Source organism: Lapillicoccus jejuensis (genome assembly GCF_006715055.1).
GTDB lineage: Bacteria > Actinomycetota > Actinomycetes > Actinomycetales > Dermatophilaceae > Lapillicoccus > Lapillicoccus jejuensis.
The window spans coordinates 2,899,350-3,360,722 of sequence record NZ_VFMN01000001.1; the positions used below are offsets into that span (position 1 = coordinate 2,899,350).

416 protein-coding genes, 2 tRNA genes and 4 pseudogenes (2 of these 422 running past the window's edge) are annotated in these 461,373 nt (G+C 74.4%); 268 read left to right on the top strand and 154 right to left on the bottom strand.

What is annotated here, in order from left to right; genetic code table 11:
* Window positions 1-1,203, top strand: the 3' portion of a protein-coding gene (gene rho / locus FB458_RS13515) for a transcription termination factor Rho (RefSeq protein ID WP_342778058.1). 837 nt of this gene lie to the left of the window's left edge; 1,203 of the gene's 2,040 nt are visible here — the last part of the coding sequence; the start codon falls outside the window, past its left edge; the stop codon is at window positions 1,201-1,203.
* A 3-nt stretch (window positions 1,204-1,206) separates the two neighbouring features.
* Here rho and FB458_RS13520 read toward each other — a convergent pair whose 3' ends face one another.
* Window positions 1,207-1,962, bottom strand: coding sequence for a Type 1 glutamine amidotransferase-like domain-containing protein (locus FB458_RS13520; protein ID WP_141848951.1), 756 nt, complete (start codon window positions 1,960-1,962; stop codon window positions 1,207-1,209).
* A gap of 143 nt (window positions 1,963-2,105) precedes the next feature.
* On the opposite strand from FB458_RS13520, the gene rpmE reads away from it, so the two are divergent.
* From rpmE to atpD, 14 genes are all read left to right on the top strand, one after another.
* Window positions 2,106-2,321 (top strand): 50S ribosomal protein L31, encoded by a 216-nt coding sequence (rpmE, locus tag FB458_RS13525; RefSeq protein ID WP_141848952.1) that lies wholly within the window; start codon window positions 2,106-2,108, stop codon window positions 2,319-2,321.
* An 88-nt stretch (window positions 2,322-2,409) separates the two neighbouring features.
* Window positions 2,410-3,498 carry a peptide chain release factor 1 gene (gene prfA / locus FB458_RS13530; RefSeq protein ID WP_141848953.1) on the top strand — a complete coding sequence of 363 codons (1,089 nt, stop codon included), beginning with the start codon at window positions 2,410-2,412 and terminating at the stop codon, window positions 3,496-3,498.
* On the top strand, window positions 3,495-4,376 hold the full coding sequence (gene prmC, locus FB458_RS13535) for a peptide chain release factor N(5)-glutamine methyltransferase (protein ID WP_281286101.1): 882 nt from the start codon (window positions 3,495-3,497) through the stop codon (window positions 4,374-4,376). Before prfA ends, prmC begins: the two co-directional genes overlap by 4 nt.
* Before the next feature lie 10 nt (window positions 4,377-4,386).
* On the top strand, window positions 4,387-5,259 hold the full coding sequence (locus FB458_RS13540) for an L-threonylcarbamoyladenylate synthase (RefSeq protein ID WP_141848954.1): 873 nt from the start codon (window positions 4,387-4,389) through the stop codon (window positions 5,257-5,259).
* A gap of 81 nt (window positions 5,260-5,340) precedes the next feature.
* Window positions 5,341-6,639, top strand: coding sequence for a serine hydroxymethyltransferase (locus FB458_RS13545; protein ID WP_141848955.1), 1,299 nt, complete (start codon window positions 5,341-5,343; stop codon window positions 6,637-6,639).
* 3 nt (window positions 6,640-6,642) lie between these two features.
* Window positions 6,643-7,743, top strand: a complete 1,101-nt coding sequence (locus tag FB458_RS13550) for an MraY family glycosyltransferase (RefSeq protein WP_141848956.1) — start codon at window positions 6,643-6,645, stop codon at window positions 7,741-7,743.
* 67 nt (window positions 7,744-7,810) lie between these two features.
* Entirely contained in the window at window positions 7,811-8,311 is a 501-nt protein-coding gene (locus tag FB458_RS13555) for a Cg1360 family ATP-synthase-associated protein (RefSeq protein ID WP_211356040.1), read from the top strand.
* Between the two features lie 148 nt (window positions 8,312-8,459).
* On the top strand, window positions 8,460-9,320 hold the full coding sequence (gene atpB / locus FB458_RS13560) for a F0F1 ATP synthase subunit A (RefSeq protein WP_246061211.1): 861 nt from the start codon (window positions 8,460-8,462) through the stop codon (window positions 9,318-9,320).
* A gap of 85 nt (window positions 9,321-9,405) precedes the next feature.
* Entirely contained in the window at window positions 9,406-9,612 is a 207-nt protein-coding gene (gene atpE, locus FB458_RS13565) for an ATP synthase F0 subunit C (protein WP_141848957.1), read from the top strand.
* 55 nt (window positions 9,613-9,667) lie between these two features.
* On the top strand, window positions 9,668-10,237 hold the full coding sequence (locus FB458_RS13570; protein ID WP_141848958.1) for a F0F1 ATP synthase subunit B: 570 nt from the start codon (window positions 9,668-9,670) through the stop codon (window positions 10,235-10,237).
* On the top strand, window positions 10,237-11,049 hold the full coding sequence (locus FB458_RS13575) for a F0F1 ATP synthase subunit delta (RefSeq protein WP_141848959.1): 813 nt from the start codon (window positions 10,237-10,239) through the stop codon (window positions 11,047-11,049). Before FB458_RS13570 ends, FB458_RS13575 begins: the two co-directional genes overlap by 1 nt.
* 56 nt (window positions 11,050-11,105) lie before the next feature.
* Window positions 11,106-12,758 (top strand): F0F1 ATP synthase subunit alpha, encoded by a 1,653-nt coding sequence (gene atpA / locus FB458_RS13580; RefSeq protein ID WP_141848960.1) that lies wholly within the window; start codon window positions 11,106-11,108, stop codon window positions 12,756-12,758.
* A 3-nt stretch (window positions 12,759-12,761) separates the two neighbouring features.
* Window positions 12,762-13,658, top strand: a complete 897-nt coding sequence (locus FB458_RS13585) for a F0F1 ATP synthase subunit gamma (protein WP_141848961.1) — start codon at window positions 12,762-12,764, stop codon at window positions 13,656-13,658.
* A 27-nt stretch (window positions 13,659-13,685) separates the two neighbouring features.
* Complete coding sequence (atpD, locus tag FB458_RS13590) at window positions 13,686-15,143, top strand: F0F1 ATP synthase subunit beta (protein ID WP_141848962.1); 1,458 nt, start codon at window positions 13,686-13,688, stop codon at window positions 15,141-15,143.
* 85 nt (window positions 15,144-15,228) lie between these two features.
* On the opposite strand, the gene FB458_RS13595 is transcribed toward atpD, so the two are convergent.
* The gene (locus tag FB458_RS13595; protein ID WP_141848963.1) at window positions 15,229-16,395 is read right to left on the bottom strand and encodes a glycoside hydrolase family 76 protein; all 1,167 of its coding nucleotides are present in this window, start codon (window positions 16,393-16,395) and stop codon (window positions 15,229-15,231) included.
* A gap of 117 nt (window positions 16,396-16,512) precedes the next feature.
* Here FB458_RS13595 and FB458_RS13600 point away from each other — a divergent pair, with 117 nt between their 5' ends.
* Both FB458_RS13600 and FB458_RS13605 read left to right on the top strand, forming a co-directional pair.
* The gene (locus FB458_RS13600) at window positions 16,513-16,782 is read left to right on the top strand and encodes a F0F1 ATP synthase subunit epsilon (protein ID WP_141848964.1); all 270 of its coding nucleotides are present in this window, start codon (window positions 16,513-16,515) and stop codon (window positions 16,780-16,782) included.
* Between the two features lie 10 nt (window positions 16,783-16,792).
* Window positions 16,793-17,230: a DUF2550 family protein gene (locus tag FB458_RS13605; RefSeq protein ID WP_141848965.1), complete on the top strand. Its 438-nt coding sequence runs from the start codon at window positions 16,793-16,795 to the stop codon at window positions 17,228-17,230.
* 24 nt (window positions 17,231-17,254) lie between these two features.
* Here the strand turns inward: FB458_RS13605 and FB458_RS13610 are convergent, their stop codons facing one another.
* Complete coding sequence (locus FB458_RS13610) at window positions 17,255-17,929, bottom strand: cob(I)yrinic acid a,c-diamide adenosyltransferase (protein ID WP_141848966.1); 675 nt, start codon at window positions 17,927-17,929, stop codon at window positions 17,255-17,257.
* A gap of 24 nt (window positions 17,930-17,953) precedes the next feature.
* Here FB458_RS13610 and murA point away from each other — a divergent pair, with 24 nt between their 5' ends.
* The 3 genes from murA (at window position 17,954) to FB458_RS13625 (ending at window position 21,956) form a co-directional block, all read left to right on the top strand.
* Window positions 17,954-19,237 carry a UDP-N-acetylglucosamine 1-carboxyvinyltransferase gene (gene murA, locus FB458_RS13615; RefSeq protein ID WP_141848967.1) on the top strand — a complete coding sequence of 428 codons (1,284 nt, stop codon included), beginning with the start codon at window positions 17,954-17,956 and terminating at the stop codon, window positions 19,235-19,237.
* A 240-nt stretch (window positions 19,238-19,477) separates the two neighbouring features.
* A complete protein-coding gene (locus FB458_RS13620; protein ID WP_246061212.1) occupies window positions 19,478-19,831 on the top strand; it encodes an STAS domain-containing protein in 354 nt (117 codons plus the stop codon).
* 106 nt (window positions 19,832-19,937) lie between these two features.
* Window positions 19,938-21,956: a protein meaA gene (locus FB458_RS13625; protein ID WP_246061581.1), complete on the top strand. Its 2,019-nt coding sequence runs from the start codon at window positions 19,938-19,940 to the stop codon at window positions 21,954-21,956.
* A gap of 25 nt (window positions 21,957-21,981) precedes the next feature.
* On the opposite strand, the gene FB458_RS13630 is transcribed toward FB458_RS13625, so the two are convergent.
* From FB458_RS13630 to FB458_RS13655, 6 genes are all read right to left on the bottom strand, one after another.
* On the bottom strand, window positions 21,982-23,517 hold the full coding sequence (locus FB458_RS13630) for a gamma-glutamyltransferase (protein ID WP_141848969.1): 1,536 nt from the start codon (window positions 23,515-23,517) through the stop codon (window positions 21,982-21,984).
* Between the two features lie 68 nt (window positions 23,518-23,585).
* Window positions 23,586-25,607 (bottom strand): HNH endonuclease, encoded by a 2,022-nt coding sequence (locus FB458_RS13635; RefSeq protein ID WP_141848970.1) that lies wholly within the window; start codon window positions 25,605-25,607, stop codon window positions 23,586-23,588.
* Window positions 25,608-25,725: 118 nt separating this feature from the next.
* A complete protein-coding gene (locus tag FB458_RS13640; RefSeq protein ID WP_141848971.1) occupies window positions 25,726-26,451 on the bottom strand; it encodes an alpha/beta fold hydrolase in 726 nt (241 codons plus the stop codon).
* Entirely contained in the window at window positions 26,448-27,035 is a 588-nt protein-coding gene (locus FB458_RS13645; RefSeq protein WP_141848972.1) for a GNAT family N-acetyltransferase, read from the bottom strand. The genes FB458_RS13640 and FB458_RS13645 overlap by 4 nt, the downstream gene beginning before the upstream one ends.
* 50 nt (window positions 27,036-27,085) lie before the next feature.
* Window positions 27,086-27,781 carry an endonuclease NucS gene (nucS, locus tag FB458_RS13650; protein ID WP_141848973.1) on the bottom strand — a complete coding sequence of 232 codons (696 nt, stop codon included), beginning with the start codon at window positions 27,779-27,781 and terminating at the stop codon, window positions 27,086-27,088.
* Between the two features lie 79 nt (window positions 27,782-27,860).
* On the bottom strand, window positions 27,861-28,100 hold the full coding sequence (locus FB458_RS13655; RefSeq protein WP_141848974.1) for a hypothetical protein: 240 nt from the start codon (window positions 28,098-28,100) through the stop codon (window positions 27,861-27,863).
* A gap of 116 nt (window positions 28,101-28,216) precedes the next feature.
* Here FB458_RS13655 and FB458_RS13660 point away from each other — a divergent pair, with 116 nt between their 5' ends.
* The 3 genes from FB458_RS13660 to FB458_RS13670 are packed head-to-tail and all read left to right on the top strand — an operon-like array spanning window position 28,217 to window position 31,105.
* The gene (locus FB458_RS13660) at window positions 28,217-29,995 is read left to right on the top strand and encodes a 3-hydroxyacyl-CoA dehydrogenase family protein (protein WP_141848975.1); all 1,779 of its coding nucleotides are present in this window, start codon (window positions 28,217-28,219) and stop codon (window positions 29,993-29,995) included.
* Window positions 29,996-29,998: 3 nt separating this feature from the next.
* Entirely contained in the window at window positions 29,999-30,304 is a 306-nt protein-coding gene (locus FB458_RS13665) for a hypothetical protein (RefSeq protein WP_141848976.1), read from the top strand.
* Between the two features lie 18 nt (window positions 30,305-30,322).
* Window positions 30,323-31,105, top strand: a complete 783-nt coding sequence (locus tag FB458_RS13670) for an alpha/beta hydrolase (protein ID WP_211356041.1) — start codon at window positions 30,323-30,325, stop codon at window positions 31,103-31,105.
* Between the two features lie 21 nt (window positions 31,106-31,126).
* On the opposite strand, the gene FB458_RS13675 is transcribed toward FB458_RS13670, so the two are convergent.
* From FB458_RS13675 to mce, 7 genes are all read right to left on the bottom strand, one after another.
* On the bottom strand, window positions 31,127-32,566 hold the full coding sequence (locus FB458_RS13675; protein WP_141848977.1) for a GuaB1 family IMP dehydrogenase-related protein: 1,440 nt from the start codon (window positions 32,564-32,566) through the stop codon (window positions 31,127-31,129).
* Between the two features lie 29 nt (window positions 32,567-32,595).
* Window positions 32,596-33,894, bottom strand: a complete 1,299-nt coding sequence (locus FB458_RS13680) for an AI-2E family transporter (RefSeq protein WP_141848978.1) — start codon at window positions 33,892-33,894, stop codon at window positions 32,596-32,598.
* A gap of 85 nt (window positions 33,895-33,979) precedes the next feature.
* Window positions 33,980-35,317, bottom strand: a complete 1,338-nt coding sequence (gene ccrA, locus FB458_RS13685) for a crotonyl-CoA carboxylase/reductase (protein ID WP_141850587.1) — start codon at window positions 35,315-35,317, stop codon at window positions 33,980-33,982.
* Between the two features lie 61 nt (window positions 35,318-35,378).
* Window positions 35,379-36,194: a polysaccharide deacetylase family protein gene (locus FB458_RS13690; protein ID WP_141848979.1), complete on the bottom strand. Its 816-nt coding sequence runs from the start codon at window positions 36,192-36,194 to the stop codon at window positions 35,379-35,381.
* 81 nt (window positions 36,195-36,275) lie between these two features.
* Window positions 36,276-39,314: an ATP-binding protein gene (locus tag FB458_RS22090; RefSeq protein WP_141848980.1), complete on the bottom strand. Its 3,039-nt coding sequence runs from the start codon at window positions 39,312-39,314 to the stop codon at window positions 36,276-36,278.
* A gap of 30 nt (window positions 39,315-39,344) precedes the next feature.
* Window positions 39,345-39,503 (bottom strand): hypothetical protein, encoded by a 159-nt coding sequence (locus FB458_RS21395; RefSeq protein WP_170185687.1) that lies wholly within the window; start codon window positions 39,501-39,503, stop codon window positions 39,345-39,347.
* Between the two features lie 148 nt (window positions 39,504-39,651).
* Window positions 39,652-40,089: a methylmalonyl-CoA epimerase gene (gene mce, locus FB458_RS13700; protein ID WP_141848981.1), complete on the bottom strand. Its 438-nt coding sequence runs from the start codon at window positions 40,087-40,089 to the stop codon at window positions 39,652-39,654.
* Window positions 40,090-40,203: 114 nt separating this feature from the next.
* Between mce and FB458_RS13705 the strand changes: the two genes are divergently transcribed.
* From FB458_RS13705 to FB458_RS13755, 11 genes are all read left to right on the top strand, one after another.
* A complete protein-coding gene (locus FB458_RS13705; protein WP_141848982.1) occupies window positions 40,204-41,406 on the top strand; it encodes an acetyl-CoA C-acetyltransferase in 1,203 nt (400 codons plus the stop codon).
* Window positions 41,407-41,410: 4 nt separating this feature from the next.
* Complete coding sequence (gene meaB, locus FB458_RS13710) at window positions 41,411-42,382, top strand: methylmalonyl Co-A mutase-associated GTPase MeaB (RefSeq protein ID WP_141848983.1); 972 nt, start codon at window positions 41,411-41,413, stop codon at window positions 42,380-42,382.
* A 144-nt stretch (window positions 42,383-42,526) separates the two neighbouring features.
* Window positions 42,527-44,743, top strand: a complete 2,217-nt coding sequence (gene glgX / locus FB458_RS13715) for a glycogen debranching protein GlgX (RefSeq protein WP_141848984.1) — start codon at window positions 42,527-42,529, stop codon at window positions 44,741-44,743.
* A 2-nt stretch (window positions 44,744-44,745) separates the two neighbouring features.
* Window positions 44,746-47,178 (top strand): malto-oligosyltrehalose synthase, encoded by a 2,433-nt coding sequence (gene treY, locus FB458_RS13720; protein WP_141848985.1) that lies wholly within the window; start codon window positions 44,746-44,748, stop codon window positions 47,176-47,178.
* Window positions 47,175-48,968, top strand: a complete 1,794-nt coding sequence (gene treZ, locus FB458_RS13725) for a malto-oligosyltrehalose trehalohydrolase (protein WP_141848986.1) — start codon at window positions 47,175-47,177, stop codon at window positions 48,966-48,968. Before treY ends, treZ begins: the two co-directional genes overlap by 4 nt.
* Window positions 48,969-49,011: 43 nt before the next feature.
* Entirely contained in the window at window positions 49,012-50,223 is a 1,212-nt protein-coding gene (locus FB458_RS13730) for a cysteine desulfurase-like protein (RefSeq protein WP_211356042.1), read from the top strand.
* 51 nt (window positions 50,224-50,274) lie between these two features.
* Complete coding sequence (locus tag FB458_RS13735; RefSeq protein WP_141848987.1) at window positions 50,275-51,327, top strand: GNAT family N-acetyltransferase; 1,053 nt, start codon at window positions 50,275-50,277, stop codon at window positions 51,325-51,327.
* A gap of 9 nt (window positions 51,328-51,336) precedes the next feature.
* Window positions 51,337-51,654 (top strand): thiamine-binding protein, encoded by a 318-nt coding sequence (locus FB458_RS13740; RefSeq protein ID WP_141848988.1) that lies wholly within the window; start codon window positions 51,337-51,339, stop codon window positions 51,652-51,654.
* Window positions 51,655-51,760: 106 nt separating this feature from the next.
* Window positions 51,761-52,531 carry a hypothetical protein gene (locus FB458_RS13745; protein WP_141848989.1) on the top strand — a complete coding sequence of 257 codons (771 nt, stop codon included), beginning with the start codon at window positions 51,761-51,763 and terminating at the stop codon, window positions 52,529-52,531.
* Window positions 52,528-53,526, top strand: coding sequence for a hypothetical protein (locus tag FB458_RS13750; RefSeq protein ID WP_141848990.1), 999 nt, complete (start codon window positions 52,528-52,530; stop codon window positions 53,524-53,526). The genes FB458_RS13745 and FB458_RS13750 overlap by 4 nt, the downstream gene beginning before the upstream one ends.
* A 52-nt stretch (window positions 53,527-53,578) precedes the next feature.
* A complete protein-coding gene (locus tag FB458_RS13755) occupies window positions 53,579-54,529 on the top strand; it encodes a tetratricopeptide repeat protein (RefSeq protein WP_141848991.1) in 951 nt (316 codons plus the stop codon).
* A 32-nt stretch (window positions 54,530-54,561) separates the two neighbouring features.
* On the opposite strand, the gene FB458_RS13760 is transcribed toward FB458_RS13755, so the two are convergent.
* Window positions 54,562-54,747, bottom strand: a complete 186-nt coding sequence (locus FB458_RS13760; RefSeq protein ID WP_141848992.1) for a hypothetical protein — start codon at window positions 54,745-54,747, stop codon at window positions 54,562-54,564.
* Between the two features lie 154 nt (window positions 54,748-54,901).
* On the opposite strand from FB458_RS13760, the gene FB458_RS13765 reads away from it, so the two are divergent.
* Complete coding sequence (locus FB458_RS13765) at window positions 54,902-55,594, top strand: hypothetical protein (protein WP_141848993.1); 693 nt, start codon at window positions 54,902-54,904, stop codon at window positions 55,592-55,594.
* An 18-nt stretch (window positions 55,595-55,612) separates the two neighbouring features.
* On the opposite strand, the gene pgm is transcribed toward FB458_RS13765, so the two are convergent.
* From pgm to FB458_RS13785, 4 genes are read right to left on the bottom strand one after another with little or no spacing between them, the layout of a single operon-like run.
* Entirely contained in the window at window positions 55,613-57,253 is a 1,641-nt protein-coding gene (gene pgm, locus FB458_RS13770) for a phosphoglucomutase (alpha-D-glucose-1,6-bisphosphate-dependent) (protein WP_141848994.1), read from the bottom strand.
* The gene (glgB, locus tag FB458_RS22145) at window positions 57,250-59,529 is read right to left on the bottom strand and encodes a 1,4-alpha-glucan branching protein GlgB (RefSeq protein WP_141848995.1); all 2,280 of its coding nucleotides are present in this window, start codon (window positions 59,527-59,529) and stop codon (window positions 57,250-57,252) included. The genes pgm and glgB overlap by 4 nt, the downstream gene beginning before the upstream one ends.
* Window positions 59,526-61,001 (bottom strand): maltokinase N-terminal cap-like domain-containing protein, encoded by a 1,476-nt coding sequence (locus tag FB458_RS22150; RefSeq protein ID WP_141848996.1) that lies wholly within the window; start codon window positions 60,999-61,001, stop codon window positions 59,526-59,528. The genes glgB and FB458_RS22150 overlap by 4 nt, the downstream gene beginning before the upstream one ends.
* Window positions 61,002-61,004: 3 nt before the next feature.
* The gene (locus tag FB458_RS13785) at window positions 61,005-63,101 is read right to left on the bottom strand and encodes an alpha-1,4-glucan--maltose-1-phosphate maltosyltransferase (RefSeq protein WP_141848997.1); all 2,097 of its coding nucleotides are present in this window, start codon (window positions 63,099-63,101) and stop codon (window positions 61,005-61,007) included.
* A 113-nt stretch (window positions 63,102-63,214) separates the two neighbouring features.
* On the opposite strand from FB458_RS13785, the gene FB458_RS13790 reads away from it, so the two are divergent.
* A complete protein-coding gene (locus FB458_RS13790) occupies window positions 63,215-65,800 on the top strand; it encodes a glycogen/starch/alpha-glucan phosphorylase (protein ID WP_141848998.1) in 2,586 nt (861 codons plus the stop codon).
* On the opposite strand, the gene glgX (FB458_RS13795) is transcribed toward FB458_RS13790, so the two are convergent.
* Window positions 65,787-67,934: a glycogen debranching protein GlgX gene (gene glgX / locus FB458_RS13795; RefSeq protein ID WP_141848999.1), complete on the bottom strand. Its 2,148-nt coding sequence runs from the start codon at window positions 67,932-67,934 to the stop codon at window positions 65,787-65,789. The genes FB458_RS13790 and glgX (FB458_RS13795) overlap by 14 nt on opposite strands.
* A 35-nt stretch (window positions 67,935-67,969) precedes the next feature.
* Here glgX (FB458_RS13795) and FB458_RS13800 point away from each other — a divergent pair, with 35 nt between their 5' ends.
* Both FB458_RS13800 and FB458_RS13805 read left to right on the top strand, forming a co-directional pair.
* Window positions 67,970-68,527 (top strand): hypothetical protein, encoded by a 558-nt coding sequence (locus FB458_RS13800; protein WP_211356043.1) that lies wholly within the window; start codon window positions 67,970-67,972, stop codon window positions 68,525-68,527.
* An 11-nt stretch (window positions 68,528-68,538) separates the two neighbouring features.
* On the top strand, window positions 68,539-69,318 hold the full coding sequence (locus FB458_RS13805; RefSeq protein ID WP_141849000.1) for an enoyl-CoA hydratase/isomerase family protein: 780 nt from the start codon (window positions 68,539-68,541) through the stop codon (window positions 69,316-69,318).
* Between the two features lie 20 nt (window positions 69,319-69,338).
* Here FB458_RS13805 and FB458_RS13810 read toward each other — a convergent pair whose 3' ends face one another.
* Entirely contained in the window at window positions 69,339-69,938 is a 600-nt protein-coding gene (locus FB458_RS13810; protein ID WP_141849001.1) for a hypothetical protein, read from the bottom strand.
* Window positions 69,939-70,093: 155 nt separating this feature from the next.
* Here FB458_RS13810 and FB458_RS13815 point away from each other — a divergent pair, with 155 nt between their 5' ends.
* Entirely contained in the window at window positions 70,094-70,561 is a 468-nt protein-coding gene (locus tag FB458_RS13815; RefSeq protein WP_141849002.1) for a cupredoxin domain-containing protein, read from the top strand.
* Between the two features lie 2 nt (window positions 70,562-70,563).
* A complete protein-coding gene (locus FB458_RS13820; RefSeq protein ID WP_141849003.1) occupies window positions 70,564-71,895 on the top strand; it encodes a hypothetical protein in 1,332 nt (443 codons plus the stop codon).
* Between the two features lie 9 nt (window positions 71,896-71,904).
* On the opposite strand, the gene FB458_RS13825 is transcribed toward FB458_RS13820, so the two are convergent.
* On the bottom strand, window positions 71,905-72,216 hold the full coding sequence (locus FB458_RS13825; RefSeq protein WP_141849004.1) for a hypothetical protein: 312 nt from the start codon (window positions 72,214-72,216) through the stop codon (window positions 71,905-71,907).
* Complete coding sequence (locus FB458_RS13830) at window positions 72,213-73,466, bottom strand: MFS transporter (RefSeq protein ID WP_141849005.1); 1,254 nt, start codon at window positions 73,464-73,466, stop codon at window positions 72,213-72,215. The genes FB458_RS13825 and FB458_RS13830 overlap by 4 nt, the downstream gene beginning before the upstream one ends.
* Before the next feature lie 72 nt (window positions 73,467-73,538).
* Here FB458_RS13830 and FB458_RS13835 point away from each other — a divergent pair, with 72 nt between their 5' ends.
* Window positions 73,539-74,426, top strand: a complete 888-nt coding sequence (locus FB458_RS13835) for a LysR family transcriptional regulator (protein WP_141849006.1) — start codon at window positions 73,539-73,541, stop codon at window positions 74,424-74,426.
* Here the strand turns inward: FB458_RS13835 and FB458_RS13840 are convergent.
* Both FB458_RS13840 and FB458_RS13845 read right to left on the bottom strand, forming a co-directional pair.
* A complete protein-coding gene (locus FB458_RS13840) occupies window positions 74,423-75,601 on the bottom strand; it encodes a sensor histidine kinase (RefSeq protein WP_141849007.1) in 1,179 nt (392 codons plus the stop codon). The genes FB458_RS13835 and FB458_RS13840 overlap by 4 nt on opposite strands.
* Window position 75,602: 1 nt before the next feature.
* A complete protein-coding gene (locus tag FB458_RS13845) occupies window positions 75,603-76,265 on the bottom strand; it encodes a response regulator transcription factor (RefSeq protein ID WP_170185689.1) in 663 nt (220 codons plus the stop codon).
* Window positions 76,266-76,576: 311 nt separating this feature from the next.
* On the opposite strand from FB458_RS13845, the gene FB458_RS13850 reads away from it, so the two are divergent.
* From FB458_RS13850 to FB458_RS13875, 6 genes are all read left to right on the top strand, one after another.
* A complete protein-coding gene (locus FB458_RS13850) occupies window positions 76,577-82,138 on the top strand; it encodes a hypothetical protein (RefSeq protein ID WP_141849009.1) in 5,562 nt (1,853 codons plus the stop codon).
* Between the two features lie 70 nt (window positions 82,139-82,208).
* Window positions 82,209-83,507, top strand: coding sequence for a multicopper oxidase domain-containing protein (locus FB458_RS13855; protein WP_141849010.1), 1,299 nt, complete (start codon window positions 82,209-82,211; stop codon window positions 83,505-83,507).
* A gap of 5 nt (window positions 83,508-83,512) precedes the next feature.
* A complete protein-coding gene (locus FB458_RS13860) occupies window positions 83,513-84,886 on the top strand; it encodes a multicopper oxidase domain-containing protein (RefSeq protein ID WP_246061589.1) in 1,374 nt (457 codons plus the stop codon).
* A gap of 13 nt (window positions 84,887-84,899) precedes the next feature.
* A complete protein-coding gene (locus tag FB458_RS13865; protein WP_141849012.1) occupies window positions 84,900-88,091 on the top strand; it encodes a multicopper oxidase domain-containing protein in 3,192 nt (1,063 codons plus the stop codon).
* Window positions 88,092-88,189: 98 nt separating this feature from the next.
* Window positions 88,190-88,654 (top strand): hypothetical protein, encoded by a 465-nt coding sequence (locus FB458_RS13870; RefSeq protein WP_141849013.1) that lies wholly within the window; start codon window positions 88,190-88,192, stop codon window positions 88,652-88,654.
* A gap of 8 nt (window positions 88,655-88,662) precedes the next feature.
* Entirely contained in the window at window positions 88,663-90,471 is a 1,809-nt protein-coding gene (locus FB458_RS13875) for a copper resistance CopC/CopD family protein (protein ID WP_141849014.1), read from the top strand.
* Between the two features lie 103 nt (window positions 90,472-90,574).
* Here FB458_RS13875 and FB458_RS13880 read toward each other — a convergent pair whose 3' ends face one another.
* The gene (locus tag FB458_RS13880; RefSeq protein ID WP_141849015.1) at window positions 90,575-91,567 is read right to left on the bottom strand and encodes a sugar-binding transcriptional regulator; all 993 of its coding nucleotides are present in this window, start codon (window positions 91,565-91,567) and stop codon (window positions 90,575-90,577) included.
* A 233-nt stretch (window positions 91,568-91,800) separates the two neighbouring features.
* Here FB458_RS13880 and FB458_RS13885 point away from each other — a divergent pair, with 233 nt between their 5' ends.
* The 7 genes from FB458_RS13885 (at window position 91,801) to FB458_RS13915 (ending at window position 99,854) form a co-directional block, all read left to right on the top strand.
* Window positions 91,801-93,162 (top strand): ABC transporter substrate-binding protein, encoded by a 1,362-nt coding sequence (locus tag FB458_RS13885; protein WP_141849016.1) that lies wholly within the window; start codon window positions 91,801-91,803, stop codon window positions 93,160-93,162.
* Between the two features lie 11 nt (window positions 93,163-93,173).
* Window positions 93,174-94,145: a carbohydrate ABC transporter permease gene (locus tag FB458_RS13890; protein WP_141849017.1), complete on the top strand. Its 972-nt coding sequence runs from the start codon at window positions 93,174-93,176 to the stop codon at window positions 94,143-94,145.
* Window positions 94,142-94,999, top strand: a complete 858-nt coding sequence (locus tag FB458_RS13895) for a carbohydrate ABC transporter permease (protein ID WP_141849018.1) — start codon at window positions 94,142-94,144, stop codon at window positions 94,997-94,999. The genes FB458_RS13890 and FB458_RS13895 overlap by 4 nt, the downstream gene beginning before the upstream one ends.
* On the top strand, window positions 94,999-96,477 hold the full coding sequence (locus FB458_RS13900) for a mannitol dehydrogenase family protein (RefSeq protein WP_141849019.1): 1,479 nt from the start codon (window positions 94,999-95,001) through the stop codon (window positions 96,475-96,477). The genes FB458_RS13895 and FB458_RS13900 overlap by 1 nt, the downstream gene beginning before the upstream one ends.
* Window positions 96,478-96,497: 20 nt before the next feature.
* Window positions 96,498-97,919: a xylulokinase gene (gene xylB / locus FB458_RS13905; RefSeq protein ID WP_141849020.1), complete on the top strand. Its 1,422-nt coding sequence runs from the start codon at window positions 96,498-96,500 to the stop codon at window positions 97,917-97,919.
* 147 nt (window positions 97,920-98,066) lie between these two features.
* Entirely contained in the window at window positions 98,067-98,852 is a 786-nt protein-coding gene (locus FB458_RS13910; protein ID WP_141849021.1) for an electron transfer flavoprotein subunit beta/FixA family protein, read from the top strand.
* A gap of 45 nt (window positions 98,853-98,897) precedes the next feature.
* A complete protein-coding gene (locus FB458_RS13915; RefSeq protein ID WP_141849022.1) occupies window positions 98,898-99,854 on the top strand; it encodes an electron transfer flavoprotein subunit alpha/FixB family protein in 957 nt (318 codons plus the stop codon).
* A gap of 58 nt (window positions 99,855-99,912) precedes the next feature.
* On the opposite strand, the gene FB458_RS13920 is transcribed toward FB458_RS13915, so the two are convergent.
* The gene (locus FB458_RS13920; RefSeq protein ID WP_141849023.1) at window positions 99,913-100,800 is read right to left on the bottom strand and encodes a class I SAM-dependent methyltransferase; all 888 of its coding nucleotides are present in this window, start codon (window positions 100,798-100,800) and stop codon (window positions 99,913-99,915) included.
* A gap of 88 nt (window positions 100,801-100,888) precedes the next feature.
* Between FB458_RS13920 and FB458_RS13925 the strand changes: the two genes are divergently transcribed.
* A complete protein-coding gene (locus FB458_RS13925; RefSeq protein ID WP_211356044.1) occupies window positions 100,889-101,446 on the top strand; it encodes a GNAT family N-acetyltransferase in 558 nt (185 codons plus the stop codon).
* Window positions 101,447-101,470: 24 nt separating this feature from the next.
* On the opposite strand, the gene FB458_RS21400 is transcribed toward FB458_RS13925, so the two are convergent.
* Entirely contained in the window at window positions 101,471-101,638 is a 168-nt protein-coding gene (locus FB458_RS21400; protein ID WP_170185690.1) for a hypothetical protein, read from the bottom strand.
* Between the two features lie 210 nt (window positions 101,639-101,848).
* On the opposite strand from FB458_RS21400, the gene FB458_RS13930 reads away from it, so the two are divergent.
* From FB458_RS13930 to FB458_RS13955, 6 genes and pseudogenes are all read left to right on the top strand, one after another.
* A complete protein-coding gene (locus FB458_RS13930; RefSeq protein WP_141849024.1) occupies window positions 101,849-103,042 on the top strand; it encodes a cysteine desulfurase family protein in 1,194 nt (397 codons plus the stop codon).
* Window positions 103,042-104,154, top strand: a complete 1,113-nt coding sequence (mnmA, locus tag FB458_RS13935) for a tRNA 2-thiouridine(34) synthase MnmA (RefSeq protein WP_141849025.1) — start codon at window positions 103,042-103,044, stop codon at window positions 104,152-104,154. The genes FB458_RS13930 and mnmA overlap by 1 nt, the downstream gene beginning before the upstream one ends.
* 32 nt (window positions 104,155-104,186) lie before the next feature.
* Window positions 104,187-104,650: pseudogene (locus tag FB458_RS13940) on the top strand (PPOX class F420-dependent oxidoreductase).
* Window positions 104,651-104,813: 163 nt separating this feature from the next.
* Window positions 104,814-105,125, top strand: a pseudogene (locus FB458_RS13945) (MmcQ/YjbR family DNA-binding protein); the annotation flags it as partial.
* 63 nt (window positions 105,126-105,188) lie between these two features.
* Window positions 105,189-105,392: a hypervirulence associated TUDOR domain-containing protein gene (locus FB458_RS13950; RefSeq protein WP_141849027.1), complete on the top strand. Its 204-nt coding sequence runs from the start codon at window positions 105,189-105,191 to the stop codon at window positions 105,390-105,392.
* Window positions 105,393-105,428: 36 nt separating this feature from the next.
* Window positions 105,429-106,415, top strand: coding sequence for a uroporphyrinogen decarboxylase/cobalamine-independent methonine synthase family protein (locus FB458_RS13955; protein WP_141849028.1), 987 nt, complete (start codon window positions 105,429-105,431; stop codon window positions 106,413-106,415).
* Window positions 106,416-106,421: 6 nt separating this feature from the next.
* Here the strand turns inward: FB458_RS13955 and FB458_RS13960 are convergent, their stop codons facing one another.
* Window positions 106,422-107,669 carry a L,D-transpeptidase gene (locus FB458_RS13960; RefSeq protein ID WP_141849029.1) on the bottom strand — a complete coding sequence of 416 codons (1,248 nt, stop codon included), beginning with the start codon at window positions 107,667-107,669 and terminating at the stop codon, window positions 106,422-106,424.
* 200 nt (window positions 107,670-107,869) lie between these two features.
* Between FB458_RS13960 and ligA the strand changes: the two genes are divergently transcribed.
* The 3 genes from ligA to FB458_RS13975 are packed head-to-tail and all read left to right on the top strand — an operon-like array spanning window position 107,870 to window position 111,448.
* Window positions 107,870-110,032 (top strand): NAD-dependent DNA ligase LigA, encoded by a 2,163-nt coding sequence (ligA, locus tag FB458_RS13965; protein WP_425460846.1) that lies wholly within the window; start codon window positions 107,870-107,872, stop codon window positions 110,030-110,032.
* Window positions 110,033-110,081: 49 nt separating this feature from the next.
* The gene (locus FB458_RS13970) at window positions 110,082-110,771 is read left to right on the top strand and encodes a hypothetical protein (RefSeq protein ID WP_141849031.1); all 690 of its coding nucleotides are present in this window, start codon (window positions 110,082-110,084) and stop codon (window positions 110,769-110,771) included.
* Window positions 110,768-111,448, top strand: a complete 681-nt coding sequence (locus FB458_RS13975; RefSeq protein WP_141849032.1) for a hypothetical protein — start codon at window positions 110,768-110,770, stop codon at window positions 111,446-111,448. The genes FB458_RS13970 and FB458_RS13975 overlap by 4 nt, the downstream gene beginning before the upstream one ends.
* 13 nt (window positions 111,449-111,461) lie before the next feature.
* Here FB458_RS13975 and FB458_RS13980 read toward each other — a convergent pair whose 3' ends face one another.
* Both FB458_RS13980 and FB458_RS13985 read right to left on the bottom strand, forming a co-directional pair.
* Window positions 111,462-112,544 (bottom strand): SRPBCC family protein, encoded by a 1,083-nt coding sequence (locus tag FB458_RS13980; protein WP_141849033.1) that lies wholly within the window; start codon window positions 112,542-112,544, stop codon window positions 111,462-111,464.
* The gene (locus tag FB458_RS13985) at window positions 112,541-112,897 is read right to left on the bottom strand and encodes an ArsR/SmtB family transcription factor (protein ID WP_141849034.1); all 357 of its coding nucleotides are present in this window, start codon (window positions 112,895-112,897) and stop codon (window positions 112,541-112,543) included. The genes FB458_RS13980 and FB458_RS13985 overlap by 4 nt, the downstream gene beginning before the upstream one ends.
* A gap of 96 nt (window positions 112,898-112,993) precedes the next feature.
* On the opposite strand from FB458_RS13985, the gene gatC reads away from it, so the two are divergent.
* From gatC to gatB, 3 genes are read left to right on the top strand one after another with little or no spacing between them, the layout of a single operon-like run.
* Window positions 112,994-113,287 carry an Asp-tRNA(Asn)/Glu-tRNA(Gln) amidotransferase subunit GatC gene (gene gatC / locus FB458_RS13990; RefSeq protein WP_141849035.1) on the top strand — a complete coding sequence of 98 codons (294 nt, stop codon included), beginning with the start codon at window positions 112,994-112,996 and terminating at the stop codon, window positions 113,285-113,287.
* Window positions 113,288-113,337: 50 nt separating this feature from the next.
* The gene (gatA, locus tag FB458_RS13995; protein WP_211356200.1) at window positions 113,338-114,813 is read left to right on the top strand and encodes an Asp-tRNA(Asn)/Glu-tRNA(Gln) amidotransferase subunit GatA; all 1,476 of its coding nucleotides are present in this window, start codon (window positions 113,338-113,340) and stop codon (window positions 114,811-114,813) included.
* Window positions 114,813-116,369: an Asp-tRNA(Asn)/Glu-tRNA(Gln) amidotransferase subunit GatB gene (gene gatB, locus FB458_RS14000; protein WP_141849037.1), complete on the top strand. Its 1,557-nt coding sequence runs from the start codon at window positions 114,813-114,815 to the stop codon at window positions 116,367-116,369. Before gatA ends, gatB begins: the two co-directional genes overlap by 1 nt.
* A 31-nt stretch (window positions 116,370-116,400) precedes the next feature.
* Here gatB and FB458_RS14005 read toward each other — a convergent pair whose 3' ends face one another.
* Entirely contained in the window at window positions 116,401-116,643 is a 243-nt protein-coding gene (locus FB458_RS14005) for a hypothetical protein (RefSeq protein WP_141849038.1), read from the bottom strand.
* A gap of 364 nt (window positions 116,644-117,007) precedes the next feature.
* Between FB458_RS14005 and FB458_RS14015 the strand changes: the two genes are divergently transcribed.
* Window positions 117,008-119,041: an MSCRAMM family protein gene (locus FB458_RS14015; RefSeq protein ID WP_141849039.1), complete on the top strand. Its 2,034-nt coding sequence runs from the start codon at window positions 117,008-117,010 to the stop codon at window positions 119,039-119,041.
* Between the two features lie 90 nt (window positions 119,042-119,131).
* The gene (locus FB458_RS14020) at window positions 119,132-119,959 is read left to right on the top strand and encodes a formate/nitrite transporter family protein (protein WP_141849040.1); all 828 of its coding nucleotides are present in this window, start codon (window positions 119,132-119,134) and stop codon (window positions 119,957-119,959) included.
* Window positions 119,960-120,187: 228 nt separating this feature from the next.
* On the opposite strand, the gene FB458_RS14025 is transcribed toward FB458_RS14020, so the two are convergent.
* Window positions 120,188-120,805 carry a DUF937 domain-containing protein gene (locus FB458_RS14025; protein ID WP_141849041.1) on the bottom strand — a complete coding sequence of 206 codons (618 nt, stop codon included), beginning with the start codon at window positions 120,803-120,805 and terminating at the stop codon, window positions 120,188-120,190.
* 109 nt (window positions 120,806-120,914) lie between these two features.
* On the opposite strand from FB458_RS14025, the gene FB458_RS14030 reads away from it, so the two are divergent.
* Both FB458_RS14030 and FB458_RS14035 read left to right on the top strand, forming a co-directional pair.
* Window positions 120,915-121,871, top strand: a complete 957-nt coding sequence (locus FB458_RS14030; RefSeq protein ID WP_141849042.1) for a 2-hydroxyacid dehydrogenase — start codon at window positions 120,915-120,917, stop codon at window positions 121,869-121,871.
* Window positions 121,872-121,884: 13 nt separating this feature from the next.
* Window positions 121,885-122,433 carry a chloramphenicol phosphotransferase CPT family protein gene (locus FB458_RS14035; RefSeq protein WP_211356045.1) on the top strand — a complete coding sequence of 183 codons (549 nt, stop codon included), beginning with the start codon at window positions 121,885-121,887 and terminating at the stop codon, window positions 122,431-122,433.
* A gap of 108 nt (window positions 122,434-122,541) precedes the next feature.
* On the opposite strand, the gene aspS is transcribed toward FB458_RS14035, so the two are convergent.
* Complete coding sequence (gene aspS / locus FB458_RS14040; RefSeq protein ID WP_141849043.1) at window positions 122,542-123,855, bottom strand: aspartate--tRNA(Asn) ligase; 1,314 nt, start codon at window positions 123,853-123,855, stop codon at window positions 122,542-122,544.
* Between the two features lie 253 nt (window positions 123,856-124,108).
* The gene (locus FB458_RS14045; RefSeq protein ID WP_141849044.1) at window positions 124,109-124,735 is read right to left on the bottom strand and encodes a TetR/AcrR family transcriptional regulator; all 627 of its coding nucleotides are present in this window, start codon (window positions 124,733-124,735) and stop codon (window positions 124,109-124,111) included.
* A 59-nt stretch (window positions 124,736-124,794) separates the two neighbouring features.
* Here FB458_RS14045 and FB458_RS21935 point away from each other — a divergent pair, with 59 nt between their 5' ends.
* Genes FB458_RS21935 through FB458_RS14060 form a run of 3 tightly spaced genes read left to right on the top strand, consistent with a single transcriptional unit; the run spans window position 124,795 to window position 128,164 of the window.
* Window positions 124,795-125,457, top strand: coding sequence for a hypothetical protein (locus FB458_RS21935; protein WP_141849045.1), 663 nt, complete (start codon window positions 124,795-124,797; stop codon window positions 125,455-125,457).
* Window positions 125,454-127,520, top strand: coding sequence for a YhgE/Pip domain-containing protein (locus FB458_RS14055; RefSeq protein ID WP_141849046.1), 2,067 nt, complete (start codon window positions 125,454-125,456; stop codon window positions 127,518-127,520). Before FB458_RS21935 ends, FB458_RS14055 begins: the two co-directional genes overlap by 4 nt.
* Before the next feature lie 14 nt (window positions 127,521-127,534).
* On the top strand, window positions 127,535-128,164 hold the full coding sequence (locus FB458_RS14060; protein WP_141849047.1) for an HAD family hydrolase: 630 nt from the start codon (window positions 127,535-127,537) through the stop codon (window positions 128,162-128,164).
* Between the two features lie 114 nt (window positions 128,165-128,278).
* On the opposite strand, the gene FB458_RS14065 is transcribed toward FB458_RS14060, so the two are convergent.
* A complete protein-coding gene (locus tag FB458_RS14065) occupies window positions 128,279-128,833 on the bottom strand; it encodes an NADPH-dependent FMN reductase (RefSeq protein WP_141849048.1) in 555 nt (184 codons plus the stop codon).
* A gap of 138 nt (window positions 128,834-128,971) precedes the next feature.
* On the opposite strand from FB458_RS14065, the gene FB458_RS14070 reads away from it, so the two are divergent.
* On the top strand, window positions 128,972-129,592 hold the full coding sequence (locus FB458_RS14070) for a TetR/AcrR family transcriptional regulator (RefSeq protein ID WP_141849049.1): 621 nt from the start codon (window positions 128,972-128,974) through the stop codon (window positions 129,590-129,592).
* A 29-nt stretch (window positions 129,593-129,621) separates the two neighbouring features.
* On the opposite strand, the gene FB458_RS14075 is transcribed toward FB458_RS14070, so the two are convergent.
* Window positions 129,622-130,572: an NHL repeat-containing protein gene (locus FB458_RS14075; protein ID WP_141849050.1), complete on the bottom strand. Its 951-nt coding sequence runs from the start codon at window positions 130,570-130,572 to the stop codon at window positions 129,622-129,624.
* A 53-nt stretch (window positions 130,573-130,625) separates the two neighbouring features.
* Window positions 130,626-131,747 (bottom strand): PLP-dependent cysteine synthase family protein, encoded by a 1,122-nt coding sequence (locus FB458_RS14080; RefSeq protein ID WP_281286102.1) that lies wholly within the window; start codon window positions 131,745-131,747, stop codon window positions 130,626-130,628.
* A 61-nt stretch (window positions 131,748-131,808) separates the two neighbouring features.
* On the opposite strand from FB458_RS14080, the gene FB458_RS14085 reads away from it, so the two are divergent.
* The 3 genes from FB458_RS14085 to FB458_RS14095 are packed head-to-tail and all read left to right on the top strand — an operon-like array spanning window position 131,809 to window position 133,267.
* The gene (locus FB458_RS14085) at window positions 131,809-132,270 is read left to right on the top strand and encodes a GNAT family N-acetyltransferase (protein WP_141850592.1); all 462 of its coding nucleotides are present in this window, start codon (window positions 131,809-131,811) and stop codon (window positions 132,268-132,270) included.
* Between the two features lie 51 nt (window positions 132,271-132,321).
* A complete protein-coding gene (locus FB458_RS14090; protein ID WP_141849051.1) occupies window positions 132,322-132,702 on the top strand; it encodes a VOC family protein in 381 nt (126 codons plus the stop codon).
* A gap of 40 nt (window positions 132,703-132,742) precedes the next feature.
* A complete protein-coding gene (locus FB458_RS14095) occupies window positions 132,743-133,267 on the top strand; it encodes a SixA phosphatase family protein (protein WP_141849052.1) in 525 nt (174 codons plus the stop codon).
* Window positions 133,268-133,359: 92 nt separating this feature from the next.
* On the opposite strand, the gene FB458_RS14100 is transcribed toward FB458_RS14095, so the two are convergent.
* Window positions 133,360-134,502 (bottom strand): NADAR family protein, encoded by a 1,143-nt coding sequence (locus tag FB458_RS14100; protein WP_141849053.1) that lies wholly within the window; start codon window positions 134,500-134,502, stop codon window positions 133,360-133,362.
* Between the two features lie 241 nt (window positions 134,503-134,743).
* Between FB458_RS14100 and ilvD the strand changes: the two genes are divergently transcribed.
* Window positions 134,744-136,450, top strand: coding sequence for a dihydroxy-acid dehydratase (gene ilvD, locus FB458_RS14105; RefSeq protein WP_141849054.1), 1,707 nt, complete (start codon window positions 134,744-134,746; stop codon window positions 136,448-136,450).
* Here ilvD and FB458_RS14110 read toward each other — a convergent pair whose 3' ends face one another.
* From FB458_RS14110 to FB458_RS14130, 5 genes are all read right to left on the bottom strand, one after another.
* Window positions 136,451-137,089 carry a hypothetical protein gene (locus FB458_RS14110; protein ID WP_211356048.1) on the bottom strand — a complete coding sequence of 213 codons (639 nt, stop codon included), beginning with the start codon at window positions 137,087-137,089 and terminating at the stop codon, window positions 136,451-136,453.
* A 159-nt stretch (window positions 137,090-137,248) separates the two neighbouring features.
* On the bottom strand, window positions 137,249-137,914 hold the full coding sequence (locus tag FB458_RS14115; protein WP_141849055.1) for a helix-turn-helix domain-containing protein: 666 nt from the start codon (window positions 137,912-137,914) through the stop codon (window positions 137,249-137,251).
* Window positions 137,915-137,991: 77 nt separating this feature from the next.
* Entirely contained in the window at window positions 137,992-139,107 is a 1,116-nt protein-coding gene (locus FB458_RS14120; RefSeq protein WP_141849056.1) for a DNA polymerase IV, read from the bottom strand.
* A gap of 82 nt (window positions 139,108-139,189) precedes the next feature.
* The gene (locus FB458_RS14125) at window positions 139,190-140,041 is read right to left on the bottom strand and encodes a hypothetical protein (protein ID WP_141849057.1); all 852 of its coding nucleotides are present in this window, start codon (window positions 140,039-140,041) and stop codon (window positions 139,190-139,192) included.
* 102 nt (window positions 140,042-140,143) lie between these two features.
* Entirely contained in the window at window positions 140,144-141,055 is a 912-nt protein-coding gene (locus FB458_RS14130) for a GNAT family N-acetyltransferase (RefSeq protein ID WP_246061214.1), read from the bottom strand.
* A 337-nt stretch (window positions 141,056-141,392) separates the two neighbouring features.
* Here FB458_RS14130 and FB458_RS14135 point away from each other — a divergent pair, with 337 nt between their 5' ends.
* From FB458_RS14135 to FB458_RS14175, 8 genes are all read left to right on the top strand, one after another.
* Window positions 141,393-143,234: an acetolactate synthase large subunit gene (locus tag FB458_RS14135; protein ID WP_141849059.1), complete on the top strand. Its 1,842-nt coding sequence runs from the start codon at window positions 141,393-141,395 to the stop codon at window positions 143,232-143,234.
* A 32-nt stretch (window positions 143,235-143,266) separates the two neighbouring features.
* Complete coding sequence (gene ilvN, locus FB458_RS14140; RefSeq protein WP_141849060.1) at window positions 143,267-143,779, top strand: acetolactate synthase small subunit; 513 nt, start codon at window positions 143,267-143,269, stop codon at window positions 143,777-143,779.
* A 97-nt stretch (window positions 143,780-143,876) separates the two neighbouring features.
* Window positions 143,877-144,905 carry a ketol-acid reductoisomerase gene (gene ilvC / locus FB458_RS14145; protein ID WP_141849061.1) on the top strand — a complete coding sequence of 343 codons (1,029 nt, stop codon included), beginning with the start codon at window positions 143,877-143,879 and terminating at the stop codon, window positions 144,903-144,905.
* 65 nt (window positions 144,906-144,970) lie between these two features.
* Window positions 144,971-145,435: a VTT domain-containing protein gene (locus FB458_RS14150; protein ID WP_246061215.1), complete on the top strand. Its 465-nt coding sequence runs from the start codon at window positions 144,971-144,973 to the stop codon at window positions 145,433-145,435.
* 61 nt (window positions 145,436-145,496) lie between these two features.
* Window positions 145,497-146,705 carry a GNAT family N-acetyltransferase gene (locus FB458_RS14155; protein WP_141849062.1) on the top strand — a complete coding sequence of 403 codons (1,209 nt, stop codon included), beginning with the start codon at window positions 145,497-145,499 and terminating at the stop codon, window positions 146,703-146,705.
* 388 nt (window positions 146,706-147,093) lie between these two features.
* Entirely contained in the window at window positions 147,094-148,140 is a 1,047-nt protein-coding gene (locus FB458_RS14165; RefSeq protein ID WP_141849063.1) for a 3-isopropylmalate dehydrogenase, read from the top strand.
* Between the two features lie 226 nt (window positions 148,141-148,366).
* Window positions 148,367-149,488 (top strand): branched-chain amino acid aminotransferase, encoded by a 1,122-nt coding sequence (locus FB458_RS14170; RefSeq protein WP_141849064.1) that lies wholly within the window; start codon window positions 148,367-148,369, stop codon window positions 149,486-149,488.
* Between the two features lies 1 nt (window position 149,489).
* A complete protein-coding gene (locus FB458_RS14175; protein ID WP_141849065.1) occupies window positions 149,490-150,362 on the top strand; it encodes an HAD family hydrolase in 873 nt (290 codons plus the stop codon).
* Between the two features lie 36 nt (window positions 150,363-150,398).
* Here FB458_RS14175 and FB458_RS14180 read toward each other — a convergent pair whose 3' ends face one another.
* Complete coding sequence (locus tag FB458_RS14180; protein WP_141849066.1) at window positions 150,399-152,057, bottom strand: APC family permease; 1,659 nt, start codon at window positions 152,055-152,057, stop codon at window positions 150,399-150,401.
* Between the two features lie 345 nt (window positions 152,058-152,402).
* On the opposite strand from FB458_RS14180, the gene cimA reads away from it, so the two are divergent.
* The 7 genes and pseudogenes from cimA to FB458_RS14215 all read left to right on the top strand — a co-directional run.
* On the top strand, window positions 152,403-154,013 hold the full coding sequence (gene cimA, locus FB458_RS14185) for a citramalate synthase (protein WP_141849067.1): 1,611 nt from the start codon (window positions 152,403-152,405) through the stop codon (window positions 154,011-154,013).
* 129 nt (window positions 154,014-154,142) lie between these two features.
* Window positions 154,143-154,427, top strand: coding sequence for a hypothetical protein (locus FB458_RS14190; protein ID WP_141849068.1), 285 nt, complete (start codon window positions 154,143-154,145; stop codon window positions 154,425-154,427).
* Complete coding sequence (locus FB458_RS14195) at window positions 154,424-154,870, top strand: DUF1707 SHOCT-like domain-containing protein (protein ID WP_141849069.1); 447 nt, start codon at window positions 154,424-154,426, stop codon at window positions 154,868-154,870. Before FB458_RS14190 ends, FB458_RS14195 begins: the two co-directional genes overlap by 4 nt.
* Before the next feature lie 40 nt (window positions 154,871-154,910).
* On the top strand, window positions 154,911-155,537 hold the full coding sequence (locus FB458_RS14200) for a hypothetical protein (protein ID WP_141849070.1): 627 nt from the start codon (window positions 154,911-154,913) through the stop codon (window positions 155,535-155,537).
* A 139-nt stretch (window positions 155,538-155,676) separates the two neighbouring features.
* A complete protein-coding gene (locus FB458_RS14205) occupies window positions 155,677-156,300 on the top strand; it encodes a MauE/DoxX family redox-associated membrane protein (RefSeq protein ID WP_170185691.1) in 624 nt (207 codons plus the stop codon).
* Window positions 156,297-157,085, top strand: a complete 789-nt coding sequence (locus FB458_RS14210) for a DsbA family protein (protein WP_141849072.1) — start codon at window positions 156,297-156,299, stop codon at window positions 157,083-157,085. Before FB458_RS14205 ends, FB458_RS14210 begins: the two co-directional genes overlap by 4 nt.
* Window positions 157,086-157,132: 47 nt before the next feature.
* Window positions 157,133-157,471: pseudogene (locus tag FB458_RS14215) on the top strand (GNAT family N-acetyltransferase); the annotation flags it as partial.
* Here FB458_RS14215 and FB458_RS14220 read toward each other — a convergent pair.
* Window positions 157,466-158,503, bottom strand: a complete 1,038-nt coding sequence (locus FB458_RS14220) for a 3-methyladenine DNA glycosylase (RefSeq protein ID WP_246061216.1) — start codon at window positions 158,501-158,503, stop codon at window positions 157,466-157,468. The pseudogene FB458_RS14215 and the gene FB458_RS14220 sit on opposite strands and share 6 nt — an antisense overlap.
* A 40-nt stretch (window positions 158,504-158,543) precedes the next feature.
* Here FB458_RS14220 and FB458_RS14225 point away from each other — a divergent pair, with 40 nt between their 5' ends.
* Together FB458_RS14225 and FB458_RS14230 are read left to right on the top strand one after the other, a co-directional pair.
* Window positions 158,544-159,320 (top strand): fumarylacetoacetate hydrolase family protein, encoded by a 777-nt coding sequence (locus FB458_RS14225; RefSeq protein ID WP_141849073.1) that lies wholly within the window; start codon window positions 158,544-158,546, stop codon window positions 159,318-159,320.
* A gap of 23 nt (window positions 159,321-159,343) precedes the next feature.
* Entirely contained in the window at window positions 159,344-160,687 is a 1,344-nt protein-coding gene (locus tag FB458_RS14230; protein ID WP_141849074.1) for a C1 family peptidase, read from the top strand.
* A gap of 75 nt (window positions 160,688-160,762) precedes the next feature.
* Here the strand turns inward: FB458_RS14230 and FB458_RS14235 are convergent, their stop codons facing one another.
* Entirely contained in the window at window positions 160,763-161,692 is a 930-nt protein-coding gene (locus tag FB458_RS14235) for a tryptophan-rich sensory protein (protein ID WP_141849075.1), read from the bottom strand.
* Window positions 161,693-161,730: 38 nt separating this feature from the next.
* Between FB458_RS14235 and FB458_RS14240 the strand changes: the two genes are divergently transcribed.
* Both FB458_RS14240 and FB458_RS14245 read left to right on the top strand, forming a co-directional pair.
* Window positions 161,731-162,171 (top strand): MarR family winged helix-turn-helix transcriptional regulator, encoded by a 441-nt coding sequence (locus FB458_RS14240; protein ID WP_141849076.1) that lies wholly within the window; start codon window positions 161,731-161,733, stop codon window positions 162,169-162,171.
* Window positions 162,172-162,222: 51 nt separating this feature from the next.
* On the top strand, window positions 162,223-162,930 hold the full coding sequence (locus FB458_RS14245) for a DUF4037 domain-containing protein (RefSeq protein WP_141849077.1): 708 nt from the start codon (window positions 162,223-162,225) through the stop codon (window positions 162,928-162,930).
* On the opposite strand, the gene FB458_RS14250 is transcribed toward FB458_RS14245, so the two are convergent.
* A complete protein-coding gene (locus FB458_RS14250) occupies window positions 162,869-163,444 on the bottom strand; it encodes a TetR/AcrR family transcriptional regulator (protein ID WP_141849078.1) in 576 nt (191 codons plus the stop codon). The genes FB458_RS14245 and FB458_RS14250 overlap by 62 nt on opposite strands.
* Entirely contained in the window at window positions 163,445-163,912 is a 468-nt protein-coding gene (locus FB458_RS14255) for a nuclear transport factor 2 family protein (protein ID WP_141849079.1), read from the bottom strand.
* A gap of 125 nt (window positions 163,913-164,037) precedes the next feature.
* Between FB458_RS14255 and gltX the strand changes: the two genes are divergently transcribed.
* Both gltX and FB458_RS14265 read left to right on the top strand, forming a co-directional pair.
* Window positions 164,038-165,576: a glutamate--tRNA ligase gene (gene gltX / locus FB458_RS14260; protein WP_141849080.1), complete on the top strand. Its 1,539-nt coding sequence runs from the start codon at window positions 164,038-164,040 to the stop codon at window positions 165,574-165,576.
* An 85-nt stretch (window positions 165,577-165,661) separates the two neighbouring features.
* Window positions 165,662-166,396, top strand: a complete 735-nt coding sequence (locus tag FB458_RS14265) for an N-acetyltransferase (protein ID WP_141849081.1) — start codon at window positions 165,662-165,664, stop codon at window positions 166,394-166,396.
* A gap of 45 nt (window positions 166,397-166,441) precedes the next feature.
* On the opposite strand, the gene FB458_RS14270 is transcribed toward FB458_RS14265, so the two are convergent.
* Window positions 166,442-168,346, bottom strand: a complete 1,905-nt coding sequence (locus FB458_RS14270) for a hypothetical protein (RefSeq protein ID WP_141849082.1) — start codon at window positions 168,344-168,346, stop codon at window positions 166,442-166,444.
* Window positions 168,347-168,544: 198 nt separating this feature from the next.
* Between FB458_RS14270 and FB458_RS14275 the strand changes: the two genes are divergently transcribed.
* The 5 genes from FB458_RS14275 to FB458_RS14295 all read left to right on the top strand — a co-directional run bounded on the left by FB458_RS14275 (window position 168,545) and on the right by FB458_RS14295 (window position 174,195).
* A tRNA-Gln gene (locus FB458_RS14275) sits at window positions 168,545-168,616 on the top strand.
* Window positions 168,617-168,727: 111 nt separating this feature from the next.
* Window positions 168,728-168,803 (top strand) — tRNA-Glu (locus FB458_RS14280).
* A 152-nt stretch (window positions 168,804-168,955) separates the two neighbouring features.
* Window positions 168,956-171,097 carry an outer membrane protein assembly factor BamB family protein gene (locus FB458_RS14285; RefSeq protein WP_141849083.1) on the top strand — a complete coding sequence of 714 codons (2,142 nt, stop codon included), beginning with the start codon at window positions 168,956-168,958 and terminating at the stop codon, window positions 171,095-171,097.
* A gap of 42 nt (window positions 171,098-171,139) precedes the next feature.
* The gene (locus FB458_RS14290; protein WP_141849084.1) at window positions 171,140-172,927 is read left to right on the top strand and encodes a hypothetical protein; all 1,788 of its coding nucleotides are present in this window, start codon (window positions 171,140-171,142) and stop codon (window positions 172,925-172,927) included.
* Window positions 172,924-174,195 carry an aminoglycoside phosphotransferase family protein gene (locus FB458_RS14295; RefSeq protein WP_211356049.1) on the top strand — a complete coding sequence of 424 codons (1,272 nt, stop codon included), beginning with the start codon at window positions 172,924-172,926 and terminating at the stop codon, window positions 174,193-174,195. Before FB458_RS14290 ends, FB458_RS14295 begins: the two co-directional genes overlap by 4 nt.
* Here FB458_RS14295 and FB458_RS14300 read toward each other — a convergent pair.
* The gene (locus tag FB458_RS14300; RefSeq protein ID WP_141849085.1) at window positions 174,184-174,990 is read right to left on the bottom strand and encodes a metallophosphoesterase; all 807 of its coding nucleotides are present in this window, start codon (window positions 174,988-174,990) and stop codon (window positions 174,184-174,186) included. The genes FB458_RS14295 and FB458_RS14300 overlap by 12 nt on opposite strands.
* A gap of 34 nt (window positions 174,991-175,024) precedes the next feature.
* Window positions 175,025-176,041 (bottom strand): glucose-6-phosphate dehydrogenase (coenzyme-F420), encoded by a 1,017-nt coding sequence (gene fgd / locus FB458_RS14305; protein ID WP_141849086.1) that lies wholly within the window; start codon window positions 176,039-176,041, stop codon window positions 175,025-175,027.
* A gap of 88 nt (window positions 176,042-176,129) precedes the next feature.
* Here fgd and FB458_RS14310 point away from each other — a divergent pair, with 88 nt between their 5' ends.
* A complete protein-coding gene (locus FB458_RS14310; RefSeq protein WP_141849087.1) occupies window positions 176,130-177,362 on the top strand; it encodes an aminotransferase family protein in 1,233 nt (410 codons plus the stop codon).
* A gap of 34 nt (window positions 177,363-177,396) precedes the next feature.
* Here the strand turns inward: FB458_RS14310 and FB458_RS14315 are convergent, their stop codons facing one another.
* Together FB458_RS14315 and FB458_RS14320 are read right to left on the bottom strand one after the other, a co-directional pair.
* Entirely contained in the window at window positions 177,397-178,359 is a 963-nt protein-coding gene (locus FB458_RS14315) for a L,D-transpeptidase family protein (protein WP_141849088.1), read from the bottom strand.
* Window positions 178,360-178,598: 239 nt separating this feature from the next.
* Window positions 178,599-179,330, bottom strand: a complete 732-nt coding sequence (locus tag FB458_RS14320) for an IclR family transcriptional regulator (protein WP_141849089.1) — start codon at window positions 179,328-179,330, stop codon at window positions 178,599-178,601.
* Window positions 179,331-179,428: 98 nt separating this feature from the next.
* Between FB458_RS14320 and leuC the strand changes: the two genes are divergently transcribed.
* From leuC to FB458_RS14335, 3 genes are all read left to right on the top strand, one after another.
* Window positions 179,429-180,850: a 3-isopropylmalate dehydratase large subunit gene (leuC, locus tag FB458_RS14325; protein ID WP_141849090.1), complete on the top strand. Its 1,422-nt coding sequence runs from the start codon at window positions 179,429-179,431 to the stop codon at window positions 180,848-180,850.
* Window positions 180,851-180,853: 3 nt separating this feature from the next.
* Window positions 180,854-181,444, top strand: coding sequence for a 3-isopropylmalate dehydratase small subunit (leuD, locus tag FB458_RS14330; protein ID WP_141849091.1), 591 nt, complete (start codon window positions 180,854-180,856; stop codon window positions 181,442-181,444).
* Between the two features lie 472 nt (window positions 181,445-181,916).
* The gene (locus FB458_RS14335) at window positions 181,917-182,657 is read left to right on the top strand and encodes an HU family DNA-binding protein (RefSeq protein WP_141849092.1); all 741 of its coding nucleotides are present in this window, start codon (window positions 181,917-181,919) and stop codon (window positions 182,655-182,657) included.
* Between the two features lie 130 nt (window positions 182,658-182,787).
* Here the strand turns inward: FB458_RS14335 and FB458_RS14340 are convergent, their stop codons facing one another.
* From FB458_RS14340 to cofC, 3 genes are read right to left on the bottom strand one after another with little or no spacing between them, the layout of a single operon-like run.
* Entirely contained in the window at window positions 182,788-183,753 is a 966-nt protein-coding gene (locus tag FB458_RS14340) for a PfkB family carbohydrate kinase (protein ID WP_141849093.1), read from the bottom strand.
* Between the two features lie 17 nt (window positions 183,754-183,770).
* Window positions 183,771-183,995, bottom strand: a complete 225-nt coding sequence (locus FB458_RS14345) for a cold-shock protein (protein ID WP_141849094.1) — start codon at window positions 183,993-183,995, stop codon at window positions 183,771-183,773.
* 19 nt (window positions 183,996-184,014) lie between these two features.
* Entirely contained in the window at window positions 184,015-184,701 is a 687-nt protein-coding gene (gene cofC, locus FB458_RS14350; RefSeq protein WP_141849095.1) for a 2-phospho-L-lactate guanylyltransferase, read from the bottom strand.
* A 208-nt stretch (window positions 184,702-184,909) separates the two neighbouring features.
* Between cofC and FB458_RS14355 the strand changes: the two genes are divergently transcribed.
* Window positions 184,910-185,683, top strand: a complete 774-nt coding sequence (locus tag FB458_RS14355; RefSeq protein WP_246061217.1) for a lysophospholipid acyltransferase family protein — start codon at window positions 184,910-184,912, stop codon at window positions 185,681-185,683.
* 13 nt (window positions 185,684-185,696) lie between these two features.
* Window positions 185,697-186,695 carry an NAD(P)H-dependent glycerol-3-phosphate dehydrogenase gene (locus tag FB458_RS14360; RefSeq protein ID WP_141849096.1) on the top strand — a complete coding sequence of 333 codons (999 nt, stop codon included), beginning with the start codon at window positions 185,697-185,699 and terminating at the stop codon, window positions 186,693-186,695.
* Between the two features lie 6 nt (window positions 186,696-186,701).
* On the opposite strand, the gene FB458_RS14365 is transcribed toward FB458_RS14360, so the two are convergent.
* On the bottom strand, window positions 186,702-187,937 hold the full coding sequence (locus FB458_RS14365; RefSeq protein ID WP_141849097.1) for a hypothetical protein: 1,236 nt from the start codon (window positions 187,935-187,937) through the stop codon (window positions 186,702-186,704).
* 178 nt (window positions 187,938-188,115) lie between these two features.
* Window positions 188,116-189,207 (bottom strand): trans-sulfuration enzyme family protein, encoded by a 1,092-nt coding sequence (locus FB458_RS14370; RefSeq protein ID WP_141849098.1) that lies wholly within the window; start codon window positions 189,205-189,207, stop codon window positions 188,116-188,118.
* Between the two features lie 50 nt (window positions 189,208-189,257).
* On the opposite strand from FB458_RS14370, the gene FB458_RS14375 reads away from it, so the two are divergent.
* The 3 genes from FB458_RS14375 to FB458_RS14385 are packed head-to-tail and all read left to right on the top strand — an operon-like array spanning window position 189,258 to window position 191,295.
* Window positions 189,258-190,385 (top strand): D-alanine--D-alanine ligase family protein, encoded by a 1,128-nt coding sequence (locus FB458_RS14375; protein ID WP_141849099.1) that lies wholly within the window; start codon window positions 189,258-189,260, stop codon window positions 190,383-190,385.
* Complete coding sequence (locus tag FB458_RS14380; protein WP_141849100.1) at window positions 190,382-190,777, top strand: GntR family transcriptional regulator; 396 nt, start codon at window positions 190,382-190,384, stop codon at window positions 190,775-190,777. The genes FB458_RS14375 and FB458_RS14380 overlap by 4 nt, the downstream gene beginning before the upstream one ends.
* The gene (locus FB458_RS14385; RefSeq protein ID WP_141849101.1) at window positions 190,774-191,295 is read left to right on the top strand and encodes a DUF1990 domain-containing protein; all 522 of its coding nucleotides are present in this window, start codon (window positions 190,774-190,776) and stop codon (window positions 191,293-191,295) included. Before FB458_RS14380 ends, FB458_RS14385 begins: the two co-directional genes overlap by 4 nt.
* A 35-nt stretch (window positions 191,296-191,330) precedes the next feature.
* Here FB458_RS14385 and FB458_RS14390 read toward each other — a convergent pair whose 3' ends face one another.
* Entirely contained in the window at window positions 191,331-191,795 is a 465-nt protein-coding gene (locus tag FB458_RS14390; protein ID WP_246061218.1) for a DUF3515 family protein, read from the bottom strand.
* 7 nt (window positions 191,796-191,802) lie between these two features.
* The gene (locus FB458_RS14395; protein ID WP_141849102.1) at window positions 191,803-192,036 is read right to left on the bottom strand and encodes an Lrp/AsnC family transcriptional regulator; all 234 of its coding nucleotides are present in this window, start codon (window positions 192,034-192,036) and stop codon (window positions 191,803-191,805) included.
* 100 nt (window positions 192,037-192,136) lie between these two features.
* On the opposite strand from FB458_RS14395, the gene thiL reads away from it, so the two are divergent.
* Complete coding sequence (gene thiL, locus FB458_RS14400; protein WP_141849103.1) at window positions 192,137-193,156, top strand: thiamine-phosphate kinase; 1,020 nt, start codon at window positions 192,137-192,139, stop codon at window positions 193,154-193,156.
* 88 nt (window positions 193,157-193,244) lie between these two features.
* Here the strand turns inward: thiL and rpmB are convergent, their stop codons facing one another.
* Window positions 193,245-193,430 carry a 50S ribosomal protein L28 gene (gene rpmB, locus FB458_RS14405; RefSeq protein WP_141849104.1) on the bottom strand — a complete coding sequence of 62 codons (186 nt, stop codon included), beginning with the start codon at window positions 193,428-193,430 and terminating at the stop codon, window positions 193,245-193,247.
* Window positions 193,431-193,642: 212 nt separating this feature from the next.
* Between rpmB and FB458_RS14410 the strand changes: the two genes are divergently transcribed.
* From FB458_RS14410 to FB458_RS14455, 10 genes are all read left to right on the top strand, one after another.
* Entirely contained in the window at window positions 193,643-195,301 is a 1,659-nt protein-coding gene (locus FB458_RS14410; RefSeq protein ID WP_211356050.1) for a DAK2 domain-containing protein, read from the top strand.
* Window positions 195,302-195,321: 20 nt separating this feature from the next.
* Window positions 195,322-197,523 carry an ATP-dependent DNA helicase RecG gene (locus FB458_RS14415; protein ID WP_246061219.1) on the top strand — a complete coding sequence of 734 codons (2,202 nt, stop codon included), beginning with the start codon at window positions 195,322-195,324 and terminating at the stop codon, window positions 197,521-197,523.
* A 2-nt stretch (window positions 197,524-197,525) separates the two neighbouring features.
* A complete protein-coding gene (gene rsmD / locus FB458_RS14420; RefSeq protein WP_141849106.1) occupies window positions 197,526-198,137 on the top strand; it encodes a 16S rRNA (guanine(966)-N(2))-methyltransferase RsmD in 612 nt (203 codons plus the stop codon).
* Between the two features lie 10 nt (window positions 198,138-198,147).
* On the top strand, window positions 198,148-198,648 hold the full coding sequence (coaD, locus tag FB458_RS14425) for a pantetheine-phosphate adenylyltransferase (RefSeq protein WP_141849107.1): 501 nt from the start codon (window positions 198,148-198,150) through the stop codon (window positions 198,646-198,648).
* Between the two features lie 115 nt (window positions 198,649-198,763).
* On the top strand, window positions 198,764-199,348 hold the full coding sequence (locus FB458_RS14430) for a YceD family protein (protein ID WP_141849108.1): 585 nt from the start codon (window positions 198,764-198,766) through the stop codon (window positions 199,346-199,348).
* A 1-nt stretch (window position 199,349) separates the two neighbouring features.
* Window positions 199,350-199,544 (top strand): 50S ribosomal protein L32, encoded by a 195-nt coding sequence (rpmF, locus tag FB458_RS14435; RefSeq protein ID WP_141849109.1) that lies wholly within the window; start codon window positions 199,350-199,352, stop codon window positions 199,542-199,544.
* 10 nt (window positions 199,545-199,554) lie between these two features.
* Window positions 199,555-200,328, top strand: a complete 774-nt coding sequence (gene rnc, locus FB458_RS14440; RefSeq protein ID WP_246061220.1) for a ribonuclease III — start codon at window positions 199,555-199,557, stop codon at window positions 200,326-200,328.
* A 22-nt stretch (window positions 200,329-200,350) separates the two neighbouring features.
* Complete coding sequence (gene mutM / locus FB458_RS14445; RefSeq protein ID WP_141849110.1) at window positions 200,351-201,259, top strand: bifunctional DNA-formamidopyrimidine glycosylase/DNA-(apurinic or apyrimidinic site) lyase; 909 nt, start codon at window positions 200,351-200,353, stop codon at window positions 201,257-201,259.
* Window positions 201,256-203,199: a M3 family metallopeptidase gene (locus tag FB458_RS14450; protein WP_246061221.1), complete on the top strand. Its 1,944-nt coding sequence runs from the start codon at window positions 201,256-201,258 to the stop codon at window positions 203,197-203,199. Before mutM ends, FB458_RS14450 begins: the two co-directional genes overlap by 4 nt.
* Window positions 203,200-203,247: 48 nt before the next feature.
* Window positions 203,248-204,846, top strand: coding sequence for a phytoene desaturase family protein (locus FB458_RS14455; RefSeq protein ID WP_141849111.1), 1,599 nt, complete (start codon window positions 203,248-203,250; stop codon window positions 204,844-204,846).
* Between the two features lie 90 nt (window positions 204,847-204,936).
* Here FB458_RS14455 and FB458_RS14460 read toward each other — a convergent pair whose 3' ends face one another.
* The 4 genes from FB458_RS14460 to FB458_RS14475 all read right to left on the bottom strand — a co-directional run bounded on the left by FB458_RS14460 (window position 204,937) and on the right by FB458_RS14475 (window position 209,880).
* Window positions 204,937-205,485, bottom strand: a complete 549-nt coding sequence (locus FB458_RS14460; protein WP_246061222.1) for an SRPBCC family protein — start codon at window positions 205,483-205,485, stop codon at window positions 204,937-204,939.
* 5 nt (window positions 205,486-205,490) lie between these two features.
* Window positions 205,491-206,537 (bottom strand): SDR family NAD(P)-dependent oxidoreductase, encoded by a 1,047-nt coding sequence (locus FB458_RS14465; protein ID WP_141849112.1) that lies wholly within the window; start codon window positions 206,535-206,537, stop codon window positions 205,491-205,493.
* The gene (locus FB458_RS14470) at window positions 206,534-207,718 is read right to left on the bottom strand and encodes a zinc-dependent alcohol dehydrogenase (RefSeq protein ID WP_141849113.1); all 1,185 of its coding nucleotides are present in this window, start codon (window positions 207,716-207,718) and stop codon (window positions 206,534-206,536) included. Before FB458_RS14470 ends, FB458_RS14465 begins: the two co-directional genes overlap by 4 nt.
* Before the next feature lie 80 nt (window positions 207,719-207,798).
* The gene (locus FB458_RS14475) at window positions 207,799-209,880 is read right to left on the bottom strand and encodes an acyltransferase family protein (RefSeq protein ID WP_246061223.1); all 2,082 of its coding nucleotides are present in this window, start codon (window positions 209,878-209,880) and stop codon (window positions 207,799-207,801) included.
* A 122-nt stretch (window positions 209,881-210,002) separates the two neighbouring features.
* On the opposite strand from FB458_RS14475, the gene FB458_RS14480 reads away from it, so the two are divergent.
* The 5 genes from FB458_RS14480 to egtD all read left to right on the top strand — a co-directional run bounded on the left by FB458_RS14480 (window position 210,003) and on the right by egtD (window position 214,994).
* Entirely contained in the window at window positions 210,003-210,308 is a 306-nt protein-coding gene (locus FB458_RS14480; RefSeq protein WP_141849114.1) for an acylphosphatase, read from the top strand.
* 210 nt (window positions 210,309-210,518) lie between these two features.
* Entirely contained in the window at window positions 210,519-211,925 is a 1,407-nt protein-coding gene (gene egtA, locus FB458_RS14485) for an ergothioneine biosynthesis glutamate--cysteine ligase EgtA (protein WP_141849115.1), read from the top strand.
* Window positions 211,922-213,298, top strand: coding sequence for an ergothioneine biosynthesis protein EgtB (gene egtB, locus FB458_RS14490; protein WP_141849116.1), 1,377 nt, complete (start codon window positions 211,922-211,924; stop codon window positions 213,296-213,298). The genes egtA and egtB overlap by 4 nt, the downstream gene beginning before the upstream one ends.
* 2 nt (window positions 213,299-213,300) lie before the next feature.
* Window positions 213,301-214,020: an ergothioneine biosynthesis protein EgtC gene (gene egtC / locus FB458_RS14495; RefSeq protein WP_141849117.1), complete on the top strand. Its 720-nt coding sequence runs from the start codon at window positions 213,301-213,303 to the stop codon at window positions 214,018-214,020.
* Window positions 214,017-214,994 (top strand): L-histidine N(alpha)-methyltransferase, encoded by a 978-nt coding sequence (gene egtD, locus FB458_RS14500; RefSeq protein WP_246061230.1) that lies wholly within the window; start codon window positions 214,017-214,019, stop codon window positions 214,992-214,994. The genes egtC and egtD overlap by 4 nt, the downstream gene beginning before the upstream one ends.
* An 11-nt stretch (window positions 214,995-215,005) precedes the next feature.
* Here the strand turns inward: egtD and FB458_RS14505 are convergent, their stop codons facing one another.
* The 6 genes from FB458_RS14505 to FB458_RS14530 form a co-directional block, all read right to left on the bottom strand.
* A complete protein-coding gene (locus tag FB458_RS14505) occupies window positions 215,006-215,356 on the bottom strand; it encodes a chorismate mutase (protein WP_141849118.1) in 351 nt (116 codons plus the stop codon).
* Window positions 215,357-215,444: 88 nt separating this feature from the next.
* The gene (locus FB458_RS14510; RefSeq protein WP_141849119.1) at window positions 215,445-215,861 is read right to left on the bottom strand and encodes a response regulator; all 417 of its coding nucleotides are present in this window, start codon (window positions 215,859-215,861) and stop codon (window positions 215,445-215,447) included.
* Window positions 215,854-218,229 (bottom strand): PAS domain-containing hybrid sensor histidine kinase/response regulator, encoded by a 2,376-nt coding sequence (locus FB458_RS14515; RefSeq protein ID WP_141849120.1) that lies wholly within the window; start codon window positions 218,227-218,229, stop codon window positions 215,854-215,856. The genes FB458_RS14510 and FB458_RS14515 overlap by 8 nt, the downstream gene beginning before the upstream one ends.
* Window positions 218,230-218,394: 165 nt before the next feature.
* Complete coding sequence (gene ggt, locus FB458_RS14520) at window positions 218,395-220,248, bottom strand: gamma-glutamyltransferase (RefSeq protein WP_246061232.1); 1,854 nt, start codon at window positions 220,246-220,248, stop codon at window positions 218,395-218,397.
* Between the two features lie 201 nt (window positions 220,249-220,449).
* Window positions 220,450-220,623: a CsbD family protein gene (locus FB458_RS14525; RefSeq protein ID WP_141849121.1), complete on the bottom strand. Its 174-nt coding sequence runs from the start codon at window positions 220,621-220,623 to the stop codon at window positions 220,450-220,452.
* A gap of 67 nt (window positions 220,624-220,690) precedes the next feature.
* Window positions 220,691-221,182: an Asp23/Gls24 family envelope stress response protein gene (locus FB458_RS14530; protein ID WP_141849122.1), complete on the bottom strand. Its 492-nt coding sequence runs from the start codon at window positions 221,180-221,182 to the stop codon at window positions 220,691-220,693.
* Between the two features lie 298 nt (window positions 221,183-221,480).
* Here FB458_RS14530 and smc point away from each other — a divergent pair, with 298 nt between their 5' ends.
* From smc to FB458_RS14555, 5 genes are all read left to right on the top strand, one after another.
* Complete coding sequence (smc, locus tag FB458_RS14535; RefSeq protein ID WP_141849123.1) at window positions 221,481-225,077, top strand: chromosome segregation protein SMC; 3,597 nt, start codon at window positions 221,481-221,483, stop codon at window positions 225,075-225,077.
* Between the two features lie 95 nt (window positions 225,078-225,172).
* A complete protein-coding gene (locus tag FB458_RS14540; protein WP_246061234.1) occupies window positions 225,173-226,789 on the top strand; it encodes a methyl-accepting chemotaxis protein in 1,617 nt (538 codons plus the stop codon).
* A gap of 54 nt (window positions 226,790-226,843) precedes the next feature.
* A complete protein-coding gene (locus FB458_RS14545) occupies window positions 226,844-227,038 on the top strand; it encodes a hypothetical protein (protein WP_141849124.1) in 195 nt (64 codons plus the stop codon).
* A gap of 56 nt (window positions 227,039-227,094) precedes the next feature.
* On the top strand, window positions 227,095-228,324 hold the full coding sequence (gene ftsY / locus FB458_RS14550; protein ID WP_141849125.1) for a signal recognition particle-docking protein FtsY: 1,230 nt from the start codon (window positions 227,095-227,097) through the stop codon (window positions 228,322-228,324).
* Window position 228,325: 1 nt separating this feature from the next.
* Window positions 228,326-228,859, top strand: a complete 534-nt coding sequence (locus FB458_RS14555) for a GNAT family N-acetyltransferase (RefSeq protein WP_141849126.1) — start codon at window positions 228,326-228,328, stop codon at window positions 228,857-228,859.
* A 73-nt stretch (window positions 228,860-228,932) separates the two neighbouring features.
* Here FB458_RS14555 and ppk2 read toward each other — a convergent pair whose 3' ends face one another.
* Genes ppk2 through FB458_RS14570 form a run of 3 tightly spaced genes read right to left on the bottom strand, consistent with a single transcriptional unit; the run spans window position 228,933 to window position 232,389 of the window.
* On the bottom strand, window positions 228,933-229,850 hold the full coding sequence (ppk2, locus tag FB458_RS14560) for a polyphosphate kinase 2 (RefSeq protein ID WP_141849127.1): 918 nt from the start codon (window positions 229,848-229,850) through the stop codon (window positions 228,933-228,935).
* A 45-nt stretch (window positions 229,851-229,895) separates the two neighbouring features.
* Window positions 229,896-230,831 (bottom strand): oxygenase MpaB family protein, encoded by a 936-nt coding sequence (locus FB458_RS14565; protein WP_246061236.1) that lies wholly within the window; start codon window positions 230,829-230,831, stop codon window positions 229,896-229,898.
* 58 nt (window positions 230,832-230,889) lie between these two features.
* Window positions 230,890-232,389: a glycoside hydrolase family 3 protein gene (locus tag FB458_RS14570; protein ID WP_141849128.1), complete on the bottom strand. Its 1,500-nt coding sequence runs from the start codon at window positions 232,387-232,389 to the stop codon at window positions 230,890-230,892.
* 169 nt (window positions 232,390-232,558) lie between these two features.
* On the opposite strand from FB458_RS14570, the gene FB458_RS14575 reads away from it, so the two are divergent.
* From FB458_RS14575 to FB458_RS14700, 27 genes and pseudogenes are all read left to right on the top strand, one after another.
* A complete protein-coding gene (locus tag FB458_RS14575; RefSeq protein WP_141849129.1) occupies window positions 232,559-234,037 on the top strand; it encodes an ammonium transporter in 1,479 nt (492 codons plus the stop codon).
* Window positions 234,034-234,372 carry a P-II family nitrogen regulator gene (locus FB458_RS14580; RefSeq protein WP_141849130.1) on the top strand — a complete coding sequence of 113 codons (339 nt, stop codon included), beginning with the start codon at window positions 234,034-234,036 and terminating at the stop codon, window positions 234,370-234,372. Before FB458_RS14575 ends, FB458_RS14580 begins: the two co-directional genes overlap by 4 nt.
* Before the next feature lie 201 nt (window positions 234,373-234,573).
* Window positions 234,574-236,946: a [protein-PII] uridylyltransferase gene (locus tag FB458_RS14585; RefSeq protein ID WP_246061238.1), complete on the top strand. Its 2,373-nt coding sequence runs from the start codon at window positions 234,574-234,576 to the stop codon at window positions 236,944-236,946.
* A gap of 28 nt (window positions 236,947-236,974) precedes the next feature.
* Window positions 236,975-238,585, top strand: a complete 1,611-nt coding sequence (gene ffh, locus FB458_RS14590; protein WP_141849131.1) for a signal recognition particle protein — start codon at window positions 236,975-236,977, stop codon at window positions 238,583-238,585.
* Between the two features lie 132 nt (window positions 238,586-238,717).
* Window positions 238,718-239,806, top strand: coding sequence for an amidohydrolase family protein (locus tag FB458_RS14595; protein ID WP_141849132.1), 1,089 nt, complete (start codon window positions 238,718-238,720; stop codon window positions 239,804-239,806).
* Window positions 239,803-240,963, top strand: a complete 1,161-nt coding sequence (locus tag FB458_RS21405; protein WP_170185692.1) for a GNAT family N-acetyltransferase — start codon at window positions 239,803-239,805, stop codon at window positions 240,961-240,963. The genes FB458_RS14595 and FB458_RS21405 overlap by 4 nt, the downstream gene beginning before the upstream one ends.
* A gap of 192 nt (window positions 240,964-241,155) precedes the next feature.
* A complete protein-coding gene (locus tag FB458_RS14605) occupies window positions 241,156-242,214 on the top strand; it encodes a sulfate ABC transporter substrate-binding protein (protein WP_141849133.1) in 1,059 nt (352 codons plus the stop codon).
* Window positions 242,215-242,221: 7 nt separating this feature from the next.
* A complete protein-coding gene (gene cysT / locus FB458_RS14610; RefSeq protein ID WP_141849134.1) occupies window positions 242,222-243,133 on the top strand; it encodes a sulfate ABC transporter permease subunit CysT in 912 nt (303 codons plus the stop codon).
* A complete protein-coding gene (gene cysW, locus FB458_RS14615) occupies window positions 243,130-243,936 on the top strand; it encodes a sulfate ABC transporter permease subunit CysW (protein ID WP_141849135.1) in 807 nt (268 codons plus the stop codon). The genes cysT and cysW overlap by 4 nt, the downstream gene beginning before the upstream one ends.
* 14 nt (window positions 243,937-243,950) lie before the next feature.
* Window positions 243,951-244,601: pseudogene (locus FB458_RS22265) on the top strand (sulfate/molybdate ABC transporter ATP-binding protein); the annotation flags it as partial.
* Between the two features lie 33 nt (window positions 244,602-244,634).
* The gene (locus FB458_RS22270) at window positions 244,635-245,030 is read left to right on the top strand and encodes a TOBE-like domain-containing protein (RefSeq protein ID WP_425460877.1); all 396 of its coding nucleotides are present in this window, start codon (window positions 244,635-244,637) and stop codon (window positions 245,028-245,030) included.
* Between the two features lie 137 nt (window positions 245,031-245,167).
* On the top strand, window positions 245,168-245,626 hold the full coding sequence (locus FB458_RS14625; protein WP_141849136.1) for an RrF2 family transcriptional regulator: 459 nt from the start codon (window positions 245,168-245,170) through the stop codon (window positions 245,624-245,626).
* 188 nt (window positions 245,627-245,814) lie between these two features.
* A complete protein-coding gene (gene rpsP / locus FB458_RS14630; protein WP_141849137.1) occupies window positions 245,815-246,300 on the top strand; it encodes a 30S ribosomal protein S16 in 486 nt (161 codons plus the stop codon).
* A gap of 1 nt (window position 246,301) precedes the next feature.
* Entirely contained in the window at window positions 246,302-246,541 is a 240-nt protein-coding gene (locus tag FB458_RS14635) for an RNA-binding protein (protein WP_141849138.1), read from the top strand.
* A 141-nt stretch (window positions 246,542-246,682) separates the two neighbouring features.
* Window positions 246,683-248,230, top strand: a complete 1,548-nt coding sequence (locus FB458_RS14640) for a CehA/McbA family metallohydrolase (RefSeq protein ID WP_141849139.1) — start codon at window positions 246,683-246,685, stop codon at window positions 248,228-248,230.
* Between the two features lie 102 nt (window positions 248,231-248,332).
* Window positions 248,333-248,899 (top strand): ribosome maturation factor RimM, encoded by a 567-nt coding sequence (rimM, locus tag FB458_RS14645; protein ID WP_246061242.1) that lies wholly within the window; start codon window positions 248,333-248,335, stop codon window positions 248,897-248,899.
* Window positions 248,896-250,131: a tRNA (guanosine(37)-N1)-methyltransferase TrmD gene (gene trmD, locus FB458_RS14650; RefSeq protein WP_246061244.1), complete on the top strand. Its 1,236-nt coding sequence runs from the start codon at window positions 248,896-248,898 to the stop codon at window positions 250,129-250,131. Before rimM ends, trmD begins: the two co-directional genes overlap by 4 nt.
* Window positions 250,132-250,337: 206 nt before the next feature.
* Complete coding sequence (rplS, locus tag FB458_RS14655; protein ID WP_141849140.1) at window positions 250,338-250,712, top strand: 50S ribosomal protein L19; 375 nt, start codon at window positions 250,338-250,340, stop codon at window positions 250,710-250,712.
* Between the two features lie 43 nt (window positions 250,713-250,755).
* Window positions 250,756-251,406: a signal peptidase I gene (gene lepB / locus FB458_RS14660; RefSeq protein WP_211356051.1), complete on the top strand. Its 651-nt coding sequence runs from the start codon at window positions 250,756-250,758 to the stop codon at window positions 251,404-251,406.
* Between the two features lie 33 nt (window positions 251,407-251,439).
* The gene (gene lepB, locus FB458_RS14665; RefSeq protein ID WP_141849141.1) at window positions 251,440-252,336 is read left to right on the top strand and encodes a signal peptidase I; all 897 of its coding nucleotides are present in this window, start codon (window positions 251,440-251,442) and stop codon (window positions 252,334-252,336) included.
* A gap of 25 nt (window positions 252,337-252,361) precedes the next feature.
* The gene (locus FB458_RS14670) at window positions 252,362-253,165 is read left to right on the top strand and encodes a ribonuclease HII (protein WP_246061246.1); all 804 of its coding nucleotides are present in this window, start codon (window positions 252,362-252,364) and stop codon (window positions 253,163-253,165) included.
* Window positions 253,162-253,467, top strand: coding sequence for a DUF2469 domain-containing protein (locus tag FB458_RS14675; protein ID WP_141849142.1), 306 nt, complete (start codon window positions 253,162-253,164; stop codon window positions 253,465-253,467). Before FB458_RS14670 ends, FB458_RS14675 begins: the two co-directional genes overlap by 4 nt.
* A gap of 109 nt (window positions 253,468-253,576) precedes the next feature.
* On the top strand, window positions 253,577-253,948 hold the full coding sequence (locus tag FB458_RS14680) for a YraN family protein (protein WP_141849143.1): 372 nt from the start codon (window positions 253,577-253,579) through the stop codon (window positions 253,946-253,948).
* Window positions 253,945-255,489, top strand: a complete 1,545-nt coding sequence (locus FB458_RS14685; RefSeq protein ID WP_141849144.1) for a YifB family Mg chelatase-like AAA ATPase — start codon at window positions 253,945-253,947, stop codon at window positions 255,487-255,489. The genes FB458_RS14680 and FB458_RS14685 overlap by 4 nt, the downstream gene beginning before the upstream one ends.
* Window positions 255,486-256,646 carry a DNA-processing protein DprA gene (dprA, locus tag FB458_RS14690; protein ID WP_211356052.1) on the top strand — a complete coding sequence of 387 codons (1,161 nt, stop codon included), beginning with the start codon at window positions 255,486-255,488 and terminating at the stop codon, window positions 256,644-256,646. Before FB458_RS14685 ends, dprA begins: the two co-directional genes overlap by 4 nt.
* Before the next feature lie 133 nt (window positions 256,647-256,779).
* Complete coding sequence (locus FB458_RS14695; protein WP_246061596.1) at window positions 256,780-257,685, top strand: tyrosine recombinase XerC; 906 nt, start codon at window positions 256,780-256,782, stop codon at window positions 257,683-257,685.
* A 102-nt stretch (window positions 257,686-257,787) separates the two neighbouring features.
* Window positions 257,788-258,753: a DUF3152 domain-containing protein gene (locus FB458_RS14700; RefSeq protein WP_246061251.1), complete on the top strand. Its 966-nt coding sequence runs from the start codon at window positions 257,788-257,790 to the stop codon at window positions 258,751-258,753.
* A gap of 81 nt (window positions 258,754-258,834) precedes the next feature.
* Here FB458_RS14700 and FB458_RS14705 read toward each other — a convergent pair whose 3' ends face one another.
* From FB458_RS14705 to FB458_RS14720, 4 genes are all read right to left on the bottom strand, one after another.
* Window positions 258,835-259,251, bottom strand: coding sequence for a hypothetical protein (locus FB458_RS14705; protein WP_141849146.1), 417 nt, complete (start codon window positions 259,249-259,251; stop codon window positions 258,835-258,837).
* 89 nt (window positions 259,252-259,340) lie between these two features.
* On the bottom strand, window positions 259,341-259,901 hold the full coding sequence (locus tag FB458_RS14710; RefSeq protein ID WP_141849147.1) for a peptidoglycan DD-metalloendopeptidase family protein: 561 nt from the start codon (window positions 259,899-259,901) through the stop codon (window positions 259,341-259,343).
* A gap of 298 nt (window positions 259,902-260,199) precedes the next feature.
* Window positions 260,200-261,357: a pyridoxal phosphate-dependent aminotransferase gene (locus tag FB458_RS14715; RefSeq protein ID WP_141849148.1), complete on the bottom strand. Its 1,158-nt coding sequence runs from the start codon at window positions 261,355-261,357 to the stop codon at window positions 260,200-260,202.
* A gap of 291 nt (window positions 261,358-261,648) precedes the next feature.
* Window positions 261,649-263,742, bottom strand: coding sequence for a DUF6541 family protein (locus tag FB458_RS14720; protein WP_141849149.1), 2,094 nt, complete (start codon window positions 263,740-263,742; stop codon window positions 261,649-261,651).
* Window positions 263,743-264,023: 281 nt separating this feature from the next.
* Between FB458_RS14720 and rpsB the strand changes: the two genes are divergently transcribed.
* Both rpsB and tsf read left to right on the top strand, forming a co-directional pair.
* Window positions 264,024-264,923, top strand: a complete 900-nt coding sequence (gene rpsB, locus FB458_RS14725; protein ID WP_141849150.1) for a 30S ribosomal protein S2 — start codon at window positions 264,024-264,026, stop codon at window positions 264,921-264,923.
* A gap of 27 nt (window positions 264,924-264,950) precedes the next feature.
* A complete protein-coding gene (gene tsf, locus FB458_RS14730) occupies window positions 264,951-265,781 on the top strand; it encodes a translation elongation factor Ts (protein ID WP_141849151.1) in 831 nt (276 codons plus the stop codon).
* A gap of 294 nt (window positions 265,782-266,075) precedes the next feature.
* Here the strand turns inward: tsf and FB458_RS14735 are convergent, their stop codons facing one another.
* The gene (locus tag FB458_RS14735; protein ID WP_141849152.1) at window positions 266,076-266,576 is read right to left on the bottom strand and encodes a phosphoribosyltransferase; all 501 of its coding nucleotides are present in this window, start codon (window positions 266,574-266,576) and stop codon (window positions 266,076-266,078) included.
* Window positions 266,577-266,745: 169 nt separating this feature from the next.
* Between FB458_RS14735 and FB458_RS14740 the strand changes: the two genes are divergently transcribed.
* The gene (locus tag FB458_RS14740; protein WP_141849153.1) at window positions 266,746-268,422 is read left to right on the top strand and encodes an alkaline phosphatase family protein; all 1,677 of its coding nucleotides are present in this window, start codon (window positions 266,746-266,748) and stop codon (window positions 268,420-268,422) included.
* A gap of 98 nt (window positions 268,423-268,520) precedes the next feature.
* Window positions 268,521-269,396, top strand: coding sequence for an aldo/keto reductase (locus FB458_RS14745; protein WP_141849154.1), 876 nt, complete (start codon window positions 268,521-268,523; stop codon window positions 269,394-269,396).
* A 71-nt stretch (window positions 269,397-269,467) separates the two neighbouring features.
* Here the strand turns inward: FB458_RS14745 and mftD are convergent, their stop codons facing one another.
* The 7 genes from mftD to mftA are packed head-to-tail and all read right to left on the bottom strand — an operon-like array spanning window position 269,468 to window position 275,517.
* On the bottom strand, window positions 269,468-270,667 hold the full coding sequence (gene mftD, locus FB458_RS14750; RefSeq protein ID WP_141849155.1) for a pre-mycofactocin synthase MftD: 1,200 nt from the start codon (window positions 270,665-270,667) through the stop codon (window positions 269,468-269,470).
* 46 nt (window positions 270,668-270,713) lie between these two features.
* Entirely contained in the window at window positions 270,714-272,249 is a 1,536-nt protein-coding gene (gene mftF / locus FB458_RS14755) for a mycofactocin biosynthesis glycosyltransferase MftF (protein WP_211356053.1), read from the bottom strand.
* Complete coding sequence (locus tag FB458_RS14760) at window positions 272,246-273,100, bottom strand: mycofactocin-coupled SDR family oxidoreductase (RefSeq protein WP_141849156.1); 855 nt, start codon at window positions 273,098-273,100, stop codon at window positions 272,246-272,248. The genes mftF and FB458_RS14760 overlap by 4 nt, the downstream gene beginning before the upstream one ends.
* Window positions 273,097-273,864, bottom strand: coding sequence for a mycofactocin biosynthesis peptidyl-dipeptidase MftE (gene mftE, locus FB458_RS14765; protein ID WP_246061253.1), 768 nt, complete (start codon window positions 273,862-273,864; stop codon window positions 273,097-273,099). Before mftE ends, FB458_RS14760 begins: the two co-directional genes overlap by 4 nt.
* A gap of 2 nt (window positions 273,865-273,866) precedes the next feature.
* Entirely contained in the window at window positions 273,867-275,063 is a 1,197-nt protein-coding gene (gene mftC / locus FB458_RS14770; protein ID WP_141849157.1) for a mycofactocin radical SAM maturase, read from the bottom strand.
* 9 nt (window positions 275,064-275,072) lie between these two features.
* Window positions 275,073-275,363: a mycofactocin biosynthesis chaperone MftB gene (gene mftB, locus FB458_RS14775; RefSeq protein ID WP_141849158.1), complete on the bottom strand. Its 291-nt coding sequence runs from the start codon at window positions 275,361-275,363 to the stop codon at window positions 275,073-275,075.
* 10 nt (window positions 275,364-275,373) lie between these two features.
* Window positions 275,374-275,517 (bottom strand): mycofactocin precursor MftA, encoded by a 144-nt coding sequence (mftA, locus tag FB458_RS14780; protein ID WP_141849159.1) that lies wholly within the window; start codon window positions 275,515-275,517, stop codon window positions 275,374-275,376.
* Between the two features lie 367 nt (window positions 275,518-275,884).
* Between mftA and mdo the strand changes: the two genes are divergently transcribed.
* The 4 genes from mdo (at window position 275,885) to mftM (ending at window position 280,904) form a co-directional block, all read left to right on the top strand.
* Window positions 275,885-277,177 (top strand): NDMA-dependent methanol dehydrogenase, encoded by a 1,293-nt coding sequence (mdo, locus tag FB458_RS14785; RefSeq protein ID WP_141849160.1) that lies wholly within the window; start codon window positions 275,885-275,887, stop codon window positions 277,175-277,177.
* A gap of 80 nt (window positions 277,178-277,257) precedes the next feature.
* The gene (locus FB458_RS14790; protein ID WP_246061255.1) at window positions 277,258-278,463 is read left to right on the top strand and encodes an AAA family ATPase; all 1,206 of its coding nucleotides are present in this window, start codon (window positions 277,258-277,260) and stop codon (window positions 278,461-278,463) included.
* A gap of 3 nt (window positions 278,464-278,466) precedes the next feature.
* A complete protein-coding gene (locus FB458_RS14795) occupies window positions 278,467-279,999 on the top strand; it encodes a VWA domain-containing protein (RefSeq protein WP_141849162.1) in 1,533 nt (510 codons plus the stop codon).
* On the top strand, window positions 279,996-280,904 hold the full coding sequence (gene mftM, locus FB458_RS14800) for a mycofactocin oligosaccharide methyltransferase MftM (protein WP_211356054.1): 909 nt from the start codon (window positions 279,996-279,998) through the stop codon (window positions 280,902-280,904). The genes FB458_RS14795 and mftM overlap by 4 nt, the downstream gene beginning before the upstream one ends.
* A gap of 74 nt (window positions 280,905-280,978) precedes the next feature.
* Here the strand turns inward: mftM and FB458_RS14805 are convergent, their stop codons facing one another.
* Genes FB458_RS14805 through FB458_RS14815 form a run of 3 tightly spaced genes read right to left on the bottom strand, consistent with a single transcriptional unit; the run spans window position 280,979 to window position 284,324 of the window.
* Window positions 280,979-281,689 (bottom strand): MadR family response regulator transcription factor, encoded by a 711-nt coding sequence (locus FB458_RS14805; protein ID WP_141849163.1) that lies wholly within the window; start codon window positions 281,687-281,689, stop codon window positions 280,979-280,981.
* Complete coding sequence (locus FB458_RS14810) at window positions 281,689-283,113, bottom strand: MadS family sensor histidine kinase (protein WP_141849164.1); 1,425 nt, start codon at window positions 283,111-283,113, stop codon at window positions 281,689-281,691. The genes FB458_RS14805 and FB458_RS14810 overlap by 1 nt, the downstream gene beginning before the upstream one ends.
* Window positions 283,110-284,324, bottom strand: coding sequence for an iron-containing alcohol dehydrogenase (locus FB458_RS14815; RefSeq protein WP_141849165.1), 1,215 nt, complete (start codon window positions 284,322-284,324; stop codon window positions 283,110-283,112). The genes FB458_RS14810 and FB458_RS14815 overlap by 4 nt, the downstream gene beginning before the upstream one ends.
* A 181-nt stretch (window positions 284,325-284,505) precedes the next feature.
* Here FB458_RS14815 and pyrH point away from each other — a divergent pair, with 181 nt between their 5' ends.
* From pyrH to FB458_RS14830, 3 genes are all read left to right on the top strand, one after another.
* Entirely contained in the window at window positions 284,506-285,240 is a 735-nt protein-coding gene (gene pyrH, locus FB458_RS14820; RefSeq protein WP_141849166.1) for a UMP kinase, read from the top strand.
* Between the two features lie 61 nt (window positions 285,241-285,301).
* Window positions 285,302-285,859, top strand: a complete 558-nt coding sequence (gene frr / locus FB458_RS14825; protein WP_141849167.1) for a ribosome recycling factor — start codon at window positions 285,302-285,304, stop codon at window positions 285,857-285,859.
* Between the two features lie 32 nt (window positions 285,860-285,891).
* Window positions 285,892-286,797: a phosphatidate cytidylyltransferase gene (locus tag FB458_RS14830; RefSeq protein ID WP_141849168.1), complete on the top strand. Its 906-nt coding sequence runs from the start codon at window positions 285,892-285,894 to the stop codon at window positions 286,795-286,797.
* Between the two features lie 33 nt (window positions 286,798-286,830).
* Here FB458_RS14830 and FB458_RS14835 read toward each other — a convergent pair whose 3' ends face one another.
* Window positions 286,831-288,162: an alpha/beta fold hydrolase gene (locus FB458_RS14835; RefSeq protein WP_141849169.1), complete on the bottom strand. Its 1,332-nt coding sequence runs from the start codon at window positions 288,160-288,162 to the stop codon at window positions 286,831-286,833.
* A 214-nt stretch (window positions 288,163-288,376) separates the two neighbouring features.
* Between FB458_RS14835 and rlmN the strand changes: the two genes are divergently transcribed.
* The 6 genes from rlmN to FB458_RS14865 all read left to right on the top strand — a co-directional run bounded on the left by rlmN (window position 288,377) and on the right by FB458_RS14865 (window position 296,128).
* A complete protein-coding gene (gene rlmN / locus FB458_RS14840) occupies window positions 288,377-289,546 on the top strand; it encodes a dual-specificity RNA methyltransferase RlmN (RefSeq protein ID WP_141849170.1) in 1,170 nt (389 codons plus the stop codon).
* A gap of 252 nt (window positions 289,547-289,798) precedes the next feature.
* Window positions 289,799-291,697, top strand: a complete 1,899-nt coding sequence (locus FB458_RS14845; protein ID WP_246061257.1) for an adenylyl cyclase — start codon at window positions 289,799-289,801, stop codon at window positions 291,695-291,697.
* 161 nt (window positions 291,698-291,858) lie between these two features.
* Window positions 291,859-292,428, top strand: coding sequence for a PAS domain-containing protein (locus tag FB458_RS14850; RefSeq protein ID WP_246061259.1), 570 nt, complete (start codon window positions 291,859-291,861; stop codon window positions 292,426-292,428).
* Window position 292,429: 1 nt separating this feature from the next.
* Window positions 292,430-293,377 (top strand): methyl-accepting chemotaxis protein, encoded by a 948-nt coding sequence (locus FB458_RS14855; RefSeq protein ID WP_141849171.1) that lies wholly within the window; start codon window positions 292,430-292,432, stop codon window positions 293,375-293,377.
* Window positions 293,378-293,506: 129 nt separating this feature from the next.
* A complete protein-coding gene (locus tag FB458_RS14860) occupies window positions 293,507-294,880 on the top strand; it encodes an acyl-CoA dehydrogenase family protein (protein WP_141849172.1) in 1,374 nt (457 codons plus the stop codon).
* A 30-nt stretch (window positions 294,881-294,910) separates the two neighbouring features.
* A complete protein-coding gene (locus FB458_RS14865; RefSeq protein ID WP_141849173.1) occupies window positions 294,911-296,128 on the top strand; it encodes an acyl-CoA dehydrogenase family protein in 1,218 nt (405 codons plus the stop codon).
* Between the two features lie 25 nt (window positions 296,129-296,153).
* On the opposite strand, the gene FB458_RS14870 is transcribed toward FB458_RS14865, so the two are convergent.
* On the bottom strand, window positions 296,154-296,936 hold the full coding sequence (locus tag FB458_RS14870; protein WP_141849174.1) for a maleylpyruvate isomerase family mycothiol-dependent enzyme: 783 nt from the start codon (window positions 296,934-296,936) through the stop codon (window positions 296,154-296,156).
* Window positions 296,937-296,979: 43 nt separating this feature from the next.
* Entirely contained in the window at window positions 296,980-297,693 is a 714-nt protein-coding gene (locus FB458_RS14875) for a hypothetical protein (protein WP_141849175.1), read from the bottom strand.
* 194 nt (window positions 297,694-297,887) lie between these two features.
* Here FB458_RS14875 and FB458_RS14880 point away from each other — a divergent pair, with 194 nt between their 5' ends.
* The 3 genes from FB458_RS14880 (at window position 297,888) to FB458_RS14890 (ending at window position 300,658) form a co-directional block, all read left to right on the top strand.
* Window positions 297,888-299,291: a hemolysin family protein gene (locus FB458_RS14880; RefSeq protein ID WP_141849176.1), complete on the top strand. Its 1,404-nt coding sequence runs from the start codon at window positions 297,888-297,890 to the stop codon at window positions 299,289-299,291.
* Complete coding sequence (locus FB458_RS14885; protein ID WP_211356055.1) at window positions 299,291-300,316, top strand: CNNM domain-containing protein; 1,026 nt, start codon at window positions 299,291-299,293, stop codon at window positions 300,314-300,316. The genes FB458_RS14880 and FB458_RS14885 overlap by 1 nt, the downstream gene beginning before the upstream one ends.
* Window positions 300,317-300,412: 96 nt before the next feature.
* Window positions 300,413-300,658, top strand: coding sequence for a hypothetical protein (locus FB458_RS14890; RefSeq protein WP_141849177.1), 246 nt, complete (start codon window positions 300,413-300,415; stop codon window positions 300,656-300,658).
* Window positions 300,659-300,662: 4 nt separating this feature from the next.
* On the opposite strand, the gene FB458_RS14895 is transcribed toward FB458_RS14890, so the two are convergent.
* Window positions 300,663-301,760 (bottom strand): LOG family protein, encoded by a 1,098-nt coding sequence (locus tag FB458_RS14895; RefSeq protein WP_141849178.1) that lies wholly within the window; start codon window positions 301,758-301,760, stop codon window positions 300,663-300,665.
* Between the two features lie 48 nt (window positions 301,761-301,808).
* On the opposite strand from FB458_RS14895, the gene FB458_RS14900 reads away from it, so the two are divergent.
* A complete protein-coding gene (locus FB458_RS14900; protein WP_141849179.1) occupies window positions 301,809-302,201 on the top strand; it encodes a YchJ family protein in 393 nt (130 codons plus the stop codon).
* 23 nt (window positions 302,202-302,224) lie between these two features.
* Here the strand turns inward: FB458_RS14900 and FB458_RS14905 are convergent, their stop codons facing one another.
* Window positions 302,225-303,037 (bottom strand): nucleotidyltransferase domain-containing protein, encoded by an 813-nt coding sequence (locus tag FB458_RS14905; RefSeq protein ID WP_141849180.1) that lies wholly within the window; start codon window positions 303,035-303,037, stop codon window positions 302,225-302,227.
* A gap of 82 nt (window positions 303,038-303,119) precedes the next feature.
* Here FB458_RS14905 and FB458_RS14910 point away from each other — a divergent pair, with 82 nt between their 5' ends.
* The gene (locus tag FB458_RS14910; protein WP_141849181.1) at window positions 303,120-304,058 is read left to right on the top strand and encodes an AEC family transporter; all 939 of its coding nucleotides are present in this window, start codon (window positions 303,120-303,122) and stop codon (window positions 304,056-304,058) included.
* Between the two features lie 2 nt (window positions 304,059-304,060).
* Here the strand turns inward: FB458_RS14910 and FB458_RS14915 are convergent, their stop codons facing one another.
* Genes FB458_RS14915 through FB458_RS14930 form a run of 4 tightly spaced genes read right to left on the bottom strand, consistent with a single transcriptional unit; the run spans window position 304,061 to window position 308,759 of the window.
* Window positions 304,061-305,401 (bottom strand): outer membrane protein assembly factor BamB family protein, encoded by a 1,341-nt coding sequence (locus FB458_RS14915; RefSeq protein ID WP_141849182.1) that lies wholly within the window; start codon window positions 305,399-305,401, stop codon window positions 304,061-304,063.
* Between the two features lie 48 nt (window positions 305,402-305,449).
* Window positions 305,450-306,811 (bottom strand): NAD(P)/FAD-dependent oxidoreductase, encoded by a 1,362-nt coding sequence (locus tag FB458_RS14920; protein WP_141849183.1) that lies wholly within the window; start codon window positions 306,809-306,811, stop codon window positions 305,450-305,452.
* Window positions 306,808-308,280, bottom strand: a complete 1,473-nt coding sequence (locus FB458_RS14925) for an aspartate aminotransferase family protein (RefSeq protein WP_141849184.1) — start codon at window positions 308,278-308,280, stop codon at window positions 306,808-306,810. The genes FB458_RS14920 and FB458_RS14925 overlap by 4 nt, the downstream gene beginning before the upstream one ends.
* A complete protein-coding gene (locus tag FB458_RS14930; RefSeq protein ID WP_141849185.1) occupies window positions 308,277-308,759 on the bottom strand; it encodes an Lrp/AsnC family transcriptional regulator in 483 nt (160 codons plus the stop codon). The genes FB458_RS14925 and FB458_RS14930 overlap by 4 nt, the downstream gene beginning before the upstream one ends.
* A 135-nt stretch (window positions 308,760-308,894) precedes the next feature.
* Between FB458_RS14930 and FB458_RS14935 the strand changes: the two genes are divergently transcribed.
* The 4 genes from FB458_RS14935 to FB458_RS14950 all read left to right on the top strand — a co-directional run bounded on the left by FB458_RS14935 (window position 308,895) and on the right by FB458_RS14950 (window position 313,528).
* Window positions 308,895-310,367, top strand: a complete 1,473-nt coding sequence (locus tag FB458_RS14935; RefSeq protein WP_141849186.1) for a gamma-aminobutyraldehyde dehydrogenase — start codon at window positions 308,895-308,897, stop codon at window positions 310,365-310,367.
* Window positions 310,368-310,392: 25 nt separating this feature from the next.
* Window positions 310,393-311,676 carry a saccharopine dehydrogenase family protein gene (locus FB458_RS14940; protein WP_141849187.1) on the top strand — a complete coding sequence of 428 codons (1,284 nt, stop codon included), beginning with the start codon at window positions 310,393-310,395 and terminating at the stop codon, window positions 311,674-311,676.
* The gene (speB, locus tag FB458_RS14945) at window positions 311,673-312,734 is read left to right on the top strand and encodes an agmatinase (RefSeq protein ID WP_141849188.1); all 1,062 of its coding nucleotides are present in this window, start codon (window positions 311,673-311,675) and stop codon (window positions 312,732-312,734) included. The genes FB458_RS14940 and speB (FB458_RS14945) overlap by 4 nt, the downstream gene beginning before the upstream one ends.
* A gap of 119 nt (window positions 312,735-312,853) precedes the next feature.
* Window positions 312,854-313,528 carry a putative Ig domain-containing protein gene (locus FB458_RS14950; protein WP_141849189.1) on the top strand — a complete coding sequence of 225 codons (675 nt, stop codon included), beginning with the start codon at window positions 312,854-312,856 and terminating at the stop codon, window positions 313,526-313,528.
* Here FB458_RS14950 and FB458_RS14955 read toward each other — a convergent pair.
* Window positions 313,515-314,417: a LysR family transcriptional regulator gene (locus FB458_RS14955; protein ID WP_141849190.1), complete on the bottom strand. Its 903-nt coding sequence runs from the start codon at window positions 314,415-314,417 to the stop codon at window positions 313,515-313,517. The genes FB458_RS14950 and FB458_RS14955 overlap by 14 nt on opposite strands.
* A 104-nt stretch (window positions 314,418-314,521) precedes the next feature.
* On the opposite strand from FB458_RS14955, the gene gabT reads away from it, so the two are divergent.
* From gabT to FB458_RS14980, 5 genes are all read left to right on the top strand, one after another.
* Window positions 314,522-315,898 (top strand): 4-aminobutyrate--2-oxoglutarate transaminase, encoded by a 1,377-nt coding sequence (gene gabT / locus FB458_RS14960; RefSeq protein WP_141849191.1) that lies wholly within the window; start codon window positions 314,522-314,524, stop codon window positions 315,896-315,898.
* A 113-nt stretch (window positions 315,899-316,011) separates the two neighbouring features.
* Entirely contained in the window at window positions 316,012-318,402 is a 2,391-nt protein-coding gene (locus FB458_RS14965; RefSeq protein WP_141849192.1) for a glycoside hydrolase family 31 protein, read from the top strand.
* The gene (locus FB458_RS14970; RefSeq protein ID WP_141849193.1) at window positions 318,402-318,884 is read left to right on the top strand and encodes a guanyl-specific ribonuclease; all 483 of its coding nucleotides are present in this window, start codon (window positions 318,402-318,404) and stop codon (window positions 318,882-318,884) included. Before FB458_RS14965 ends, FB458_RS14970 begins: the two co-directional genes overlap by 1 nt.
* A gap of 94 nt (window positions 318,885-318,978) precedes the next feature.
* Window positions 318,979-320,220, top strand: a complete 1,242-nt coding sequence (gene dxr, locus FB458_RS14975; RefSeq protein WP_141849194.1) for a 1-deoxy-D-xylulose-5-phosphate reductoisomerase — start codon at window positions 318,979-318,981, stop codon at window positions 320,218-320,220.
* On the top strand, window positions 320,217-321,572 hold the full coding sequence (locus FB458_RS14980; protein WP_141849195.1) for a M50 family metallopeptidase: 1,356 nt from the start codon (window positions 320,217-320,219) through the stop codon (window positions 321,570-321,572). The genes dxr and FB458_RS14980 overlap by 4 nt, the downstream gene beginning before the upstream one ends.
* A 112-nt stretch (window positions 321,573-321,684) precedes the next feature.
* Here FB458_RS14980 and FB458_RS14985 read toward each other — a convergent pair whose 3' ends face one another.
* Window positions 321,685-322,620 (bottom strand): hypothetical protein, encoded by a 936-nt coding sequence (locus FB458_RS14985; protein WP_141849196.1) that lies wholly within the window; start codon window positions 322,618-322,620, stop codon window positions 321,685-321,687.
* Between the two features lie 214 nt (window positions 322,621-322,834).
* On the opposite strand from FB458_RS14985, the gene ispG reads away from it, so the two are divergent.
* A complete protein-coding gene (ispG, locus tag FB458_RS14990) occupies window positions 322,835-323,986 on the top strand; it encodes a flavodoxin-dependent (E)-4-hydroxy-3-methylbut-2-enyl-diphosphate synthase (protein ID WP_141849197.1) in 1,152 nt (383 codons plus the stop codon).
* 57 nt (window positions 323,987-324,043) lie between these two features.
* Window positions 324,044-324,889: a GNAT family N-acetyltransferase gene (locus FB458_RS14995; RefSeq protein WP_141849198.1), complete on the top strand. Its 846-nt coding sequence runs from the start codon at window positions 324,044-324,046 to the stop codon at window positions 324,887-324,889.
* A 170-nt stretch (window positions 324,890-325,059) separates the two neighbouring features.
* Here FB458_RS14995 and FB458_RS15000 read toward each other — a convergent pair whose 3' ends face one another.
* From FB458_RS15000 to FB458_RS15010, 3 genes are all read right to left on the bottom strand, one after another.
* Window positions 325,060-326,172 carry a substrate-binding domain-containing protein gene (locus tag FB458_RS15000; RefSeq protein WP_141849199.1) on the bottom strand — a complete coding sequence of 371 codons (1,113 nt, stop codon included), beginning with the start codon at window positions 326,170-326,172 and terminating at the stop codon, window positions 325,060-325,062.
* 107 nt (window positions 326,173-326,279) lie between these two features.
* Entirely contained in the window at window positions 326,280-327,572 is a 1,293-nt protein-coding gene (gene mmsB / locus FB458_RS15005) for a multiple monosaccharide ABC transporter permease (RefSeq protein ID WP_141849200.1), read from the bottom strand.
* Window positions 327,573-327,630: 58 nt separating this feature from the next.
* Complete coding sequence (locus FB458_RS15010) at window positions 327,631-329,205, bottom strand: sugar ABC transporter ATP-binding protein (protein WP_281286127.1); 1,575 nt, start codon at window positions 329,203-329,205, stop codon at window positions 327,631-327,633.
* Between the two features lie 438 nt (window positions 329,206-329,643).
* Here FB458_RS15010 and FB458_RS15015 point away from each other — a divergent pair, with 438 nt between their 5' ends.
* The 5 genes from FB458_RS15015 to FB458_RS15035 all read left to right on the top strand — a co-directional run bounded on the left by FB458_RS15015 (window position 329,644) and on the right by FB458_RS15035 (window position 335,373).
* Window positions 329,644-330,648, top strand: a complete 1,005-nt coding sequence (locus FB458_RS15015; protein ID WP_246061261.1) for a LacI family DNA-binding transcriptional regulator — start codon at window positions 329,644-329,646, stop codon at window positions 330,646-330,648.
* Between the two features lie 300 nt (window positions 330,649-330,948).
* Window positions 330,949-331,953, top strand: coding sequence for a type IV toxin-antitoxin system AbiEi family antitoxin domain-containing protein (locus FB458_RS15020; protein ID WP_141849202.1), 1,005 nt, complete (start codon window positions 330,949-330,951; stop codon window positions 331,951-331,953).
* Window positions 331,954-332,070: 117 nt separating this feature from the next.
* Window positions 332,071-333,825: a proline--tRNA ligase gene (locus tag FB458_RS15025; protein WP_425460878.1), complete on the top strand. Its 1,755-nt coding sequence runs from the start codon at window positions 332,071-332,073 to the stop codon at window positions 333,823-333,825.
* Entirely contained in the window at window positions 333,822-334,583 is a 762-nt protein-coding gene (locus FB458_RS15030) for an HAD family hydrolase (protein WP_141849204.1), read from the top strand. Before FB458_RS15025 ends, FB458_RS15030 begins: the two co-directional genes overlap by 4 nt.
* A 1-nt stretch (window position 334,584) precedes the next feature.
* Window positions 334,585-335,373 (top strand): TSUP family transporter, encoded by a 789-nt coding sequence (locus FB458_RS15035; protein ID WP_141849205.1) that lies wholly within the window; start codon window positions 334,585-334,587, stop codon window positions 335,371-335,373.
* A gap of 393 nt (window positions 335,374-335,766) precedes the next feature.
* Here the strand turns inward: FB458_RS15035 and FB458_RS15040 are convergent, their stop codons facing one another.
* The 9 genes from FB458_RS15040 to FB458_RS15080 all read right to left on the bottom strand — a co-directional run bounded on the left by FB458_RS15040 (window position 335,767) and on the right by FB458_RS15080 (window position 347,143).
* Window positions 335,767-336,285: a MarR family winged helix-turn-helix transcriptional regulator gene (locus FB458_RS15040; RefSeq protein ID WP_141849206.1), complete on the bottom strand. Its 519-nt coding sequence runs from the start codon at window positions 336,283-336,285 to the stop codon at window positions 335,767-335,769.
* A gap of 99 nt (window positions 336,286-336,384) precedes the next feature.
* Window positions 336,385-337,614 (bottom strand): VWA domain-containing protein, encoded by a 1,230-nt coding sequence (locus tag FB458_RS15045; RefSeq protein WP_246061263.1) that lies wholly within the window; start codon window positions 337,612-337,614, stop codon window positions 336,385-336,387.
* Window positions 337,607-340,015, bottom strand: coding sequence for a DUF5682 family protein (locus tag FB458_RS15050; protein WP_141849207.1), 2,409 nt, complete (start codon window positions 340,013-340,015; stop codon window positions 337,607-337,609). The genes FB458_RS15045 and FB458_RS15050 overlap by 8 nt, the downstream gene beginning before the upstream one ends.
* Complete coding sequence (locus tag FB458_RS15055; protein ID WP_246061265.1) at window positions 340,012-341,172, bottom strand: ATP-binding protein; 1,161 nt, start codon at window positions 341,170-341,172, stop codon at window positions 340,012-340,014. The genes FB458_RS15050 and FB458_RS15055 overlap by 4 nt, the downstream gene beginning before the upstream one ends.
* A 32-nt stretch (window positions 341,173-341,204) precedes the next feature.
* Entirely contained in the window at window positions 341,205-344,312 is a 3,108-nt protein-coding gene (locus FB458_RS15060; RefSeq protein ID WP_141849209.1) for a DUF5691 domain-containing protein, read from the bottom strand.
* Window positions 344,313-344,358: 46 nt separating this feature from the next.
* A complete protein-coding gene (locus FB458_RS15065) occupies window positions 344,359-345,159 on the bottom strand; it encodes a hypothetical protein (protein WP_141849210.1) in 801 nt (266 codons plus the stop codon).
* Window positions 345,160-345,545: 386 nt separating this feature from the next.
* Window positions 345,546-346,052, bottom strand: a complete 507-nt coding sequence (locus FB458_RS15070; RefSeq protein ID WP_211356057.1) for a MarR family transcriptional regulator — start codon at window positions 346,050-346,052, stop codon at window positions 345,546-345,548.
* Between the two features lie 43 nt (window positions 346,053-346,095).
* On the bottom strand, window positions 346,096-346,602 hold the full coding sequence (locus tag FB458_RS15075; RefSeq protein ID WP_211356058.1) for a MarR family winged helix-turn-helix transcriptional regulator: 507 nt from the start codon (window positions 346,600-346,602) through the stop codon (window positions 346,096-346,098).
* 37 nt (window positions 346,603-346,639) lie between these two features.
* Entirely contained in the window at window positions 346,640-347,143 is a 504-nt protein-coding gene (locus FB458_RS15080; protein ID WP_141849212.1) for a MarR family transcriptional regulator, read from the bottom strand.
* 404 nt (window positions 347,144-347,547) lie between these two features.
* Between FB458_RS15080 and FB458_RS15085 the strand changes: the two genes are divergently transcribed.
* Window positions 347,548-348,246 (top strand): arsenate reductase/protein-tyrosine-phosphatase family protein, encoded by a 699-nt coding sequence (locus tag FB458_RS15085; protein WP_170185695.1) that lies wholly within the window; start codon window positions 347,548-347,550, stop codon window positions 348,244-348,246.
* 66 nt (window positions 348,247-348,312) lie between these two features.
* On the opposite strand, the gene FB458_RS15090 is transcribed toward FB458_RS15085, so the two are convergent.
* Complete coding sequence (locus tag FB458_RS15090) at window positions 348,313-349,311, bottom strand: hypothetical protein (protein WP_141849214.1); 999 nt, start codon at window positions 349,309-349,311, stop codon at window positions 348,313-348,315.
* Between the two features lie 198 nt (window positions 349,312-349,509).
* Between FB458_RS15090 and FB458_RS21410 the strand changes: the two genes are divergently transcribed.
* Window positions 349,510-349,659, top strand: coding sequence for a hypothetical protein (locus tag FB458_RS21410; RefSeq protein WP_170185696.1), 150 nt, complete (start codon window positions 349,510-349,512; stop codon window positions 349,657-349,659).
* 22 nt (window positions 349,660-349,681) lie between these two features.
* Here FB458_RS21410 and FB458_RS15095 read toward each other — a convergent pair whose 3' ends face one another.
* Window positions 349,682-350,659, bottom strand: a complete 978-nt coding sequence (locus tag FB458_RS15095) for an alpha/beta fold hydrolase (RefSeq protein WP_170185697.1) — start codon at window positions 350,657-350,659, stop codon at window positions 349,682-349,684.
* A 134-nt stretch (window positions 350,660-350,793) separates the two neighbouring features.
* On the opposite strand from FB458_RS15095, the gene FB458_RS15100 reads away from it, so the two are divergent.
* Entirely contained in the window at window positions 350,794-350,994 is a 201-nt protein-coding gene (locus FB458_RS15100; RefSeq protein ID WP_141849216.1) for a hypothetical protein, read from the top strand.
* Between the two features lie 274 nt (window positions 350,995-351,268).
* On the opposite strand, the gene FB458_RS15105 is transcribed toward FB458_RS15100, so the two are convergent.
* The gene (locus FB458_RS15105) at window positions 351,269-352,729 is read right to left on the bottom strand and encodes a polysaccharide biosynthesis tyrosine autokinase (RefSeq protein ID WP_141849217.1); all 1,461 of its coding nucleotides are present in this window, start codon (window positions 352,727-352,729) and stop codon (window positions 351,269-351,271) included.
* 419 nt (window positions 352,730-353,148) lie between these two features.
* On the opposite strand from FB458_RS15105, the gene FB458_RS15110 reads away from it, so the two are divergent.
* The 3 genes from FB458_RS15110 (at window position 353,149) to FB458_RS15120 (ending at window position 358,622) form a co-directional block, all read left to right on the top strand.
* Complete coding sequence (locus FB458_RS15110; protein WP_141849218.1) at window positions 353,149-354,000, top strand: SGNH/GDSL hydrolase family protein; 852 nt, start codon at window positions 353,149-353,151, stop codon at window positions 353,998-354,000.
* Window positions 354,001-354,449: 449 nt separating this feature from the next.
* Window positions 354,450-355,016: a MarR family winged helix-turn-helix transcriptional regulator gene (locus FB458_RS15115; protein WP_141849219.1), complete on the top strand. Its 567-nt coding sequence runs from the start codon at window positions 354,450-354,452 to the stop codon at window positions 355,014-355,016.
* Between the two features lie 1,026 nt (window positions 355,017-356,042).
* Window positions 356,043-358,622 (top strand): hypothetical protein, encoded by a 2,580-nt coding sequence (locus FB458_RS15120; RefSeq protein ID WP_141849220.1) that lies wholly within the window; start codon window positions 356,043-356,045, stop codon window positions 358,620-358,622.
* Here the strand turns inward: FB458_RS15120 and FB458_RS15125 are convergent.
* Both FB458_RS15125 and FB458_RS15130 read right to left on the bottom strand, forming a co-directional pair.
* Window positions 358,529-359,599: a hypothetical protein gene (locus FB458_RS15125; protein ID WP_141849221.1), complete on the bottom strand. Its 1,071-nt coding sequence runs from the start codon at window positions 359,597-359,599 to the stop codon at window positions 358,529-358,531. The two genes, FB458_RS15120 and FB458_RS15125, sit on opposite strands and share 94 nt — an antisense overlap.
* A 117-nt stretch (window positions 359,600-359,716) precedes the next feature.
* Window positions 359,717-360,745: an NAD(P)/FAD-dependent oxidoreductase gene (locus tag FB458_RS15130; protein ID WP_141849222.1), complete on the bottom strand. Its 1,029-nt coding sequence runs from the start codon at window positions 360,743-360,745 to the stop codon at window positions 359,717-359,719.
* 47 nt (window positions 360,746-360,792) lie between these two features.
* Here FB458_RS15130 and FB458_RS15135 point away from each other — a divergent pair, with 47 nt between their 5' ends.
* On the top strand, window positions 360,793-361,410 hold the full coding sequence (locus FB458_RS15135; protein WP_141849223.1) for a helix-turn-helix domain-containing protein: 618 nt from the start codon (window positions 360,793-360,795) through the stop codon (window positions 361,408-361,410).
* A gap of 177 nt (window positions 361,411-361,587) precedes the next feature.
* Here the strand turns inward: FB458_RS15135 and FB458_RS15140 are convergent, their stop codons facing one another.
* Window positions 361,588-363,660 carry a thioredoxin domain-containing protein gene (locus tag FB458_RS15140; RefSeq protein WP_141849224.1) on the bottom strand — a complete coding sequence of 691 codons (2,073 nt, stop codon included), beginning with the start codon at window positions 363,658-363,660 and terminating at the stop codon, window positions 361,588-361,590.
* A 239-nt stretch (window positions 363,661-363,899) separates the two neighbouring features.
* Between FB458_RS15140 and FB458_RS15145 the strand changes: the two genes are divergently transcribed.
* Both FB458_RS15145 and FB458_RS15150 read left to right on the top strand, forming a co-directional pair.
* Window positions 363,900-364,448, top strand: a complete 549-nt coding sequence (locus FB458_RS15145) for a DUF1062 domain-containing protein (protein WP_141849225.1) — start codon at window positions 363,900-363,902, stop codon at window positions 364,446-364,448.
* Between the two features lie 205 nt (window positions 364,449-364,653).
* Complete coding sequence (locus FB458_RS15150) at window positions 364,654-364,836, top strand: hypothetical protein (RefSeq protein WP_141849226.1); 183 nt, start codon at window positions 364,654-364,656, stop codon at window positions 364,834-364,836.
* A gap of 76 nt (window positions 364,837-364,912) precedes the next feature.
* Here the strand turns inward: FB458_RS15150 and FB458_RS21415 are convergent, their stop codons facing one another.
* Complete coding sequence (locus tag FB458_RS21415) at window positions 364,913-365,050, bottom strand: hypothetical protein (protein WP_170185698.1); 138 nt, start codon at window positions 365,048-365,050, stop codon at window positions 364,913-364,915.
* A 101-nt stretch (window positions 365,051-365,151) separates the two neighbouring features.
* Here FB458_RS21415 and FB458_RS15155 point away from each other — a divergent pair, with 101 nt between their 5' ends.
* The 3 genes from FB458_RS15155 to FB458_RS15165 all read left to right on the top strand — a co-directional run bounded on the left by FB458_RS15155 (window position 365,152) and on the right by FB458_RS15165 (window position 367,581).
* Window positions 365,152-365,817: a DedA family protein gene (locus FB458_RS15155; protein WP_141849227.1), complete on the top strand. Its 666-nt coding sequence runs from the start codon at window positions 365,152-365,154 to the stop codon at window positions 365,815-365,817.
* Window positions 365,818-365,930: 113 nt separating this feature from the next.
* A complete protein-coding gene (locus FB458_RS15160) occupies window positions 365,931-367,106 on the top strand; it encodes an HU family DNA-binding protein (RefSeq protein ID WP_141849228.1) in 1,176 nt (391 codons plus the stop codon).
* Window positions 367,107-367,281: 175 nt separating this feature from the next.
* Entirely contained in the window at window positions 367,282-367,581 is a 300-nt protein-coding gene (locus tag FB458_RS15165; RefSeq protein ID WP_141849229.1) for a hypothetical protein, read from the top strand.
* Between the two features lie 24 nt (window positions 367,582-367,605).
* Here the strand turns inward: FB458_RS15165 and FB458_RS15170 are convergent, their stop codons facing one another.
* Complete coding sequence (locus FB458_RS15170; protein ID WP_141849230.1) at window positions 367,606-369,195, bottom strand: methyl-accepting chemotaxis protein; 1,590 nt, start codon at window positions 369,193-369,195, stop codon at window positions 367,606-367,608.
* 85 nt (window positions 369,196-369,280) lie between these two features.
* Here FB458_RS15170 and FB458_RS22155 point away from each other — a divergent pair, with 85 nt between their 5' ends.
* Together FB458_RS22155 and FB458_RS22160 are read left to right on the top strand one after the other, a co-directional pair.
* Window positions 369,281-369,580: an AAA family ATPase gene (locus FB458_RS22155; RefSeq protein ID WP_342778062.1), complete on the top strand. Its 300-nt coding sequence runs from the start codon at window positions 369,281-369,283 to the stop codon at window positions 369,578-369,580.
* A 50-nt stretch (window positions 369,581-369,630) separates the two neighbouring features.
* Window positions 369,631-370,074, top strand: coding sequence for an AAA family ATPase (locus tag FB458_RS22160; RefSeq protein ID WP_342778063.1), 444 nt, complete (start codon window positions 369,631-369,633; stop codon window positions 370,072-370,074).
* Window positions 370,075-370,086: 12 nt separating this feature from the next.
* Here FB458_RS22160 and FB458_RS15180 read toward each other — a convergent pair whose 3' ends face one another.
* The 3 genes from FB458_RS15180 to FB458_RS15190 form a co-directional block, all read right to left on the bottom strand.
* A complete protein-coding gene (locus FB458_RS15180; RefSeq protein ID WP_141849231.1) occupies window positions 370,087-371,268 on the bottom strand; it encodes an SGNH/GDSL hydrolase family protein in 1,182 nt (393 codons plus the stop codon).
* Window positions 371,265-372,029 (bottom strand): MerR family transcriptional regulator, encoded by a 765-nt coding sequence (locus tag FB458_RS15185; protein WP_141849232.1) that lies wholly within the window; start codon window positions 372,027-372,029, stop codon window positions 371,265-371,267. Before FB458_RS15185 ends, FB458_RS15180 begins: the two co-directional genes overlap by 4 nt.
* A gap of 91 nt (window positions 372,030-372,120) precedes the next feature.
* Window positions 372,121-372,759, bottom strand: coding sequence for a stage II sporulation protein M (locus tag FB458_RS15190; protein ID WP_141849233.1), 639 nt, complete (start codon window positions 372,757-372,759; stop codon window positions 372,121-372,123).
* A 223-nt stretch (window positions 372,760-372,982) separates the two neighbouring features.
* Between FB458_RS15190 and speB (FB458_RS15195) the strand changes: the two genes are divergently transcribed.
* From speB (FB458_RS15195) to FB458_RS15230, 9 genes are read left to right on the top strand one after another with little or no spacing between them, the layout of a single operon-like run.
* On the top strand, window positions 372,983-373,966 hold the full coding sequence (gene speB / locus FB458_RS15195) for an agmatinase (RefSeq protein WP_141850625.1): 984 nt from the start codon (window positions 372,983-372,985) through the stop codon (window positions 373,964-373,966).
* Window positions 373,967-374,012: 46 nt separating this feature from the next.
* Entirely contained in the window at window positions 374,013-375,383 is a 1,371-nt protein-coding gene (locus FB458_RS15200) for an NAD-dependent succinate-semialdehyde dehydrogenase (RefSeq protein WP_141849234.1), read from the top strand.
* Complete coding sequence (locus FB458_RS15205; RefSeq protein ID WP_141849235.1) at window positions 375,380-376,576, top strand: 4-hydroxybenzoate 3-monooxygenase; 1,197 nt, start codon at window positions 375,380-375,382, stop codon at window positions 376,574-376,576. The genes FB458_RS15200 and FB458_RS15205 overlap by 4 nt, the downstream gene beginning before the upstream one ends.
* Window positions 376,573-377,346, top strand: coding sequence for a protocatechuate 3,4-dioxygenase subunit beta (gene pcaH / locus FB458_RS15210; protein WP_141849236.1), 774 nt, complete (start codon window positions 376,573-376,575; stop codon window positions 377,344-377,346). Before FB458_RS15205 ends, pcaH begins: the two co-directional genes overlap by 4 nt.
* Window positions 377,339-377,905 carry a protocatechuate 3,4-dioxygenase subunit alpha gene (gene pcaG, locus FB458_RS15215; protein ID WP_141849237.1) on the top strand — a complete coding sequence of 189 codons (567 nt, stop codon included), beginning with the start codon at window positions 377,339-377,341 and terminating at the stop codon, window positions 377,903-377,905. Before pcaH ends, pcaG begins: the two co-directional genes overlap by 8 nt.
* A complete protein-coding gene (locus FB458_RS15220; RefSeq protein ID WP_211356060.1) occupies window positions 377,902-379,152 on the top strand; it encodes a lyase family protein in 1,251 nt (416 codons plus the stop codon). The genes pcaG and FB458_RS15220 overlap by 4 nt, the downstream gene beginning before the upstream one ends.
* Window positions 379,149-380,042: an alpha/beta fold hydrolase gene (locus FB458_RS15225; RefSeq protein ID WP_170185700.1), complete on the top strand. Its 894-nt coding sequence runs from the start codon at window positions 379,149-379,151 to the stop codon at window positions 380,040-380,042. Before FB458_RS15220 ends, FB458_RS15225 begins: the two co-directional genes overlap by 4 nt.
* Window positions 380,039-380,437, top strand: coding sequence for a 4-carboxymuconolactone decarboxylase (pcaC, locus tag FB458_RS21420; protein ID WP_170185701.1), 399 nt, complete (start codon window positions 380,039-380,041; stop codon window positions 380,435-380,437). Before FB458_RS15225 ends, pcaC begins: the two co-directional genes overlap by 4 nt.
* Window positions 380,434-381,639 carry a thiolase family protein gene (locus tag FB458_RS15230; protein WP_141849238.1) on the top strand — a complete coding sequence of 402 codons (1,206 nt, stop codon included), beginning with the start codon at window positions 380,434-380,436 and terminating at the stop codon, window positions 381,637-381,639. The genes pcaC and FB458_RS15230 overlap by 4 nt, the downstream gene beginning before the upstream one ends.
* Window positions 381,640-381,714: 75 nt before the next feature.
* On the opposite strand, the gene FB458_RS15235 is transcribed toward FB458_RS15230, so the two are convergent.
* The 4 genes from FB458_RS15235 to FB458_RS15250 form a co-directional block, all read right to left on the bottom strand.
* A complete protein-coding gene (locus tag FB458_RS15235; RefSeq protein ID WP_141849239.1) occupies window positions 381,715-383,334 on the bottom strand; it encodes a phospholipase D family protein in 1,620 nt (539 codons plus the stop codon).
* Between the two features lie 116 nt (window positions 383,335-383,450).
* Complete coding sequence (locus FB458_RS15240) at window positions 383,451-384,746, bottom strand: MFS transporter (protein ID WP_246061269.1); 1,296 nt, start codon at window positions 384,744-384,746, stop codon at window positions 383,451-383,453.
* Window positions 384,743-385,315 carry an ArsR/SmtB family transcription factor gene (locus FB458_RS15245; RefSeq protein ID WP_141849240.1) on the bottom strand — a complete coding sequence of 191 codons (573 nt, stop codon included), beginning with the start codon at window positions 385,313-385,315 and terminating at the stop codon, window positions 384,743-384,745. The genes FB458_RS15240 and FB458_RS15245 overlap by 4 nt, the downstream gene beginning before the upstream one ends.
* Window positions 385,316-385,429: 114 nt before the next feature.
* Entirely contained in the window at window positions 385,430-385,876 is a 447-nt protein-coding gene (locus FB458_RS15250) for an SRPBCC family protein (protein ID WP_211356061.1), read from the bottom strand.
* 65 nt (window positions 385,877-385,941) lie between these two features.
* On the opposite strand from FB458_RS15250, the gene idi reads away from it, so the two are divergent.
* Together idi and FB458_RS15260 are read left to right on the top strand one after the other, a co-directional pair.
* Window positions 385,942-386,511, top strand: coding sequence for an isopentenyl-diphosphate Delta-isomerase (gene idi, locus FB458_RS15255; RefSeq protein WP_141849241.1), 570 nt, complete (start codon window positions 385,942-385,944; stop codon window positions 386,509-386,511).
* A 229-nt stretch (window positions 386,512-386,740) separates the two neighbouring features.
* Entirely contained in the window at window positions 386,741-388,357 is a 1,617-nt protein-coding gene (locus FB458_RS15260) for a hypothetical protein (RefSeq protein WP_141849242.1), read from the top strand.
* Between the two features lie 7 nt (window positions 388,358-388,364).
* On the opposite strand, the gene FB458_RS15265 is transcribed toward FB458_RS15260, so the two are convergent.
* Window positions 388,365-388,991 carry a TetR/AcrR family transcriptional regulator gene (locus FB458_RS15265; protein WP_141849243.1) on the bottom strand — a complete coding sequence of 209 codons (627 nt, stop codon included), beginning with the start codon at window positions 388,989-388,991 and terminating at the stop codon, window positions 388,365-388,367.
* 22 nt (window positions 388,992-389,013) lie between these two features.
* Between FB458_RS15265 and FB458_RS15270 the strand changes: the two genes are divergently transcribed.
* Complete coding sequence (locus FB458_RS15270) at window positions 389,014-389,508, top strand: DUF2306 domain-containing protein (RefSeq protein WP_170185702.1); 495 nt, start codon at window positions 389,014-389,016, stop codon at window positions 389,506-389,508.
* 22 nt (window positions 389,509-389,530) lie between these two features.
* On the opposite strand, the gene FB458_RS15275 is transcribed toward FB458_RS15270, so the two are convergent.
* The 3 genes from FB458_RS15275 to FB458_RS15285 are packed head-to-tail and all read right to left on the bottom strand — an operon-like array spanning window position 389,531 to window position 392,120.
* Entirely contained in the window at window positions 389,531-390,235 is a 705-nt protein-coding gene (locus FB458_RS15275) for a hypothetical protein (RefSeq protein ID WP_141849245.1), read from the bottom strand.
* Window positions 390,235-391,155 carry an aminoglycoside phosphotransferase family protein gene (locus tag FB458_RS15280; RefSeq protein WP_246061271.1) on the bottom strand — a complete coding sequence of 307 codons (921 nt, stop codon included), beginning with the start codon at window positions 391,153-391,155 and terminating at the stop codon, window positions 390,235-390,237. The genes FB458_RS15275 and FB458_RS15280 overlap by 1 nt, the downstream gene beginning before the upstream one ends.
* Window positions 391,152-392,120 carry a ferritin family protein gene (locus FB458_RS15285; protein WP_141849247.1) on the bottom strand — a complete coding sequence of 323 codons (969 nt, stop codon included), beginning with the start codon at window positions 392,118-392,120 and terminating at the stop codon, window positions 391,152-391,154. Before FB458_RS15285 ends, FB458_RS15280 begins: the two co-directional genes overlap by 4 nt.
* Before the next feature lie 218 nt (window positions 392,121-392,338).
* Between FB458_RS15285 and FB458_RS15290 the strand changes: the two genes are divergently transcribed.
* The 6 genes from FB458_RS15290 (at window position 392,339) to truB (ending at window position 398,912) form a co-directional block, all read left to right on the top strand.
* Window positions 392,339-392,983: a ribosome maturation factor RimP gene (locus FB458_RS15290; RefSeq protein ID WP_141849248.1), complete on the top strand. Its 645-nt coding sequence runs from the start codon at window positions 392,339-392,341 to the stop codon at window positions 392,981-392,983.
* Window positions 392,973-394,007 carry a transcription termination factor NusA gene (gene nusA / locus FB458_RS15295; protein ID WP_141849249.1) on the top strand — a complete coding sequence of 345 codons (1,035 nt, stop codon included), beginning with the start codon at window positions 392,973-392,975 and terminating at the stop codon, window positions 394,005-394,007. The genes FB458_RS15290 and nusA overlap by 11 nt, the downstream gene beginning before the upstream one ends.
* Before the next feature lie 65 nt (window positions 394,008-394,072).
* Complete coding sequence (locus tag FB458_RS15300; protein ID WP_281286106.1) at window positions 394,073-394,351, top strand: YlxR family protein; 279 nt, start codon at window positions 394,073-394,075, stop codon at window positions 394,349-394,351.
* A 126-nt stretch (window positions 394,352-394,477) separates the two neighbouring features.
* Window positions 394,478-397,399 carry a translation initiation factor IF-2 gene (gene infB, locus FB458_RS15305; RefSeq protein ID WP_141849251.1) on the top strand — a complete coding sequence of 974 codons (2,922 nt, stop codon included), beginning with the start codon at window positions 394,478-394,480 and terminating at the stop codon, window positions 397,397-397,399.
* 114 nt (window positions 397,400-397,513) lie between these two features.
* Window positions 397,514-398,005: a 30S ribosome-binding factor RbfA gene (rbfA, locus tag FB458_RS15310; RefSeq protein WP_141849252.1), complete on the top strand. Its 492-nt coding sequence runs from the start codon at window positions 397,514-397,516 to the stop codon at window positions 398,003-398,005.
* Complete coding sequence (truB, locus tag FB458_RS15315) at window positions 397,995-398,912, top strand: tRNA pseudouridine(55) synthase TruB (RefSeq protein WP_141849253.1); 918 nt, start codon at window positions 397,995-397,997, stop codon at window positions 398,910-398,912. Before rbfA ends, truB begins: the two co-directional genes overlap by 11 nt.
* A 167-nt stretch (window positions 398,913-399,079) precedes the next feature.
* Here the strand turns inward: truB and FB458_RS15320 are convergent, their stop codons facing one another.
* A complete protein-coding gene (locus tag FB458_RS15320) occupies window positions 399,080-400,141 on the bottom strand; it encodes a TRM11 family SAM-dependent methyltransferase (RefSeq protein ID WP_141849254.1) in 1,062 nt (353 codons plus the stop codon).
* A 67-nt stretch (window positions 400,142-400,208) separates the two neighbouring features.
* Here FB458_RS15320 and FB458_RS15325 point away from each other — a divergent pair, with 67 nt between their 5' ends.
* From FB458_RS15325 to FB458_RS15395, 15 genes are all read left to right on the top strand, one after another.
* Window positions 400,209-401,168 carry a bifunctional riboflavin kinase/FAD synthetase gene (locus tag FB458_RS15325; RefSeq protein WP_141849255.1) on the top strand — a complete coding sequence of 320 codons (960 nt, stop codon included), beginning with the start codon at window positions 400,209-400,211 and terminating at the stop codon, window positions 401,166-401,168.
* Between the two features lie 96 nt (window positions 401,169-401,264).
* Window positions 401,265-403,154 carry an AMP-dependent synthetase/ligase gene (locus FB458_RS15330; protein ID WP_246061272.1) on the top strand — a complete coding sequence of 630 codons (1,890 nt, stop codon included), beginning with the start codon at window positions 401,265-401,267 and terminating at the stop codon, window positions 403,152-403,154.
* Window positions 403,155-403,212: 58 nt separating this feature from the next.
* Window positions 403,213-403,980, top strand: a complete 768-nt coding sequence (locus FB458_RS15335; RefSeq protein WP_141849256.1) for an SAM-dependent methyltransferase — start codon at window positions 403,213-403,215, stop codon at window positions 403,978-403,980.
* A gap of 237 nt (window positions 403,981-404,217) precedes the next feature.
* Entirely contained in the window at window positions 404,218-405,750 is a 1,533-nt protein-coding gene (locus FB458_RS15340) for an ABC transporter substrate-binding protein (RefSeq protein WP_170185703.1), read from the top strand.
* Window positions 405,747-406,706, top strand: a complete 960-nt coding sequence (locus tag FB458_RS15345) for an ABC transporter permease (protein ID WP_141849258.1) — start codon at window positions 405,747-405,749, stop codon at window positions 406,704-406,706. Before FB458_RS15340 ends, FB458_RS15345 begins: the two co-directional genes overlap by 4 nt.
* Window positions 406,703-407,587, top strand: a complete 885-nt coding sequence (locus FB458_RS15350) for an ABC transporter permease (protein ID WP_211356062.1) — start codon at window positions 406,703-406,705, stop codon at window positions 407,585-407,587. The genes FB458_RS15345 and FB458_RS15350 overlap by 4 nt, the downstream gene beginning before the upstream one ends.
* Complete coding sequence (locus tag FB458_RS15355) at window positions 407,584-408,651, top strand: ABC transporter ATP-binding protein (protein ID WP_141849259.1); 1,068 nt, start codon at window positions 407,584-407,586, stop codon at window positions 408,649-408,651. Before FB458_RS15350 ends, FB458_RS15355 begins: the two co-directional genes overlap by 4 nt.
* Window positions 408,648-409,718, top strand: a complete 1,071-nt coding sequence (locus tag FB458_RS15360) for an ABC transporter ATP-binding protein (RefSeq protein ID WP_141849260.1) — start codon at window positions 408,648-408,650, stop codon at window positions 409,716-409,718. Before FB458_RS15355 ends, FB458_RS15360 begins: the two co-directional genes overlap by 4 nt.
* Window positions 409,715-410,551 (top strand): M55 family metallopeptidase, encoded by an 837-nt coding sequence (locus FB458_RS15365; protein ID WP_141849261.1) that lies wholly within the window; start codon window positions 409,715-409,717, stop codon window positions 410,549-410,551. The genes FB458_RS15360 and FB458_RS15365 overlap by 4 nt, the downstream gene beginning before the upstream one ends.
* A 5-nt stretch (window positions 410,552-410,556) precedes the next feature.
* A complete protein-coding gene (locus tag FB458_RS15370; RefSeq protein ID WP_211356063.1) occupies window positions 410,557-411,480 on the top strand; it encodes an isoaspartyl peptidase/L-asparaginase family protein in 924 nt (307 codons plus the stop codon).
* Complete coding sequence (locus tag FB458_RS15375; protein ID WP_141849262.1) at window positions 411,477-412,412, top strand: MurR/RpiR family transcriptional regulator; 936 nt, start codon at window positions 411,477-411,479, stop codon at window positions 412,410-412,412. Before FB458_RS15370 ends, FB458_RS15375 begins: the two co-directional genes overlap by 4 nt.
* Entirely contained in the window at window positions 412,409-413,149 is a 741-nt protein-coding gene (locus FB458_RS15380; protein WP_141849263.1) for an SDR family NAD(P)-dependent oxidoreductase, read from the top strand. Before FB458_RS15375 ends, FB458_RS15380 begins: the two co-directional genes overlap by 4 nt.
* Window positions 413,150-413,195: 46 nt before the next feature.
* Window positions 413,196-414,137: a ketopantoate reductase family protein gene (locus tag FB458_RS15385; RefSeq protein ID WP_281286128.1), complete on the top strand. Its 942-nt coding sequence runs from the start codon at window positions 413,196-413,198 to the stop codon at window positions 414,135-414,137.
* A 51-nt stretch (window positions 414,138-414,188) separates the two neighbouring features.
* Entirely contained in the window at window positions 414,189-415,235 is a 1,047-nt protein-coding gene (locus FB458_RS15390) for an alcohol dehydrogenase catalytic domain-containing protein (protein ID WP_141849265.1), read from the top strand.
* A gap of 154 nt (window positions 415,236-415,389) precedes the next feature.
* A complete protein-coding gene (locus FB458_RS15395; protein WP_141849266.1) occupies window positions 415,390-416,469 on the top strand; it encodes a tartrate dehydrogenase in 1,080 nt (359 codons plus the stop codon).
* Window positions 416,470-416,571: 102 nt separating this feature from the next.
* Here FB458_RS15395 and FB458_RS15400 read toward each other — a convergent pair whose 3' ends face one another.
* Window positions 416,572-417,507, bottom strand: coding sequence for an alpha/beta fold hydrolase (locus FB458_RS15400; protein WP_141849267.1), 936 nt, complete (start codon window positions 417,505-417,507; stop codon window positions 416,572-416,574).
* Between the two features lie 38 nt (window positions 417,508-417,545).
* On the opposite strand from FB458_RS15400, the gene FB458_RS15405 reads away from it, so the two are divergent.
* Genes FB458_RS15405 through FB458_RS15415 form a run of 3 tightly spaced genes read left to right on the top strand, consistent with a single transcriptional unit; the run spans window position 417,546 to window position 421,840 of the window.
* Window positions 417,546-418,247, top strand: coding sequence for an ABC transporter ATP-binding protein (locus tag FB458_RS15405; protein WP_141849268.1), 702 nt, complete (start codon window positions 417,546-417,548; stop codon window positions 418,245-418,247).
* On the top strand, window positions 418,222-419,763 hold the full coding sequence (locus FB458_RS15410) for a hypothetical protein (protein ID WP_141849269.1): 1,542 nt from the start codon (window positions 418,222-418,224) through the stop codon (window positions 419,761-419,763). Before FB458_RS15405 ends, FB458_RS15410 begins: the two co-directional genes overlap by 26 nt.
* Before the next feature lie 52 nt (window positions 419,764-419,815).
* Window positions 419,816-421,840 (top strand): TIGR03960 family B12-binding radical SAM protein, encoded by a 2,025-nt coding sequence (locus FB458_RS15415; RefSeq protein WP_141849270.1) that lies wholly within the window; start codon window positions 419,816-419,818, stop codon window positions 421,838-421,840.
* Here FB458_RS15415 and FB458_RS15420 read toward each other — a convergent pair.
* Window positions 421,791-423,428, bottom strand: coding sequence for a sensor histidine kinase (locus FB458_RS15420; RefSeq protein ID WP_141849271.1), 1,638 nt, complete (start codon window positions 423,426-423,428; stop codon window positions 421,791-421,793). The genes FB458_RS15415 and FB458_RS15420 overlap by 50 nt on opposite strands.
* On the bottom strand, window positions 423,425-424,123 hold the full coding sequence (locus FB458_RS15425) for a response regulator transcription factor (RefSeq protein WP_141849272.1): 699 nt from the start codon (window positions 424,121-424,123) through the stop codon (window positions 423,425-423,427). The genes FB458_RS15420 and FB458_RS15425 overlap by 4 nt, the downstream gene beginning before the upstream one ends.
* 156 nt (window positions 424,124-424,279) lie before the next feature.
* On the opposite strand from FB458_RS15425, the gene FB458_RS15430 reads away from it, so the two are divergent.
* The 3 genes from FB458_RS15430 to FB458_RS15440 all read left to right on the top strand — a co-directional run bounded on the left by FB458_RS15430 (window position 424,280) and on the right by FB458_RS15440 (window position 427,772).
* The gene (locus FB458_RS15430; protein WP_141849273.1) at window positions 424,280-424,738 is read left to right on the top strand and encodes a hypothetical protein; all 459 of its coding nucleotides are present in this window, start codon (window positions 424,280-424,282) and stop codon (window positions 424,736-424,738) included.
* Between the two features lie 342 nt (window positions 424,739-425,080).
* Window positions 425,081-426,037, top strand: coding sequence for a hypothetical protein (locus tag FB458_RS15435; RefSeq protein ID WP_141849274.1), 957 nt, complete (start codon window positions 425,081-425,083; stop codon window positions 426,035-426,037).
* Between the two features lie 199 nt (window positions 426,038-426,236).
* Window positions 426,237-427,772: a cryptochrome/photolyase family protein gene (locus FB458_RS15440; RefSeq protein WP_141849275.1), complete on the top strand. Its 1,536-nt coding sequence runs from the start codon at window positions 426,237-426,239 to the stop codon at window positions 427,770-427,772.
* Window positions 427,773-427,780: 8 nt separating this feature from the next.
* Here the strand turns inward: FB458_RS15440 and FB458_RS15445 are convergent, their stop codons facing one another.
* Both FB458_RS15445 and FB458_RS15450 read right to left on the bottom strand, forming a co-directional pair.
* Window positions 427,781-428,314, bottom strand: a complete 534-nt coding sequence (locus FB458_RS15445; RefSeq protein ID WP_141849276.1) for an NUDIX hydrolase family protein — start codon at window positions 428,312-428,314, stop codon at window positions 427,781-427,783.
* A 65-nt stretch (window positions 428,315-428,379) separates the two neighbouring features.
* Entirely contained in the window at window positions 428,380-430,236 is a 1,857-nt protein-coding gene (locus FB458_RS15450) for an NHL repeat-containing protein (protein ID WP_141849277.1), read from the bottom strand.
* 457 nt (window positions 430,237-430,693) lie between these two features.
* Here FB458_RS15450 and ileS point away from each other — a divergent pair, with 457 nt between their 5' ends.
* From ileS to FB458_RS15465, 3 genes are read left to right on the top strand one after another with little or no spacing between them, the layout of a single operon-like run.
* Window positions 430,694-434,023 carry an isoleucine--tRNA ligase gene (gene ileS, locus FB458_RS15455; RefSeq protein WP_141849278.1) on the top strand — a complete coding sequence of 1,110 codons (3,330 nt, stop codon included), beginning with the start codon at window positions 430,694-430,696 and terminating at the stop codon, window positions 434,021-434,023.
* On the top strand, window positions 434,020-434,547 hold the full coding sequence (locus tag FB458_RS15460; RefSeq protein WP_246061276.1) for a GNAT family N-acetyltransferase: 528 nt from the start codon (window positions 434,020-434,022) through the stop codon (window positions 434,545-434,547). Before ileS ends, FB458_RS15460 begins: the two co-directional genes overlap by 4 nt.
* Window positions 434,544-435,950: a bifunctional folylpolyglutamate synthase/dihydrofolate synthase gene (locus tag FB458_RS15465; protein ID WP_141849279.1), complete on the top strand. Its 1,407-nt coding sequence runs from the start codon at window positions 434,544-434,546 to the stop codon at window positions 435,948-435,950. The genes FB458_RS15460 and FB458_RS15465 overlap by 4 nt, the downstream gene beginning before the upstream one ends.
* 112 nt (window positions 435,951-436,062) lie before the next feature.
* On the opposite strand, the gene FB458_RS15470 is transcribed toward FB458_RS15465, so the two are convergent.
* Both FB458_RS15470 and FB458_RS15475 read right to left on the bottom strand, forming a co-directional pair.
* On the bottom strand, window positions 436,063-436,905 hold the full coding sequence (locus FB458_RS15470; RefSeq protein ID WP_141849280.1) for an MBL fold metallo-hydrolase: 843 nt from the start codon (window positions 436,903-436,905) through the stop codon (window positions 436,063-436,065).
* Window positions 436,902-438,290 carry an amidase family protein gene (locus FB458_RS15475; RefSeq protein ID WP_141849281.1) on the bottom strand — a complete coding sequence of 463 codons (1,389 nt, stop codon included), beginning with the start codon at window positions 438,288-438,290 and terminating at the stop codon, window positions 436,902-436,904. The genes FB458_RS15470 and FB458_RS15475 overlap by 4 nt, the downstream gene beginning before the upstream one ends.
* Window positions 438,291-438,349: 59 nt before the next feature.
* On the opposite strand from FB458_RS15475, the gene FB458_RS15480 reads away from it, so the two are divergent.
* The 3 genes from FB458_RS15480 to FB458_RS15490 are packed head-to-tail and all read left to right on the top strand — an operon-like array spanning window position 438,350 to window position 439,672.
* Entirely contained in the window at window positions 438,350-438,769 is a 420-nt protein-coding gene (locus tag FB458_RS15480; RefSeq protein WP_141849282.1) for a DUF4233 domain-containing protein, read from the top strand.
* A gap of 31 nt (window positions 438,770-438,800) precedes the next feature.
* Window positions 438,801-439,223, top strand: coding sequence for a nucleoside-diphosphate kinase (gene ndk, locus FB458_RS15485; protein ID WP_141849283.1), 423 nt, complete (start codon window positions 438,801-438,803; stop codon window positions 439,221-439,223).
* The gene (locus FB458_RS15490) at window positions 439,220-439,672 is read left to right on the top strand and encodes an HIT family protein (RefSeq protein WP_141849284.1); all 453 of its coding nucleotides are present in this window, start codon (window positions 439,220-439,222) and stop codon (window positions 439,670-439,672) included. Before ndk ends, FB458_RS15490 begins: the two co-directional genes overlap by 4 nt.
* Before the next feature lie 27 nt (window positions 439,673-439,699).
* On the opposite strand, the gene FB458_RS15495 is transcribed toward FB458_RS15490, so the two are convergent.
* Together FB458_RS15495 and FB458_RS15500 are read right to left on the bottom strand one after the other, a co-directional pair.
* Window positions 439,700-441,241, bottom strand: a complete 1,542-nt coding sequence (locus tag FB458_RS15495) for a nucleobase:cation symporter-2 family protein (RefSeq protein WP_141849285.1) — start codon at window positions 441,239-441,241, stop codon at window positions 439,700-439,702.
* A 210-nt stretch (window positions 441,242-441,451) separates the two neighbouring features.
* Entirely contained in the window at window positions 441,452-441,922 is a 471-nt protein-coding gene (locus FB458_RS15500) for an Hsp20/alpha crystallin family protein (protein WP_141849286.1), read from the bottom strand.
* 140 nt (window positions 441,923-442,062) lie between these two features.
* Here FB458_RS15500 and FB458_RS15505 point away from each other — a divergent pair, with 140 nt between their 5' ends.
* Complete coding sequence (locus FB458_RS15505; RefSeq protein ID WP_141849287.1) at window positions 442,063-442,359, top strand: MerR family transcriptional regulator; 297 nt, start codon at window positions 442,063-442,065, stop codon at window positions 442,357-442,359.
* Between the two features lie 49 nt (window positions 442,360-442,408).
* Window positions 442,409-443,590 carry an FUSC family protein gene (locus tag FB458_RS15510; RefSeq protein WP_246061277.1) on the top strand — a complete coding sequence of 394 codons (1,182 nt, stop codon included), beginning with the start codon at window positions 442,409-442,411 and terminating at the stop codon, window positions 443,588-443,590.
* An 88-nt stretch (window positions 443,591-443,678) separates the two neighbouring features.
* Here FB458_RS15510 and rfbB read toward each other — a convergent pair whose 3' ends face one another.
* Genes rfbB through FB458_RS15540 form a run of 6 tightly spaced genes read right to left on the bottom strand, consistent with a single transcriptional unit; the run spans window position 443,679 to window position 449,538 of the window.
* Window positions 443,679-444,674, bottom strand: coding sequence for a dTDP-glucose 4,6-dehydratase (gene rfbB / locus FB458_RS15515; protein ID WP_141849288.1), 996 nt, complete (start codon window positions 444,672-444,674; stop codon window positions 443,679-443,681).
* A complete protein-coding gene (locus tag FB458_RS15520; RefSeq protein WP_141849289.1) occupies window positions 444,671-445,462 on the bottom strand; it encodes a GntR family transcriptional regulator in 792 nt (263 codons plus the stop codon). The genes rfbB and FB458_RS15520 overlap by 4 nt, the downstream gene beginning before the upstream one ends.
* 42 nt (window positions 445,463-445,504) lie before the next feature.
* On the bottom strand, window positions 445,505-446,044 hold the full coding sequence (locus FB458_RS15525) for a cysteine hydrolase family protein (protein ID WP_141849290.1): 540 nt from the start codon (window positions 446,042-446,044) through the stop codon (window positions 445,505-445,507).
* On the bottom strand, window positions 446,037-447,533 hold the full coding sequence (locus FB458_RS15530; RefSeq protein ID WP_141849291.1) for a purine-cytosine permease family protein: 1,497 nt from the start codon (window positions 447,531-447,533) through the stop codon (window positions 446,037-446,039). Before FB458_RS15530 ends, FB458_RS15525 begins: the two co-directional genes overlap by 8 nt.
* A complete protein-coding gene (gene mctP, locus FB458_RS15535; RefSeq protein WP_141849292.1) occupies window positions 447,530-449,200 on the bottom strand; it encodes a monocarboxylate uptake permease MctP in 1,671 nt (556 codons plus the stop codon). The genes FB458_RS15530 and mctP overlap by 4 nt, the downstream gene beginning before the upstream one ends.
* Entirely contained in the window at window positions 449,197-449,538 is a 342-nt protein-coding gene (locus FB458_RS15540; RefSeq protein ID WP_141849293.1) for a DUF3311 domain-containing protein, read from the bottom strand. Before FB458_RS15540 ends, mctP begins: the two co-directional genes overlap by 4 nt.
* Before the next feature lie 121 nt (window positions 449,539-449,659).
* On the opposite strand from FB458_RS15540, the gene FB458_RS15545 reads away from it, so the two are divergent.
* The 4 genes from FB458_RS15545 (at window position 449,660) to FB458_RS15560 (ending at window position 453,766) form a co-directional block, all read left to right on the top strand.
* Window positions 449,660-450,646 (top strand): ATP-binding cassette domain-containing protein, encoded by a 987-nt coding sequence (locus FB458_RS15545; protein ID WP_141849294.1) that lies wholly within the window; start codon window positions 449,660-449,662, stop codon window positions 450,644-450,646.
* A complete protein-coding gene (locus FB458_RS15550) occupies window positions 450,643-451,455 on the top strand; it encodes an ABC transporter permease (RefSeq protein ID WP_141849295.1) in 813 nt (270 codons plus the stop codon). The genes FB458_RS15545 and FB458_RS15550 overlap by 4 nt, the downstream gene beginning before the upstream one ends.
* A 53-nt stretch (window positions 451,456-451,508) precedes the next feature.
* A complete protein-coding gene (lpdA, locus tag FB458_RS15555; RefSeq protein ID WP_141849296.1) occupies window positions 451,509-452,906 on the top strand; it encodes a dihydrolipoyl dehydrogenase in 1,398 nt (465 codons plus the stop codon).
* An 89-nt stretch (window positions 452,907-452,995) separates the two neighbouring features.
* The gene (locus tag FB458_RS15560; protein WP_141849297.1) at window positions 452,996-453,766 is read left to right on the top strand and encodes a class I SAM-dependent methyltransferase; all 771 of its coding nucleotides are present in this window, start codon (window positions 452,996-452,998) and stop codon (window positions 453,764-453,766) included.
* Window positions 453,767-453,857: 91 nt separating this feature from the next.
* Here the strand turns inward: FB458_RS15560 and FB458_RS21425 are convergent, their stop codons facing one another.
* The gene (locus FB458_RS21425; RefSeq protein WP_170185704.1) at window positions 453,858-454,016 is read right to left on the bottom strand and encodes a DUF6131 family protein; all 159 of its coding nucleotides are present in this window, start codon (window positions 454,014-454,016) and stop codon (window positions 453,858-453,860) included.
* Window positions 454,017-454,223: 207 nt separating this feature from the next.
* On the opposite strand from FB458_RS21425, the gene rpsO reads away from it, so the two are divergent.
* On the top strand, window positions 454,224-454,493 hold the full coding sequence (gene rpsO, locus FB458_RS15565; RefSeq protein ID WP_141849298.1) for a 30S ribosomal protein S15: 270 nt from the start codon (window positions 454,224-454,226) through the stop codon (window positions 454,491-454,493).
* 123 nt (window positions 454,494-454,616) lie between these two features.
* Window positions 454,617-456,869: a polyribonucleotide nucleotidyltransferase gene (locus tag FB458_RS15570; protein WP_141849299.1), complete on the top strand. Its 2,253-nt coding sequence runs from the start codon at window positions 454,617-454,619 to the stop codon at window positions 456,867-456,869.
* 126 nt (window positions 456,870-456,995) lie between these two features.
* Here the strand turns inward: FB458_RS15570 and FB458_RS15575 are convergent, their stop codons facing one another.
* Entirely contained in the window at window positions 456,996-457,913 is a 918-nt protein-coding gene (locus FB458_RS15575; RefSeq protein WP_141849300.1) for a hypothetical protein, read from the bottom strand.
* A 41-nt stretch (window positions 457,914-457,954) separates the two neighbouring features.
* Window positions 457,955-460,147 carry an alpha-galactosidase gene (locus FB458_RS15580; RefSeq protein WP_141849301.1) on the bottom strand — a complete coding sequence of 731 codons (2,193 nt, stop codon included), beginning with the start codon at window positions 460,145-460,147 and terminating at the stop codon, window positions 457,955-457,957.
* 115 nt (window positions 460,148-460,262) lie between these two features.
* Here FB458_RS15580 and dapB point away from each other — a divergent pair, with 115 nt between their 5' ends.
* The gene (gene dapB / locus FB458_RS15585; protein ID WP_141849302.1) at window positions 460,263-461,030 is read left to right on the top strand and encodes a 4-hydroxy-tetrahydrodipicolinate reductase; all 768 of its coding nucleotides are present in this window, start codon (window positions 460,263-460,265) and stop codon (window positions 461,028-461,030) included.
* A 12-nt stretch (window positions 461,031-461,042) separates the two neighbouring features.
* Here the strand turns inward: dapB and FB458_RS15590 are convergent, their stop codons facing one another.
* Window positions 461,043-461,373 carry the 3' portion of a glutathione peroxidase gene (locus FB458_RS15590; RefSeq protein WP_141849303.1) on the bottom strand. It continues 152 nt past the right edge of the window, so only the last 331 of its 483 coding nucleotides appear in the window; the start codon falls outside the window, past its right edge; it ends in the stop codon at window positions 461,043-461,045.

Consider the following 461,373-nt stretch of genomic DNA (forward strand, 5'->3'; position numbering starts at 1 on the left):
CAGGAGTACGAGCCCGAGGTCCAGGTCGCCGACGACGACGTCCTCGTCCCGGTCGCGGGGATCCTCGACGTCCTCGACAACTACGCCTTCGTGCGGACCACCGGCTACCTGCCGGGCCCGTCGGACGTCTACGTCCCGCTCGGCCTGGTCAAGAAGCACGCGCTGCGCAAGGGCGACGCCGTCACGGGCGCGGTCAAGGCGCTGCGCGAGGGCGAGCAGCCGCAGTCGGCCGGGAGCACCGGGCGGCAGAAGTTCAACGCGCTCGTGCGCCTCGACAGCATCAACGGGCAGAACCTCGACGAGGCGCGCACCCGCGCCGACTTCGCGCGCCTGACCCCGCTCTACCCGCAGGAGCGGCTGCGCCTCGAGACCGATGCGGCGACGTGGACGACCCGCGTGGTCGACCTCGTCGCGCCGGTCGGCAAGGGCAGCCGGCTGCTCGTCGTCGCGCCGCCGACCACCGGTCGCAGCTCGCTCCTGCAGACGCTGGCCAGCGCGGTGACGACGAACAACCCCGAGTGCCACGTCATGGTCGTCCTCGTCGACGAGCGCCCCGAGGAGGTCACCGAGATGCAGCGCTCGGTCAAGGGCGAGGTCATCGCCTCGACCTTCGACCGCACCGCCGAGGACCACACGACCATCGCCGAGCTCGCCGTCGAGCGGGCCAAGCGACTCGTCGAGCTGGGTCACGACGTCGTCCTGCTCCTCGACTCGCTCACCGCGCTGGCCCGCGCCTACAACGTCGCCGGCGCGACGACGGGGCGGATCCTCGCCGGCGGGCTCGACGCGGGCGCGCTGCACCCGCCGAAGGCGCTCTTCGGCGCGGCCCGCAAGATCGAGAACGGCGGGTCGCTGACCATCGTCGCCACGGCCGTCGCCGACACGTCGTCGCGTCTGGACGAGGCCGTCCTCGAGGAGCTGCGCGGCACCGCCAACGCCGAGCTGCACCTGGCCCGCGACCTCACCGACCGCCGCGACGTCGTCCCCGTCGACGTCAACGCCTCCGGCACCCGCCGCGAGGAGCAGCTGCTCGGTGGCGAGCAGCTCGACGCGGTGTGGAAGCTGCGCCGGGTCCTGCGCACGCTCGAGCCGGAGAAGGCGCTCGACCTGCTGCTGACGCGGCTGCGCAAGTCGCGCAGCAACGCCGAGTTCCTCAGGACGGTCCAGAGCACCTCGCCGAGCGCGCTCGGCGCCGACGCCTGAGGGTCACCCCAGGACGCGGGCGGGGAGGCGCTCCTCGCGCCACCCGCCCGCCCCGTCCGGCTCGACCCGGAAGGCGCTCGACCGCGGCCGCAGCGTGACGACCTCGTGCAGCCGCGTCCCGACGTAGTGCAGCCCGACGCCGTCCTGGGTCGCGTACGCCGTCGGCAGGGTGCCGTCGGCGACGAGGCGGCGCAGGACGTCGTACCGCGGCTGGTAGGCGAGGTCGTCGTGCACCCCGTTGGCGAAGGGCAGCAGGCCGAGCCCGTCGGTGAAGGGGTCGAGCGCGTCGCCGTACGAGTCCGTCGGGCCGCCGAGGTGCCAGCACAGCGAGCCGGCGCTCGCGCCGGTGAGGACCGCCCCGCCCTCCCAGCAGCGGCGCAGCACGTCGGGCAGGCCGTGCGCCCGCCACACCGCCACGAGGTTGACGACGCTGCCGCCCTCGACGTGGACGACGTCCTGCGCCAGGAGGTGGGCGGCGACGTCCACGTGGCTCGGCTGCGGGAAGAGGGTGAGCACCGACAGCTCGACGTCCGGCGCGTGGCGCCCGTACGACGCCCTCGTCGCCGCCACCGCGTCGGGGTGGTCGCCCATGGCGGTCGGGACGTAGCAGACCCGCAGCGCGCGGCCGGCGACCCGGACCGGCGGGACGAGCGAGAACGCGTGCCGGAGCAGCCGGAAGCCCAGCGGCTCGTGCGGCTCCCGCTCGAGCAGACCGCTGAAGGCGAGGACCTGGCCGGGGGAGTCGGGCTCGTGGGTCACCGGCGGCACCGTACGGGAATCAGGGCCGGACCCCGCGCGTTTGGGAGAGCGTGCCCCGCTCTGGCACACTTCGACGTCGGTCCGGTTCACGACGATGCACGGATGAGTCGACCCGGACGACCTGACCCAAGGAGAGCGCCCGCATGAAGAAGGACCTGCACCCGCAGTACCTGGAGACCACCGTCTCCTGCACCTGTGGCAACACGTTCACGACCCGCAGCACCAAGAGCAACGGCACCATCAACGCCGAGGTGTGCTCGCAGTGCCACCCGTTCTACACGGGCAAGCAGAAGATCCTCGACACCGGTGGCCGCGTGGCCCGGTTCGAGGCCCGCTACGGCAAGCGCGCCGCCAAGTAGCACCTCCGAACGCCGGTCCCGCCGCAGTCCCTGCGGCCGGGACCGGCGTTCCGCGTTGTCGGGAGTGACGAGCGATCGAGGAGATGCGATGAGCGGTGAGCCGCAGGCGGTCCGGACCCTGCTGGAGGAGTACGGCGACCTCGAGCGCCGGCTCGCCGACCCCGCCGTCCACACCGACCAGTCCCTCGTGCGGACGCTCACCAAGCGCTTCGCCGCGCTCGGGCCCACCGTCGCCGCGGCCCGGGAGCTGAGCGCCGCCCAGGACGACCTGGCCGCCGCGCGCGAGCTCGCGACCGAGGACGCGTCGTTCGCCGACGAGGCGACGACGCTCGAGGGCACGGTGGCCGCCGCCGAGGAGCGGCTGCGGCACCTGCTCGTCCCGCGCGACCCCGACGACGACCGCGACGCGCTGCTCGAGGTCAAGGCGGGCGAGGGCGGCGAGGAGTCGGCCCTCTTCGCCGGCGACCTCGTGCGGATGTACACCCGCTGGGCCGAGCGGCACGGCTGGCGCACCGAGGTCCTCGACGCCACCGAGTCCGACCTCGGCGGCTACAAGGACGTGCGGATCGCGGTCAAGGCCAAGGGCACCCCGGGGCCCGGCGAGGCGCCGTACGCCCTCCTGCGCTTCGAGGGAGGGGTGCACCGCGTCCAGCGGGTCCCCGTCACCGAGAGCCAGGGGCGCATCCACACCAGCGCCGCCGGCGTCCTGGTCATGCCCGAGGTCGAGGACGAGGGGGAGGTCGAGGTCGCCCCGGCCGACCTGCGCATCGACGTCTACCGCAGCTCCGGCCCGGGCGGGCAGAGCGTCAACACGACGGACTCGGCGGTGCGGATCACCCACCTGCCGACCGGCGTCGTCGTCTCCTGCCAGAACGAGAAGAGCCAGCTGCAGAACAAGGAGTCGGCGATGCGCGTGCTGCGCGCCCGGCTGCACCAGCTGGCCCGCGAGGAGGCCGAGGCGAAGGCCGGCGAGGCCCGTCGCAGCCAGGTGCGCACCGTCGACCGCAGCGAGCGGATCCGCACCTACAACTTCCCGGAGAACCGGATCAGCGACCACCGCACCGGCTACAAGTCGCACAACCTCGACGCCGTCCTCGACGGCGACCTCGACGCCGTCGTCGCCTCGTGCGTCGAGGCCGACGAGCAGGCGCGGCTCGCCGCGATCGGCGAGCAGTGAGCGAGCAGCCCGAGCTGTCCGTCGCCGTCCGCCGGGCGACGATGCGCCTGGCCGAGGCCGGCGTGGCCAGCGCCCCCGTCGACGCGCTGCTCCTCGCCGCGCACCTGCTGCACGAGGAGCCGGCCGAGGTGCGGCGGCTCATGGTGCTGCGCGGCACCCCCGCCCCCGCGGGGTACGACGACCTCGTCGAGGAGCGGGCGACCCGCGTCCCGCTGCAGCACCTCACGGGCCGCGCCGGCTTCCGCCGGCTGTGGCTCGCGGTCGGCCCCGGCGTCTTCACCCCCCGCCCGGAGACCGAGCTCGTCGTCGAGCAGGCCCTCGCCGTCCTCCAGGGTCGGCCCGCGGACGCCGACCCGCCGGTCGTCGTCGACCTCGCCACCGGCTCCGGCGCCATCGCGCTCGCGGTCAAGGACGAGGCACCGGACGCCGCCGTGCACGCCGTCGAGGTGAGCGACCTCGCCCACGGGTGGGCGGTGGCCAACCGCGACCGGCTGGGGCTCGACGTCGAGGTCCGCCTCGGCGACGCCCGGTCGGCGTACGACGACCTGCGCGGCACCGTCGACGTCGTGACGTGCAACCCGCCGTACATCCCCGACGGGCAGGTGCCCGTCGACCCGGAGGTCCGCGACCACGACCCGGCCGTCGCGCTCTACGGCGGCGGGGGCGACGGCCTGCTGCTGCCGCGCCAGCTCGCCTCGCGCGCCGCGCTGCTGCTGCGCCCCGGCGGGGTGCTCGTCATGGAGCACGCCGAGACCCAGGGCGCCTCGTTGCCGCGGGCGCTGCTCGCGAGGGGGGAGTGGGGTGCGGTGCGCGACCACCTCGACCTCGTCGGGCGGCCGCGGGTGACCGTCGCCGTGCGCGCCGGGGCCGCGTCCTAAGGTGAGGACCATGAGCACCGAGGGCCCGTACGACGTCGCCGACGCCGACACCTCCGCCGGCACCGGCCCGGTCGTCGTCGACTGCACCACCCCGGACGGCCTCGCCGCCGGGGTCGAGGCGGCCAGCCGCGCCGTCCGGGCGGGGCAGGTCGTCGTCCTGCCGACCGACACGGTCTACGGGATCGGCGCGGACGCCTTCGACGCCGCCGCGGTCGCCGCGGTGCTCGCGGCCAAGGGCCGCGGACGCGACATGCCGCCGCCGGTCCTCGTGCCCAACGTCCGCACCGTCGACGGCCTGGCCCGCGAGATCCCCGACGACGCCCGCGCGCTCATCGCGGCGTTCTGGCCCGGCGCCCTCACCCTCGTCCTGCGCGCCCAGCCGTCGCTCAGCTGGGACCTCGGCGAGACCAACGGCACCGTCGCGGTCCGGATGCCCGACGACGCGACGGCGCTGGACCTGCTCGCGACGATCGGCCCGATGGCCGTGACGAGCGCCAACGCCACGGGCCACCCGCCGGCCCTCACCGTCGCCGAGGCGCAGGAGATGCTCGGCGACGCCGTCGCCGTCTACCTCGACGGCGGCCCCGCCAAGGTCGGCGAGGCCTCGACGATCCTCGACTGCACCGGCGAGGAGGTCCGCACCCTGCGCGAGGGCGCGATCTCCCGCGAGCAGGTCGACGCCGCCCTCGAGGCCGGCCGGGAGCGCCGGGCGCAGGAGGCCGCGGAGGCGGCCCGGCTCGAGGAGGCGGCGGCCAAGGCCGCCAAGCGCGCCGAGCTGGCCGCCATGCGCGGCGGCAAGGGCGTCGGCCGTCCCAAGAAGCCGGCCACCCCGTCCGCGGGCCCGCGCCAGGGCCGGGTCGCCGGCCGCCGGCACGACGCCTGACCCGCTGACGCACGGGACGCACCCGGAGCGTCGTACGGACGCCCCCGGGGGCACCCACCCCGCGGCCCTATCCTGGTCGCCATGACCGGCCCCCAGTCCTCGGCGACCACCCCGTTCTACGGCTCCGACTTCGACGCCCTCGCGGCCTTCGACCCGGAGATCTCCGGCGTCCTGCTCTCCGAGCTCGAGCGGATCCGCGGCGGTCTGCAGCTCATCGCCAGCGAGAACATGTCCTCGCCCGAGGTGCTCACCGCCCTCGGCTCGACGCTCTCGAACAAGTACGCCGAGGGCTACCCCGGCCGCCGCTACTACGGCGGCTGCGCGGAGGTCGACAAGGCCGAGCAGCTGGCCATCGAGCGGTGCACGAGCCTGTTCGGCGCCGACCACGCCAACGTCCAGCCGCACAGCGGGGCGAGCGCCAACCAGGCGGTGTACGGCGCCTTCCTCCAGCCGGGCGAGAAGATCCTCGCCATGTCGCTGCCGCACGGCGGCCACCTCACCCACGGCACGAAGGTCTCCTTCTCCGGCAAGTGGTTCGACGCGGTCCACTACGGCGTCGACAAGCAGACCGAGGACATCGACTACGACCAGGTCGCCGCGCTCGCGCGCGAGCACCGCCCGAAGGTCATCTGCGCCGGCGGCAGCGCCATCCCGCGCCTCATCGACTTCGAGTTCTTCCGGAACCTCGCCGACGAGGTCGGCGCCGTCTTCTGGGTCGACGCGGCCCACTTCATCGGTCTCGTCGCGGGCAAGGCGATCCCCAGCCCGGTGCCCTACGCCGACGTCGTCACCTTCACGACGCACAAGGTCCTGCGCGGCCCGCGCTCCGGCGCGCTGGTCTGCAAGGCCGAGCACGCGGCCGCGCTGGACAAGGCCGTCTTCCCGATGATGCAGGGTGGCCCGCAGATGCACACCATCGCGGCGAAGGCGGTCAACTTCAAGGAGTGCGCGACCCCGGAGTACGCGCAGTACACGCAGGCCGTCGTCGCCAACGCCGCCCGCCTGGCCGAGAAGCTGGGCGAGCACGGCATCCGGCCGACGACCGGCGGCACCGACACCCACCTGTCGCTGCACGACCTGCAGGGCGTCGGGGTGACCGGCAAGGACGCCGAGGCCCGCGCCGACGCCGCCGGTATCGTCCTCAACAAGAACGCCATCCCGTTCGACCCGCAGAAGCCGGGCATCGCCTCCGGCATCCGCGTCGGGACGCCCTGCGTGACCACCCAGGGGATGGGCCTCGAGCAGATGGACACCATCGCCGAGCTCATCGCCACCGCGGTCGTCAAGGGCGACGCCGACCCCGAGAACGCCGTCTCCCGCGAGGTCCGCGGCGCCGTCACCGAGCTGGTCACCCGCTTCCCGGCCTACCCGCGCGCCTGAGAGGTGCGCGAGTACCTCCTCGTCGTCGTCGTCGCGGCGGCGGTCACGTTCCTCACCACGCCGTTGGTGCGGGCGCTGGCCGTCGTCACCGGCGCCTTCACCCCGCTGCGGGCCCGGGACGTGCACGACACGCCCATCCCGCGGCTGGGGGGCGTGGCGATGTTCCTCGGGTTCGCTGCCGCGGCGGTCGTGGCCCGTGAGCTGCCGTTCCTCAGCCAGACGTACTCGTCGGGGCAGATCTCCGGGGTCCTGCTCGGCGCCGGGATCATGTGCCTGGTCGGGGCGGTCGACGACGTCCACGAGCTCGACTGGCTGACCAAGCTCGCCGGGCAGGTGCTCGCCGCGGGGATCATGGCCTACAAGGGCGTCAGCCTGCTCGCCGTGCCGTTCTTCGGCACCCAGACCGTGCTGCCGACGCCGGTGCTCGTCGCCGTCACGGTGTTCATCGTCCTCGTCACGGTCAACGCGGTGAACTGGATCGACGGGCTCGACGGGCTGGCCGCCGGCACGGTGGCCATCGCCGCGCTGGCCTTCTTCGGCTACGCCTACCTCGTCTCGCGCAGCTACAACCCGCCCAACGTCTTCACCAACGCCACCTTCTTCACCGCCGCCCTCTTCGGCGTCTGCCTCGGGTTCCTCCCGCACAACTTCCACCCGGCCCGGCTCTTCATGGGCGACTCCGGCGCGCTCATGCTCGGGCTGCTCCTCGCCGCCGCGACGATCTCGATGACGAGCAACGTCGACCCCAGCCAGTTCACCGGGGGACAGGTGACCGCGGCGATCCTGCCGCTCGCCGTCCCGCTCGCGGTGCTCAGCGTGCCCTTCGTCGACGTCGTGCTGGCCGTCGTGCGTCGCACCCGGGCCGGCCAGAAGCCGTGGCAGGCCGACGCCAAGCACCTGCACCACCGGATGCTCGAGCTCGGCCACGGCCACCGCAACGCGGTCCTCGTGCTCTACCTGTGGGGCGCCGTGCTGTCCCTCGGCACGGTGGCGTTCGCCGTCGTCGACGCCTGGCGGGCCGGGATCGGCCTGGCCGTCGGCGTCCTCGTCGCCCTCGGCGTCACCGTCGGCCTGCCGAGGTGGAGCGCGCCCCGGCGCTTGTGATAGGTTTCACAAGGTCCGGAGAGGACGCTGTGAACGACCGTTGAGAACGATCACGACCGGAGTCGACGTGACTGCCACGACCCGCCACGACCGCGCACCGCAGCGCGTCGCGACCGACGTCGTGCTGCGGTCCGCGCTCCCCGTGACGGTCGCCGCCGGGGTGCTCACCTCGGTCGTCGTCACCGTGCTGCACGGCTGGTCCGCGGGTCTCGCGGGCCTCGTCGGCACGGCGGTCGCCGCCGTCTTCTTCGCCTCCGGCCTGCTCGTCCTGGGCAAGGTCGTCACCGACGCGCGCAACCCCGTCCTCTTCATGGCGGTGGGGCTCGCGACGTACGGCGGGCAGGTGCTCCTGCTCCTGCTCGTGCTCGTCGTGGCGCGGCAGGTGGAGGGCTTCGACTCGGTCTCGGCCGGCGTCGCCGTCCTCGTCTGCGTCGTGGTCTGGCAGGTCGCCCAGGTGCGCGCCTGGCGCCGGGCCCGCGTCCCCGTCTACGACGACGTGACCCTCCCGGCGGGCGCCCCGGCGACCCCGCCCGCGGGGCCCGTCGACCGGACGGGGGAGGCCCGATGACCCGTTTCGCCGACCGGCCCATCGGTCGGGTAGCGTACGGCGTGATCTGCGCCGGTGAGGCCGGTCGGAGACGCCTGAGCCGGCCGGGGGCGGCGGGGCGTGTCCCCGCCGAGGACCCGGTGATCGTCCGTGCTTTCGAGGAGAGGCTGTGAGCCCCACCGTGCTGTCCGCACACGCCCTGACCGCCGTCCACCCCGCCGTGGCGGTGGCCGCCGACGGCGACTCCGGGACCAGCTTCGTGTCCCCGGGCACCAAGGACTTCTACTGGCCGCTCATCGGCGGCGACAACAACTGGGCCTTCACCCGCCCGTCGCTCGTCATGCTGCTCTCGGTGGCGTTCCTCGGCTGGTTCTTCATCGCCTCCACGCGCCGCCTGAGCGTCGTGCCGAGCAAGCGCCAGTTCCTCGTCGAGCAGGTCTACGGCTTCGTGCGCAACACGATCGGCCGCGACGTCATCGGCTCGAAGGACTTCCGGCGCTTCCTGCCGCTGCTCTTCACGCTCTTCACGCTCGTCCTGCTCAACAACCTGGCCGGCATCATCCCGTTCGTCCAGTTCCCGACGACGAGCCGCATCGCCTTCCCGATTGTCCTCACCCTCGTGGTCTACGTCGTGTACCACGCGGTGGCGGTCAAGGCCAAGGGCGGCTGGGTGCCCTACATCAAGTCGATGGTGCCCCCGGGCCTGCCCGGCTGGGTGATCCCGCTGATGTTCATCCTCGAGCTGGCGACGTACTTCGTCATCCGCCCGGTCACCCTGGCGCTGCGGCTCTTCGGCAACATGTTCGCCGGCCACCTGCTGCTCCTCGTCTTCATCATCGGCGGCGAGTACCTCTTCATCGACCAGGGGATCCACGAGGGCAACCTGTTCCTCGGCTTCTCCGGGATCCTCTCCTGGGCGTTCTCGATCGTCATGACGTTCTTCGAGCTCCTCGTCGAGTTCCTCCAGGCCTTCGTCTTCACGATCCTCGCCGCCCTCTACCTCGCCGACGCCGTCAGCGAGGAGCACTGACCCCTCCCGCGCTGAGCGGGAGCCGCACGACCCCCTGACGGACCCCGGGAGAGGTTCCCGGAGCCACTCGAAAGGAAAGACCGACATGACCGGCAACATCGCCTTCCTCGGCTACGGCCTGGCCGCCATCGGCCCCGGCATCGGCGTGGGCCTGATCTTCGCGGCCTACATCAACGGGGTGGCCCGCCAGCCCGAGTCCCGCGGCATGCTGCAGACCATCGCCTTCACCGGCTTCGCCCTCACCGAGGCGCTGGCCATCCTGGGTCTGGTCTTCGCGTTCATCTTCCGCTGATCGGCAGCCCCCACCCCGACCACGCCCGCACACCCCTGAGAGAGAAGGACGCGACATGGTGATCGCCTCCGTCGCCGCCGCCGACACCCCTGGGTGGCCGGAGCAGCTGCCGCTGCTGCCGCACCCGACCGAGATCATCGTCGGTCTCGTCGCCTTCGCCATCCTGTACTGGCTGTACAAGACGAAGGTCGTGCCGAACCTCGAGAAGATGTACGACGAGCGCACGGCGGCCATCGAGGGTGGCATCAGCAAGGCCGAGGAGGCCCAGGCGCAGGCCCAGGCCGCGCTCGAGCAGTACGAGGCCCAGCTGCGCGACGCCCGCGAGGAGGCCAGCCGCATCCGCGAGGACGCCAAGGCCCAGGGCACCGCCATCGTGGCCGAGCTGCGCGAGAAGGCCCAGGCCGAGGCCGCCCGGATCACCGAGGGCGCCCAGAAGCAGATCGAGGCCGAGCGCCAGGCGGCGGTCGTCCAGCTGCGCGGCGAGGTCGGCCGGCTGTCCACCGAGCTCGCCAGCCGCATCGTCGGCGAGTCGCTCGAGGACGAGGTCCGCCAGAAGGGCATCGTCGAGCGCTTCCTGTCCGAGCTCGAGTCGGGGGCGATCCGCCCCGAGCGGGTCGAGTCCTGATGCAGGGTTCGTCGCGCGCGGCGCTCGTCGCGGCCCAGGAGGCCCTGACGTCGGCGCTGGACGGCGGGGCCGACGCCGCGGCCCTCGCCGACGACCTCTTCGCGGTCGTCGGGGCGGTCGACGGCAGCGCCGCCCTGCGGCGCGCCCTGGGCGACCCCTCCCGCGAGGGTGACGCCAAGGCCGAGCTCGCCCGCCGCCTCTTCGGCGGCAAGGTCGGTGACGCCGCCCTCGGCGTCGTCACCACCCTCGTGTCGCAGCGCTGGGCCGCCGAGCACGACCTCACCGACGCCGGCGAGCAGCTGGCCGTCGGGTCGGTCGTCGCGTCGGCCGAGCGGGCCGGTCGCGCCGACCAGGTCGAGGACGAGCTCTTCCGCTTCGAGCGGATCGTCGCCGGCAACCCCGGTCTGCGCGACGCGCTGACCGACCGTCGTGCGCCGACGGCGTCCAAGGCCGAGGTCGTCGAGGGGCTGCTGCGCGACAAGGTCGCCCCGGAGACGCTGCGCCTGGCCCGCCAGGCGGTCACCGGCGCCCGCGGCCGCCGCTTCGACCGCGTGATGGAGACCTACCAGTCGCTCGCCGAGACCCGGCGGGGCCAGCTGGCCGCCCAGGTCGTGGCCGCGGTCCCGCTCGACGAGAGCCAGCGCCACCGCCTCGTGCAGTCGCTGTCCTCGCACTACGGCAAGCCCGTGCACCTCAACGTCGTCGTCGACCCCCAGGTCGTCGGGGGCATCCGGGTCCAGGTCGGCGACGAGGTCGTCGACGGCACGATCCTGCGGCGCCTGGACCAGGTGCGCCGTTCCCTCGGGGCCTGAGTGCCCCACCCCCCGACTCAGCCCACACCGCAGTACGTGCAGAAGGAGACAACACGATGACGGAGCTCTCGATCCGTCCGGAGGAGATCCGCGACGCGCTGGACTCCTTCGTGCAGTCCTACGACCCGGGTTCGGCCCAGCGCGAGGAGGTCGGCCGCGTCCTCGACGCCGGTGACGGCATCGCGCACGTCGAGGGTCTGCCCTCGGCGATGACCAACGAGCTGCTCGAGTTCGAGGACGGGACCCTGGGTCTCGCCCTCAACCTCGACGTCCACGACATCGGTGTCGTCGTCCTCGGCGAGTTCAGCGGCATCGAGGAGGGCCAGGCCGTCAAGCGCACGGGCGAGGTCCTCTCCGTGCCCGTCGGCGACGCCTTCCTCGGTCGCGTCGTCAACCCGCTCGGGCAGCCGATCGACGGCCTCGGCGAGATCGCGACGACCGAGCGTCGTCCGCTCGAGCTGCAGGCGCCCTCGGTCGTCCAGCGCAAGTCGGTCCACGAGCCGCTGCAGACCGGCCTCAAGGCCGTCGACGCGATGACCCCGATCGGCCGCGGCCAGCGCCAGCTGATCATCGGTGACCGCCAGACCGGCAAGACCACGGTCGCGGTCGACACGATCATCAACCAGAAGCGCAACTGGGACTCCGGCGACCCGGACCAGCAGGTGCGGTGCATCTACGTCGGCATCGGCCAGAAGGGCTCGACCATCGCGTCGGTCCGCGGCACCCTCGAGGAGGCCGGCGCGATGGAGTACACCACCATCGTCGCCGCCCCGGCGTCCGACAGCGCGGGCTTCAAGTACCTCGCGCCGTACACCGGCTCGGCCATCGGCCAGCACTGGATGTACGACGGCAAGCACGTCCTCATCGTCTTCGACGACCTGTCCAAGCAGGCCGAGGCCTACCGCGCCGTGTCGCTGCTGCTGCGCCGCCCGCCGGGCCGCGAGGCCTACCCGGGCGACGTGTTCTACCTGCACTCGCGGCTGCTCGAGCGCTGCGCGAAGCTCAGCGACGACCTGGGCCACGGCTCGATGACCGGCCTGCCGATCATCGAGACCAAGGCGGGTGACGTGTCGGCGTACATCCCGACCAACGTCATCTCCATCACCGACGGCCAGATCTACCTGCAGGCGGACCTGTTCAACTCCAACGTCCGCCCGGCGATCGACGTGGGTGTCTCGGTCTCCCGCGTCGGTGGTGCCGCGCAGATCAAGGCGATGAAGGACGTCTCCGGGCGCCTCAAGCTCGACCTCGCCCAGTTCCGCGCGCTCGAGGCCTTCGCGATGTTCGCCTCCGACCTCGACCCGGCCTCCCGCGCGCAGCTCGCCCGCGGCGCCCGCCTCGTCGAGCTGCTCAAGCAGAGCCAGTCCAACCCGTACCCCGTCGAGGAGCAGGTCGTCTCGATCTGGGCCGGCACGACGGGCCAGCTGGACTCGGTCAAGGTCGAGGACGTGCTGAAGTTCGAGGGCGAGTTCCTCGACTACCTGCGGCGCAGCAAGGCCGAGGTCCTCGCGGGCATCCGCGAGACCAAGAAGTTCGACGACGACACCCGCAGCTCCCTGGAGTCGGCCATCACCGAGTTCAAGAAGCAGTGGGGCGGCGCCAAGCCGGAGGACGACCGCCGCACCGACGTGGGCCACGAGGCCGACGCCGAGGCGCTCCAGGACGAGGACATCGACCAGGAGCAGATCGTCCGCCAGAAGAGGGGCTGACCCGTGGCCGGCCAGATGCGGGTCTACCGGCAGCGCGTCCGGTCCGTGCAGGCGACCAAGAAGATCACCCGCGCGATGGAGCTCATCGCCGCGTCGCGGGTCATCAAGGCGCGTCAGCGCGCGGAGGCGGCCCGTCCGTACACCGCCGCGCTGACGCGGGCCCTGTCCGCGCTCGCGACGTACTCCAACGAGGACCACCCGCTCACCACGGAGAAGGAGAACGTCCGGCGCGCCGGCGTGCTCGTCATCGCCGGTGACCGCGGGCTCTCGGGGGCGTACAACTCCTCGGTGCTCAAGGAGGCCGAGCAGCTGTCGACGCGCCTGCGCGACGAGGGCAAGGAGGTCGTCCCGTACCTGGCCGGCCGCCGCAGCGTCTCCTTCTACAAGTTCCGCCGGCGCGAGTACGCCGCCGCGTGGGACGGGTTCTCGGACGCCCCGGCGTACGAGAACGCGAGGGAGATCGGCGAGCGGCTCGTCGAGGACTTCCTCAAGCCCTACGACGAGGGTGGCCTCGACGAGGTCCACGTGGTCTACACGCGGTTCGTCAACATGGTCACCCAGGAGCCGCAGGTCCTGCGGCTCGTGCCCCTCGAGGTCGTCGAGGGCGAGGAGAAGCCGGAGCCGGACGACGTCCTGCCGCTCTACGCCTTCGAGCCGAGCCCCCGCCAGGTCCTCGACGCGCTGCTGCCGAAGTACGTCGTGTCGCGGATCTGGTCCTGCCTGCTCTCCTCGGCCGCCTCGCAGCTGGCCGCGCAGCAGCGGGCGATGAAGTCCGCCACGGACAACGCCGACGCCCTCATCAAGAACTACACCCGGCTGGCCAACCAGGCGCGCCAGGCGGAGATCACCCAGGAGATCAGCGAGATCGTCGGCGGCTCCGACGCCCTCGCGAGCGCCTGACCCACCCAGCGGGAAGAAGGAACACCCATGACCATCACTGCCACGCACGACGCGGTGGGGACGGCCGCCGGATCGGTCGGCCGGGTCTCCCGGATCATCGGCCCGGTCGTCGACATCGAGTTCCCCGTCGACGGCATGCCCGAGCAGTACAACCTGCTCACCACCCAGGTCGAGATGCTCGGCGAGTCGCGCAACATCAACCTCGAGGTCGCCCAGCACATCGGCGACAACATGGTCCGCGCGATCTCGCTCCAGCCGACCGACGGCCTGGTCCGCGGCTCGGCGGTGCAGGACACCGGCGGCCCGATCACCGTCCCCGTCGGCGACGTCACCCTCGGCAAGGTCTTCAACGCGACCGGCGCCTGCCTCAACCTGGCGGAGGGGGAGACCCTCGACGTCAAGGAGCGGTGGGGGATCCACCGCACGGCTCCCGCGTTCGACCAGCTCGAGAGCAAGACCCAGATGTTCGAGACGGGCATCAAGGTCATCGACCTCATGACGCCGTACGTCCAGGGCGGCAAGATCGGTCTCTTCGGTGGTGCGGGCGTCGGCAAGACCGTCCTCATCCAGGAGATGATCGCCCGCGTCGCGCGCGACCACGGTGGTGTCTCGGTGTTCGCCGGCGTCGGCGAGCGCACCCGTGAGGGCAACGACCTCATGGTCGAGATGGAGGAGGCGGGCGTCCTCGGGCAGACCGCGCTCGTCTTCGGCCAGATGGACGAGCCGCCGGGCACCCGTCTGCGCGTGGCCCTCTCGGCGCTGACGATGGCGGAGTACTTCCGCGACGTGCAGAACCAGGACGTGCTGCTCTTCATCGACAACATCTTCCGGTTCACGCAGGCGGGGTCCGAGGTCTCGACCCTCCTCGGCCGCATGCCGAGCGCGGTGGGCTACCAGCCGACCCTGGCCGACGAGATGGGCACGCTCCAGGAGCGGATCACCTCGACGCGCGGTCACTCGATCACCTCGATGCAGGCGATCTACGTGCCGGCCGACGACTACACCGACCCGGCGCCGGCCACGACGTTCGCGCACCTCGACGCGACGACCGAGCTGTCCCGCGACATCGCGTCGCAGGGCATCTACCCGGCCGTGGACCCGCTCACCTCGACGAGCCGGATCCTCGACCCGCGCTACATCTCGCGCGAGCACTACAGCACCGCGGTCCGGATCAAGCAGATCCTCCAGCGCAACAAGGAGCTGCAGGACATCATCGCGATCCTCGGTATCGACGAGCTGTCCGAGGAGGACAAGATCCTCGTCAACCGCGCGCGTCGCATCCAGCGGTTCCTGTCGCAGAACACCTACGTGGCCAAGCAGTTCACCGGCATCGAGGGCTCCACGGTGCCGCTGAGCGACACCATCGAGGCGTTCACGAAGATCGCGGACGGCGAGTACGACCACGTCGGCGAGCAGGCGTTCTTCATGTGCGGTGGCCTCGACGACGTCGAGCGCCAGTGGTCGGAGATCCAGAAGAACCTCTGAGCACCCGCACCGCCCGCAGTACGCAGCGAGGCCGGACCCCGACGGGGTCCGGCCTCGTCGCCGTACCGGGGAGGGTGCCGCGGTCTCAGACGAGCTCGTCCCAGTCGGCGCGGTCCCAGCCGAGCATCGCGTAGACCCGCACCATGGCGGCCTGCTCGATGACCTGGGTCGAGCCGTCGGCGGCGAAGTGGAAGAGCCCCGTCGCGGGGTCGCGGTGCTGGGTCCACATCCGCTGGGCGTACGACGCCATGACCCGCCGGTGGTGGTCGGAGCCGGTGACGGCGTCGAGGCGCAGCAGGTTGGTGAAGTAGATGGCGTTGAAGAAGTCCGGCTGGGCGTCGAGGCCGGCCGTGCCGTAGTAGGTCTCGGCGGCGTCGGCGATGCGCTGCGCCTCGCGCAGATAGCGCCGGTCCTTCGTCACCTCGTAGAAGGCGACGTTCACGCCGATCGGCACGCCCTGGTTGTAGGACCACACGGTCGGCTCGACCGTGCCGTCGAGGCCGAGGTGGTCCTCGTACAGGCCGTCGGGACGCTGCAGGTGGGTGTTCGTCCAGGCGTACATCCGCGTCGCCCAGGTGAGGTACGACGGGTCGTGCGTCGCCTGGTAGAGCCGCAGCCCGAGCAGGGCGCCGGGCATGTTGCTCACCGTGTTGCGGTCCTGGCTCCAGCTCGCCTGGGTCCAGAACACCCCACCGGGGTCGGCGTGGCTGCCGTCGGTGTCCCACCCGGAGACGACGAGCCGGAAGATCTGCTTCGCGCGGGTGAGCGACCGCTGGTCCCCGGTCATGAGGCTGCGCTGGACGTCGAGCAGGCCGACCCACTCGTTGTCGTCGTAGAACACGTCGCCGCCCTGGCCGAGCGGCGGCTCGACGTACGAGCCGTAGGCGGGCAGGCCGGTCGTGCCGCCGGTGCTCAGCCAGTAGGCCTCCTGGGCCTTGGTGCGGACGGCGAGGTCGGCCCCGTGCGCGGCGCCGCGGGCGCCGGGCAGGCCGGTGAGGTCGAGCGCGGCCACGTGGACCTGGCTGAAGGGCCATTCGTAGGAGTACGGGTTGTCGCCGGCGGCGGCGGGGACCTGCTCGCGCACGAGCCCCGTCCCGTCGCCGACGTCGAAGGCGCGCTGCAGGGCGGCGTACGTCGTCTCGGCGCGCGCGGCCTGGTCGGGCGCCGCCTCGGCGGTCGTGGGGGAGCCGGCCGTGAGCAGGGCGGCGGCGAGGAGCGGGGTGACGGCGACGATGCCGGCGCGGAGGGCCATGCGACCATTAGTCCATACTCTGGAGAAACGGCAACTCCGGCGGTCGGGGGAGCCCCGCGCGACCGATAGACTGACGGCAGCACAGGGAACCGCCCCCACGCACGACGGAGGACAGACGTGAGCGCACTCCAGGTCGAGCTCGTCGCGGCCGACCGCAAGGTCTGGTCGGGCGAGGCCTCGATGGTCCGAGCCCGCACGACCGAGGGCGAGCTCGGCATCATGCCGCAGCACCAGCCGCTGCTCGGGGTGCTCGTCTCCGGCGAGGTCGCCATCCACGGTGACGGCGGCGTGCAGGAGGTGACGATCGACAGCGGCTTCCTCTCGGTGGAGCACGACCGCGTGACGATCGTCGCCGACACGGTCGAGGCCCCGCACTCGCGCGCCTGACGTCGACCACATGCCGGCCGCCCTCCTGTCCGTCGAGGTGCTGGTCGGCGCGCTGGTCGTCCTCGTCGCGCTGGTCGTCGTCGGCCTGGTGCTCCGCCGCCGGGCCCTGGCCCGCGGGCGGATCCTCACGCTGTGCGGCCTTCGGCGGGGGGACGCGACGCGGTTCCGGATGGGGCTGCTGCGCCTCGGCCAGGACCAGCTCGAGTGGTTCCCGCTGCTCGGGGTGACCCTCCGGCCCGCCGACGGCTGGGCCCGCACCGAGGTCGACGTCGAGACCTCGCGCGCGCTGCCGGGGCCCGAGCGGCCCGACCTGCTGCCCGACGCCGTCGGGGTCGCCTGCCACACGGCGCGGGGCGAGTTCGAGCTCGCCCTGCTGCCTGCGCACTACACCGCGCTGCGGTCCTGGCTCGAGTCGGCGCCGCCCGGCTCGCGGGCCAACGTCGCCTGAGCCGGACCCGGCCGGGGGCGCCGCTCAGTCGTCGGTCTCGGCCGCCGTCTCCTCGAGGCCCTCGGCCCGCGCGTCGCGGTGCCGCTCCGGGGCCGCCTGGCGGCCGCCGCCCGGCTCCCACAGCACGTCGCCGCCCTGGCGCAGGTTGGCCACCCGGGCGAGGATGAACAGCAGGTCGGAGAGCCGGTTGAGGTAGGTCGCGGTCAGCGGGTTGACCCCGCCGACGCCCTTGCCGTCGGCCGGCTCGGTGCCGTGGGTGGCGATGGCCGCCCAGGCCGCGCGCTCGGCGCGTCGTACGGTCGTCGTCGCGACGTGCAGGTGGGCCGCGCCGAGGGTGCCGCCGGGCAGGATGAAGGAGCGCAGCTTCTCCACCCGGGGCAGGTAGGTGTCGCAGTCGGTCTCGAGGTCGGCGACCCACGGGTCGAGGACCCGAAGTGGGGGGTACTCCGGGTCGACCTGGAGCGGGGTGCACAGGTCGGCTCCGACGTCGAAGAGCTCGTTCTGGACCCGGCGCAGCGTGGCGAGGACGTCCTCGTCGAGGTCGCCCGAGGCCACCGCGACGCCGAGGTGGGCGTTCGCCTCGTTGACGTCGGCGTAGGCGACCAGCCGCGGATCGGTCTTGCTCGTGCGGGAGAAGTCGCCCAGCGACGTCGTGCCGTCGTCGCCGGTGCGGGTGTAGATCCGCGTGAGGTTGACCATGCTCCACACCCTAGGCTGACGCCGGTGAGCGAGCGGTTCAGGGTGGTCGGCGGGACGCGCCTGGTCGGGCGGGTGCCCGTCGTCGGCGCGAAGAACAGCGCCCTCAAGCTGATGGCGGCGACGCTGCTCGCGCCCGGCCGCAGCCGGCTGACCAACGTCCCGGCCATCGTCGACGTGACGATCATGGCCGAGCTGCTGCGGCGGCTCGGGACCGAGGTCCTGTACGACGCCGCCGCGGGGACCGTCGAGATCGACGTCCCCGAGCGGATCGGGCACCGCGCCGACTACGAGCTGGTGCGGGCGCTGCGGGCCTCGATCTGCGTCCTCGGTCCGCTCGTCGCGCGGATGGGGGAGGCCGACGTGGCCGTCCCCGGCGGCGACGCCATCGGCTCGCGCGGGCTCGACCTGCACGCGATGGGTCTCGAGGCGCTCGGCGCGCAGGTGCACGTCACCCACGGGTACCTCGTCGCGCACGCGCCGGGCGGGCTGCGGGGGGCCGACATCCGGCTCGAGTTCCCCAGCGTCGGGGCGACCGAGAACGTCCTCATGGCCGCGGTGCTCGCCGACGGCGTGACGACCCTCGACAACGCCGCCCGCGAGCCGGAGATCGTCGACATCGCGACGATGCTCGTCGGGATGGGCGCGCGGATCGAGGGCGCGGGGACCTCGACCCTGCGGATCGAGGGGGTGCCGGGGCTCTCGCCCGTCGAGCACCGGGTCGTGCCGGACCGGATCGCCGCCGGCAGCTGGGCCTTCGCCGCGGCGACGACCCGCGGTGACGTCGAGGTCGTGGGCGGCGTGGTCGCGCACCTGGGGCTGCCGCTCGAGCTGCTCGCCGAGGCAGGGTGCGCGGTGTCGGTGACGCCCGACGGGTTCCGCGTCGTCGCCCCGCCCGGCCGGCCCCGGCCGGTCGACGTCGCGACGCTGCCCTACCCGGGGTTCCCGACCGACCTCCAGCCCTTCGCCCTCACCCACGACGCGGTCGCCGACGGCAGCGCCATGGTCACCGAGAACCTCTTCGAGGCCCGGTTCCGCACCGTCCAGGAGCTCGCCCGGCTCGGGGCCCAGACCCGGGTCGACGGGCACCACGTGCTGCTGCGCGGGGTGCCGCAGCTGTCCGGCGCGCCGGTCGAGGCCAGCGACATCCGCGCCGGGGCGGCGCTCGTCGTCGCCGGTCTGGTCGCCGACGGGGTGACGACCGTCTCCGGCGCGCACCACGTCGACCGCGGGTACGCCGGGTTCGAGCTGCTGCTGCAGGGTCTGGGGGCCCAGGTGACGCGCGAGCCGGAGCCGCCCGCCTTCGGCTGAGTCACGATTTCACAACGGTCACACCCGCCACAGTGTCCGATCCGTCCACTGTGCCCCGTGACCCGTCACCATGTCGTCGTATCACCCCGGGAGTGACGAGGCTCCTTGCAGGTGTCGATCAGGTGACGACCTCACCGGATCTCGGGATCGGCGACAACCTTCACCCACCGTGCGACGTCTTCACGGTGAGGACGCAGGAACTACGGGCGCGAGGCTCGACGACGGGGGTAGGGCATGCAGGTGACGGTCACGGAGGCGGGGAGCCGGCTCCGGCTGGTGGGACGGCTCGACGTCGTCCACGCGGCGGACGTGCGAGCGGTGCTGCTGGCCGCGGTCGACGCCGGCTCGGGGGACCTGCACGTCGACCTCGCCGACGTCGTGCTCGCCGACTCGACGGCCCTCGGGCTGCTCGTCGAGGCGCACCGCCGGGCCCAGCGCCGCGGTCGGCGCCTGGTGCTCGTGCACCCGCAGCCCCGGACCGAGCGGCTGCTGCGCGCGGCGCGGCTGCTGCCGCGGGGGCGCCGTACGGCGGCGGTGGACGAGCCCGCGCTCGAGGTGTCCGCGCCCGTCGGTGTGGTGGCTCTCACCGCCTGACGGCCTGCCGGGGCGGGGCGCCCGTCGCTACCGTCGGCGCATGGTGGAGATGGACGAGGCGACGGACGAGGCCGCACCCCGACCGCAGCGCGACCGTCCGTGGGTGATGCGGACCTACGCCGGGCACTCGAGCGCCGCGGCGAGCAACGCGCTCTACCGGCGCAACCTCGACAAGGGCCAGACCGGGCTGTCGGTCGCCTTCGACCTGCCGACGCAGACCGGCTACGACCCCGACCACCCGCTCGCGCGCGGCGAGGTCGGCAAAGTCGGGGTGCCGGTCAGCCACCTCGGCGACATGCGGCGGCTCTTCGAGGGCATCCCCCTCAAGGACATGAACACGTCGATGACCATCAACGCGGTCGCGATGTGGATGCTCGCGCTCTACCAGGTGACCGCGGAGGAGCAGGCCGTCGCGGCGGGCGAGGACCCCGCCGAGTGGGTACGGTCGCTCGCCGGGACGACGCAGAACGACATCATCAAGGAGTACCTGTCGCGGGGGACCTACGCGTTCCCGCCCGAGCCGTCGCTGCGGCTCATCGTCGACATGATCGCCCACACGGTGCGCGAGATCCCGCGGTGGAACCCGATCAACATCTGCAGCTACCACCTGCAGGAGGCCGGCGCGACGCCGGTGCAGGAGCTCGCCTTCTCGCTGTCGACGGCGGTCGCGGTGCTCGACGCGGTGCGCGACTCGGGGCAGGTGGCGCCGGAGGACCTCGGCGACGTCGTCGCGCGGATCTCGTTCTTCGTCAACGCGGGCGTGCGGTTCGTCGAGGAGATGTGCAAGATGCGGGCCTTCGTGCAGCTGTGGGACGAGCTGACCCGCGGGCGGTACGGCGTGCAGGACGCGAAGCAGCGGCGGTTCCGCTACGGCGTCCAGGTCAACTCGCTCGGGCTGACCGAGGCGCAGCCGGAGAACAACGTGCAACGGATCGTCCTCGAGATGCTCGCGGTGACGCTGAGCAAGGACGCCCGGGCGCGGGCCGTGCAGCTGCCGGCGTGGAACGAGGCGCTGGGGCTGCCGCGGCCGTGGGACCAGCAGTGGTCGCTGCGGCTGCAGCAGGTGCTCGCCTACGAGTCGGACCTGCTCGAGTACGACGACCTGTTCGCCGGGTCGCACGTCGTCGAGGCCAAGGTCGCCGAGCTCGTCGAGGGCGCGCGGGCCGAGATGGCGCGGATCGAGGAGGCCGGCGGCGCGGTCGCTGCGGTCGAGTCGGGCTACATGAAGTCGGCCCTGGTCGCCTCGCACGCCGAGCGGCGCCGGCGGATCGAGACGGGGGAGGAGGTCGTCGTCGGGCTCAACCGCTTCACGACGACCGAGCCCAACCCGCTCACCGCCGACCTCGGCACCGCGATCCAGACGGTCGACGCCGACGTCGAGGAGGCCGCCGCCGCGTCCGTGCGGGCGTGGCGCGAGGAGCGGGACGCCGACCCGGAGCGACGCGCGGCGGCGCAGGAGGCGGTGGAGCGGCTGCGGGCCGACGCGGCGTCCGGGACGAACCTCATGGCGGCGACGCTGGCGTGCGTCCGGGCGGGGCTGACCACCGGCGAGTGGGCGCAGGTGCTGCGCGACCGGTTCGGCGAGTACCGCGCGCCGACCGGGGTCTCGGGGTCGGTGGGCGTCTCGAGCGGCGACGGGTTGCTCGCGGTGCGCGAGGCGGTCCGCCGCACCGGCGAGGAGCTGGGCGAGCGGCTGCGGGTGCTCGTGGGCAAGCCCGGGCTGGACGGGCACTCCAACGGGGCCGAGCAGGTCGCCGTACGGGCGCGGGACGCGGGCTTCGAGGTGGTCTACCAGGGGATCCGGCTGACGCCCGAGCAGATCGTGTCGGCCGCGGTCGCCGAGGACGTGCACCTCGTCGGGCTGTCGATCCTGTCCGGGTCGCACATGGCGCTCGTGCCGTCGGTGCTCGAGGGGATGCGCGCCGCCGGGCTCGACGACGTCCCGGTCGTCGTCGGCGGGATCATCCCCGAGGGTGACGCGGCGCAGCTGCGGGCGGCCGGGGTGGCGGCGGTCTTCACGCCGAAGGACTTCGGGCTGACCGAGATGGTGGGGGAGTTCGTCGGGCTGATCCGGTCCGCGCGGGGGCTGGGGACCCTGGCGGAGCTGGAACCGGCCGCGGTCTGACCCGGCACCAGCCCGGCGCCTCCGCTCAGCCGACTCCGGTCGCCGACTCGCGGCGCAGGTCGGCGGCCGCGTGCAGCGACCCGTCGGCGCGGCGGTGGGCGGCGGCGACCCCGCCGAAGTACATCGAGCGGTGCCCCTGCGAGACGGCGGGCAGACCGGAGCGTCGTACGGCGGCGAGGATCTGGGGGTCGTCCTCGACCTGGACGGTCGCGGTCGCGTCGTCGCCCATCCGCTCCGGCGTCGTGTCGAAGGTGAGGTGCAGGCGGGGGGCGGCGATGGCGTCCTCGAGGTCCTCGCCCGCGAAGCAGTGCCGCCCGAGGACCTGCAGCAGCGCGGTCGTGATCCGGTCGGCACCGGGCGTCCCGATGGCGAGGACCTCACCGTCGGCGCCGCGCCCGGCGGACGGGGCCATGTTCGAGGCGAGCCGGGTACCGGGGGCCAGGGCGTGCAGGCCGAGGCGGTTGAGCTCGGGCTCTCCGAGGCAGTTGTTCGCCATCAGCCCGGTCCCCGCGACGGTGAGGCCGGAGCCGTACCCGGCCGACGCGGTCACCGAGCAGGCGGTGCCGGTGTCGTCGACGACGGACACGTGCGCCGTCGAGCCGGACGTCGGCAGGCTCTCCAGGCCGTGACGCTGCACCTGCTCGAGGAGGGCGTACCCGTCGCGCTCGAGGTCGGTCGACCGGTCGTGCACGCGCAGCCGGTGGCCGAGGACGAGACGCTGGATCCGGATCACCTCGTCGAGCGAGAAGCCGGTCCGGGCCAGCTCGGTGAGCATGACGGTGAGGACGGGCCCCCCGATCGAGGGCGGGGCGTTGGTCGCCAGCGACCACGGGCCGGCGTCGAGGCGCAGGGCGGGGCGGACACGGGCCTCGTACGCCTGCAGGTCGGTCAGGGTGAGCAGGCCGCCGCGGTCCTGCAGGTCGGTGGCGACGGCGCGCGCGAGGTCGCCGTCGTACAGGTCGCGCCACCCCGCGTCGGCGAGGTGCTGCAGGCTGTCGGCGAGGGCGGGGTCGGCGATCGCCGCACCGGGGGAGAGGGCGACGCCGTCGCGCAGGAGGAGCGCGGCCGTCGCGGGGTCCCAGGCGAAGAGGGTGTCGCCGGTGAGCGCCAGGTAGCTGGCCGCGGCTGCGCCGAGCGGGAACCCGGCGCGGGCGCTCGCGACGGCGGGGGCGAGGACGTCGTGCCAGGGCAGACGCCCCCAGCGCTCGTGGGCCAGGCCCAGCCCGGCGAAGCCGCCGGGGGTGGCGACGCTGCCCGGCCCGGCGAAGAGGGTGAGGCCGCCGCCGTACGTCGTCGTGATCTCGCGCAGCCCCTGGCCGAAGCGCTCGCGCGGCAGGCCGCGACCCGGCATCTCGACGTTGCCGTCGACGACGACCGGGTCGTCGTCGGCGGGCCAGACCGTGACGAAGGCGCCTCCCAGGGGGCTGACGACGCCCGGCTCGGTCGACATCGCGACGGCCATGGCGGCGACCGCGGCGTCGACGGCGCCGCCCCCGGCCGCGGTGACGTCCAGGCCGGCCTGGACGGCGAGCGCGTTCGGGGCGGCGACGGCGGCAGGCACGGCGACATCCTCGCGTACCTCCGGCGTCGGCTCACCCGGACGCCCGCCCCGCGGTCCTCCCGCCCGCCTCAGCTGCGGAGCAGGAAGGCGCGCAGGCGGTGCTCCGGGGTGGGATGCCGCTGGGGGCGGCTCGGGCGGGCTCGGCGGCCGTCGGGACGGGTCGGGGCCGCGGGCAGGACCGGCGGGGAGGTCGAGCGGTAGGTCAGGCCGGTGGGTGTCGTGACGCGGACGGCGTGCCGGGTCGCGGGGGCCGTTCTCGTCCGCGTCCCGGCTGCGGTCGGCGGGACGTCGTCGTCGAGGACGTCGCTGTGCCAGCCGGGGGCTTCCTTGGTCTGGTTGCAGCGGGCGCAGAGGCCTTGGCCGTTGGTGGCGGTGGTGGGGCCGCCGTCGGTGTGGGGGGTGACGTGGTCGCCGTGGCGGATGGGGGCGTCGCAGTACGGGGTGCGGCAGGTCTGGTCGCGGGCGATGAGGAAGCGGCGCAGGCCGCCGTCGAAGACGCGGCGTCGGGACTCGAGCGCGACGAGGGCGCCGGTGTCGGGGCACGCCCACAGCCGGCGCAGGAACGTCGCCGCCCGCGCCCCGACCTCAGGGTGGGCGTCGGGGGCGCCGCGGACCAGGTGCCGGGCCAGCCACGCCGGGATCGGGCCGTACCCCGGCACGTGGGCCGGCTGGTCGTAGCCCGGGTCGTCGGGGTCGCCCCACAACGCCTCGGCCGAGACGACGAGCTGGACCTCGACCGGCACCGCCGGCGGACCGCCCTGACCTCGTGGCTCCTGCACCTCACCGGCCGTACTGGCCGTACTGGCCGTACTGGCCGTACTGGCCGTACTGGCCGTTGCGGCTGCGGGCTCTTCCGGAGGCGTGGCCTCTCCCGGGGCCGGGGGCTCTCCTGGGCTCGGGGGTTGGGCCGGACTCGGGGGTTGGGCCGGACTCGGGGGTTGGGCCGGACTCGGGGGTTGAGCCGGGCTCGAAGCCCGGGCAGGGGTCGGGGTGGGGGTGTCGCTGTCCCACCGGGTCGGGTCGGTGACCCACCCGGGCAGGTCCGGCGTCCCGGCCGACTGCCCGGTCACGGCCTGCACCAGCAGGTCCGCCATCAGCTGCCCCGTCCCGCGCCCGTCGCCGGCCGTCTTCGCCGCGGACGCCGCCGCCGACAGCGACGCCTGGCAGGCGATGCCCTGCACCACCGGCAGCAACGCCGTCAGCCACAGCATCCCGTCGGCCGCGGGTCGCGTCGAGACCCGACGCTGCCCGACGGCCTTCTCGTGCCGCTTCACCGCGGCCTGCGGGTCCAACGCGTACCCGCGCGCGATCACCGCCGCTCGGACCTGCCGCTCGCTCCAGCACCGCAGACCTTCCCCGACCTGCTCGTCCACCCGCCGCCGCAGCGCCGGCGTCAACGTGCTGGTCTCCCGGGCCACGATCTCCGCGCCCCACTCGGAGACCTCCCCGGCGTCCAACGCCGCCAACGTCCGAGGCAGGTCCGACGTCCACGCCTTCGCCGCGGCCACGCACGCCGAGGCCCGCGCCGGCGAGATCCGCCGCGCCAACCCGACCTGCCCCACCACCGACGAACGCGCCAACCGCTCCGCCCGCACCCGACGACGGACCGCCGCCCGATCACCCGGCTCGTCGCCGTGCCCGAGGGATGTGCCGTGCGCCGCGGGGGACCCGGCGCGCGCGTCGAGCACCGCGAGGGCCGCCGCCTCCTGCGAGACCGCGAACGCCGCCGTCACCCTCGCCTGCGCCCCCGCCGCCACCGACTTCACCGCCTCCAGCAGAGAGATCACCTCGACCCGGACCGCGTCCACCGGCGCCACCACGACCACCGGCGCGATCGAGGAGCCCTCCTCCACGGGCGCCGGCTCGAGCTCGAGCGGCGGCGAGAACTCACCCGCCGCGACCTGCGCCCCGACCTGCCGCAGCTCCCTCGTCAGCCACTCCAGCCGAGCACGAGGCTCCGACGGCACGTCCTGCGACGTCGGGGGCCGCTCCCCGACGGTCTCGCACACGTCGTCCGAACCGACGTGCAGGTCCGGCTCGCCGGGCATCGCCCCGCCTGCCGGCCCTGCGCCCTCCGTGGATTCGAACATGTGTCCAATCTACTGCCGACCACCGACATCCCACCGTCGCCACGGGAGCCTGTGGACGACGGCGCGGCCGGCGTCGTCCTGTGGACGACGGGCCCGCCGGGCGACCGGACAGGTCGACTCACCCGGGCTCGTCCACCGCCGCGTCGAGCGCCGCGTCCACGCGTGCCATGAACTCCTCGAACCGGTCGTGGTGCACGCTGTGGCCCGCGCCGTCGACGACGTCGACCCGGTGCCCGAGACCCCGCAACCGCTCCGCCTCCGCGGGCGGCACGAGGGGACTGTCGTCGGCGAGGACGAAGGCCGAGGACAGGACGCCGTACGAGCCCGCCGTCGGCACCACGGTGGCGGGGAAGCGCCCCGGGTCGACGAGCGCATCGCAGATCGCCGGGTCCCACCCCTGCAGCCCGGCGTACTTCGCCTCGACCGCCTCGGCTCGCCACCGCGGGTTGCGCCGCGCGATCTCCTCGCGGGTCCACGCCTTCTGCTCGCCGTACGCCGACAGCGCCGCGCCGGCCGCGGGCAGGTCGAGCACCGGGTCCTCGTGCACCGCCACGCGCGGCCGCAGCCGCTCGAGCGCGGCGGCCAGGGTGTAGCCGCCGAGCGAGTGCCCGACGACGAGGTACGGCGTCGGCGGCGCCTGGTCCAGGACCGCCCGGACGAGCACCTCCTGCGACCACCCGTCCGGAGCAGGACGACCGTCGTGCCCGGGCAGCGTCACCGCCGTCACCCGGAACCCGCGCTCGGCGAGAGCCGGTCCGACCCGGTACCAGACCCCGGGCCCGCCGGTCAGCCCGTGGATCAGCACGGCCTGCCGGTCCCCGTCGCCCCACGTCGTCACGCTCACGCCAGCACCCTCCGCATCCGCAGTCTCGGCCGCCGCGAGGCCACCGCGTCGGTCGTCCCGACGACCTCGAAGCCGACCCTCTCGAACATCGCCCGCGTCCCCACGAAGGCCATCGTCGTGTCGATCCGACCGCCCTCGGCGTCGACGGGGTACGCCTCGACCGCCGGCGCCCCGTGCTCCGCCGCGAAGGCCACGGCGCCCTCGATGACCTGGCCGGCCACGCCCTGCCGGCGCCACCCGCCGCGGACGACGACGCAGATGACGGACCACACCGGCACGTCGTCGACGGCCGGGATCCTCGTGCTGTGCACGAGCCGCGGGATGTCGGTGCGCGCCCCGACGTTGGCCCAGCCGACCGGCGTGCCGTCCCGGTAGGCGACGACCCCGGGCGCCACCTCGCGCGCGCACAGCGACCGCGCCGCTCGCTCGCGCGCGTCGGGCCCGTCGCCGCCGAGCTCCTCGATCTCCGCGAGCCGCAGCCGGTGCGACAGGCACCAGCAGTGCGTGGCGCGCCGGTTCGGGTTGATCACGTCGGCGAAGTCCTCGAACCGGTCCGGCGTCACCGGGTGCGTCTCCCAGGTCATGCGCCCAGCCAAGCACGCCCCACCGACGGCCACACCGCCGCGGGGTCGGCTCAGAAGAGCCGCGACTCCGTGTCGTCCATCCCCCGCAGCGCGTCGTAGTCGAGCACGACGCACCGGATCCCACGGTCCTCGGCGAGCACCCTGGCCTGCGGCTTGATCTCCTGCGCGGCGAAGATCCCGGTGACCGGCGCCAGGTGCGGGTCACGGTTCATCAGCTCGAGGTACCGCGTCAGCTGCTCGACCCCGTCGATCTCGCCGCGCCGCTTGATCTCGACGGCGACGTGCCCGCGGGCGGCGTCGCGCGCGAGGATGTCGACGGGCCCGATCGCCGTCATGTACTCCCGCCGCACCAGCGACCACCCGTGCCCGAGCGTGTGGATGTGCTCGGCGAGCAGCCGCTGCAGGTGCGCCTCGACGCCGTCCTTGACCAGCCCGGGGTCGACGCCCAGGTCGTGGCTGGAGTCGTGGAGCACCTCGTGCAGCCTCACCCGCAGCCGGTCCTCGGACTTCTGGTGCGCGACGACCCACACGGCCACGACCCCGTCGGCGGCCTCGTGCTCCTCCGGCTCGACCTCGGCCATGACGCACGGCGGCGACATCCAGTTGAGCGGCTTGTACGACCCGCCGTCGCTGTGCACGAGCACCGACCCGTCCGCCTTGACGAGCAGGAGCCGCGTCGCCAGCGGCAGGTGCGCCTGGAGACGACCCTCGTAGTCCACGGAGCAGCGCGCGACGACCAACCTCACGGCCGGTCAACCTACCCGACGTCCGTACGACGCCCCGTACGGCGCCGCCCGCGACGCCTCCGTACGACGCCCCCGCGGCTCAGCCGCGACCGTCCTCGACGGGGGGCTGGAGCGCCATCGCCGCGGAGGGGAGCGTGGGGCGGGGCCGCCGCGGCTCGCGCACCCCGGCGAGCCCGCCGTCGTCGTCCGGGTCGTCGGTCGGCCCGGGTCCGGTCACCTCGCTCCACTCGAGGAAGTCCCGCGTCCCGACCGGCACGCGGCGGCGGCGCCGGAACAGGCCCGTGCGGGAGGGGCGGCCCGGGACGTGGAGGCGAGGCATCTCCCGAGTGTGCTCCCGGTCACCTCTCCCCGTCGAGACCCCCAGGACCTCGACTGCGACGAGGGTCACCCGCCGACCGGTCCGGCACCCGCGGGCGGTCTGACAGACTCGCCGCCATGGCTCGTGAGTTCACCAACGTCGGTGTCGTCGGTCTCGGCACGATGGGCGCCGGCATCGTGGAAGTGTTCGCCCGCAACGGGATCGACGTGACGGCGGTGGAGGTCGACGACGCCGCCCTCACCCGCGGGCGCGGAGTCCTCGAGCACTCCACCGGACGCGCCGTGGCGCGCGGCAAGCTGAGCGAGCAGGACCAGGCGGCGCTGCACTCCCGCGTGCACTTCACGACCGACCTGCAGGACCTCGCCCCCTGCCAGCTCGTCGTCGAGGCCGTCCCGGAGCGGCTCGACCTCAAGAAGGACCTCTTCGGCCGGGTCGACCAGGTCGTCGGCGCCGACGCGGTCCTCGCGACCAACACCTCCTCCCTGCCGGTCACGGAGATCGCCGTCGCGACGAGCGACCCGAAGCGGGTCGTGGGCATGCACTTCTTCAACCCCGCGCCGGTGCAGCAGTTCGTCGAGGTCATCCGCACGGTCGTCACCGCGGACGACGTCTTCGAGGACGTCAAGGGCCTGGCCGAGCGCCTGGGCAAGAAGCCGGTCGTCGTCGGCGACAAGGCCGGGTTCATCGCCAACGCGCTGCTGTTCGGCTACCTCAACCACGCCGTGTCGATGTACGAGACCCGCTACGCGACGCGCGAGGACATCGACGCGGCGATGAAGCTGGGCTGCGGCCTGCCCATGGGCCCGCTCGCGCTGATGGACCTCATCGGGCTCGACACCGCCTACGAGATCCTCGACACGATGTACAAGCAGGGTCGCGACAGGCTGCACGCGCCGAGCCCGATCATCAAGCAGATGGTCAGCGCCGGTCTCAAGGGCCGCAAGTCCGGGCGCGGCTTCTACACCTACGCCGAGCCCGGCAGCTCGCAGGTCGTCGGCGACGCGCAGACCCCGAGCCCGACGGCGGCGGGGGGCACGTCGCTGCGGACGATCTCGTCGGTCGGCGTCGTCGGCTCCGGCACGATGGCCACCGGCATCGTCGAGGTCCTGGCCAAAAGTGGCTTCCCGGTCACCTACGTCGCGAGGAGCGACGAGAAGGTCGAGGCCGTCCGGGCCGCCCTCTCCCGCAGCCTGGCTCGCGCCGTCGAGCGCGGCAAGCTCGAGCAGGCCGACGCCGACGCGGCGCTCGCGCGCGTCACCGGGTCGACGAGCCACGACGACCTCGCCGACGCCGACCTCGTCGTCGAGGCGATCGTCGAGGACCTCGAGGCGAAGCAGGACCTGTTCCGCACCCTCGACAAGGTCGCGAAGTCGGGCGCCATCCTCGCCACGACGACCTCCTCGCTGCCGGTCATCGACTGCGCCGTCGTGACGAGCCGACCGCAGGACGTCGTCGGCATGCACTTCTTCAACCCCGCCACCGTCATGCGCCTCGTCGAGGTCGTGCACACCGTCTCCACCGCCGCCGACGTCACCGCGACCGTCGTCGACCTGACGACCCGGCTCGGCAAGCACCCGGTCCAGTGCGGCGACCGCGCCGGCTTCATCGTCAACGCGCTGCTCTTCCCCTACCTCAACGACGCGGTGCGGATGCTCGAGGCGCACTACGCGACCGCCGACGACATCGACCTCGCCATGAAGACCGGCTGCGGCTACCCGATGGGCCCGTTCGAGCTGCTCGACGTCGTGGGCCTCGACGTCTCGCTCGCCATCCAGCGCACCCTCTACCTCGAGTTCCGCGAGCGCGGGTTCGCCCCCGCACCGCTGCTGGAGCACCTCGTCACCGCGGGCTACCTGGGCCGCAAGACCGCGCGGGGGTTCCGCACCTACGCTTGAGGGGTGCCCCGAGCGAACCGCCGCCGCCGCGACGACGCGCCGCTCGACACCTCCCGGATCGGCGGGGTGACGAGCACCGAGCGCTACGCCGGCACGCTCTTCACCGTCCGCCGGGTCAGCGGCGCCACCGGCGCGAGCGCCGAGCGCGCCTACCTCTGCCCGGGGTGCCAGCAGGACGTCCTCCCGGGGACCCCGCACGTCGTCGCCTGGCCGGCCGAGGGCGTCGGCGGCCTCGGCGACCGCCGGCACTGGCACTCCGGCTGCTGGCAGCGCCGCGACGCCCGGCCCCCGGGCAACGCCTACCGCTGACCGGCTAGCCTGCCCGGCGTGACCGCCAGCCCGTCCCGCGCCGACGAGATCCGCGCCAGCTCGATCCTGCCGGCCCGCCGCGAGGACGTCGAGCTGCACACCGCCGACGGGCTCACCCTCGTCGGCGAGCTGGCCCTCCCCGCGCACCGCGACCCGGTCGCGACCCTCGTCACGCTCCACCCGCTGCCCACCCACGGCGGCTTCATGGACAGCCACGTCCTCAAGAAGGCGTCGTACCGGCTGCCGGCGACGGCCGACCTCGCCGTCCTGCGCTTCAACCTGCGCGGGGTGACCTCACCCCGCGGCACCAGCCAGGGCGCCTTCGACGGCGGGGTGGGGGAGCGGTACGACGTCGCGGCGGCGATCGAGCTCGCCGAGTTCCACGAGGACCCGCCGCTGCCGCGGCGCTGGCTCGTCGGCTGGTCGTTCGGGACCGACCTCACCCTCATGTACGGCCTCGACCCGTCCATCGAGGGCGCGATCCTGCTCAGCCCCCCGCTGCGCTACAGCCGGCCCGAGCACCTGGCCGCGTGGGCCGACTCGGGCAAGCCGCTGCTGGCCCTCGTCCCCGAGCACGACGACTACCTGCGTCCCGACGAGGCGCGCGAGCGGTTCTCGGTCGTCCCGCAGGCCCGGGTCGTCGGCGTCGACGGCGCCAAGCACCTGTGGGTCGGCGAGCCCTACGTGCGACGCGTCCTCGACGAGATCGTGGCGCAGGTCAACCCCACGGCGCTGCCGTTGCCGACGACCTGGCCGGCCGCCGAGCAGCGGCACGAGCCGAGCCCGACGGTCCGCGCCTGAGCGGCCACCGTACGGCGCCCCTCACCAGCTCGAGTGCCGGGGCGCGCCCTCCGCGTAGCCGGCCGCGCTCTGCAGCCCGACGACGGCCCGCTCGTGGAACTCGGCGACCGTCCGCGCGCCGGCGTACGTGAACGCCGAGCGCACCCCGGCGACGATCGCGTCGAGGAGGTCCTCGACGCCGGGGCGCTGCGGGTCGACGTACATCCGGGCGCTGGAGATGCCCTCCTCGAAGATCGCCTTGCGCGCCCGGTCGTACGACGACTCGGCCGCCGTCCGGTGGCGCACCGCCCGGGAGGAGGCCATGCCGAACGACTCCTTGTAGCCGCGGCCGTCGGAGCCGACCATGAGGTCGCCGGGCGACTCGAGCGTCCCGGCGAACCACGACCCGACCATGACGTTGGACGCACCGGCGGCCAGGGCGAGGGCGACGTCGCGGGGGTGCTTGACGCCGCCGTCGGCCCACACGTGCGCGCCGAGCTCGGCCGCGGTGCGCGAGCACTCGAGCACCGCGGAGAACTGCGGTCGCCCGACGCCGGTCATCATCCGGGTCGTGCACATGGCGCCGGGGCCGACCCCGACCTTGACGATGTCGGCGCCCGCCTCGACGAGGTCGCGCACGCCGTCGGCCGAGACGACGTTGCCCGCGCAGACCGGCAGCCCGAGGTCGAGCGCCCGCACCGCGGCGAGCGCCTCGAGCATCTTCTCCTGGTGCCCGTGGGCGGTGTCGACGACGAGCACGTCGACCCCGGCGGCGGCGAGCTCCTTGGCCCGTCCGGCGACGTCGCCGTTGATCCCGACCGCGGCGGCGACCCGCAGCCGCCCGGCGTCGTCGACGTTGGGCGTGTAGAGGGTCGCGCGCAGCGCGCCCTTGCGCGTGAGCAGCCCGACGAGGCGGCCGTCGGCGTCGACCGCGGGCGCGAGCCGGTGGTGGCCGGCGGCGAGGGCGTCGTACGCCGCCTCGGCGGTGACGTCGGCGGGGACGGTGACCAGCTCGCGCGACATGACCTCGCGCACCTGGGTGAACCGGTCGACGCCGGTGAGGTCGGTCTCGGTGACGACGCCGACCGGGCGGCCGTCGTCACCGACGACGACCGCCGCACCGTGGGCGCGCTTGGGCAGCAAGGTCATCGCCGCGCCGACGGTCTCGGTGGGGGACAGCGTGATCGCGGTGTCGTGCAGCAGGTGCTTGCTCTTGACGTCGGCGACGACGTCGTGGACCACCTCGGTCGGGATGTCCTGCGGCACGACGGTGATGCCGCCGCGGCGGGCGACGGTCTCGGCCATCCGCCGGCCCGCGATGGCCGTCATGTTCGCGACGACGACCGGGATCGTGTTGCCCGTGCCGTCGGCGGTGCGCAGGTCGACGTCCATCCGCGACGCCACCGACGAGCGGCGCGGCACCATGAAGACGTCGTCGTACGTGAGGTCGTGGGTGGGCGCCAGGCCGTTGAGGAAGTGCACGCGAGCAGGCTACGCGCCGGGCGCCGGCCTCAGTGGCGCCGCTGGCGGGGGACGAGGACCTCGTCGTAGAGCAGCAGGAGCCCGGCCGCGGCCGGGATGGCGATGAGCGCGCCGACCATGCCGAGCAGCGTCCCGCCCGTCAGCGCCGCGACGACGGTCACCGCGCCCGGCACGCTCACCGTGCGCCGCATGATGCGCGGCGCCAGCAGGTAGTTCTCCAGCTGCTGGTAGACGATGAAGTAGACCAGCGCGATGACCGCCTTGGTCGGCGAGTCGAAGACCGCGACGACGGCCACGAGCAGCGCCCCGAGCGTCGCGCCGACCATGGGCACGAGCCCGAGGAAGCCGACGCACACGGCGAGGACGGCGGCGTACGGGATCCCGACGAGCGACATCATGATCCACGCGCAGAACGCGTTGAACCCCGCGACGGCGACCTGCGAGACGGCGTAGATGCCGACCCGCCGCATGATCTCCTCCGACAGCGAGATGACCCGCGGCCGGCGGCTGGCCGGCACGACGGCGTACGCCGCCTGCTTGAGCGCCGGCAGGCTGGCCAGGAAATACAGGGTGAGGACGAGGACGGTCAGCGTCTCGAAGACGCCGGTGACGATGGCCTGCCCCGCGCCGAGCAGCCCGCCCGCGACCTGCGAGAGGAACGCGCTGTCGGTCAGCCGGGCGTTGAGCTCGGCCTGCAGCCGCGAGATCACCTGGTAGTGCTGGTCGAGGTCCTGCACCCACGACAGGGTGAGGGTCTGCTCGAGCAGGCTCGGCGCCGCGGTGACGAGGGCGCTGGCCTGCGTGGTGACCGGCGGCACGACGACGAAGCCGAGCAGCACGAAGACGAGCACCACCCCGGCGAACACCGTCGCCACCGCCCCGCCGCGGCGCAGCCGGTGCCGGGTGAGGAAGGCGACGAGCGGGTCGAGCGCGAGGGCGAGGAAGAAGGCCGTCGTCAGCAGCGTGAAGACGGTGCCGAGGCTCGAGACCAGCCGCCACAGGCCGTAGGCGGTGAGGACGCCGATGGCGCCGACGAAGCCGACGTAGAACGGGGACTGGCGGTTGAGCGGTCGCCCCGCGGGGCCGAAGTCGCGCTGCGGCGGCCCGCTCGGGCGCGGGGCCGGCGGAGCCGGCTCCCGTACGGCGTCCCTCGCGGGCTCCGGCTCGGTCTCCTCCTCCCGCGGCAGCAGGTCGTGGAGCAGGTCGGGCCCTGCCGGCTCGGGGGACGTCTCCGGCGGTTCGACCGGGGGGTGGGCGAGCCGCGTCGGCGCCCCCGCCGCGAGGCGCACGCGCTGACGACGCCGTAGGTCGCTCCACCGCCCGAGCACGGTCCCAACCTAACCGCCGCGTCGGCGCGCGCGGCTCAGGATCGCCTCAGGATCGACCCTGGTCCGACCCCGAGACGCCTGCCCGTCACACGTCGCGGAACCGGTTGATCTCGCGCTCGAACCGGGCGCGCTTCTCCGGGTCGCTGACCCCGAGCCCCTCCTCGGGCGACAGCGTGAGGACGCCGACCTTGCCCTGGTGCAGGTTGCGGTGGACGTCGTACGCGGCCTGGCCGACGTCCTCCATCCGGTAGGTGCGGCTGAGGGTCGGGTGCACGAGCCCGCGGTCGACGAGCGAGTTCGCCTCCCACGCCTCGCGGTAGTTGGCGAAGTGCGAGCCGATGATCCGCTTGAGGCTCATCCACAGGTAGCGGTTGTCGTACTCGTGCATGAAGCCCGACGTCGACGCGCAGGTCGTGATCGTGCCGCCCTTGCGGGTGACGTAGACGCTGGCCCCGAAGGTCTCGCGTCCCGGGTGCTCGAAGACGATGTCGATGTCCTTGCCGCCGGTCAGCTCGCGGATCCGCTTGCCGAACCGCTTCCACTCGCTCGGGTCCTGGGTCGCCTCGTCCTTCCAGAACGCGTACCCCTCGGCGGTCCGGTCGATGACCAGCTCGGCGCCCATCGCCCGGCAGATCTCCGCCTTCTCCGGCGAGGACACGACGCACACCGGCGTCGCCCCACCGGCGAGGGCCATCTGCGTGGCGTACGAGCCGAGCCCGCCGCTGGCGCCCCAGATGAGGACGGTGTCGCCGAGCTTCATCCCGGCGCCGTTGCGCGAGACCAGCTGCCGGTACGCCGTGCTGTTGACCAGCCCGGGGGAGGCGGCCTCCTCCCAGGACAGGTGAGCGGGCTTCGGCATGAGCTGGTTGGTCTTGACGACCGCGAGCTCGGCCAGCCCGCCGAAGTTGGTCTCGAAGCCCCAGATCCGCTGCTCGGGGTCGAGCATCGTGTCGCCGTGCCCCTCCGCGCTCTCCAGCTCGACGGACAGGCAGTGGGCGACGACCTCGGCGCCCGGCTTCCACAGGTGCACCCCCGGACCGGTGCGCAGGACGACGCCCGCGAGGTCGGAGCCGACGACGTGGTACGGCAGGTCGTGGCGCTTGGCGATGGGCGACAGCCGGCCGTAGCGCTCGAGGAACCCGAAGGTCGAGACGGGCTCGAAGATCGAGGTCCAGACGGTGTTGTAGTTGATCGCCGAGGCCATGACGGCGACGAGCGCCTCGCCGGGCGCGAGCTCGGGGACGGGCACGTCGTCGAGGTGCAGGGACTTGCGAGGGTCCTTGTCCCTGCTGGGGATCCCCTCGAAGAGCCCCACCTCGTCCTTGTGCACCGTCACCCCCCGGTAGGTGTCGGGCACCTCGAGCGCGCTGTACGTCGCCTCGGTGCGGTCGCCGGCAAGGATCGCCTCGCGGATGTCACCCATGTCAGCCATGGCGAGAACCTACTGACGGGTCACCTGGCCCCTCCGGGTCCTGAGACCCCGGTCACCTCGTGACGTGGCTCACCGGTCGTTCGACGAGCAGGTCCGTCACGGTGACGAGGTCGTGACCGTCCGCGCGCAGCGCCGCGAGGATGCCGTCGAGGTGGTCGATCGTCGTCAGCCGGTCGGGCGACCCGGAGTCGTGGGCGAGGACGACGTCCCCGGCCGCGACGAGCTCGCGCGCCCCGGGGACGACGCGGTCGGGGTGGCCCACCCAGGCGTCCTCGTGCATCTGCGTGCTCCACAGCACGCAGGTCAGCCCGGTCTCCGCGGCGGCGAGCAGCGTGGAACCACCGAGGTGCCCGTACGGCGGCCGGAACAGCACCGGGGCGCGCCCGGTCACCCGCGTCAGCTCGGCGCTCGTGCGGGCCAGCTGGTCCTGCACCTGCGCGAGCGGCAGCCGGCCGAGGTCCGGGTGGTCCCACGTGTGGTTGGCCAGCTCGTGACCGGCGTCGAGCGAGCGGGCGTGCACGCCGGGGTGCGCGCGCAGGTGGTCGCCGCGCACGAAGAAGGTCGCCGGGGCGTCGTACCGGGCCAGGGAGGCGAGCACCCGCGGGGTCCAGTCGGGGTCGGGTCCGTCGTCGAAGGTGAGCGCGACCCGCCGGTCACCGGGGGTGCGCGACCCGGACCAGACGACGACCCCCTGCCCCGCGCGGGGGCGGGAGCGGTCGGGCCGGACCGCGGAGACGGCCGTCCCGTAGAAGGGCAGCGGCGAGCGGCTCTCGACGGTCTGCACCTCGCGGTCGGTGCCGAGGGAGGCCGCCGCGCCGACGACGGTGCCGCCGAGGGCGAGCAGGACGTCGCGACGGGCCGGTGACACAGGCGCAGCATAGGGACGGCGTCCGGGTGCCGGCCGGGGATCGGACGAAGAACGGCCGTCCGGACGAGGCGACGTGCCCGCTCAGCGGAGCAGGCCCTCGCGGCGGGCCACGGCGACCGCCTCGGTGCGCCCGGCGGCGCCCAGCTTCGCCAGCACGTTGGACACGTGCACGCTGACCGTCTTGGTGCTGATGAAGAGCCGTCGGCCGATCTCGCCGTTGCTGCGGCCCTCGGCGACGAGGGCGAGGACCTCGCGCTCGCGGTCGGTGAGCGACGGGCGCCCGGGTGCCACCGGGGCGGAGGGGTCGGGCCGCCGCGCGCCGCCGAGGCCGCGCAGCTCGAGCAGGAGCGGCTCCGCGCGCAGCCGCTGGGCCACCTCCCGGGCGCGAGCGGCCTCGGTCCGGGCGGCCGCCGGGTCGCCGACGGCGCGGAGCACCGCCGCGAGCCGGGCCCGCGAGCGGGCCGTCTCGTAGACGGCGCCGTGCTCCTGGAAGCCGGTGGTCGCCGTGCGCCACGCGGAGACGAGGGCGTCCTCGTCAGGCGCGTCGGCGCCGGCCACCCAGGCCAGCCGCAGCCGCTCCGCGAGGGCGCGGTCGCGCCACACGCGGACCTCGCGCCGGTGGACGGGGGCGAGGTCGTGCGCCTCCCACACGGCCGCGCCCGCCGCCAGCACGCGCTCCGCGGCGACCAGCAGCCCCGCGTGGTCGGCGCTGGCCGTCCGCGGCACGGCCGCGGCGAGCTGGCCGAGGACGAGGGCGGTGAGCCGCACCTGCACCCAGACCACCCACACCGGGTAGAGCCGGGTGACGTGCCCGACCGCCTCGTCGTGGGCCCGGAGCATCCCCTCGACGTCGTGACGGTCGCCGAGCAGGTCGATGGCGGCCCCGCCGCCGACGGCCGCGGCCACCCCGTCCAGCGGCCAGGCCGCGCGCGACCCGCCCAGGGCCGCCGACGCCTCCGGGTCCCCGGCGCCCCGGCCTGCGAGGACGGCCAGCCGGACCGAGTCGAGCAGCCCGGCGGCCACCGGGGGCGGGTCCTCGCCGCTCGCGTCGGCGAGCGCGAGCGCGTTGTCCCAGTCGCCCGCCGTGTGCAGCGCGAGCGCGCCGAGGACGCGGCTGTCGAGGGCGTACGGCGCCCAGGGGCGTCCCGTTCCCTGGGCCCGCCGGGCCGCCTCGAGGTAGGCCGCGGTGCTGCCGGCGTGGTCGCCGGCGGCGGTGCGCAGGCTCGCCGTCTGGTGCAGCGCGCGGATCTCCGTGGCCGTGTCGCCGGACGCCCGGGCCGCGGCGAGGACGCCGTCCAGCCGCTCGAGCGCGGCTCGCGTGTCCCCGACGAGGTCCTCGGCCCGGGCCAGCGCCACCGACGCCTCCGCGGCGACGACGGTCAGGCCGACCTCGTCGGCGAGGTCCCGCGCCCGCCGGGCGAGCGCCCCGCCCTCGACGGGGTCGACGAGGCGGGTCGTCGCGAGGGCGTGGACGACGAGGGCGCGGGCCCGCAGGGCGGTGGGGGCGTCGGGGACGAGGGTGACCGCCTCGACCGAGAAGGGCAGCGGGTCGAGGTCGGAGTCGGTGAGCCACAGCTGGGCCGACAGCGCGACGAGCAGCCGCGCCCGGTCGAGCGGGGCGAGCGGGGCGAGCGGGCCGGGCGAGACGGACCGGTCCGCCGCGCGTACCTCGTCGTGGAGCAGGGCGAGCCCCCGGTCGGGGAAGCCCGCCTGCGACAGCGCGCCGGCCGTCCGGACGACGAGCACGACGTGCGGGTCCGGGTCGTCACCCGGTCCGGCGGTCCAGTCGGGGGCGGGGGCGACCGCGAGCGACTCGCGCGCGGGCCCGGGTGGGGCGGTGAGGTCGAGCGCGATGAGGTAGAGGGCGACGGCGTCCTGCGGGGCGCCGACCCGCATGGCCTCGTCACCGGCCTCGGCGGCGGCGCGGGCGGCGACCGCCTGGTCCCCGGCGGCGCGGGCGTGCCGCGCCAGCTCGGCGGCGGTGCCGGGCGCGGTCCCGGCGACGAGCACGGCGACGTAGGCGGCGTGCAGCCGGGCGCGCTCGCCGGGCAGCAGGTCGTCGTACGCCGCCTCGGCGAGCAGGGCGTGCCGGAAGGCGTAGCCGCCGCCGGAGGTCGGGACGAGGACGTGCTGGTCGACGGCCTCGCGCAGCGAGGCCTCGAGGCCGAGCGGGTCGGCCGCGCCGCCGCCCAGCTCGAGCAGGACGGCCGCGAGCAGCGCGTGGGACACGACCCGGCCACCGGCGGCGGCGACCCGCACGACCTGGCGGGCGGCCTCGTCGAGCCGGTCGAGGCGGACGAGGAGCAGGTCGGCCAGGTCGTCGGGGACGGCGCGGCGGGCCGCCGCGCTGGCCAGCTCCTCGGCGAAGAAGGCGTTGCCCTCGGCCCGCTCGACGACGGTGCGCACGAGGTCGGGCGCGTCGAGCAGCCCGCCGACGAGGTCGCGGACCGCGTCGTCGGCCAGGCCCTCGAGCTGCAGGCGGTGGACGACGGGCAGCCGGGTCCACTGCGCGAGGACGGGCCGCATCGGGTGGCGCCGGTGGACGTCGTCGCTGCGGTAGGTGACGACGAGGGACAGCGGCGACGGCGGCCCGCCCGGGTCCCGGCGCGAGAGCAGCGAGGTGAGCAGCTCGCGGGTGGCCTGGTCGGCCCAGTGCGCGTCCTCGACGACGAGCAGCAGCGGCCGCCGCGCCGCGGTGGCCGACAGCAGCGCGGAGACCGCCTCGACGACCTCGGCGCGCGAGGCCGTCCCCGCCGCGGTCCCGTCCTCGGCGCGCAGCCGCTGGCGGGGGAGCAGGCGCGCCAGCGCCGGGTGGTCGGCGAGGACGGCCTGCGTGGTGGCGGGGTCGTCCTCGGCGAGCCGTCCGAGGACCTCGGTGACGGGCAGGTAGGGCAGGGCGCTGTCGCCGAAGTCGAGGCAGTGACCCACGACGGTGCGCCACCCGGCGGCCTCCGCGCGCCCGCGGACGGCGGCCACGAGCCGGGTCTTGCCGACCCCGGCGTCCCCGCCGAGGACGACCGCGCCGCCGGGCCGGGCCTCCTCCAGGCCGAGGGCGGCGACCAGCTCGCCGAGCTCGCGGTCGCGGCCGACGAGCGGCGACCGGCGGGGGTCGAGGGCCATGCCCCCATCATCGGGTGTCACGCGGGCGCGTCACCTCCCGCCGGTGCGCCGGCGCGGGCCGGTCGCGTCGGTGCGGGTCGTGGGGCGCGCGTCGCCGTGCCGGCGGGTCCAGCGGCGGAAGCCCTCGAGCCGGTGCGCGTCGGTCGCGCGGACGACGTCGTGGGCGACGGTGTGGCTGAGCGGGTACATGCGGTCCTCCTCGGTCGCGGCCCGCGCCGGCCCGGGCGGGCCGGCCGGAGCCGATGAGGAGACGGTGCGCGCCTGAGGTGGCCCGCCGCATCGGGCGATACCTCAGATCGGGGCGCCGCCCGCGGTGGGGTACCTCAGACGGCCCGGGTCAGGCGTGCCCGCCGGCGGGCTGGACGAGCTCGACGAGGACGCCGCCGGCGTCCTTGGGGTGGACGAAGTTGACCCGGCTGTCCGACGTCCCGCGGCGGGCGGTGTCGTAGAGCAGGCGCAGGCCGCGCTCGCGCAGCACCGCGGCGGCGGCCTCGACGTCCTCGACCCGGTAGGCCACCTGCTGCAGGCCGGGGCCGTTGCGGTCGAGGAACTTGGCGATCGTCGACTCCGGGGTGAGGGGGGCGAGCAGCTGCACGCAGGAGCCGGAGTCGCCGACGCCCATCATCGCCTCGCGGACGCCCTGCTCCTCGTTGACCTCCTCGTGCAGCAGCTGCATCCCAAGGCTGTCGCGGTAGAACGCGATCGCGGCGTCGAGGTCGACGACGGCGACACCGACGTGGTCGATGGCGGTGAACAGGTGCGGGAACTCGGCCATGCCCGGCAGCGTAGGGCGGCCCGGGCCGAGGTGGCGGGTCGGCACCGTCGGCTGTGGCCAGCGCCACCCCGGCGGGCGCCGGGAGGCCCTCGCGGCCGCGGTTAGAGTGCGCCCATGACCTCCACCGACCCCACCGTCATCGTCGCCGGCGCCCGCACGGGCATGGGCCGCCTGCTCGGCTCGCTCAAGGACTTCTCGGGCGTGCAGCTCGGCGGTCTGGCCATCAAGGGCGCCCTCGAGCGCGCGGGGGTCGCGCCCGACCAGGTCGACTACGTGATCATGGGCCAGGTCCTCACCGCCGGCGCCGGGCAGATCCCCGCGCGCCAGGCCGCGAACGAGGCCGGCATCCCGCTCGACGTCCCGGCGCTGACGATCAACAAGGTCTGCCTGTCGGGTCTCGACGCGATCGCCCTGGCCGACCAGCTGGTCCGCGCGGGCGAGTTCGAGGTCGTCGTCGCCGGCGGCCAGGAGTCGATGACCAACGCGCCGCACCTGCTCGAGAAGACCCGTGAGGGCTACAAGTACGGCGACGTGACGATGAAGGACCACATGGCCCTCGACGGCCTGTGGGACGCGTTCACCGACCAGCCGATGGGCGCGCTGACCGAGTCGGCCAACACCGGCGACCTCGCCTTCAGCCGCGAGGAGCAGGACGCGTTCGCCGCCCGGTCGCACGAGCGCGCCGCGCGGGCGTGGAAGGACGGCCTGTTCGACGACGAGGTCGTCACCGTCAGCGTCCCGCAGCGCAAGGGCGACCCGCTGGAGTTCCGCGCCGACGAGGGCGTGCGTCCCGACACGAGCGTCGAGACCCTGGCCCGGCTGCGCCCGGCCTTCAGCAAGGACGGCTCGATCACCGCCGGGTCGGCCTCGCCGATCTCCGACGGCGCCGCCGCCGTCGTGGTGATGAAGCGCTCGAAGGCCGAGGAGCTCGGCCTGACCTGGCTGGCCGAGATCGGCGCCCACGGCGTCGTCGCCGGCCCCGACAGCAGCCTGCAGGCCCAGCCGGCCAACGCCATCCGCAAGGCCTGCGCGCGCGAGGGCATCGAGCCGACCGACCTCGACGTCGTCGAGATCAACGAGGCCTTCGCCGCCGTCGGCCTCGCCTCGGCCAAGCTCCTCGGCCTCGACGAGGAGAAGGTCAACCCGAACGGCGGCGCCATCGCCATGGGCCACCCGATCGGCATGTCCGGCGCCCGTCTCGCGCTCACCCTCGCCCTCGAGCTGCGCCGCCGCGGCGGCGGCGTCGGGGCGGCCGCCCTGTGCGGCGGCGGCGGTCAGGGCGACGCCCTCGTGCTGCGGGTGCCGACCACCGCCTGACGGGGTGGGCCCGCGGCAGGTCGACGTCGCCGCGCTCGTCGCCGGGACCACCGCCGGTGAGCCGCGCAGCATCGCCCGGCTGATCTCGCTCGTCGAGGACGGCCACCCCGCCCTGCCCGAGGTGGCCGCCGCGGTCGCGCCGTACGGTGGGCGGGCGCACGTCGTGGGGCTCACCGGCTCGCCCGGCGTCGGCAAGTCGACGACGACCAACGCCCTCGTGCGCGCGCTGCGCGCGCGGGGTCTCCGGGTCGGGGTGCTCGCCGTCGACCCGTCGTCGCCCTTCTCGGGCGGGGCGCTGCTCGGCGACCGGGTCCGGATGGAGGAGCACGCCACGGACCCCGACGTCGTCCTGCGCTCGATGGCGGCGCGGGGCCACCTCGGTGGCCTGTCGGCCGCGGCCCCGATGGCCGTGCGCGTCCTCGACGCCGCGGGGTGCGAGGTCGTCCTCGTCGAGACCGTCGGGGTCGGCCAGTCCGAGGTGGAGGTCGCCGGGCTCGCCGACACGACGCTGGTCCTCCTCGCGCCCGGGATGGGCGACGGCATCCAGGCGGCCAAGGCCGGGATCCTCGAGGTCGCCGACGTGCTCGTGGTCAACAAGGCCGACCGCCCCGGCGCCGCGGCGACCAGCCGCGACCTGCGCCACCTCGTCGGCCACGCCCACCGCGACCCGGGCGCGTGGACGCCGCCGGTGGTGCGCTCGGTGGCCAGCCGGGCGGAGGGCGTCGACGACGTCCTCGCCGCGGTCGTGGACCACCGGGAGTGGCTCGGGCGCGAGGGTCGCCTGCGCCGGCGCCGGGTGCGGCGGGCCGCCGCGGAGGTCGAGGCGCTCGCGGTCGCCGCGCTGCGGGCCCGGATCGGCGACGTGCACGGCGCCGCGGACCTCGACGCCCTCGCGTCCGCGGTCGTCGACGGGCGCACCGACCCGTTCAGCGCGGCGGACGAGGTCGTCGCGCGGCTGGGCCCCGCCTCGGACTGACGTCCGAGACGCCGTACGTCGGACGTCCCTATGCTGGCGGACGGCCGCGCCAGTGACGTCCCGGTCGCCCCCTCACGGCGGACCGGTTTCGGTGTCGTCGCGAGCGGGCACCGCACCTGCTCCCTCCCACCCCGAAAGGGCACCATGCAGACCTGGCCCGGCAGGCCCTATCCCCTCGGCGCCACGTACGACGGCACCGGCGTCAACTTCGCCCTCTTCTCCGAGGTCGCCGAGAAGGTCGAGCTCTGCCTCATCGACGACGACGGCACCGAGACCCGGGTCGAGCTGCCCGAGACCGACGGCTTCGTCCACCACGGCTTCCTGCCCGGGCTGCAGCCCGGCCAGCGCTACGGCTTCCGCGTGCACGGCCCCTACGACCCGGCGAACGGCCACCGCTGCAACCCGGCCAAGCTGCTGCTGGACCCGTACGCCAAGGCGATCGACGGGGTCATGGACGGCGACCAGTCGCTGTTCTCCTACGAGTTCGGTGACGAGGAGGGCGGTCTCGGCCAGGAGCCGGAGACGAGCGACAGCCTCGGCCACACGCTGACGTCGGTCGTCATCAACCCGTTCTTCGACTGGGGCACCGACCGCCCGCCGATGCACGAGTACCACGAGAGCGTCGTCTACGAGGCGCACGTCAAGGGCCTGACGATGCTGCACCCGGAGGTCCCGGAGGAGCTGCGCGGCACGTACGCCGGCCTGGCGCACCCCGCCGTCGTCCAGCACCTCGTCGACCTCGGGATCACCGCCATCGAGCTGATGCCGGTGCACGAGTTCGTCCAGGACTTCTCGCTCCAGGACCAGGGCCTGCGCAACTACTGGGGCTACAACACGATCGGCTTCCTCGCGCCGCACCACGAGTACGCCGCCTACGGCAGCCGGGGCCAGCAGGTCACCGAGTTCAAGTCCATGGTCAAGACGATGCACGAGGCGGGCATCGAGGTCATCCTCGACGTCGTCTACAACCACACCGCCGAGGGCAACCACATGGGCCCGACGCTGTGCTTCCGCGGCATCGACAACGCGGCCTACTACCGGCTCGTCGAGGACGAGCCCGCGCACTACTACGACACGACCGGCACGGGGAACTCGCTGCTCATGCGCAGCCCGCACGTGCTGCAGCTCATCATGGACTCGCTGCGCTACTGGGTCACCGAGATGCACGTCGACGGCTTCCGCTTCGACCTCGCGGCGACGCTGGCCCGTCAGTTCCACGAGGTCGACAAGCTGTCGGCGTTCTTCGACCTCGTCCAGCAGGACCCGGTGATCAGCCAGGTCAAGCTCATCGCCGAGCCGTGGGACGTCGGCGACGGCGGCTACCAGGTCGGCAACTTCCCGCCGCTGTGGACCGAGTGGAACGGCAAGTACCGCGACACGGTCCGCGACTTCTGGCGCGGGGAGCCCGCGACGCTCGGCGAGTTCGCGTCCCGGTTCACCGGGTCCTCCGACCTCTACGAGCACTCCGGCCGCAAGCCGATCGCCTCGATCAACTTCGTCGTCGCCCACGACGGGTTCACCCTGCACGACCTGGTCTCCTACAACGAGAAGCACAACGAGGCCAACGGCGAGGACAACAACGACGGCGAGAGCCACAACCGCTCGTGGAACTGCGGCGTCGAGGGCGACACCGACGACGAGGGCGTCCGGCGGCTGCGCGGGCAGCAGATGCGCAACTTCTGGACCACCCTGCTGCTCTCGCAGGGCGTGCCGATGATCGCCCACGGCGACGAGCTGGCGCGCACCCAGCACGGCAACAACAACGCCTACTGCCAGGACTCCGAGCTGGCCTGGGTGCACTGGGAGCTCGACGAGGAGCACCGCGACCTGCTGGCCTTCGCGCAGCGCATCGTCCGGCTGCGCACCGAGCACCCGGTGTTCCGTCGTCGGCGGTTCTTCGCGGGCAGCGCCGACCACGGCGGCGAGAGCGAGCTCGGTGACGTCGCGTGGTTCGAGCCCGGGGGCCAGCACATGGACGCCGAGGCGTGGGCCAACGGCTTCGCCAAGTCGCTCATGGTCTTCCTCAACGGCGACGCCATCCCCGAGGTCGACCGGCGCGGCCAGTCGATCCACGACGACTCGTTCCTCGTGGTCTTCAACGGCCACGACGAGCCGATCACCTTCACCGTCCCCGAGGCGACGTACGGCGAGCAGTGGTTCGTCGAGATCGACACCGCCGCCTCCGACCCCGCCACCGCCCTCACCGGCGGGGCGGCGGGCACCACCGGCGCCCCGGTGCCGGTCGCCCCGGCCGACGCGTCGGTGTCGGTGCCGGCGGCCAAGGTGCTCGAGCCCGGCGCGCAGCTCGAGGCGCAGGGCCGCAGCACGATGGTGCTGCGCTGCCCGCGGGCGGAGGCGTGAGCGTGGCCCGGTCCACGACGCCCGTCTCCACCTACCGCTTCCAGGTCCGCCCCGAGTTCGGCTTCGCCGACGTCGCGGCGCGGGCCGACCACCTCGCCGCGCTCGGGGTGACGCACGCCTACCTCTCGCCGGTCCTCACGCCGGTCGAGGGGTCGCAGCACGGGTACGACGTCCTCGACCACACCCGCCTCAACCCCGAGGCCGGGGGCCGCGAGGCCTTCGACGCCATGGCGCAGACGTTGCGGGACAAGGGGATCGGCGTCGTCGTCGACGTCGTCCCCAACCACATGGCCGTGCCCACCCCGGAGTGGGGCAACGCCCCGCTGTGGGACGTCCTGCGGCACGGTCGGGAGGCCGCGCACGCGCACTGGTTCGACGTCGACTGGGACGTCGAGGACGGGCGGATCCTCGTCCCGGTCCTCGGCGCGACCCTGGAGGAGGCGCTGGAGGGCGGCGAGCTGGCGCTCGCCCGCGACGGCGGCCCGGGCGGCGACGAGACCGTCGTGCGCTACTACGACCACGAGGTCCCCGTCGCCCCCGGCACCGAGGACCTGCCGCTGCTGGAGCTGCTCGAGCGCCAGCACTGGCGGCTCGCGCACTGGCGCGAGGGGACGACGGCCCTGAACTACCGGCGCTTCTTCGACGTCACCACCCTCATCGGGGTGCGCGTCGAGGTGCCAGACGTCTTCGAGGCCACGCACGCGTTGCTGGGCGAGCTCGTGGCCTCCGGGCAGGTGGCCGGGCTGCGGGTCGACCACCCGGACGGCCTGGCCGACCCGCGGGGCTACCTGCGCGACCTCGAGCGGCTCACCGACGGCGCGTGGGTCGTCGTCGAGAAGATCCTCGAGGGCGACGAGGGGCTGACCTCGGACTGGCCCTGCGCCGGCACCACCGGCTACGACCTGCTCTGGCGGGTCGGCGCGCTGTTCGTCGACCCGGCGGGGGAGGAGCCGCTCACCGAGCTGCTGGCCACGACGACGGGCTCGCGGATCTCGTTGTCCGACAGCATCCGTCGCGCCAAGCAGGAGGTCGTCGGGACCGTCCTGCCGGCCGAGGTGCACCGGCTGCGCCGGGCCCTGGCCCGCGTCCTGCCCACCGAGGACGCCGGCTCGCTCGAGCGCGTGCTCGGCGAGCTGCTCGTCGTCATGGACCGCTACCGCGCGTACGTCGTCCCGGGGGAGGCTCCCGACGAGGAGGCCCTCACCGTCCTCACCGGGTGCGCCGACCGGGCGCGCGAGCACCTCGACGAGGCCGACCACGCCACCTTGCTGCGGGTCACCGAGGTCCTGGCCGGTCGGGCGCCCGAGGGCGCCGACGAGCAGGCCGTGGCCGACGTGGTCGTCCGCTTCCAGCAGACCTGCGGGCCGGTGATGGCCAAGGGGATCGAGGACACCGCGTTCTACCGCTACCACCGGCTGGTGGCCCTCAACGAGGTCGGCGGCGACCCGGACCACTTCTCCGTCTCCCCGGAGGAGCTGTTCTCCTTCGTCGAGCGCACGGCCACCCGCTGGCCGACGACGATGACGACCCTGTCCACCCACGACACCAAGCGCTCCGAGGACGTCCGCGCCCGGCTGCTCGCGCTCTCCGAGCACCCGGCGGCGTGGCGCGACTGGCTGCGCGAGGCGCAGGAGCTGGCGCGCCCGCTGCGGGGCGAGCCCCTCGACGGGGCGACCGAGTACCTGCTGTGGCAGACCGTCGTGGGGGCGTGGCCGATCAGCGAGGAGCGGCTGCTCGCCTACGCGCGCAAGGCGATCCGCGAGGACAAGACCTCGACGCGGTGGACCGACCCCGACGAGGCGTACGAGGCCGCGGTCGACCGGTTCGTCACCGGGGTGCTGGCCGACGACCGGCTTGTCGCCCACGTCGAGGCGTGGGTGGAGCGCACCGCGGTCGCGGCGCGCGCGACGACGCTCGGCCAGAAGCTGCTCCAGCTCGTGCTGCCCGGCGTCCCCGACGTCTACCAGGGCAACGAGTCGCTCGACCTCAGCCTCGTCGACCCGGACAACCGGCGCGAGGTCGACTTCGCCGACCGCGCCACCCGGCTGGCCCGGCTCGACGGCGGCGCCGCCCCGGCCGACCTGGCCGACGAGAAGCTGCTCGTCACCTCGCGGGCGCTGCGCCTGCGGCGCGAGCACCCGCAGTGGTTCGTCGGCGACGCGGCCGCGTGGCAGCCGGTGCCGACGACCTCGGACCACCTCGTGGCGGTCGGGCGCGGCACCGTCGACCGCGTCGAGGTCGTCGCCGTCGTCACCCGGCTCGCCGGGTCGCTGGCGACGACCGACCCGTGGGAGGGAGTCGAGGTGCACCTGCCCGAGGGCCGCTGGCGCGACCTGCTGACCGATCGCCCGGTCACCTCGGGCGGCTCGGTGGCCGCGGCCGACGTGATGGGCGACCTGCCCGTCGTCCTGCTCGTGCGCGAGGAGGGGCGATGAGCGGCGAGGGGACCCGCCAGACCGAGATCCGCGTCTGGGCCCCCGCGGCCCAGCGCGTCGACCTCGACGTCGCCCCCGTCGGCGGCGTCGTCACGACGACGCCGATGACCCACGCGCCGGGCGGGTGGTGGGTCTGGCGCGGCGAGGGCCGCACCCCGCTGGACTACGCCTTCCGGCTCGACGGCGGCGACCCCCGCCCCGACCCGCGCAGCGCGTGGCAGCCGCACGGGGTGCACGGCCCGAGCCGCACGTTCGACGCGTCGTCGTACGGCTGGGGCGACGACGGGTGGCGCGGCCCGCGCGAGGGCGCCGGGGCGCTCGGCGGGGTCTTCTACGAGCTGCACGTCGGCACCTTCACGCCGGAGGGCACCTTCGACGCCGCGCTGCGGCGCCTCGACCACCTCGTCGCGCTCGGGGTCGACGTCGTCGAGGTCATGCCCGTCGCCGCCTTCCCCGGCCGCTGGGGCTGGGGGTACGACGGCGTCGGGCTCTACGCCGTCCACGACGCGTACGGCGGCCCGGAGGCCTTCCAGCGCTTCGTCGACGCCTGCCACGCGCGCGGTCTCGGGGTCTGCCTCGACGTCGTCTACAACCACCTCGGGCCGAGCGGGAACTACCTCGGCGACTTCGGGCCGTACTTCACGGACAAGCACACGACGCCCTGGGGGCCGGCCGTCAACCTCGACGACACCGGGTCCGACGTCGTGCGCCGGTTCGTCGTCGACAACGCGCTGCGCTGGCTGCGCGACTTCCACGTCGACGCCCTGCGGCTCGACGCCGTCCACGAGCTGCGCGACTCCTCCTCGCGGCACGTGCTGGCCCAGCTGTCCGACGAGGTCGCCGCCCTGTCGGACGAGCTCGGGCGCCCCCTCACCCTCGTCGCCGAGTCCGACCTCAACGACCCGGTCATGGTCACCCCGACCGCGGACGGTGGCCGGGGCATGTCGGCGCAGTGGGCCGACGACGTGCACCACGCCCTGCACGCGGCGCTCACGGGGGAGTCGAGCGGCTACTACGCCGACTTCGCCGAGCCCGGCGTGCTGGCCAAGACGCTGCGCGAGGTGTTCCTCCACGACGGGCGCTTCTCCAGCTTCCGCGGGAAGGAGTGGGGGGCGAAGGTCGACCCGCAGCGGCACGGCGGGCACCGGTTCGTCGGCTACCTGCAGACCCACGACCAGGTCGGCAACCGGGCCGTGGGCGACCGCGTCTCCGACTCGCTGACCCCCGGGCAGCAGGCCACCGGGGCGGCGCTCTACCTGCTGTCCGCGTTCACGCCGATGGTCTTCATGGGCGAGGAGTGGGCGGCGTCGACGCCGTGGCAGTTCTTCACCGACTTCGAGGAGCCGGAGCTCGCGGACGCCGTCCGCGAGGGCCGACGGGGCGAGTTCGCCTCGCACGGCTGGGACGCCGAGGAGGTGCCCGACCCGCAGGACCCGGCCACCCGGGAGCGCAGCGTCCTGCGCTGGGACGAGGTCACCGAGGCGGGCCACGCGCGGATGCTGCGCTGGTACACCTCGCTCGTCGACCTGCGACGCTCCGACCCCGACCTCGCCGACGACCGCCTCGACCACGTGCACGTGCACGAGGAGGCGTCCCGGTGGCTGCGGCTGCACCGCGGCGGGGTGCGCGTCGTCGTCAACGCCGTCGCGGACCCGCAGGTGGTGCCGCTCGACGCCGACGACGACGAGCGGGCTCGCGTGGTGCTGACCTGGGACCCGGCGACCACCCGGCGGGTGCCGGGCGGGGTGGAGCTCGGCGGTCACGGGGTGGCGGTGCTGCGGGTCCCCTGAGCCCGCCGCGGGGCCTGGCCGGCGAGCGGGCATGATGCTCGTCATGAGCACCTTCGACGTCGAGGCCCTGCGCGCGCACTTCCCCTCCCTGCGGTCGGGGGCCGCGCACTTCGACGGTCCCGGCGGGTCGCAGACGCCGGACGTCGTCGCGCAGGCCATCGCGTCGACGATGACCTCGTCGATCGCCAACCGCGGCCAGGTCACCCCGGCGGAGCGGCTCGCCGACGACGTCGTCACCGGGGCGCGCTCCGCCATGGCGGACTACCTCGGCGCCGACCCGCGCGGGATCGTCTTCGGCCGGTCGATGACCGCGCTGACGATGGACCTGGCCCGCACCCTGTCGCGCGGCTGGGCCGCCGGCGACGAGGTCGTCGTCAGCCGGCTCGACCACGACGCGAACATCCGCCCGTGGGTGATCGCCGCCGAGCGCGTCGGCGCCGTCGTGCGGTGGGTCGACTTCGACCCGCGGACCGGTGAGCTCGACCCGGCCGACGTGGCCGCCGTCCTCGGGCCGCGCACCCGCGTCGTCGCGGTCACCGCCGCGTCCAACCTCATCGGCACGATGCCCGACGTCGCGCGGATCGCCGCCCTGGCCCACGAGGCCGGCGCGCTCGTCGTCGTCGACGCCGTCCACCACGCCGCGCACCACCGGGTCGACCGGGCGGCGCTCGGCGCCGACGTCGTGCTCTGCTCGCCGTACAAGTTCTTCGGGCCGCACCTCGGGGTGCTGGCCGCCGACCCCGCGTGGCTCGAGACGGTGCACCCCGACAAGCTGCTGCCGTCCTCGGACGCGGTCCCCGAGCGGTTCGAGCTCGGCACGCTGCCCTACGAGCTGCTCGCCGGCACGACCGCGGCCGTCGACCTCATCGCGTCGTCCGTGCCGGGCGAGGGCACCCGCCGCGAGCGGCTCGACCGCTCGGTGGCGGCGACGACGGCGTACGAGGACTCGCTGCGCCGCGGGCTCGAGGCGCAGCTCGCCGACCTGCCCGGCCTCACGCTGCGCTCGCGGGCGCAGCACCGCACGCCGACGCTGCTGCTGCAGGTGCACGACCGCGAGCCGCGCACGGTGCACGAGGCGCTGGCCGAGCGGGGCGTCTACGCACCGGCCGGCTCGTTCTACGCGCTCGAGGCGTCGCGCCACCTGGGGCTCGGTGACACCGGCGGCGTCCGCGTCGGGCTGGCGCCGTACACCAGCGCCGACGACGTCGACCGGCTCGTCGAGGGGCTGCGGGCGGCGCTGCGCCGCGCGGCCTGAGGAGCGAAAACCGCTCGCGCGGCGTCGTCCCGGCCCCCTACCGTCGCGGGCATGCGCATCACCCCCCTCGACCTCGCCGACGACGTCGCCTGTCGCCGGGCGTACGACGCCGGGGTCTCCGCCATCGTGCTCGACCGACCCTGGATCTCGCCCGCGAGCCTCGCCGAGGCGCTCGTCGACTGGCGGCACCCCGAGCCGGGCATCCGGCAGGAGATGGTCGTCGCCCTCGGCGACGGTGACGACGGGCTGCCGCTCGACGCGGTGGCCGGGACGGCGACGCTGTGGCTGTCCGACGACGACAACACCGACAAGGCGTGGGTCGAGGTCCGCGTGCACGCGGACCACCGCCGGCGCGGCGTCGGCCGCGCCCTCGTCGAGCACCTCGTGGCGCGGGCCCGCGCCGAGGGCCGGGTCGAGGTGCTCGCCGACCTCGCGGTCCCCGTCACCGACCGCGCCGACCTCGTCGGCCACCCGTACGTCGCCTTCGCGCAGGCTCTCGGGTTCGAGCAGGTCGCGGTCGACGTCAACCGGCACCTCGAGCTGCCGGTCGCGGACGAGGCGCTCGACGCGCTGGAGGAGCGGGCGCGTCCCCGGTGGGAGGGGCGCTACTCGCTGCAGACCCATGTCGACGGGGTCCCGGAGGAGCTGCGGCAGGGCCTGTGCGACGCGATGAACCGGCTGGCCACCGACGCCCCGAGCGGTGACGTCGACTTCGAGCCGGAGTCGCTGACGCCGGCGAAGTACGCGCACAACCTCAAGGTGCTGCGCGAGCAGGGGCGGCACCGGCTGACGACGATCGCGGTCGAGGACGCCACGGGCGTCGTCGCGGCGTACACCGACCTCGTCCTGCCGGCCGAGCCGAACCCGGTCGTCTGGCAGTGGGGCACGCTCGTCGTCGCCGAGCACCGCGGGCACGCGCTCGGGACGGCGGTCAAGGTCGCCAACCTGCGGCGGCTGCAGGCCGACCACCCCGCGCGCGAGCGGGTCGTGACCGGCAACAACGACACCAACCGCTGGATGATCGACGTCAACGAGGCGATGGGGTTCCGCGTGCGCGAGCTGTGCCCCGAGGTGCGTCGCCGGCTCGAGCCCGCGGGTGCGTAGCGTGAGGGCATGATCGTCGCCTTCTCCGTCGCCCCCGCCGCCGCCTCCGACGAGACGGGCTCCGTCCACGACGCCGTGGCCGCCGCCGTCGAGGTGGTCCGGGCCAGCGGCCTGCCCAACCGCACGAGCTCGATGTTCACCGAGGTCGAGGGGGAGTGGGACGAGGTGATGGCCGTCGTCAAGGGCGCCGTCGACGCCGTCGCCGCCGTCAGCCCCCGGGTCTCCCTCGTCCTCAAGGCGGACGTGCGGCCCGGTCGCACGGGCGAGATCGACGGCAAGGTGGCGCGGCTCGAGGCGGCGCTGGAGGCCCGCGCGCAGCACGGCTGAGCGCCCCCACGGATTGGGGCCGCCCCCGGTGGGTGTGTCATCGTGGGTCGTCCGGTGCTCGTCGTGACCGGATCGTGACCTGTGCCCCGTCCCCGGAGGAATCCCCGTGCCCCTCGTCCGCCGCGTCGCCGTCGCGGTCGCCGCCCTCGCCGGGCTGGTCGTGGCCGTCCTCGGCCTCTGGCTGGCCGTCGTCCTCGGCCCGAGCGGCACCGCCACCTTCACCGCCCGCGCGACCGGCCCGGTCGTCCTCGGCCCCGACGTGCTCGGGGCGCTCGACGTGCCGGTGACGGTGCGGGCCCACACCGGTGACGGCGACAGCGCCGCGACCGGCGTCTTCCTCGGTGTGGCCCCGGCGGCCGACGTCGCCGACGTCGTCGGTGGCTCCCGCGTCCTGCGGGCCGTCGAGGCCCGGTTCCCGGCCCGCGTCCTCGACCTCGCCCCGAGCGGGACCGGGTCGCTCGCGGACCCCGCGGGGCTCGACGTCTGGGCCACCTCCGCCCGCGGCTCGGTCGACGTCCGGCAGCCGGGCAGCGACGCGGTGCTCGTCGCGCCGTCGGGCGCCGAGCCGGTCACCATCGTGCTCGAGCGCCGGCACGCCACCTGGTTCCTCGAGTGCCTCGTCGCCGTCGTCGTCGGGCTCATCGTCGCCGTCGCCGGCGCCGCCTGGCTCGTGCAGGCCGTCGGCCACCGCATCCCCGTCGGGCCGCTGGGGGCCCGACGGGTGGGCCGCGCCCGGCCCGCGCCCGGTGCGCACGACCACGACGAGCACGACCACGACGAGCACGACCACGACGAGCTCGAGAACGACGAGCACGAGAACGGCGAGCACGAGAACGACCACGACGACCACGACGAGCACGAGGAGGCCACCCGATGAGCCGCTCCTCCCGCCGCGCCCTGCTCGCCGGCACCGCGCTCGCCGCGGCCCTGGGCCTCGGCGCCTGCGGCGTGGTCGTGGGGGTCGGGCCGGCCCCGACGGCCACCGTCGGCGGTGTCCTCGACAGCGCCCGCGCCCAGGAGATCGCCACCCGGGTCGTCGGCCAGGCCCGTCAGGCCGCTGCGACCCCCGGCGCCGTCGGCGACGCGCTGCGCACGGCCGCCTTCACCGGGGACGCGCTGGTCGCCGCCCGCGCCGACGCCAAGCTCGCCTCGGCCACGGCGTCGACGGTCAAGGCCCAGCGCGAGCTCGTCGCCGCGGCCCCGAGCGTGCTCGCGGTCTCGCGCGGGGCGTCGTACCCCCGCACCATCGTCGCGCAGTCGCGCTACGAGCAGTCCGACCTGCCGGTGCTGCTGCTCCTCGTCACCCCCGACGCGCGCACGTCGTACCGCATCGCGGCGAGCGTGGGGATGCTGCCGGGCACCCAGGTGCCCGGCTTCGACCAGGTCTCCACCGGCTCGGCCGGGCTGGGGGCCGCCGACGTCGCCGACGGGGGTCGCTACGGCACCCTGCTCGACGGGTACGCGTCCTCGCTGGCCTACCCGGCGCCGACCAGCACGACCGCCCCCGGTGTCGCCGCGGGGGACCGGTTCGCGAGCGCCGTCCGGACCAACGCCGCCGCGCAAGCCAAGGCGGTGGCCGCGATCGGCAGCTTCCGGCAGGTCCACGACCTGCGCTCGGTGGTGGGTGGGCTGCACACCGCGGACGGCCGCGGCGCGCTCGTGTTCGCGACGCTCGACCGGTCCGACACCCTGCTCGTGCGCAGCGGCACCCTCAGGCTTCCGTCGACGTTCACCGTGCTGAGCGGCCTGTCCTCCGTCTCGTCGGAGGCCGACCTCACCACCCTCGAGGTCGTGGCGCTCGTCGTCCCGCCCGACGGCGACGCGACCGTCGTCGGCGGCGAGGAGCACCTGTACGCCGCCTCCGGCGCCTGACCCGCCCGACCCCAGCGCGACGACCCGTCCCGCGCCACGAGAGGATGACGTCATGACGCAGCAGCCGTTCTCCACCTCCGCCCTGCGGGGCGCCGTCGACCTCTCCTCGCTCGGCCGGTCCGCCGCGGCTGCTCCCGGCCGGTCGGCCGGTGGTCCCGGGGCGGGCACCGGCGCGGCCGGTGGCGGCGTCGTCGTGCAGGGCACCGACGCCGGCTTCCAGGACGTCGTCACCGCCAGCGGCCGGGTGCCCGCCGTCGTCGTCCTGTGGTCGGCCCGCCTGCCGGAGTCGCAGGACTTCGTCGACGTCCTCGCCGGCGTCGTCACCGGCTACGAGGGCCGCCTCCAGCTGGTGTCGGTCGACGTCGACGCCAACCCCGGCCTGCTGCGCGCCTTCCAGGTGCAGTCGGTCCCGGCGACGTACGGGCTCGTGCAGGGCCAGCCGGTGCCGCTCTTCGCCGGCGCCCTCGCCCCGCAGGAGGTCGCGCCGTGGCTGGACGAGCTGCTCCGGCTCGCCGTCCAGCAGGGTGTGACCGGCCGGGTCGCCGTCACCGAGGCGCCGCCCGAGGGCGAGGAGGCCCAGGAGCCGCCGCTGCCCCCGCACCTGCAGGCGGCGTACGACGCCATCGAGGCCGACGACCTGGACGGTGCCGAGGCCGCCTACCGACAGGCCCTCAAGGAGAACCCGGGCGACGAGGAGGCCAAGATCGGCCTGGCCAACGTCGGGCTGCTCCAGCGCACCCGGGACGCCGACCCGCAGGCCGCCCGCGCGGCGGCGGCGGACGCGCCCACCGACGTCGAGGCGCAGCTGCTCGTGGCCGACCTCGACGTCCTCGGTGGCCACGTCGAGGACGCGTTCGGCCGCCTCGTCGACCTCGTCCGGGTCACCGCGGGCGACGAGCGCAACCGGGTGCGCGAGCACCTCGTCGAGCTCTTCGCGATCGTGGGCGCGAAGGACCCCCGGGTCGAGAAGGCTCGTCGGGCTCTGACCAACGCGCTCTTCTAGACCCGGGGGTCCTGCGGATCGGGGGCGGCGGGTCAGCGGCAGCGGACCCGGCGCACCGTGCTGCTCATCAGCACGCCCCGGCCGCTGCGCCGCAGCTGCTCGAGGGTGACGAGGTTGGGGCGGTGTCCCTCGGCGTGCTGCGGGAAGGACGTGGCCGGGTGGACGTCGGCGCGGGCGGTGGTCTCGTGGGTGGTGGTGATGTCGGTGACGGCGGTCATGACGGCTCCCGGGGCTCGTGGCGACTGGTGACTGGTGACAACCGGAGAACGCCTCCACTACGCCGTTCTGTTCCCGAGGGTGCCTCCGTTTTCTCTGTGACGTCCCGGGGTACGTGGTCCGGTCTGACGTGCGACGGATGGGTAGCGTCACGGGGTGCCCTCGAACTTCGCCTGCCTCGGTTTCGTCCGCGACCCGCTGCACGAGGACGAGCTGTTCGCGCTGCTCGACCGGGCGTTCCACCTCTCACGGCGGCTCGGCGTGGGTCTGGACGGGGCGCACGTGCACCGCTGGGCCGGGGAGGACGGGTCGGTCCTCGTCGTCGAGGTGGACGGTGCCGGTGGCGTCGTGGGGGTGACCCCGTCGCTCGTCGGTCGGCCGGGCGTGCGGCTGGCCGACCTGCGCCGGGTCTCCGTCGACGTCGTGACCGCGACGGCCCTGGGGCCCGACCAGGAGCCGGTGGCCCCCCTCGCCGTCGACCTCGAGGAGCGCCGCTTCCTCGACACCCACGAGGCGGCTGCCGACGCGAGCGTCGTCGCCCTCGGTCGGGACGTCGCCCTCGCCGACGCCGACGCGGAGCGCACCGTCCACTCGTACGGCGTCGGGGACGGCGTCGCGCGGGTGCCGCAGCAGGACGCGGGTCGGGCGCGGCTGACCGGCACCGTCCTCGCCGTGCAGGAGCGGCGCAACGAGCTGACCGACCTGCCCTACCGGGTCGCCCGGGTCGACACCGTGCTGGGGGAGGTCGACCTCGCCCTCGCGGTCCCGGGACCCGAGCCGGTCGTGGGCGACGTCCTCACCGGCGAGGTCTACCTCGTCGGGTCGGTGCCGGCGCTGCTGCCGACCTGAGCCGGCGACCCCGGGGCCTCAGGACCCCAGCGCGGCCGAGACGACGTCCTTGGCCTCGGCCTGCACCTGGGCCAGGTGCTCGGGGCCGCGGAAGGACTCGGCGTAGATCTTGTAGACGTCCTCGGTCCCGGACGGGCGGGCGGCGAACCAGGCGCTGCTCGTCGTCACCTTGAGCCCGCCGATCCGCGCGCCGTTGCCGGGTGCGGTCGTCAGCCGGTCGGTGATGTCCTCGCCGGCGAGCGTCGTCGCCTCGACGGCCTCGGGGGACAGGGCGCCGAGGGCGGCCTTCTGCTCCCGGGTCGCCGCGGCGTCGATGCGGGCGTAGGCGGGGTCGCCGTGCTGCTCGACGAGGTCGGCGTAGTGGCGGCTGGGGGTCTTGCCGGTCGCCGCGAGGATCTCCGAGGCGAGCAGCGCGAGGATGATCCCGTCCTTGTCGGTCGTCCACACGGTGCCGTCGAAGCGCAGGAACGACGCGCCCGCCGACTCCTCGCCGCCGAAGCCGACCGACCCGTCGAGCAGACCGGGGACGAACCACTTGAACCCCACCGGCACCTCGAGCAGCCGCCGGTCGAGGTCGTCGGCGACGCGGTCGATCATCGAGCTCGACACCAGGGTCTTGCCGATGGCGGTGCCCTGCGGCCACCCGGGCCGGGCGCCGCCGTACAGGTAGCGGATCGCGACGGCGAGGTAGTGGTTGGGGTTCATCAGCCCGGCGTCCGGGGTGACGATGCCGTGCCGGTCGGCGTCGGCGTCGTTGCCGGTGGACAGGTCGTAGGCGTCGCGGCGCTCGATGAGCGAGGCCATGGCGTACGGCGAGCTGCAGTCCATCCGGATCCTGCCGTCCCAGTCCAGCGTCATGAAGCGCCAGGTCGGGTCGACCTCGGGGTTGACGACGGTGAGGTCGAGGCCGTGCCGCTCGGCGATCTCGCCCCAGTAGCCGACGGAGGCACCGCCGAGCGGGTCGGCGCCGATCCGCACGCCGGCCTCGCGGATCCTGCCCAGGTCGACGACCGACGGGAGGTCGTCGACGTAGTGTCCCAGGAAGTCGTATCGCCCGACCTCACCGAGCGCCTTCTCCAGCGGGACCCGCCGGACGTCGCGCAGACCGCCCGTGATGATCTCGTTGGCGCGCTTGGCGATCCACGACGTCGCGTCGCTGTCGGCGGGACCGCCGTGGGTCGGGTTGTACTTGAAGCCGCCGTCGGTCGGCGGGTTGTGCGAGGGCGTGACGACGATCCCGTCGGCGAGCCCGCCGCCCTGCTTCCCGCGGTTGAGCCGCAGGATCGCGTGCGAGACGGCCGGTGTCGGCGTGTAGCCGTCGCGGTCGTCGACGAGGGTCGTCACGCCGTTGCCGACGAGCACCTCGAGGGCGCTGCGCCAGGCCGGCTCGCTGAGGCCGTGCGTGTCGCGGCCGACGAGCAGCGGCCCGTCGACGCCCTGACCGGAGCGGTACTCGCAGATGGCCTGCGTCGTGGCGAGGATGTGGTCCTCGTTGAACGCGGTCTTCAGGCTGGACCCGCGGTGCCCCGAGGTGCCGAAGACGACCTGCTGGTCGGGGTCGGTGACGTCCGGGTGGCGGTCGTAGTAGGCCGACACCATCGCGTCGACGTCGACGAGGTCGGACTCCTGGGCGCGCTGCCCGGCGCGGGGGTCGGTCATGACGGGGATCCTGCCACGACGCCGCCCTCGACCGTCCGCTCCAGCGGCACGTCCGCGGGGGCCGGCGCGGCCTCGTCGAGCGGCACGAGCCAGACGGCGGAGAGCTTCGGCACGACGAGGTTGCAGGCGTAGGGCTGCCCGTCCCACGGCTGCTCCTCGGCCTCCACGACGCGGCCGGTGGAGGAGGGGGCCTCGGGGTGGTAGCCGGCCGTGTCGAGCACGACCTCCCAGCGACCGGCCCGGGGGAGCCCGATCCGGTAGCTCTCGTGCGTGCTGCCGCTGAAGTTGACGACGGCGGCGAGGACCGGCGCGTCCGTGGCGCGGTCGCCGACGCCGAAGCGCAGGTAGGAGAACGTGTTGTGACCGGCGTCGTCGGCGTTGAGCCACAGGAAGCCGGCCGGGTCGCGGTCGAGCTCCCACAGCTCCCTGCGCTGGACGTAGAGGGCGTTGAGGTCCTTGACCAGCGCGTGCACCCGGTAGTGGGCGGGCTGGTCGAGCAGCCACCAGTCGAGGCTGCGCCCGTCGGCCCACTCCGACTCCTGGGCGAACTCGCTGCCCATGAAGATCAGCTGCTTGCCCGGGTGCGCCCACATGTGGGCGAGGAAGGCGCGCACCGTGGCCAGCTGCTCCTCGCGGGTGCCGCGCGCCTTGCGCAGCAGCGAGCCCTTGCCGTGCACGACCTCGTCGTGGCTGATCGGCAGGACGAAGTTCTCCGAGAACGCGTACATCAGCGCGAAGGTCATCGCGTTGTGGTGGTACTGCCGGTAGATCGGGTCCTGGCCGATGTAGCGCAGGCTGTCGTTCATCCAGCCCATGTTCCACTTGAAGCCGAAGCCGAGACCGCCGCTGTCGGTGGGCCGGGTGACGCCGTCCCAGGACGTCGACTCCTCGGCGATGGTGACGATGCCTGGCACGCGCTTGTACGCCGTCCCGTTGGCCTCCTGGAGCAGCTGCACCGCCTCGAGGTTCTCCCGCCCGCCGTGCACGTTGGGGATCCAGGCGCCGGGCTGGCGCGAGTAGTCGAGGTAGAGCATCGACGCGACGCCGTCGACGCGCAGGCCGTCGACGTGGAACTCCTCGAGCCAGTAGATCGCGTTGGCGACGAGGAAGTTGCGCACCTCGGGCCGGCCCATGTCGAAGATGTACGAGCCCCACTCCGGGTGCCAGCCCTTGCGCGGGTCCGGGTGCTCGTAGAGCGGCTGCCCGTCGAAACGGGCGAGCGCCCACGGGTCCGTGGCGAAGTGCCCGGGCACCCAGTCGAGGATGACCCCGATCCCGTTCTGGTGCAGCGTGTCGACGAGGAAGCGGAAGTCGTCGGGGGAGCCGAAGCGCGAGGTCGGCGCGTAGTACCCGGTGACGTGGTAGCCCCACGACGGCACGTACGGGTGCTCCATGACCGGCAGGAACTCGATGTGCGTGAAGCCGAGGTCGCGGCAGTAGTTGACGAGGTGCTCGGCGAGGTCGCGGTAGGACTGGCCCTGGCGCCACGAGCCGAGGTGCACCTCGTAGACGCTCATTGGCCCCGTGTGCGGGTTCTCGTTGCGGCGGCGCTCCATCCACGCGTCGTCGGCCCACTCGTGGTGGGTCTCGGTGACGACGGCGGCGTACTTGGGGGCGACCTCGGTGCGCCGGGCCATCGGGTCGGTGTGGTTGCGGGTGACGCCGTCGGCGCCGCGGATGGCGTAGAGGTAGTTCATCCCCTCCTCGGCGCCCGGGACGAAGAGCTCCCAGATGCCGGTGCCGATCAGCTGCCGCATCGGGTGCGACACCCCGCTCCACCCGTTGAAGTCGCCGATGACGTGCAGCGCCGTGGCGCGCGGCGCCCACACGGCGAAGGACACCCCGCGGACGGTGCCGAGCGGGCCGCCGTACTCCCGCACGTGCGAGCCGAGGACCGTCCACAGCTGCTCGTGGCGGCCCTCGCCGACGAGGTGCCGGTCGATCTCGCCGAGGGTCGGCGCGAAGCGGTACGGGTCGTCCTGCTCGTGCTCGACCCCGTCGTCGTAGGCGACGAGCAGGCGGTAGTCGTGGGTCTCGCTCACCGACGGGGCGGTGCCCGACCAGACGCCGCCCTTGACGTGGTGCAGCTCGAGCAGCTCGCCGCCCTCGAGCCGGGCGCGGACCGAGCGGGCCAGCGGGCGGTAGGCGGTGACGGTCAGCCCGCCCGGGCCGAGGTGGTGTCCGAGCAGGTCGTGCGGCTGGGAGTGCCGGGCCTCGAGGAAGGCGTCGACGGCGCTCTCGTCGGCGACCTGGGCGGAGGTGGGGACGGTGCTCATGCGAGGTCCTTCCTGCTGTCGGTGCGGGGAGCCGGGTCCCCGGTCACCAGCCGCTGGACGGCGGCGGTCGGGATGCCCAGCCAGGAGGGCCGGTTGCGGGCCTCGTAGACGACCTCGTAGAGCGCCTTGTCGAGCTCGAGGCCGGCGAGGACGTCCGCGGCGGTGGGGTCGGTGGAGGGGTCGGTGCCGGTGACGGCGGCGTACCCGGCCAGGAAGGCCGCTCGGCCGGCGGAGACCCACCCGCGCGCCGAGGTCCCGGGCCGGTCGAGCTCGACGGAGCCGCCGGCGTAGTCGAGCGAGCGCAGCATGCCGGCGACGTCGCGCAGCGCGAGGTCCGGTCGGACCCGCTCGGAGAGCGGTCGCAGCGGCTCGCCCTCGAAGTCGACCGCGACCCAGCCGCGGTCGCCGACGTGCAGCACCTGGCCGAGGTGGTAGTCGCCGTGCACCCGCTGCAGCGCCGGCCAGGGCGCGTGCGCGAACCGGTCGAGGACGGCGGCGATGCCGCTCTCGTACGACGCCAGGGCCGGCACCTCCGCGAGCGCGGCGGCGGCCCGCTCGCGCACCGACGCCACGAGCGCGGAGCGCTGCGCGTCGTCGGCCTCGTGGGTGCCCAGGGTCTGCGCGAGGGTGACGTGGATCCGGGCGGTGGACTCCCCGAGCTCGCGGGCCTCGCGGGCGAAGTCGGTGCCCTCGCCGGCGGCGCGGAGCGCGACGCGCCAGGCGTCCTCGACCCCGGGGAAGAAGCGCTGCGCGAAGGCGAGGTGCCCGGTGACCTCGCGGCCCTCCTGCGCCGGCGACAGCGGGTCGAGCCACGTGCCGACGACGTGCCCGACCGTGGCCGGGACCTGGGTCGAGCCGGCCTCGGTCAGCGCGGACTGGACGACGACGTCGGGGTTCTCGCCCTCCTGGAGGGTGCGGAACAGCTTGACGATGACGGGCTCGGCGGGCAGCCCGGTCGTGACCTCGACGACCTCGCAGACGACGGACGTGTTGGACTGCTCGCCGCGCAGGACGTGCGAGCGCACCAGCCGGACGTGCGGCCCCGCGACGTGGGTGCCGACGACGCGCTCGTCGAGCGTGTGGCTGACGTCCTGGTGCTGGGCCGGCACCTCGCCCTCGACGAGGGCGAGCAGCCGGTCGACGAAGACCGGGTCGTGCGGGGCGTCGTAGAACCACCGGTGGCCGAGGACGCCGTGCTCGGCCTCGCCGATGAGAGCGTGCCGGGCGTCGTCCAGCGGAGCGGCGCGGTAGGTCATGGGGACCTGGTAGACGACCGGGGTCGCCCCGGACTCGTCGGCGACGACCATGACCTCGATGCCGACCTCCCCGGTCGGGTCGTCGAGGCGGTAGCCGCCCAGCTTGCGCAGCCGCGGCTCACGACCCTTGGTCGCGCACCAGCGCTGCCGCGGGAGCCACTCGGCGAGCAGGTCGAGCTTGCCGGGGACGAGGGTCGTGCGGTGGATCTCGGCCACGGCTCAGGCCCCCCGCGCCGGGTCCACCGCGACGACGTGGACCGGCTCGGTCTCCGGGCCCACCCGCACGAAGACGTGCTCGCCCCAGGTCCACTGCGCCCCGGTGATCTCGTCGCGAGCGGTGAAGCGCTCGCCCCAGCCGAGACCGAGGGCCTCCATGTCGAGGTGGACGGTCGTCTCGCGGGTCGCGTGCGGGTCGAGGTTGGCGATGACGAGGACGGTGTCGACGCTGCCGTCGGGCAGCACCTCGCGCTTGGAGAACGCCATGACGTTCTCGTCGTCGGCGTGGTGCAGCGAGAGGTTGCGCAGCCGCCGCAGCGCCGGGTGCGCGCGGCGGATCTCGTTGAGGCGGGTGAGGAACGGCGCGAGGGAGCGCCCCTCCTTGACCCCACCGGCCTCGTAGTCGGCCCAGCGGCGGTCCTTGTACTCGTACTTCTCGTTGTCGACCTGCTCCTCGGCGCCGGGCCGGGCGACGTTCTCCATCAGCTCGTAGCCGGCGTAGATGCCGTAGGTCGGCGACAGCGTCGCGGCGAGCGCCGCGCGCAGCACCCAGGCGGTGGGGCCGCCGTACTGCATGTAGGGGGTGAGGATGTCGTGCGTCGTGGGCCAGAACGACGGGCGCAGGAAGTGCGCCGTGTCGCGGGACAGCTCGGTCGCGTACTCCTCGAGCTCCCACTTGAGGTTGCGCCACGCGTAGTACGTGTAGGACTGCTGGAAGCCGGCCTTGGCCAGGGCGTGCATCATCGACGGCACGGTGAAGGCCTCGGAGAGCCAGATGGTGTCCGGGTGCTCCTTCGCGACGTCGGCGATGAGCCACTGCCAGAACTGCACCGGCTTGGTGTGCGGGTTGTCGACCCGGAAGATGCGCACCCCGTGGTCGAGCCACACCTGGATGACGCGACGCACCTCGGCGTACGCCTCGGCGGGCGCGTTGTCGAAGTTGACCGGGTAGATGTCCTGGTACTTCTTCGGCGGGTTCTCGGCGTAGGCGATGGTGCCGTCGGCGCGGGTCGTGAAGAACTCCGGGTGCTCGGTCACCCACGGGTGGTCGGGGCTGCACTGGAGCGCGAGGTCGAGCGCGACCTCGAGCCCCTCGGCGCGGGCCGTGGCCACGAAGTGGTCGAAGTCCTCGAAGGTGCCGAGGTCCGGGTGGATCGCGTCGTGCCCGCCGTCCGGTGAGCCGATGGCGTACGGCGACCCGGGGTCGCCCTCCTGCGCCACGAGGGTGTTGTTGCGGCCCTTGCGGGCGGTCGTGCCGATCGGGTGGATCGGGGTGAGGTAGACGACGTCGAAGCCCATCGCGGCGACGGCGGGCAGCCGCTCCGCGGCCGTGCGCAGCGTGCCGGAGTGCCAGCGGCCGGCCTCCTCGTCGTACCGGGCGCCCTCGGACCGGGGGAACATCTCGTACCAGGAACCGAACAGCGCGCGCTCGCGCTCGACGAGCAGCGGGTAGCTCGGGGACGGGCTGACCAGCTCGCGGAACGGGTGCGCGGCGAAGAAGGCGTGCACCTCGTCGGCGACGCCGGCGTAGAGGCGCTCGGGGGCCGGTCGGCCGGTGTCGCGCAGGGTCGCCGCGAGCCCGGTCAGCAGACCGGTGTCGGTGCCGTCGCCGCCCAGCTCGGCGGCGGCGCGCTCGAACAGCCGCGCGCCCTCCTCGAGCATCAGCTCGCTGTCGATGTCGGCCTCGACCTTGATCGTGGCGTCGTGCACCCAGGTCCCGAACGGGTCGCTCCAGCCCTCGACGCGGTAGGTCCAGCGGCCGGGCCGGTCGGGGCGCACCGTGCCGCTCCACCAGCGCAGGCCCCAGTTGTCGACCGTCATGGGGAACGGGTGGTCGACCCCGTCGGGGTCGGTGAGCACGGCGGTCGCACGGACGGCGTCGTGGCCCTCGCGGAAGACCTGGGCGGCGACGGTGAAGGCCTCGCCCTCGACCGCCTTGGCCGGGCGCGTGCCCCCGTCGACGAGCGGGCGGACGTCGTCCACGGGGATCCGGCCGACCGGCCAGACCTCCGGCGGGAGGGCGTCCTGCAGCAGGGCCAGCGGGGTCGTGCTCGACGAGGCGGTCGGAGGGGCGGGTGCAGCGGCGTCGGACGCGGTCACGGGGCCGACGCTACCCGTTGTCGGGGTCCCCCGAACGGACTCGGTCCGCGGAAGGGGAGTGCCCGCTACTGTGGGCCCCCACCCCTGCGGCGCAGCGTCGCGCCCACGACCCCATGCCCCTTCCCCCTGGGCCCCTCCCCGGACCGTCCGGGCACCACGGGGACCCTGGAACGACCAAGGAGAGTCGCGTGACCACAACGCAGGTGGGCAGCCCGTCGGGCGCCCCCGCCGAGCCGCCCCGCCGTGGCCTCGGCCACGTCGCGCCCCGCCACGACGTCGAGGGCTTCGTCGGCAGCTTCATGCGTGAGCTCAACTACGGCCAGGGCGTCAGCCTGACCCGCAGCTCCCTCAACGACCGCTACCTCGCGCTGGCCCGCACCGTGCGCCACCACCTGCAGTCCCGGTGGATGGCCGCGCTGGCGCAGCAGGCCGACGACCAGGCCAAGACCGTCTGCTACCTCTCGGCCGAGTTCCTCCTCGGTCGCCAGCTCGACAACGCCATCCTCGCCAGCGACCTCGACGACGTCGTCGAGGAGGGCCTGGGCCAGCTCGGGCTGTCGCTGTCGACGCTGCGCGCGCAGGAGATCGAGCCCGGGCTCGGCAACGGCGGCCTCGGCCGGCTCGCCGCGTGCTTCATCGACTCGCTCGCGACGATGTCGGTGCCGTGCGTCGGCTACGGCATCCGCTACGAGTACGGCATCTTCCGCCAGTCCTTCGAGGACGGCTGGCAGCGCGAGGACACCGACCCGTGGCTGGCGCTGGGCAACCCGTGGGAGTTCCCGCACCCCGAGCACGCCGTGACCGTCAACTTCGGCGGCACGACGGAGCACTACGAGGACGAGGACGGCGCCACCCGCACCCGCTGGCTGCCGGACTGGGACGTCCAGGGCGTGCCCTACAACTACATGGTCCCGGGCTTCCGCAACGGCCGGGTCAACACCCTGCGGCTGTGGAGCGCCAAGGCGACCCGCGGCTTCAACCTCAACTCCTTCAACGCCGGCGACTACGTCGACGCCGTGCGCGCGGAGACCTTCGCGGAGAAGATCTCGATGGTCCTCTACCCCGAGGACTCGACGCCCCAGGGCAAGGAGCTGCGGCTGCAGCAGCAGTACTTCTTCGTCGCGTGCTCGGTGCACAACTTCATCAACCAGGTGCTGCCGAGCGACTTCGACCTGCACAAGCTGCCCGACCGGGTGATCTTCCAGCTCAACGACACCCACCCGGTCATCGCCGTCCCCGAGCTGATGCGCGTGCTCGTCGACGAGAAGGGCTTCGACTGGGACGAGGCCTGGACCATCACGCAGCAGTGCTTCGCCTACACCTGCCACACCCTGCTGCCCGAGGCCCTCGAGGAGTGGAGCATCGAGCTGATGGGGCGGCTGCTGCCGCGCCACCTCGAGATCATCCGCCGCATCGACGAGGAGTTCCGCGCCGAGGTCGCCGCCGCGTTCCCGGGTGACGAGGCGATGCCCCGCCGGATGGCCATCGTCGGCGACCACACCGTGCGGATGGCCCACCTGGCCACCGTCGCCGGCTCGAAGGTCAACGGCGTCGCCGAGCTGCACTCGCAGCTGCTGCGCGACAAGGTGCTGCCCGACTTCTCGGCGCTGTGGCCGGAGAAGTTCACCAACGTCACCAACGGCGTGACGCCGCGGCGCTTCCTGCGCCTGGCCAACCGCAACCTGTCCTCGCTCATCACCGAGGCCATCGGCCCCGGCTGGGTGACCGACCTGGATCGGCTGCGCGAGCTCGAGCCCTTCGCCGACGACCCCGCCTTCCGCGAGCGGTTCCGCGAGGTCAAGCGCCTCAACAAGGCCACCCTGGCGCGGACCCTGCAGTCCCGCAACGGGATCGAGATGCCGACGACGGGGATCGTCGACATCATGGTCAAGCGCCTGCACGAGTACAAGCGCCAGACCCTCAAGGTGCTGCACATCGTCTCGCTCTACGAGGGCGTCGTGTCGGGCCGGCTGGCCGTCGAGGACGTCACCCCGCGGGTCTTCGCCTTCGGGGCCAAGGCCGCCCCCGGGTACGCGATGGCCAAGCAGATCATCGGCCTCATCAACGCGGTCGGCGCGACGGTCAACGCCGACCCCCGTCTCGACGGCCGGCTGACCGTCGTCTTCCCGCCGAACTACGACGTCACCCTCGCCGAGAAGCTCATCCCGGCCGCCGACCTGTCCGAGCAGATCTCGCTGGCCGGCAAGGAGGCGTCCGGCACGGGCAACATGAAGCTCGCCCTCAACGGCGCCCTCACCATCGGCACCGACGACGGCGCCAACATCGAGATCCGGCGGCTCGTCGGCGACGAGAACTTCTTCCTCTTCGGCCTGCTCGAGCCGCAGGTCGAGGAGCTGCTCGCCAAGGGCTACGACCCCGCGTCGTACGCCGCCGCCGACCCGCGCCTCACGTCGGCCCTCGACCTCATCGCGTCGGGCGCCTTCACCGGCGGCGACGCGTCGGTCTTCTCGGGTCTCGTCGACAACCTCCTGCACCACGACCGCTTCCTCGCGCTCGCGGACTTCTCGGCCTACATGGAGGCGCAGGACCGGGTCGACGCGGCGTACGCCGACCCGGAGGGCTGGACCCGCTCGGCCGTGCTCAACGTCGCCCGGTGCGGCTTCTTCTCGTCGGACCGCGCGATGCGCGAGTACATCGACAAGATCTGGCACGCCCAGCCGGTCGTCACCTCGCTGTGAGGTAGACCCGCAGCGACGTCGCCGTCACCTGCTCGCGCAGGTCGGCGGCGACGTCCTGCGGGTCGCCCGGACGCTCCCACGCGGAGTCCCAGACCAGCCGGTACGACGCCCCCGCCGGCGGCCGGGGCAGCGTCAGCGTCGTGTCCTGCGCACCGCCGTGCAGGACGAGCAGGACCGACTCCTCGCCGAGCCAGGTGCCGTCGAGCAGCAGCTGCAGGGTCCGCGTCCCCGGGTCGCCCCAGGCGCCGTCGGTCATCGCCGACCCGTCGGCGCCGTACCAGGCCACGTCCTGCGCGCCGTCGTCGGCGACCGGGCGGCCCTGGAAGAAGGTGCGCTGGCGCAGCACCCGGTGCTCGCGGCGCAGCCGGGTGAGGAAGCCGGTCGTCGCCAGCAGGTCCTCCTGCCACGGCGCGAGCTCCCAGTCGAACCAGGAGATCTCGTTGTCCTGGCAGTAGGCGTTGTTGTTGCCGCGCTGGGTCCGGCCGAGCTCGTCGCCGGCGTTGAGCATCGGCACGCCCGTGCTGACCAGCAGCGTCCCCAGCAGGTTGCGCAGCGACCGCCGGCGCCGGGTGAGCACCTCCTCGTCGCGGGTCGGGCCCTCCACCCCATGGTTCCACGAGAGGTTGTGGCCCGAGCCGTCGCGGTTGCCCTCGCCGTTGGGCCCGTTGTGCTTGTGGTCGTAGGCGACGAGGTCGTGCGCGGTGAAGCCGTCGTGGGCGGTGACGTAGTTGACCGAGGCGATGGGGCCGCGGTCACGGGCGCCGAAGAGGTCCTGCGACCCGGCGAGCCGGGTGGCGAGGTCCTGCACGCCGTGGCCGGCGTGCGCCTGCGCGGCGACGTCGGTGAGCCAGAACGAGCGCACGGTGTCGCGGTAGCGGTCGTTCCACTCGCTGAAGGGCGGCGGGAACTGCCCGGTGCGCCAGCCGTGCATGCCGACGTCCCACGGCTCGGCGACGTTCTTGACCCGGGACAGGACCGGGTCCGTGCGCAGCGCGACGAGGAAGGGGTGGTCCATGTCGTAGTCGTCGTTGCGGCCCCGGGCCAGGGCGACCGCGAGGTCGAAGCGGAAACCGTCGACGTGCACCTCCTGCACCCAGTAGCGCAGCGAGTCCAGCACCATCCGCGCGACGACCGGGTGGCGCAGATCCAGGGTGTTGCCGCACCCGGTGACGTCGATGTCGTGGCCGCGCTCGTCGAGCCGGTAGTAGGTGCGAGCGTCGAGCCCGCGCCAGGCCAGCGTCGGCCCGTCGTGGCCACCGAGCTCCGCCGTGTGGTTGTAGACGACGTCGAGGATCACCTCGACGCCGGCCCGGTGCAGCTCGCGCACCATCGTCTTGACCTCGTCGAGGACGCCCTGCGGGTCGCTCGCGTGGGCGTACCCGGCGTGCGGGGCGAAGAAGCCGAGGGTGTTGTAGCCCCAGTGGTTGGTCAGCCCGCGCTGGACCAGCGCCGGTTCGCTGGTGAACGCGTGCACCGGCAGCAGCTCGACGGCGGTGACCCCGAGCCGGGTGAGGTGCTCGAGCGTCGCCTCGTGGGCTAGGCCGGCGTACGTGCCCCGCAGGTGCGCCGGCACCCCCGGCAGCCGCCGGGTCAGGTTGCGCACGTGCGTCTCGTAGAGGACCGAGTCGGTGAGCGGGTGGTGCAGGGGGCGGTCGCCCGCCCAGTCGAAGCCGTCGCCGAGGACGACGCCCCGGGGCACGTACGGCGCCGAGTCGCGCTCGTCGCGCAGCCGCGCGTCCCCGACGAGGGTGGGGCCGACGGAGTGACCGAAGACCTCCGGGCGCCAGGTGACGCGGCCCTCGATGCCGCGGGCGTAGGGGTCGAGCAGCAGCTTGGCCGGGTTGTGCCGCCATCCGCGCTCGGGGTCCCACGGGCCGTGCACCCGCACGCCGTACCGCTGGCCCTCGCCGACGCCGGGCAGCCGGCCGAACCAGAAGCCGTGCGCGCGCTCGCTGAGCGCCACGCGGCGCTCGGACTCCCCGCTGTCGTCGCCCGTCTCGAAGAGGCACACCTCGACGGCCTCGGCGTCGTCGGCGAAGATGCTCACGTCCGCCCCGGAGCCGTCGGGCAGGAGGGTCACGCCGGCCGGTGGGGGCAGGTCGCGCAGGGGCCGCGGAGGGGCGGGGGGGCGCATGGTGACCCAGCGTACGGGCGGCTAGGGTTCGGCCCATGAGCGATCCCACGAGCCTGCCGAACTTCCCGCCGCCGGCGGACGAGCACCCGCTGCGTGGCCGCGTCCTCGACGCCCTCACCGACCTCGGGCTGCGCCCCGACATCGACGCCGACGGCGACGTCTCGTTCACGATCGGCGAGCCCGCGCAGCAGCTGTTCATCCGCTGCCAGGACGGCGACTTCCCCATCATGCGGGTCTTCGGTCAGTGGATGGTCGGCGACCAGGTCCCCGACGACCACGAGCTGCGCCTGCAGCGCTGCAACGACTTCAGCCTCCAGCTCAACCTCGTCAAGGTCGGCCTCGTCGCCACCGAGACGGGGGAGAACCTCGTCGTGTCCGGCGACCACATCGTCCCCGTCGGGGTCGAGGTCGGCCCGCTCTTCCAGGTGACGGTCAACATCATCATGGAGGTCGTGCGGATGTGGCACACCTCGTTCCTGCCGCCCGAGGAGCAGGAGCGGCTGGCCCGCGAGGCCGGCCAGGTGCCGCCGACCGACCCGGCCCCGCCGCAGGACGGCTACGAGCCGCGGCACCGCCCGAGCGACGAGATCTGAGGGGCCCGGCAATGAGCGAGTTCGTGCGCCTCGAGGTCGACGGCGGGGTCGGGACCATCCGGCTCGAGCGGCCGCCGATGAACCCGCTGTCGGTGCAGGTGCAGGAGGAGATCCGCGCCGCCGCCACGGAGGCCGCCGAGCGCGCCGACGTGCGCGCGGTCGTCGTCTGGGGCGGCGAGAAGGTCTTCGCCGCGGGCGCCGACATCAAGGAGATGCAGACGATGTCCTACACGGACATGGTCGACCGCTCCGCGGCCCTGCAGTCCTCGCTGACCGCGGTCGCCCGGATCCCCAAGCCGACCGTCGCCGCGATCACCGGCTACGCCCTCGGCGGCGGCTGCGAGCTCGCGCTCGCCTGCGACTTCCGGGTCGCCGCCGACGACGCGAAGCTGGGCCAGCCGGAGATCCTGCTCGGCATCATCCCGGGCGCCGGTGGCACGCAACGGCTCTCGCGGCTCGTCGGCCCCGCCCGGGCCAAGGACCTCATCTACTCGGGTCGCTTCGTCGCCGCCGACGAGGCCCTCGCGATCGGCCTCGTCGACCGCGTCGTCCCCAAGGCCGAGGTCCACGACACCGCGGTCGCGTGGATGCGCACCTTCGCGGCCGGGCCGGCGTACGCGCTGCGGGCGGCCAAGGAGGCCGTCGACCGCGGGCTCGAGACCGACCTCGACACCGGGCTCGAGATCGAGCGGATGCTCTTCGCCGGCCTCTTCGCCACCCACGACCGCACGGCGGGCATGACCTCGTTCGTCGAGCAGGGCCCCGGCAAGGCGGTCTTCGAGGGGCGCTGACCGCCGCGGCGCCGTACGGATCAGGCCCGGGCCACGTCGGGCGGGGACGAGCGCCGGCGCAGCAGCAGCACCGGGATCCCCGCGCCGAGGACGACGAAGGCGCTGCACAGCACGACCAGCCACTGTGAGGTCGCGTTGGCCGGTCGCACGCGCTGACCGCCGTCGACCGCGGCCGGCGCCGACGGCAGCTGCACCGTCGCCGGCAGCGGGGCGGGGGAGGCGACCGCCGTGGCGGGCCCGGTGGCGTGCAGGGTGAAGCCGACGCTCTGCAGCCCGCGGGTCTTCCCGACCGCGTCCATCTCGACCTGCCAGTCCCCGGGCGTGAGCTGCGCCGTGCCGACGTAGTACCCGGGCCGCCCCGGGGCCGGGGAGACGTGCAGCGGCTGGGTGCTGCCGTCGGCGGCGCGGTAGGCGACCCCGACGACGCTCTCGCCGACGACGGCGTCGTGGTCGGGGTAGCGCACCTCGGCGACCACCGACAGCTCCGGTCCCTGCGCCTCGACGGAGAGCGTCACCGCGCTGATGAGGGCGTGGGCGGAGGCGGTCGGCAGCGCGCCGCCGACGACCGGCCCGAGGAGGGCGGCCGCCAGCACCAGGAGGACCGCGACGGCGCGACGCATCCTCCGATGGTAGGAACCCGGACGGCTGCCTGACTGCTGAATGACGGATGTCCGGAAAACCGCCCGGGCCGGTCCACGGTCGCCCTACCGTCCTGGACACCAACTGCACGCACCACGAGCGATCGGGTGCCGGACCGCCCGCCAGGAGGCGTCCCATGACCAGCACCGCCCTGCACCGACGGCACCTCCTCCTCCGGGCCGCCACGACCGTGTGCGCCCTCCTGACCGCCTGCGTGCTCGCGTCGTGCGGGAGCGGCTCGACCCCGGCCGCGGCCGACAGCACACCCTCCGCGACGCCGACGACCACCGCCGAGGCCGCCGACGTGCCGGGCAGCCCGGGCCCGTCCACCTTCACCGCCGGCAGCAAGACCCTGGCCGTCACGGTCACCGGCAGCACGGTCACCCCGGCGCCGACGACGGTCGAGCTGCCGGTCGGGCAGACCCTCGCGCTGACGGTCACCTCCGACCACGCCGACGAGGTCCACGCCCACGGCTTCGACGTGGAGAAGGAGGTCGAGGCCGGGGGCTCCGTGCTCCTCGTCCTCACGGGCGCCGAGCCGGGGGAGTACGAGGTCGATATGCACGACCCCGTCCTCACCCTGCTCAAGATCGACGTGCGCTGACCATGGCGCCGGCGCTCGCGCCGGCCCTGCTGCCCGGGCACGGCGTCGGCAACCGGCACGACCTGCCGCTGCCGTTCGGCTTCGTCGTCGTGGGCGCGGTGGTCGCCCTCGTCGTCTCCTTCGCCGCCCTCACCCTGTGGCGGGCGCGCCCGCGCGACCCCGCTCGGGCCGGCCGGCCGCTGCCGCAGGCGCTCGCCACGGTGCTCGACGCCCGTCCGGTGCGGGTCGTCCTCTCCGGCCTCGCGGTCCTGCTCGCCCTCGTCACGCTCGCCGCGCTCCTGGTCGGGTCCGACCGGCCGGACAACCCGGCGCCGTACGTCGTCTTCGTCTGGCTGTGGGTCGGCCTGCCCTTCCTCAGCCTGCTGCTCGGCCCGGTCTGGCGCGTCCTGGACCCGGTCCGACGGGTGCACGGCGCCCTCTCCCGGGCGGGCCGGGTCGACCCGGTCGCCGGCCTGCGACCGATGCCGGCGTGGGTCGGCTACCGACCCGCCGCCCTCGGCCTGCTCGCCTTCGCCTGGCTCGAGCTCGTCCAGCCGGACCGCGCGACGCGCTCGGTCCTGCTCGTCTACGTCGTCGCCTACCTGGTCCTCACCCTGGCCGTCTCGCTCGTCGCGGGACGCGCGTGGTTCCGCACCGGCGACGCCTTCGGTGTCCTCTCCGAGCTGTACGGCGCCCTCGCCGTCGTCGGCCGCCGCGCCGACGGGCGCTGGGTGGCGCGCGGCCCGGTCGCCGGCGCGGCGGGGATCCCGCGCGCCCCGGGGCTGCTGGTGACCGTCGCCGTCCTGCTCGGCACGACGGCGTACGACGGCGTGCAGGGGCAGCTCGCGTGGACCAGCGCCGTGCAGTCGTCCCCGTCGCCGCTGCTGTGGCAGGCGGGCGGGCTGATGGCGGTCATCGCGCTCGTGGCCGCCACCGCCGGTGGTGCCGGTGCGGTCTCCGCCCGGGTGGCGGGCCGGCCGGTGCGCGGGGTCCCGACCGCGTTCGCGACCTCGCTCGTGCCCGTCGCCGCGGGGTACGTCGTCGCGCACTACTGGTCGCTGCTCGTCTACGGCGGGCAGGTGACCTGGACCCTGCTCAGTGATCCGCTCGGAACGGGCGCCGATCTGCTCGGGGTGGCCGGGTGGACGCCGTCGACGGCGCTGATCCAGCCGGGGGCGACGGCCGTCGTGCAGGTCGTCGCCATCGTCACCGGTCACGTCGTCGGGCTCGTCGTCGCGCACGACGTGGCGGTCCGGCTCTTCCCGCGCCGGGCCGCCGTCCTCGGCCAGGTCCCGGTGCTCGTCGTCATGGTCGGCTACACCGTCGCCGGGCTCCTGCTGCTGTTCGCGGCGTGAGCCGGCCGGTCACCGCCCGTGGGCTGGCCCCGGCTCACGACGCGCCCCCCGGGTCCAGCCCGGCTGGAACCACTGCCCGGCGAGGTTGCCGGCGATGAGGGTGGAGGTCTGCGGGTCGAGCAGGAGCACGTCGCTGTGCTCGACCAGGGCCAGGACGGCCGACGCGTCCTGCGTCGCCAGCGGCAGGGTGCGCCGTTCGCCGTCCTCGGTGACGACGAGCAGCTCGAACGTCCCCGGACCGTCCGGCCGGTCCGGGGGGCCGGGGGTCCAGTTGGCGTTCACGTAGTCGACCCGCAGGGTGTCGGTGCTGGCTCCGCTCATGAGCCACCCTCGCGCGCGCAGGAGCGCGCCGCCACCGGAGGGGTCGCGCGTGGGGCACGTCGGCGTCCGAGGGTGGGCGTCACGACCGCGGTGACGACGAGGACGACGCCGGCGGTCCCGAGGGTCGCCACCGGGCCCACGCCGCCCACCACGGACCCCCCGACGAACGAGCCGAGCGAGCCGGTGGCCTGGACGAGGGCCGACTGGCCGGCCAGGAGCGCTCGACGGTCGGCACCCCTGCTGCTGCGCACGACCTGGGCCGTGACCCCGGCGTTGCCGACCGCGATCCCCACGCCCGACGTGGCAGCGGCCGCCGCGAGGACGGCGGTGCCCGACGGCGTCCCCGTGGTCAGGCCGATCGTCACCCAGGCGAGCCCCGTCACGCCCCAGGCGGTCGCGACGGCGGGCAGTGGAGCCACGCGGCGCAGCAACGGCAAGGTCAGCAGCGCACCCGCGACGGAGCCGGCTCCGTACCCCGTCAACCCGACGGCGAGGACGGTGCCGGGCCGCCCCTGCCGCACCCCGAGGACGGTCAGCCCGATCGTGAAGGAGAACCACAGCAGGCAGCCCGTCCCACGGACCACCCAGCCGGCGAGCACGTCCGGTCGCTCCCGCAGCAGCGGGCGGACGCGGGGCGGGGGACCGGCCCCGACCGGCCCCGGGGTAGCCGGTCGCACCGACGCCACGAGCGCGGCGGCGGCCACCCCGGCGCCGACCTCACCCCAGAGGAGGACGACGGCGTGGCCGGCGGTGACCCCGAGCCCGCCGAGGACGGGCCCGAGGACCATCCCGATCCGGCGGCCGAGCTCCCGGGCGCTCAGGAGACCGACCGCGCGGTCCACGCCGGGCAGCCCGTCCCCGAGGTCCGCGACGAGGGCGTCGCGGCCCGGATCCGTCAGCGCCTGGGCGCTGCCGAGCACCAGGCCGCCCACGACCAGCGGCCACCACGCGCGGGCGTGCGTCGTCGCCCAGGTCGCCACGACGACCTGACCGCCGGTCCCGACGAGGGAGCACGCGGCCAGCCGGCGCCCGTCGGACAGGTGATGTCGCAGACGGCGGGCCCACCACGGGGAGAGGAGGACCGGCACCCCCGTGACCCCGGCGACGACGCCGGTCGCCGCGGTGGACCCGGTCCCGGTGAGGACGAGCAGGGGGAGGGCGACCTGCGAGACCCGGAAGGCCAGGTCGGTGAGGGTGACCCCCGTGAGGACCAGGGCCGCGTCCCGCGCCGGCCCGCCTGACGTGTCCACCGCTCCAGCGTCGCGTCCAGCGGTCCGGGTCGGTAGCCGTCGACCGGGGATGTCTGCTCAGAGGATCGCCGGATGGACTACCTGCCCGATCCCGATGAGCTCCGGCTGGTCGTCGCGGTCGACGAGCTCGGTTCCGTCGGGGCCGCCGCGCGATCGCTGGGGCTGGCGCAGCCGTCGGCGAGCGCACGGCTGGCCCGCCTCGAGCGACTCGTCGGGACACCGCTGTTCGAGCGCGACACCCGAGGGGCCAGGGCCACCGACGCCGGTCGGGTGCTGGCCGACCGGGCGCGATCCGTCCTCGCCCACCTGGGGTGGGCCGTCGAGGCGGCCCGTGACGCCGCGGACGGGCGGCGGCTCCGGGTCGGCACCGTGGCGAGCCTCGCCGCGCAGGTGCTCCCCGTGCTGGACGAGGCCGCCGGGTCCCAGGTCGACACCGTCGTCGACCACGGGTCGATCCTCCTGTCCGCGCTCGCGGACGGCGCGCTCGACGCCGCGGTGGTGGCCGTCGCCGGGAGACCGGGTCCGGCGGCCGCGCACCTGCGCCGCCACCGGGTGGGCGACGACGCCCTGCGGGCCCTGCTGCCCCGCGGGGTCCGTCCTGGCCGGGGTGCCCGTCCCTGGCGGGACCTCGACGTGGTGCTGGCCACGTACGACGGGTCGGCGGCGCCCTTCGCGGTGACGCTGGCGGCGCACGTCGCGCGGGTGCAGGTCGTCGCCACCATCCCGGCGGCCGTGGCGCTGGCCCGGCGGCGTGGCTGTGCCGCCGTGGTCCCGACCTCGGGTCTGCTCGAGGGGCCGCGCCCCGGCGAACGCCTCGACGACCCGCCACTGCGCCACCGGTGCCGCCTCGACCTCGTCCTGCCCCGCCACCCGGACGCACGGCTCGCCGGCCTCGCTCCCGTCCTGGCGCGCGAGCTCGGTCTCAGCACGGACCGGGGCTCGGTGACCCCTCGACGCTAGGTCGCGTGAGGGGCGGGGACCGGTCGACCGTGCTCGACGGTGACGACCCGGGGGCCGACCCCGGTCGCGGCCAGCGGGACCGGGTGCGCGCTGGTCGCGTGGTCGGGCGCCGGGACGCGGATGTGCACGAACACCCCGCCCTCGGGGGCCTCGTCGACGACGAGCCGGCCGCCCCGGGCCACCGCGACGCTGCGCACGATGCCGAGGCCGAGACCGGTCTGCGAGCGTTCGTCGGCCTCGAGGGGGTCGGTGAACCCGGCGGTCGCCCCGGCCTCGGTGAGCGCCGCGCGGCGGTCGGCGCCGATGCCGCGCCCCGCGTCGGCGACGCCGACGACGAGCCCGCCCTGGGCGTCGCGCCCGGTGTGCACGCGGACGACCTGGCCCGGCTCGGTGTAGCGCACCGCGTTCTCGACGAGCGTGTCGAGGACGACGCGCAGCCGCTCCGCCGAGCCGACGGCCTCGCCGGCGCCGACGTCGAGGACCCACTCGCGGTCGGTCACCCCCGCCCAGCGGCGCAGCACCTCGCGGGCGACGGCGTCGACGTCGACCAGCTCGAGGCCGTCGTCGCCCTGGAGCCGGATGAGGCGCAGCAGCCGCTCCGAAGTGCGCGAGATCCGCTCGACCTCGTCGCGCACGATGTCGAGGTCGGCCACCCGGGCCGGGTCGCTCTCGCTCTCGCGCAGCAGGCGCAGGTAGCCGGTGCTGATGGTGAGCGGCGAGCGCAGCTCGTGCGAGGTGAGCCGGGTCAGCAGGACCTGGTCGGCCACGCGCTGCAGCTCGCGCTGGGCGAGCTCGGTCGACGTGGTGAGGGCGTCCTGGCGGCGGCGCACGTTCCAGACCAGCAGCCCCATGAGGAGGCTCATGAGCGGGATCTCGGCGGTCTCCTGCCAGGCGAGGACCCCCTCCGAGACCCGCAGGACGAGGATGCCGCCGGTCAGCAGCGTGAACCCGGCGAGGGCCGCCCAGGTCTGGGTCCGTGACCACACCCGGGCGCCGAAGGCGAGCGCGAAGGCGGCCCAGGCGATGTGGTACGGGATCGTCTCGTCGCCCGGCAGGTTGTACATGACGATGCTGCAGACGAGCGCGAGGACGAGCCACGCGACGTACGTGCTGCGGGCCATGCGCTGCAGCGGCTCGTGCCGGTGCAGGTGGCGGCCGCCGGTGCCGGGGCGCACGTCAGGCCCCCACGAAGCAGTAGCCGACGCCGCGCACGGTCTCCATCGGCAGCCCGAGGACCTTGAGGCGCAACCGGCGGATGTTGACGTCGACGAGGTTGGTCCCGGGGTCGAAGTCGAGCCCCCAGACCGAGCGGAGCAGCTCCTCCCGGGTGCACACGTCGCCGCGGCGGCGCATGAGGTGGGCGAGCAGGGCGGCCTCGCGCTCGGCGAGCGCCCGGGTCCCCCCGGGACCCTCGACGGTGCGGCGGGACAGGTCGAGGCGCAGTCCGCCGGCCTCGACGTACCGGCCCGTCGGTGCGGTCCCGTGGTCGAGGTGCCGGCGGATCCGGGCGTGCAGCTCGACGGGGTCGAAGGGCTTGCCGACGACGTCGATGGCACCCCGGTCGAGCGCCTGCACCCGGACGGCGACGTCGGTCACCCCGGACACGACGATGACCGGGACCTGCGGGTGCTCGCGGCGCAGCCGGTCGAGCAGCGGCAGGCCGCTGTGCGGGCCGAGGACGAGGTCGAGCAGGACGAGGTCGACCTGTTGGGCGGCCAGGGCCGAGAGCGCCTGCTCCGGCCCGCCCGCGGGCACGACCGAGAACCCCTGCTGCCCCAGGATGCGCTGCAGCAGCGTGCGCATCCGAGCTTCGTCGTCGACGACCAGTATCGAGTCCACCCGAGATCCTTCGTATCCGGCCTTCACCCCAGTCCCAGCCCGTTCGCAGTATGCGGTTCCGCGGGGGGCGCTGCTGGGAGTTTCCGGGAAAGTTCGCATTGCGAGCAGTTCGACGCGAATGCCCGGATCGGTCGTGCGGTGAGGCATTCGTCCAGGCCCCTGACCAGGCTCGATGACAGGTCGGTGACACCGGGGTGACAGCGCGATGAGAGATGGCCGCACTCGACGACACACGGGTGGCTGCGCGACGCAACCTGTGCGTCGCCAGCCGGTCCGGGCTGGCCCGTGCTCGTCGATGGGGGTCCACCGCCATGTCCGGTGCCGCTGCGGTCCGTCGCTCCACCCGTCCGCGCCGTCTGGTCGCGGCCCTGCTCGGCACCACCCTGGCCGTCCTCGGGGGCGCAGGGGCGTCCCTCGCGTCCGCGGCCCCGTCCCTGTCCTCCGCGCCGACGGTGGCCCCGGCGGCCGCCGCCGCGCCCCGGACCCCCGGCTCCGTCACCCTCACCGTGCTCTCGCTCAAGACGATGGCCGGCGACCCGAGCGCGACGCCGCCGCGGCCCGCCGCCGTCGCCGGCCAGCCGATCGGCGAGGGCTACCACTGGATGGTCAACGAGGACGACACGGGCGACCCCGGGACCGCCGCCGCCCGCGGCACCCAGGCCTGCCTGCCGCACCAGGCCCCCGGCGGGGCCGTGTCGTCCGGGGCCGACCTCGTCACGGACTGCCCCTGGCCGAGCATCCGCGCCACCAACGGCTGGGCCAAGGTCGTCGCGCAGGGCACCGAGGCCGACCTCGACGCGAGCAAGGCCCTCTCGCTGCCCGGTGGCAAGTACCTCATCTCGGTGACCGCCGACGGCTTCAAGATCGCCGGGGCGCACTTCACCGTCGACGGCGGGTCGACGCCCCAGCCCGTCAACGTCCGCATGCTGCCGACCCCGCTGCCGCTCGCGACCCTCAAGATCCAGGTCTTCGACGACCTCGCACCGGTCGACGCGACCTACGAGGCCGACGCCGAGCCGGGCCTGCCCGGGTTCGTCGCGTCGCTGAGCGACGTCTTCGGCCGGGTGAGCACCGACTACTACGGCAACCCGCTCTGCACGCCGTACCTCATCGACCCCACGACCCACGGCCTGCAGTACGACGCCCACGACCGTCCCGTCGTCGACGCCGCCCACGACACCGGCCGGTGCACCAGCGACGCCCAGGGCGTCATCACCATCCCCAACCTCGGGGAGGACCGGTACGCCGCCCTCGTCTCCCCGCCGGTCGGTCAGCAGTCGCAGTGGGCCGAGACGACCACCCTCGAGGGCGGTCACGACACCGACATCTGGGTCCAGGCCGGCGACTCCGGGCTCGACAACGAGGTGATGAAGGGCGCCGAGCCGGTGCCCGCCACCCAGTTCGGGTTCGTCCGGATCGGCAGCACCCTCAAGGCGGGTGCCACCGGACACGTCAAGGGTCACGTCAGCGCGCAGCTTCCCTACATCGCCGGCTCCGGCGGCCAGCCCGGCCCGGCCGAGGGCATCGCGGTCGGCGCCAAGCTCGGCACGCCGATCAGGAACCCGTGGGTCGCGCTGTCGGACCTCAACAACGGCGACCAGCAGGTCTACGTCGGCTCCGGCAACGCCGACGGCACCTTCGACATCGCCGGGGTGCCCGACGGCAGCTACCAGCTGACCGCGTGGGACCTCGACCAGGACTACATCCTCAACAGCATCAACGTCGCCGTCGAGGGCGGGCAGGCGGTCGACGTCGGCCTCGTGCCGCTCACCGGCTGGTTCACCCACGTCTACGGGACCGTCTACGTCGACAGCAACGGCAACGGCAAGCAGGACCCGGGCGAGCCCGGCGTCCCGCAGTTCCCGCTCACCGTCCGCGAGCGCGACAACTCGACGATGGACCAGGGCATGAACGCCGTGACGACGGACGACCAGGGCCACTACGACATCCGCGAGACCTACCCGCTCGGCAAGTTCCTCGTCCTCGAGGCCTTCGACACCCGCTACCGCACGTCGGGGATCACCTACCAGGGCGAGAACGACCCGAAGCCCACGACCATCCAGGGCGGCCTCGTCGACTTCGACTTCCTGCCGATCATCGGTCTCGGCGGCAAGGTCGACTGGGGCGTCACCCCGTTCGCCAAGACGGAGAACGGCGGCATCGCCGGCACCGTCACCTACGACACCACCCGCAACGAGCTCGACCCCAAGGACGCCGTGACCGAGGCCTACCAGCCCGGCATCCCCGGCCTCCAGGTCGACCTGTTCAAGCCGGTGCCGTGCCCCGCCGACGGCAGCGCCGCCTGCTCGGCCGACGGCAGGTACGAGATCGGTGCCGACGGCGCCTACGTGCGGTCCACGACCACGCCGCTGCAGACCTACACGACCGAGGGGTGGAACGCGCCGAAGGGGTGCACCGCCCGGATGTGGAACGGGGTGCCGCTGTCGACGACCGACCAGCAGGCCCTGCCCGACCCGCAGGGTGACGGCTCGATCACCTGCCTCGAGGCGCCGATGGCCGGCGTCGCGATGGGTGCCGGTGACGCCTCCGACCCGACCGACGCCTCGACCGCCGTCAACGGCAACTACGGCTTCGGCGGTCTCGACGCCGGCGACTACATCGTCAGCGTCGAGATCCCGGACGACCCCAGCGGCCCGAGGACGCCGATGTACAAGGTCACCTCCGAGGAGGACGTCAACGTCTTCACCGGTGACGACTACGTCGCCCAGCAGGACTACGCGAACGCGACGCGCGGTGGCGGCCACACGGCCGACCCGCCGAACGCGACCGCGCTGCCCTCGCAGCCGCCGTCGCAGCAGGCCGGCATCATGTCCTCCTGCGTGGGCAGGACCCACCAGGTCCACGTCACCGACCCGGACTTCCTCAACGCCGGCGGCAGCCCCTTCGAGGGCCAGGAGCGCCCGTCCTGCCAGGACAAGCTCGTCACCGTCCGCAACGGCCAGACCGTCGCCCCGAACTTCAACCTCTTCACGACGGTGCCGATGCCGACGCACTTCTGGGGGCTGACCCTCAACGACCTCGGCCTGTCCCTGGACCGCACGAGCGCCAACTACGGCGAGGCGCAGGGCATGCCCTACGTCCCGGTCGGCCTGTACGACTTCGCCGGCAACCTCGTCGACACGACGCACACCGACTACAACGGTCTGTACGAGGCCCTCGAGCCCTCGACCGGCAGCTACAACTGCCCGGTCCCCGCAGGTCCCTGCCCAGGCATGTACCGCTTCGTCGGCAACGACCCGGGTGGTCAGGCCGGGCCGGACGTCCCGGCGACGCCGAACCCGGACTACAACCCGCGGTTCCGCACCATCGCGGCCAACTTCCAGGCCTGGCCCGGTCTCTACACCGTGACGGACGAGGCGCCGACCCAGGTCGCCTCGACCGTCCTCCTGCCCGACACCACCCCGGCCGGCATCACCGCCTGCGACCTGCCGACGTCGTACCCGCAGCTGTTCTCCGTCGACAAGCCGGTCGTCGCCCTCGGTGGGGCCACGGCCACCACCGACGCCGTCCGCACGGTGACGGTCAAGGGCCTGCACCTCGGGAGCACGCCGGGCACCGTCACCCTCACCGACACGACGGTCGCCACCCCGGTCCCGGTCACCGCGACCGTCGTCCCGGGCTCGTGGTCCGACACCCAGCTCTCCTTCGTCGTGCCGGCCACCGCCACCCCGGCGGACCCGCTGCAGCTGACGATCACCCGCTCCGGAGCCGGCGGGGCGTCCACCGTCAACGGTCTCACCCTCCAGACGGTGCGCACGACGACCGGCGCCGGTACGGCGGCGGGCAACCCGAAGGTCTACGCCGTCGGCACGGCCGCCGGCCAGTACCGCACCATCCAGTCCGCGGTCACCGCCGCGGAGAAGGCCCTCGGGACGGCGCCGTACGCCCTCGTCGTGGTCTACCCGGGGGCGCAGACCGCCCTGACCCCGCGCGGCGAGTACAACGAGAACGTCATCGTCGACAGCCGGATCCACGTCCAGGGCGTCGGTCCGGGCGGCTTCCAGGGCTCCACCTGGGTGCCCGGCTCGATCATCGACGGCTCCGGGTTCAGCCCCGACAACGCGCAGGGCACCGCCTGGCTCAACACGCTGGCGAGCGAGCCGGCCTACCAGGGTGACCCGGCCGTCCCGGACGCCGCCGTCGTGACCTTCCTGGCCCCCGCGCGCGACACGTCCCGCGCCAACGCCGGCTGGCGCGCCAGCCTCGACGGTTTCCAGGTCACGGGCGGCATCCAGAGCGACACGATCATCGCGCCCGACGCGGTGACCGGGGCCAACACGACGCCGTACGGCGCCGCGGGGGCGCTGGTGACCCAGGGTGGTGGCGTCTACGTCCACGCGGGCGTCAACGGCCTGCGGCTCACCGACAACCTCGTCACCGGCAACGGCGGTTCGTACGGCGGCGGCATCCGCGTCGGCACGCCGTACGTGCCCGGCAACCACAACTACGGCGTCGTCATCGCGCACAACCAGGTGCGCGACAACGGCGGCACCAACCTCGCCGGCGGCATCGGGCTCTTCCAGGGCTCGAACGGCTACTCCGTCACCGACAACACCATCTGCGGCAACCACTCCTCGGAGTACGGCGGCGGCCTGACCGCCTTCGGCTACATGGGCTCGACCGCGAGGACGCCGGCCAACAACGGCGACGTCGTGACCGGCTTCTCCGGGTCCGCCCAGGGCGGCGAGATCCGCCGCAACCGGATCTGGTTCAACCAGTCCTACGACGAGGGCGGCGGCGTGATGATCGCCGGCGAGCTGCCGGCGACGCCCGACGCGGTCAGCCCCGGCTCGGGCCCGGTCGTCATCGACCGGAACACGATCGAGGCCAATCTCGCCAACGACGACGGCGGTGGCATCCGGCTCCTGCAGGTGTCCGGGTCCAGCACCCGGCCCGGCAACCTCGGGCGGATCAGCATCACGGACGACACCGTCGTGGACAACGTCTCCGCCCACGAGGGCGGCGGCATCTCCCTCGACGACGCCCTGTTCGTCGACGTCGTCGACACCACCGTGGCGAAGAACATCACCACGGCGACGGCGGTGACGAGCGACGGCACTCCCGCCGCGGCCGGCCTGACCACGGGCGCGGTGAGCGTCCCGCTCCAGGCCTCGGTCGACAGGGCCTTCGCCGGCCCGCGCACCTTCCGCAGCCTCACCACGGGGAGGACCACGGTCCAGTACACGACCAACGACAGGCTGGTCTCGACCCGGAGGTACTCGGGCGACCTCGGCCAGCCGACGTCGAACTGGCTCGGCTTCGGCAGCCCGACGCTGCTCGACGACGTGTTCTACGACAACCGGGCCGGCACCTGGTCCGGCGGCAAGGTGTGGGGCATCACCAGCGGCGACCCCGCCGACCCGGTCGACACCTGGGACCTGCAGGTCGTCGACCAGGCCGCAGGAGCCACGGCCGCGACGCGGCTGACGGCGACGGGCACGGTCCTCGACGACGCCGTCCACTCGCCGAGCTACCTCTCCGGGGCGAGCACGGTGACGCAGACGACGACGAGCCCGTTCGCCGGCGACTACACCGTGGGCGTCCACATCCTCACCAACCGGGCCAACCCGCAGTTCCGGATGGCGTCGGTGGTCACGGCCAACCTCGACCTGACGACGCTCGGCGACTACCACCTCTCCGGCCCGGGCTCACCGGCCGTCGGCCAGGGCAAGGCCTCGGTCCCCGTCCGGTGGGGCGACGAACCGTCGACGGTCCCCGGCAGCACTCCGGCGACCGGGACCCCGTCCTCGGTGGCCTACACGGTGTCCGCCGCCCCGGTCGACGTCGACGGCGACCGCCGGCCGAGCACCGGGACGACGCGGTACGACGCCGGCTCGGACCAGCTGCCGTGACCGGCCCGGCCGGGTCCGTCACCCGGGAACAGACCTCCAGCAACGACCACCCAGGGAAAGCGATCGCGCGATGATGCTTCCGAAGAACACCAGTCTCAGTCGCCGTGCCCTGCTGGCCGGGGCCGGGGCGATGGGGATGGCCGTCGTCGGTGGCCGGCTGGTCGCCCCGGCGGTCGCGACCCCGGCCGCCGCCCCGGCCACCCTGGCCGGCCCCGCCGGCCCCGCCAAGAAGGTGCACCTCGTCGGGACGGACGGCTGGGCCGCCATGCCCGGCAGCGCCCCGAAGGACCCGCCCTTCTTCCCCGACCCGCTGGCGCCGGGCGACCTCAACACGTACATCTTCGGGTTCCGCGACGCGACCGGGCTCGACGCGGCGGCCACCGCGGCCCTGCGCGGCCACGCCCAGATCAGCGCACCGATGATGTGGTTCGACGAGCTGGACGAGATCACCATCACGCTGACCAACCTCGGGCTCGTCCAGCGCCCCGACCTGTTCGACGGCCACACGCTTCACTGGCACGGGTTCGTCAACGCCATCCCGCTGTTCGACGGCGTCCCCGAGCTGTCGCTGTCCGTGCCGATCGGGCGCGACTTCGACTACTTCTACAAGGTCCGCGACGCCGGCACGTACATGTACCACTGCCACTTCGAGGACGTCGAGCACGTGCAGATGGGCATGACCGGCATGGTCTTCGTCCGGCCCGCGCAGAACAAGGGCACGGGCAGCCTCCCGCCGGGCCGGTACGCCTACAACGACGGGGACGGCTCGACCCGCTACGACCGCGAGTACGCCTTCATGATGACCGAGATCTGGTCGGCCGCCCACTACCGGGACGCCCACATCCAGGTCAACGACTGGACCGACTTCGACCCGTCGTTCTCCTGCCTCAACGGCCGGGCCTGGCCCGACACCGTCGCCGACAACGGCAACCCGATGTCGACCGCTGCGGGCGCCCTGCAGTACCAGCCGATCACGTCACGGATCCAGGCCCGGCCCGGGGAGCGGGTGCTGCTGCGCCTCTCGAGCCTCAGCTACAACGACCACTCGCTCACCTGCGACGAGATCCCGCTCACCGTCGTCGCCAAGGACGCGAGCCTCCTGCGCGGTCGCGACGGCACGACGAACTACCAGACGACGAACACCGTGACCGTCGGCGCGGGCGAGAGCCGGGACGTCCTCTTCACCGCCCCGGACCGCGAGGGCACCTACCTGCTCTACGACCGCGACTACAACTTCCTCGCCAACGGGGGCGGCGCGGGCTACGGCGGCATGATGACGCAGGTCGTCGTCTCCGCCGCCGCCCCGGCGCAGCAGTACCCCAACGACCTCACCCACGACTTCCCCTACGACGTCGGATCGGCGGTGTGACGACGATGAGTCGACTCCTGCGACGGCTCCTCCCGGGCTCGGCCCGGCTGCGGCCGGTGACCACCCGGCTCGGGCTCGGCGCCGCCGTCCTGGCCATGGTCGCGGCGGTGGCCGCGACGACCCCCGGCTCGGCCCAGGCGGCCACGTCCGAGGGGCTCGCCTGCGACACCAGCCCGACCAACAGCTTCACCCTGACCGCCGACGACGGGTACATCAGCACCCCGGACGGCAACTCCATCTACACGTGGAGCTACGCCGACGAGGCGCAGCGCTCGTTCCAGTTCCCCGGCCCGGTGCTGTGCGTCGACAGCGGTGCCCCGGTGACCGTGGTCCTGCACAACCACCTGCCCGAGGCCACGTCCATCATCTTCCCCGGCCAGCGCGCCGTCAGGGCCGACGGCCGGCCGGCCGCACCGCAGTTCGCGACCGACGCGCAGGGCGACCCGACGACGACGATGACCTCGATGGTCCAGTCGGCCGACGCGCTCAGCGGCGCGACGCCGGGGGAGGTGACCTACACCTTCACCGCCGGCTCCCCGGGAACGTACCTCTACAAGAGCGGCACCGACGCCGACAAGCAGGACCAGATGGGCCTGTACGGCGCCCTGATCGTGCGCCCCGCCGGGCACGCCGGGCAGCTCACCGGGCGCGGCGACTCGGCGTTCGACCCCGCCCACGAGTACCTGTTCCTGCTCTCCGAGGTCGACCCCGACCTGCACCTCGCGGTCGAGCGCCACCAGGCCGTCGACTGGGCGGGCTACCGCGCGCGCTACTTCCTCATCAACGGCCGCAGCATGCCCGACACCCTGGCGCCCAACAACGCGCCCTGGCTGCCGAACCAGCCGTACGGCGCGATGGTCCACATCAAGCCCTACGACCCGGCGAGGCCGGTGGAGAACGCGATCCGCTACCTCAACGCGGGCACCCACAACTACCCCTTCCACCCGCACGGCAGCGACGAGCGCGTCGTCACCACCGACGGCCAGGCCCTGCAGGGCGCCGGAGGCGAGGACCTGTCGTACAGCAAGTACGACCTCGACGTGGCCCCCGGCCAATCGCTCGACGTGGTCTTCCACTGGCAGGACGCCGAGGGCTGGACCATCGGCGCGAACGGCCAGCCGACGCACCAGATCCCGACGCAGATCCCGGCCATCACCGACCAGCTGCTGGTCGGCTCGGACACCTGGTTCAGCCAGAGCCCGTACCTCGGCCAGAAGAACGCCGTCCCGACCTACATCACGGACAACAACGCGTGCGGCGAGTACTACCACATCGCGCACAGCCACGCCCTGCAGGAAGCCACCAACTACGGCGCCACCTTCGGGGGGATGATGACGCTCTACCGCATCGACCCGCCCGCCGGCTGCCCCGGGAACTGAGGCCACGATGTCGATGCCGTCCCGCGTCCCGTCCCACGCGCTCCCCACCACCCCGATCCTGCGCCGCATCGCGGCGGTCACGGGGACGACGCTGCTCGCAGCGACGTTCCTCCAGACCGGTACGGCGCACGGGCTCGCCGCCCCCACCACCACCCGAGCGGTCGCCGCCCCAGCGACCTCGGGGGCGGCGAGCAGCTCCACCCTCACGTCCCGGTCGGCGCGCGCGTCGCTGACCGCCGCGACGACGCCGACCTCCGTGGGCAAGCTGGCCCCGGCCGGTTGCGCGGTCACCGGGACCACCGAGAGCTGCGACCTCTACGCCTCGCCCGGCTCCGCCCTCGTCGGCGGGCAGACGCTGCCGATCTGGGGCTTCTCGTCGACGGCCGGTGCCGCACCGACGGCCCCGGGGCCGAACCTCGTGGTCACCCAGGGCGACACCGTCACGGTGACCCTGCACAACGCGTGGGACGCCGCCGCGCCGAACCCGCAGCGTCTCGACCTCGCCTTCCCGGGCCTGTCCGTCGGCGACTTCGCCGACGGGGCCGGCCCCGGCCGGGCGCCGGTCGGCCCCGGGGGCTCGGTGTCCTACACCTTCACCGCCACCCGGGCCGGCACGTTCCTCTACGAGGCGGGCCACGCCGACCCGGCGGGCAACGGCGCCCGCCAGGTCGCCATGGGTCTGGCCGGTGCGCTCGTCGTCCTGCCCGCGGACGAGGTCACGACGACGTCGTACGCCGACGACACCGTGCTCGTGCTCAGCGAGATCGACCCCGACCTGGCCGCGCACCCGGACTCCTTCGACATGCGCGGGTACTCGCCGCGCTACCGGCTGATCAACGGCAACACGTTCCCCGAGATCCCGGCGGTCGCGACCAACGCGGGCTCCACGGTGCGGCTGCGCTACGTCAACGCCGGTCAACGCCAGCACCCGATGACGCTGCTCGGCGCGACCCAGAGCACGATCGCCCGCGACGGCCACCCCCTCGGCTTCCCCGACGCGCAGGTGACCGCCGTCCTCGAGCCGGGCACGACGACCGACGCGCTCGTCGCCGTCCCGGACGACGGGACGAGCACCTTCACCCTCTACGAGAGCGGCGACCACCTGCAGTCCGACGGCCAGACGGCCGGTGCCGGCTCCACCGAGGTCGCCTTCGGCGGGATGATGACCGCTCTCGACACCAACGCCCCGGTCGCGACCGGTGACGTGGTCGGGCCCAAGGCGAGCGCCGTGACCCTCACGGCGCCCACCCTGCCCCCGACCGGTCGGGACCCGGTGGCGCTCACCGCGACCCTCGACGACACCAGGACCGGGGGAGCGGCGATCCAGTCCGCCGAGTACGTCCTCGACGACCCGCACACCATCGGGGTGGGCAGCGGGACCCCGCTCACCGTGACCGACCCGACGGCCGGCCGCACCACGGCGACGGGCACCATCACCCCCGACCAGCTCCAGCTCCTCGGCGGTGGCACCCACACGGTGTACGTCCGCGGCGAGGACGCCAACGGCAACTGGGGGGCCTTCGCCGCCGGGACGCTGCTGGTCCAGGGGAGCGGGGCCGCCACGACGGGTGCCTACGTCTCCCCGGCCCTGACCGACCTGCAGGGCGGCACCGCCCTCGACGCCACCGGCGACGCCACGGCGTCCGGCGGCACGGTCACCGGCGCCGAGTACTACCTCCAGGACGACGCCGTGGGCGGACCCACCGACGCGCAGATCGCGGCGGGCGGGACCCCGATGAGCCTCAACCGCACCGACGCGGCCTCCGTCCGCGCCGAGTCGGCCGACCTCAGCGCGGCGATCGCGGGCCTCGGCGACGGGGACCACCTGGCCTGGGTGCGCAGCAAGGACGACCGCGGGCTGTGGGGCCCCTTCACCAAGGTCCCCTTCACCGTCGACACGAAGGGTCCGACCGCCGTGGGCCAGCTCATGCCGAGCCCGACGAACGGGCTGGTCTCCTCGCCCGGCACCCCCGGCTACGCCACGGTGTCGGCGACGGTCGACGACACCTCGGCCGGTGGCCACCGCATCGTCGACGCCGAGGCCTTCGTCGACCCGGCCACCAAGCCGGACCCCACCCGCTACGGCTCCGGCCTGCAGCTGGTGCCGGACGCTCCGACCCTCACGTCGTCGACCGAGTCCTTCCACGGCGGCGTGCCGCTCTCGCAGCTGCGTGCCCTCCCGGAAGGGGAGCACCACGTGTGGGTCCACGGCAAGGACGCGGCGGGCAACTGGGGCGACCTGTTCGACTCCACGTTCCAGGTCACCAAGACCGCGCCGGTCCTCGGCACGGCCGCCCAGGGCCTGGCGGTGCCGGCCGGTAACGCCGGGGCCGCGACGATCACCGCGACCGTCCCCCAGGCCAACCCGAACAACACGGTCTCGAGCACCTGGCTCGGCGCCGCCGAGTTCTGGTGGGGCACCACGGACCCGGGTGTCGGCAAGGGCACCCCGGTGACGGGCACCCTGTCCGCCGGCGTGCTGACCCTCAGCTCGCTCCCGGTCAGCGGCGTCGCCCCCGGTAGCCGGCGGCTCAACGTCCGCGTCGCCGACCTCGCCGGCAACTGGAGCAACCCGGTCGGGGCGACCCTCGCGGTCACGGCTCCGACCCTGGTGCAGGAGCCGTTCTCGGCCCCGCTCGGCTCCGCCTGGACCCGGACCGGGAGCGCGGTCACCGTCGGCAACGGTGTGCTGCAGGTGAGCTCGGGCTCGGCCAAGGCGTACGTCACCTCGACCGCGTCGATCTCGCGCTCGGTGGGGACCACGCTCACCACGGCGACGGCGACCGTCGACGTCGACGCCACCGGGGTCACCCGGGCCGGGTGGACGACGATCCTGTCGGCCACCGGCAGCGGCGGGCAGGTGTTCGGGCTCCAGCTGCAGCGGGCGGCGACCGGACCGGTCCAGGTCCGGACGGTGATGACCCGCCCCGGCACCACCGCCGTCACCGGGACGGCGGTCGCCCTGCCCAGCGGGAAGGCCACGCTCACCCTCGTCTGGCGCGCGGGTCCGAAGAAGGCCACGGCGACCACCCCGGCGGGCCTGCTGACGCTGAGCGTGGACGGGTCCGGCACGCCGGCCTCCTCGTCCACGGGGGCCACCAGCGGGCTGGCGGTGACGGGCCTCTCGCTCGGCGTCGTCGGCACGCCGGCCACCCCCGGCCTGCGCCAGACGCTGCGGCTGGACAACCTGCTGCTCACCCCGTGACCGCCGCGGGTGGCCGGGCGACCGCCCGGCCACCCGCGCCGGCACCAGCATCCGCACCGTCCGACCTCCCACCCACCCGCCCTCCGAGGGGACCCGTCATGACCACCGCACCCACCGCCTCGCGGCGTCGTCACCACGTCGTGCAGGCCGTCGCGCTGCTCGTCGTCGCCACGCTGCTCGGGCTCGTCGTCCACACGCTCGCCGGACGGCGCGCGGCGGCCGAGCCGGCGATGCCCACCGACCAGCGGATGGAGCAGCAGCTGGGGGTGCGCTTCAGCCGGGTCGCGGTCGTCGCGGACGGCGGCCTGGTCCAGGTCAGCTACGTCGTCCTCGACTCGGACAAGGCCACGCGCTTCCAGGACGACCGCGCCAACCTGCCCGTCCTGGCCAACCCCGGCACCGGGGCGTCCACCCAGCACGTGGCGCTGATGAAGCAGGGCCACAGCCTGCCGGTCGGGCAGTCGTTCTACTTCGTCTACCAGAACAACGGGACCGTGCACCCGCACGACCAGGCGACGATCTCCACGCACGGTCTGTCGCTGACCGGCGTCCCGGTGGAGTGAGGCCCTCCGTGCACCGCCGCGCCCGCGCCCTCGCCGTCCTCCTGCTGGCCGTCCTCGTCGCGCTCGTCGCGCCGGCCCCCACGGCGTCGGCCCACGCCTACCTCGACGCCAGCAACCCGGCCGACGGCAGCGTCCTCGAAGCCGCACCCACCCGGCTGGCCCTCACCTTCGACGAGGGCGTCGTCCCGTCGGCGACGACGATCACCCTCGTCGCCTCCGACGGGTCGCGCCGCACCCTCGGCCCGGTCACCGCGGACGCCACGTCCGACGACGCCCCCGCGAGCCTCTCGGTCCCGCTGCCGGCGCTGTCCCGCGGCGCCTACCAGGTGGCCTGGTCGACGGTCTCCGCCGACGACCTGCACCCCACCGGGGGGACGTTCGGCTTCGGCGTCGGCGTGAGCGTCGCCGCCGTCGGGTGGACGGAGACGGCCCCGTCACCCCTCGAGGGGGTGCTGCGGGCGCTGCTCCTCGTCGGGCTGCTGCTCGCCGTCGGCGCACCGTTCGCCTCCGACCTCGTCCGGCGACGGCTGCCGTCCGACCCGGAGGCCGCCCACCCGGTGGCCCGCACGGCGGGGTCGGCGGCCGCGCTCGCCGCGCTGGCCGGGCTGGCGCTGCTCGTCGACGAGCTCGTCGCGGGCTCCGGCGGCGCGAGCGCCGTCCTGCTCAGCCGGTACGGCGCCTGGTGGGGCCTGCGCGAGCTCGCCCTGCTCACGGCCGCGGCCGTCCTGCTGCCGGGCCGGTCGGCCCACCCGCGGCCGGCCGGGACGTGGCGGGCGCCGGCCGGCAGCGTGGCCGGGCTGGTCGCCGCGCTCGCGACCGCCGTCCTCGGGCACTCGGGGTCGGGCGCGACCGGGTCGCCCGCACGGGTGGCCCTCGCGACCCTGCACGTCCTGTCGGCCGCCGCCTGGCTCGGCACGCTCGCGCTGCTCGTCGTCCTCCTTGCGGTGCGCCGGCCGGGACGGCGGGCCGCCCGGCACCTCCTGCGGGGGCTCGCCCCCGTGGCGGTGGCGGGCGCGACCGGGATGGCCGTCACCGGGATCGCCCTGGCGAGCGGTGTCGTCGGCTCACTCGACGCGCTCCTGCTCACCGACTACGGCCGGCTGCTCCTGGCCAAGGTGGCCGTGGTCGGTCTGCTCCTGGCGGCCGGGCTGGTCAACCACCGCCGGCTCCGGGCTCGGGGGACGGACCCCGGCCGGCTCGTGCGGGCCGAGGTGGTGGGCGGGCTGGTCGTGCTCGTGCTCACCGGCCTGCTGACCAGCGGCCAGCCGGCCACCGAGCGCCAGCTCCAGCTCGACCCGGCGGCGACCGCGTCGATGCTCGTCACCCGGCAGGTCGGCGACCTGCAGGAGGAGCTGACCCTGCGGCCGAACCTGCCCGGCCGCAACCTCGCCGTGGTGCGGGTGGCCGACACCCGCCGGCCCTCCCCGGGACCCGTCACCACCGTCTCGGTCGGGGTCACCGACGCCGCCGGGCGGGTCGTCCTCGTCCGCGCCACGCCCCTCGGCGACGGCCGGTGGAGCGCGCCGGTCGACGTCGCCCAGTGGGGCCAGGCCGACGTGCGCGTCGTCGTCGCGCGCCGGGGCGTCGCCGCCCCGACGACGGCCGACCTGGGCTGGACCGTGGCCGCGCCGCCGGGCACGCCCGCTCCGGCGGTGTCCCGCACCCCCCTCGGCGGACCCCTGACCTGGGCGGCGTGGGGGATGGCCCTGCTCGCGCTCGCGGGCGCCGCGGTCCTGGGTCGTCGCGTGGTGCGACGGCAGGAGGCCGAGCGACGGCTCGCCGCCCGGGCCGCAACGGTGGGGCTGCCCACCCCCTGAACGGGCGGCGCGTCCCCGGACGCGTCGACCCCACCGAGGGACGGGACCCCCTGCCGCCCCTCGGCGCCTGGACCGGCCGGAGCCCCCGACCGGCCGGTCCAGGTCACCCCCTCCCGGGTCGTCGAACCGGCGGCTGCGCGAGCAGCTCGGTCGCCATCGCGGTGTGGGTGACCAGCGTCGTGACGAGCCCGCTGCGGGCGGCGGCGAGGACGGCGGGGGCCTTGGCGGCGCCGTACGGGACGGCGAGGACGTCCTGCACGTGGGCGAGCTCGTCCGCGTCCATGCAGATCATCCGGGCCGTGAGGTCGCGACCGACCACCCGTCCCTCGGCGTCGAGGAAGACGCCCGACAGGTCGGCGACCGCGCCGGCCCCCTCCAGCGCGGCGCGCGCGTCGTCGTCGAGGGCGTCGTAGATCGTGCTCTGACCGGCCGCGAAGCGCCCGAGCCCGATGACCGCCTTGGTGACCGACGGGAAGCGACCGTGGGCCCGGGCGATGTCCGGCTGGTCGCGCAGCGTGCGGGCGGTCGCCGCGTCGGGGAGCAGGAACGGCGCGTAGAAGAACGACACCTCCCCGCCCGTGTGCCGGGCGAGCTCGCGGACGATCTCGATGGAGGTGGCCGCGAGGTCCTCGCGGGGGAGGGAACCGGTCAGCTGGACCACCGGGACCGGCGGCAGCGGACCGACGTGCGCCACCGTCGTCGCGACCGCTCGCGCCCACGCCAGCCCCAGGACGTCGTCGCGCGTCACCGTCTCCGTCAGCAGCTCACCGGCCGCCGTGCCGAGGACCTCCCGCAGGGCGCCGGCGTCCTGCTCGGCGGTGCCGACGACGATGGCCGTGCGCAGGGACAGGTGCTCGCGCAGCCGTCCCGACAGGTCGACGTCGATGCTGCCCGGGTGCCCGATCTCGATGCGGACCAGGCCGGTGGCGAGCGCGGCGTCGAGCAGGCGGGCGACCTTGAAGCGGCTGATGCCGAGCTCGTCGGCGATCTCGATCTTCGAGCGACCGTCGACGTAGTGCCGACGCGCGACGGTCGCCATGAGCACCAGCTGCGCCGGTCCGGCGGTGCCGCTCGGTGCCGACGTCGTCGTCTCCACGGGTGCCTCGTCTCCTGACGGTGGGGGGTGCGCTGGCCGGATCCCATTGTGGGGCCTCGCCGCCCGCGGATGTCACGGGTCGGGCACAGGTGGGTCATGAACCCGGCACGGGTCCTTGACAGGCCGATGCCCCCTGCGTTCTACTCCTCCACGAGCATATGAGCAATAGCCCGCTCATATGAGCAAACGGCGGCCGACGGCTCGCCGTAACCGGACTCAACGAGGAGATCTCCATGTCGCGTGCGACGTACGCCACCGTGGCCGTGGTGGGGGCCGTGGCCCTCTCGACCGGCCTGTCGGCCTGCGCCGGAGCCGGAGGCGCCGGTGGCGCCGGTGGTGGTGGGGGCGGGTCGACCGACAGCATCAACGTGCTGATGGTCAACAACCCGCAGATGGTGGACCTGCAGAAGCTGGCTCCCGAGTTCACCAAGGAGAGCGGGATCAAGGTGAACTTCACCGTCCTGCCGGAGAACGACCTGCGCGACAAGACGAGCCAGGAGTTCTCCAGCCAGGCCGGGCAGTACGACGTCGCGACGCTGTCGAACTTCGAGATCCCGATCTACGCCAAGAACAGCTGGGTCGCGGACCTGACGTCCTACACGAAGTCGGACACGGCGTTCGACCAGTCCGACATCCTCGAGCCGATGACCAAGGCGCTGTCGGTGGACGGGAAGATCTACGGCGAGCCGTTCTACGGCGAGTCGTCGTTCCTCATGTACCGCAAGGACGTCCTCGCCGCGAAGGGCGTGACGATGCCGGCGAAGCCGACCTGGCAGCAGGTCGCCGACATCGCCGCCAAGGTGGACACGCCCGGGGGGATGCGCGGGATCTGCCTGCGCGGGCAGCCGGGCTGGGGTCAGCTCTTCGCGCCGCTGACGACCGTGGTCAACACCTTCGGGGGGACGTGGTTCGAGAAGGACTGGACCCCGAAGGTCAACGGCACCGAGTTTAAGGCGGCGACGAACTTCTACGTCGACCTGGTCAAGGCGCACGGTGAGGCCGGGGCGTCGCAGGCCGGGTTCACCGAGTGCCTCAACAACATGACCCAGGGCAAGACGGCGATGTGGTACGACGCCACCTCGGCCGCGGGGTCGCTCGAGGCGTCCGACTCGCCGGTCAAGGGCAAGATCGGCTACGCGCCCGCGCCGGTGGTCAAGACCGACTCCTCGGGCTGGCTCTACACGTGGGCGTGGGCGGTCGAGCAGAAGTCGGCCAAGAAGGACGCGGCCTGGAAGTTCGTCTCGTGGGCCTCGAGCAAGAAGTACGAGGAGCTCGTCGGCGCCCAGCTCGGCTGGTCCAAGGTCCCGGCGGGCAAGCGGGCCTCGACGTACTCCAACGCCGACTACGTCAAGTCGGCCGAGGCCTTCGCGACCGAGACCAAGAGCGCGATCGAGTCGGCCAACCCGGACAACCCCGGGGTGCAGGAGCGCCCGGCCCCCGGCATCCAGTTCGTCGACATCCCCGAGTTCCCCGACCTCGGCACCAAGGTGAGCCAGTACGTCAGCTCGGCCATCGCCGGCCAGGGCAGCGTGGACTCGGCGCTCGACCAGGGTCAGCAGCTGGCGGAGACCGTCGCCAAGAGCTACCAGAAGTGAGCTGAGGACCGATGTCCAGCACGACCACCGTCACTGCCCGGGGCGCCACCAGCGGCGCCCCGGGCGGGGGCCGGAGCACCGGCGCCGCCCCGGGGGCCGCCATGCGCCGTACGGGGGAGTGGGCCCGCCGGGCCCCGCTCCTGCCCGCCCTCGTCCTGACCGTCATCGTCACGCAGCTGCCGTTCGTCGTCACCATCGTCACGTCGTTCATCAGCTGGAACGCGTACTACCCCGACCGGCGGCACTTCGCCGGGCTGGAGAACTTCCAGACCGTCGTCTCCGACCCTGACGCGCGCAAGGCCATCCTCGTCAGCGTCACCCTCACCCTGTCGGTCGTCCTCGTCTCGCTGCTGCTGGGGCTGGTCTCGGCGCTGCTGCTGGACCGCAAGTTCCTCGGCCGCGGGATCGTGCGCACGCTGATGATCACGCCGTTCCTCGTCGTGCCCGTCGCCGCAGCGCTGCTGTGGAAGCACGCGCTGTACAACCCCGAGTACGGCCTGTTCGACGGGCTGCTGAAGCTGGTCCTCGGGTCGAACGCGCCGCAGGTCGACTGGATCGGTCAGTACCCGTTCGCGTCGGTGATGTTCGCGATCGTCTGGCAGTGGACGCCGTTCATGATGCTCATCCTTCTGGCGGGGCTGCAGTCCCGCCCGCTGGACGTCGTCGAGGCGGCCCGGATCGACGGCGCCAGCAGCTGGCAGATCTTCCGGCACATGACGCTGCCGCACCTGCGGTCCTACATCGAGCTCGCCGGCCTGCTCGGGACGATCTACGTGGTGCAGAACTTCGACCACGTCTTCACGATCACCTCCGGCGGCCTCGGCACGGCCAACCTGCCGTACTACATCTACCAGACCTTCTACACCGCCCACGACTACGGCCTGGCCTCGGCGGCCGGCGTCATCGTCGTCGTCCTCACCATCGCGGTGGCGACCGTCGCGCTGCGCACCGTGTTCAGCCTGTTCAAGGAGGAGAACCGATGAGCGCCACCACCGCGTCCACCGCTCCGGCGCTGCGTCACCGCAAGCGGTCGTGGGGCGAGCGCTCGCTCGGCCTGGTCGCCTGGCTGGTCGGGCTGATCTTCTTCTTCCCCTTCCTGTGGATGGTCCTCACCTCGTTCCACTCCGAGGCCGACGCGGCGACCAACCCGCCGTCGTTCTTCGCGCCGCTGAGCCTCGAGGGCTACCGCGACTTCTTCGCCGCCGGCCCGCTGCCGCCGCTGATCAACTCCGCGACCGCGAGCATCGTCTCGACGCTGCTCGTCATCGTCCTGGCCTTCCCGGCCGCCTACGCCCTGTCGATCCGCCCGGTGCGCAAGTGGACCGACGTGCTGTTCTTCTTCCTGTCCACCAAGTTCCTGCCCGTCGTCGCCGGGCTGCTGCCGATCTACCTGTTCGCGCAGCAGGTCGGGCTGCTGGACAACATCTGGCTGCTCGTCCTCTTCTACACGGTGATGAACCTGCCCATCGCCGTGTGGATGCTGCGCTCGTTCCTCGCCGAGGTCCCCGTCGAGATGCTCGAGGCCGCCCAGGTCGACGGGGCCGGGCTGCTGACGACGATGCGCAAGATCATCGCGCCCGTCGTCACCCCGGGCATCGCGGCGGCCGCGCTCATCTGCTTCATCTTCAGCTGGAACGAGCTGCTCTTCGCCCGCGTGCTGACGGCGACCGTCTCCGAGACCGCGCCGGTGTTCCTCACCGGGTTCGTCACCAGCCAGGGACTCTTCCTGGCCAAGGTCTGCGCCGCCTCGCTCGTCGTCTCGCTGCCGGTACTCATCGCCGGGTTCGCCGCCCAGGACAAGCTGGTCCAGGGCCTGTCGATGGGGGCGGTGCGCTGATGACGGCCCTGCGACCGGACACCCTCGACGCCCTGCCCGCGGAGGTCTCGCGCCCGACGTACGACCGCTCGGCGGCGACCCCGGGCATCGTCCACTTCGGGGTCGGCGGCTTCCACCGCGCGCACCAGGCGATGTACGTCGACGCGCTGATGGAGCGCGGTCTCGCCCTCGACTTCGGGATCGTCGGCGTCGGCACGATGCCGTCGGACGCGCGGATGCGCGACGCCCTCGGCCCGCAGGACGGCCTCTACACCCTCGTCGTCAAGCACCCGGACGGCCGGACCGAGGCCCGCGTGATCGGGTCGCTGCTCGGCTTCCACCTCGCCGCCGACGACCCGGAGGCGGTGCTGTCGCTGATGACCGCCCCGTCGACGCGGATCGTCTCGCTCACCATCACCGAGGGCGGCTACCTCTTCGACCCGTCCACCGGCGAGCTCGACACGACCCACCCGCTGCTCCAGCCGGACCTGTCCGGCGAGGGCGCGCCGACGACGCCGTACGGGTTCATCACCGAGGCGCTGCGACGCCGACGTGCCGCGGGCACAGCGCCGTTCACGGTCATGTCCTGCGACAACATCCCGGGGAACGGTCAGGTCGCCCGGCGGATGCTCGTCTCCTTCGCCCGCCTCACCGACGAGGCTCTCGCCGACCACATCGCGACCGACGTCGCCTTCCCCGACTGCATGGTCGACCGCATCACCCCGGTGACGAGCGCCGACGACATCGCGCGGCTCGCGGCGGACCACGGGGTCGAGGACGCCTGGCCGGTGGTCTGCGAGCCGTTCACCCAGTGGTGCCTCGAGGACCGGTTCCCCACGGGGCGACCGCCGTTCGAGGAGGTCGGGGTCCAGCTGGTCCCCGACGTCGAGCCCTACGAGCTGATGAAGCTGCGGCTGCTCAACGCCAGCCACCAGGCGATGGCCTACCTCGGGCACCTGGCCGGGTACACCTACGCCCACGAGGTCGCGCAGGACCCGCTCTTCGTCGAGCTCCTGCTCGGCTACATGGAGAAGGAGGCCACGCCGACGCTGCACGAGGTGCCGGGGGTCGACCTCGACGCCTACCGCCACCAGCTCATCGAGCGGTTCGCCAACCCCGAGGTGCGCGACACCCTGGCCCGGCTGTGCGCCGAGAGCTCGGACCGCATCCCCAAGTGGCTCGTCCCGGTCGTCCGCGAGAACCTGCGCGCCGGCGGGTCGATCGAGCGGTCCGCGCTCGTCGTCGCCGCCTGGGCCCGCTACGCCGAGGGCGTCGACGAGCAGGGCCGGCCGATCGAGGTCGTCGACCAGCTGCGCGAGCGGGTCATGGCCGCCGCCGCGCGTCAGGGCGAGGACCCGCTGGCCTTCGTCCGCGACGAGCAGCTCTTCGGCGACCTCGCCCGCGACGAGAGGTTCGCGGCGTCGTACACCCGGTGGCTGGCCTCGCTGCACGAGGTGGGGGCGCGGGCGACCATCGAGCGCGTGCGCGACGCCGGGTGACGCAGGGTAGAACTGGCCCGGTGAGCACCCTCGTCGCCGGCGTCGACTCCTCGACCCAGTCCACCAAGGTCGTCGTCTGCGACGCCGCCACCGGTGCCGTCGTCCGTGAGGGCCGCGCCGCGCACCCCGACGGGAGCGAGGTCGACCCCGAGCACTGGTGGCGGGCCTGGCGCGAGGCTACCGCCGACGGGCTGCTCGACGGGGTCGAGGCGGTCGCGGTCGCCGGCCAGCAGCACGGGCTCGTCGCCCTCGACGAGCACCGCTCGGTCGTGCGACCGGCGCTGCTGTGGAACGACACCCGCAGCGCCGGCGCCGCGCTCGACCTCGTCGAGGAGGTGGGTGGCCCGCAGGCGTACGCCGACGCGGCCGGCTCGGTGCCGTCGGCCAGCTTCACCGTCACCAAGCTGCGCTGGCTCGCCCGCCACGAGCCCGACGCGGCGCAGCGCGTGCGCAGCGTCCTGCTGCCGCACGACTGGCTCACCGCGCGGCTGCTCGGCGACGGCGACCTCGCCGGCGTCCCGCTCGTCACCGACCGCGGGGACGCCTCCGGCACCGGCTACTGGTCGCCCGCGCAGGGCCGCTACCGGACCGACCTGCTGGCGACCGCGCTCGACCGGTCGGGGACGGCCGGGCTGCCCGACCTGCCCGACGTGCTGGGGCCGGCCCAGGCGGCCGGCCGCACCCCCTCGGGGCTGCTCGTCGCCCCGGGCACCGGCGACAACATGGGCGCCGCCCTGGGGCTCGCGCTCGGTCCCGGTGACCTCGTCGTCTCGCTCGGCACGAGCGGCACCGTGTTCGGGGTGGCCGAGCACCCGACCGCGGACCCCACGGGGATCGTCGCCGGGTTCGCCGACGCCACCGGTCGCTTCCTGCCGCTCGTCTGCACCCTCAACGCCGCCCGCGTCCTCACCGCCGCGGCGGCGATGCTCGGCACCGACCTGGCCGGGCTCGAGCGCCTCGCCCTCGCGGCCGAGCCGGGCGCCGGCGGGCTCACCCTGCTGCCCTACCTCGACGGCGAGCGCACCCCGGTGCTGCCCGAGGCGACCGGCACCCTCGGCGGGCTGACCCGTGACAACGCCACCCCGGGCAACCTCGCCCGCGCCGCGGTAGAGGGGATGCTGTGCGGCCTCGCCGACGGTCTCGACGCGCTGCGCGAGCAGGGCGTCGCCGTCCGGCGCGTCCTGCTCATCGGCGGGGCGGCCCGATCGGCGGCCGTGCAGGCGGTCGCCGCGGGTCTGTTCGGGGCCCCGGTGGAGGTGCCCGAGCCGGGGGAGTACGTCGCCCTCGGCGCGGCGCGCCAGGCTGCCTGGGTGCTGTCGGGCGAGGCGCAGCCGCCGCGCTGGGACGTCGCCACCTCCGCGCTGCCGCGCGAGGAGGACGACTGGGCGGCGCCCCTGCGGGCGTCGTACGGGGCCCTGCGCCGGCAGGTCCACGGGGTGTGACGGGTCACGCCACCCGCGTGGTTACCCGCCGGTAACCTGGTGTCGGCAGCGTCACCCCTCCGTGATGACCGGTCGCCCCCGCGCCGGTGACAGGATGGGAGACGAGCGACAGCCCGACATCCCCGAACGACAAGGACGTTCCCACCCATGAACATCGTCGTCTGCGTCAAGTACGTGCCGGACGCCCAGGCGGACCGCACCTTCAGCGACAGCGACAACACGACCGACCGCACCAACGTGCCGGGTCTGCTGTCCGAGCTCGACGAGTACGCCGTCGAGGAGGCGCTGAAGATCGCCGAGGCCACCGAGAGCGAGGTGACGGTGCTGACCGTCGGGCCCGCGGAGGCGTCGGAGGCGACGAAGAAGGCGCTGCAGATGGGCGCCCACGCGGCCGTGCACGTCCAGGACGAGGCGATCCACGGCTCCGACGCCCTCGCGACGTCGCTGGTGCTGGCCAAGGCCATCGAGAAGATGGACCCGAAGCCCGACCTCGTGCTGACCGGCATGGCCTCGACCGACGGCACGATGGGCGTCGTCCCGACGATGCTCGCCGAGCGCCTCGGCCTGCCCGCCGTCACCTACGCCTCCGAGCTGACCGTCGACGGCGGCGCCGTGACGATCCGCCGCGACGGCGACCTGGCCTCGCAGACCATCGAGGCGAGCCTGCCGTGCCTCGTGTCGGTCACCGACCAGATCAACGAGCCGCGCTACCCCTCCTTCAAGGGGATCATGGCCGCGAAGAAGAAGCCGGTGCAGACCTGGTCGCTGGGCGACCTCGGCGTCGAGGCCGGCCAGGTCGGCCTGGCCGGCGCGTGGACCACCGTCGAGTCCTTCGCCGCCCGACCGCCGCGCCAGCAGGGGACGATCGTCGTCGACGAGGGGGACGGCGGCGCCAAGCTCGCCGGCTTCCTCGCCGAGCGCAAGTTCGTCTGAGCAGCAGCGCGCCCCCGACCTCGAATCCCGTGACAGGAGAACCCCATGGCTGACGTCCTCGTCCTCGTGGACCACCAGGGCGGCAAGGTCCGCAAGACGACCGCCGAGCTGCTCACCATCGCCCGCCGCCTCGGCGAGCCGTCCTCCGTGTTCGTCGGCGACAACGTCGACGGCGCCAAGGACATCCTCGCCCGCTACGGCTCGGCGAAGATCTACCACTCCGGCGCGGCCGAGCTCGGCGAGTTCCTCGTCGTGCCCCAGGCCGAGCTGCTCGCCCAGCTCGTCGAGCAGACCAGGCCCGCCGCCGTCCTCATCCCCTCCACCCCGGAGGGCAAAGAGGTCGCGGCGCGCCTCGCGGTCAAGACGGGCTCGGCGCTCGTCACCGACGCCGTCGACGTGCAGGGCGAGGACGGCAAGGTCGTGACGACCCAGTCCGTCTTCGCCGGGTCCTACACCGTCCGCTCGACCGGGACGACGGGCACCGTCGTCGTCACCGTCAAGCCGAACTCCGCCCCGCCGCAGCAGCAGCCGGCGCAGTCCGAGCTCGTCGCGGTCGACTTCACGCCCTCCGACCTCGCGCGCACCGCCAGGATCACGGCAAGCAAGCCGAAGGAGAAGTCGGGTCGTCCCGAGCTGACCGAGGCGGCCATCGTCGTCTCCGGCGGTCGTGGCACCGGTGGCGACTTCTCCAAGGTCGAGGACTTCGCCGACTCCCTCGGCGCCGCCGTCGGCGCGAGCCGCGCCGCCGTCGACGCGGGCTGGTACCCGCACACCTCGCAGGTCGGCCAGACCGGCAAGCAGGTCTCGCCGCAGCTCTACGTCGCGTGCGGCATCTCGGGCGCGATCCAGCACCGCGCCGGCATGCAGACGAGCAAGACCATCGTCGCGGTCAACAAGGACGAGGAGGCGCCGATCTTCGAGCTCGTCGACTTCGGCGTCGTCGGAGACCTGTTCTCCGTGCTGCCCCAGGCCACCGAGCAGGTCAAGGGCCGCAAGGGCTGAGCCCGAGCACCGAACCCGTACGGAGCCCCGGTCCGCCGGACCGGGGCTCCGTCGCGCGTCAGACCCGGGTGCCGAGCAGGGTGAAGCTGAGGGCGACCCGGTCGGATCCCTCGGTGAGCCGCCACTCGCCGTGGCCGTCGGTGTCGGCCGGGTCGACCGGCTCCATCTGCCCGGGGAACGGGCAGAACGGGACGCTGTCGTGCTCCTCGAGCCGGTCCAGGCGCACCCCCTCGTCCAGCAGGGCCTGCACCGTCTCGCCGAGCCCGTGGTTCCACGAGTGGGTGACCGTGTGGGTGATCGGCGGCGGGGCGCCGTCCGCGGTGGCGACGTACGTCTCGGCCTCGTCCCACACCTGCGGCTCGACGGTCTCGACGTACGGGTACGCGACCTCGAGCCGCGCGGGGTCGTCGCCGTCCGCGGGGACCCCCCGCAGCGCCCCGCACATCGGGTGGACGTCGCGCACGAACACCCGCCCGCCCGGGTGCAGGCACGCGGCGACCGCCTTCGCCCAGCGCCGGACCGACGGCAGCCAGCACAGCGCGCCCATCGAGACGTAGACGAGGTCGAACGTCCGCCCGTCGAGGGCGGCGGCCGCGTCCTCGACATCGGCGACGACGTACTCCACCGGGGTGCCGCACTCGCGCGAGAGCCGCCGGGCCTGCTCGACCGAGGCGGGGGAGAGGTCCAGCCCCGTCATCCGCGCGCCGAGGCGCGCGAGGGAGACGGTGTCGGTGCCGAGGTGGCACTGCAGGTGCACGCCCTCCACCCCGTCGAGGGCGGGCAGCCGCGGCCGGTCGAACTCGACGACCTCGGACAGGTGCGCGGGGTCGGCCACGAACCGCTCCCACTCGTAGTACGGCGCCGCCGCGTGGACCGGCGCGCGGTCGTCCCAGTTCCCGCGGTTGACGGTGAGGTGCTCGGGCTCGGGGGTCGGCTCGCTGGTCACCGGGGCACCGTACGGCGTCGTGCTCCCCGCCCGCGGCGCGCCGCCCGGGTTGCTTGCCGCGCGGGTCGGGGGACGATGGGATGGAGGGGTGCTCGACCCCTTCCTGCTCACGCACCAGCCGGTGCTGACCGGCGCGCTCGTGCGCCTCGAGCCGATGGGGGAGCAGCACCTCGACGGCCTGTGGCCGATGTTCGCCGACGAGGACGTGCGCGCCGGGACCGGCACGATGCACCAGTTCGCGCGCGAGCAGGTGCGGCTGGGCCTGGCCCGGGCGGCAGCCCGCGAGGACCGCGCGGACTGGGCCGTCGTCCGCCGCGAGGACGACGCGGTGGTGGGGGAGGTCGTGCTCATGGACCTCGACGAGGAGGTCGAGTCGATGACGTTCCGGATCGCGCTGACCGGGCCCGACGTCTTCGGGCGCGGGTACGGGACGGAGACCGCGCGGCTGGTGCGCGACTTCGCCTTCGACCGCCTCGGGCTGCACCGGTTGGCGCTCGAGGTCAACGCGGACAACGCGCCGGCGATCGCGGTCTACACGAAGGTGGGGTTCGTCCGCGAGGGAACCCGCCGGGATGCGGGGCGTCGTGAGGGGGAGTGGTACGACGTCCACGACATGGCGCTGCTCGTCACCGACCCGCGGCCCTGAGGCCGCGGGCGAGGGGGAGGTCGGTCAGAGCGCGTTGTGGACCGCGAGCTCGCGCACGCGGTACATGCTGCAGTCGCGGCAGCCGGTCGTCCCGTGGGTGGGGCGGATGTTCGTCGTGGTCCGACGGGTGCGGGCCTCGCGCAGCAGCTGACGCGTCGAGGTCGCGGTGGGGGAGGTGGTGAGGCGTCGCATCGGATGCCTTTCGGTGGGGGCCCCGGCGCGAGCGCCGAGGACTTCGTGGGGGGAGTGCGACGGCGAGGGGGAGGTTGTCGTCGCACGAAAAGTCTGACGGAAGTCATAGCGCTTTCCCAACGGACGCTAAGACACTCCCCGGGGGATGTTCGGACCGCCGTGGGTCGTCCGTTCGGTCGATGCGTCGGTGCGGCTCCGTAGACTGGGGCCGTGCCCTACCTCGACCACGCCGCCACGACCCCGGTCCGGCGCTCGGTCCGCGAGGCGGTCGCCGAGGTCCTCGCCGGACCGGCCGGCAACCCCTCCTCGCTGCACGGCGCCGGCCGCGCCGCCCGCCGTCTCGTCGAGGAGTCGCGCGAGCAGGTCGCCGAGGCCGTGGGCGCCCGACCGTCCGAGGTCGTCTTCACCTCGGGCGGCACCGAGGCCGACAACCTGGCCCTGCTGGGGACGCTCGCCGCCCGCCGCCGCGAGGACCCGCGCCGCCGGCGCCTGGTCGCCGGGGCCACGGAGCACCACGCCGTCCTCGACACCCTGGAGGCGCTCGAGCGCGACGACGACGCCGAGGTCACCCTCGTCGCGCCCGGCCCCGACGGCGTCGTCACCCCGCAGGCCGTCGAGGCGGCGATCGCGAGCGACCCGGGGTCCGTCGCGGTCGTCAGCCTCATGTGGGCCAACAACGAGATCGGCGTCGTCCAGGACGTCGCGGCGGTGGCGACCGCCCTGCGCCCGTACGGCGTCCCGCTGCACACCGACGCGGTCCAGGCCGTCGGGCACGTCCCCGTCGACTTCGCCGGGTCCGGCGCCGACCTGCTCGCCCTCACCGGGCACAAGCTCGGCGCGCTGGTCGGCACCGGCGCCCTGCTCGTGCGCCGCGACGCGACCATCGCGCCGGTCACCCACGGCGGTGGTCAGGAGCGGGGCCTGCGCAGCGGCACCCTCGACGTCGCAGGCGTCCGGGCGCTCGCGGTGGCGGTGACCGAGGCCGTCGCCGAGCGCGAGCACGAGGCCGTCCGGCTCGCGGCCCTGCGAGACCGCCTGGTCGAGGGCGCCATGGCCCTCGACCCGAGCATCCGCCCCGGGGGCCACTGGGAGCGCGGCGACGTCGTGCACCGGCTGCCCGGCAACGCCCACCTGCTTGTGCCCGGCTGCGAGGGCGACTCGCTGCTGTACCTGCTCGACGCGGCGGGGGTCGAGTGCTCGACCGGGTCGGCCTGCCGGGCCGGTGTCCCGCAGCCGAGCCACGTCCTGCTGGCCATGGGCCTGCCGGAGGCGCAGGCGCGCGGGGCGCTGCGCCTCACCCTGGGACACACCAGCACCGACGCCGACGTCGACGCCGTCCTGGCCGCGCTGCCCGCGGCGCTGGAGCGGGCGCGCCGGGCGGCGGGGACCGCGGGAGCCGCCTGATGCGCGTCGTCGCCGCGATGAGCGGCGGCGTCGACTCCGCCGTCGCGGCGGCGCGCGTGATGGAGGCCGGCCACGAGGTCGTCGGCGTGCACCTGGCGCTGAGCCAGCAGGCGGCGACGCTGCGCGAGAGCGCGCGCGGCTGCTGCACCATCGAGGACGCCGGCGACGCCCGCCGGGTCGCCGACCGGCTCGGGATCCCGTTCTACGTGTGGGACCTCGCGGAGCGCTTCCGCCACGACGTGGTCGACGACTTCGTCGCCGAGTACGAGGCCGGGCGCACCCCCAACCCGTGCCTGCGCTGCAACGAGAAGATCAAGTTCGCCGCGCTGCTCGACAAGGCCCTCGCCCTGGGGTTCGACGCCGTCGCGACGGGCCACTACGCCCAGGTCGTCGAGCGGGCGGACGGCGGCCGCGAGCTGCACCGCGCCGTCGACCCGGCCAAGGACCAGTCCTACGTCCTCGGCGTCCTCGACGCCGACCAGCTGGCCCGGTCGCTCTTCCCGCTCGGCGGCTCGACCAAGCCCCAGGTGCGCGAGGAGGCCCGCGAGCGCGGCTTCTCCGTGGCGAGGAAGCCCGACAGCCACGACATCTGCTTCGTCGCCGACGGCGACACCCGCGGCTGGCTGACCCGCCGGCTCGGCGAGCGACCGGGCGAGGTGGTCGACGAGTCGGGCCGGGTCGTCGGGCAGCACGCCGGGTCCTACGGGTTCACCGTCGGTCAGCGCCGCGGGCTGGGGCTCGACCGGTCCACCCTGGACGGCGCTCCGCGCTTCGTCCTCGAGGTCGACGCGGCCCGCAACCGGGTCGTCGTCGGCCCGCAGGAGCTGCTCGGCGTCGACGTCCTCGTCGGCGACCACGCCCGCTGGTGCGGCCCGGCCCCCGAGGGCGTCGTCACCGTCGGCGCGCAGCTGCGCGCGCACGGGGAGGAGGTGCCGGCCACCGCACGGGCCGACGGGGACCGGCTGCACGTGCGGCTCGAGCGGCGGGTCCGCGGCGTCGCGCCCGGCCAGTCCGTCGTCCTGTACGACGGCACCCGCGTCGTCGGGTCGGCCACGGTGGCGCAGGCGACGAGGGCCACGACGGCGTCGCGCGCAGCCACAGACCGACGCTGACGGGGTCGACGGGGCGTCGTACGTTGGGGGGCATGCCGAAGACCGCCACGAACACCGACGTCGACCGCGACGCCCTGCTCGACTTCGTCCGGACCCGCCACCACGTCGTCCTCACGACCTACCGCAAGGACGGCTCTCCGCAGAGCTCGCCCGTCTCCGCCGGCGTGGACCCGCAGGGCCGCATCGTCGTCAGCAGCTACCCCGAGCGGGCCAAGTCGCGCAACGCCGCCCGCGACCCGCGCGCGAGCGTCCTCGTCCTCAGCGACGACTGGGACGGGCCGTGGGTGCAGGTCGACGGCACCGCCGAGGTCATCACGCTGCCCGACGCCGTCGAGCCCCTCGTCGACTACTTCCGCTCGATCTCCGGCGAGCACCCCGACTGGGACGAGTACCGGCGGGCGATGACCGCGCAGGGCAAGTGCCTCATCCGGGTCACCCCACCCGCTGGGGTCCGGTCGCCACCGGCGGCTTCCCGGCCCGGCTCGCTCAGGACTGACCACCGGCCCCGCCGACCGGGTATCGTGCCCGGATCGTCACCTGGAGACGGTGGCGGCCGAGGGGGGCTCGTGGACCAGGGGATCGTCGCGCAGGCGACCACGCCGCTTCGCGAGCACCCGCTCGTAGAGCGGATCCGCGGCCTGTGCACCGCCTTCCCGGGGACGACGGAGCGGCTCAGCCACGGCGAGCCGGCCTGGTTCGCCGGGGGCCGCCGGATGTTCGTCGCGTTCGCCGACCACCACCACGACCACCGGGTCGCGGTCTGGGCGGCTGCGCTGGACGGGGTCCAGCGCCACCTGCTCGAGGACGAGCCGACCCAGTTCTTCGCGCCGCCGTACTACGGCACCCGGGGCTGGATCGGGGTCCGCCTCGACCGCCGACCCGACTGGGACCGCGTCGAGGTGCTCGTCGAGGAGGCGTGGCGCTGCGTCGCCGGGCCGCGCCTGGTGCGCGCCTACCAGACCCGCCCCTGACGGGCGGGGCGGCGGACCCCGTACGGCGCGTCCGGCTGCGGGCCGCGGGGTACCAGCACCGGCATGAGCATCAGCAAGGGCAGCAAGGTCAGCTGGAACACCTCCCAGGGCAAGACCCACGGCAAGGCCGTGGAGAAGAAGACGAAGGACTTCACCTTCGACGGCCAGGACTTCAAGCCCACCGACGACGACCCGTACTGGATCGTCGAGTCGGAGAAGACCGGGGCCAAGGCGGCGCACAAGGAGTCGACGCTCGAGGGGAGCTGACGCCGACCCGGCCGCGCCTGGGTAGTGTCGGCCGGCGTGAGCAGCGCCAGCGGGATCGGGTCGTGGCCGGGCACGGACGTGCGCGAGGTGGTGCGCACGGTGCGCGACCTCCTCGGCGGGGAGGGGGACGTCCCCTACCTGCCCGAGACCCCGGCCCGCGGTCCGGGCGCCGACCTCGTCGGTCGCGGCGCCACCCGGCTCGTCGAGCTCCCGGTCGACCTGCAGCCCGCGGGCTGGCGGATGGTCGACCGACCGGGTCGCGACCTCGCGCGGGCGGCGTCGTTCGGTCGGCAGGACCTCGACGAGCTCGCCGAGGCGTACGACGGCTGGACCGGGCCGCTCAAGCTCCAGGTCGCCGGGCCGTGGACGCTGGCGGCGAGCGTGTGGCTCCCGCGCGGCGACCGCGTCCTCGTCGACGAGGGGGCCCGGCGCGACCTCGCCGACTCGCTCGCCGAGGGGGTGCGCCAGCACCTCTCCGACGTGCAGCGGCTCGTCCCGGGGGCCGACCTCGTCCTCCAGGTCGACGAGCCGTCGCTGCCCGGCGTGCTCGCCGGGGAGCTGCCGTCGGCGTCGGGCTACGGCCGGCTGCGCGCCGTCGACCCCGCCGACGCGCTGCCCGTCCTCACCCGGGTCCTCGACGCCGCGGGGGACCGGCGGCGCGTCGTGCACTGCTGCGCGCCGAACGCGCCGCTGCCGCTGCTGCGCCGGGCCGGCGCCGAGCTCGCCCTCGACGCGGGGCTGCTCACCGACCGCGGCTGGGAGGGCGTGGCCGTCGCCCTCGAGGAGGGCACCCCCGTGTGGCTGGGAGCCGTCCCGACCGCCGGTGACCTCGCCCCGTCCACGACGCTCGCCGACGCGCTCGAGCGTCGCTGGCAGCAGCTCGGGCTCGACCCCGCGCTCCAGGACCGGGTGGTGCTCACCCCCGCGTGCGGGCTCGCGACCCTGCCCTACGGGGACGCCGTACGGCGTCAGCGCGCGGCCACCGAGGTGGCCCGCGAGCTCACCGAGCGCGCGAGCGACTAGGCGCCGTCAGAGCGCGGAGCCCTGGGCGAACTGCGCGTAGGGGATGTTCCAGTCGGTCCACCCGTTGCCCGGCTCGAGGGTGCGGGCGGTGCCGGTGACCTGGACCGGGTCGCCGACGAGGACCTGCGAGAACAGCCAGCCGGCGTTGTCGGTGCTCATGCCGATGCAGCCGTGGCTGACGTTGGCCTTGCCCTGGCTGCCGACGGACCACGGGGCGGCGTGCAGGAACTCGCCCGAGTTGGTCTCGCGCATCGCGTACTTGACGTCGGGGATGTTGTAGTAGTTCGGGTCGCCGGGCTCGATGCCGACGGTGTTGGCGTCCATCCGCAGCTGGGAGAACTTCTCCATGATGACCTTGGTGCCGCTGCGGGTGCTGAAACCGGCCTTGCCGCCGGTCACCGGGATGGTCCGCGCGACCTGGCCGTTGATGACGACCTGCATCTGGTGCGTCGCGAGGTCGGCCTTCATGACGAGCGACCGACCGACGGTGAAGCCGCCGGAGACGTCCATCTGGCCGTAGGTGCCGTTGCCGGCGGGGACGCTGTTGATGTCGACGTCGACCTTGACCTTCGTGCCGGCCTGCCAGTAGGCCGGCGGGCGGTAGTGCACCTCGTTGTTGGACACCCAGCTCCAGGTGCCCGGCTGGTTCGGGGTGGAGGTGACCTTGAGGTGCTTCTGGATCGAGGCGCGGTCGGTGACCGGGACGTCGAAGCGGACGATGACCGGCATCGCCGTGCCGACGGTCGAGCCGTCGGCGACGATCGTCGGGTAGATGAGCTGGGTCTTGACGTTGACCTTCTGCGTGCTGAACGTCGAGCTCGCGGTGGTGGCCTTGCCGTCCTTGTTCTGCCCGGTCATCGTCAGGTCGTAGGTGACGTTGGGCTCGAGCAGGCCGGTCGCCGTCCACGACGCACCCGCCGGGTCGAGGCTGCCCTGGACGGGGACCGTCGTGCCCTTCTTGGTGTCCCGGTAGGTCATCGTCACGGCCGAGACCGTGCCCTGCGCCGCGGTCACCTTGACGACCGTGTCGAGCGCGACCCCGGTCGCGCCGGCGGCGACGTTGGGGGTGAGGCTGACGGGGGCCGCCGCCGCCGTGGTCGTCGTCGAGGACGAGCTGCCCGCCGGGGTCGGGGCGGAGCTGCCGCCGGCGGCGGGTGACGCGGCCGAGGGCGAGACGACCGAGCAGGCTCCCAGCGAGGCGACGCCGGCGAGGGCGACGCCCGCGAGGACGAGACGGTGGTGTCGGTCGGTCATGGCAGTGGCTCCCGAGCGCGTGGCAGTGGCGGGCAGACGACGCCCGACCCAAGCAGTGTGGGCGACGCTGCAGGAAGAACCAAATCGGACACGCCGCTCGTGACGGTGCGCCGGGTGGGGCTTCCTACCCCCATGACGCCGCCGGTCGCCCATCGGTTGCCTGTCGGTTGCCTGTCGGTGCGCTCGGGCAGGATGGGCCCGTGGCGAGCGAGAAGGTGTCGACCGGGTCGACGGCGAGCGGGACCGACCAGGTGGCGACCGAGACGGTCCCCGCCGAGGCGCTGCACGAGTGGACGGACCTAGCCGAGCAGGCCCGGGCGGCCCAGTTCGCGTACCACGTCCAGGACCGCCCGACGATCAGCGACGCCGCGTACGACGCCCTGATGCGCGGCCTCAACGAGCTGGAGGACGCGCACCCGTCGCTGCGGACGCCGGAGAGCCCGACCCAGCAGGTGGGTGGCGCGGTCTTCTCGACCGACTTCCAGGCCGTCGACCACCTCGAGCGGATGCTCAGCCTGGACAACTGCTTCAGCCCCGAGGAGCTGGCCGAGTGGGCGGCCCGGGTGCAGCGCGACGTCGGCACCGGGGTGCACTGGCTGTGCGAGCTGAAGATCGACGGGCTCGCGGTCAACCTGCTCTACGAGCAGGGTCGGCTCGTGCGCGCGCTCACCCGCGGTGACGGCCGCACGGGCGAGGACGTGACGATGAACGTGCGGACCATCGAGGGCGTCCCGCAGCGGCTGGCCGGCACCGGGCACCCGGCGCGCGTCGAGATCCGCGGCGAGGTCTATTTCCCGGTGGAGGCGTTCGCGGACCTCAACGCGTCGCTCGTCGAGGCGGGCAAGGCGCCGTACGCCAACCCGAGGAACACGGCGGCGGGGTCGCTGCGCCAGAAGGACCCGCGGGTGACCGCGCAGCGCCGGCTGCGGATGCTCGTGCACGGCATCGGCCTGCGCGAGGGGTTCGAGCTGACCCGGCAGTCGGAGGCCTACGACCTGTTCCGGGAGTGGGGTCTGCCGATCTCGACGCACTACCGCGTCGTCGACACCCTCGAGGAGGTCCAGGCCTACGTCGCGCACTTCGGCGAGCACCGGCACGACGTCGAGCACGAGCTCGACGGCGTCGTCGTCAAGGTCGACGAGGTGTCCGCTCAGCGGCAGCTGGGGGCGACCTCGCGTGCGCCGCGGTGGGCGATCGCCTACAAGTACCCGCCGGAGGAGGTCAACACGAGGCTCCTCGACATCCAGGTCAACGTGGGGCGGACCGGGCGGGTGACCCCGTTCGGGGTGATGGAGCCGGTGCTCGTCGCGGGCTCGACGGTCGAGCGGGCGACCCTGCACAACGCCGACGAGGTGCGCCGCAAGGGCGTGCTCGTCGGCGACACCGTCGTGCTGCGCAAGGCGGGTGACGTCATCCCCGAGATCCTCGGCCCGGTCGTCGACCTGCGCGACGGCACCGAGCGCGAGTTCGTCATGCCGACCCACTGCCCGGCGTGCGGCACGGCGCTCGCGCCCGAGAAGGAGGGCGACAAGGACATCCGCTGCCCCAACTCGCGCACCTGCCCGGCCCAGCTGCGCGAGCGGCTCGCGGGCCTGGCCGGTCGCGGCGCCTTCGACATCGAGGTGCTCGGCTGGGAGGGCGCGGTCGCGCTGCTCGACGCCGGCGTCGTCACCGACGAGGGCGACCTGTTCGGGCTGACCCGCGAGGACCTGCTGCGGGTGCCGCTCTACACCCGGGCGGCGAAGAAGGGCGAGGAGGGCGCCGGCGGCCGGGTGCTGTCGGCCAACGGCGAGCGGTTCGTCGCCAACCTGTCCGAGGCCAAGAAGCGTCCGCTGTGGCGGGTGCTCGTCGCGCTGTCGATCCGGCACGTCGGGCCGACCGCGGCGCGGGCGCTCGCCCAGGAGTTCGGATCCATGGCGGCGCTGCGCGAGGCGGTCGCCGAGCGGCCGGAGTCGCTCGCCGAGGTCGAGGGCGTCGGCGGGGTCATCGCCGACGCCGTCGCGGCCTGGTTCGGTGTCGACTGGCACGCCCGGATCGTCGACGAGTGGGCGCGGGCCGGGGTCGTCATGCGTGACGAGCGCGACGAGTCGGTGCCGCGCACGCTCGAGGGGATGACGGTGGTCGTCACCGGCTCGCTCGAGGGCTTCTCGCGCGACGAGGCCAAGGAGGCGATCCTGGCCCGCGGTGGCAAGGCGGCCGGGTCGGTGTCGAAGAAGACGTCGTACGTCGTCGTGGGGGAGAACGCCGGGTCGAAGGCCGAGAAGGCGGAGGAGCTCGGGGTGACCGTGCTCGACGAGGCGGGCTTCCGGCGGCTGCTGGAGACCGGCTCGCCGGACACCCCTGCCTCGACGACGCAGGAGTAGCGGCTACCCTCCGTCGTCACGGCGAGGACGCGAGGGGGGTGGTCGCCGGATGATCGAGTGGCTGCCGCGCCGGCCCTTCGAGGGGGACGGCTGGTCCGGCCTCGGGCCCCCGCGCAAGGGCGGGGCGATGCCGCACGCCGGCATCGTGCAGGGCGGGCCGGGTGTCGTCGTGCCCGTGCGGCCACTGGACCTGCGGCTGGGGAGCCTGCGCGGCGACGGGTTCGCGGTGCTGGTCGGGGGCGGTTTCGCCTGGAACGGCATCGGTCTGCACCACGTCTACATCGCGTCGGCGATCGGCGCCCTGTTCGCGCTGGGGGGTGCTCGCCGGGCCGGGCACCGGCTGATCGCCTCCCGACGGCACCCGTCCCTGTCGCTCGGCGAGACCGGCGTCGAGACCGGCGGCCTCTTCGTCCCGTGGTCGGGGGTCGAGGAGGTCGTCACCTTCCACGCCCGCGGGATGGACGCCGAGGGGAAGAAGCGGACGTGGAACCACCTCGCGCTGCGGGTGCGCGACTTCGACGCCGTCGTCGGCCTGCCGCCGTCGCGCGCCGGGCTGGCCAACCTCACCCGGCGACGCCTGCTGCTCGTCGCCGAGGCGAGCGAGCTGACCGACCCGCGGACCGTCGCGTCGGCGCTGCGGCTCCTCGTCAAGCGGCCGGAGGCGCGGTTGCTGCTGTCGGGTCCGGAGGGTGTGCGGCTGCTCACGCACGGCGCCCTGCACGGAGGGGGGTTGTCGTGATCGAGTGGCTGCCGCGGTGGCCGCGCGACGGCAACGGGTGGCGCGACAGCAGGGGCACGCTGCTGGCGGGCGAGCCGCACCCGGGCACCGTCCGGGGTCGCACCGGCGTCGTCGTCCCGGTGCACCGGCGCGAGCCGGAGTCCGGGTCCTACGGCCGGCCGGCGCTGGCCGCCGCCGGCGGCACGGCGGTCGGCGTGTACTGGGGGTTCGAGCACGGGATCGTGTTCCCCACGGTCGGCGCTGCCGTGGTCGGGCTCTCCGGGATCACGGCGGCAGCCAGGCGCTGGGCCGCGTTGCGCCGGCACCCGTCGCTTCGGGTCGACGAGACGGGGATCGAGACCGGCGGGCTGTTCGTGCCGTGGTCGGTCGTCGAGGCCGTCGTCGCGCACACGGCGCGCGGTGGTCGGGGACGCGGCGACACGAGACCGTCGCGCAACCTCCTCGCTCTGCGGGTGTCCGAGTTCGACAACGTGCAGGGTCTGACCCCGGTCCGGGCGGGCGCCGCCAACCTCACCCGCCGCCGGCTGCTCATGGTCGCCGAGGCGGCCGAGCTGCGTCGTCCGCGCGAGACGTTCGAGGCGCTGCGCCTCCTCGTCCGCCGGCCCGAGGCTCGGCTGCTGCTCGCCGGTCCCGAAGGGGTCCGGCTGTTCACCGAGGGGACCTTGCACCTGGACTGACGGGTACGGGCCCTCAGCTCGCGAACGGGTCGGCGTACCGGCCGCGCAGCGCGCTGTGGGCGAGGACGAAGTCGGCGTACCAGCGGGTGTCCCTGGACGTCAGCCCCGTCGCCGCGCGGGCGAGACCGGCGAGGTGCGCGTGCAGCCCCGCCGCGTAGCCGACGGCGTTGCCCGTCACCCCCTCCTCGCGCCAGGTGACGAGGGTGCCCGGCCGGCCGTCGCGCTGCTGCGGCTCCAGGGTGAGGGTCATCAGCGACGCGGTGCCGGTGCCGTCCCAGCGCCAGCTCACGGCGAGCTCGTACGGCGCGGCGCAGCGACGGACCTCACCGGTCGCCGCGCCCTGGTCGAAGGTGCACCGGAAGGTGCCCCCGACCCGCGGGTCGACCTGCGCCGTCGTCGCGTACCAGCGCTCGAGGGCCGGACCGCTCGAGACGCACTCCCAGACGGCCCCGGGCGAGGCGGCGACCCACCGCCGCGTGCACAGCGTCGCCGGCTCGCCGTCCCCGCCGGTGACCTCGGGCAGCGGGTACGGCGTCGCCTCGTCCTGCCAGTGGGGGGCGAGGGCGGCCTCGAGGTCCGCGAAGCCGGGGTCGGAGCCGATGACCGCGGCGTCGAGGCGCAGCAGGAGGTCCTCCCAGCCGGCGCCGTACCCGCGTGCGGCGGGCTCGTCGAGGACCAGGTGCTCGAGCACGAGCTCGGTGCGCTCGGGGTCGGCGTCGACGGGGCGCAGCCGCAGGTCGACGAGGCTGGGCTCCTCGTCCTCCCAGGCCCAGCGCACGGTGAGCCGGTGCGGAGGGTCGCAGTGCACGACGCGCAGGCGGGCGAACCCCGTCGTCGCGTCGGCGTCCGGGGGTTGCTGCGCGGCCGCGCCCATGACGAGGCGCAGCTCGGCGCCCTCGCGCCGGTCGCCCTCGGGGCGCCCGAGCCAGCGGACCAGGCGGGCCGGGTCGGTCCAGCAGGACCAGAGGTCGGCGACGTCGGTGGGATAGGTGCGCGAGACCCGCAGACCGGACCGGACACCGAGCCGGACGACCTCACGGGTCGTCCCGGCGACGGCGGCCGAGAGGTCGGCAGGGGAGCGGCGGGTGGTGGTCATGAGGGCTCCTCGGTGTGCGTGGTCGGGGGACGTCGCCGCCCGCGGGCCACCTCGGTGGCGAGGGCGTCGAGGCGGTGGTCCCAGAAGGGGCGGTAGCGGGCGAGCCAGGCGTCGACCTCCGCCCAGGGGCGCTCGCCGACGGCGTACAGGCGGCGCGTGCCCGCGGGGGTGACGGTGGCGAAGCCGGCCTCGCGGAGCACGCGGAGGTGCTGCGAGACGGCCGGGTGGCTGATGCCGACCTCCTCGTGGAGGCGTGCGGCGAGCTCGCCGGCGGGGACGGGTTCGCCCGCGTCGGCGATCAGCTCGAGCAGGCGTCGGCGGACCGGGTCGCCGAGGACGTCGAAGGCGTGCACAGGCCCATCGTTCGCTCTGAACTTAATGAAGTCAAGACTTAATGAGACGAGGGACCGTGCGTCACCCGCGCGAGCCACTTCACTAGACTCGGGCGCATGGCCCTCTCCCGTGACGACGTCGCGCACCTGGCGTCGCTCGCCCGCATCGAGCTCGGCGAGGCCGAGCTCGACCGCATGCTCGGCGAGCTCAGCGTCATCCTCGACTCCGTAGCGAAGGTCCAGCAGGCGCCGACCGAGGGCGTGGAGCCCATGTCGCACCCGATGCCGCTGACCAACGTCACCCGCCCCGACGAGGTCCGCCCCGGCCTCAGCGCCCCCGAGGCGCTGTCCGGCGCGCCCGAGCAGGAGCAGCAGCGCTTCCTCGTCCCCCGCATCCTCGACGAGGAGTGAGCACCCCCGTGACCACCACCCGTGACCTCACGCGCCTCAGCGCGGCCGAGATGGCCAGCCTGCTCTCGACCCGCGAGGTCAGCGCGGTCGAGCTGACCCAGGCCCACCTGGACCGCACCGCCGCCGTCGACGGCGCCGTCCACTCCTACCTGCACGTCGACCAGGTCGGCGCGCTCGCGCAGGCCGAGGCGGTCGACCGCGCCCGCGCCGCGGGGGAGGACCTGCACGTCCTCGCCGGCGTCCCGGTCGCCGTCAAGGACGTCATGACGACGAGGGGCCTGCCGACGACGTGCGGCAGCCGCGTCCTCGAGGGCTGGATCCCGCCGTACGACGCCACGCTCGTCACCAAGCTGCGCGAGGCCGGCATGCCGATCCTCGGCAAGACCAACATGGACGAGTTCGCCATGGGCTCCTCGACGGAGCACTCGGCCTACGGCCCGAGCCACAACCCGTGGGACCTCGAGCGGATCCCCGGCGGCTCTGGCGGCGGCAGCTCGAGCGTCGTCGCGTCGTTCCAGGCGCCGCTCGCGATCGGCACCGACACCGGCGGCTCGATCCGCCAGCCGGCGGCCGTCACCGGCACGGTGGGCACCAAGCCGACGTACGGCGGCGTCTCGCGCTACGGGCTCGTCGCGCTCGCCTCCAGCCTGGACCAGGCCGGACCGTGTGCGCGGACGGTGCTCGACACCGCGCTGCTGCACGCCGTCATCGGCGGGCACGACCCGCGCGACTCGACCTCGATCGACGCGCCGGTGCCGCCGGTCGTCGAGGCGGCCCGCCGCGCCGACGTCTCCGGCATGACCCTCGGCATCGTCAAGCAGCTCGGTGGCGAGGGCTACCAGCCCGGCGTCCGGGCCCGCTTCGACGAGGCCGTGCAGCTGCTGGTCGACCGCGGCGCCAAGGTCGTCGAGGTCGACTGCCCCAGCTTCGACTACGCGCTCGCGGCGTACTACCTCATCCTCCCGAGCGAGGCGAGCAGCAACCTCGCCAAGTTCGACGCCATGCGCTACGGCCTGCGGGTCGGGCCGTCGGGCGTCGACGCGCCGAGCGCCGAGCAGGTCATGGCGGCCAGCCGCGAGGCCGGCTTCGGCGACGAGGTCAAGCGCCGCATCATCCTCGGCACCTACGCGCTGTCCTCGGGCTACTACGACGCCTACTACGGGCAGGCGCAGAAGGTCCGCCGGCTCATCGCGGACGACTTCGCCAAGGCCTACGAGACCGCCGACGTGCTGCTCAGCCCGACCGCGCCGACGACGGCGTTCAAGATCGGCGAGAAGCTCGACGACCCGCTGGCGATGTACCTCAACGACGTCGCGACGATCCCGGCGAACCTCGCCGGCGTCCCCGGCATGTCGGTCCCGAGCGGCCTCGCCGACGAGGACGGGCTGCCGACCGGTCTGCAGATCCTCGCGCCGGCGACCGCCGACGAGCGGCTCTACACCGTCGGCGCCGCCCTGGAGTCGGCCCTGCACGAGCGGTGGGGCGGCCCGCTGCTCGCGAAGGCCCCCGAGCTGAAGGAGTCCTGATGACCCTCACCCACGGCCTCGGCCAGGACGACCTCGTCGCGTACGACGACGTGCTCGCGTCGTACGACCCGGTGATGGGTCTCGAGGTGCACGTCGAGCTCGGCACGGCGACCAAGATGTTCTGCGGGTGCGCGACCGCGTTCGGCGCCGAGCCCAACACGCAGGTCTGCCCCGTGTGCCTCGGCCTGCCCGGTGCCCTGCCGGTCGTCAACGAGGTCGCCGTCGAGTCGGCGATCCGGATCGGCCTGGCGCTGCACTGCTCGGTCATGCCGTGGAGCCGCTTCGCGCGGAAGAACTACTTCTACCCCGACATGCCGAAGAACTTCCAGACGTCCCAGTACGACGAGCCGATCGTGCACGACGGCCACCTCGACGTCGAGCTCGACGACGGGACGACCTTCCGGGTCGAGATCGAGCGCGCGCACATGGAGGAGGACACCGGCAAGTCGCTGCACATCGGCGGCGCCACCGGTCGCATCCACGGCGCCGACTACTCGCTGGTCGACTACAACCGCGCCGGGATCCCGCTGGTGGAGATCGTCACCAAGCCGATCCGCGGGGCGGGGGAGCGTGCGCCGGAGGTGGCGCGCGCGTTCGTCACGCAGCTGCGCGACCTGCTCAAGGCGCTCGACGTGTCCGACGTGAAGATGGAGCAGGGCTCGATGCGCGCGGACGTCAACGTCTCGCTGCGCCCGAAGGCCGCAGCCGGCGAGGACCAGGACGCCGTCCCGCTCGGCACCCGCACGGAGACGAAGAACGTCAACTCGTTCCGGTCGGTGGAGCGAGCGGTGCGCTACGAGATGATGCGGCACGCCGCCGTGCTGTCGCGCGGGGAGCGGATCCTGCAGGAGACGCGGCACTGGCACGAGGACACCGGCCTGACGACGAGCGGCCGGCCGAAGTCGGACGCCGACGACTACCGCTACTTCCCCGAGCCGGACCTGGTGCCGGTGGCGCCGAGCGAGGAGCTGGTGGAGCGGTTGCGCGGGACGCTGCCCGAGCCGCCGGCGCAGCGCCGTCGACGCCTGCAGACCGAGTGGGGCTACAGCGACCTCGAGATGCGCGACGTGCTCAACGCGGGCGCGGTCGAGCTCATCGAGGCGACGGTCGCCGCCGGGGCGACCCCGGCGGGCGCGCGCAAGTGGTGGATGGGTGAGCCGTCGCGGCGCGCCAACGCCGAGGCTCAGGACGTCGTCACGTACGCCGCCGCCGTGGGCGTCACGCCCGCGCACATCGCCGAGCTCGAGGGGCTCGTGACGAGCGGGCGCCTCAACGACCAGCTGGCCCGTCAGGTCCTCGACGGCGTCCTCGCCGGCGAGGGCACCTCGACGGCCGTCGCCGACGCCCGCGGGCTGCAGCTCGTGCAGGACTCCGGCGCGCTCGAGGCGGCGGTCGACGAGGTCATCGCCGCGAATCCCGATGTCGCGGACAAGATCCGTGACGGCAAGGTCCAGGCCGCCGGTGCCCTCATCGGTCAGGTGATGAAGGCGACGAAGGGTCAGGCCGACGCCGGCAAGGCGCGGGCGCTGATCCTGGAGCGTCTCGGTCAGGGCTGACGCACGGGACCGGTGCCGTCAGCAGGGCGCATCAGGAACCGAAGCGCTGCTGGGCGGCCTGACGCGTGATGTCCAGCGCGGCGCCGATGACGGTCCAGGAGTCGCCCGCCTCTCGCGCGGCAGCCACCGCCTCGCGGAGCTCGTCCTCAGCCTCTGCGAGGTTGTCCCGGGCCGCGAGGATGCGCCGAAAGGGAGCCGCATCGCGTGCAGGGTGGGTCGCCGGGTCGAGCTGGTCGAGTCCGGTGCGGTGCTGGTCGGACTTCGTCGTGGGCATCAGGTGCACCTCATCTCAGGTAGTCGTAGAACGTCGGTCGAAGCCGGTCGGCGTGGATGATGCGTGTCGGTTCACCCGCAGGAACGGCGACGAGCTCGAGGAGTAGTCCGTGTCTGTCGGGGCCGATGACCAGGAGGCGGTCCTCGCCGTCCTAGTCGTACTCGACGAGCCGCGTGGCGTTGCGCCAGGCGTGGTCGATGTCGTCCTCGTGGATGCCGTGCTTCCGCGCCGACGGCAGGATCACCACCCGACCGGATGACCTCCGGGGGGGCCAAGTGTCAAGGTAAGGTTGACGTCTGCTCAAGGTGGCCAGGGCCCCAGACGTCGAATGGCGGCCCTGTCGGCTACGGTCTAGCGTTCTCGCGTGACCCGCTCCTCCCGGGCCCGCCGTACCCTCGTCCCCCTCGTGGTCGGCCTCCTCGGTCTCGCCGTCGTCCTGGTCGGCGCCGTGCTGCCCGCTGCGCCGGCGAGCGCGGCGACCGCCGCTGTGTGGGGGACCTACGGCGCCCTCTCCGGCTCCTCGACCGCCTACACCTCGACGCTGCAGCTCGGGCCGACCTTCCCGACCGCGTCGGTGCGCACGGACAGCCGCTCGGGCTCGGTCGGTCCGCAGACCGGCAGCACGGTGTGGCTGCCGTCGTGGACGCCGCCGGGGCAGGTGTACGGCTCCTCGCAGAACAAGGCGTACCTGCTGCTGCGGCCGCAGGCCGACACCGCGAGCACCCCGTCGACGACGACGTACGTCTTCGACCACCCGACCCCGCTCGGCTGGTCGCTCGTCCTCGGCGACATCGACGCGGATGCCGTCACGGTCTCGGCGACGACCGCCGACGGGACGGCGGCGACGAGCGCCCAGCTCGGGTTCCAGGGCGCCTTCAGCTACTGCTCGCGCACGCCGCGCCCCAGCGGCTGCGCGACGCAGACGACGTACGACGTCCCGACCTGGGACCCCGCCACCGCCACCCTCACCGGCAACGCCGGCGCGGTCGACACGACCGGAGCGAGCGGCTGGTTCTCGCCGACCGTGCCGCTGACCAGTCTCAGCCTCGTCTTCACCCGACGGGCCGGGTTCCCCGTCTTCCAGACGTGGTTCGCGCTGCGGACCCAGGACCTCACCGGCACGGTCGCCGTGGCCTCCGGGACCTGCGACGTGACGGCGACGACGGTCGACGTCCTGCGCACCGACGGCTCGGTGGTCGCCACGACGCACCCGCTCGCCGACGGCACCTGGTCCGTGCCCGGGCCGGCCGCCAGCCCGGACTGGACCGTCGCGCTGTCGACCGTCCCTGACACGTGCCAGGTCGTCGGACCGGTCAGCCGCACCGTCGACCTGTCGGTGGGGGACGCCACGGCCGACTTCACCGTCCGGCAGATCACGACCGCGGCCGTCGAGGGGACGGTGACGGACACCGACGGGCAGCCCGTCGCCGGGGTGACGGTCACCGTGGCGCTCGCCGGCGGCACCAGCCGCACCGTCACGACCGGTCCCGACGGCCGGTACGGCCTCGACCGGCTCGACCCCGGCGACTGGACGGTCACCGCCACGGTGCCGGACGGGTACCGCGGCGCCACACCCCCGCAGCGGACCTTCACGGTGGCGCCGTCGAGCACCGTCGTCGTGCGCTACCAGGACTTCGTTCTGGTCGCCGACCCGACGGTGAGCGGCACGGTCCGGGCGGGGGAGGACCCCGTACCGGGGGTCGTGGTCGAGCTGACGTCGGGAGGCGCCCCTCTCGACCGGGTCGTCACCGGCGCCGACGGCACCTACGCCTTCGACCGGGTCCCGCCGGGGACGTACGACGTCCTCGTACCCGACCCGCCCGACGGCTACCGCGCGCCGCCGGCGCAGACCGTCACGGTGACGACGGCCGACGTGACGGGGCAGGACGTCGCGCTCACCCGGCCCGGCCTGGTGGCCGGTCTCGTCACCCTCGATGGGGACCCCCTCGCAGGAGTGGGCGTGACCGTGTCCGGGCCGGGCGGCGCGTCGACGACCTTGACGACCGACGCGCAGGGTCGCTACGTCCTCGAGGGGCTCGAGCCGGGCGGCTGGACCATCACGGTCGAACCCCCCGACGGGACGACCACGGGGCAGACGACCCGGTCCGTCATGGTCACCGAGGCGGGGGAGAGCTTCGGCACCGAGGACTTCGACCTCACCGCGGTCGCCGCGACGCCGACTCCCACCCCTCCACCGACGAGCCCCCCGGTGACACCGCCCCCGTCGGCGCCGCCGGTCACCGCGCCACCGGGGGGAACGGGCGCCCCGTCGGGGACGGGCGACGGCAGGCTGCCGGACACCGGGACCGACGTCGGACCACCGCTCGTCCTCGCGCTGGTGTTGCTCGTCACCGGAGGCACCGCGCTCGCCGTGCGCAGGACCCTTCTACGCCGATGACCACCGCGACGTCCCCGAGCCGCCCCGTGAGCCACAGCGGCTAGCGTGCCGTCACATGAACCGCGCTGGCGTCAGACCCGGACCCCGCTCGTGAGCCGGCCATCGGGCGGTTCCGACGACGTCGTCCCACCGAAGGGCTCGCGCGACGAGCCCGAGCTCGAAGAGGCCTACGAACGCCTGGTAACCGAAGGGCACCAGCGGTTGGACCGGCCCCTGCTCGCGCTGGTGTCGACAGGTCTGCTGGGGGGCGTCGACGTGGGGGTGGGGGTACTGATCTACCTGGTGGTCGAGGCGAAGACCGACAACCCCTTGCTCGCCTCCGTGGCGTTCACGGTCGGCTTCGTCGCCCTGCTCCTGGCCAAGAGCGAGCTGTTCACGGAGAACTTCCTGGTCCCGGTGATCTCCGTGATCGCCAAGGCCGGGTCGCTCTTGCAGCTGGTGCGGTTGTGGGGGGTCACGTTGGCGACCAACCTGGTCGCGGGACTCGCCATGGCCGCGATGATCGTCGTGGCGCTCCCGGACGTGCGGGACGTCGCGGCCACGGCGGGCTCCCACTACGCCCACCTCGGGGTGTCCTGGCGATCGTTCTTCCTCGCGGTGCTCGCGGGCGCGGTGATCACCCTGCTGACGCGGATGCAGCACGCCACCGAGGAGCTCGGGGTCCGCATCGTGGCCGCGGTGCTGATGTCGTTCGTGCTCGTCGGCGCCCAGCTCTTCCACTCGGTGCTGGACTCGATCTTCATGTTCGCCGGACTCATCACCGGCCGCGCTGACTACGACATCCTCGACTGGGTCAGGGCCCTCGGCTGGTCCACGTTCGGCAACATGGTGGGTGGGCTCGTCCTCGTCACCGGCATCCGCCTGCTGAGGATCCCGCACCGGGTCGCCGAGAGTCGCGATCAGGGACAGACGGGCTGAGCCTGCGACCGGCGGCGGATTCCCGGGGGCTCCGGTCCGGTGCCACCACGCTCGGGCAGCTTGCCCGGCTGGGCAGCCTCCGACGGCGGCGGACGGTCGTGGGAGGCCCGGGCCAGGGGTCACCCCGGTGGCGATCGAAGGCCTTCGCGTCCTGGCCTGCGATGCCGCGGTCCGGGTCCCTCCTTCACTCGCCGTCCCGCCGGCGGCGGTGGTGAGCACGGGATGCGCTCAGGCCCGCTTGCCGCCGCCGAGCAGTCCTCCCAGCAGGTCGCCCAGGATGCCGCCGGGGGCGCCGCTCGAGGTCGATGACGACGTCGGGGCCGCCTGGCCGGCCCCGCCGAGGACCTGACCGAGCACACCCCCGAGGACGTCGCCCACGCCGCCGCTCGCCGGCTGCACGCCGCCGCCGGCGCCGCCCAGGGCGCCACCGAGGATGCCGCCGAGCCCGCCGGTGCCGGACAGGCGCCGGGCGAGGTAGGCCATGACGTACGGCGCCAGCAGCGGCAGCAGCTGCTGCACGATGCCGCTGCCACCGGCGCCGCCGACCGATCCGAGCCGGGACGCGACCGAGTCGGTGTGCTGCCCGAAGATGTTGCCCACGATGGCCTGACCGTCGTTCTCGTCGACCCGGTCGAGCCCCGACCCGAGCAGGGACGGGTCGTGCTGCTGGAGGGCCCCGGCGAGCGACTGCGCGCCGGCGGGGTCCTGGGCGTTGGCCTGGAGCCCGCCGAGCAGCGCGGGCAGCACCGTGCGGGTGCTCTGCTCGGCCTGGGCCGGGTCGACCCCCAGACGGGCGGCGATCTGGTCCATCGGCAGGTGGGCCATGAGGTCGTCGATCTCGGACACGGGGGCTCCTCGCGCTGGCGGGCTGGCGCGGCCGTGCGCCGACCTCACTCCCGACCCTAGCCTCGGACGCGCCCGGGGGAGTCGGCGAGCGCCCGGCTAGGTTGCCGTCATGGCCTCCGACACGACCCGCCCCCTGGTCACCGTCCCCGACGAGCAGTGGGTCGAGCTGATCCAGCGCTCGGGACCGCTCGACGGCGTCGAGCTCGCCGCGTGGGACCTGCACGAGCCGCACCCCCGCGCCGACGAGATCCGCGTCGTCGTGCCGCCGTACCTCGACAAGCAGCAGCGGCCCGAGCTGCTCGCGGAGCTGCCCCACCTGGAGGTGGTCCAGCTCCTCACCGCCGGCTACGACAACGTGGCCACCCACATCCCGGCCGGCGTCCGCCTGGCCAACGCGGCGGGTGTCCACGACGCGTCGACGGCCGAGCTCGCCCTCACCCTGACCCTCGCGGCGCTGCGCGGCATCCCGACCTTCGTCCGCGCGCAGGACCGGGGCGAGTGGCAGCGGACGCAGCAGTGGCCGGCGCTCGCCGACAAGCGCGTCCTCGTCGTGGGCTACGGCAACGTCGGCCGTGCGGTCGTCCGGCGGCTGCTGCCGTTCGAGGTCGAGGTCACCGCGGTCGCGTCGAAGGCCCGCGCCGGCGACGACCTGGTCAGCGAGGTCCACGGCATCGCCGAGCTGCCGGCGCTGCTGCCGCACCACGAGGTCGTCGTCCTCATCGTCCCGCTGACCGACGACACCACCGGCCTCGTCGACGAGGCCTTCCTGGCCGCGATGCCCGACGGCGCCCTGCTCGTCAACGTCGCCCGCGGCAAGGTGGTGGACACCGACGCCCTGGTGGCGGCGCTGACGACCGGCCGGATCACCGCGGCGCTCGACGTCACCGACCCCGAGCCGCTGCCGGAAGACCACCCGCTGTGGTCGGCGCCGGGGGTGCTCATCTCACCCCACGTCGGTGGCGCCAGTACGGCGTTCCTCCCGCGGGCCCTGCGGATGGTCCGGTCGCAGCTGACGTCGTACGCCGCGACGGGCGAGGTCGAGCACGTCGTCCTCACCGGCCGCTGACGAGGACCGGGTGGTGGGATCGACCGTGAGGGAGGACCACGCGGACGTCCCTGTCGACGTCGTCGTCCTCAACGGTGGGTCCAGCTCAGGCAAGACCACGATCGGGCGGCGCCTGCAGGAGCTGCTGCCTCGCCCCTGGCTGCTGGTCGGCGTCGACGACCTGATCGACGTGGCGACGTCATCGCTCATCTCCTACGGCCCGGACGGGGAGGTGCTGCTCGGCGATCAATGGCGTGCCGTGGAGACGGCGTGGTCGCGCGGCGTGGCCGAGATGGCGCGCGCCGGCGTCGGCATCATCATCGACGACGTCTTCCTCGACGGCGTGGTGTCCCAGGAACGCACCCGCACACGGCTAGGCGGGCTCGAGGTGTTGTGGGTAGGGGTTCGGTGCGCCCCCGAGATCGCGGCGGAGCGAGAGCGAGCGCGCGGTGACCGTCCCGTGGGGATGGCGCTCGGGCAGGCTCTCCGCGTCCACGCTGGCGTCGCGTACGACCTCGTCGTGGACAGCGGCGCGGCTACCCCCGAGGAGTGCGCTCGTCGCATCGCCGACCAGCTGGCGTGACGACCCGCCGTGCGACAGCCGGTGGGGACGACGTCGTCGTCCCCACCGGTCGATGCGCCCGAGCTGTGGAGCCGCCGTACGGCGAGCACGCCGTACGGCGACCCGTGGTCACGGCCGCAGGCGGTGCAGGTCGCGCGGGAAGAGCGTGACCTCGCGGACGTTGTCGACCTGCGCGAGCCGCGCGGTGAAGCGCTCGAGACCGATGGCGAAGCCGCCGTGCGGGGGCATCCCGGCGGCGAACGCCTGCAGGTAGTCGGCGTACGCCTCCGGGGTCTCGCCGCGCGCCTCGATGGCGGCGACGTAGTCCTCGTGGCGGTGCAGCCGCTGCCCGCCGGTGACGAGCTCGAGCCCGCGGAACAGCAGGTCGAAGCTGTTGCTCCATCGCGGGTCGTCCGGCTGCGGATGGGTGTAGAACGGCCGCTTGGTCATCGGGTAGCCCTCGACGGCGACGAAGTCCGAGCCGTGCACCTCCCGGGCCCAGGCGCCGAGCGCGCGCTCGTGCGCCGGCGCCAGGTCGGGCTCGTCCTCGGGTGCGCCGACGAGCGCGAGCGCGTCGGCGAAGTGGATGACCGGCACCTCGTCCGGCATCACCGGCACGTCGACGCCGAGCAGCTGCGCGGCGGGGGAGCGTCGTACGGACTCGAGCATGCCCGCGACGGCGTCGCGGAGCACGGCGAGCACGTCGCGGTGGTCGCGGACGAACCCGAGCTCGACGTCCAGCGAGACGTACTCCGCGAGGTGCCGCACGGTGTCGTGCGGCTCGGCGCGGAACACCGGCCCCGTCTCGTAGACCCGCTCGAAGACACCGACGAGCTGCTGCTTGTACAGCTGCGGCGACTGCGCGAGGAAGGCCGGCTCACCGAACCAGTCGAGGCGGAAGACGTTCGCCCCCGACTCGGTGACCTGGCCGACGACCTTGGGCGTCTGGATCTCGGTGAAGCCCGAGTGGTCGAGGGTCGAGCGGAACCCGGCGAGCGCCGCGGCGGAGAGCTGCCAGAGGGCCTTCTGGCGCGGGTGGCGCCACGCGACCGGGGCGCGGTCGAGCAGGACGGGCAGCGACGCGGTCGGCTGCGGGCGCCACAGCTCGACCGACGGCGGGCCCGCGGGCTCGCCGAGGACGGTGACGGTCGGGTCGACGACCTCGACCCCGCCGGGGGCGGCGGGGTTGGCGGCGACCGTGCCGGAGACCTCGAGCGCCGCCTCCTCGGAGCAGCCGGGCGGCAGCTCGGCGCCGCCCGCGGCCACGACGACCTGCGCGAGGCCGCTGCGGTCGCGCACGACGAGGAACGTCACCCGCGCGAGGTCACGGCGACGGTGCAGCCACCCCTGGAGGGTGACGCGGGCGCCTGGTGGCGCGGTGGACAGGTCGGCCGCGAGGGTGCGGGCGAGCGTCGAGCTGGTGCTGAGAGTGCTGGGGGACAACGGGGTTCACCTCCGGTTTCATGACGAGGGCCCGTGAGGTGTGGGCGGGGGCCAGGTCGCGGTGCCACCACACCTTCGTCGGCGGAACGCCGACCTCGTCGGCCCGGAGGGGCCAGCTGCCCCCGGCTCGAGGAGGTGTCTTCGTCGGAGGACCACTGGCCGCCATCACAGCTACGGCGGCTCTCTCGGCAGTGGCACCCTCCGGCTACTCGGTCTCCCGTCGACGCCGGATGCAGGGCCAGTGTGACACGGCTCAGCCAGCCTGCGCACCGAGCAGGACCCGGAGCACCCGCGCGGCCAGCGCCCCGTCGGGCTGGGAGCGCGGCTCGAGCAGGTGCTGCCCGGTGCCGGCGGCGGCCAGAGCCATCGCCGCCCGGGCGAAGTCGTCGGCGCTCACCGGCAGGGTCAGTCCGCGCCGGGCCGCGGTCTCCTCCACGAGCCGGGCCAGGCTGGTGCGCACCCCTGCCTGCTGCTTGGCCCAGGACCGGCCGGCGGCCGAGTCCCGTACGGCGTGCAGGGTGAACTCGGTCTGCAGGAGCCACCACAGCCGCCGCTCGCGCCGGTCGCTCGTCCACGCCGTCAGCACCGCCTGGACCACCTCGGCCGGGGTGAGGTCGTCGCGCGCCGCGACCTGCGCGACGCCCGCCAAGAGGCGCTCGCTGTAGCGCTGCGAGATCTCCAGGACGAGATCATCCTTGGACGAGAAGTTGGAGTAGAACGCACCGCGGGTGAAGCCGGCCCGCTCACAGAGGTCCTCGACGCTCGCCCCGTGGAAGCCGCGCTCGGCGAAGACCTCATGGGCCGCGTCGATGAGCCGGTCCCGGGTCGCTGCCCGCCGGGGGGTGAGCGAGGTCTCGGGGTGACGTTTCGACGCGGGCATACCGATGAGGATACAGTGTTGTATCGGATACAGACTTGTATCGATATCAGGAGCCCCCCATGCGTCTCATCGCGACCGACGTCACCGTCCCCGGACCGTCGCCCCAGCACGACCCGCTGCTGCCGCCGACCTCGCTCGTCGCCGAGCCCGGCGAGGTCACCCTCGTCCCCGTCGGACCGGAAGGCTCCGCACGGGAGGCCACCGCGCTCGCCCTCGCCCTCGGGGGCGCCGTACGGCTCGGGGGTGGCAGCGTCGACCTGTGGGGCGAAAGCGACCCGCACGTCCTGCGCCGGCACGTCGTCCTCGTCGACGTCGAGGGCGTCACCGCCCCGGAGGACGCCCTGCCCGCCACCGCCGTGGTGCGCGAGCAGCTCGTCCTCGCCCGCCGGCCCTCGCGCGGCACCGCCGCCCGCCGCGTCCTGCTCGAGCACGGCGTCGCCGACGGCTCGGTGCGCTGGGACACCCTCGACCCCGGCGACCGCACCGCGATCCTGCTCGACGTCGCCGCCCGCCGGCCCGACGCGCAGGTCCTCGTCCTCGCCGGGCCCGACCGGCACGGCGGCGACCCCCGCCGCTGGTACGCCGCCGCCCGCGCCCAGGCCGACACCGTGCTCACCGTCGTCGTCCTCTGCCGACCCGACACGATCGCCGCCCTCGCCGGGCCGGTCACCCCGACCGCGACGACCGCGACGACCGCGTCGATCGAGGAGGTGCCCGCGTGACCACCGTCCTGCGCCTCGCCGTCACCGAGCTGCGCCGGCTCAGCGCCGGCCGGCTCGCCCGCGCCGCCCTCCTCGCGCTCGTCCTCGTCCCGACGATCTACAGCGGGCTCTACCTGTGGGCCAACAAGGACCCGTACGGCGCCCTCGACCGCGTCCCCGCCGCCATCGTCGTCGAGGACACCGGCACCACCCTCGCGGACGGCGCGAAGCTCACCGCCGGTCAGGACGTCGGTGACCAGCTCCTGGAGTCCAAGTCCTTCGACTGGCACCGCGTCGACCGCGCGCAGGCCCTCGCCGGGGTCGACGACGGCACCTACGACTTCGCGCTCCTCGTCCCCGCAAGCTTCTCGACCGACCTTGCCTCGAGCGCCGGGAACGACCCGCGCCAGGGCCGCCTCGAGCTCGTCACCAACGACGCCAACAACTACCTGGCCCGCAGCATCGCCGGTCAGCTGGCCCAGCAGGTGACGAAGACGGTCGCCGAGCAGGTCACCAGCCAGGCCGCGCAGCGGCTGCTGGTCGGCTTCTCCACCATCCACGACCAGGTCGCGCAGGCCGCTGACGGCGCGAGGACGCTGCAGCAGGGCGCGGGTTCGGCGAGCAGCGGGGCGCAGCAGCTCGCCACCGGGGCGGGCTCGCTCGTGGCCGGGGAGCAGCAGCTCGTCACCGGCACGAACGCGCTGGCGTCCGGCGCGGACCGGCTCTCCGCCGGGGCGACGCAGGCCGACGCCGGTGCGGCCACCCTCGCGTCCGGTCTGGCCACCCTCGACACGTCGACGGCGAGCCTGCCCGCGCAGACCGCGCGGCTGGCCGCCGGGGCGCAACAGGTCTCCGACGGCAACGCGCAGGTCGCCTCCGTCGGCGCCCAGGTCGCCGCCGCCTCGCAGCAGGCCGCGACCGCGCTCACCACCGACCGGGCCGCGATCGACGCGCGCCTCACCGCCGCCGGCCTGACCGCCGACCAGGTCGCTGCGGTGAACGCCGAGCTCGACAAGGTCGCCGCACCGGTGACCGCCGCCGACGGCACCGTGCAGCAGGCCAACGGCCAGCTCCAGCAGCTGTCCGCCGGCGCGGCGCAGGTCGCCCGGGGCGCGCAGCAGCTGGCCTCCGCCGCCGGGCCGCTCCAGTCCGGCATCCACCAGGCAGCCACCGGCGCGGCCACCCTGCACACCGGGACGACGCAGCTCGCCGCCGGCGCCTCCGACGCCGCCGCCGGCGCGCACCGCCTCGCGACCGGCCAGCAGGACGCGCTCGCCGGCGCCCAGAAGCTGCAGTCCGGGGCCGGGCAGTTCGCGTCCGGCACCCAGCAGCTGCAGCAGGGGGCGGCCCAGCTCGCGACCGGACTGGCCAAGGGCACCAGCTCGATCCCCGACCTGTCGCCCCAGGCGCGGACAGCGGCCGCCCAGACCATCGGCAGCCCCGTCGCCGTCGACCAGGTGGGTGAGGCGAAGGCGGCGACGTACGGCGCGGGGCTGGCGCCCTTCTTCCTCAGCCTGGCGCTGTGGATCGGCGCCTACACGCTCTTCCTCGTCGTCAAGCCGCTCTCCGCACGCGCCGTCGCCGCCCGGGTCCGCTCGCCCAAGGTCGCCCTCGCCGGGTGGCTCGCCCCGTCGCTCGCGGCCGCCGTCCAGGCGGTCGTCGCGCTCGCCGTCGTCGGTCTCGTCCTGCGCATCGACGTCGCGCACCCGGTCGGTGCGCTCGGCCTGATGGTCCTCGCGTCGTTGACCTTCGTCGCGATCCTCCAGGCCCTCAAGGCGCGGCTCGGTGCGGTGGGGACCTTCCTGGGACTCGTCCTCATGGTCGTGCAGCTCGTCTCGGCCGGGGGCACGTTCCCGTGGCAGACGCTGCCGGCGCCGCTGCGGGCGATCCACGAGGTCATGCCGATGACCTACGCGATCGACGGCCTGCGCCGGGTGATGTACGGCGCCGACCTGGGCCACCTCACGGTCGACGTCGCGGTCCTGCTCGTGTGGCTCGTCGCCGCGCTGGCCTGGACGTCGTGGGCGGCACGTCGATCGGCGGTGTGGACCCCGGCCCGGCTCAAGCCGGAGCTGAGCCTGTGAGCGAGGATGGAGGCGTGACCGACCCCCGCGGCCCCGTACGCCATCTGCTCTTCGACGCCGACGGGGTCCTGCAGACCCTGCCCGGCGGATGGGTCGAGGCGGTGCGGCCGTACGTCGGCGACCACGCCGAGACCTTCCTCGGGCAGGCCTTCGAGGACGAGCGGCCCGCCCTGGTGGGGGAGGACGACCTCGTCCCCCACCTGGACAAGGCGCTCGGCGAGCTGGGGCTCGACGTCACGGGCGAGGAGCTGTACCTCGCCGTCTGGCACCGGGTGCAGACCGTCGACGAGGTGCTCGCGCTCGTGCCGCGGCTGCGCGCCGCCGGGTACGGCGTCCACCTCGGCACCAACCAGGCCCGCCGGCGCGGCGAGCTGATGCGCACCGAGCTGGGGTACGACGAGCTGTTCGACGTCAGCTGCTACTCCTACGACCTCGGCGTCGCCAAGCCCGACGTCGAGTACTTCCGGCGGTGCGCCCAGCGGATCGGCGCCGACCCGGCCGAGATCCTCTTCGTCGACGACCGCGAGGACAACGTCGCGTCCGCCCAGAGCCTCGGCATGACCGGCGTGCACTGGGACCACACGCTGGGCACCGACGCACTGCTTGCCGGCCTCGCGTCGTACGGCGTCGTCCCCGCTCTCTGACGAGGCGGGCGCGGGGCCACCACGACGAACACCCCACTTGTTGCTTCTTCCTGACACCCAGCAGGGTGCCCAGAATCAGCAACAAGTGGGGTGTTCCCCCCTCTGGCCGGAGACTCAGGCGGCGACGGTCTCCGGCGTGTACTCGACGAGCTGGGTGAGGGCCGAGCGGAACTTGGCCTGGACCTCGGGGTCGGTGAGGACGTCGACCTCGACGCCCGGCTGCGAGACGACGACGTCCTCGACGACGACGGCGCCGGCGATCTTGGCCGAGCGCTGCGTGTCGGCGTGCGACCACTTGCCGCCGTACGGGGTCGGGGTGGTGCCGACGACGCCGAACGGCTTGCCGGCGATGGCGCCCTGGCCGTAGGGCCGCGACAGCCAGTCGATGGCGTTGTTGAGGACGGCCGGCATGGTGCCGTTGTACTCGGGGGTCACCGCGAGGACCTTGTCGGCGCGGGCGACGCGCTCGCGCAGGGCCTGGGCGGCGGCCGGGGCGGTCTCGCCGTCGACGTCCTCGTTGTAGAACGGCACGGCGTCGAGGCCCTCGACGATGTCGACGACGACGCCCTCGGGGGCGGAGTCGCGCAGCTGCTCGGCGAGCTTGCGGTTGGTCGAGCCGGCGCGCAGGCTGCCGACGAGGACGGCGACGGTCTGGGGGGTGGTGGACATGGGCACTCCTTGTGGAGGACGGAGGAGGACGAAGGTGTCGGGGAAGGCACGCCCGTGTGCCGTCGACGATCATAAACGGACCCTGGTCCGCTTTCATTCCCGGGTCTCGTACGACGCCCCGCCCCTAGGCTGACGGGGATGGCCACCGGACCCGAGCACGCCCTGCCGCTCGTCGCGCGTCCCGGCCCCGTGCTGCCTGACCACCTCCGCGCCGACGCCGCCCGCAACCGCGAGGCCCTGCTCGAGGCCGCCGCCGCGCTCGTCGCCGAGTCGTGCGTCGGCGCCGTGACGATGGACGCCGTCGCCCAGCGCGCGGGCGTCGGCAAGGGCACCGTGTTCCGCCGGTTCGGCTCCCGGGAGGGGCTCATGGGGGCCCTGCTCAACCTGTCCGAGGCGGAGTGGCAGACGGCCGTCCTCTCGGGGCCGCCTCCGCTGGGGCCCGGGGCGCCGCCGTACGACCGGCTCGTCGCCTTCGGCCGCTCACGCCTGGAGTCGACCCTGCGGCACGCCGAGCTCATCGCGGCGGCCGGGGTGGCGGGCCGGCGCAGCCTGCCCGCCTGGTCGTTCGCGGCGATGCACGTGCGGATACTGCTCGAGCAGCTCGGCGTCGACGGCGACCTGCCGGTCCTCACGACCGCGCTGCTCGCCCCGCTGGAGATGCCCGTCCTCAGCCAGCAGCTGGACGGTGACGGCTTCCCGGTCCAGCGCGTCCTCGACGGCTGGGTCGACCTGCTCGAGCGGGTGACCCGGCGGAGCTGAGCCGCCGGGTCACCGGTCAGGGCGACAGCTCAGAGCGGCAGACGCGTGACCCAGTACCGCGCGGTCGCGGGCGACGCGGTGCCGAACCGCGCGTTGACGGCGTAGAGCGCGCCGGCGGCGAAGGTCGCGGTCGACGGGACGTCGAGCCGGTCGTCGCGCAGGACCTCGGACACGGTGCCGGTCCAGCCCGTGCCGTCGCGGGACAGCTCGACGGCGGTGACCGAGTAGTTGTCGCTGCCGCGGACGACGTACGCCGTCGTGCCGCGCCGCTCGACGCCGTCGCCGCCGACGATCGCGGGGGACCCGGCGACGGGGATCTCGCGACCCCGACCGGTGCTCGGGTTGACCTGCCACAGGCCGCCGACGCGCGAGTTGTCGAGCAGGAGCGTGCCGCCCGGGAGCGTGCGGATCCCGTTGGCGTTGTTGGCCTTCCCGTCGCCGGCCGGCCACTGGCCGGTCAGCTCGAGGAACTCGGGGGCGCCGCCCGTCGGACGGCCGGTCGAGGTGAGCGGGATCTTGGTCAGCCGGTCGACGAGGGAGTCGGTGACCCACAGCGCGTCACCGAGGATGACGAGGTCGTTGAGGAACTTGCCACCGGGCACGACGGTGTCCTGGATGATGCGCCCGGAGGCCGACCCGACCGCCCAGACGTGCGCGACGTCCCCGACGTTGCCGACCGCGTGGACGATGCCGGTGCGGTCGTCGTACAGCAGCCCGCGGAGCTGACGACCGGTCGCACCGGGGAGCAGGACGCGGGTGGTGCCGCGCAGCAGGTCGCCGGTGACGATACGACCGTCGTTGAGCGAGCCGACGAAGAAGACGGCACCCGGACCGGACGTGATGCCCTCCGGCTGGATCCCGTCGGGCAGGGGCACCTCCGCGCGGGCCGCGAGGGCCGGGCGGGCGGTGAGGCCGATGCTGCCGAAGGTGGCGAGCGCGGCGGCGGAGGTCAGCAGGGTGCGGCGGGGCAGGGCGTCCATGACCCATTCTGGGAAGACCCTGGGAGCTACCGCCACCCTCGGAGGGGTCCGGCTCAGCCGCTCCACTCGCCGGTGTCGAAGGCGTGGTGCAGCACCCGGGCGTACGGCGCCGTGTCGAGACCCTGCTCGTGCGCCCACCGCGGGTCGCCGTACGTCGTCGTGTAGCGCTCGGCCGGGTCGCACAGCAGCGTGACGATGCTGCCGCCGCCCTCGCGCTGCAGCTCGCAGGCGAGGTAGAGGGCGCCGTACAGGTTGGTGCCGGTCGACGGGCCGCTGCGCAGGCCGGTGCGCTCGGCGAGGACGTGCATCGCGGCGACCGACGCGGCGTCGGGGACGCCGAGCATCCGGTCGACGACGGTCGGGACGAAGCTCGGCTCGACCCGCGGTCGGCCGATGCCCTCGATCCGCGAGCCGCGGCCGCGGGGCTCGCCGTCCGCGCCGTCGGGGTCGCGGAAGGCGGTGAGGAACGCGGACCCCTCGGGGTCGACGACGGCGAGCCGGGTGGGCAGTCCGCGGTAGCGGACGTACCGGCCGATCGTCGCGCTCGTGCCGCCGGTGCCGGCGCCGACGACGACCCAGGCGGGCACCGGGTGCCGCTCGAGCGACAGCTGCTCGAAGGTCGACGAGGCGATGGTGTTGTTGCCGCGCCAGTCGGTGGCGCGCTCGGCGTAGGTGAACTGGTCGAGGTAGTGCGCGTCCCCCTGGTCGGCGAGGGAGCGGGCGGCGTCGTACACCTCGGACGGGTCGTCGACGAGGTGGCAGCGGCCACCCTCGCGCTCGATGAGGGCGATCTTGGCGGCGCTCGTCGTGCGGGCCATGACCGCGACGAAGGGCAGACCGAGCAGCCGGGCGAAGTACGCCTCGGAGACCGCGGTCGAGCCGCTGCTCGCCTCGACGAGCGTCGTCCGCGGGCCGACGAGCCCGTTGACGAGGGCGTGCAGGACGAGCGAGCGAGCGAGGCGGTGCTTGAGGCTGCCCGTGGGGTGCGTCGACTCGTCCTTGAGGTAGAGGTCGACGTCGGGGCACCCCGGGACCGGCACCGGCAGCAGGTGCGTGTCGGCGCTGCGCTGGGCGTCGGCGAGGATCCGGCGGACCGCCTCGTCGACCCACTCCCGCGGGGTGCAGCGGGTCGAGGGGACGTCGGTCAGCGGAGTCACGACGGGGTCGGCAGGCACGTCGGTCACCGTACCGACGCCGTCGCGGCGCCCTGCCAGGATGAGGGACGTGACGACCGCGATGACCGTCGAGTCGGGCGGCCTCGACCGCGACGACGTCCGCGCGCTGCTCGCCGAGCACCTGCTCGAGATGCACGCGACGTCACCGGCGTGCAGCGTCCACGCCCTCGACCTCACCGGCCTGCAGGACCCGGCGGTGACGTTCTGGACGGTCCGTGAGGCCGGTGCGCTGCTCGGCTGCGGCGCGCTCAAGCAGCTCTCGCCGACGCACGGCGAGGTGAAGTCGATGCGGACGAGCCCGGCCGCGCGCGGGCGCGGGGTCGCCGCGCTGGTCCTCGCCACGGTGCTCGACGAGGCCCGGCGACGGGGGTACGACCAGGTCAGCCTGGAGACCGGGTCGCAGGACCACTTCGCGCCGGCGCGGCGGCTCTACGCGCGGCACGGGTTCGTCGGGTGCGGGCCGTTCGAGGGCTACGGGGAGGACCCGAACAGCACGTTCATGACGCTCGACCTGCGGACGTGACGCCCGGTAAACCCGTTGCCGCTGAAAGCGGACCGGCGCTTTCCTGAGCGCATGCCGACGACGATCAACCACGTGACCTTCGACGCCCTCGACCCCTACGCGCAGGCGAGGTGGTGGTGCGCGCTGTTCGAGGTCGAGATGGATCCGGAGGACTTCCCGGGCGACCCGGCGGCGATCGTCCACCTGCCGGGCGGGACGGGGATCCTCTTCGAGCAGGTCCCCGACGGGAAGGTCGTCAAGAACCGCGTCCACCTCGACCTGACCCCGGACGTCCCCCGCGACGAGATGGTGGACCGGCTCCTCGGCCGCGGCGCCGCGCACGTCGCCGACCACCGACGCCCCGACGGCTCCGGCTGGGTCGTCCTCGCCGACCCCGAGGGCAACGAGCTGTGCGTCGAGCGCAGCGCCGCCGAGCGGGCCGGGCGCGGCTGACCCCTGGCCCCGGAGGGTGGCGGGGAGCAGACTGCGGGCCATGACCGGGCCGTCCGAGCACCGCACCCTCGTCCTCGTCCGCCACGCCAAGGCCGAGCAGGTCCTCGGCAAGCCCGACCACGACCGGTCGCTCACCGACCGCGGCCGGAGCGACGCGCTGGCCGCCGGGCGGTGGCTGCACGAGCAGGGCGTCTCGCCCGACCTCGTCATCTGCTCGACGTCGGTGCGCACCCGCGAGACGTGGGCCGGGATCTCGCAGGGCGGGTGCCACACTGCGTACGTCGAGTACCGACGCGCGGTCTACCAGGACGGGACCGAGGGCGTCCTGCAGTCGGTGCGCGAGGACGGCGGCGAGGTGGACAGCCTGGTCGTCGTCGGGCACAGCCCCGGCATCCCGGACGCCGCCGCGCTGCTCAGCGACGGCGAGGGGTCGGTCGAGGCGCACCGGGTGCTCGCCGAGGGCTTCCCGACCAGCGGCATCGCCGTTCTCGAGGTCGAGGGGGACTGGGCCGACCTGGAGGTCGGCGCCGCCCGCCTCGTGCGGGTCCACGTCGCCCGCGGTTGAGGATAGTGGGCTCAAGTAGGGCCCTCCAGCCGCGCCCTCTCATCGCGAGGTGACGGGGAACCGTGCGTTTTGTCGATATGTCCAACCGGCACCTATTCCTCGTAAACGACGAAATTCGGCGTTTCCGACTGGTCGAGCGCGCCTAGGTCCAGAAGCCCAGCCCGCCAGGCTTGCTGCTCAGCGCGGACGAGCTCGAGAAGTCGGCCGATGAGGTGACGTCGGCTGTTGTATGCGTAGGTGTCGCCGAACCCGGCAGCGTTGAAGACGATGCGTCCCTCACCGGTCGCGAGAAGCTCCAGCGCCAGCGCTTCGTGCTGCTGAAATTTGGCTCTGAGCAGGTGGGCGATGGTCGCCTGCAGGGATGCGTCCCAGCCGGGTCGTGCCGGGATCCCACTCGCGATCTGACTAAGTCTGTAGGTGTTGGGTTCGGCGAGGACAGCGTCCTGAACGGCCCGGTCCGTCGTTCGGAGGGCCCAGTAGGCGTGCTCCACGGTCGGGTACAGCACGTCACCTATGCGGACCGGCGCCGGGTACTGGGTGTGGAGGCCGAGGATGCCTGGAGGATCGGGCCACCCGTTGTGGTGGAAGGAGCCCGGGACCACGACCGCAGGCGCGACAGTCGGGGTGCGCTCAGCCGCCTCGTCCCGGCCGGCTCGCCACTCGGCGAAGTACGCGAGCGCCGTCTCGCGGCGTTCCTCGGTCACGGACTGGCCGGCGAGTTTCTTGCCCAGGGGGGTGATGAGGACCTGCAGGGGCCAGTCCTTGGCGTCCATGTCGCCGAGGATGTATCGGCGGCGGTGCTCGGGGATGTCGTCGTACGCGCCCGCGAGACGCTGTCTGTTCGCATCGGTCTGCTCGGCCAGGAACAGGTCGAGGGCTTCGAGGCACCGACCGGCGGAGTCGAGGCGGCCGTTAAGGGTCTCGATCTGGTCGACGACCTCGCGGTAGAGCTCATCTGCACCGACCCAGGACTGGACATTCTTGAACGTCCACGACGCCAGTTCGTGCGCGGACGCCTCGGCGCCCTCCTTGAGCGACGTCGCCACCCAGCCACTGCGAAGTTTGTCGCGGAACTGCTCAACCGTCACCAGGCCCCAGCAGTCAACGAGGCCGTCGGCGTACACGATGAGGTCGGTTAGGTAGTACGAACCGCCGTTGTTGATGAACGCATGCCGCCAAGAGCCGATGACGCTCTCACCATCGACATCGCGCGAAGTTCGACTCCACATGGCCATGGACGGCAATCTACGTTCGGAGACATGGTCACGCGGACATCTCCGCACGGAGAACTCGGCGATCCTGCCGCTGACGGCCCCGAACGGCACGAAAAAGCGGCGGCGCCCGGACACGAGTTCGCGAACCGCAGGCCCGAGCGCGAGGAGTGCGCTAGCTGTGTCGCTTCCCTCACGAGGCTCCTAGCCGACCTGCGAGACGCCGTACGGCGTCCTGCGGGACCCGGGGCTAGAGTCCGCGGGTATGACGACCGAGACGCCGGCCCCCGACATCAAGCCCCGCTCCCGCGACGTCACCGACGGGCTCGAGAAGACCGCCTCGCGCGGCATGCTCCGGGCCGTCGGCATGGGGGACGACGACTGGGCCAAGCCGCAGATCGGCGTCGCGAGCTCGTGGAACGAGATCACGCCGTGCAACCTGTCGCTCGACCGGCTGGCCAAGGCGGTCAAGGACGGCGTGCACGCCGGCGGCGGCTACCCGCTCGAGTTCGGCACCATCTCCGTGTCCGACGGGATCTCGATGGGTCACGAGGGGATGCACTTCTCGCTCGTGTCGCGCGAGGTCATCGCCGACTCGGTCGAGACCGTGATGAACGCCGAGCGCCTCGACGGGTCGGTGCTCCTCGCCGGCTGCGACAAGTCGCTTCCCGGGATGATGATGGCGGCCGCGCGGCTCGACCTCGCGTCGGTCTTCCTCTACGCCGGGACGATCCTGCCCGGCATCGCCAAGCTCTCCGACGGCTCGGAGAAGGAGGTGACGATCATCGACGCGTTCGAGGCGGTCGGCGCCTGCGCCGCGGGCAAGATGTCGCGCGCCGACGTCGACGCCATCGAGCGGGCGATCTGCCCGGGTGAGGGCGCGTGCGGCGGGTTCTACACGGCCAACACGATGGCCGCCATCGGCGAGGCGCTCGGGATGTCGCTGCCGGGGTCGGCCGCGCCGCCGGCCACCGACCGGCGCCGCGACATCTTCGCCCGCAAGTCCGGCGAGGCCGTCGTCGAGCTGCTGCGCCGCGGGATCACCGCGCGGCAGATCATGACCAAGGAGGCGTTCGAGAACGCCATCGCCGTGACGATGGCCTTCGGCGGCTCGACCAACGCGGTGCTGCACCTGCTCGCCATCGCGCACGAGGCCGAGGTCGACCTGACCATCGAGGACTTCAAGCGGGTCGGCGCGAGGGTGCCTCACCTGGCCGACGTCAAGCCGTTCGGCCGGTTCGTCATGAAGGACATCGACCGGATCGGCGGCATCCCCGTCGTCATGAAGGCGCTGCTCGACGCCGGCATCATGCACGGCGACTGCCTGACCGTGACCGGGAAGACAGTGGCCGAGAACCTGGCCGACGTGCCGCCGCCGGACCCCGACGGCCACGTGATCCGCGCCATGGAGAACCCGATCCACCGCACCGGCGGCATCACGATCCTCACCGGGTCGCTCGCGCCGGAGGGCGCGGTCGTCAAGTCGGCCGGCTTCGACACCGACTCCTACACCGGGACCGCGCGCGTCTTCGACGGCGAGCGGGCGGCGATGGACTTCGTGGAGAGCGGCAAGCTCGCCGCCGGCGACGTCGTCGTCATCCGGTACGAAGGCCCCAAGGGCGGCCCGGGCATGCGCGAGATGCTCGCCGTCACCGGCGCCATCAAGGGCACCGGGCTCGGCAAGGACGTCCTGCTCATGACCGACGGCCGGTTCTCCGGAGGCACGACGGGTCTCTGCGTCGGGCACATCGCGCCCGAGGCCGTCGACGGCGGACCGATCGCGTTCGTCCGGGACGGCGACACGATCCGGCTCGACGTGGCGGCCGGCACCCTCGATGTCGACGTGTCGCCGGAGGAGCTGGCCGAGCGCGCCAAGGACTTCACCCCGCCGCCGCCGAAGTACCCGCGCGGGGTGCTCGCGAAGTACCGCAAGCTCGTCGGGAGCGCGAGTCGGGGCGCGGTCCTGGAGTAGTCAGAGGATCGACCTGGGCTCGGTCCCGGCCAGCAGGGCGAGGGTCAGCTGTGCCTGAGTCCGATGGTCTGCGGGCAGTGCCCGCCATGCCTCGTGGTCCATCGGGAGACGGCGCACAAGGGTCAACACCCGCTGCCGGTCCGAGCCGGCGAATCCAGCCCGTTCGGCGAACGGGTCGTCGATGCAGGCGAGCAGCGCGGCGGCGTCGAAGAGATGGCGGTCCCCATCCCGGGAGTCAGCGGTGTAGGCAGCAGCCTTGAGGATCAGTGCTCCGAAGGGTCGCGGTACCGAGACGGTCGCCGTCGCGCCGCGCACGATCTCCAACCGTGCATTGACAGTTCGGCGCAGTGCCTGAGTGCCTCCCTCGATGCGGGTCATCTCATGTCCACGCAGCGTCTCGATCACCCGCGGAGCAGGGTGGTCCGCGATGAGCACGTCCACCTGATCCTGCTCGTCCGCGCCGACGACGAGATCGACGGTGGACGCGCCTCGGACGAAGCGGTGTGCCGTGTTGTGGCGCGGGTCGATGCTGGGTCGAAAGCGGTAGCCGAGGATCTCGAGGGCAGTCGCCACGGCGCTTGGGAGTCCTCGACGCGTCTCCAGGTGCAGCACGATGTCGACATCGTTGGTGGGCCGCACGATGCCCAGGCCGTGATGGACGGTGTGGAGCTGTCATCAAGCCGCCGACCAGCGTCCAGCTCCCGTCGGGGAGAGCCTGGGCCAGCTCGGCCACGCTGGGCCACGGGTCCGGCCATCCCCCTGTTGCGGTGGTGATCTCGATCGTCGGGCGGTCCGGAATCACCGATGGGCCTCCATCGCGTCGTCGAGGGCACGTCGGCCGGCGCTCCGCAGGCGTGGGTCGCTGCTCGTCGCCGCATCCAGCGCCGCGACCGTCAGGGTGTCGACGAGGCCGCGGACTCGCGCGGTGTCGAAGCCGGTCGTCCTCAGCACGACGGTCCCGTCGGTCGCCTCCCGCAGGCCCAGCGTGAGCACCACACGGTCCAGGTCGTCCTCCGCGAGATAGCCGTCCACGCTGCCGTCGACCGCATCGCTGATGCCGAGCTGGCGCAGGTCGGTGGCGAGGACCAGAGCTCGCAGTCGGGGGATCGCCGCGCGGTGAGCTTCATAGGTGCGGACGCGCGTGCGGTCCCGCATGCGAGTCAGCAGCTCGTCGACGTCGCGAGTCTCGCGTAGCGCCGTCCGGAGGCGAGAGGTCTGCACCGTGCCCAGCCAGTCGACGTCACGGCCGGACAGGAAGGCGACGGCTCCCCATGCGGTGGGCTCGGCCCACGCGCGAGTCCGCCCCTGTCGGTGCGACCGGAGGTACCGGTCGACGGACGCCCGGTCGACGAGCCCGCGGGCGATGCGGTCGACCGCACCGGAGTCCGCCAGTCTGCGGGCATGCCGGGTCGACACCCCCAGGGCGTTCGCCGTCTCCTCGATGCTGAGGAACCCATCAGCCATAACAGATAAGGTCCCCTATCGGACGTAATCTGTAAAGCGGCGATCATCCGTCGAGGCGTGGGCTGCTGAGGAGGGGATCAGAGCAACGCGTCCGGCGGCTCGGCCGCGGCCGGGCCGCCGCGACCGACGGTGCGCGGGGCGTCGTACCCGCCCTCGGGTGGGACCATCTCGCCGCGCACGCCGAGCAGCCGGATGGGCCGGTCGCCCTGGTCGAGGCCGGCGAGGAGCTCGAGGGCGACGGCGGCGAGGGTCGGGGCGTCGTACGTCGGCTGGGGCAGGGTGCGCACCCGGGTCGTCGTGAAGAAGGGCTTGTAGCGGACCTTGAGGCCGACCCGCTGCGCCGGGCGGCCTTCGTGCCGCAGGTCGGTCTCGACCTGCCGGGCCAGCTCCTCGATGGCGGCCGCGACCTCCTCGGGGGTGACCAGGTCGCGCTGGTACGTCGTCTCGCGCCCGTGCGCCCGCGCGACCCACGGGGTGTCGTCGACGACGTTGGTCGACAGGCCACGCCCGAGCCGGCGGTAGTGCGGGCCCATCCGCGGTCCGAACTCCGTCGTGAGCGCGTCCTCGTCGGCGCGCGCGAGGTCGGTCACCGTCGTGACGCCGAGGGCCTCGAGCCGGGCGGCGATGCGGTTGCCGATGCCCCAGATCGCCGTCGTCGGGCGGTCGCCCATCACCTCGACCCAGGTGTCACGGGTGAGGACGAAGGTGCCGCGGGGCTTGCCGAAGTCGGTCGCGATCTTCGCCCGCACCGTCGTGTCGCCGATGCCGACGGAGCAGTGCAGGTCGGTCGCGGCCAGCACCTCGGCCTGGATCCGCTCGGCGTAGGCGACCGGGTCGCCGACCTCGGCGTCGTCGACGCCGACGAACGCCTCGTCCCAACCGAGGACCTGCACCGTCGCGCCAGGCTGCGCCTTGAGGGTCTCCATGACGCGCGCCGAGACCTCCTCGTAGACGGGTCGGTCGACGGGCAGGAAGACGCAGTCCTGGCACTTGCGCTGGGCCAGCCGCAGCGCCATCCCGGAGCGGACGCCGAAGGCCCGGGCCTCGTACGACGCCGTCGAGACCACCGCCCGCTCGGTCGGGTCACCGCGGCCGCCGACGACGACCGGTTTGCCCGCGAGCTCCGGGTGGCGCAGGACCTCGACCGCGGCCAGGAACTGGTCGAGGTCGACGTGCAGCACCCAGCGCGCCATCACCCCATCCTGCCCGTCACCGCCCCGTCGTAGCGTCCGCACCATCGAGGCACCGGTGCCTCGATGTTGCGGACGCTGCGTCTCACCAGGTGACGCCGCGGGTGACGACGAGGAGCTTGACGAGGACGAGGACGAGGAACAGCACCCACGCCACGACCGGCACCGGGGGAGCGGGTTGCGTCGGGAGGGTCGTCGGGTCCTGCCGGGCGCGGGCTCGCTGCCAGAAGACCATGGCCAGCGGTGAGAACACCGCGAGCGACGCCGAGCCGAGGAGGATGGCGACGACGTCGCCGTCCTGGGTCCCCGCGGTCCGCGCGAGGAAGGCCAGCTCGAGGAGCACGGCGACCGCCGTCCCGACCAGCCAGGGCCAGACGATCATGGCCCGCAGCTCGTAGAGGTCCCGGGCCCAGGTCACGGCCACCGCGGCGAACCGCCGCACCAGCAGCACCATGAGGACGACCCCGACGGCGCCTATCGCCCACGCCACCCAGCCCGGCGCGCTCAGGGCCGCGAGCCCGGCGCCGGTGTCGCCGCTGCTCACCAGCGGCGCGATGACGAGGTAGCCGATGCCTTCCTGGGCACTGAGGAAGCCGGCCCACGCCAGCCACAGCCGCCACCAGCCAGGCGGCCGCAGCCGCGCGAGAGCGACGACGAGCAGCCCACTGAGGAGGCTGAAGGCGGGTCCGGTCAGCGCCGTCACCGCGTGCTGACCCGGCGTCGGCTCCGGGGAGAAGCGCACCTGGCTGGTGAACTGCGTCGGCGTCAGCCCGAGCAGCAGGCCGGCGACGGCGTGAGACGTCTCGTGCAGCGCGATGACGACCACCTGCCCGAGGACGAGCGCCGCGGTCGACGCGAGCAGCATCCGACGGGCGTCACCTGGCGGCGCGAGACGGGCGTGGACGTCGATGTCACGAGTGATGTCCCCCTGGACCATGCCGCCCACCCTGCCCCCGGGGCTCCGCACGGCCCCTGACGTCCGTCACGGAAGTCCGGACGTCCGCAACTCTGCGGCACCGGTGCCGCAGAGTTGCGGACGCTAGACGTCGGTGCCGCGGTTGACCCAGGTCGACGTCACGGTCATGCCGACCTTCTCGTAGAGCCCCAGCGCGCCGGTGCGCGAGTCGGTGGACAGCTCGCACCGGGTGCGACCGCGGGACCGGCCGCCCGCGAAGGCGTCGACGAGCAGCGCTCTCGCCAGCCCGCGCCCGCGGTGCGCGCGCTCGACGGCGAGCTGGTCGACGTACGCCGTCGCGCCGCTGTCGACGACGACCGCGGCGCCGACGACCGCGCCGTCCGGCGCGGTGACCAGCCGCAGCATCGACCGGGTGAAGCCGGGGCGCAGCACCGTCACCGCCGCCCAGTCCTCGTAGGCGGTCGGGGTGCGGTCCGGCCACTCGGAGAAGGCGCGCTCGACGACGCCGTACGCCAGCCGCTCCTCACCGGGCTCGAGCCCGCGGACGGCGTACCCCGCGGGCAGCGGCTGCGGCTCGATCTCGCGGCCCTCCTCGAGGGCGAGCACCCACGACGTCCAGCGCACACGCCAGCCGAGCGAGCCGAGCAGCCGATCGGCGTCGGAGCCCTGGAGCACCGGCTGCCCGACGGTCGTCCCGCCCTGCCGCCGCCCCTCCGCGACGACCCAGCCCGCCAGCCAGGTCCCGAGCCCGCGGCCACGGTGCGCCGGCAGGACGTGCGCGTCGGCGCGCTGGCCCCGGAAGACCTCGGCGTAGGCGACGAGCTCGCCGTCGAGCTCGAGCCCGACGGCCTGCGTCGTGACGTCGAAGCTCGGCCGCTGCCAGTCGCCGACGATGTCCTCGGCGTCGACCACCGCCTCGCCGACGTCGTGCACCTCGCTGTCGCGGACGATCTCGTGGACCCGGACGGCGTCGGGCAGCACCAGCCCCCGGCGGCGGTACGGCGCCGGCGGGTCGGGGTCGGGATCGCGCGTCACCTCGGCAGGATGGGGGCCGTCGGCGCTCGCTGTCACCCCGGTTTCGGGGTGTCCGTCTGGTGACACAACCGTCCCGGATGCTGGGACACGCCGGAGCCCGGATTGACACCGCCTCACCCCGGGGAGCACGGTGTCCCTGTGGCACGACTCCTCGTACTTCCTCCGCGCGTCTGACGACGGTCCACCGACCCGAGCCCGACGCGCTCCCCTTCTGTCCGCCAGTGGACCGGAGGGTTTTTTTGTGGCCGGAGTCCGCCCCTCACCCGCGGCGCTCTCCGACCCGCAGCACCCCCAGCAGGACCCGTAGCAGGACCCGAGCACGACCGAAGGTGACGACGTGAGCGACAGCGCGACCCCGGTGCGACCCTCCCCGGCCGACATCGCCCAGCACGCGCGGCGGACCCCCGCCCCGCAGCCCGGCCCCATCCCGACGCCGGAGCAGGTCACCGGCGCCCAGGCCCTCGTCCGCTCGCTCGAGGCGCTCGGCGTCGACACCGTCTTCGGCATCCCGGGCGGCGCGATCCTGCCCGCCTACGACCCGCTCATGGACTCGACGTCGGTCCGGCACATCCTCGTGCGCCACGAGCAGGGCGCCGGCCACGCCGCCGAGGGCTACGCCGCCGCGACCGGTCGGGTCGGCGTCTGCATGGCGACCTCCGGCCCGGGCGCGACCAACCTCGTCACGCCGCTCGCCGACGCCTACATGGACTCGGTGCCGATCGTCGCCATCACCGGCCAGGTCAGCTCCGCCGCCATCGGCACGGACGCCTTCCAGGAGGCCGACATCCGCGGCATCACGATGCCGATCACCAAGCACAACTACCTCGTCACCGACCCGGCCGAGATCCCGCGGGCCCTGTCCGAGGCCTTCCACGTCGCGCGCAGCGGCCGCCCCGGGCCGGTCCTGGTCGACATCAGCAAGGACGCGCTGCAGGGGACGACGACGTTCTCGTGGCCGCCGACGACCGACCTGCCCGGCTACCGTCCGGTGACCCGCCCGCACAGCAAGCAGATCCGCGAGGCGACCCGGCTCATCGCCGCCGCCAAGCGGCCCGTGCTCTACGTCGGCGGCGGCATCGTCCGCGCCGAGGCCAGCGAGGTGCTGCGCCGGCTCGTCGACCTCACGCAGATCCCCGTCGTCACCACCCTCATGGCCCGCGGCGTCGTCCCGGACGAGCACCCGCTCAACCTCGGCATGCCCGGCATGCACGGCACCGTCGCCGCGGTGACGGCGCTGCAGAAGTCGGACCTGCTCATCACCCTCGGCGCCCGCTTCGACGACCGGGTGACCGGTCAGCTGTCGACGTTCGCCCCCGAGGCCAAGATCATCCACGCCGACATCGACCCCGCCGAGATCTCCAAGAACCGCACCGCCGACGTGCCGATCGTCGGCGACGCCAAGGAGGTCATCACCGACCTCATCGAGGCGATCTCGCACGACGAGGCCTCGCAGGGCGCGGACTACGCCGACTGGCGCGCCACCGTCGCGGAGTGGAAGGAGACCTACCCCCTCGGCTACACCAAGGACGAGGGTGGGGCGCTCAGCCCGCAGTACGTCATCGAGCGGATCGGCGAGCTGACCGGCCCCGAGGCGGTCTACTGCGCCGGCGTCGGCCAGCACCAGATGTGGGCCGCGCAGTTCGTGCGCTACTCGCGCCCCAACGCGTGGGTCAACTCCGGCGGCGCCGGCACCATGGGGTACGCCGTCCCGGCCGCGATGGGCGCCAAGGTCGCCGAGCCGCAGCGCACCGTCTGGGCCATCGACGGCGACGGCTGCTTCCAGATGACCAATCAAGAACTGGCGACCTGCGTCATCAACGACATCCCGATCAAGGTCGCGGTCATCAACAACAGCAGCCTCGGCATGGTGCGCCAGTGGCAGACGCTCTTCTACAACGAGCGCTACAGCAACACCGACCTGCACACGAGCGTCGGCCAGCGCATCCCCGACTTCGTCAAGCTCGCGGACGCCTACGGCTGCCTCGGGATCCGGGTCGAGCGCGAGGAGGACGTCGACGCGGCGATCCGCACCGCGCTGGAGACCAACGACCGGCCCGTGGTCATCGACTTCGTCGTCGCCCGCGACGCGATGGTGTGGCCGATGGTGCCCGCCGGCGTGAGCAACGACAAGATCCTCAACGCCCGCGGCGCGGCCCCCGTGTGGGACCGCGAGGCCTGACGGCCGGCCCGGAAGCAGAGAGCAGGAGCGACATGAGCAAGCACACCCTGTCCGTCCTCGTCGAGAACAAGCCCGGCGTCCTGGCCCGCATCGCGGGCCTGTTCTCCCGCCGCGGCTTCAACATCGACTCCCTCGCCGTCGGCCCGACCGAGCACGACGACATCTCGCGGATGACCGTCGTCGTCGACGTCGAGGACCTGCCGCTCGAGCAGGTCACCAAGCAGCTGAACAAGCTCGTCGAGGTGCTCAAGGTCGTCGAGCTCGACCCGACCGCGTCGGTGCAGAGCCAGGTCGTCCTGGTCAAGGTCCGCGCCGACGCGACGACCCGCACGCACATCCTCGAGACCGTCGAGCTGTTCCGGGCCCGCGTCGTCGACGTCGCCCACGACTCGGTGACCATCGAGGCCACCGGCAAGGTCGACAAGGTCCACGCGCTGCTGGGGCTGCTCGAGCCCTACGGCATCCGCGAGCTCGTCCAGTCCGGCGTCGTCGGCGTCGGCCGCGGGCCGCGCTCGATCACCGACCGCAGCCTGCGCAGCGCCTGAGCCGCACGACGCCGTACGGCGACCCGCGGGTCGCCGCACGGGGTGCGCCCCCCGCTTCACCTGAAGAAGAAGTCCACAACCGAAGGAGACTGGCCCCATGGCCGAGATGTTCTACGACGACGACGCCGACCTCGGGGTGGTCCAGGGCAAGAAGGTGGCCGTCATCGGCTACGGCAGCCAGGGCCACGCCCACGCGCTCAACCTGCGCGACTCGGGCGTCGACGTCCGCATCGGCCTGGCCGAGGGCAGCCGCAGCCGTGCGAAGGCCGAGGCCGAGGGCCTGCGTGTCCTCACCGTCGCCGAGGCCACCGCGGAGGCCGACCTCGTCGTCATCCTCACCCCGGACCAGGTCCAGCGCACCGTCTACGCCGAGCACATCGAGCCCCACCTCAAGGACGGCGCCGCGCTGCTCTTCGGCCACGGCTTCAACATCCGCTTCGGCTACATCACGCCGCGCGCGTCCTCCGACGTGCTCATGGTCGCCCCCAAGGGTCCTGGCCACCTCGTGCGCCGCGAGTACGCCGACGGCCGTGGCGTGCCCGTGCTCCTCGCCGTCGAGCAGGACCCGTCCGGCACCGCCTGGGACCTGGCCAAGAGCTACGCCAAGGCGATCGGCGGCCTGCGCGCCGGCGGCATCGGCACGACCTTCACCGAGGAGACCGAGACCGACCTCTTCGGCGAGCAGGCCGTCCTCTGCGGCGGCGCGTCCCAGCTGGTGCAGTACGGCTTCGAGACCCTCACCGAGGCCGGCTACCAGCCCGAGGTCGCGTACTTCGAGTGCCTGCACGAGCTCAAGCTCATCGTCGACCTCATGATCGAGGGCGGCATCGCCAAGCAGCGCTGGTCGATCTCCGACACGGCCGAGTTCGGCGACTACGTCTCCGGGCCCCGGGTCATCGACCCGCACGTCAAGGAGAACATGAAGCAGATCCTCGCGGAGATCAAGGACGGCACCTTCGCGAAGCACTTCATCGACGACCAGGACGCCGGCGCGCCGGAGTTCACCGCGCTGCGCGAGAAGGGTGCCCAGCACCCGATCGAGAAGACCGGCAAGGAGCTGCGCGGCCTGATGTCCTGGATCAAGGACTCCGACAGCGACTACGTCGAGGGCTCGGCGGCGCGCTGACGCACGGCTGAGCTCCCTACGGGGCGGCGCCGGGTCACCGGCGCCGCCCCGTAGGCTCGGTCGACGTGGACCGAGCCGGCTTCTCCGACTGGCCGTTCGCGGCGCTCTACGCGTTGTTCTTCGTCGCCGCCCTGGGCCGGGGGAGCCTGACCTACCTCGCGGGACGGGGGCTGCGCGGCGGGACCGGCCGGCTGCGCGGCGTCGCCGCGCGCCTCGACCGGCCCTCGCTCCAGCGGGCCGAGCGCGTGGTCGCCCGCTGGGGCGCGCCGGTCGTCGCGCTGTCCTTCCTCACCGTCGGTTTCCAGACCGCCGCCAACGCCGCCGCCGGCGCGCTGCGGATGCCGTGGCGGCGCTACCTGCCCGGGGTCGTCGTCGGCGCGCTGCTGTGGGCGCTGGTCTACACGACGGTGGGGTTCGCGGTCGTCGAGCTGTGGGTGGGCGGCGGCTGGCCGTACGTCGTCGCCGCGGCGGTCCTGCTCGCCCTCGTCGCCGCCGCCACCGCGTGGTGGCGACGCCGGCGACGGGCGTGAGCGCTACCGTCCTCACGACGGGTGGCGTACGGCGACCCGCGGGAACCGTTGGGGGAGAGCCGTGACGGCGAGGCAGGGCGGGACGTACGACGTCCGCTGCCACACGCGCGCCGACGTCGAGCCGCTGCTGCCCGCGTGGTGCGCGCTCGCCGAGCGCGTGCCACCGCGCAACCCGCTCGCCGGTCCGCAGGCCGTCCTCGCCTGGTACGACGCCCTGCTGCCCGAGGGCGACGAACGCGTCCTCGCCGTCACCCACCCCGGCGACGGCCTCGTCGCCGTCCTGCCGCTCTTCGTGCACCGGTGGCTGCCCGGCGCGCGGTGGCGCGGGGCGCCGTACCGCGACGCGGTGCGCTCGCTGCACCTGGCCGGGGCGCTGCTCGACCCGCTGCTGCACGAGGTGTCCGAGCCGCTGCTCGACCCCGCGCACGACCGGGCCGCGCTGGCCGCGGCGGTCGGCTGGCTGCACCGGCACGAGCGCTGGGACTGGGTCGACCTCGAGCTGCGCGACGACCAGCCGTGGCCCGAGCCGCGCTGGCTGTCCGACGTCGGCGCCCGGCCGGCCATCGTCCCCGGCGCCCCCGTGCCACAGGTGTGCGTCCCGCTCGACGGCGACGAGCCCTGGCGGCCGCGGCGCAACCTGCGCGAGAGCCTGCGCCGGTTCCGCTCGCGGACGGCCCGGGCGGGCGGGGAGTGGGCGCTGACCAGCGTCGCCGCCGGCGAGCCCGGGTGGCCGGCGGCGCTGGCCGACCTGCGGCGGCTGCACGGCGACCGCGCCGGGCTCGACCGCGGACCCGGTCACGCCGACGTCCTCGAGGTCCCCTCGCAGGGGCGGCTGCTCGAGGGGCTGGCCCGGCGCGCGCCGTACGCCGGCGCCACCGTCCACCGGGTGGAGCGCGACGGTCGGGCGGTGGCCGCGCTGCTGACCTTCGCCGTCGGCGACACCCTGTGGGTGTCGGTGTCCGGGGTCGCCGACGAGGCGTGGGAGCTGAGCCCGGTCACGGCCCTGCAGGAGCACGCGCTGCGCCGGGCGGAGGCCGAGGGCCGGCGGCGGATGCTGTTCTCCCCGGGCGTCGACACGGCCAAGCTGCGCTGGTCCGACCAGCTGGTCACCACCCGCCGGTTCACCCTCGTCGGGGACCGGCCGGGCTCGGCCCGGGTCTACCGGGCCGTCGGCATGCTGCGGGCGCACCGGACGATCACCCGCGAGCTGCGCCGGTTCGGACCGGTGAGCGACGCGGTGTCCGGATCCCAAGACTCGGGTGTCAGATAGTCGGACGTCCACCTACCGTGGAGAGGTCGCCCGAGGCCGGAGACCCCGTGCCTGGAGGCGGCGACCGCACCACCGCACGGAAGGAGGCGCGACATGAGCGAGGAAGCACTCCGCGCCCGGCAGGCGCTGCAGGAGTCGATGGACCTGCGCGACCAGGGCCACACCGACGACGAGGACTGAGCGGCCACCCGCTGCCCGTCCCTCACGGCCCGTCCGCGACCCGCGGGCGGGCCGTCGTCGTGCCCGGCTCGCGTTCCTCGACGATCTTCGAGCGGGGGAGTGCTCGGGGCTGGATCCGGTCGCGTTCGTCGAAGATCTTCCGGGAGCACCGGGTTCGCATCGCGAGACGCCCGTCTCGCCCCTCAGGACCGGCCCTAGGCTGCACGGTATGAGCACGCTCCAGCTGGCGGTCATCGGCGGCGACGGCATCGGCCCGGAGGTCGTGGCCGAAGGCCTCAAGGTCCTGCGGGCGGCCGCGGGCGGCGACCTCACCGTCGAGACCACCGAGTACGACCTCGGCGCCCGCCGCTGGCACGCGACCGGTGAGACCCTCCCGGCGAGCGTCCTCGAGGAGCTGCGCGGCCACGACGCCATCCTGCTCGGCGCGATCGGCGACCCGTCGGTCCCGTCCGGAGTCCTCGAGCGCGGCGTGCTGCTGCCGATCCGGTTCGCCCTCGAGCACTACGTCAACCTGCGCCCGGCCAAGCTCTACCCCGGCGTGCGCAGCCCCCTCGACGTCGCGCACGTCGCCCCCGGCGGCATCGACTTCGTCGTCGTGCGCGAGGGCACCGAGGGCCCGTACGTCGGCAACGGCGGCTCGATGCGCACCGGCACCCCGAACGAGGTCGCCACCGAGGTGAGCATCAACACCCGCTTCGGCGTCGAGCGCGTCGTCCGCGACGCCTTCGCCCGCGCGCAGGCCCGGCCGCGCCAGCACCTCACGCTCGTCCACAAGCACAACGTCCTCGTCAACGCCGGCCACCTGTGGCGGCGCACGGTCGAGGAGGTGGGCGCCGAGTTCCCCGACGTCGAGACGGCCTACCAGCACGTCGACGCCGCGACGATCTTCCTCGCGACCGACCCCGGCCGCTTCGACGTCATCGTCACCGACAACCTCTTCGGCGACATCATCACCGACATCGCCGGCGCCATCGTCGGCGGCATCGGCCTGGCCGCGAGCGGCAACGTCAACCCCGACCGCACCGCCCCCAGCATGTTCGAGCCGGTCCACGGCTCCGCGCCCGACATCGCGGGCCAGGGCAAGGCCGACCCCACCGCGACGGTCCTGTCCGTCGCCCTCCTGCTCGACCACCTCGGCCGCGCCGACGACGCCCGCCGCGTCGAGGCGGCGGTCGAGGCGGATCTCGCCGAGCGCGGCGACGCGCCCCGCTCGACCAGCCAGGTCGGCGACGCCATCGCGTCGCGCCTCGCCTGACCCGCTCGCCCCTCCGGACCACATCCGGGTCGCCACCCGAATCGGATTCGGCCCACTCGGCTCGGCTCACGACCCGAGCCGAGCCCACCGAATCCGATTCGCCACCGCCGGTACGGCGTCATCCGCCGCGGCGAGTACCCTGCCGTTCACGGCAGCACCCCGCCTACCCGTCCGGCGACGACGCCTCCCGGGGCCCCGTCGGACCGATCCACCGGAAGGTCCCACCATGACGACCACCCTCAGCCCGACGGCCTCCCTGTCCTTCGGGGTCGAGCTCAACCCCCAGCCGCTCCCGCCCGCCGAGCGCGGCGCGATCCTCGCGAACCCCGGCTTCGGCAAGCGCTTCACCGACCACATGGCGCTCGCGACGTGGCGCCACGGCGAGGGCTGGAGCGACGCCCGCGTGACGTCGTACGGGCCCCTGCAGCTCGACCCGGCGAGCGCCGTCCTGCACTACGCGCAGGAGATCTTCGAGGGCCTCAAGGCCTACCGGCACGCCGACGGGTCGGTGTGGACCTTCCGCCCCGAGGCGAACGCCGAGCGCTTCCAGCGCAGCGCCCGCCGCCTCGCCCTGCCCGAGCTCGCGACCCCCGACTTCGTCGAGTCGCTGCGCGCGCTCGTCGGCGTCGACAAGGCCTGGGTGCCCGAGCCCGGCGAGACGGGGGAGAAGAGCCTCTACCTGCGTCCGTTCATGTTCGCCTCGGAGGGCTTCCTGGGGGTCCGCCCCGCGCAGGAGGTCACCTACTGCCTCATCGCGTCCCCGGCCGGCGCCTACTTCGCCGGCGGCGTGAAGCCGGTCTCGCTGTGGATCTCCACCGACTACGCCCGCGCCGGCTCCGGCGGCACCGGCGCCGCCAAGTGCGGCGGCAACTACGCCAGCTCGCTCGCCGGCCAGCTCGAGGGTGCCGAGCACGGGTGCGACCAGGCCGTCTTCCTCGACTCCTCGACGCACACGACCATCGAGGAGCTCGGCGGGATGAACCTCTTCCTCGTCTACAAGGACGGGCGCCTGGTCACCCCCGAGCTGACCGGCTCGATCCTCGAGGGCGTCACCCGCAGCTCGGTGCTCCAGCTCGCGAGCGAGCTGGGGCTGCGCCCGGAGGAGCGCCGGATCCCCATCCAGGAGTGGAAGGACGCCGCCGCCGCCGGCGAGCTCGCCGAGGTCTTCGCCTGCGGCACCGCCGCGGTCATCACCCCCGTGGGCGAGCTGAAGTGGGAGGGCGGCAGCGTCGACCACCGCGGCCCCGGGCACGTCGACGAGGTCGCCATGCGGATCCGCTCGACGCTGCTCGACATCCAGTACGGCCGCACCGAGGACACCCGCGGCTGGCTCACCCGCCTGGTGTGAGGTGAGGTCCGACGCCCCGACGGCGCAGCCGCTCGCTGACCGCGTCCGCGAGCGGCTCGCGCAGGTCGGGCCGGCGCGCGTCGTCGCCTCCGACCTCGACGGCACGCTGCTGCGCTCCGACGGCACCGTCTCGCCGCGCACCCGCGCGGCGTGGGCGGCCGCCGAGGAGGCGGGTCTCGTGACCGTCCTCGTCACCGCGCGGCCCCCGCGGTGGCTCGACGACCTCGAGGCCGTCGTCGGCCCGCACGGGATCGCCGTGTGCGCCAACGGCGCCTTCGTGTACGACGTCCCGGCCCGCCGGGTCGTCGCGGAGACCGGCTTCGACGCCGATGCGCTCGACGCGGTCGTCGCGGACCTGCGTCGGGCGCTGCCCGGCATCGCCTTCGCCGCCGAGCGGCGCTCCGGCTTCCACGTCGAGGAGGGTTACGCGAGCGACCACCCGCTCCCCGCCGACGCCGTACGGGGTCCCGTGGGTGCGCGGGGCGCGACGCGCGCGACGGAGGCGGGCGTCGTCGGCAAGCTCCTGGCGCGGCACGACGCGATGCCCGACGAGGAGTTCCGGGCCGCCGTCGCGCGGGTCGTGGGGGAGCGCGGGGCGCTGCACTTCTCCGGCGCGCGCGGACTGGCCGAGATCTCGGCGCCGGGCGTGAGCAAGGCCGCCGGGCTCGCGGCCTGGTGCGCCGAGCGCGACCTGCCCGCCGCGTCCGTGTGGTCCTTCGGCGACATGCCCGGTGACCTGCCGATGCTCACCTGGGCCGGGACCGGCGTCGCGGTCGGCAACGGCCACCCCGACGTGGTCGCCGCCGCCGACCTCGTCACCGCGGCCAACGACGACGACGGCGTCGCCCTCGTCGTCGAGCACCTGCTCGGCTGAGGACGACGCCGCCGGCGTCGTGCTGGTGGGGGTCGGTCAGTGCGCCGCGAGCTGCTCGTCCTCGACGGCCGCCTCCTGGACGGTCTCCTCGATGTAGGCGCGGGCCGCCTCGTCGGGCAGCCGCAGCCGGTAGGCCATGACGTAGATCAGCGCCGACAGCAGCCCGACGATGGGGATGGCCGTGCCGAACCCGACGACCTTGAGGCCGCCGTCGTAGTCACCGAGGTAGGACATGATCGTCATGCCGGCCAGCCAGGGGACGACCCACAGGCCGGCGCGGGCGTCGAGCGACTGGCCGCGCAGGACCCCGGTGGCCATGAAGATCGCCAGCAGGACGAACCCGATGAGGACCGCGACCATGAGCTTCCACACCGTCTGCCAGCCGGACCAGTAGACGATGAGGTTCGAGCCCCAGAACGCGAGGAAGGGGATGACGTGCCCGCCGGGCAGGCGGAACGGGCGCTCCCGGTCGGGGATCTGACGCCGCAGCGCGACGAGGACCAGCGGCCCGGAAGCGAAGGACAGCACGGTCGCCGAGGTGATGAAGCCGACCAGCTGCTGCCAGCTGGGGAAGGGCAGGAAGGCGATGAGGCCGATGACGAAGGCGAGCAGCAGCCCGATGAGCGGGGCGCCGCGGTCGGTCGTGCGGCCCAGCGCCTTGGGGGCGTTCCCGTTTCGGGCCATGGCGAACGAGATCCGTGACGTCACCGTCGTGTAGATCAGCCCGGTGTCGCCGGGGGAGACGATGGCGTCGACGTAGAGCAGGACCGCGAGCCAGCCGAGCCCCAGCAGCGAGGCGAGGGCGGCGAGCGGCCCGAAGTCGTTCTTGAAGGCGAGGTTCGCCCAGCCGCCGGAGCCGCTGAGCGTGCCCGGGTCGAGCGCCCCGATGAAGGCCACCTGGAGCAGGATGTAGATGACGGCCGTCAGCAGCACCGAGCCGATGACCGCGAGCGGGACGTTGCGCTTGGGGTTGTCCGTCTCGCCGGCCAGCTCGATGCCCTGGCGGAACCCGAGGTAGGAGAACACGATCCCGCTGGTGGCGATCGCGGTGAAGACGCCGTGCACCCCCTGCGGGGTGAAGCCGTACGACGTGAAGTTGCTGCCGTGGAAGGCCGCGACGAAGAACGCGACGATGACGAGCAGGATGATGAACAGCTTCCACGAGACCAGCGCGTTGTTGATCCGCGCGAACCAGCGGACGCCGAAGTAGTTGACGACGACGAAGAGCGCCATGAGGACGACCGCGGCGCCGTACCCCAGCGGCGTGAGGGTGTAGACGGTGTCGCCGCCGACGGTGTGCTTGGTCGTGAAGTCGGCGTACTTCGTGCCGTACTGCAGCGCGGCCTCGACCTCGATCGGGGCGGTGGTGCCGACGGCGATGTAGGTGATCCACCCGGAGGTGAAGCTGGCGAAGTTGCCGAACGCCATGTGCGGGAAGCGCACGACGCCGCCGGAGAGCGGGAACATGGTGCCGAGCTCGGCGTAGCACAGAGCGATGAAGAGGATGAGGATGCCGCCGAGCGCCCACGAGATGACGGCGGCCGGTCCGGCCTGCTGCGAGGCGTTGAGCGCTCCGAAGAGCCAGCCCGAGCCGATGATCGAGCCGACCGAGGCGAAGAGGAGGCCGACGACCCCGACGTGGCGCTTGAGGTTCGGGCTCTCGCTCTGCGGTGGACTGCTGGTGGTCGTGGCCATGATGGGGGCCTTCCGTCCGAGGGGGCGCAACGTGGTCCGAGGAGCGCATCGTTGCGCGATACAACTCCTGACCGTACCCCCGGGCTCGAACGTCATGCCCCGTGCACGCCGTCCGGATCCCGAGACACCTGTCCCACGGGCGTCCCGGCCCGTGCCACAGTGTCGGCATGATGCCCGCCGTGACGACCACCGTCATTATCGGCTAGCGCGACGAGACCTCCTCGTCGTGCCGACCTCCCTTGACCAGGGGGGTCTTTTTGTTGGTCCGGCGGCGCCACCCCAGTCCCGGTCCGACGGCGACGAGGGGGTCTCGCCCTCCACCGGTCCCCACCGAAGGCAGACCCGATGATCACCGCCCCCGCCCTGCACGTCTACGACACGACCCTGCGCGACGGAGCGCAGCAGGAGGGGCTCAACCTCTCCGTCGTCGACAAGCTGGCCATCGCCCGGCACCTCGACGAGCTGGGCGTCGGGTTCATCGAGGGCGGCTGGCCCGGCGCGAACCCCAAGGACACCGAGTTCTTCGCCCGCGCCGGGCGCGAGCTCGACCTGCGGAACGCGACCCTCGCCGCGTTCGGCGCCACCCGGCGGGCCGGGTCCCGCGCGGCCGACGACGTCCTCGTCCGAGCCCTGCTCGACTCCGGGGCCGCCGTCGTCACCCTTGTCGCGAAGTCGCACACGGGCCACGTCGAGCGCGCCCTGCGCACCACGCTCGAGGAGAACCTCGCGATGGTCCGCGACACCGTCTCCTTCCTGCACGGCGAGGGTCGGCGCGTCTTCCTCGACGCCGAGCACTTCTTCGACGGCTACACGAGCGACCGCGCCTACGCCCTCGAGGTGCTGCGCACCGCGGCCGAGGCCGGCGCCGAGGTCGTCGCGCTGTGCGACACCAACGGCGGCATGCTGCCCGGGCAGGTCGCCGAGGTCGTCCACGACGTGCACGACGCGCTCGGCGGGGCCGCCGCGCAGCACGAGGTCCGCGTCGGCATCCACTGCCACAACGACACCGGCTGCGCCGTGGCCAACTCGATGGCCGCCGTCGACGCCGGCGCCACCCACGTGCAGGGCACGGTCAACGGATACGGCGAGCGCACGGGCAACGCGGACCTGCTCACCGTCGTCAGCAACCTCCAGCTCAAGCTCGGCCACGAGCTGCTCGAGCCGGAGCGGCTGCGCGAGGCGACCCGCCTGGCGCACGCCATCAGCGAGGTGACCACCGTGCCGCCGTACAGCCGCCAGCCGTACGTCGGCGCGTCCGCGTTCGCGCACAAGGCCGGCCTGCACGCCAGCGCCCTCAAGGTCGACCCGGACCTCTACCAGCACACCGACCCCGGCGCGGTCGGGAACACGATGCGCACCCTCGTGTCCGACATGGCCGGCCGGGCGAGCATCGAGCTCAAGGCGCGCGAGGCCGGGGTCGACCTGTCCGACCGGCCCGAGGTCGTGGCCGGGCTGCTCGCGACGGTCAAGGACCTCGAGCTGCGCGGCTACACCTTCGACGCCGCGGACGCCTCGTTCGAGCTGCTGCTGCGCCGCACGCTCGAGCCGGGGAGCCTGCAGTGGTTCTCGGTCGAGTCGTGGCGCGTCATCACCGACGCCCGCGGCGACGGGGAGGCGCTGTCCGAGGCGACGGTCAAGGTCACCGCCGGCGGCGAGCGGCACGTCGCGACGGGGGAGGGCAACGGCCCCGTCAACGCGCTGGACCAGGCGCTGCGCGCCGCTCTGACGGCGACGTACCCGGAGATCGAGCGGCTCGAGCTGACCGACTTCCGGGTCCGCATCCTCGACGCGTCGCACGGCACCGACGCCGTGACCCGCGTGCTCATCGAGACCTCCGACGGCGAGACGACGTGGGAGACCGTCGGGGTCGCGGCGAACATCGTCGAGGCGTCGTGGCAGGCGCTGTCGGACGGCGTGACCTACGGGCTGCTGCGGCACGGGGTGCCGATCCGCTGACGAACCGCTGCGTCCGAGGTCGTGGTGGCGGCTGCCGCCACCCTCTCGGACGCAGGGCTGACGGACGCCGTGGCCCCGTCATGACGCCTGTCACGAGGGGGTCCGCGCGCGGCCGGGCAGGGTGGAGCCATGACGACGAGCCAGAGCACCCCGACCGCCCACCCCACCGACGCCACCCCGCAGGACGCGCCCCTCGACCAGCCGGTCGTCCTGCCGCAGGACCCGGCCGCCGCGTCGGCCCCGGAGAGCACCGACTGCGCGTCGCGCTCCTGGTCCGTGCCGCCGGCGTTCATGGCCGCCGTGCCGATGATCGCCACCGGGCTCTTCCTGCTCACCCACTCGTGGGTGTTCTTCCTCATGATCCCCGCCGTGATGATGCTCGGCCGCGGTGGCTGCTTCGGCGGGCGCCGGTGACCCAGGCGCCCGACCCCACCCAGCGGGTGGGGGACGCCGAACGGCAGCAGGCCATCGACCTGCTCGGTGAGCACTGGCGGGCCGGGCGGCTCGACCCGGCCGAGCACGAGCGCCGGACGACGGCCGCGTTCGCCGCCGTGACCCGCGGCGACGTCGACGCCCTCTTCGCCGACCTGCCCGAGCCCCGGCCGGCCGGTACCGGCCTCGCGACGACCCCGCCGGCGGGCGCGCCCGCCGAGGTCCCCGACGGGTCCTGGCTCGACGGCAAGCGCGAGGCGATCATGGGCGTCACGCCGTTCGCCGCGCTGCTCCTCTTCTTCTGGACCGGGACCTGGCTGTGGTTCCTCGCCATCCCGATCATGGGGTCGCTGCTCTTCGCCGGATCCCCGGGTCGCTCCCGCCGCAAGCGCGAGGCCCGCCGCGCGCGTCGGCGGGAGGACTGAGGCACAGCCTCGTCATAGCCGCGCGCCGTACGGTGTCCGCGTGAGCCCCGTCCGCGCCCTCGGCGTCCCCCTCGTGGCCGTGCCCGCGGTCGCGGCGGTGCACGCGGCGCTGACCGGCTCGCTTCCGACGCTCCCGGCGCTGCTGGCGGTCCTCGCGGTCGCCGCGGTCGCCGGCCTGCTGGCCGGGTCGCACGGCTCGCGTCGCCTGCTCGGCGCCCTGCTCGGCGCCCAGCTGGCCGGCCACGCCGTGCTGTGGCTCGCCCTCGGCCAGCCCGCCTCGGGCTGCCTGCCCGTCATGGGTCGCGGCGCCCGGGTCGGCCTCGACCTCGCCCTGCTGCGCCACGACACCGCCTGCGCCGGCGGCGTGTCCGCCGGGGTCGGGGCGTACGCCGCCCTGTTCTGCCTGCTGCTCGCCGCCACCCTTCTGCTCGGCCAGGTCCTCGTCGCCACCGCCGGCGGGCTCGCCCTGCGCGGGGTCGAGGCCGCCTGGTCGGCGCTGGGCGCGCTGGTCGCCCACGTCGTCCCGGTGCTGCTCACCCCCGTGCGCGTCACCCCGGTGCTGCGTCCGCGGCCCGAGCCGCGGCTCGTGCCCGTCACCTCGCCCGTCGTCGTCGCCCCGCTGGTGCGGCGCGGTCCGCCGGTCCCGGGGGAGCACGCCGCCCGCTGACGCGGGCTCTCGCGCTCCCGTCCTCCTCGGTCGCCGGCGCCGTCGGTGACCGGTCCCGGTCCACGTCGTCGCCCGGGACATGGAGCCCCCGTGCCGCGCGTGCGCGCCCGGCGCGGGCCGAGCCCTCGGAGCACCCCTCATGTCCGCATCCCCACGGACCTCGGCGACGCCGTCCACCCTCTCGGGTCGGTGGCGCTCACCCTGGGTCCCGCTCGTCGTCCGCCTGATCGTCGGCGGCGTCTTCCTCACCTTCGGCACCGCCAAGCTGCTCGACCTCGACACGACCATCCGGTCGGTCCGGGCCTACCAGCTGCTGCCCGAAGCCGTCGTCCCCGCGGTGGGCTCCGCCCTGCCGCTCGTCGAGGTCGCGCTCGGGCTGCTGCTCGTGCTCGGCGTCCTCACCCGCCCCGTCGCCGTCGTCACGGCGCTGCTGTCGCTGGCCTTCGTCGTCGGCATCGTCAGTGCCTGGGCGCGGGGCCTGTCCATCGAGTGCGGCTGCTTCGGCAACGGCGGGTTCACCAACGACCCCGTGCCGGGCTACCTGCGCGAGCTCGCGATCAACGGCGGCGTCCTGCTCGGCTGCGGGCTGCTGCTCGCCCGAGGCGGCGGGCGCTTCGCGCTCGACCGCGTGCTCGGTCTCGTCGTCGACGAAGGCCGTGCGGACGACGCCGACGACACCGAGGACGCCGAGGACGCCGAGGACACCGACCTCGACGACCCCACCGACCTTCCCGACCCGACCCCGTCCAGGAGCACCCGATGACCCCTCGTCCCAGCACCCCCACCAGCAGCGCCCGCCCGCCCAAGGGTGGCCGCGACCGCGACGCCGTCCGCCGCAAGGCCGCCGCGGCCCGGCAGGAGGCCGCACGCCGCGAGGCGCGGCGCCGTACGGTCATCGTCACCGTCGCCGCGGCGATCGTCCTCGGCATCGTCGCCAGCGTGGTCGTCGTCGTCCAGTCCTCGCGCCGCGACGCCGCGGTCGCCGACGCGCGCAACCCCGCGAACGTCAGCGCCAGCAACGCGATCGTCGTCGGCGACGCCTCCGCGCCGGTGACGCTGACCGTCTACGAGGACTTCCAGTGCCCGGCCTGCCGCAGCTTCGAGGAGCTCAACGGCGCGCAGGTCAAGCAGTGGATCGCCGACAAGACGGTCAAGGTGGAGTACCAGCCGATCGCCTTCCTCGACCGCGCCTCGACCGACCGCTACTCGACGCGCTCGCTCAACGCGGCCGCCGCGGTCGTCGACGCGGCGCCGAGCGCCTTCCCGGCCTTCCACGACGCGCTCTTCGCCAACCAGCCCGCCGAGGGCGGGGCCGGTCTCACCGACGCCAAGCTCGTCGAGCTCGCCGTCGCGGCCGGGGCGCCGCAGGCGCAGGTCGAGGCGGCCGTCAAGGACGGCGCGTTCGAGGGCTGGGTCGCGCGGGTCACCGAGGCCGCGTCGCAGGCCGGCGTCAACTCGACCCCGACCGTCAAGGTCGACGGCAAGACCCTCGAGAGCTTCGACCCGAGCGTCGTCAAGCAGGCGGTCGAGGCGGCCAAGGCCTCCTGACCCCCGGCAGGGCGCCGTACGGCGGCGTCACCGGCCACACTGGTCCGGTGACGCCGTCGCTGCGTCCCGGCACCCCGGGCGAGGCCAGGCTGCTCAGCGACCTCGCACTGCGCAGCAAGGCGCACTGGGGGTACGACGCCGCGTTCCTCGCCGCCTGCCGCGACGACCTCACCCTCGGTGCCGGGGCCGCCGAGCGGTCCGTCGTCGCGGAGGCGGACGGTCGGGTCGCCGGCTTCCACCTGCTGCTCGCCGAGGACAGCGAGGCGCGCGTCGGCCGGCTGGAGATGCTCTTCGTCGACCCGGCCGCGCTGGGCGGTGGGGTCGGCCGGCTCCTCGTGCAGGACGCGGTGTCCCGTGCCGCCGCTCGCGGGTGGCGGACGCTACGGCTGGACGCCGACCCGCACGCCGAGGCGTTCTACCTGCGGCTCGGTGCGCGGCGCGTCGGCGAGGTGCCCAGCACCGCTGTCCCCGGCCGCGTCCTGCCGCTGCTCGAGCTCGACGTCGCCGCGGGCAGCGTCGCCCTGCGCGAGCAGGTCGTCGAGGACGTCGACCAGCCGGCGCCGTAGGGCGTTGCCGCGCACCGCGAAGCCGCGCTGCGCGGCGACGTACGCCGCCTTGCCCTCGCGGGTCTCGATCCGCACCGGCTCGTAGCCGAGCTCGATGAGGTCGTACGGCGCCGCGCGCATGTCGAGCTCGCGGATCTCCCGCGCGAGGTCGAAGCAGTCGGCGACGAGGTCCGACGGGACGGCGGGCGAGAGCTTGAAGGCCCACTTGTAGAGGTCCATCCCGGCGTGCAGGCAGCCGGGCTGCTCGAGCTCGACCTGCCGCTCGCGGGTCGGGCGGATCGCGTTGCGCGACAGGGCCTGAGGGGTGAAGAAGCGGTACGCGTCGAAGTGGCTGCACGAGATCTGGTGCGCCTCGACGACGGCGTCCGTGCCGTCGGCGCCGAGCCGCAGCGGCCAGTCCGCGTGGCGCTGCTGCTCGGGGGTCAGCCGGTAGGCCATCGCCCACTCGTGAAGCCCGAAGCAGCCCAGCGTCGCCGGCCGGACGAGCGTGCGGGTCACCAGCTCGCGCACGAAGCGGACCGTCCCCTGACGAGCGGCGAGGAAGGAGTCGACGTCGAGGACGACGCCGTCGCCGACGACCCGGTGGAAGCGCCAGGTCGGGCGCTCGTCACCGGCCGCGCCGGCCAGCAGCACGCCGGGGCCGGGGTGCCAGCGGCGCAGCTTGGCGGGGGAGTGCGGGTAGTAGGTGAAGAGGAAGTCCTCGACCGGGTGCCGGCGCCCGTCGCGGCGGCGCTCGCGGTGGCCGGCCGTCGCCGCGTCGACCCGGGCCGCGTGCGCGGCCTCCCGCTCGCGCCAGACCGGCGCGGGCAGGACGTCGTACGGCGGGGCGTCGTACGGAGTCGGCTCGGGCACCGCACCAGGGTAGGTGGCGCCGCGAACTAGGGTGGTGACCATGCGCATCGCGAGGTTCACGACCGGTGACGACCCCTTCTTCGGCGTCGTCGAGGGCGAGCCGGGGGACGAGGTCCTCCACGTCCTGCAGGGCGACCCGCTCTACGTCGGCGTGGTGCCGACGCAGACCGTCGTCCCGCTGGAGGAGGCGCGGCTGCTCGCGCCGGTCATCCCGCGCAGCAAGGTCGTCGGCATCGGCCGCAACTACGTCGACCACGCCAAGGAGCTCGGCAACGACGTCCCCGAGACGCCGCTGATGTTCCTCGCGCCGAACACCGCCGTCGTGGGCCCTGGTGACCCGGTCGTCATGCTCGAGGCGAGCAGCGAGATCCACTTCGAGGGCGAGCTCGCCGTCGTCATCGGCAAGATCTGCAAGAACGTCAAGCCGGAGGACGTGCGCGTCTGCGTCTTCGGCTACACGGTCGCCAACGACGTCACCGCGCGCGACCTGCAGCGCTCCGACGGGCAGTGGGCGCGGGCCAAGGGTTTCGACACCTCCAAGCCGCTCGGGCCGTGGGTCGAGACCGAGCTCGACCCGGGCGACCTGCGGATCACCACCCGCCTCGACGGCGAGGTCGTCCAGGACGGGCGCACGAGCGACATGGTCTTCGGCGTGGCCGAGCTCGTCGCGCACGCGTCGTCGGCCTTCACCCTGCTGCCCGGCGACGTCATCCTCACCGGGACGCCCGCCGGCGTCGGCCCGGTGCGCCAGGGCCAGCGGGTCGAGGTCGAGGTCGAGGGGATCGGGACGCTGTCCAACCCCTTCGTGCGCCGCTGACGGAGCGGGGTTACGGTGACCGGGTGACTGAGCTGACACGGGACCAGGTCGAGCGCTACGCCAAGGAGTTCGCGGCCGACCCGGTCGCCCGCCTCCTGCAGAACGCCGTCACGAGGCACCAGGTCGACGACGTCGCCCTGGACCGCGACCGGCTGCTCGCCGCCGACCGCTCGATGTCGCACCAGCTGGACGACTGGGCGGCGACCAACCAGAAGCAGAGCGGCCGCTGCTGGCTGTTCGCCGGCCTCAACCTGCTGCGAGTCGGCGCGGCCGAGAAGCTCGGCGTCAAGGACTTCGAGTTCTCGCAGAACCACCTGCTCTTCTGGGACAAGCTCGAGAAGGCGAACTTCTGGCTCGAGGGCGTGATCGAGACCGCCGACCGCGAGGTCGACGACCGGACGGTCGCGTTCCTCATGTCCGACCCGACCGGCGACGGCGGGCAGTGGAACATGTTCGTCGCGCTGGTGCGCAAGTACGGCCTCGTGCCGAAGTCGGCGATGCCCGAGACCGTCGCGTCGTCCTCGACCCGGCAGCTGAACCGCGACGTGTCGGCGGTGCTGCGCCAGGCCGCCCGCGACCTGCGGGCCCGCGCCGCCGCCGGCGACGACGCAGCCGCCCTCCAGGAGATCAAGGGAGCGGCCCTGGCGACCGTGCACCGGATCCTCACGCTGCACCTCGGCACCCCGCCCGAGGTCGTGGACTGGCAGTGGCGCGACAAGGACAAGGGCTTCCACCGCGACGGCCCGCTCACCCCGCAGCAGTTCGCGGAGAAGTACGTGACGATCCCGCTCGACGAGTACGTCTGCCTCGTCGACGACCCGCGGGCCTCGAGCCCCCGCCACCACGTCTTCACCGTCGAGCACCTCGGCAACGTCGTCGGCGCACCGGACGTCACCTACCTCAACGTCGAGCCGTCGCTGCTCAAGCGGCTCGCCCGCGAGTCCATCGTCGGCGGCGAGCCGGTGTGGTTCGGCTGCGACGTGAGCCAGCAGTACGAGAAGGAGTCGGGCACCTGGGACGCCCGGCTCTTCGACTACGACGCCCTCTACGAGCACACCACCGACCTCGACAAGGCCGACCGGCTGCTGCACGGCGCGACGATGATGACCCACGCCATGCTGCTCACCGGCGTCGACGTCGTCGACACCGAGCACGGCCCCACCGCGCGCCGCTGGCGCGTCGAGAACTCGTGGGGTGGCGACAAGGCCGACAAGGGCTTCAACACGATGGCCGACGGCTGGTTCGACGAGCACGTCTTCGAGATCGCCGTACGGCGCTCGGCACTGCCGGCCGAGCTGCAGGCACGTCTCGACGAGGAGCCGGTCGTGCTGCCCGCCTGGGACCCGATGGGCGCCCTCGCCCGCTGACCGCTCACCCGGACCACGGGCAGCGTCCGCACCGTCGGGGCACCAATGCCCCCGCGGTGCGGACGCTGCGGTCTGTCAGGCGGTGACGGTGCGGCCGCGGACCCGGCCGGACGTCGTGCCCGTGCTCGCGCTGGTGCCGTCGGTGCCGTCCGCGCCGTCCGTGCCCGCTCGGCGGTGGAAGCGCAGCGCGGCGGCCACGACGACGAGGGCCGCGAGGACGGCGGCGACAGCGGTCACCGTCGAGGCGGGCTCGGACGTCGTGCGGCCGACGGCGATCCAGGCCAGGCCCCAGGCCGACGCGGCGGCGACGGCGTACCGACCGCCGAAGGCGCGCGAGACGACGACGCTGATCAGGGCGACGACGGCGATGACGACGACGGCGAGCAGGTCGCTGACGGCGTCGGACGGGCGCACCCCGGAGCTGACGAGCGCGGCGGTGACGTTGGCGGCCGTCGCGACGGCGACCCAGCCGAGGTAGAGCCCGAACGTGCCGTCGACCACGACGAGCTCCGCGAGGCGCCGGCCGCGGGAGGTCGCGGGCGACGCGGTCGGCGGGATGGCCGTCAGGCGGCGCACGAGCTCGCCGAGGACGAGCACCAGCGCGAGGATGACGACGACGCTCACCCAGATCCAGCCCTGCTGGGTGACCAGCAGCCAGCCGGCGTTGAGGAGCATCGACACGGCGGCCAGCCAGCCGGTCGAGCGCATCCGGCGCTGCGTGGCCTGCGACGGCAGCCACTGCCAGATCGTGTAGAGGAACAGCCCGAGGTAGACCACGGACCAGATCGAGAAGGCGGGGCCGGGCGGGGCGATGCGGGTGGCCTCCGCCGACAGCGCGCCGCCGGAGCTGGTCTCCACGGACGTGCCGAGCACGCCGACGCCGACGAGGGTGCCGTAGACGCAGAGCACCTCGCTGACGGTGACGACGACCTGGCGGACCCGGTCGGTCGTGGTGGGCCGCGACGACGTCGCGGCCGGGACGCTGGTGGCCTGATCACTGAGCATGCTGAGTATTTTACGGAGGGGCTGGGTAGCCTGCCACCGTGAGCGACGAGGGGACGGTGCCCGGGGAGGACCCGGCACAGTGGCCCCTCGGGCGGCTGCTGTCGACCGCGGCCCGGCTCGTCGAGCGCGACTGGGACGGCTGGCTCGCCGGCCACGGCGTCACGCACGCCGGTCTGCTCGCCCTGCACGCGCTCCAGGACGGCCCGCTGACCCAGCGCCAGGTCGCCGCGGCCAGCCGGGTGCAGGAGCAGACGATGAGCCGCGTTCTCGACCGGCTCGAGCGCTCCGGTCACGTGACCCGCCGCCGCGACGAGCAGGACCGACGACGGCTCGTCGTCGAGGCGACCCCCGACGGTCTCGACGTCCTCGGCGCGGTGACCCGGGCCGGCGTCAGCGACGAGCTCGTCACCGCGCACCTCGCCGACTCCCCCTCGTTCCGCGCCGAGCTGGTCCGGCTCGTCGAGGCGCTGCGCGCGTGACGCCGTACGGCGACGGACTGGTCCTTTCTCGACCCGGCGGCGGCGTGGGACGTGGCCGACTGGCTCGCCCTCCCCGGCCAGGCGGCGCTCGAGGTGACGGCCGGCCCGGTGTGGCGGGACGACACCGGCGAGCCGACCGGCGTCCGGGCGCGGCTGGCGTCGTACCCCCGCGACCTGGCCGCCGTCCTCGTCGCCGTCGACTGGCAGCGGCTCGCCCAGGAGCTGCCGCTCGTCGGGCGCACGGGGGAGCAGGGCGACGAGCTTGGCTCCCGGGTGGTGACCGCGCGGCTGGTCGACGCGGCGCTGCACCTCGGGTTCCTCCTCGAGGGGCGCTGGGCGCCGTACCCCACGTGGCGCGGCACCGTCTTCGCCGGCCTGCCGCGGTGCGGTGCGCTCGTGCCCGCCCTCACGGCGGCGCTCGCCGCCCCCACCTGGCGCGAGCGTCAGGAGCACCTCGCGCGGGCGCTGCGCGGCCTGTACGACGTCCAGCGCGCCGCCGGCCTCGTCGTGGTCGGCCCGGACCCGCTGGAGCCGTTCTTCGACCGGCGCTTCCTCGGGGTGCGGACGGGGGTGACGCAGGTGCTGCTCGACGGGGTCGATGACGTGGACGCGCGCGCCGCCTTCCCGCTCGGCGCGGTCGAGCAGTGGTGCGGCTCGGTCGACCTGCTCACCGCGCCGGACCGGCGCGCGGCGGTGGTCAGGCCGGCCGGTCCAGCGCCGCCCGCAGCCGGCGCCCGGTCCGCGCGACGACCCCGGTGAGGACCGTGTCGTCGTCGAGGGCGCGGGCCAGCGTCAGCGCCCCCTGGACGGCGGCGACCGCGTCGAGCGCCGCCTCGGCAGCCTCCGGCTCGCCGACCCCGCCCCTGGAGAGGGCCAGCGCGAGGGCGTCGACCCAGTCGGCGAAGTAGCGGCGGACCTCACGGGCGGAGGTCTCCTGCTCCGCTCCGAGGGTCATCACCGCGAAGAGGCAGACGCGCTCGCGGGAGGCGAAGTAGTCCTCGACGACGCGCAAGCTCGCCGACACGGCGTCGGCCGGGTCCGCCCCGGTCCGCAGCGGCCCGAAGACCTGCTCGTCGAACCAGGCCCGCACCTCGTCGAGCACGGCCCGGGCCATGTCGCTCTTGCCGTCGGGGAAGAAGTGGTAGAGGCTCCCGCGCCCGATGCCGGTCTCCTCGCGGATGACCGACAGGGTGGCGCCCTCGAACCCCCGCCGGCGGAAGACGACCGCCAGCTCCCGCACCGCGTCCGACCGGTCGAGGACGGTCCGGGCCACCTACAGCCCCAGCTCGGTGAGGCCGGGGTGGTCGGCGGGGCGCGGGCCCGGCGCGTCCCAGTGGAACAGCCGGTCCGAGTCCTCGATGGCGACGTCGTTGATGCTCGCGTGCCGGTGGGTCATCAGGCCCTCGCCGTCGAAGCGCCAGTTCTCGTTGCCGTGGGCGCGGAACCACCGACCGTCGGCGTCGTGGAACTCGTAGGCGAAGCGGACCGCGATGACGTCCCCGGTGGACGCCCACAGCTCCTTGACCAGCCGGTAGTCCAGCTCCCGCTCCCACTTGCCGGTGAGGAAGCGGACGATCTCGGTCCGTCCCGAGACGAACGTCGACCGGTTGCGCCACCAGCTGACCTCGCTGTACGCGAGCGAGATGCGCTCGGGGTCGCGGGAGTTCCAGGCGTCCTCGGCGGCGCGCACCTTCTGCGCGGCCGAGACGGCGTCGAACGGGGGCAGGGGCGGGCGGGCCATGTGCTCTCCTCGGGATCGTTTGTACCGATCAGTACAGTGTGAGTCGAACGGTACACCCGATCGGTGGTGGGGCGCGCCCGGGGGCGTACGGGGCGCCGTACGGCCGCACTAGGCTGGTCGGCACCATGAGCGACGCCGTGACCAGCCCCACCCGCACCCCCGACGCCCCGCGACTGCGGGTCGCGCCGTCGCCCACCGGCGACCCGCACGTGGGCACCGCCTACATGGCGATGTTCGACCTCGCCTTCGCGCGGCAGCAGGGCGGCTCGTTCGTCCTGCGCGTCGAGGACACCGACCGGGCGCGGTTCCAGGCCGACAGCGAGCAGCAGCTCTACGACACGCTGCACTGGCTCGGGCTGACCTGGGACGAGGGCCCGGACGTGGGCGGCCCGTACGCGCCGTACCGGCAGAGCGAGCGGCTCGACCACTACCGCCCGTACGCCGACCGCCTCCTCGCCGAGGGCAAGGCGTACCTGTGCTGGTGCTCCGGCGAGCGGCTCGCGCACATGCGCGAGGTGCAGCAGAAGGCCAAGGAGCCGACCGGCTACGACCGGCTCTGCTACGGGAAGACGCGCGAGGAGCGCGCGCAGCTGCCCGGCTTCACCGAGACGCCGGTCGTGCGGATGCTCGTCCCCGACGACGTGGAGCTCGTCTTCGACGACCTCATCATGGGCCGGACCAAGGCGCCGCGGCCCGACGACCAGGTGCTGCTCAAGGCCGACGGCTTCCCGACCTACCACCTCGCCGTCGTCGTCGACGACCACGAGATGGGCATCACCCACGTCGTGCGCGGCCAGGAGTGGATCTCCAGCACGCCCAAGCACCTGCTGCTCTACCGGTGGTTCGGGCTCGAGCCGCCGAAGTTCGCCCACTTCCCGCTGCTGCGCGACGAGAAGAAGGCCAAGATCTCCAAGCGCAAGAGCCCGTGGGCGCGGCTGACGTGGTTCCGCGACGAGGGGTACCTGCCCGAGGCGCTGGTCAACTTCCTCGCCCTGCAGGGCTACCCGCCGGTCGTCGAGGCCGACGGGACCGAGCGCGAGGTCTTCACCTTCGCCGAGTTCGCGCAGCGCTTCGCCTGGAAGGACGTCAACCCGGCCGGGTCGGTCTTCAACCTCGACAAGCTCGACTGGCTCAACGGGGTCTACCTGCGCGAGCTGCCGACCGACGAGCTCGCCTCGCGGCTGCTGCCCTTCCTCCAGCGCGACGGCGTGCTGGGGGAGGCGCCGACGCTCGGCGAGCTCGGCCGGCTGCGGGCCCTCACCGAGCTCGTGCAGACCCGCATCGTCAAGCTCACCGACGCGTCGGCGCTCGTGCGCCCGTTCTACCTCGCCGACGACGCGCTCGAGATCGCCGACGACGCCCGGGCCCAGCTGAAGGACGACGCCGCGCAGGTGCTCGACGCCGCGGTCGAGGCGCTCGAGGCGGTCCCGGACGAGCGCGGCGGCCCGCTCGGGTCGGAGCCGACCTTCGCCGCCGCGCCGATCGAGGCCGCGCTGCGCGCGGCCATCGTCGAGGGCCTCGGCGTCAAGCCGAAGTTCGCCTTCGGGCCGCTGCGGACCGCCGTCTCCGGCCAGCGGGTCTCGCCGCCGCTCTTCGAGTCGATGGAGATCCTCGGCAAGGCCTCCACGCTGGCCCGGATGCGGGCCCTGCGCGCCACCCTCTGACCCACGGGGGAGCCGGCCCTGCGGACCGGCGGCGTCCCGGGAAACCCGGAGGCGCCGGGGAGGCCGGTGCGGCCACCATGGCGGGATGGACCTGCGCTTCGTCACGCTCGCCGAGCGCCCCGAGCTGCTCGACGTCCTCTGGGACATGGAGACGTCGTGGCCGGAGTTCATGAAGCACGACCCCATCGGCAACGGCTACTACGCCTCGCTCGAGCGGTTCGCCGAGTACGTCCTCGTCGGCCTCGACGGCGAGGGGCGCATGGTCGCCAAGGCGCACTCGGTGCCCTTCGTGCTCGGCGGGGGAGAGCTGCCCGACGCGGGGTGGGACGAGGTCGTGCGCAGCGGCCTGCTGACCCGCCTGCGCGACCGCACACCCGACGCGGTCAGCGCCGTCGAGATCGCGATCGACCCGGCCCGTCAGGGCACCGGCCTGTCGGTCGTCGTCCTCGCGGCCCTGCGCGACAACGCCGCGCGGCTCGGGTACGACGAGCTGGTCGCGCCGGTCCGGCCGAACAGCAAGTCCGACGTCGACGAGCCGATGACGTCGTACGTCGCCCGGACCCGGCCGGACGGGCTGCCCGTCGACCCGTGGCTGCGGGTGCACGTGCGCGCCGGGGGGCGGATCGAGAAGGTGGCGCACCGCTCGATGGTCGTCCCCGGGACGCTCGAGGAGTGGCGCGAGTGGACCGGCCTGCCCTTCGACCGGACCGGGGTGGTGCGGGTACCCGGGGCCCTGGCCCCGGTGCTGTGCGACGCCGAGCACGGCATCGCCGTCTACGTCGAGCCGAACGTCTGGGTGCGGCACCCGACGGGTCGGTGACCCGTCGGGTGCCGCCTCACGGAGCCGCCGACGGCGGGCCGTCGGTCAGCGCGTGATGTAGGCGACGAGGTCGACGAGGACCTCGGTGGCTCCGAAGGAGCCGTTCGTCACCGTGATGCGCCCGCTGTCGGAGACGCCGACCAGGGCCTGGTTGGCGACCGTCCTTCCGGCCTCGAAGTTCAGGGTCGAGGAGGGGGCGGCGGGCGTGCCCTGGGGCTGGGCGCGCAGGTAGCCGCTGGAGGTCGGCCGGGTCGCGGTGAGGTTGATCAGCACGGCGGACACCCCGTGCAGGTGGCCGCCGGCGGGGACGTTGCTCAGCACGTCGACGTCGAGCGACGCGCCGGGCACCAGCACCCCGCCGGTGGTGCGGGTGTCGAGGAGCCGCTGCGGCGTGACGGTGCGCAGGCCGCCGGTGGTGACGTCGGACCCGCCGCGCCACCAGCCCTCGACGTCGACGAGGAGGTGGACGGTCCCGGGGGAGGTGTTGGTCACCGCGACGGTGCCGTCGGCGGCCACGGCCGTGGGGGCGAGGGCTCCGACGACCTGGCCGGGGAGGTAGTTGACGCTGGACGTGGCCGGCCGCGTGCCGGTGCCGCTCCACGTCGTCAGGTAGCCCGAGGACGTACCGCCCACGGCGGTCACCTGCAGCGCGACGGTGGAGGCGGCGCCGATCCCGGCCCTGCCGACGACGGGCACGTGCACGGTCGCGCCGGGTGCGACGGGGACCCGGGCGCCGGCGGTGCGGGTGTCGAGCAGGCGGGTGGCCTCGAGCGGGACGAGGTCGCCGGCGCCCGGGGCCCCGTCACCGACGGCGTAACCGGTGACGTCGGCGACGAGCTGCGCGGTGCCGGGGCTGACGTTGGCGACGGCGAAGTGGCGCAGGGTGTCCAGGGGCACGATGACGGAGCGGGCGATGGTCTGGCCGGCGCCGAAGTTGAGGACCGAGGCGGTGCCGGGGCCGGCGAGGGAGGACCAGGCCTGCAGGTACCCGGCCGCCTGCGGCTGGGTCACGGTGAGGTTGAGGGCGACGGCGGTGGCGCCGGCCGGGACGACCGGCGGAGCGGCGACGACGACGCGACCGTTCGCGGCCACGGCGGACCTGGGCGCGCCGGTGCCGGCGCGGGTGTCGAGGACCCGGGCCGGGGTGATCGGGACGATGGCGCCCCGGGTCGACGCCGTGCACGTCGGCACGGACACCCCGGCGGTGGTCCCGTGGGACACCTGGGGGTAGCCGGCGAAGACGCTCGGCGTCTCGAAGGTGACGTCGAGGCGAGCCGCCCTCAGGTTCGCCGCGTCGACGGTGCGGGTGACGACCTCACCGGGGTGGACCACCGGCTCGGTCACCGTCCGGTCGCCGAGCCGGAGCCTCGGGGTCCAGGCGTCGGCCGTCCCGGTCGCGTCGATCGTGACGTCCACGGTGCCGTCGCACCGAGGAGCAGAGGCCGTCACGGTGGGGCTGGCGGGCGCGTCGACCTCGCCGCACTGCCGCACCGCGAAGACGCTCATCACGGTGCGTGACTGCTGCGAGAACTGGTCGTAGACGTTGACGGAAAAGAAGTCGACGGTGGAGCTCGGGCTCACTGGTCGGGGGGAGGTGATCGTGTCGGTGAGCTGCGCCTGCGCCCCCTGTCGCAGGAGCGTCGTCGTGGTGGGCCCCGCGCTGAACGTCGAGAACCCGGTGACCGGGTCGTAGGTCCCCTCGCCGACGCCGGCGTACACCGGAGCGGTGAGCCGCGTCGCGTCGTACGCCGCGGTGAACGTGCGCGACGTGATCCGGCCGTACGCGTCGCAGGTGCTGGTGACCTTGCCCCCGGAGATCAGGACCTGACCCGGGATCGACGGCGTCGGGGTCGTGGCGGCGCCGACCGGCGCCACCCCACCCGAGAGGAGAGCGGCCCCCAGGGCCAGGACGGAGACCGCGACGCGGCGGAGCGACGATGCTGTGGACATGCTGGACCCTCGAACACCTGGAACGGCCTCTCCGTCCCAGGACGCGGCGGACTATATCCCGGTGTTCTGACAGCGGAAGCCCAGCCGCGGCCCAGGCCCCTCAGATCGGGGTGAGCGGGTCGATTTGGGCCCCCGCACCTCGGCCCGGTAACATCGTCCCTCGGTCCGCCCCTCAGCTCCGGCTCGGGTGGAACCCCTTGGGGTATGGTGTAATTGGCAACACGGCTGATTCTGGTTCAGTTGTTCTAGGTTCGAGTCCTGGTACCCCAGCGCGAGGACGGTCCGCCCACCGGTGGAACCGACCGATTCGGAGAAACACCCGGTCCACCGGTAACGTTCTCTCCGGTTCCCGCGCCGGTGACGGTGCAGGACGCACGCTAGGGCCCCGTTGTGTAGCGGCCTAGCACGCCGCCCTCTCAAGGCGGTAGCGCGGGTTCGAATCCCGTCGGGGCTACCACCGGCCGATCCCCCAGCAGGGGGATCGGCCTTCCTCGTCCCCGGGGCCGGATCGTCCATTCCCCGGCGCGGTGTCCGACGGCGCTTGTACGGTGACGACCCGGCCCGGGCGGCGCGACGCCGTACGTGCTCCTCCTCGGACAGGATCCGGCCATGTCACGACGCCCCTCGCTGGTGCTGCTGCTCGTCGCCGCCCTCGCCCTGGTCACGACGACCGCGGCAGCGGCGCCCACCGCCCCGACCCCGGGGGCCTCGGACTGGCCGATGTTCCACCGCGACGTCAGCCACAGCGGCACCTCGCCCGAGACCGGCGTCACCGCGCAGGACGCCGCCACCCTCGGCATCGCCTGGCAGCAGAACACCGGCGCGGGCACCAACACCTCGCCCGCGGTGGCCTGGTCCGCGGTCCTCGACCGCACCCTCGTCTACACCGCGAGCAAGAACCACGTCGTGTCGGCGTACGACGCCCTCACGGGCGAGCGGGTCTGGTACTTCCAGACCATGGGTGAGCTGTCGAGCAGCCCGGCGGTCGTCGACGGCGTGGTCTACATCGGCAGCGACGACCATCGCCTCTACGCCCTCGACGCCGCGACCGGGGCCAAGCGCTGCTCCTTCGACACCGGGGGCGTCATCAACGCCTCGCCCCTGGTCGTCGACCCCGGTGACGGCCTGGTCGTCTACGTCGGCGACAACGGGCACACCGGCGCCAGCGACGGCGGCCACATCTGGGCGATCAACGCCGTCGACCCCAACCCGGCGGTCGACTGCTCCCTCAAGTGGCAGTTCGACCAGTTCGGCGAGCCCGCGGGCAGCCAGCCGCTGGCCGGCTCCTGGTCGCCCCCGAGCTGGGTGACCACCGCCGACGGCCGCCACCTCGTCGTCGCCGGCTCGTCGAGCCCGGACTGCGCCGTCTACGCGCTCGACCCGCAGACCGGGGCGCGGGTGTGGCGCTTCGAGACCGTCCACACCTCCTTCGACTCCGACGTGGGCGCCGGCACGACCGTCTCCGCGCCGGGGGTGAACGGGTTCGCCGACGGCGTGGTCTACGCGATCGGCAAGAACCACGTCCTGTCCGCGCTCGACCCCGGGACCGGGACGCAGCTGTGGGAGTACGACGTCGACCTGGACTCCCCGGGCTTCGTCGGGTCGACCCGCTCGACGCCGGCCCTCGCCGGCAACCGGGTCTTCTTCGGCTACGGCGAGGGTCTCTACGCCGTCGACGCCACGACCGGACAGAAGCTGTGGCGCCTGCAGACCCCCGCCCGGCTCGAGGTCATCTCCTCGCCGGCGGTCGTCGGCCCGGACGGTGCCCAGGTCGTCCTCTTCACCGACCTCAGCGGCCGCGTCTTCGCGGCCGACGCGGCGACCGGGCAGCTCCTGTGGTCGTACCAGACCGGCGGCTACACCTACTCCTCCCCGGCGGTCTCGAACGGCACGGTCTACGTCGGCAGCTCGGACGGCTTCCTCTACGCCTTCGCCCTCGGCGGCGGCACCAGCGGCAAGCCGACCGCCACCGTCACCGCCCCGACGGACGGCGCCACCCTGGCCAACCCGGTCGGCGGCCTGCTGACCATCACCGGGACGGCCGAGGACGACCGCGGTGTGCAGGAGGTGCGGGTCGCGGTGAAGAAGCACCTCGGCGGGACGTGGTGGAACGCCTCGACGTCCTCCTGGGCGCGGGTCTTCGGCACCTCCCGCGCCACCCTGGCGTCGCCCGGTGCCCGCTCGACGACCTGGACGATCCAGGTGCCGGTCGCCCCGACCGGCGGCGGCTACACCGTGCAGGCCGAGGCGGTCGACGCCGACGGGCAGCACACCGCACCGGTCGCCCAGTCCCGGGTCGCGATCCTCTCGACGAGCACGCCACCGGACACGACGATCACCTCCCCGACCCGCAAGACCGTCTTCTCGCTGCCCACGCCGCTCGCGCCGACGACGGTCACCCTGCGCGGCACCGCCACGGACACCGCGGGCGCGCACCCCGGCGTCGACAAGGTCTACCTCGTCATCAAGAACAAGGAGCACAACGAGTACTACTGCGGGTCCCTCGGGTGCGGGGGCGCGCCCGACGACGCGTTCGGGCCCCAGCGCGCGGTCATCGCGGTCACCCCGGACCGCCCGGGGGCGACGTCGACGACGTGGAGCTACACCTTCACGACGATGGACCACCCGCACAACTACGGTGTGCAGGCCTACGCCCGCGACCTCGACGGGGAGAGCGACCCGTCCAAGGCGAGCGTCAGCCCGATCTGCGTCCGGCTGCCCGGGCAGACCTGCGCGGGTGCGCTGGGCTGAGCGACCCCCGCGGCGCGTCCAGCGGCTTGGCAGACTGCACCCATGGACGACGACACCGCCGTCGCCGACGACCTCGCGCTGCTGCGGGCCTTCGAGCCGGTCCTGCGCCTCACGGCGGGCGAGTACTTCGTCCCCGTCGGCGTGCAGGAGTGGGTGACCCGGGCCCGGCTGTGGCACCGCGGCCCGGACGACCGGCTCGTCGAGGTCGCCGCCCCCGGGGAGCTGACCCTGGACGGGCTCGCCGAGCTCGGGGTCCGGTACGACGGCGCCCCGCTCGCCCTCTCCGGCCTGCCGGAGGAGCCCACCCGCCTGCAGCGGGCGCGGGCCTGGTTCCGCGCCGTGCGCCCGCACTTCCGGGCGAGCGACCGGCTGGCGCGGGTCGGTCTCGCCGGCCGCGTCGTCGACGTCGTCGGCCGGGTCTCGCTGCTCTTCCGCGGCGCGGTCCCGGGCGGGAGCGCGGCGGCCGCCGTCCTCGTCCAGGACGAGCACCTCGACCCGGCCCGCCCGCGCTACCACGGGCGCGTGCTGCGCGACGGGGACTGGGTGGTGCTGCAGTACTGGTTCTTCTACTGCTTCAACAACTGGCGCTCGGGCTTCTCCGGCGTCAACGAGCACGAGGGGGACTGGGAGCAGGTCACGGTCTACCTCGACGCGACCACCCTCGACGGGCCGGGTCCGGACGGCGTCCCCGTCCCGCGCTGGGTCGTCTTCTCCTCCCACGACGAGGTCGGCGACGACCTGCGACGCCGGTGGGACGACCCCGACCTCACCCTCGTCGGCCGCCACCCCGTCGTCCACGTCGGCGCCGGGTCGCACTCGGGCGCCTTCCTCCCGGGGGAGTACCTCGTCACCGTCGTCCCCCCGCGGTGGGGCGGGATCGTCGGGGCGCTGCGCTGGCTGGCCAAGCTGCTCACCCCGTGGACCCGCGCCGCGCAGGGCGGCGGGCTCGGCATCCCCTACGTCGACTACGCGCGCGGCGACGGCGTGACCATCGGCCCGGCCGGGCAGCTGGCCTGGACCCCCGTCGTCATCGACGACACGACCCCCTGGGTGCGCGACTACCGGGGCCTGTGGGGCCACGACACCCGCGACCGGCTCGGGGGCGAGCGCGGTCCCGCGGGGCCGCGCTACGAGCGCGACGGCACCGTCCGGGCCGCCTGGGGTGACCCGGTCGGCTGGGCCGGGCTGGCCAAGGTGGCGCCCAACCCCGACCAGGAGCTGGCCGCCCTGCGCTCGTGGGTCGCCCGCCTCGAGGAGGACGTCGCCCGGCTCGACGACGAGGTCGCCGCCCAGCGCGCGGAGCTCGCGGCGGGGGCGGCCAGCGTCTCCCCGTCCGCCGCCGACGCGGCCCTGCTCGCCGAGCGGGAGCAGGCGCTGCACTCGCGGCGGATGGAGCGGGTGCGCCTGCAGGACCAGGTCCACGCCGCCGTCCGCCGGATCGCCGACGGCGCGCCGGCGCAGGGCCCCCACGACCACCTGCGCCACCGCCGGACGCCGCTCTCGCGCGAGGAGCGGGTGCGCGAGCGGCTGCTGCTCGCCTGGTCGATCATCAGCACGCCGCTGCTGCTCGGCGTGCTCGCCTACGTGCTGCTGCCGGGCACCGCGCGCCGTCCGCTGCTGCTCGTCGCGGCGCTCGCGCTGGTGCTGTCCGTCGAGGCCCTCGCCCGTGGTTACCTCGGGGCGTACCTGCGCCGCCTGCTGCTCGTCGCCGGCGTCCTCGCGGCCGGGGAGCTGCTCGTGTCCTACTGGCAGTGGGTCGTCGTCGGGCTGTTCGTCGCCGGTGCGCTCGTCGTCCTCGTCGTCAACCTGCGTGACACACTGCGCCGGTGAGCGCCGCGCCGTTCCCGCCCCGCGAGGTGACCGTCGTCCTCACCGACCGCGGGGGCCGGCTGCTCGGGGCGCTCGGTCCGCTGCACGTCGAGCGCCCGTGGTGGTCGGAGGTGGAGGACGTGCTCGGCGGGCTCGGGGCGACGTACGGCGTCCGCGCGCGGGTCCTGCGGCTGCTCACCAGCGAGGAGCCGTACGCCGGCGGCCCGGTCACCTACCTGGCCGAGCCGGTCGGCCCGGTGCCGGACCGGCTCGACCCGGTGCCGCCGGCCGCGGAGCGGGCCGCGGCCGCCGACCCGACCCGCCGGCAGTGGTGGGCCCGGCCCGGCGCGCTCGAGGACCTGGCCGGCTGGGCCGGCGCGGCGCTCGCGCGGCACGGCCGCGGCACCCTCGGTGACCTGCGCCAGCGGCGCACCTGGAACCTCTCCCTCGTCGCGACCCTCGAGGCCGAGGGCGGGCGGGTGTGGCTCAAGGCCGTGCCGGCGTTCCTCGCCGACGAGGCCGCCGTGCTCGACGTCGTCCACGACGTCGCGCCCGGCCTCGGGCCGGTCGTCCTCGGCCGCGACCCCGCCCGCCGGATGGCGCTGCTCGACGACGTGCCCGGCGAGGACCGGTACGACGAGACCGATCCCGACCTGCTCGCCGCGATGGCCCGTCGCTGGGTCGGGGTCCAGGCCGCTGCGGTCGACCGCGTCGACGACCTGCTGCGCGCCGGCGCCGTCGACACCCGGCCTGCGGCCCTCGTCGACGACGTCGCCGCCCTGCTCGCGCGGCCCGACGTCGCGGCGCCGCTCGAGCCGGCCACCCTCGGGCGGCTGCACGACCTGCTCGACGGGCTGCCCGCGCGGCTGGACGCCGTCGACGCCTGCGGCCTGCCGGACACCCTCGTGCACGGCGACCTGCACACCGGCAACTGGCGGGTCACGGGGGCGCGCGCCGACGGCGGGCCCGACGGCGGTGGGCTGCGGCTGCTCGACTGGGGCGACGTGCGGATCGGCCACCCGGCGCTCGACCTGTTGCGCCTGGCTCCGGCCGCGGACCCGGGCCTCGCCGCCCACGTCACCCAGGTGTGGTCGGCGGCGTGGCGGGCCATCGTGCCCGGTGCCGCGCCCGACCGCGCCGCCGACCTGCTGCGGCCGGTCGAGCCCCTCGTCGCGGCGACGACGTACCAGCGCTTCCTCGACGGGGTCGAGGAGACCGAACGGGTCTTCCACCACCTCGACGTGCCGGCCGCGCTGCGCGCCGCCGCCGGGCCGGTCTCAGGGGGCTGAGCCCTCCACCGCCGGCTCGAGCTCGACGACGAGCAGCGGGCCGCCCGCGTAGAGACCGCCGTCGACGGCGAGGGCGAGACCGTCGGCGTACGCCCACGGACCGGCCGTCGCGGCCGGCGAGGGGGCGTCGGGCTGGATCGTCGCGATGATGCTGTGCCCGTGGACGAGCCGCGCGGCGCCGTACGTCCGCAGGATCCCGCGCGCGGTGGTGACCCCGCTGCCGGGAGTGACGAACGCGTAGCGGTCGGTGAGCCGCCGCCACACCTCCCAGTGCTCCGCGAAGTCGCCGTCGAGCGCGGCCGCGACGGCGGCGTTGACGGCGGCCACGCTGTGCCCCAGCTCGAGGTAGGCGTCGGTGTCGGAGTGCATGAGCAGCCAGCCGTCCTCGAGGGCCAGCGGCGGCAGCGCGGACAGCCAGGTCACGTGCTCGGCGGTCAGCCGGCCCTGGTCGATCGGGTTGCCCCCGTTGAGGACCCAGCTCTCGCCGAAGCTGCCCCCGTCGGCGCCCGGCGCGGCGCGCACGCCGTACCGCCACATGCCGAGCGCGAGGACCTCGTGGTTGCCGAGGACGGCCGACGTCGAGCCGCCCGCGCCCACCGCCTCGCGCTCCAGGCGCATGACGAGCTCGACGGCGCCGACGCCGTCCGGGCCGCGGTCGAAGAAGTCGCCCAGCACGCGCAGCCGCGCGTCGGCACCGACCCAGCGGTCGGCGGCGTCGAGCAGCCCGGCGTCGCGCAGGGCGGCGGCGAGCTCGTCGCGGTGGCCGTGCGGGTCGCTGACGACGAAGAGGGGCATGGCGGCTCGGGGTCGACGCTGGAGGCGGGGCCGGTCAGCCGAGCTCGCGCAGGCCGGGCAGGACCTGCTCGGAGAAGGTGCGCAGGAAGCGTTCCTGGTCGTGGCCGGGGCCGTGGAAGACGAGGTGGTCCAGGCCCCAGTCGACGTACGGCCTCACCGCGGCGACGATCTCCTCCGGGTCGGAGGAGACGATCCAGCGCTTCGCGACCTGCTCGTCGGATAGCTCGTCGCCGAGCCGCTCCATCTCGAGCGGGTCGCTCGTGCCGTGCTTCTGCTCGGCCGTCAGCGACAGCGCCGCCCAGAAGCGGCAGTTGGAGACGGCCTGGTCGTGGTCGGGGTCCCAGGACAGCTTGATCTCGACCATCCGGTCGATGTCCGCGCGGGTGCGCCCGGACTTCTCCAGACCCTCGTCGACGGCGGGCAGCAGCTTGTCGCGGTAGAGCTCCTCGCCCTTTCCGGAGGTGCAGATGAAGCCGTCGCCGGAGCGGCCGGCGTAGCGGGCGACGAGCGGGCCACCCGCGGCGACGTACACCGGGATCGGCTGCTCGGGCTTGTCGTAGACGGTCGCGTCCTTCGTGGAGTAGTAGTCGCCCTCGAAGGTGACGCGGTCCTGCGTCCACAGCTCCTTCATCAGCCGCACCGACTCGCGCAGGCGCGCGAAGCGCTCCTTGAAGTCGGGCCAGCCGTCCTCGCTGTCGACCGAGCCGACGACGACCTCGTTGAGCGCCTCGCCGCTGCCCACGCCGAGGGCGATGCGCCCGGGGTAGAGCGAGCCGAGGGTGCCGAAGGCCTGCGCGACGACGGCGGGGTTGTAGCGGAAGGTCGGCGTCATCACCGAGGTGCCGAGCTGCACGCGTTCGGTGCGCTCGCCGGCGGCGGCCAGCCAGGACAGCGAGAACGGCGCGTGGCCGCCGTGGTGCCGCCACGGCTGGAAGTGGTCCGAGACCCACACGCTGTCCAGGCCGACCTCCTCCGCGAGGACCGCGTAGTCGAGCAGGGGGCGGGGGGCGAACTGCTCCGCGGAGGCCTTGTAACCGATCTTCAGCGCCATGGCCCCGACCCTAATCCCGCACGGTACGTTGCCGGGGTCCTGGTGGCCTGATGCCGGGGCGAGGCGGTCGGACGACAGGAGAGTGACGATGGGAGCCCTGTGGCACCCCTTCTCGGACATGGGCGCGGTCGAGCGCGGCGGCGAGCTGGTCATCACGCGCGGTGAGGGGGTGCGGGTGTGGGACGCCGACGGGCGCGAGTACCTCGACGCGACCGCCGGGCTGTGGTTCGCCAACGTCGGCCACGGGCGAGGCGAGCTGGCCGACGCGGCGGCGGCGCAGATGCGCGAGCTCGCCGCCTACCACTGCTTCGGCGACTACGCGACGCCCTCGACCCTCGAGCTCGCCGAGCGGCTGGCCGGCATCGCGCCGGTGCCGGGGTCGAAGGTCTTCCTCACCTCCGGCGGCTCGGACTCGGTCGACACCGCCGCCAAGCTCGCGCGCCGCTACTGGGTCGAGGCGGGACGGCCGCAGAAGACGCACGTCATCGGCCGCCGGCAGGCCTATCACGGGATGCACTACGCCGGGACGGCGCTCAGCGGTATCGGCCCCAACCGCGAGGGGTACGGCGTCCTCGTCCCCGACACGGCGACGGTCGAGTGGGACGACCCCGAGGACCTGCGCGCGACGATCGAGCGGATCGGCCCCGAGCACGTCGCCGCCTTCTTCTGCGAGCCGGTCATGGGCGCCGGCGGGGTCTACCCGCCGCCCGAGGACTACCTGCTCTCGGTCCGCAAGCTGTGCACCGAGTACGAGGTTCTCTTCGTCGCCGACGAGGTCGTGACCGGCTACGGCCGGATCGGCGGGTCGTGGTTCGCCTCGACCCGGTTCGGTCTCGAGCCGGACCTCGTGACGACGGCCAAGGGGCTGACGTCGGGCTACGTGCCGATGGGCGCCGTCCTCGTCGCGCCGCGGGTCGCCGACGCCTTCTTCCGCCCCGACGGCGGGGTGTGGTGGCGGCACGGCTACACCTACTCCGGCCACGCGACCGCCGCGGCCGTCGCCCTGGCCAACCTCGACCTGCTCGAGCGCGAGCACCTGCTCGACGAGGCGCTGCGGCTGGAGTCGACGCTGGCCCGTGAGCTGTCACCGCTCGCCGCCCACGAGCGGGTCGCCGAGGTGCGCTGCGGCACGGGTGCGCTGGCCGCCGTGCAGCTGCACGAGCCGTCGCAGGCGATGGGGCTGGCGAGGACGCTGCGCGAGCACGGCGTCGCGACCCGGGCCGTCGGCGCGGGCGGCATCCAGATCTCGCCGGCCTTCGTCATGACCGACGCCGAGGTCGCCGAGCTGGCGACGCGGATCGGCGCGGCCCTCGACGCCTGAGCGACGGGGGCCGCGCCGAGCGGGACCGGTCGGCTCAGCTCACGACGACGCGGTCGCCGAGCTGCACCTGGTCGAAGAGCCGCGCCAGGCCGGCGTAGTCGCGCACGTTGACGCAGCCGTGCGACGCGCCGGCGTACCCGCGGGCGGCGAAGTCCGAGGAGTAGTGCACGGCCTCGCCACCGCTGAAGAACATCGAGAACGGCATCGAGCTGCCGTACAGCGTCGAGGTCCACGTGCGGTTCTTGCGGTAGACGGTGAAGTCGCCCTCGCGGGTCGGGTGGTTCTCCGAGCCGAAGCGGACGTCGAAGCGCTGCAGCGCCTTCCCGTCGACGACCCAGGTGAGGCTGCGCGAGGCCTTGGAGATGCACAGCACCCGCCCGGTGAGGCAGCGGGCGTCGAGCCCCGCCGTGGACGGTGCGGCGGCGGTGACGACCGGGACCCGGTTGGCCAGCTCGTCCGCCGTCGGCGGGCGGGTCATCGCCTGCAGCTTGTCGAGGGTCCGCCGGTCGACCTCACCGGTGACCGGGAAGCCGCGCTTGGCCTGGAACCCGCGCACCGAGGCCGTCGTCCGCTCGCCGTACGTGTCGGTGACGTCGCCGGAGTACCAGGCCAGCTGCTTGAGGCGCGCCTGGACCTCGCGGACCGTCGAGCCGGTCGAGCCGGTGCGGTAGATCGCCGGGCCGGCGACGAGGGTGGGCGTCGGCTTCGGCGTGGGCGTGCTCGCGGGGGTCGCCGGGCTGCTCGGGGCCGGGGCGGCGGTCGTGGCGGGCGGCGTCGCCGCGGGGGCGACCGCGGTGGCCGCCGGCGTCGGCGTGGTGACGACCGTGGCCGAGGCGGTGCCCGGGCCCGCGGGGGCGGCGGTGCTCCCGCCGGCCGGACCGCACGCGCCGAGCGCCAGCGCGCCGGCGGTCAGCGCGGCGACCAGGCCCCCGGCGCGCAGCGCGATGGAGGGGGTACGGCGGCGCTGCGTCAGGGTCGGCGTCGGCGGCTGGGGCACGGTGGACTCCTTGCTCGGTCGGCGGGCCCCCGTGGCCCGCTCACCCGTCAGGACGCCACTGTCGGGGCGCGGGTTGCCCTCGTGGGGGATGGCGACCCAGGGGTTACCGAACTGTGTCCTGGCTGCGGGGGCGCCGTACGCCCGCTGGGAGCCTCCGAGCCATGCCCTGCGAATCGGGTTCGGTCCACTCGGCTCGGGTCCTGACGGGAGCCGAGCGCACCGAATCCGATTCGGGTCGGTCAGCCCTGGTGTGGGGGGTTGGCCCGGCGCAGGACCTCGGTGAGCTTGTTGGCGCCGGCGACCACGGTGGCGGCGTGCAGGCGACCGGGCTGGCGCGAGAGGCGCTCGATAGGGCCGGAGATCGACACGGCGGCGACGACGCGGCCGGACGGGCCGCGGACCGGCGCGGACACGGACGCGACGCCGGGCTCGCGCTCGCCAACGCTCTGGGCCCAACCGCGACGGCGGACGGCCGAGAGGGCGGTGGCGTTGAACCGGGCGCCCTGCAGGCCGCGGTGCAGCCGGTCCGGCTCCTCCCACGCGAGCAGCACCTGCGCGGCGGACCCGGCGTGCATCGACAGCGTCGCGCCGACCGGGATCGAGTCGCGCAGTCCGACGGGGCGCTCGGCGGCCGCGACGCAGATGCGCTGGTCGCCCTGGCGGCGGAAGAGCTGCGCGCTCTCGTTGGTGTGGTCGCGCAGCGCGCCGAGCACCGGACCGGCGGCGGCGAGCAGGCGGTCCTCGCCGGCCGCCGACGCGAGCTCGCTCAGGCGCGGCCCGAGCACGAAGCGGCCCTGCATGTCGCGGGCCACCAGCCGGTGGTGCTCCAGCGCGACGGCGAGGCGGTGGGCGGTCGGTCGCGCCAGCCCGGTGGCGCCGACCAGCTGTGCGAGGGTGGCCGGGCCGGCCTCGAGGGCGCCCAGCACGACCGCCGCCTTGTCGAGGACACCGACCCCGCTGCTCTTGTCCATGCACTGATATTGCCGTCTCAGTGCCTGAGACGTCAATTCCACGCGCCGAAACGGTGCGCGACGCTGGCACGAGCACCACCGTCGGAAGGGGAACTGTCATGGCACGGACGCTGGCCGAGAAGGTGTGGGACGCGCACGTCGTGCGCCGCGCCGAGGGCGAGCCCGACCTGCTCTACATCGACCTGCACCTCCTGCACGAGGTGACGAGCCCCCAGGCCTTCGACGGTCTGCGGCTCGCCGGTCGGCCCGTACGACGCCCCGACCTCACCCTCGCCACCGAGGACCACAACGTCCCGACGACGCCCGGGCCGATCACCGACCCGGTGAGCCGCACCCAGGTCGAGACGCTGCGCCGCAACTGCGAGGAGTTCGGCGTCCGGCTCTACCCGATGGGCGACGCCGAGCAGGGCATCGTCCACATCATCGGCCCGCAGCTGGGCCTGACCCAGCCGGGCATGACGATCGTCTGCGGCGACAGCCACACCTCGACGCACGGCGCCTTCGGCGCGCTCGCCTTCGGCATCGGCACCTCCGAGGTCGAGCACGTGCTCGCCACCCAGACCCTGCCGCTCAAGCCGTTCCGCACGATGGCCGTCACCGTGGAGGGCGAGCTGCCCGAGGGCGTGACGGCCAAGGACGTCATCCTCGCCGTCATCGCCGAGATCGGCACCGGCGGCGGTCAGGGCTACGTCATCGAGTACCGCGGCAGCGCCATCCGCGCGCTGTCGATGGAGGCCCGGATGACGATCTGCAACATGTCGATCGAGGCGGGCGCCCGCGCCGGGATGATCGCCCCCGACGAGACGACCTTCGACTACGTCCAGGGCCGCCCGCACGCGCCGACCGGCGCCGACTGGGACGCCGCCGTCGAGGCCTGGCGCGAGCTGCGCTCCGACGACGACGCCGAGTTCGACCACGAGGTCCACGTCGACGCCGCCTCGCTCACGCCGTTCGTCACCTGGGGCACCAACCCCGGCCAGGGCCTGCCGCTCGGCGCGAGCGTCCCCGACCCCGAGTCGTTCGCCGACGAGAGCGACCGGGTCGCCGCCGCGAACGCGCTGCGCTACATGGGGCTGCAGGCCGGCACGCCGCTGCGCGAGGTCGCCGTCGACACGGTCTTCCTCGGCTCGTGCACCAACGGGCGCATCGAGGACCTGCGCGCCGCCGCCGAGGTCATCAAGGGCCGCACGGTCGCCGACGGCGTGCGGATGCTCGTCGTCCCCGGCTCGGCCCGGGTGCGCCTGCAGGCCGAGGCCGAGGGCCTGGACAAGGTCTTCTCCGAGGCCGGGGCCGAGTGGCGCCTCGCCGGCTGCTCCATGTGCCTGGGCATGAACCCCGACCAGCTCGCCCCGGGGGAGCGCAGCGCCTCGACGAGCAACCGCAACTTCGAGGGCCGGCAGGGCAAAGGCGGGCGCACCCACCTGGTCAGCCCGCTCGTCGCCGCGGCCACCGCGGTGCGCGGCACGCTGTCCTCGCCCGCCGACCTCACCGACCGTCCCGCCGAGCTCGTGGAGGCCTGAGCCATGGACACGTTCACGACCCACACCGGCGTCGGGGTGCCGCTGCGCCGCAGCAACGTCGACACCGACCAGATCATCCCGGCCGTCTACCTCAAGCGGGTCACCCGCGACGGCTTCGAGGACGGGCTCTTCGCCGCGTGGCGCCAGGACGAGTCCTTCGTCCTCAACAACCCGCGCTACACCCACGGCTCGGTCCTCGTCGCCGGGCCGGACTTCGGCACCGGCTCGAGCCGCGAGCACGCGGTGTGGGCGCTGATGAACTACGGCTTCCGGGCCGTCGTCTCGTCGCGCTTCGCCGACATCTTCCGGGGCAACAGCGGCAAGGGCGGGCTGCTCACCGCCGTCGTCGCCCAGGACGACGTCGAGCTGATCTGGAAGTACCTCGAGAACGACCCGGGCGCCGAGGTCACCGTCGACCTCGTCGGCCGGACCGTCACCGCCGGCGAGATCGTCGCCCCCTTCGAGGTCGACGACTACACCCGCTGGCGGCTGCTCGAGGGCCTCGACGACATCGGCCTCACCGAGCGGCACGAGGCCGACATCACGCGGTTCGAGGCCGACCGGCCCTCCTACAAGCCGGTCACCACGGTCTGACCCGGCCCCCGCGCCGGAACCGGCAGCCCGCGCGACACGCCTGACCGGCGTGTCGCGCGGGCTCCCGGCCGTCGGGTGGGTCCCGGGCGTGCGGCGCACGGGCGCCCCTGCCGCACAAAGGGACCCGGCCGCCCACCCCGGCGCCGTACGGCGTCCTGCGACGACGTTGTATCCGGTACGAGAACCGTTGTCGCGCATGGCTGCTCGCCGTCCTCTCGCGCAAAGCCGCAGGTCACGGGCGGGGTGGCGACGGCGGTCCGGAGGTCGGGAGCAGGGGCGCCACAGGCCGCCGTACGGCGCCCGGGAGGGCCTCCGAGGCGCTCGAAAGCGTTGCGCGCCAACATCTTCACCCTCATCGGTGCTCGACTGGGAGCGTGCGGGGTCCTAACGTCTGTGTCAGTCCGGGCGTACGACCCGGGTCCGCACCGCCGCCGGGACCCCTCGTCGGCGTCACCCCGGAGGATTCCCCAACGTGAACAAGGCAGAGCTCATCACCGCGATCGAGGGCAAGCTCGGCAGCAAGAAGGCTGCGAGCGACGCCCTCGAGGCCGTGCTCGACGCGATCATCCGCGAGGTCGCCAAGGGCGGCAAGGTCGGCATCACCGGCTTCGGCACGTTCCAGAAGGTGGCCCGCGAGGCGCGCACCGGCCGCAACCCGCGCACCGGCCAGACCGTGCGGATCAAGAAGACCACCGTCCCCCGCTTCCGCCCCGGCACCGGCTTCAAGGAGGTCGTCGCCGACCCGCGCAAGCTCCCGAAGGCCGCCGCCGCCGGCGCCCGCGCCTCGGCCGGCACCGCGACGAAGACCGCCGCCACCAAGGCCGCCCCGGCCAAGAAGGCGACGACGAAGACCGCGGCCACCACGACGGCCGCGACGAAGACCGCGGCCACGAAGACCGCCGCGACGAAGACGGCCGCGGCCAAGACCACCACCGCGAGGAAGACGACGGCGACCAAGGCCGCCCCGGCCACGAAGACCGCCGCCACCAAGGCCGCCCCGGCCAAGAAGGCCACGACGACCGCCAAGAAGACGACGGCGACCAAGGCCGCCCCGGCGAAGAAGGCCACCGCCACGAAGACGGCGGCCACGAAGACCGCGGCGACGAAGACCGCGGCCAAGAAGACGACCGCCACCAAGGCCGCCCCGGCCCGCACCGCCGCCAAGAAGACGACGACCACGCGGACCGCGGCCAAGAAGGCCGCCGCTCGCTGACCCGCTCCGTACGACGCGACGGGCCGTCACCCCCCGGGGTGGCGGCCCGTCGTCGTGTCCCGACGCTCGTGGGGTCCGGGCGGCGGCGTTCCTCGACGATCTTCGGCGTCCGACGCGGGTGACGGCGTCGTCAGCCGTCGAGCCGGGCCAGCAGCTCGTCGATGCGGGCGGCGGTCGGTGGTCCGTCCGCGCCGCGCTCGGACACCTTGAGCGCGCCCGCGGCGTTGGCCCGCCGGGCCGCGGCCGCCCAGTCCAGACCGGCGGCCCGGGCGGCCAGCAGCACCCCGGTGTGGGTGTCGCCGGCGCCGTTCGTGTCGAGCGCGGTCACCGGCACCCCGGGCACCGTCACCCGCTCCCGCCCGCCGTCCTCGCCCCGGACGACGACCACGCAGCCCCGGGCGCCGTCGCGCACGACGGCGGTGGCGCGCGCTCGCGGCAGCCGTCCGAGCACCGCGCCGGCCGCGGCCGCCGGGTCGGCCTCCCCGGTGAGCGCGGCGCTCTCCTCGGCGTTCCCGCTCCACACGTCGGTGCGGTCGAGCACCCGCCGGCGGACATCGTCGTCGAGCTGGGCGAACGCCGACCCCGGGTCGACGACGACGACGACGCGGTCGTCGAGGCGGTCGAGGGCCTCGAGCAGCGGTGCGCACGTAGGTCCCTCGAGGGTGAACCCGCTGACGCAGAGCAGGTCCCCGGCGACCGGGTCGGCCGACAGCAGCGTCCCGGCGGTGACCTGCCGCTCGGCGCCCCACCTCGTGATGAAGGTCCGCTCGGCGCTCGCCTCGACGACGACGAGGCAGACCCCGGTGTCGGCGTCGGCCACGACGGGACTGGCGACGAGCACCCCGTCGGCGTCGAGCGCGGCCCGGACCAGGTCGCCGTGCGGGCCGGTGCCGACCGACCCCGTGAGGACGGCGGCGGCGCCGTCGCGGGCGGCCGCGAGGAGCACGGTGACGGCCCCGCCGACACGCAGGTGCCGCGCGCGGGCGACGGCGTTCCCGCCGCGCGGCGGCAGCACGTCGACCTCGACGACCTCGTCGACGAGGGCCTGCGCGGTGTGCACGACCCGCGGTCCGGTGTGGGGGACGGGGCCGGTCACGGGGGCTGCGGTGCCGGTCAGCGGATCGTCTCGCCGGGCCCGATGCCGACGATCCACAGGCGTCGTACGGACGCGGCGGCCTCGCCCTCGGCCAGCTCGACGCTGACCCGCTGCCCGCCCCGCAGCCGCAGCAGGGCGCTGCGGGCGAACACGTCGGCGCCGAAGCGCGCCTCGCGGCCGTCGTCGAGCAGCACGCTGCCGGCGCCGGTCTCCTCGTCGAAGGTGTGGACGCTCGCCTGCACGCGCCCCACCCTAGGCCGCTCAGGCGGTGCGCGGGTCGTCGCGCTCGTCGCGGTCGGCGGCGGGGGTGCCGAGGTGCGCGAGCAGGGCGGCGGTGTGGTCGCCGACCCCGAGGCTGAGGGCCCGGCGCAGCGACGCCTCGTCGTCGACGTCGCGGCGCAGGCGCGGCAGGTCGAGGTCGAGCCGCACCGCCCCGGCCTGCTCGTGCGCGAGCGCCGACGCGCCGCCGAACCGCGGCCGCAGCGTCTCGCTCGTGCGGGCGGTGAGCAGGACGGTGCCGACCCCGTCCGCGTCGGGCACCACGGCGGCGTCGTACGGCGTCGCGGCCGCGAGGGCGGTGGCCACGTCGCCGGCGGTGGCGCTGGGGACGTCGCCGAGCAGCGCGGCCACCCGCGGGGCGGGGGAGGCCGTGCCGGCGGCGCGGCGGGCGCCGGCGAGGACGGCGGCGTCGAGGCCGGCGCCGGGGTCGGGCACGACGACGGCACCCGTGGCCGCGACGGTCGCCGCGACGGTCGGGTCGGAGGTGACGACGACGACCCGCGCGGGCCCCACGGCCCCGGCCACCGCGGTGACGGTGTCGAGGGCGAGCGCGGTGGCCAGCTGCCCGTGGTCGACGCCGTCGGGGGCGCGCAGCCGGCTCTTGGCCCGCGGGCCCCCCTTGACCGGGACGACGACCGCCCAGGAACCGGGGGCGAGGGCGCGGCTCATCGCCCCAGTCTGCCCCGCCCGGCGGAGGTGCCCTAGCGCGGTCCGGGGGGCGAGCGCGGACCGAGTGCCCGGCGCGCCGGGACGCGGCTCGACACGGGCGGGCGGGGCAGGCGAGGATGCGTGGGGCGCCCGCGCGGCGCCGGCCCGGTCGGACCCTCCCACCGGGCGACCCGCGGCGCTCGGCGCCGAGGAAGGGCACGGAGCAGCAGTGGAGCCAGCACGTCGACGGGCCCGTCTCAACCCCGCGTACGTCGTGGTCGCCGCCATCGTGCGGCCGTTCATGTTCCTCTTCACGACCAAGCGGTGGAGCGGCTGGGAGCACCTGCCGAAGGAGGGCGGGTTCGTCGCCGCACCGAACCACATCTCCAACTTCGACCCGTTCCCGATCGCCTGGTACCTCTTCAAGGCCGGGTGCGTGCCCTTCTTCCTGGGCAAGGAGTCGGTGTTCCGGATCCCCGTCTTCGGCAAGCTTCTCCTGGCCTCCGGGCAGGTACCCGTCTACCGGCGCAGCTCGCGGGCGAGCGACGCCTACCGGGCGGCGGTCAGCGGGGTCAAGGACGGCAAGTGCGTCGTCGTCTACCCGGAGGGGACGCTCACCCGCGACCCGGGGATGTGGCCGATGGTCGGCAAGTCCGGTGCCGCGCGGATCGCGCTGGAGAGCCGCTGCCCGCTCGTGCCGATGGCGCACTGGGGGGCGCAGGAGGTCATCCCGCACTACCGCAAGGGTCTGCACCTCTTCCCGCGCAAGACGCTGCACGTGACCGCCGGGCCGCCGCTGGACCTCAGCGACCTGCACGACCGTCCCCTCGACGGCGCGACCCTGCGCGAGGCCACCGAGCGGCTCATGGACGCCATCACCGCCCTCGAGGCCGAACTGCGCGGCGAGCAGCCGCCCACCGAGCGGTGGGACCCGCGGGTGCACGGTCAGGCCGAGACCGGCAACTACCTGCGCGACCGGGGGACCGGCGAGGAGCAGCCGTGACGGCGGGCCGCGCGTGACCCGCGCCGCGGTCGTCGGCTCCGGCAGCTGGGGGACCGCGTTCGCGGCGACGATGGCCCACGCCGGCACCGACGTCGTGCTGTGGGCGCGTCGCCCCGAGCTGGCCGCCCAGGTCAGCGCCGGACGCAACGACGACTACCTGCCCGGGGTCGAGCTGCCGCCCGGGCTGCGGGGCACCACCGACGTCGCCGAGGCGCTCGACGAGGCCGACGTCGTCGTCTTCGCCGTCCCCTCGCAGACCCTGCGGGCGGGGTTGGCGCAGTGGGCGGGGCTGGTGCCGCCCGACGCCGCCGTCGTCTCGCTGATGAAGGGCGTCGAGCTCGGGACGACGAAGCGGATGAGCGAGGTGATCGCCGAGGCCGGCGACGTCGAGCCAGAGCGGATCGTCGTCGTCTCCGGCCCGAACCTCGCCCGCGAGATCGCCCTGCGACAGCCCGCGGCGAGCGTCGTCGCCTGCGTCGACGAGCTGATGGCCGAGCGGGTCGCCGACGCCTGCGTCACCCCGTGGTTCCGCCCGTACACCAACGACGACGTCGTCGGCGTCGAGCTCGGCGGGGCGGTGAAGAACGTCGTCGCCCTCGCGGTCGGCATGGCCGAGGGGATGGGGCTGGGCGACAACACCAAGGCCTCGCTCATCACCCGCGGCCTGGCCGAGACCTCGCGGCTCGGCGCGGCGCTCGGCGCCGAGCCGACGACGCTCATGGGGCTGGCCGGCGTCGGCGACCTCATCGCCACGTGCATGTCGAGCCTGTCGCGCAACCACACCTTCGGCGTCGAGCTGGCCCGCGGCCGCACCGTCGAGGAGATCGGTGCCTCGCTCCACCAGGTCGCCGAGGGCGTCAAGTCGTGCGAGTCCATCGCGCAGCTGGCGGCCGAGCACGGCGTCGACATGCCGATCGTCGGCGCCGTCGTCGCCGTCGTCCGCGGGCGGGTCACGCCGCAGCACATGGTCGGCGCGCTCATGGGCCGCAGCCTCAAGTCCGAGGCCGACTGACCCGCCTCAGCGCACCGTCGCCAGGTAGGCGCGGGGCAGCCGGCTCTTGGCAGGGCGGTCGGCCAGCGCGCGGTCGGGCGTCGTGAAGAGGACCGCACCGTCGGCCGTCATCCCCGCGGTGTGGACGGCCATCGTCGTCGGGGTGCCGTCGGGACCGACCGAGACGGTCGCCCGCGCCCCGGTCGCGCCGTCGACGCGCTGGGCGTCGCTGAGCCGGCTACCCGGGCGCCGGGCCTCGACGGCCAGCTGCGCGGCGCCCGCGGTCGCCGCGCTCACGGTGACCAGCCCGCGCAGCCGCAGGGTGGTCACCACCGAGAGGTCGGGCAGCGCCCGCGACACCAGCGTCGTGTCCACGCCGCCGGGCTGGGTCGGCTGCGCGGAGTGCCGCTCGCAGACGAGGCGGGTCGAGTCGGCGGCGACGACGCACGGCTGCGGGACGCCGTCGGCGTCGACGGGCCAGGCCCGCTCGACCCCGGTGACGGCGTCGTGCAGCACCGTCGGCGCGGGCCAGCGGTCGAGGGCGGCGTACCGGCCGTCGGGGGAGGAGGTGGTGAGCCGGCAGCGGTCGCCGTCGGCCTCGCCGCCGCACAGCGTGGTCCAGGTGCCGGTCGTGCGGTCGAGCCGGACGACGGCCTCGTACGGCGCCCCGGCGCCCTGCGGCACCTGCCCGCCCACCGTCACCCACCGCGCGTCGGCGCTGAGCGCGGCCGTCTGGACGCGCAGCCGCGCGACGCCCCGGGTCGAGGTGGTGACCGTCGGCAGCCGCAGCACGCTCGTCGCGCCCGTGTCGGGCCGCCGCAGCAGCACGACGCTCGCGGCGCTGCCGAGGTCGGGCAGCAGGGTGGTCGCGTCCCGGTCCCACAGCAGGACCAGGGACCCGTCGCCCGACAGGGCCGCCCCCGACACGAGGTGCATCCCGTCGGCCGGGGTCCCGTCCGGCGCCGCCGAGACGAGGGTGACCGTTCCGGTCGCGCGGCGCAGCAGGTACCACTGCTGACCGGCGGCGACCGTCGTCACGTCGTCGTCGCTGGCCCACAGCACCGTCCCGCCGTCGGCGCTGACCTGCAGCGACCAGGGGTAGGCGCCGACCACGCGGCCCCGCGGGTCGAGGCTGACCGCCGCGACCTGCACGACGGGCGCGGCCTGCACGACGGCCGCGACGGGCGCGGCCGACGGGGCCGGTGCGGCTGGCAGGACGAGGGCGGCCAGGCCCCCCAGGATGGCGATGATGCTGCGACGCACGGCGCCGCCCCCGTTCAGCGAGCAGGGCCGGCACGGCGTCGGCCCGACGGCGGTCACGCTAGGACAGGTGCGTGCATCCCGGGCCAGAACCGACGGAAGTGGCCCCGAACGGCCAAACCGGCCGGATCCCGGCGGCCCAGGCGCTCCCCGGGCGGCCGGTTCCGGTCAGGCGCCCGCCTCAGGCCGAGGCGCGCAGCGCCGCGTCGAGGTCGCGCCAGAGGTCGTCGACGTCCTCGATGCCGACCGAGAGGCGCAGCAGGTTCTCCGGCACGGTGAGCACCTCGGCCGGGTACTTGCGGCGGCGCTCGAGCAGCGACTCGACGCCGCCGAGGCTCGTCGCGTCGAGCCACAGCCGGCAGCCGGCGGCGGTGGCGTCGGCGGCCGCGGCGCCGCCGGCGACCTCGATGGCGACCATCCCGCCGAAGCCCGGGTAGCGCACGCGCTCGACGCGCGGATGACCCTCCAGCCGGCGGGCCAGCTCGGCGGCGTTGGCGGCCGAGCGCTCGACCCGCAGCGCCAGGGTGCGCAGCCCGCGCAGCGCCAGCCACGCCTCCATCGGCCCGGCGATGCCGCCGTGCAGGGTGCGGCGGCGCAGCAGCCGTTCGTGCAGGCCCGGCCCGTCGCCCTCCGGTGCCGTGACGACGGCGCCGAGGACGACGTCCGAGTGCCCGGCGAGGTACTTCGTCACGGAGTGCACGACGACGTCCGCGCCGTGGGCGAGCGGCCGCTGCAGCAGCGGGGTCGCGACCGTGTTGTCGCTGACCGAGACGACGCCGCGCTCGCGGGCCGCGGCGAAGAGCGCGGGCAGGTCGGCGACCTCGAGCATCGGGTTGCCGGGCGACTCGGTCCACAGCAGGTCGGCGCCGTCGAGGGCGGCGACGACGGCGGCCGTGTCGGTGAGGTCGACGGTGCGGATGTCGTAGCCCTGCGTGGCGTACTCGGCGAAGAGGCCGGTCGTGAGGTTGTAGGCGTGCCGCGGCGCGACGACCGTGCCGCCGATCGGGCACAGCGAGGCGGCGGCGGAGATGGCCGCCATGCCGGAGCCGAAGAGCAGCGCGTCGCCGCCCTCGAGCCCGCCGAGCGCCTCCTCGAAAGCGGTCCACGTCGCGTTCCCGTTGCGGCCGTAGCCGACTCCCTGCTCGGGGGCGGCGTACGTCGACGTCAGCTCGACCCCGGGGTTGACCGCGGCGCCGGGCACCCGGGCCGGCCGACCGAGGGCGACGGCGAGGGTGGCGGGGGCGAGGCCGTCGTGCGCGGGGTCGTGACTCACCGGTCCAGCGTAGGGGGAGCGGCGGGGCCGCCCTTGTAGGGTCGGGCGCGATGAGCGAGCAGCCGCAGCACCCCCGCCGACCCCGCGTCGCCGTCGTCTTCGGCGGCCGCTCCTCCGAGCACGCGGTGTCCTGCGCGACCGCCGGCGGCGTGCTGCGCGCGATCGACCGGGGAAAGTGGGACGTCGTCCCCATCGGCATCGCCAAGGACGGCCGCTGGGTGCTCGCCGCCGACGACCCCGAGCCGCTGGCCATCGCCCCCGGTCACCTCCCGGAGGTCGACCCGGACGCCGCCGCCGTCCTCGTCCCGCTGTCCACCCGGGACCGCAGCCTCACCGTCCTCGAGGCGGGCGAGCCGCCGCGCACCCTCGGCGACGTCGACGTCGTCCTGCCGCTGCTGCACGGCCCGTTCGGCGAGGACGGGACCCTGCAGGGGTACCTGGAGCTCGCCGACGTCCGGTACGTCGGCTCCGGTGTCCTCGCCTCCGCGGCGGGGATGGACAAGCACTACATGAAGGTCGTCTTCGCCGCGGCCGGGCTCCCCGTCGGCCCGTACCGGGTCATCACCGACCGCGCCTGGCGCGCGGACCGGGTCGCCGCGCTCGCGACCCTCGAGGGCCTGGCCTACCCGCTCTTCGTCAAGCCGGCCCGCGCCGGGTCGAGCATGGGGATCACCAAGGTCCACGACGCGTCGGGGCTCGAGGCGGCGGTCGAGGCCGCCCGCGAGCACGACCCCAAGGTCGTCGTCGAGGAGGGGATCGTCGGCCGCGAGATCGAGTGCGCCGTCCTCGAGGGGCACGGCACCGACGCCCCGCGCACGTCGATGGTCGGCGAGATCGCCGTCCACGGCGCGCACGAGTTCTACGACTTCGAGGCCAAGTACCTCGCCGAGGCCGACGTCGACCTGCGCTGCCCCGCCGACCTGCCGGCCGAGCAGGCCGACGAGGTACGACGCCTCGCCGCCGCCTCCTTCGAGGCGCTCGGCTGCGAGGGTCTGGCCCGCGTCGACTGCTTCGTCGCCGACGACGGTCGTGTCCTGGTCAACGAGATCAACACGATGCCGGGCTTCACGCCGTTCTCGATGTACCCGCGGATGTGGGCCGCGTCAGGGCTCGACTACCCCAGCCTCATCGACGAGCTGCTCACGCTCGCGCTCGAGCGGCGCACCGGGCTGCGGTGAGCACGACGCTCGACCTGCGCGTCGACGAGGGCGACCCGACCCCGCCGTACGAGCAGCTGCGCCGCCAGGTCGCCGGGCTCGTCGCGAGCGGTGATCTGCCCGCCGGGGAGCGGCTGCCTCCGGTGCGGCAGCTCGCGGCCGACCTCGGCCTCGCCGCCGGGACGGTCGCGCGGACCTACCGGGAGCTCGAGCAGGCCGGTCTGGTGCAGACCCGCCGCGGCGCGGGGACGCGGGTCGCCGACGGGGTCGGCGCCACCCTCTCCGAGGACGTACGACGCCACCGGGTCGAGGAGGCGGCGCAGGACGCCGTACGGCGACTGCGGTCGCTGGGGGCGGACGACGAGGCCATCCGCCGCGCTGTCGACGACGCGCTGCACGGGACCGGCGCATGACCCCGGACCGGGAGCGCCGTCTGCGCGCGCTGACGCCGACGGTCGACGCGGCACTGCGCCCCGGGGACGGAGCGCCGGCGGGGTTCGCGTCGGTGCGCCGCAGCCGGCTGCTGCCGCCCGGTCTCGACCTCGACACCGCCGCCGAGCGGCTCCTGCACTGGCGGCTGCAGCGCGGGGTCGGTCGCGGCGCCGACCCGTCGTCCGAGCGCATCGAGGAGGGCACGGTCGTCGACCTGCGGATCGGCGTCGGCCCGCTCGCGCTCATCGCGCCGTGCCGCGTCGTCGAGGTGCTCGACGAGCCGGGGCGGCGCGGGTTCGTCTACGTCACGCTGCCCGGGCACCCGGTGGCCGGGGTCGAGTCCTTCGGCCTCACCGCGGAGGGCGACCGGGTGCGGCTGACCATCGCCGCCGTCTCGCGTCCGGGCAGCCTGCTGACCCGGGTGGCGGGGCCGCTCGGCCGGCTCGGCCAGGCGCTCGTCGCCACCGCCTACCTGCACGCGCTCGACGACCCGGCCTGAGCCGGCTCCCCTCAGGGTCAGCGCCCGAGCGGCGGTCAGCTGCAGCGGCGCCCGTCGGCCGGCAGCGTCTGCGCGGCGGGGCCGAAGACCGGCAGTAGCGACCCCTCGTTGCCCGGCGTCGTGTGCCCCTGCGGCACGAGGACCTCCAGGGCCGGCGACCGGCCGAAGGTGACGAACCTCGCCCCGTCGGACAGGGTCGAGACGACCCAGTCGACCCCGCTGACCGACAGGCAGTCGGTCGACGGGCCCGGCTCGGGGACGCCGCAGCGGGCGATGACGGCCGGGTCGCCGTACGCACGCACCGCCGGTGAGACCGGGTCGGTGTCGACCGGCTCGAGGCCGGACACCGACGCCGGCCAGGCGCGGGCGAGCGCCGTACAGGCGGGGGAGGTGCCCTGGGCGGGCACCGCGACGGACACCGACCGCGAGCAGCCGGCGAGCGGGGCCGCGGCGAGCATGGCGGCCGCGCCGATCAGGCCGAGCCGGCCGGCGCGCCGCACGGGTGCGTCAGACGTGGACGACCGTGCAGGTCAGCGTGCGGGTGATGCCGGGGACGTCCTGGATCCGCGCGATGACGAGCTTGCCGAGCTCGTCGACCGTCGCCGCCTCGACGCGGGCGATGCAGTCGTACGGGCCGGTGACGTCCTCGGCGGTGACGACACCCGGGATCGCGCCGACGGTCTCGGCGACGGTGGCCGCCTTGCCCACCTCGGTCTGGATGAGGATGTACGCCTGGACCACCTGTTGCTCCTCGGGATCGCCTCGGGGGAAGTGCGGACGCGTCGTCGCGCAGGGGTGACGCTACCGTGCGGGGTGCCGGGTCCGCGCAGGCGGCACACCGATGGCCGGCAGAGAGGGCGGGGACGGCGTGGGCGAGGCGGACGGGCCGACCCGACGACTGAGCGACCTCGACGAGGACGAGCTGCTCGCCCAGGTGGTGCCGCGGTTCGCCGCCGCATCCGGGCCGACGCCGCTGATGCTGCTCGGCCCCGGCGACGACGCCGCCGTCCTCGCCGCACCCGGGGGCTCCGTCGTCGCGACGACGGACACGATGGTCCGCGGCCGCGACTGGCGCGACGACTGGTCCGGCCCGGGGGACGTCGGCGCCAAGGTCGTCGCGCAGAACCTCGCCGACGTCGCCGCGATGGGCGCCCGCCCGACCGGGATCCTCGTCACCCTCGTCGCCGACCCGGGCACCGAGGTCGCCTGGGTGCTCGCCTTCACCGACGCCGTCGCCCGGGCCTGCGCCGACGCGGGCGTCGCCGTCCTCGGCGGCGACCTGTCGTCCGCCGGGCCGGGCACGCTGACGGTCTCGGTGACCGCCCTGGGGGACCTCGAGGGACGCGACCCCGTACGGCGCTCCGGCGCGCGCCCGGGGGACGTCGTCGCCGTCGCCGGCACCCTCGGTCTGTCCGACGCCGGGTGGCGGCTGCTGCGCGAGGGCCGGCCCGAGGCGGACCCGGAGGCGGTCGCCGTCCACCGCCGGCCGCGACCGCCGCTCACGCTGGGCCCGGCGGCGGCCGTGGCGGGGGCGACGGCGATGCTCGACGTCTCCGACGGGCTGCTGCGCGACGGCGGCCGGATCGGGCGGGCCGGCGGCGTCGTCCTCGACCTCGACCCGGCGCCCCTCGCGGGCGACGTCGCCCGGCTGGCGCCCGCGCTGGGGGAGCAGGACGCCCGGCGCGCGGTCGTCGAGGGCGGCGAGGAGCACTCGCTGCTCGCGACGTTCCCGACGGACACGACCCTCCCCGAGGGGTTCCGGACCATCGGCCGGGTCCGGCCGGCGGGGGTCGACGGGCCGGGCGTCACCGTGGCCGGGGTCCACGCCCACGGCGGCGGCTGGGACCACTTCCGGCCCTGAGCGGGCACGACGAACGGCCGGCACCACGGAGGGTGCCGGCCGTCGAGGTCGTGCGGGGCGCTGGACGCACCTCAGGGGTGGAGCAGGGTCAGCGGGTGACCTTGCCGGCCTTGAGGCACGAGGCGCAGACGTTGAGGCGCTTCGGGGTCGCACCGACCATCGCCCGGACGCGCTGGATGTTGGGGTTCCAACGGCGCTTCGTACGACGGTGCGAGTGCGAGATGTTGTGACCGAAGGACGGCCCCTTGCCGCAGACGTCGCAGTTGGCAGCCACGGTGGATCTCCTGGGAATGCTCGAAGTCGATGGACGGGTTGTCGGTCGCTGCGCACGGCGAGAGAGCCAGACGCGGGGACCCGGGGCACGCGATCACGAGAGGACCGCCCCGGACAACCGCTCAAGGGTAGCCGACGGGCGGCTCACCGGCCAAAACGCCTCCGCCCGCGCCGTCACCGGGACGGACGGCCCCGCCCGGTAGCGTGTCACGCGTGGGCAGCCCGACGACGACCCAGGCCTCGCCGGGTCCCGCGTTGCGCGTGCTCGACGCCGTCGCCGCCCGCCGCTGGGCCGTGCTCGCCCGGGCCGCCTTCGCCGCCCGCCGCACCGAGCTCGACGCGCTCAACGTCTTCCCCGTGCCCGACGGCGACACCGGCACCAACCTCTTCCTCACCATCGACGGCGCCCTGGCCGGCGAGCCCGGCCGCAGCGGCGTCGGGCTCACCGCGCAGAGCCGCGCCTTCGCCCGCGCCCTGCTGCTGACCGCCCGCGGCAACTCGGGCGTCATCCTCAGCCAGATCTTCCGCGGTCTCGCCGACGAGATCGCCGCCCGCGGGCCGGAGGGCGGCGGGCTCGATGGCGCCGGTCTGGCCCGCGCGCTCGTCCGCGCCGACGAGATGGCCTGGGCCGCCGTCGACCGGCCGGTAGAGGGCACCATCCTCAGCGTGTCCCGCGCCGCCTCGCGGGCCGGGCTGGCCGCCGGCGACGACCTCGCCGGGGTCGTCACCGCGGTGCTCGCCGCGGCCCGGGCGGCGCTGGCCGACACCCCACGTCAGCTGCCCGCCCTCGCCCGCGCGGGGGTCGTCGACGCGGGCGGGACGGCGTACGTCGTCCTGCTCGAGGCCCTCGAGCGCGTCGTCCGCGGCGGGGAGGGCGAGTCCGTGCCGCCGCCGCGCCCGGCTGCGACCCGCCCGGCCCCGCCGCCGCTCGGGGGCGACGGGCCGGCGTACGAGGTCACCTACCTGCTCGACGGGACCGACGAGGACCGCGTGCGGGCGCTGCGCGCCCGGCTGGCCGGCCTCGGGGACTCGCTCGTCGTCTCCGGCGGCGACGACGGGGCGGACGGGGCGGATGGGACCTGGAGCGTGCACGTCCACGTCGACGACGTCGGCGCCGCCCTCGAGGCCGGCGTCGAGGCGGGCCGCCCGCACCGGGTCCGGGTCGAGCGGTTCGCCGACGCCGCGCCCGAGACGTCGCGGCTCCACGCGGCGTCGTACGCCGTCGTGGCGTGCGCGGCGGGGGAGGGGCTGGCGACCCTCTTCGCCGCCGCGGGGGCCCGCACCGTCCCCAGCGCCCCCCGCCGACGGGCCAGCGCGGGCCAGCTCCTCGACGCCGTCCTCGCGACCGGAGCGGCCACCGTCCTGCTGCTGCCCAACGACGGCGACACCGTGCTCGCCGCCGACGCCGCCGCGCAGGTGGCCGCCGAGCGCGGCGTCGACGTCCGCGTCGTCCGGTCCCGCTCCGCCGTCGAGGGGCTCGCCGCCCTCGCCGTCCTCGACCCGTCGGCCGACGCCACCACCGCCGCGACGGCCCTCTCCGAGGCGGCCGCCGCCACCCGGCGCGGCTCGGTCACCGTCGCCGACCGGGCGGCCGACACGGCCGCCGGACCGTGCCGCCCCGGCGACGCGCTGGGCCTGGTCGGCGGCGAGGTCGTCGTCGTCGGGTCCGACCTCGAGCAGACCGCGGCCCACGTCGTCCAGCGCCTGCTCGCCGACGGCGGGGAGGTCGTCACGCTCGTCCTCGGCGAGAGCGCGCCGGCGGGGCTCGGCGAGGCGGTCGAGGCCGCCGCGCGTCGGACGGCGCCCCACGCCGAGATCACCCGCATCTACGGCGGGCAGCCGGTCCACCCGCTCTTCGTGGGGGTCGAGTGACGGTCACCGAGGACTCGCGGGTGACGGCCGTCGTCAGCGCCCCGGTCGCGAAGTCGCTGGAGAAGGCCAGGGGCGTCGTGCGCGTCGGGGACCTGCTCGAGCTCGTGCCCCGGGCCTACCTCAACCCCGGTCGGCTCAGCGCGTTCTCCGAGCTGCGCGAGGGCGAGCACGCCGTGGTCGTCGCCCGGGTCGCCGAGGCGAAGACCCGGCCGATGCGCCAGAAGCGCAAGACCATGCTCACCGCGGTGCTGCGCGACGAGCAGGGGGCGACCCTCGACCTCACCTTCTTCTCGGCCTGGGGCCACGTCGACAAGCTGCTCCCCGGCCGCGTCGGCGTCTTCTCGGGGACCGTGTCGGTCTTCAACCGGCGCCTGCAGCTGGCCCACCCCGAGTACGAGATGCTCGAGCACGACGCCGGCGACGCCTCCGACGAGGTCGTCTCGAGGTTCGCCGAGCACCTGATGCCGGTCTACCCCGTCACCGGCGGGGTCACCTCGCCCAAGCTGCGCCGGCTGGTGCAGCACGCCTTCGAGCAGCTCGAGCGGATCCGCGAGCCGCTGCCCGCCGAGGTGCGGCTGCGTCGGGGCCTGCTGGGCCGCGAGGCCGCGCTGCGCCGGGTGCACGCCCCCCGCCTCGACGACGACCTCGACGAGGCCCGGCGGCGGCTGCGGTACGACGAGGCGTTCGTCCTGCAGACCATCCTCGCCCAGCGGCGGGCCCGCACCGAGGCGCTCGCCGCGACCAGCCGGGTCGCGACGCCCGGGGGGCTGCGCGACGCCTTCGACGCCCGGCTGCCCTTCGAGCTGACCCCCGGCCAGGTGGCCGTCGGCGAGGAGATCGAGGCCGACCTCGCGCGGCCCCGCCCGATGCACCGGCTCCTGCAGGGCGAGGTCGGCTCCGGCAAGACGGTCATCGCGCTGCGGGCGATGCTCACCGTCGTCGACGCCGGCGGGCAGGCGGCCCTGCTCGCGCCCACCGAGGTCCTCGCCGCCCAGCACGCCCGCTCGCTGCGGCTCCTGCTCGGCGACCTCGCCGAGGCCGGGATGCTCGGCGGCAGCGCCATCGGCACCCGCGTCGAGCTGCTGACCGGCAGCCAGCCGGCCGCCGTCCGGCGCCGCGTCCTCAACGACGTCGTCACCGGCGACGCCGGCATCGTCGTCGGCACCCACGCCCTCATCCAGCAGCACGTCGCCTTCCACGACCTCGCCCTCGTCGTCGTCGACGAGCAGCACCGCTTCGGCGTCGAGCAGCGGGACGCGTTGCGCGAGAAGGCGTCCGCGCCGCCGCACCTGCTCGTCATGACGGCGACGCCGATCCCGCGCACCGTCGCGATGACCGTCTTCGGCGACATGGAGACCTCGACGCTGCGCGAGCTGCCGCGCGGCCGCTCGCCCATCACCACCCACGTCGTCGACGCCGCGCGCGAGTCGTGGGTGCGGCGCACGTGGGAGCGGGTCGCGGAGGAGGTGGCCGCCGGGCACCAGGCCTACGTCGTCTGCCCGAAGATCGGCGACGACGGCCCCCCGGACGGCGAGGAGGAGCTCGACGAGGCACCGGCCGACGACGACCTGCCGCCGGAGGGTCCCGACGAGGGCCCCCGCCCGCTCACCGGCGTCCTCGAGATGGCCGAGCGGCTCGCGGCCGAGCCGGCGCTCGCCGGCCTGCGGATCGCGGTCCTGCACGGGCGGATGGACCCCGACACCAAGGACGCGGTCATGCGCGCCTTCGGTGCCGGGGAGCTCGACGTCCTCGTCGCGACGACGGTCATCGAGGTCGGGGTCGACGTGCCCAACGCCTCGGTCATGGTCGTCGTCGACGCCGACCGCTTCGGCATCTCGCAGCTGCACCAGCTGCGCGGGCGGGTCGGCCGAGGCGCCGTCCCGGGCCTGTGCCTGCTGCTGACCACCGCCCCGCCCGACGGGCCGACGGGGGAGCGCCTCAAGGCGGTCGAGGCGACGACCGACGGGTTCGAGCTGGCCCGGCGCGACCTGCAGCTGCGGCGCGAGGGCGACGTCCTCGGCGCCCGCCAGTCCGGCGGTCGCTCGTCGGTGCGGTTCCTGCGGATGGGGCACCGCGACGACGAGACGCTCATCGAGCAGGCCCGCGAGGACGCCACCGCCGTCGTCGCCCGGGACCCGGGGCTGCGCACCCACCCCGACCTCGCCGCCCGGGTCGCCGCCCGGCTGGACGAGGAGCAGGCCGCCTACCTGGAGCGCGGGTAGGCGTGACCCGGATCATCAGCGGCCGCGCCGGCGGCCACCGGCTGCGCACCCCGGCCGGCTCCGGCACCCGGCCCACCTCCGACCGGGTCCGCGAGGCGCTCTTCTCCCGGCTGGACCACCTCGGCGTCCTCGACGGCGCCGTCGTCCTCGACCTCTACGCCGGGTCCGGCGCCCTCGGGCTGGAGGCCGCCTCACGGGGCGCCGTACGGGTGCTGCTCGTCGAGTCCGACCGGCGCGCCGCGGGCGTCGCCCGCGACAACGCCCGGGCCCTCGCCGCCGCGCTGGCCCCCGCCCGGGTCGACGTCCGCGCCGACACCGTCGAGCGGGTCCTCGGCGCCGGCCCCCCGCCGCAGCCGGCCGACCTCGTCCTGCTCGACCCGCCGTACGACGTCCCGCAGGACCGGCTCGCCCGGGTGCTCGCCCTCCTGCTCGAGCCCGCCTGGCTCGCCCCCGGCGCCCTCGTCGTCGTCGAGCGGTCCTCGCGCACCCCGGAGCCGGACTGGCCCGCCGGGCTCGAGCTCGTCGACGAGCGGCGGCACGGCGAGACGGTGCTGTGGACCGCGGAGCACGTCGAGCGCATCGAGCCGGCGGGGGACGGTGACGGCGTCGCGTAGGTTGGCGCCCGTGAGCCAGCCGCGCCGCGCCGTCTGCCCGGGATCGTTCGACCCCGTCACGCACGGGCACCTCGACGTCGTCCGGCGGGCCGCGGCGCTCGTCGACGAGGTCGTCGTGGCGATCCTGCACAACCCCGCCAAGCAGGGCACCTTCGCCGTGCAGGAGCGGATCGCGCTCGTCGAGGCCGCGCTGGCCGAGGGCGGCGACCCGCCCAGCAACGTGCGCGTCGAGGCGTTCGCCGACCGGCTGCTCGTCGACGTCTGCCGCGACGTCGGCGCCCAGGCGGTCGTCAAGGGGCTGCGCGGCGGCACCGACTTCGCCTACGAGCTGCCCATGGCGCTGATGAACCGCCACCTCACCGGCGTCGAGACGCTCTTCCTGCCCGGCGACCCGCGCTGGGAGCACGTGTCGAGCTCGCTGGTCAAGGAGGTGCTGCGCCTCGGCGGCGACGTCGCCGGGCTCGTCCCCGACGTCGTCCTGCGGGCGCTGCGCCGGGAGCTGGCACCGTGAGCACCGGTGACCACGTGGGCGGATTTGGGGTGGCTGCGCACGCTCCGGTAGCGTTGCCCCTCGGTCTACGTCCGTGCGTGGAGTGGGCCGGACCTCTCACCGACCGCTGGAAGTCATGACTCGCCTGGACCCCCGCAGCCCGCTCGTGCTCGACACCAGCGACCTGGCGCGGCGACCCGGGACGATGCGTGAGATCCGCCGCGAGGTGGAGGCCCCCGAGGAGCTCGGCACCGACGTCGTCCAGGTGCCGGCGGGTTCGCCCGTCGACCTGGACCTGCGTCTGGAGTCGGTCGTCGAGGGGGTCCTCGTGAGCGGTTCGGTGCGCGCCACGGCGACCGGGGCCTGCGTGCGGTGCCTGGACGAGGTCTCCATCCCGGTGGAGGTCGACGTCCAGGAGCTGTTCGCCTACCCCGACCGTGCCGCCCACCACCGCGAGGTGGAGGCGGACGCGGACGACGACGACGTACGGGACCTCGTGGACGACCTGGTCGACCTCGAGCCCGTGCTGCGGGACGCCGTCGTCCCGGCACTGCCGTTCCAGCCGGTGTGCCGCGAGGACTGCCCCGGGCTGTGCTCCGAGTGCGGGGCCCGGCTCGCGGACGACCCCGACCACCACCATGACGTGCTCGACCCCCGCTGGGCCGCCCTCGACGGGCTGCTCACCTCGCAGGGGTCGGACCAGACAGAGAAGAGGACCTGACGTGGCCGTCCCGAAGCGGAAGATGTCGCGCTCCAACACCCGTTCGCGGCGCTCGAACTGGAAGGCCACCGCGGCCGTCCTGACCAGCTGCCCGCGCTGCGGTGCCGACGCGCTGCCGCACGCCGCCTGCCCGTCCTGCGGCACCTACAAGGGCCGTCACTACGCGGCGGCGGAGCGCAGCGAGCACCAGGGCTGAGCCCCGCGTCGTGACGACGTCGCCGGCCTCGCTGCCGCGGCCCGTCGACGCGCTGATCGACTACCTCGCGCAGGTGGTCGATGAGCCCGTCGACGAGCCGCTGCTCGTGCGTGCCCTGACCCACCGCTCGTACGCCTACGAGAACGGCGGCAAGCCCAACAACGAGCGCCTCGAGTTCCTCGGGGACTCGGTGCTCGGCGTCATCGTCACCGACACGCTCTACCGGGTCCACCCGGACCTGCCCGAGGGCCAGCTGGCCAAGCTGCGCGCCTCGGTCGTCAACATGCGCGCCCTCGCCGACGTCGCCCGCACGATCGACCTCGGCGACTTCGTCTTCCTCGGCCGCGGCGAGGAGGCGACCGGCGGGCGCGACAAGAGCTCGATCCTCGCCGACACGATGGAGGCGCTGATCGGGACGGTCTACCTCAGCGCCGGCATGGGCGGCGCGGCGACCTTCGTGCACCACCTCTTCGACCCGCTCATGGCCGCGTCGGCCGAGCTGGGCGCCGGGCTGGACTGGAAGACGAGCCTGCAGGAGATCGCCGCGGGTGCCGGCTCCGGGTCCCCGGAGTACCGGATCACCGGCACCGGTCCCGACCACGCCAAGACCTTCACCGCGCAGGTCGTCGTCGGCGACGAGGTCCTCGGCCAGGGCACCGGGCGCAGCAAGAAGGAGGCCGAGCAGCAGGCCGCCGAGCAGGCGTGGGTCACCCTCAACGCCCGTCGCGCCGGCACCCCCGGCGACGCCGACGCGGGCCTCGGCGCCGCGGCGCTCGCCGACTGACCGCCGACCCCGCCACCCGCCCGTGCCCGAGCTGCCCGAGGTCGAGGTCGTGCGCCGCGGCCTGGCCGACCACGTCGCCGGTCGCCGCATCGCCTCGGCCGAGCTGCTCGGCCTGCGCGTCGCCCGCCGCCACGTCGCCGGGCCGGCCGACCTGGCCCGCCGGGTCACCGGTGCCCGCGTCGACGCGGTCCGCCGGCGCGGCAAGTACCTCTGGCTCGTCCTCGAGCACGGGACCGGGCCGGACGGCCACCGCGAGGCGCTGCAGGTCCACCTGGGGATGAGCGGGCAGCTGCTCGTCGAGGCGGCCGACGCCCCCGACGAGAAGCACCTGCACGCCCGGTTCCGCTTCGACGACGACGGCCCGGAGCTGCGCTTCGTCGACCAGCGCACCTTCGGCGGGATGCAGCTGGCCGAGCTGGTGGGCGGTCCGGGCGACGACCCCGACGACGAGGTGCCGACGACGGTGGCGCACATCGCGCCGGACCCCTTCGGGGCGTCGTACGAGCAGGGGGCGGTGGTCGAGCGGATGAAGCGGCGCGACAGCGCCGTCAAGCGGGTCCTGCTCGACCAGACCGTCGTCTCCGGGATCGGCAACATCTACGCCGACGAGTCGCTGTGGCGGGCGCGGGTGCACGGCGAGCGCCCCGCCTCGTCCCTGACCCGGCCGACGCTGCACCGCATCCTCGACGCGGCGTACGAGGTGATGGAGGCCGCGCTGCAGCAGGGCGGCACGAGCTTCGACGCGCTCTACGTCAACGTCAACGGGGCGTCGGGGTACTTCGACCGGTCGCTGCACGCCTACGGGCAGGAGGGTCGGCCGTGCACGCGGTGCGGCACGCCGATCCGGCGCGAGGCCTTCATGAACCGCTCGTCGTTCTCCTGCCCGCGCTGCCAGCCGCGCCCACGACGGCGGGTAGGGTCGCCGACGTGACGAGCACGCCCGCGCCCCTGGACCTGCCGACCCCCGACGAGGCCCGCGCGTGGCTCGACGAGCGGACCAACGTCCTGCTGGGCCGGGCGCGCACCCTCGTCGCCGACCTCAAGGCCGACCCGCCGTCGGAGCCGATGGCCGTGCTCGACCGGTGGAACGCCATCGGGCTCGCGCTGGGCAACATCGGCTCGATCGCGTCGCTGTTCTCCGAGGTGCACCCCCTCGAGGCCGTGCGCTCGCGCGCCGAGTCGGCCATGCAGGAGGCGCAGCGGCTCAGCACCGAGCTCGGTCTCGACGCCGACCTGTACGCCGTCCTCGCGGGCGTGGACGCCTCGGCCCTGGACCCGCTGGCCGCGCGGCTGCTGGAGAAGGAGCTGCTGGACTTCCGCCGGGCCGGGGTCGACCGCGACGAGGAGACGCGGGAGCGGATCCGCGCGCTGTCGCAGGAGGCCGTGCTCGTCGGGCAGCAGTTCAGCAAGAACGTGCGCGACGACGTGCGCACCGTCCAGGTGCGCCCCGAGCAGCTCGACGGGTTGCCCCAGGACTGGGTCGACGCGCACCCGGCCGGTGCCGACGGCCTCGTGACGCTGACGACCGACTACCCCGACGTCGTCCCCTTCTCGACCTTCGGGCGCGACGCCGCCGTCCGGCGCGAGCTGCGCATCGCCTTCCTCAACCGCGGGTGGCCGCAGAACGACGCGCTGCTGCACCGGCTCTTCGAGATCCGGCACGAGCACGCCACGCTGCTGGGGTACGCCGACTGGGCGGCCTTCGACGCCGAGGTCAAGATGATCAAGGAGGGGCCGGCCATCCCGGCCTTCATCGACAAGATCGCCGACGCCGCGCTCGAGTCCGGGCTGCGCGACCGCGAGATCCTGCTCGAGCGCATGCGCGAGGACGCGCCGGGCGCCGAGAGCATCGACGCGGCCGACCTCGCCTTCTACGCCGAGGCGGTGCGCCGCGAGCGGTTCGACGTCGACGCGCAGCAGGTGCGTCGGTACTTCGACTTCACCCGGGTCCGCCAGGGGCTGCTCGACGTCACCGGTCGGCTCTTCGGGCTCACCTACCGCCCCGCCGCCGACGCCGTCGTCTGGCACGAGGACGTCGTCGCGTACGACGTCCTGCTCGCCGACGACGAGGCCGCCGGCCCGCTCGGGCGGATCTTCCTCGACCTGCACCCGCGCGACGGGAAGTTCAAGCACGCCGCGCAGTTCGACCTCGCGCGCGGCGTCCGGGGGGCCGGCGACCTCGACCAGCTGCCCGAGGGCGCGCTGGTCTGCAACTTCCCCCGCGGGCTCATGGAGCACTCGGACGTCACCACGCTGTTCCACGAGTTCGGGCACCTGGTCCACCACGTCCTCGCCGGCCAGGGCCGCTGGGCGCGCTTCTCTGGCGTCGCGACCGAGTGGGACTTCGTCGAGGCCCCCAGCCAGATGCTCGAGGAGTGGGCCTGGGACGCCGACGTGCTGCAGACCTTCGCCGTCGACGCGGCGGGGGAGCGGATCCCGCGCGACCTCGTCGAGCGGATGCGCACCGCCGACGACTTCGGCAAGGGGTACCTGGCCCGGACGCAGATGTTCTACGCGGGGATGTCGTACTGGTTCCACGTCGACCGGCCGGAGGACCTCACCGCGGCGACCCAGCGGCTGCAGGAGCGCTACTCGCTCTTCCCCTACATCGAGGGCACCCACATGCCCGCGAGCTTCGGCCACCTCGAGGGCTACTCGTCGGCGTACTACACCTACATGTGGTCGCTCGTCATCGCCAAGGACATGTTCAGCGCCTTCGACCGCGGTGACCTCTTCGCTCCCGACGTCGCGCGGGCCTACCGCGACAAGGTCCTCGCCCGTGGTGGTCAGGCCGACGCGGCCGACCTCGTCGCCGACTTCCTCGGCCGGCCCTACACCTTCGACGCCTACGCGGCCTGGCTGGCCGAGTAGGCGGTTGACCCGACCACCGGACGGGCACGAGGGGAGCGTGATGACCTCATGACCGCCCAGGTGTGCGACGCCGTCGTCGTGGGGGCGGGGCCCAACGGCCTCGTCGCCGCCAACGCCCTGGCGGACGCCGGGTGGGACGTCGTCGTCCTCGAGGCCAACGACACCGTCGGCGGGGCCGTCCGCAGCGCCGAGGTGACCCGGCCGGGGTTCGTCACCGACCTGTTCAGCGCCTTCTACCCGCTGGCCGCCGCGTCCCCGGTCATCCGCGACCTCGACCTCGAGCGGCACGGGCTGGCCTGGGAGCGCTCGCCCGCGCCGCTCGCGCACGTGCTGGACGACGGCTTCTGCGCCGTCATCGAGGACCGGGCCGAGGACACCGCGGCCGGCCTGGAGGCCGAGGCGCCCGGGGACGGCGACGCCTGGCTCGAGCTCGTCCGGCAGTGGGACGCCGTCCGCGACGGCGTCCTCGACGCCCTCTTCACGCCGTTCCCCCCGGTGCGTCCGCTGGCCCGACTCGTGCGGGCGGCCGGGACCGGCGGCACCCTCGACCTCGTCCGGCTCGCCCTCACGCCCGTACGACGCCTCGGCACCGAGCGGTTCCGCGGGCAGGGCGGCCCGCTGCTGCTCACCGGGAACGCCATGCACAGCGACCTGCCGCCGGACGCGTCCGGCAGCGGCCTGTTCGGCTGGCTGCTGGCCATGCTCGCCCAGGACGTCGGCTTCCCCGTGCCCCGCGGCGGCGCGGGCGAGCTGACCCAGTCGCTGGCCCGGCGGGCCGAGTCGCTCGGGGCGCAGGTCCGCACGGGCACCCGGGTCACCCGGGTGACCGTCCGCGACGGACGGGCCCGCGGCGTCGTCTGCGCCGACGGCACGTCGGTCGTCGCCCGCCGCGCCGTCCTCACCGACGTCTCCGCCCCCGCCCTGTACGGCGACCTGCTCGAACCCGGGCACGTGCCGCCGTCGTACCGGCGGGCGCTCGAGCGCTTCGAGTGGGACGCCTCGACGATCAAGGTCAACTGGGCTCTGTCGCAACGGATCCCGTGGACGGCGCCGGGGGCGCGCGGCGCGGGGACGGTGCACCTCGGGGTCGACCTCGACGGCTTCGTCGACGTGTCGGCGGCGCTGACCACCGGGCGGGTGCCGCAGCGGCCCTTCATGCTGTTCGGCCAGATGGCGACCGCGGACGCGAGCCGCGCGCCGGAGGGCTGCGAGACGGCCTGGGCCTACACGCACGTCCCGCGGTCGCTGCCGTGGGACCGGTCGATGGTCGACGATCACGTCGAGCGGGTCCAGGACGCGGTCGAGCGGGTGGCCCCGGGGTTCGGGGCCACGGTGCTCGACCGGGTCGTGCAGGGGCCCGCCGACCTCGAGGAGTCCGACGCGAACCTGTCCTTCGGCGCGATCAACGGCGGCACCTCGGGGCTGCACCAGCAGTTCGTCTTCCGCCCGGCGCAGGGCCTCGGCCGCGCGGAGACGCCGATCCCCGGGCTGCTGCTGGCGAGCGCGTCGGCCCACCCCGGCGGCGGGGTCCACGGTGCGTGCGGCTGGAACGCCGCGCGCGCGGCCCTCGCCGACACCGGCCCCACGAGGCTCGTCCACCGCGCCCTCGTCAGGACCGCCTGGTCCCGCGTGCTGCCCCGCGACTGACGACTTCTTGCTTCGGATGTGCCCGAACCCCTGTGGCGCGAGTCGGATTCGGGCACATCAGAAGCAAGGAGTCGTCGTGGGGTCGGGTGCTCAGGCGTTCTCCGCGGTCTCGGGGCTGACGCCGCTCCAGCGGCCCTCGGCGAGGAGGGCGAGGCGGTACAGGGCCTCGCTGTTGCGCAGCGCGATGGGGGGCTGGCGGACGGCGACGGGCACGACCTTGCCGGGACCGGAGGCGACATCCTCGACGATGCTGACCTGGGTGCGGTCGGCGCCGAGCGCCTCCAGCCGGACGACGACCTCGGCCTCGCCGGCGGGGCGGCCGCGGGCGATGAGCCGCAGGAGCTGCTGCGGCTCCGACTCGACGACCTGGGTCTCGTCGTCGAGGACGGCGGGCCACACCCCGAAGGAGTGGTGCAGCTTGGCGCCGACCGCGGGCCAGGAGTCCTCGACGTCGCGCATGCGCGAGGCGCCGACCACCCACGCCGTGTAGAGCCAGCCGTCGGCGAGGACCGCCCAGACCGCCTCGGGCGGGGCGTGGACGGTACGACGCACGACGTGACGCCCGTCGGACCGGTGGTCGACCGTCGTGCGGTGGGCGGCGCGGTGCGGTCCGCGCTCGGCGCCGGGCAGGGGAGCCACGCCGGTCACCGCCCCGCCGACACGCGCCGGGTGGCCCAGCGGACGGCCGCGGACGTGACGCCGGCCCCGAGGACGACCGCGGTCGCCGCGCGGGGCAGCCCGGCGGGGACGGCACGCCGTACGGGCTCGGGCAGGTCCAGCGGGACGCTGCCGAAGCCGCCGCTCGACGCCTCCAGCAGGGGGCGCGGGCCGGTGACGTTGCCCGGGGTGGGCTCGGGCGCCGCCGCGCCGAAGCCGGTCCATCGCAGCAGCGGCCCGACGAGCAGGTCGAACACGGCGGGCATGGCGCGGAAGCCGAGCACGGTCACCGCGTTCGCCGGGCCGAGGTCGGCGTTCACGTCGCGCCGCGGGTGGTCCAGGCACCGGACGACGGCCCGGGCCACCTTCGCGGCGGGGACGACGGGCGGCGGCGGCTTGCCGTGCCGCCCGACGTACGTGCCGGCGAGGTGGTAGATCGGGGTGTCGACGCCGCCGGGGGAGACGAGGCTGACCTCGATACCGGGCGTCGAACGGGCCTCGAGCTGCAGGCACCGGACGAGACCGTGGACACCCCACTTGGCGGTGACGTACGAGCTCATCAGCGGCGTCGCGATCTTGCCCAGCAGCGACCCGACGACGACGAGCGACCCCCGCTCGCGCGGGCCGAACTCGGCCAGCGCGCACCGGGCGACGTTCGCGGTGCCGATGAGCGTCGTCTGCAGGGCGCGGTCGTAGACGTCGGCCGGGACGTCGTCGAACCGCCCGTAGGCGAGCACCGCCGCGGCGTGGACCACCGCGTCGACCCGGCCGAGCTCGGCGCGGGCGGCGGCGAAGAGCGCCTCGACGGCGTCGCGGTCACCGACGTCGGTGGGGACGACGAGCACCCGGCCCGGTACGGTCCCGTCCGGCGTCGGACCGGTCGGGGTGGTGCCGGCGACGGCGGCCCGGAGCGCCTCCGGCGAGCGCGACGCGAGCACGACGTGGTCGCCCCGCGCCCGCAGCAGCGCGACGGTCTCCAGACCGATGCCGCTCGAGGCGCCGGTGACGACGACGACGCTGGGAGCGCGGCTCACGGCTGCAGCACGACCTTGACGCAGCCGTCGCTCTTGGCCTGGAACATCTCGTAGCCGTGAGCCGCCTCCGCGAGCGGCAGCACGTGCGTGGCCAGCGACTCCAGCCCGAGCGGGTCGGCGTCGTCGAGGACGTGCGGCATGATCTCGTCGGTCCACCGGCGGACGTGGCACTGGCCCATCCGCACCTGCAGGCCCCGGTCGAACATCTCCATGAGCGGCATCGGGTCGACCTCGCCCCCGTAGACACCGGAGATCGAGACGGTCCCGCCGCGGCGGCAGGCCTTGAAGGCGACGTCGAGGGCGGCCAGCCGGTCGATGGCCATCTTGTCGATGAGCGGCTGGGCGAGGGCGTCGGGCAGCAGCCCGACCGCGGTCTGCGCGGTCTTGGCCAGGCCGGAGCCGTGCGCCTCCATGCCGACCGCCTCGAGGACCCCGTCGGGACCGCGACCGCCGGTCATCTCCAGCAGCGCCTCGGTGACGTCGTCGACGGTGCGCAGGTCCAGGGTCTCGACGCCGTACGACGCCGCGAGGGCGAGCCGCTCGGGCACGAGGTCGACACCGATGACGCGCTCGGCGCCGAGCAGCGGGGCGATCCGGGTCGCGAGCTGGCCCACCGGGCCGAGGCCGAGGACGGCGAGGGTCCCGCCCTTCGGCACGTCGGCGTAGGCGACGCCCTGCCAGGCGGTCGGCAGGATGTCGGACAGGTAGAGCACCCGCTGGTCGGGCAGGCCGTCGGGGACCTTGATCGGTCCGAAGTGCGCCTGCGGGACGCGCAGGTACTCGGCCTGACCGCCGGGGACGGCGCCGTAGAGCGAGGTGTAGCCGAACAGGGCGGCGCCCTTGCCCTGGTCGCGCACCTGGGTCGTCTCGCACTGGGCGAACAGGCCGCGGCTGCACATCCAGCAGGAGCCGCAGGAGATGTTGAACGGGACGACGACGCGGTCGCCGGGGGCGAGGTTGGTCACCTCGGGGCCGACCTCCTCGACGACGCCCATCGTCTCGTGGCCGAGGACGTCGCCGGGTGTGAGGTAGGGCCCGAGGACCTCGTACAGGTGCAGGTCGGACCCGCAGATCGCCGTGGACGTCACCTTGATGACCGCGTCCGTGGGGTCGACGATCCGGGGGTCGGGGACCTCCTCGACCCGTACGTCGCGCTTGCCCTGCCAGGTCAGTGCCTTCATGGGTGCTCGCATCCTCCGCTTCGTGGGCTGAGGAGGCGTCCTACCCACGTCGCCCGGGGCTCACCCGGGGGCGGTGGCTCTCAGAAGGCGGGCAGGTCGGGGAGGGTGACCTTCGTGCCGGTGTGCTGCTCGCTGAGCTGCGCGAGCGCCGCGCGGACCGTCTTGGCGAACAGGTGCGCACCCGTGATCGTCGGGTGGATGCCGTCGGACTGCAGCAGCTCGGGGTGCGGCGCGATGGCGGCGTTCCAGTCGGCGACGACGACGTTGGACCGGCCCTGGGCGAGCCGGCGGATCGTCGCGTTGGCGTCGTCGATCCAGGACGCCTTGCCGAAGATCGTCACGAGGACGACCATCCGGTCCGGCCCGACGAGGTCGAGGACGCGGCGGGCGGTCGCCTCGTCGACGCCGGCGTTGGTGCCGAAGTCGAGGACGACCGCGCGGCGCAGGTCGCCGGAGTGGGCCTGCACCTGGGCCAGGCCGTCCGACCACCGCCGGTTGGACTTCGCGTCGGACCGGATGCCCGGGAAGTAGTACTGGAGCGCGTGGATGCTGCCGACGACGATGCTGTCGCCGAAGACGTCCATCTGCCCGCCGGACGGCATGGCCCAGCGGGCGGCCTCGGCGGCGGACGGCGCCTTCGCGGTGGTGGTGGGTGCCGGGGCGGTGGTGGACGGGGCCGACGCGGTGGCGCTCGGCGTCCGCGCCGGGGCGGTGTACCCCGGCATCCCCGGGGTCGCGCCGGGGGTGGACACCGGCGTCGGGTCGCCCGCGGCCGCGGCCGCGTTGGCGTCGAGCATCGCCTCGGTGCTCGTGCGCCGGGGGGCGGTCGCGACGACGGCGACGGTGAGCAGGAGCAGCAGCACGGTCGTGCCGGCGACCACGCGGGGCAGCCGGCCGAAGGGGGAGAGGACCGCCCGCAGGACCATCGCCGCGCAGGCGCGGAAGCCCCACACCCGCACCGGCGCCTCGACGAAGCGGTAGGACAGGTCGGCGCAGGCGAGGGTGACGAGCACGACCCACACGCGGGTGAGGACGTACGCCGTCGTGCCGCGGGCGGCGGGTTCGTCGAGGCCGACCATGACGGCGACCGGCCAGTGCCACAGGTAGATGCCGTACGAGCGACGCCCGACCCAGCCGAGCACCGGCGCGTCCATGACGGTGCGCCAGCGCGACCGGCCGCTGCCCGGGGTCGGCAGCAGCCCGGCGACGAGCACCGTGGTGGCGAGTGACGCCAGCGCGATGCCGCCCCGGAAGGGCGCCGACCCGTCCTCGCCGCAGCGCCACACGAGCAGGCCCAGGACGGCGCCGGCGGCCACCAGCGCGGGCCGACGGGCCGCCTCCCACCGGGGCGCGCCGAGCGGGCCGTGGCCGGGGGCGGCGTACGCGAAGGCGAGGGCGGCGCCGAGCATGAGCCCGACGAGGTGCGTGTCGGTGCCGTAGTAGACGCGGGTCGCGTCCTGGCCGGGCACGACGAGCAGCGCCATGAGGGCGGCCGAGGCCACCCCGATCCCCGCCGCCGTCGCCACCCGGGGCCGGGTCCGTGTCGTCAGGGTCAGCAGCGCCAGGACCGCCAGCGGCCACAGCAGGTAGAACTGCTCCTCGACCGCCAGCGACCAGGTGTTGACGAAGAGCTGCGGTGCGGTCTGGTCGAAGTAGCTGGCGCCGGCGGTGATCTCGACCCAGTTCGTCGTGAAGGTCAGGGCGCCCGCGATCGAGCGACCGACGTGGACGAGCAGGTCGGGGTGCACGACGCGCGCCACGAGCGTGGCGACGACGATCACGACGACGAGAGCGGGCAGCAGCCGGCGCGCCCGGCGGACGTAGAAGCGGCCGAGCCGGACGGTCGCCCGCCCGCCTCCCGCGCGGGCCTGCTCGGCCTCGCGCACGAGCAGGGTGGTGATGAGGAACCCGGAGACGACGAAGAACACGTCGACGCCGAGGAACCCGCCCGGGAGCCACCCGGGGTCGAGGTGGTAGGTGACGACGGCGGCGATGGCGAGGGCGCGCAGGCCGTCGAGCCCTCCGAGGTGGGGGGCCCGAGCCGGCCCCGTCGTGGGCGACGCCGTCGTGTCGTGCCGCGGACCACCCGTGCGCACCGCGCGGGGCTCGACCCGCACCGGTCCGGCGGGCCCCGGGCCCGCGCTGCGCTCGTACGTCGACACCCGTCCTCCGACCGTCCCCGGGCCGGTGCTTCGGCCCGCTCCGCCTGCTGTCCCGACCGACGATAGGGACCGGCACCGACAGGCCCGGGGAGGCTCGCGGGCGTCGGGTTAGGGTCCTCGTCATGGACCGGGGCACCGACCGTCCCGCGGAGCGCGCGACCGTCTTCGTCCGGGGTGCCGTGCAGGGCGTCGGCTTCCGCTGGTGGACCCGCTCGCGCGCCCTCGAGCTGGGGCTCGTCGGGCACGCCCGCAACCTCCCCGACGGCCGGGTCGAGGTGGTCGCCCAGGGCGACGGGGCCGCGGTGGACCGTCTCGTCGTGCTGCTGGAGGAGGACCCCAGCACGACCGCTCGCCCGGGGCGGGTCGACGCCGTCGTCGCGCAGTGGGCGGCCCCGCGGCCGGGTGTGGACGGCTTCGTGGAGAAGTGACCGCGGGGCCTCCCCCCGAGGGGTGAACGCCCGGCGACGGGTTCGTGACGTCGGGGTCGACCCGGGCCCCCGGGGTTGGCACTGTCGGTGGTCTGGGTAAGGCTGGGACCCAGCACCACCGCAGCACCGAGGACGGCCCGGCCCGGGCCGCCCCACGCCGACCCGCGGTCCTCCTTCAGGACCGGTCCGGACCTGGAAGGGGCGTCACCCATGAGCACGACCATGTGCGCTACCCCGCCGAGCACCCCGCAGCCCTCCTCCGCGGACCTCCACTGGCCCGCGCCGGGCGCGGCCGCGGTGCAGGCCGCCCGCGAGCGGATCGCCTCGTCCGCCTTCCGCGAGTGCGCGGGCGGCCGGGTCGGCCTGGAGCTGGAGCTGCACCTCGTCGACCTCGTCGACCCGGGCCGCCGCCCCGGTTGGGACCGGGTCGCGGGGCTCGTCGCGCAGGTCGCGGCGGCGGGGCCCCTGCCCGGCGGCAGCCGGGTGACGACGGAGCCGGGCGGGCAGGTGGAGCTGTCCGGGCCGCCGTACGACGACGTCACCGCCGCCGTGCGCGCGCTCACCCTCGACGAGGCGCGCCTGCGCGAGGTGGCCGCCCCCCTCGGGCTGGGCCTGGCCTCGCTGGGGGCCGACCCCGCCCGGGCGCCGCGCCGGCTCAGCCCGGCGGGACGGTACGCCGCCATGGAGCAGCACTTCGAGCGCTTCTCGGTCGGCGGATCCGGGCTGGCCATGATGACCTCGACCGCCGCCCTCCAGGTCAACCTCGACGCCGGGCCGGCGTCCGGGTGGGGTGACCGGCTCGAGCTGGTCCGTGCGCTCGTGCCGGTCCTCGTCGCGGTCTCCTCCACCTCGCCCTGGCTGGGCGGTCGCTCCAGCGGCTGGCACTCGATGCGCCAGGGCACCTGGGACGGCATCGACCACGGTCGCAGCGGCTCGGTCGGCGCCCCCGAGCGGACCGGCGTGGCCCCCGACGGACGCGGCGACCCGGCCGCCCAGTGGGCGGACTACGCGCTGCGGGGGCCGGTGATGCTCGTCGCCGCGGAGCCCCCCGGACCGTCCGGACCGACCGGCGACGTCCGCGCCGTGCGTGAGCGGGTGACCCTGGCCGACTGGCTGTCCGGCGAGGTCGACCTGGGGCGACCCGCCACCGCGGCCGACGTCGACTACCACCTGTCCACGCTGTTCCCGCCGGTGCGCCCCCGGGGGTACCTCGAGGTGCGCAGCCTCGACGCGCTGCCGGCGCGGTGGTGGCCGGCCGTCGCCGCCCTCACGGCGACCCTCGTCGACGACGCGGTCGCCGCCGACGCCGCCCGCGCGGCCACGGAGCCGGTCGCCGGCGAGTGGGAGGCCGCCGCGCGGCTGGGTCCCGGCGACGCGTCCGTGCACCGGGCCGCGCTGCGGTGCCTGGAGGTCGCGGCCGACCGCGCGCCGGCCCCGTTCGCCGACGACGTCGGCGAGCTCGCCCAGCGCTGGCGCGACGGGCACACGCTCAGCGGGGCCCTGCGCGACCGCATCGAGCGCCAGGGTCCCGTCGCCGTGCTGCTCGACGAGGCCCGCACCACCCCCGCGCCCGTCCCGGGCGCGACCACGACCCCTGCCCAGGGAGGACAGCGATGACGACGCACCCATCCCGGCCGACGCCGGGCGACACGGGCCCGGCCGGCACGCCCCGCAGCCGGGTCGCCGGCGTGGCGGCCGGCCTCGAGACGGCGCGGCGACGCACCCTCGCGCTCACCGACGCCGAGGACGCCGAGCTGACCCGGCAGCACAGCCCGCTGATGAGCCCGCTCGTGTGGGACCTCGCGCACATCGGCCAGCAGGAGGACCTGTGGCTGCTGCGGCACGGCGACGCCGGGGCCCAGGGCCTTCTGTCCGCCCACGTCGAGCGCCTGTACGACGCGTTCGAGCACGCCCGGTCCGAGCGGGTCACCCTGCCGCTGCTCACCCCGGCGGAGTCGCGCGTCTTCGTCGCCGACGTGCGCGCGCGGGTCCTCGACGACCTCGACCGCCTCGAGGAGCGCGACGACCGCGGCGACGACGCGCTGTTCCCCCACGTCATGGTCGAGCAGCACGAGCAGCAGCACGTCGAGACCATGCTCGCCACGCACCAGCTGCGCGAGGGCGCCCCGCTGCTCGGCGTCGGTGCCGCGCTGCCGCCGGGCCGTCCGCTGCCGTCGGGCGCGACACCCGAGGGATCGGTCCTCGTGTCGGGCGGACCGTTCGTCCTCGGGGTCGACGGGGTCGACGAGCCCTGGTCGCTGGACAACGAGCGCCCGGCCCACGTCGTGGACCTGCCCTCGTTCCGGATCGGGCGCGTCCCGGTCACCAACGCCGACTGGCAGGCCTTCGTCGACGCCGGCGGGTACGACGAGCCCCGCTGGTGGTCGGAGCGGGGCTGGTCGCACCGCCGCGAGGTGGGTCTGACCGGACCGCAGTTCTGGACCGGCGACGGCTCGCGCCGCCGTTTCGGGCTGCTCGAGCCCCTGCCGCCGGACGAGCCGGTGCAGCACGTCGACTTCTTCGAGGCCGAGGCGTTCGCCCGGTTCGCCGGGGCCCGGCTGCCCACCGAGCAGGAGTGGGAGAAGGCGTGCGCCTGGGACCCCGTCGCGCAGCGCCGGCGCCGCTGGCCCTGGGGCGACTCCGCGTGGACCCCGGCCCTGGCCAACCTCGGCGGCGAGGCGCTGCGCCCGGCGCCGGTGGGTGCCTACCCGGCGGGCGCGTCGGCGTACGGCGTCGAGCAGCTGGTCGGCGACGTCTGGGAGTGGACCTCGTCAGGGTTCGAGCCGTGGCCGGGCTTCCGCCCGATGGTCTACGCGCAGTACTCGGCGCCCTTCTTCGGTGGGGACTTCCGCGTGCTGCGCGGCGGGTCGTGGGCGGTCGGCGGCTCCTCGATCCGCCCGTCCTTCCGCAACTGGGACCTGCCGATCCGCCGGCAGATCTTCACCGGGCTGCGGCTGGCCTGGGACGTCGACCCGGGCGAGGGTGCCTGAGGATGTGCCGCCACCTCGCGTGGGTGGGGGAGCCCCGCTCCCTCGCCGACCTGGTCCTGCGCCCCGAGCACGGGTTGCTGCGCCAGTCGTACCAGCCGCGGCGCCAGAGCCGGGGGCTGGTCAACGCCGACGGGTGGGGCGTGGGGTTCTGGTCGGCGGACGCACCGGACCCGGCCGTCCCGGTGCGCTGGCGCTCCTCCCGGCCGCTCTGGGGGGACACCGCGTTCGGCGCCGTCGCCCCCGTGCTGCGGTCGGGCGCGGTGCTCGCCGCCGTGCGCTCCGCCACCGTGGGGATGCCGCTCGACGAGACCGCGTGCGCGCCCTTCACCGACGGCCGCTGGCTCGTCTCGCACAACGGCAGCCTCGACCGCACCGTGCTGCCCGCGCGGCACGAGGCGGAGTCCGCCTGCGACGCGGCCCTGCTCGCCGCCCACGTCCTCGCCCTCGGTGACGACCTCGGCGGGCCCGCGCTCGCCCGGCGGGTGCGCGAGGTCGCCGCGCTCGACCCGGGGGCACGCCTGTCGCTCCTGCTGACCGACGGCACCCGGGTGCTCGCCGTGACCTGGGGCGACGGCCTCTCCTACCGACGGACCGCCGACGGCCTCGTGGTCGCCAGCGAGCCGTGGGACGACGACCCGGCGTGGGTCGACGTGCCCGACCACCACCTGCTCGAGGCGACCCGCGACGCGGTCGCCGTGACCGCGATCGAGGACCACCCGTGACCCAGACCGCCCCCGCCGTCCACCTCGACCCGCAGGACCTCGCGCGCCAGATGGCCGTCGACGTCCGCGCCGGTCTGACGGCGACGCCCAAGGTGCTGCCGCCCAAGTACTTCTACGACGGCCGCGGCAGCGAGCTGTTCGACGAGATCACCCGGCTCCCCGAGTACTACCCGACCCGGGCGGAGTGGGCGATCCTCCAGGAGCACGCCGACGACGTGGCCTCGGTGACCGGCGCCCCCACCCTCGTCGAGCTCGGGTCCGGCACCTCGGAGAAGACCCGGCTGCTGCTCCAGGCCCTCACCCGCGGCGGCATCCTCGAGCGCTTCGTCCCCTTCGACGTCGACCCGGTCGTCCTGCGGGAGGCGGCCGAGGCCGTCACCGCCGAGCTCCCGGGGCTGGTCGTCGCCCCCGAGGTCGGGGACTTCGAGAAGCACCTGCGCGAGGTGCCCCGCCGCCCGGGGCAGCTGGTGGCCTTCCTCGGCTCGACCATCGGCAACCTCGACCCGGGCCAGCGGGCGGTCTTCCTCGCCGACGTGCGCAGCCTGCTCGGTGACCACGGCTGGCTCCTGCTCGGCACCGACCTGGTCAAGGCCCCGGAGCGGCTCGAGGCGGCGTACGACGACGCGCAGGGCGTCACCGCGGAGTTCAACCGCAACGTGCTGCGGGTCATCAACCGCAGCCTGGGGGCCGACTTCGACGTGGACGCGTTCGTCCACCGCGCCGTGTGGGACCCGCGCCACTCATGGGTCGAGATGCGGTTGGTGTCGCAGCGCGAGCAGGTCGTGCGGCTGCGCGACCTCGACCTCGAGGTGCCCTTCGCCGCGGGGGAGGAGATGCGCACCGAGATCTCGACGAAGTTCACCCGCGAGGGCGTCACCGAGGAGCTGGCCGCCGCCGGCCTCGGGGTGACCCACTGGTGGACCGACCCCGCCGGCGACGTCGCCCTGTCGCTCTCGAGGCCGCTGCCCTCCTGAGGGCCGGGGCGTCAGCCCCGGGTGGCGTCGGCGATCGCCTCGTGGTGCCGGATGACCTCGGCGACGACGAAGGCGAGGAACTTCTCGGCGAAGACCGGGTCCAGCCCCGAGTCGAGGGCGAGGTCGCGCAGCCGCTCGATCTGCTGCTCCTCGCGACCCGGGTCCGCCGGCGGCAGGCCCTCCTCGGCCTTGAGGATGCCGACCTTCTGGGTGGCCTTGAACCGCTCGGCCAGGAGGTGGATGAGGGCCGCGTCGATGTTGTCGATGCTGCGGCGCAGCGCCGCCAGCTCCGGCGGGACGTCGCGCCGGACGCCGGGTCGGGCAGGGCGTGCCTGGGTGGGGGTCGCGTCGGGATCGGCCACGCGACCAGGCTAGTTCGCCGGGTGGGCGTCGGGCCGTACGTCTCGCAGCCCGGACCCGGCGTTCGCGGGACGACCCGCCGCCCTGCGGTCAGGCCGAGCGGGCGGCGATCTCGTCGAGGAAGTCGAGGGTGAGGGACAGGTCGTGCGGCTTGATCCAGACCTGCTCGGCGCCCGCCTCGAGCAGGGGTCGCTCGCCCCCGGGCGGACCCGCGGTGAGGATGACGACCGGGATCCCGCTCGTGGCGGGGTCGGACCGGAGGGCCGCGAGGCCGTCCGATCCCGTGCCGTCGGGCAGCCGCATGTCGAGCAGCACGAGGTCCGGGTGCTCGGTGCGGGCCAGCACGAGGCCGGCGTCGAGGCGGGCCGCGGTGAGGAAGCGCCACTGCGGGCGCAGCTCGAGCAGCGAGCGCATCACGCTGACGCTCGCCGGGTGGTCCTCGACGTAGAGCAGGGTCGGGCGCGGGTGCGCGCCACCGTCCAGCCCGCTCGTGGTGACCTCACCCATCGACGTCCTGCGCGCTCGTCGCGGCCCGCTCCGCCCCCGCCCGCACCGACGTCACCGCCGGCGCCACCGCCGGCGCCACCGCAGGCGCCCCCGCGTCGGCCCCGTCCGCGGCGTACCGGTCCAGGAGCCCGAACACGCGGGCGATGTCGAGCGGCTTGGTGAGGTAGCCGTCCGCGCCGGCCTCGGTGAGGCGGTCGACCTGGTGCTGGTTGGCGTCGGCGCTGACGACGACGACGTGCAGGTGCGCCGTGCGGGGGTCGGCGCGCAGCCGCCGCAGGACGTCCAGACCGTTGATGTCGGGCAGGTGCAGGTCGAGGAGCACCAGGTCCGGCGGGGCCGCGGTCGCCAGCTCGAGCCCGAGGCCCCCGTGCCCGGCGTGGACCAGGCTCCATCCCGGGCGCCGGTCGACGAGCGCCTGCATGAGCCGCACGTTCGGGAGGTTGTCCTCGACGTAGAGCAGGGTGGAGGACCGGTGGGTCGCGGGCGCCTCGCCGACCTCGGCTTCCTGCGTGTCGGCGACCACGGGCACCGTCTCGACGGGGAGGACGACCGTGAAGGTGCTCCCCACGCCGCGCTCGGAGACCACGTCGAGCCGCCCGCCCATGATCGCGGCGAGCCGCTGCGTCAGCGCCAGACCGATGCCCGTGCCCTCGATCTCGGTCGCCTCCTGCCCCAGCCGGTCGAAGGGGGTGAAGAGACGGGCCTGGGCCGCCTCGCCGATGCCGATCCCGGTGTCGGCCACCGCGATGGCGACGTGCCCGTCGTCGACCGCGGTGCAGCTGATCCGGGCGGTGCCGTGGGGGCGGTTGTACTTGATGGCGTTGGACAGCAGGTTGAGCAGCACCTGCCGGAGCCGGCGGCGGTCCGCGCGCACGACGTCGCCGCCGTCGCCGGACGGGGGAACGACCTCGACGGTCACGCCGTGGTCGGCCGCCATCGGGGTGAGCAGGGCGACGGCCTCGTCGATGATCTCGGCCGCGAGGACCGGCTCGATCGAGACCTCGAGCTGGTCGGTCTCGATCCGGGAGATGTCGAGGATGTCGTCGATCATCCCCAGGAGGTGGCGACCCCCGGAGAGGATGTGGGTGACCGCCTCGTCCTGCGCGGTGCTGAGGGCGCCGAGCTTGAGCAGCTGACCGAAGCCGATGACGGCGTTGAGCGGGGTCCGCAGCTCGTGGCTCATCCGGGAGAGGAACTCGCTCTTGGCGAGGTTGGCCCGCTCGGCCTCGGCCTTGGCCGACATCACGGCGGCGGCCGCGTGCTGGCGGGCGGTGACGTCCTCGACGGTGCTGGCGACGAGGTTGGTGCCGATGGGGTTGCTCTGCAGGCGCAGCCAGCGCACCCCGTGGTCGTGGTCGACCAGCCGCAGCTCGATCCGGGCCGACCGACCCGCGGCGACCGGTCCCCAGTACTCGGCGTCGAACCGTTCGCGGTCCTCGGGGTGGACCCGGTCGACCAGGGAGCGCACGTCGGTGCTGCCGTCGACGGACTCGTGCCCGACGATCCTCAGGTACTCGGTGTTGGCGTAGAGGAACCGCGGCGGGTCGATCTCGCGCAGGTTGACCCCCACGCTGAGCCCCTCGGACAGCTGCCGGAAGAGCTGCTCGCTCGCGCGGAGCTCCTCCGCGGCGAGCGAGCGCGCGGTGACGTCCTCGAAGATGCCGGTGATGCGTCGTACGCCGCCCTGCTCGCCGGCGACCGGGGTGAGGGTCGCGTGCACGAGCCGGGTGCCCTCGGGGGTCTCGACCCGCACCTCCTGCTCGACGGGGGTGCCGGCGGCGAGTCGGCTCAGGGCCTCGCGCGACGCCTCCGGGTCGGTGGGGAGCAGCGCACTGAGCGCGTCCGCGCCGTCACCGGGGCTGCCGGCCCGGGCGAAGAGGCGCCGGTAGGCGGCGTTGACGTAGGCGTCACCGGCGTCGGAACCGTCCACGGGGAGCAGCGCGATGCCGAGGGGGGCGTCGGTGAAGGCGGCCCGCCACTGGCGGTCCAGCGCCCGCTGGTCCTGCGCCATCGCCTTGCTCTGGATGCTCACCTCGAGCCGGCTGCGGGCGATACCGATGAACAGCGCGCCCCCGATGGCCTGCGCGAGGTGCGGCACGACCATGGTCACGAGCTGGGCGGTCACGCTGTTGTCGGCGCGGGAGTGCTCCATCGTGCCGCCGAGGAGCTCCGGCACGAAGCTGTCCACCGCGATCGAGGCGTGGGTGACGGCGCACCCGATGAAGAAGGCGGCCGCACCCCACCGTGCCACCGAGATGAGGCGGCCACCGTTCTGGGCCAGCCCGGCGAGCCGGGGCACGATGACCACGGCGATGACGAGGTACTGCGTCATCACGACGAGGGCGAGGACCCCGATCAGAGCGTGCACACGGTCACCCCGGTTGGCTGGTGTCGCACGAGGGTGAGGACGAGGGGCCCCGACCCGCCGTGGAGGCGGCACACGGCCGTCTCCCGCCCGAGCATAGTGTCGCTCGTGTCCCGGATGTCAGCACTTGTCACCCACCCCGACCGCGGACGGCCGGGGTGGGTGGGGTCAGCGCGGGTCGACGACCGCGGCGGCGCCACCCCCGCGACGGGTGGGTTCGGCGGCCGCGTGCATCGTGCCGTCCTGGCGCAGGACGATCGCCGTGGCCGCCCCGATCTCGGGGGTGGACACGAGCTGGTGACCCATCGCCTGCAGCGCCGTCCCCACGGCGCTGTCGAGGAGGGCCGGCTCGGCCTGCTCGGCCCCGTTGCGCGAGCTGAGCCGCGCGGCGGCGATCGCGTCCTTGAGGGACAGACCGCGGTCGAGGTACTCCGTGACGACCTGGGCCACGGTCGTGATGATCGTCGCCCCCCCGGGAGAGCCGACCCCCATCACGGGGCGGCCGTCCTGGGTGATGATGGTCGGGCTCATCGACGAGCGCGGCCGCTTGCCGGGGCCGGGGAGGTTCGGGTCGGGGACGCCGGGCGTGATCGGCACGAAGTCGAAGTCGGTCAGCTCGTTGTTGAGCAGGAAGCCGTATCCCGGGACGGTGATGCCCGAGCCGCCGGTCTGCTCGATGGTGAGGGTGTACGACGCCACGTTCCCCCACCGGTCCGCCACGGTCAGGTGCGTCGTCCCGTGCTCGATGCCGGCCGGGGTCTGCGCCGCCGTGGTCGGCGTGCACGAGGAGGAGCCGTCGGGCTGCCCGAAGGGGAGTGGGCGGGCGTGGGCCGTCATCGGGTCGAACAGCTGGCAGGCGCGCTCGTTCGCGAACGGCTGGGACAGCAGGGCCTGCGTCGGCACGTCCGGGACGCTGCCCACCCAGCGGTTGCGGTCGGCGAAGGCGGTGGCCGTCGCCTCGCTGAAGCGGTGCAGGTACTGCACCTCGTCGACCTTCGACAGCGGCGTGCCGGTCTGCCGGTCGTAGGCCTCGAGCAGGTTGAGGGTCTCGCCGACGGCGATGCCACCGGAGGACGGGACCGGCATGCCCCAGACGTCCAGGCCCCGGTACGTCGTGCGCGTGGGCGCGAGCACGCGGGCGTCGTACGCCGCCAGGTCGCCCATCGTCAGCTGGCCCGGGTAGACGGTGCTGCCGTCGGTGGTGACCGGGTGCTGCGCGGTGGCGACGACGGCCTGACCCATCGCCCCGTGGTAGAGGGTGTCGACGCCCAGGGTCCGCAGCGCGTGATAGGCGTTGGCCATCTGCGGGTTGCGGAAGACCGAGCCGACCGCCGGGGCGCTCCCACCGGGGAGGAAGACCGAGGCCGTGGCGGGGAACCCGGCGAAGCGGGCGGCGTTGTCGAGGGTCTGCTGCCGGTAGGTGTCGTCGACGACGAAGCCGCGTCGGGCGACCTCCTCGGCCGGGGCGAGCAGCTGCGACAACGGCCTGGTGCCGTACCGGCGGGCCGTGAGGTCCCACAGCGCGGGGGTGCCGGGAACGCCGACCGACAGGCCCGACGTCACGGTGGTGAAGAAGTCGAGCGGGGTGCCGTCGGGCTTGGTGAAGGTCCGCGAGGTGAAGGTCGCCGGTGCCGCCTCGCGGCTGTCGACGGTGGTGACCTTCGTGGTCTTCGCGTCGTAGTAGACGAGGAACCCTCCGCCGCCGATCCCCGAGGAGAACGGCTCGGTGACGCCGAGGACGGCGGCCGTCGCGACGGCCGCGTCGGCGGCGTTGCCGCCCGCCTCCAGGACCTTCAGACCCTCCATGGTCGCCACCGGGTCGACCGACGCGACCGCGCCCCCCGTGCCCACCGCGGTGGCGTTGCGCGGGGCCGTCACGGGTCCGCGACCGGCGGCGCTCGAGACCGCGGCACCCGAGGACGCCGCACCCGGGGGAGCGCCGGACGCCGCGGCGGCGCTCCCGGCCACCGCCGGGACGAGCATGGCGGCGACGAGGCCGGCGGTCAGGGCGGGACGCGTCATGGCGGGTTCCTCCGGTCGGGTCCTCGCGACGCTAGACCCGCGGCGCGCCCGTCGCACCCGGAGAGGGGCCGGGCCCGAAGGCCCGGCCCCTCTGGGGTGCGACGGGTGGCACTGCAGGTGCTCGCCGCACCCGTGGCCGTCACCGGTCGGGAGGGGCTCGGGGGATCCGTCCCGACCGGTGACGGCGGTCTGGTGGGCTGCTCAGCCCTTGACGACGTCCTTGACGTCCTCGCCGGTCTGCTTGGCGTTCGCCTTGGTCTGCTCGGCCTTGCCCTCCGCCTCGAGGCGCTCGTTGTCGGTCAGCTTGCCGACCGTCTCCTTGGCCTTGCCGGCCGCCTCGTCGACGGCGTTGTTGGCCTTGTCCATGAGACCCATGGTCGTTCTCCTTCGTTGTCGCGGATCAGGTTGACCGGTGATCAGGTTCCGGAAAAGCAGGTGGTGCTCAGGCGACGCGCGGCTCGGTCGGCTCCTGCTCGGCCCTGTCCTTGCTCAGCTCGCGGGCGGCGGCGGTGGCCGGGGCGTCGTCGTCCTCGATGTGCACGTCGGACACGGCGATGTTGACCTCGGTGACCTGCAGGCCGGTCATCCGCTCGACGGAGGCGATGACGTTGCGACGGATGCCGGAGGCCAGGTCGGCGATACCGACGCCGTACTCGGCGATGATCGTCAGGTCCACCGCAGCCTGCTTCTCGCCCACCTCGACCGAGACACCCTGGGAGAGGTTGGTCGAGCCGACCGGGATGCGCTCGCGCAGCAGGCCCACGGCGCGCTGGACGTTGCCGCCCAGGTCGTAGACCCCGTCGACCTCGCGGGTGGCGATGCCGGCGATCTTCGACACGACGGTGTCGGCGATCGTGGTCTTGCCCTTCTCACCGGAGGTCGGGGCCACGGTGGTCGAGCCGGTGGTGTGCGGGGTGGTCGTGGAGACGCTCATGGGTTCGTCCTTTCCTCGGCGGCTTCGTGCTGGCACCCAGTAGGTCGGGACGAGGACGGCGATCCTCACGGTCGGCCGGCACTTTCCTGGTGTGAACAGGGTCACGCCGCGACGCCCCGCCTGTGACGTCCCACCCGCCCCAGGGGCCCCGTACGTCGCTCGCACCACCGGCCCCCTGCGCCTCCCGGGGGGCGTGCCCCGCCGCGGGTAGGGTGGCGCGCGATCCACCCAGGGTCCGCCGGCCGCCCGACCACCTCGCCCGCCGCCGGCCCGCCCCCGCCCGGAAGGCCCCGTCACCGTGTACGTCAAGAGCCTGACGCTCAAGGGATTCAAGTCCTTCGCGTCCGCGACCTCGATGCGGCTGGAGCCGGGCATCACCTGCATCGTCGGGCCGAACGGCTCGGGCAAGTCCAACGTCGTCGACGCGCTGGCCTGGGTGATGGGGGAGCAGGGCGCCAAGAGCTTGCGCGGCGGCAAGATGGAGGACGTCATCTTCGCCGGGACGGCGGGGCGTGCCCCCCTCGGCCGCGCCGAGGTCACGCTGACCATCGACAACACCGACGGCGCGCTGCCGATCGACTACACCGAGGTGACGATCTCGCGGACGATGTTCCGCAACGGTGGCTCGGACTACGCCATCAACGGCACCAGCTGCCGGCTGCTCGACGTGCAGGAGCTGCTCTCCGACAGCGGGATCGGCCGCGAGATGCACGTCATCGTCGGCCAGGGCCAGCTCGACACGGTCCTGCGGGCCACGCCCGAGGAGCGCCGCGGTTTCATCGAGGAGGCGGCCGGGGTCCTCAAGCACCGCAAGCGCAAGGAGCGGGCGCTGCGCAAGCTCGAGGCGATGGAGGCCAACCTCACCCGGGTCAACGACCTCACCACCGAGATCCGCCGCCAGCTCGGCCCGCTCGGCCGGCAGGCCGAGACCGCGCGCCGGGCCGCCGTCGTCCAGGCCGACGTCCGCGACGCCCGCCTTCGTCTGCTGGCCGACGACCTCGTCCAGCTGAGCTCCACCCTCGAGCAGGAGGTCGCCGACGAGACCGCGCTGCTCGCGCGCCGGGCCGAGGTCGAGGAGGCCATCGCCGACCTGGCCGGCCGTCTGGCCCACCTCGAGGCGGAGGCCGAGGAGGCCCGCCCCGAGCTGTCCCGGGCCCAGGAGCGCTTCGTCGGCCTCTCCCGCCTCACCGAGCGGCTGGCCTCCACCCGCAACGTCGCCACCGACCGGGTGCGCCTGCTGTCGCAGGATGACGGCGCCGATGCCACCGACCCGGGCCGCGACCCCGACGCCCTGCGGGCCCAGGCCGCCGACCTGCGCGAGCAGCACGCCGTCCTCACCGACGAGATCGCCGCCGCGCAGGAGACGCTGCAGGCCGCCGTCACGGCCAAGGCCGACGCGGAGAGGGCGTACGCCGCCGAGCAGCAGCGCCTCGCGCGGGTCGCCCGCGCCGTCGCCGACCGCCGCGAGGGCCTGGCCCGCCTCCAGGGCCAGGTCGGCGCCAAGGCCTCGCGGATCGAGGCCGGGGAGGCCGAGATCGAGCGGCTGCGCGGCTCCGCCGGGGCGGCCACCACGCGGGCCGCCGAGGCCGAGCGCGAGTTCGCCGCCCTCGAGGCGACGATCGCGGTCGACGAGGAGGGCGAGGAGGGCCTCGACGAGGCCTACGAGCGCGCCGCGGCCGAGCACGAGCGGCTCGAGGCGGAGGTCGACGCGCAGCGCGACGCCGAGCGGGCGGCCGACCGCGACCGCCAGTCCGGCACCGCCCGCGTGGAGGCGCTCGAGCTGAGCCTGCGCCGCAAGGACGGCGCCGCGGCGCTGCTGGCCGCCGGCGACGAGGCCCACGCGGTCTCCGGGTCGGTCGCCGCCCTGCTCCAGGTCGACGACGGTCACGAGGCGGCGCTGGCCGCCGCCCTCGGCTGGGCCGCCGACGCCCTCGCCGTCGGCACGGTCGACGGCGCGGTGGCCGCCCTCGCGACCCTGCGCCGGGAGGACGCCGGCCGGGCCGCCCTGCTGGTCGGGGCCACCGCCCGTCCCGTCGACCCCACCGGCTGGCCCGCCCTGCCCGCCGGCGCCCGCTGGGCGCGCGACGTCGTCCGCTGCCCCGACGACCTGCGGCCGGCCGTCGAGGTGCTGCTGGAGCGGGTCGCCCTCGTCGCCGACACCCAGGAGGCGGCCCGCCTCTGCGAGCAGGGCGTCATCGGGGTCACCCCCGAGGGCGACGTCGTCGCCCCGGGCTGGGTGCGCGGTGGCTCGTCGGCCGCGCCGAGCCTCCTGGAGATCCAGTCCGCGCTCGACGCCGCCCGCGAGCAGGTCGCCGAGGCCACCGCCCGCGGCGAGCAGGCCCGCTTCGCCCTCGCCGCCGCCCAGGCCCGGGCCACCGAGGCCGCCACGGCCGTCGAGGCCGCCCTCGAGCGGTTGCACGACTCCGACGCGCGGATGTCCGCCGTCGCCGAGCGCCTCGGCAGCCTCGGCTCCGCCGCCCGTACGGCGCGCGCCGAGGCCGAGCGCGCCCAGGCCGCCATCACCGCGGCGGAGGCCACGCTGGCGACCAACCGCGCGGAGCACGACGAGCTGCGCGCCCGCCTCGAGGCGGCCGCCGAGCAGGGCGACGAGGCCGAGAGCGCCGACCCGGCCGAGCGGGACCGGCTCGACGCCGCGGCCACGGCCGCCCGCACCCACGAGATGGAGGTCCGGCTCGGGCTGCGCACCCGCGAGGAGCGCGCCCGCGCGCTCGCCGACCGCGCGACCTCGCTGGAGACCTCGGCCCAGGCCGAGCTCGTCGCCCGCGAGCGACAGGCGGCGCGGCTCGAGCGGCGCCGTCGCGAGGCCCAGGTGGCCGAGGCGGTGCGGGTCGCGGCGACGTACGCCGTCCAGCAGCTCTCGGTCGCTGCGGAGCGGGCCGACACCCTGCGGCAGCGGGCCGAGGCCCAGCGCACTGAGCGCGAGAGCGAGCTGGCCGTCGTGCGGCGAGCGCTCGCCGCCCAGCAGGAGGAGCTGCGGCTGCTCACCGACACCGCCCACCGCGACGAGGTCGCCCGCACGCAGCAGCGGCTGCGGATCGAGCAGCTGCAGACGCGGGCGGTCGAGGAGCTCGGCGTCGACCCCGAGGTCCTCGTCGACGAGTTCGGCCCCGACCGTCCGATCCCGGTGGTCGTCGACCCGCACGCGCCGCAGGACGAGCGGCGCGCCGCCGAGGAGGCGCCGCCGCGGCCGTTCGTGCGCGAGGAGCAGGAGAAGCGGCTGCGGTCGGCCGAGCGGAAGCTCGGCGCGCTGGGGCGGATCAACCCGTTGGCGCTGGAGGAGTTCGCGGCGCTCGAGGAGCGGCACACCTTCCTCACCACCCAGCTCGAGGACCTGCGCTCGTCCAAGCGCGACCTGCTCGACATCGTCAAGGAGGTCGACGAACGCGTCGAGCAGGTCTTCGCCGAGGCGTTCCGCGACACCGCCGAGCAGTTCGAGCAGGTCTTCGGGAGGCTCTTCCCCGGTGGCGAGGGCCGGCTCGTCCTCACCGACCCGAGCGACATGCTCACCACGGGTCTCGAGGTCGAGGCCCGGCCGCCGGGCAAGAAGATCAAGCGGCTGTCGCTGCTGTCCGGTGGCGAGCGGTCGCTCGTCGCGGTGGCGCTGCTCGTGTCGATCTTCAAGGCCCGGCCGTCGCCGTTCTACATCATGGACGAGGTCGAGGCGGCGCTCGACGACGCCAACCTCGGCCGGCTCATCACCCTCTTCGAGGAGCTGCGCGGCAGCAGCCAGCTCATCGTCATCACCCACCAGAAGAAGACGATGGAGATCGCGGACGCCCTGTACGGCGTGACGATGCGCGGCGACGGCGTGACGACGGTCGTCTCGCAGCGGATGCGCGACGTGCAGGACCCGGCGGTGGCGCAGCCGGCCTGAGTCCCGGACCGGTGGCGGTCGAACGGTCACATGGGGCCTGGGACGGCCGATGGGACGGACGTCCCGCCGTCCACCTCACCAAGGACCCGCGTACCGTGCGTCGCACCCTCACCGACCTGCCCATCGGCCGCCGCCTCGGCGTCGCCTTCACCGTCATCGTGCTCCTGCTCGCCGTCGTGGCTGCCGCGGGCCTGACCGGCTCGTCCGCCCAGCGCACCGTGGCCGAGGACACCGCCGGCCTGCACGCGGTGCGCGACGTCGTCCTCGAGCTGCGCTACCTCGACGCCGACGTCAGCGGGTGGCAGGGCTACATCTACACCGAGGCCGTCGTCGAGGGGTCCGCCAAGGCGGTCCGCCCCGACGACTACAACATCACCGGGCTGAACGAGTCGCGGGCCAAGGGCTTCGAGCTCATCAAGGACCTCGGTGGGCGGGCGCTCGACCCGCAGGAGCAGGCCGTCCTCGCGACCATCGGGAAGCAGTGGACCGACTACTTCGTCGTCACCGACCGCATGCTCGCCCTCATCAAGGAGGCGACGCCCGCGTCGATGGCCAAGGCCTACGACATCCTCAACAACGACCTGGACACCGCCTGGAGCGCCCTGCTCGACTCCACCTCGTCCCTGCAGAAGCTCGTCGAGGCCCGGATCGCGGTCCTCGACCGGGAGGCGTCGGCGGCGTCCGGGCGCTCGCGGGTCATGGTGCTCGGCGCCGGGGCTCTCGCTGCGCTGCTGGCGCTGTTCCTCGGGGTCGGGACCACCCGCTCCGTCGTGCGCCCGCTGCGCCGGTGCGTGGGCGCGCTCGAGGCGATGGCCCGCGGCGACCTCACCGCGGACCCGCAGGTCGAGCGCGGCGATGAGGTCGGCCAGCTGGCCCGGGCACTCGGGACCGCCCAGGGCTCCCTGCGCTGCATCCTCGCGCGGGTCGTCGACACGGCCGACCGGGTGGCGGCCGAGGCCGCCGAGCTGTCCGGGGCCAACGTGCAGGTGACGGCGACGTCGGCCGAGACCAGCGCACGCGCCGACGTCGTGGCCACGGCGGCCGCGCAGGTGAGCGAGAACGTCCGCGCGGTGGCCACGGGCACCGACCAGCTGGGCAGCGCCATGACCGACATCGCGCACATCGCCCAGGAGGCGGCCCAGGTCGCGGGCGAGGCCACCGAGGTGGCGGCGACGACCAACGAGACGGTCGTCCGCCTGGGCGAGAGCTCGGCCGAGATCGGCGACGTCGTCAAGGTCATCACCTCGATCGCGGAGCAGACCAACCTGCTGGCCCTCAACGCGACCATCGAGGCCGCGCGGGCCGGCGAGGCGGGCAAGGGCTTCGCCGTCGTCGCGGCCGAGGTGAAGGAGCTCGCCCGGGAGACCGCCCGGGCCACCGAGGACATCGCGCGACGGGTGCAGACGATCCAGGGCGACACCTCCGGCGCGGTCGCCGCCATCGGGCGGATCGCGACCATCATCGCGACCATCAACGACACCCAGCTGAGCATCACCTCGGCCCTCGACGAGCACACGGGCACCAGCCAGGCCATGTCCGTCGGCGTGCAGGAGGCGGCCCGCGGCAGCAGCGAGATCGCCGAGACCTCGGACGGCCTGGCCGTCTCGGCGGTCGAGAGCACGCAGGTGCTGGCGCGGATGGGCGGCTCGGTGGAGCGGATGGGCCGGTTGGGGGAGGAGCTGCGCAGCGAGGTGGCGACCTTCACCTACTGACCACCCACCGCGCGCCCGCGCGGAGCACGCCGTCCGGTGTGCGAACCTGGACGCATGCTCGCGCTCGTCATCGCCCTCGTCCTGTGTGTCGCCCTCGGGACCGCGGTGGTCGTGGTCGTGGCGATGCCCGCGCGACGCGAGGGCCGCCAGCTGCTGGGCCCCGCCGGCGAGCAGGTCGTCGAGCGCGTGCGCGACGTCGCCCACGCCACCCGCGGGCGCACGGCCGACCCCGCCACCCGCGAGGACTGACCCGGGCCGACCGGGAGCACCCCGCCGGTCCGGGCCGGGGCCCGGTCCGTGACAGGATGAGGCACGTGCTGGACCAGGTCTGGGAAGTCGTCACCCTCGTCGTCGTCATCGCCCTCGTGGCGGTGGCCGGAGTCGTCGGGCTCGTCCGCGGGCGCCGTACGGACACCGAGCAGCTGCCGTCGCAGCGGCCCGGCACCACGAGCGTCGAGCCGCGGCCGCGGGCCGCCGACGACGTCGACGAGCCCGACCGGGGCTCGGTCGCGACCGCCCCCGGCGCGCCCGTCGAGACGCCGCCAGCGACGGTCGACGAGACGCAGCTCGTCGAACCCGAGCCCACCCCGCAGGTCGAGCGCCCGGAGTCCGCCCGCGGGCGGCTGGCGCGGCTGCGTGCCCGGCTGGCCCGCAGCAACACCGCCATCGGGCACGCCCTGCTCGGCCTGCTCTCGCGCGGCTCGCTCGACGAGGAGGCGTGGGAGGAGGTCGAGGACACCCTCATCCAGGCCGACCTCGGCGTCCAGGCCTCGACCGAGCTGGTCGACCGGCTGCGCACCCGGCTCAAGGTCGACGGCAGCGGCCGCACCGACGAGGACCAGGTGCGCGAGTGGCTGCGCGAGGACCTGCTCGAGCTCGTCGGGCCCGACCTCGACCGGCGGATCGCCTCCTCCCGGGTCGGGGACCGGCCGGCCGTCATCCTCGTCGTCGGCGTCAACGGCACCGGCAAGACGACGACCGTCGGCAAGCTCGCCCGCGTCCTCGTCGCCGAGGACCGCGACGTCGTGCTCGGGGCGGCCGACACCTTCCGCGCCGCCGCCGCCGACCAGCTGGAGACCTGGGGTGGGCGCGTCGGCGTCCCGACCATCCGCTCCGAGCGCGAGGGCGCCGACCCCGCCGCCGTCGCGTTCGACGCCGTGCAGGCCGGGGCCGAGATGGAGGCCGACGTCGTCATCCTCGACACCGCCGGCCGGCTGCACAACAAGGTCGGGCTCATGGACGAGCTCGGCAAGATCAAGCGCGTCGTCGAGAAGAAGAGCCCCATCGACGAGGTCCTGCTCGTCCTCGACGCGACCACCGGGCAGAACGGCATGCGCCAGGCCGAGGTCTTCTCGCAGGCCGTGGACGTCACCGGCATCGTCCTCACCAAGCTCGACGGGACCGCCAAGGGCGGCATCGTCGTCGCCGTCCAGCGCGCGCTCGGCGTCCCGGTCAAGCTCGTCGGGCTCGGCGAGGGCCCGGACGACCTCGCGCCGTTCGACCCCAAGGCGTTCGTCGACGCCATCGTCGGCTGAGGTGCCGCAGGTCTCCGTACGGCGCGCCGGTGCGGCGGACGCCGGGGCCTGGGTCGCCTGCTACCTCGACGCCCTCGAGGCGGCGTACGGCGACCTCATGCCCCCGGCGTTCGGGCCGGTCCACCGGGCCCGCGAGGCCGAGCTCGTCGCGGCCAAGGAGGTCGAGCTGGCCGACGGCTCGCCCCTCGCGCCGGTGCGCGGGTGGGTCGCCGAGGACGAGCGCGGCGTCGTCCTCGCCGTCGCCTGCGTGCGCGACGGCGCCAACGGCTGGGAGCGCGACCGGGGCCTGCCGCCCGCGACCGCGACCCTGCAGCTGGAGAAGCTGTACGCCGTCCCCGCGGCCCTCGGCACCGGCGCCGGCCCGGCCCTGTTCGCCGCGGCGGTGGGCGATGCGGCGTCGTACCTCTGGCTCGTCGAGGGCAACGAGCGGGCCGAGCGGTTCTACCGGCGCCGCGGCTACGTCCCCGACGGCGTGAGGACCCTCGGCGGTCCGACGTGGTTCGAGCGCACGATGGTCCGCCTCGCCCGGACCTGACCCGAATCGGATTCGGCCCACTCGGCTCGGGTCGTGACCCGAGCCGAGCGCCCCGAATCCGATTCGGGTCGACTCAGAACGCGTCGGGGTCGCCGTCGGGGAAGAGGTCGGCCGCGGCCCCGACGACGAGCGGGTCGGGCCGGCCGACGAGCTCCTCGTCCTTGTCCGCGTAGTCGAACCGCGCGAGGACGTGCCGCATCGCCTCGAGCCGGGCGCGCTTCTTGTCGTTGGACTTGACCACCGTCCACGGCGAGCGCGTCGTGTCGGTGCGCCGGAACATCTTCTCCTTGGCGTCGGTGTACTCGTCCCACTTGTCGAGGCTGGCCAGGTCCATCGGGGACAGCTTCCACTGCCGCACCGGGTCGACCAGCCGGATGGTGAAGCGGGTCAGCTGCTCCGAGCGCGACACCGAGAACCAGAACTTCACGACGTCGATGCCGTCGGCGATGAGCAGCTTCTCGAAGGCCGGCGCCTGCTTGTAGAACTCCGTGCACTGCTCGTGGGTGGCGAAGCCCATCACCCGCTCGACCCCGGCCCGGGTGTACCAGGAGCGGTCGAAGAGGACGAGCTCACCGGCCGTGGGCAGGTGGGCGACGTAGCGCTGGAAGTACCACTCGCCCTTCTCGCGCTCGCTCGGCTTCTCCAGCGCGACCACCCGCGCCCCGCGCGGGTTGAGGTGCTCGGTGAACCGCTTGATCGTCCCGCCCTTGCCGGCGGCGTCGCGGCCCTCGAAGAGGATGACGATCCGTCGGCCCTCGGCCTTGGTCCAGTTCTGCAGCTTGAGCAGCTCGATCTGCAGCCGACGCTTCTCGTGCTCGTAGGTGTCCCGGTCGAGCCGGGCGTCGAACGGGTAGCCCTCGCGCCAGGTCTCGACCGGTTCGCCGTCCGGCCCGAGCAGCACCGGGTCGTCGTCGTCGTCGACGACCGAGTAGCCCTGCGGCACCTGCCCGGCCGCCAGCGACCGGGCGTCCAGCGGGGCCGTCGTCGTCATACCGGCGACCCTAGGGGCGGCGGGTGACCGGACGGTGAACGCGGCTCAGCGCGCGGCGGCCCGCTCCCGGGCCCGCCGCGCCGCCTGCACCTTCGGGTTGCGCGGGTCGGTCAGCGCCCAGCGGATCGTGCCGACCGCGAGCGCCCCCACCTGGCGGGTGACGACCCGCTCGGTCACCGGCAGCGCCGGGAGCCGCAACATCGCCTTGGCCCACACCGGCAGCGACGCGACCGCACCGGCGGCGAGGGCGGCGTACCCGACCTTGCTCAGTCCCTCGACCGGCGGGTGCAGCAGCAGGAACCGGGTGGCGTCGTGGCAGGCCGCCGTCGCCCGCAGCTCGGGGCGGAAGAGCGCGAGCGTGCCCTCGAGCTCGGCGACCGTGCGTGGCGGGTCGAGCACCCCCAGCAGCCGGGCCGAGCGGCCCGCCTGCTCGACGTAGGTGTCGGCCTCGGCGGCGGTCAGCGGGGCGGCGCCGTACCGCTGGTGCGTGGTGAGGAAGCTGTCGACCTCGGCCGCGTGGACCCAGGCGAGCAGGTGCGGGTCGGAGGCGGCGTACGGCGTCCCGTCGTCGGCCTTGCCGCGCACCCGCTCGTGCACGCCGCGGATCCGCGCGATGACCTCCTCGGCGACCTGCACCGTGCCGAAGGTCGTCGCCGCGAGGTACTCCGACGTGCGCTGCAGCCGGCCCCACGGGTCGGACTTGTAGCCCGAGTGCCCGGCCACGCCGGCCATGGCCAGCGGGTGGAGCGACTGCAGCAGCAGCGCCCGGATCCCGCCGACGAACATCGCCGCGTCGTCGTGCACGCGCCACACCGGGTCACCGGGGGTGAACCAGCGCTCGCCGTCGGCGAGCCAGATGGCGGCCGCCTTGGTCTCCGCCTCGGGCCCGGCCACCTTCTCGCGCAGGCTGTCGGCCAGGCCGGTGCGCAGCACCTGGGCGGGGTCGGGCAGGGAGCGCAGCGACGGGACGGTGAGGGTCACCCCTCCATGGTGCGTCGCCCCACCGACACCCGTCCCGCGGGGTACGACGAGGCGTCGGTCACCGAGCGACGTGCTCCAGCTCCGCGACGAGGGCCGCGCCGGCGGCGCGGGTGTCGCCGTACGTCCGGGCCCAGTGGGCGCCGAGGTCGTCGCGGTCGTCGGGGACGCCCGTCGCCACGACGAGGGCGTCCGGGCGCGCGGCGACGAGCGCGGCGAGCCGGGCGGCGACGTCGGGGGAGCGACGCGGGCTACCGACCACGGCGAGGACCTGGCCACCCGTCGGCACGTCCGCGCCGCTCGTGACGACGACGTCCTCCCGCCAGGCGCGCAGGGCGGCGACGACGCCGGACTCCCGCTCGCCGGCGGCCATCCCCACCGGTCCGCGCAGGTCGAGCACGTGGGCCGGGCCGGGCAGCGCGTCGAGCGACCCCAGCCCGTGCGTGCGCAGGGCACCGGCGGAGACGGTGCGCACGACCTCGCGCACGTGCTCCTCGGCGCCGTCGTCGACGGGCGCCGCGGCCCGCGTCTCGCCGACCCACCACGCCAGCTCGCCGACCCGGCGGGCGGCCTCCTCGAGCCGGTCGACGCGCAGGTCGCCGGCGTCGACGGCCGCGAGGACCGCCTCGTGCACCTCGTGGAAGGCGGCCTCGTCGTCGTACGGGTCGGGGTGGCTGGGGTTGCCGATGCAGACGAGGTCGACGCCGGCGGCCAGCGCCCGCGCCGCGCCCGGGCCGCGCCCGACCCCGGCGGAGATCGCGCGCATGTCGACGGCGTCGGAGACGACCAGCCCGCTGAAGCCGAGGTCGCCGCGCAGCACCTCGAGCACGGTCGGCGACAGCGTCGCCGGCCGGTCGTCGAGCGCCGCGACGACGAGGTGCGCCGTCATGACCGCCCGCACGCCGGCGCGGACGACCGCCTCGAACGGCACGAGGTCGCGCCGGGCCAGGGTGTCGCGGTCGACGTCGACGACGGGCAGCGCGAGGTGGCTGTCGGTCGTCGTGTCCCCGTGCCCGGGGAAGTGCTTGGCGCAGGCCGCGACCCCGACCGACTGGATCCCCTCGACCGCAGCGGCGGCGTGCCGGGCGACGAGCTGCGGATCGGCGCCGTACGACCGCAGCCCGATGACGGGGTTGTCGGGGTCGGCGTTGACGTCGACGTCGGGCGCGAGGGCCAGGTCGACGCCGTGGTCGCGGCACAGCCGCCCGATGGCCGCGTTGACCGCGGTGGTCGCCGCGACGTCGTCGACCGCCCCGAGCGCCGCCGCCGTGGGGTACGGCGACCCGTGCGGCACCTGCAGCCGGGTGACCTCACCGCCCTCCTCGTCGCTGGCGACGACGAGGTCGTTGCGCAGCCCGTGCAGCTCCCAGGTTAGCGCGGCGACGTCGCCCCGCCCGTGCTCGTCGCGGACGTTCGGCGCGAAGAGGCAGACCCCGCCGAGACCGTCCTGGACCTCGCGGCGCAGCCAGTCGGGGGCGCGGGTGCCGCGGAAGCCCGGCAGGAGCACGGTGCGGGCGAGGCGTCGTACGCGCGGGTCGGTCGAGGGGGTCCCGGAGGCCATGCCGACGATGCTCCCAGCCTCGCCGGGGAGCCGATCGAGCGGGGGAGCCCACGGGGTGAGACGCCCGCGGACCCGTGCAACACGATCGTGACGGGCGGGCCCAGGAGTTGACGCCGCCGTAACACGAGCGGAGCGGACGCGAAACGACGGACGGCGACAGTTGTCCACCATGAGCGCACTACTCGTCACGGCGGACACGCCGTTCGCGGACTCGGGCAACACGGCGTGGGTGCTGGCCGCGGCCGCCCTCGTCCTGTTCATGACCCCCGGCCTCGCCCTCTTCTACGGCGGCATGGTCCGGACCAAGAGCGTCCTCAACATGATGATGATGTCGTTCATCACGATGGGGACGGTCGGCACCGCCTGGGTGCTGTGGGGCTACAGCCAGACCTTCGGCCCCGACCTCGGCGGCGGCCTGCTCGGCAACCCCTTCACGCACTTCGGCCTCAACGGCGTCATGGACGCCATCTACGGGTTCGTCCCGGCCGACGCGGCCACGGGCACGGCGGCCGCCGGCGGCATCCCCGGACCCGCCTTCGTCGCCTTCCAGGTCGTCTTCGCCATCATCGCCGTCGCCCTCGTCTCGGGCGCGATCGCGGACCGCGCGAAGTTCACGACCTGGACCGTCTTCACCGTGGTCTGGGCCACCCTCGTCTACTTCCCCGCCGCCCACTGGGTCTTCGCCTTCAACGGCTACGCGGCCGAGGTCGGCGGCTGGATCGCCAACAAGGGCGACGGCCTGTTCCTCGGCGGCGTCGGTGCCTACGACTTCGCCGGCGGCACCGCCATCCACATCAACGCCGGTGTCGCGGGTCTGGCCCTGGCCCTCGTCCTCGGCAAGCGCATCGGCTTCAAGAAGGACCCGATGCGGCCGCACAACCTCACGCTCGTCATGATCGGCGCGGGCATCCTGTGGTTCGGCTGGTTCGGCTTCAACGCCGGCTCCGCCCTCGGCGCCGGGGTCCAGGCCGCCGGGGTCTGGGTCAACACCCTCGCCGCCACCTGCACCGCGATGCTCGGCTGGCTCATCACGGAGAAGGTCCGCGACGGGCACTTCACCTCCCTCGGTGCCGCCTCCGGCATCGTCGCGGGCCTCGTCGCCATCACCCCCGCCTGCGCCACGGTGTCGCCGATCGGCGCCCTCTGGGTTGGCCTGCTCGCCGGCATCGGCTGCGCCCTCGCGGTCGGCCTGAAGTTCCGCTTCGGCTTCGACGACAGCCTCGACGTCGTCGGCGTCCACCTCGTCGGCGGTCTCATCGGCACCCTGCTCATCGGCCTCTTCGCCGACGCCAAGAGCAGCCCGGCGGCCTCGGCCGGCCTGTCGATGAACGACGGTCTCCTCAACGGCGGCGGGTTCGCCCAGCTGGGGGCCCAGGCGGAGGGCGCGGTCGCGGTCCTGCTCTACTCGTTCGTCGTGACCTTCGCGATCGGCTGGGTCCTGCACAAGACGCTCGGCTTCCGGGTCAGCGAGGACGACGAGGTCGGCGGCATCGACCTCGCCGAGCACGCCGAGACCGGCTACGACCTGGCCAGCTTCGGCGGCTCGCGGTCGGGCTCCTCGTTCGGCCACGGCCTGCTGCACCAGTCCGCGACGTCCGCCCCGCGCGAGCCGCTGGTCGAGACCCAGAAGGAAGGAGCCTCCTCGTGAAGCTCATCACCGCCATCATCAAGCCGCACCAGCTCGACGAGGTGAAGGAGGCCCTCGAGGCCTACGGCATCTCCGGCATGACGGTGAGCGAGGCCAGCGGTTACGGCCGCCAGCGCGGTCACAGCGAGGTCTACCGCGGCGCCGAGTACACGGTCGACTTCGTGCCGAAGGTCCGCCTCGAGGTGCTCGTCGACGACCTCGACGCCGGGAGCGTCATGGACGTCATCCTCAAGGCCGCCCAGACCGGGCGGATCGGCGACGGCAAGATCTGGTCCACCCCGGTGGACGACGTCGTCCGGGTCCGCACCGGCGAGCGCGGGCACGACGCGCTCTGACGGCGCACCCGCCCGCACCACCCGCACCATCCCGCCGTACGGCGCCCTCCCCGGCGCCGTGACCAGCCCCACCGGGGACGACGCGTCCAGCGGACGTCAGCGACGCGTCGTCCCCGGCGGCGGGGCGGCGGCACCCCACCCGCCCCCCGGCAGCGCTCGTGCGCCGGGACCGCGGACAGCACGCGACCGCAGGGAGAGACCGTGCCCGACGTGAAGCCCGACGTGACCACCCGCCGGCTGGACCTCGCCGGCACCCGCAGCTTCGCCGCCCCGGGCGCCGGGACGGCCCGCCGTACGGCGCTCGCGCGGTTCGGCCACGAGTGGCTCGGCGAGCTGTGGTCGGCCGCGACCGACGGCCGGGTCGTCCCGGGCGTCGCGCTCGCCGCGGTGGGCTCGCTCGCCCGCCGGGACGGCGGCCCGCTCAGCGACTACGACCTCGTCCTGCTGCACCAGACCCGCGCCCTCGGCGGGGCCGACCTCAACGCCCTCGCGGACCGGCTCTGGTACCCGATCTGGGACGCCGGGGTGAAGCTCGACCACAGCGTGCGCACCGTCAACCAGTGCCGCACCGTCGCCGGCGCCGACCTGTCCGCCGCCGTCGGTCTGCTCGACATCACGTACGTCGCCGGCGACGAGGAGGTCGTCAACGCGGCCCGCTCGACCGTCGCCCACGACTGGCGCGGCAACGCCCGCACCCGGCTGCCGCAGCTGCAGGAGGGGATCGTCGCGCGGCACGCCCGGCAGGGCGACCTGGCCCACCTCATCGAGCCCGACCTCAAGGAGGCCCGGGGCGGGCTGCGCGACATGACGGTGCTGCGGGCCCTCACCGCCGCGTGGCTCGCCGACCGCCCGCACGGCGAGGTCGACGACGCGTACGCGCGGCTGCTCGACGTGCGCGACGCCGTCCACGTCGTCACCGGCCGCGGCCGCGACCGGCTCGGCCGGGAGGACCACGACGCCGCCGCCGCGCTGCTCGGCTACCCCGACTCCGACCTGCTGCTCACCGACGTCTCCGCCTCCGCGCGGACCATCGCCTACGCCCTCGACGGGACGCTGCGCCGGGCCGCGCAGAGCCAGCGCGCCCGGACCCTGCGGGTCGGCCCGCGCCGGCCGCGGCTCACCCCGCTGGGCTACGGCCTCTTCCTGCACGACGGCGAGGCGGTCCTCGGCCCCGGCGTCGACCCGCGCAGCGACCCGCTGCTCATCCTGCGGGCCGCGCTCGTCGCCGCCCGCAACGGCGTGACCATCGCGCCGACGACCCTGGCCAACCTCGCCGCCCACTGCCCGCCGCTGCCCGAGCCGTGGCCCGAGCAGGCGCTCGCCGTCCTCGGCGACCTGCTCGCCACCGGCCCCGGCCTCGTCGCCGTCTGGGAGGGCCTCGACCTCGCCGGCGTCGTCGAGCGGTGGATCCCGGAGTGGTCCGCGGTGCGCAGCCGCCCGCAGCGCAACGCCGTCCACCGGCACACCGTCGACCGGCACCTCGTCGAGACGGTCGTGCGGGCCAGCGGGCTGCTGCGCGAGGTCGCCCGCCCCGACCTGCTGCTGCTCGCCGCGCTGCTGCACGACATCGGCAAGGTCGCCGGCTCACGGGACCACTCCGAGACCGGCGCGCCGATCGCCGACCGGGTCCTGGCCCGGATGGGGGTCGTCGACGCCGACCGCGAGCTCGTCGTCCGGCTCGTGCGCGAGCACCTCACCCTCATCGACCTCGCGACCCGCCGCGACGGCGACGACCCGGCCACCGTCGCCGCCGTCTCCGACGCCGTCGGCGGCGACGTCGCCACCCTCGACCTGCTGCGCGCCCTCACCGAGGCCGACGCGTCCGCCGCCGGCCCGGCCGCCTGGACCGACTGGCGGGCCAGCCTGCTGGCCAAGCTCGTCGGCACCGCGCGCACCGCCCTCGAGCAGGGCGCGCCCCCCACCGAGGGCTACCGCCCGCCCGACCCCGTGCCGGACGAGGTGCACCTCCGGCTGGCCACCGGGCAGCCGTACGTCGTCGTCACGCCGCTGGGCGGGGCGCACCGGGTCGACGTGTTCGACCGCGACCGGCTCGGTCTCTTCGCCGACACCGCCGGGCTGCTCGCCGCCCAGGGGCACATCGTGCGCTCCGCCGTGGTGCGCACCGTCGACGGCGTGGCCGCCAACGAGTGGCACGTCGAGACGCCCGGCGGCGACGCCCCGGACGAGGGCGCCGTGATGCGCGGGCTGATGCGCCTGTCCGAGGGGGACCGGGAGCCGATCGCGGTGCTCGAGCGGCGGCGTCGTACGCCCGCGGACAGCTCGCGGGCGACCTCCGGGTCGCCCGGCCAGACCCGCGCGATGGTCATCTCGCACGCCTCGGACACCGCCACGGTCATCGAGGTCCGCGCGGGCGACCGCCCCGGGCTGCTGCACGAGATCGGGATGACGCTGGCCCGGGCGAGCCTCAGCGTGCGCTCGGCCCACATCGCGACGTACGCCGGCCAGGCCCTCGACACCTTCTACGTCACCGAGTTCGGGGGCCGGCCGCTGCCGCCCGCCCGGGTCGCGCAGGCGGTGTCGATGATCATCGACACCTGCGACGGCGTCGGCTGACCTCACGGCCGGCGGTTAGGCTTCGGGCGTGTTCACCTCTCTGTCCGACCGGCTGACCGAGACCTTCAAGGGCCTGCGCGGCAAGGGCAAGCTCTCCGAGTCCGACGTCAACAAGGCGCTGCGCGACATCCGCCTCGCGCTGCTCGACGCCGACGTCGCCCTGCCGGTCGTGCGCGCCTTCATCGGGCAGGTGCGCGAGCGCGCGCTCGGCGCGGAGGTCAGCCAGGCGCTCAACCCGGCGCAGCAGGTCGTCAAGATCGTCAACGAGGAGCTCGTCGGCATCCTCGGCGGCGAGACCCGCACGGTGCGCTACGCCAAGACCCCGCCGACGGTCATCATGCTCGCCGGCCTCCAGGGGTCGGGCAAGACGACGTTCGCCGGCAAGCTCGGGTACTGGCTCAAGGAGCAGGGGCACACCCCGCTGCTCGTCGCCGCCGACCTGCAGCGCCCGAGCGCCGTCACCCAGCTCGAGGTGACCGGCCAGCGCGCCGGCGTCCCCGTCTTCGCGCCCGAGCGCGGCAACGTCGGCGGCCACGACGCCGTCCTCGGCACCGGGGAGGGCACCCGCTCCTTCGGCGACCCCGTCGCCGTCTCCCGCGCCGGCATCGCCGAGGCCCGCGCCAAGCAGTACGACGTGGTCATCGTCGACACCGCGGGCCGGCTCGCCGTCGACGAGGACCTCATGCAGCAGGCCGCCGACATCCGCGCGGCGATCCAGCCCGATGAGGTCCTCTTCGTCATCGACGCGATGATCGGCCAGGCCGCCGTCGAGACGGCGCTGGCCTTCCAGCAGGGCGTCGACTTCACCGGCGTCGTCCTGTCCAAGCTCGACGGCGACGCCCGCGGTGGCGCGGCCCTGTCCGTCGCCACGGTCACCGGCCGGCCGATCATGTTCAGCTCGGTCGGCGAGCAGACCAAGGACCTCGAGGTCTTCCACCCCGACCGGATGGCCGGCCGGATCCTCGACATGGGCGACGTCCTCACGCTCATCGAGCAGGCCGAGAAGGCGTTCGACCGCGAGCAGGCCGACGAGATGGCCCGCAAGTTCCTCGCCGAGGAGGACTTCACCTTCGACGACTTCCTCCAGCAGATGGCCGCCATCAAGAAGATGGGGTCGCTGAAGTCGATGCTCAAGATGATGCCGGGCATGCAGCAGATGCGCGCCCAGCTCGACGCGCTCGACGAGCGCGAGTTCGACCGGGTCGAGGCGATGGTGCGGTCGATGACGCCGTACGAGCGCACCCACCCCAAGCAGATCGACGGCTCGCGCCGCGCCCGCATCGCTCGCGGCTCCGGCGTCACCGTCAGCGAGGTCAACCAGCTGCTCGAGCGCTTCCGCGAGGCGCAGAAGATGATGAAGTCGCTCGCCCGCGGCGGCGGTGGCGGCCTGCCCGGCATGCCGGGGATCCCCGGCACCGGCAAGAAGGGCCGCGCCCAGCAGCCGCAGCGCAGGAAGTCCAAGAGCGGCAACCCCGCCCGCCGCGCCGCCGAGGAGCGCGAGGCCGCGCAGAAGGCCGCCGGCGCCCGCACCGGCGCCGCCCGCAGCGCCTTCGGTCTCGGGGACGACGCCGACGGCGGTCCCGCCGGTCTGGACCCGGCGAACCTGCCGAAGGGCTTCGAGAAGTTCCTCGGCCGCTGACGGCCCGCACACCGTCGTCACGCCCCGCACACCGTCCACGGTGCCCGCACCGTGACGAGCGTGCGCTGATCGCCTCCGGGACCGCGGTGGGGCGCTCGGCGACCGCCGCCGGGGCGCCGTAGGGTCGGGGTCATGGCGGAGGACGTCCTGCACCTGGCCGGGCCGGTGCTCACCGGACCCCACGAGGAGCGCGCCGAGGCGTGGGTCGTGGGCGGGCTGATCACCTACGAGCGGCCGCCCGCGTCGGTGGGGACGACGACGGTCCGCGGCTGGGTCGTGCCCGGGCTCGTCGACGCGCACTGCCACATCGGGCTCGACGCGCACGGCGCCGTCGACGAGGCGACGACCGAGCAGCAGGCCCTCACCGACCGCGCCGCCGGGACGCTGCTCGTGCGCGACGCCGGGTCCGCCGCCGACACCCGCTGGGTCGACGAGCGCGAGGACCTGCCGCGGATCGTCCGCGCCGGGCGGCACATCGCCCGCACCCGCCGCTACGTGCGGAACTTCGCCGCGGAGGTCGAGCCCGACGACGTCGTCGCGCAGGTACGGCGCCAGGCCCGCGCCGGTGACGGGTGGGTCAAGCTCGTCGGGGACTGGATCGACCGCGACACCGGCGACCTGGCGCCGTCGTTCCCGCGCGAGACCGTGGTCGCGGCCGTCGCCGCCGCCCACGAGGAGGGCGCCAGGGTCACCGCGCACTGCTTCGGCGAGGAGTCGCTGCACGACATGGCGGCCGCCGGGATCGACTGCGTCGAGCACGCCACCGGCCTCGACGAGGAGACCACGCGGCTGTTCGCCGAGAAGGGGATCCACGTCGTCCCGACCCTGGTCAACATCGCGACCTTCCCGCAGATCGCCGAGGCGGCCCGCGAGAAGTTCCCCCGCTACCACGCGCACATGCTCGCCCTGCACGCCCGCCGCCACGAGACCGTCGCCCGCGCCCACGAGGCCGGGCTGCCGGTCTGGGTCGGCACCGACGCGGGCGGCAGCCTCGCCCACGGGCTCGTCGTCGACGAGGTCCTCGAGCTGACCCGCGCCGGTCTCACCCCGCTCGAGGCGCTCGACGCCGCCACGTGGGGAGCGCGCCGCTGGCTCGAGCGGCCGGCCCTCGAGGAGGGCGCCCCCGCCGACCTGCTCGTCCTCGAGACCGACCCGCGCACCGACGTGCGGGCGCTCGCGGCGCCGTACGCCATCGTGCTGCGCGGCGTCACCGTCGGGTGACCCCGCCGGCCGCGCGCCCCGCCCTCGAGCGGCGCGGCGCCCGGGTGCGGGTCGCCCCGGTGCAGCCGGGCGACGAGGCGCCGTACCGGCACGCGGTCGAGCTGTCGCGCGCGCGGATGCAGGAGTGGAACCCCGTCGACCCCGAGGGCGCGGCGGCCGCCCTCGCGCACCCCGGGCGCGACCGGCACGCCTTCCTCGTCCACGCCCTGCACCCCGACCCCGACGCGGGTCACGACCTCGTCGGCAGCGTCAACGTCAACTCCGTCGTCCTCGGCCGGCTGCGCGGGGCGACGTTGGGCTACAACGCCTTCGACCCGTACGCCGGTCACGGCCTCTTCGCCGAGGGCCTGCGGCTCGTCGTCGACCTCGCGTTCGCGCCGACGACGCAGGGCGGGCTGGGGCTGCACCGGCTCGAGGCCAACGTGCAGCCGCGCAACGTGCGCTCGGCCGCCGTGCTGCGCCGGCTCGGCTTCACCCGGGAGGGCTTCTCACCGGGCTACCTGTGGATCGCCGGCCCGACCGGTCACGAGTCGTGGCGCGACCACGACCGGTACGCCGTCCTCGCCTCCGAGTGGCCCGCCGCCGCCTATCTTCAGCGTCGCCGCCGACCCGTCGTGGCGCTCGTCAACGGTCTGCCGGGCAGCGGCAAGACCACTCTGGGCCGGGCGCTCGCCGACGAGCTCGGTGTCCCCTTCCTGGGCAAGGACCTGCTCAAGGAGGGGATGGCGGACGGGCTGGGGGAGCACGGCACGGCCGCCGGGTCGGCGCGGCTCGGGGCGACGGCGAGCGAGCTGCTCTGGAGCCTCCTGGCCGCTTCGCCCGGGGGAGGGGTCGTCGAGAGTGTGCACCTCCCCGGCCGCGACGAGGCGTACGTCGCCGCCGGGCTGCGCCGGGCGGGCCACGACCCGGCCGACGTCCCCGAGGTCTGGTGCGACCTGCCGCCCGAGGTGGCGCGCGAGCGCTTCGAGGCCCGGGCCCGGCGCGGGCGACGGCACCCGGTCCACGGCCCGCAGCAGGGGCTGGACGCGCAGTGGGAGCGCTGGTCGACGGCCGCGCCGCTGGGGCTCGGTCCGGTCCTGCCCGTCGCGACGGGGGAGCGGCTCACCCCGGCCGACCTGGCGCGCCTCGCGCTCGCCGTGCGCGCCGTACGCGCCTGAGGCCCTCCTCGGTCCTACCGATCCGACCGGGCCCACCGGGCCCACCTGGGTGCGGACTGTCCGCGGGCCGGACGAGTTCCGGGCATTCGGGGTCCCATGTCCCCTATTCCTGCTAGACATGTGGGAGAGGAAGCCACCGTCGTCCCTCTCTCTGGTTGCCCCATCTCGCACACATCCCTCCCAGGAGTCCGCATGTCGTCCATCCGTGCTGCCCGTCGGGCGTCCCGCACCGCCGTCGTCCTGCTCGCCGCCGCGTCCCTCACCGCCCTGGCCGCCTGCGGGGGCGGCGGTGCCAGCGACGTCGCCGGCGGCGCCGCGAGCGCCGGAGCCGCCGACGGCTCCGGCGGAGCGCTCAACCTCTACGGCTTCTCGGTCGCCAAGACCGGCTTCGACGCCGTCATCCCGCTGTGGAACGCCACCGCCGACGGCAAGGGCGTCTCCTTCCAGCAGTCGTACGGCGCCTCGGGCGACCAGTCCCGCAAGGTCGTCGCCGGCGCCGCGGCCGACGTCGTCTCCTTCTCGGTCGAGCCCGACATGACCCGCCTGGTCAAGGCCAACCTCGTCGCGAACGACTGGAACGCCGACACCCACAAGGGCATCGCCTTCGGCTCGGTCGTGACGATGGTCGTGCGCAAGGGCAACCCCAAGGGCATCAAGACCTGGGACGACCTGCTGAAGTCCGGTGTCGAGGTCGTCACCCCGAACCCGTTCAGCTCCGGCTCGGCGAAGTGGAACCTGCTGGCGCCGTACGCGGTCAAGAGCGACGGCGGCAAGAACCCCCAGGCGGGCCTGGACTACCTCACCAGGCTCATCGGCGACCACGTGAAGATCCAGCCGAAGTCCGGCCGCGAGGCCTCGGACGCGTTCCTCCAGGGCCAGGGCGACGTCCTGCTGTCCTACGAGAACGAGGCGCTCTTCCTCGAGAAGGGCGGCGACCCGGTCGAGCACATCGTCCCGGACCAGACCTTCAAGATCGAGAACCCCGTCGCCGCGACCACCTCGAGCAAGAACGCGGCCAAGGCCAAGGCGTTCGTGACCTGGCTCTACTCGTCGGAGGCGCAGACCGCGCTGGCCAAGGTCGGCTACCGCCCCGTCGACACCAGCGTCCTCTCGCAGTTCTCCTCCACCTTCCCGACCCCGCAGAAGCTGTGGACGATCGCCGACCTCGGCGGGTGGAAGAGCGTCGACTCGAGCCTGTTCGACAAGGACAAGGGCTCCGTCGCCAAGATCTACGACGCCGCCTCGAAGTGACCCGCGGATGACCGCCGTCACCGACCGCCCCGGCGTCGCCGACGCCGGGGCGCCCCCGGCGCCCCCGGCGTCGGGTGGCCCCGGCCCCGAGCGCCCGCGCCGTCGGCGCGGACGCCTCAAGGCCGCGACCGGAGGGGTCGGCCCCCTCGGTCTCGGCCTGGCCTCGCTGTGGATCAGCGTCATCGTCCTGCTGCCGCTGGCCGCCCTCACCGTCAAGTCCGTCTCCGGCGGTCTCGGCGGGTTCTGGGAGGCCGTCACCGCGCCGGCGGCCCTCGGCTCGCTGCTGGTCACCATCGGCGTGTCGGTGGTCGTCGCCCTCATCAACGTCGTCATGGGCACCCTCGTCGCGTGGGTCCTCGTCCGCGACGACTTCCCGGGCAAGGGCTTCGTCAACGCCGTCATCGACCTGCCGTTCGCGCTGCCGACGATCGTCGCCTCGATCGTCATGCTCGGCCTCTACGGGCCCGCCAGCCCGATCGACCTCGACCTCAGCGCCACCAAGCCGGGCCTCATCGTGGCCCTCACCTTCGTCACGCTGCCGTTCGTCGTCCGCTCGGTCCAGCCCGTCCTCATCGAGGTCGACCGCGAGGTCGAGGAGGCAGCCGCGTCGCTCGGGGCGTCCAACGTGACGATCTTCCGCCGGGTCGTGCTGCCGACGCTGCTGCCGGCCGTCCTCAGCGGCGGGGGCCTGGCCTTCGCGCGCGCCATCGGCGAGTACGGCTCGGTCGTCCTCATCGGCGGCAACATCCCGAAGGACACCCAGATGGCCTCGCAGTACATCCAGCAGCAGATCGAGATCGACCGGCCGGTCAACGCGGCCGCCGTCTCGGTGGCGCTGCTGCTGGTCTCCTTCGCCACGCTCTTCGTGCTGCGCGTCGTCGCCGCCCGCAGCGCCGCCCGCGAGGAGCGTGCCGCGTGAGGACCTCGACCGCCGCCCGGCTCGGGCTGCGCACCGTCGCGCTGGCCTACGTCGTCGGCCTGCTGCTCGTGCCGATCGGCGTCATCGCCTGGAAGACCTTCGGTCCCGGCGTCGGCGCGTTCGTGCAGTCGATCAGCACGCCGGCCGCCATCTCCGCGCTCAACCTGTCGCTGCTCATCATCGCGATCGTCGTCCCGCTCAACGTCGTCTTCGGCGTCGCGGTCGCCCTCGCGCTGGTCCGCGGGAGGTTCCGCGGCCGCGGTCTGCTCCAGGCCGTGGTCGACCTGCCCTTCGCCCTCTCGCCGGTCGTCATCGGCGTCGCGCTCATCCTGCTGTGGGGCGTCGACGGCTGGTTCGGCGGCCTGGCCGGCGCCGGGATCAAGGTGATCTTCAACCTGCCCGGCATGGTCCTGGCGACGATCTTCGTCACGCTGCCCTTCGTCGTCCGCGAGGTCGAGCCGGTGCTGCAGGAGATCGGCGACGAGCAGGAGCAGGCCGCCGCCACCCTCGGGGCCAACGGCTGGCAGACCTTCTGGCGGATCACCCTCCCGGCCATCCGGTGGGGCCTGACGTACGGCGTCGTGCTCACCGTCGCCCGCTCGCTCGGCGAGTTCGGCGCCGTGATCATGGTCAGCTCCGGCTTCCCCGGCGTCTCGCAGACCCTCACCCTCCTCGTCCACGCCCGCTACGTCGACGACCACAACACCTACGGCGCGTACGCCGCCGCCACCCTCCTCATGCTCGTGGGTCTCGTGACCCTCCTGCTCATGACCCTCCTCGACCGGCTCCGGAGGACCCGATGACCGACGCCACGCCCATGATCTCGGTGCAGCACGCGCACCGCCGCTTCGGCACCTTCGCCGCCCTCGACGACGTGTCGCTCGACATCCCGCGGGGTCAGCTGACCTCGCTGCTCGGCCCCAGCGGCTCGGGCAAGTCGACCCTGCTGCGCGCCGTCGCCGGCCTCGACGACCTCGACGACGGCACGGTGACGATCGCGGGCCGCGACGTCACCGGCGTCTCCCCCCAGAAGCGGGGGATCGGCTTCGTCTTCCAGCACTACGCCGCCTTCAAGCACATGACCGTGCGCGACAACGTCGCCTTCGGCCTGTCGATCCGACGCCGCCCCAAGGCCGAGATCGCCAAGAAGGTCGACGACCTGCTCGAGATCGTCGGGCTCGCCGGGTTCCAGCACCGCTACCCGGCGCAGCTCTCCGGCGGCCAGCGCCAGCGGATGGCGCTGGCCCGCGCGCTCGCCGTCGACCCCGAGGTGCTGCTGCTCGACGAGCCGTTCGGCGCCCTCGACGCCAAGGTGCGGGCCGAGCTGCGGCTGTGGCTGCGCCGCCTCCACCAGGAGGTGCACGTGACGACGGTCCTCGTCACGCACGACCAGGAGGAGGCGCTCGACATCTCCGACCGGATCGCCGTCCTGCACCAGGGCCGCATCCAGCAGGTGGGCACGCCGGAGGAGCTCTACGACCACCCGGCCTCGACGTTCGTCATGACCTTCCTCGGTCACGTCTCGACCATCGCCGGTCGGCTCGTGCGCCCGCACGACGTCGTCCTCGAGCGGCTGCCCGAGGGCACCGCGACCCCGGCGCTGCCCGAGCTGGCCGCCGTCGGCACCGTCCGGCGGGTCGTCCGGCTCGGCTTCGAGGTCCGCGTCGAGCTCGTCGACGAGGCGACCGGGGGAGAGCTGGTCGCCCAGCTGACCCGCGGTGAGGTCGACGACCTGCACCTGCTCGAGGGCGACCGCGTCGTCGCCCGCGCCACCCGCGTCCCCGACCTCCCGCCGGTGGACACCCGGACGGCGACACGGACCGCCCCGGCCGAGACGACCGCGCAGGGGGCGGTCGCCGACCCGGGGCCCCCGGTGGCGGTGGGCGTCGGCGCCTGAGCCGACCCACCGTCACGGACGGGACCGGCGGGGCGGGGGGTTCCTGGGAGGGAGGCCCCCCGTCCCGCCACCTCGCCGCGCCCCGTCGTGACCCGAACCGGTCACGGCGCGATATCGCCGTGGGACAGAATCACCCCGTGGACATCTCGGCGAAGACGGACTACGCGGTGCGCGCGCTGCTCACCATCGCCGCGGTGCAGGGCGGGCACCCCGTGTCCGCCGACACGCTCGCGCAGGAGCAGCAGCTACCGCGCAAGTTCCTCGAGTCGATCCTCGGGGACCTGCGCCGCGGTGGGCTCGTGGTCAGCCAGCGCGGCGCCGCCGGCGGCTACACCCTGGCCCGCCCGGCGGACGAGATCGCGGTCGCCGAGGTGTTCCGGGTCGTCGCCGGGCCACTGGCCGAGGTCCGCGGCCTGCGGCCCCACGAGACGTCGTACGACGGCGCGGCCCAGCACCTACCGACCCTGTGGGTCGCGGTCCGGGCGTCGCTGCGCGACGTCCTCGACGAGACCAGCCTCGCCGACCTCCTGTCCGGCGAGCTGCCCGCGCACGTGCGCGAGCTGGCCCACCGGCCCGGGGCCTGGCAGAGCCGCTGAGCGGGCGGGTCGCCGTACGGCCGTTGGTCGGGGGCACCCTGGCGGTCTGGCAGAATGGTCCGCCGTACCCGTCTGCCGTATGGCCGTCCCCGGCCGGTGAGCGGATGCCTACGCCCGAGCCACGGCTCCCCGACCGTCACGAGGTCGGTCTCGCCGTGCTCACGACCAGAACAAGGAGACCACGCACCGTGGCCGTCAAGATCCGTCTGAAGCGCATGGGCAAGATCCGTGCCCCGTTCTACCGCGTCGTCGTCATGGACTCGCGCACCAAGCGCGATGGCCGGGCCATCGAGGAGATCGGCAAGTACCACCCGACCGAGGAGCCCTCGGTCATCGAGATCGACTCCGCGCGGGCCCAGCACTGGCTGACCCAGGGCGCCCAGCCGACCGAGGCCGTCGCCCGCCTGCTCGAGATCACCGGCGACTGGCAGAAGTTCAAGGGCCTCGACGGCGCCGAGGGCACCCTCAAGGTGGCCGCGCCGAAGAAGTCCAAGCGCGAGCTGTACGACGCCGCCGTCGCCGCCGCGGGTGGCAGCACCTCCTTCGCCCCGAAGGACGCCGACGCCCCGCGCAAGAAGGCCGCCAAGAAGGCCGAGCCCGAGGCCCCGTCGGCTGACGCGGCGACCGAGGCCCCCGCCGAGCAGGCCGCCGCCGCCGAGACCGCCGAGGCCTGACGTGCTGGAGGAGGCTCTCGAGCACCTCGTCAAGGGCATCGTCGACCACGCCGACGAGGTCGTCGTGCGGCGCAAGGAGCTGCGTCGCGGTGAGCTGCTCGAGGTTCGGGTGCACCCCGACGACCTCGGCCGGGTCATCGGCCGCTCCGGCCGGACGGCCAGCGCGCTGCGCACCGTCCTCGGCGCCCTCGCCGGTGGTCACCCCGTGCGGATCGACATCGTCGACACCGACCGGGTCTGAGCCGCTGGCACCAGCAGCACCACCGGCAGCACGCCGTACGGGAGCCCCGTCACCCACCCGGGTGGCGGGGCTTCCTGCCGTTCACCGAAGCGTCGCCGTGGGTTCTTCCCACTCGGCCTGGACCGGCCTAGCGTCGGGAGGGTGACCACCGAGGAGAACCGCACCCGATCCCCGCTCGCCCGCCGGGACCTGCTGCGCGCCGGAGGCGCCGTCGCCGGCGTCGCCGGGCTGCAGCTGCTGGCGCCCGTGGCCTTCGCCGGGGCGGCCGGCGCGAAGTCGCCCGACGCGCCACGCGCCCCTGAGACGCGGACGGTGACCGGGACCTTCCCACCCGGCGTCGACGACTTCTGGTACCTGCCCGTCGACGTGCCGCGGGGGGTGCGTCAGATCGACGTCTCCTACACCTACGACAAGCCGACGGTGCCCGCCGGGGTGCGCGGGAACGCCTGCGACCTCGGCGTGTTCGGGCCGGGGAGCCTGGCGGCCGGGAACGAGAAGGCCTTCCGCGGCTGGTCCGGCGGCTTCCGGACGTCGTTCTCCATCAACGCGACCGAGGCGACGCCGGGCTACCTCGCGGGGCCGGTGACCGCGGGACGCTGGCACGTCGTCCTCGGGCCGTACACCGTCGCGCCGCAGGGGATGCACTGGTCGGTGACGATCACGCTGACGTACGGCGCCGACGGCCCCGCGTTCCGCCCGGACCCGGCACCGACCCACGCACCGGCCAAGGAGCGGGGGACGGCGTGGTACCGCGGCGACTGCCACCTGCACACGGTGCACTCCGACGGCAGGCGCACCCCGGACCAGCTCGTCGCCGACGCCCGCGCCGCGGGCCTGGACTTCATCACCTCGACCGAGCACAACACCCCGAGCGCCCAGCTCGTCTGGGGTGGCTACGCGACCGACGACCTGCTGATCCTCAACGGCGAGGAGGTGACGACACGGTCCGGGCACTGGCCGGCGATCGGGTTGCCGGCCGGGACCTGGGTCGACTGGCGCTATCGCTCGAGCGAGCCCGCCGCGTTCCGCCGGTTCGTCGACGAGGTGCACGCGAAGGGCGGGCTGGTCACGGCGGCGCACCCGTTCGCGGCGTGCTTCGGCTGCGCGTTCGAGTACGACTACGAGCCGGTCGACCTCGTCGAGGTCTGGAACGGGCCGTGGGACGCCGGCGACGACGCCACCGTCCTCGCGTGGCACTCGATGCTGCGCACTGGCACCCGGATCCCGGCGATCGGCGACTCCGACGCGCACAACCCCGACCAGGTCGTCGGCCTCCCGCAGACCGTCGTCCTCGCGAGCGCCCTCGAGCGCGGGGCACTGCTGCGGGGCCTGGCCGCCGGGCGGTCCTGGCTCGCGGAGTCCTCCGCGGTCGACCTCACCCTCACCGCCTCGACCCTCGGGCGGTCGGTGACGATGGGCGGCACGCTGAAGCCCGGTGCGGGGGCCGACGTCGTCGTCGAGCTCGCCGTCTCCGGGGTGCCCGGCACGACGACGACGATCATCGACCAGACCGGTCCGGTGGCGTCCGGCGCGGTCGACTCCTCCGGCCGCGGCACCCTGACGTGGACGACCCGCAGCCGCTACTCGACCTTCGTGCGTGCCGAGGTGCGCCGGGCCCCCACCGTCGGTGCCGCGGGCGCGATGGTCGCGATGACGAACCCGATCTACGTGGAGGTCGCCGGCTCCTGACCCGGGCCGGTGAGTCCGCCCGTCCGCCCGTCCACCCGTCCACCCGTCCGCCCCGCCGCGTCGCCGTACGGCGGCATGCGCCCGGTCTGGGAGGATCGGTGGGTGGACACCCAGCTCGTCGTCGCACGGATCGGCAAGCCGCACGCGCTGCGGGGAGAGGTGACCGTGCAGCTGCACACCGACGACCCGGAGAGCCGGTTCGTGCCCGGCGCGACCTTCCCGACCCAGGCCGCGGCCGGCAGCGGCGTGCCGCGTGAGCTGACGCTGCGCTCGGCCCGCCTGCACCAGGGCACCTGGCTGCTCGCCTTCGAGGAGGTGCCGGACCGCACCGGCGCCGAGGGGCTGCGCGGCACCCGCCTGCTCGCCGACGCCGCGCCCGCCGGAGCGGGCGACGACGCCGACGACGCGGGGGAGTCCGAGGAGGGTTTCTACGAGGACGAGCTCGTCGGGCTCGACGTGCTCGACCCCGCCGGCGCCCGGCTCGGCCGGGTCAGCGGCCTCGAGGTCGGCGTCGCCCAGGACCTGCTGCGGGTCACCCTCGAGGGCGGCGACCGCGACGGCGCCGAGGTCCTCGTGCCGTTCGTGCGCGCCATCGTCCCGAGCGTCGACCTCGCCGCTCGCCGCGTCGTCGTCGACGCCCCGCCCGGCCTGCTGGAGCTCGAGGCGTGAGCGCCGCCCTGCGCGTCGACGTCCTGACGATCTTCCCCGAGTACCTCGCGCCGCTCGGCCTGTCGCTCATCGGCAGGGCGCGCGAGCAGGGGCTGCTCGACGTGCGCGTCCACGACCTGCGCGAGCACGCCCACGACCGGCACCGGACGGTCGACGACACGCCGTACGGCGGCGGGGCCGGCATGGTCATGAAGCCGGAGCCGTGGGGCGAGGCCCTCGACGCCCTGCTCGCGTCCGCCGGGACGCCGGGCAGCGTCCCGCACCTGCTCGTCCCCACCCCGTCCGGTCGCCCCTTCACCCAGGCCCTCGCGCGCGAGCTGGCGACCGAGCCGTGGCTCGCCGTCGCCTGCGGACGCTACGAGGGCATCGACGAGCGGGTTCTGGAGGAGGCCGCGTCCCGGATGCCGGTCACCCTCGTCTCGCTCGGCGACTACGTCCTCAACGGCGGCGAGGTCGCCGCCCTCGCGATGACCGAGGCCGTCGCCCGGCTCGTGCCCGGCGTCGTCGGCAACGCCGAGAGCCTCGTCGAGGAGTCGCACGAGGACGGGCTGCTCGAGTACCCCGTCTACACGAAGCCGCCCGTGTGGCGCGAGCGCGAGGTGCCGGCCGTCCTGCGCTCCGGCGACCACGGGGCCGTCGCGCGGTGGCGCCACCAGCAGCGGCTCGAGCGGACCGCCGTACGGCGCCCCGACCTCCTCCACGCGTCCGCCGCCCTCCCCGTCCTCACCGGCGCGGACGGGCTCGAGGAGGTCGCGGGGCTGGAGGTCTCCGTCGGCACCGCCGCCGACGCGGGGGAGCTGCTCGTGCTCCAGCGCGCCTGCTGGCTGCCCGAGGGCCGGCTGGCGGGGGACTTCGACATCCCGCCGATGCGCGAGTCCCTCGAGGACGTCGTCGCCGGGCTGACCGGCGCCGACGGCGCCCGCTGGACGACGTGGGTGCTGCGCGCCGGCGGCCGGCTGATCGGGTCGGTGCGCGGCCGCCTCGCCGACGACGACCCCACGACCTGGGAGACCGGCCGGCTCATGGCCGCCGCCGACCTGCAGGGTCGCGGTCTCGGCCGGGCGCTGCTCGACCTGTCCGAGCGCGCGGCGCCCGCCTCGGTGCGCCGGTTCTGGATCAACACCGGGGTGCGCTCGGAGTCGAACCTGCGCCGCTACAAGCGCGCCGGGTACCGCCAGGTCCCCGGGCCCGGGCGCTACCCCGGCACGGTCGACCTCACCAAGCGGCGCTGACCGCCCGACCAGGGCGGATTTCCTCGTCCGGGCCCCGCTCTGGCAGACTTGACCCTCGGCGTCCGGCCATGACGCGCCCCTGCCGCAGGGGGAGGGTCCGAGCACTCCGCTCACCCGTGGCCGACCGGACCCATACGCGTACCTGACGGACCCGACCGGGTCCCCGACCCGTGGTGACCTGTGGCACCACAAGGAAGCGACACCCCATGCACAAGCTCGACGCCGTCGACCACGGCTCGCTGCGGGACGACGTCCCCGCCTTCCGCGCCGGTGACACCCTCAAGGTGCACGTCAAGGTCATCGAGGGCACGCGCTCGCGCGTCCAGGTCTTCCAGGGCGTCGTCATCCGCCGCCACGGCGGTGGCATCGGCGAGACCTTCACCGTCCGCAAGGTGTCCTTCGGCGTCGGCGTGGAGCGCACCTTCCCGGTGCACACCCCGATCATTGACCACATCGAGGTCGTCACCCGCGGTGACGTGCGCCGCGCCAAGCTGTACTACCTGCGCGGGCTCCGCGGCAAGGCCGCCAAGATCAAGGAGAAGCGCGACTCGATCCCGGTCAAGGGCGAGGCCAGGAAGTGACCCGGGCCTGAGCGCCTCCACGCACCACCACGACGAGCCGACGGTGGGCCGCAGCAGCGGCCGCCGTCGGCTCCCGTACGTCGCCCTCGTGGTGCTCCTCGTGCTGCTCGTCGCCCGGGCGGCCGTGCTGCCGGCCTTCGTCGTCCCCTCCGGGTCGATGGAGCCGACCCTGCAGCCCGGTGACCGGGTGCTCGTGCTCCGGCTGCCCGGGGGCGCCGGGGCCGGGCTGCACCGCGGCGACGTCGTCGTGTTCGACGGGCGCCGCGCGTTCCTCGACCAGCCGGACGGCACGCCGCTGCAGCGGCTCGGCCGCGAGGTCGCGTCCTTCCTCGGCGTCGGCGCGGGGACCGACTACGTCAAGCGCGTCGTCGGCCTGCCGGGCGACCGGGTGCGCTGCTGCGACAGCGCCGGCCGGCTGGTGGTCGACGGCGTGCCCGTCGACGAGCCGTACCTGTTCCCGGGGGACCGGCCGAGCGAGGTGGGCTTCGACGTCGCCGTACCGCCGGGGCGGGTGTGGGTGATGGGCGACCACCGGCGCGTCTCGACCGACTCGCGCGGCTACCTCGGCGCGCCCGGCGGCGGCCTGGTGCCCCTCGATGACGTGGTGGGCCAGGTCGTGGTGCGATACTGGCCGCCCGGTCGGGCCGGAACCACCGGTGGACCCGGTCCGTTGTCCGACGTCCCCGCCCGCTGACCGAACGTCCCCTCCTGGAGCTGGTTCCTGACGATGTCGCCCGAGCGTCCCGAGGCCGAGGCCTCCCCGAGGTCCGCCGGCGTCGGCGACGAGTCGTCGTCCACCCACGAGGAGCCGGAGTACCTGCGCGACGACGGCCTCGACGACGGTGACGACGGTGACGACGGTGACGGGTACGACGACCGCCGTGACGGCGGCTTCCTCGCCAACCTGTGGGGCGGCGTCAAGGAGATCCTCATCATCGCCGTCATGGCGATCGTGCTGTCGTTCGTCGTCAAGACCTGGCTGATCCAGGCGTTCTACATCCCGTCCGAGTCGATGGAGAACACCCTCGTCAAGGACGACCGCGTCATCGTCAGCAAGCTGACGCCCAACCCGGTGCACCTGCAGCGCGGCGACATCGTCGTCTTCCAGGACCCCGACCACTGGCTCCCGCAGGTGCCCTCGCCGTACGACGCCCCCGGGTTCGGCAACACCGTCCACCGCGGGCTGCAGTTCGTCGGCCTGCTGCCGGACGACTCCGACGACCACCTCATCAAGCGGGTCATCGGCCTGCCCGGCGACCACGTCGTCGGCAAGGCGGGTACCGACCGGATCACGGTCAACGGCGTGCCGATCACGGAGAACTACGTCAAGCCCGGCGACCAGCCCAACGGCAACACGCAGGCCTTCGACATCGTCGTCCCGCAGGGGCGGGTGTGGGTGATGGGCGACCACCGCGGCGACTCGGCCGACTCGCGCTACCACGACGACGGCACGGGGGCCACCGGCTCGGTGCCGATCAAGGACATCACCGGGCGGGCCGTCATGGTCGTCTGGCCGCTCGACCACGTCACCTGGCTGTCCGTGCCGTCGAGCACCTACTCCGGCATCCCGGCCCCGTCGTCGACGACGACCCCGAGGACGACGGCCACCAGCTCCGCCCCGTGACGCGCGGGTCGCAGGGGGCCGGGCGGTGAGCCCGGTCCGCAAGCCGTCGCTGCGGGTCGAGCGGGCCCTGCAGCGCTCGGGGCACCGGGTGCTGGCCGGGATGGACGAGGTCGGCCGCGGCGCGCTCGCGGGCCCGGTGACCGTCGGCGTCGTCCTCATCGACGAGACCTGCCGCAGCGCCCCCGCCGGGGTGCGCGACTCCAAGCTGCTCTCGGCGCCGCGCCGCGAGGCGATGGTGCGGCCGCTGCAGCGCTGGGCGCTCGCCCACGCTGTCGGGCACGCGTCACCGACCGAGATCGACGAGCTGGGGATCATGGGCGGGCTGCGGCTGGCGGGCATGCGCGCGCTCGCCGCGGTCGCGGCCGCCGGGCACGTGCCCGACCTCGTCGTCCTCGACGGCAACCACGACTGGCTGACCCCGCCGGGGGAGGTCGGGCTGTTCGCCTTCGTCGACGGCGGCGGGCCGTCGGCGCCCCCGGTGACGACGATCGTCAAGGCCGACATGACCTGCTCCTCGGTCGCCGCCGCGTCGGTGCTGGCCAAGGTCGAGCGCGACGGGCTCATGGTCGGCCACCACGTCGACCACCCGCAGTACGGCTGGGACGTCAACAAGGGGTACGCCGCCCCGGAGCACATGGCCGCGCTGCGCCGGCACGGGCCGAGCATCCACCACCGGCTGTCGTGGCGGCTGCCGGAGCAGGTGGTAGAACTTGAGCACGCCACCCTCGTCGACGTGCCCGTGCCGGGCGCGGAGCACGCGGGGTCGCCGACGGACGGGGCCGCGACGGTCCCGATGCCCACCGATGATGAGGTCATGAGCACCAGATGAGCAGCGAGGACCTCGAAAAGTACGAGACCGAGATGGAGCTGCAGCTCTATCGCGAGTACCGCGACGTCGTCGGTCTCTTCACGCACGTGGTCGAGACCGAGCGCCGGTTCTACCTGTGCAACTCGGTCGAGATGAAGGTCCGCTCCGAGGGGGGCGAGGTCTTCTTCGACGTGACGATGAGCGACGCGTGGGTGTGGGACATCTACCGCCCCGCCCGCTTCGTCAAGAACGTGCGCGTGGTGACGTTCAAGGACGTCAACATCGAGGAGCTCCCCAAGGCCGACCTGCAGCTGCCCTCCTGACAGGACGCCGTACGGCGCGTCGTCCACAACCCCCCGGGCCGTCGGGGGCGGTGCGCCGGGCTGTGGAGGAGCGGCGGGTGGTGGGCTCGGCTGCGGCCATCGTGGCGGCATGGACCCGACCACCCCGCCCCGCACCACCCTCGCCCGGTACGGCGAGCGCCTGGCCGAGCGCTACCTGCGTGAGCGCGGCCTGACCGTCCTCGCCCGCAACTGGCGCTGCGCCGCCGGCGAGCTCGACATCGTCGCTCTCGACGGCGACTGCCTCGTCGTGTGCGAGGTCAAGACGCGCCGCACGACGGTCTTCGGCTCGCCCGTCGAGGCGGTCACCCTGGCCAAGCTGGCGCGGCTGCGGCGCCTGGCCGCGGCGTGGATGACCGAGCACGACACCCACGTCGCCGACGTGCGGATTGACGTCATCGGGATCCTGCGGCCCCGACGCGGCGAGTGCCGGCTGCAGCACCTCGTCGGGGTCGTGCCGTGACCCTCGGCCGCACCCGCGCGGCGGGGCTGCTCGGCCTGCGGGGCTTCGTCGTCGAGGTGGAGGTCGACGTCGCCCAGGGGCTGCCGGCCTTCACCGTGGGCGGCAACCCGGACCGCGCCTGCAAGCAGTCGGCCGACCGGGTCAAGGCGGCCGCGGCCAACACGGGGCACCAGGTGGCGCAGCGACGGGTGACCGTCAACCTCTCCCCGGCGGCCGTCCCCAAGACGGGGTCGGGCTTCGACCTCGCCATCTGCGTGGCCGCGCTCGTCGCGAGCGGGGTGCTGCGGCCGCACGTCGTCGAGCGCGTCGTGCACATCGGCGAGCTGGGGCTCGACGGGACGGTGCGACCGGTGCGGGGCGTCCTGCCCCTCGTGCGCGCCGCCGCCGACGCGGGTCTACGGCACGTCGTCGTCCCGGTCGCCAACGCCACCGAGGCGGGTCTCGTGCCCGGCGTGCGGGTGCACCCCGTGGCCCACCTGGCCGAGCTCGTCGGGCGCTACCGGCAGCTCGCCGACGGACTGCGGCCCGAGCCCGTCCCCGTGCCGGCCACCGTGCCCGACCCGCCGCCGGAGCTGCCCGACCTCGTCGACGTCGTCGGGCAGGTCGAGGCCCGGCACGCCCTCGAGGTCGCCGCCGCTGGTGGGCACCACCTCTACCTCGTCGGTCCGCCCGGAGCGGGCAAGACGATGCTCGCGGAGCGCCTGCCGGGGCTGCTGCCGCTGCTCGACGAGGAGCAGGCCGGCGAGGTCACCGCCGTCGCCTCGATCATGGGGACCCTCGGCGCCGCCACGGACCTCATCCGCCGACCGCCCTTCGTGGCGCCGCACCACGCGACCTCGGCGCCCGCGCTCGTCGGCGGGGGCAGCGGTCCGTCGCTCAGCCCCGGGGCCGTCACGCAGGCGCACCACGGGGTGCTCTTCCTCGACGAGGCCCCCGAGCTGCGCCGCGACGCGCTCGAGGCGCTGCGCCAGCCGGTCGAGTCCGGGGTCGTGTCGGTCGCGCGGATGGGGGCGACGTACCGGTTCCCGTGCCGGTTCCAGCTCGTGCTCGCCGCGAACCCCTGCCCCTGCGGCATGGGGTGGGGCAAGGCCGAGCGGTGCCGCTGCTCACCCCTGCGCCGCACGACGTACGGCAACCGGCTGCGCGGCCCGCTGCTCGACCGGGTCGACATCCAGGTGTTCGTCCCGGCGGCCTCGCGCCGGACGCTGGCCCTCGAGCCGGGGGAGCCGACCGCGGTCGTCGCCGGGCGGGTCGCCGCGGCGCGGGCGGTCGCCGCCGGTCGCTGGTCCGGGACGGGGGTGCGGGTCAACGCCCACGTCCCGTCGCCGGTGCTGCGCCAGGCGCGCTTCCGGCTCCCTCCGGCGGTGACCCGCGACCTGGACCGCGCGATGGACCGGACGCTGCTGACGATGCGCGGCTACGTGCGCTGCCTGCGGCTGGCCTGGACGGTCGCCGACCTGCGCGGCGCCGACCGGCCCGGGCGCGACGACGTGGGCCTCGCCCTGCTGCTGCGCCACGAGGACACCGAGGTGGCGGCGTGAGCGCCACGGCGGCCGCGCCGTCCGCCGGGGTCGCGGACGACGAGCGCTGGGCCCGGGCGGCCTTCACCCGGTGGAGCGAGTCGGACGACGAGCGCGTCCGCGCCCTCGTCCGCGACGTCGGCTGGGTCGTCGCCGCCGAGCTCGCCCTGGCCGGTGATCCGCTCGTCCCCGAGGTCGTCCGCCGCCGGGCCGACCGCGCGGACGTCGAGCGCGACCTGCAGCTCGCCGACGCCCTCGGCGCCCGGCTGCTCTGCCCGGGCGACCCGCAGTGGCCGGTCCTGCTCGACGACCTGGCGCAGCCGCCGGTCTGCCTGTGGGTCCGGGGCCCGCTCGACCTGGCCGAGCACGCGGGGGAGCAGCCCCGGTCGGTGTCGGTCGTCGGCGCCCGCGCCTCCACCCGGTACGGCGAGCAACAGGCGTCCGACCTCGCCGCCGGGCTCGCCGAGCGCGGCTTCGCCGTCGTCTCCGGGGCGGCCTTCGGCATCGACGGCGCCGCGCACCGCGGCGCGCTCGCGGTCGGTGGGGCCACCGTCGCCGTGCTCGCGGGCGGGGTGGACCGGCCGTACCCCGTGGCGCACACCCGGCTGATCTCGGCGATCGCCGAGTCCGGGGCGGTGCTCAGCGAGGTGGCGCCCGGGTCGGCCCCCACCCGGCCCCGGTTCCTGCTGCGCAACCGGGTCATCGCGGCCCTCGGGGCGGGCACGCTCGTCGTCGAGGCGGGGCTGCGGTCGGGCTCGCTGCACACGGCCGGGGTCGCGAGCCGGCTCAACCGCCCGGTCGGCGCGGTGCCCGGGCCGGTGACGTCGATGGCCTCGGCCGGGTGCCACGAGGCCGTCCGCAAGGGGCTGGCCCAGCTGGTCACCGACGTCGACGAGGTGGCCGAGCTCGTGGGCGGCTACGGGGCGGACCTCGCCCCGGTCAAGCGGGCCCCCTCCCGACCCGAGGACGCGCTGGACCTGCTCGAGACCCAGATCCTGTCCATGGTGCCCGTACGACGCCCCGCGGACGCCCCGTCGATCGCCGTCGCCGCCGGGGTGCCGCTGTCGGCGGTGCTCACCGGCCTGCCGCGGATGGAGCTCCTCGGGCTCGTCCGGCGCAGCGCCGGACGCTGGCGGCGAGTGCCGCCCGACGACGACGGAGCGGGGACAGGGTCGTGACGGCCCCGCCGGTGGACCGGCGGGGGGCGGGTCGCTGCGGCCGTCGCCGTCCTGGGTGTGCCACCGTGACGAGGTGTCCCACCCCGAGCGGGCCCCCGAGCCGGCCCCCGAGCCGGCCCCCGACGCCAGCGTCCTGCCCGACGAGGCGGTGGTGCGCGACTTCGAGCGGCACCTGCGCTCGGAGCGGGGGCGTTCGGAGCACACGACCCGGGCCTACCTCGGCGACGTGCGGCACCTGCTGGCCTGGGCGCAGGAGTCCGCAGGGGTGCAGCGGGTGGGCGAGCTGTCGCTGGCCGACCTGCGCGCGTGGCTGGCCGACCTCTCCCGGGCCGGGGCGGCGAGGACGACGGTCGCCCGCCGCGCGGCGGCCGCCCGCACGTTCCTGCGGTGGGCCACCCGCACCGGGCGGATCCCCACCGACCCGTCGCTGCGACTCACCGCGCCGCGACGGCACCGGACCCTGCCCGGGGTGCTGCGGGCACAGGAGGCCGCCGAGCTGCTCGACGTCGCCTCCGTCGCCGCCGACGACGACGACCCGCTGCACGTGCGGAACCGCGCGGTCCTCGAGCTGCTCTACGCCAGCGGCATCCGCGTCGGCGAGCTCGTCTCGCTCGACGTGGACGACGTCGACCTGCGCGAGGGACTGGTCCGGGTCCTCGGCAAGGGCGCGAAGGAGCGCACCGTCCCCTTCGGGGTCCCCGCCCGCGAGGCGCTGCAGGCCTGGCTCGGGCGCCGGTCCGAGCTCGTCCGCGAGGGGAGCGGCCCGGCGCTCTTCCTCGGTCGCCGAGGGCGCCGGGTCGACGCCCGCCAGGTGCGCGAGCTCGTCCACGTCCTGCTGCGCCACGTCCCCGACGCCCCCGACCTCGGCCCGCACGGTCTGCGGCACAGCGCCGCGACCCACCTGCTGGAGGGAGGGGCCGACCTGAGGATGGTCCAGGAGCTGCTGGGGCACGCCAGCCTGGCCACCACCCAGATCTACACCCACGTGTCGGTCGACCGGCTGCGCCGCAGCTACGAGCAGGCCCACCCGCGGGCCTGACGAGGACACCCGCGTGGGCGTGTCCCGGGGCGCGCGGCGCGGGTGGCGGGCGCGCGGCACCATGATGGGACGCACCACGAGGCGGAGGGACACCAGCACGTCATGACGACGACCACCCAGCGGCCGGACCCGGCCGTGCGGCAGCGGTCGGCCGCCGCGCGCCGCCGCCGGATGCGGCTGCGGCGCACCGTCGTCGTCGCCATCCTGCTGCTCGTCGTGGGGACGGTCCTCGCCCGCCGGTTCGAGGACGCCGGGACGACGACCGCGGCGACCGCGCTGGGGTCCGCGCAGGTGCTCGCGGGGACGTCGTCCGCAGCGGCGGACGGCGTGGTCGGTGGAGCCGGCGCCGCCCGCGCCTCGGGGTCCGGTGCCGCAGGCGCCTCGTCGGCCCTCACGCCCGCCCCGTCGGCCGGTGCGTCGGCGACTACCGCACCGCGCGCGTCCGCCGCGGCCCGCGCCGACGACGGACCCCCGGCGCCGACCCCGTCGCCGGCGTCGACCGCCACCGAGGTCGCGGTCCCGGCGAGCGGCAACGGCGTCGTCACCCCGCTGGAGATCCCGGCGGGCCCGGTGGCGACGGCGGGGCGCACGGTGCGCTACTCGGTCGAGCTGGAGGGTGGGCTGCCGGTCGCCGGCGCCGACGTGGCGCGCACGGTGATGACCGTGCTCACCGACCCGCGCGGGTGGCAGGCGCGGGACGGGGTGCGCTTCGTCCCGGTGAGCCCGGCGGAGCTGGCCCGCGGAGCCGGTGTCGACATCCGCGTGACGCTGGCCAGCCCGTCGCTGACGGCGCGGCTGTGCGCCCCGCTGGACGTGACCCTCCAGCAGGTGTCGTGCTGGAACGGCAGCCGCTCGGTCCTCAACCTCACCCGCTGGATGCTCGGCTCGAGCACCTACGGCTCCGACCTGGCCGCCTACCGGATCTACCTCGTCAGCCACGAGGTGGGGCACGGCCTGGGGCACAACCACGTGCACTGCCCGGGGCCGGGCCGCCCGTCACCGGTCATGGTGCAGCAGACCAAGACGCTCGAGGGCTGCACCGCCCAGCCGTGGCCGACCGGCGCCTGACGCGCCGCGGCCCGGCCGCCGACGGCGGGCCGGGCCACGGGAGCACCTGCACCGAGGAGACGTCGCAGAGCCGCGGACGGCTCAGCGCGTGCAGGTCTTGATCTCGGTGACGAGGGTGTCGGGGCCGTAGTAGACGGCGCTCTGGAAGGCCTCGATCTGGACCAGGTCGTGGGCGCGCTGCCACTGGACCTGCACCTTCGGGCCCGAGCGCAGCTCGACCGCGGTCGTCCAGCCCGTGGCGGCCGTGGTGCGGCGCACGATGAGCGCGTCGTTGGCGGCGTCCCGCTTGAGGGTGACGGTGCCGACCTGCAGGACCGAGAAGCTGGCCCGGGTGGTGATCCCGGGCAGCACCTGACGGGCCACGAGGGTGCAGGTGGGCTTGCCGCCGGAGGCGGATGCGGGGGCGGCGGCGGCGAGCGGGACCGCCACGGCGGCCACGGCGAGGGCGCCGCCGGCGAGGGCGCGGACGGTGCGAGGACGGCGGAGGGGGACGGACATCGGGGGTCCTTTCGGAAGGGCCACCCGGGGTTGGTGGCGTGCTCCGAGAGTCCTCGCTGCGCGGTCGGGCCGACCAGTGCCCGGTGGTACTACGACCAGGGCAGCAGGACCACCCGCGGTGGCCGCAGCAGCGCCGACGGGTCGAGGTACGTCGTCCCGCGCAGCACCCCCCAGTGCAGGCAGCCGGCGGGCGCGCAGTGACCCGCGTCCCCGCTCAGCACCGCGACGGGGTCGCCGGCCCGCACGGTGGCGCCCACCGGCACCGTCGCGGCCACCGGTTGCAGGGTGCTGCGCAAGCCGCCGGCGTGCGCCACGACGACGACGGGCACCCCGGCGACGCGGCCGGCCACCGTCACCGTGCCGGCGGCGGGCGCCAGCACCACCGCCCCGACGGCCGCGCCGAGGTCGACCCCCCGGTGGCCCGGCGCGTACGGGCCCGGCGGCGGCACGAAGGCGTGGACCACCGGCGGGGTCCCCGCGAGCGGCCACCTCCACGCGACGGACGGGGAGCGCAGTGCTCCGGTGCCGGACCGGTCCACGACGGTCGACGAGGAAGGCCCCGGCGGCGCCGGCGGGGCCGACCCGACCGCGGCCAGCGCCGCCCCGGCGACGGCGGCGGCGACCTTGAGGAGGGCGGGCTCGAGCAGCATCCTGCGAGCCTGCCGCGCCCACCGGGGCGCGACCGCCCGCCGCCGAGGGGCCCTGTGGACAGCCCGGTCGTCCGGCCGACTGTGGACAGCCGCTGGACCCCGTCCATCGATGGCCTCCAGCACCGAGTGCGCGGAGCGGGCTGCTGGAACCCATCAATTGATGGCCTCCAGCACCGGGTGTGCGGGGCGAACTGCTGGAACCCATCAATTGATGGCATCCAGCACCGGGTGTGCGGGGCGGGGTGCTGGAACCCATCAATTGATGGCATCCAGCACCCGCGTGGCGGCGGGCCCGACCTCAGCCCAGGGTCGCGAGCCTCCGGGCCGCCTCGGCGAGCACCTCGTCCTTCTTGCAGAACGCGAAGCGCACGAGCGTGCGGGCCGCGTCGACGTCGTCGTGGAAGACCGACACCGGGACCCCGACGACGCCGCAGCGCTCCGGCAGCTCCCGGCAGAACTCGAGCGCGTCGACCGCCCCGAGCGGCGCCGCGTCCGCGATGACGAAGTACGTCGCCGCCGGCCGGGACACGGTCAGCCCGGCCGCCTCCAGCCCGGCGACGAGCAGGTCGCGGCCGTGCTGCAGCCGGGAGGCCAGGCCGTCGTACGTCGCGTCGGGAAGGCCGAGGGCGGTGGCGACGGCCGGCTGGAAGGGGCCGGAGGCGACGTACGTGAGGAACTGCTTGACGCGTCGTGCCGCGGCGACCGCCTCGGCCGGTCCGGTGAGCCAGCCGACCTTCCAGCCCGTCGCCGAGAAGGTCTTGCCGGCCGAGCCGATGGTCAGGGTGCGCTCGCGCATCCCCGGCAGCGTCGAGATCGGCACGTGCTGCGCGCCGTCGAAGAGCAGGTGCTCGTACACCTCGTCGGTGACCACCCAGGTGTCGTGCTCGTGGGCCAGCTCGGCGACGAGCTCGAGCTCGTCGCGGGTGAAGACCTTGCCCGTCGGGTTGTGCGGGGTGTTGAGCAGGACGACCTTGGTGCGCGGGGAGAACGCCGCCCGCAGCGAGGCCTCGTCGACGGCGAAGTCGGGGAAGCGCAGCACCGACGTGCGGCGCTCCGCCCCGGCGAGGGCGATCGTCGCCGCGTAGGAGTCGTAGTACGGCTCGAAGGTCACGACCTCGTCGCCCGGTTCGCACAGCCCGAGGACCGCCGCCGCGATGGCCTCGGTCGCGCCGGCGGTGACGAGCACCTCGCGGGTGGGGTCGAGCTCGATCCCGTAGAACCGCCTCTGGTGCGCCGCCACGGCCTCGAGCAGCTCGGGCACCCCGGGGCCGGGCGGGTACTGGTTGCGCCCGCCCAGGATGGCCGCCACCGCCGCGTCGAGCAGCTCGCGCGGGCCGTCGGTGTCGGGGAAGCCCTGGCCGAGGTTGATCGCCCCGGTCCGCACGGCCAGCGCCGACATCTCGGCGAAGATCGTCGTCCCGAAGGGCGACATCCGGGGGTTCTCTCCGCGCGGCATGACCCCGACCCTACGACGACCCCCCGGCAGGGCGCGGGGAGCCGGCGGTGAGCCCGTCCGTCCGAGGGAGCACCGCCGGCTCGTCGCCCCCGCTGGGGGAGGGGCGACCGCCGGGGGTCGTTGCCGCTCCGCCTCCCGTGGGGGCGACGAGAGGACGGCGGCGGCCCCCTACCGTGTCGTGCGGGCCCGCCGAGCACCAGCGGCGGACCAGGACCAGGATACGACGACCCTCGAACATGTCGTCCGACGTCGGATGACAGGAACGTGCCATCCCGCGTGCGGACGCCCGGCTCAGGGCTGCGTCGCGGCCTGCGGGACGTCGTCGCCGGAGGCCTCGGCGTCGAAGCCGCAGGCGTCGATCCGCCACAGCGTGTAGCGACCCTCCTGCGCGACGCGCGTGAAGCCGGGGGTCGCCGCGGTGATCCGGCTGATCCCCAGCGTGCGGTCGTCGAGGCTGAGCCAGTAGCGGACCGACCCGGTGATGGCGTAGCGCACGCCCAGCCGCCGGGCGGAGTCGCACACCGCGGGGTCGCTCGTCGCCTGGTCGAGCCGCTCGGCGACGACCTGCCGGTCGGGGTCCGGGTCGAGCAGCAGCGAGGTGAAGAGCAGCTTGCGCCCGTGCAGCGCGTAGAGCAGGCCGCTGCCGTTGGCGGGCACGTCGGCGACGACGGCGTCCGGCGGGATGACGCTGGCCAGCCGGGCGAGCTGCGCGTCCTCGGCCGGCAGCAGCAGCGTGTGGTCGGCCTCGGGCGGGTGGTAGTAGCGGTGCACGAGCTCGGAGGTCTCGGTGTGCGCCAGCGCGCCGGTGGCCGCGACGAGCAGCACGAGCACGCCGGTGGTCGCCGTCGTGCGGCGCAGCCGGGCCGGTGACCCCCACGACGCCGTACGGCGACCCGTGGCCGCGGTGGGCGCCCCGCCACCGGCGGGCGGCCGCGCCGGCCCGGGCGGTCCGACCGCGGCGAGGGCGCGGGCCACCAGCCGGGCGAGCCAGGCCAGGGCGACCGTGACGAGCAGGACGGTCGGCACCGCGGCGAGCGAGGCGAGTCGGACCTTGTCGTTGTACCAGTAGCCGGTGAGCAGGACCCCGAGCGCCGTCCGGCTCGTGGCGGCGAGGACGAAGAGCAGCACGCAGAAGGCCCAGACGGCGACGAGCCAGCGCAGCCGCCGCATCCGCGAGCAGACGAGCAGCCCGACGAGGGTGAGCAGGGCGAGGGGGAACTGCGGGTGCACCTGCAGCCCGAGCAGCGTCACCTCCTGCAGCGCCGTCGTCACGGGGACCCCGCCCGACCAGTCGTAGCTCTGCGTGTCGGCGACCTGGCGCGAGAGGCGGGGGACGAGCAGCAGCCCGGCCACGGCGACGACGGCCAGGGCCGCGGCGCCGCCGAGGGCGCGGCGCCGTACGGGCCCGGTGGTGCTCGTGCCCCGCACGAGGAGCGAGGCGAGGACGCCGACCCCGACGAGCATGACGAGCGAGACGAAGGCGTTGGGGTGGGCCAGGAGCAGTCCGGGCAGGGCCAGCAGGGTGGCCGCGGTCAGCCCGGTCCGGTCGACGGTGACCGCCCCCGTGCCCGGCCCGCGCACGACCCGGGTGACGATGAACGCCGGGCCGAGCACCCCGGGCAGGATCGCCGTCCCGAGCAGGTTGGGCCACAGCACGCCCCAACCCATCAGCACGAAGGGGAACGTCGTCAGCGCGGCGGACGCGAGGCCGGCGCCGAGCAGGACGACCGGGCGGCGGCCGAGGGTCTGGCGGGCGAGCGCGACGCACCCCAGCGGCCAGAACACCGCGGCGGCGGTGACGGCGGTGACGTTGCCGAGCCCGATGATGCCGGTGCCGGGCAGCAGGATCTGCGCGGTGCCGGCCAGGTCGTGGAACCCGCTGGGGTAGCTGCTCGGCGGGCCGATCGAGGAGAACGACCCGCTGTCGAGGAAGGCGCGCAGCCGGTTGAGGTGGGCGACGACGTCGGTGGAGTCGACGAGCTCGTCCGGGGAGCCGATGGCCGGCAGCACCGCCCACAGCGTCGCCGCCGACCCGAGCACCACCGCCACCGCGGCGGTCGCCAGCGTCGCGGTCCCGTCGCGGCGCGCCTTGGGCGGGCGCGGACGACGGGCGGCCTGCCACCACAGCCGCAGGCACAGCCCGAGGAACCACGCGAGGACGACGAAGGCCGCGGCCCCCGCCGCGAACGCGCCGCGCGACCAGGTCACCCCCCAGAACCGCGCGAGGACCGGCGCCACGCCGAGCACGGTGAGCCCGAGGGCCGGCGCGAGGCCCCAGGCGACGAGCCCGCGCAGGCGCAGGGCGTAGGCCATGAGCAGGCCCGGGACGAGGGTGATGGCGACCAGGACGCCGAAGAGCGGCGCCACCGGCCACCACGCATGCATGGGCTGACCCTAACCGCCGGGGGAGGGACGATTTCCGGGGTGCACCCGGCACGCCGTACGATGTCCCTACGGCAACCGGGCTCCTCCTGCGAGGGAGGTGGACGGGGGCCGAATTCGCGCGTCAACTCCGACTGACGAGGCCCCGCCTCCGAAGCCGGCGCGCACCGTGGAGGTCCGTCCGGCTCGGCCGGGCGGCTGTGGTGCGTCGTGACGCCAGGCAGGGACCCGCCGACGTGGCGTGGTCCCGACGTCAACCACCACCCCTAGGGAAGGACCTCGGCATGGCCGTCGTCACCATGCGCCAGCTCCTCGAGAGCGGCGTCCACTTCGGGCACCAGACCCGTCGCTGGAACCCCAAGATGAAGCGCTTCATCATGACGGAGCGCAACGGCATCTACATCATCGACCTGCAGCAGTCGCTGACGTACATCAACAACGCCTTCGAGTTCGTCAAGGAGACCGTCGCCCACGGCGGCACCATCCTCTTCGTCGGCACGAAGAAGCAGGCCCAGGAGCCGATCGCCGAGCAGGCGACGCGCGTCGGGATGCCGTACGTCAACCACCGCTGGCTCGGTGGCATGCTCACCAACTTCCAGACGATCTCCAAGCGCCTCACGCGCCTCAAGGAGCTCGAGGAGATCGACTTCGACGACGTCGCCGGCTCGGGCCGCACGAAGAAGGAGCTCCTCATCCTCCAGCGCGAGAAGGACAAGCTGGAGAAGACCCTCGGTGGCATCCGCACGATGGCCCGCGTGCCCTCGGCCGTGTGGATCGTCGACACCAAGAAGGAGCACCTCGCCGTCGACGAGGCGCGCAAGCTGGGCGTCCCGGTCATCGCGATCCTCGACACCAACTGCGACCCCGACGAGGTCGACTACAAGATCCCGGGCAACGACGACGCGATCCGCTCCGTCACGCTGCTGACCCGCGTCGTCGCCGACGCCGTCGCCGAGGGCCTCGTGGCCCGCGCCGGTGGCGGCTCGTCCGAGACCGGTGCCGAGGAGCCCCTCGCCGAGTGGGAGCGCGAGCTGTACGCCGACGCCGCCGCCACCGAGGCGCCCGCCACCGAGGCGCCCACCGCCGACGCCGCTCCGGCCGAGGCCGCCGCCGAGGCGCCCACCGCCGAGGAGGCGCCGGCCGCCGAGGCCCCCGTGGCCGAGGACCAGACCAGCAACGCCTGAGCCGAAGAGAAGCGAGAACAGACACTGATGGCGAACTACACCGCCGCTGACATCAAGGCGCTCCGGGAGAAGACCGGCGCCGGCATGCTCGACGTCAAGAAGGCCCTCGACGAGGCCGACGGCGACCAGGCCAAGGCCATCGAGGTCCTGCGCATCAAGGGCCTCAAGGGCGTGAGCAAGCGCGAGGGCCGCACGACCTCCAACGGTCTGGTCGTCGCCAAGGCCGAGGGCGGCGTCGGCACCCTCGTCGAGATCCTCTGCGAGACCGACTTCGTCGCGAAGTCGGCCCCGTTCGTGGCGCTGTCCGACCAGGTCCTCGCCCAGGCCGTGGCCGTCAAGGCCGCGTCCGCCGAGGAGCTGCTCGCCAGCACCCTCGAGGACGGCCGCACCGTCCAGGAGCTGCTCGACGAGGCCAACGCCACCATCGGCGAGAAGATCGAGATCAAGCGCGTCGCCCGCCTCGAGGCGCCGACCGTCGTCTCGTACCTGCACAAGACCAACCCCGACCTGCCCGCGCAGATCGGTGTCCTCGTCGCCACCCAGGGTGGGGACGAGCAGGTCGCCCGCGACGTCGCCATGCACGTCGCCGCGTTCAGCCCCACGGTCCTGCACCGCGACGAGGTCCCGGCCGAGACGGTCGAGAACGAGCGTCGCGTCGCCGAGGCCACGGCGAAGGAGGAGGGCAAGCCGGAGGCCGCCCTGCCGAAGATCGTCGAGGGTCGTGTCAACGGCTTCTTCAAGGAGAACGTCCTGCTCGAGCAGGCCTTCGCCAAGGACCAGAAGAAGTCCGTCGCGCAGGTGCTCAAGGAGGCCGGCTGCGAGGCGAGCGGGTTCGTCCGCTTCCGCGTCGGCGCCTGAGGCTCCACAGCACGTCGTACGACAGGACGCCGGTCGCCCCACGGGGTGGCCGGCGTCCTTCGTCGTCCCTCCCGTACGGCGGACTGCTGCGGGGAGGTGACGTCGACGTCCCTCCCGTACGGCGGACTGCTGCGGGGAGGTGACGTCGACGTCCCTCCCGTACGGCGGACTGCTGCGCAGGGGTGATGTCCCGCGTCCGCAGCAGTTCGGGTCGGGGAGGGACGTCGAGGTCTCGTTCCCGCAGCAGTCCGGGTCGGGGAGGGACGTCGACGTCCCGTCCCCGCAGCAGTCCGGTCAGGTGCGCGCCGTGACCGGCGGCAGCGTGCTCCACGGGAAGTTGATCCAGCGGTCGGTGCGGCGCCAGACGTAGTCGCACCTCACGAGCGAGCGCGGCTTCTCGTAGATCACGGCGGTGCGGACCTCGCCGACCCGGCCGGCGACGAACTCCTGCACCGAGAGCAGCGTCGCGCCGGTGTCGGCGACGTCGTCGGCGACGAGGACCTTGGCGTCGGCGAGGTCGACGAAGTCGGGCACCGGCGGCAGGATCCGCGGCATCTCGAGGCGCTGGTCCACCCCGGTGTAGAACTCGACGTTCATGACGAACGTGTTCTTGAGGTCCAGCGCGTAGCCCAGCGCGCCGCCGATGAGCAGCCCGCCGCGGGCGATCGACAGGACCATGTCGGGTCGGAACCCGTCGTCGACGACGGCCTGGGCGATGTCGCGGACGGCCTGACCGAACAGCTCGTAGGTGAGGACCTCGCGGTCCGCGGCGTCGGTGGCCTCGCTCGTGCTCATGACCGCGACTCTAGGGCGGTGGTCGGTTCCCGGTCACCCACTGCACCGGCAGAGTTCGCCTCCGCGTCACCGTCCTCGCAGGGTCCTTCGACCTTCGGGGGGTCGGATGGGCGGCGCGCCGGGCCAGGGCGGCGCACCCGACTCCCACCCGACCGATCGAGAGGTCATCATGCGCAGCACCACCCTCCGCGGGCTCTCCGCGGCCACCGGCGCGCTCGTCGCCGGCGCGCTCGCCGTGCCCGCGGCCAGCGCCGGCCCGTCGCACCGCCCCGCACCCGGCGCCCACCGCCCGCAGCAGCACGTCCTGCTGCTCTCGGTGGACGGCCTGCACCAGAGCGACCTGTCCTGGTACGCCGCGACCCACCCCACGTCCGCGTTCGCCTCCCTGCTGCGCGGCGGCGTCGACTACGACCGGGCCTCGACGCCCGCGCCGTCGGACTCCTTCCCCGGCATGGTCGGACAGGTGACCGGCGGGAACCCGCGCTCGACCGGCATCTACTACGACGTCACGTGGAACCGCGCGCTGCTGTCCGCCGGGACGACGCAGTGCACCGGGGTCGCCCCCGGCGCCCCGGTCGCGTACGACGAGTCGGTCGACAAGGACCCGAGCCGGCTCGACGCCGGGCAGGGCCTCGCCGGGCTGCCGGCGTCCATCCTCTCGATGACCGTCCAGCCCCGCGACGTCATCGACACCGCCGAGCTGCCCGTCGACCCCGCGACCTGCACGCCGGTGCTGCCCCACCAGTACCTCGAGGTCAACACCCTCTTCGAGGTCGCCCACCGGGCCGGCCTGCGCACCGCCTGGTCCGACAAGCACGCGGCCTACGAGATCCTCGACGGCCCCTCCGGGCACGGCGTCGACGACTTCTTCACCCCGGAGATCAACTCCGACGCGCCCGCCGGCGGCGACTGGACGACCGACAACGCCGCCACGCAGCAGTACGACGCCTACAAGGTAAAGGCCGTGCTCAACGAGATCGACGGCTACGACCACTCGCGCACGAGCAAGGTCGGCACCCCCGCCGTCTTCGGCATGAACTTCCAGTCGGTCTCGACCGCCCAGAAGCTGCCGACCTCCGGCGGCCGGGCGGGCGGCTACCTGCCCGGCGGCACCGTCCCGGGACCGGTCCTGTCGTCGGCCCTCTCCTTCGTCGACGCGTCGGTGGGCTCGATGGTCCGGCAGCTGCGCGGGGACGGTCTCGCGTCGAGCACGACGATCGTCCTGTCCGCCAAGCACGGTCAGTCGCCCACCGACCCGACCGCGTTGACCCGCATCGACGACGGCGCGATCATCGACGCGATCAACGCCGACTGGGCCGTGTCGCACCCGAGCGAGACCCGGCTGGTGACCTTCTCCGCCGACGACGACAGCATGCTGCTGTGGCTGAGTGACCGGTCGCCGGCCGCCACCCGCTTCGTCCAGCAGTGGCTGCTCAGCCACCCCGCCACCGGCAGCACCATCTCGCTGACCAGTCGGACGGTGCCCGCCTCGGGTCTGACGAAGGTCTACGCCGGCGCCGACGCGGCGTCGTACTACGGGGTGTCGGTGGACGAGCCGCGTCACCCCGACGTCGTCGGCGTCGCGCAGGACGGCGTCGTCTACACCGGCGGCACGAAGAAGATCGCCGAGCACGGCGGGATGAACGCGCAGGACCGGCACGTCCCGATCGTCGTCGCCCGCGCCTCGTCCGTCGGTCTCGGGAGCTCGCGCGGCTCGGTGGTCGCGAGCCCGGTCGAGACGACCCAGATCGCCCCGACGATCCTCGCCCTCCTCGGCCTCGACCCGCGCGCCCTGCAGGCCGTGCGGCTCGAGCACACCGCGGTGCTGCCCGGCGCGCTGCGCTGAGCCGGCCGCGCGGCGGGCCCCCTCCACCCCGGGTGGACGGGGGCCCGTCGCCGGTGTTGACTCGGGAGCGGTCGGGGGACCACGACGAGAGGGACACCATGGAGTACCGCCGCCTCGGACGGCTCGGCCACGAGAGCAGCGTGCTGCTGTACGGCGCCGCGGCCCTGTCCGGTGTCGACCAGCAGACCGCCGACCGCTCGGTCCAGGAGGCGCTCGACGCGGGGATCAACCACCTCGACGTCGCGGCGTCGTACGGCGACGCGGAGCTGCGCCTGGGGCCGTGGATCCCGCGGATCCGCGACAAGGTCTTCCTCGCCAGCAAGACCGGCGACCGCACCCGCGACGAGGCGTGGGCGAGCATCAACCGCTCGCTCGAGCGGCTGCAGACCGACCGGCTCGACCTCATCCAGCTGCACGCGGTCGGCGACCTCGAGGAGCTCGACAAGGTGACCGGACCCGGTGGGGCGCTCGAGGCCGCCGTACGGGCGCAGGAGGAGGGCCTCGTCGGCGCGGTCGGCATCACCGGCCACGGCACCCAGGCGGCCGCGACCCACCTCGAGGGGTTGCGGCGCTACCCCTTCGCGACCGTCCTCACCCCGCTCAACCCCGTGCTGTGGCGCGAGGAGTCGTTCCGCGACGCCTGGGCTGCGCTCGTCGACGAGGTGAGGCGCCAGGACGCCGGCCTCATGACGATCAAGACCGTGGCCCGGCGCAACTGGCCGGAGCGCGCGGACGGCGAGCGCCGCGGCGGCTACGACACCTGGTACGAGCCGTACGACGACGCCGGGCGCATCCGCGCCGCGACGTCCTGGGTGCTCGCGCACGAGGAGGTCACCGGCCTCGCGACCGCCGGCGACGTGCGGCTGCTGCACCACCTCGTCGCCGCCGAGGCCGACCGGATGGACCCGGTCGACGCCGAGGCCGCGCTCCAGGACGACGCCGAGTACTCCTCGCCCTTCCTGCACTCCATCTGACCCCTGCTGCGTCCGCACCTCTGTGGCACCGGTGCCCCAGCGGTGCGGACGCAGGGGTCCCCGGGTGGGGCCTAGGTGCGGCTGCGCGACCGCGCGCCCGTGCCGAGCTCGCGCCGGAACCCGTCCGGCACGACGACGTCGTCCGGGGTGAGGTCGTGGATCGACCCGTGCCCGAGCCCGAGCAGGCACGAGTCGACCCCGCGCCGCAGGATGTCGAGGACGTTCTCGACGCCCGGCTGGCCGTTGGCCGCGAGGCCCCACAGGTAGGCGCGGCCGATCATCACCGCGCGGGCGCCGAGGGCGACGGCCTTGACGACGTCGGACCCGCGCCGCACGCCCCCGTCGAGCAGCACCTCGACGTCGTCGCCGACGGCCTCGACGATGCCCGGCAGCAGCCGGATCGTCGCCGGCGTCGTGTCGAGGTTGTTGCCGCCGTGGTTCGACACCGAGATCGCCGTGACCCCGGCGTCGACGGCGCGACGGGCGTCGTCGTGCCGCGAGATGCCCTTGAGCATGAACGGCCCGCCCCAGGTCTCGCGCATCCACGCGATGTCCTCCCACGTGGGCGGCGGGGTGGTCATCCACTCGCCGTACGCGCCGAAGAAGGTCGGCGCCGGGCGCCCGCCGTCGGTGAGGTTGGGGGTCGTGAGGTCGGGCAGCGCGCCGCTGCGCACGTAGTCGAGCAGCCACTTCGGGCGAAGCAGCCCCTCGTGCGCGAACCCGAGCATCGCCTTGAGATCGAGCTTCTCCGGGATCTTCGGGCTGCCCCAGTCACGGCCGTAGGAGAACGTCCAGTCGAGCGTCGCGATGAGCCCCACCGCTCCGGCGGCCCGGGCCCGCGCCATCCGCGCCTCCATCACGTCCCGGGAACCCATCCAGTACAGCTGGAAGAACGTCTGCGGGTTGGCGGCGACGACGTCCTCGACCGACCGGGACGCGAACGACGACAGCCCGATCGCCGTCCCGCGCGCCGCGGCCGCGCGGGCCACGGCGACCTCGCCCTCGGGGTGCACGGCCTGCACGCCGGTCGGCGAGATGATGACCGGGAAGGAGATCGGCTGGCCCATGACCGTCGTCGCCTGGTCCCGCTCGGCCACCAGCCCGGCGACGTGCGGCGCGAACCCCACCTCGCCGAACGCGTTCATGTTGTCCTCGTAGGTCACCCCCTTCTCGGAGCCCGCCAGCAGCGCGCTGTAGACCGACGCGGGCAGGCGGCGTCGGGCACGGCGCTGCGCCTCGGCGACGGTCTCCATCCACAGGTTCTTGGCCATCGGGGGTCCTCTCGGTCGGGCTGTCTCGGTGCTCGAAGAAGCGTGCTCAGGAAGGCTTCGCGTCGGCGTCACGGCGGCGGGTGAACCCGCGCAGGGCCGGCCGCAGCGCCCGTACGGAGCGCCCGCGCCAGGCCCCCGCCCACACCCCGGCGCCGTACGCGAGGTCGTCGAGCCGGCGGGCGACGACGTACCGGACCGGGTCGAGGTCGGCGCCGGTCCGTCGGTGGTCGAGCAGCCCGTCGGCGACCGCGGCGAGGGCCACGGCGCGCCGGGCGCGCCGGCTGACCAGGCAGCCGAGCGCGGCCAGCGGCCAGTAGTGGCGGGTCAGCGCCGCGCTGGTCTGCCAGACGGCGCCGACGAGGCCGACCGCGGTCATCGACGCGGCCGCGGTCCACGGCCGGCCCCCGGGAGGCAGCCGGCGGCGCACCCCGGCGGTCGCGACGACGTACGCCCCGGCGGCCACCGGCAGCGACCACCGCCGCTGCGCGAGCAACGCGACCGCGACGACGGCCGTCCACGGGGTGAGGACCATCGGCGCGACGGCGTCCCCGTGCCGCGCGGCGAGCAGGTCCGCGCTCGTGCCGTAGAACGCCTTGCGCGACAACCAGCCCGAGACCTCCGTGCGGTGCTCGTGGCGGACGACGGCGGCCGGCTCGAAGCGCAGCCGCCAGCCCGCCGACCAGGTCCGCCACACGAGGTCGACGTCCTCGCCGACCTGCAGGCGCTCGTCGAACCCGTCGCCCCAGGCGGCCGCCCGGACGAGCAGGGCGGCGCTCGGCAGGTAGGCGACCTGCCCGTGCGGCCGGACGCCGGCCGGTCGCGCACCGAGGTCGAGCGACGAGCGCACCGCCTCGTAGCGGTGCAGCCACCCGCCGCGACCGCCCTCGTCGGGCAGGCCGAGCACCCGCGGCGCGACGACGGCCACCGCGGGGTCGTCGAGGTGGCGCCGCAGCCGCGCGAGCCACCCGGGGTCGGGGACGACGTCGGAGTCGAGCAGGGCGACGTACGGCGTCGTGGCCTCCGCGGCGCCGGCGTTGCGGGCCGCGGCGGGGCCGCGTCCCGGGTCGAGGCGGACCACGCGGGCGCCCGCCGCCCGGGCGACGGCGCCGGTGCGCCCGTCGACCGACCCGTCGTCGACGACGACGACCGGCAGCCGCGGGGGGAGCGCGGCGAGCAGCCGCGCCAGCGCCTCCGGTCGGTCGCGGACGGGCACGACGACGGTGACGTCGTCGACCGCGGCGTCGTCGGAGGCGTGGTCGGAGGCGTGGTCGGAGGCGTCGTCGCAGGCGTCCCCGGCCGGGTCCGGGTCGGCGAGGTCGCGGTCGAGCAGGAGCCGCGCGAGCGCGGCCGACGCCGCATCGGTGACCGTGACCCGCCTCCCGACGAGCAGCGGCCTGGCGGCCGGGCGCAGCCGCAGGTACCGCCCGGTCGTCGTCCCCAGCAGCGAGGCCCCGTCCTCGCCGACCGCGGTCGTGGCCGACAGGACGACGGCGAACCCGTCGGGCAGCCGGGTGCTCGCCGGCGCCGGCGGGGCGGCCGCCCGCGGCGGCGCGGGGCGCGGTGCGTGACGCAGCAGCATCATCCGGCGAACCCGCCCGTCGCGGTGAGCACGGCGCCGGCGAGCACCGGCCCGGCGGTGCAGGCGTGCACGACGACGCCCGCGACCTCGTCGGGGTCCAGGGCCCGGCCGACGGCCTGGTGCGCGACCAGGGGTGCGACGTCGTCGAGCCCGTAGAGCCGGGCCGTCTCGGCGAGCATGGGGGTGTCGGTCGACCCCGGGCAGACGGCCGCGACGGTGACGCCGGTCCCGGTGACGTCGGCGGCCAGCCCGCGCACCAGCCCGACGACCGCGTGCTTGACGGTGCAGTAGGCGCTGAGGTGGTACAGCCCCTGCAGCCCGGCGGCGGAGGCGACGGCGACGAAGGCCGGGCGCGCCGCCGGGTCGCGGCGCAGCAGCGACGGCAGGCTCGCGTGCGCGGTGCGCCACACGGTGAGCAGGTCCTCGCGCCACAGCCGGTCGAGGACGTCGTCGCCGGTCTCCCACTGCGCGTCGCCGCCGGCGATGACGGCCGCCGCGGCCACGACGCTGGTCAGGTCACCCCGCTCGGACCCCACCCGGGTGACGAGCTCGACCATCGCCGCCCCGTCCGCGGCGTCGGCGACCACGGGGGTGACCCGTCCCGGGTGCGCCGCCGCCACCGCCTCGAGGTCCTCCCGGCGCCCCAGGGGGTACGACGTCCCGCCGTCCTCCCCACGGCAGGTGTCCACCGCGTAGACGTGCCGGCCGGCGGCGGCGAGGCGGGCGGTGACGGCCGCCCCGATCCCGCGAGCGGCGCCGGTGACGATGGCGCTGCCCCCGAGCCCCCCGCCCCCGAGCCCGCCGCTCCCGAGCCCCCCGCCCCCGAGCCCGCCGGCCCCGGGTTCGCTGCTCACGCGGGCACCTCGACCGGCCGCGCCAGCCGGCCGTCGTCGAGGACGTCCAGGGCCCGCAGCTCGTGCACGAGGGTCCGGACGAGGGCGACGTGCAGCGCCCGGCCCTCCTCGGCGCTGGCTCCCGTCGGGTCGCCGAGCACCCCGTTGGCCGACACGGCCCGGACGCCGTCGCGGCGCAGCCGGGGGAGCAGCTGCGCCAGCGGCAGCGTGCACCCGGGCTCGGCGAGCGGTCCGCGGACGGCCCCCGGCATGAGCTCGAGCGCGAGCGAGGTCTCGGTCCGCCCCGCGTGCGCGTCGCCGTCCGGGACGTCGCACACCGTCCACGCGACCGGGCGGCCCTCGTAGCGCAGCAGGGACACCGCCCCGCGCAGCGTCGCGACGTTGCCGCCGTGCCCGTTGACGAAGATCACGCCCTGCGCCCACCGGCAGGCCGACCGGCCGAGCTCGACCAGCACCGCGTGCAGCGCCTCGTGGCCGATGGAGACCGTTCCCGGGAAGCCCTCGTGCTCACCGCTGTTGCCGTAGGACACCGCGGGCGCGACGAGGACCCGCCGGCCCTCGGCGACGAGCGCCGCGGCGGCCGCGCGGGCCACCGTGGTGGCGACGACCGTGTCGGTCGCGAGGGGCAGGTGCGGGCCGTGCTGCTCCACCGACCCGACCGGGACCAGCAGCAGCGCCTCGCCCTCGCCGACGCCCGGCGAGGTCTCGGTGGCCAGGTCCGGGCGCGGGTTCGGGGGGCGCGGGCTCGGGGCGCGGCCGGTCACGGTCAGCCCGGGAACCCGGCCAGCGGGCTCTCGTCGCAGGAGCGGTCGGGCCGCCGGGTCGGCAGGGGGAGCAGGACGGGGGCGTTGCGGACCGGCCCGGTGTGCGAGTGGTCGCCGCTCGGGGCCGGGCGTGCGGCCGCGCTCGGCTCGGCGGCGTGGCCCTTGACGCACTCGGGGTCGGGTCCGTCGAGCGGGAGGCCGGTGAAGAACTTGGCCGCCATGCACCCGCCGCGGCAGGCGTCGTACGCCGAGCAGCGGGTGCAGGCGCCGCCCGTCTGCGGCGAGCGGAGCTCGGTGAAGAGCGGCGAGTGCTTCCAGACCCGGTCGAAGCCGCCGTCGTCGCGCACGTTGCCGGCGAGGAACTGGTCGTGGATGGCGAACGGGCACGCGTAGACGTCGCCGACCGGGTCGACGAGGCACACCACCCGCCCCGCACCGCACAGGTTGAGCCCGGGCAGGGCGTCACCGTACGCGGAGAGGTGGAAGAACGAGTCGCCGGTGAGGACCCGGTCGCCGTGCGCGACGAGCCAGTCGTAGAGCTCGCGCTGCTGCTCGGGCCGCGGGTGCAGGTCCTCCCACACGTCGGCGCCGCGGCCCGAGGGGCGCAGCCGCGTGAGGCGCAGCTGGGCGCCGTACCGCTCGGCGATGGCCTGGAACTCGTCGAGCTGGCCGATGTTGTGCCGGGTGCAGACCACCGACAGCTTGACGTCCTGCATCCCCGCGTCGGAGAGGTGCTCGACGGCGCGCAGCGCCGCGTCGTACGTCCCGCGGCCGCGGACCGCGTCGTTGACCTCCGCGGTCGCGCCGTCGAGCGAGACCTGCACGTCGACGTAGTCGGTCGCGGCGAGGCGGCGCGCGCGCTCGCGGGTGATCCGGAAGCCGTTGGTGGAGAACTTGACCCCGACGTGGTGCTCGACGGCGTGGTCGAGCAGCTCCCAGAAGTCCGGCCGCACCGTCGGCTCGCCGCCGCCGATGTTGACGTAGAAGATCTGCATGCGCTCGAACTCCTCGACGAGCGCCTTGGCCTCGGCCGTGCTGAGCTCGTGCGGGTCCCGCCGCCCGGACGAGCTGAGGCAGTGCACGCAGGCGAGGTTGCACGCGTAGGTCAGCTCCCAGGTCAGGCAGATCGGCGCGTCCAGCCCGCGCTCGAACTGGTCGACCAGGCGGCCGGGACGTGGGCGCTCGACGATGGCGGTCATGCGGGTCTCCTACCGGGTGGGGGTGGGGGCGGGGTCGTGCGCAGGACGCCGTACGACGACGCCGCTGCCGGCGAGGGTGCGCAGCGCGGCGACGTACGCGGGGTGGTCCGGGGCCTCGACCCCGGCCCGCCGCAGGGCGTCGGCGACGGTGGGCTCGCCCTCGAGCCGCCGCACGACGTCCACGAGGGCCGGGGTCTTGAGGAAGCTCAGCCGCCGCGTGTGGAAGTCGTAGGCCAGCGCCCCGAAGGGCTCGGGCCGCAGCGCCACCGACGGGCTGAGCGCCCAGGCCTCGTCGAGCATCGGTGCTCCTTCAGTAGACGCCGCACATGCCGTCGATGGAGACCTCCTCGACGAGGGCCTCGGCCAGGTCGGTCTCGGCGGGCTCCGGCTCGGGGGCGGCGTGGGTCTCCACGGTGGGGGCGGTGGGGGCGGTGGGGGCGAGCGTGTCGGGCATGCGGGTGCCTTCCGGTCGGGGCGCCCCGGGTCCTGCCGACGGCGCCGTCGTGCTGGGTGCGGTCCCCGCTGCTGCGGGGTGCAGCCGACGTTAGGAGCGTCGCCCGTCGCCCTCGCCCCCCGTCCGGGCGCACCTGACCTGCCCATCCGGGCAGGGCCGGGCCCGGAGCGAGCGCGCCCTGCCCGACCGGAGGGGCCGTCCCCCGGCCGGCCGGACCGGCCCGCGCACCCGGCCGCACAGTCTTGCCGGCCGTGTCTTGGGCTCGCAGGTCCCCCGCTCCTAGCGTCCGGTCGTCACCGCCGGCCGCGGCCCGAGCCGGGCGGCACCCGAGGCAGCGTCATCACCACCGCGACAAGGAGGTCGTCCGATGCAGGTCGACGAGTTGCTCAAACCGTTCCCCATCAAGGAGTTCCACCCGTTCCCGCGCGCCCTGATGGGTCCTGGGGCGCACGAGATGATCGGGCCGGAGGCGCTCAAGCTGGGCTTCCGCAAGACCCTCATCATGACCTCGGGCCTGCGCGGGACCGACGTCGTGCACAAGATCGCCGAGTCGATGAAGTACCACGGCCTCGAGGTGGTGATCTACGACAAGGTCGAGTCGAACCCCAAGGACTACAACGTCATGGACGCCGTGTCCATGTACCAGGAGAACGAGTGCGACTCCTTCGTCTCCATCGGCGGCGGGTCCTCGCACGACGCGTGCAAGGGCGCCCGGGTCTCGGTCGCCCACGACGGGCGCAACGTCAACGAGTTCGAGGGCTTCAACATGTCCGAGAACCCGAAGAACCCGCCGCACATCGCGGTCTCGACGACCGCGGGCACAGGGTCGGAGACGTCGTGGGCCTACGTCATCACCGACACGACGACGGACCCGGGCAAGCCGCACAAGTACGTCGCCTTCGACGACGCGTCGGTGACGACGCTCGCCATCGACGACCCGGTGCTCTACTACGACCTGCCGGTCGACTACACCGCCCAGTGCGGGTTCGACGTGCTCGCGCACGCCAGCGAGCCGTACGTCTCCCGGCTCAACTTCGAGCCCTCGCTCGGCAACGCCCTGCGGGCCATCAAGCTCACGGCGGAGAACCTGCGCGAGGCGACGTGGAACGGCCAGGACCTCAAGGGCCGCGAGGGGATGATGTACGCGCAGTACATCGCCGCGCAGGCGTTCAACTCCGGGGGCCTGGGGATCATCCACTCCATCTCGCACGCGGTGTCGGCGTTCTACGACACCCACCACGGGCTCAACAACGCCATCGCCCTGCCCCGCGTCTGGGCCTTCAACATGCCCACGCAGTACAAGCGCTTCGCCGACATGGCGCAGGCCATGGGGGTCGACATCGGGGGGATGACGACCGTGCAGGCGGCGGACGCCGCGCTCGCGGCGGCGATCCGGCTGCTGCGCGACGTGGGCATCACGGAGAAGTTCACCGACGTCACGCAGGACAGCTACTCCAAGAACCGCCTCGGGCAGGGCCCGACCGCGTTCTACGAGAAGGCCAAGGTCATCACCGGCGACCAGGAGGACGTCGACCGGATCACCAACCACGTGCTCGGTGACGCCTGCACACCCGGCAACGCCAAGGAGTGCACCTTCGACACCGTGCGCCCGGTGGTCGAGCACTGCATGAACGGCGACCTGGACGACCTGCTGGGCTGACCGGCCGTCGACCCCGGGGCCGGGGCCACGTGACGTGGCCCCGGCCCGACCTCGGCTCGACCCCATCGAAGGAGCAGCGCGTGACCGACGAGATCGACGACTTCGACGACGTCGAGGACGCCCGCCGCCGTCTCGGCGACGTCGGGTACCTGGCCGACGGCCGTCTCGCGACGACCGTGTTCCTGCAGTCCCGGCTCGGCAAGCCCGTGCTCCTCGAGGGACCGGCGGGGGTCGGCAAGACCCAGCTGGCGCTCAGCCTGGCCCGGGCGACGGGCCGCCGCCTCCTGCGGCTGCAGTGCTACGAGGGCCAGGACGAGACCAAGGCCCTCTACGAGTGGGACTACGGCAAGCAGCTGCTCTACACGCAGATCCTGCGCGAGAAGATCGGCCAGATCGTCGCCGACGCGGCCGACCTGCACGAGTCGGTGGAGCGGATCGGGGCCCAGGAGAGCGTCTTCTTCTCCGAGCGCTTCCTGGCCCCGCGGCCGCTGCTGCAGGCGATCAGCTCGCCGGAGCCGGTGGTGCTGCTCATCGACGAGGTCGACCGGGCCGACGAGGCCCTCGAGGCCGTCCTGCTGGAGTCGCTGGCCGAGTTCCAGGTCTCCATCCCCGAGATCGGCACGGTGACGGCGCGCCACCAGCCCTACGTCGTCCTCACCTCGAACAACACGCGCGACCTGTCCGCCGCCCTCAAGCGGCGCTGCCTGCACCTGTTCCTCGACTACCCCTCGCCGGAGCGCGAGCTGGAGATCCTGCGCAGCAAGGACACCGGTCTGCCGATGGCGCTGGCCGAGCGGCTCGTCGAGGTCGTCCGGGGGCTGCGCGAGCTGGACCTGCGCAAGGCCCCGAGCATCTCCGAGACGATCGACTGGGCCCGCACGCTCTCCGTGCTCGGGGTGTCCGAGCTGTCCGCGCAGGTCCTCGCCGACACCCTCAACGTCGTCGTCAAGTACGAGCGCGACGTGCAGAAGGCCACCGCGGCCCTGCCGCGGCTGGTCGACCCGAACGCGACCGTCCCGGCCGCGCACGGCCACGGCCTTGGCCACGGGCACGGGCACGGGCACGGCGCGGACCACGACCACGGCGGGGACCACGACCACGACCATGACCACGACCACGACGAGCCGGGCGGTGCGGACGGGCGGGCGGTCCGGGCCGCCAAGGACGCGCCGGGTCGTCACGACACCGACTACTACGGCGCCCCCGGGCGAGGGGCCGGCATCGGCCGCCGGCCGGTGTCGCGCGAGCAGGGCGAGCGCTCCTTCACCCGCAAGCGCCCGGTCTGACCCGTGGAGGCCGCGCTGCACCGCTTCGTGCGCTTCCTGCGGCTGCGGGGCGTCCGCGTCAGCGTGGCCGAGGGCGTCGACGCCCTGCGCGCGGCCGCCCAGCCGGGCGTGCTCGCCGACCGGGAGACCCTGCGGGCGGCCCTGGCCGTCAGCCTGGTCAAGGACCGGCGTGACCTCGAGGTCTTCGACGAGGTCTTCGACCGCTTCTTCGCCCTCAGCGCGGTGGTGCCGCCCGAGGACGGGGCCGGACACTCGCACGCCCACGACGACCTCGTCGACGACGGCGAGCTGACGACCTTCACGCTCTCGGAGGAGCCGGGCGACACCCCTCAGGACGGGCACTCGCACGGCAAGCCCGAGGACCTGCGCAGCTACTTCAAGCCCGAGGACCTGGCCCAGCAGTACAACCTGCACCAGGAGGCCGACAAGATCGACATGGCCGCCCTCACCGACGAGATCGTGCTGTCCAACGACACCGCCGGCTCGCCGGGGGAGGCGGCCCGGGTCCAGCTGTCGACCCGGAGGCTGCACAACCCCGGTGCGCCCGGGCAGCTGTCCTCGCGGCCCGGTCTCGAGCTCGACGCCGAGCTCGACGTCGCGCAGGAGATGATGCTGCTGGCCTGGGTCTCCGAGGTGGAGTCCGAGCTCGAGGAGGCGGCCGGCGAGCCGCCCTCGCTCGCCGCCCTCCGCGAGGCGCTGGCACCCCTGCTGGCCGGTCTGCCCGAGCGGCTCAAGGAGCACCTCGAGCGGCTCATGGCGATGGAGCGCGAGGTCGAGACCCGCGAGGTCGCGGCCGGCCGCGCCGAGACGATCGACGAGGCCGAGCGGGCCGACCTCGAGGAGTCGCTGCGCCGGCTGCTGCGCTCGTTGCGGGGGGCGCCGCGGGCGCGTCGTACGGTCTCGGCGCGGGGGACCGTGGACGGGGCCCGGACCATGCGCGCCAACATGCGCTACGACGGGATCCCGTTCCGGCCGGTGACGGTCCGCAAGGTGCAGGACCGCCCCCGGCTCGTCGTCCTCGCCGACGTCTCGCTCTCCGTGCGCGCGACCGCGCGGTTCACCCTGCACCTCGTGCACTCGCTCCAGTCCCTGGCCGCGCAGGTGCGCACCTTCGCCTTCGTCGACGAGGCGGTCGAGATCACCGACCTGTTCGCCGAGCACCGGCTCGAGGACGCCCTGTCGCTCGTCATGGCGGGGCTGCCGGCCGGCGGGGTGCTCGACGTCGACGCCGACTCCGACTACGGCGCGACCTTCACCTCCTTCCTCGAGCAGCACGGGTCGGCGCTGGGGCGACGGACGACCCTCGTCGTCCTCGGCGACGGCCGCGGCAACAACAAGGACCCCGGCCTCGGCGCCTTCGAGGAGATGACCCGCCGGGTGCGCGAGACCGTCTGGCTGACCCCGGAGCCGCGCTACTCCTGGGCGCTGGGCCGCTGCGACCTGCCGCTGTACGCCGAGCACTGCGACCGGGTGCAGGTCGTGCGCGGGCTCAAGGGCCTCGACCTCGCCAGCACCCCCGAGGCGACCGCCCGGTGACCGGGCTCGTCGCAGCCCCCATCGACCCCCTCGCGCCGATGCGCACCCCGGGGGAGTACGAGGACGCGCTGGTCGTCGTGCGCCGGCGGTCCGGCGACGGGCCCGCCCCGGCGTCCCGGGTCGCGACGGAGCACTTCCGGGTCGACACCCGCGACGGCCGGCTCACCGTCACCCACCGGCTGCGCCCCGACGAGGTCGACGACGACCTGGCCGGCCTGCTCGTCGACGAGCTCTTCGGGCCCGGGTGGGTGCGCGGTCCCGAGCTGTTCGAGCGCCTCTTCACGGGGGTGGTCCGCAGCCTGGCGCCCGACCCCCTCGACGCGTGGGAGCTGTTCTACCGCAACACGACCGCGCGGCTCGAGGCCCTGCGCACCGCTCGCGGGACCGAGGTCGCGGCGGCCCACGGCTGCATCGCCGGCTACGCGCCGGTCTACGAGCGGGCCGAGGCGCTCGTGCCGGCGGGGTCGGTGCTCGAGCTCGGCAGCTGCTTCGGCTTCCTGTCGCTGCGCCTGGCCGGCCTCGGTCACGACGTCACGGCCAGCGACGTGGCGGCCGGGACGGTGCGGCTGCTCGCCGCCGTGGCGCCCCGGCTCGGCGTGCGGCTGACCACCGTGCTCGCCGACGCGGCGCGGCTGCCGCTGGACGACGGGTGCGCCGACACGGTCCTCGCGATCCACCTGCTCGAGCACGTCGACGCCGACCACGGCGCCGCCGTCCTGCACGAGGCGGTGCGCTGCGCGCGGCGCCGCGTCGTCGTCGCCGTCCCCCTCGAGGACGAGGCGGACGAGTCCTTCGGTCACGTCCGCACCGTGGACCTCGACGACCTGCGCGCCTGGGGTCGCGCCAGCGGGCTGCGGTACGACGTCGCGGAGCACCACGGCGGCTGGCTCGTCCTCGACCGCTGACCCGGTTCCGCGGCTGCCGCGCCCACGCAGCCATCACCTGATCGCTCCGTGCGGAACAGACCGCGTGCCAGCCGTCAGATGACGCCCATCTTCGAGGCGGCGTAGACCGCCTCGGCCCGGCGGCTGACCCCGAGCTTGCGCAGGATGTTGCCGACGTGGAACTTGGCCGTCGTCTCCGAGATGTAGAGCCGCTGGCCGATGTCGCGGTTGGACAGGCCGCGGGCCAGCAGCCGCAGCACCTCGGCCTCCCGCGAGGTCAGCTGGGAGACGGACGGCTGCGGCGGGGCGTTGAGACCGCGCACCATCGCCGACGCGCTGCGGGCGTCGAAGGCGCTCTCCCCGCGGCTGACGTCGCGGATGGCGCGCACGAGCCCGGTCGTGTCGACGTCCTTGACGACGTAGCCCCGGGCGCCCGCGCGCACGGCCTGGAGGACGAGCTGCTCGTCGAGGAAGGTCGTGAAGACGAGCACCGAGACCTCGGGGTGCGTCGAGGAGAGGGTCTGGCACAGCTGCAGGCCCTCGGCGTCGGACGAGGTCGACAGCTTGAGGTCGAGGACCACGACGCGAGGTCGGGTGCGGGCGACGACGGCCATCGTCTCGGGGACCGTCGCCGCCTCGCCGACGACCCGCAGGTCGTCCTCGCGCTCGAGGATCGAGCGCAGGCCCTGGCGGACGATGGCGTGGTCGTCGACGAGGACGATGTCGACGACCGGCCGCAGCTCGCCCGGACGGCGCCCCGGGGGCGGCTCGGAGGGACGGACGCTGCGCGGGACGAGGGTGGCCATCAGCTCTCCTGGGTGGTGGTCGCGGCGGGGGTGGTCGCGGCGGTGGTGGACGCGGCGGGGGTGGACGCGGGGCCGACGAGGCCCTCGATGACCCCGCGCGAGGCGGGTCGCAGCGGCAGGGGCAGGCGCAGCTCGACGCGCACCCCGCCCATCCGGGCGCGGCGGAAGACGACCGTGCCGCCCAGGTCGGCCATCCGGCTCTCGATGTTGACCAGCCCGCGGTGCCGCCCGTCGGTCGAGGACGCGCGCTCCAGCCGCAGGAGGCGGCGCAGGTGCCCGGGGTCGCCGTGGCCGTCGTCGGCGACCGAGACCATCAGCTCGTCCGGGGCGTAGCGCAGCCGGACCATGACCTTGCTCGCCTCGGCGTGGGCGGCGACGTTGAACAGCGCCTCGCCGACCGCCCGGGCGATCTCGTGGTGGGCGTCGCCGGGCAGCGGCACCGGCGCCCCCATGACCCGCAGCTGCACGTCGAGGGTGTGGTCGTGCTGCCGGCTCACCTCGTGCAGCAGCTCGGGCAGGGTGGAGACCGCGTCGCGGTGCGGCTGGTGCAGGGCGTAGATCGCCCGCCGCAGCTGCTCCACGGCGTGCCCGCTCAAGGTCTTGGCCGTGCCGAGCCGCGCCTCGAGGGGGGCCGCGGCGGGGCCGAGGGCCTCGGCCTCCCCGCGGGCGAGCTCGACCGCCATGCCGGCGGACAGCACGCACTGCGTGACGCTGTCGTGCAGCTCGCGGGCGATCCGGTGCCGCTCGGTGTCGAGCAGCTCGCGCTCGCTGGCGACGTGCAGCCGGTGCTGGGCCTGGCGCAGCTCGGCGGTGCGGACGGCGAGGTCCTGGGACTTGGCGGTCGCCTCGTCGTACAGCTGCTGGGCGCGTCGGTGCATGGCCAGCGTGGCCTGGTGCTGCTCGGAGGTGTGCAGCGACACGGCCGCCTGGTTGGCGAGGATGCGCAGCACCGACAGGTCGCTCGGCTCCGGCTCCTCGGGCAGCCGGTGCAGGCCGGCGAGCGTCCCGATCGTCACGCCCTCGAGGGTCATCGGCACCCGGACCCAGCCCTCGTCGGTCCGCGCGGGGGTGAGGCCGGCGCGGACGGCGCCCAGCTCGCGTCGTACGGGCGGGGGGAGGCGACGCTCGTCGGTCTCGGTGCGCCCGTCGGGGGTGACCGCCACGAAGCGCGGCCGCGCGCCCACGAGACACCCGTCGGCGAGGGCGAGGACGGTCCACTCGGCCTCGAGGTACGCCGCCGCCGCCGTCGCGACCTCCTCGAGGAGGCCCCGGGGGCCCTCGACCGTGCGCACGAGGGCCCGCGAGATCGAGTCCATCGCGCGGACCGCGTGCTGCAGCCGCTCGTGCGAGCGCAGGTACTCGCGGTAGAAGGAGCCCTTGCCGCTGCGGACGCCGGTGAGGCTCGCGAGGTCGGGGGAGGTCACAGGGCGTCCCGGAAGAGCCGCACCAGCTCGTCCGAGGAGGCCGACCGGGGGTTGGTGGTCAGGCAGGCGTCGTCGAGGGTCGTCGTCGCCAGCTGGGTGAGCACGGACTCGTCGACCCCCAGCTCGCGCAGACCCCGCGGCACCCCGACGTCGTCGGCGAGCCCGCGCACGTGCTCGGCGAGCAGCTCGGCCGCCTCCTCGCCGGGCAGACCGTCGACGGGCAGGCCGACGGCGCGCGCCAGGGCCACGAAGCGGTCCGGTGTCGCGCGGGCGTTGTAGCGGATGACGTGGGGGAGCAGCACCCCGTTGACGACGCCGTGGGGCGCGTCGAGCAGGCCCCCCACCTGGTGGCTCATCGCGTGGGTCGCGCCGAGGATCGCGTTGGTGAAGGCGAGGCCGGCGTTGAGGCTGGCCTGCGCCATCCCCTCCCGGGCCGACAGGTCGTCGGGCCGCAGGATCGTCTGGTGCAGGTGGCGGCCGACGAGGCCCACCGCGCTGAGCGCGTGGATGTCGGCCAGCGGGTTGTGCGCCAGCGAGACGTAGGACTCGATGCCGTGGGTGAGGGCGTCCAGACCGGTCGCCGCCGTCAGCCACTCCGGCATCGTCGACAGCAGCCGCGGGTCGACGACGGAGACGTCGGGGACGAGCGCCGCCCCCATGATCGTCACCTTCACCCGTCGGGCCGTGTCGGTGACGATGCAGAACTGCGAGACGTCGGCGCCGGTGCCGGAGGTGCTGGGGATCGACAGCAGCGGGGGGATCGGGCGCGACACCTGGTCGATCCCGGCGTAGTCGAGGACGTTCCCGCCGTTGGTGGACAGCACCGCGATCCCCTTGGCGGCGTCGATGCAGGAGCCACCGCCCAGGGCGACGAGCACGTCCGCCTCCGCCTCGCGGTAGCGGGCGTGGCCCGCGGCGATCTCGTGGTCCTTGGGGTTGGGGGTGACGTCGTGCCACACCACCGGGCGCAGGCCGACCTCGCGCAGGTGGGCGAGCAGCTCGTCGGCCCACCCCGCCTCGATGACCCCGGGGTCGGTGACGACGAAGGGGCGCCGCGCACCCAGCCGGCGGGCGACGTACCCGGCCTCGGCGAGCGAGCCGGGTCCGAAGACGATCTCGGGCGCGTGGAACTTCACCAGCCGCGGCGCGGCGGGGACCGGGTGGGCGGACGCGTCCGCGGCGTGCGTGGACGGCTCCAGTCCGGCGTGCATGCCCCTCCGCCCGACGTGCCACAACGCTGTCCGCCGAGCGCAGCAGCCCTGCACGCCACGGCGAGGGTACCCCGGCCGGTCCGGGTGCGGGCCGGGACGGCGATGACGATCCGGTCACCGCGGGTGTGGAAGGATCGAGCGACCGCCGCGCCCAGACGCACGAGCCCCGGGAGGCACCCGCATGACCGCCGACACCACCGCGCCCCCCGCCCACCGCCGGGTCCTGCTCAAGCTCTCCGGCGAGGTGTTCGGCGGCGGCGAGGTCGGCGTCGACCCGCTCGTCGTCAAGGGCATCGCCGAGCAGATCGCCGCCGCCGTCCGCGACGGCGTCCAGGTGGCCATCGTCATCGGTGGCGGCAACTTCTTCCGCGGCGCCGAGCTGCAGCAGAAGGGCATGGACCGGGTCCGCGCCGACTACATGGGGATGCTCGGCACGGTGATGAACTGCCTGGCGCTGCAGGACTTCCTCGAGAAGGCGGGCGTGCAGACCCGCGTGCAGACCGCCATCACCATGGGGCAGGTCGCCGAGCCCTACATCCCGCTGCGCGCGATCCGGCACCTGGAGAAGGGCCGGGTCGTCATCTTCGGCGCCGGCGCCGGCATGCCGTTCTTCTCCACCGACACGGTCAGCGCCCAGCGCGCGCTCGAGACCAAGTGCGACCGGCTGCTCATCGCCAAGAGCGGCGTCGACGGGGTCTACTCCGCCGACCCCAAGCTCGACCCGGACGCCGTCAAGTACGACACCCTCACCTTCGCCGAGGCCCTGCACGAGGGGCTGAGGATCGTCGACACCGCCGCCTTCAGCCTGTGCCAGGACAACCGGCTCGAGATGCTCGTCTTCGGCATGGAGGGCGAGGGCAACATCACCCGGGCCCTGCAGGGTGAGAAGATCGGCACGACCGTCACCGCCGGCTGACCGCCGCCCCCCGCGCCGCACGCTCCGCGCTCCCAACGACACCCGAGGACGTCCAGCACCGATGATCGACGAGACCCTGTTCGAGGCCGAGGAGAAGATGGAGAAGGCGGTCGACGTCGCCAAGGAGGACTTCGCCGGCATCCGCACCGGTCGGGCCAACCCCGGCATGTTCACCAAGATCCTCGTCGACTACTACGGCGCCCCGACCCCGCTGCAGCAGCTCGCGTCCTTCCAGACGCCCGAGGCGCGCACCATCCTCGTCACGCCGTTCGACCGCGGCGCGATGAACGACATCGAGCGCGCGCTGCGCGACTCCGACCTCGGCATCAACCCCAGCAACGACGGCCACGTCATCCGCTGCGTCCTGCCCGTCCTCACCGAGGAGCGGCGCCGCGAGTACGTCAAGCTGGCCAACGGCAAGGCCGAGGACGCCCGCGTCTCCATCCGCAACATCCGCCGCAAGGCCAAGACCGACCTCGACCGGCTGGTCAAGGACGGCGAGGTCGGCGAGGACGACGGCGTGCGCGGCGAGAAGGACCTCGACGCGATGACGAAGAAGTTCGTCGACCAGGTCGACGCCCTGCTCAAGGGCAAGGAGACCGAGCTCACCGAGGTCTGAGCCGGCCCCCCTCCCACCGTCGTCCCCGCGCCATGACCGACACCCCGTCCGCCGCCCCCGGGTCCGTCCCCGACGAACCCGTCGTCCTGGCCCCGGTGACGACCGAGGAGCAGGCGGTGAGCATCTCGCGCGCCGGGCGCAACCTGCCCGCGGCGATCACCGTCGGGGTCACCCTCGGCGCGCTCGTCGTCGCCAGCCTCTTCGTCCACCGCCAGCTCTTCATCCCGCTGGCGACGGCCTCGGTCTGCGTCGGGGTGTGGGAGATCGCCCGGGCGCTGCACCGCGGCGGCTTCCGCGTGCCGCTGGTGCCGGTGCTGCTCGGCGCCGTGTCGATGAACGTCGCCGCCTTCACCGGCGGCGGTCAGGCCCTCGCCGTCTGCTTCGCCCTGTCCGGCGTCGCCGTCGTCATCTGGCGCTTCGCCGACGGAGTCGAGGGCGCGGCCCGCGACGCGGCCGGCGGGATGTTCGCGCTCGCCTACCCCGCCCTGCTCGCCTCGTTCTACGCGCTGCTGCTCGCCCCCGAGGACGGCGCCTGGCGCATCTTCACGTACGTCGCCGTCACCGTCGCCAGCGACATCGGCGGCTACGCGGTCGGCGTCCTGTGGGGCAAGCACCCGATGGCGCCGACGATCAGCCCCAAGAAGTCGTGGGAGGGCTTCGCCGGGTCGGTCGCCTCCAGCGCCCTCGTGGGCCTCGGCTGCGTCACCCTCACCCTCGACGGGCCGTGGTGGGCCGGGCTGCTGCTCGGCGCGCTCGCCGCCATGGTCGCCACCGTCGGCGACCTCGTCGAGTCGACCGTCAAGCGCGACCTCGGCGTCAAGGACATGTCGAACATCCTCCCCGGCCACGGCGGGGTGATGGACCGGCTCGACTCGCTCGTCCTCGTCGCCCCGGTGGCCTGGGCGGTGCTCGCCATCCTCGTGCCCGTCGCGGGCTGAGCCCGCTCGGGCGCCACGGGGCGTCGTACGGGCTCAGCGGAGCGGGCCGCCCTCGTCGCGGACCATCCGCACGAGACGGGCGACGACGGCGGGGTCGCGCAGGCCGTCGTGCTCGTGCTCGTTGGTGACCCAGGTGCGGGTCGCGCCCATCGCGGCCGCGGTCTCCAGCTGCAGGCCGGAGTCGACGTACATGTCGTCGTGGTAGACCGCCGCGGCGACCGGGACCTCGTTGGCGGCCAACCGGTCGAGGTCGTAGAGCGGGCCCCAGTCGGCCCGCTCGTGCAGCAGCGCGGTGGCGGCGGCGTACGGGCGCAGCAGCCGGATCTCCTCCATCATCCAGGGGAACATCGTCTCGCCGGTGAAGAGCAGCGGCCGCGCGGTCTCCGCGAACTCGGGGTGCCGGCCGAGCTCGGCGGCCGCCGCCCAGCCGGTCGGGGCGCCGCCCTCGGTGCCGTAGATCGCCTCCTGGAGGACGACGTAGAGCGGGTTGCTCGCGTACGACGTCTCGCCCTGGACGTGCTCGAGGAAGGCCGGCACCGGCTCGCCGTCGTCGTCGAGCGCGTCGTCGAGGACCCACGCGAGGTGGGTCCCACCCTGGACCATCCCCAGGCGCGCGCCGAGGGTCTGCAGCCGGCGCACGGTGAGGACGTCGCCGTCGGGGAGCCGGACGTCGCCGGCGGAGAGGCGGTCGGCGACCTGCGCGGCGCGGTCGGCCAGGTGCGGGAAGCGCGCCCGCAGCGCCGCGTTCTTCGCGGCGATCCGCGGGACGGTGCGGCGGTAGACCTCGGCGGCGTCCGGGCGGGTGCTCGGCAGACCGCCGGTGACGTAGCAGGCGGCCAGGCCCTCGGGGGCGAGCGAGAGGTACGTGAGGGTGCAGAAGCCGCCGTACGACTGGCCGAGCGTCTCCCACCGGCGGCCGTCGAACAGCGTGCGGCGGGCGTGCTCGGCGTCGCGGACGATCGAGTCGGCGCGGAAGTGGCCGAGGTACGACGCCTGCTCGGCGGCGGCGCCGCGCGCGGTGATCGCGCGCGGGGTGACCGGGGTGCTGCGTCCGGTGCCGCGCTGGTCGAGCAGGAAGACCCGGTGGGTGCGTAGCAGCTCGGTCAGCCAGGCGACGTCGGCCGACGGTCGCGGCGACGCGCCGCCCGGGCCGCCCTGGAGGTAGACCAGCGCTGGCAGGTCGTCGCCGCGCCGGTCCGGGGCGACGACCTCGCGCACGAGGACGCGCAGGCTCTCGGTCGCGTCACCGCGGTCCGCCGCGGCCCAGTCGAGCGGGACGGTGAGCACGTGGTCGGTGACGTCGAGGCCCGGGAGCCGGGAGCGCGTCGGGGTGGGGGAGTCGGTCGCGGTCGCGGGGTCGGGCACCGCTTCAGCCTAGGGTCGCCTGCCCCCTGCCGTTGCGTCCGCACCACGGCGGCACCGGTGCCCCAGGGGTGCGGACGTCCGGAGGGCCGATCTCAGCGTCCGCATCATCGGGGCACCGGTGCCCTGCGGTTGCGGACGTCCGGCACGGCGCCGAGGCGGCCTGGGGGCGCCGTACGGCCGGTGGACCCGGCGGAGGTGGGACACTGGAGGCGTCATGAGCCAGCCGCAGCCCCTCCCCGAGCCGACCACCCGCCCGGCCCCGGGCGCCCTCACCTTCACCGCGCCCCGTCGCGGCAAGCCGCCGCGCCACCTGGCCGACCTCACCCTCGCCGAGCGGGTCGAGGCCGTCGCCGCGCTCGGGCACAAGGGCTTCCGGGCCAAGCAGCTGTCGACGCACTACTTCGAGCGGCTCGTCGACGCCCCCGAGGACATGACCGACCTGCCCAAGGCGGTCCGCGACGACCTCGTCCGCGACCTCCTGCCGACCCTGCTCACCCCGATGGTCCAGCGGGTCGCCGACGACGGGATGACGCTCAAGTCGGCGTGGCGGCTGCACGACGGCGCGATCGTCGAGTCGGTCCTCATGCGCTACCCCGACCGCGTGACGATGTGCATCTCCAGCCAGGCCGGCTGCGGGATGAACTGCCCGTTCTGCGCGACGGGGCAGGCGGGGCTGACCCGCAACCTGTCGGCGGCCGAGATCGTGGAGCAGGTGGTGTACGCCGCCCGCCAGCTGCGCCGCGGCGAGCTCGCCGGCGGCGGTGAGGGCGACCGGGAGACGCCGCTGCGGGTGAGCAACGTCGTCTTCATGGGGATGGGGGAGGCGCTGGCCAACTACAAGGCCGCCGTCGGGGCCATCCGCCGGCTCGTCGAGCCCGCCCCCGAGGGGCTCGGCATGTCGGCCCGCGGCATCACGATGTCGACGGTCGGGCTCGTGCCGGCGGTCGACCGGCTCGCGGCCGAGGGGATCCCGGTGACGCTCGCGCTGTCGCTGCACGCCCCCGACGACGAGCTGCGCGACGAGCTCGTCCCGATCAACACGCGCTGGAAGGTCGACGAGGCGCTCGACGCGGCGCGGCGCTACTTCGACGCGACGGGCCGGCGGGTGTCGATCGAGTACGCCCTCATCCGCGACGTCAACGACCAGGCCTGGCGGGCCGACCTGCTGGGCAAGAAGCTCGTCGAGCGGGGCAAGGGCTGGGTCCACGTCAACCCGATCCCGCTCAACCCGACGCCGGGCTCGAAGTGGACCGCGTCGCGGGCGGGGGTCGAGCAGCAGTTCGTCGAGCGGCTGCGCGCCCACGGCGTGCCGACGACGATCCGCGACACCCGCGGCCAGGACATCGACGGCGCCTGCGGCCAGCTCGCCGCCTCCACCGCCTGACCGGAGCTGCGGGGGAGGGACGTCGCCGCCCGTCCCGGGTGGGCAGCAGTCCGTCGTACGGCGTGACGTCGACGTCCCGTTCACGCAGCAGTCCGGACCCGGGGGTGACGTCCACGCCCCCTTCCCGCAGCAGTCCGGACCCGGGGTGACATCGATGTCACCCGCCGCACGCGGATCCGCAGCGACGACAACGCCTTAACCGGTTCGACACCGGACTTGCGATCGACCCCACGGGCGCACAGACTCCACCCCATGTCACCGACGACAGCGCGCGCCCGTCGCCGCTCCTCCCTGCGCCCCGCGGCCCTCGCCGTGGGGCTCGTCTCCGCCCTCGCGGCCGGCCTGCTGGCCGCCGTCCCCGCCGCCGGCGCGACGCCGTACGGCGTCCCGACCGCCCCCCACGTCACCGCGCAGGAGGCCGCCCGCGTGGCCGCCGCCCGCGCGGCGATGCCCGACCTCGGCGACCACGTCGTCGTCGTCGACCCGACGATGACCACCGCCGCGATCCAGGCGGCCGCCGACGCGATCACCGCCCAGCAGGTCGACGACGAGATGGGCCCGGGCCGCTGGGCGCTGCTCTTCCTGCCCGGCTCCTACGGCTCCACCACCGAGCCGCTGCACATCCAGGTCGGCTACGGCACGGAGGTGGCCGGCCTCGGCCGCGACCCCGGCGACGTGCAGGTGACCGGCAAGATCGAGGTCTTCAACCGCTGCCTCGCCCCCGACAACTGCATCGCGCTCGACAACTTCTGGCGCTCGCTGGCCAACCTCACGATCCACGTCGCCGGCGGCGACGGCTGCCGCGCGTCGGCCAACTTCTGGGCGGTGTCGCAGGCCTCGCCGATGCGCCGCGTGCAGGTCGACGGCAACCTGTCGCTGATGGACTACTGCACCGCCGGCCCGCAGTACGCCAGCGGAGGCTTCATCGCCGACTCGCGCACCTCGACGGTGACCAACGGCAGCCAGCAGCAGTTCCTCGTCCGCGACAGCAGCATCGGCACGTGGTCCAACGGCGTGTGGAACCAGGTCTTCTCCGGCGTCGAGGGCGCGCCCGCGCAGTCCTTCCCGAGCACCGACCCGGGCCCCTACACCACCCTCGACACCACCCCGGTCAGCCGCGAGCGGCCGTACCTCTTCGTCGACGACACCGGCGCCTGGAACCTCCTCGTCCCCGACGCGCGCACCGGCTCGCGCGGCCCGACCTGGTCGGACACCACCTCCACGCCCGGCACCGTCGTGCCGCTGTCGGCCGTCCACGTCGCCCACCCCGGTGACTCCGTCGCGTCGATGAACGCCGCCCTGCGCGCCGGCCGGCACCTGCTGCTCACCCCGGGCCAGTACGACGTCCCGCAGTCCATCACCGTCAACGGTGACCGCCAGGTGCTGCTCGGTCTCGGCCTGCCGGCCCTGACCGCCGTGGGTGGCGCCGTCCCGGTCGTCGTCAAGGGGATGGGTGCGGACGTCGCCGGGATCATGGTCGACGCCGGGACGACCACCTCGCCGGCGCTCGTCCGCGTCGGGGAGGCTCGCTCCCGCGCCAAGGGCGAGACGACCCCGCCGACCGCCCTGCAGGACGTGTTCTTCCGGGTCGGCGGCCCGCACGCCGGCCGCGCCGGCACCGCCCTCAAGGTCACCGCGGACGACGTCGTCCTCGACGACATCTGGGCCTGGCGCGCCGACCACGGCCAGGGCGTGGGCTGGACGGTCAACCCGGCCGACCACGGCGTCGTCGTCACCGGCGACCGCGTGACGGCCACCGGCCTGTTCGCCGAGCACTTCGAGAAGGACAACGTCGTGTGGTCGGGCGAGGACGGCCGCACGGTCTTCTTCCAGAACGAGCTCCCGTACGACGCCCCCGACCAGGCCTCGTGGCGGCACGGCAGGACCCTGGGCTACGCCGGCTACAAGGTCGACCCGACGGTGCAGCGGCACGAGCTGTGGGGCGGGGGCGTCTACGTGTTCACCAACGTCAACCCGTCGCTGCACGCCAGCTCGGGCTTCTCGGTCCCGGTGACCCCGGGCGTGCGCCTGCACGACCTCCTCACGGTGAACCTCGGCGCGGGCACCATCGACCACGTCGTCAACGACGTCGGCGCCCCGGTGTCGTCGGCCGCGATCGGCGTCCCGAGCTTCGTCACGTCGTACCCGTGAGGCCCGTTCCGGACTGAGGGCACGGGACGGGATGGCACCTCGGTGCCATCCCGTCCCAGGGACCCCGTGTCCCGATCTGGTACGCCACATCGCTCAAGTCGCTCGGTGAACGACCGATCTCGGGGGTGTCAGCACGCCAGCACAGCGAAGGCAGGACCGACGTGACCATCACGACCGACGCCCCCTCCCGGGCGCGCGAGGCCATCCGACCGACCGGGGTCGAGCGCTCCTTCGGCGCGGACGAGCTCATCGTCTCCAAGACCGACCGTCGCGGGGTGATCACGTACGCGAACGACGTCTTCTGCCGCGTCGGGGCCTACGAGCTCGACGAGGTGCTCGGGCGACCGCACAACCTCATCCGCCACCCCGAGATGCCGCGGGCGGTCTTCGCGCTGCTGTGGGAGACGATCTCCTCCGGACACGAGCTCTTCGCCTACATCAACAACCTGGCCAAGGACGGCGCCAACTACTGGGTGCTGGCCCACGTCACCCCCTCGTTCGACGAGCGCGGTCAGGTCGTCGGCTACCACTCCAACCGTCGCCGCCCGTCCCCGGGGGCGCTGGCCCAGGTGCGTCCGCTCTACGCCCAGCTGCTCGCCGAGGAGCGGCGCCACTCCTCGACCAAGGCCGCCGTCGCGGCCTCCTCGGACCTGCTCGCCCGGCTCGTGCGCGAGCGGGCGGCGAGCTACGAGGAGCTCGTCTGGTCGATCATCGGTACCCAGGAGGTCTGAGATGTCCCTGTTCCCCCGCCGCCAGTCCTCCGCCCAGACCACCGAGCTCGCGACGTACCGCGCGTTCGTCCACCAGCTGACGCAGGACCTGTCCGCCGCCGCGCGCGGGGACCTCGAGGCCCGGGTCGTCTCCGTCGAGGGGTCGGACGCCGTACCCGAGCTCGTCCAGCTGCGCGACGCCGCCAACCGCGTCCTCGACGTGTCCGACGCCTTCGTCCGGGAGGCCAGCGCCTCCCTCACCTCGGCCTCCGAGGGCCGCTTCCACCGCAAGGTGCTCCTCACGGGACTGCCCGGCTCGTTCCGCCGGGGCGCCTCGACGATCAACGACGCCCGCGACGCGATGAGGCGCACCGCCGACCGCGTCGACTCGGCCGCCTCCTCCCGCGCCGACCTCGCCGACGAGTTCGAGTCGATCGTCCTGTCGACGTCCGAGGGCGTCGCGGCCGCCGCGACCGAGCTCTCGGCCACGGCCGCCGGGCTCACCGACGCGGCGACGGCGGCGAGCGGCGAGATGGATACGGCCCTCGGCACCATCGATACGCTCACCCGCGCGTCGCTCGAGATCGCCCAGGTCATCTCGCTCATCGAGAGCGTCGCCGGTCAGACCCGGCTGCTGGCCCTCAACGCGACCATCGAGGCCGCCCGCGCCGGGGAGGCCGGCCGCGGGTTCGCCGTCGTCGCCGGCGAGGTCAAGGACCTCGCCGACCAGACCGGCCGCGCGACCGAGAAGGTCACCGAGCAGGTCGCGGCCATCCAGGCCTCCTGCGACAACGTCGCGTCGGTCATGAGCTCGGTCGGGGACACCGTCCTCGCCATGACCGGGCTCGTCCAGGGCATCGTCGACGCGGTCGACGGCTCGGGCTCCGTGACGGACCAGACCGGTCTGGCGCGGATGGCCGAGCAGCTGCGCTCGCAGATGTCGGGCTTCCTCTCCGAGATGCGGCGCTGACCCCGACCCCCCCACCGGTCGCGTCGACCGGGCAGGTGACCGGCCCGATGAGGTCACCTCCCCTCACATGCACGGGGGACCGGTCCCGTCCCTCGATCGGCCCGGGTGACCCTCGGTAGCGTCCGCGCCATGCCGCTGTGGAGGATCACCAGGCCGGGAGGCCGGTACGGCGTCCCGCGCAGCGAGACCCGCGACCCGATCGGTCTCGCCGTCGCCGGGCTGGGGCTGCTGGCGCGCTCCGAGGTCGTCGACCGGCTCGGGGTCCGCCGACCGCTCGAGCGGCTCGTGCACCGCACCACCCGCGACGGCTTCGCCGCCGTCGCCCGTGTCGGCGCCGCCGGCCGGGGGTTCACCCGTCGCGGCCGGCACGGCGTGGCGGGGGAGCGGGTGCCCGACGTCGCCCCCTCCGGCGTCCTCGACCTGACCCCGACCGAGGACCAGCAGCAGCTGCTCGACGTCGTGCGCGAGCTGGCCGCGGAGGTCGTGCGCCCCGCCGCCGAGGCGGCGGACGAGGCCTGCGCGACCCCGGCCCACGTCCTGGACGCCGCGAACGAGCTCGGCCTGCCGCTGCTCGGCGTCCCGGAGTCCCTCGGCGGCATCGTCGAGGAGCGCTCCGCGGTCACCGGCGTCCTCGTCGCCGAGGCCCTCGCGCACGGCGACCTCGGCATCGCCCTCGCCACCATGGCCTCCGGGTCGGTGGCGACGGCCATCGGCCTGTGGGGCGACGAGGCCCAGCAGCAGACCTACCTGCCGGCCTTCACCGGCGACACCCCACCCGTGGCGGCCCTGGCCCTCGCCGAGCCCACCATCCTGTACGACGCCCTGCACCCCGCCACCACCGCGCGGCGCGACGGCGGCGAGCTGGTCCTGTCCGGGACCAAGAGCCTCGTCGTGCGCGGCTGCGAGGCCGAGCTGCTGCTCGTCGGTGCGGTCCTCGAGGGCCGGCCGGTGCTCGTCCTCGTCGAGGGCGACGCGCCAGGGCTCGCCGTCCGGGCCGACCCGTCGATGGGGGCCCGCGCGGCCTCGCTCTCCCGGGTCGTCCTCGACGAGGTGCGCCTGCCCGCGGCGAACCTCCTCGGGGCCGACGACGGGTCGACGTACCGCGAGTGCGTGCGGCTGTCGCGTCTCGCCTGGTGCGCCCTCGCGGTCGGGGTCGGGCAGGCGGTCCTCGACCACGTCACGCCGTACGTCAAGGAGCGCCAGGCCTTCGGGGAGCCCATCGCGCACCGGCAGGCCGTCGCGTTCATGGTCGCCGACCTGGCCATCGAGCTGCAGGCCATGCGGCTGCTGACCTGGAAGGCGGCCGCCCAGGTCGCCTCGGGCAAGGACGCGGCGCGCGCGGTGGCGCTGGCCCGTCAGGCCTGCGCCGAGCACGGCATGCGGATCGGGCTCGACGGCGTCCAGCTGCTCGGCGGGCACGGTTTCACCAAGGAGCACCCGGTCGAGCGGTGGTACCGCGACCTGCGCGCCGTCGCCGTCGCCGACGGTGCCGTTCTTGTCTGAGATGCAGGTTCTCCGGAAGGGACAGCCCCGATGATCGACCTCGAGGTGCCGCGCCGGCTGCGGCCGCTCGTCTCGCAGACGCACCAGGTCGCCGTGAACATGCTGCGTCCCATCTCGCGCACCTACGACCGGGCCGAGCACGCCTACCCCACCGAGCTCGACCTGCTCGCGAGCATGGTCGACGGTCTGGCCGACTCCGGCGCGTCGAGCGGGGCCGGGGCGGCGGGCGTGCGCCGCGACGGCGGGGCGGGTGGACGGGGCGGGGGCGTCCGCAACGGCGCCAACCTCGCCTCCGTGCTGTCCATCCTCGAGATGTGCTGGGGCGACGTGGGGCTGCTGCTGTCGATGCCGCGCCAGGGCCTCGGCAACTCGGCCATCGCGTCGGTGGCGGACGAGGAGCAGCTGCGCCGGTTCGCCGGCGTGTGGGCGTCGATGGCGATCACCGAGCCCGGCACCGGGTCGGACTCGGCCAGCATCACGACGACCGCGGTGCGCGACGGGGACGAGTACGTCCTCAACGGGGAGAAGATCTACGTCACCGCGGGCGAGCGCAGCGACGCCGTCGTCGTGTGGGCGACCCTCGACCGCTCGCTCGGGCGCGCCGCGATCAAGAGCTTCGTCGTCCCCAAGGGCACGCCCGGTCTGCGGGTCGAGCGGCTCGAGCGCAAGCTCGGGATCAGGGCGTCGGACACCGCGACCCTCGTGCTGCAGGACTGCCGGGTGCCGGCGGAGAACCTGCTCGGGTCGCCCGAGATCGACACCAAGCAGGGCTTCGCCGGGGCGATGGCGACGTTCGACAACACCCGTCCGCTCGTCGCCGCGATGGCCGTCGGCTGCGCCCGGGCCGCCCTCGACCTCACCCGCGACCTGCTCGAGCAGGCCGGCGTCGTCGTCGACCACGACGTGCCGCCCCTCGCGCAGTCCGCGGCGGCGGCGCGCTTCCTCGCCCTCGAGTCGGACTGGGAGGGCGCGTACCTGCTCACCCTCCAGGCCGCCTGGCTCGCCGACAACCGGCGGCCCAACTCGCTCGAGGCGTCGATGGCCAAGGCCAAGGCGGGACGCGTCGGCTCGGCCGTCACCCTCGGCTGCGTCGAGCTCGCGGGCACCCTCGGCTACGGCGAGGGCGAGCTGCTGGAGAAGTGGGCGCGGGACAGCAAGATCCTCGACATCTTCGAGGGCACCCAGCAGATCCAGCTGCTCATCGTCGCCCGCCGCGTCCTCGGGCTGACCAGCGCGCAGCTGCGGTAGGTGCTGCGGTGAGCGCGTCGGGCGCTCAGTCGGTCCAGGTGAGCGTGCGGAACCGCTCGAGGAGCGGCAGGTGGACGTCGGGGACGTCGAGCGCGACCCGCCCGTAGAGCCACAGCAGGAGATCGGCCGCCGAGGCGGTGAGGACCGCGGCGTCGTCGCCGGTCGGCCCACCGTCCTCCGGCGCGGTGCGGGTGACGCGCAGCGTCTCCGGCCGCGGGCCCTCCCGGATCTCCCACCGGTCGCCGGTGTCGTTCGCGCACAACAGGATCCGTCCGGCGAGACCGGGCGTGCCGTCGTCCGCGGGATCGGCCTCGGTCGCCACCGACACCGTGAGGAACTCGTCGACCGCGTCGGCGGACAGGTCCGGCTCGAGCTCCGGGACGGGCAGCCCCGCGGCCTCGGCGACGTCCCGGTGGTGGACCATCGCCTCCTGCACCTGATGGCGGACGACGAACCCGGCGTCCTCGTGCCCCGGCGCCCACGTCCACACCGGCGTCGACGGGTCGCACCCGCCGAGCACCCGGCACAGCCGCTCCGCGCCGGCGGTGAAGCGGTCGAGCAGCTCGTCGTCCGGGGCCCGGGGCGGCCGGTCGGCGGGTGGCACCGGCTCCCGGCGCCGCTCCTGCACGATCGTCGCCCACGACCAGTGCACGTCGCTCAGGTGCGCCACGAGGTCGGCGACGCGCCAGCCGGGGCAGGCGGGCACGTCGGCCCCGAGGTGCCCCGCCGCCGCGGCGGCGAACCCCGCGCTGTGGCGTCGTACGGCGTCGACGTACGTCGCCTGGTCGAGCCGCGTCCCGTCGCCCACCCTCGGAGGCTAGCGCCGCGGCGGCGCGAGCGGCGGGAGCGCGTCAGAGCCGGGCGAGCCAGGGGTGCTCGGGGTGACGACGCCGTACGGCGTCCCGCAGCCAGCCCCGCGCGTCGTCGCCCAGCAGGGGGAGCGCCGCGGCGAGGTCGGCGCGGTCCTTGGGCCGGTCGAGCCGCGCCTTCATCGCGAGCGCCAGCTCGGGCCGCAGGTAGCGCACGCCGGCGTCGGGACCGTCCGTGCTCACCCAGGTCGCGTCCTCGAGCGGTCGCACGAGCGACGGCTCGCGCTTGTCGACCCAGGCGCCGTCCGCGTCCGCGGTGGCGAGCAGGTCCGCGCGCCAGGGCGACCAGGCGTGCGCCCGGACCCACACCTGCTCGGACTGCTCGTGCAAGGTCGGGTTGACGTCGTCCAGGAGCCGGAAGAGGTGGCTGCCCACCGACCACAGGTCGTAGCGCGGCGCGAGCGCGGCCCGCAGGGACGGCAGGTCGCGGGTGAAGAAGGCGACGTCGACGTCCTCGTGGTGGCGGGCCACGCCGGTGAAGGCCTCGACCGCCACCCCGCCGCACACCCACCACGGCCCGTCGAACGACGCCAGCTCGGCCCGGGCCTCGGCGAGGGTCCACGGCCGCCAGGGGCCGACGGTGCGCAGGAAGTCCCGCTCGCGCGGGTCGGCCGCGGCGACCGGGTCGATCGCCGCGTCGACCGGCCCGAAGTCGCGCGGGGCCGGTGCCGGGCCCGACGTCGGCTGCTGCGCCACGGTCGCCACCGTACGCTGGTCGGGAACCGCGGGGCGGCGTACCCCGTTGTCCCCTGTGAGGTCCCTGAGCGGACCTCGCGCCGCACCCACCCGCCGACGAGAGACGAGATGGATCCCGCCGACAGTCCGAAGGCCACCCGCCGACCCGAGTCGCCCGCGCCGAGCGCGGGCTGGACGAGGCAGGTGAGTGGCCGTTGAGTGCACTGCTCACCCTCCTGCTGGGCCTGCTCGTCGTCGTCCTCATCACCGTGGCGACCGGCTGGTTCGTGGCGCAGGAGTTCGCCTTCATGACCGTCGACCGCTCCCGCCTCGCGGCGCAGGCGGCCGCCGGGGACCGCGCCGCCGAGCGCGCGCTGCAGGTGACGAAGCGGACCTCGTTCATGCTGTCCGGGGCCCAGCTGGGCATCACCGTCACGGGGCTGCTCGTCGGGTACGTCGCCGAGCCGCTCATCGGGGCGTCGCTGGGCACCCTGCTCGGGGGCGTCGGCGTGCCGCAGGCGGTCGGCATCACCGTCGGCACCGTCCTCGCCCTGCTCGTGTCCACGGTCGTCCAGATGCTCTTCGGTGAGCTGGTCCCGAAGAACCTCGCCATCGCCCGGCCCGACCCGGTCGCGCGCGCCCTGGCCCGCTCGACCTCGCTCTACCTCACGCTCGCCGGCTGGCTGGTCACGGTCTTCGACGCGTCGTCCGAGGCGCTCCTGCGGCTGCTGCGCATCGAGCCCGTGCACGACGTCGAGCAGGCCGTCTCCGCCCGCGACCTCGAGCACATCGTCCGCGCCTCGCAGGAGAGCGGTGACCTGCCCGCCGACCTCGGCGTGCTGCTCGACCGCGTCATCGACTTCCCGACCCGCGACGTCGAGCACGCCGTCGTGCCGCGCCACCGGGTCGACGTCCTGCCCCCGACCGCCACGCTCGCCGAGGTGCGCACGCAGATGGCGACCGGCCACTCGCGCTACCCCGTGGTCGACGAGGGGCAGCAGGTCGTCGGCGTCGTGCACCTGCACGACGTCCTCGCCGCCCGTGAGGGCGCGACGGCGGCCGACCTCATGCGTCCGGCCACCGTCGTCGCCGGCCTGATGACCCTGCCGGACGCGCTCGGCGAGCTCGTCTCGCGGCGCGAGCAGCTGGCCTGCGTCGTCGACGAGTACGGCGGCTTCGACGGCATCCTCACCCTCGAGGACCTCGCCGAGGAGCTCGTCGGCGAGGTGCCCGACGAGCACGACCTCGCCGCCGGCGCCGAGCCGTCCGTCGCCGTCCCCGTCGAGGGGGAGTGGCTGGTCGCCGGGGACACCCCGCTCGACGAGGTCGAGCGGGGCCTCGGCCGCGACCTGCCGCGCGGCGACTGGGAGACCGTGTCCGGGCTCGTCATCGCGCGGCACGGGCGGTTGCCCGAGCCCGGTGACGCCGTCGAGCTCGAGCTCGAGCCCGACGGTGAGGAGCTGCTCGAGGACGGCCGCGGCCCGGTGGTCCGGCTCGAGGTGGTCGACGTCGCCAGCCACGTCCCCGCGACGGTGCGGGTCTCGTGGGCCGAGCCGACCGCCGCTGCGGCGGTGGTCACGACGCCCGACGGCGCCGCGACCGCGGGGGGTGAGCGGTGATGGGTGGGGTGCTCGTCCTCGTCGCCACGGTGGCGCTCATCGCGCTGTCGGCGTTCTTCGTCGCCGTCGAGTTCGCCCTGCTCGCCGCGCGCCGGCACCGGATCGCCGAGGCGGCGGCCACCAGCCGCTCGGCCCGCGCCGCGCTGCGCAGCTCGCAGGAGCTGACCGTGCTGCTCGCCGGCTCGCAGCTCGGCATCACCGTCTGCACGCTGGCCCTCGGCGCGGTGACCAAGCCGGCCGTGCACGACTGGCTCACGCCCGTCATCGCCGGCTGGGGCGCCCCGGCGTGGGTCGCCGACACCGTCGGGTTCGTCCTCGCGCTCGTCGTCGTCACCTTCCTGCACCTCGTCGTCGGCGAGATGGCCCCGAAGTCGTGGGCCATCGCCCACCCCGAGCGGTCGGCCATCATGCTCGCGCTCCCGATGCGCGCCTTCATGGCCGTGTCGCGACCGCTGCTCGTCCTGCTCAACGAGGCCGCCAACGCGTGCCTGCGCCGGGTCGGGGTCGAGCCGGTCGACGAGGCCGTGTCCGGCCGCGACCCGCAGACCCTGCGGCACCTCGTGGAGCACTCGGCCGAGGTCGGCACGCTCGACGCGGGCGACTCCGGCCGGCTCACCGAGGCGCTCGCGCTCGCCGAGCTCACCCTCGGCGAGCTGGTCCGCCCGGGCGCGCTGACGACCGTGCCCGAGGGCGCCCGCGTGCGCGAGGTCCGCGAGGCCGCGCTGCGCACCGGTCACCTGCGCATCCTGCTCGCCGACGGCGAGGGGCTCACGGGTCTGGTCCACGTGCGGGACACCCTCGTCCTCGGCGAGGACGAGCCGGTCGCCGCCGTCGCCCGCCCCCTCGTCCGCGAGCCGGCCGACGCCCCGGTCATCGAGGTGCTCGCCCGGATGCGCGCCACGGGCACCCACCTCGTCGTCGTCTCCGACGGCGGGGGGCAGCCGGGCGAGGGGCAGGACGCCGTACGGGGCGTGGTGACCGTCGCCGACGTCGTCCGCCGCCTGCTCGCCCCCACCCCCGCCTGACCGAGCACAGGAAACCCCACGTCAGGCCGCTCCGGACCCGACGCCGATGTGGGGTTTCCTGTGTTCGGACATGGGCGGAATGGGCACGGTGACCCCATGAGCGACACCAACGACCTACCCGGCCAGGACCGTCCCGCCCAGGTGGAGGCGGTGCAGGCCGTCGTCGACCGCATCGTCTCCTGGCAGGACGGCGCCACCGAGGACACCGTGCGCGAGGAGCTCGAGAAGGGGCTCTCGGAGGCGGGGGTCCACGTCCCCGACGGCTTCGTCGACGAGGTCGTGCGCCGGGTCGCCGACGAGGAGACCGCGCACTTCGACGTGGCGCCGCTGCTCGGGCGCTGACCCCTCAGGAGGGCGGCGGCGACGTCCGCGCGAGGACGTCGACCGCCGCGTCGACGTCCCCGACCACGTGGACGACGTCGCCCAGCGACCGCCCGGCGCCCAGGGCGGCCAGCAGGGGCGCGACGGGCAGCCGCCGCTCCCAGTGCTCGGGGTCGACGAGGACCAGCGGCGCGAGCGCCGTGGCGGGCGTCGCGTAGTAGAGCCGCGTCGCCAGCTGGAAGACCTCCTGCACCGTGCCCGCCGCACCGGGCATCACGACGACGCCGGCGGTCGCGCGGGCCAGCAGCCCGTCCTCGCGGATCGCGTTGGAGAAGTACTTGGCGACGCCCTGGGCGAAGACGTTCGGCGGCTCGTGCCCGTAGAACCACGTCGGGATCCCGAGCGACGTCCGCCCCGTCGCCGGCCCCACCGCGTCACGCACCTGCAGCGCCAGCCGCGCCCACGCCGCGACGTCCGGGAGGAACGACGGCACTGCCGCGAGCCGCCGTACGGCGTCCTCCAGGCGCACCTCGTCGGCCGCGGCCGCACCGAGGTTCGCCGCCTCCATCGCGCCGGGACCGCCGCCGGTGGCGACGACGTACCCGGCCCCGGCGAGCCGGTGGCCGAGCCGGGCCGCGTCGCGGTAGCCGGCGCTGCCGCGGTCGGCGGCGTGCCCGCCCATGACGCCGACGACGGGCAGCCCGTCGGCCCACTCGTCGAGCGCGTCGGTGACCGAGTCGTCGTGGATGGCCCGCAGCAGCGTCGCGTAGGCGTCGCGCTCGAGCCGGCGGTCGCGCGACCAGCGGTACGCGCGGGCGTCGGGCGTGGCGTCGTACCCGCGCTCGAGCCCGGCGTAGAGCTCGTCGGCGGTGTAGAGCCGGCCCCGGTAGACGTCGACCGGCGCCTCGGGCGCGGCCGGGAAGACGACCGCGCCGGCGGCGCGCAGGTGGTCGCCGACCGCGGTCGGGACGACCCCGCCGAGGACGACGAGGCCGTGCGCGTGCGTCACGGCGAGCAGCGCGTCCGTGCACGGCGTGAGGTCGAGGTCCTGCAACCGCAGGCCCGCCAACGGTTTCCGCGCCTGAAGCCACCGGGCGAGCACGGCCGGGTCGTGGATCTCCACGAGCGCATCGTACGGAGCCCCGCGACCGGGGCCGCTACCGTGGCGCCCGTGTCGAGCACCCCACCGGCCCCGACCGACCCCTGCCCCTGCGGCACCGCCCGCCCGTACGGCGCGTGCTGCGGCCCCTACCTCGCGGGGGAGCCGGCGCCGACGGCGGAGGCGACGATGCGTTCCCGGTACACGGCCTACGCGGTCGGCGACGTCGGCCACCTCGTGCGCACCTGGCACCCGCGCACGCGCCCGACGGACCTGCGCATCCCCACGCTCGAGTGGGTCGGGCTGCGCGTCCTCGGCACGGAGGCCGGCGGGCCCGACGACGCGAGCGGCACCGTCGAGTTCGAGGCGCGGCACCTCGTCCTCGGCGGCACCGAGGTCCTGCACGAGGTGAGCGACTTCGTCCGCCGCGGTGGCCGGTGGGTGTACGTCGACGCGCGGGCCTGACCCCACCCTGATGCGGCGCCGTCTCAGCGCGGCCCGAACTCCCGCACCAGCGTGAGGAACCCGGCCTCCGCGCGGGTGACCACGTCGTCGGCGGGTCGGGCGTCGCGGGGTAGCGCGGGGTCCGCACCGGACAGCCACTCCTGCACGAACCGGCGCACGGGGGCGGCGACCCGCCCGTCGCCGACCTCGCGGGTGCGGGACTTGGCCTCCACGAGCTCGGCCACGGCCTCGAGCACGTCGCCGTCCGGCGGGGCCTCGGCGAGAAGCTCCTGGAGGTTCATCGGCGGGAGGCCGGCGTGCCCGCTCATCCAGTGCAAGGTGGCCGCCGGGCGCAGCGCGTAGAGGACGCCCTTGAGGCGGGCGACCTCGGCGTCGCCGGCTCCGCAGCGGTCCCACTGCTGGGCGCCGACGTGCCGGTAGTGCCGGGCCAGCGCCGCACGGTCGGCGACCTCCCCGACCAGCGCGAGCATGCGGTCGCGGAAGGCCGGGTCGCCGTCGTAGACGATCGGCGAGCGCAGCCACTCGCCGACCGTCGCGTTGCCCCGCGCGGCGAGCCGGACCGCCTTGGCCAGGTCCCACCCCGACACGTCGAACACCGCGTCGAGGGGGGTCTCGACGACGTCGCGTCGCGGCCACGGCGAGGCGTAGACCTCGAGCGGGCGCACGTAGAGGAAGCGGCAGTCGTCGTCGCTGTCCGGTGAGGGGAAGCCCCACGCGCGGCTGCCGCTCTCGACCGCCCAGGGCACCGTCACCGCGTGCTCGACCGCGACCGCGGCCAGCCGGCGGTCGATCTCCGCGACGCCGACGGGGTCCAGGTCGGGGGTCAGGGCTCGCACGCGGTCATGGTGCCCGATGCGTCCGCGTCCCGCTGGGCGACCGCCCGGCCCACCGTCCCGCCCGCCCTGTCAGGATCGCGTCGTGGTCGGGGTGCTCGAGGGGTTCGCGACGATCGCGGCGGTGGTCGCGGTCGGGTGGCTGCTCGCGCACCTGCGGGTGCTCGACACCACCGCGCAGAACGTCCTCAGCCGGCTCGCCTTCTACGTCGCCTCACCCGCGCTGCTGCTGACGGTGATGGCCCGCACGCCGATCTCGGCGGTGCTCTCGGCGAACCTCCTCTCCTCGCTCGCGAGCGTCGTGGTCACCGTCGCGCTGTACGTCGTCCTCACCCGCCGCCTCTGGCCGATGCCGCTGGGGGAGAGCGTCATCGGGGCGCTGTGCGCGTCGTACGTCAACGCCGGCAACCTCGGCATCCCCATCGCGCTCTACGTGCTCGGCGACGTCTCGCTCATGGCCCCGACGCTGCTCATGCAGCTGCTCGTCATCACCCCGGTCGTCATGGCCCTGCTCGACGCGGACGCCCGCGGCGTCCGCCCCACGCTGGGTCGCAGCCTCGGACGGGTGCTGCGCAACCCGATCACCGTCGGCGCGCTCCTCGGCATCCTCGTCTCGCTCGTGCGCGACCACGTGCCGGCGCTCGTCCTGCAGCCCGTCACGCTGCTCGGCGACATGGCGGTGCCGGCGATGCTCGTCGCCTTCGGGATCGCGCTGCGGCTCGGGCCGCTCCCGGGGGCCGGCGGGTCGTGGGGGCACGTGGGCACCGTGGTCGCGCTCAAGCTGCTCGTCCAGCCCGCAGCGGCCGTCGCCGTGGGCTGGGGGGTGGTCGGCCTGCGCGGCCACGCCCTCTTCGCGGCAGCCGTCACCGCCGCCCTGCCGACCGCGCAGAACGTCTTCACCTACGCCAACCGCTACAACCGGGGGCTGCTGCTGGCCCGGGACGCGATCTTCGTCAGCACCTTCGCGTCCGTCCCCGTGATCCTCCTGCTGGCGCTCGTCTTCCAGCTCGCCGGCGCGCGCTGAGCTCAGCCGACGAGCACCGACGTCACGCCCGACAGCGTGCCGACGAACGCGCGGTTCCCCGACAGGGCGGGGGTGGCGAAGCGGCTGGCCGTCGGCACCGCGATGCTCCCGAGGACCGCGCCCGTGCCGCCGGCCAGGGCGAGGAGCCTGCCGTTGCCGATCGCGTAGAGCGCCCCCGGTCCGGCCACGGGGGAGCCGGTGACGGACCCCTGCGTCCACCCGCGGTGGATGCCCCCGGCGGCGTCGACGTCGACGCGGGTGACACCGGTGGTGCAGGGCAGGTAGACCGTCGTCCCCGTGACGGCCGAGACGCCGTACGACGGGCAGAGCGACGCGGTGGCCAGCTGTCCCCCGATGCCGCCGAGGTGCCCCGCCCGCGCCGTGTAGCCGGTGCCGGACTTGCCGACCTGGAGGACCATGCCGTTGCTCGTCAGCGCCGGCGTCATCGACCCCAGGTCGAGGTCGCGCGCGTTGTCGCTCGCCCACGAGGTCGGGGCGAACCAGTCGACCACGCCCATCCGCCCGGTCAGCCGGGTGACCGAGTCGCTGCGGTCGTAGGCGCCGCTCGTCGAGGCCCCGTTGCCCACGGCGACGAAGACGGTGCCGTCGGCCGCGACCACGGGGCCGCCCGGCGCCCAGATCCCCGCCTCGCGGGCGGTCGGCACGACGTACGCGACCCCGCCGGAGGCGCCGTTCGCGAAGAGCGACAGGACGGCGCCCTTGTAGCTGCCGCAGTCGCCGGCCAGGCCGCCGAAGGCGACGTAGACGTTGCCGCGGTCGACGGCGAGCGCGGCGCGCTGCTGCTGCGCGCGGGGGTCGGTGCCGGGCACCTCCACGCGCTTGTCGAGCACCGGGACGCCGTCGCCGGGGCGCAGCGCCCACAGCTCGTGGGTGACGCCGGTGCTCGGTGAGCTCGTGACGGTGACCACGAAGATGCGCCCGGTGACGGGGTCGTACGCCGGGGTGCTCGTGATGCCGGTCGGGGAGATCGAGCCGGGGCAGGCGAGGACCGACGTGTCGGTGATGGCGCTGCGCAGGTGCCGCGACCAGCGCACCGCCCCCGTCGTCGGATCGATCGAGTAGACGGTGTTGTTCTCGGTCGCGACGACGACCCGCCCGCCGATGACGATCGGCGAGCCGTAGACGGCGCCGTCGAGCGAGCGGGTCCAGCCCGTGCGCAGCGAGGTGTACGACGCGGTGCCGGCGATGTGGCCGGAGCGCAGGTTGTCGCCGTGGTCCGTCGGCCAGTCGCCGGTGGCGGCGGTGGAGGTCGGGGCAGCGGTGACGAGGGCGGTGAGGGCGGTGAGCCCGGCGATCAGCGTGGGGAGCAGGCGACGGCGCATGGGTTCACCGTCCACCCACCGGGCCCGGACCGCGAGTCGAGCCCGGGCTCAGTGCCCGGTGAGGCGGCCGAGCAGGGCGCCGAGCCGGGCCGGCCGACCGTTGCGCGCCTCCTCGGCGTCGGCCAGGGACGCCAGACGCAGCCCGGCACCGACCCCCAGCCAGCGCAGCGGCTCCGGCTCCCACGGCGGCGGCCGGTGGCCGACGAAGGGCAGTCGCGCCGCCCGGCCCGGGCGCCCCGCGACGAGCTCGGCGAGGGCCCGCCCGGCCAGCTGGGCCAGGGCCACGCCGTCGCCGACGTAGCCGCCGGCGCTGCCGAGGCCGGTGGTGGGGTCGTGCCGCACCGACGGGTGCCAGTCGCGCGCGATGCCGAGGGCCCCGCCCCAGGCGTGGGTGAAGGCGGTGTCGCGGGGCAGGCCCGGCAGCAGCTCGAGCAGGGTGGAGCGCAGCGCGGCGTGCACGCCCGGCTCGTCCTCGAAGGCGGGCCGCACCGAGGACCCCCAGTGGTACGGCGTCCCGCGGCCGCCGAACACGAGCCGGTCGTCCGCCGTGCGCTGGCCGTAGACGACGAGGTGCCGGTGCTCGGAGAACGTCTCGCGCTGCGCGAGCCCGACCTGCGCCCACGCGTCGGCGGGCAGCGGCGCGGTCGCGACGACCAGCGAGTAGACGGGGGCGACGTCGCGCCGGTGCCCGGGCAGGGTGGGCGTCCACGCCTCGGTGGCGCGCAGCACGTGCCGGGCGCGCAGGACGACGCCGTCGGCGGTCGTCACCGAGCCCGGTCGCAGCCCGGTGACCCGGGTCGACTCGTGCACGCGGCCGCCCCGCCGCTCGACCGCCGCGGCGAGACCGGTGACGAGCGAGAAGGGCTGCACCCGCGCGCAGTCCGGGCTGTACGACGCCCCGTCCACGCCCCGGGCGCGCAGCCGCTCGCGCGCCTCGCCGGCGCCGAGCCAGCGGGTCGGCAGACCCCAGCGGACGTCGTGCTCGACGTCGGCGCGGCCGCGGGTCACCTGGGCCGCCCCACGCGCGACGACGACGGTGCCGCCCTTGGTGTAGTCGCAGGAGATGTCCTCCTGAGCAGCGATCGCGCCGAGGTCGTCCACGGACCCGCGCAGCGCGGCGCCGAGGTCACGGGCCGCCGCGGCCCCGCTCTCGCGCGCCACCCGGTCGAGCGAGACCGGGTAGAGCGCCGAGGCCCAGCCGCCGTTGCGGCCGCTGGCGCCGTACCCGACGTGCTCGGCCTCGAGGACCCGCACGTCGAGCGAGGGGTCGAGGCGGAGCAGGTGCCACGCGGTCCACAGGCCGGTGAGGCCGCCGCCGACGACGACCACGTCGCAGGTGTCGTCGGCGGCGGGCGCCGGCCTCCTGGGGGAGGGCGCGAGGCCCTCCCACCAGAGCGGCCGGGTGCTCACAGGTGGGCGGACGCGCCCTCGAGCACCGAGCGCAGCCGCTGCGTGATGTCGGCGAACTCGGCCGGCCCGATGGTCAGCGGCGGCGCGAGCTGGACCACCGGGTCGCCACGGTCGTCGGCGCGGCAGTAGATGCCCGCGTCGAAGAGCGCCCGCGAGAGGTAGCCGCGCAGCAGCCGCTCGGACTCGGCGTCGTCGAAGGTCTCCCGGGTCGCCTTGTCCTTGACCAGCTCGATCCCGTAGAAGAAGCCCTCGCCGCGCACGTCGCCGACGATCGGCAGGTCGAGCAGCGTCTCGAGCGAGCGCCGGAAGGCCGGGGCCTGCTCCCGCACGTGCTGGTTGAGGCCCTCGCGCTCGAAGATGTCGAGGTTCTCCATCGCGACGGCCGCCGAGACCGGGTGGCCGCCGAAGGTGTAGCCGTGCGGGAACGACGTCGTCCCGCGGCGGAACGGCTCGAAGAGCCGCTCGCTGGCGATCATCGCGCCGATGGGGGAGTAGCCGGAGGTCATCCCCTTGGCGCAGGTGATGATGTCCGGCACGTAACCGAGGTCCTCGCACGCGAACATCCCGCCGATCCGGCCGAAGGCGCAGATGACCTCGTCCGAGACGAGCAGGACGTCGTACTCGTCGCAGATCTCGCGCACGCGCTGGAAGTATCCGGGCGGCGGCGGGAAGCAGCCGCCGGAGTTCTGCACCGGCTCGAGGAAGACGGCCGCGACGGTGTCGGGGCCCTCGAACTCGATCGCCTCGGCGATCCGCTCGGCCGCCCACAGCCCGAAGGCCTTCGGGTCGTCGCGCAGGTGCTCGGGAGCGCGGTACTGGTTGGTGTTCGGCACCTTGAACGCGCCGGGCACGAGCGGCTCGAAGGGCTGCTTGGCCCCGGGGATGCCGGTGATGGACAGGGCACCCTGCGGGGTGCCGTGGTAGGCCACCGAGCGGCTGATCACCTTGTGCTTGCTCGGCTTCCCGACCAGCTTGTAGTACTGCTTGGCCAGCTTCCACGCGCTCTCGACGGCCTCGCCGCCGCCCGTGGTGAAGAAGACCCGGTTGAGGTCCCCGGGCGCGTAGTGCGCCAGGCGCTCGGCCAGCTCGACCGCCTTGGGGTGCGCGTAGGACCACAGCGGGAAGAAGGCGAGCTCCCTGGCCTGGCGGGCCGCGGCCTGGGCGAGCTCCTCGCGGCCGTGGCCGACCTGGACGACGAAGAGCCCGGCGAGGCCGTCGATGTACTCGCGGCCGCGGTCGTCCCAGATCCGGTGTCCCTCGCCGCGCACGATGAGCGGCACGTCGAGGCCGAGGCCCCCCTCGCTCGTGGGCTCGTAGACCGAGTGGCGGGTGAAGTGGCCCCACAGGTGGTCGCGCGCCGCGTCGGCGTACGACGTCCCGCGGGGGGTCGAGCCGAGCGTGCCGGCGGTCGGGGCGGCGCTGCCCTGGTGGGTCGTCGCCGCCGGGGTGGTGGTCGGTGTCGTGGTCATCGGGTTCCCCAGTTGTAGTGCTGCTTGTGGAGCTTGAGGTAGACGAACAGCTCGGTGGAGACCACGCCCGGGAGGGCGCGGATGCGACGGCTGACCAGCTCGAGGAGGTGGTCGTCGTCCTCGCAGACCACCTCGGCGAGCAGGTCGTAGCTGCCGGCCGTGGCGACGACGTACGTCACGTCGTTCATGTCGTTGAGGGCCTCGGCGACGATGTTCGGGTCACCGCTGGTGCGGATGCCGACCATCGCCTCGCGGCTGAAGCCGAGCTGGAGCGGGTCGCTGACGGCGACGATCTGGATGACGCCGGCGTCGAGCAGCCGTTGCACGCGCTGGCGGACGGCGGCCTCGGACAGCCCCACCGCCTTGGCGATGGTGACGTAGGGCTGACGGCCGTCCTCCTGGAGCAGCTCGATGATCCGCTTGGCGGTGTCGTCGAGCTGCGGGCGAGGGTCGCGAGCGGCTGTGGTCACCCTGCGCACCCTAGCCGAGGGATGACGGATTCCGTCGTCACGGAGCCGAGGAATTTCGACAATCGCGGGTGAAGTGCCCCGTGAGAGAGGAAAACCACCGCCCGGACCTGCCGGGAAGGCCGTCGGTCGGGGTACTGTCCCCCCATGACGTCGCCGTCCACCCCGTCCCCCGCGGGCGCGCCCCGCACCCTGCGCAGCTTCGTCGGTGGGCAGTACGTCGACTCGCTGTCCGACGCCCGCGCCGACGTCGTCGACCCGTCCACGGGCCGGGTCGTCGCGACCGCCCCCGTCGAGGGGGCCGCCGACGTCGACCGGGCGTACGGCGCCGCCTCCCGCGCGTTCGGGACGTGGGGCCGGACCACCCCGAGCGAGCGCCAGCAGGCCCTGCTCAAGCTCGCCGACGCGATCGAGGCGCGGGCCGACGACTTCGTGCGCCTCGAGGCGCAGAACACCGGCAAGCCCTTCGCGCTCACCGCGAGCGAGGAGGTGCCGCCGATGGTCGACCAGCTGCGCTTCTTCGCCGGGGCCGCCCGCGTCCTCGAGGGCCGCGCGTCCGCGGAGTACCTCCAGGGCCACACGTCGTGGATCCGGCGCGAGCCGATCGGCGTCGTCGGCCAGGTCACGCCCTGGAACTACCCGATGATGATGGCGGTCTGGAAGATCGCGCCGGCCCTCGCCGCCGGCAACACGGTCGTCCTCAAGCCGGCCGACACGACGCCGGAGACGACGCTGCTGCTGGCCGAGATCGCCGCCGAGTTCCTCCCGCCGGGCACCCTCAACGTCGTCACCGGCGACCGCGACACCGGCCGCGCCGTCGTCGAGCACCCGACGCCGGCGCTGGTCGCCATCACCGGGTCCGTGCGAGCCGGCATGCAGGTCGCCGAGTCGGCCAGCCACGACCTCAAGCGCGTCCACCTCGAGCTGGGCGGCAAGGCGCCGGTCGTCGTCTTCGACGACGCCGACCTCGAGGCCGCGGTCGAGGGCATCGCCGTGGCCGGCTACTTCAACGCCGGGCAGGACTGCACCGCCGCGACCCGGGTGCTCGCCGCCCCCGGCATCCACGACGACTTCGTCGGCGCGCTGTCGGAGTACGCCCGCAGCCAGGCCAAGCTCGGCCTGCCCGACGACGAGGACGCGCTGCTCGGCCCGGTCAACAGCCGGATGCAGCTGGACAAGGTCCAGGGGTTCCTCGACCGGCTGCCCGACCACGCGTCGGTCGGCGCCGGGGGCACGCGCGCCACGGCGCTCGGCGACGGGTACTACCTCGAGCCCACCGTCGTCTCCGGCCTGCACCAGGGCGACGAGATCGTCCGCGACGAGGTCTTCGGGCCCGTCATCACCGTCCAGCGCTTCTCCGACGAGGCCGAGGCGCTCGCCTGGGCCAACGGGGTCGAGTACGGCCTGGCGTCCTCCGTGTGGACCAAGGACTTCGGCCGGGCCATGCGGATGTCCAAGGCCCTCGACTTCGGCTGCGTGTGGATCAACACGCACATCCCGCTCGTCGCCGAGATGCCGCACGGCGGCTTCAAGCACAGCGGCTACGGCAAGGACCTGTCGATGTACGGCTTCGAGGACTACACGCGGGTCAAGCACGTCATGGCCAACATCCAGAGCTGATCGAGACCTGAGAGGCACCACCACCATGCGAGTCCTCATGATCGGCGCAGGCGGCGTCGGCGACGCCGCCGCGCGCATCGCCGTCGAGCGCGGCTTCTTCGAGGCGTGGGTCGTCGCCGACTACGACCTGTCCCGGGCGCGGGCCACCGTCGCGGCGGCCGCCGCCCGCCGGGCCGGCGAGACCCGGCTCGTCGCCGCGCAGGTCGACGCCTCGGACGAGGCGGCCGTCGCCGCCCTGGCGAAGGAGCACGGCGCGACCCACGTCTTCAACGCGGTCGACCCGCGGTTCGTCATGCCGATCTACCGCGGGGCCCTCGCCGCCGGGGCGTCGTACCTCGACATGGCGATGAGCCTCTCGCAGCGCCACCCCGAGGCGCCGTACGAGAAGGCGCACGTCAAGCTCGGCGACGAGCAGCTGGCGATGGCGGGGGAGTGGGAGGCCTCGGGAGGCCTGGCGCTGCTGGGGATCGGCGTCGAGCCGGGCCTGTCCGACGTCTTCGCCCGGTACGCCGCCGACCACCTCTTCTCCCACATCGAGGAGCTCGGCACCCGCGACGGCGCCAACCTCGCCGTCCGCGACGCCGACGGCAACGAGACGTTCGCGCCGGGCTTCTCGATGTGGACGATCATCGAGGAGTGCCTCAACCCGCCCGTGGTGTGGGAGAAGGCGCGCGCCGACGCCGCCGGTGGCGACGTCGAGGCAGGGTTCTTTACGCTGCCGGCCTTCAGCGAGCCCGAGGTCTTCGACTTCCCCGAGGGCATCGGCCCGGTCGAGTGCGTGCACGTCGAGCACGAGGAGGTGCTCCTCATGCCGCGTTGGGTCGACGCCGAGCGGGTGACCTTCAAGTACGGCCTCGGTGAGGAGCTCATCACCATCCTCAAGACCCTGCGCACGCTCGGTCTGGACCGCACGGACCCGGTGAGCGTCAAGGGGGTGCAGGTCTCGCCGCGCGACGTCGTCGCCGCCGTCCTGCCCGACCCGGCGACCATCGGCCCGATGATGACCGGGAAGACGTGCGCCGGGCTGATGGTGACCGGGAAGGGGAAGGACGGCGCGCCGCGCGCGACGTACCTCTACCACGTGTCCGACAACGAGGAGACGATGCGCGAGTACGGCGCCCAGTGCGTCGTCTGGCAGACGGCCGTCAACCCGGTCGTCGCGCTCGAGCTGCTCGCGACCGGGGTGTGGTCCGGCGCCGGGGTCAAGGGTCCCGAGGCCTTCGACGCCGTGCCGTTCCTCGAGCTGCTGGCGGCTCCCAAGCCCGAGGGCTACGGCTCCCCGTGGGGGATGGAGGACCGCACCCCGTGACCCGGTACGGCGCCCAGTTCGGGCCGGACATCACCTTCCTCGGCGTCGACCGCTGCGACCTCGACGACCCGGCGTCGTACGCCGACGCGGACGTCGTGGTCCTCGGCGCGCCCTTCGACGGCGGCACGTCGCACCGCCCCGGCACCCGCTTCGGGCCGCAGGCGATCCGGATGACCGACTACCTGCCGCACGACGGGTCGCGGCCCTCGCTGGCGCTGCGCACCGACGGGCTGCGCGACCTGCGCGTCGTCGACGCCGGCGACGTCGAGATGTACTCCGGCGACATCGAGGTCGCGCTGCCCGCGCTCGAGGCGGCCGTCGAGAAGGTGACGCGCGCCGGGGCGATCCCGGTCGTCCTCGGCGGTGACCACTCGATCGCCTACCCCGACGCCAAGGGCGTGGCCAACGTCCTCGGCCACGGCCGGGTGTCGATGATCCACTTCGACGCGCACGCCGACACCGGCGACATCGAGTTCGGGTCGCTGTGGGGCCACGGCCAGCCGATGCGCCGGCTCATCGACTCCGGGGCGCTGCGCGGCGACCGCTTCCTCCAGGTCGGGCTGCGCGGCTACTGGCCGCCGCCGGAGACGCTGGACTGGATGGCGGGGCAGTCGATGCGGTCGTTCGAGATGACCGAGATCGTCCGCCGCGGGCTCGACGACTGCCTCACCGAGGCCTCGTGGATCGCCACCGACGAGTGCGACGGCGTGTTCCTCTCCGTCGACATCGACGTGTGCGACCCCGGCCACGCGCCGGGCACCGGCACGCCGGAGCCGGGCGGGCTGAGTGCCCGGCAGCTGCTCGACGCCGTACGGCGGCTGTGCCTCGAGCTGCCGGTCGTCGGCATCGACGTCGTCGAGGTGTCCCCGCCCTACGACCACGCCGACATCACCGCGGCCCTGGCCAACCGGGTGGTCCTCGAGGCCTTGTCGGCCCTCGCCCGCAAGCGGCAGGACGAGCGCGACGGCACCCGGTGGGACCCCGACCAGCCGCTCCTGGACGGACGGGTGCCGCGATCCGGGACGAGTGGTCCGGGCGAGGACCGCGGGAGGTCGTAGGACGTTGGTGCGATGGCTCGTGCCCCGGGATCGCTCCTAGCGTCGAGGCACTGGACGACGACGACCCGCCGAGCGGGTGCCGCCCTCCGCCGGCGAGTCCCACCCCCCAGGAGCCCCCCATGTCCCACCCGTCGATCCCCCGTCCCGCTGCCGCAGTGGCCGCCCTCCTCCTCCTCGGCGTCGTCGGGCCGACCCTGTCGGCCGGCCCGGCCTGCGCGGTCACCGCCACCCGCGGCTCCCTCGTCGCGACGTCGCTGCGCGTCGAAGGCCGCGCCCAACCCGGCTCGTACGTCGTCGCGCGCTCCACCACGAGCATCGCCGGCGCCCGCGCCGACCGATCCGGCTCCTACCGCGTCGAGGCGTCGGGCTTCAGGGCCCCCGACTGCCGGGTCACCGTCTCGGACGGCGGTGGGACCCCGACGGCCACGGTCGCCCTGACCGGGTGCACGCCGTCGGTGTCGCCCGTCCCGCCGGTCCCCGCACCGCCCACCGGCTCGTGCGTCATCACCCCCCGCGCCCCGGTGGTCCTCCCCGCCGGCCGGCCGACGGCCTTCTACGTCGAGACGACCGGCTGCGACACCACGACCGGCAGCGGCGCCACCCCCACCCCGGTGCGCTGGACGGTCGTCGCCGGGAGCATCCCGACCGGGTTGACCGGCCCCACCGTCCAGGGCACCACGGCCACCGCGCTGATCGGCACCCCCGGCGTGCCCGGCACCTACCGCTTCACGCTCGAGGTCGTCGACCAGGTGGGGGCGAAGGACCAGGAGACCTTCACCGTCACCGTCGGCTGAGCGCGGGGGCCACCTCGGGCCCGTAGCGCTCCACGCAGAAGGCGGTCAGCCGCTCGGCCAGCGCCTCCAGGGTCGCGGCGGCGTGGTGGTCGCGCTGCCACGCGGCGTACAGGCTGATGTGCACCGGGCCGTCCGCCGCGGTGATGCGCAGGGGCCGCAGACCGAAACGGGGGTCGTCGGACAGCACGGCGACGCCTCGGCCGGCGGCCGCCAGCGCCTGGGCCACCTCCGGCGTCCCCACCTCGACCACCGACTCGTACGCCCGGCCGCTGCGGCCCAGCGCCTGGTCGAGGGCCCGCCGCGGGTGGAAGTCGCCGGAGAGCAGGAGCAGGTCGCGCGAGACCAGCTCGCCGAGGCCGACGTCGGACCGGCCGGCCCAGGGGTCGTCGCCGCGCACGTAGGCCCACACCGGCAGGTCGGCCAGGGCCACCGACGCGAGGTGCGGCGCGGGCGGCGTCGTCCCGATCGCCAGATCGGCCCCGCGCGGCAGGGCGGCGTAGACGCTGACCGGCAGCTCCTCCCACACCGTCGGCATGGGGTCGTCCTCCTCGAGCAGGGCGAGGAAGGGCGCGATGACGTCGGTGAGCGTCGTGCCCGGGGCGGCGATGGTCAGGTGCTCGAGCCGGCCGGACGCCAGGGTGTGGGCGGCGGCGACCGCCGCGTCGGCGCGCGCCACGAGGTCGCGGGCGAAGGGGAGGAACCGGCGGCCGGCGGCCGACAGCTGCGTCGAGCGCTGCGTGGTGGAGAAGAGCCCCACCCCGAGCTCCCGCTCGAGCGCCCGCATCTGGCGCGACAGCGAGGGCTGGGTGACGTGCACGCGCGAGGCGGCCGCGCTGAGGGAGCCCGCGTCGGCGACGGCGATGAGATAGCGCAGGTGACGCAGCTCCATGGGGCGATCATGCCTCGCCGGAGGCTCGTGCGATGCCTCGCAGGCATGGACGGTCTGCGCAACAGGTATTGGACAGCATGACGGCGGGCGAGGACGCTGGGCCCATGACCGACACCCTCGCCCCCGCCCTGAGCGCCGTCCCCAGCATCGGTGTCGAGCAGCGCCGCGTGCTGCGCACGGCCATCCCCGGCCCGCGCAGCGAGGCGCTCCAGGCCCGCAAGAGGGCGGCGGTGTCGGCCGGCGTGAGCACCGGCCTGCCGGTCTACATCGAGAAGGCGGCCGGCGGCGTGCTCGTCGACGTCGACGGCAACCAGCTCATCGACTTCGGCGCCGGCATCGCCGTGACGAGCGTCGGCAACAGCGCGCCCCAGGTCGTCGAGGCGGTGCAGCGGCAGGTCGCCGACTTCACCCACACCTGCTTCATGGTCACGCCGTACGAGGAGTACGTGCAGGTCTGCGAGGAGCTCGCGGAGCTCACCCCGGGCACCCACGAGAAGCGGTCGGCCCTCTTCAACTCCGGCGCCGAGGCCGTCGAGAACGCCATCAAGGTGGCTCGGCACGCGACCGGCCGCGACGCGGTCGTCGCCTTCGACCACGCGTACCACGGGCGCACCAACCTCACGATGGCGCTGACGGCGAAGAACATGCCCTACAAGGACGGGTTCGGCCCGTTCGCCGGCGAGGTCTACCGCGCGCCGATGGCCTACCCCTACCGCTGGGCCGGTGGCGCCGACGCGTGCGCCGATGAGGCCTTCGCCGCGTTCACCGCGATGGTCCACGCCCAGGTCGGTGAGGAGCGCACCGCGGCCGTCATCCTCGAGCCGATCCAGGGCGAGGGCGGCTTCGTCGTCCCGGCGCCGGGCTTCGTCGCCAAGGTCGCCGACTGGTGCCGTGAGCACGGCATCGTCTTCATCGCCGACGAGATCCAGACCGGCTTCTGCCGCACCGGCGACTGGTTCGCCAGCGACCACGAGGGCGTCGTCCCCGACCTCGTCACCACCGCCAAGGGCATCGCCGGCGGCCTGCCGCTCGCGGCGGTCACCGGCCGGGCCGAGCTGATGGACTCGGTACACGCCGGTGGCCTCGGCGGCACGTACGGCGGCAACCCCGTCGCCTGCGCCGCCGCGCTGGGCTCGATCGCGACGATGAAGGAACACGACCTCGCCGGCCGCGCCCGCGCCATCGAGGGGCTCTTCCGCCCGCGGCTCGAGGCACTGGCCGACAAGCACGAGCAGATCGGCGACATCCGCGGCCGCGGCGCCATGCTCGCCATCGAGCTCGTCACCGACCGCGCGTCGAAGACGCCGGACGCCAAGCTGACCGCGGCGATCAACGCCGCGTGCCACCGCGAGGGCCTCGTCACCCTGACCTGCGGCACCTTCGGCAACGTGTTCCGCTTCCTGCCGCCGCTGGTCGCCGACGAGGCCCTGCTCACCGAGGGCCTGGACATCCTCGAGGCCGCCTTCGCCGCCCACGCATGACGGGCTCACCGGCCTGACACCCCACATGTTGCGGCTCCTGGACCAGCACCACGACGTCCAGAGCCAGCAACATGTGGGGTGTCGCGCGTGACCCGGACCTAGGGTGGGGGGCGATGTCGACGTCACCCGCCCCCACCGTCAGCCACCCCCCGAGCGAGGCGCTCGCCGACCCGGCCGCCGTCGTCGCCGGTGACACCTGGCGCGTCACCGTCCTCACCGACGGCCTGCTGCGCCTCGAGCACTCGCCGGACGGGGGTTTCGAGGACCGGCCGTCCACCTTCGCGGTGCGCCGCCGCCTGCCCGTCCCCGAGTTCCGCGTCGTCGACGAGGGTGACCGGGTCCAGGTCTCGACCGACCGGGTGCGGCTGACGTACGACAAGGGCCCCTTCACCACGCACGGGCTGCTCGTCGAGGTCCTCGGCGGCGTGACGTCGTACCACTCCACCTGGCGGTACGGCGAGCCGACGCACGACCTCGGCGGCACGGCCCGGACCCTCGACGGGGCCGACGGCGCCATCCCGCTCGAGCCGGGTGTCGTCTCGCGACAAGGCTTCTCGGTCATCGACGACTCGACGTCGTTCGTCTGGGGCGACGACGGCTGGGTCGCGTCCCGGGAAGAGGGTCGCCAGGATCTCTACGTCTTCGCCTACGGCCACGACCACGCCGACGCCGTCCGGGCGCTCTACGCCGTGTCCGGTGACCAGCCGGTCCTGCCGCGGTGGGCGCTCGGGAACTGGTGGAGCCGCTACCACCGGTACACCGAGGCGTCGTACCTGCAGCTGCTCGACCGGTTCGCCGCCGAGGGGCTGCCCTTCAGCGTCGCCGTCGTCGACATGGACTGGCACCTGGTCGACATCGACCCGGCGTACGGCTCGGGGTGGACCGGCTACACCTGGGACCGCGAGCTGTTCCCGGACCCCGAGCGGTTCCTGGAGCAGGTGCACCGGCGCGGCCTGAGGGTCACCCTCAACGTCCACCCGGCCGACGGCGTCCGCGCCCACGAGGAGGCCTACGAGCGCGTGGCCCGCGCGCTCGGGCGCGACCCGGGACTGCGGGAGCCGATCTCGCTCGACGTGACCGACCGGGACTTCATGCGGGTCTACACCGACGTGCTGCACCGCGAGCTCGAGGACCAGGGCGTCGACTTCTGGTGGGTCGACTGGCAGCAGGGCACGCACTCGCGGATCGTCGGCGTCGACCCGCTGTGGGTGCTCAACCACGTCCACTTCCTCGCCGCCGCGCGCGACGGCCGCCGCCCGCTGACCTTCTCGCGGTACGCCGGCCCCGGCTCGCACCGCTACCCCGTCGGCTTCTCCGGCGACGCCTACGTCACGTGGGCGACCCTCGCCTTCCAGCCGTACTTCACCGCGACCGCGGCGAACATCGGCTACGGCTGGTGGAGCCACGACGTCGGCGGCCACCTGGAGGGGGTCAAGGACGACGAGCTCGCGACCCGCTGGGTGCAGCTCGGCTGCTTCTCGCCGATCCTGCGGCTGCACTCGCAGGCCAACCCGTTCATGACCAAGGAGCCGGCGACCTTCGGCCCGCACGCCGCCGCCGTCCAGACCCGCTTCCTGAGACTGCGTCAGCGCCTGGTGCCCTACCTGCACTCGATGAACCACCGCGCGCGCGCCCAGGGCGTCCCGCTCGTCACGCCGCTCTACCACCGGTGGCCGGACGAGGGGGCGGCGTACGAGCACCCGGAGCAGTTCTGCTTCGGTGACGCGCTGCTCGTCGCGGCCGTCACCGAGCCCGCCGACCGGGTCTCGACGCGCGCCGCCGTGCCGGTCTGGCTGCCGCCGGGGGAGTGGGTCGACCTGCTCACCGGTCAGCAGTACGACGGCGACCGCCGGCTCGTCCTGCACCGCGACCTCGACACCGTGCCCGTCCTCGCGGCGGCCGGCGCGGTCGTGCCGCTCGACGGGGACGAGGTCCCGGGCAACGACCCGGTCGCCCCCGAGCACGTCGAGGTCCTCGTCGTCGTCGGCGCCGACGGGCGGCACGAGCTCGTCGAGGACGACGGCACCGGGGGCGGCACCGACGAGTCGCGGGTGACGCGGACGGCCATCGTGTGGGCCCAAGCCGCGGGCGAGCTGACCGTGGAGGGGATCGCGGCGCCGTACGTGCCCGCGCAGCGCCGATGGAGCGTGACCTTCGTCGGGCTGCCCGAGGTGACCGCGACGGCCAGCGTCGACGGGGAGGCCGTCGAGGCCGCCGTACGGCGTGCCGACGGGCGCACGAGCGTCGTCGTCGACGCAGTGCCCGCCGGGTCGCGGCTGGTCGTCGGGATCGGCGCCGACCCGCGCCGACCGCGCGACGACGTCCGGGCGCGCGTCGTGCGGGTGCTCGACGACGCGCAGTGCGCGTACGTGCTCAAGGCGCAGGCGCTCGAGGTGCTCGAGAAGGACGTCCCGCTGGGGGCGCGGATCGCGCAGCTGCACGCGTTCGAGGCACCGCGGTCCCTGGAGTCCGCGCTGCTCGAGGTGCTGACGGCGCAGGGCTGATGGCCGGGCGGACGGTCGCGGGCGGCCGGACGGGAGCGGTCGTCACGCTCGTCGTCGGCCTGCTCGTCGTCGTCCTCGCGGTCGTCCTCACCCGCGGGTCGGGGGGTGCCTCGTCACCCTCGGTCCGCGCGACGTCGTCGGCGTCCGTCCCCTCGTCGACGACCCCGTCGGGCGGCGCGACCGACCCGGCGTCCGGGCTGCGCTGGGTCGCCGAGTCCTCGCTCGACGGCCCCACCCGCCGGACCCTCGCGCTCATCCGCGCCGGGGGCCCGTTCCCCTACCCGCGCAACGACGGCGTGGTCTACCACAACGCCAACCACGTCCTCCCGCGCGAGGCCGACGGGTACTACCACGAGTACACCGTCCCGACCCCCGGCTCGTCGACGCGCGGCCCCCGTCGGGTCGTCACCGGCTCGCAGGGCCAGCTCTACCTGACGCTCGACCACTACGACACCTTCACCCGCATCCGCCCCTCCGGCTGACCCCCGCGAATCGGATTCGGCCCGCTCGGCTCGGGTCGTGACGCGAGCCGAGCGCCCCGAATCCGATTCGGGTGGCCTCTGGGACACTGGCGGGGTGACGTCCGCGCCCCGCACCGTGACCCTGCTCGGCTCGACCGGGTCGATCGGCACCCAGGCGGTCGACCTCGTCCGCGCGAACCCGGACCGCTTCCGGGTCACCGGCCTCGCCGTCGGCGGCTCCGATCTCGGGCTGCTCGCGCGCCAGGCCATGGAGCTGCGGGTCGACACGGTCGCCGTCGCGCGGGGGAGCGAGGCCGACGTGCGCGACGCGCTGACCGCCGCCGGCGGGGCGTCGTACCGGCCGGAGGTGCTCGTCGGCGACCGCGCCGCGAGCGAGCTCGCCGGCCGCGAGGCCGACGTCGTCCTCAACGGGATCACCGGCGCGATCGGCCTCGAGCCCACCCTCGCGGCGCTCCGGGCCGGCCGCACCCTGGCCCTGGCGAACAAGGAGTCGCTCATCATCGGCGGCCCGCTCGTCAAGGCGGTGGCCCGGCCCGGCCAGGTCGTCCCCGTCGACAGCGAGCACTCGGCCATCGCCCAGTGCCTGCGCGGTGGCACCGCCGAGGAGGTACGGCGCCTCCTGGTCACCGCGAGCGGTGGCCCCTTCCTCGGGCGCTCGCGCGACGAGCTGGCGGACGTCACCCCGCAGCAGGCGCTCGCCCACCCGAACTTCGCGATGGGCCGGGTCGTCACGACGAACAGCGCGACCCTCGTCAACAAGGGGCTCGAGGTCATCGAGGCGCACCTGCTCTTCGACGTGCCCTTCGAGCGGATCGACGTCGTCGTCCACCCGCAGCAGCTGATCCACTCGATGGTCGAGTTCGTCGACGGCTCGACCATCGCCCAGGTCTCACCGCCGTCGATGCTCATCCCCATCGCGATGGGGATGGCGTGGCCGGAGCGCGTGCCGGGGGCCGGGCCGGCGTGCGACTGGACCCGCGCGTCGACGTGGACCTTCCTCCCGCTGGACGACGAGGCGTTCCCGGCGGTCGCGCTCGCCAAGCGGGCCGGCACCGCCGGCGGGACCGCGCCGGCGACCTACAACGCCGCCAACGAGGTCTGCGTCGACGCCTTCCACGACGGGCTCATCCCGTTCACCGCCATCGTCGACACCGTGTCCCGGGTGGTCGACGAGCACCTCGACACCATGGACGCCGGCGCCGCCCTGGACCTGGCCGGCGTGCTGGCCGCCGACGCCGCCGCCCGGACACGGGCACGCAGCGTCCTCGGTCTGGGTGATGATGGTGGGGTGAGCGACCCGGCGAGCCGGGGCGCCGTACCGGAAGGACCCGCGTGACCGTCGTCGCCTACATCGTCGGAGTGCTCGCCATCGCCCTGGGCATCGGCCTGTCCATCGCGCTGCACGAGATCGGCCACCTCGTCCCGGCCAAGAAGTTCGGCCTCAAGGTGACGCAGTACATGGTCGGCTTCGGCCCGACGGTGTGGTCGCGTCGGCGGGGCGAGACGGAGTACGGCGTCAAGGCGATCCCGCTCGGCGGGTACATCCGGATGATCGGGATGTTCCCGCCGAAGCCCGGGGACGACCCGACCCACCTGCGCGCGTCGTCGACGGGTCGCTTCAGCCAGCTGATGGACCAGGCCCGGCAGGACTCGATGGAGGAGGTCGGTCCCGGCGACGAGAACCGGGTCTTCTACAAGCTGTCGGTGCCGAAGAAGGTCGTCATCATGCTCGGCGGGCCGGTGATGAACCTGCTCATCGCGACCGTGTGCATGGCCGGGCTGCTGCTGCTCTACGGGCTGCCGACCGTCAAGCCCGGTGCGCAGGTCGCGTCGGTGAGCGAGTGCGTCGTCCCCGCCGCCAAGGCGCAGACCCAGACCACGTGCACCGCCGCCGACCCGAAGACCCCGGCCTACACCGCCGGGCTTCGGCCCGGCGACGTCATCACCTCGATCGACGGCACGGCCGTGCAGGGCAGCACCGACGTCGGCGCTCTCATCCAGCCGCGGGCCGGCAGACCGACGACGATCGTCTGGACCCGGGACGGCCGCGAGCAGCGCGCGACGCTGACCCCGGTCGAGAACACCGTCGCCCAGATCGGCAGCGACGGGAAGGTGGCCACCGGCTCCGACGGCCAACCGCTGACCAAGCTCGCGGGCTTCCTCGGGGTGTCCTCGATGCCGTACGCGCCCATCGAGCGCCAGCCCGTGACCGAGGTGCCCGGCGCCGTCGGCAGCCTCTTCACGCAGACCGCCGGCGTCGTCCTGCACATCCCGCAGAAGATGGTCGGCGTCGCGCAGGCGGCGTTCGGCAGCGGCCCGCGCGCCCAGGACAGCCCGATCTCCGTCGTCGGCGTCGGTCGGATCGGCGGCGAGATCGCCTCGTCCGACGTCATCCCCGACGGCACCGCGGGTAAGATCGCGCTGCTGGTCTCGCTCCTCGCGTCGCTCAACATGGCGCTCTTCGTCTTCAACCTCATCCCGCTGCTCCCGCTCGACGGCGGCCACGTCGCCGGTGCGCTCTGGGAGGGCCTCAAGCGGCGCGGGGCCCGGGTGCTGGGCCGGGCCGACCCCGGTCACGTCGACGTCGCCAAGGCCCTACCCATCGCCTACACGATGGCGATCGTCCTGGTGAGCATGTCGGCGCTGCTGATCTACGCCGACCTGGTGAACCCGGTCAAGCTGCTCTAGCACCCGCCCTTCGCCGTGCCGGTTGCTGAAACCCATCAATTGATGGAGTTCAGCAGCGCGTGTGTGGAGCCGGTTGCTGAAACCCATCAATTGATGGAGTTCAGCAGCACCTTCAGCCCTGCCCGGGGAAGTAGCGGCGGAATGCGTCACGGAAGCGGCGCTGGGCCGGCGCTCCGCGGTCCCGTCGAGCGGTGTCGGCGCGTCGCAGCACCTGCTCAGGCCCTTCGCGCAGCTGCTTCCCGGTGACCTGCACCAAGCGCCAGTCACGGTGGTCGGTCTCGTCACGTCGCTCGAAGTCGGCCGACCAGATGTCCGTGTCGTCACGGTGCTGCGCTCCCTGGTACTCGACGGCGACCCGCAGCGCGGGCCACGCGAGCTCGAACCGCCGCAGCAGCGCGCCCGTCTCGGGGTCGACGATGCGGTGGTCGACCGTCGGCTCCGGGAAGCCGGCCAGGACGAGGAGCATCCGCAGCTCCGACTCCTTGGGCGAGTCGACCCCGGCCCGGACGAAGCCCACCGCTCGCCGGAACGGGGTCAGGTAGCGACCATCCCACCCGGCGGCGGCGAGCTGGAGGGCGGCCGGTGTGGTCTTCTTGCGCCTGACGAGACGGTCGGCCAGCGTGACGAGCTGGACCAGGTCGAGCGCGCCCGCGAGGTCCGCGACCGTGCGCTCCGGTGTCGTCACCCTGAGACCGTCGACGACCTGGCTGTCGGGCCGTGCTCGGAACCGGTGGGCGACGACTCCCGACACCTGACGGCACTGCCGGGGCCCGACGATGAGGTGCACACGCGACTCGTGCGGCACCGTGCCGCCGTAGATCATGGCTGCCGTCTGATGGCTGATGACCGAGCCGTCGGGGGCGAGGAGCTGGGCGGCCCGGGCTCGGAGCGCGACGCTGCGGGTCGTCGCCTGATGCACCCACACCCCGTTGAGCAGCTGGACGTACGGCCCTCGCCGCAGGTCGGTGTCGGTGATGCCGTGCTCCTTCGCGGTCGCCCGGGTGAACGGACGGCTGGTGTCGAGCAGCCGGGAGGGTTGCGCGCTCATCGGGCCAGCGTGGCGCGATTCGCCCACCGCCCGCTGCGCTCATCCACAGGCCCGATGGCAGGCGCGGTGCTGAGACCCATCAATTGATGGCTTTCAGCAGGGCGTGTGCGGGGCGGGCTGCTGAGACCCATCAATTGACGGCGTTCAGCAGCGCGGCCCGGCCCCCCATCCGACCGGTGCAGCGACGCCCGCGACGGCGAGCGATACTGGAGTCATGACCGTCTCGCTCGGCATGCCGTCCGCCCCGGCACCCACGCTCGCCCCCCGCCGGAAGTCCCGCAAGATCAAGGTCGGCAAGGTCGACGTCGGTGGCGACGCCCCGGTCAGCGTGCAGTCGATGTGCACCACCCCGACGACGGACGTCAACGCCACGCTCCAGCAGATCGCCGAGCTGACCGCCTCCGGGTGCGACATCGTCCGCGTGGCCTGCCCGAGCCAGGACGACGCCGACGCGCTGCCGCAGATCGCCCAGCACAGCCAGATCCCGGTCATCGCCGACATCCACTTCCAGCCGAAGTACGTCTTCGCCGCGATCGAGGCCGGCTGCGCCGCGGTCCGGGTCAACCCCGGCAACATCCGCAAGTTCGACGACCAGGTCAAGCAGATCGCGCAGGCCGCGAAGGACCACGGCACCTCGATCCGGATCGGCGTCAACGCCGGCTCGCTCGACCCGCGGCTGATGGAGAAGTACGGCAAGGCCACCCCCGAGGCGCTCGTCGAGTCGGCGGTCTGGGAGGCGAGCCTCTTCGAGGAGCACGACTTCCACGACTTCAAGATCAGCGTCAAGCACAACGACCCGGTCGTCATGGTCAAGGCCTACGAGCTGCTGGCCGAGCGCGGCGACTGGCCGCTGCACCTCGGCGTCACCGAGGCCGGCCCCGCCTTCCAGGGCACGATCAAGTCCTCCGTCGCGTTCGGCGCCCTGCTCAGCAAGGGCATCGGCGACACGATCCGCGTCTCCCTCTCCGCGCCGCCGGTGGAGGAGGTCAAGGTCGGCATCCAGATCCTCCAGTCGCTCAACCTGCGCCCGCGCAAGCTCGAGATCGTCTCGTGCCCGAGCTGCGGCCGCGCCCAGGTGGACGTCTACAAGCTCGCCGACGAGGTCACCACCGGCCTCGACGGGCTCGAGGTCCCGCTGCGCGTCGCCGTCATGGGCTGCGTCGTCAACGGGCCGGGGGAGGCCCGCGAGGCCGACCTCGGCGTCGCCAGCGGCAACGGCAAGGGCCAGATCTTCGTCAAGGGCGAGGTCGTCAAGACCGTCCCCGAGAGCGCGATCGTCGAGACCCTCATCGAGGAGGCCATGCGGATCGCCGAGACGATGGAGCCCGCCGAGGACGGCGCGGCACCCACCGTCACCGTCGGCTGACATTCTCGCGACCCGAAGCGGTCGCAATCGTGACCTCGGTCCGCGACACTTGACCCCATGTTGCGCATGACCTCCCCGGTGCGCGCGCTCGCGGTCACCGACCGGGACGAGGCGCTGGAGCTCTGCGCGCGCAACCCGGCGGCCAACGTCTTCGTCGCCTCGCGCATCGAGGAGGGCGCCCTGCGCGCCGCCCCCGGGTCGCTCCTCGGCTACCGCGTCGACGGTGAGCTGCGCGGCTTGGTGTGGGTGTCGGCCAACGTCGTCCCCGTCGAGTGCGACGAGGAGGCGCTCGCCGCGGTCGCGACCCGGATCCGTCGCTGGCACCGCGGCTGCGCCTCGATCTTCGGGCCGACCGAGCAGGTCGAGGGCCTGTGGGAGCACCTCGCGCCCCACTGGGGCCGTCCCCGCGCGATCCGTTGGCGCCAGCCGCTCATGGTCACCACCGACGACCCGGGCGCGGCCGGCGTGCCGCTCGACCCGCGGGTCCGCCCGGCGACCGACGCCGAGGTCGACCTCGTCCTGCCCGCGGCGGCGGCGATGTTCACCGACGAGATCGGCTACCCGCCGTTCCACGGCTCGTCCCGCGGCTACCGCAGCCTCATCGCCCAGCTCGTCCGCGAGGGGCACACCTTCGTCTGGGTCGAGGACGGCGAGGTCCTCTTCAAGGCCGACGTCGGCTCGGCGTCCATCGGCGCGGCGCAGATCCAGGGGGTCTGGCTGCACCCGCGGCTGCGCGGGCAGGGCCTGGCCACCCCGCTCATGGCCGCCACGACCTCGCTGGTCCTGCGCGACGTCGCGCCGCTGGCCTCGCTCTACGTCAACGACTTCAACGCCGCCGCCCGCGCGACCTACCGCGCGGTCGGCTTCCACGAGGTGGGGAGCTTCACCACCGTCCTCATGTGAGGACCCCGTACGGCGTCGTGCGGCCCATCGCCCGGCGCCCGGCCCGTCGTCCGACGCCCCTCGCCCCGCGGCTCGGACGACGACAGCGGCCCGCCCCCCGGAAGGGGGACGGGCCGCCGTACGTCGTGCCGTGGTGAGCCGTGAGGCTCGGCCCCCGAGGGGGCCGGGCGTCACTTGGTGTACTGCTCCAGGCTGGTGCCCTTGTACGCCTCGGCCGCGTTGGCCTTGGTGACGATGACCGGCTCGAGGTACTCCGTCGGGACCGACTTGGACCCGTTGTCGTCCGTCGCGTTGGTCTTCGGGGTCTCGCCCTTCTGCAGCGCCTGGATCATCTCGATCGTCGCCTTGACCAGGTTGGTCGTGTCCTTGTTGATCGTCGAGTACTGAGCGTAGTCACCGCCGGCGACGATGGACTTCACCGACTCGACCTCGGAGTCCTGACCGGTGACGATCGGGGTGCCGATGCCGGCCTGCTTGCAGGACTCGAGGATGGCGCGGGCCAGGGTGTCGTTGGGCGACAGGACGCCGTCCAGCTTGGTGCCGCTCTGGTAGTTGGCCGAGATGAGGGTGTCCATGCGCTTCTGCGCGTTCTCGGCCTTCCAGCCCTGGGTGACGACCTGGTTGAAGGAGGTCTGGCCCGAGACGACCTTAAGGGTGCCGTCGGAGATCTTCGGCTGGAGGATCTTCATCGCGCCGTTGAAGAACACCTGGGCGTTCGGGTCGTCGGGGGACCCGGCGAACAGCTCGACGTTGTAGGGGCCGTTGGCCTTCTTGGCCTTCATGCCGTCGAGCAGGGCCTGGCCCTGGAGCTCGCCGACCTTCTCGTTGTTGTAGGCGATGTAGTAGTTGACCGCGTCGGTCGACTGGAGCTGGCGGTCGTACGCGATGACCGTGATGCCGGCGTCCTTGGCCGCCTTGAGCTGGGTGCCCAGCTGCTTGGAGTCGATCGCGCCGACGACGATCACCTTGGCGCCCTTGGTGATCATGGCCTGGATCTGGTTCTGCTGCTCGCCCACGCCGCCGTTGGCGAACTGGACGTCCTTCTGGAAGCCGGCGCCCGAGAGGCCGTCGTTGAACAGGCTCTCGGCGAGGACCCAGTTCTCCGAGGTCTTCTGCGGGAGCGCGATACCGATGAGCGAGTTGGCGGCGAAGCCGCCGGCGGCCGCGCCCCCCGTCGAGCCGCCGCCCGAGCCGGATGCCGGGGTGTCGCCACCGCGGCCACAGGCTGACAGGGCGAGAGCGGCGGCCGCGGAGACCGCCAGCACCTTGGCGTACGTGCGCATGTGTCTGCTTTCTTCTCGTGCGCTCATCGCTGAGCGCGGGTTCCCGAGCCGGACGGCGCCCGGCGCGAAGCTGTGTGTGTGATGGAGGAAGGTCGGGCCGGCCCGCGTCAGCGGGACTGGCCGACGGACGAGGTGACGTTCTGCGAGGTGTCCTGGGGTGTCGCGCTCGCGGCGGTCGGACCACCTGAGCCCCCCCGGGTCCCTCTCGAGTTGCGCATGAGCAGCGCCGTCACCGACGGCTTCCCCTGCGACTTGTTGTAGACGTCGAGGGCGACCGCGAGGAGCAGGACGAGACCCTTGATGATCTGGGTCGCGTCGGCGCCGATGCCCTTGATCTGCAGGCCGTTGTTGAGCGAGGCCATGACCAGGCCTCCGACCATCGACCCGATGACGGTGCCGACACCACCGGAGACGGCGGCGCCACCGATGAAGACCGCGGCGATGGCGTCGAGCTCCCAGCCCTGGCCGTCGAACGGGCCGGAGGCGGCGGAGCGGGCGTCGAACATCATCCCCGCGAGGGCGGCGAGGACGGACATGTTCATCATGACGAGGAAGTTGATCCGCTTGCTCTTCACGCCGGACAGCTCGGCCGCCAGCCGGTTGCCGCCCACCGCGTAGACGTGGCGGCCGGTGATGGTGCGCTGCGCGATGAAGCTGTAGATGAGGATCAGCGCGACGAGGATGAGGCCCGAGACCGGGAAGCCCTGGCGACCCGAGGCGAAGAAGAACATCACGCCGAGGATGACGACGCAGATGAGGACGAGCCGGGTCCAGGTGACGGTCGAGTCCTCGACCTCGGCGCCGATGCGCTGCAGCTTGCGGCGGCCGTTGATCGTGCCGTAGACGACGAAGAGGCAGGCGACGATGCCGACGAGGATCGTCAGGTTGTTGTAGCCGGTGTTGGGCCCGACCTCGGGCAGCACGCCCTGCCCGATGACCTGGAAGCCGTCCGGCACCTGCACGGTCAGCGACTTGCCGATGGCCTGGTTGACCCCGCGGAAGGTCAGCATGCCGGCGAGCGTGACGATGAAGGCCGGGATGCCGACGTACGCCGTCCACAGGCCCTGCCAGGCGCCGATCAGCGCGCCGAGCGCGAGACCGAACAGGATGGCCAGCGGCCAGGGCAGGTTCCAGTTCTGCATAGCGAGGGCCACGCTGATGCCGACCGCGGCCGAGACCGACCCGACGGACAGGTCGATGTTGCCGGCGATGATGACGAGCACCATGCCGATGGCCAGGACGAGGATGTAGGCGTTGCCCTGGATGATGTTGTTGAAGTTGTCCGGGGAGATGACGAAGCCACCCGTCCAGATGTGGAAGAAGACGAGGATGGCGACGAGGGCGACGACCATGCCGAGCTGGCGGAGGTCACCTCCGAAGATCTGCCTGACCTTGTTCATCGGTCGGTGTCACTGGTCCGTTCTGGTCCGGGGGTGGAAGGGTGCGCGGCGACGGGGGTCACGCCGAGACGTGCTCGTCGGTGAGCTCGCCGTGCTCGACCTCGTCGGCGCTGATCGTCGTGCCGGCGCCGCCGTGCGAGCCCTTGGTCATGAGCCGCATGAGCGACTCCTGGTCGGCGGCCCGCTTCTCCAGGACGCCGGTGATCTCGCCCTCGCAGATCGTGTAGATCCGGTCGGACAGGCCGAGCAGCTCGGGCAGCTCGGAGGACACGACGATGACGCCCTTCCCCTGGGCGGCGAGCCGCTGGATGATGCCGTAGATCTCGAACTTCGCGCCGACGTCGATGCCGCGGGTCGGCTCGTCGAGGATGAGCACCTCGGGCTCGGTGAAGAGCCACTTGGACAGGACGACCTTCTGCTGGTTGCCCCCCGAGAGCTTGGAGATGCCCTCGTCGACGGTCGGCGCCTTGGTCCGCAGCTCCTTGCGGTACTCGTCGGCGAAGCGGTACTCCTCGGCCTCGCTGACCTGGAAGGCGTGGGTGATCCGCTTGAGGTTGGCCGAGACCGTCGTGCGCTTGATGTCGTCGAGCAGGTTGAGGCCCAGGCTCTTGCGGTCCTCGGTGACGTAGGCCAGGCCCGCGTCGATCGCCTCGGCGACGCTGTGCAGGTTGAGCTGCTTGCCGTCGAGGGTCATCGTGCCGCCGAGGTACTGCCCGTAGGAGCGGCCGAAGAGGCTGCGCATCAGCTCGGTGCGGCCCGCACCCATGAGGCCGGCGAAGCCGACGATCTCACCGCGGCGCACGAAGAAGCTCTCGCTCTTGCAGACGAGGCGGTCGGCGACGTCGGGGTGGCGCACGGTCCAGTCGCGGACCTCGAAGAACGGCTCGCCGATCTGCGGGGTGTAGTCGGGGAAGCGCGACTCGAGGTCGCGTCCGACCATCGCCTTGATGATCCGGTTCTCGTCGACGCCCTCCTCCTTGACACGCATCGTCTCGATGGTGCGGCCGTCGCGGATCACGGTGATGGCGTCGGAGATCTGCTCGATCTCGTTGAGCTTGTGGCTGATCATGATGCAGGTCACGCCCTTGGAGCGCAGACCGGCGATGAGGTTGAGCAGGTGCTGGCTGTCGTTCTCGTTGAGCGCCGCGGTCGGCTCGTCGAGGATGAGCAGCTTGACGTCCTTGGAGAGCGCCTTGGCGATCTCGACGAGCTGCTGCTTGCCGACGCCGATGTCCCTGATCTTCGTGTCGGGGTTCTCGGCGAGGCCGACCCGGGCGAGGAGCTCGCGGGCGCGCTGGCGGGTGACGACCCAGTCGATGCCGAGGCCGCCCTTCTGCTCGTTGCCGAGGAAGATGTTCTCCGCGATGGACAGCTCGGGGATGAGCGCCAGCTCCTGGTGGATGATGACGATGCCCGCGTGCTCGCTCTCGCGGATGTTGGAGAAGTGACGCACCTGGCCGTCGAACCAGATCTCGCCCTCCTCGGCCTGGTAGACGCCGGAGAGCACCTTCATCAGGGTCGACTTGCCGGCGCCGTTCTCGCCGCAGATCGCCTGGACCTCTCCGCGGCGCACGGTCATCGTCACGTCGGACAGGGCCTTGACCCCGGGGAACGTCTTGGTGATGCCGCGCATCTCGAGGATGACGTCGCCCAGGGGGACGGAGGCGGCGGCCGGTGACGCGGAGGTGGCCGGTGCCGGGGTGCCCCCGGGAGGCGTGGTGGAGCTCATCTGCGCATGCACCCTTTCTGCGGCGGCGGCGTTGGCGACCCGCCCGGAATTGTGTCCCACGTCACGACTGTCGCGGAACGACCTGGCCGACAACGGGCGGTGACAAGTCGATAACGATAGACATCGTTGTCAGACCAGCCTGCCGGACGGCACATTACCACCGGTTGAAGAGTCAAACAGCCCCCTTGTCTCAACAGGCCCCGAATGGCGCGAAGTCGTTGTCGCCGAACGGGATCGAGCGGGGCGAACTTGACGTATCCTCCGCGTCAGGGGAGAGTGACCGCCGTGTCAACGTTGTCATCGAACGGGTCAGCGACCGCCGCGTCGCCGTACCCGCGGGCCGTGCGCCCGACGATGGCCGACGTCGCCCGACGGGCCGACGTGTCGATCAAGACCGTCTCCCGGGTGGTCAACGACGAGCCCGGCGTCCGCCCCCAGACCGCCTCGAAGGTCCGGGCGATCATCGAGGAGCTCGGCTTCCACCGCCACGAGGGCGCGAGCATGCTGCGCAAGGGCCGCTCGACGAGCATCGGGCTCATCGTCGAGGACCTCGGCAACCCCTGGTACTCGCAGCTGGCGGCCTCGATGGAGCGCGAGGCGCGCAGCCGCAACCACTTCCTCATCTCGACCTCCGCGGAAGGGTCGCCCGAGCGCGAGGCCGAGCTCGTCGACGCCCTCGTCGCCCGCCGCGTCGAGGGCCTCGTCGTCGTGCCGGCCTCGAGCGACGCCAGCGAGGCGATCCGCTCGGCCGCCGAGGAGATGCCCGTCGTCTGCGTCGACCGCCCGCTCGCCGGGCTCGTCGCCGACACCGTGCTCAGCGACAACGAGGGCGGGGTGCGCTCGGCCGTCGAGCACCTCGTCGCCCACCGGCACCGACGGATCGGGTTCCTCGGCGACGACGAGGTGATCTGGACGGCGCAGCGGCGGCAGGCGGCGTTCCTCGCGTCGTACGACCTGCTCGGTCTCCCCGGCGAGCCCCTCACCCGCCTCGGCCCCTACGCCGACGGCGAGGTCGCCGCCCTGCTCGACCGGTGGGGGCAGGGCCGCGACGGCATCACCGCCGTCATCACGAGCAACAACCGGGTGACCATGCAGGTCATCGCCGCCCAGCGGGTGTGCGGCCTCGACCTCGTCGTCGTCGGGTACGACGACTTCGAGCTCGCCGACTTCCTCGAGCCGCCGGTCACCTGCGTCCACCAGGACCCGGCGTCGCTGGGGGAGCGGGCCATCCAGCAGCTCTTCGCGCGGCTCGACGGCGAGCTCGGCGACCCGCGGACGCACGTCATCCCGACCCGTCTCATCGTCCGCGGCTCGGCCCGCCGGCGTCCCGCGTCGCGCCGCGCCTGAGCCCGTACGACGCCCCGCCCGCCGCATCCGCGGCCGGTGGCGCACCTGCGACGACCACCGTCCGGCGCGTCGAGTCGCGATCCGGGGGGTGGCGGGGAACAATACGGGCGTCTGCCGTCTGCCCGGCCGTGGGGGCCAGGGAACGTGACGGTTCGGGCAGAGGGGTCGGGACCGTGGGGGTCCCGGCCCCTTTCCGCGTCCGGGGGGCTCTGGTGGGGTCCTGGCACCCCCTCAGCCACCCGGTCCAGGGGCTGTGGATGACGGGCACGGCCCGGGAGGACGCTCGGGCACGCTCGGGCGGTGGAGCAGACGACGCGGGATGCGCTCAACCGGCTGGCAGCGGCCCAGCTGGGTCTGGTGACCCGCGCCCAGCTGCTGTCGTACAGCGTCTCGCGCGACACGATCCGATGGCGGCTCGCCTCGAAGCGCTGGGTCGCGGTGCATCCCGGTGTCTACCTCACGTCCCCCGGACGCCGTGACTGGCCGATGCTGGCGATGGCGGCCGTCCTGCACGGGGGACCGGAGGCGGTGCTGTGGGCCGACAGCGCGGCCTTCAGCCACGGGCTTGCTCGTGAGCCGGACGTCATCCAGGTGCTCGTGCCGCACTCGAGCCAGGTCTCGGGGCGACCGGGCGTGACGGTGAGCAGGGCCCGCGACCTGGCGGAGCGGGCGGCCCTGGAGGTGATCGACGAGGACGCGCCGGACCTGGCCCGCCTCCCTCGGACCACGGTCGAGGCGACCGTGCTCGACGTGGGCGCGCGGCTGGACGCCGACGGGGTCCTGGCCCTCGTCGCGTCGGCCTGCCAGAAGGGCCTGACCTGGGACGAGGCCCTACGGGTCGAGCTGTCCCGTCGCTCCCGCTACCGCTGGCGCGACCTGCTCGAGGCGGCCCTGGTCGATGTCGGCGACGGCGCCCAGTCCGTCCTGGAGCTGCGCTACCTGCGTGATGTCGAGCGCGCCCATGCTCTGCCGTCAGGGGTGTCGCAGCAGCCGACGGCCGGCGGGTGGCGGCACCACGACCGCGGGTACCCGGACCAGCGCGTCCTGGTCGAGCTGCAGGGCCTGGCGTTCCACGGGACGGCCGCCGCACAGGTGCGCGACGGCCGGAGGCAGCGGGACAGCCTGCAGGAGGGGTGGGTCACCGTCCCGGCGTTCTGGTCGGACGTGGCGGGGTCGCCGTGTGCCTTGGCCGGCGAGGTGGGTGCCCTGTTGAGCCGACGCGGCTGGTCGGGACGGGTGCGTCGGTGTCGGCGTCGCGGCTGCGGAGCGGCCACGCCACAGCGGGTGGCTCCGGTGGGGTCATAGCCCCACCGCAGCCGCCCGGAAAGGTGGGTGAGGGCGGCGTACGACGGCGACTAGGCTCGACCGCGGCTCGTGAGCGTTCCCGGGCCGTCCTGACGATCGAGGAGCCCCACCGTGCCCATGCGGATGTCGACCCTGTTCCTGCGCACCCTTCGCGAGGACCCGGCCGACGCGGAGGTCCCGAGCCACCGCCTGCTCGTGCGCGCGGGCTACATCCGCCGGGTCAGCCCGGGCATCTACACGTGGCTGCCGCTCGGCCTCAAGGTGCTGCGCCGCGTCGAGACGATCGTCCGCGAGGAGATGGACGCGATCGGCGCGCAGGAGCTGCTCTTCCCCGCCCTGCTGCCCCGCGAGCCCTACGAGGCGACCGGCCGCTGGACCGAGTACGGCCCGAACATCTTCCGGCTCAAGGACCGCAAGGACCAGGACTACCTGCTCGGGCCGACGCACGAGGAGCTGTTCACCCTCGCGGTCAAGGACCTCTACTCGTCCTACAAGGACCTGCCGGTCACGCTGTACCAGATCCAGACGAAGTACCGCGACGAGGCGCGGCCCCGCGCGGGCGTGCTGCGCGGGCGCGAGTTCGTCATGAAGGACGCCTACTCCTTCGACGTCGACGACGCCGGCCTGGCCAAGAGCTACGACGCGCAGCGCGAGGCCTACGTCCGGATCTTCGACCGGCTCGGCTTCCACTACGTCATCGTCGAGGCGATGGCCGGGGCGATGGGCGGCTCCAAGAGCGAGGAGTTCCTCGCGACGGCCGAGAACGGCGAGGACACCTACGTGCGCTGCCCGCACTGCGGGTACGCCGCCAACGTCGAGGCCGTCCGCGTCCCCGTGCCCGACGCGGTCGACGCGTCCGGAGTCCCCGCCGCGCACGTCGAGGACACCCCCGACACCCCGACCATCGCGTCCCTGGTCGAGCTGCTCGACGCGCGCTTCCCCCGTGACGACCGCCCCTGGGCCGCCGGCGACACCCTCAAGAACGTCATCGTCAAGGTCACCCAGCCCGACGGCACGAGCGAGGTGCTCGCCATCGGCGTCCCCGGCGACCGCGAGGTCGACGACAAGCGCCTGTCGGCCCAGCTCGAGCCGGCGACGTACGAGATCTTCGACGACTTCGCCTCGCTGCCCCAGCTGGTCAAGGGCTACATCGGCCCCGGCGCGCTCGGCGCCGACAAGCCCGCCGGCGTGCGCTACCTGCTCGACCCCCGCGTCGTCGACGGGACCCGCTGGGTCACCGGCGCCGACCAGCCCGGCCACCACGTCGTCGACCTGGTCAAGGGCCGCGACTTCGACGCCGACGGCACCATCGAGGCCGCCGAGGTCCGGGTCGGCGACGCCTGCCCCAGCTGCGGTCACGGGCTCGAGGCCGCCCGCGGCATCGAGATGGGCCACATCTTCCAGCTCGGCCGCAAGTACGCCGAGTCGCTCGGCCTCAAGGTCCTCGACGAGAACGGCAAGCTCGTCACGGTGACGATGGGCTCGTACGGCGTCGGGGTCTCGCGCGCCGTCGCCGCGGTCGCCGAGGGCAACCACGACGAGCTCGGCCTGGTCTGGCCTCGCCAGCTCAGCCCCGCCGACGTCCACGTCGTCGCGACGGGCAAGGACGACGCCGTCTTCCTCAAGGCGCAGGAGATCTGCCAGGGCCTGGAGGCCGCCGGCCTCGAGGTCCTGTACGACGACCGCAAGGGCGTCTCCCCGGGCGTGAAGTTCAAGGACTCCGAGCTCATCGGCGTGCCCACCATCGTCGTCGTGGGACGCGGCCTGGCCGACGGCGAGGTCGAGATCAAGGACCGGCGCAGCGGCGAGCGGCGCGCGGTGCCCGTCGACGACGCCGTACGGGAGGTCCTGGCGGAGGTCCGCACCGCGTGACCGCGGACGGTGCCCGTGACGTGCGGGCCGTCGTCTTCGACTGGGGCGGCACCCTCACGCCCTGGCACACCGTCGACCTGGCCGCGCAGTGGCGCGACTTCGCCGCCGAGTACCACGTCGACGAGCCGCACCTGCGGGACGACCTCGCGGCGCGGATCGCCGCCGCCGAGGACGCCGGCTGGCGGCGCGGCCGCGGCGACGACCACGCGTCGGCGCGGTTCGAGGAGATCCTCGCCGAGGCCGGGGTCGTCGCCGACGACCCGCGGGCGGTGGTCGCCGGGGCGGCGTACCGTCGCTTCTGGGAGCCGCACACCTGGACCGACCCGCAGGTCCGTCCGCTGTGGGAGGCGTTGCGCGACAACGGGATCCGCGTCGGCGTGCTGTCCAACACGATCTGGTCGCGCGACTACCACCGCGGCGTGTTCGAGCGCGACGGCGTGCTGGACCTGCTCGACGCGGACGTCTACTCCAGCGAGACGCCGTGGGTGAAGCCGCACCCGGAGATCTTCCGGTTCGCGGCGGACCGGGTCGGGGTCGCGCCGGAGCACTGCGTCTACGTCGGTGACCGCGCGTACGAGGACGTGCACGGCCCGCAGGCGGTCGGCATGCGCGCGATCTGGGTGCCGCACAGCGACATCCCCGAGGGTCAGCAGGTCGCCGTCGACGCCGTCCCCGACGGCGTCGCCCACGAGCTGCTCGACGTCCTCGACCTCGTCCTGGGGTGGCGCGCCGACGCCGCCCCGGCGGCGGACCGCTGACGTGGGGCTCACCGAGCTCACGGCCGGCACCCTCGTCTTCCTCGTCCTCGCGGGGTTCCTCGCCGGCTGGGTCGACGCGGTCGTGGGCGGGGGCGGGCTGGTCCAGCTGCCGGCGCTGCTGCTCGGGCTGCCCGGCGCCGCGCCCGCGCAGGTCCTCGCGACGAACAAGCTCGCAGGCGTGATGGGGACGACGACCAGCTCGGTCACCTTCTACCGGCGCATCCGCCCCGACCTGCGCACCGCCCTGCCGATGGCCGCCGTCGCCTACGTCGGCGCGGTCGTCGGGGCGCTCATCGGGCTGCACATCCCCAAGAGCGCGTTCAACCCGATCATCCTCGTGTGCCTCGTCCTCGTCGGCGCCTACACGCTGCTCAAGCCGCAGCTCGGCACGGCCACCGCGCTGCGCTGGGACGGCGTGCGGCACACCGTCGCCGCGATGCTCACCGGCTTCCTCGTCGGGGTGTACGACGGCGCGCTCGGCCCGGGCACGGGCAGCTTCCTCGTCTTCGCGCTCGTCGGACTGCTCGGCTACGCGTTCCTCGAGGCGAGCGCCAAGGCCAAGATCGCCAACGTCGCGACGAACCTCGGCGCGCTGACCGTGTTCGCGCCCGGCGGCCACGTCGTGTGGGGCGTCGGCCTGCTCATGGGGGCGGCGAACCTCGCCGGCGGCTACCTCGGCGCCCGGACCGCGGTCCGGCTCGGCAGCCGGTTCGTCCGCATCGTCTTCGTCGTCGTCGTGACGGCGTTCGTCGTGCGGCTCTCGCTGCAGCTGCTCGGCGTCTGGCGCTGAGCCGGCCCGTCCCGGACAGCACCGAGCCCGGCCGCCGTCGCGAGGAGCCTTGGCGCGTGGGGGAGCGCGCCTCGTGCGAGGTGGGGGAGTGCGTCGGGGCTCGTCATCGGGGGGGAGGAGGACGAGCGCGGCGCGGCACGAGGGTGGGTGGGCAGTGGGGGATGCGACGGCAGCCGGGCTACCGGGGAGGGTATCGGCCCCTCTCCGGGCCGATGACAGAACGTTATCATTTGCCACGCGCCACAAGACAATCGTTGAGCGAACAAATTCGGCTACTGATAGATCGCCGAACGGATGATCCCGGGACCAAGGTCCCGACCCGGCGACGGGCACCGCGGACCAAGGTCCGTGGTGCCCGTCGGGTGACGTGGGGCCGGGTGCGGGTCCGGCTGCTCAGCGCAGCCGGCGGGGCGACGGCGCCAGCGGCTCGCGGGCCAGCAGACCGTCGGTGACGCCGTCCAGTCGGGCGCCCGACAGCTCGAGCGCCTCGGCCAGCTGGGTGGCCCGGCGGGCGCCGAGGTCACCGACGGCCTCGTCGAGCAGGCGTACGGCGTCGCGCACCTCATCGGCGCGGTCGCCGCGCAGGACGAGGATGCGGCGTCGTCGGTCGCCGCCGTCCTCCTGGCGCGCGACGAAGCCCTTGGCCTCGAGGCGGTCGGCGATGCCGGTCACGACGCTGCTGCGCAGCCCCATCGCGTCGGCGACCTCGCCGATCGTCATGGGCCCGGTGGCGAGCAGGTGGCTCATCAGCTGGGTCTCGGTGACCGAGCAGCCGAGGTACGCCGACAGGGCGAGGCGGTGGCGCTCGACCTGGAGGGTGAGCTGGCGCAAGGCGACACCGAGCCTCGTGGACGTGGCGTCCTCGTCGGTGGTGCGGTCCTGCGTGGGGGTGGAGGTGATGCGGGCGGTCACGAAGTGAATGTCCTTGCGAGTGGCTTGTCCCGAGCCACGACCAGTGTGACGGGTGGGGCGTCCCGGACGCGAGCCGACGTCTGTCGTTATACCGACAATTTACTGTTCGACGGCCGGGGCGGTGTACCGGGCGGCCCAGGCGCCGACGTCCTGACGGGACAGCGCGACCGCGAGCAGGTCCGGGAAGGCGTCCGGGGTGCAGGCGAAGGCGGGCACCCCCAGCTCGGCCAGGTCCCCCGCGAGCTCCCGGTCGAAGGCGGGCGCGCCGTCGTCGGAGAGGGCGAGCAGGACGACGACCTGGATGCCGTCGTCGAGCATCCGGGTGACCCGGGCCAGCAGCGAGTCGCGCACGCCGCCCTCGTAGAGGTCCGAGATCAGCACGAACAGGGTGTCGGCGGGGCGGGTGACCAGGCCCTGGCAGTAGGCGACGGCGCGGTCGATGTCGGTGCCGCCGCCGAGCTGGGTGCCGAAGAGGACGTCGACCGGGTCGGAGAGCCGGTCGGTGAGGTCGACGACCTCGGTGTCGAAGAGCACGAGCGAGGTGCGCACGGCGCGGATCGAGCCGATGACGGCGCCGAAGATCGCCGAGTAGACGACCGAGGTGGCCATCGACCCGGACTGGTCGATGGCCAGGACGACGTCGCGCTCGACCGACCGGGCTCGTCGGCCGTGGCCGACGAGCCGCTCCGGCACGATCGTGCGCTGCTCGGGCAGCCAGTGCCTGAGGTTGGCCCGGATCGTGCGGTCCCAGTCGACGTCGCGCAGCCGCGGCCGCCGGGCCCGGGTGGAGCGGTCGAGGGCGCCGGTCACCGCGGCGCGGGTGCGGTCGGCGATCCGCTCCTCGACCTGCCGGACCACCTCGGCGACGACCTGCCGCGCGGTCTGCCGGGAGGTCTCGGGGATGGCCCGGCCGAGCGCGACGAGGGTCGCGGCCAGGTGCACGTCCGGCTGCAGGGTCTCCAGCAGCTCCGGCTCGAGCAGCAGCGCGCGCAGCCCCACCCGCTCCACGGCGTCGCGCTGCATCACCTGGACGACCGTCGAGGGGAAGTAGCGGCGGATGTCGCGCAGCCAGGTCGCGACCGACGGTGCGGACGGCCCCAACCCCGCCGTACGGCGCCCCGCGGCCGCGCCGGCCGCGCCGACCACCCGCCCGGGAGCGCCCGGCCCGCCCGGCCCGGCCGCACCGCCGTCGCGGTCGTAGAGGGCGGCGAGGGCGCGGTCCATCCGCGCGTCCTCGCCGGAGACGCCGCCCAGCCCGCCCCGGCCGGCCTCCTCGCCGAGGACGAGGCGCCAGCGCCGCCGGGCCTCCTGGTCGTCGGGCTCAGCCACGCTCCACCCCCAGCAGCCGCGCGACGGCGGCGACGACCGGCTCGGCGCGGGCCCGGTCGGCCGGGCCCCACTCCACGTCGGCCCCGGCACCCCCGCCGCCGAGCCGACCACCGGACGACGCCCCCGACGCCGCACCCGGGCCGCCCGCCCCGGCCCGCACGAGCCGGGCGAGCAGCGTGCCGAGCGCCCGCTTGTCGGTCGCGGCGAAGGTGCCGAAGGTCCGCCGCAGCAGCGGCAGCACCGTCGTGAACTCGTCCTCGACCAGCCGGCGCAGCCACCCGTCGAGGACCGTGACCAGCCCGTCGTCGTGGACGAGCACGGTGCCGGTCCCGGCCAGCAGCCCGTCGACCCAGGCCGCCTTGTCGGCCGGGGTGGTGCCGACCGACAGCGCCTGCGAGAGGCGACGGGCCACGGTGTCGTCGTCGAGCAGCCGGGCGTCGTGCAGCAGCCGGACCAGCCGCCCGGCGAGCAGGCCGTGCAGGTCCTCGCGGCGGGCCAGCTCCGTGAGCGAGGCCAGCCAGCGCTCGCGGCTGGTCGCCGGCATGAGGGTCGTGGCCCGGTCGACCTCGTCGAGCCGCTGGCGCAGCGCCGCGGCCGCGTCGTCACCGAGCCCGGTCACGGCGGCGGGCAGGCCGGCGCGCACCCGGGCCAGCAGCGACTCGGTGACCTCGGCGAGCGCGGACGCGTCGGTGCCGCGGACGTCGCCGTACCGGACCGCGCGGGCGAGCGCGGGCAGCGCCTCCATGAGGTGCTCGACGTCGCTGTCGAGGGCGGCCCGGTCGCGCAGGGCGTCGAGGACGCCGGGCACCGCGGCGGGCAGGTCGGCCAGCAGGCACCGGTCGAGGACGCCGGCGATGCCGGCGAGCGGGGTGCCCGGGTCGAGCGCGAGGTCGCTCGCGCGGGCCGTGGCGGCCACCTCGACGGTGGTGCCCCACGGACTGGCGACGGCGAGCGCGACGGACAGCACGGGGTCCCACTCGAGCGTCCACGCCTCCTTGAACGTCCCCGTCCCGTCGACCGGCTGCGGTGCGCCCCAGGGCACCTCGAGCAGCAGCAACCGGTGCAGCAGGTGCGAGCGGGCCCGGTCGGTGTCCTTGCGCAGGTCGAGGACGAGGTCGCGCGGGGCGGGCTCGAGGGCGAGCCGCAGCCGGCGCGCCGTCGCGCGCAGGTCGGCGTCCAGCGGGGTGCTCGGGGCCTCGTCGGGCACGACGCCGAGCCGCTCGCCGACGACGACCTCGCGGGTGACGAGCTCGACGAGCGTCTCGTCGCCCTGGCAGAGGACGGCGCGGGTGGCGTCGGTGACCTCGCCGAGGCCCGCGAGCGGGCGGCCGCGCATCGTCGCGACCGTCTCGGCCAGCCGGACCGCCTCGATGACGTGCGCCGAGGAGATGGGCAGGTCGCGCTCGCGCAGCCGGGCCGACACCCGCGCCAGCCACCGGGTGACGACCCGGTCGTCGGGGCAGGTGAAGAGGTGGTGGTACCACCCCGGTGACTCGACGCCGGCGCCGTACCCGGAGGCGAAGGCCAGCCGCGAGTGCGTCCACGGCACCCAGGTCAGCGCCGTGCGCACCTTCGGCATCCCGCGCAGCACGGCGGCGTCGCGCGTCGCCGGCGGCAGGACCCCGGTCAGGGCGGGCGCGTGCCAGGCCCCGCACACGACGACGACGCGGCGCGCCCCGGCCTTGCGGACCGCGCGCAGCACCTGGCGCATGTGCGCCTCGCGCCGCTCCTCGTGCTGCCGCGCCGCGCCCGTACGACGCCGCGCCGCCCCGCCCGCGCCGTCCCCGCCGTGCGCGCCCCCGTCGTCGTCCTCGCGCAGGACCGCCATCGCCTCGGTGATCGCCTCGAACCCGCCGCCCTTGCCGCGGTGCTCGACGACGTCGTCCCACCAGCGCTCGGCGTCGTCGTACCCGGCGGCGCGGGCGAGCAGGGCGATCGGGTCGGTGCGTTCGAGGACGACGTCGAGCGCGGCGCCGCGGACGGACGCTCCCGACATCACGTCCTCGGCACCAGGTGCCGACGAACCCTCTTCCCCGTCACCCTCTGCCGCAAGGTCCTCCTCGACCCGCCGGCGGTGGGCGAGGACCGCCGTGGAGGGCAGGTCCATGAACCGTACCGTGACGCCGCGCGAGACCGCCCAGGTGAGGGCCTGCCACTCGGGCGAGAAGACCGCGAACGGCCAGAACGAGGACCGGTCGGCGTCGCCGACCACGTGCGCGAGCAGCGCGACCGGAGGCTGCATCCCGGCGTGGGTCACCCACGGCAGCAACGGGTCCGCGTCGGCGGGGCCCTCGACGAGGACGGCGTCCGGCTGCACCCGCTCGAGCTCGGCGAGGACGGCGCGCGCCGACCCGGGGCCGTGGTGCCGGACCCCCAGGACCCAGGTGCCCTCGTCGGTCACCCGCTCACCTCGCGGCAGGCCCGGTAGAAGTCGCCCCAGCCCTCGCGCTCGCGCACGACGGCCTCGAGGTACTCGGTCCACACGGTCGCGTCGGCCGTCGGGTCCTTGACGACGGCGCCGAGGATCCCGCCCGCGACGTCGGCGGCCCGCAGCTCGCCGTCGCCGAAGTGGCCGGCGAGCGCCAGACCGCCCATGACGACCGAGATCGCCTCGGCCGTCGACAGCGTCCCCGACGGCGACTTCAGCCGGGTGCGGCCGTCGGCCGTCACGCCGGAGCGCAGCTCGCGGAACACCTGGACGACGCGGCGGATCTCCTCCGACGCCGCCGGGACCGGCGGGAGCTCGAGCGCCCGGCCGAGCTCGGCGACCCGGCGGGCGACGATGGCCACCTCCTCGTCCTCGCCGGCCGGCAGCGGCAGGACGACGGTGTTGAACCGACGGCGCAGCGCCGAGCTGAGGTCGTTGACGCCGCGGTCGCGGTCGTTGGCGGTGGCGATGACGGTGAACCCCTTGGCCGCCTGCACCTCGGTGCCGAGCTCGGGCACCGGCAGGGTCTTCTCCGACAGCACGGTGATGAGGGCGTCCTGCACGTCGGACGGGATGCGGGTCAGCTCCTCGATCCGCGCCACCCGCCCCTCGCGCATCGCCGTGATGACCGGCGACGGCACGAGCGCCGCGGGGGAGGGGCCCTCGGCGATGAGCCGGGCGTAGTTCCAGCCGTAGCGGATCGCCTCCTCGCCGGTGCCCGAGGTGCCCTGCACGAGCAGGGTCGAGTCGCCGCTCACCGCGGCGGCCAGGTGCTCGGACACCCACGTCTTCGCGGTGCCGGGTACCCCGAGCAGCAGCAGCGCCCGGTCGGTCGCCAGGGTCGCGACGGCCACCTCGACGAGCCGGCGCGGACCGACGTACTTGGGTGTGACGACGGTGCCGTCCTCGAGGGTCCCGCCGAGCAGGTAGGTCACGACGGCCTGCGGCGACATCCGCCACGACGGCGGCCGGGCGGCCGTGTCCGTCGCGACCAGGGCGGCGAGCTCGCCCGCGTAGAGCTGCTCGGCGTGCGGGCGCAGCAGCTCGCCGCCCGGGGCGGGCTGCGTGACGTCCTCGCCGACCCCGATCGTCGTGCTCCCGCCCCTCGTCGTGCCGTCCGTCGCGCTCACGCGGTCACCCTGCCTCTCCTCGTCGGTCCCCGTCATCTCCGCTCATCCCCGGTCGTCCTGTCTCGCGCCCGCGGCGCGGGTGCGCCGCCCAGCTCCTGCGCGAACGCCGTCCGCAGCGCCACGACCCGCCCGAGCCGGTCGAGGGCGCGCCGCAGCCCCGGCCGGGGTGAGCCGGTCGCGAGCAGCCGCCGCGCCCAGGCCCGCCAGCGTTCCTCGTCGTCGGGGTCGTCGAGCCGCACCCGCCGGGCGGCCAGCGCCACGAGCAGCCCGTCCCCGTCGAGACCGGCCTCGGCGAGCGCCCGCACCGACGCACCCAGCGCCCGCGGCCACGGCGCCGGGACGGGCTCGAGGACCTCGAGGAGGTCGGGGGTGACGGGCCGGCCCTGCGCGACCCGCAGACCGAGCAGCGCGACGAGCGGCTCGGCGCGCTCGGCCGCGGGGAGCACCCCGACGAGCCGGGCGGGGGCGTCGGGCCGGACGGCGAGCAGGGCCCGCGCCCAGGCGACGTCCTGCTGCTCGACGGCGGCACCGACCCACGCGGCGTCGAGGACGGGGGCCAGGTCACCCTCGCGCGGGAGCGCGAGGACGGCGTCCGGACCGTCGCCGACCAGCCGCTCCCACGTCGCCAAGGGGGTGGTGAGGACGAGCCGGTGCAGGAGCCACGCGCGTGGACCTCCCGGCCAGCCCGCCGGTGGCGGGGCGCCGAGCCCGTCCCGCACGGCGCCGGGCGCCAGCGCCTCCAGCTCGGCGACGTCGGTGGGTGCGCCCACCCGCAGCACCGGCCGGCGCCGCAGCCCGCTCGTGCCGAGGAGGACGTACGGCGTCGCCCGCGCCGCCGCCCGCTCGCCGGCCCCGGTGGAGCCGCCCGCCCGGGCGACCTGCGCGGCGAGGCGCAGCAGCAGCCGGGCGGCGACGTCGCGGACCTCGCGGCGCCGGTCGTCGCGGGCCCGCTCGAGCAGCGCCTCGTCGTCCGGGCCGAGCCCGGTGGCGAGGACGTCGAGGAAGAGCGCCCGGTCGGGCGGGGTCTCCTGGGCCCAGGTGCGGGTCAGCGCGGCCCGGGCCCGGTCCGGGTCGACCGCGCGCGTGGCCCGCAGCCAGCGCTCGCGCTCCGGGCCGACGCCGTCCCACCCGTCCCGTCCGTGTGCCCCGTCCGCCCCGTCGGGGGAAGCCGACTCGACGCCCTGCGGGGTGCCGTCGTCCCCGCCGACGGCACCGGACGGGTCCACCTGCCCGAGCCAGCGCAGCCGGGCGCCACCGAGCCGCGCGACCAGCGTCGCGAGCGACCCACCGCCCCGCTCACCCCGTTCGGCGAGCGCGACCAGGGCGACGAGGGTCTCGGGCGGGGCGACGACGCCGGCCGCGACGGCCTGCTGCAGCAGGTCGGCGGCCAGCCCACGGTCCAGCTCGACGGCCTCGAGGACGAGGGCGACGAGCCGCGGAGCCACGACGGGCGCGGTCTCCGGCGGCGCGGGCGGCAGTGGCCGGGCGCGGCCGGTGACCGGGGCGGCCGCGACCGCGCGGGCCTCCAGGGCGGCCAGGTCGAGCAGCGCCGTCGCCGGGTCGCTGCGCTCGACCCCGGCGGCGCTCACGGCGACGACGGGGTGGAAGCCGCCCACCGGCAGCGGCCGGCTGCCCGCCCCGACCGTGGCCGCCGCGACGAGCTCGCGCCACGCCGCCGACCGCCGTGGCCCGCCGTCACCGGCGTCCGCTGCCGCCGCGGAGGACGCCGCCGGGCCCGACCCATCCGACCCGCCCGACCTATCCGACCCGCCCGCTCCGCCCCAGCCGCTCGACCCGCCCGAGGGCGCGACGAGCGGCCACGCCCCGAGCACGAGCACCGCGCCGTCGACGACCTCGACGGCCGCGGTGACGGGCGCGCCACCGGACACCGCGAGCAGCCGGCGCCAGAACGCCACCGCGCCCCCGCCCGGCCCCAGCACGGCGAGGCTGTCACCGTCGGCGTCGACGAGGGCCCACCCGTCCGGTCCGCCCGCGGGCCGGGCCTCGAGAAGCCCCGGCCAGGCCGAGGTCCACGGGTCGGCGGCGAGGGCGGCGGCCGCCTCGTCGAGCAGCCGGGCGACGGTGCGGGGGCGGGGCGACGCGGCGACCCAGTCGAGCCGGTCGACGACGACCGGGTCGGCGAGCACCGCCCGCAGCGGCGGGTCGCCCGGGTAGAAGTGCGCCGGCCCCTCGACGACGGTCCCGGGGCGCAGCGACGCGTCGGGTGCCTGCCCGCCGGCGCCGAAGGTCAGCACGAGCGCGGGCCGGTCGGTGCTCTCGCCCCACAGCCGGGTCCGGCGCGTGACGAGGCCGCCCTGCTCGGTCTGCTCGACGGCGAGGACCTGCCAGCGGTCCGGCACCCCCTCCGTGGCGAGGACCGCCTCGGTCGGCACGGTGTAGCCCACCCGGGAGCGGACCGTCGCCGCCAGCCCGTCGGGCAGGGCGTCGAGCCGGCCGTGGGCCCGGGCGAGCAGGTGCAGCCCGGCCAGCTCCTGCAGCAGCCGCCCCGGCCAGTCACCGCCGGTGCCGACGACCTGCGGCAGCCGGCGCAACGTCGCGGCGACCCCGGGCGCCTGCGCGTCGACCATCCGCGCCGCGACGGGGTCGAACCGGTGGTACGCGTCGGCGCTCGCGTTCGCGACCCCGGTGCGGACCTGGTCGGCGAGCCAGCGCTCGAGCTCCTCGAGCCCGGCGCCCACCCGCGCAGCCCGGCGGGCGACCGTGGCCGGCGAGGTGCCGCGGGCGGCCCGCGGGGTGTCGGGGGCCGCGGCCCGCTCGGCGCGGCCGAGCCGGGCGGCCAGCCAGGCGGCGGCGTACGGCGGCGGGTCGGCCACGGTCCCCGGGCCGCCGGCCAGCGACCCGGTCGACCACAGCAGGAGCAGGGCCAGGGCGTGCTTGCAGGGGAGCTTGCGGCTCGGGCACGTGCAGGTCGTCGCCACCGTGCCCCCGCCGGCGCCCTCGCCGAAATCGACGACGGTCCGGTACGGCGCCGTGCCGCTGCCGACGCACTCGCCCCACAGCAGGCGGTCGGAGGCGCCGGTCCCGGACCACATCGACGGGGTGGCGGTGCGCCGCGCGGCCGTCCGCGCGGCGTCGTCGGACGCGAGCGCGAGCACCTGCTCGAGCTCCCACGGCGTCACGGCGTCCTCCCCATGGCGGGAACGTACCGGCCGGCCCCGACAGCCCTCAGCCGGCGGTCCCTGACGACGGCAGCTGCACCCAGCGGCCCGCCTCGACGTCCCAGCCGTAGTGCGTCGTCACGCGGGCGCCGCTGATGAGGTTGAGGGTGTCGGGCTGGCCGTCGACGAGGGTCGTGCCGTGGCGGCCGTCGTCGGCGGTCCAGTGCACGGTGGCCGCCCAGCGCATGCTCACCGCCTCCGTCCGCAGGTCGAGGACGAGCCGCGCGCTCGTGCCGGCCGCGACCCGCAGCGGGAGCGTCCCGCCCGGCTGCGGGGTGAGGGTGACCCGGCGGCCGTCGGCGGCGCCGTCGAGGTCGCCCGCCAGGACGACGGCGGGCGTCGACGCCGAGCGCGCGACCGGCATCATCGTGCCCGGGCGGCACCGCGAGTCGAGCCGCCAGTCGCGCTGGAGCATCGGCAGGGCCTGCGAGCCGGACACCTCGACCGAGGTGACGGTGACCGCGGCGCCGCGGGCGAGGACGGTGACCCGGGTGCGGCTGCTGCCGACCGGGTTGGCCAGCGTCCGCACCGTCCACGCGGCGAGCGCGTCCTGGGGCTGCCCGTCGGCGGGGGGAGGGACCGGCGGGTCGGCGAGGTTGCGACCGGGCACGGCGACGACGTAGCAGGAGCCGTCCAGCGGCAGCCGCAGCGCCTCGGCGGTCAGCGGCGACGGCGTCGGCTCGGCGTCCACGAGCCGCACCCCGACGACGACGCCGACCACGACCAGCAGGACGAGGGCGAGGACGGCCGGCAACGGCTCGCGCACGCTCATCCCGAGCAACGACCGCCGCTCCCGAGGACCTGCCACGACGGCAGTCTGCCTCAGGTCCAGCGGGGCGGGCGGGGCGCGCGGGTGCGAGCGCGGCCTCCCAGCTGGGGGAGGTGGGAGGCCGCGCGGCGAGTGCGACGAAGGGGAGGGCCGCAGCATCGCGTCCGGCGGGGACCCCACGTCCTCGGCCGGGTCGGCCGGGGACGTCCCCCGTCCTCCTGCGGCGGGGGTGCGTCACTGACCGTGGTGGTGCACAGCCCGGTCACCTCCACACAGGTGCCTCGCTGTCGAGACGATCGTGCCTGAGGCGGTAGCGCTTGAGCAAGCATCTCGGACAACAAGTAATAATGCCATCAAATCGCCCACAACGGAACTTTTCTCCGGAGCGGTGGTGGACCGTTCACATGACCACGACGCCGAGGAGCTCAGAGCCGTCGGCGCGGCGGCGCGACCGGCGGCAGCGCGCCCACGTGCTCGGCCGAGAGGCGCACCTGCTCGGTGACCAGGGCGAGCAATCGGGCCGCCTCGACCCGGTCGCCCTCGTCCATGGCGAGGAACGGGCGGGCGAGGACGGCGTACAGGCCCATCGGGTCGTCGGCGGGGGTGTGCACCTCGACGATGGTCCGGCGGCGGTCGGTCGGGTGCCGCCGGCGGCTCATCAGGCCGCGCGGCTCGAGCCGGTCGAGCATGACGGTCACCGCGCTGGGGCTCAGGCCGAGCCCGTCGGCCAGCTCGCGCTGGGTCATCGGGCCATGGGTCTGCAGGTGGGTCAGGGCGATGATCTCGTTGACGCTGATGCCGAGGTGGCGGGCCACCTCGAGGCGGACCGACTCGTTGGCCGCGAAGAGGTCGCGCAGGGCGGTGAGCACGTCGAGCAGCCCGGGCGCCGCGAGCGGCCCACCCGGGGTCGAGTCCTGCGCGTCGTCGCCCACCGGCGTCATGCTCGCACGCGCGAGGACGCCGTACGGCGGGTTCTCAGCCCTCCGGCGCGGGGGTGGGCGGCACGCGCGCCCCGGTCACCGGCGGGAGCGCCTCGACGGCCGCCACCGACTCCTCGAGGATCTCCCGCAGCTGGGGGAGCAGCCGGATGGCGTGCCGCCGGTCCTCTTCGCTGAGGCGCAGGAAGGGCCGGGCGATCGCGCCGTAGACGCCGAGCGGGTCGGCGGCCGCCGAGTACACGTGCACGAGGGTGCGGCGCCGGTCGTGCGGGTCGGGGACGCGGGTCATCAGGCCGAGCGGCTCGAGCCGGTCGAGCATGACCGTCACCGCGCTCGTGCTGATGCCGAGCCCCTCGGCGAGCTGGCGCTGGCTCATCGCCCCGTGGACCTGCAGGTGGGTCAGGGCCATGACGTCGGCCACCGGGAGCCCGAAGTGGCGGGCCACGGCGACGCGCAGCCGGCTGTTGGCGTCACCGAGGTCGCGGGTCTCGTGGACGACCTCCCTGATGCCGGGTTGGGCGAAGGGGTCCCCGTCCGTGCTCACGCCGCATGGTCCCACGCGCCGGTGAGGGCGCGGACGATCAGGTCACGCGGCGGCGCGGCGGCGCGGCGGACTCGAGGTCGTGCACGCGGGCGGCGGCCTGGGCGAGGTGCCGCGTCAGGAGGTCCATCAGCTCGGTGGCGGCGAGGCGCTGCGCCTCGTCCATCTCGAGGAAGGGTCGGGCGATGAGCGCGTTCGGCGAGACCGGCAGGCTGCCGTCGTCGACGAGCGTCGTGCGCACCAGGACCCGCCGCCGGTCGGTCGGGTGCGGGCTCTTGGCGACGAACCCGCGCGCGATGAGGCGGTCGACCATGACGGTGACGGCGCTCGGGGTGATCGACAGCCCCTCGGCGAGCTCGCGCTGGCTGAGCGGGCCGTGCCCGTCGAGGTAGGTCAGGGCGAGGATCTCGCTCACCGTCAGCCCCCAGAAGCGGGCCACCTCGACCCGCAGCTGTTCGGCGACGAGGGTGAGGTCCTGCAGCCGGGCGATCGCCTCGCCGACCTGCGCGGCGACCCGGGCCTCCGGCTGCGACGTCGTCGTCACCGGGCGTGCCGCCGCGAGCGGGGGCGGAGGGGAAGGCCGTCGTCACCGCACGACATGTGCACGGAGGTCACCTCTGTCGTACGACTATGGGGATCATCGGACGGTGGACGGCTCCCGCCGCTCGGGGGGAAGGCGGGAGACGTCCGGGTGTCACGGTGACGACGGCCTTGGCACCGACCGGTGGGGAGCCGAGCGGTGACAGCTGCGGGGGAGCAGCAGGTGCCACCATAGACAGTGGTTGCGCGAGTGCATAGTGAAACGGCTCAACAATCTTCCGATTGGACGAACTCGGCGCAGGAGATCGACGAGATTCCCGTGCTCCCCGCAGCCTGCTCCCATCGTCGCGTGATGGGGTTCCGCGACGACGCGGGCAGGATCCGGCGTCCGACGGGAGGGACGCGCCGGTGCCGCACCTGCTCTTCGTGTGCTCGGCCAACCGGGCCCGCTCGGTCCTCGCCGAGCTGCACGCGCGCCGGCTCCTGCTGCGGTACGACGCCCCGTCGCTCACCGTCGCGAGCGCGGGCACCGAGGCCGTCGCGGGGGAGCCGGTCTGGCCGCCGGCGATGCTCGCGGCCCGCGGGGCCGGCCTCGACCCGTCGGCGCACCGGTCCCGCCCGCTCGCCGCGTCGCTCGTCGCCGAAGCCGACCTCGTGCTGACCGCGACCCGGGCGCAGCGCGACGCCGTACGGGCGCGGTTCGCCGACCTGCCGGGGGTGGCCGGGACGGCGTCCAAGGTCCTCACCTGGCGCGAGCTGGAGGGGGTGCTCGAGCACGTCACCCCGCAGTGGGGCGACGTCCCGCTCGAGCAGCGGCCGGCGCTCGTGCCGGCCTTCGTCGCGCACTACCGCGGCGGACTCCCGACACCTACGCCCACCGACCTCGACGCGCTCGACCCGTCCGGCCGCGGCCCGCAGGCGATGGCGGCGGTCGCCCGCCAGACGCAGGACGCGGTGCGGCTGCTCGTCGAGGCGCTCTGCCGGCCGGCGGCGTCCGCGGACCGGGAGGTCGACGGCCGCGACGAGGAGAAGGTGGCGGGTGCCTCGCCCCCACGACGAAACACCCACCACCTCCGGAGGGCTCCCCTCCCCGGGAGCCATTGGTAAAGATACCGTCAAGACTCCCGAAAAGTGATCGATCAGACCGTCGGTTTCCTGACAGCAACCCGATCGTCACCCACGTGATGTCGGATCGGGCCCGTCGAGCGACCAGATGAACCCTACGACGGCCCGTTCGAGCACGTGCAGGTGCCTCCGGGCGCGGTGCTGACCGTCCAGGGTGAGGCGCTCGCGGTGCAGGACGGTGTCCCGCGGACCGCGGATCCCCGCCCAGCGGGCCCACCACACCTCCTGCGGCAGCCGGTCGGGGTGGAACTGCACGGCGAGCTCGACGTCGCGCAGCCGGCCCCGGGCGACGTGCCGCAGGACCGGGTCGACGGGCGGCTCCCAGCGCGTGCGCGAGGAGATCTCCAGCGTCGTCTCGGCGCCCGCGGCCAGCGGCTGCGGCAGGGCGATGTCGACGGCCCAGCGGTCCCCGTCGAGGGCGTACGGCGCCCCCGGCGAGCCGCCCGCGACGAGCGAGACCGTCTCGTGGGCGGGCTCGAAGACGTGCCGCACGACGTGCACGTCGGTGCGCTGGGCGCGGATCCGCTGGGTGAAGTGGTGCGAGACGGGGGTGCCGTCGGCGCCGAGGACGTGCAGCTCGCGCAGGCTGACGACGTCGTACCCGGCGGGGCGGGTCAGCACGGGGGCGCCCCCGGGCGGCACCCGCCCGGGCCAGCCGACCACGACGGTCGAGGTGTCGCCGGCGCTCGTGGCCCGCAGCGCGTCGGCCTCGTCGGGGGTCAGGCCGAAGGCGCCGACGAACGCCTCGAGCCGATCGGGGGAGACCCGGCCGAGCAGGGCCTGGCGCACGAGGTCGTCGAGCTGCTCGGGGCCGGCCTGCTCGTCGCCGGGGCGCTGCGGGTGCCGGCGCAGCCACGCGGCGAGGACGGCGGCGATGGCCAGCGCATTGAGCCCGTCGGCGCGCACCCGGCGCGCGTGCGGGCGCCACACCGGGCGGTAGGGGCCCTCGAGCAGCGCGCGGAGCAGCTCACCGAGGGGTCCGGCCGGCGGGGGCGGAGGGGTGGGGGGCGAGCCGGCCGTCGGTGGGGTCGACGGGTCGAGCGACATCCGGGTCCTTTCCCCGAGAGCAGGGACGGGTGGAGCCGTGGCGAGGGTGAGGGGGTGGGAGTGGACCTGCGGGGGACCGGCGGGCGGGGTGGGGTGGAGCGGTGGACGTGCGCGCTCGCCGGGCTGCGCTCACACGGTCCCACGCGAGACGGAGTGGCGGAGCCGTATAGCGGCACTGCTTCTCCCTACGCTGGGACCATGTCCGACGCCGTCGTCCGGCACCGCCGCCACCCTTCGCTGGGGTCGGTCGCGGGGTCGCTGGCGCAGGCGGCGCTCTTCGTGCTCATGGTCGCCCCGTCGGCGGTGCTGTGGGCGGTGCTGGTGCACGTGCTCCTGTTCCGCCGCTGACGGGCCGGTCCCGGCGCGGGGCTCAGCCCCGCTCGACCAGCCGGTCGCGCAGCCAGGCCAGCTGCTCGTCGACCTTGCCGGCGGCGATGGACAGGTGCCCCTCGCCGTCGAGCAGCCGGGCCTCGGCGCCGGGGATCATCGCGACGAGGACGGGACCGTGGGCGGCCGGGACCATGAGGTCCTCGCTGCCCTGCCAGACGCTCACCGGCACGGTCATCGCGCCGAGGTCGACGCCCCAGGGGCGGGCGAAGGCCAGGTCGTCGTCGAGCCAGCCGTCGATGCCGCCGGCGAGGCACCACCGGGTGCCGGCGGCGAACTCCTCGCCCAGCTCGTCGGTCATCACGGCGACGTCGACGGGCGGCAGCAGGGTGCGCCACTCCTGCACGAGCTCGGCCCCGGTGACGTGGGCGAGGCCGGGGAGCCACTCCTGCAGCAGCGCCCGCAGCGGCTCCTCGCCCTGCAGGCAGGCGCCGAACTCGACGACGTTGCTCTCGCCCATCCCGGCGAGCCAGTCCAGACCGGGGGCGTCGTAGGGCGCGACGCCGGCGACGCAGGCGACCGCGGCCACCCGCTCGGGCAGCAGCGCGCCCATGGCCAGGGTGTGCGGGCCGCCGCCGGAGTGCCCGAGGGTGGCGCACCGCTCGATGCCGAGGTGGTCGAGGACGGCGCGGGCGTCGTCGACGACGTCGGCGACGGTGCGCCCGGGCCGGCGGTCCGAGCCGCGGTAGCCGGGGCGGGCCCAGGTGACGAGGCGGACGCCGGCGCGGTCGGCGGCCTCGAGCAGCGACGGCTCGGTGACGAACGTCGACGGCGTCCCGGCGTGCAGGACGAGCGCGGGGCGGTCGGTCTGCCCGGTGTCGTGGACGGCGAGCCGGCGGCCGCCGACCTCGAGGGTGGTCGCGTGCCACCCGTCGGCCGGGGCGGCCGGCGGACCGGGCCGGTCGATCGCGTCGGAGGGGGAGGGGGTGGTCGGTGAGGTGGGGGGTGTGGGGGTGCTCACCCGCGTCACGATAGGCACCGCACCGGGTCGGCGCAGGATGGGTCCTCGACCTCTCGTACTGCAAGCATCACCCGAACGGCTAAACCTCCGGAATGCACCTTGTGTCCGAATAGGGGCATTCGTAGTGTTCCCGCATGGCCACCCACATCCCCCACGCCGGGCTCGCCCTCGCTCCCCGCCGTCCGCTCCCGTCGCTCCCGGTCCCGACCCGGGTCCGCAACCCCCGTCGCGCCCCCCGCACCTTCTGGGAGACCGTCGCCAACGCCGCCGCCTTCGTCGTGATGATCACGCCGAGCATCGCCGTCGCCGTCTGGGTCATCCGCGCGATCTTCTGATCCCTCCCGCTCCACCACGCCCGGGCACACCCGGGCAGCTCCCCCCAGCAGCACCCGCGAGCCACCCCCACGGCCGCACCGCAGCACGGCACGACCCGCACCACCTCCGGACACCCCCTCCCCACGCCTGACCACGGCCTGCCCCCGGCCGTCGCGCGGGCCCGGTCGACCACCCCAGCCGGCCGGCCCGCGCACTCCCCACCGCAGCTCCCCGCAGACCCCCGCAGCGCCCGTACGACGCCCCGCCCCGGGCGACACCCCGGCCGCGTCCGCGTCAGGACCCGGTCGTCACCCGCACGGTCCGGCTGACCGTCGGCCGCAGCCGCGCCGGCACGCCGACGCCGAGCGCGCCCGCACCCTCCGCCGTCCCGGCCGCCGCGCCGACCCGCGCCCCCGCCGGCTCGGCCGCGAGGGGTCGCCCGGTCGGCGCGACGCCGTTGACGACGACGCCGAGCAGACCGGCCCCGCTGGTGCGCAGCAGCTCGGCGGCCCCGGCCAGGTGCTCGCGCGAGGTCTGCCGGGCCCGGGTGACGAGCAGCGCCCCCTGCGCCATCCGCGCGAGGATCGCCCCGTCGATGACGGGCAGCAGTGGCGGCGCGTCGACGACGACGAGGTAGCCCTCGTCGGTCCAGTCCTGCAGCACCTCGGCCATCCGGTGCGTGCCGACGAGGTCGGTCGAGCGGCACGACGTCGCGCCGGCGGGCAGGACGTCGAGCGTCGGCGCGCCGGGGCACGGGGTGACGCACGTGGCGAGGTCGGCGCCGCCGAGGACGTCGGTGAGGCCGGGGGACAGGGCGGTCTCGAAGACCTCGTGCTGGCGCGGCCGGCGCAGGTCGGCGTCGACGAGCAGCACCCGCTCACCGGTTGCGGCCAGCGCCTGCGCCAGCTGGGCGGCGACCGAGCTCTTGCCGTCGCCGGCGTCGGCGCTGCAGACGACGAGGGTGCGCACGGCCTGGGGGAGCGGCAGCCCGAGCAGGCCGTGGGCGAGGTCGTCGAAGGCGCGCCCGGTCTCGTCGACGGCGCCGAGAGGCCCGGTCGCGTCGAACGGCCCGCGCAGCGGCCTGGGCGCCTCCACACCGAGCGGCACGGTCGCGAGGACGGGGGCGGCGGTGAGCGCGGCCGCGTCGCGTCGCCCGCGGACGGTGGTCTCGAGCCGCCGGCGGGCCAGCAGGGCGAGCGCCCCGGCGCCGAGGCCGAGCAGGCCGCCGACGAGCCCGGTCGGGACGTCGGGCAGACCCTCGGGCGAGGTCGGCAGGGTCGCGGGCCGGTCGACGGTGAGCTTGACGAGCGCGGCGCCGGCGGGCGTCGTCGGTTCGAGGGTGCGCGCGGTCAGGCACAGCTGGTCGCCGACGGCGTCGGCGATCGAGCGGGCCAGCGCCGGGGAGGCGGCGCGGGCGGTGACGTCGACGTCGAGTCCGGTGTCGGGGTGCGAGGCGCTCACCTGGCTGCTGAGGGTGGTCCAGCTCTCGGGCAGGTTGAGCCGCGTCACGACGGCGCGCAGCACCTCGGGGCTGGTGGCGGCGTCGGCGTACGCCTTGGCGCGCTCGCGGACGACCGCCGCCCCGTCGGCGCCGTGCACCTGCGCGGTCGTCGGGTCGACGGCGACGAAGACCCCCGTCGTCGCGCTGTACGTCGTCGTGGTGCGCCCGCACAGCAGCACCGCGACGACTGCGCCGAGGAGCGCCATGACCACCAGGAACGCCGCGCCGCGCGGGCCGACCCGTACCCCGTCCACCTGGACCCCTGTCCTCGCCGTCCCCACGGCGGTCCCCGGCCGGCGCGCTGGGCCGGCCTCGGTGCTGCGACGGTAGCCGCGACGTCCGACACCCGTCCGTCAGCCGGACGTCAATGTCCTGGGAAGCCTGTTCGGGTTCTGTCAGGGCCGGCCCCACCGGCCGCCGCCGCCGCCACCGGCCGACGAGCGGAGAAGAGGGGGTGGTGGTAGGCCGTCCAGTCGCAGCAGTGGCTCCCGACACCCTCGTCGGGTAGTCCCCGAGCACCTGACCCTTTGACCTTCACGCTCGTCGGGATGACGTCGGGGCGCCGAGTTATCCTCCAAGAGCGACGGGCCGCGTGGTTGCGGCCTCTGCTACGACCGAGGGGATGGGCGCGCCGATGGCGACCCGCAGGACTGACCGACGCACGTTGCAGCGGGTGGGTGGCATCGCCGCCCTCGTCGTCGCCGCCGGGGGCACGGTGCTGCTGACGACGATGCCTCTGCGTCAGCCCCCGCCGTACGTCGCCTCGACCCCGCCGCCGACCTCGACGACCACCATCCCTGCCGCCGGTGCGCCGGCCTCGACGACGACCTCGAGTGCTCCGGTGCAGGCCGGGACGACCACCTCGTCGGCGGCGGCCGCCCCCGGGATGACGACGAACCCGTCGACGTCGGAGTCGACGACCCCGTCGCCGTCCTCAACGAGCCCGCCGACGGACGCGGCCGGACTGCCCCCGACGGCGCTCGTCATCGGTGACGGGTACACGGCTCCGGGCCAGACCCCCGGGGCGGTCGACCAGTCCTTCGTCTGCCAGGCCGTCCGCGCCCACGGGTGGGGCTGCATCAACGCATCGAGCACCGGGAGCGGCTACCTCAGCGAAGGCACCCAGGGCTCGTTCGCCACGCAGCTGACCCAGGCGGTGACCCCGAGCAAGGTCGGGCTCGTCGTCATCACCGGCGGCGTCGCCGACCGGCTCGCGTCCCCGGCTGCCGCGGAGACGGCCGTCCGGACGACGCTAGCGACCGCGCGCTCGACCTACCCCAACGCCTCCCTGGTCGTGCTCCGTCCCTTCGCGACCCTGCGCAATACGACGACGCTCCGCGCGGTCGCCCTCACTCTCGCCGAGGTCGCCAAGGGCAGGCAGACGACGTACGTCGACACCCTCGGCTGGTTCGACGCGGTCTCACCGGCCACGTCGCCCGATGGCACCACCCTGAGCGGGCCGGCCGTCGCGGTGGCTGCGTCGTCGCTGTACTCCGCCATCCCTGACGCGTCGGCGGGGGGCTAAGGCCAGGGAGTCCTTCGTCGTCACCGGTCTGCACTACGCGCCCGGCTCGACGGTGACCTTCACCGCCCGCCACAACGTCGTCACGGTCAAGAAGACGGCGGTCGCGAACGCCGGGTTTCGCCCGCGCCACCTTCGCCCCGCAGCCTCGGCTGCGGGGCGTCGCCGCGTCGTGGGCCGGCACGGCAGGCCGTCGGGGCTGGCCGCCCAGGGGGCCGGCGACGTGACCGTCGCGGGGCCCCCTGGGGGTGTGTGGACCGCGGCCGCCGCTCCCCAGCGCGACCGAGATCCGACGTCCGAAGTGGTCCCCACCCCTCCGGTCGTCACCAGTATCAGCCCGCATAACTCGCACTGCAAGTAGTAACTGTATGCACAATGGACGTTTGTCACCTTACTTGCGCTCAAGGGCGGAATGTCGCCGGCCGACCTGTCCCAACGTCTAGGGTCGAACCATGGCTGAGACCCCTGAGGCCGAGACGACCGCCGAGGCTGCACCGCCCGCGGACATCGTCGAGCTGAGCGAGTGGGTGTCGTCCCGGGTGCGGGCGGACGAGGCGGACCTGGCGCCGGCGATCACGGCGCTGCGCGAGTGCGTGCTGGCCTGGGAGGGCTACCGGCTCGAGCTGGCGACGTTCATCGGGGTGAGCGTCAACGAGAGCACGGCGCTCAGCTACCTCGTCGCCCGCGGCCCCATGCCGATCAGCGAGCTCGCCGGCCTGCTCGGCTTCGGCAGCGGCTCGGCCACCCTCCTCGTGGACCGCCTCGAGGCCAAGGGGCTGCTCGTGCGCAGCGCCGACCCGGGCGACCGCCGCCGGACCATCGTCGAGGCGACCGCGTCGTCGCACGAGCACCTCAAGCAGATGCGGATGTGGCCCGCCGTCGTCTACGCCGACCTCGAGCCGCAGCAGGTGCGGGAGTACGCCGCGGTCCTCGAGCACGTGGGGGAGCGGCTGCGCGAGTTCGCCGGCCTCGTCGCCGGTGCGCAGGCGCCGGTGGCCCCACCCAAGCGTCGCCAGTAGGGGCGTCGGTGACTCGCCAGCGGGATGTCTTGTAGTGCGAGTCGTTGCTTCGTAAACTCGCCGCGGGAGCCGGTCCCGAGCCCGGTGACCTCCGACATCGGCGTCGCTGGGGACGTCGCTGTCGGAGCAGGACCACCCCGATGCCGTCCGCACCGGGGAACGCCGCAGGGCCTGGCCACCTGGGCCCTGGGACACCGCCCATCCCCGCAGGATCACGGGCGGTGCCCGCCCCGCTCGAGCACCCGGTACCTGTCCCCCCGAGTCGCCGGGTCAGGAGAGCGGGGTCGGCACCTGGTCCTCGTCGACACCCCGAGCCGCGTACTGGTGGGTGGCCCTCAGGGCCGTTGCAGGTCGGGCGGGCAGGGTGGGCTCCGCGCTGCCGCCGCGGCGCCGGGCCGCTCGCCTTCCCCCTGTGACGGGCGCCCGGTGCCGCGGCGGTCGCCGTACGGGCTTCACCCCAGGCCGCGAGGAAGGGCGTCCGCGGCCGACCGGTCGGCCGTGGGGGCCGACCGGTCAGGGCCGTGGCGGCCGTGGGGGCCGGCGGCGGTGGGGGACACGGTCACCCCGCCTGCGCAGACCCGCGGGGGGTCGGGTCGCGCAGACGGGGCCCGTCCGGGCCCGAGCTGTGCTCGCGTCGGGGCCCGGCCATCCGGGTGGTCAGCCCGGACTGTCGGCGGCGGCGCATCCCGCGCCGACGGGGTCCCGAGGGACCGTCCGTCGACGGGTCCCTCGGGGGAACGACCTCTCGGTCGTGGATGGGGCGGTGGGCGGTCCAGGACCGCTCACCGTGACCGGTGGAACGGGTCGTGCTGGTGGTGCGGATGGCCGCCCGCGACGTTGAGGACGGCCCGGAGACGACATGCTGCTGCGTGCTGCTCCCTGTGCTGCTCGACGAGTGTAAGAGCGCTTTGACTTGGATTGCAAGCAGTGTCGACTGCGAACGTTCCGCCGCCCACCCCATCGGACGATGGAGAAACTGACGGGCTCCGTGCCGTACGTGGTCCGGCCCTCGACGCTCCTGTCCCCATGGAGGTCATCGAGGCGACGGACGAGGGACGGGCCGGCGGGGCGACGTACGGCGCCTGCGACCGGACGGTGGAGCTGCGCATCCACGGGGTGTCGGGGACGCCGCCCGAGGAGCTGCTTGACCGGCCGCTCGTCGTGCAGGTGGGCGGGGACGCGACGGCGGGGTTCCACCGGCCGCGGCTCGCGGCCGAGGACCGCGACGACCGGCCCGCGGTGCTGGAGGAGGGCACCGGTCGGCGGGTGGCCGCCGGGCCGGGGCCGCGGCTCGAGGCGTACTGCTGGGGCGGGCTGACGTCGGGGGCCCCGAGCCGGGCGCTGTGGCTCTACCTCCTGCCCTTCACCCTCGTCAACGTCGCCGCCCGGGCCCGCACCGACCACGGCCGGCCCGGGCTGGTGCGGCTGCACTGGTGGGGCGCGCGGCTGCTCGCGCTCGCCCTCACCGGCCTGTACGTCGTCACGAGCGTCGGGGTCGGCGTCGCCCTCACCGCCCACCCGGAGCGGCTGACCGGCCCGCTCGCCACGGCCGCGCCCGGGACGCTGCTCGCCCTCGGCGCCGTCGTCCCGCTCGTCCACGTCCTCGGGCTGTGGCTGGTCAGCCGGCGCACCTTCGACCACTACGAGGTCGTCCGCGCCCGGGTCGTCACCCCGCAGGGCGACCGGGTGCCGTGCGCGCCGCGGACCGCCGGCTACGAGCGGCACCTCGACACGCACGACATGTGGTTCAACGCGGTCGAGGTGACCCGCCTGCGCGCCGTCCACGTCCAGACCGGGCTCGCGCTCGTCGCCGCGACGCTGCTGTGGAGTTCACCCTGGGTGGCGGTGCCGGCCACCGTCGTCGCCCAGGCCACCGCCCGCGCGCTGCTGCCCGCCGGGGCCGAGCACGCCGTCCGGCCGGGGGTCGCGCGGGCGTCGCTGCGCGCACCGTGGGTGCTCGTGGCCGGCGCGCTCGGTGGCGGGGTGGTGCGGGTGCTCGAGGCGGGGCCGGCGCAGCTCGACGCCGCGTGGGGGCCGGCGGGCGACGCCGCGTTCCGCTGGCTGACCGTCGCCGTCCTCGTCGGGGTGCTCGCCGGGCTGGCGCTGCTGTGGGTCTCGGCGGTCACGGGACGGCTCGCCGGGTGGGGCCCGCGCGGGGGAGCGGGGCGGATGGCGCCGCAGGCCCCCGCGTGCGCCGGGCTCGCCGCGCCGGTGGCCGCGACGCTGGCGACCTTCGTCGGCGGGGCCTTCGCCGGCGGGCTGTACCTCTACGGGGCGTCGTACGTCGCGACGGGGTCGTGGACCGCGTCGGTGGGATCGCTGCAGCACGTGGCCGGATCGGGCGCCGTACCGCCGGCCGTCGCGGTCGGCGCCGTCGCCTTCCTGCTCGGGCTCGCGCTCGTCGTCGTCCTCGGTCTGGTCGGGGTCGTCGTCGCCGCGGCCGTCGTCAGCGGGGTGGCGCGCGGGCGCTGGGCGGCCGAACCGGGACGACGCGCGGCCGCGGCCCTCGCCGACGACTACCCGGAGACGCCCGACGCGCCGCTCGACCCGGTGCGGCTGCGGCAGGTGCGTCGCGCGATCGTCGTCGGCGGTCTCGTCGACCACGCGCCGGCCCTCGTCGGCGCCCTCGCCACCGGCGGGCTGCTCGTCACCGTCGTCGCGGCCGGGCTCGTCGTCGCGGACCCCGCGCTGCCCGGCGGGACGAGCGTCAGCGCGCTGCAGGCCTGGGGCGGCTGGCTGGCCGTGCGCACCCTCGTGCTGCTCATCGGGCTGGGCGCGCTCGCGTTCCGGGTGCCCGCGACCCGGCGCAAGCTCGGGATCCTGTGGGACGTCGCCTCGTTCTGGCCGCGCACCGCCCACCCGCTCGCCGCCCCCTGCTACGCCGAACGGACCCTGCCCGACCTCGCCACGCGGGTGTCGTGGCTGCTCAGCGACGAGCAGGGCCGGCTCGTCGGCGACCGCCCGCAGGTCGTCCTCGCCGGGCACAGCCAGGGGTCGGTCATCGCCGCCGCCACCGTGCTGCACCTGCACACCCTCCTCGACGCCGACCGGCACCCGGACCGGCTGGAGGGGCTGCGGCTGCTGACCTTCGGCTGCGTGGTGCGCCGGCTCTACGGGCGGTGGTTCCCCGTGTACTTCGGGCCGCGCGTGCTCGACCGGGTCGCCGACGCGCTCGCCGAGGAGCGCTCCGACGGGGAGCGGGTGCGGTGGGTCAACCTGTGGCGCTGGACCGACTACCTCGGCGGCCAGGTCAGCGACGGACCGCCGTGCGTGCTGCCCTGTGGGGTGCGTGGCCCGGTCGACGGGGTGCGGGTGGGGCCGGCGCCGTACGAGTGGCACGCGCCCGACCCGACGTTCGCGCGGCCGGCCGGCATGACGACGTACGGCGCCCCGCGCGCCCACTCCGGTTTCACCGACGACCCGTCGGGGCTGTTCCAGGCGGCCGTCCGGGCGCTCGCGGTCGGCGACCTCCCGCGGCGGGCGTGGCCGGTGACGTCACCGCCGCCTGGTGGTCAGCCTTGGCACTCCTTCCCCGATGCTGGGCAGTACGGCCCGAACGGAGTGGAGACGGTGCCGGTGGCGGTGTCGAGGGCGAGCTCGACCTGAGTGCCAGGAGGGAAGTCCTGCTCGTTGCTGGTCACCACGACCGCCTCGAGGCGAGGAGGTGTCGTGCCACCGGAGCCACGCGTGGCCTGCAGGACGATGGACGCGCCGGGCGCGATGATGTCCGAGTAGACCTCGTCGCAGGGCGGCCTCGCGTTGTCGCACCACTCGGTGCGGTATCTCACGGAGATCTCTCCGTCGGCGAGCACGTCCATCGTGCCGCCGATGCCGACCCGAGAGCCCACGAAACCGCCCGGCAACCTGGCGGCGTTGGACCCAGGGGCCGACCGCGTGGCCTGGGTGAAGGTGGCGGCGCTGCGCGAGAGGACGACGGCGGCGCCGGTGGCGGTGTCGAGGCAGCGGACTCCCGACCCCTCGCTGGTGCAGCGCACCGTGCCCATGGCCAGGCTGTGCCCGTCGCCGAGGACGGCCTGCTGGGTGCCGTCGGCCGTCACGACGGCGTCGTACGGGCCGAGCATCCACGACGGCGGCCGTCGCTGCGGGAAGGCGGCCAGCCCGTTGATGCTGTCGAAGACGCAGACGAATCCGGCGCTCTCGCCCAGCTCGACGGTGGGACCCCAGTCGCCGTGGCAGTCCGACGGACGCCCCGGGGCGTCGTACGTGGCGTCGCGGACGTCGCAGCGGACCGTGGCGCTCGGCCCGGAGCCACGGGTCATGACGCACGTGATGTCGCCGGTGGGCGTGACGAAGGCCGCGGTGGGCCCCGTGGCGAGCGTGACCGCGGGCGGGAGCGTCGACGCGTCGCTGGGCGTCGGCGAGGACGTCGACGGCGTGGGGGCCGGCAGGGGATCCGTCGGGTCGACGGCGGTCGCGTCGGGCTCGAGCGGGATGACGCGCGCCGGCGAGGCGTACGGGGTGGCGTCGCCCGACGACCCGTCGATCACCGTGCAGCCCGCCAGGGCGAGCGGCAGGAGCACGGCGAGGACGATCGCCGCGGCCCGTGGTCGTCGGTGCGTCATGGTGGCCTCCCTCGGTGGTGAGGGCTGCACTGTCGCACCCGCGATAGGGTCCGAGGGCCTTGCCGTAGCGCCCGTGCGACGCGGCCGTTGTGGCGCAACGGGGTTGACGTCGAAGCGTCAGCGGGGTCCGCTGCCCGCCGCGCGCGCGTCGGCGTCGGCGAGGAGCAGGTCGAGGTGGACCGCGCCGCCGACCGCGACGCCGGAGGCCATCGACGCGACGACGATCGCCATCGGCTCGGCCAGGCTGCCCGCGGCGAACACGCCCGGCACCGATGTCCGCCCGCCGAGCTCGGTCGCGACGTGCCGCGCCATCCCGCTCGGGTGGTCGACCAGCTCGCCACCCAGCTGCGCGAACAGCTCCGAGCGGGCCACCACCCGCGACTGCACCGGCACCGCGTCGGCGGGGAGCCGCTCGCCGCTCGCGAGCACGAGGTCGAGACCGTCGCCCGGGCGCTCATCGAGACGGACGGCGGGGCCCTCGACGAGCCGCACCCCGAGCGCCTCGAGCCGGGCCAGGTCCTGCTGCTCCGGCTGCGGCATCCCGTCGCGCACGAGGGTGACGTCGTCGCTCAGCGCGGCGAACATCAGCGTCTGGTGCACCGCCATCGGGCTCGTGCCGAGGACGACGATCCGCCCGCCGCGGACCTCGTACCCGTGGCAGAACGGGCAGTGCACGACCTCCCGGCCCCAGTGCTCGCGCAGGCCCGGCACGTCCGGCAGCTCGTCGACCAGCCCGGTGGCCAGCAGCAGCCGCCGGCCGGCGACGTCGTACCGCCGGCCGGCGTCGCCGGTCACCTCGACGGCGAAGCCCTCCTCGGTGCGGGTGGCGCCGGTCGCGCGACCGGGCAGCACGGTGACGCCGTACGCCGTCGCCTCGGCCCGCCCGCGCGCCAGCAGCTCGGCCGGGGCGACGCCCTCCTGGCCGAGGACGTTGTGCGCGCCCTCGGCGGGGGCGTTGCGCGGGTGGCCGGCGTCGACGACGAGGACCGAGCGCAGCGAACGGGCCAGGGCGACCGCCGCGGCGAGGCCGGCGACGGAGCCACCGACCACCACGACGTCGTACGGCGTCGCGTGGGTGGCGGAGGGGGTGGCGGAGGGGGTGGCGGAGGGGGTGGCGGAGGGGGTGGGAGCTGGGGTCGTCGTCATGCCTCGACGGTAGGCGGGTCGTGCGTCAAAGGCATACAGTCTTGCGCATGACGCAAGAACTCGACCTCGACGCCGTGGTCCGGGCCCGTGTGCGCGGGCTGCGGACGGCGCGCGGCTGGTCGCTCGACGCGCTCGCGGCCCGCTGCCACCTCAGCCCGTCGACGCTGAGCCGGATCGAGACCGGCCGGCGTCGCGTCGCGCTCGACCAGCTCGTCCTCATCGCGCGCGCCCTCGGCACGACCCTCGACGCCCTCGTCGAGCCGGTGGGCGACGAGGACGTCGTCATCCGGCCCACGCCGACCCACCAGCCCGGGGCGGTGGTGTGGCTGCTGTCCCGGCCGGGGGTCACGCCCGGTGTGACCGTGGCCAAGACGCGGCTGACCGGGTCGCCGAAGCACGAACCCGGCGTGCACCCGGGGCGGGAGTGGTTCACGGTGCTCAGCGGCGAGGTGCGGCTGCAGCTGGGGGAGCGGGTCCTCGCCGTGCAGGCGGGGGAGGCGGCCGAGTTCTCGACCCTCGTCCCGCACCTCATCACCCCGGTGGACGGGCCGGCCGAGCTGCTGTCGATCTTCGACCACGACGGCACCCGCGCCCACCTGCCGGGGACCAGTGCGGGAACCGTGTCGGACCAGGCCGATCCGTCGTCCGACGACGTCAATCGGTGACGACTCAGGAAGATTTGTCGTCATCGAGTCTCTCGGCGCGATGGCCGTCGGAAAATCGGAAAGTTGACACTGCGAATGGCTTGTCTACCGACGGTCATGACCGACATACTGGTCAGGCGATGCGACGCCGAGCCTGTGGGGGCTCTCGCGACCGTCGCCTACAACGTGCGGGGCCGGTCACGGTGAGGGTGACCGGCCCCGCCGGCTGTCCGCCTCCGGGTCGTCCTCCTCGACCTGCGCCCCGGCAGGCGGGGCGAGCGCCGCGGCGAGCTCCTCGGGCGTCGTGACCGGCCGGTCGCAGACGAACCCCCGGCACACGTACGCCGCCGCCCCGCCGTCCACGAGCGGTCGGCCGGCGAGCAGGGGCGCGTCCGGGGTGTCCGGAGCGCCGTACGCCAGGACGAGGCCGGGGGAGGGGCTCGCCCGGACGGTCTCGAGCAGCGCGCGACCGCGGGCGTCGTCCGGGCCGGGTGTGACGACGGCGACCTGGACCGGGCCCGCCGCGCGCGCCTCGGCGACGGCGAGGGCCCAGCCGGCGAAGCGCGGCTCGCGAGTGGCCACCGCGCCCGCAGCGTGCAGCGCGCGGTCGGCGGCCTGCAGGTACGACGGATCGCCGGTGAGGGCGCCGAGGGTCAGGGCCGCGCCGGCCAGCGCCGACTGGCCGGAGGGCTCGGCGCCGTCGCTGCTCGAGTGGGGGCGGGCGAAGAGCGCCTCGGCGTCGTCGGCGGTGTCGTGGACGGCGCCCTCGGGGGAGGTGAAGCGGGCCAGCGCGGTGTCGACGAGGTCGCGGGCGGCCCGCAGCCACCGCGGGTCGCCGGTCGCCTGGTGGAGGGTGAGCAGCCCCTCGGCGAGGTCGCCGTGGTCGTCGGCCACCGCGGCGGCCGCGCCGACGACGCCGTCGCGCGACGAGCGCCGCAGCCGCGGGCCGTCGCCGTCGTCGACCAGGTGCGTTCCCAGGAGGTGGTCGGCGCAGCGGGTCGCCGCCTCGAGCAGGTCGCGGCGGTCGAGCAGCACGCCCACCTCGGCGAGCCCCGCGATCGCGAGACCGTTCCACGCGGTGACGACCTTGTCGTCGCGACCCGGCTGGGGTCGCTCGGCGCGGGCGGCGAGCAGCCGCTCGCGGGCCCGGGCCCAGCGGCCGGCGGCGGCGTCGCCGTCCGGGTCGGTGCGCAGCCGGAGCGTCGAGGTGCCGTGCTCGAAGGTGCCCTCGTCGGTGACGTCGAGCAGGTCGGCGACCCACGGGCCGTCGTCGGGGCCGAGGACCTCGGTGAGCTGGGCCGGGGTCCAGGCGTAGGTCAGGCCCTCGACGCCGTCGGTGTCGGCGTCGAGCGCGGAGGCGAACCCGCCGTGCGCCGTCCCGAGGTCGCGGACGACGAAATCCGCTGTCTCCTCGGCGATCCGGCCGGCGAGGGCGTCGCCGGTGGCCCGCCACCAGTGGACGTAGAAGCGCATGAGCAGCGCGTTGTCGTAGAGCATCTTCTCGAAGTGGGGCACGACCCACTGCGCGTCGACGGCGTAGCGGGCGAAGCCGCCCGCGAGCTGGTCGTAGATCCCGCCGCGGGCCATCGCCTCGCCGGTGCGGGCCGCGAGGTCGAGGGCGGCGCGGTCGCCGGTGCGGGCGTGGTGGCGCAGCAGCTGCTCGAGCACCATCGACGGCGGGAACTTCGGTGCCCCGCCGAAGCCCCCGTGCTCCCGGTCCTCGGTGCGCGCGAGGGCGAGGACCGCGGCGGCGAGCGCCTCGTCGTCGACGGCGACGCCGGTCGGCGGGGTGAGGTGTCCACGGATCGCCTCGGCCAGGCGGGTGCTGCTCGCGAGCACGTCGTCGCGGCGGTCGCGCCACGCGGCGTCGACGGCAGTGACCACCTGCAGGAAATGGTCTCTCGGGAAGTAGGTGCCGCAGAAGATGGGCTCGCCGTCGGGGGTCGCGAAGACGGTCATCGGCCAGCCGCCGTGCCCGGTCGTCGCCTGGGTCGCCGCCATGTAGACCGCGTCGACGTCGGGCCGCTCCTCGCGGTCGACCTTGACCGGCACCGTCGTCGCGTTGACCACCGCGGCGACCTGCTCGTCCTCGAACGACTGGTGCGCCATGACGTGGCACCAGTGGCACGCCGAGTAGCCGACGGAGATCAGCAGCGGGACGTCGCGCTCGCGCGCCTCGGCGAAGGCCTCGGCCCCCCACTCGTGCCAGTCCACCGGGTTGTCGGCGTGCTGGAGGAGGTACGGCGACGTCGCGGCGGCGAGGCGGTTCACCTGCAGCACACTGCCACGATCTGCGCCCGTCACCGGTCACGGGTCCGCAACCACGTGCGGAAAACCCGTGGAGGCGCTGTTCTGCCCGGGGTTACGGTGCGGCCCGCCCCTCACCTCCGTCGAAGGACCCGCCCCGTGCACCTCCTGTGAGACCTCCGAGCGCTGATGCGTAGCGCGACGCCGCCCGGCGCCGCGTTCCTCTCGCTGTCGAACCTCTCACGGGAAACCGGTGTCCTTCTGTGCCCACGACCTGGGTCGTCGTCCCCACCTGCCTGCCCACCATCGTCCGGCGCTGCCACGCGTGCGCCGGCGAGCGCTTCCGCACGACCGGGAAGTTCCGCGTCAACGCGCACCACAAGCGCCTCGATGCTTGGCTCCTGGCGCTCTGCACCGTCTGCTTGGACACCACCAAGCTCACCGTGTTCGAGCGGACCACCGTCCGCTCGGTGCGGCCCGACCTGCTGGATCGTCTCCACCGCAACGACCCCGGCCTCGCGGCCGAGCTGCTCCTGGATCCCGTCGTGCGGCGGCGCAACCGCATCGCTCTCGACTGGGACGACGCGTGGCGCCTCGACACCGGTGATCCGGATGACGTCTGGGATGGCTCGATCGACGTCTTCGTCCGCTTCCGGGCTCGGATCCCTGTCCGCCCCGTCCGGCTGATCGCCGACGGTCTGGGCCTGTCGCGGGCCGACGTCGAGCGGATGGTGGCCGAGGGACGACTGACGTCGACGATCCGCCTGGGCGGACAGCGCTCCGGCGACTTCGACTTCGTGCTCAGGCACTGAAGGGCTCGTGCGTGCCTCGGGCGGGCGGTTCCAGGACGTCGCTGTACGGCGTCACCACGACGGTGGCGTCCGTGAGTCGGTGGTTGCAGCTCCGACCAGTGAGGTCGCAGACCTGGGCGACCGCCCGGGCGCTCGGCGAACGTTTCGGACGGGACTTCCGCGCGATGACCGAACGACGCGGCAGACGTGGGCGGAAACCCCGGCGATGGCCTACCTCGTCGTGGTTCCCGCGGCGATGGCCGCGGCCCTCGTCCGTATCCTGGAGGCTGCGGTGTACGAGGCAACGCTCGACCCGGACGACGAGTACGACCCGGACGTCGTGACGGTCACGCGGCGGAGCTCGGGAAGCGTCGCCGACCGACCCTGGGCGTCGCCGGCGACCGACTGAGCGCCCTCCCGCCGCACCCGGCCGTGCCCTCGAGCTCCGGCGGGGGCCGACGTCCCGGGCCATGCCGGATGGGTCTTCAGCCCAGCTCGCGGCGCGCCTTAGGGCACGACTGGACGAGGATGGCGATGGACTCGACGGATTCCCACGCGCCCAGCTTCAGCTTGCTGGCCGCCTCGAAGGCCCGAACCTCGGCCGGGCGGTCGTCTGCTCTCATGCCGCCCTATCGTGCCCCGGCGGTCCGCGCCCCTCTCAGGCGGGTCTCAGCGCCGACCACCTAGGACTGGTGCGTCGACCACCGACCCGACAGGACCACCCGTGACCTCGCCACTGCTCGCGCCCTCCCTCGCACCCACCCTCGGGCCCAGCTGGTTGGACCCGAACCAGCTCTTCGAGACGTACGGCGCCGCGTTCGTCGTCATCGCGCTCGTCATCGTCTTCGTCGAGTGCGGGCTGCTCTTCCCGGTCCTGCCCGGCGACTCGCTGCTCTTCGCCGTCGGCCTGTTCATCGCCGCCGGCAAGCCGCACCTGCCTTCGCTCCCGGTCGCCCTCGCGGCCTTCGCGGTAGCTGCCTTCCTGGGCAACGTCGTCGGCTACGAGCTCGGCCGGCTGCTCGGGCGCCGCCTCTACGAACGCGACGGCCGCATCGTCAAGCGCAGGTACTTCGACCAGTCCCGCGCCTTCTTCGACCGCAACGGCAACAAGGCCCTCGTCATCGGCCGCTTCGTGCCCGTCGTGCGCACCTACGTCACCCTCGTCGCCGGCGCCTCGCAGATGAGCCGCCGCCGCTTCTTCGAGTGGTCCGCGGTCGGCGCGCTGCTCTGGGTCCTGGTGGTGACCTTGCTCGGCTACTTCCTCGGCAACGCCTTCCCCGCCATCGGCAAGAACCTCGACGCCGCCATCGTCGTCATCGTCGTCCTGTCCCTCATCCCCGTCGCCATCGAGTGGTGGCGCCACCGCAAGGCCGTCGACGACGCCCTCTGACCCGAGAGCGGAGCCACGGCTCAGCACTCGTCAGTAAGGCTGATCGGACGGGCGCCCGGCCACCGGCTGCATCTCGAGTTGCGTGGGGGAGGCGCTGCCGATGGGGTCGTGCCGTGGACGACCTCGACCTGGCCGACGTGCTGTCGGCAGAGATGGGCTCACCAGCGGCAGCGAGGGCTGCGGTCACTGCCGTCGTCGGCGCGATCACCGCTGAAGTGGGTGCTGGCGGACGTGTTGCTCTGCCGGGCTTCGGAGTCTTCGACGCCGTCGAGCGCGACGGGGTCAGGAGGCTCCGGTTCCGACCCGGGGCACGCTTCCGTCGTGCCGCTGCCGCGGAGGACCCGCCTCCTCTGCCGTTCTCCCGATACACCGTGACTCCCGGCGTATCCCTGTCGGCGGTGGTGCCGCCGGCCGCGTCGCGGTGCGGCATCTACGTCCTGCACTTCCACGAGGGGTCGGTCTACGTGGGACAGACCCGCAACCTCCTCGGACGCTTCTCGTCCCATGTCCGGCACTGGGGCGAGACGGGTCTGGACATCGTGGAACTGGACTTCGCTCCGGCCCCACCCGACCAGCTCGACGACCTAGAGGTGCGCACCCTCCAGTGGTTCGAGACCCGTGGGCATCGCCTCCTGAACGTCGCACTCGTCGGGTTGCCGGCCGGGGACAACTCGCTCGACCTCGTCGTTGACCGCGTGGCCCAGGAGCGGTGGCTCGTCGGCGGCGAGGGGGAGGTGGACCTGACCGAACGGGTGGACCTGGCGGCCTCGCGCCCCCAGGACGAGGCACGCTTCCTGAGCCTGAGTGCTCGTGACGACTACCCCGTCATCAGGCTGGCTCTTTTCTCGTACGTCGTCCAGGTCCTCCCCCTTCCGCAGGACACCGAACGACGGTTCTGGGTCATGACCGCCCTCCCGAGCACCAAGCGATCTGCCTCGCAGCGGCGTCTGGTCACCGTCTCGGTCAACAACGTCGAGACGCTCGTTCTCGTCGAGATCAGGGAAGAGGACGGTACGTGGTCGATCGGCGGGTTCCTCAACACGGCACCCGGCGACGCGCTCGTGGAGGGTCACATGCGCCGCCGTCAGCGCTATCGGACGGTCACCGCGGTCGATGCGGTCTATTTCGTCGGGTTGGAGGGACTGTTCTCGCTGCTGCAGGATCCGCAGGTCGTCGCAGCGGCCCGCCGGCTGGCCGTGGGGCTGATGCGGAAGGGCACCGGGATGCTGGGCCGCTTCCACGACCAGTCTTTGGCGGACGACGTGTTCCTCGTGAGCACCGATCTCTGACCCCGGCGCAAGGGCCCATCCGCGGCCGGACGCGTGCCACCATGCCGCGACGAAACGCGTGGCACGGGGAGCCCTGATCGCCACCGCTGCGGCCGTGGTGGTCGTAGGGGGCGGCTGGTCCACGCTCGGCTGGGGGCGGACACCGGCGCGTCCGCTCCCGCCGGCGGACGCCTCGGTGCGCGACGTGGCCGCCGTCTACCTCGACGCCGCCGTCCACCACGACTGCACGACGACTCAGGCCCTGACCACCGGGGCGACGCCGGCCTGGTGCACGGACCCGACGATGACGTCGTACCGAAACGTCACCGGCCCCACCCTGCTGCAGCAGCCCGGCCGCGACCTGCAGCGCGTCTCGTTCACGATGACGAACACCGAGAGCGCGGAGCACTCGCTCAACCCCGCGACCCGACCGTGGAGCCTGTGCTTCGCCCGCTCGGCCGCCGGGTGGAGGGTGGCCGACCAGGGCTTCCTCTGAGCGCGGGAGGCGACCGGACGGGGCTCAGTAGCGGAACGTCGAGACCGACGCCTGCAGCTGCTCGGCCAGGGCGGCGACCTGGGCCGCCCCGGTGGAGGCGTCCTGCGCGGCGCCGCTCGTGACCTGCGCGGCGGAGGCGACGGCGGTGATGGTCGACGCGATCCGCTCGGCCCCGTCTGCGGCCTCGGCCACCGACCGGCTCATCTCCGTGGTCGTCGCGCTCTGCTCCTCCACCGCCGACGCGATGGTGGCCTGGTAGTCGTTGATGTGGTCGATGACGGTCGTGATCTCGTCGATGGCCGTCACGGCCTCGCGGGTGTCGGCCTGGATGGTCTGCACGCGCCGCGCGATGTCCTCGGTGGCCCTCGCGGTCGCCTGGGCCAGGTCCTTGACCTCGTTGGCGACGACGGCGAAGCCCTTGCCGGCCTCGCCCGCGCGGGCGGCCTCGATGGTGGCGTTGAGCGCGAGGAGGTTGGTCTGCTCGGCGATGCCGGTGATCACCTTGATGACCTGCCCGATCTCGGCCGAGCTGACGCCGAGGCGGGTCACGGTGGCGGTGGTGCCCTGTGCGGCGGCCACGGCGTCGGCAGCGACCCGTGCGGCCTCGGAGGCGTTCGAGGCGATCTCCCGGATGGAGGCCCCCATCTGCTCCGCCCCCGCGGCGACCGTCGTGACGCTGGTGGAGACCTCGGCAGCAGAGGTCGACACGGCGTCCGACTGGGCCGAGCTGTCGGCCGCCGCCCCGGAGATCCCTCGCGCGGAGGCGGTCACCCCCTCGGCCGCGGTCCGCAGCACGGTCGCGCTGTCGGCGACCGACGCGACGGTGCCGCGGACCCGGTCCAGGGCGGTGTCGAGCGCGGCGGCCATCTGCCCGACCTCGTCGCGGGACTCGACCTGGAGCCGTCGGGTGAGGTCCCCGGCGGCGAGGGACTGGAGCACGTCGACGGTGCGGCGCAGCGGCCCGGTGATGCTGCGCGAGATCACCCAGCCGAGCGCGAGGGCGGCCAGGAGCGCGCCCACGGCCAGGACGACGAGCCGGGTCTGGGTCGCGGCGGCGTCGGACTCGGCCGCCTGGATGGTGGCGCGCGCATCGGCCTGCAGCGAGGCGGCGAGGGCGGCCAGCGGGTCGGCGATCTTGCCCGAGTGCAGCCCGGCGACGCCGACGCGGGCTCGGGCCAGCGACGCCGCCGTACCGGCGCGGAAGTCCTTCTCGAAGGCGGCGACCTGACCGAGGTACTCGGCTTCCGCGGCCTGCGCGGTCTGGAGGTTCCCCCGCTGGCCGTCCGTCAGCGGGAAGGTGGCGATCTTCTGGGTGTGCGCGGTGAAGGCCGAAGCTGCGTCCGCGAGGCTGGAGAGGTCGTCGGCGGGGTCGGAGGACGACGCGAAGTCGTAGGCGACGGAGTTCGCCTGCAGCGCGATCGAGCGGGCGTCGTACCGCGCCGCCGCCACCGCCTCGACCGACTGCTGCGCGCGCAGCGCGGCCTGCGCGGCCGACCGCTCACCGCTCGCCGCGGAGTAACCGAAGGACGCCACCACGGCCAGGAGGCCGAGGACCAGTCCGAACCCCACGGCGAGGCGCGCTCCCACGCGGAGCCGCCAGAGCAGCCGAGTCATGAGCATTCCCTTCGCCGGCGCGACCCCGGTGGTCCCGTCCTATCGGTCCTATCGGCCGGGCGGGAGCGGGGCTTAGCGTGGGACGGTGGGGGAGCGCGACCGACTCGGGGCACCGCTGCCGATCCGCCGGGTGCAGCGTGCGCCGGACGCCGACGACACCGACCCCCGCGCGTGGCCCTGGTCGCTGCCGCCTGTGGCCCAGCTGCTCACCGAGGGCCTCGACCTGGGACCGGTGACGATCCTCGTGGGGGAGAACGGGACCGGGAAGTCGACGCTCGTCGAGGCCGTCGCGATGGCCTACGGGCTCAACGCCGAGGGCGGGTCGACCGCGGCGCAGCACCGCACGATGCCGACCGAGTCGGGCTGCACGCGGCCCTGGCGCTGACCCGCGGGGCCGGGGCGAGCCGATGGGGGTACTTCCTGCGCGCCGAGACGATGCACGGCCTGTTCACCTACCTCGACACCTCGCGCGAGGACGCGACCGAGAGCACCCGCACGACCGACCCCCACTTCCACCCCCTCAGCCACGGGCAGTCGTTCACGGCCATGCTGGCCACCAGCCGGTTCGACGGGCCCGGTCTGTTCGTCATGGACGAGCCCGAGGCCGGCCTGTCCTTCACCGCGCAGCTCGCGCTGCTGGGCGAGCTCGGTGGGCTGCGGGACCGCCCCGGCACGCAGGTGCTCGTCGCCACCCACTCGCCGGTCGTCGCCAGCCTGCCGGGAGCGACCGTCCTCGAGCTCGACGAGGACGGCTACCACGAGACGAGCTGGGACGAGCTGGAGCTGGTCCAGCACCACCGCCGGTTCCTGCAGCGACCGGGCAGCTATCTGCGCCACCTCGGCGGGCCGGCCGAGGACGGCCGGGCCGACCCGACGTGAGGTCCGCCGGGTCTACGGCTCGAAGGCGCCCCCGGCCCCGAAGACCCGGCCGGCGAAGCGCTCGGCGATGCGCCGGTGAGCGGCGGTGTCCGGGTGCAGACGGTCGGGCAGCGGGAGCTCCCGCTCGTCCGCCTCGCCGAAGAGCGCGAGGCCGTCCAGGTGGTGCAGGTGCGGGTCGGTCGCCGCGCGCTGGGCGACGACGCGCGCGAGCTCGGCGCGGATGACGGCGAGGGTCAGCCGCCCACCGGCCAGGTCGGCCGGGTCGCCGGTCGCCCGGAAGGCCACCCGCCCCTCCGCGAGGGCCTCGACGTCGAAGGCTCCCGGTCCGGGGGTGGTCTCGTGGATCGCGCAGTGGAGCGGGGAGACGACCAGCAGCGGGGTGTCCGGGTGGCCGTCGCGGATGGTGTCGAGGAAGCCGTGCACCGCCGGCGTGAAGGCCCGCAGCCTCATGAGGTCGGCGTTGACGAGGTTGATCCCGATCTTGACGCTCACGAGGTCGGCGGGCGTGTCCCGCATGACGCGGGCGGTGAACGGGTCGAGCAGCATGCTGCCGCCGAACCCGAGGTTGGCCAGGTCCACGCCGCCCAGGAGCGAGGCGGCCACCACCCAGGTGGCCGTGGGGCTCGTCGCGTTGGAGCCCTGGCTGATGGAGCTGCCGTGGTGCAGCCAGGTGCGCCGTCCCCGGTCGCCGAGCGGGGCCACCGGGGCGTCGGCGCGCAGCTCGACCAGCTCGGTCACCTCCTGGTGCGGCAGCCAGAGCTCGACGTCCTTCTCCCGCTCGGGCAGGTCGGTGAAGCGGATCGCCTCGGCGGGGACGGAGCGACGTACGGCGGTCCCCGTGGCCGGGTCCATGACCACGGTGTCGCCGCCGGGCACCCGGGCCTGTCGGACCAGCTCGCCGTCCACCAGCAGGTCGTGCACGCCGAGCGGCCGCTCCGGCAGCCCCGCGTAGGCGTACCGGGTCGGGACGCAGCTCAGCTCGATCGTGGTGGCGCTGGTGCGGAAGGCGACGCGGACCCCCGCCGGCTGGGCCTCGACCATGGCCAGCTGCGGGTCGGCGTGCCGGGTGCGTACCCCCTCGGGCAGCCGGTGGGGCAGGAGGCCGCGGGGCGTGTCCTCCAGGTCCAGCGCGCCGCGCACCAGGGCGCCGGTGAGGGGCGTGGAGAAGGGCAGAGGGGTCGCGTCGGGGGTCATGGGCTCGATCCGTGCTCAGGGGGTGGGGTGGGAGCGGGGGCGACCGGGTCGCCGACCTCGAGGAGGGCGTGCAGCCGTTGCAGGGTCCGCAGCTGGGCCGGGTGGTAGTACTGCACCAGCGCGCGGGCGAGGGCGTCCTGGGCGGCCTGCTCACCGTGCGGGGACCGGGACGTCAGGTCCAGGAGCGCCGGGTGGGTCCTGCGCGAGCGGCGGGCCGATCCGAGCATCCGCCGCGCGAGCCGCTCCACCGTCGCGTCGTCGGCGTCGGGGGCCAGCCGCTCGAACTCGTCGGTCGCCGGGTCCGCGACGCTCATCGCGTCCCGCAGCTGGTCGAGGTCGCGCGGTCCGAGGACGGCGGAGAGCACGAGGAGGATGCCGCGCTGCGCCGGCGACAGCGACCGGGCCAGCGGCGCGAACCCGGGTGGCACGTCCACCGGGGAGTGGTGGGCCCGCAGGACGGCCAGCTCCTCGCGGGCGCGGGCCATGCGGGCCATCGCGGACCCCAGCTCGGCGTCGAGCTCGTCGAGCTCGTGCCCCAGGTCGGTGTCCTCGCGGTCCCACTCGGCGATCCGGGCCAGCGGCACCCCCAGGTCGGCGAGGCGCAGGATCCGCAGCAGCCGGACCAGGTGCGGGACGCCGTACCGCTTGTAGCCGTTGAGGCCCCGCTCGGGCACGTCCAGGAGACCGACCTTGTGGTAGTGCCGCACGGTGCTCACGCTCGTGTGCGCGAGGTCGGCGAGCTGCCGCGTGCTCCACGCCACCTCGGACCCCCTCACCACGCCGCCGCCGTCCTCGACACGGTAGCCGCGCCGGTCGCCCCGGTCGCCCCGGTCGCCCCGGTCGCCCCGGTCGTCACCGCGTCGGCCCCACGAGGGTGTGGACGAGCCACGGCAGCAGCTGGGTCAGGGAGTAGGCCTCCCACACCGCACCGACCACGAGGAGGACGAACGAGGCCGCCGACAGCCACCCCAGACGCTGCAGGCCGAGCAGGTACGCGCGGCGTCGGCTCGTGGCGCCGAGCGACGCCGGTCGCAGCCAGGACCGGCCCAGCACCCAGGCGCCGAGCAGGAGCAGCACGTACGCCTCGAACTCGACGACGACGGTCAGCGAGTGCGGGATGAAAGCGACCCACAGGGTCGGGCTGGTGGGGGCGAGCGCCATCCCGATCGTCAGGGCCTTCCACCCGAACAGGACGATGCCGAGGAACGGCACGACCATCGACGGCAGGACGATGAGCGCCGCACCGACCGTGAGGGTGTTGACCCCGAGGATCGTCAGCGCGAAGAGCCACGGGGTGCGGAAGACGCGCAGCACCAGGTCGGTCTGACCTGTCTGGTCCAGCGTGGCGACCTGGCTCTGGTGCAGGGACGGGACGGCGAGGCCGAGCACCAGCCCGAGCAGGACCAGCCCGAAGGCGACGGCGTTGAGCGCGAGGAAGGGGCGGCGTTCGTCGCGGACGATCTGCAGGGGGCGATGGACGAGAGCGGTCATGGTCGGGGCTCCGATCGGTGGGGTGGGGCGACGCGTGCCCGTCGCGGTCACCACCTCAGACCGTGCTCCTGGCGCAGGGTCAAGCCGGGCGGTCGGGCGGCTGTGCCACGATGACGTCGCACCGGGGCGGAGACCCGCCGGACGCCGCTCGGTCCGTCGCAGGAGGCAGCCCGTGGACCAGCCCGACCGCCCGTACGACGACGCGCACGCCGCCGCGGCGTTCCTGGAGCCGCCGCGCGTCTCGCCCGGCGGCCCCGTCGACGCGACCGTCGTCCCGCGCTACGCCGGGGACGGCACCTTCGCCCGGCTCGAGCGCCTCGACCGGCTGCCGCAGGCCGATACGGTGATCTGGGGCGTGCCCTTCGACAGCGGGGTGAGCTACCGACCCAGCGCCCGGTTCGGCCCGCAGCACGTGCGCCAGTCCTCGCGGCTGCTGCGGCCCTACAACCCGGCGCTCGCCGTCGCGCCGTTCGAGCGGCGCCTCGTCGCCGACGCCGGCGACCTCGGCGTCAACCCGTTCGACCTCGGCGAGGCCATCGCCGGCATCGAGGAGGCGGCCACGGCACTGGCCGGCACGGGTCGCACGCTCGTCACCCTCGGCGGCGACCACACCGTCGCGCTGCCGCTGCTGCGCGTCCAGCACGCGCAGCACGGCCCCGTCGCGGTCCTGCACTTCGACGCGCACCTCGACACGTGGGACACGTACTTCGGGGCGCCGTACACCCACGGCACGCCGTTCCGGCGGGCGTCCGAGGAGGGTCTCGTCGACCTCGGGCACTCGGTGCACGTCGGGATCCGGGGCCCGCTGTACTCCAAGCTCGACCTCGACGAGAGCGAGCAGCTCGGCTTCACCGCCGTGCACGCCCGCGACTTCGTCCGGCACCCGGTCGACGACGTCGTCGATCGGGTGCGGGCCCGGCTGGGGGACCGGCCGGTCTACGTCTCGGTCGACATCGACGTCCTCGACCCCGCGCACGCCCCGGGCACCGGGACGCCCGAGGCCGGCGGCCTGACCAGCCGCGAGCTGCTTGAGGTCCTGCGCGGTCTCGACGGGCTGAACCTCGTCGGCGCCGACGTCGTCGAGGTCTCGCCGGCCTACGACCACGCCGAGCTGACCGGGATCGCGGCCGCGCACGTCGTCTACGAGCTCCTCAGCGTCCTGCCCACCGCCCCGCCCCGCACCGGCGCCGCCCGCCGGGCAGGATGAGACCGACCCCCGACCGACCCTGCCAGCTCCCGAAGGAGATGCCCTCATGACGGGCCACACCCTCATCGACCCCGCGACCGGCGAGACCGGCCGCACCGTCCCCTTCCTCGACGCGGCCGGCCTGGAGGCGGCCATCGACCTCGCCCACCGAGCGAGCCGCGAGTGGGGCCGCCGGACCGGCGTCGCCGAGCGCGCCGCCCTCGTCGCGCGGCTCGGCGAGCTGCACACCGAGCACCGCGAGGAGCTCGCCGCGGCCATCGTCCGCGAGATGGGCAAGCCGATGGAGCAGGCCCTCGGCGAGGTCGACTTCTGCGCCGACATCTACGCCTACACCGCCGAGATCGCCGAGGCCCAGCTGGCCGACGAGGAGATCACCCTGCGCGGTGACGCGAGCGGGAGGGCGCTCGTGCGCAGCGCGCCGTACGGCGTCCTGCTCGGCGTCATGCCGTGGAACTTCCCCGCCTACCAGGTCGCCCGCTTCGCCGCCCCGAACCTCGCGGCCGGCAACACGATCCTGCTCAAGCACGCCCCGGCCTGCCCGGAGTCGGCGGCGATCATCGCCCGCCTCGCGCGCGAGGCCGGGTTCCCCGAGGGCGCGTACGTCGACCTCGTCGCCGACAACGACCAGGTCGCCACCGTCATCGCCGACCCGCGCGTCGCCGGGGTCTCGCTCACCGGCTCCGAGCGCGCCGGCCGCGCCGTCGCCGAGATCGCCGGGCGGAACCTCAAGAAGGTCGTCCTCGAGCTCGGCGGGTCCGACCCGTTCATCGTCCTGTCGACCGACGACCTCGACGCCACCGTCGAGCAGGCGGTCGCCGCGCGGCTGGACAACAACGGCCAGTCCTGCAACGCGGCCAAGCGGATGCTCGTCGTCGACGAGCTGTACGACGCCTTCCTCGAGAAGCTCACGGCCGCCCTGCTCGCCGTCCGGCCGGGCTCGCCCACCGCGGACGGCGCGCAGCTCGGCCCGCTCTCGTCGTCGGCGGCCGCCGAGCGGCTGGCGGAGCAGGTCGACCGCGCCGTCGCGCACGGCGCCACCGCGCACCGCGCCGCCGAGCGGGACGGCACCTTCTTCGCGCCCGTCGTGCTCACCGGCGTGACCGCCGACAACCCGGTCTACGCCGAGGAGCTCTTCGGGCCCGTCGCGACCGTCTACCGCGTCGCCGACGAGGCGGAGGCCGTGCGGGTGGCCAACGACACGTCGTACGGGCTGGGGTCGTACGTCGTGACGACCGACCCGGACCAGGCGCTGCGCGTGGCCGACGCCCTCGACACCGGCATGGTCTTCGTCAACACGGTCCTCGCCGACGCCGCCGAGCTGCCCTTCGGCGGGGTGAAGTCCTCCGGCTTCGGCCGCGAGCTCGGCCGCGCCGGCTTCGTCGAGTTCGTCAACCGCAAGCTCATCCGCATCGCGTGACCGTCGTCCGCACCGACGTCGCCGTCGTCGGGGGAGGCCCGGCCGGGCTGCTGCTGTCGCACCTGCTCGACCGTGCCGGGGTGGGCACGGTCGTCCTCGACCACCGCAGCCACCACGAGATCGCGACGACGGTGCGCGCCGGGATCCTCGAGCAGGACAGCGTGCGGCTGCTCGTCGAGTCGGGCGCCTCCGACCGCGTCCTCACCGAGGGCGAGGAGCACCGCGGGATCGAGCTGGCCTTCGGCGGCGCGTCGCACCGGATCGACTTCCAGGAGCTGGTCGGCGCGTCGGTGTGGCTCTACCCGCAGACGTCGGTCTTCGCCGACCTCGCCGAGGCCCGGCAGGCGGCGGGTGGGGACGTGCGGTTCGGGGTGTCCGACGTCGAGGTCGACGGCGTGGAGGGTGACGCGCCGGTGGTGCGCTTCGTCGGCGCCGACGGGTCCCGGCAGGAGGTCCGCCCCCGCTACGTCGTCGGGGCCGACGGGTCGCACAGCACCTGCCGGGCGCTCGTGCCGGCGACGGCTCGGCGGCAGTACCACCGGGAGTACCCCTTCGCGTGGTTCGGGATCCTGTGCGAGGCGCCGCGCAGCGCCCCCGAGCTCGTCTACTGCCGCTCCGAACGCGGCTTCGCCCTGGTCAGCCAGCGCAGCGAGACGGTGCAGCGGATGTACTTCCAGTGCGACCCCGACGAGGACGTCTCGGGGTGGTCCGACGACCGCATCTGGGACGAGCTGCAGACCCGGGTCGGCGCCAACGGGCACACCCTCGTCGAGGGGCCGGTCACCGACCGCGCCGTCCTGCGCTTCCGCAGCGTCGTCCACGAGCCGATGCGGTACGGGCGGCTGCTGCTCGCCGGCGACGCCGCGCACACCGTGCCGCCGACCGGGGCCAAGGGCCTCAACCTCGCCCTGGCGGACGTGCGCGTCCTCGCGCAGTGCCTGCAGGACGCCGTACGGCGACGCGACGCGGCCGGCGAGGACGCCCTCGACGGCTACACCGAGCGGGCGCTGGCGCGGGTGTGGAAGGCGCAGCACTTCTCCTCCTGGATGACCCACCTGCTGCACCGGCCGCCGGGGGAGAGCGACGTCGAGGAGCAGCGGCAGCTGGCCGAGCTGCGCGGCCTGGTGGAGTCGACGGCGGGGCGGGCCTACCTCGCCGAGGGGTACACCGGCTGGCCGGAGGCACGAGGATGACCGACAGCCACGAGAGCGAACCGGATGACCAGGAGACGATCTCCCGGGAGATCGCCGCCGCCCAGCAGGAGGACGCACCGCACGGACGCCGTACGGCGACGCGGCTGGACTTCCCCGCCTACCGCAGCTCGGCGCTGCGGCACCCGACCAAGGAGCTGCGCCACGTCGACCCGGAAGGGGTCGAGCTGCTGGCGCCGGTCTTCGGCGAGCGCGACGTCGACCCGAGCGAGGCCGACCTCACGGCCCAGCGCGGCGGCGAGCCGATCGGTGAGCGGATCCGGGTCGCCGGGCGGGTGCTCGACGGCGACGGCCGGCCGGTGCGCCGCCAGCTCGTCGAGGTCTGGCAGGCCAACGCCGCCGGCCGCTACGTCCACCGGCGCGACCAGCACCCGGCGCCCGTCGACCCCCACTTCACCGGGGTCGGGCGGGCGCTCACCGCCGACGACGGCTCGTACTCCTTCGTGACGATCAAGCCCGGCCCCTACCCGTGGCGCAACCACCGCAACGCCTGGCGCCCCGCGCACGTGCACTTCTCGCTCTTCGGCACCGAGTTCACCCAGCGGCTCGTCACGCAGATGTACTTCCCCGGCGACCCGCTCCTCGCGCTCGACCCGATCCACCAGGCGGTCCTCGACCCGGCGGCGCGGGAGCGGCTCGTCGCGACCTACGACCACGACCTGTCGGAGCCGGAGTGGCTCCTGGGGTACCGGTGGGACATCGTGCTCACCGGCCCGCACGCCACCCCCCTGGAGGAGCAGGACCATGCCTGAGCCGACCCCGGGTCAGACCGTCGGCCCGTTCTTCCACGACGCGCTCCCCGTCGAGGGGGGCGACCGGCTCGTCCCCGGCGGTTCGCCGGGCGCCGTCCGGCTGCACGGGCGGGTCCTCGACGGCCGGGGCGACCCCGTGCCCGACGCCCTGCTCGAGATCTGGCAGGCCGACCCCGCCGGACGGGTCGCGCAGGAGCACGGGTCGTTGCGCCGGGACCGCGTCGACGCGGGCGTGTTCACCGGCTTCGGTCGAGCCGCGACCGACGCGGACGGGGCCTACGTGTTCACGACGCTCGAGCCGGGGGCGACGGCGCCGGGCGCGGCGCCCTTCGTCGCGATGACGGTGTTCGCCCGCGGGCTGCTCGACCGACTGTTCACCCGCGTGTACCTCCCGGACGACGTGGCGCTCGCCGCAGATCCTTTCCTGGGCATGCTGTCGCCCGAGGAGCGCTCGACGCTGGTGGCTCGTCGCGAGCACGACGGGTCGCTGCGCTTCGACGTCCGGCTCCAGGGGGACGGCGAGACCGTCTTCCTCCGTTTCCCGCGGGGCTCCCGGTGAGCGGGCTGCTCGAGCCCGGTGCCGCCCGCGGGCTGGGGCTCGCCGACGACGAGGCCGTCCTCGAGGCCATGGTCGACGTCGAGTCCGCGTGGCTGCGGGTCCAGGGGCGCCTCGGCCTGCTCACCCCCGACGAGGTCGCCGTCGCCGCCCGTGACGGGCTCGGGGCCGACGACCTCGACGCCGGCTGGCTCGCGGACTGGGCCGAGGGCGCCGGCAACCCCGTGCCCGCCCTCGTCGAGGTGCTGCGGGCGGGGGCGCGGGGCAACGGCGTCCCGGACCGCGTCGTCACCGCGATCCACCGCGGCCTGACGAGCCAGGACGTCGTCGACACCGCGCTCGTGCTCGTCTCCCGGCAGGCCCTGACCCGGATGGGCGCGAGCCTGACCGCCGCGGGCGACGCCGCGGCCCGGCTCGCGCGCGAGCACCGCGACACCCTCATGCTGGCCCGGACCCTCACGCAGCCCGCCCTGCCGACGACGTTCGGCTACAAGGTCACCGGGTGGCTGGGGGCGCTGGACGACGCCGTCGTCGAGCTGCGGGGCGTCGTCCGGGCACTGCCGGTCCAGTGCGGCGGAGCTGCCGGCACCCTCGCCGCCGTCGAGGTGCTGGCCCCGACGCGCGCCACCCTCGCCGTGGCGATGCTCGCCGAGGAGCTCGGGCTCGTCGACCCCGGCCGGCCCTGGCACACCGACCGCGGCGCGATGACCCGCATCGGCGACGTCCTCGTGCGCTGCGCCGACGTCCTCGGCAAGATCGCCGCCGACGTGCTCACCCTGTCGCGGCCGGAGATCGGCGAGCTGCAGGAGCCGGCGGCGGCCGGGCGCGGCGGCTCCTCGACGCTGCCGCAGAAGCGCAACCCGGTCCTGTCCGTCCTCGTGCGGTCCGTCGCCATCGAGGCGCCGTACCTCGGCGCGACGCTGCACGCCGCCGCCGGCCTGGCCGTCGACGAGCGCCCCGACGGGGCCTGGCACGCCGAGTGGGGCGCCCTGCTGCGGCTGCTGCGCCGGGTCCTCGTCGCCGGCGACCAGGTGCGCGAGGTGCTCGACGGGCTCGTCGTGGACCCGACCGCGATGGCGCGCAACGTGTGGGCCACCGGGCCCGACCTGCTCGCCGAGCGCCGGCACCTCACCGGGGCCGCGAGCGACACCGACGACGACGGGCCGCTGGGCTACCTCGGCGTCGCGGTGGAGCTGGTCGAGCGCGCCGTCGACCGGCACCGGTCCCTCGACCCGGGCGGTCCGGCGTGAGCCTCCCGGTCGCCGTGACGACGCTGCGGGCGCCCGAGCACCCGCGCGCCCTGCTGCTGGTGGGGCCGTCCCTCGGGACCGCGGTGACGCCGCTGTGGTCCTCGTGCGCGCGCGCCCTGCCCGACGACGTCCGCGTCGTCGGCTGGGAGCTGCCGGGGCACGGCGACGGGCCGGCCCACGACCACCCGTTCACGGTCGCGGACCTCGCCGACGCGGTGCTCGGGGCCACGGCCGGGCTGCGGGCCGACGTCGACGGACCGGTGGTCCTCGCCGGGGTCTCGCTCGGTGGCGCCGTCGCCCTCACCGTGGCCGTCGACCACCCGGACGCCGTCGACGCGGTCGCGGTCGTCGCCTCCGGGGCGAGGATCGGCGAGCCCGCGGCCTGGCGCGAGCGCGCCGACCTCGTGCGGCGGGCGGGCACGCCCGTCATGGTGGAGGGTTCGGCGCGGCGGTGGTTCGCCCCCGGCTCGGTCGAGCGCGACCCGGCCGTCGCCGCCGCCCTGCTCGACTCGCTCCAGCACACCGACGCCGGCTCCTACGCTCGGTGCTGCGAGGCGTTGGCGTCGTACGACGTCACCGGCGCGCTGGACCGGGTGGGCGTCCCCGTCCTGGCGGTCGCCGGCGAGCACGACCGGGTCGCGACCGCCGCGATGGGGGAGACCGTCGCGGCCGGCACCGGTGGCCGGCTCGTCGTCCTCCCCGGCGCCGCGCACCTGCCCCCCGCCGAGCAGCCCGCCGCCACGGCCCGCGAGCTCGCCGGCCTCCTGACCACCCTCGTGACAGCCCCCGAGACAGCCCCCGAGACAGCCCACGAGACAGCCCACGAGACAGCCCACGAGACAGCCCACGAGACAGCCCCCGAGACAGCCCACGAGACGAGGACGACATGAGCGAGCAGCAGGAGCAGTGGGCGGCCGGGGACGCCGTACGGCGGGCGGTCCTCTCGGACGCGCACGTCGACCGGTCCGCCGCGGCCGCCACCGACTTCACCGCGCCCTTCCAGGACCTCGTCACCCGCTACGCCTGGGGGGAGGTCTGGACGCGGCCGGGGCTCGACCGGCGCACCCGCAGCGCCATCACGTTGACCGCGCTCGTCGCGCGGGGCCACTGGGACGAGCTCGTCCTGCACGTCGGTGCGGCGCGGCGCAACGGGCTGTCGGTAGCCGAGATCCAGGAGGTGCTGCTGCAGTCGGCGGTCTACCTCGGCGTCCCGGCCGCCAACCACGCCTTCGCCCTGGCGCAGCGCGAGCTGGCCCGGCTCGAGGCCGAGGAGGTGGGCGCGTGAGCGGGGCGGCGTACGTCTACGACGCGGTCCGCACGCCCTTCGGGCGGTACGGCGGCGCGCTGGCCGGCCAACGCCCCGACGACCTCGCGGCGCTCGTCGTGCGCACCCTCGTCGAGCGGTCGCCCGGGCTGGCCGAGGACGGGTTCGGCCGTCCCGTCGACGAGGTGGTCCTCGGCAACGCCAACGGCGCCGGCGAGGAGAACCGCAACGTCGCGCGGATGGCGACGCTGCTCGCCGGCCTGCCGACCAGCGTCCCGGGCAGCACCGTCAACCGGCTCTGCGGCTCGAGCCTCGACGCGGCGATGGCCGGCTCGCGCAGCATCGAGACCGGCGACGCCGACGTCGTCCTCACCGGTGGGGTCGAGTCGATGAGCCGCGCCCCGTGGGTGCTGCCGAAGACCGAGAAGCCCTATCCCGCAGGCGATCTCGCGCTCTCCTCGACGACGCTGGGGTGGCGGCTGGTCAACCCGGCGATGCCGGGCGAGTGGACGGTGTCGCTCGGCGAGGCCACCGAGCAGCTGCGCGAGAAGCGCGGGATCACCCGCGAGCGGCAGGACGCGTTCGCGGCGCGGTCGCACCGGCTGGCGCACCGGGCGTGGGAGGACGGCTGGTACGACGACCTCGTCGTCGCCGTCCCGGGGACCGACCTCGCCCACGACGAGTCGATCCGGCCCACGACGACCCCGGAGCGGCTCGCCGCGCTGACGCCGTCGTTCCGCCGCGACGGCGGGACCGTCACGGCCGGCAACGCCTCGCCGCTCAACGACGGCGCGTCCGCGGTCCTGCTCGGCAGCGAGCGGGCGGCCGCCGTCATCGGGCGGGACCCCGTCGCCCGGGTCGCCGGCCGCGGCGCGAGCGCCCTCGACCCGCGCGACTTCGGCGCGGGCCCCGTCGAGGCGGCGGAGCGCGCCCTGCGGCGCGCGGGGATCGGCTGGGGCGACGTCGCCGCGGTCGAGCTCAACGAGGCCTTCGCGGCCCAGTCGCTGGCGTGCCTCGACGCGTGGCCGGTGGACCCGGAGCTGGTCAACCGGCACGGCGGCGCCATCGCCATCGGGCACCCCCTGGGCGCGTCCGGCGGGCGGGTGCTGGGCACCCTGGCCCGCGACCTGCAGCGCACCGGCGGCCGGTGGGGGGTGGCCTGCCTGTGCATCGGCGTCGGACAGGGGCTGGCGGTCGTCCTGGAGAACGTCGGGTCGCGCTGAGCGACGAGGGCGCCCTGCCGTCCCGCCCGCCCCAGGGGGCCGCGGCCCCCTGGGACGGGCGGACCTCCTGCCCGGTCAGACCTCGCGGCCGCGGCGGCGTCGTACGGCGAGCGGTCGGCCGTCGGGGTCGTAGACCAGGCGGTGCAGCGGCTCGGCCCACAGCCGCTGCACCCGGGACACCGGAGCGGGCCGGTGCCCCCGGACCTGCCCGGCGGGCCGCGGGCCACGCCGGCCGCCGTCGTGCCAGGCGTCGAGCGCGCGAGCGGCGTCCTGGAACAGGGTGAGGCCGTCGCCGGGGTGGAGCAGCGCCGGGTCGTCCGCGTCGCGGCCGAGGTGCTCGCCCCACAGCTGCAGCCGCAGGTCCCGCGCCAGCCTCCGGGCGCCGTCACCCCGCCCGCCCGGGTCGCGCGGGGCCCGCTCGTCGAGGGTGCTGTCGACGACCGCGCACGTCAGCTCGGTGTCATGGGTCCACGAGCGGCGGTTGAAGTTGTCCGACCCGATGGTGACCCAGACGTCGTCGATGACGCAGACCTTGGCGTGCACGTAGATCGGGGTGCCCGCCGCGTTCTCGAGGTCGAAGACGCCGACCCGTCCGGGGGCCGCCTCCTCCAGCACGCGCATCGCCTCGAGCTGGCCGATCCGGTTCGGCGGCCCGCTCAGCGCGCCGTCGGCGTCGGGGTAGCGGGGCACGACCACGACCACGGTGAGGTCCGGTGACCGGCGCAGGGCCCGGGCCAACCCGCCGGCCACGAGGTCCGACCACAGGTACTGGTCCTCCACGTAGATGCTCGAGCGGGCGCGCGCGAAGGCCTTCTCGTAGGCGCGGGCGATGCTGCGCTCGCCGTGCGGCGCGAAGGGGTAGCCGGGCCGCTTGGCCCCGTAGGTGCGCAGCACCTGCACCGCGTGCGGCCCCGACCCCGTCGGCTCGGGCAGGGGCTCGGGCAGGGGCTTCGGGTGACGCGGCATCCGTGCGGCCCGCTGGACGAGCGCCCGGTACGGCGTGCGGCGGTCGAGGGGGTGGGGGTCGTCCCACCGCTCGACGAACGAGGCCTGCACGTCGCCGACGGCCGGGCCCCGCAGCTCGAGGGCGGCGTCGTGCCACGGGGCGCGAGGCCGGTACCGGCGGTCCATCGGCTGCTGCTGCGGGTCGCCGAGGTGGGCGGCGTCGTCCCGGCGTCCGTGGCACAGGTCGATCCCCCCGACGAAGGCCAGGTCGTCCGCGGGACGGTCCGGGCGCCGGACGACGACGGTCTTGGCGTGGTGCGACCCCCCGCGCCGGACCCGCTGGTCGAGCAGCGCCTCGCCCCCGGCGGCGTTGAGCCGCGCGCCGACGCGCTGGTTCTCCTGGGCGCTGAAGGAGGCGCGGTCCGAGTGCGAGCGCCACAGCAGCCCCCGGACGTCGACCCCGCGCCCGACCAGCTCGACGAGCACCTCGCCGACGGTCGGCCCGCCGGGCGCGAGCTGCTGGTCCGCGTCGCTGCGCCAGTCGGTGAAGAAGACCCGGTCACCGGGGCCCAGCGTGCGCAGCTCCTCGTGCAGGCGACGGAAGTACGTCGCGCCGTGGACCAGGGGGACGACGAGGTTGCCCTCGGTCCAGGCCCGCCCGTCGCCGCGGCGCCGGTCGATGTCGCTGGCCGGGTTGCCCCGCTCCTGCGGGGAGAGGAACCAGAACTCCTCGACGGGACGGTCAGGCATGGTCGCCATCCTGGTGTACCGGGCTGAGGACGGCGCCTCCTTGCTCCGGATGTGACCGTCCGCCGCCTCAGGGCAGCGGATCCGGGCACCTTCGGAGCAAGAAGGCGCCTCTCGGATCAGGCCGTCGTCGGGGAGGTCTGCCTCGGGACCTCCGGGCGACGGTCGAGCTCGCGCCAGGTCCGGTCCAGGGCCGGGGTGAGCGTGACGGCCAGGTACGCCGCCCCGACGCCGAGGAGCGCGGCGGTCAGCCCGACGCGGTCCACGAGCAGGCCGCCGACGAGCCCGCCGAGCGGCATGAGGCTCCACGCCATCGCCGAGAACAGGGACGAGACGCGCCCCACCATCGCGGCCGGGACCCGCTCGAACTCGACGGCGCCGAGGATGGGGTTGATGAACCCCGACGCGAGCCCGCCGACCGCGAACACCGCGAGGATCAGCCACAGCGGGGCCCCGAGCGCGAGGACGAGGAACCGCGGGATGCTGCAGAGCAGGAACGCCACCAGGTAGGTGACGTAGCGCGGCAGGCGCGCCGCCCAGACCGCGGCGGCCAGCGCGCCGAGCGCCGACGCCCCGCCGAACACCGCGAACAGCAGCCCGAGCACCGCCGCCCCGCGACCGCTGTCGACCGCCCAGACGGGCATCAGCACGGCGACCCAGGCCTGGTCGAGCAGGTTGGTCAGGGCGACCATGACGGCGATACCGAGCAGGAGCCGGTCACCGCGCAGGAAGGCGAACCCCTCGCGCAGCCGGGCGGCGTACGCCGACCCGCGGCCGGCGGCGGCGGGGGTGTCGGCGGGGGTGTCGGCGGGGGTGTCCGCCGGGGTGTCCGCGACGGCCGCGAGGGCGCGGGTGGTGGCCAGCAGGACCGCGGCCGACAGCGCGAAGCTGGCCGCGTCGACGTACAGCGCGTTGGCCGGGCCGACGGCGGCGACCAGCAGGCCGGCGATCACGGCGCCGGTCATGGACGCCGTCCGCTCCACCGTGCCTGAGAGCCCGGTGACGCGCTCCATCGGCGTCCGGGCGGCCGCGGCGACCTGCGGCGCGAGGGCGCCCTTGGCCGCGTCGCCGGGTCCGCGCAGGGCGCCGGCGAGGGCGACGAGGGCGAGGAACGCGCCGAAGGGGAGCCGGCCGGCGTCGTACAGGAACGGGACGGAGCCGACCACGACGACGGAGGTGAGGTCGCAGCCGACCGCGACCCGGCGCGCACCGAGCTGGTCGATGACCGGCCCGCCGAGGGCCTTGAGCAGGACGAGCGGCAGCATCTCCGCCAGGGCGACGAGCCCCGTGCGGGTGGCGCTGCCCGTGCTGGCGAGGACGAAGAGCGGGATGGCGATCATCGAGACGCGCGTCCCGGTGATCGAGACGGTGTCGGCGACGAGCCAGCCCACCAGCGGCCGGCGGGTGCGGGTCACCGGTCCTCCCCGAGGACGCCGGGGCGGACGTAGGCGTTGAGGTTGACGACGTACGGCGCCGTGTCCTCGCCCTCCTCGTCGGTCGCCGCCTCGACGACGGCCTCGAGCCGCTCGCGCAGCGCGGCGGCCCCGGAGGGGGAGAGGCGCACGATCCAGTCGCTGTACGTCGTCGCGTCCTGCCAGGGTTGCGGCAGCAGCGGCAGCTCCTCGACGCTGCGCTGCAGCTGCCCGGCGTAGACCATGACGACCGACTGGAGGTAGGCGATCGCCGCGTCCTGGCCCTCGACGTCGTCGGGCGACGGCGGCGCGGTGCGCGTGCTCGAGGCGGTCGCGCGCCACCACCGGTCGCGGGCGTTGCCGCGCTCGGTGTCCTCCTCGATGAAGCCGTGCTCCGCGAGCTGGCGCAGGTGGTACGACGTCGCGCCGGTGTTGAGCCCCAGCGCGCGGGCCAGGCTCGTCGCGGTCGCGGGGCCGTCGACGCGCAGCATGCCGAGCATGCGCAACCGGGCGGGGTGGGTCAGCGCGCGCAGCTGCTGGGGGGTCGGGGTGACGACGGGGCCGGTGCTCATGCCGCCACCGTAGACCGCAAAGAACCGTTTGCAAAGAGCTGTTCGCAAAGAAGTCTTGGTCAGCTGCGTCCGCACCGCCGGGGCACCGGTGCCCCCTCGGTGCGGACGTCCGGCTCACGGCAGCCGGTCGAGGACCTCCGTCAGCCGCGCGACCGTCTCGTCGGCGATGGGCTCGAACCCCCGGCGCAGGAACGGCTCGACGTACCGCACCCAGCGCTGGAAGGCGAAGCGCGCCCGGTAGGTCACGACGGTCCCGCCGGTCGCGGACGGGGCCAGCGTGAGGTCGTCGGCGGCGTGGACCGTGCGGTTGCGGCCCTCGAAGACGAGGTGCCGGTCCTGCTCGTGCACCGTGCACACGTAGTCGAGCTGGGTCTCCCGGCCGCGGTACGTCGAGACGTTGTGGAAGTGCGCCCCCACCCCGAGGGCGGTGCCGGGCGGGTCGCTGCGGGTGGTGGTCACCGTCCCCGGGTCCCACTCCTGGGTGCGGGTGAAGTCCTCGAGGTAGGCGAAGACGACGGACGGGGAGGGCGCGACCTGCAGGGTGCGCGAGACGGTGATCACGGGTCATCATCGCGGTCGCCGGGCCCGACGCGCCACGGGCCGGACCCGGCTGGGACGATGGGGGCATGGCGCAGCACCCGGACCACCCCGAGCTCGTCGTCCTGCTCGACCCCGACGGCCGCCCGGTCGGGACCGCCCCGAAGGCGGCGGTGCACGACGAGGACACCCCGCTGCACCTGGCCTTCTCCGTGCACGTCTTCGACGCCGACGGCCGCGTGCTGCTCACCCGCCGCGCCCTGTCCAAGCGCACCTGGCCGGGCGTGTGGACGGGGACGTGCTGCGGCCACCCCGGTCCCGGCGAGGACCCCGCCGACGCCGTACGGCGCCGCTGCCGCGACGAGCTCGGCCTCGAGCTCGACGGGCTCGAGCTCGTCGACCCCGACTTCCGCTACCGCGCCGTCGACGCCTCCGGCACCGTCGAGCACGAGGTCTGCCCGGTCTGGGTCGCCACCGCCGCCGGCCCGCCGCGGCCCGACCCGGCCGAGGTCGCCGAGGTCGCGTGGAGCACGCCGGGCGACGTGCTCGCGACCGCCGACGCGACGCCGTACGTGCTCAGCCCGTGGCTGGTCTGGCAGCTCCAGCGCCCGGTGCTGCGTGCCCGCTTCGCCCCGGCCGGGGAGCCGGTCGGCGCCTGAGCCGGCCGGGGCGCCGTACGAGGACTCGACGCAGCGTCGAGCCGCTCGACGCAGGGTGCACAGGGCGTCAAGCGGCTCGACGCTGCGTCAAGCCGGCACCGGGCGCCGTACGACCCCCCGGGAAATCCGGGGTTGTCCAAGCGTTTCCGCACGTCGCAGGCTCGCTTCGGGAATGATGCACCCGGGCGTCGAGCGCGCTGCGCCCGGGAGCAAAAGAATCGGGGGCTCGGTGGGGGAGCGCACGACAGCGGCGGGCGACAGCCTGGCCGAGACGATCGGCTGGGTGCTGGGCAACGCCCGCGACCACGCCCGCGACCGCTCGCTGCGGACCGCGGCCGGCTTCAGCCAACGGATCTCGCCGCCGGTGCACCGCGCCCAGGTCGGGCGGTGGGAGAGCGGGGCGACCGGCATCACCTTCCGGCAGGTGCGTCAGTACGAGGACGTGCTGGGCCTCCCGGAGGGCCTGCTCCTCGCGACCATCGACAACCTCGCGCGCGGCCACGGCGCCAGCGCCCGCCAGCCGTCGCTGCCGCCACCGCTCGCCGACGACTGGCGCGACCGGGTGGACGACCTGCTCGACAAGGCCGAGTCCCCGGAACGGATGACCGGCCTGGAGTGGCGCTGGCTGGCCTCGGCCCTCGGCTCCAGCGACGACGTCTTCCTGCGCCGCCGCGACTGGGAGCACCTGCTGCGGCGGATCGCCACCGAGGCCGACCTGTGCACCGGGCTGGAGTATCAGCTGCGCGACGACGCGAAGGCCTGCCTCGCCTCGCACCCGCGCAGCGCCCGCACCGTGCTCGACCTCACCGAGTCGGTGTTCGCCGACCCCACGGCGCCCGTCTACGCGGAGACCGGCATCCTGCTCGCGCACGCCGCCGGCCACGAGGCCGTCGACCTGCTGATGCGCCTCCTGCGCGACCCCGTCGGCGAGGCCGCCCACTACACGCTGCTGTGGGTGGCCCGGGTCCTCGTCCTCGAGGGCCGCACCCGGATCTCCGAGGACGAGTGGCTCGCCGCGCACGCCGTCGAGGTCCTCGAGGACGCCGCCAGCAGCCCGCGCCAGCGCGACGCCGCCGGTCTGCTGCTCGAGGTCGTGCCCGGGCCGCGCTCGGCGCAGGTCGCCGAGTGGCTGCGCCGGATCGGCGACCGCCGGGTCGCCGACGCCGTCGAGCACGGGCGGGTCCTCGGCGAGCGGCAGCTGGACTCGCTGCTCGAGGAGATCCAGGCCCGGCTGGCCGCCACGACGGGCAAGCGGCCGACGCTGCACCCGGTGCTGCGCTCGCTGCTGTGGCAGGCCACCGCCCACGCGGCCACGGAGGTGCGCGGGACCGCCCTCACCGTGCTCATGCTCTCCCCGCAGGGCCCGGTCATCGGGGCGACGTACGCCTCGGCGCTGCGCTACGCCCTCGCGCACGGACCCGACGTCGTCGTCGACGAGGCGCTCATCGTCCTGTCCTGGCTGCTCGCGCCGCAGGACGTGCCGACGGTGCTCGAGCTGGGTCTCGACCCGGCGGTCGACGCCAGCCGTGCCGGCCAGGCCCTCGTCGCGGTCGGCAACGCCCGCGACCGGATCGACGAGGCGCCCCCCGGCTACCGCGCCGACGACGTCACCGCCCGGCTCGTGCGCAGCGCCCGCGAGCGGATGGGCCCCGGTGACGGACCCGGCGTCCCCACCCCGGAGCCGCTCGTGCGCGGGCACCTCTACGCGCTGGGCATGCTCGGCCGCTTCGACGCCCTCGAGGAGCTGGCTCCGGAGTCGAGCCGGCCCGGGGTGGACCCGGTGTGGGGCGCCGGCGCCCGGCGCTGGCTGTCGACTCCGGTCTGGGCGCGGCCGCCGAGAGCGTGAGGCCGCCTCATCCCGCCAGGAAGGGGAGGGCGGCGAGGAGCAGGGCGTCGTCGTACAGGGCTGCGGGGTCCTCGTCCGGGGCGAGCCGCCCGGACAGCTCGAGCGAGACCGCGCCGTGGGCGACGGTCCACAGGTGCCGGGCGATGCGGGCCGGGTCGCCGACCAGCAGGCCCCCGGCGACCGCCTCGCGGACCCCGGCCTCGAGCGGGCGGTACGTCGCCTCGGCCGCCTCGGCGATGGCCGCCCCGCCGTCCGGACCGGGGCCGGCCACCGCGGGGTGCGGGCCGAACATCAGCGCGTACAGGAAGGGCGAGGCCAGCGCGGACTCCCGGTAGGCGCGGCCCACGGCCGCGAGCCCGGGGAGCGGGGCCTGCAGGTCGGGCGGCTGCGCCGCCTCTGCCAGCCGCGCCCCCAGCCGTCGGAAGCCCTCGCGGTACATGGCCGCCAGCAGCCCCTGCTTGTCACCGAAACGGGTGTAGACGGCCATGGTCGACGTCCCCGACGCCGCGGCGACCCGGCGCAGCGACAGCCCGGAGGGGCCGTGCTCGGCGAGCAGCCGGGCCGCCTCGTCGACGAGCCGCATCCCGATCTCGTCGGGGGCCCGGTCGTGACGGATGTCCGGGGTCGACGTCACCTCATCAGCCTATAACAGTGTCATGACCATGGTGATCGTCATCCACGCCACCGCCGCGACGCTGTCCCTCGTGCTCGGGGCGGTCAACCTGGCCCGACGTCCGAAGGGTGACCGCCGGCATCGGCTCGTCGGTCGCGTGTGGGTCGTGGCGATGTACCTCGCCGTCCTCACCTCGTTCGCGATCCGCGAGGTGAACCCGGGCGGTTTCAGCTGGCTGCACGGCCTGTCCGCCTTCACCCTGGTGACCCTCACGGTGGGCTGGGTGGCCGCCCTGCGGGGGCGCATCGAGACCCACCGCGGCTTCCTGCGCGGGTCCTACGTCGGCACCGTGGCCGCGTTCGTCGGGGCGGTCGTCGTCCCCCAGCGGGCGGTCCCGCGGCTCGCGGTCGACCACCCGTGGCTGCTGTCCGTCGCCGCGGCGGCGGTGCTCGCCGTCGCCTGGCTCGTCGTGGCGCTCGCCGGGCGTCCGGTTCGCCGCCGCGACGTCCTCATCAGCGAGGCACGGGTGCCGCGCTGATGCGGACGCTGCGCGCAGGTCCTCAGGGCAGGACGACGGCGTCGACCCACTGCCCGGCGACCGTCTCCACCCAGTAGCGGAAGTCCGGCACCCGGTCGATCCGGTAGAGCGTGTACTCCGGGCACCCCTCGAGCGGGCGGATGTGGTCGTAGGCGTGGTCCGGCGCCCACAGCAGCACCTCGCCGCTCTCGCGGTGGCAGAGCGTCGCGTTGCCGTTGGCCTCGTCGCTGATCGAGTACCACTCCGAGGGCGTGATGGGGATCTTCAGCCCCTCCTCCTGCCACGCCCAGGTGTAGTCGTGCACGAAGCTCGCGTCGTGCCGCGCGACCGGTGCGGTGAGCGAGTCGTTCTCGTTGAGCAGCCACGTGTCCGGCTCGTTGAACCGCTCGACGATGCCGCCGAAGGTCGACCACAGGGCGGCGTGCTCGGGGAAGGCCGGCGGCCGCGCGCCGCGCGGCGGCGGGGGGCACAGCCAGCCGGTGCGGCGCCCGTCCTCGCGGTCCCACGCGAGGATCTCGTACGCCGCCCCGTCGACCGTCACCGGCGTGAGGGTCGCGGCGTCGAGCAGCCGGCGCAGGGTGCGCGCCCAGTCCGGCAGCGGCCGGTCGAACGGCCGTCCGGGGCCGGCGGCCGACCCGGTGACGTGCCGCGGCGACATCCACGGCACGGCCTCGACGAGCTGCTGCCAGTCGTCGAGGGGCCGGTCCGGCACGAGACGCAGCGCCATCAGTCGTTCATCGCCTTGAGGATCGTCACCGCGAGCCCGCTCGCCGCGGAGCCGGGCGGCTGGTCGCGCGCCCAGTCGACGACGCGCACGACCGACCAGGCGCGGGCGCGCGCCTCGTCGATCCCGGCGGCCTCGCAGACCACCTCGACGCGGCGGCGCAGGCTCCACCGGATGGCCGGTCCGGTCCCGAGCTCGTCGGCGTCGGCGCGGTTCCACAGCAGCGGCGCGACCTCGAAGGCCCGCTCACCGGCCATCGGCTTGGGGTCGATGGCCAGCCACGGCAGGCGCGCTGCGGCCAGGACGTTCTCGTAGTGCAGGTCGGTGTGCAGCAGCCGCGCGTCGACGTCGGCGTCGGCGGCGAGCTCCGCGGCCAGGTGCCGGGCCTGGTCGGTGTAGCGGTGCGGCACGGCGGGGCTGTCGGGAGCGGCGGCCTGGCGGGCGGCGTACGCGCTCAGCCGCGGCACGCGCGCGATGGCCGGCACGTCGAGCCGCGCCAGCAGGCCGCCGACGGTCTCGCAGGCCTCCTCGACCCACACGTCGGTGAGGTCGGTGGGCTCGAGCCGCTCGAGCAGCAGCGCCAGGCGGTGCGGGTCGGCGCGCAGCAGCCGGACCGCTCCGTCGCCGTCCCACGCCCGCAGCGCCAGGTGCTCGGCACGCGCCTCGAGGTGCGGCCAGGTGACCTTGAGAGCGGCCGGCTCGTCGTCGCCGGTGCGGACCGGGAGGACGAGCGCGCAGCTGCCCCAACGGGACTCACCGTCGGGACGCAGCGCCCACCCGTCGAGCAGGTCGTCGAGCAGGCGCGGCAGCCCGTCGAGCCAGTCGCGGCCGGACACGCCGTCGGCGGGGGAGAGCCCGTCGGGCCCGCGGCCGTCGAGGGCGGCGGCGAAGGCGCCCGGGATCCGCACGTCGGTGGCGCTCACGGCAGGACCATTCCCGGGAAGGCGGTGGGGGCGGTGCCCCATCCGCGCGCGAGACCCACGACGTCGGCCTGCAGCTGCACGAGCCGGTCGACGGCTCGGCTGCCGGCCGGGACGGCGCCCGTCGCGAGCGGGTCGAGCCCGGCCGCCACGAGACCGACGAGGACGTGCTGCACGAGCCGGCGCGCGCTCGCCTGGTCGGTGACCGGGAAGGGGAGTCGCCAGCCGAGCTGGGGTGGTCCGGCCGACGACCCGGCCTGCGCCAGCAGCGAGTCCGCGCGGACGGCGAGCCGGGACCCGAGGGCGGCGTACGGCGCCCGCTGCTGCGCCGGGACCCTCGCCGTCGCCACCGTGACGCCGTACGACGCCGCCCGGGTCGCGTCCAGCAGGGCGGCGGCCGCCGGGCCGGGCAGGGCCGGCGCGTCCGGCCACGACAGGGGGGTGCCGACCTCGGCGGCGCCCGCCGCGCCGCAGGTGGCGACCGCGGCGGCGAGGACGCGGGTCGCGATCGACGCGGTGCCCCCGGCGACCGGCAGCAGCTCGCCGAGGACGACGGCCGACTCGGCCCGGACGAGGGTGCGCGCATCGGCCCCGGTGGGGGAGGACGGCGGCTGCGCGGCCGCGTCGGTGACGGCGTCGTCGACCCCGGCGACGCGCAGCCGGTCGCGCACGGCGGCGACCTGCGTGGCGTGGAGCGCGGCGAGGCGGGCGGAGGCGGTGCTGCGCGGGGTCGTGCGACCGGCCACCGCGGCCGCGTAGGCGACCGCGACGAGCACCCGCAGCAGCGGCGACTCGTCGGCGACCGGGGCCGGCGCGGGGGCCGGCTCGCCGTCGAGGCGGACGCCGCAGCCGGCGAGGGAGCCGGTGAGGACGGCGGCCAGGCCGAGGCCGAGGAGGCCGCTGCCCGTGCGCAGCACGCCGCGACGGGAGGGCAGGCCGCCGCGCGGGCGCGGGGCGGCAACGGGCATGGCGCGATCTTGCCACTGCCCCCGCCCCGGCGGTGCGGGCCCCGGCGGTCGACGGTGGCACCGGCGGTCGACGGTGGCACCGGCGGGGCGCGCGGATCGTTAGAGTGGGCGCCGGCGCAGGGCACCCTCTGCGTCCGGCGCCTCCGTCGGCCCCGGGTCACCACCCGGCCCCGACGACCCCCCAGGACCGGCGCCCATTCGAGAACAGGGAGGCGGACATGGCGGACGACCGCATCGGACCGGCCCTGACCGCACCCCTCGCGAGCCTCGGGCTCGTGCTCGACGACCTCACGGTCGTCCCCGCCGGTCGCCGGCGCGTGGTGCGAGTCCTGGTCGACCGCGACCTGTCCGGCCTCGCGCCGGACGACACCGACAGCCCGGTGGCCCCGCTCACCCTCGACGAGGTGGCCGACGCCACCCGCGTCGTGGGAGCGGTCCTCGACGGGGAGTACGACGGCCCCGGCGCGGCCGGTGACGGCGTGGACCTCATGGGCTCCCAGCCCTACACGCTCGAGGTGTCCTCGCCCGGGCTCGACCGGCCGCTGCGCGGGGCGCGGGCGTTCCGGCGCAACGTCGGGCGGCTCGTCGCGCTGACGCTCGCCGACGGCTCGTCGCTGACCGCGCGGGTCCTCTCGGTCACCGGCGGCGGGGACGACGCCCGGGCGCAGGTCGAGGTGCCCGGGACGAAGAAGACGCCCGCGACCCGTCACGAGGTGGCCCTGGCCGACGTGACGTCGGCCCGGGTGCAGGTGGAGTTCACGCGCCCGGGTGACGCCGGGGCGCCGTACGGGCCGGACGGGCCGGACGGGCAGGACGAGCAGGACGAGCAGGACGACGAGAAGGAGGACGACGGTGGACATTGACCTGGCGGCGCTGCGCGCCCTGGAGCGCGAGCGCGAGATCAGCCTCGACGTGCTCATCCCCGCCATCGAGCAGGCCCTGCTCATGGCGTACCAGCGCACCGAGGGTGCGTACCGCCACGCGCGGGCCGAGCTGGACCGCAAGACGGGGCACGTGACGATCTGGGCGCGCGAGGAGGGCGAGCTCCTCCCGGCCGACGAGGGGGAGCGGCCGGTCCGCGCCGAGCCCGGCCCCGAGTTCGACGACACGCCCGACGGCTTCGGCCGGGTCGCCGCCGCCACCGCGCGGCAGGTCATCGTGCAGCGCCTGCGCGACCTCGAGGACGAGGCGATCCTCGGCGACTTCCGCGGTCGCGAGGGCGACATCGTCAGCGGCATCGTGCAGCAGAGCGGCAGCCCCCAGCACGTGCTCGTCGACTTCGGCACGGTGGAGGGGATCCTCCCGCTCGCCGAGCAGGTGCCGACCGAGACCTACCGGCACGGCGACCGGCTGCGCTGCTTCGTCGTCAGCGTCAAGCGCGGCCCGAAGGGCGCGCAGATCGGGCTGTCGCGCACCCACCCGAACCTCGTCAAGGCGCTGTTCAAGCTCGAGGTGCCCGAGATCGCCGACGGCACGGTCGAGATCGCGGCGCTGGCGCGCGAGGCCGGCCACCGCACGAAGATCGCCGTCCACGCCAAGGTGCCCGGCGTCAACGCCAAGGGCGCCTGCATCGGGCCGATGGGCGCGCGCGTGCGGGCCGTGATGACCGAGCTGCAGGGCGAGAAGATCGACATCGTCGACTACGAGAGCGACCCGCGGGCCTTCGTGGCCGCCGCGCTCAGCCCCGCCCGGGTGTCCGCGGTGGAGGTCGTCGACGAGGCGGCGCGGTCCGCCAGGGTCGTCGTCCCCGACTACCAGCTCTCGCTCGCCATCGGCAAGGAGGGGCAGAACGCCCGCCTCGCCCACAAGCTCACCGGCTGGCGGATCGACATCCGACCCGACACGGCCGACACGCCCGGGCTCGGGGCGGGCTCGGCGGAGGAGTAGACTCGATCGTGACCGACCGGACTGGACTCCGTGACCGTCACCCGCGCACTCCCCTGAGGACCTGCGTGGGGTGCCGTCGCACGGATAGCCGGGAGGTCCTCCTGCGGGTGGTCGTGGTCGAGCAGAGGGAGGGTGTCCCCCTCCTCACGGTCGACCCGGCCCGTCGACTGGCGGGGCGCGGCGCATGGCTGCACCCTGACACCGGCTGCCTCGAGCAGGCCGTCCGCCGCAAGGCGTTCACCCGGGCGCTCCGTGCGTCCAGCGGGCTGGACGCCGGCCCGGTGGCCGACCACCTCGCGGCCCTCGCAGGATCCACCACCTCAGTGACCGACGGAAGCGGTTGAGACGCACATGAGCACCCGATGAGCACTCAGCAATGAGCACGCTGCACTAACCCGGTCCATTTCGAGGACGCCACGGACGCTTCCGTCCGGCCTTCTCTGGGATGGACCACCCAGACAAGGAGAAACGTGGCCAAGGTCCGTGTCTACGAGCTCGCCAAGGAGCTCGGAGCCGAGAGCAAGACCCTCCTCGCGTGGTTGAAGACGGAGGGCGAGTTCGTCCGCTCCGCCTCCTCGACCATCGAGGCCCCCGTCGTCCGACGGACGAAGGACAAGTTCCCGCAGGAGCTGCGCACCGGTGCCGGTGACGCCGCTCCCGCCCCCGCGCCGTCGGGTCGCCCGACCGCGCCCACACCGGGGCCGCAGGCCCCGGCCGCCCCCGCCCCGGCCCGCAGCGCCGCCCCGTCGGCGCCCGCCGCCGCGGCTCCCGCCCCGGCCGCCTCCCCGGCGGCCACGGCCCCGAGCCGTCCCACCCCGGGCCCGGCCGCTCCGGCGACCCCGGCCGCCCCGGCGCCCTCGGCGCCGACCCCGGCCCCGGCCCGTCGTACGCCGTCCGAGGCGCCCGCCCCCGCGGCGGCCCGCAGCGCGACGCCGTCCGCCCCCACGCCCGCCCCGTCGCGTCCGGCCCCCGGCCCGCGCGAGGGTGCGCGCTCCGACGCCCCGGCTCCGGCCGCGCCCGCCGCGCGCCGCGAAGGTGGCGCCTCCGGTGCGACCCCGGGCCCGCGCCCGGCGCCGCGCCCCGCCGGCCCCCGCCCGGGCAACAACCCGTTCGCGCCGAGCCAGGGCATGGGTCGTCAGCCCGCTGCCCGCGAGGGCTCCCCGCGCCCGGGCAACAACCCGTTCGCGCCGAGCCAGGGCATGCCGCGTCCGCAGTCGCGGCCCGGCCAGCCCGGCACCGGCGGTCCCCGTCCCGGCCCGCGCCCCGGTGGCACCGGTGGCGCCCGCCCGAACCCGGGGATGATGCCGGACCGCGCCGCGGTCCCGCGCCCGGGCACCCGTCCCGCCGGCGGCCCCGGCCGCGGCGGCCCCGGCGGTGGCCCCAACCGCGGCGGCTTCGGTGGCGGCGGTGGCCGTCCCGGCTTCGCCGGCCGCGGTGGCGGCGGCGGTCGTGGCAACACGGCCGGTGCGTTCGGCCGCAGCGGTGGCCGTCCGGTCCGCGGGCGCAAGTCGAAGCGGGCGAAGCGCGCCGAGTTCGAGCAGATGCAGGCGCCGACGATCGGTGGCGTGTCCGTCCCCCGTGGGGACGGCAAGACCGCCGTCCGGCTGCGTCGCGGTGCGTCGCTGACCGACTTCGCCGACCGCATCGGCGCGAGCGCGTCGTCGCTCATCACCGTGCTGTTCCACCTCGGTGAGATGGCCACGGCGACCCAGTCGCTCGACGAGGACACCTTCCGCCTGCTCGGCGCGGAGCTCGGCTACGAGATCCAGGTCGTGTCGCCGGAGGACGAGGAGCGCGAGCTGCTCGAGTCCTTCAACATCGACCTCGAGGCGGAGCTGGAGGCCGAGAGCGACGACCAGCTCTTCGCGCGGCCCCCGGTCGTCACCGTCGTCGGTCACGTCGACCACGGCAAGACCAAGCTGCTGGACGCGATCCGCAGCGCCAAGGTCGCCGAGGGCGAGGCGGGTGGGATCACGCAGCACATCGGTGCCTACCAGGTCGTCACCGAGCTGGAGGGCGTCGAGCGCCCGATCACCTTCATCGACACCCCGGGTCACGAGGCGTTCACCGCCATGCGTGCCCGTGGCGCGAAGGTGACCGACATCGCGATCCTCGTGGTGGCCGCGGACGACGGCGTCATGCCGCAGACGATCGAGGCCCTCAACCACATGCAGGCGGCCGACGTGCCGATCGTGGTGGCGGTCAACAAGATCGACAAGGAGGGGGCCAACCCCGCCAAGATCCGCCAGCAGCTCACCGAGTACAACCTCGTCGCGGAGGAGTACGGCGGCGACACGATGTTCGTCGACGTCTCGGCCCGCAACGGCCAGAACATCGACGGGCTCCTCGAGGCCGTCCTGCTCACCGCCGACGCGGCGCTCGACCTGCGGGCCAACCCCGACAAGGACGCCCGCGGTGTCGCCATCGAGACGCACCTCGACAAGGGCCGCGGCCCGGTCGCGACCGTCCTGGTCCAGTCCGGCACGCTGCACGTCGGCGACTCGATCGTCGCGGGGTCCGGCTTCGGCCGCGTCCGCGCGATGCTCGACGAGGACGGCAACACCGTGTCCGAGGCGGGCCCGGCCCGTCCGGTCCTCGTCCTCGGCCTGACCTCGGTGCCCGGCGCCGGCGACACGTTCCTCGTGGCGCCCGACGACCGGACCGCCCGGCAGATCGCGGAGCGGAAGGAGGCCGCGTCGCGCGCTGCGTCGCTGGCCAAGGCCCGCAAGCGGATCAGCCTGGAGGACCTCAACGAGGCCCTCGCCCAGGGCAAGGTCGAGACGCTCAACCTCATCCTCAAGGGTGACGCGAGCGGTGCCGTCGAGGCGCTCGAGGACGCGCTCCTGCAGATCGACGTGGGCGACGAGGTCGACCTGCGGATCATCGACCGCGGGGTCGGTGCCATCACGATGAACAACATCAACCTCGCGATGGCCTCCGACGCGATCATCATCGGCTTCAACGTGCGCGCGGAGGGGCAGAACGCCGACTACGCCGAGCGCGAGGGCGTCGAGGTGCGCTACTACTCGGTGATCTACCAGGCCATCGACGAGATCGAGCAGGCGCTCAAGGGCATGCTCAAGCCGGAGTTCGAGGAGGTCTCGCTCGGCGAGGCCGAGATCCGCGAGATCTTCCGGTCGAGCAAGTTCGGCAACATCGCCGGCTCCATCGTGCGCAGCGGCGAGATCCGTCGCGGGACGAAGTCGCGGGTGCTGCGCAACGGGACCGTCGTCGGCGACAACGTCGAGATCGCGGGCCTGCGCCGGTTCAAGGACGATGTCACCGAGGTCCGCGAGGGCTTCGAGTGCGGCATCAACCTCGGGTCGTTCAACGACCTGCAGATCGGCGACACCATCCAGACCTTCGAGATGCGCGAGAAGCCGCGCGTCTGACGGTCGTCGGTGCGGGCGGGGGCTTCGGCCCCCGCCCGCACTGCGTCACCCCTCCCGTGGGTGGCACCCCACTCGTTGCCACTTTTGTGCGCCCGTGAGAAAGGCAGGCCCGTCATGGCCGACCAGGCCCGCGCCCGCAAGATCGCCGACCGGATCAAGGTCGTCACCGCGGAGTACCTCGAGCACCGCGTCAAGGACGAGCGGCTCGGCTTCGTGACGATCACCGACGTCCGCGTCACCGGCGACCTGCAGCACGCCACGATCTTCTACACCACCTACGGCTCGGACGCCGAGCGCGAGGGCACCGCCGCTGCCATCGAGTCGTCGCGCGGCAAGATCCGCTCGGCCGTCGGCAGGGCCCTGGGCATCCGGCTCACCCCGACCGTGGAGTTCGTCCCCGACGCGCTGCCCGAGGGCGCCTCGCACCTCGAGGACGTCCTCAAGGTCACGCGCGAGCGGGACGAGGAGCTCGCGAAGGCGCGCGAGGGGGCGTCGTACGCCGGCGAGGCCGACCCGTACAAGAAGCCCGTCGACGAGGACGACGACCTCGGTCAGGTCGGCGACGAGGACGAGTCGGACGACGACGACGAGCTCGATGCCCGCTGACGGCCTGCTCGTCGTCGACAAGCCGGCGGGCTGGACCAGCCACGACGTCGTCGCCAAGGCCCGGTGGGTCTGCGGGACGCGCAAGGTCGGCCACGCCGGCACGCTCGACCCGATGGCGACCGGCGTGCTGCTGCTCGGGGTCGGCCGGGCGACGCGGCTGCTCACCTACCTCGTCGGCTGCGACAAGGGGTACGACGCGACGGTCCGGCTCGGGCAGGCGACGGTCACCGACGACGCCGAGGGTGAGGTGACGGTCGCCCGTGACGCGTCGGGGGTGACGCGCGAGGCGCTCGACGCGGCGGTCGCGCGGTTGACCGGCGAGATCCAGCAGGTCCCGTCGTCGGTGTCGGCCATCAAGGTCGACGGGAAGCGGTCGTACGCGCGGGTCCGCGGCGGCGAGGAGGTCGCGCTGGCGGCCCGTCCCGTGACGGTGTCGACCTTCGAGGTGCGCGGCGTGCGGGCGGAGGGGGCGCTGATCGACGTCGACGTGCGCGTCGAGGTGTCGTCGGGGACCTACGTGCGAGCCCTGGCCCGCGACCTCGGGGCCGACCTGGGGGTCGGCGGCCACCTGACCGCGCTGCGCCGTACGCGCGTCGGGCGTTTCGGCGTCGAGGATGCGCGGCCGCTCGACGAGCTGGTCGCCGGCGCCGAGGCGGCCGTCGCCGCGGGGCAGGAGCGCTCGGCCGTGGTGCCGCTGCTGTCGATGGGCGACGCCGCCCGGGCCCAGTTCCCCGAGCGGGTGCTCACCGAGGCCGAGGAGCGCAGCGTGCGCTACGGCCAGCGGATCGACGCCGTACGGCGTGGTGAGGCGGTCGTCGCCGCGCTCGACGCCTCCGGCCAGCTGGTCGCGCTGCTCGACGAGACGCGGCCGCAGGCGAAGTCGCTCGTCGTCTTCCCGCCCGACTGACTCGTCGTGCTGCTGAGACCCATCAATTGATGGATGTCAGCGCAGCGTGTGCGGGGCGTGCTGCTGAGACCCATCAATTGATGGATGTCAGCAGACCGGTGGCTCGAGGACGAGGTCGACGCCGCGGGTGAGGGACGTCGACGTCCCCGTTCCCGCAGCAGTCCGCCTCAGGGTTGGTGGGCCACGAGGACGTCGCGGTGGATGCCGGCGTCGACGCGGTGGGCGAGGCGGGTCCAGGGGCCCTCGTCGCGCACGACGAGGCCGGCACCGGTCACGATCGCCGCAAGATCTTCCCGCGCGAGACCGTGCGTGTTCCACGCGATCCCCATCGCGCCACCCGAGCGCAGCACCGACGCCCACACCGGCACCGCCTCGGCGAGCAGGTCGGCGGGGGAACGGTCGCGACCCCCGCCGCCCGCCCGCGAGCCGTGCGCGACGCCGTACGGCGCGTCGGTGACGACCGCCTCGACCTTGCGCCTGCCCAGCAGCTCGGCCGTGCGCAGGGTGTCGGCGGCGAACAGGCTGAGGTGCTGGCGCTGGCCCGCCTTCCACGCCTCGGCGTCCGGGTGCAGGAACGCCTCGAGCAGCTCGGCCACCTGCCGACCGTTGCGGCGCAACGGGTTCAGCCCGATCGAGTGCTTGAGCCGCTTGCGCCGCAGCCACGTGGTGAGGAAGGCGGCGTAGGCCTCCACCTCGCGCCGCTCGAGCTCGACGCCGTACGCGTCGTGACCCAGCGCCAGAGCCCACGACAGCGTCGTGCCGCGCCCGGCGAGCGGGTCGAGGACGGTGAACGGACGCCGCCCCACCTGGTCGCCCCACGACGTCGCGGCGAGGGTGACGTTGAGCAGCGCGCGGGTGAACTGCTCGTTCGTGCGGCCCGGGTACTTCGGGATCGTCAGCAGGTCGTCGTCGAGCCGCTCGGTGCGCGGCAGCCCGACCGGGGCGAGCAGGTCGTCGCCGACGCGGCGGAAGAGGGCGTGCGCGGCGGAGAGCTGCCCGAGGGCGGCGTACGTCGCCCCGTACCCCTCCCCGCCGGTCGGCTCGTCCGGGGCGTCGAGCTCGACCGCGAGGTAGTCGACCCCGGCGACCCGCACCGGCTCGACCGAGCGCACCGGAGCGCCGAGGCGACCCTCGGCGAGGACCTGCAGCTCGGCGGCGACGACGCCCGGCGCGGTGCCCGCGTAGACCCGGTTGCTCGACGGGGACAGCAGGAGCAGCAAGCGGGTCACGAGCCCACACCCTAGGGTGACGACCCCGACACCCCGCCGCCGCCCCGGCGCTTCGTAGAGTGTGCCTGTGCACGTCTGGCGCAGCCTGCAGGACCTCCCGGCCGACCTCGGCCGCACGGTCGTGACCCTCGGCAACTTCGACGGCGTGCACCTCGGCCACCGGGCGGTCCTCGGCCAGGTCGTCGACCGCGCCCGCACCGAGGGGCTCGCGTCCGTCGCCGTGACGTTCGAGCCGCACCCCATCGCCGTGCTCTACCCCGAGCGGGCACCGCAGCAGATCCTCTCGCTCGGCCAGCGCACCGACCTTCTCGCGCAGACCGGGCTCGACGCCGTCCTCGTGCTCACCTTCACCCGCGAGTTCGCGCAGCTGACCCCGGAGGAGTTCGTCCGGCAGGTCTTCGTCGACGCCCTGCACGCCGCGGTCGTCGTCGTCGGGAAGGACACCCGCTTCGGCGTGCGCAACAGCGGCGACGTCGGGACGCTGCGCGAGCTCGGCGACCGGCTCGGCTTCGATGTCGTCGCCCTCGAGGACGTCGGCGAGGGCGGCCGGTGGTCGTCCTCGATGGTCCGCAGCCAGCTCGCCGAGGGCGACGTCGAGGGCGCCGCCGCGGTCCTCGGTCGGGCGCCCGCGGTCCGCGGCACCGTCGTCCACGGCGACCACCGCGGCCGCGAGCTCGGCTACCCGACGGCCAACCTCAGCCAGGACCCCGAGGGTCTCGTCCCCGCCGACGGCGTCTACGCCGGGTGGGTGCACCGCCTCGACGTCCCCGACGACGACCCCGACCGCTGCCTGCCCGCGGCCATCTCGATCGGCACCAACCCGACCTTCGACGGCGTCCAGCGCCGCGTCGAGGCCTACGTCCTCGACCGCACCGACCTCGACCTCTACGGCGAGCGGGTCTCCTACGACCTCGTCCGCCGGCTCCGCCCGACGATCCGGTACGACGCCATCGAGCCGCTCCTGCAGCAGATGGAGCAGGACGTCGCGCAGTGCCGCGAGATCCTCCTCGCGCCCGTCGCGAGCTGAGCGCGAGGGCCGTCACCAGATCGTCGTACGGAGTCGCCGCGGGCCCCGCGGGCGCTCGTGTCAGGATGAGGGCTCCCGACGTGCGAGGAGGCACCCGTGGCCCAGACGTCCGTGCAGCCGGACCAGCGACGCCCCCAGGACGACCCCGAGGTCCTGCGGAAGATCGAGCAGCGGGCCCCGAGCCTCGCCCGGCTCTTCCGCGACCGGGTGACGGCGAGCGGGACGGCGGTGGCGTTCCAGTACTTCCGGACGCCGCCCGGTGGGTCCGAGGAGCTCGTCGACCTCACCTGGGACGAGGCGCGCGGCCGCGTCGACGCGCTCGCCGCCGGCCTCGTCGACCTCGGGGTGCAGTCGCAGGACCGGGTCGCGATCGCCGCGACCACCCGGATCGAGTGGGTGCTCGCCGACCTCGCGATCATGACGGCCGGCGCCGCGACGACGACGATCTACCCGTCGTCGAAGGCCGAGGACGTCACCTACATCCTCGGCGACTCCGGCAGCCGCGTCGTCATCGCCGAGGACGCGACCCAGGTCGCCAAGCTCGAGGCGGCCCGTAGCGAGCTGCCCGACGTCGTCCGCGTCGTCACCCTCGACCCGCCCCGCCAGAGCGACCCGGACGGATGGGTCATCGGCGTCGACGACCTGGCCGACCGCGGCCGCCGGCTGGTCGCCGCGCAGCCGACCGTCCTCGACGACCGGGTCGCCGCGATCGAGCCGGACCACCTCGCGACGATCATCTACACCTCCGGCACGACCGGGCGCCCCAAGGGCGTCCTGCTGCCGCACGACGCCTTCACCTACATGGCCGCCGCCACCGGCGCGATGGGGGAGATGAACGCCGACGACGTCCAGTTCGTCTGGCTGCCGCTCTCGCACGTCTTCGGCAAGCTGATGATCGCGCTGCCGCTGCAGGTCGGCTTCACCACCGCCGTCGACGGGCGGATCGACCGGATCATCGACAACCTCGGCGTGGTCCGGCCGACGTTCATGGCCGCCGCGCCGCGAATCTTCGAGAAGGCGCACGCCCGGATCACCGCGATGTTCGCCGCCGAGACCGGCGTGAAGAAGCAGCTCATCGACTGGGCGCTCGGCGTCGGTCACCAGGCCGTCGCGCTGCGCGAGAAGGGCGAGCAGCCCGGTGGGCTGCTCGCGCTCCAGCTCGCGCTCGCCGACCGGCTCGTCCTGGGCAAGGTGCGTGAGCGCTTCGGGGGCCGGATCCGCTTCATGATCAGCGGGTCCGCGCCGCTCGACCCCGAGATCGCGCGCTGGTTCGGCGCGGTGGGGCTGCAGATCTCCGAGGGCTACGGCCTCACCGAGACCTCCGCCGGCGGGTCGGTCAACCGCTCCGCCGACGGCCGGTGGGCCTACGGCACGGTGGGGATCCCGCAGCCCGGCACCGAGATCCGCCTCGCCGAGGACGGCGAGATCCTCATCAAGGGCCCGGCCGTCATGCGCGGGTACCACAACCTGCCCGAGGAGACCGCGGAGGCGCTCACCCCCGACGGCTGGTTCCACACCGGCGACATCGGCGTGCTCGACGAGCGCGGGTTCCTCAAGATCACCGACCGCAAGAAGGACCTGTTCAAGACCTCGGGCGGGAAGTACATCGCCCCCGCGATGATCGAGTCGCGCTTCAAGGCGATCTGCCCGGTGGTCAGCCAGTTCGTCGTCCACGGCGAGGGCCGCAACTTCGCCTCGGCGATCATCACCCTCGACCCCGACGCCATCACCCAGTGGGCGGCGGGCCACGGTCTCGCCGGGCGCCCGTACGGCGAGATCGTCACCTCACCGCAGGTGCGCGAGCTGGTCCAGGGCTACGTCGACCAGCTCAACGCCGGGCTCAACCGCTGGGAGACGATCAAGAAGTTCGTCATCCTGCCGCGCGACCTCAGCATCGAGGAGGGCGAGCTCACGCCCAGCCTCAAGCTGCGCCGACGGGTCGTCACCGACAAGTTCCGCTCGGAGCTGGACGCGCTCTACCGCTGACGCCGCGCGCGCCGGAAACCCGGTCGCGCCAGCGGCGGGGGAGGGCCAGGGTGCTCGGGTGAGTCTCGAGCTGAGCCCCCCGTGGGACGACCTGACCTTCCTCGCCCCGCTGTCGCCGCGGCGCGCCGACACGCTCGTGCGGTTCGTCGCCGGCGCCGTCGATCCCGCGTCCGGCCCGGTGGTCGACCTCGGGTGCGGCTGGGCCGAGCTGCTGCTCCAGGTCCTCGCCGCCGTCCCCGGGGCGGCCGGCGTCGGGGTCGACCGCGACGCCGACGCGCTCGCGGCCGGGCGCACGTCGGCGGCCGCCCGAGGTCTGGACGGGCGCGTCGAGCTGCGGGTGGGGGACGCCGTACCGGCACGGGCCGCGGCGGTGCTGAGCGTCGGGGCGACCCACGCGTGGGCGCCGCCGGCCGGGCCCGACCCCGAGCCGCTGCACTACGAGCAGGCGCTGCGCCGGGTGCGCTCGCTCGTGCCGCGCGGTGCGCCGGTCGTCTACGCCGACGGGATCTGGCGTCGTCCGCCGACCCCGGCCGCCGTCGCGCCGCTCGCCGGTCGCGAGGACGAGCTGCTGCCGCTCGCCGACCTCGCGGAGCTGGCCGTGGCGTGCGGCTTCGGCGTCGTCGGCGTCCACGAGGCCGACCAGGGGGAGTGGGACGACTTCGAGTCCGGCTACACCGCCTGCTACGCGCGCTGGCTGGCGTCCCACGAGCCCGACGACCCGCAGGCGGATCGGGTGCGCGAGGCGGCGGCTCGGCAGCGCACCGGCTACCTGTCCGGGTACCGCGGGGTCATGGGGTTCGGCTACCTGCAGCTGCTGGCGGTCTGAGCCGCCGTACGGGGTCCGTGACGTCCGCACCCGACGGGGCACCGGTGCCCCGTCGGTGCGGACGTCGCGTAGTGGTCTGGACGCCATACCAAAGAGTGAACCAAACGTAACACCTTCTTAATTTCTGATGCCTACTGTAACGTCCGGTACAGGCCAGCCAGCCGGTACCACCACGTCCCCCGAGCCGCACCCCAGACGCGGCCGAGCAGTGAGGCAGCCATGAACCGAGCACCTGCAGTGCGTCTTACCGCCCTCACGGCCGTCGCGGCCGTCGCCCTCGCCGCCTGCGGGGGCGGGGGCAGCTCCTCCACCAGCACCGCCGGCAAGGACGGGGGCAAGCTCGTCATCGCCCGCGCCGCCGACGCCCTGTCGATGAACAAGACGACGACCTTCGACAACAGCTCGATCTACGTCTTCGAGCAGATGATGGAACCGCTCTTCATGGTCAGCGAGGACGGCACCAAGGTCGAGCCGTGGCTCGCCACGGGGTACGACGTCTCGTCCGACAAGCTCACCTACACGATCCACCTGCGCGAGGGCGTGACGTTCTCCAACGGCAGCCCGATGACCGCGAAGGACGTGAAGTTCTCGATCGACGAGGACACCAAGACGGGTGCCGACGGCTGGGGCTACATCAACGCCGCCATCGACACGGTCACCGCGACCGACGACAAGACCGTGACGATCAAGCTCAAGTACGCGTGGGCGCCGATCCTCGCCGACCTGTCGCTGTTCTCCAACGCGATCATCCCCGACAACTACGGCGGCAAGACGGCCGAGCAGTTCTACGAGGCGCCCGTCGGCACCGGCCCGTTCGTGTGGGGCGAGTGGAAGAAGGGCCAGTCGCTCACCCTCAACAAGAACCCGAAGTACTGGGGCTCGGGCAAGCCGCACCTGGACAGCGTCACCTGGACCGTCGTCCCGGACGCCAACACCCGCAAGCTCCAGCTGCAGGGCAAGCAGATCGACATCGACGAGTTCCCGGACTGGTCGAGCTTCAGCGCCCTCAAGAGCGCGCCCGGCATCACCGCGACCGCCTTCCCCTCGACGCGCATCGACTACGTGACGATGAACCAGAAGAAGACGCCGCTGCAGGACGTGCACGTGCGCCGCGCGATCGCCTACGCGCTCGACCGCGAGTCGATGGTCAAGACGGTGCTCTACGGCAACGGCCAGGCGGCCGACTCGCTGCTCAGCCCCGGCACCCCGTTCTACGCCAAGAACCCGCAGGCACCCAGCTACGACGTCGCGACGGCCAAGGCCGAGATGGCGAAGTCCTCGACGCCGCAGGGCTTCTCGACGAGCATCAGCATCAGCTCGGGTGACCCGAACCAGGGCAGCGTCGCGCAGATCATGCAGTCCGAGCTCAAGGAGATCGGCATCGACCTGCAGATCCAGCAGCTCGACCCGACCGCCCTGCGCGCGGCCCGCAACGCCGGCAACTTCACCATGCTGCTGGGCGGCTGGACGATGGACATCCCCGACCCCGACGAGTGGACCTCCTTCGCGGTCGACCCCGACGGCGGCTCGCACTCGGCCTACACGTACTACGACAACCCCGACGTCATCGCGATCAACAAGAAGGCCCAGGCCGAGACCGACGACACCAAGCGCGCCGAGCTCTACAAGGAGCTGCAGGAGAAGACGGCCGCGGACGCGTGGGCGGCGTACCTCTACTACTCGCCCTACGCCTACGCGATGCAGAGCAGCGTCAAGGGCTTCCACGTCACGCCGCTCGGCAACTACCACCTGGAGAACGTCACCAAGTGAGCCACCGCCTGAGGTTCGTCCCGGGCCGCCTGCTCCAGGCGGTGCCCGTCGTGTTCGGGGTGACCATCGTCGTCTTCTTCATGGTGCACCTGCTCCCCGGCAACCCCGCCCTCACCCTGCTGGGCCAGACGGCGACGCCCGACCGCGTCGCCGCGCTGAACCACCAGCTCGGTCTGGACGAGCCGCTGTGGCAGCAGTACGGCACCTTCCTGCGGCACCTGGTCACGGGCGACCTCGGCACGAGCATCACCTACCAGCAGCCGGTCGCCGACCTCATCGTCACGGCGCTGCCGGTGACCCTCGAGCTCGTCGTCTTCGCGCTGGTGCTGGCGCTGCTCATCAGCATCCCCCTGGCCGGGCTCGCGGCGACGCGGCCCGGCCGGGGGCGCGACCTCGGCGTGCGCGCCTTCACCCTCGTCGGGCAGGGCATGCCCCAGTTCTGGGTCGGCATCATGCTGCTGCTCCTGCTCGCCGTCCGCCTCGGGGCCTTCCCCGTCGGCGGGTACGGCGACACCCCCGGCGAGCACGTGTACTACCTCTTCCTGCCCTCGCTCACGCTCGCGATCGCGTTGGCGCCGCAGGTCATCCGCAGCCTGCGGGCCTCGATGATCTCGGTGCTCGGCTCGGAGTACGTCGGGACGGCGCGCTCGAAGGGCGCGGGCGGGGCGGCGCTGTTCCGCGGTCACGTCCTGCGCAACGCGGCCATCCCGACCGTGTCGATCGTCGGCGTCAACCTCGGCTACCTCGTCGGCGGGTCGCTCGTCATCGAGAAGGTCTTCGCCGTCCCGGGCCTCGGCTCGCTCATGGTCAACGCGATCTTCTCGCGCGACTTCCCGACCATCCAGGCCGTCTCGCTCGTCGTCGCGCTCTTCGTCGTCGTGGTCGGCGTCCTCACCGACGTCGCCTACACCCTGCTCGACCCCCGGGTCGACCTCGCGGTCGGAGGCCGCCCGTGACCGCCACCACCCTCCTGCGCCGCGTCCGGCGCGTCGAGGGGCGCCCGGCCCGCTCGCGGTCGCTTCGCCCCTGGTACCGCAACGGGACCCTGATGACCGGTCTGGTCATCGTCGGTCTGCTCGTGCTCGTCGCGATCCTCGCGCCGGTGCTCGCGCCGTACGACCCCGTCAAGCAGGACCTGCCCTCGGCGCTGCTCGCGCCGTCGTCCGAGCACTGGCTCGGCACCGACAAGTACGGTCGCGACATCTTCAGCCGGCTGCTGTGGGGCGCGCGGGTCGACCTGCGGATCGGCGCCCTCGCCGTCCTCATCCCGTTCGCCTTCGGCTCCGTGATGGGGGCGCTGGCCGGCTACTTCGGCGGGTGGTTCGACGTCGTCGTCATGCGCGTCGTCGACGTCTTCTTCGCCTTCCCGTTCTACATCCTCGTCATCGCGCTGGTCTTCGTCCTCGGCGCGGGGGAGAAGAGCATCTACCTCGCCATCGCCGTCGTCTCGTGGGGCTCCTACGCGAAGATCCTGCGCGGCGAGCTGCTCGTGGCCAAGCAGCAGGACTGGGTCGTCGCGGCCCGGCTCGGTGGCCTGTCGCACGCCCGGATCCTGCTGCGGCACATCGCCCCCAACGTCCTGGCCCAGGCGGTCATCTACGCGATGAGCGACGTGGTCATGGACATCCTCGCCATCGTCACCCTCGGCTACCTCGGGCTCGGCATCGCGCCGCCCACGGCCGAGTGGGGCTCGATGATCCTCGACGGCCAGGAGTTCATGACCGAGCACTGGCAGCAGGCGACGATCCCCGGCCTCGCCGTCGTCGTCACCTCCCTCGGGCTGTCCTTCCTCGGCGACGGCCTCGCCGACCTGCTCAGCCCCGGGCGGCGCTCGTGAGCCCCGTCGGTGCGCCGCAGGCGGCGCCCACCACGGGGCGCCGTACGGAGTCCTCCGGCCTGCTCGAGGTGGAGGGTCTCACCCTCGGTCTGCGACGCGGTAAGGGCCGCGACGTCCGCATCGTCGAGGGGGTCGACCTCACCGTCGGGGCGGGCCAGCGGGTCGGTCTCGTCGGCGAGTCCGGGTCGGGCAAGTCGCTGACCCTGCGGGCGATCGCGGGCCTGCTGCCGGCCGGCGTGGAGGTCCTCGGCGGGGGCATCCGCTACGCCGGGCAGGAGCTGACGACGATGCCCGACCGGCGCCGCCGCGCGCTCGCGGGACCGGACATCGCCATGGTCTTCCAGGAGCCGATGACGGCGCTCAACCCCACCACGCGGGTCGTCGACCAGATCGCCGAGGGACCGCGCCGGCACCTCGGACTCAGCGCCTCGGCGGCGCGCGAGCTGGCCGTCGCGACGATGGCGCGCACCGGGATCCCCGATCCCGAGCGACGTGCGCGGGCCTACCCGCACGAGCTGTCCGGCGGTCTGCGCCAACGGATCATGATCGCGATGGCGGTCTCGTGCAGCCCACGGCTCCTGCTCTGCGACGAGCCGACGACCGCGCTCGACGTCACCGTCCAGCTGCAGGTGCTGCGGCTGCTCACCGACCTGTGCGACGAGACGGGGACGGCGCTGCTCTTCGTCACCCACGACCTCGCCGTCGTCAACCAGACCTGCGACGACGTGTCGGTGATGTACGCCGGGCACATCGTCGAGCGCGGCTCCGTGGCGGACACGTTCACCTCGCCGTGCCACCCCTACACGCGGGGCCTGCTCGAGTCGGCCCCCGACTTCGACCGGCCCGACCGGCAGCTCGTGCCCATCCCCGGCTTCCCGCCCAACGTCGCCGACCGCAGCGCCGGGTGCCCGTTCGCGCCGCGCTGCGGCTACGTCCAGGACCGGTGCACCCACGAGGTGCCGCCGCTGCTGCCGGTGACCGGTCCGCGCACGCCGCGGAACGGGACGACGCCGCGCGAGTCGGCCTGCTTCGAGGTCGCCCGGCTCCAGGAGGACCCGTCATGACCACCACGACCACCGACACCCCGGTGCTGCGCGTCGCCTCGCTGACCAAGCGCTACCCGCTGCCCGGCGGCTGGTTCGGTCGCGGCTCCGGGCGCACCCTCAAGGCCCTCGACGGGGTGGACCTCGAGCTGCGGCGCGGCGAGGTCCTCGGCCTGGTCGGCGAGTCCGGGTCGGGCAAGTCGACCCTGGCCAAGATCGTCGTCGGCAGCACCGCGCCGACCGACGGGGAGGTCACCCACGAGGGCGGCGCCGTCGGCGGCCGGGACGGGGCCCGGCGGATCCAGATGGTCTTCCAGGACCCCTACTCCTCCCTCAACCCGCGCCTGACCGTCGGCGCGATGCTCGGCGAGCTGCTGCGGCTGCACGACGTCGTCCCGCGCAGCGAGGTGCGGGCCGAGTCGGTCCGGCTGCTGCGGCTGGTCGGCCTCGAGGAGGACGCGCTCGGCGCCTACCCCAGCCAGTTCTCCGGCGGCCAGCGCCAGCGCCTGGCCATCGCCCGGGCCCTCGCGGTGCGGCCCGACGTGCTCATCGCCGACGAGCCGGTGTCCGCGCTCGACGTCTCGGTGCAGGCGACGATCCTCGAGCTCTTCGCCACGCTGCGCGCCGAGCTCGGCCTGTCGATCCTCTTCATCGCGCACAACCTCGCCGTGGTCCAGCACCTGTGCGACCGCGTCGCGGTCATGTACCTCGGGCGCATCGTCGAGGTCGCCGACACCGCCGAGCTCTTCGCCCGGCCGCGGCACCCCTACACCCGCGCGCTCATCGACTCGATCCCGCGGATGACGCACACCAACCGCCCCGAGCGCTTCCAGCTCGAGGGCGACCCGCCCAGCCCGTACGACGTCCCGCCCGGCTGCCGGTTCGCGCCGCGGTGCGCCCTCGCGACCGACGAGTGCCGGGCCACCGACCCGGCGCTCGTCGAGGTGGGGGCCGGCCCGCAGGCGGTCGGGCCGCACCTCAGCGCGTGCCTGCGCACCGACGCCCTCGCGGCCATCCCGCTCGCCGACCCGGTGGCGCCTCACCGTGACGCCGTCCTCCACCCCACCACCAAGGAGACCCCCGCGTGAAGATCTGGATCAGCCTCGACATGGAGGGTGTGGCGGGCATCGTCGACTGGGACCAGTGCCGTCCCGACGGCGGCCCCCGCTACGCCGTCGGCTGCGAGCTGATGCTGGCCGAGGTCAACGCGGCCATCGAGGGCGCCGTCGCCGGCGGGGCCACCGAGGTGCTGCTCAACGACTCGCACGGCACGATGGCCAACCTCGACCCCAGCCGGCTGGCCGGCGGGGCGTCGTACCTCGCGGGCCGGCACAAGCCGCTCTACATGATGCAGGGGCTCGACGAGACGTTCGACGCCGCGTTCTTCGTCGGCTACCACGGCTCGATCTCGGGGCGGCCGTCCACGCTGTCGCACACCTACAACCCCGAGGTCTTCGCGGCGGCGAGGCTCGACGGGCAGGAGGTGGGGGAGAGCGGCATCAACGCGCTCGTCGCCGAGCACTTCCGTGTGCCCATCGCGTTCGTGTCCGGGGACACCGTCACCTGGGAAGAGACGTCGCCGTACGCCCCCGGGGCGAAGCACGTGGTGACCAAGGAGTCGGTCACCCGCTTCGCCGCGTGGAACCTGCACCCGCACGAGTCTCGGCGGCTGATCCGCGAGCAGGCCGAGGCCGCCGTCCGCGCGGTCGCGGCCGGCGAGGTCGGCACCCCGGGGGTCGCCCGCCCGGCCACCCTCGAGCTCGACGTGCAGACCGCCGACATGGCCGAGGTCGCGACCTGGGCTCGCGGGGTCGAGCGGACCGGGCCGCGCACGGTGAGCATCTCCGGGGAGGACCTGCTGGCGGTCTTCCGCTCCTTCGTCGCCGTCAACTACATCACCCGCCAGGCCGGCGGACGCTGACGGACGTGACGGACGTGCGACTCATCGAGCTGCCCCCGCCCACGACGACGTGGTCGCTGCTGCTGCACGGCGGCGCCGGCGGCCGCGTCGAGGAGCTGGCCGTCGCCGGCGACGGGCCGTACGCCGACGGGCTGCGCGCCGCCTGGCGCGCCGGCGCCGCCGTGCTGTCGGCCGGTGGCAGCGCCCTCGACGCGGTCGGTGCGAGCGTCGAGGTGCTCGAGGACGACCCGCTGTTCAACGCCGGACGGGGAGCGGCGCTCACCGCCGCCGGGACCGCCGAGCTCGACGCCTGCGTGATGTCCGGCGACGGCCGCGCCGGCGCGGTGGCGGCGAGCCGGCACGCCCGCCACCCGGTGGCCGCGGCCCGCCGGGTCCGGGACGAGGGGCGGGCGGTGCTCCTCGTCGACCCGCCGGTGGGTGCCGTCGAGCGCTGGGGCCTGGAACGGGTCGACGGCTCCTGGTTCGTCACGCCCGCCCGGCAGCAGCAGCTGGCGCGGGTCACCCGCCGCGAGCTGGAGCCCGCGCGGCACGGCACCGTCGGGGCGGTCGCGGTCGACGCGAGCGGCCACGTCGCGGCGGCGACCTCGACCGGTGGGATGGTCGGCCAGAGCGAGGGGCGCGTCGGGGACTCGCCGATCGTCGGCGCCGGCACCTACGCCCGCGACGGCGTCGTCGCCGTCAGCTGCACCGGCGAGGGGGAGGCGTTCCTGCAGGGGCTCGTCGCCGCCGACATCGCGGCCCGGGTGCGCTACCTCGGCGCCGACCTGGCCACGGCCGTGCGCGACACCGTCGCCGCCGAGCTCGCCCCCCGCGGGGCGAGCGGTGGTCTCGTCGCGGTGCGTCCCGACGGCAGCGGCGTCGTCGCCCACAGCTCGCCGGCGATGTACGCCGCCTACGCGGACGGCGGGCGGCTGGTGACCCTCACGTGAGCGCCGCCCGCCGGGTCAAGGACGAGGTCTTCGCACGGACCGACCAGCTGAGCCCGGCCGAGCGCAAGGTCGCCCGGGCCCTGCTCGCCGACTACCCGAGCGCCGGTCTCGGGAGCGCCGCCAGCCTGGCCAAGGCGGCCGGGACGAGCACGCCGACCGTGCTGCGGCTGCTCGGGCGGCTCGGCATCGGCAGCTACCCCGAGTTCCAGGAGCTGCTGCGCCAGGAGATCAGCCAGGCGACGAGCAGCCCGCTCTCGCGCGCCAGCGGGTCGCTGCGGCCGGGGGAGACGACCTTCCTCTCGCGCGCCATCGGTCAGCGGTGCGACCTCGTGGACCGGCTGCGCACGACGACGCCCCCCGGCGAGTTCGACGCCGCGGTCGCGGCGCTGTGCGCTCCGGCGAAGCAGGTCGTCGTCTCGGGAGGCTACTTCTCGAGACACCTCGCAACCATCCTCGCGGCCCAGCTCGACCAGCTGCTGCCCCAGGTCGTCCACGCCCACGAGCCGCTCGGCCAGGACATCGGCCGGATCCTCGGGCTGGGCAAGGACGGCGTCCTCGTCATGCTCGACCTGCGCCGGCACGAGCTGCCGGCCCAGCAGGTGGTCGAGCTGGCCCGACGTCGCGGGGCCACGGTCGTCGTCGTCACCGACGAGGAGCTGTCACCGGCGGCCGACGTCGCCGACATCGTCCTGCCGGTGGCCGTCGACGGGGTCCCTTTCGACTCGTTCACCGGCCTCATGGCGCTGCTCGAGATCCTCGTCGAGGCCGTCTTCCAGCGGCTCGGCGAGGTGGCCCTGGACCGGATGCGCGAGTGGGAGGAGTCGGTCCAGATCACCCGGGCGTTCCGCGTGGGGCCGGCCGGGGCGGTCTCCGCCTCCAGCCCGGCCGCCGAGCTGCGGCGCCCCGCCCCGCTGGCTCCGGTGACGTCGTGACCCCCCGCTGGGCGGACCAGGTCGCGGTCGTCACCGGCACGGCGCAGGGCATCGGCGCGGCGGTCGCCGAGTCGCTCGAGGCGGCCGGCGCGACCGTGCACCGGGTCGACCGCGACCGGTCGCCCGCGCCGGCGCCGTCGGCCGGGCGGGTGTACGTCGTCGACCTCAGCCGCACCGACGAGGTCGACGACCTGTTCGCCGACGTCGGTCACGTCGACGTGCTCGTCAACAGCGCCGGCGGGGTCGTGGGGCAGACCCACGTGCCCTTCGGCACCGTCCTCGACGCCGACTGGGACGCGGTGCTCGACGCCAACCTGCGCACGACCATGCTGTGCACCCGCGCGGCGGTCCGGTCGATGACCGCGCGCGGGTACGGCCGCGTCGTGACGATCTCCTCCGGCGCCGGGCGCAGCGTCAGCCTCACCGGCATCCAGGCCTACGCCGCCGCCAAGGCCGCGCAGATCGCCCTGACCCGTCAGCTGGCCCACGAGCTGGGCCCGCAGGGGGTCACCGTCAACTGCGTCGCCCCCGGCTTCGTGCTGTCCAACCCCACGACGCAGCGCCAGTGGGAGGCGCTCGGGCCCGACGGTCAGGAGGCGCTGGTCCGCGGCATCGCGGTGCGTCGTACGGGCTCGGCGGGCGACATCGCCCGGGCCGTCCTCTTCTTCGCCGACCCGGCCGCCGGCTGGGTGAGCGGGCAGACCCTGTCCGTCGACGGCGGATCCGCCCTGTTCTAGCAAGGAGCCCACCATCTCGACCTCCCCGCGCCACCGGTACGTCGTCATCGGCGCCGGCGCCATCGGCGGCACCCTCGCCGCGCACATGGTGCAGGCCGGCCACGACGTCCTGCTCTGCGACGCCGCCGCCGACCACGTCGAGGCGGTGAACCGCGACGGACTGCGCATCGAGGGGCCGGTCGCGCAGCTGCACGTCCGCGTCCCGGCGGTCCTGCCGGCGGACCTGCCGGACCGGATCGACCGGGCGGTCATCGCCGTCAAGGCCCACCACACCCGCGCCGCCGTCGAGCCGCTCGTCGAGCGGCTCGCGCCCGACGGCGTCGTCCTCACCGTCCAGAACGGGCTGACCGCCGACGTGCTGGTCGAGCTGCTGGGCGAGGAGCGGGTGGTCAGCAGCTTCGTCAACATCGGCGCCGACTACCTCGAGCCGGGCCGGATCCTCCAGGGCAACGTCGCGGCCTTCCGGGTCGGTGAGCTGCACGGCGGGGAGATCACGCCGCGGGTGCGCGAGCTCGTCGAGGTGCTGCCCTACGCGCAGGCGACCGACAACGTCCTCGGCTACCTGTGGGGGAAGGAGGCGTACGGCGCCATGCTGTGGGCCGGCGCCGTCTCCGACCTCACGATCGCCGAGAGCCTCGAGCGGCCCGAGTACCGCCCGCTCATGGTCGCCCTCGCCCGGGAAGTGCTGTCCCAGTCACCGGTCCCGGTCGAGTCGTTCGACGGGTTCGAGCCCGACGACCTCGAGGGGTCGCTCGACCGGCTGGCCGCCTTCAACCGCCGCAGCGCCAAGCAGTACAGCGGGATCTACCGCGACCTCGTCGTGCGCCGCCGCAAGACCGAGATCGACAGCCAGCTGGAGGACCTGCGCGGCCCGATCTTCGCGCGCATCGGCGCGATCGTCCACGACATCGAGGACGGCCGCCGCGAAGTGAGCACCGCGAACCTCGACGAGCTGGCGTCGTACGCCGCCTCGCTGCCCACCCCCTGAGCCGCACCACCCACCCACACGCCCCGAACCGCACCGGAAGAGGAACCCACCATGCGCGCTGCCGTCTACCAGGCCGCCGGCCACGTCACCGTCGAGGAGGTACCGGACGCCGCTCTCGTCGAGCCCACCGACGCCGTCGTCCGCGTCCTGCGCTCGTGCATCTGCGGGTCCGACCTGTGGTCGTGGCGCGGGGTCATCCAGCGCCCGGCCGGGTCGCGGCTCGGGCACGAGTTCATCGGCACCGTCGAGGAGGTCGGCGCAAAGGTGACGACCGTGAAGGTGGGCGACCTCGTCGTCGCGCCCTTCCAGTGGTCGGACAACACCTGCCCCGCCTGCCAGGACGGCATCCAGACCCGCTGCGACCACGGTGGCACGTTCGGCGCGCCGGGGACCGACGGCGGTCAGGGCGAGGCGGTCCGCGTGCCGCAGGCCGACGGCACCCTCGTCGCCGTGCCCGGCGGCCGCGCGTCGGTCGACGACGCCCAGCTGCCGGCGCTGCTCGCGCTCACCGACGTCATGGCGACCGGGCTGCACGGCGCCGTCCTGTCCGGCGCGGGGGAGGGTGACACCGTCGTCGTCATCGGCGACGGGGCGGTCGGCCTCAGCGCCGTCCTGGGCGCGAAGGCGGTCCTCGGGGCGGAGCGGGTCGTCCTCATGAGCCGGCACGAGGACCGCGCCGCCGTCGGGCGGTCGTTCGGCGCCACCGACGTCATCGCCGAGCGCGGCGACGAGGGCATCGCCGCCGTCCGCGAGCTGACCGGGGGCCGCGGCGCCCGGCACGTCGTCGAGGCCGTCGGGACGCCCGGCTCGTGGGAGATGGCCCTCGGGATGGTCCGCGTCGGCGGCGGGATCGGCGCCGTCGGCGTCCCGCACACGATGCCCCAGCTGCCGCTGTTCCCCGTCGTGCGCGACCACCTCACGGTCCGCGCCGGCATCGCGCCGGTGCGCCACTACCTGCCCGACCTGCTCGAGCGGGTGGTGAGCGGCCGGCTGGACCCCAGCCCGGTCTTCGACCTGACCCTCCCGCTGGAGAAGGTCGCCGACGGCTACACCGCGATGGACGAGCGCCGCTCGATCAAGACGGTCCTCGCCGGCTGACCCGCCCCCGTCCCGCGTTCCGGACTCACGTTGTGCCGCACCCGAACCGGTTCAGCCGGGTCCGGGAGCGGCACGACGTGAGTCCGGAACGCGGAGGGGTGGTGGTGCGGGGCCCGGGAGGTGGTGGGCGACGGGGCGTCGTACGGTGGCGGTCATGACGCACCGGATCGCGGTCATCCCCGGCGACGGGATCGGCACCGAGGTCGTCCCCGAGGGGGTGCGGGTCCTGCGGGCGGCGGCCGACCGCTACGGCCTCGACCTCGCCCTCGAGGAGTTCGACTTCGCCAGCGCCGACCACTGGCAGCGGCACGGGACGATGCTGCCCGAGGGCTGGTTCGAGACGTTGAGCGGCTTCGACGCGATCTTCTTCGGCGCCGTCGGGTGGCCCGACGTCGTGCCGGACCACGTGTCGCTGTGGGGGAGCCTGCTGCAGTTCCGGCGGCGGTTCGACCAGTACGTCAACCTGCGCCCCGTGCGGCTCATGCCGGGGGTGCGCTCGCCGCTGGCCGGCCGTGAGCCGGGCGACGTCGACTTCCTCGTGGTGCGCGAGAACACCGAGGGGGAGTACACCTCGGTCGGCGGCGTCCTCTTCGAGGACACTGATCGGGAGACCGTCATCCAGGAAACGGTCATGACGCGCGTCGGGGTCGACCGGATCCTGCGCTACGCCTTCGAGCTCGCGCGGTCCCGCGAGGCCAAGCACCTGACGTCGGCGACCAAGAGCAACGGCATCGCCATCACGATGCCGTGGTGGGACACCCGGGTCGCCGCGATGGCGCAGGACTACGCCGACGTGCGGGTCGACAAGTTCCACATCGACATCCTCACCGCGAACTTCGTCCTGCACCCGGACTGGTTCGACGTCGTCGTCGCGAGCAACCTCTTCGGCGACATCCTCAGCGACCTCGGACCGGCGTGCACCGGCACCATCGGGATCGCCCCGAGCGGCAACATCAACCCCGAGCGGCGCTACCCGTCGCTGTTCGAGCCGGTCCACGGGTCGGCCCCCGACATCGCCGGGAAGGGCGTCGCGAACCCGGTCGGCCAGATCTGGTCGGCCAGCCTCATGCTCGACCACCTCGGCGAGCCCGAAGCGGCCGCCGCGGTCCTCGCCGCGATCGAGCAGGTGCTCGGCGCCGGCGAGGGCCTCACCCCCGACCTCGGCGGCACGGGGACGACGACCTCGCTGGGCACGGCGATCGCCGCCGCCGTCAGCGACGCCCCCGCCCCGTGAGCACCCCACTTGTTGCTGCTTTTCGTCGGGCCGCGCGAGGTGGCTCACCTCCCTGACCGAGGCGAGAAGTAGCAACACGTGGGGTTCCGACCTCCCTCGCTCTCAGGTGAGCAGCGGGGCGAGGAACTCCTCCTGCACGTCGGTGAGGACCTCCGCGGGGGCCTCCTCCGGCAGGTAGTGGCCGCAGTCGAGCGCCCGGCCGGACACGTCGGTGGCGAGCGCCGACCACAGCGCCAGCGGGTCGAAGTACCGCTCGACGATCCCGCGGGCGCCCCACAGCACCCGCAGCGGGGTGGTGACGACCCGGCCCGCCTCGCGGTCGGCGCGGTCCAGCTCGAGGTCCGGTCCGGCCGACGCGCGGTAGTCCTCGCACATCCAGTGCACGACCTCCGGATCGCGCAGCGCCGCCCGGTAGGCGGCCAGCGCCTCGTCGTCGAACGCGGCGAGCCCCGCGTGCCGGCTGCCCATCACCGCGTCGAGGTAGGCGTCGGGGTCGGCGCCGACGAGCCGCTCGGGCAGCGGCTCGCGCTGGATGAGGAAGAACCAGTGCCAGTACGCGGTCGCGTAGCCGCGGGTCGTGCCCTCGTACATGTCGAGCGTCGGCGCGATGTCCATGAGCAGCGCCCGGGTCACCCGATCCGGTCGGTCGGCGAGCAGCCGGTGGGCGACCCGCGCGCCGCGGTCGTGCGCGACGACGGCGTACGGGCCGAAGCCGTGCTGCTCGCCGAGCCGGCGCATCCCCTCGTCGAGGTCGGAGGCCATCGCCCGCTTGGTCATCGCGGCCGCCCCGGGGTCGGACGGGCGCGAGTCGCCGTACCCGGGCAGGTCGAGGGCGACGACGGTGAACCACTCGGCGAGCGCCGGCGCGACGTGGTGCCAGATGAGGTGGGTCTGCGGGTGCCCGTGCAGCAGCAGCACCGCCGGGGCGCACGGCCGCACCGAGACCTCCCCGACGAGCCGGCCCTCCCCGAAGTCCAGCCGCACGGCGTCGAACCCCGCCAGACCCCCACCCGTCACCGCCACGCGGGCAGTCAACATCAGGGGTCGCCGACCCGCCACTCTGCGAGACTGACGCGGTGAGCGGGCTGTCGGTCGAGGGGCTCGTCGTGCGGTTCGGCCCGGTCGTCGCGGTCGACGACGTGACCCTGCGGGCCGGGGCCGGCCGGGCGACCGCGCTGCTCGGGCGCAACGGCGCCGGCAAGTCGACGACCCTGCGCGTCGCGTCGGGTGTGCTGCCCCCCACGGCGGGACGGGTCACCGTCGACGGCGTCGACGTCGTCGAGGACCCGCTGGGCGCCAAGCGCGCCGTCGGCTACTGCCCCGACGTGGGCGGCCTCGTGCCGCGGGCCACGCCGTGGGAGCACCTCGAGCTGAGCGCGCGGCTGCGCGGGCTGCGCGGCTGGGAGCCGCGGGCGCGCGAGCTGCTGCGGCGCTTCGACCTCGACGACGTCGCCGACCGGGTGACGGCCGGCTTCAGCCACGGGATGGGCCGGCGCACCTCGGTCGTGCTCGCCGCCCTGCACGAGCCCCGGGTGCTGCTGCTCGACGAGCCGTTCGACGGCGTCGACCCGACCGGGGTCGACGCGACCCTCGAGGTGGTGCGCGAGGCCCGCGACCGCGGCGCGACCGTGGTCGTCTGCACCCACCTGCGCGACCTCGCCGTCCAGGTGTGCGACGAGGCGGTCGTCATGCGCGGCGGCCGCGTCGTCGCCACGACGCCGGTCCCCGCGCTGCGCGGCGAGGAGGGGGCGCGTGCCTACCGGGACCTGCTCGCCTGAGCGCACCGACCCGCCGGGGTCGCTCGCGTCGCTCGGGCTCGTGCTGCGGCTGCGGTGGCGCACCGTCCCCACCGGGGGCCGGGTCGTCGTCGTGGTGCTGCTGGCGGTGCTGGGGTCCGCCGTCGGGCTGCTGGCCCGGCTGGCGCACGGGCTCCCCGACGGCGCCGGTGGCCTCACCCGAGCCGACGTCGTCCCGGCCCTGCCGGCCACGCTGGTCGGGTTCCTCCTCACGACGACCCTCGCCGCGGTCGCGGCCGGCGGGGGGCGCGAGGCGCTACCCGCGGACCAGGTCGTCGCCTTCCCCGTGGGTCCGCGGGTCGACCACCTCGCCGCCCTCGCCCTCGCGCCGGTGACGGTGGCGTGGGTGGCTCCGGCGGCGGCTCTCGTCGTCGAGGTGTGCTACCTCGCGCCCCACAGCGTGGCCCCCGGGCTGCTGGTCGTCGCGCTGTGGCTCGCGGTGGCCACGGCGACGGCGCAGCTGGTGGGGTGGGGCGCCGAGGCGGTCCGCGGGGCGCCGTACGGCGTGTGGGTGGTGCGGCTCGCCCTCACCCTCGTCGTCGCCGCGGCCGCCGTCGCGCTGTGGACCGGGCGTCTGGCCGGCGCGACCCGCGCGCTCGGCGGCGACCTCGTCGCCGACGTGGTCCGCGCGGGCGCCGAGGGGGACGGGGTGCCCTGGGTGCTCGGCGTCCTCGCCCTGCTCGCCCTCACCGCCCTCGCCGTCGCGCTCGGTGACCGCGCCGCCGCGGCGGTGGCCCGTCGGCCACGACGGGTCCGCGCGGCGGCCGAGACCCGGCGCCACCCGCCGGGCCGCACGCTCGACGCCCACGGCACGCTGCGCCGGCTGGACCGCGCGGGGGTGCTGCGCTCGCCGCCGCTCGCCCGCGGGCTGCTGCTGCTGGCCCTGCTGCCCGGTCTCGTGGCCCTCGCCGCCCCGCTCGACTGGGTCGTCCTGCCCGTGGTGCCGGGCTTCTTCGGCCTCGGTGGCGCGCTGCTCTTCGGGGTCAACGCCTTCGTCCTCGACGGCGGGGGCGCCTGGTGGCGCGAGTCGCTGCCGGTCGCTCCGCGCGTGCTGCTGCGCACGCGGGCGCGGCTGGTGGCCGAGGTGCTCGCCCTGCCGACGCTGGCCAGCCTCGTCCTCGGCGCCGTGCGGGCGGGGTGGCCGCCCGGCCCGGCCCCGGTCGTGGCGACCGCGGGTGCGCTGCTCGTCGTCGCGGCGCGCATCCTCGCCTCGACGCTGCGCTGGTCGGTGCGCCACCCGCACGCGGCCGACCTCGGCAGCCCTCGGGCCCAGCCCGCGCCCGCGGGGACGCTGCTCGCCGACACCCTGCGCCTGACGGCGCACGCGCTGGCGTACGGCGTGCTGTTCTGCGCGCTCGCGGTGGCGCCCTGGTGGTGGGCGGCGCTCGCCGCGGTCGTGCTGCTCGTGCCGTCGGTGCTCAGCCTGCGCCGGACCGCGCGGCTGTGGGACGACCCGGTCGTGCGGGCGGGCGTCGTGCGCACCGTCGCGGGCGGCTGACGCCCGCGGCCGGGGGTTTGGGCGGCTCGGGGACGCCGCTTACCCTGGACCCGTGACCACGACGCTCCAGCACGCCCCCGGTGAGTCGCTCTTCGGCGCGCTCGAGCCGCTGCTCGAGCGGGTCTCGAAGCCGATCCAGTACGTCGGCGGCGAGCTCAACTCGACCGTCAAGGACTGGCAGTGCGGCGGCTTCGGCCCCGGCGGCGAGGAGCTGACGACGCGCTGGGCGCTGATGTACCCCGACGCCTACGAGGTCGGCCTGCCCAACCAGGGCGTCATGATCCTCTACGAGGTCCTCAACGAGCGCGAGGACGCCCTGGCCGAGCGCACCTACTCGGTGTGGCCCGACCTCGAGGCGCTCATGCGCGAGCACCACGTGCCGCAGCTGACGGTCGACGCGCACCGCGCGCTGCGCGACTTCGACCTGTTCGGCGTCTCGTTCTCCACCGAGCTCGGCTACACGAACATGCTCACCGCGCTCGACCTCGCGGGCATCCCGATCCACGCCGCCGAGCGCGGCGACGACGACCCGGTGGTCGTCGCGGGCGGGCACGCCGCGTTCAACCCCGAGCCGGTCGCCGCGTTCGTCGACGCCGCGGTGGTCGGCGACGGCGAGGAGGCGGTTCTCGCCATCACCGACATCACCCGCGAGTGGAAGGCCGCCGGCCGGCCCGGCGGTCGCGCCGAGCTGCTCCTGCGTCTGGCGCGCACCGGTGGCGTCTACGTCCCGAGCCTGTACGACGTCTCGTACCTGCCCGACGGGCGCATCCAGCGCGTCGCGCCGAAGGCCGGCGCGACCGGCGTCCCGTGGCGCGTCTCCAAGCACACCGTCATGGACCTCGACGCGTGGCCGTACCCGAAGCAGCCGCTCGTGCCGCTCGCCGAGACGGTGCACGAGCGGATGTCGGTCGAGATCTTCCGCGGCTGCACCCGCGGCTGCCGCTTCTGCCAGGCCGGGATGATCACCCGCCCGGTGCGCGAGCGGTCCATCACCGGCATCGGCGAGATGGTCGAGCGCGGCCTGGCCGCGACCGGCTTCGAGGAGGTCGGCCTGCTCTCGCTGTCCTCGGCCGACCACTCCGAGATCGCGGAGGTGACCAAGGGCCTCGCCGACCGCTACGAGGGCACGCAGACCGGGCTCTCCCTGCCGTCGACCCGCGTCGACGCGTTCAACATCGACCTGGCCAACGAGCTGACCCGCAACGGCCGCCGGTCCGGGCTGACCTTCGCGCCCGAGGGCGGGTCGGAGCGGATCCGCAAGGTCATCAACAAGATGGTCAGCGAGCAGGACCTCATCGACACCGTCGCGGCGGCGTACGGCGCGGGCTGGCGGCAGGTCAAGCTCTACTTCATGTGCGGGCTGCCGACCGAGACCGACGAGGACGTCCTGCAGATCGCCGAGCTGGCCAAGCGGGTCATCGAGACCGGTCGGCAGGTCTCCGGCCGCCGCGACATCCGCTGCACCGTCTCGATCGGCGGGTTCGTGCCGAAGCCGCACACCCCGTTCCAGTGGGCGCCGCAGCTCGGCGTCGAGGAGACCGACGCGCGTCTGCAGAAGCTGCGCGAGGCGATCCGCGCCGACCGCCGCTACGCGAGCTCGATCGGGTTCCGCTACCACGACGGCCAGCCCGGGATGGTCGAGGGCCTTCTCTCGCGCGGTGACCGCCGCGTCGGCAAGGTCATCGAGGCCGTGTGGCGCGACGGCGGCCGCTTCGACGGCTGGAGCGAGCACTTCAGCTTCGAGCGGTGGATGCGCTGCGCCGAGGAGGTCTTCGCGACCGACCCGCAGTGCGCCGCCGTCGACGTCGCCTGGTACACCACGCGCGAGCGCGAGCAGGCCGAGGTGCTCCCGTGGGACCACCTCGACTCCGGCCTCGACAAGGACTGGCTCTGGGAGGACTGGCAGGACGCCCTCGACGAGACCGAGGTCGAGGACTGCCGCTGGACGCCGTGCTTCGACTGCGGCGTCTGCCCGCAGATGAACACCGAGATCGAGATCGGCCCGACCGGCAAGACGCTGATCCCGCTCACGGTGCTGGGGTCCCAGCGCGAGCAGCTGCTGGAGGCCCGCTCCTAGCGACCAGCGGGACGTCCGCACCGACGGGGGACCGGTGCCCCCTCGCTGCGGACGCCGCGGTGGGCGTGAGGGGCAGGGTGAGCCGGAACCGGGCGCCCGGCAGGGCCGTGTCGCCCGCCTCGCGCGGGACGCAGACGAGGTCCCCCCCGTGCGCGCGGGCGATGCCCCGGGCGATCGGCAGCCCCAGCCCCGCGCCCGAGTCACCCGGCGTCCGGGCCGCGTCGAGCCGCACCATCCGCTCGAAGACCCGCTCGCGGTCCGCGGGGGCGATGCCCGGTCCGTCGTCGGTCACCTCGACGACGGCCTCCCCGGCGTCCGTACGGCGCACGGCGACGTGCACCCGGGCGGTCCGCCCGGCCGCACGCACGGCGTTGTCGAGCAGGTTGCCGACGACCTGGGTGACCCGGTCGGGATCGGCGTCGACGACGACGTCGTCGCCGGTGACGAGCAGCGCCGTGTCGGGGTGCCGCAGCCGCCGCGACTCCACCGCGCCGGCGACGAGCGAGCGCAGCTCGACCGGCTGCGGGGCGAGGGGGAGGCCGCGGTCGATCCGCGCCATGAGCAGCAGGTCGTCGACGAGCCGGCCGGCCCGCCGCGACTCGCGCACGAGGGCGAGCAGGGTCCGCTCCCGCTCGGCCCGCTCCGGGTCGGAGCGCAGCACGTGCTCGGCGCTGGCCTGGACGCCGGCGATCGGGGTGCGCAGCTCGTGGGCGGCGTCGGACAGGAAGTCCCGCAGCCGCTGCTCGGACTCCAGCGCGTGCCGCTCGGCGCCCTCCACCGCGTCGAGCATGTCGTCGAAGGCCTGCGCGGTCGTGCCGAGCTCGGTGCGCGGCCGGTCGGGGCGTAGCCGACGTCCCCGGTCGCCCTTGCCGATCGACCGCGCCACGGAGGTGATCCGGTCCAGCGGCCGCAGCACGCGGCCGACGACGGGCCGGACGACGGCGGCGCCGAGCAGCAGCACGCCGATCGCCCCGGCCAGGAACGCGATCCGCGTCTGGTCGACGACGCGGTCGACCTCGCCGGAGTCGGCCTGCAGGGTCAGCCACGTACCGTCGGGCAGCTTCCGGCTCTCCTGGACGACGTTGTCGTAGTGCACGACGACGCCGTCAGCGCTCTGTGGGGGGAGCTGCGTCGAGGTCCCTGACCCGTCGGAGCCACTGGAACCACGGGAACCGGTCGAGTCGGAGGATGCGCCGGACCCTCCAGGGGCGGTGTCGGCGCCGTTGCGGCCGGCGGGTCCGCCGCCCGGCCCGCGCCCGGGCTGAGGTCCGATCGGGGGCCCCTTGACCGCGACCTGGCCGGCGGCGTTCACGACCTTCACCGAGACCCCGTTGCCCTCCAGGCGCTCGGCCAACGCCTCGATGTCGGGGATCTGGTCGGCCAGGGCCACGCCGAGCTGGGCCCGGTCCTGCAGCCGCTGCTCGAGCTGGCTCTCCAGCCGGTTGCGCAGCACGACGTCGGTCGTCACGCCGAGGACGGCGACCATGACGGTGAGCAGCAGCAGCACCGTCGCCGTCACGCGACGACGCAGCGACGGGGTGTGCAGACGCGACCCGGCGGACGGGGCGCGGCGTCGTACGGACCTCACGCGACGTCCTCCCGGGCGGGAGCGCGCAGGACGTAGCCGAGCCCACGCACCGTGTGCAGCAGCCGCGGCGCACCGCCGGCCTCCATCTTGCGCCGCAGCGTGCTGATGTTCGCGGGCACGAGGTTGTCGCTGTACTCCTCGTAGCCCCACACCTGGGTGAGGATCTGCGTCGTCGAGACGACCCGCCCGCGCTGCTGCGCGAGGTAGGCCAGCAGCCGGAACTCGGTGGCCGTCAACGGGAGCGGCTCGCCCCCGCGGACGGCGACGGCGGCCGACTCGTCGACGACGAGGTCGTCGACCTCGACCGTGGTCGGGGTCGCGCCGAGCCGGCCCAGCAGCGCCCGCACCCGCGCAACCAGCTCCTCCATCGCGAACGGCTTCGGCACGTAGTCGTCGACCCCCGCCGAGAAGCCGCGCAGCCGGTCGCCGACGCCCTCGCGCGCGGTGAGCATGATGATGCCGACGTCGGCGGTGCGCCGCGCCACCCGCGCCAGGGTCGGCCCGTCGCGGCCCGGCAGCATCCAGTCCAGGACCAGCACGGACGGCCGGTACGACGCCAGCAGCCCCTCGAGCTCCTCGCCGTCGGCGGCCGAGCGGACGTCGAGACCGGTGTCGCGCAGGGCGGCGGCGACGGCCTCGCGGATGGCGGTGTCGTCCTCGACGAGGAGCACGCGGGCGGCGGTACGGAGCGTCATACCCCCATGTCAACCAGCCGTTCTCAAGAACCGCTCAAGAAGAACCTGTGCGCCGGATGTCCTTGAGGGGTCCTTGAGCGCGCGACCGGACCGTGGAGGGACGGCGCCCCCGTCCGGCGGGCCCCGACCGTCCGCACGACCGACCGAGGAGACCTCGTGACCGACCCGTCCACCCCCCACCGCCCCGACGACCCGTCCCGTCCGCAGCACCACGGCGGCGAGCTCTGGACCCCGCCGCCGACGCCGTACGACGCCCCGCCGGTGGCCGACCGGCCGGCTCCTCGCCGCTCGCGCCGCGGTCTGTGGCGCGGCCTCGCGGTCGGCGCCGTGGCCGCGGCCGGCCTGGCCGTCGCCATCCCGGCGATCGCCGCCTCCAACCAGCAGCCCACCGGTCCGGCCGCGGCCGTCACCGGGTACGGCGAGGGCGGCCCGGCCGGTCAGCACGGCGCCGGACCCGGCGGCCGGTGCGCCCCCGGCGACGACGCCCAGGGCACCCGCGACGCCCAGGGCACCCGTCCCGATCGCCCCCAGGGCGAGGGTCGCGGCGGTCCGGACCGGGCGCCCGCGGCCCCCACCGCCCCGCAGGGGTCGGTCGAGGGGTCGGCCGAGGGCTGAGCCCACCCGACGGCGACGACGTGGGACGACGCGGGACGGCGCGTCGTCCCTCCCGGTGGGGTGCCGCGGACGGCGGCACCCCACCCCACGGACCCCGGCCGGGTCCGGGCCAGGTCAGGCTGGCCCGGACCCGGCCGGTTCGCGTCCGGCGGGCCGTGGGCCGGCCCGTGCGGCTGTGCGTCCCGTGTGCGGCGCTCAAGGCCCGCTCAAGGAACCGCTGTGGAGGCGCTGTCTTGAGGTGGCCCTGAAGGGCGGCACCCACGGTGGAGTCATGGCGGTGACCCACCGCCCCGCAGGACCGACCACGACGACCCCAGAGCGGGTCGAGAGGAGGGTGGCCAGATGGCCTCCGAGCAGTACGGACCGTACGACCCCGACCAGCCCGGGCAGCGCGACGACCGCCGCAGCCCCGGCGGCTCCGACCCCTACCGGCGCGGTGCCGACAGCACCCGTCCCGAGCCCACCGTGCCGAGCGCCCCGCACGAGCCGTCCGCGGCGGAGCGGCTGCCCGAGCACTCGACCCAGCCCATCCCGGTCTGGGCCGCCGCTCCCCGGCGCGAGCAGCCGGCGACGACCGTGACCCGGGGGCGCAAGGTGCCGTGGCGGGGGATCGCCGTCGGCGTCGTCGCCGCGGGGGCGCTCGCCGTCGCCGTCCCCGCCATCGCGCAGGGCAGCTTCGGTACGGCGTCCCGCACCGCCGAGGTGACCGCCGCGACGACCTCGAGCGCGTCCCCCACGACGTCGTCGTCGTCGCCGACGTCCTCGTCCTCGCCGTCCAGCGGGGGCTCCGGGGCCGCGGCCGGTGCCGCCGGGGGAGCGGCGGGCGCCACGGGCGGCCAGTCGTGCCCGACCCCGCCCGCCCCCGGAACGGCGCCGAAGGCCGACGGCAAGGCTCCCGCCGCGCCGAAGGCCGACGGCAAGGCTCCCGCCGCGCCGAAGGCCGACGGCAAGGCCCCGACCCCGCCCGCCCCGCCCGCCGACGGCAAGGCCCCGGCCGCGCCGAAGGCCGACGGCAAGGCCCCGACCCCGCCCGCCCCGCCCGCCGACGGCAAGGCCCCGGCCGCGCCGAAGGCCGACGGCAAGGCCCCGACCCCGCCCGCCCCGCCCGCCGACGGCAAGGCCCCGGCCGCCCCGAAGGCCGACGGCAAGGCCCCCGCCGCCCCGAACGCGGACGGCAAGGCCCCCGCCGCCGGTCCCGCCGCCGGCCCGGCGGCCGGCCAGGACGGCGCACCACAGGGCTGTGCCGGCACCCCGGCCCAGCCGAGCACCGACCCCTCGGCCCCGGTCAGCGGCAGCTGACCGACCGAGGTGGGTCGGACCGGTCGACGGCTCGCCCGGTCCGGCCCCGCACCACGGGACCGCTTCTTGCTCCTGTCCGCCCGTCCGGGGTCTTTCCCCACCCGGATCCGGGACGTTCCGGAGCAAGGAGCGGTCCTGCCGCGCGCCCACCGGCCGTCGACGGCTGCGAGGGGGAGGCGGGGCGCCGTACGGTCGGCTGGTGGCGAGCAGGTCGGCAGGGGCGCAGTCGTCGGGACCGAGCACGAGGTGGCTGTTCGGGGACCAGCTGGGCCCGCACTTCCTCGACGACCACGACGGGCCGGTGCTGCTCGTCGAGAGCCGGCGGGTCTTCGCCCGCCGCCGCTTCCACCGGCAGAAGGCGCACCTCGTCCTCTCCGCGATGCGGCACCGCGCCCGCGAGCTCGGTGACCGCGTCACCTACCTGCGCACGGAGACGTACGGCGACGCGTTGGCGCAGGTCGACGGCCCCCTCCAGGTGATCCAGCCGACGAGCCGCGCCGCCGTCGACCTCGTCCGGCGCCTCGCCGAGCAGCGCGAGATCGAGCGGCTGCCGGACCGCGGGTACGCGACGAGCCGCCGCGACTTCGAGGCCTGGGCGGAGCGTCGTACGGGCAAGCGGCTGCTCATGGAGGACTTCTACCGCGACGCGCGCCGCCGCACCGGTCTGCTCATGGAGGGCGACGACCCCGTCGGCGGCACCTGGAACTACGACCACGAGAACCGCGAGCCCGCGCCCAAGCGCGCGACCCTCGGCGTCCCGGAGCCGTGGTGGCCCACCGAGGACGACATCGACGAGGAGGTCCGCGCGGACCTCGACCGCTGGGAGGCCGACGGCGACGTCCGTTTCCTGGGCAACGACGGTCCGCGCCGCTTCGCCGCCACCCACGACGAGGCGTCGCACGTGCTGCGCGACTTCGTCGCCCACCGGCTGCCGGAGTTCGGCCCGCACGAGGACGCCGTCCTCGAGGACGACGACTGGATGGCCCACTCGATGCTGTCGGCGCCGATGAACCTCGGCCTGCTCGACCCGATCGAGGTCGCCGGCCGCGCCGAGGAGGCGCACCGCGACGGCGACGTCCCCATCGCCTCGGCCGAGGGGTTCGTGCGCCAGGTCATCGGCTGGCGCGACTACATCTGGCACCTCTACTGGCACCTCGGCGAGGAGCACCGCCACGCCAACAAGCTCAACCAGCGGCGCAAGCTCCCCGACTGGTGGCTCGACCTCGACGCCGAGGCGACCGACGCGCGCTGCCTGTCGCACACCCTCGCCGGCATCCGCGACCACGGATGGGTCCACCACATCCCGCGGCTGATGATCCTCGGCGGCTATGCGCTGCAACGGGGTTGGCGTCCTGACGAGCTGACCGACTGGTTCCACCGGGCGTTCGTCGACGGCTACGACTGGGTGATGGTGCCCAACGTCGTCGGCATGTCGCAGCACGCCGACGGGGGCATCCTCGCCACCAAGCCCTACCTCTCCGGGGGTGCCTACATCGACCGGATGACCGACCACTGCAAGGGCTGCCCCTTCGACCCCAAGGTGCGGGTCGGGGAGAAGGCGTGCCCGTTCACCGCCGGTTACTGGTGGTTCCTCGACCGGCAGCGCGAGCGGCTGGCGGGCAACCACCGGATGGCGCAGACACTGCGTGGGCTCGACCGGCTCAAGGACCGCGAGGCCCTGGTCGACCAGGAGGAGCGGCGCGGCTCCGAGCCGCCCGTCACCGCCGACCGCTGACCGGGGTCTCAGACCTCGAAGCCGAGGTGCGCCAGGGCTTGGCGCAGCAGCACCCCGTGCCCGTTCTCCATCTCGCCGAGCGAGGCCAGCCGGGCCGCCTCGTCCGGGGTGACCCAGGAGAAGTCGAGCGCGTCCTGCTGCGGGGCGCAGTCCCCGACCACCGGCACGACGAAGGCCAGCGACACCGCGTGCTGGCGCGGGTCGTGGAACGGCGTCACCCCGGGGGTGGGGAACTTCTCCGCGACCGTGAACGGCTGCGGCGACAACGGGATCCGCGGCATCGCCAGCAGCCCGAGGTCCTTCTCCAGGTGCCGGATCAGCGCGTCCCGGATGCGCTCGTGGTAGAGCACGCGACCCGAGACCAGCTCGTGGTTGATCGTGCCGCTCTGCGACGCCCGCAGCAGCAGCCCGACGGCGCTGAGCGCGCCGCGCTCGTCGACCCGCACCGGGACGGCGTCGACGTAGAGGATGGGCAGCCGCTCCCGGGCGTCACGCAGCTGCTCGGCGCTCAGCCACGCCCCCCGGGTGTCCGTCTCGGTCATGCGTCGTTTCTACCAGCCGGGCGCGGCCCGGGGGCGTGCGCCCCGGGCCACGGCCGGTCGGATCCTCAGACCGTGACCTTCAGCGCGAGCACCCGGTCGTTGTTGGTGTCGGCGACGAACAGGGTGCCGTCGGGCCCGAAGGCCAGACCCTCCGGCTCGTAGAGCGCGAGCCCGCCGAAGCGGTCGGTCGGCGCGCTCTCGGCGAGCATCGTGCCGCTCGGGGACATGACGACGATGCGGTTGTTGCCCGAGTCGGCGACGTAGACGTTGCCGTCGGGGCCCACCCGCACACCCCACGGGCCCTTGAAGGACCGGGCGCTGCCCGTCGCCTGCGTGAAGCGGGTCCACCGCCCCGACGCCGTACGGCGGGACACCGCGTTGCCGTCGGTGACCCACAGGGTCCCGTCGGGGGCGACGTCGAGCCCGGAGCAGTAGCGCAGACCGCCGATCGAGGCGCCGTTGTCGGTCTCGACGAGGGTGCCGTGCCCGTCGCGGTCGATGACGTAGCGCACGACGCGCTTGCGCGGGCTGTCGGTGACCCACAGGTCGCCGTTCGGCGCGAAGGCGATCCCCACCGGGTGGGCGAGCTCCTTGTTGCCGAAGAAGGCCGAGCGGTGCGACGTGCCGTCGGGGTTCAGCACCTCGACGTCGTTGCTCTCGCGGTTGGCGACGAAGATGACGTCCGCGCCGGGCTGGATCCGCACGTCGGTGGGGAAGGTCAGCGCGCCCGGCGTCTTGCGGTCACCGGTCTGGCCGACCTGCACGGCGCCGCTGCCGTCGGGGGCGCAGCGCACGATGGCCTGGCGCCACCAGTCGATGACCATCACCCTGCCCTGGTGGTCGACGTCGACGCCCTTGGGCTTGTTGACGCCGTCGATCGGCGGCACCCCGCCGAACAGGCTGCGGATCGGGTTGCCGCGCAGGTCGAACTCGTCGAGGCCGTAGCCGTAGAGGTCGCAGACGAGGATGCTGCCCTGGGTGACGGCCAGTCCCTTGGGACCGATGAACTCGCCGAGGCCGGTGCCGCGCTTGCCGAAGAGGAAGAGGAAGTTGCCGTCGAGGTCGAAGACCTGGATGCGCCGGTTGTCCGAGTCGGTGACGTAGACCCGGTCACGGAACACGTCGATGCCGCGGGGCAGGCCCTTGAACTGCCCCGGCAGGTCGCCGCGGCCGCCGACCTTGCGGATGATCGTGCCGTCCTCGGCGAAGATGATGAAGCCCTGGACGATCGCGTCGCACACGTAGAGCCGGTGGCTGACCGGGTCGACGACGAGCTGCCCGTAGTGCAGGTCGAGGTCCGCCCCGAGGGTCCCGATGGGCGTCCCGTCGGTGCGGAACTTCACCAGCCGGGTGTTGTTCTGGTGCCCGGCCTTGTCCGAGACGTAGACGACCTCGGTGGGCCGGCCCTTGTCGTCCAGACCGGGCCCGACGCCGACGTCGGTGATGCCGGTCATCCGGCCGGGGCCGGTGCCGCGGCCGCCGAAGGAGGTGACGGGGACGAACTGCTTGGTCATCACCGAGATGCGGTTGTTGATCGTGTCGGCGACGTAGAGCAGGCCGGCCGAGTCGATCCCCATGCCGCGCCCCGTCCCGAGGTCGTCGGTGCCGGGGATGCGGGCCTTGGCGAACTCGTAGTCGATCCTGCCGGTGGCGCGGTTGACGGCCACGAGCCGGTAGCGGCCGTTGTCGTTGACGTACCAGTAGGTGGCGTCGGCGACGACGTCGGTCGGGTACATGTCGGCGTAGGCCGGGCCGAGGACGAGGTGGTCGAAGCGGACGGTGCCGGCCGCGTGCGCGGCGGTCGGGGCGAGCCCGCCGGCGGCGGCGACGGCCCCCGTGGCGCCGAGGGCGCGCAGGAGCGTGCGACGGCTGAGGGCGGTGGCGGGGTCCAGCGGGAGCGGGATGCGGTCGGGCAGGGTCAACGGGGGGCTCCTCCGAGTCGAGACGCAGCCCGTGCTGCGTCGTCAGCCGCGCGGACGCCCCTCGGCGCCCGCGCCGACCGACATGGTGGCGGACCTCCCAGCCCCGTGGGGGCTTATCCGCAGAGTTCCCCCAGCCGCCCGGGCGGCGCGGCGGCAACCGGCTCGCCCGGGCCCCGGTCGCGCGCCTACACTGGCCCGCAGAGACGCCCGAGCCGTCATCAGCGGCGAGTCTCCGGAAGAACGGTCCGCCCGTGCCCGCCCGGCACGGACCCCGGGCCCGGTAGACCCGGACGGGTGGGCCCGTGACAGCCCGTGAACGAGAGGCCGGACGACGACCCGCGCGGACCCAGCGGGCGGGGCGCCGTACGGCAAGCGAGGTGGTACCGCGGTGGGCCCCGGCCCGTCGTCCTCGTGGTGACACGACCTGAGACGACCAACCCCCTCGCAGGAGCCCCGCATGGCCTACCCCCGCGTCCGCACCGGGTCCGCCGCCGACCGCGGCGAGAGCCCCGCGCCCACCGGCGTCCCCTCGAGCCCCCGCTTCCCGGAGATCGAGGAGCGGGTGCTGCGCTACTGGGACGAGGACGGCACGTTCGTCGCCTCCGTCGAGCAGCGCGAGGCGGGCACCGACGGCGCCAACGAGTTCGTCTTCTACGACGGGCCACCGTTCGCCAACGGCCTGCCGCACTACGGCCACCTGCTGACCGGCTACGTCAAGGACATCGTCCCGCGCTACCAGACGATGCGCGGGCGCCGGGTCGAGCGCCGCTTCGGCTGGGACACGCACGGTCTGCCCGCCGAGCTCGAGGCGATGAGCCAGCTCGGGATCAAGACCAAGGACGAGATCGTCGAGCTCGGCATCGAGCGGTTCAACGCCGCCTGCCGCGAGTCGGTCCTCAAGTACACCGGCGAGTGGCGCAGCTACGTCACCCGGCAGGCGCGCTGGGTCGACTTCGACCACGACTACAAGACGCTCGAGCCGGAGTACATGGAGAGCGTCCTGTGGGCGTTCAAGAGCCTGCACGACAAGGGGCTGGTCTACGAGGGCTTCCGCGTGCTGCCCTACTGCTGGAACGACCAGACGCCGCTGTCCAACCACGAGCTGCGGATGGACGACGACGTCTACCAGCAGCGCCAGGACCCGGCCGTCACCGTCGGCCTGCGGCTCGAGACCGGCGAGCTGGCCCTGGTCTGGACGACGACGCCGTGGACGCTACCGGCGAACCTCGGGATCATGGTCGGTCCGGACATCGACTACGTCGTCGTCGAGGCCGACGTCACCGGTCGGACCGAGCGCTACGTCCTCGGCGCGGCGCGGCTCGCGGCCTACGCGCGGGACCTGTGGCCGGACGAGGCGGGGGAGAAGGGCTTCGACCCCACGACCAAGGTGCTCGAGCGGCTGACCGGGAACGACCTCGCCGGGCGCTCGTTCACGCCGCCGTTCTCCTACTACCTCGGCCACGAGAAGGCGCACCGCGTCTTCCTCGCCGAGTTCGTCACGACCGAGGACGGCACCGGGCTGGTCCACACCGCCGGCGCCTTCGGTGAGGAGGACAAGGCGGTCACCGACCGCGAGGGCATCGAGCCGGTCATCCCCGTCGGTCCTGACGGACGATTCATCTTCCCGGTCACCGACTACGAGGGGATGCAGGTCTTCGACGCCAACAGCCACGTCATCGACGACCTCAAGGCGGTCACCCGCGGCGAGGCCGAGCACGGGGCGGCGACCGAGGGCACGGTGCTCCTGCGCCGCGAGACCTACACGCACAGCTACCCGCACTGCTGGCGCTGCCGGCAGCCGCTCATCTACATGGCCGTCTCCAGCTGGTTCGTCGAGGTGACGAAGTTCAAGCAGCGGATGGTCGAGCTCAACGAGCAGATCGACTGGACCCCGTCGCACATCCAGCACGGCCAGTTCGGCAAGTGGCTGGAGAACGCCCGCGACTGGTCGATCACGCGGAACCGCTTCTGGGGCAGCCCGGTCCCGGTCTGGAAGAGCAACGACCCGCGCCACCCGCGGGTCGACGTCTACGGCTCCTTCGAGGAGCTCGAGCGCGACTTCGGCACGCTGCCGCGCGACGAGCACGGCCGCCCCGACCTGCACCGCCCGTACGTCGACCGCCTCACCCGGCCGAACCCCGACGACCCCACCGGGCAGTCCACCATGCGCCGGGTCGAGGACGTCCTCGACGTGTGGTTCGACTCGGGGTCGATGAGCTTCGCCCAGGTGCACTACCCGTTCGAGAACGCCGAGTGGTTCGAGCACCACTTCCCGGGCGACTTCATCGTCGAGTACATCGGGCAGACCCGCGGCTGGTTCTACACGCTGCACGTCCTGGCGACCGCGCTGTTCGACCGGCCGGCGTTCTCCTCCTGCGTCAGCCACGGCATCGTCCTGGGCTCGGACGGGCAGAAGATGAGCAAGAGCCTGCGCAACTACCCCGACGTCTACGAGGTCTTCGACCGCGACGGCGCCGACGCGATGCGCTGGTTCCTCATGAGCAGCCCGATCCTGCGCGGCGGGAACCTCGTCGTCACCGAGCAGGGGATCCGCGACGGCGTGCGCCAGGTCCTCCTGCCGCTGTGGAACGCGTGGTCGTTCTTCGCGCTCTACGCCAACTCCGCCGACGGCGGACGGGGGTACGACGCCCGCTGGTCCACCGCGTCGACCGACGTCCTCGACCGCTACCTGCTGGCCAAGCTGCACGACGTCGTCGAGCAGCTGCAGGCCCAGCTCGACGCGTACGAGGTCGCCGACGCCTGCGACACCGTCCGCGGCTTCCTCGACGTGCTCACCAACTGGTACATCCGCCGGTCGCGCGACCGGTTCTGGGGCGGGGAGGACGACGACGCGCACGCCGCCTTCGACACCCTCTACACGACGCTCGAGACGGTCACCCGCGTCGTCGCCCCGCTGCTGCCGCTCACCGCCGAGGAGATCTGGCGGGGCCTGACCGGTAGCCGTTCGGTGCACCTCACCGACTGGCCGGACGCGGGCGACCTGCCCACCGACGAGGCGCTCGTCGCCGCGATGGACCGGGCCCGCGACATCTGCTCCGTGACGTCCTCGCTGCGCAAGGCCGAGAGGCTGCGGGCCCGGCTGCCGCTCGGCGGTCTCACCGTCGTCACCGACGAGCCGGTCGCCCTCGAGCCGTTCGCCGGCGTCGTCCGGGACGAGGTCAACGTCAAGGACGTCCGGCTCGTCGACCTGGTGTCCGCGACCGAGGCCGACTTCGGGGTGCAGCAGCGGCTGTCGGTCAACGCCCGCGCCGCCGGCCCGCGGCTCGGCAAGGACGTCCAGGTCGCCATCCGCGCCAGCAAGACCGGCGACTGGTCGGTCGACGCCGAGGGTGCGGTCACCGCCGGCGGTCTCGCCCTCCAGGAGGGCGAGTTCAGCCTCGAGACCGTCGTCGAGGGCGGCGCCGACGCGGGCCGCGCGGTCGCGATGCTGCCCGGTGGGGGCTTCGTCGTCCTCGACACGGCGGTCACGCCCGAGCTGGCGGCCGAGGGCCTGGCCCGCGACGTGGTCCGCGCGGTGCAGCAGGCCCGCAAGGAGGCCGGCTTCGAGGTCGGCGACCGGATCTCGTTGACCCTCACCGGTTCCGACGCGGTCTGGGACGCGGTCACGTCGCACCAGCAGCTCATCATGAGCGAGACGCTCGCGGTCCAGTTCGGGGCCGCCGGCGGTGGTCGCGAGCTGCCCTCCGTGCCCGGCGCGCACACCGCGTCGGCCACCGTCGGCGAGGACGAGAAGGTCCACATCCTCGTCATGAAGATCGGGTCGTGAGCACCGTGACCCTCACCGTGCGCGTCGCCGGACCGAGCGACCTCGAGTCGGTGCTGGACGTCGGGCACCGCACCTGGCCGCCGACGTACGAGCCCATCGCCGGTCCGGACTACGTGCGGATGGGTCTCGCCAAGTGGTGGACCGCCGAGGCCACCCGCCCGGCGCTGTCCGCCGGTCGGGTGCTGCTCGCCGAGGACGACGGCGACCCCGTCAGCGGGACGCCCGTGCGGGTGGTCGGCATGGCGTCGTACGGGCCGATGAACGGTCGGGCGGTCCTGTGGAAGCTCTACGTCCTGCCCGAGTCGCAGAAGCTCGGTGCCGGCGGGGCGCTGCTGCGCGCCGTCGTGGACGCCGTCGCGCCGACGTACGACGAGCTGCGCCTGGCCTACCTCGACGGCAACGAGAAGGCGGCCGCGTTCTACCGGCACCACGGATTCAACGAGATCGAGCGCGAGCCCGGTGGGACGGGGATGCCCGACCAGGTGTGGATGGCCCGGGCGCTGACGACGGAGGAGGCACGATGAGCCCGAGCGGACGGCCCGACGCGGCGCAGCAGGAGGCCGCGCGGCGGCTCGAGGTCGAGAAGCGGGTCCGGCAGGTGGAGGCGGAGATCCTCGCGCGTGCCCCCGAGACCCACGTCGACCCGAGCCTCGACGAGATCCGGGCGGTGATGGAGCTGCTCGGCGACCCGCAGCACACCTTCCCGGTCATCCACCTCACCGGCACCAACGGCAAGACGACGACGGCGCGGATGGTCGAGGCGCTGCTGCGCGAGGCGGGGCTGACGACGGGGCGGTTCACGTCGCCGCACCTGCACTCGTTCCGCGAGCGGATCTCGATCGGCGGTGAGCCGATCTCGGCCGAGCGGCTCGTCGAGGTCTACGACGAGGTGCTGCCGATGGTGCAGCTGGCCGACGCGCGGTCCGTCGAGAGGGGAGGCGGGCGGCTCAACTTCTTCATGATGTCGGTCGTCCTGGCCTACGCCGCGTTCGCCGACGCGCCCGTGGACGTCGGGGTCGTCGAGGTCGGCCTCGGCGGCCGGTGGGACGCGACCAACGTCGCCGACGGCCAGGTCGCGGTCGTCACGCCGGTCGACCTCGACCACACCCGCCTGCTCGGCGACACGGTCGAGGAGATCGCCACCGAGAAGTCGGGGATCATCAAGCCCGGTGCCATCGCGGTGTCCGCGGTGCAGGAGCGCGACGTCGCGGAGATCCTCGTCGAGCGGTCGCAGGAGGTCGGGGCGCGGCCCGTGTTCGAGGGCGTCGACTTCGGCGTCGTCGCGCGGGAGGTCGCCCTCGGCGGGCAGCTGCTCACCCTCAAGGGGCTGGCGGGGGAGTACCCCGAGGTCTTCGTCCCGCTGCACGGCGAGCACATGGCGAGCAACGCCGCCGTCGCGCTGGCCGCCGTCGAGGCCTTCCTCGGCGGCGGGGAGACGGCGCTCGACGCCGACGTCGTCCGCGCCGGCTTCGCGTCCGTGACCTCGCCCGGTCGGCTCGAGGTCGTGCGCCGCTCGCCGACCGTGCTCGTCGACGCGGCGCACAACCCGGCCGGCGCGCGGGCGCTGCGGGCCGCCCTCGACGACGCGTTCACCTTCACCCGGCTGGTCGGCGTCGTCGCGATCTTCGCCGACAAGGAGCCGCTGGAGATGCTCGAGATCCTCGAGCCGGCCCTCGACCACGTCGTCGTCACCCGCAACTCCTCGCCCCGCTCGATCCCCCCGGACGAGCTGGGCCGGATCGCCGTCGAGGTCTTCGGCGAGGACCGGGTCACCGTCGTGCGCGACCTGCCCGACGCGCTCGACCGGGCGGCGGGTCTGGCCGAGTCGACCGGCGACGCCAGCGGCATGGGCTCCGGCGTGCTCGTCACCGGCTCCGTCGTCACGGCCGCCGACGCCCGGATGCTGCTCGGCCACACCGACACCTGAGACCCGGACGCCAGCCCCAGCACCCCACTTGTTGCTGCTTTTTGACGCCCGACGGCGGTGGTCACCACCGCCGTCGGGCGTCAAAAAGCAGCAACAAGTGGGGTTCTCGTCCCTAGCGGGTGAGGCAGGTGAGACGGGTGACGAGGGGGGCGAGGGCCGCCTCGGGGAGGCCGGTGGCGCGGACCGCCGCGGCCAGGGCCCGGTCGGCGGACCCCTCGCGCGCCAGCGCATCCTGCGCCGCGGCGACCGCGCGGGCCACGTCGTCGCGTTGCCCCACCGCCCAGCCGTACGACGCCGCGGGGCCGTGACCGGGGACGACCACCGTCCCCGCGTCGAGACCCTCGAGGTGCGCGGTCAACGTCGCCGCCCACTCCAGCGGGTAGGAGTCGCCGCCGAAGGCGGGCAGCGGCTCGTCCTCGACGACGTCGCCGAGGAACACCACCCCGACGTCGGCGACGTGGACCGCGAGGTCGCCGTCGGTGTGCGCGCGGCCGGTCCACGACAGCCGCACGACCCGTCCGCCCAGGTCGACGGAGGCGGACGCCTCCACGAGCGCGTCGGGCGGGCGCGGGTCGGTGGCCAGCGCGTCGACGACGTCCTGCTCGTCGTACCCGTACTCCGGCGCGGCGCCCGGGTCCGCGCGGAACGCCGCCTTGATCCGCGCCGTGTCGCCCTCCTGGGCCCGGGCGACGTGCGTGTGCGCGTGGAGCGTCGCCGCGTCGAACGCGCCCGCGCCCCAGGCGTGGTCGAAGTGCACGTGGGTGTCGACGACGTGCCGCACCGGCAGCCCGGTGACCCGCCGCACGTCGTCCAGCACCCGCCGCCCGGCGGACAGCGACCACCCGGTGTCGACGAGCAGGGCCGCCTCGCCGCCGAGGACGAGCCCGACGTTGACCCGCCACGGCCGGTAGGCCGCGACGAGCACGCCGTCGGCGACCTCGACGAACCCGGTCACGACCCGGCCGCCGGGTGCCGGTCACCCCACGGGTGCGCGGCCTCCAGCTGGGCCCCGAGCCGCAGCAGCAGCGCCTCGCGCCCGGGTCGCGCGGTGAGCAGCGCCGCGACCGGTCGACCGTCGCCGTCGACGCCGGCGGGCACGGTCAGGCCCGGCCAGCCGAGCAGGTTCCACGGGTTGAGGTAGCCCACGCGCTGCCCGGCCGCGAGCAGCGTCGCGACGGGCGACCGCCCGTCGCGCTCACCGACCGGCGGCGGTGCGCACGGCATGGTCGGTGTGACGAGTACGTCCACGCCGTCGAGTGAGGTCTCGACCGCGCGCCGCTCTGGCCCGGTCCGCAGCGCCCAGGGCAGCGCCGGCCGCAGGAGCGCGCCGAGCCGGGCGGCCGTCCGCGCCACCGGCTCGACGAGGTCGGGCCGGTCGGTGGCCCGGACGTCGCGACGCGCGGAGACGAGGTACCGCACGGTGAACTTCGTCGACGCGGCCCCGAAGCGCACCGGCACGCGGCGCACGGTGTGACCGAGCGCGGCCAGCCGGTCGCCCGTCCGCCGGGCCGCGTCCGCCCACGCCGGCTCGAGCGGCCCGCCCTGCGGCACGGGCCGGTCGCCGGCGCGGTCGAGCGACACCGCGACCCGCGCGGGCCCGAAGTCGTCCTCGAGCGCGGCGCGCAGCCCCGAGCCGCCGAGCAGGACGTCGTACAGCAGGGCGGTGTCGGCGACCGACCGCGCGAAGCCGCCGAAGGACACCATCCCCGTCCACGGCAGGGCGTCCGGCGCCGTCGGCACCCGCCCCGGCGTCGCGAAGAGGCCGGGCAGGCCGCACCAGGCGGCCGGGCCGCGGATCGACCCTCCGCCGTCGCCCCCGAGCGCCAGCGGCACGAGCCCGGCCGCGACCGCCGCGGCCGACCCGCCGCTCGAGCCCCCGGGTGTCCGCGTCGGGTCCCAGGGGTTGCGGGTGAGCCCGCCGCGCTCGCTCTCGGTGTACGGCGTCAGGCACAGCTCGGGGGTGCGGGTGGCCCCGACGACGACGGCCCCGGCGGCCCGCACGCGGCGGACCACCTCGGCGGTCACGTCCGCGGGGGTACGACGCGCCCACGACCCCTTGGTGTGCACCTCGCCGGCGACGGCCAGCTCGTCCTTGATCGCCAGCGGCACCCCGGCGAGCGGGAGGTCCTCCCCGGCGGCGACCCGGGCGGCGACCGCGGACGCCTGCTCGGCGACGTCGTCCGCGACCCGCTGGAAGGCGTTGAGCCGCGGCTGCGCCGCCCCGACACGCCGGACGGCGGCCTCGGCGACCGCGACCGGGTCGAGGTCCCCGGAGCGCACGCGCCGCGCGGTCTCGGCGGCCCCCAGCCACCGCAGCTGGTCGTCGGGCTCGGGCTCCATGGCCGCACTCTGGCACAGGCGGGGCGGGGTGTCCGGGCCGCCTCGCCTAGGCTCGGACCATGCGATGGCTCGTCCTGGTCGGCCGCACGGGCACCTTCACCTACCGGATGCTCATGACCGTCCTCGTGGGGCAGTCGATCGCGGTCTTCTTCGGCGCGCTGGTGGCCCGCGGCACGGCGCTGGCGTCCGGCGACGCCCGCGCGGGGACCTACCTCTGGCTGGGGGTCGGCCTCGCCGTGCTCTGCCTCGTCGCCGCCGGCCTCATGCGCACGCCGTACGGCGTCACCCTCGGCTGGGTCGTGCAGGTGGCGACCTTCGTCTCGGCGACCGTCGTCCCGGCGATGCTCGTCGTCGGGCTGATCTTCCTCGCGCTCTGGGTCACCTGCCTCCACCAGGGGCCGAGGGCGGAGGCCCTCGCCGCGCAGCGGCGCGCCGAGCTCGACGCCGCCGAGCGGGGCGAGGGGCCGCAGCTCGGCTGACGCCCCGGGAGGGCCTCGGTAGGGTGAGCGCGTGACCACCGAACGCTCGCTCGTCCTCGTCAAGCCCGACGGCGTCCGCCGTGGCCTCACCGGCCAGGTGCTGGCCCGCATCGAGGCGAAGGGCTACACGCTCGCCGCCCTGCAGATCCTCACCCCCGACCGCGCCCGGCTCGAGCAGCACTACGCCGAGCACGAGGGCAAGCCGTTCTACGAGCCGCTGCTCGAGTTCATGTCCTCCGGTCCGGTCTGCGCCGTCGTCGTCGAGGGGGAGCGCTGCATCGAGGGCTTCCGCGCCCTCGCCGGCACGACCGACCCGACCGCCGCCGCGCCCGGCTCGATCCGCGGCGACCTGGGCCGCGACTGGGGGAGCAAGGTCCAGCAGAACATCGTCCACGGCTCGGACTCGCCCGAGTCGGCCGCGCGCGAGATCGGCATCTGGTTCCCCGGGCTGTGAGCCTGCTCCCCGGCTGCTTCTGCTGCGACCAGGAGGCGGCCGAGGACCTTCCCGTCCGCGAGCGGGTGCACGTCGGAGACGGCTGGCGGGTGGCGCACGCGTTCGACACCTCGCTGCCGGGGTGGCTCGTCGTGCTCCCGCGCCGTCACGTCACGGCGATGGCCGAGCTCACCGACGACGAGGGCGCCGAGCTCGGCGTCCTGCTCGTCCGGCTCGGCCGTGCGCTCAGCCGCGTCACCGGCTGCACCAAGACCTACGTCATGCAGTTCGCCGAGGCACCCGGCTTCGGGCACGTGCACCTGCACGTCGTCCCGCGGATGGCCGACCAGCCCGAGGACCGGCGCGGGCCGGCCGTGTTCGGTTACCTGGGCGTCCCGGAGGGCGAGCGGGTGCCGGAGGACGCGCGCGACCGGCTCGCCGGGGAGCTCGCCGCGGCGCTGACCGCCTGAGGCCGCGGGTCGCCGTACGGCGTCCGGTCAGTCCCGCCGGGCGGGCTGGAGCGGGACACCGTCGTCGGGCTGGTTCGTCACGGCCCCCTTGCCGACGGCGGTGAGCGAGAGGCTGCCGTCGGCGGGGTCCCCGCCGTCGCGCCCGCGGCCCCAGTGGTTGAAGACGAGGTTGAGGACGAAGACGACGATGACCGTCGAGGTGATCGCCGAGCCGAAGATCGTCTGGAACGCGTCGGGGAAGTGGCGGTAGAAGTCCGGCGCGATGACCGGCAGCATCCCCACCGACAGCGACACGGCGATGATGAGCAGGTTCTGGTTGTCGCGGTACTCCACCTTGGCCAGGGTGCGGATGCCGATCGCGGTGACCATCGCGAACATCACCGTGCCCGCGCCGCCGACGACCGGTCCGGGGAGGGCGGCGACGAGCGCCCCGACCTTGGGCACGAGCCCGAGCAGCAGGAGGAACCCGCCGCAGACGGCGACGACCCAGCGGCTCTTGACCCGGGTCATCTCGATGAGGCCGACGTTCTCCGCGTAGGCGGTGTCGGGGAAGGAGTTCATCAGCCCGGCGAGCACCGACGACAGGCCGTCGGTGGCCAGGCCGCGGGCGAGGTCGTTCGGGGTCAGCTCACGCCCGGTCATCTCGCCGACGGCGAGCATGTCGGCCGTCGACTCGGTGTAGGTGACGAGCAGGACGATGCACATCGAGATGATCGCGGCGGCGACGAACTTCGGCGGGCCGAAGTGGAACGGTGCGGCGATGCCGAACCAGCCGGCCGGCCCCACCGCCGAGAGGTCGACCAGTCCCATGGGGACGGCGACGAGGGTGCCGACGACGAGGCCGATGAGGACCGAGATCTGGCCGAGGAAGCCGGAGAAGAGCCGGGCCACGAGGATCATGACGAGGACGACGAGCCCGGCCAGCGCGAGGTGCGAGACGAGGCCGTAGTCCTGGGTCGTCACGACGACCTGGCCGCCCGCCTCGGTGACGGCCTTGACGTCCCCGGCGGTGACGGTGATGCCCGACCCGTCGCCGGTGAAGGGCAGCGTCGTCGGGTTCTTGCCGGTGATGAGCCCCGCGTCGGCGCCGACGAGCGACAGCCCGATGATCGTGATGACCGTCCCGGTGACCAGCGGTGGGAAGAACCGCACCATCATCGAGAACGGCTTGGCGATGACGAGCCCGAAGACGCCGGCGACCAGCAGGGCGCCGTACACGACGGGCAGGCCGCTGCGGCCGCCGTACTGGCCGGCGATGACGATCATCGGATTGAGGACGGTGAACGTCGCACCGGCGACGACGGGCAGGCGCACGCCGAGGATGCTCGAGATGCCGACGGCCTGGATGACCGTCGCGATCCCGCAGACGAGCAGGTCCGCGCTGACGAGGATCCCGATGTCCTGCGGGCTCAGCCGCAGGGCGCCGCCGACGATGATCGGGACGGCCACGGCGCCGGCGTACATGATGAAGAGGTGCTGCAGCCCGAGCACGACGAGGCGGCCCGCGGGCAGGACCTCGTCGACGGGGTGGACGGCCGGGACCGCACGGTCCGGGGCGGGGGCGGTCATGGGCGGGCCTCTCGACGACCGGCCGCCGTCCGGGCCCGGGCGGCGGATGGTCGAGCACGATGCCGCGCCGAGGTTTCCGGCGCCAGCCCGTCCGCCTGCGTGAAGCCCGGGAGACATCTGGGAAAAACCTGGGAGAAGCCTGACGCCGGGACGCCAGGACGGCCACCCCCCACGAGCCGGGGTGGCCGCCCTGCGGGTCGGCTCAGGTCGTCACGACCGGGCCGTGGACTCCACGGTGTCGCCGTCGTGGTGCTCGCCGGTGGTCACGGCCGTCCGGCCGGGCCGTCCCCCGCCGATGGTGATCTTGCGCGGCTTGGCGCGCTCGGCCACCGGGACGACGACGCGCAGGACGCCGTCGTCGTACGTCGCCTCGAGGCGGTCGAGGTCGAGGTTGTCGCCGAGGACGAGCTGGCGGCTGAAGCTGCCGCGGGTGCGCTCGCCGGCCAGCAGCTGCCAGTCGCCGTTGCGGGCGAGGCGCTCGGCGCGGACGGTGAGCACGTTGCGCTCGACGTCGAGGTCGATGCTGTCGCGGCTCACGCCGGGCAGGTCGAACTCCACGACGAGCTGGTCGCCCTCGCGCCACGCGTCCATCGGCATGACGGCGGGGCGGGTGCTCGTGCCGAGCACCTGGGTGGCGAGTCGGTCGAGCTCGCGGAACGGGTCGCTGGTGCGGATGAGCATGTCAGGAACCTCCTGGTCGAGGCGCCCTGTCGGCGCGGTCATCTGTACCAACGGTTATAGGTTTGGTGTATTCCACTTGTCAAGTCACACTGGTCGGGACGAGCCGGTCACCCACCGGCCACGACGGGAGGAGCGCCGGGATGCCGCCGAGCGCAGGCGTGTTCGCGATCTCGGTCGCCGCCGACATGGTCTCGATGCAGGTGCAGAACCTGCGCGTCTACGAGCGGCGCGGGCTGCTCGAGCCCGACCGGACCCCCGGGGGCACGCGGCTGTACTCACCGGCCGACATCGAGCGGCTGCACCGGATCCGCGACCTGCTCGCCGACGGGCTCAACCTCGCCGGCGTCGCGCGCGTCCTCGAGCTCGAGGACGAGGTGGTCCGGCTGCGGGCGGAGGTCGGGCGGCTGCGCGGGGCACGACGCCGTACGGCGACCTGACCCGCGCCCACCGCACCCCACGGCCGGGCCGGACTGGGAGGATCGCCCGGTGCGCCACCCCCACGTCCCCGACCCGGCGCGGCTGCCCCGCGTGCTGGGCCCGTCGGGCGAGCGCCGCGAGCACCTCGACGAGCTGGTCGACCGGGCCGTCGCCCGCAGCCGCCGGTCGCTGCGCTCGCGCGTGGACCGGGTCCGGGGCAAGGCCTGGCAGCTGGGGCAGTGCGCGGTCGCGGCGGCGGTCGCGTACCTCCTCGCGCACCGGGTCATCGGGCACCCGGCCCCCGTGTTCGCGCCCATCGTCGCGGCGGTGTGCCTCGGGACGACGTACGGGCAGCGGCTGCGCCGGGTCGTGGAGGTCACCGTCGGTGTCTCGCTGGGGCTGCTCGTCGCCGACCTGTTCCTCGCCGCGTTCGGCAGCGGGGCCTGGCAGGTCGGGGTCATCGTCCTGCTGGCGATGGGGGCGGCGGTCTTCCTCGACACCGGGATCCTGCTCACCACCCAGGCGGCGGTGCAGTCGATCTTCGTCATCGCCCTCGTCGCGAGCCGCGACGCGGCCGTGTCGCGCTGGCAGGACGCCCTCGTCGGCGGCGCCGTCGCGCTGCTGGCGGCGACGGTCGTTCCGCGCGCACCGCTGCGGGCGCCCCGACGGCAGGCCGCCGTCGTGGTCCGGACGATCGTCGGGCTGCTGCACGACGCGGCGCGGTGCACCCGCGACGGCGACGTCGAGCGGGCCGCCCAGGTGCTGGCCGCGGCCCGGTCGACCGACCCGCTCGTCGCCGAGCTGCGGGCGGCCGCGGGGGAGGGGCTGTCGGTCGTCGCGTCGTCGCCGTTCCGGCGGCGCGAGGCCGGCGACGTGCGCACCGTCGCCGACCTCGTCGAGACCCTCGACCGGGCCCTGCGCAGCACCCGGGTCCTCGCCCGCCGGGTCGCGGTCATCGCCTCCCGGGGGATCCCGGTCGCGCCGGGGTACGGCGACGTCCTCGACGAGCTCGCCGAGGCGACCGAGGTCGTCGCCCGGGCGCTGCACGAGAACCGCAGCCCGCGGGTGGCGCGGCCCGCACTGGCCGCCGTGGGGCGCCGTACGGCGTCGCTGCCGCGCACCGGGCTGATGGTCGGCGTCCTGCTCGTGCAGGTCCGCTCGGTCGTCGTCGACCTGCTCCAGCTGACCGGTCTCGACGACGAGGCGGCGCTGGCCGAGCTCCCGGTCCTCCCCGAGCACCTCGAGGAGTGACCGGGTCGACACGAATCGGATTCGGCCCACTCGGCTCGGGTCCTGACCGGAGCCGAGCGGACCGAATCCGATTCGCGGGGGTGTCGCGTCAGCGACCGAGGCGGGCGTACGTCTTCTCGGCCTCGACCTTGGCGGCGGTCCACCAGGCGGTGTTGTCGCGGTACCACTCGATGGTCTGGGTCAGCCCCGCGCGGATGTCCTGGTACTGCGGGGTCCAGCCGGTCTCGGCGCGCAGCTTGGTCGAGTCGATGGCGTAGCGCAGGTCGTGGCCCGGGCGGTCGTTGACGTGCTCGTACCAGTCGGCCGGCTTGCCCATCAGCTCGAGCAGCAGCTCGATGATCTGCTTGTTGTCCTTCTCGCCGTCGGCGCCGATGAGGTAGGTCTCGCCGAGGCGGCCCTGCTCGATGATCGCCACGACGGCGTCGTTGTGGTCGTCGACGTGGATCCAGTCGCGCACGTTGGTGCCGGCGCCGTACAGCTTGGGCTTGACGCCCTCGAGGATGCCGGTGATCTGGCGGGGGATGAACTTCTCGACGTGCTGACGCGGGCCGTAGTTGTTCGAGCAGTTCGACAGCGTCGCCTTGAGCCCGAACGAGCGGATCCACGCGCGCACCAGCAGGTCCGCGCTCGCCTTCGAGCTGCTGTACGGCGAGCTCGGGTTGACCGGCGTGGTCTCGCTGAACCGCTCGGGGTCGTCGAGCTCGAGGTCGCCGTAGACCTCGTCGGTGGAGATGTGGTGGATCCGCTTGTCGTGCTTGCGGACCGCCTCGAGGAGGCGGAAGGTGCCGACGATGTTGGACTCGATGAACGGCCACGGGTCGTCGAGGCTGTTGTCGTTGTGCGACTCCGCGGCGAAGTGGACGACGAGGTCGGTCTCGGCGACGAGGCGGTCGACGAGCTCGGCGTCGGCGACGGAGCCCTCGACGACGGTGATCTCGTCCTCGACGGCGGCCAGCGAGGAGCGGTTGGCCGCGTAGGTCATCGCGTCGAGGACGGTGATCTCCCACTCGGGACGGGTCTGCCGGACCCGCAGGACGAAGTTGGAGCCGATGAAGCCGGCTCCACCGGTGACGAGGACCTTCATGCCGTTCTCTCCTTGGGTGAGGGCGTCGCAGCGTCGACGCTGCGCAGCCCGGGCGTCTCCGAGCCGGCGGTGGCCGGGCCGGAGTTGAACTCGACCTCGAGCGCGAAGCGCGCCGCGAGGTATCGGTGGTCGGACAGGGCGACGGGCGCGCCGTCGGCGACGGCGACCCGGCGCACGAGCAGCAGCGGGTCGCCCTCGGCGACGCCGAGCAGGTCGGCGTCGGTGTCGCTGGCCAGGCCGGCGGTGACGGTCTGGCGCACGGTGGTGATCCGGTGGCCCTGGCGCTGCAAGGTCTCCCAGATGCCGGGGGTCGTGGCCGCGTCGCGGCTGACCGCACCGGCGAGGGCCGACGGCACCCACTCGCGGACGACGTCGAGGCCCTCGCCGTCGACGGTGCGCACCGAGCGCGCGTGCAGCAGGTCCGAGCCCTCGTCGACGCCGAGCGCGACGGCGAGCGACAGGGGGGCGGGGCGGAAGCCGAACTCGACGACGCGTCGGCGCAGCGACTTGCCCGCCTCGGCGACGGCGCTGCCGGCGTGCCGGAAGGTGCCGAGCGCGAGGCGCTGGTGGAAGGCCGAACCGGTGACGAACCAGCCCGCCCCGTGCCGCGACTCGACGAGACCCTCGTCGCGCAGGGTCTCCAGGGCGCGGCGGACGGTGGGGCGCGAGACGCCGTACCGGCTGCGCAGCTGCGCCTCGGAGTCCATGGCCCCGGTGTCGGCGAACTCGCCCAGGGCGACCCGCTCGCGCAGGTCGTGGGCGATCGCCGCTGCCTTCGTACTTGTCATCGACTTGTAAGTTACACGTCCGTACGACGCCGCGCCAGTGGCTTACTGGATCCGCACCAGCGGGGCGTACAGGGACATGAGCGCCAGCGCCGTCGCGTGGTTCTCCGGCGACGAGCCGCCGCACGCGTCGGCGCGGACGCGGACCTCGAGGCCGGCGTCGGCCATCGCCAACACCGTCGAGACGACGCAGCAGTCGGTGGCGTAGCCGACGACCTCGACCGACCGCGGGCCGTGCGGCGCGAGGGCGACCTCGAGCTCGGGGCCCCACTTGCCGAACGTCGTCAGGTCGACCGTCGCCCGGTCGCCGTAGACCTGCGCGACGTCGGGCAGCAGCGCGTAGAGCGGGTCGTCGGGCGGGACGAGCGCCCACGGGAACTGCGCGAAGTACGGCGCCCACGCGCCGGTCGGCTGCTGCGGCGCGACGTAGCGGGTGGCGACGACGCGGTCGCCGTACGCCGTCATCCGCTCCAGCAGGCGGGGCCGCGCGCGCGGGTCCATCGGCGAGCCCCAGGGCGAGGTGGGGTCGGCGAAGACCGCCTGCGCGTCGACGACGACGAGCGCGTCGGCGAGCGGCTCAGCCACGCGTTGCGGGGGCGACCGCGTCGTCCGGCAGGCCCTCCTGCCGCGCAACCGCGCCGCGCGAGAGGACCAGCGTGCCGACGAAGCCCACGACGATGGCCACGAGGACGCCGAGCCCGGAGTAGGCCCACGTCCCGGACCTCCCCCCGAACGGGCCGAGGAGGAAGCCCTGCCACGACAGCCACCCGGCGTAGGTGTTGGTCACGAGACCCCAGCCGAGCACCGTGCCGACGACCATGAGGGCGACGGAGTCCCAGCGCACGGCGCCGTACCGGCCGCGCGGGGACTGCAGGTCGGCGTCGGCGTACGGGCGACGCCGCAGGGTGAGGTCACCGAGGAAGATCCCGCACCAGGCCGCGATGGGCACACCCATGGTGATGAGGAAGCCCTGGAACGGCCCGACGAACGAGTCCGCGAAGAAGACGACGACGACCGCCCCGACCGTCATCAGCGCGCCGTCGATCGCCGCCGCGACCGGCCGCGTCACCGGCACCCCGAGGCTGAGTAGCGAGAGCCCCGAGGAGTAGATGTCGAGGACGATGCCGCCGAGCAGGCCGAGGATCGCGACGAGGGCGAACGGCACGAGGTACCACGTCGGGAGGATCGTCGTCAGCGCGCCGATCGGGTCGGCCTGGATCGCGGTCGACAGCTTCTCGTCCGACCCCGTGAGCAGCAGCCCGAAGACGACGAGGACGACCGGACCGAGTGAGGCACCGAACGTCGTCCACCCGACGACGCCGCGGCTGGAGGCCGACCGCGGCAGGTAGCGCGAGTAGTCGGCGGCGCAGTTGACCCAGCCGAGCCCGAGCGCGGTGACGAGCAGGACGATCGCGCCGAGCACCTCGGGCAGCGGCGCCGACGGCAGCGCCGACACCGTCGACCAGCTGACCTTCGGCAGCGCGAGGACGACGTACCCGATGGTGAGGACCGCTGTCGCGACGGTGATCCACGTCTGCAGCCGCATGATCAGCTCGAACCCGAAGATGCCCGCCGTCACGGTGACGGCCACGACGACGACGAGCGCGACGACCTTGGTGCCCGTCCCCCCGCCCCAGCCGAGGCGGTCGGCGATCGTCGCGGTGGCGAGCGTCGCGAGGACGACGAGCACGGTCTCCCAGCCGACGGTGAGCAGCCAGGAGACGAACGACGGCAGCCGGTTGCCGCGCACCCCGAACGACGCCCGCGACAGCACCATGGTCGGCGCCGACCCGCGCTTGCCCGCGAGCGAGACGAAGCCGCAGAGCAGGAACGACAGGACGATCCCGACGAGTGAGGCGACGACGGCCTGCCAGAACGACAGGCCGAAGCCGAGCACGAAGGCGCCGTACGGGATGGCGAGGACCGAGATGTTCGAGGCGAACCACGGCCAGAACAGGCTGCGCGGGACGCCGTGCCGCTCGCCCTCGGCGATGACGTCGAGACCGTTGGTCTCGACGCTCGTCGCCCTCGGGACGACGTCCTGCCGGCCCGCCGCGGTGGGGGCGGACGTCATGCCCGCCCCGGGGAGGTGGCGGCCGCCTCGTCGGGCGTCGCCGGGAGCTTGGCGACCCGCGGGTCGCCCTCGTCGGCGAAGTAGTCGGCCGGGATCGTCTCGTCGGTGCCGGCCGGCGCGTGCAGCGCCCGGGCGACGAGCGTGACGACGACGGCGACGACGACGTTGAGCGCGAACGCGGTGATGGCGATGTAGCCCAGCGTGCCCCAGCCCTCGATCGCGGCCAGCGAGCCGCCGAAGTGCGGGGTGGCGGCCGACGAGACGCCGTACGCCTTCCACGTGCCGTAGACGATGCCGACGGCCCAGCCGGCGAGCAGACCCCACCGGTGGAACCACTTCGTGTAGAGGCTGAAGACGATCGCCGGGAAGGTCTGCAGGATCCAGATGCCACCGAGCAGCTGCAGGTTGATCGCGTTCTGCTTGTCCATGGCGAGGACGAAGATCAGCGCGAACGCCTTGACCAGCAGCGACATCAGCTTGCTGACCTTGGCCTCCTGCTGGGGGGTGGCGTCTGGGCGGATCCACTCCTTGTAGATGTTGCGGGTGAAGGTGTTGGACGCCGCGATCGACATGATCGCCGCCGGCACCAGCGCGCCGATGGCGATGGCCGCGAAGGCGACGCCGGCGAACCAGCCGGGGAAGTGGTCCTCGAAGAGCTGGGGGATGACCAGCTGCGGGTTGGCCTTGCCGTTCAGGCCGATCGGCTTGGTCCCCGCGGCGATGGCCACCCACCCGAGGAGGGCGAGCAGGCCGAGGACGAACGAGTAGGCCGGCAGGATCGCCGCGTTGCGGCGGATGGTGTTGCGGCTCTTGGCCGACAGGGTCGCGGTGATGGAGTGGGGGTACATGAACAGGGCCATGGCCGAGCCCAGCGCGAGCGAGGCGTAGGCGAAGTACTGCTTCGGCCCGGGCAGCGCGACGAAGGTCGCCGGCTTCCCGGTCTGCTTGGCCGTCGCGGCCGCTGTGTCGGCCTTGCCCTGCACCACGTCGAAGATGTGGCCCCAGCCGCCGAACTTCGACGGCAGGTAGATGACCGCGACGATGATGACCAGGTAGATGAGCGTGTCCTTGACGAACGCGATGATCGCGGGTGCGCGCAGACCCGAGGTGTAGGTGTAGACGGCGAGGATGATGAAGGCGACGAAGAGCGGCAGGTCGTTGACGAACCAGTTGCTGCCGCCGCCGACGCCGGCCACCTCGAGCACCGCCTGGATCCCGACGAGCTGGAGGGCGATGTAGGGCATCGTCGCGACGAAGCCGGTGATGGCGACCGCGAGGCTCAGCCCGCGCGACCCGTGCCGTCCGGCGACGAAGTCGGCGGGTGTGACGTAGCCGTGCCGGTGGCTGACCGACCACAGCCGCGACATGAAGACGAAGATGATCGGGTAGAGCACGATCGTGTAGGGGACGGCGAAGAAGCCGCTCACGGCGCCCGCGCTGAACATCGCGGCCGGGACGGCGACGAACGTGTAGGCCGTGTAGAGGTCACCACCGAGCAGGAACCACGTCACCCAGGTGCCGAAGCTGCGGCCGCCGAGGCCCCACTCGTCGAGGCTCTCCATGCTCGTCGGCCGGCGCCAGCGCGAGGCCATGAACCCCATGACCGCGACGACGGCGAAGAGCGCGACGAGGACGATGAGCGCGGGCCAGTCGATCCCGGTGTTCATCGGGTGCCCTCCGTCCGGGCGTCGGTGCCGTCACCCTCGACGAAGGCGGACCCGTCGTCGGTCATCGGCCGGTGCGGCCGGGCGACCAGGACGAGCCGGTAGGCCGCGTAGGTGAAGGCGGAGCAGAGGAACACCCAGAGGAACTGGTACCAGATGAAGAACGGCACCCCGCCGAGCGTCGGCTCCTTCTTCGCGTAGGTGCTGACGAGCAGCAGGGCGATGATCGGCAGCGCAAGGAGCACGGTCGCGACGGCCAGCAGCCCGCGGTTGGCGGGCGGGGCGTCGTACCGGCCGGGGCGGTCGCCCGGTCGCTCACCGGGCGCGGCGGGGGTGGACATGGGAAGGACCTCCGTCTCGGGCCCCCGCGGTGGGACCCGTCGTCAGGGAACGTACTCCGATCGCCACGGGCGGTGGTGGCGACATGCCAGCGGTGTCACCGCCCTCCACTAGCGTCTGGACATGGACCTCACGACTTCGCCCCCGGCCCCCGCCGTGGAGGCGCGCGGGCTCGTCAAGCGGTACGGCGCCGTGACCGCCCTCGGCGGCGTCGACCTCACCGTCCCCACCGGCACGGTGCTCGGCCTGCTCGGCCCCAACGGCGCCGGCAAGACGACGACCGTGCGCGTCCTCACGACGCTGCTGCGCCCCGACGAGGGGGAGGCGAGCGTCGCCGGGGTGGACGTCGTGCGCGACCCCCGGGGCGTACGACGCCGCATCGGCCTCTCGGGGCAGTACGCCGCCGTCGACGAGTACCTCACGGGCTTCGAGAACCTCGACATGATCGGCCGGCTCTACCACCTCGGCCGCCGGCGCTCGCGCGAGCGGGCCCGCGAGCTGCTGGCCCAGTTCCGGCTCGAGGACGCCGCGGACCGGCCGTCCAAGACCTACTCCGGCGGGATGCGCCGCCGCCTCGACCTGGCGGGCGCGCTCGTCGCCGACCCGCCCGTCCTCTTCCTCGACGAGCCGACGACCGGGCTCGACCCGCGCAGCCGGACCGACATGTGGGAGGTCATCGGCGGGCTCGTCGCCGGGGGCACCTCGCTGCTGCTGACGACGCAGTACCTCGAGGAGGCCGACCGGCTCTGCGACTCGATCGTCGTCATCGACCACGGCCGGGTCATCGCGCGCGGCACGGCCGACGAGCTGAAGAGCCAGGTCGGCGGTGAGCGCATGGAGGTCACCGTGGGCGACCCCGCCCGGCTCGAGGACGCGCGCCGGGTGCTCGAGCCGCTCGGCGCCCCCGTCACCGTCGACGTGCCGGTGCACCGCGTCCTCGTGCCGGTGACCGGCGGGGCGGCGGTCCTCGCCGACGCGCTGCGGCTGCTCGACGCGGCCGGCATCGCGGTCGCCGAGATCGGGCTGCGCCGCCCGACGCTCGACGACGTGTTCCTCACCCTCACCGGGCACGAGGCCGACGACACCGAGAAGAAGGAGGGGTCCGCATGAGCGCCCTCGAGGCGGTGAGCGACGGTCTCGTCGTCGCCAAGCGCAACCTCATCAAGATCAAGCGGGTCCCCGACCTGCTCGTCTTCACGACGCTCCAGCCGATCATGTTCGTCCTGCTCTTCGCCTACGTCTTCGGCGGGGCCATCTCGCAGGCCGACGGCGGGGCGGCGTACCGGCAGTTCCTCATCGCCGGGATCTTCGCCCAGACCGTCGTCTTCGGCGCGACGATCACCGGGGCGGGGCTGGCCGAGGACGTCAAGAAGGGGATCATCGACCGCTTCCGGTCCCTGCCCATGTCGGGCTCGGCCGTCCTCTTCGGGCGGACGCTGTCCGACGTCGTCAACAACGTCATCGTCCTCGTCGTCATGGGGCTGACCGGCCTCGTCGTCGGCTGGCGGATCACGACGTCGGTGGGGGAGGCGCTGCTCGGCTTCCTCCTGCTGCTGCTCTTCGCCTACGCGATCAGCTGGGTGATGGCCTGGGTGGGGATGCTCGTGCCGACGCCCGAGGTGGTCAACAACGCGTCGTTCATCATCATCTTCCCGCTGACGTTCGTCGCCAACACGTTCGTGCCGCTGTCGACGCTCCCGGGGCCGCTGCGCTCGTTCGCCGAGTGGAACCCGATCTCCGCCGTGACCCTCGCCGCGCGGCAGCTCTTCGGCAACCCCGACCCGAACCCGTCGGCGCCGCCGCCGACGTCGTGGGCGCTGCTGCACCCGGAGCTCTACACCGTGCTGTGGGCGGCGGTGATCCTCGCCGTCTTCGTCCCGCTGGCGAACTGGCAGTACCGCCGGGCGACGACCCGTTGAGCCCTGGGCGAGACGCGGTCGGGTGGCGCGGGCGGGAGACATAGGCTGTGCCCATGGCTGATTTCGATGTCGTGGTGCTCGGCGCGGGGCCCGGGGGGTACGTCGCGGCGATCCGCGCCGCCCAGCTCGGCAAGTCCGTCGCGGTGGTCGAGAAGAAGTACTGGGGCGGGGTGTGCCTCAACGTCGGCTGCATCCCCAGCAAGGCGCTCCTGCGCAACGCCGAGCTCGCCCACGTCCTGACCAAGGAGAAGGCGGTCTTCGGCATCGAGGGCGACGCCACGATGTCGTTCGGGCCGACCCACGCGCGCAGCCGCAAGGTCTCCGAGGGGATCGTCAAGGGCGTCCACTACCTCATGAAGAAGAACAAGATCACCGAGATCGACGGGTGGGGGACCCTCACCGGCCCGCAGTCGATGGACGTGGCGCTCAACGACGGCCAGACCCGCCAGCTGACCTTCGACGACCTCATCCTCGCCACCGGCTCGGTGACCCGGATGATCCCGGGCGTCGAGGTGAGCCAGAACGTCGTCACCTACGAGGAGCAGATCCTCGACCCCGAGCTGCCCGGCTCGATGATCATCGCCGGCTCCGGCGCCATCGGCGTCGAGTTCGCCTACGTGATGAGCAACTTCGGCGTCGACGTGACCATCGTCGAGTTCCTCGACCGGATGGTGCCGACCGAGGACGCCGACGTGTCCAAGGAGCTCCTCAAGCACTACAAGAAGCTCGGCGTGAAGGTCCTGCTCAAGACCAAGGTCGAGGCGGTCGAGGACACCGGCTCCGGGGTCAGGGTCACCGTCAGCCCCGCCGACGGCGGCGAGAGCCAGGTCCTCGAGGCCGACAAGCTCATGTCGGCGATCGGCTTCGCCCCGCGCACCGAGGGCTTCGGCCTCGAGGCGGCCGGCGTCGAGCTGACCGACCGCGGCGCCATCGCCATCGACGACCACTGCCGCACCAACGTCCCGCACGTCTACGCGATCGGCGACGTCACGGCCAAGCTCATGCTCGCCCACGTCGCCGAGGCGATGGGCATCGTCGCCGCCGAGACCCTCGCCGGCGCCGAGACCATGCCGATCGACTACCGCTACATCCCGCGCGCGACGTACTGCCAGCCGCAGATCGGCTCGATGGGCCTGTCCGAGGCCCAGGCCAAGGAGGCGGGGTACGACGTCAAGACGTCGACCTTCCCGTTCTCGGCCAACGGCAAGGCGCAGGGTCTCGGCGAGGCCGTCGGGTTCGTCAAGATCATCGCCGACGCCGAGCACAACGAGATCCTCGGCGCCGCGATGATCGGCCCCGACGTCACCGAGCTGCTGCCGGTGATCAACGCGGCGCAGACCTGGGACCTCACCGCCGACGAGCTGTCGCGGGTCGTCTTCGCGCACCCGACGCTCGGCGAGGCGGTCAAGGAGGCCCTGCACGGCATCGCGGGGCACATGATCAACCTCTGAGCAGCACCCCTCCGGGCGATCCGCACGGTCCTCATGGAGCCCCCGCCCGACCCTGGTCGAGCGGGGGCTCCCGGGTCCACACTGGCGCCATGTCGTTCGAGGTCGCGGCCGAGGCGTACGACCGCTTCATGGGTCGGTTCTCCGCCCCCCTGTCCCCCCGGCTGTGCGACCTGGCCGGGCTCGGGGCCGGCAGCGGCCGCCGCGCGCTCGACGTGGGGTGCGGCCCCGGCCAGCTGACCGTCGAGCTCGTCCGCCGGCTCGGCGCCGACCACGTGGTCGCGGTCGACCCGTCGGCGCCCTTCGTCGCCGCCGCCCGCGACCGGTTGCCCGGGGTCGACGTGCGGCAGGCCCCGGGGGAGGCGCTGCCGTTCGACGACGGGACGGTCGACGCCGCGCTGGCCCAGCTCGTCGTCTCGTTCTTCCGCGACCCCGTCGGCGGTCTGCGCGAGATGGCCCGCGTCACCCGTCCCGGGGGAGTCGTCGCGGTGAGCACCTGGGACCTGGCGGGGGACCGGGCGCCGCACTCGTCCTTCTGGCGGGTGCTGCGCCGGCTGCACCCCGACGTCGACGACGAGTCGGGGATGCCCGGCGCCGGTGACGGCCGCCTGCCCGCCCTGCTGGACGAGGCCGGCCTGGGCGAGGTGGCCCAGCACGAGCTGCACGTCACCCGCGACTTCGACGGGTTCGACGACTGGTGGGGGACCTACCAGCTGGGGGTCGGGCCGCCCGGGGACGCCGTACGGCGCCTCGACGACGCCGCCCGCACGCAGCTGCGGGAGGCGTGCCGGGCGGAGCTGGGCGACGGACCCCTCACGATCGCGGCGGTCGCCTGGGCGGCCACCGGCACGGTCGCCGGCTGAGCCCCCGACCCTCGGCACGCACGACGGGGGCGGTACGGCGCGCCGTACCGCCCCCGTCGTGGGGTCTCCCGCCGCGGGCGGGAGGGACCGGTCAGAAGTAGTGCTTGCGGCCGCCGATGGCGCGGCCGGTGGCCCCGAGGACGGCGAGGACCAGGCCGACGACGAGGATGATGGCGCCGATTGTCACGAGGATCTTGAGCGAGGCGACCAGCAGCCCGATGACGAGCAGGACGAGTCCGAGGATGATCATGTGCGCTCCTTGATGTGGTGTTCCCCTGGTGAGGAGCAGGCCTACCCCCTCACCGGCCGCGGTGAAACCCGCCACGCCGTCGGCGATTAGGGGGGCACCGGGCCCGCTGCTAACCTGAGGGCTGCCGTGTGACGGCCGCGGATCGAGAGCGCCCGGTGGATGAGCCCCGGAGCACCGCGCAACGAGTCTGAAGGAGACCGCTCGCCCATGCCCCTGGACGCTGCCACCAAGAAGCAGATCCTCACCGAGTACGCCACCGTCGAGGGTGACACCGGGTCCCCGGAGGTCCAGATCGCGCTGCTCACCCAGCGCATCAAGGACCTCACGGAGCACTCGCGCACGCACAAGCACGACCACCACAGCCGCCGCGGTCTGCTGCTGCTCGTGGGCCGTCGTCGCCGGCTGCTGCGCTACCTCGAGGGCATCGACGTCGAGCGCTATCGCTCGCTGATCAAGCGCCTCGGGCTGCGCCGATAAGGACGTCATGAGATGGCGGCTTCCGCTGGAACCACCCAGCGGAGGCCGCTTTCTGCATGAGGCAGGAAACCCGCACACAACGACGATGTGCCGGGTGAGACAGATGAGAGAAATGGAGGGCCCATGGAGGGTCCAGAGATCACCTTCGCCGAGGCCGTCATCGACAACGGCAGCCACGGCACCCGCACGATCCGCTTCGAGACCGGCCGCCTCGCCAAGCAGGCAGCCGGCGCCGTCGTCGCGTACCTCGACGACGAGACGACGCTGCTCAGCACCACCGCCGCGGGCAAGCAGCCCAAGGACCAGTTCGACTTCTTCCCCCTGACGGTCGACGTCGAGGAGCGGATGTACGCGATCGGGAAGATCCCCGGCTCGTTCTTCCGCCGCGAGGGTCGCCCGTCGACCGAGGCGATCCTCACCTGCCGCCTCATCGACCGGCCGCTGCGCCCGACCTTCAAGAAGGGTCTGCGCAACGAGGTCCAGGTCGTCATCTCGGTCTTCGCCGCGAACCCGAACCACCAGTACGACGTCCTGGCCATCAACGCCGCGAGCGCGTCGACGCAGATCTCGGGCCTGCCGTTCTCCGGCCCCATCGGTGGCGTCCGCGTGTCGCTCATCGACGGCCAGTGGGTCGCGTTCCCGAACTACAGCGACATCGAGAGCTCGGTGTTCGACATGGTCGTCGCCGGCCGCGTCGTGCAGACCAAGGACGGCGGCGAGGACGTCGCCATCATGATGGTCGAGGCCGAGGCCACCGACCACACCTGGGACCTGGTCAAGAACCAGGGCAAGCAGGCGCCGACCGAGGAGGTCGTCGCCGAGGGCCTCGAGGCGAGCAAGAAGTTCATCGCGCAGCTGTGCAAGGCGCAGGCCGAGCTCGCCGCCAAGGCCGCGAAGCCGGTCGAGGACTTCCCCGTGTTCCTCGACTACGAGGACGACGCGTACGACGCCGTCGAGTCCCACGTCTCGGGCGCGCTGGAGTCGGCGCTGCAGATCGCCGGCAAGCAGGAGCGCGAGGACAAGCTCGACGAGATCAAGGCCGAGATGAAGTCGGCCCTGGCAGACCGCTTCGAGGGTCGTGACAAGGAGCTGTCCGCGGCCTACCGGTCCGTGCAGAAGAAGCTCATCCGCCAGCGCATCCTCAAGGACGGCGTCCGCATCGACGGTCGCGGCCTGCGGGACATCCGCGCGCTGTCGGCCGAGGTCGAGGTGCTCCCGCGGGTGCACGGCTCGGCGATCTTCGAGCGCGGCGAGACCCAGATCATGGGCGTGACGACGCTGAACATGCTCAAGATGGAGCAGCAGCTCGACACCCTCTCGCCGGTGACGAAGAAGCGCTACATGCACAACTACAACTTCCCGCCCTACAGCACCGGGGAGACCGGCCGCGTGGGGTCGCCGAAGCGCCGCGAGATCGGCCACGGCGCGCTGGCCGAGCGGGCGCTCATGCCCGTCCTGCCGACGCGCGAGGAGTTCCCCTACGCGATCCGCCAGGTGTCCGAGGCGCTGAGCTCCAACGGCTCGACGTCGATGGGCTCCGTCTGCGCGTCGACCCTGTCGCTGCTCAACGCCGGTGTGCCGCTGCGCGCCCCGGTCGCCGGCATCGCCATGGGCCTGGTCTCGGACGAGGTCGACGGGGAGGCGCGCTACGCCGCCCTCACCGACATCCTCGGCGCCGAGGACGCCTTCGGCGACATGGACTTCAAGGTCGCCGGCACGCGGGAGTTCGTCACCGCGATCCAGCTCGACACCAAGCTCGACGGCATCCCCGCGTCGGTCCTCGGTGGCGCGCTGACCCAGGCCCGCGAGGCCCGGTTCCACATCCTCGACGTCATGGGCGAGGCCATCGACGTGCCGGACGAGATGTCGGAGTTCGCCCCGCGGATCATCACGGTGAAGGTGCCGGTCGACAAGATCGGCGAGGTCATCGGCCCGAAGGGCAAGATGATCAACCAGATCCAGGACGACACGGGCGCCGACATCTCCATCGAGGACGACGGCACCGTGTTCATCGGCGCGGTCGACGGTCCGTCGGCCGAGGCCGCGCGGGCCGCGATCAACGCCATCGCGAACCCGCAGATGCCGGAGGTCGGTGAGCGCTTCATCGGGACCGTCGTCAAGACGACGACCTTCGGTGCGTTCATCTCCCTGACGCCCGGCAAGGACGGTCTGCTGCACATCTCCGAGGTGCGCAAGCTCGTCGGCGGCAAGCGGATCGACTCGGTCGACGACGTGCTCAAGGTCGGCCAGAAGATCCAGGTCGAGCTCAAGGAGATCGACCCGCGCGGCAAGCTCAGCCTCGCCGCCGTCCTCGCCGAGGACGAGGGTCAGGCCCCCGAGGGCGACGCGGCCTCCGCGGAGACCGTCGACGCCTGACGCAGGACGCCGTACGACGGCCCGGCACCCCACCTGGGGTGCCGGGCCGTTCGTCGTCTCCGGCGCAGGCGCTGCGTCCGAGAGGGTGGTTGCCGGGGGCGCCGAGATCTCGGACGCTGCGGGTAGTCAGTCGTCGGCGTCGTCGCCGAGCAGGTCCTGGACGCGGTCGAGCTCGGCGAAGGAGCCGCGCAGCGCACGCTGCGCGGCCTTGTCGGCCGCGCGCGCCTCGGCGCGGGTGTCGAGCAGGGTGTCGCGCTCGGCGCGGGCGGCCTTGAGGTCCGCCTCCAGGGCCGCGATCCGCTCGTCCAGCGACGTGAGGGCCGCCTCGGCCTGCTCGAGCGCCTGACCTGCGGCCGCCGCCTGGGACGTCGTCTCGCGGGTGCGCGCGCGGGCCTGCTCGAGCTGCTCGAGGAGTGCCGGGTCCGGTCCCGGCGCCTCACCCTCCTCCTCGTCCTCATCCTCGTCCGGTCGTGGCTCCGGCTCGGGCGCGTCGTCCCGCTTCTCGCCCCGCAGCACGGTGAGCGCGGGCCGCCGGTTGGGCCGCGGCGCGGCCAGCGCCTCGGAGAGGTCGACGTCGCCGAACCCGGCGTAGGACAGCGCCCGGGTCAGCTGCCCCGACGCGACGGCCTGCGCGGCCGACGGCTGGGCCAGGGCGGCGACGTACGTCTCGCGGACCTGCTCGGCCGTCGCCCCGGTGAGCGACCCCCCGGCCGCCTCGGCGGCGTCGCGGGTGGCGCGCAGCAGCCGGTCGACGAGCCGGGTGCGCTCCCGGCCGAGGTCGCGCAGCGCGCCGCCGTCCATCGCCTCGGCCGCCGACTGGAGGCGCCCGGCGAGGTCGAGCAGCGCGTCGACCTCGTCGGCGTCCTGACGGACGAGCTGGTTGACCGCCCAGGCGGCCACGGTCGGCTTGCGGATCGACGCGACGGCCTTGGCCAGCCCCGCGTCGCCGCCGGCCTTGACCTGGGCGGCCAGCGCGGTGCGGGCCGCGACGAAGTCCTCCGGGGCGGCGCCGTACAGCTGCGTCACCGCGGTGTCGAGGTCCACCCCGTCATCGTGGCACGGGGCGGACCTCGGGTCGCGCCCGGTCAGACGGCCTCGGCGGTGTAGAGCACGGCCTGGTCCGGGTGCAGGCTGGGGGAGGCCAGCCCGACGAGCGCGAGACCCGCGCCGGTGACGACCACGCCGGCGTACGACGCCCCGTCGCCCTCCGCCTCGCCCCACCACGCCGCCGGTCGCAGCCCGGACGGCGCCCCGCCGGGGAGGACGGGACGGACGCGGTAGCGGCGCTCGGGGTCGAGCCCGCGGAAGGTGATCCGGGTGACCGGCTGGTGCCGCGGGCTGTCGAGGACGACCTGCGCGAACACGGCGCGCGAGGCGTCGTGCGCGACGACGCCGTGGACCAGGACCCGGTCGTCGGCCGTGTCCATCCGGACCACCTCGCCGTCGAGCAGCAGGTCGCGGTGGGCCTTGTAGAAGTCGAGCCACGGACGCAGCTCGGCCAGCTCGGCCTCGGTGGCGCTCGCGAGGTCCCACTCGATGCCGAGGTGGCCGAAGACGGCCGTCGCGGCGCGGAAGTTGAGGTCGTGGATCCGGCCCGTCGTGTGCGAGCGGCCCGAGGCGATGTGCGAGCCGAGGTACTCCGGCGGCAGGAGCTGGGTCGTCCAGCGCATCATGTGCTGGCGGTCGTGCGGGTCGATGTTGTCGGAGACCCAGACGCGGTCGGTGCGCTCGAGGACGCCGAGGTCGACGCGCGCGCCGCCGGACGAGCAGGACTCGATCTCCAGGCCGGGGTGGCCCGCCCGCAGCTCCTCGAGCAGCCGGTAGAACGCCAGCGTCTGCTCGTGGACCGCGGCCCGGCCGCCGTCCAGCTGGTTGCCGGCCTCGACGAGGTCGCGGTTGTGGTCCCACTTGACGTAGGCGATGTCGTACTCGGTGAGGATCGCGTCCATCTGGTCGCGCACGTGCGCGTAGGCCTCGGGGACCGCGAGGTCGAGGACCTGCTGGTGGCGCGACTCGACGGGCCACTCGGGGCGGGCGCTCATGACCCACTCCGGGTGGGCGCGGGCGACGTCGGAGTCGGGGTTGACCATCTCCGGCTCGAACCACAGCCCGAACTCCATGCCCAGCTCGACGACGCGGTCGATGAGCGGCGCGAGCCCGTCCGGCCAGACGTCCTGGCTCACGACCCAGTCGCCGAGGCCGGAGTGGTCGTCGCGGCGCGAGCCGAACCACCCGTCGTCGAGGACGAAGCGCTCGACGCCGAGGGCGGCCGCGCGCTCGGCGAGGTCCAGCAGGCGCGGCAGGTCGTGGTCGAAGTACACGGCCTCCCAGACGTTGAGCGTCACCGGGCGGGCGGTGTCGACCCGACGCTCCCGGCTGCGCTGGACGCGGTGGAAGCGGCGGGCGACGTCGTCGAGACCGTGCCCGAAGGCGCCGTACACCCACGGGCCGGCGTACGACGCCCCGGTGCCGAGGCGGACCTCGCCGCTCAGCAGCAGCTCGCCGCCACCGAGGACGGACTCGCCGGTGAAGGCGCGCTCGGCGTAGTGGGTGTGGTTCCCGCTCCACGCGGTGTGCACGGCCCAGACGTCCCCGGCCGCGAAGCCGAAGCCGGGCGTGCCGGCGTGCAGCAGGGTCGCGCCGTCGTTGGCCGTGCGGCCGCGGCGGTTCTCGCGCAGGTGCATTCCCGAGACGAGGTCGGTGCGCTGGGGGAGGCGCTCGCGGCCCCACCGGCCGGAGAAGTCGAGCAGCTCGGTCGCCTCGGTGGGGATGCGGTACGTGACGCACAGGTCGTCGACGGTCAGGCCGGGCTCGCCGGTGTTGGTCAGGGTCGCCCGCTGGCGCAGCACGCCGCTCGGCAGCAGCTCGAGGACGAGCTCGAGGTCGATCGCGGCGTCGGCGTCGGTGGCGCGGACGACGAGGGTGCCGGGGCCGCCGTCGTACCAGCCCGTCACCGGCGTGCCGTCCACCTCGAGGGAGGTGACCCGCAGCCTCGCCGACCACGAGCGTCCGTCGCGCGAGGCGCGCAGCCCGGGGCGACCGGACCAGCCGGTCCAGTGCTCGGGGACGACCGCGACCCGCAGCGGCACGTCGACGTTGTTCGGGCCGACCATCGGCACCGACGCGGCGACGAGCGCGCCGGCCGACTCCTCGTCGAGGCCGGGCAGCTCGGGACCCCAGTGCACCATCGCGGGCAGGCGGCCCTCGGTGGCCTCGAGCAGGACGCTCACCCCGGCAGCGCGCAGGTGGACGGTCGGACCGGCGGTGGTCGCGGGCATGCAGGGGCCTCTCGGGCGAGCGGGAGCGGGGGGCGCGGCGGCACGTCGTACGGGAGCCGGCGTGACCGCGATCACCCTACTCAGGGCGACGCGGGGGGCTGGCTAGGCTGCCCACGTGACGGACCAGCTGGCGGTGGCGGTGGTCGGGGCCTCGGGCCGGATGGGCTCGCAGGCGTGCGCGGCGGTCGAGGCCGCCGACGGGCTGCGGCTCGTCGGGCGGTACGACGTGGGCGACGAGCTGGGCGACCTCGGTGGCGCGGACGTCGTCGTCGAGCTCACCGTGCCGGACGCCTCACCGGACAACGTCGCGCACTGCGTCGCGCGCGGCGTGCACTGCGTCGTCGGGACCACGGGTTGGACGCCCGAGCGCCTGGCCCGGCTCGAGGAGCGGCTCGCGCAGGCGCCGTCGGCCCGCACCGGTGGCCCGGTGGGCGTGCTCGTCGCGCCGAACTTCGCCATCGGCGCGATCCTCATGATGCGGTTCGCGCAGACCGCCGCCCGGTTCTACGAGTCGGTCGAGGTCGTCGAGCTGCACCACCCGCAGAAGGTCGACGCGCCGTCGGGGACGGCGGCGCGGACGGCGTCGCTCGTCGCGGCCGCGCGCGCCGAGGCCGGGCTCGGCGACGTGCCGGACGCGACGACGAGGGACGAGCTGGGCGCCCGCGGCGCCCTGGTCGACGGCATCCCCGTGCACTCGGTCCGGCTGCGCGGGCTCGTCGCCCACCAGGAGGTGCTGCTCGGCGGGGTGGGCGAGATGCTGACGATCCGGCACGACTCGTTCGACCGGGAGTCGTTCATGCCTGGCGTGCTCGCCGGCGTGCGCGGGGTGGCCGACCACCCCGGCCTCACCGTCGGGCTCGAGCACTACCTCGGGCTCGACTGAGCCGGCCCGGCGTCAGGAGGCGAGGGCCTTCTCGATGTCGCCGGTCAGCTTCTCCGGCTTGGTCGTGGGGGCGTAGCGGTCGACGACCTGGCCGTCCTTGCCGACGAGGAACTTGGTGAAGTTCCACTTGATCTTGTCGCCGAGCAGGCCGCCCTTCTGCGACCGCAGCCACCGGTAGAGCGGGTGGGCGTCGTCGCCGTTGACCTCGATCTTGGAGAACAGCGGGAAGTCGACACCGAAGTTCTTCTGGCAGAAGCCGGCGATCTCCTCGTCGCTGCCCGGCTCCTGGTTCCCGAACTGGTCGCAGGGGAACCCGAGCACGGTGAAGCCGTGGTCCTTGAAC

Bases quoted from the DNA above. Each gene is read 5' to 3' on its own strand.
- FB458_RS15545 (WP_141849294.1), top strand. From the start codon at position 449,660: ATGGACCTCACGACTTCGCCCCCGGCCCCCGCCGTGGAGGCGCGCGGG.
- FB458_RS15480 (WP_141849282.1), top strand. From the start codon at position 438,350: ATGCGATGGCTCGTCCTGGTCGGCCGCACGGGCACCTTCACCTACCGG.
- FB458_RS14285 (WP_141849083.1), top strand. From the start codon at position 168,956: ATGTCACGACGCCCCTCGCTGGTGCTGCTGCTCGTCGCCGCCCTCGCC.
- FB458_RS22090 (WP_141848980.1), bottom strand. From the start codon at position 39,314: ATGGCCCTCGACCCCCGCCGGTCGCCGCTCGTCGGCCGCGACCGCGAG.
- mftC (WP_141849157.1), bottom strand. From the start codon at position 275,063: ATGACCGCCATCGTCGAGCGCCCACGTCCCGGCCGCCTGGTCGACCAG.
- FB458_RS13755 (WP_141848991.1), top strand. From the start codon at position 53,579: ATGACGCAGCAGCCGTTCTCCACCTCCGCCCTGCGGGGCGCCGTCGAC.
- FB458_RS14190 (WP_141849068.1), top strand. From the start codon at position 154,143: ATGACGACGAGCCAGAGCACCCCGACCGCCCACCCCACCGACGCCACC.
- FB458_RS14605 (WP_141849133.1), top strand. From the start codon at position 241,156: ATGTCGTCCATCCGTGCTGCCCGTCGGGCGTCCCGCACCGCCGTCGTC.
- ilvD (WP_141849054.1), top strand. From the start codon at position 134,744: ATGACGACCGAGACGCCGGCCCCCGACATCAAGCCCCGCTCCCGCGAC.
- FB458_RS14715 (WP_141849148.1), bottom strand. From the start codon at position 261,357: ATGCCGCGCGGAGAGAACCCCCGGATGTCGCCCTTCGGGACGACGATC.
- FB458_RS14950 (WP_141849189.1), top strand. From the start codon at position 312,854: ATGTCCCACCCGTCGATCCCCCGTCCCGCTGCCGCAGTGGCCGCCCTC.
- FB458_RS14680 (WP_141849143.1), top strand. From the start codon at position 253,577: ATGGACCCGACCACCCCGCCCCGCACCACCCTCGCCCGGTACGGCGAG.
- FB458_RS14855 (WP_141849171.1), top strand. From the start codon at position 292,430: ATGTCCCTGTTCCCCCGCCGCCAGTCCTCCGCCCAGACCACCGAGCTC.
- FB458_RS15285 (WP_141849247.1), bottom strand. From the start codon at position 392,120: ATGCCCGTTGCCGCCCCGCGCCCGCGCGGCGGCCTGCCCTCCCGTCGC.
- ppk2 (WP_141849127.1), bottom strand. From the start codon at position 229,850: ATGACGACGACGGCCCCGCTGGACGCCCGGTCGCTGGCGGCCGGGCAG.
- FB458_RS14030 (WP_141849042.1), top strand. From the start codon at position 120,915: ATGGCCTCCGACACGACCCGCCCCCTGGTCACCGTCCCCGACGAGCAG.
- FB458_RS14385 (WP_141849101.1), top strand. From the start codon at position 190,774: ATGACCCCGGACCGGGAGCGCCGTCTGCGCGCGCTGACGCCGACGGTC.
- FB458_RS13750 (WP_141848990.1), top strand. From the start codon at position 52,528: ATGAGCCGCTCCTCCCGCCGCGCCCTGCTCGCCGGCACCGCGCTCGCC.
- FB458_RS14860 (WP_141849172.1), top strand. From the start codon at position 293,507: ATGCCGCTGTGGAGGATCACCAGGCCGGGAGGCCGGTACGGCGTCCCG.
- glgX (WP_141848999.1), bottom strand. From the start codon at position 67,934: ATGCGCCCCCCCGCCCCTCCGCGGCCCCTGCGCGACCTGCCCCCACCG.
- FB458_RS14375 (WP_141849099.1), top strand. From the start codon at position 189,258: ATGAGCGAGCAGCCGCAGCACCCCCGCCGACCCCGCGTCGCCGTCGTC.
- FB458_RS15360 (WP_141849260.1), top strand. From the start codon at position 408,648: ATGACCACCACGACCACCGACACCCCGGTGCTGCGCGTCGCCTCGCTG.
- FB458_RS13860 (WP_246061589.1), top strand. From the start codon at position 83,513: ATGAGTCGACTCCTGCGACGGCTCCTCCCGGGCTCGGCCCGGCTGCGG.
- rplS (WP_141849140.1), top strand. From the start codon at position 250,338: ATGCACAAGCTCGACGCCGTCGACCACGGCTCGCTGCGGGACGACGTC.
- ccrA (WP_141850587.1), bottom strand. From the start codon at position 35,317: ATGGGTGACATCCGCGAGGCGATCCTTGCCGGCGACCGCACCGAGGCG.
- gatB (WP_141849037.1), top strand. From the start codon at position 114,813: ATGACCCTCACCCACGGCCTCGGCCAGGACGACCTCGTCGCGTACGAC.
- FB458_RS14235 (WP_141849075.1), bottom strand. From the start codon at position 161,692: ATGCTCAGTGATCAGGCCACCAGCGTCCCGGCCGCGACGTCGTCGCGG.
- FB458_RS15400 (WP_141849267.1), bottom strand. From the start codon at position 417,507: ATGTTGACTGCCCGCGTGGCGGTGACGGGTGGGGGTCTGGCGGGGTTC.
- FB458_RS13980 (WP_141849033.1), bottom strand. From the start codon at position 112,544: ATGACCACCACCCGCCGCTCCCCTGCCGACCTCTCGGCCGCCGTCGCC.
- FB458_RS15290 (WP_141849248.1), top strand. From the start codon at position 392,339: ATGGCGGACGACCGCATCGGACCGGCCCTGACCGCACCCCTCGCGAGC.
- FB458_RS14710 (WP_141849147.1), bottom strand. From the start codon at position 259,901: ATGCTGCTCGAGCCCGCCCTCCTCAAGGTCGCCGCCGCCGTCGCCGGG.
- cofC (WP_141849095.1), bottom strand. From the start codon at position 184,701: ATGAGCCGCGCCCTCGCCCCCGGTTCCTGGGCGGTCGTCGTCCCGGTC.
- FB458_RS15190 (WP_141849233.1), bottom strand. From the start codon at position 372,759: ATGACCGCTCTCGTCCATCGCCCCCTGCAGATCGTCCGCGACGAACGC.
- FB458_RS14125 (WP_141849057.1), bottom strand. From the start codon at position 140,041: ATGGTCCAGGGGGACATCACTCGTGACATCGACGTCCACGCCCGTCTC.
- FB458_RS14095 (WP_141849052.1), top strand. From the start codon at position 132,743: ATGACCGGGCCGTCCGAGCACCGCACCCTCGTCCTCGTCCGCCACGCC.
- mmsB (WP_141849200.1), bottom strand. From the start codon at position 327,572: ATGAACAAGGTCAGGCAGATCTTCGGAGGTGACCTCCGCCAGCTCGGC.
- pgm (WP_141848994.1), bottom strand. From the start codon at position 57,253: ATGACCGACCCCCGCGCCGGGCAGCGCGCCCAGGAGTCCGACCTCGTC.
- FB458_RS14525 (WP_141849121.1), bottom strand. From the start codon at position 220,623: ATGGGTCTCATGGACAAGGCCAACAACGCCGTCGACGAGGCGGCCGGC.
- FB458_RS14205 (WP_170185691.1), top strand. From the start codon at position 155,677: ATGTCCGCATCCCCACGGACCTCGGCGACGCCGTCCACCCTCTCGGGT.
- pcaC (WP_170185701.1), top strand. From the start codon at position 380,039: ATGAGCGAGCAGCAGGAGCAGTGGGCGGCCGGGGACGCCGTACGGCGG.
- FB458_RS13735 (WP_141848987.1), top strand. From the start codon at position 50,275: ATGCGCATCACCCCCCTCGACCTCGCCGACGACGTCGCCTGTCGCCGG.
- FB458_RS14940 (WP_141849187.1), top strand. From the start codon at position 310,393: ATGCGAGTCCTCATGATCGGCGCAGGCGGCGTCGGCGACGCCGCCGCG.
- FB458_RS15125 (WP_141849221.1), bottom strand. From the start codon at position 359,599: ATGACGCACCGACGACCACGGGCCGCGGCGATCGTCCTCGCCGTGCTC.
- FB458_RS14005 (WP_141849038.1), bottom strand. From the start codon at position 116,643: ATGCCCACGACGAAGTCCGACCAGCACCGCACCGGACTCGACCAGCTC.
- FB458_RS14815 (WP_141849165.1), bottom strand. From the start codon at position 284,324: ATGCACGCCGGACTGGAGCCGTCCACGCACGCCGCGGACGCGTCCGCC.
- ileS (WP_141849278.1), top strand. From the start codon at position 430,694: ATGGCCTACCCCCGCGTCCGCACCGGGTCCGCCGCCGACCGCGGCGAG.
- FB458_RS13950 (WP_141849027.1), top strand. From the start codon at position 105,189: ATGAGCATCAGCAAGGGCAGCAAGGTCAGCTGGAACACCTCCCAGGGC.
- cysT (WP_141849134.1), top strand. From the start codon at position 242,222: ATGACCGCCGTCACCGACCGCCCCGGCGTCGCCGACGCCGGGGCGCCC.
- FB458_RS15395 (WP_141849266.1), top strand. From the start codon at position 415,390: ATGACGCACCGGATCGCGGTCATCCCCGGCGACGGGATCGGCACCGAG.
- FB458_RS15560 (WP_141849297.1), top strand. From the start codon at position 452,996: ATGTCGTTCGAGGTCGCGGCCGAGGCGTACGACCGCTTCATGGGTCGG.
- FB458_RS13575 (WP_141848959.1), top strand. From the start codon at position 10,237: ATGCAGGGTTCGTCGCGCGCGGCGCTCGTCGCGGCCCAGGAGGCCCTG.
- FB458_RS13850 (WP_141849009.1), top strand. From the start codon at position 76,577: ATGTCCGGTGCCGCTGCGGTCCGTCGCTCCACCCGTCCGCGCCGTCTG.
- FB458_RS14545 (WP_141849124.1), top strand. From the start codon at position 226,844: ATGCTCGCGCTCGTCATCGCCCTCGTCCTGTGTGTCGCCCTCGGGACC.
- FB458_RS14300 (WP_141849085.1), bottom strand. From the start codon at position 174,990: ATGCCCCTCTTCGTCGTCAGCGACCCGCACGGCCACCGCGACGAGCTC.
- FB458_RS14965 (WP_141849192.1), top strand. From the start codon at position 316,012: ATGTCGACGTCACCCGCCCCCACCGTCAGCCACCCCCCGAGCGAGGCG.
- FB458_RS15025 (WP_425460878.1), top strand. From the start codon at position 332,071: ATGCGGATGTCGACCCTGTTCCTGCGCACCCTTCGCGAGGACCCGGCC.
- FB458_RS13610 (WP_141848966.1), bottom strand. From the start codon at position 17,929: ATGGTCAACCTCACGCGGATCTACACCCGCACCGGCGACGACGGCACG.
- FB458_RS13890 (WP_141849017.1), top strand. From the start codon at position 93,174: ATGTCCAGCACGACCACCGTCACTGCCCGGGGCGCCACCAGCGGCGCC.
- FB458_RS15505 (WP_141849287.1), top strand. From the start codon at position 442,063: ATGCCGCCGAGCGCAGGCGTGTTCGCGATCTCGGTCGCCGCCGACATG.
- FB458_RS14705 (WP_141849146.1), bottom strand. From the start codon at position 259,251: ATGTCCGTCCCCCTCCGCCGTCCTCGCACCGTCCGCGCCCTCGCCGGC.
- atpD (WP_141848962.1), top strand. From the start codon at position 13,686: ATGACCATCACTGCCACGCACGACGCGGTGGGGACGGCCGCCGGATCG.
- FB458_RS13660 (WP_141848975.1), top strand. From the start codon at position 28,217: ATGGCTCGTGAGTTCACCAACGTCGGTGTCGTCGGTCTCGGCACGATG.
- mftF (WP_211356053.1), bottom strand. From the start codon at position 272,249: ATGATGCTGCTGCGTCACGCACCGCGCCCCGCGCCGCCGCGGGCGGCC.
- FB458_RS14700 (WP_246061251.1), top strand. From the start codon at position 257,788: ATGACGACGACCACCCAGCGGCCGGACCCGGCCGTGCGGCAGCGGTCG.
- FB458_RS13815 (WP_141849002.1), top strand. From the start codon at position 70,094: ATGACCAGCACCGCCCTGCACCGACGGCACCTCCTCCTCCGGGCCGCC.
- FB458_RS15495 (WP_141849285.1), bottom strand. From the start codon at position 441,241: ATGACCGCCCCCGCCCCGGACCGTGCGGTCCCGGCCGTCCACCCCGTC.
- mftD (WP_141849155.1), bottom strand. From the start codon at position 270,667: ATGGCCAAGAACCTGTGGATGGAGACCGTCGCCGAGGCGCAGCGCCGT.
- FB458_RS14255 (WP_141849079.1), bottom strand. From the start codon at position 163,912: ATGGCCCGCCCGCCCCTGCCCCCGTTCGACGCCGTCTCGGCCGCGCAG.
- FB458_RS13655 (WP_141848974.1), bottom strand. From the start codon at position 28,100: ATGCCTCGCCTCCACGTCCCGGGCCGCCCCTCCCGCACGGGCCTGTTC.
- pcaH (WP_141849236.1), top strand. From the start codon at position 376,573: ATGACCGACAGCCACGAGAGCGAACCGGATGACCAGGAGACGATCTCC.
- FB458_RS14845 (WP_246061257.1), top strand. From the start codon at position 289,799: ATGTCACCGACGACAGCGCGCGCCCGTCGCCGCTCCTCCCTGCGCCCC.
- FB458_RS14740 (WP_141849153.1), top strand. From the start codon at position 266,746: ATGCGCAGCACCACCCTCCGCGGGCTCTCCGCGGCCACCGGCGCGCTC.
- FB458_RS14955 (WP_141849190.1), bottom strand. From the start codon at position 314,417: ATGGAGCTGCGTCACCTGCGCTATCTCATCGCCGTCGCCGACGCGGGC.
- FB458_RS15000 (WP_141849199.1), bottom strand. From the start codon at position 326,172: ATGCGCACGTACGCCAAGGTGCTGGCGGTCTCCGCGGCCGCCGCTCTC.
- FB458_RS15245 (WP_141849240.1), bottom strand. From the start codon at position 385,315: ATGAGCACCGGCCCCGTCGTCACCCCGACCCCCCAGCAGCTGCGCGCG.
- FB458_RS13730 (WP_211356042.1), top strand. From the start codon at position 49,012: ATGAGCACCTTCGACGTCGAGGCCCTGCGCGCGCACTTCCCCTCCCTG.
- lepB (WP_141849141.1), top strand. From the start codon at position 251,440: ATGTCGCCCGAGCGTCCCGAGGCCGAGGCCTCCCCGAGGTCCGCCGGC.
- gatC (WP_141849035.1), top strand. From the start codon at position 112,994: ATGGCCCTCTCCCGTGACGACGTCGCGCACCTGGCGTCGCTCGCCCGC.
- FB458_RS14970 (WP_141849193.1), top strand. From the start codon at position 318,402: ATGGCCGGGCGGACGGTCGCGGGCGGCCGGACGGGAGCGGTCGTCACG.
- mftB (WP_141849158.1), bottom strand. From the start codon at position 275,363: ATGCTCGACGAGGCCTGGGCGCTCAGCCCGTCGGTGGCGCTGCGGCCC.
- FB458_RS21415 (WP_170185698.1), bottom strand. From the start codon at position 365,050: ATGAGAGCAGACGACCGCCCGGCCGAGGTTCGGGCCTTCGAGGCGGCC.
- tsf (WP_141849151.1), top strand. From the start codon at position 264,951: ATGGCGAACTACACCGCCGCTGACATCAAGGCGCTCCGGGAGAAGACC.
- FB458_RS13625 (WP_246061581.1), top strand. From the start codon at position 19,938: ATGCGGACCTACGCCGGGCACTCGAGCGCCGCGGCGAGCAACGCGCTC.
- FB458_RS13570 (WP_141848958.1), top strand. From the start codon at position 9,668: ATGGTGATCGCCTCCGTCGCCGCCGCCGACACCCCTGGGTGGCCGGAG.
- FB458_RS15270 (WP_170185702.1), top strand. From the start codon at position 389,014: ATGACCATGGTGATCGTCATCCACGCCACCGCCGCGACGCTGTCCCTC.
- FB458_RS15435 (WP_141849274.1), top strand. From the start codon at position 425,081: ATGGCCTCCGAGCAGTACGGACCGTACGACCCCGACCAGCCCGGGCAG.
- FB458_RS14675 (WP_141849142.1), top strand. From the start codon at position 253,162: ATGAGCAGCGAGGACCTCGAAAAGTACGAGACCGAGATGGAGCTGCAG.
- FB458_RS15390 (WP_141849265.1), top strand. From the start codon at position 414,189: ATGCGCGCTGCCGTCTACCAGGCCGCCGGCCACGTCACCGTCGAGGAG.
- FB458_RS13760 (WP_141848992.1), bottom strand. From the start codon at position 54,747: ATGACCGCCGTCACCGACATCACCACCACCCACGAGACCACCGCCCGC.
- FB458_RS13545 (WP_141848955.1), top strand. From the start codon at position 5,341: ATGACCGGCCCCCAGTCCTCGGCGACCACCCCGTTCTACGGCTCCGAC.
- FB458_RS13895 (WP_141849018.1), top strand. From the start codon at position 94,142: ATGAGCGCCACCACCGCGTCCACCGCTCCGGCGCTGCGTCACCGCAAG.
- FB458_RS14480 (WP_141849114.1), top strand. From the start codon at position 210,003: ATGGACCGGGGCACCGACCGTCCCGCGGAGCGCGCGACCGTCTTCGTC.
- FB458_RS14885 (WP_211356055.1), top strand. From the start codon at position 299,291: ATGGGTGGGGTGCTCGTCCTCGTCGCCACGGTGGCGCTCATCGCGCTG.
- FB458_RS15475 (WP_141849281.1), bottom strand. From the start codon at position 438,290: ATGGAGCCCGAGCCCGACGACCAGCTGCGGTGGCTGGGGGCCGCCGAG.
- FB458_RS14270 (WP_141849082.1), bottom strand. From the start codon at position 168,346: ATGTCCACAGCATCGTCGCTCCGCCGCGTCGCGGTCTCCGTCCTGGCC.
- FB458_RS14170 (WP_141849064.1), top strand. From the start codon at position 148,367: ATGACGACCACCCTCAGCCCGACGGCCTCCCTGTCCTTCGGGGTCGAG.
- rpmE (WP_141848952.1), top strand. From the start codon at position 2,106: ATGAAGAAGGACCTGCACCCGCAGTACCTGGAGACCACCGTCTCCTGC.
- FB458_RS15465 (WP_141849279.1), top strand. From the start codon at position 434,544: ATGAGCCCGAGCGGACGGCCCGACGCGGCGCAGCAGGAGGCCGCGCGG.
- glgB (WP_141848995.1), bottom strand. From the start codon at position 59,529: ATGAGCACCGTCCCCACCTCCGCCCAGGTCGCCGACGAGAGCGCCGTC.
- FB458_RS13605 (WP_141848965.1), top strand. From the start codon at position 16,793: ATGCCGGCCGCCCTCCTGTCCGTCGAGGTGCTGGTCGGCGCGCTGGTC.
- FB458_RS13885 (WP_141849016.1), top strand. From the start codon at position 91,801: ATGTCGCGTGCGACGTACGCCACCGTGGCCGTGGTGGGGGCCGTGGCC.
- FB458_RS21395 (WP_170185687.1), bottom strand. From the start codon at position 39,503: ATGTACCCGCTCAGCCACACCGTCGCCCACGACGTCGTCCGCGCGACC.
- egtA (WP_141849115.1), top strand. From the start codon at position 210,519: ATGAGCACGACCATGTGCGCTACCCCGCCGAGCACCCCGCAGCCCTCC.
- FB458_RS13820 (WP_141849003.1), top strand. From the start codon at position 70,564: ATGGCGCCGGCGCTCGCGCCGGCCCTGCTGCCCGGGCACGGCGTCGGC.
- lpdA (WP_141849296.1), top strand. From the start codon at position 451,509: ATGGCTGATTTCGATGTCGTGGTGCTCGGCGCGGGGCCCGGGGGGTAC.
- FB458_RS14455 (WP_141849111.1), top strand. From the start codon at position 203,248: ATGACCGCCCAGGTGTGCGACGCCGTCGTCGTGGGGGCGGGGCCCAAC.
- ggt (WP_246061232.1), bottom strand. From the start codon at position 220,248: ATGACGCGTCCCGCCCTGACCGCCGGCCTCGTCGCCGCCATGCTCGTC.
- leuD (WP_141849091.1), top strand. From the start codon at position 180,854: ATGGACACGTTCACGACCCACACCGGCGTCGGGGTGCCGCTGCGCCGC.
- FB458_RS13900 (WP_141849019.1), top strand. From the start codon at position 94,999: ATGACGGCCCTGCGACCGGACACCCTCGACGCCCTGCCCGCGGAGGTC.
- FB458_RS15135 (WP_141849223.1), top strand. From the start codon at position 360,793: ATGACGCAAGAACTCGACCTCGACGCCGTGGTCCGGGCCCGTGTGCGC.
- FB458_RS14925 (WP_141849184.1), bottom strand. From the start codon at position 308,280: ATGACCACGACACCGACCACCACCCCGGCGGCGACGACCCACCAGGGC.
- FB458_RS14430 (WP_141849108.1), top strand. From the start codon at position 198,764: ATGACTCGCCTGGACCCCCGCAGCCCGCTCGTGCTCGACACCAGCGAC.
- FB458_RS15130 (WP_141849222.1), bottom strand. From the start codon at position 360,745: ATGACGACGACCCCAGCTCCCACCCCCTCCGCCACCCCCTCCGCCACC.
- mnmA (WP_141849025.1), top strand. From the start codon at position 103,042: ATGCGCGTCGTCGCCGCGATGAGCGGCGGCGTCGACTCCGCCGTCGCG.
- FB458_RS14310 (WP_141849087.1), top strand. From the start codon at position 176,130: ATGGGAGCCCTGTGGCACCCCTTCTCGGACATGGGCGCGGTCGAGCGC.
- FB458_RS14570 (WP_141849128.1), bottom strand. From the start codon at position 232,389: ATGGCCTCCGGGACCCCCTCGACCGACCCGCGCGTACGACGCCTCGCC.
- FB458_RS15090 (WP_141849214.1), bottom strand. From the start codon at position 349,311: ATGTCGCTCGACCCGTCGACCCCACCGACGGCCGGCTCGCCCCCCACC.
- FB458_RS14865 (WP_141849173.1), top strand. From the start codon at position 294,911: ATGATCGACCTCGAGGTGCCGCGCCGGCTGCGGCCGCTCGTCTCGCAG.
- FB458_RS15180 (WP_141849231.1), bottom strand. From the start codon at position 371,268: ATGACCCCCGACGCGACCCCTCTGCCCTTCTCCACGCCCCTCACCGGC.
- FB458_RS13910 (WP_141849021.1), top strand. From the start codon at position 98,067: ATGAACATCGTCGTCTGCGTCAAGTACGTGCCGGACGCCCAGGCGGAC.
- FB458_RS13970 (WP_141849031.1), top strand. From the start codon at position 110,082: ATGATCGAGTGGCTGCCGCGCCGGCCCTTCGAGGGGGACGGCTGGTCC.
- gabT (WP_141849191.1), top strand. From the start codon at position 314,522: ATGACCGACACCCTCGCCCCCGCCCTGAGCGCCGTCCCCAGCATCGGT.
- pcaG (WP_141849237.1), top strand. From the start codon at position 377,339: ATGCCTGAGCCGACCCCGGGTCAGACCGTCGGCCCGTTCTTCCACGAC.
- FB458_RS13645 (WP_141848972.1), bottom strand. From the start codon at position 27,035: ATGACCTGGGAGACGCACCCGGTGACGCCGGACCGGTTCGAGGACTTC.
- FB458_RS14290 (WP_141849084.1), top strand. From the start codon at position 171,140: ATGGACGACGACACCGCCGTCGCCGACGACCTCGCGCTGCTGCGGGCC.
- treZ (WP_141848986.1), top strand. From the start codon at position 47,175: ATGAGCGGCGAGGGGACCCGCCAGACCGAGATCCGCGTCTGGGCCCCC.
- ispG (WP_141849197.1), top strand. From the start codon at position 322,835: ATGACCGTCTCGCTCGGCATGCCGTCCGCCCCGGCACCCACGCTCGCC.
- FB458_RS14120 (WP_141849056.1), bottom strand. From the start codon at position 139,107: ATGGCGCGCTGGGTGCTGCACGTCGACCTCGACCAGTTCCTGGCCGCG.
- FB458_RS15235 (WP_141849239.1), bottom strand. From the start codon at position 383,334: ATGCCTGACCGTCCCGTCGAGGAGTTCTGGTTCCTCTCCCCGCAGGAG.
- egtC (WP_141849117.1), top strand. From the start codon at position 213,301: ATGTGCCGCCACCTCGCGTGGGTGGGGGAGCCCCGCTCCCTCGCCGAC.
- FB458_RS15200 (WP_141849234.1), top strand. From the start codon at position 374,013: ATGACGGGCCACACCCTCATCGACCCCGCGACCGGCGAGACCGGCCGC.
- thiL (WP_141849103.1), top strand. From the start codon at position 192,137: ATGGCCGGCAGAGAGGGCGGGGACGGCGTGGGCGAGGCGGACGGGCCG.
- mce (WP_141848981.1), bottom strand. From the start codon at position 40,089: ATGGCCGAGTTCCCGCACCTGTTCACCGCCATCGACCACGTCGGTGTC.
- FB458_RS13805 (WP_141849000.1), top strand. From the start codon at position 68,539: ATGAGCGAGTTCGTGCGCCTCGAGGTCGACGGCGGGGTCGGGACCATC.
- FB458_RS13800 (WP_211356043.1), top strand. From the start codon at position 67,970: ATGAGCGATCCCACGAGCCTGCCGAACTTCCCGCCGCCGGCGGACGAG.
- ilvN (WP_141849060.1), top strand. From the start codon at position 143,267: ATGAGCAAGCACACCCTGTCCGTCCTCGTCGAGAACAAGCCCGGCGTC.
- gltX (WP_141849080.1), top strand. From the start codon at position 164,038: ATGAGCGACGCCGTGACCAGCCCCACCCGCACCCCCGACGCCCCGCGA.
- rfbB (WP_141849288.1), bottom strand. From the start codon at position 444,674: ATGAAGGTCCTCGTCACCGGTGGAGCCGGCTTCATCGGCTCCAACTTC.
- FB458_RS14180 (WP_141849066.1), bottom strand. From the start codon at position 152,057: ATGGCCACGACCACCAGCAGTCCACCGCAGAGCGAGAGCCCGAACCTC.
- ftsY (WP_141849125.1), top strand. From the start codon at position 227,095: ATGAGGCACGTGCTGGACCAGGTCTGGGAAGTCGTCACCCTCGTCGTC.
- rlmN (WP_141849170.1), top strand. From the start codon at position 288,377: ATGAGCCAGCCGCAGCCCCTCCCCGAGCCGACCACCCGCCCGGCCCCG.
- FB458_RS21935 (WP_141849045.1), top strand. From the start codon at position 124,795: ATGCGTCTCATCGCGACCGACGTCACCGTCCCCGGACCGTCGCCCCAG.
- FB458_RS14210 (WP_141849072.1), top strand. From the start codon at position 156,297: ATGACCCCTCGTCCCAGCACCCCCACCAGCAGCGCCCGCCCGCCCAAG.
- FB458_RS14225 (WP_141849073.1), top strand. From the start codon at position 158,544: ATGCGCATCGCGAGGTTCACGACCGGTGACGACCCCTTCTTCGGCGTC.
- FB458_RS14320 (WP_141849089.1), bottom strand. From the start codon at position 179,330: ATGGACAAGAGCAGCGGGGTCGGTGTCCTCGACAAGGCGGCGGTCGTG.
- atpA (WP_141848960.1), top strand. From the start codon at position 11,106: ATGACGGAGCTCTCGATCCGTCCGGAGGAGATCCGCGACGCGCTGGAC.
- FB458_RS13870 (WP_141849013.1), top strand. From the start codon at position 88,190: ATGACCACCGCACCCACCGCCTCGCGGCGTCGTCACCACGTCGTGCAG.
- FB458_RS13810 (WP_141849001.1), bottom strand. From the start codon at position 69,938: ATGCGTCGCGCCGTCGCGGTCCTCCTGGTGCTGGCGGCCGCCCTCCTC.
- FB458_RS14985 (WP_141849196.1), bottom strand. From the start codon at position 322,620: ATGAGCGCGCAACCCTCCCGGCTGCTCGACACCAGCCGTCCGTTCACC.
- FB458_RS14890 (WP_141849177.1), top strand. From the start codon at position 300,413: ATGAGCGACACCAACGACCTACCCGGCCAGGACCGTCCCGCCCAGGTG.
- egtB (WP_141849116.1), top strand. From the start codon at position 211,922: ATGACGACGCACCCATCCCGGCCGACGCCGGGCGACACGGGCCCGGCC.
- FB458_RS15500 (WP_141849286.1), bottom strand. From the start codon at position 441,922: ATGCTCATCCGCACCAGCGACCCGTTCCGCGAGCTCGACCGACTCGCC.
- pyrH (WP_141849166.1), top strand. From the start codon at position 284,506: ATGACCGCCGACACCACCGCGCCCCCCGCCCACCGCCGGGTCCTGCTC.
- FB458_RS14115 (WP_141849055.1), bottom strand. From the start codon at position 137,914: ATGGCTGATGGGTTCCTCAGCATCGAGGAGACGGCGAACGCCCTGGGG.
- FB458_RS13835 (WP_141849006.1), top strand. From the start codon at position 73,539: ATGGACTACCTGCCCGATCCCGATGAGCTCCGGCTGGTCGTCGCGGTC.
- FB458_RS13865 (WP_141849012.1), top strand. From the start codon at position 84,900: ATGCCGTCCCGCGTCCCGTCCCACGCGCTCCCCACCACCCCGATCCTG.
- FB458_RS14830 (WP_141849168.1), top strand. From the start codon at position 285,892: ATGACCGACACCCCGTCCGCCGCCCCCGGGTCCGTCCCCGACGAACCC.
- FB458_RS13790 (WP_141848998.1), top strand. From the start codon at position 63,215: ATGCCCCTTCCCCCTGGGCCCCTCCCCGGACCGTCCGGGCACCACGGG.
- idi (WP_141849241.1), top strand. From the start codon at position 385,942: ATGGCGCAGCACCCGGACCACCCCGAGCTCGTCGTCCTGCTCGACCCC.
- FB458_RS13595 (WP_141848963.1), bottom strand. From the start codon at position 16,395: ATGGCCCTCCGCGCCGGCATCGTCGCCGTCACCCCGCTCCTCGCCGCC.
- FB458_RS21410 (WP_170185696.1), top strand. From the start codon at position 349,510: ATGTCCGACGCCGTCGTCCGGCACCGCCGCCACCCTTCGCTGGGGTCG.
- FB458_RS13855 (WP_141849010.1), top strand. From the start codon at position 82,209: ATGATGCTTCCGAAGAACACCAGTCTCAGTCGCCGTGCCCTGCTGGCC.
- FB458_RS14735 (WP_141849152.1), bottom strand. From the start codon at position 266,576: ATGAGCACGAGCGAGGCCACCGACGCCGCGGACCGCGAGGTCCTCACC.
- FB458_RS15445 (WP_141849276.1), bottom strand. From the start codon at position 428,314: ATGACCGAGACGGACACCCGGGGGGCGTGGCTGAGCGCCGAGCAGCTG.
- FB458_RS14100 (WP_141849053.1), bottom strand. From the start codon at position 134,502: ATGGCCATGTGGAGTCGAACTTCGCGCGATGTCGATGGTGAGAGCGTC.
- FB458_RS15150 (WP_141849226.1), top strand. From the start codon at position 364,654: ATGGCCTACCTCGTCGTGGTTCCCGCGGCGATGGCCGCGGCCCTCGTC.
- FB458_RS15425 (WP_141849272.1), bottom strand. From the start codon at position 424,123: ATGACGCTCCGTACCGCCGCCCGCGTGCTCCTCGTCGAGGACGACACC.
- FB458_RS15120 (WP_141849220.1), top strand. From the start codon at position 356,043: ATGGAGGTCATCGAGGCGACGGACGAGGGACGGGCCGGCGGGGCGACG.
- FB458_RS14090 (WP_141849051.1), top strand. From the start codon at position 132,322: ATGCCGACGACGATCAACCACGTGACCTTCGACGCCCTCGACCCCTAC.
- FB458_RS14085 (WP_141850592.1), top strand. From the start codon at position 131,809: ATGACCGTCGAGTCGGGCGGCCTCGACCGCGACGACGTCCGCGCGCTG.
- FB458_RS15115 (WP_141849219.1), top strand. From the start codon at position 354,450: ATGGCTGAGACCCCTGAGGCCGAGACGACCGCCGAGGCTGCACCGCCC.
- leuC (WP_141849090.1), top strand. From the start codon at position 179,429: ATGGCACGGACGCTGGCCGAGAAGGTGTGGGACGCGCACGTCGTGCGC.
- FB458_RS14510 (WP_141849119.1), bottom strand. From the start codon at position 215,861: ATGGGTGAGGTCACCACGAGCGGGCTGGACGGTGGCGCGCACCCGCGC.
- FB458_RS22270 (WP_425460877.1), top strand. From the start codon at position 244,635: ATGACCTTCCTCGGTCACGTCTCGACCATCGCCGGTCGGCTCGTGCGC.
- FB458_RS15530 (WP_141849291.1), bottom strand. From the start codon at position 447,533: ATGACGTCCGCCCCCACCGCGGCGGGCCGGCAGGACGTCGTCCCGAGG.
- FB458_RS14075 (WP_141849050.1), bottom strand. From the start codon at position 130,572: ATGGACGCCCTGCCCCGCCGCACCCTGCTGACCTCCGCCGCCGCGCTC.
- fgd (WP_141849086.1), bottom strand. From the start codon at position 176,041: ATGGCGCTGAAGATCGGTTACAAGGCCTCCGCGGAGCAGTTCGCCCCC.
- FB458_RS21425 (WP_170185704.1), bottom strand. From the start codon at position 454,016: ATGATCATCCTCGGACTCGTCCTGCTCGTCATCGGGCTGCTGGTCGCC.
- atpE (WP_141848957.1), top strand. From the start codon at position 9,406: ATGACCGGCAACATCGCCTTCCTCGGCTACGGCCTGGCCGCCATCGGC.
- frr (WP_141849167.1), top strand. From the start codon at position 285,302: ATGATCGACGAGACCCTGTTCGAGGCCGAGGAGAAGATGGAGAAGGCG.
- FB458_RS15570 (WP_141849299.1), top strand. From the start codon at position 454,617: ATGGAGGGTCCAGAGATCACCTTCGCCGAGGCCGTCATCGACAACGGC.
- gatA (WP_211356200.1), top strand. From the start codon at position 113,338: ATGGCCAGCCTGCTCTCGACCCGCGAGGTCAGCGCGGTCGAGCTGACC.
- FB458_RS14070 (WP_141849049.1), top strand. From the start codon at position 128,972: ATGGCCACCGGACCCGAGCACGCCCTGCCGCTCGTCGCGCGTCCCGGC.
- FB458_RS14915 (WP_141849182.1), bottom strand. From the start codon at position 305,401: ATGCGCCGTCGCCTGCTCCCCACGCTGATCGCCGGGCTCACCGCCCTC.
- FB458_RS22160 (WP_342778063.1), top strand. From the start codon at position 369,631: ATGCACGGCCTGTTCACCTACCTCGACACCTCGCGCGAGGACGCGACC.
- FB458_RS21400 (WP_170185690.1), bottom strand. From the start codon at position 101,638: ATGCGACGCCTCACCACCTCCCCCACCGCGACCTCGACGCGTCAGCTG.
- FB458_RS14065 (WP_141849048.1), bottom strand. From the start codon at position 128,833: ATGTCCACCACCCCCCAGACCGTCGCCGTCCTCGTCGGCAGCCTGCGC.
- FB458_RS15275 (WP_141849245.1), bottom strand. From the start codon at position 390,235: ATGGCGCTGCGTCTCGTGCCGGACCGGCCCCTCGACGACTGGCAGCAG.
- FB458_RS15170 (WP_141849230.1), bottom strand. From the start codon at position 369,195: ATGACTCGGCTGCTCTGGCGGCTCCGCGTGGGAGCGCGCCTCGCCGTG.
- ilvC (WP_141849061.1), top strand. From the start codon at position 143,877: ATGGCCGAGATGTTCTACGACGACGACGCCGACCTCGGGGTGGTCCAG.
- FB458_RS13705 (WP_141848982.1), top strand. From the start codon at position 40,204: ATGACCTCCACCGACCCCACCGTCATCGTCGCCGGCGCCCGCACGGGC.
- FB458_RS14595 (WP_141849132.1), top strand. From the start codon at position 238,718: ATGGCGGAGGACGTCCTGCACCTGGCCGGGCCGGTGCTCACCGGACCC.
- FB458_RS15580 (WP_141849301.1), bottom strand. From the start codon at position 460,147: ATGCCCGCGACCACCGCCGGTCCGACCGTCCACCTGCGCGCTGCCGGG.
- FB458_RS14995 (WP_141849198.1), top strand. From the start codon at position 324,044: ATGTTGCGCATGACCTCCCCGGTGCGCGCGCTCGCGGTCACCGACCGG.
- cimA (WP_141849067.1), top strand. From the start codon at position 152,403: ATGATCACCGCCCCCGCCCTGCACGTCTACGACACGACCCTGCGCGAC.
- mctP (WP_141849292.1), bottom strand. From the start codon at position 449,200: ATGAACACCGGGATCGACTGGCCCGCGCTCATCGTCCTCGTCGCGCTC.
- truB (WP_141849253.1), top strand. From the start codon at position 397,995: ATGCCCGCTGACGGCCTGCTCGTCGTCGACAAGCCGGCGGGCTGGACC.
- FB458_RS15540 (WP_141849293.1), bottom strand. From the start codon at position 449,538: ATGTCCACCCCCGCCGCGCCCGGTGAGCGACCGGGCGACCGCCCCGGC.
- FB458_RS14805 (WP_141849163.1), bottom strand. From the start codon at position 281,689: ATGGCCACCCTCGTCCCGCGCAGCGTCCGTCCCTCCGAGCCGCCCCCG.
- glgX (WP_141848984.1), top strand. From the start codon at position 42,527: ATGCAGACCTGGCCCGGCAGGCCCTATCCCCTCGGCGCCACGTACGAC.
- FB458_RS15010 (WP_281286127.1), bottom strand. From the start codon at position 329,205: ATGCGCGGCATCACCAAGACGTTCCCCGGGGTCAAGGCCCTGTCCGAC.
- FB458_RS13540 (WP_141848954.1), top strand. From the start codon at position 4,387: ATGAGCACCGAGGGCCCGTACGACGTCGCCGACGCCGACACCTCCGCC.
- prfA (WP_141848953.1), top strand. From the start codon at position 2,410: ATGAGCGGTGAGCCGCAGGCGGTCCGGACCCTGCTGGAGGAGTACGGC.
- FB458_RS15550 (WP_141849295.1), top strand. From the start codon at position 450,643: ATGAGCGCCCTCGAGGCGGTGAGCGACGGTCTCGTCGTCGCCAAGCGC.
- FB458_RS15100 (WP_141849216.1), top strand. From the start codon at position 350,794: ATGGCCACCCACATCCCCCACGCCGGGCTCGCCCTCGCTCCCCGCCGT.
- FB458_RS14745 (WP_141849154.1), top strand. From the start codon at position 268,521: ATGGAGTACCGCCGCCTCGGACGGCTCGGCCACGAGAGCAGCGTGCTG.
- FB458_RS13825 (WP_141849004.1), bottom strand. From the start codon at position 72,216: ATGAGCGGAGCCAGCACCGACACCCTGCGGGTCGACTACGTGAACGCC.
- FB458_RS14530 (WP_141849122.1), bottom strand. From the start codon at position 221,182: ATGAGCGTCTCCACGACCACCCCGCACACCACCGGCTCGACCACCGTG.
- mftA (WP_141849159.1), bottom strand. From the start codon at position 275,517: ATGCCCGACACGCTCGCCCCCACCGCCCCCACCGCCCCCACCGTGGAG.
- FB458_RS13740 (WP_141848988.1), top strand. From the start codon at position 51,337: ATGATCGTCGCCTTCTCCGTCGCCCCCGCCGCCGCCTCCGACGAGACG.
- rpsB (WP_141849150.1), top strand. From the start codon at position 264,024: ATGGCCGTCGTCACCATGCGCCAGCTCCTCGAGAGCGGCGTCCACTTC.
- FB458_RS14265 (WP_141849081.1), top strand. From the start codon at position 165,662: ATGGACCTGCGCTTCGTCACGCTCGCCGAGCGCCCCGAGCTGCTCGAC.
- FB458_RS14045 (WP_141849044.1), bottom strand. From the start codon at position 124,735: ATGCCCGCGTCGAAACGTCACCCCGAGACCTCGCTCACCCCCCGGCGG.
- mdo (WP_141849160.1), top strand. From the start codon at position 275,885: ATGCAGGTCGACGAGTTGCTCAAACCGTTCCCCATCAAGGAGTTCCAC.
- FB458_RS14165 (WP_141849063.1), top strand. From the start codon at position 147,094: ATGAGCACGCTCCAGCTGGCGGTCATCGGCGGCGACGGCATCGGCCCG.
- FB458_RS13960 (WP_141849029.1), bottom strand. From the start codon at position 107,669: ATGACCGACCGACACCACCGTCTCGTCCTCGCGGGCGTCGCCCTCGCC.
- rpsO (WP_141849298.1), top strand. From the start codon at position 454,224: ATGCCCCTGGACGCTGCCACCAAGAAGCAGATCCTCACCGAGTACGCC.
- FB458_RS15520 (WP_141849289.1), bottom strand. From the start codon at position 445,462: ATGACAAGTACGAAGGCAGCGGCGATCGCCCACGACCTGCGCGAGCGG.
- FB458_RS13915 (WP_141849022.1), top strand. From the start codon at position 98,898: ATGGCTGACGTCCTCGTCCTCGTGGACCACCAGGGCGGCAAGGTCCGC.
- FB458_RS14575 (WP_141849129.1), top strand. From the start codon at position 232,559: ATGAGCGCACTACTCGTCACGGCGGACACGCCGTTCGCGGACTCGGGC.
- FB458_RS14720 (WP_141849149.1), bottom strand. From the start codon at position 263,742: ATGCATGCGTGGTGGCCGGTGGCGCCGCTCTTCGGCGTCCTGGTCGCC.
- rbfA (WP_141849252.1), top strand. From the start codon at position 397,514: ATGGCCGACCAGGCCCGCGCCCGCAAGATCGCCGACCGGATCAAGGTC.
- FB458_RS14935 (WP_141849186.1), top strand. From the start codon at position 308,895: ATGACGTCGCCGTCCACCCCGTCCCCCGCGGGCGCGCCCCGCACCCTG.
- FB458_RS14470 (WP_141849113.1), bottom strand. From the start codon at position 207,718: ATGAAGGCACTGACCTGGCAGGGCAAGCGCGACGTACGGGTCGAGGAG.
- FB458_RS13635 (WP_141848970.1), bottom strand. From the start codon at position 25,607: ATGTTCGAATCCACGGAGGGCGCAGGGCCGGCAGGCGGGGCGATGCCC.